This window comes from Candidatus Nitrospira allomarina, from assembly GCF_032050975.1.
In the GTDB taxonomy this organism is placed as follows: domain Bacteria; phylum Nitrospirota; class Nitrospiria; order Nitrospirales; family UBA8639; genus Nitrospira_E; species Nitrospira_E allomarina.
This window is the reverse complement of sequence record NZ_CP116967.1, coordinates 115,343-576,715: the sequence shown is the minus strand read 5'-3', so window position 1 is coordinate 576,715 and position 461,373 is coordinate 115,343. Positions and strand designations below refer to the sequence as shown.

At 50.2% G+C, this 461,373-nt stretch carries 389 protein-coding genes, 4 tRNA genes and 3 pseudogenes (2 of these 396 only partly in view); 218 read left to right on the top strand and 178 right to left on the bottom strand.

Features of this window, described 5'->3' with window-relative positions; genetic code table 11:
* The 6 genes from PP769_RS02445 to PP769_RS02420 all read left to right on the top strand — a co-directional run.
* Positions 1 to 1,074, top strand: partial view of a TraB/GumN family protein gene (locus PP769_RS02445; protein WP_312644751.1) — the 3' portion only. It extends 156 nt beyond the left edge of the window; only the last 1,074 of its 1,230 coding nucleotides appear in the window; its start codon lies beyond the left edge, outside the window; its stop codon occupies positions 1,072 to 1,074.
* A gap of 255 nt (positions 1,075 to 1,329) precedes the next feature.
* The gene (locus PP769_RS02440) at positions 1,330 to 2,091 is read left to right on the top strand and encodes an SIMPL domain-containing protein (RefSeq protein WP_312644749.1); all 762 of its coding nucleotides are present in this window, start codon (positions 1,330 to 1,332) and stop codon (positions 2,089 to 2,091) included.
* 53 nt (positions 2,092 to 2,144) lie between these two features.
* Positions 2,145 to 3,074 carry a CobW family GTP-binding protein gene (locus PP769_RS02435; RefSeq protein WP_312644747.1) on the top strand — a complete coding sequence of 310 codons (930 nt, stop codon included), beginning with the start codon at positions 2,145 to 2,147 and terminating at the stop codon, positions 3,072 to 3,074.
* Between the two features lie 580 nt (positions 3,075 to 3,654).
* Positions 3,655 to 3,951 carry a hypothetical protein gene (locus PP769_RS02430; RefSeq protein WP_312644744.1) on the top strand — a complete coding sequence of 99 codons (297 nt, stop codon included), beginning with the start codon at positions 3,655 to 3,657 and terminating at the stop codon, positions 3,949 to 3,951.
* 227 nt (positions 3,952 to 4,178) lie between these two features.
* A complete protein-coding gene (locus tag PP769_RS02425; protein ID WP_312644742.1) occupies positions 4,179 to 4,349 on the top strand; it encodes a hypothetical protein in 171 nt (56 codons plus the stop codon).
* 65 nt (positions 4,350 to 4,414) lie between these two features.
* On the top strand, positions 4,415 to 6,550 hold the full coding sequence (locus PP769_RS02420) for a PAS domain S-box protein (protein WP_312644740.1): 2,136 nt from the start codon (positions 4,415 to 4,417) through the stop codon (positions 6,548 to 6,550).
* Between the two features lie 225 nt (positions 6,551 to 6,775).
* On the opposite strand, the gene PP769_RS02415 is transcribed toward PP769_RS02420, so the two are convergent.
* The 3 genes from PP769_RS02415 to hflK all read right to left on the bottom strand — a co-directional run bounded on the left by PP769_RS02415 (position 6,776) and on the right by hflK (position 9,402).
* Positions 6,776 to 7,441, bottom strand: coding sequence for a pentapeptide repeat-containing protein (locus PP769_RS02415; RefSeq protein WP_312644738.1), 666 nt, complete (start codon positions 7,439 to 7,441; stop codon positions 6,776 to 6,778).
* Between the two features lie 66 nt (positions 7,442 to 7,507).
* A complete protein-coding gene (gene hflC, locus PP769_RS02410) occupies positions 7,508 to 8,365 on the bottom strand; it encodes a protease modulator HflC (protein WP_312644736.1) in 858 nt (285 codons plus the stop codon).
* The gene (gene hflK / locus PP769_RS02405; protein WP_312644733.1) at positions 8,362 to 9,402 is read right to left on the bottom strand and encodes an FtsH protease activity modulator HflK; all 1,041 of its coding nucleotides are present in this window, start codon (positions 9,400 to 9,402) and stop codon (positions 8,362 to 8,364) included. The genes hflC and hflK overlap by 4 nt, the downstream gene beginning before the upstream one ends.
* Positions 9,403 to 10,167: 765 nt before the next feature.
* On the opposite strand from hflK, the gene PP769_RS02400 reads away from it, so the two are divergent.
* From PP769_RS02400 to PP769_RS02385, 4 genes are all read left to right on the top strand, one after another.
* Positions 10,168 to 10,770: a pseudouridine synthase gene (locus PP769_RS02400; RefSeq protein ID WP_312644731.1), complete on the top strand. Its 603-nt coding sequence runs from the start codon at positions 10,168 to 10,170 to the stop codon at positions 10,768 to 10,770.
* Positions 10,771 to 10,845: 75 nt separating this feature from the next.
* Positions 10,846 to 10,986: a hypothetical protein gene (locus PP769_RS02395; protein ID WP_312644729.1), complete on the top strand. Its 141-nt coding sequence runs from the start codon at positions 10,846 to 10,848 to the stop codon at positions 10,984 to 10,986.
* Positions 10,987 to 11,261: 275 nt separating this feature from the next.
* A complete protein-coding gene (locus PP769_RS02390) occupies positions 11,262 to 13,403 on the top strand; it encodes a V-type H(+)-translocating pyrophosphatase (RefSeq protein WP_312644727.1) in 2,142 nt (713 codons plus the stop codon).
* Between the two features lie 521 nt (positions 13,404 to 13,924).
* Positions 13,925 to 14,752, top strand: coding sequence for a sensor histidine kinase (locus tag PP769_RS02385; RefSeq protein ID WP_312644725.1), 828 nt, complete (start codon positions 13,925 to 13,927; stop codon positions 14,750 to 14,752).
* Positions 14,753 to 15,066: 314 nt separating this feature from the next.
* On the opposite strand, the gene PP769_RS02380 is transcribed toward PP769_RS02385, so the two are convergent.
* From PP769_RS02380 to PP769_RS02345, 8 genes are all read right to left on the bottom strand, one after another.
* Positions 15,067 to 15,534, bottom strand: coding sequence for a helix-turn-helix domain-containing protein (locus tag PP769_RS02380; protein ID WP_312644723.1), 468 nt, complete (start codon positions 15,532 to 15,534; stop codon positions 15,067 to 15,069).
* Positions 15,535 to 15,708: 174 nt separating this feature from the next.
* Positions 15,709 to 16,362 carry an isochorismatase family protein gene (locus PP769_RS02375; protein WP_312644720.1) on the bottom strand — a complete coding sequence of 218 codons (654 nt, stop codon included), beginning with the start codon at positions 16,360 to 16,362 and terminating at the stop codon, positions 15,709 to 15,711.
* 5 nt (positions 16,363 to 16,367) lie between these two features.
* Positions 16,368 to 17,261, bottom strand: a complete 894-nt coding sequence (gene argB / locus PP769_RS02370; RefSeq protein ID WP_312644718.1) for an acetylglutamate kinase — start codon at positions 17,259 to 17,261, stop codon at positions 16,368 to 16,370.
* An 84-nt stretch (positions 17,262 to 17,345) separates the two neighbouring features.
* The gene (gene hslU / locus PP769_RS02365) at positions 17,346 to 18,749 is read right to left on the bottom strand and encodes an ATP-dependent protease ATPase subunit HslU (protein WP_312644715.1); all 1,404 of its coding nucleotides are present in this window, start codon (positions 18,747 to 18,749) and stop codon (positions 17,346 to 17,348) included.
* A 3-nt stretch (positions 18,750 to 18,752) separates the two neighbouring features.
* The gene (gene hslV / locus PP769_RS02360) at positions 18,753 to 19,289 is read right to left on the bottom strand and encodes an ATP-dependent protease subunit HslV (RefSeq protein WP_312644713.1); all 537 of its coding nucleotides are present in this window, start codon (positions 19,287 to 19,289) and stop codon (positions 18,753 to 18,755) included.
* Complete coding sequence (gene xerA / locus PP769_RS02355) at positions 19,286 to 20,233, bottom strand: site-specific tyrosine recombinase/integron integrase (RefSeq protein ID WP_312644711.1); 948 nt, start codon at positions 20,231 to 20,233, stop codon at positions 19,286 to 19,288. The genes hslV and xerA overlap by 4 nt, the downstream gene beginning before the upstream one ends.
* Entirely contained in the window at positions 20,233 to 21,549 is a 1,317-nt protein-coding gene (trmFO, locus tag PP769_RS02350) for a methylenetetrahydrofolate--tRNA-(uracil(54)-C(5))-methyltransferase (FADH(2)-oxidizing) TrmFO (RefSeq protein ID WP_312644709.1), read from the bottom strand. Before trmFO ends, xerA begins: the two co-directional genes overlap by 1 nt.
* A gap of 79 nt (positions 21,550 to 21,628) precedes the next feature.
* A complete protein-coding gene (locus PP769_RS02345) occupies positions 21,629 to 22,453 on the bottom strand; it encodes a 3'(2'),5'-bisphosphate nucleotidase CysQ family protein (protein WP_312644707.1) in 825 nt (274 codons plus the stop codon).
* Between the two features lie 99 nt (positions 22,454 to 22,552).
* Here PP769_RS02345 and PP769_RS02340 point away from each other — a divergent pair, with 99 nt between their 5' ends.
* The 8 genes from PP769_RS02340 to PP769_RS02305 all read left to right on the top strand — a co-directional run bounded on the left by PP769_RS02340 (position 22,553) and on the right by PP769_RS02305 (position 27,960).
* Positions 22,553 to 23,032 carry a hypothetical protein gene (locus PP769_RS02340; protein ID WP_312644705.1) on the top strand — a complete coding sequence of 160 codons (480 nt, stop codon included), beginning with the start codon at positions 22,553 to 22,555 and terminating at the stop codon, positions 23,030 to 23,032.
* A 362-nt stretch (positions 23,033 to 23,394) separates the two neighbouring features.
* The gene (locus PP769_RS02335) at positions 23,395 to 24,015 is read left to right on the top strand and encodes a carbon monoxide dehydrogenase beta subunit family protein (protein WP_312644703.1); all 621 of its coding nucleotides are present in this window, start codon (positions 23,395 to 23,397) and stop codon (positions 24,013 to 24,015) included.
* Between the two features lie 148 nt (positions 24,016 to 24,163).
* Positions 24,164 to 25,375: a transketolase C-terminal domain-containing protein gene (locus PP769_RS02330; RefSeq protein ID WP_312644701.1), complete on the top strand. Its 1,212-nt coding sequence runs from the start codon at positions 24,164 to 24,166 to the stop codon at positions 25,373 to 25,375.
* A gap of 67 nt (positions 25,376 to 25,442) precedes the next feature.
* The gene (locus PP769_RS02325) at positions 25,443 to 26,351 is read left to right on the top strand and encodes a thiamine pyrophosphate-dependent enzyme (RefSeq protein WP_312644699.1); all 909 of its coding nucleotides are present in this window, start codon (positions 25,443 to 25,445) and stop codon (positions 26,349 to 26,351) included.
* Positions 26,352 to 26,380: 29 nt separating this feature from the next.
* The gene (locus PP769_RS02320; protein WP_312644697.1) at positions 26,381 to 27,085 is read left to right on the top strand and encodes a 2-oxoacid:acceptor oxidoreductase family protein; all 705 of its coding nucleotides are present in this window, start codon (positions 26,381 to 26,383) and stop codon (positions 27,083 to 27,085) included.
* 36 nt (positions 27,086 to 27,121) lie between these two features.
* Positions 27,122 to 27,400, top strand: a complete 279-nt coding sequence (locus PP769_RS02315; protein WP_312644694.1) for a pyruvate ferredoxin oxidoreductase — start codon at positions 27,122 to 27,124, stop codon at positions 27,398 to 27,400.
* A gap of 116 nt (positions 27,401 to 27,516) precedes the next feature.
* A complete protein-coding gene (locus tag PP769_RS02310) occupies positions 27,517 to 27,780 on the top strand; it encodes a hypothetical protein (protein WP_312644692.1) in 264 nt (87 codons plus the stop codon).
* Between the two features lie 104 nt (positions 27,781 to 27,884).
* A tRNA-Asn gene (locus tag PP769_RS02305) sits at positions 27,885 to 27,960 on the top strand.
* An 821-nt stretch (positions 27,961 to 28,781) separates the two neighbouring features.
* On the opposite strand, the gene PP769_RS02300 is transcribed toward PP769_RS02305, so the two are convergent.
* Positions 28,782 to 29,411, bottom strand: coding sequence for a hypothetical protein (locus PP769_RS02300; RefSeq protein WP_312644689.1), 630 nt, complete (start codon positions 29,409 to 29,411; stop codon positions 28,782 to 28,784).
* 647 nt (positions 29,412 to 30,058) lie between these two features.
* On the opposite strand from PP769_RS02300, the gene PP769_RS02295 reads away from it, so the two are divergent.
* Entirely contained in the window at positions 30,059 to 33,325 is a 3,267-nt protein-coding gene (locus PP769_RS02295) for an adenylate/guanylate cyclase domain-containing protein (protein ID WP_312644687.1), read from the top strand.
* Between the two features lie 402 nt (positions 33,326 to 33,727).
* Here PP769_RS02295 and PP769_RS02290 read toward each other — a convergent pair whose 3' ends face one another.
* From PP769_RS02290 to ispH (PP769_RS02245), 10 genes are all read right to left on the bottom strand, one after another.
* Positions 33,728 to 34,798: a saccharopine dehydrogenase family protein gene (locus PP769_RS02290; RefSeq protein WP_312644685.1), complete on the bottom strand. Its 1,071-nt coding sequence runs from the start codon at positions 34,796 to 34,798 to the stop codon at positions 33,728 to 33,730.
* Positions 34,799 to 35,180: 382 nt separating this feature from the next.
* Complete coding sequence (locus PP769_RS02285; RefSeq protein ID WP_312644683.1) at positions 35,181 to 35,873, bottom strand: hypothetical protein; 693 nt, start codon at positions 35,871 to 35,873, stop codon at positions 35,181 to 35,183.
* A gap of 99 nt (positions 35,874 to 35,972) precedes the next feature.
* On the bottom strand, positions 35,973 to 38,435 hold the full coding sequence (locus tag PP769_RS02280) for an acetoacetate decarboxylase family protein (RefSeq protein WP_312644682.1): 2,463 nt from the start codon (positions 38,433 to 38,435) through the stop codon (positions 35,973 to 35,975).
* Between the two features lie 158 nt (positions 38,436 to 38,593).
* Positions 38,594 to 39,646 carry a polyprenyl synthetase family protein gene (locus PP769_RS02275; protein WP_312644679.1) on the bottom strand — a complete coding sequence of 351 codons (1,053 nt, stop codon included), beginning with the start codon at positions 39,644 to 39,646 and terminating at the stop codon, positions 38,594 to 38,596.
* A 9-nt stretch (positions 39,647 to 39,655) separates the two neighbouring features.
* Positions 39,656 to 40,414 (bottom strand): hypothetical protein, encoded by a 759-nt coding sequence (locus PP769_RS02270; RefSeq protein WP_312644677.1) that lies wholly within the window; start codon positions 40,412 to 40,414, stop codon positions 39,656 to 39,658.
* Between the two features lie 44 nt (positions 40,415 to 40,458).
* Positions 40,459 to 42,705: an FAD-dependent oxidoreductase gene (locus PP769_RS02265; RefSeq protein WP_312644675.1), complete on the bottom strand. Its 2,247-nt coding sequence runs from the start codon at positions 42,703 to 42,705 to the stop codon at positions 40,459 to 40,461.
* A 103-nt stretch (positions 42,706 to 42,808) separates the two neighbouring features.
* Positions 42,809 to 44,314: an NAD(P)/FAD-dependent oxidoreductase gene (locus PP769_RS02260; protein ID WP_312644673.1), complete on the bottom strand. Its 1,506-nt coding sequence runs from the start codon at positions 44,312 to 44,314 to the stop codon at positions 42,809 to 42,811.
* Between the two features lie 253 nt (positions 44,315 to 44,567).
* On the bottom strand, positions 44,568 to 45,962 hold the full coding sequence (locus tag PP769_RS02255) for an OmpP1/FadL family transporter (RefSeq protein ID WP_312644671.1): 1,395 nt from the start codon (positions 45,960 to 45,962) through the stop codon (positions 44,568 to 44,570).
* Between the two features lie 435 nt (positions 45,963 to 46,397).
* The gene (gene idi / locus PP769_RS02250) at positions 46,398 to 46,916 is read right to left on the bottom strand and encodes an isopentenyl-diphosphate Delta-isomerase (RefSeq protein WP_312644669.1); all 519 of its coding nucleotides are present in this window, start codon (positions 46,914 to 46,916) and stop codon (positions 46,398 to 46,400) included.
* 369 nt (positions 46,917 to 47,285) lie between these two features.
* Positions 47,286 to 48,224 (bottom strand): 4-hydroxy-3-methylbut-2-enyl diphosphate reductase, encoded by a 939-nt coding sequence (gene ispH, locus PP769_RS02245; RefSeq protein ID WP_376753414.1) that lies wholly within the window; start codon positions 48,222 to 48,224, stop codon positions 47,286 to 47,288.
* Positions 48,225 to 48,784: 560 nt separating this feature from the next.
* Here ispH (PP769_RS02245) and PP769_RS02240 point away from each other — a divergent pair.
* The 13 genes from PP769_RS02240 to PP769_RS02180 all read left to right on the top strand — a co-directional run bounded on the left by PP769_RS02240 (position 48,785) and on the right by PP769_RS02180 (position 69,085).
* Positions 48,785 to 49,453 (top strand): Crp/Fnr family transcriptional regulator, encoded by a 669-nt coding sequence (locus PP769_RS02240; RefSeq protein WP_312644665.1) that lies wholly within the window; start codon positions 48,785 to 48,787, stop codon positions 49,451 to 49,453.
* A gap of 285 nt (positions 49,454 to 49,738) precedes the next feature.
* Positions 49,739 to 50,530, top strand: a complete 792-nt coding sequence (locus PP769_RS02235) for an MBL fold metallo-hydrolase (protein ID WP_312644662.1) — start codon at positions 49,739 to 49,741, stop codon at positions 50,528 to 50,530.
* An 860-nt stretch (positions 50,531 to 51,390) separates the two neighbouring features.
* A complete protein-coding gene (locus tag PP769_RS02230) occupies positions 51,391 to 51,588 on the top strand; it encodes a hypothetical protein (RefSeq protein WP_312644660.1) in 198 nt (65 codons plus the stop codon).
* A gap of 229 nt (positions 51,589 to 51,817) precedes the next feature.
* Positions 51,818 to 52,378 (top strand): FecR domain-containing protein, encoded by a 561-nt coding sequence (locus PP769_RS02225; RefSeq protein WP_312644658.1) that lies wholly within the window; start codon positions 51,818 to 51,820, stop codon positions 52,376 to 52,378.
* 255 nt (positions 52,379 to 52,633) lie between these two features.
* Entirely contained in the window at positions 52,634 to 53,962 is a 1,329-nt protein-coding gene (locus PP769_RS02220) for an ATP-binding protein (protein ID WP_312644656.1), read from the top strand.
* A gap of 183 nt (positions 53,963 to 54,145) precedes the next feature.
* Positions 54,146 to 56,506 carry a CHASE2 domain-containing protein gene (locus tag PP769_RS02215; protein WP_312644654.1) on the top strand — a complete coding sequence of 787 codons (2,361 nt, stop codon included), beginning with the start codon at positions 54,146 to 54,148 and terminating at the stop codon, positions 56,504 to 56,506.
* Between the two features lie 375 nt (positions 56,507 to 56,881).
* Entirely contained in the window at positions 56,882 to 58,162 is a 1,281-nt protein-coding gene (locus tag PP769_RS02210) for a GAF domain-containing sensor histidine kinase (protein ID WP_312644651.1), read from the top strand.
* A 158-nt stretch (positions 58,163 to 58,320) separates the two neighbouring features.
* Positions 58,321 to 60,291, top strand: a complete 1,971-nt coding sequence (locus PP769_RS02205) for a CHASE2 domain-containing protein (RefSeq protein ID WP_312644649.1) — start codon at positions 58,321 to 58,323, stop codon at positions 60,289 to 60,291.
* A 171-nt stretch (positions 60,292 to 60,462) separates the two neighbouring features.
* The gene (locus tag PP769_RS02200; RefSeq protein WP_312644647.1) at positions 60,463 to 62,028 is read left to right on the top strand and encodes a sigma-54-dependent Fis family transcriptional regulator; all 1,566 of its coding nucleotides are present in this window, start codon (positions 60,463 to 60,465) and stop codon (positions 62,026 to 62,028) included.
* A 661-nt stretch (positions 62,029 to 62,689) separates the two neighbouring features.
* Entirely contained in the window at positions 62,690 to 64,441 is a 1,752-nt protein-coding gene (locus tag PP769_RS02195) for a di-heme oxidoredictase family protein (RefSeq protein WP_312644644.1), read from the top strand.
* A gap of 375 nt (positions 64,442 to 64,816) precedes the next feature.
* Positions 64,817 to 65,311: a hypothetical protein gene (locus tag PP769_RS02190; RefSeq protein WP_312644642.1), complete on the top strand. Its 495-nt coding sequence runs from the start codon at positions 64,817 to 64,819 to the stop codon at positions 65,309 to 65,311.
* Positions 65,312 to 65,648: 337 nt separating this feature from the next.
* Positions 65,649 to 65,819 (top strand): hypothetical protein, encoded by a 171-nt coding sequence (locus tag PP769_RS02185; RefSeq protein ID WP_312644640.1) that lies wholly within the window; start codon positions 65,649 to 65,651, stop codon positions 65,817 to 65,819.
* Between the two features lie 212 nt (positions 65,820 to 66,031).
* Positions 66,032 to 69,085, top strand: coding sequence for a two-partner secretion domain-containing protein (locus PP769_RS02180; RefSeq protein ID WP_312644638.1), 3,054 nt, complete (start codon positions 66,032 to 66,034; stop codon positions 69,083 to 69,085).
* Positions 69,086 to 70,926: 1,841 nt separating this feature from the next.
* On the opposite strand, the gene PP769_RS02175 is transcribed toward PP769_RS02180, so the two are convergent.
* On the bottom strand, positions 70,927 to 73,251 hold the full coding sequence (locus tag PP769_RS02175; protein ID WP_312644635.1) for a CHAT domain-containing protein: 2,325 nt from the start codon (positions 73,249 to 73,251) through the stop codon (positions 70,927 to 70,929).
* A 475-nt stretch (positions 73,252 to 73,726) separates the two neighbouring features.
* On the opposite strand from PP769_RS02175, the gene PP769_RS02170 reads away from it, so the two are divergent.
* Together PP769_RS02170 and PP769_RS02165 are read left to right on the top strand one after the other, a co-directional pair.
* Positions 73,727 to 74,578, top strand: coding sequence for a DUF928 domain-containing protein (locus PP769_RS02170; protein ID WP_312644633.1), 852 nt, complete (start codon positions 73,727 to 73,729; stop codon positions 74,576 to 74,578).
* Between the two features lie 525 nt (positions 74,579 to 75,103).
* On the top strand, positions 75,104 to 75,784 hold the full coding sequence (locus PP769_RS02165; protein ID WP_312644631.1) for an OmpA family protein: 681 nt from the start codon (positions 75,104 to 75,106) through the stop codon (positions 75,782 to 75,784).
* A gap of 97 nt (positions 75,785 to 75,881) precedes the next feature.
* Here PP769_RS02165 and PP769_RS02160 read toward each other — a convergent pair whose 3' ends face one another.
* A complete protein-coding gene (locus PP769_RS02160) occupies positions 75,882 to 77,690 on the bottom strand; it encodes a ShlB/FhaC/HecB family hemolysin secretion/activation protein (protein WP_312644629.1) in 1,809 nt (602 codons plus the stop codon).
* A gap of 210 nt (positions 77,691 to 77,900) precedes the next feature.
* Positions 77,901 to 78,314, bottom strand: coding sequence for a 2Fe-2S iron-sulfur cluster-binding protein (locus PP769_RS02155; protein WP_312644627.1), 414 nt, complete (start codon positions 78,312 to 78,314; stop codon positions 77,901 to 77,903).
* A gap of 203 nt (positions 78,315 to 78,517) precedes the next feature.
* On the opposite strand from PP769_RS02155, the gene PP769_RS02150 reads away from it, so the two are divergent.
* The 7 genes from PP769_RS02150 (at position 78,518) to iscX (ending at position 84,033) form a co-directional block, all read left to right on the top strand.
* Positions 78,518 to 79,003, top strand: coding sequence for an RrF2 family transcriptional regulator (locus PP769_RS02150; RefSeq protein WP_312644625.1), 486 nt, complete (start codon positions 78,518 to 78,520; stop codon positions 79,001 to 79,003).
* Positions 79,000 to 80,214, top strand: coding sequence for an IscS subfamily cysteine desulfurase (locus PP769_RS02145; RefSeq protein WP_312644623.1), 1,215 nt, complete (start codon positions 79,000 to 79,002; stop codon positions 80,212 to 80,214). Before PP769_RS02150 ends, PP769_RS02145 begins: the two co-directional genes overlap by 4 nt.
* A 78-nt stretch (positions 80,215 to 80,292) precedes the next feature.
* Positions 80,293 to 80,709, top strand: coding sequence for a Fe-S cluster assembly scaffold IscU (iscU, locus tag PP769_RS02140; protein ID WP_312644621.1), 417 nt, complete (start codon positions 80,293 to 80,295; stop codon positions 80,707 to 80,709).
* A 41-nt stretch (positions 80,710 to 80,750) separates the two neighbouring features.
* On the top strand, positions 80,751 to 81,104 hold the full coding sequence (locus tag PP769_RS02135; protein WP_312644618.1) for a HesB/IscA family protein: 354 nt from the start codon (positions 80,751 to 80,753) through the stop codon (positions 81,102 to 81,104).
* Positions 81,105 to 81,161: 57 nt separating this feature from the next.
* Positions 81,162 to 81,911 carry a Fe-S protein assembly co-chaperone HscB gene (hscB, locus tag PP769_RS02130; RefSeq protein WP_312644616.1) on the top strand — a complete coding sequence of 250 codons (750 nt, stop codon included), beginning with the start codon at positions 81,162 to 81,164 and terminating at the stop codon, positions 81,909 to 81,911.
* Between the two features lie 26 nt (positions 81,912 to 81,937).
* On the top strand, positions 81,938 to 83,755 hold the full coding sequence (dnaK, locus tag PP769_RS02125; RefSeq protein ID WP_312644613.1) for a molecular chaperone DnaK: 1,818 nt from the start codon (positions 81,938 to 81,940) through the stop codon (positions 83,753 to 83,755).
* Between the two features lie 59 nt (positions 83,756 to 83,814).
* Positions 83,815 to 84,033, top strand: a complete 219-nt coding sequence (gene iscX / locus PP769_RS02120) for a Fe-S cluster assembly protein IscX (RefSeq protein WP_376753390.1) — start codon at positions 83,815 to 83,817, stop codon at positions 84,031 to 84,033.
* 43 nt (positions 84,034 to 84,076) lie between these two features.
* Here the strand turns inward: iscX and PP769_RS02115 are convergent, their stop codons facing one another.
* Positions 84,077 to 86,476, bottom strand: coding sequence for a penicillin-binding protein 1A (locus PP769_RS02115; protein ID WP_312644611.1), 2,400 nt, complete (start codon positions 86,474 to 86,476; stop codon positions 84,077 to 84,079).
* Between the two features lie 394 nt (positions 86,477 to 86,870).
* Between PP769_RS02115 and PP769_RS02110 the strand changes: the two genes are divergently transcribed.
* Both PP769_RS02110 and PP769_RS02105 read left to right on the top strand, forming a co-directional pair.
* The gene (locus tag PP769_RS02110; RefSeq protein ID WP_312644608.1) at positions 86,871 to 87,344 is read left to right on the top strand and encodes a peroxiredoxin; all 474 of its coding nucleotides are present in this window, start codon (positions 86,871 to 86,873) and stop codon (positions 87,342 to 87,344) included.
* Between the two features lie 78 nt (positions 87,345 to 87,422).
* Positions 87,423 to 87,761, top strand: coding sequence for a thioredoxin family protein (locus tag PP769_RS02105; protein WP_312644606.1), 339 nt, complete (start codon positions 87,423 to 87,425; stop codon positions 87,759 to 87,761).
* A 122-nt stretch (positions 87,762 to 87,883) separates the two neighbouring features.
* Here the strand turns inward: PP769_RS02105 and PP769_RS02100 are convergent, their stop codons facing one another.
* The 7 genes and pseudogenes from PP769_RS02100 to PP769_RS02070 form a co-directional block, all read right to left on the bottom strand.
* A complete protein-coding gene (locus tag PP769_RS02100) occupies positions 87,884 to 88,678 on the bottom strand; it encodes a 6-carboxytetrahydropterin synthase (RefSeq protein WP_312644604.1) in 795 nt (264 codons plus the stop codon).
* Between the two features lie 94 nt (positions 88,679 to 88,772).
* A pseudogene (gene erpA / locus PP769_RS02095) lies at positions 88,773 to 89,108 on the bottom strand (iron-sulfur cluster insertion protein ErpA); the annotation flags it as partial.
* A 152-nt stretch (positions 89,109 to 89,260) separates the two neighbouring features.
* Positions 89,261 to 89,842, bottom strand: coding sequence for a DUF3501 family protein (locus PP769_RS02090; RefSeq protein ID WP_312644602.1), 582 nt, complete (start codon positions 89,840 to 89,842; stop codon positions 89,261 to 89,263).
* The gene (locus tag PP769_RS02085) at positions 89,839 to 91,113 is read right to left on the bottom strand and encodes a heterodisulfide reductase-related iron-sulfur binding cluster (protein ID WP_312644600.1); all 1,275 of its coding nucleotides are present in this window, start codon (positions 91,111 to 91,113) and stop codon (positions 89,839 to 89,841) included. Before PP769_RS02085 ends, PP769_RS02090 begins: the two co-directional genes overlap by 4 nt.
* A 91-nt stretch (positions 91,114 to 91,204) precedes the next feature.
* Complete coding sequence (locus PP769_RS02080) at positions 91,205 to 91,633, bottom strand: rubrerythrin family protein (protein WP_312644598.1); 429 nt, start codon at positions 91,631 to 91,633, stop codon at positions 91,205 to 91,207.
* A complete protein-coding gene (locus PP769_RS02075) occupies positions 91,617 to 92,120 on the bottom strand; it encodes a Fur family transcriptional regulator (protein WP_312644596.1) in 504 nt (167 codons plus the stop codon). Before PP769_RS02075 ends, PP769_RS02080 begins: the two co-directional genes overlap by 17 nt.
* 139 nt (positions 92,121 to 92,259) lie before the next feature.
* Entirely contained in the window at positions 92,260 to 93,192 is a 933-nt protein-coding gene (locus PP769_RS02070; protein WP_312644594.1) for a cobalamin-binding protein, read from the bottom strand.
* A gap of 260 nt (positions 93,193 to 93,452) precedes the next feature.
* Here PP769_RS02070 and PP769_RS02065 point away from each other — a divergent pair, with 260 nt between their 5' ends.
* Positions 93,453 to 93,689, top strand: a complete 237-nt coding sequence (locus tag PP769_RS02065) for an Lrp/AsnC family transcriptional regulator (protein ID WP_312644591.1) — start codon at positions 93,453 to 93,455, stop codon at positions 93,687 to 93,689.
* A gap of 257 nt (positions 93,690 to 93,946) precedes the next feature.
* On the opposite strand, the gene PP769_RS02060 is transcribed toward PP769_RS02065, so the two are convergent.
* The 6 genes from PP769_RS02060 to PP769_RS02035 form a co-directional block, all read right to left on the bottom strand.
* Positions 93,947 to 94,426 carry a urate hydroxylase PuuD gene (locus PP769_RS02060; RefSeq protein WP_312644589.1) on the bottom strand — a complete coding sequence of 160 codons (480 nt, stop codon included), beginning with the start codon at positions 94,424 to 94,426 and terminating at the stop codon, positions 93,947 to 93,949.
* Between the two features lie 292 nt (positions 94,427 to 94,718).
* Positions 94,719 to 95,348, bottom strand: coding sequence for a DNA-3-methyladenine glycosylase (locus tag PP769_RS02055; RefSeq protein WP_376753413.1), 630 nt, complete (start codon positions 95,346 to 95,348; stop codon positions 94,719 to 94,721).
* A complete protein-coding gene (locus tag PP769_RS02050; protein WP_312644585.1) occupies positions 95,348 to 97,060 on the bottom strand; it encodes a SagB/ThcOx family dehydrogenase in 1,713 nt (570 codons plus the stop codon). Before PP769_RS02050 ends, PP769_RS02055 begins: the two co-directional genes overlap by 1 nt.
* A gap of 111 nt (positions 97,061 to 97,171) precedes the next feature.
* On the bottom strand, positions 97,172 to 99,115 hold the full coding sequence (locus PP769_RS02045; protein WP_312644582.1) for a DNA gyrase/topoisomerase IV subunit B: 1,944 nt from the start codon (positions 99,113 to 99,115) through the stop codon (positions 97,172 to 97,174).
* 292 nt (positions 99,116 to 99,407) lie between these two features.
* On the bottom strand, positions 99,408 to 101,822 hold the full coding sequence (locus PP769_RS02040; RefSeq protein WP_312644580.1) for a DNA gyrase/topoisomerase IV subunit A: 2,415 nt from the start codon (positions 101,820 to 101,822) through the stop codon (positions 99,408 to 99,410).
* Positions 101,823 to 101,905: 83 nt separating this feature from the next.
* Complete coding sequence (locus tag PP769_RS02035; RefSeq protein WP_312644578.1) at positions 101,906 to 103,507, bottom strand: M23 family metallopeptidase; 1,602 nt, start codon at positions 103,505 to 103,507, stop codon at positions 101,906 to 101,908.
* Between the two features lie 303 nt (positions 103,508 to 103,810).
* On the opposite strand from PP769_RS02035, the gene PP769_RS02030 reads away from it, so the two are divergent.
* Positions 103,811 to 104,839, top strand: coding sequence for a rod shape-determining protein (locus PP769_RS02030; RefSeq protein ID WP_312644576.1), 1,029 nt, complete (start codon positions 103,811 to 103,813; stop codon positions 104,837 to 104,839).
* Between the two features lie 7 nt (positions 104,840 to 104,846).
* Here the strand turns inward: PP769_RS02030 and PP769_RS02025 are convergent, their stop codons facing one another.
* The gene (locus tag PP769_RS02025; protein ID WP_312644572.1) at positions 104,847 to 105,989 is read right to left on the bottom strand and encodes a PQQ-dependent sugar dehydrogenase; all 1,143 of its coding nucleotides are present in this window, start codon (positions 105,987 to 105,989) and stop codon (positions 104,847 to 104,849) included.
* Positions 105,990 to 106,133: 144 nt separating this feature from the next.
* Between PP769_RS02025 and PP769_RS02020 the strand changes: the two genes are divergently transcribed.
* The 3 genes from PP769_RS02020 (at position 106,134) to PP769_RS02010 (ending at position 107,450) form a co-directional block, all read left to right on the top strand.
* Positions 106,134 to 106,328 carry a hypothetical protein gene (locus PP769_RS02020; RefSeq protein ID WP_312644570.1) on the top strand — a complete coding sequence of 65 codons (195 nt, stop codon included), beginning with the start codon at positions 106,134 to 106,136 and terminating at the stop codon, positions 106,326 to 106,328.
* Positions 106,329 to 106,369: 41 nt separating this feature from the next.
* Complete coding sequence (locus tag PP769_RS02015; RefSeq protein ID WP_312644567.1) at positions 106,370 to 106,585, top strand: hypothetical protein; 216 nt, start codon at positions 106,370 to 106,372, stop codon at positions 106,583 to 106,585.
* Between the two features lie 397 nt (positions 106,586 to 106,982).
* A complete protein-coding gene (locus tag PP769_RS02010) occupies positions 106,983 to 107,450 on the top strand; it encodes a hypothetical protein (RefSeq protein ID WP_312644565.1) in 468 nt (155 codons plus the stop codon).
* Between the two features lie 39 nt (positions 107,451 to 107,489).
* Here the strand turns inward: PP769_RS02010 and PP769_RS02005 are convergent, their stop codons facing one another.
* Positions 107,490 to 107,714 (bottom strand): FmdB family zinc ribbon protein, encoded by a 225-nt coding sequence (locus PP769_RS02005; RefSeq protein ID WP_312644563.1) that lies wholly within the window; start codon positions 107,712 to 107,714, stop codon positions 107,490 to 107,492.
* A 57-nt stretch (positions 107,715 to 107,771) separates the two neighbouring features.
* Between PP769_RS02005 and PP769_RS02000 the strand changes: the two genes are divergently transcribed.
* From PP769_RS02000 to PP769_RS01955, 10 genes are all read left to right on the top strand, one after another.
* Positions 107,772 to 108,095 carry a hypothetical protein gene (locus PP769_RS02000; protein ID WP_312644561.1) on the top strand — a complete coding sequence of 108 codons (324 nt, stop codon included), beginning with the start codon at positions 107,772 to 107,774 and terminating at the stop codon, positions 108,093 to 108,095.
* Between the two features lie 16 nt (positions 108,096 to 108,111).
* Entirely contained in the window at positions 108,112 to 109,614 is a 1,503-nt protein-coding gene (locus tag PP769_RS01995) for an FG-GAP-like repeat-containing protein (protein ID WP_312644559.1), read from the top strand.
* Between the two features lie 392 nt (positions 109,615 to 110,006).
* The gene (locus PP769_RS01990; RefSeq protein WP_312644557.1) at positions 110,007 to 112,040 is read left to right on the top strand and encodes a hydantoinase/oxoprolinase family protein; all 2,034 of its coding nucleotides are present in this window, start codon (positions 110,007 to 110,009) and stop codon (positions 112,038 to 112,040) included.
* A complete protein-coding gene (locus PP769_RS01985; protein WP_312644555.1) occupies positions 112,033 to 113,601 on the top strand; it encodes a hydantoinase B/oxoprolinase family protein in 1,569 nt (522 codons plus the stop codon). Before PP769_RS01990 ends, PP769_RS01985 begins: the two co-directional genes overlap by 8 nt.
* A 465-nt stretch (positions 113,602 to 114,066) precedes the next feature.
* Positions 114,067 to 114,870: a hypothetical protein gene (locus PP769_RS01980; RefSeq protein WP_312644552.1), complete on the top strand. Its 804-nt coding sequence runs from the start codon at positions 114,067 to 114,069 to the stop codon at positions 114,868 to 114,870.
* Between the two features lie 99 nt (positions 114,871 to 114,969).
* Positions 114,970 to 115,770, top strand: coding sequence for a hypothetical protein (locus PP769_RS01975; protein ID WP_312644550.1), 801 nt, complete (start codon positions 114,970 to 114,972; stop codon positions 115,768 to 115,770).
* 656 nt (positions 115,771 to 116,426) lie between these two features.
* Complete coding sequence (locus PP769_RS01970) at positions 116,427 to 117,200, top strand: hypothetical protein (protein WP_312644548.1); 774 nt, start codon at positions 116,427 to 116,429, stop codon at positions 117,198 to 117,200.
* A 450-nt stretch (positions 117,201 to 117,650) separates the two neighbouring features.
* A complete protein-coding gene (locus tag PP769_RS01965; RefSeq protein ID WP_312644545.1) occupies positions 117,651 to 118,103 on the top strand; it encodes a PAS domain-containing protein in 453 nt (150 codons plus the stop codon).
* A 154-nt stretch (positions 118,104 to 118,257) separates the two neighbouring features.
* Entirely contained in the window at positions 118,258 to 118,758 is a 501-nt protein-coding gene (locus PP769_RS01960; protein ID WP_312644543.1) for a CPBP family glutamic-type intramembrane protease, read from the top strand.
* A 77-nt stretch (positions 118,759 to 118,835) separates the two neighbouring features.
* Positions 118,836 to 119,120, top strand: coding sequence for a hypothetical protein (locus tag PP769_RS01955; protein ID WP_312644541.1), 285 nt, complete (start codon positions 118,836 to 118,838; stop codon positions 119,118 to 119,120).
* A gap of 232 nt (positions 119,121 to 119,352) precedes the next feature.
* On the opposite strand, the gene PP769_RS01950 is transcribed toward PP769_RS01955, so the two are convergent.
* The 3 genes from PP769_RS01950 to PP769_RS01940 all read right to left on the bottom strand — a co-directional run bounded on the left by PP769_RS01950 (position 119,353) and on the right by PP769_RS01940 (position 122,356).
* A complete protein-coding gene (locus tag PP769_RS01950) occupies positions 119,353 to 119,769 on the bottom strand; it encodes a hypothetical protein (RefSeq protein WP_312644539.1) in 417 nt (138 codons plus the stop codon).
* A gap of 240 nt (positions 119,770 to 120,009) precedes the next feature.
* Positions 120,010 to 121,110: a M48 family metallopeptidase gene (locus PP769_RS01945; RefSeq protein WP_312644537.1), complete on the bottom strand. Its 1,101-nt coding sequence runs from the start codon at positions 121,108 to 121,110 to the stop codon at positions 120,010 to 120,012.
* Positions 121,111 to 121,204: 94 nt separating this feature from the next.
* Positions 121,205 to 122,356 carry a YjgN family protein gene (locus PP769_RS01940; RefSeq protein WP_312644535.1) on the bottom strand — a complete coding sequence of 384 codons (1,152 nt, stop codon included), beginning with the start codon at positions 122,354 to 122,356 and terminating at the stop codon, positions 121,205 to 121,207.
* Between the two features lie 370 nt (positions 122,357 to 122,726).
* On the opposite strand from PP769_RS01940, the gene PP769_RS01935 reads away from it, so the two are divergent.
* On the top strand, positions 122,727 to 123,182 hold the full coding sequence (locus PP769_RS01935; RefSeq protein WP_312644533.1) for a hypothetical protein: 456 nt from the start codon (positions 122,727 to 122,729) through the stop codon (positions 123,180 to 123,182).
* A gap of 65 nt (positions 123,183 to 123,247) precedes the next feature.
* On the opposite strand, the gene lon is transcribed toward PP769_RS01935, so the two are convergent.
* Entirely contained in the window at positions 123,248 to 125,692 is a 2,445-nt protein-coding gene (gene lon, locus PP769_RS01930; RefSeq protein ID WP_312644531.1) for an endopeptidase La, read from the bottom strand.
* Between the two features lie 408 nt (positions 125,693 to 126,100).
* Here lon and PP769_RS01925 point away from each other — a divergent pair, with 408 nt between their 5' ends.
* From PP769_RS01925 to PP769_RS01880, 10 genes are all read left to right on the top strand, one after another.
* Positions 126,101 to 126,775, top strand: coding sequence for a TetR/AcrR family transcriptional regulator (locus tag PP769_RS01925; RefSeq protein WP_312644529.1), 675 nt, complete (start codon positions 126,101 to 126,103; stop codon positions 126,773 to 126,775).
* Positions 126,772 to 127,905 (top strand): ABC transporter permease, encoded by a 1,134-nt coding sequence (locus PP769_RS01920; protein ID WP_312644527.1) that lies wholly within the window; start codon positions 126,772 to 126,774, stop codon positions 127,903 to 127,905. Before PP769_RS01925 ends, PP769_RS01920 begins: the two co-directional genes overlap by 4 nt.
* Before the next feature lie 4 nt (positions 127,906 to 127,909).
* Positions 127,910 to 128,650, top strand: coding sequence for an ABC transporter ATP-binding protein (locus tag PP769_RS01915; RefSeq protein WP_312644525.1), 741 nt, complete (start codon positions 127,910 to 127,912; stop codon positions 128,648 to 128,650).
* On the top strand, positions 128,651 to 129,673 hold the full coding sequence (locus tag PP769_RS01910) for an efflux RND transporter periplasmic adaptor subunit (RefSeq protein WP_312644523.1): 1,023 nt from the start codon (positions 128,651 to 128,653) through the stop codon (positions 129,671 to 129,673).
* A gap of 10 nt (positions 129,674 to 129,683) precedes the next feature.
* Complete coding sequence (locus tag PP769_RS01905; RefSeq protein ID WP_312644521.1) at positions 129,684 to 131,156, top strand: efflux transporter outer membrane subunit; 1,473 nt, start codon at positions 129,684 to 129,686, stop codon at positions 131,154 to 131,156.
* 716 nt (positions 131,157 to 131,872) lie between these two features.
* Positions 131,873 to 137,437 carry a DUF7379 domain-containing protein gene (locus PP769_RS01900; protein WP_312644519.1) on the top strand — a complete coding sequence of 1,855 codons (5,565 nt, stop codon included), beginning with the start codon at positions 131,873 to 131,875 and terminating at the stop codon, positions 137,435 to 137,437.
* A gap of 499 nt (positions 137,438 to 137,936) precedes the next feature.
* A complete protein-coding gene (locus PP769_RS01895) occupies positions 137,937 to 138,710 on the top strand; it encodes a hypothetical protein (protein ID WP_312644517.1) in 774 nt (257 codons plus the stop codon).
* 21 nt (positions 138,711 to 138,731) lie between these two features.
* Positions 138,732 to 140,243: a toll/interleukin-1 receptor domain-containing protein gene (locus tag PP769_RS01890; RefSeq protein WP_312644515.1), complete on the top strand. Its 1,512-nt coding sequence runs from the start codon at positions 138,732 to 138,734 to the stop codon at positions 140,241 to 140,243.
* Between the two features lie 252 nt (positions 140,244 to 140,495).
* Positions 140,496 to 141,809 (top strand): trypsin-like peptidase domain-containing protein, encoded by a 1,314-nt coding sequence (locus tag PP769_RS01885; RefSeq protein ID WP_312644513.1) that lies wholly within the window; start codon positions 140,496 to 140,498, stop codon positions 141,807 to 141,809.
* A gap of 143 nt (positions 141,810 to 141,952) precedes the next feature.
* Positions 141,953 to 142,939, top strand: a complete 987-nt coding sequence (locus PP769_RS01880; RefSeq protein WP_312644512.1) for an NAD-dependent epimerase/dehydratase family protein — start codon at positions 141,953 to 141,955, stop codon at positions 142,937 to 142,939.
* A gap of 449 nt (positions 142,940 to 143,388) precedes the next feature.
* On the opposite strand, the gene PP769_RS01875 is transcribed toward PP769_RS01880, so the two are convergent.
* Entirely contained in the window at positions 143,389 to 143,649 is a 261-nt protein-coding gene (locus PP769_RS01875; protein ID WP_312644510.1) for a hypothetical protein, read from the bottom strand.
* 249 nt (positions 143,650 to 143,898) lie between these two features.
* Between PP769_RS01875 and PP769_RS01870 the strand changes: the two genes are divergently transcribed.
* The 8 genes from PP769_RS01870 to PP769_RS01835 all read left to right on the top strand — a co-directional run bounded on the left by PP769_RS01870 (position 143,899) and on the right by PP769_RS01835 (position 154,879).
* Positions 143,899 to 144,498: a DUF502 domain-containing protein gene (locus PP769_RS01870; RefSeq protein ID WP_312644508.1), complete on the top strand. Its 600-nt coding sequence runs from the start codon at positions 143,899 to 143,901 to the stop codon at positions 144,496 to 144,498.
* Between the two features lie 415 nt (positions 144,499 to 144,913).
* Entirely contained in the window at positions 144,914 to 145,411 is a 498-nt protein-coding gene (locus tag PP769_RS01865; protein ID WP_312644506.1) for a hypothetical protein, read from the top strand.
* A 600-nt stretch (positions 145,412 to 146,011) separates the two neighbouring features.
* Positions 146,012 to 146,662, top strand: a complete 651-nt coding sequence (locus tag PP769_RS01860; protein ID WP_312644504.1) for a TetR/AcrR family transcriptional regulator — start codon at positions 146,012 to 146,014, stop codon at positions 146,660 to 146,662.
* A gap of 4 nt (positions 146,663 to 146,666) precedes the next feature.
* Positions 146,667 to 147,773, top strand: coding sequence for an efflux RND transporter periplasmic adaptor subunit (locus PP769_RS01855; RefSeq protein WP_312644502.1), 1,107 nt, complete (start codon positions 146,667 to 146,669; stop codon positions 147,771 to 147,773).
* Positions 147,770 to 151,021, top strand: a complete 3,252-nt coding sequence (locus PP769_RS01850) for an efflux RND transporter permease subunit (protein ID WP_312644500.1) — start codon at positions 147,770 to 147,772, stop codon at positions 151,019 to 151,021. Before PP769_RS01855 ends, PP769_RS01850 begins: the two co-directional genes overlap by 4 nt.
* A 22-nt stretch (positions 151,022 to 151,043) precedes the next feature.
* Complete coding sequence (locus PP769_RS01845; RefSeq protein ID WP_312644497.1) at positions 151,044 to 152,387, top strand: TolC family protein; 1,344 nt, start codon at positions 151,044 to 151,046, stop codon at positions 152,385 to 152,387.
* 30 nt (positions 152,388 to 152,417) lie between these two features.
* On the top strand, positions 152,418 to 154,019 hold the full coding sequence (locus PP769_RS01840; protein ID WP_312644493.1) for a peptide chain release factor 3: 1,602 nt from the start codon (positions 152,418 to 152,420) through the stop codon (positions 154,017 to 154,019).
* A gap of 329 nt (positions 154,020 to 154,348) precedes the next feature.
* Positions 154,349 to 154,879: a redoxin domain-containing protein gene (locus PP769_RS01835; RefSeq protein WP_312644491.1), complete on the top strand. Its 531-nt coding sequence runs from the start codon at positions 154,349 to 154,351 to the stop codon at positions 154,877 to 154,879.
* Positions 154,880 to 154,990: 111 nt separating this feature from the next.
* Here the strand turns inward: PP769_RS01835 and PP769_RS01830 are convergent, their stop codons facing one another.
* Both PP769_RS01830 and PP769_RS01825 read right to left on the bottom strand, forming a co-directional pair.
* A complete protein-coding gene (locus PP769_RS01830) occupies positions 154,991 to 155,800 on the bottom strand; it encodes an inositol monophosphatase family protein (RefSeq protein ID WP_312644489.1) in 810 nt (269 codons plus the stop codon).
* Positions 155,801 to 156,103: 303 nt separating this feature from the next.
* Positions 156,104 to 156,628 (bottom strand): winged helix-turn-helix domain-containing protein, encoded by a 525-nt coding sequence (locus tag PP769_RS01825; protein ID WP_312644486.1) that lies wholly within the window; start codon positions 156,626 to 156,628, stop codon positions 156,104 to 156,106.
* A gap of 284 nt (positions 156,629 to 156,912) precedes the next feature.
* Between PP769_RS01825 and PP769_RS01820 the strand changes: the two genes are divergently transcribed.
* The 3 genes from PP769_RS01820 (at position 156,913) to larE (ending at position 159,118) form a co-directional block, all read left to right on the top strand.
* Complete coding sequence (locus PP769_RS01820; RefSeq protein ID WP_312644484.1) at positions 156,913 to 157,140, top strand: hypothetical protein; 228 nt, start codon at positions 156,913 to 156,915, stop codon at positions 157,138 to 157,140.
* Positions 157,141 to 157,203: 63 nt separating this feature from the next.
* Positions 157,204 to 158,307, top strand: coding sequence for a dual-specificity RNA methyltransferase RlmN (gene rlmN, locus PP769_RS01815; protein WP_312647022.1), 1,104 nt, complete (start codon positions 157,204 to 157,206; stop codon positions 158,305 to 158,307).
* Complete coding sequence (gene larE, locus PP769_RS01810) at positions 158,294 to 159,118, top strand: ATP-dependent sacrificial sulfur transferase LarE (RefSeq protein ID WP_312644481.1); 825 nt, start codon at positions 158,294 to 158,296, stop codon at positions 159,116 to 159,118. The genes rlmN and larE overlap by 14 nt, the downstream gene beginning before the upstream one ends.
* Positions 159,119 to 159,319: 201 nt before the next feature.
* Here larE and atpF read toward each other — a convergent pair whose 3' ends face one another.
* The 4 genes from atpF to PP769_RS01790 all read right to left on the bottom strand — a co-directional run bounded on the left by atpF (position 159,320) and on the right by PP769_RS01790 (position 161,172).
* Positions 159,320 to 159,826 carry a F0F1 ATP synthase subunit B gene (gene atpF, locus PP769_RS01805; protein ID WP_312644479.1) on the bottom strand — a complete coding sequence of 169 codons (507 nt, stop codon included), beginning with the start codon at positions 159,824 to 159,826 and terminating at the stop codon, positions 159,320 to 159,322.
* Positions 159,827 to 159,840: 14 nt separating this feature from the next.
* On the bottom strand, positions 159,841 to 160,068 hold the full coding sequence (gene atpE, locus PP769_RS01800) for an ATP synthase F0 subunit C (protein WP_312644477.1): 228 nt from the start codon (positions 160,066 to 160,068) through the stop codon (positions 159,841 to 159,843).
* Positions 160,069 to 160,141: 73 nt separating this feature from the next.
* A complete protein-coding gene (locus tag PP769_RS01795; RefSeq protein WP_312644472.1) occupies positions 160,142 to 160,867 on the bottom strand; it encodes a F0F1 ATP synthase subunit A in 726 nt (241 codons plus the stop codon).
* A gap of 23 nt (positions 160,868 to 160,890) precedes the next feature.
* Positions 160,891 to 161,172: an AtpZ/AtpI family protein gene (locus PP769_RS01790; RefSeq protein WP_312644470.1), complete on the bottom strand. Its 282-nt coding sequence runs from the start codon at positions 161,170 to 161,172 to the stop codon at positions 160,891 to 160,893.
* A 68-nt stretch (positions 161,173 to 161,240) separates the two neighbouring features.
* Between PP769_RS01790 and PP769_RS01785 the strand changes: the two genes are divergently transcribed.
* The 3 genes from PP769_RS01785 to PP769_RS01775 are packed head-to-tail and all read left to right on the top strand — an operon-like array spanning position 161,241 to position 164,297.
* A complete protein-coding gene (locus PP769_RS01785; RefSeq protein WP_312644468.1) occupies positions 161,241 to 161,876 on the top strand; it encodes a hypothetical protein in 636 nt (211 codons plus the stop codon).
* A gap of 3 nt (positions 161,877 to 161,879) precedes the next feature.
* Positions 161,880 to 163,388, top strand: a complete 1,509-nt coding sequence (locus PP769_RS01780) for an anthranilate synthase component I family protein (protein ID WP_312644466.1) — start codon at positions 161,880 to 161,882, stop codon at positions 163,386 to 163,388.
* Positions 163,389 to 163,409: 21 nt separating this feature from the next.
* Positions 163,410 to 164,297, top strand: a complete 888-nt coding sequence (locus PP769_RS01775; protein WP_312644463.1) for an aminotransferase class IV — start codon at positions 163,410 to 163,412, stop codon at positions 164,295 to 164,297.
* Between the two features lie 3 nt (positions 164,298 to 164,300).
* Here the strand turns inward: PP769_RS01775 and nadB are convergent, their stop codons facing one another.
* Positions 164,301 to 165,947: an L-aspartate oxidase gene (gene nadB, locus PP769_RS01770; protein WP_312644461.1), complete on the bottom strand. Its 1,647-nt coding sequence runs from the start codon at positions 165,945 to 165,947 to the stop codon at positions 164,301 to 164,303.
* 34 nt (positions 165,948 to 165,981) lie between these two features.
* Positions 165,982 to 166,476 carry a hypothetical protein gene (locus PP769_RS01765; RefSeq protein ID WP_312644460.1) on the bottom strand — a complete coding sequence of 165 codons (495 nt, stop codon included), beginning with the start codon at positions 166,474 to 166,476 and terminating at the stop codon, positions 165,982 to 165,984.
* Positions 166,477 to 166,699: 223 nt separating this feature from the next.
* Between PP769_RS01765 and PP769_RS01760 the strand changes: the two genes are divergently transcribed.
* The 3 genes from PP769_RS01760 (at position 166,700) to PP769_RS01750 (ending at position 168,924) form a co-directional block, all read left to right on the top strand.
* Positions 166,700 to 166,795, top strand: a complete 96-nt coding sequence (locus PP769_RS01760) for a 30S ribosomal protein bS22 (protein ID WP_312644457.1) — start codon at positions 166,700 to 166,702, stop codon at positions 166,793 to 166,795.
* Positions 166,796 to 166,828: 33 nt separating this feature from the next.
* Positions 166,829 to 167,050 carry a DUF6812 domain-containing protein gene (locus PP769_RS01755; protein ID WP_312644452.1) on the top strand — a complete coding sequence of 74 codons (222 nt, stop codon included), beginning with the start codon at positions 166,829 to 166,831 and terminating at the stop codon, positions 167,048 to 167,050.
* A 107-nt stretch (positions 167,051 to 167,157) separates the two neighbouring features.
* Positions 167,158 to 168,924 (top strand): ABC transporter ATP-binding protein, encoded by a 1,767-nt coding sequence (locus PP769_RS01750; protein WP_312644450.1) that lies wholly within the window; start codon positions 167,158 to 167,160, stop codon positions 168,922 to 168,924.
* Between the two features lie 275 nt (positions 168,925 to 169,199).
* Here the strand turns inward: PP769_RS01750 and PP769_RS01745 are convergent, their stop codons facing one another.
* The gene (locus PP769_RS01745; protein WP_312644448.1) at positions 169,200 to 169,703 is read right to left on the bottom strand and encodes a hypothetical protein; all 504 of its coding nucleotides are present in this window, start codon (positions 169,701 to 169,703) and stop codon (positions 169,200 to 169,202) included.
* A gap of 363 nt (positions 169,704 to 170,066) precedes the next feature.
* On the opposite strand from PP769_RS01745, the gene PP769_RS01740 reads away from it, so the two are divergent.
* From PP769_RS01740 to panC, 5 genes are all read left to right on the top strand, one after another.
* Positions 170,067 to 170,735 (top strand): class I SAM-dependent methyltransferase, encoded by a 669-nt coding sequence (locus PP769_RS01740; RefSeq protein ID WP_312644445.1) that lies wholly within the window; start codon positions 170,067 to 170,069, stop codon positions 170,733 to 170,735.
* A gap of 138 nt (positions 170,736 to 170,873) precedes the next feature.
* On the top strand, positions 170,874 to 171,557 hold the full coding sequence (locus PP769_RS01735) for a type 1 glutamine amidotransferase (RefSeq protein ID WP_312644443.1): 684 nt from the start codon (positions 170,874 to 170,876) through the stop codon (positions 171,555 to 171,557).
* A gap of 132 nt (positions 171,558 to 171,689) precedes the next feature.
* Positions 171,690 to 172,865 (top strand): LL-diaminopimelate aminotransferase, encoded by a 1,176-nt coding sequence (locus PP769_RS01730; RefSeq protein ID WP_312644441.1) that lies wholly within the window; start codon positions 171,690 to 171,692, stop codon positions 172,863 to 172,865.
* Positions 172,866 to 172,898: 33 nt separating this feature from the next.
* The gene (gene folK / locus PP769_RS01725) at positions 172,899 to 173,453 is read left to right on the top strand and encodes a 2-amino-4-hydroxy-6-hydroxymethyldihydropteridine diphosphokinase (protein WP_312644438.1); all 555 of its coding nucleotides are present in this window, start codon (positions 172,899 to 172,901) and stop codon (positions 173,451 to 173,453) included.
* A gap of 3 nt (positions 173,454 to 173,456) precedes the next feature.
* Positions 173,457 to 174,317: a pantoate--beta-alanine ligase gene (gene panC / locus PP769_RS01720; RefSeq protein WP_312644436.1), complete on the top strand. Its 861-nt coding sequence runs from the start codon at positions 173,457 to 173,459 to the stop codon at positions 174,315 to 174,317.
* Here panC and PP769_RS01715 read toward each other — a convergent pair.
* The 6 genes from PP769_RS01715 to PP769_RS01690 all read right to left on the bottom strand — a co-directional run bounded on the left by PP769_RS01715 (position 174,314) and on the right by PP769_RS01690 (position 181,116).
* Entirely contained in the window at positions 174,314 to 174,958 is a 645-nt protein-coding gene (locus PP769_RS01715) for a TPM domain-containing protein (RefSeq protein WP_312644434.1), read from the bottom strand. The genes panC and PP769_RS01715 overlap by 4 nt on opposite strands.
* Before the next feature lie 6 nt (positions 174,959 to 174,964).
* Positions 174,965 to 175,870 (bottom strand): TPM domain-containing protein, encoded by a 906-nt coding sequence (locus tag PP769_RS01710; RefSeq protein WP_312644432.1) that lies wholly within the window; start codon positions 175,868 to 175,870, stop codon positions 174,965 to 174,967.
* Between the two features lie 30 nt (positions 175,871 to 175,900).
* Entirely contained in the window at positions 175,901 to 176,497 is a 597-nt protein-coding gene (locus tag PP769_RS01705; RefSeq protein WP_312644430.1) for a LemA family protein, read from the bottom strand.
* Positions 176,498 to 176,694: 197 nt separating this feature from the next.
* A complete protein-coding gene (locus PP769_RS01700) occupies positions 176,695 to 177,084 on the bottom strand; it encodes a pyrophosphohydrolase domain-containing protein (protein WP_312644428.1) in 390 nt (129 codons plus the stop codon).
* Between the two features lie 59 nt (positions 177,085 to 177,143).
* Positions 177,144 to 178,511 carry a glycerate kinase type-2 family protein gene (locus tag PP769_RS01695; RefSeq protein WP_312644426.1) on the bottom strand — a complete coding sequence of 456 codons (1,368 nt, stop codon included), beginning with the start codon at positions 178,509 to 178,511 and terminating at the stop codon, positions 177,144 to 177,146.
* Between the two features lie 208 nt (positions 178,512 to 178,719).
* On the bottom strand, positions 178,720 to 181,116 hold the full coding sequence (locus PP769_RS01690; protein ID WP_312644423.1) for a hybrid sensor histidine kinase/response regulator: 2,397 nt from the start codon (positions 181,114 to 181,116) through the stop codon (positions 178,720 to 178,722).
* A 316-nt stretch (positions 181,117 to 181,432) separates the two neighbouring features.
* Here PP769_RS01690 and PP769_RS01685 point away from each other — a divergent pair, with 316 nt between their 5' ends.
* Positions 181,433 to 182,119, top strand: a complete 687-nt coding sequence (locus PP769_RS01685; RefSeq protein WP_312644421.1) for a uracil-DNA glycosylase — start codon at positions 181,433 to 181,435, stop codon at positions 182,117 to 182,119.
* A gap of 33 nt (positions 182,120 to 182,152) precedes the next feature.
* Here PP769_RS01685 and fsa read toward each other — a convergent pair whose 3' ends face one another.
* A complete protein-coding gene (gene fsa, locus PP769_RS01680; RefSeq protein ID WP_312644419.1) occupies positions 182,153 to 182,806 on the bottom strand; it encodes a fructose-6-phosphate aldolase in 654 nt (217 codons plus the stop codon).
* Between the two features lie 341 nt (positions 182,807 to 183,147).
* On the opposite strand from fsa, the gene PP769_RS01675 reads away from it, so the two are divergent.
* The 5 genes from PP769_RS01675 (at position 183,148) to PP769_RS01655 (ending at position 185,609) form a co-directional block, all read left to right on the top strand.
* Positions 183,148 to 183,459 carry a hypothetical protein gene (locus PP769_RS01675; RefSeq protein WP_312644417.1) on the top strand — a complete coding sequence of 104 codons (312 nt, stop codon included), beginning with the start codon at positions 183,148 to 183,150 and terminating at the stop codon, positions 183,457 to 183,459.
* A gap of 120 nt (positions 183,460 to 183,579) precedes the next feature.
* Positions 183,580 to 184,341, top strand: coding sequence for a 6-phosphogluconolactonase (pgl, locus tag PP769_RS01670; protein WP_312644416.1), 762 nt, complete (start codon positions 183,580 to 183,582; stop codon positions 184,339 to 184,341).
* 15 nt (positions 184,342 to 184,356) lie between these two features.
* Complete coding sequence (locus tag PP769_RS01665) at positions 184,357 to 184,752, top strand: hypothetical protein (RefSeq protein WP_312644413.1); 396 nt, start codon at positions 184,357 to 184,359, stop codon at positions 184,750 to 184,752.
* A gap of 100 nt (positions 184,753 to 184,852) precedes the next feature.
* Entirely contained in the window at positions 184,853 to 185,236 is a 384-nt protein-coding gene (locus PP769_RS01660; protein ID WP_312644409.1) for a hypothetical protein, read from the top strand.
* A gap of 1 nt (position 185,237) precedes the next feature.
* Positions 185,238 to 185,609: a DUF4026 domain-containing protein gene (locus PP769_RS01655; RefSeq protein WP_312644407.1), complete on the top strand. Its 372-nt coding sequence runs from the start codon at positions 185,238 to 185,240 to the stop codon at positions 185,607 to 185,609.
* A gap of 39 nt (positions 185,610 to 185,648) precedes the next feature.
* Here PP769_RS01655 and PP769_RS01650 read toward each other — a convergent pair whose 3' ends face one another.
* From PP769_RS01650 to PP769_RS01635, 4 genes are all read right to left on the bottom strand, one after another.
* Complete coding sequence (locus PP769_RS01650; protein WP_312644403.1) at positions 185,649 to 186,191, bottom strand: hypothetical protein; 543 nt, start codon at positions 186,189 to 186,191, stop codon at positions 185,649 to 185,651.
* 230 nt (positions 186,192 to 186,421) lie between these two features.
* On the bottom strand, positions 186,422 to 187,360 hold the full coding sequence (locus tag PP769_RS01645; RefSeq protein WP_312644401.1) for an SPFH domain-containing protein: 939 nt from the start codon (positions 187,358 to 187,360) through the stop codon (positions 186,422 to 186,424).
* Positions 187,350 to 187,823 (bottom strand): NfeD family protein, encoded by a 474-nt coding sequence (locus tag PP769_RS01640; RefSeq protein WP_312644399.1) that lies wholly within the window; start codon positions 187,821 to 187,823, stop codon positions 187,350 to 187,352. The genes PP769_RS01645 and PP769_RS01640 overlap by 11 nt, the downstream gene beginning before the upstream one ends.
* A gap of 475 nt (positions 187,824 to 188,298) precedes the next feature.
* Positions 188,299 to 189,549, bottom strand: coding sequence for an amidohydrolase family protein (locus tag PP769_RS01635; RefSeq protein WP_312644397.1), 1,251 nt, complete (start codon positions 189,547 to 189,549; stop codon positions 188,299 to 188,301).
* A 462-nt stretch (positions 189,550 to 190,011) separates the two neighbouring features.
* On the opposite strand from PP769_RS01635, the pseudogene PP769_RS01630 reads away from it, so the two are divergent.
* The 3 genes and pseudogenes from PP769_RS01630 (at position 190,012) to fumC (ending at position 192,946) form a co-directional block, all read left to right on the top strand.
* Positions 190,012 to 190,729: pseudogene (locus PP769_RS01630) on the top strand (DUF5996 family protein).
* A gap of 244 nt (positions 190,730 to 190,973) precedes the next feature.
* Complete coding sequence (locus PP769_RS01625; protein ID WP_376753412.1) at positions 190,974 to 191,522, top strand: DUF421 domain-containing protein; 549 nt, start codon at positions 190,974 to 190,976, stop codon at positions 191,520 to 191,522.
* A 20-nt stretch (positions 191,523 to 191,542) separates the two neighbouring features.
* On the top strand, positions 191,543 to 192,946 hold the full coding sequence (gene fumC / locus PP769_RS01620) for a class II fumarate hydratase (RefSeq protein WP_312644393.1): 1,404 nt from the start codon (positions 191,543 to 191,545) through the stop codon (positions 192,944 to 192,946).
* 44 nt (positions 192,947 to 192,990) lie between these two features.
* Here fumC and PP769_RS01615 read toward each other — a convergent pair whose 3' ends face one another.
* Positions 192,991 to 193,350, bottom strand: coding sequence for a DsrE family protein (locus PP769_RS01615; protein ID WP_312644390.1), 360 nt, complete (start codon positions 193,348 to 193,350; stop codon positions 192,991 to 192,993).
* Positions 193,351 to 193,672: 322 nt separating this feature from the next.
* On the opposite strand from PP769_RS01615, the gene PP769_RS01610 reads away from it, so the two are divergent.
* Positions 193,673 to 194,689 (top strand): alcohol dehydrogenase, encoded by a 1,017-nt coding sequence (locus PP769_RS01610; RefSeq protein ID WP_312644389.1) that lies wholly within the window; start codon positions 193,673 to 193,675, stop codon positions 194,687 to 194,689.
* Positions 194,690 to 195,052: 363 nt separating this feature from the next.
* On the opposite strand, the gene PP769_RS01605 is transcribed toward PP769_RS01610, so the two are convergent.
* Complete coding sequence (locus tag PP769_RS01605; RefSeq protein ID WP_312644386.1) at positions 195,053 to 195,295, bottom strand: sulfurtransferase TusA family protein; 243 nt, start codon at positions 195,293 to 195,295, stop codon at positions 195,053 to 195,055.
* Positions 195,296 to 195,317: 22 nt separating this feature from the next.
* The gene (locus tag PP769_RS01600) at positions 195,318 to 195,848 is read right to left on the bottom strand and encodes a DsrE/DsrF/DrsH-like family protein (RefSeq protein ID WP_312644384.1); all 531 of its coding nucleotides are present in this window, start codon (positions 195,846 to 195,848) and stop codon (positions 195,318 to 195,320) included.
* A gap of 264 nt (positions 195,849 to 196,112) precedes the next feature.
* Between PP769_RS01600 and ftcD the strand changes: the two genes are divergently transcribed.
* From ftcD to PP769_RS01575, 5 genes are all read left to right on the top strand, one after another.
* On the top strand, positions 196,113 to 197,030 hold the full coding sequence (gene ftcD, locus PP769_RS01595) for a glutamate formimidoyltransferase (RefSeq protein ID WP_312644377.1): 918 nt from the start codon (positions 196,113 to 196,115) through the stop codon (positions 197,028 to 197,030).
* 133 nt (positions 197,031 to 197,163) lie between these two features.
* The gene (locus tag PP769_RS01590; RefSeq protein ID WP_312644375.1) at positions 197,164 to 197,592 is read left to right on the top strand and encodes a CBS domain-containing protein; all 429 of its coding nucleotides are present in this window, start codon (positions 197,164 to 197,166) and stop codon (positions 197,590 to 197,592) included.
* 132 nt (positions 197,593 to 197,724) lie between these two features.
* Positions 197,725 to 198,567 (top strand): ion transporter, encoded by an 843-nt coding sequence (locus PP769_RS01585; protein WP_312644372.1) that lies wholly within the window; start codon positions 197,725 to 197,727, stop codon positions 198,565 to 198,567.
* Positions 198,568 to 199,746: 1,179 nt separating this feature from the next.
* On the top strand, positions 199,747 to 200,709 hold the full coding sequence (locus PP769_RS01580; protein ID WP_312644370.1) for a hypothetical protein: 963 nt from the start codon (positions 199,747 to 199,749) through the stop codon (positions 200,707 to 200,709).
* Complete coding sequence (locus tag PP769_RS01575; protein WP_312644368.1) at positions 200,709 to 201,809, top strand: CARDB domain-containing protein; 1,101 nt, start codon at positions 200,709 to 200,711, stop codon at positions 201,807 to 201,809. The genes PP769_RS01580 and PP769_RS01575 overlap by 1 nt, the downstream gene beginning before the upstream one ends.
* Before the next feature lie 281 nt (positions 201,810 to 202,090).
* Here the strand turns inward: PP769_RS01575 and PP769_RS01570 are convergent, their stop codons facing one another.
* From PP769_RS01570 to PP769_RS01560, 3 genes are all read right to left on the bottom strand, one after another.
* Positions 202,091 to 202,306 carry a hypothetical protein gene (locus PP769_RS01570; protein ID WP_312644366.1) on the bottom strand — a complete coding sequence of 72 codons (216 nt, stop codon included), beginning with the start codon at positions 202,304 to 202,306 and terminating at the stop codon, positions 202,091 to 202,093.
* Positions 202,307 to 203,062: 756 nt separating this feature from the next.
* The gene (locus tag PP769_RS01565) at positions 203,063 to 203,254 is read right to left on the bottom strand and encodes a hypothetical protein (protein WP_312644364.1); all 192 of its coding nucleotides are present in this window, start codon (positions 203,252 to 203,254) and stop codon (positions 203,063 to 203,065) included.
* Positions 203,255 to 203,654: 400 nt separating this feature from the next.
* A complete protein-coding gene (locus PP769_RS01560) occupies positions 203,655 to 203,999 on the bottom strand; it encodes a response regulator (RefSeq protein WP_312647021.1) in 345 nt (114 codons plus the stop codon).
* A 504-nt stretch (positions 204,000 to 204,503) separates the two neighbouring features.
* On the opposite strand from PP769_RS01560, the gene PP769_RS01555 reads away from it, so the two are divergent.
* The gene (locus PP769_RS01555; protein ID WP_312644361.1) at positions 204,504 to 205,280 is read left to right on the top strand and encodes a glycosyltransferase family 2 protein; all 777 of its coding nucleotides are present in this window, start codon (positions 204,504 to 204,506) and stop codon (positions 205,278 to 205,280) included.
* A gap of 462 nt (positions 205,281 to 205,742) precedes the next feature.
* Here the strand turns inward: PP769_RS01555 and mdoH are convergent, their stop codons facing one another.
* The 7 genes from mdoH to PP769_RS01520 form a co-directional block, all read right to left on the bottom strand.
* Complete coding sequence (gene mdoH / locus PP769_RS01550; protein ID WP_312644356.1) at positions 205,743 to 207,866, bottom strand: glucans biosynthesis glucosyltransferase MdoH; 2,124 nt, start codon at positions 207,864 to 207,866, stop codon at positions 205,743 to 205,745.
* Positions 207,863 to 208,111, bottom strand: coding sequence for a hypothetical protein (locus PP769_RS01545; protein WP_312644353.1), 249 nt, complete (start codon positions 208,109 to 208,111; stop codon positions 207,863 to 207,865). Before PP769_RS01545 ends, mdoH begins: the two co-directional genes overlap by 4 nt.
* Positions 208,111 to 209,652, bottom strand: coding sequence for a glucan biosynthesis protein G (locus tag PP769_RS01540; RefSeq protein WP_312644351.1), 1,542 nt, complete (start codon positions 209,650 to 209,652; stop codon positions 208,111 to 208,113). Before PP769_RS01540 ends, PP769_RS01545 begins: the two co-directional genes overlap by 1 nt.
* A 775-nt stretch (positions 209,653 to 210,427) precedes the next feature.
* The gene (locus PP769_RS01535) at positions 210,428 to 211,480 is read right to left on the bottom strand and encodes an aminotransferase class V-fold PLP-dependent enzyme (RefSeq protein ID WP_312644349.1); all 1,053 of its coding nucleotides are present in this window, start codon (positions 211,478 to 211,480) and stop codon (positions 210,428 to 210,430) included.
* Between the two features lie 91 nt (positions 211,481 to 211,571).
* A complete protein-coding gene (egtD, locus tag PP769_RS01530; protein WP_312644347.1) occupies positions 211,572 to 212,555 on the bottom strand; it encodes an L-histidine N(alpha)-methyltransferase in 984 nt (327 codons plus the stop codon).
* 349 nt (positions 212,556 to 212,904) lie between these two features.
* Complete coding sequence (locus PP769_RS01525) at positions 212,905 to 214,503, bottom strand: glycine betaine ABC transporter substrate-binding protein (protein WP_312644345.1); 1,599 nt, start codon at positions 214,501 to 214,503, stop codon at positions 212,905 to 212,907.
* 10 nt (positions 214,504 to 214,513) lie between these two features.
* Positions 214,514 to 215,263: an ATP-binding cassette domain-containing protein gene (locus tag PP769_RS01520; RefSeq protein WP_312644343.1), complete on the bottom strand. Its 750-nt coding sequence runs from the start codon at positions 215,261 to 215,263 to the stop codon at positions 214,514 to 214,516.
* A gap of 942 nt (positions 215,264 to 216,205) precedes the next feature.
* On the opposite strand from PP769_RS01520, the gene PP769_RS01515 reads away from it, so the two are divergent.
* From PP769_RS01515 to PP769_RS01495, 5 genes are all read left to right on the top strand, one after another.
* A complete protein-coding gene (locus PP769_RS01515) occupies positions 216,206 to 216,517 on the top strand; it encodes a hypothetical protein (protein WP_312644341.1) in 312 nt (103 codons plus the stop codon).
* A 737-nt stretch (positions 216,518 to 217,254) separates the two neighbouring features.
* Positions 217,255 to 219,198 carry a sigma-54 interaction domain-containing protein gene (locus PP769_RS01510; protein WP_312644337.1) on the top strand — a complete coding sequence of 648 codons (1,944 nt, stop codon included), beginning with the start codon at positions 217,255 to 217,257 and terminating at the stop codon, positions 219,196 to 219,198.
* 607 nt (positions 219,199 to 219,805) lie between these two features.
* On the top strand, positions 219,806 to 220,180 hold the full coding sequence (locus tag PP769_RS01505) for a hypothetical protein (RefSeq protein ID WP_312644335.1): 375 nt from the start codon (positions 219,806 to 219,808) through the stop codon (positions 220,178 to 220,180).
* 709 nt (positions 220,181 to 220,889) lie between these two features.
* Complete coding sequence (locus PP769_RS01500; RefSeq protein WP_312644334.1) at positions 220,890 to 221,261, top strand: hypothetical protein; 372 nt, start codon at positions 220,890 to 220,892, stop codon at positions 221,259 to 221,261.
* Between the two features lie 717 nt (positions 221,262 to 221,978).
* Entirely contained in the window at positions 221,979 to 223,514 is a 1,536-nt protein-coding gene (locus PP769_RS01495) for a sigma-54-dependent Fis family transcriptional regulator (RefSeq protein ID WP_312644333.1), read from the top strand.
* A gap of 440 nt (positions 223,515 to 223,954) precedes the next feature.
* Here the strand turns inward: PP769_RS01495 and PP769_RS01490 are convergent, their stop codons facing one another.
* Positions 223,955 to 224,695, bottom strand: a complete 741-nt coding sequence (locus PP769_RS01490; protein WP_312644332.1) for a ferredoxin--NADP reductase — start codon at positions 224,693 to 224,695, stop codon at positions 223,955 to 223,957.
* A 260-nt stretch (positions 224,696 to 224,955) separates the two neighbouring features.
* Here PP769_RS01490 and PP769_RS01485 point away from each other — a divergent pair, with 260 nt between their 5' ends.
* The 28 genes from PP769_RS01485 (at position 224,956) to folE (ending at position 269,202) form a co-directional block, all read left to right on the top strand.
* Positions 224,956 to 226,479, top strand: a complete 1,524-nt coding sequence (locus tag PP769_RS01485; protein ID WP_312644331.1) for a sigma-54-dependent Fis family transcriptional regulator — start codon at positions 224,956 to 224,958, stop codon at positions 226,477 to 226,479.
* 386 nt (positions 226,480 to 226,865) lie between these two features.
* On the top strand, positions 226,866 to 227,459 hold the full coding sequence (locus tag PP769_RS01480; protein ID WP_312644329.1) for a transaldolase family protein: 594 nt from the start codon (positions 226,866 to 226,868) through the stop codon (positions 227,457 to 227,459).
* A 482-nt stretch (positions 227,460 to 227,941) separates the two neighbouring features.
* A complete protein-coding gene (locus tag PP769_RS01475; protein WP_312644314.1) occupies positions 227,942 to 229,906 on the top strand; it encodes a cytochrome ubiquinol oxidase subunit I in 1,965 nt (654 codons plus the stop codon).
* A gap of 140 nt (positions 229,907 to 230,046) precedes the next feature.
* On the top strand, positions 230,047 to 230,235 hold the full coding sequence (locus PP769_RS01470; protein WP_312644312.1) for a hypothetical protein: 189 nt from the start codon (positions 230,047 to 230,049) through the stop codon (positions 230,233 to 230,235).
* A gap of 52 nt (positions 230,236 to 230,287) precedes the next feature.
* Positions 230,288 to 233,725, top strand: coding sequence for a molybdopterin-dependent oxidoreductase (locus PP769_RS01465; RefSeq protein ID WP_312644307.1), 3,438 nt, complete (start codon positions 230,288 to 230,290; stop codon positions 233,723 to 233,725).
* A 177-nt stretch (positions 233,726 to 233,902) separates the two neighbouring features.
* Entirely contained in the window at positions 233,903 to 234,322 is a 420-nt protein-coding gene (locus PP769_RS01460; protein ID WP_312644305.1) for a response regulator, read from the top strand.
* A 57-nt stretch (positions 234,323 to 234,379) separates the two neighbouring features.
* Positions 234,380 to 235,669 (top strand): 4Fe-4S dicluster domain-containing protein, encoded by a 1,290-nt coding sequence (locus tag PP769_RS01455; RefSeq protein ID WP_312644303.1) that lies wholly within the window; start codon positions 234,380 to 234,382, stop codon positions 235,667 to 235,669.
* Positions 235,670 to 236,695: 1,026 nt separating this feature from the next.
* Positions 236,696 to 238,285: a DHA2 family efflux MFS transporter permease subunit gene (locus PP769_RS01450; RefSeq protein ID WP_312644301.1), complete on the top strand. Its 1,590-nt coding sequence runs from the start codon at positions 236,696 to 236,698 to the stop codon at positions 238,283 to 238,285.
* Positions 238,282 to 239,793: an efflux transporter outer membrane subunit gene (locus PP769_RS01445; RefSeq protein WP_312644299.1), complete on the top strand. Its 1,512-nt coding sequence runs from the start codon at positions 238,282 to 238,284 to the stop codon at positions 239,791 to 239,793. Before PP769_RS01450 ends, PP769_RS01445 begins: the two co-directional genes overlap by 4 nt.
* Positions 239,794 to 239,797: 4 nt before the next feature.
* On the top strand, positions 239,798 to 240,991 hold the full coding sequence (locus PP769_RS01440) for an HlyD family secretion protein (protein WP_312644293.1): 1,194 nt from the start codon (positions 239,798 to 239,800) through the stop codon (positions 240,989 to 240,991).
* A gap of 580 nt (positions 240,992 to 241,571) precedes the next feature.
* Positions 241,572 to 243,323: a hypothetical protein gene (locus tag PP769_RS01435; protein ID WP_312644290.1), complete on the top strand. Its 1,752-nt coding sequence runs from the start codon at positions 241,572 to 241,574 to the stop codon at positions 243,321 to 243,323.
* Positions 243,238 to 246,453 carry a cupredoxin domain-containing protein gene (locus PP769_RS01430; RefSeq protein WP_312644288.1) on the top strand — a complete coding sequence of 1,072 codons (3,216 nt, stop codon included), beginning with the start codon at positions 243,238 to 243,240 and terminating at the stop codon, positions 246,451 to 246,453. Before PP769_RS01435 ends, PP769_RS01430 begins: the two co-directional genes overlap by 86 nt.
* A 153-nt stretch (positions 246,454 to 246,606) precedes the next feature.
* Positions 246,607 to 247,530, top strand: coding sequence for a carboxypeptidase-like regulatory domain-containing protein (locus tag PP769_RS01425; protein ID WP_312644286.1), 924 nt, complete (start codon positions 246,607 to 246,609; stop codon positions 247,528 to 247,530).
* 843 nt (positions 247,531 to 248,373) lie between these two features.
* The gene (locus PP769_RS01420; RefSeq protein ID WP_312644284.1) at positions 248,374 to 251,811 is read left to right on the top strand and encodes a molybdopterin-dependent oxidoreductase; all 3,438 of its coding nucleotides are present in this window, start codon (positions 248,374 to 248,376) and stop codon (positions 251,809 to 251,811) included.
* A gap of 173 nt (positions 251,812 to 251,984) precedes the next feature.
* A complete protein-coding gene (locus PP769_RS01415; protein WP_312644282.1) occupies positions 251,985 to 252,401 on the top strand; it encodes a response regulator in 417 nt (138 codons plus the stop codon).
* Positions 252,402 to 252,458: 57 nt separating this feature from the next.
* Positions 252,459 to 253,748 (top strand): 4Fe-4S dicluster domain-containing protein, encoded by a 1,290-nt coding sequence (locus PP769_RS01410; protein ID WP_312644280.1) that lies wholly within the window; start codon positions 252,459 to 252,461, stop codon positions 253,746 to 253,748.
* 271 nt (positions 253,749 to 254,019) lie between these two features.
* Positions 254,020 to 255,246 (top strand): SUMF1/EgtB/PvdO family nonheme iron enzyme, encoded by a 1,227-nt coding sequence (locus PP769_RS01405; RefSeq protein ID WP_312644275.1) that lies wholly within the window; start codon positions 254,020 to 254,022, stop codon positions 255,244 to 255,246.
* Positions 255,247 to 255,295: 49 nt separating this feature from the next.
* Positions 255,296 to 256,852, top strand: coding sequence for a bifunctional metallophosphatase/5'-nucleotidase (locus tag PP769_RS01400; protein ID WP_312644271.1), 1,557 nt, complete (start codon positions 255,296 to 255,298; stop codon positions 256,850 to 256,852).
* A 255-nt stretch (positions 256,853 to 257,107) separates the two neighbouring features.
* Entirely contained in the window at positions 257,108 to 259,522 is a 2,415-nt protein-coding gene (locus PP769_RS01395; protein ID WP_312644268.1) for an energy-coupling factor transporter ATPase, read from the top strand.
* Positions 259,523 to 259,599: 77 nt separating this feature from the next.
* Complete coding sequence (locus PP769_RS01390; RefSeq protein WP_312644266.1) at positions 259,600 to 260,388, top strand: energy-coupling factor transporter transmembrane component T family protein; 789 nt, start codon at positions 259,600 to 259,602, stop codon at positions 260,386 to 260,388.
* A gap of 684 nt (positions 260,389 to 261,072) precedes the next feature.
* Complete coding sequence (locus PP769_RS01385) at positions 261,073 to 261,399, top strand: DUF167 domain-containing protein (protein ID WP_312644264.1); 327 nt, start codon at positions 261,073 to 261,075, stop codon at positions 261,397 to 261,399.
* Positions 261,400 to 261,563: 164 nt separating this feature from the next.
* A complete protein-coding gene (locus PP769_RS01380; RefSeq protein ID WP_312644262.1) occupies positions 261,564 to 264,659 on the top strand; it encodes a nitric oxide reductase activation protein NorD in 3,096 nt (1,031 codons plus the stop codon).
* 17 nt (positions 264,660 to 264,676) lie between these two features.
* Complete coding sequence (locus tag PP769_RS01375; RefSeq protein WP_312644260.1) at positions 264,677 to 265,087, top strand: hypothetical protein; 411 nt, start codon at positions 264,677 to 264,679, stop codon at positions 265,085 to 265,087.
* A 42-nt stretch (positions 265,088 to 265,129) separates the two neighbouring features.
* Entirely contained in the window at positions 265,130 to 266,077 is a 948-nt protein-coding gene (gene mdh, locus PP769_RS01370; RefSeq protein WP_312644258.1) for a malate dehydrogenase, read from the top strand.
* Positions 266,078 to 266,350: 273 nt separating this feature from the next.
* Positions 266,351 to 267,646 (top strand): NADH-quinone oxidoreductase subunit NuoF, encoded by a 1,296-nt coding sequence (nuoF, locus tag PP769_RS01365; RefSeq protein ID WP_312644256.1) that lies wholly within the window; start codon positions 266,351 to 266,353, stop codon positions 267,644 to 267,646.
* A 9-nt stretch (positions 267,647 to 267,655) separates the two neighbouring features.
* Entirely contained in the window at positions 267,656 to 267,982 is a 327-nt protein-coding gene (locus PP769_RS01360; protein ID WP_312644254.1) for a 2Fe-2S iron-sulfur cluster-binding protein, read from the top strand.
* Between the two features lie 105 nt (positions 267,983 to 268,087).
* Positions 268,088 to 268,549, top strand: a complete 462-nt coding sequence (locus PP769_RS01355) for a 6-carboxytetrahydropterin synthase (RefSeq protein WP_312644252.1) — start codon at positions 268,088 to 268,090, stop codon at positions 268,547 to 268,549.
* Entirely contained in the window at positions 268,549 to 269,202 is a 654-nt protein-coding gene (folE, locus tag PP769_RS01350) for a GTP cyclohydrolase I FolE (RefSeq protein ID WP_312644250.1), read from the top strand. Before PP769_RS01355 ends, folE begins: the two co-directional genes overlap by 1 nt.
* Before the next feature lie 319 nt (positions 269,203 to 269,521).
* Here the strand turns inward: folE and PP769_RS01345 are convergent, their stop codons facing one another.
* Positions 269,522 to 270,316 carry an alpha/beta fold hydrolase gene (locus PP769_RS01345; RefSeq protein WP_312644248.1) on the bottom strand — a complete coding sequence of 265 codons (795 nt, stop codon included), beginning with the start codon at positions 270,314 to 270,316 and terminating at the stop codon, positions 269,522 to 269,524.
* A gap of 175 nt (positions 270,317 to 270,491) precedes the next feature.
* Between PP769_RS01345 and PP769_RS01340 the strand changes: the two genes are divergently transcribed.
* The gene (locus PP769_RS01340) at positions 270,492 to 271,832 is read left to right on the top strand and encodes a replication-associated recombination protein A (RefSeq protein ID WP_312644246.1); all 1,341 of its coding nucleotides are present in this window, start codon (positions 270,492 to 270,494) and stop codon (positions 271,830 to 271,832) included.
* Positions 271,833 to 272,294: 462 nt separating this feature from the next.
* On the opposite strand, the gene PP769_RS01335 is transcribed toward PP769_RS01340, so the two are convergent.
* The 3 genes from PP769_RS01335 to PP769_RS01325 form a co-directional block, all read right to left on the bottom strand.
* Positions 272,295 to 273,269 (bottom strand): hypothetical protein, encoded by a 975-nt coding sequence (locus tag PP769_RS01335; protein WP_312644244.1) that lies wholly within the window; start codon positions 273,267 to 273,269, stop codon positions 272,295 to 272,297.
* Between the two features lie 174 nt (positions 273,270 to 273,443).
* Positions 273,444 to 275,306, bottom strand: coding sequence for an ABC-F family ATP-binding cassette domain-containing protein (locus tag PP769_RS01330; protein ID WP_312644242.1), 1,863 nt, complete (start codon positions 275,304 to 275,306; stop codon positions 273,444 to 273,446).
* A gap of 83 nt (positions 275,307 to 275,389) precedes the next feature.
* Positions 275,390 to 275,465, bottom strand: a tRNA-Ala gene (locus PP769_RS01325).
* Positions 275,466 to 275,648: 183 nt separating this feature from the next.
* Between PP769_RS01325 and PP769_RS01320 the strand changes: the two genes are divergently transcribed.
* Positions 275,649 to 276,953 (top strand): adenylosuccinate synthase, encoded by a 1,305-nt coding sequence (locus PP769_RS01320; RefSeq protein WP_312644240.1) that lies wholly within the window; start codon positions 275,649 to 275,651, stop codon positions 276,951 to 276,953.
* A 78-nt stretch (positions 276,954 to 277,031) separates the two neighbouring features.
* A tRNA-Lys gene (locus PP769_RS01315) sits at positions 277,032 to 277,107 on the top strand.
* 157 nt (positions 277,108 to 277,264) lie between these two features.
* Here the strand turns inward: PP769_RS01315 and PP769_RS01310 are convergent.
* On the bottom strand, positions 277,265 to 278,833 hold the full coding sequence (locus PP769_RS01310) for an HDOD domain-containing protein (RefSeq protein ID WP_312644236.1): 1,569 nt from the start codon (positions 278,831 to 278,833) through the stop codon (positions 277,265 to 277,267).
* A 185-nt stretch (positions 278,834 to 279,018) separates the two neighbouring features.
* Here PP769_RS01310 and PP769_RS01305 point away from each other — a divergent pair, with 185 nt between their 5' ends.
* Positions 279,019 to 279,780 carry an SWIM zinc finger family protein gene (locus PP769_RS01305; RefSeq protein WP_312644234.1) on the top strand — a complete coding sequence of 254 codons (762 nt, stop codon included), beginning with the start codon at positions 279,019 to 279,021 and terminating at the stop codon, positions 279,778 to 279,780.
* 148 nt (positions 279,781 to 279,928) lie between these two features.
* Here the strand turns inward: PP769_RS01305 and PP769_RS01300 are convergent, their stop codons facing one another.
* Positions 279,929 to 280,858 (bottom strand): P-loop NTPase, encoded by a 930-nt coding sequence (locus PP769_RS01300; RefSeq protein ID WP_312644231.1) that lies wholly within the window; start codon positions 280,856 to 280,858, stop codon positions 279,929 to 279,931.
* 269 nt (positions 280,859 to 281,127) lie between these two features.
* On the opposite strand from PP769_RS01300, the gene rimP reads away from it, so the two are divergent.
* From rimP to PP769_RS01240, 12 genes are all read left to right on the top strand, one after another.
* A complete protein-coding gene (gene rimP / locus PP769_RS01295; protein ID WP_312644229.1) occupies positions 281,128 to 281,607 on the top strand; it encodes a ribosome maturation factor RimP in 480 nt (159 codons plus the stop codon).
* Between the two features lie 73 nt (positions 281,608 to 281,680).
* Positions 281,681 to 282,889 (top strand): transcription termination factor NusA, encoded by a 1,209-nt coding sequence (nusA, locus tag PP769_RS01290; protein ID WP_312644227.1) that lies wholly within the window; start codon positions 281,681 to 281,683, stop codon positions 282,887 to 282,889.
* 28 nt (positions 282,890 to 282,917) lie between these two features.
* The gene (infB, locus tag PP769_RS01285) at positions 282,918 to 285,311 is read left to right on the top strand and encodes a translation initiation factor IF-2 (protein WP_312644225.1); all 2,394 of its coding nucleotides are present in this window, start codon (positions 282,918 to 282,920) and stop codon (positions 285,309 to 285,311) included.
* Positions 285,238 to 285,528, top strand: a complete 291-nt coding sequence (locus tag PP769_RS01280) for an EF-Tu/IF-2/RF-3 family GTPase (RefSeq protein ID WP_312644223.1) — start codon at positions 285,238 to 285,240, stop codon at positions 285,526 to 285,528. Before infB ends, PP769_RS01280 begins: the two co-directional genes overlap by 74 nt.
* Positions 285,529 to 285,553: 25 nt before the next feature.
* On the top strand, positions 285,554 to 285,841 hold the full coding sequence (locus tag PP769_RS01275; protein WP_312644221.1) for a DUF503 domain-containing protein: 288 nt from the start codon (positions 285,554 to 285,556) through the stop codon (positions 285,839 to 285,841).
* A 22-nt stretch (positions 285,842 to 285,863) separates the two neighbouring features.
* Complete coding sequence (gene rbfA, locus PP769_RS01270; RefSeq protein ID WP_312644218.1) at positions 285,864 to 286,283, top strand: 30S ribosome-binding factor RbfA; 420 nt, start codon at positions 285,864 to 285,866, stop codon at positions 286,281 to 286,283.
* Entirely contained in the window at positions 286,283 to 287,272 is a 990-nt protein-coding gene (truB, locus tag PP769_RS01265; RefSeq protein ID WP_312644216.1) for a tRNA pseudouridine(55) synthase TruB, read from the top strand. Before rbfA ends, truB begins: the two co-directional genes overlap by 1 nt.
* A gap of 100 nt (positions 287,273 to 287,372) precedes the next feature.
* Positions 287,373 to 287,642: a 30S ribosomal protein S15 gene (gene rpsO / locus PP769_RS01260; protein ID WP_312644214.1), complete on the top strand. Its 270-nt coding sequence runs from the start codon at positions 287,373 to 287,375 to the stop codon at positions 287,640 to 287,642.
* Between the two features lie 126 nt (positions 287,643 to 287,768).
* Positions 287,769 to 289,874: a polyribonucleotide nucleotidyltransferase gene (pnp, locus tag PP769_RS01255; protein WP_312644212.1), complete on the top strand. Its 2,106-nt coding sequence runs from the start codon at positions 287,769 to 287,771 to the stop codon at positions 289,872 to 289,874.
* A gap of 20 nt (positions 289,875 to 289,894) precedes the next feature.
* Complete coding sequence (locus tag PP769_RS01250) at positions 289,895 to 291,163, top strand: M16 family metallopeptidase (protein ID WP_312644210.1); 1,269 nt, start codon at positions 289,895 to 289,897, stop codon at positions 291,161 to 291,163.
* Between the two features lie 97 nt (positions 291,164 to 291,260).
* Positions 291,261 to 291,893 carry a hypothetical protein gene (locus PP769_RS01245; protein WP_312644208.1) on the top strand — a complete coding sequence of 211 codons (633 nt, stop codon included), beginning with the start codon at positions 291,261 to 291,263 and terminating at the stop codon, positions 291,891 to 291,893.
* Positions 291,894 to 291,950: 57 nt separating this feature from the next.
* Entirely contained in the window at positions 291,951 to 292,640 is a 690-nt protein-coding gene (locus PP769_RS01240; RefSeq protein WP_312644205.1) for a hypothetical protein, read from the top strand.
* A 72-nt stretch (positions 292,641 to 292,712) separates the two neighbouring features.
* Here the strand turns inward: PP769_RS01240 and mutS are convergent, their stop codons facing one another.
* The 4 genes from mutS to PP769_RS01220 form a co-directional block, all read right to left on the bottom strand.
* Positions 292,713 to 295,361 (bottom strand): DNA mismatch repair protein MutS, encoded by a 2,649-nt coding sequence (mutS, locus tag PP769_RS01235; protein ID WP_312644203.1) that lies wholly within the window; start codon positions 295,359 to 295,361, stop codon positions 292,713 to 292,715.
* 167 nt (positions 295,362 to 295,528) lie between these two features.
* Positions 295,529 to 296,059 (bottom strand): tRNA (adenosine(37)-N6)-threonylcarbamoyltransferase complex ATPase subunit type 1 TsaE, encoded by a 531-nt coding sequence (tsaE, locus tag PP769_RS01230; RefSeq protein ID WP_312644201.1) that lies wholly within the window; start codon positions 296,057 to 296,059, stop codon positions 295,529 to 295,531.
* Positions 296,060 to 296,063: 4 nt separating this feature from the next.
* Positions 296,064 to 297,617, bottom strand: coding sequence for an NAD(P)H-hydrate dehydratase (locus PP769_RS01225; protein ID WP_312644199.1), 1,554 nt, complete (start codon positions 297,615 to 297,617; stop codon positions 296,064 to 296,066).
* Between the two features lie 173 nt (positions 297,618 to 297,790).
* Positions 297,791 to 298,504 carry a pyridoxine 5'-phosphate synthase gene (locus PP769_RS01220; protein WP_312644197.1) on the bottom strand — a complete coding sequence of 238 codons (714 nt, stop codon included), beginning with the start codon at positions 298,502 to 298,504 and terminating at the stop codon, positions 297,791 to 297,793.
* 253 nt (positions 298,505 to 298,757) lie between these two features.
* Between PP769_RS01220 and PP769_RS01215 the strand changes: the two genes are divergently transcribed.
* From PP769_RS01215 to PP769_RS01175, 9 genes are all read left to right on the top strand, one after another.
* A complete protein-coding gene (locus tag PP769_RS01215; RefSeq protein WP_312644194.1) occupies positions 298,758 to 299,942 on the top strand; it encodes an aminotransferase class I/II-fold pyridoxal phosphate-dependent enzyme in 1,185 nt (394 codons plus the stop codon).
* Positions 299,942 to 301,252, top strand: coding sequence for a homoserine dehydrogenase (locus PP769_RS01210; protein ID WP_312644192.1), 1,311 nt, complete (start codon positions 299,942 to 299,944; stop codon positions 301,250 to 301,252). Before PP769_RS01215 ends, PP769_RS01210 begins: the two co-directional genes overlap by 1 nt.
* Before the next feature lie 41 nt (positions 301,253 to 301,293).
* Positions 301,294 to 302,355 carry a threonine synthase gene (gene thrC, locus PP769_RS01205; RefSeq protein ID WP_312644190.1) on the top strand — a complete coding sequence of 354 codons (1,062 nt, stop codon included), beginning with the start codon at positions 301,294 to 301,296 and terminating at the stop codon, positions 302,353 to 302,355.
* A 73-nt stretch (positions 302,356 to 302,428) separates the two neighbouring features.
* Positions 302,429 to 303,655, top strand: coding sequence for a hypothetical protein (locus PP769_RS01200; RefSeq protein ID WP_312644188.1), 1,227 nt, complete (start codon positions 302,429 to 302,431; stop codon positions 303,653 to 303,655).
* 4 nt (positions 303,656 to 303,659) lie between these two features.
* Positions 303,660 to 304,895, top strand: coding sequence for an aspartate kinase (locus tag PP769_RS01195; RefSeq protein WP_376753411.1), 1,236 nt, complete (start codon positions 303,660 to 303,662; stop codon positions 304,893 to 304,895).
* A 41-nt stretch (positions 304,896 to 304,936) separates the two neighbouring features.
* Complete coding sequence (gene cimA / locus PP769_RS01190; RefSeq protein ID WP_312644184.1) at positions 304,937 to 306,517, top strand: citramalate synthase; 1,581 nt, start codon at positions 304,937 to 304,939, stop codon at positions 306,515 to 306,517.
* A gap of 174 nt (positions 306,518 to 306,691) precedes the next feature.
* Positions 306,692 to 306,967 carry an integration host factor subunit alpha gene (locus tag PP769_RS01185; RefSeq protein WP_312644181.1) on the top strand — a complete coding sequence of 92 codons (276 nt, stop codon included), beginning with the start codon at positions 306,692 to 306,694 and terminating at the stop codon, positions 306,965 to 306,967.
* Positions 306,968 to 307,034: 67 nt separating this feature from the next.
* Complete coding sequence (locus PP769_RS01180) at positions 307,035 to 307,385, top strand: MerR family transcriptional regulator (protein ID WP_312644179.1); 351 nt, start codon at positions 307,035 to 307,037, stop codon at positions 307,383 to 307,385.
* 49 nt (positions 307,386 to 307,434) lie between these two features.
* A tRNA-Pro gene (locus PP769_RS01175) sits at positions 307,435 to 307,511 on the top strand.
* Between the two features lie 81 nt (positions 307,512 to 307,592).
* On the opposite strand, the gene PP769_RS01170 is transcribed toward PP769_RS01175, so the two are convergent.
* Positions 307,593 to 307,847 (bottom strand): hypothetical protein, encoded by a 255-nt coding sequence (locus tag PP769_RS01170; protein ID WP_312644177.1) that lies wholly within the window; start codon positions 307,845 to 307,847, stop codon positions 307,593 to 307,595.
* A gap of 238 nt (positions 307,848 to 308,085) precedes the next feature.
* Between PP769_RS01170 and PP769_RS01165 the strand changes: the two genes are divergently transcribed.
* The 3 genes from PP769_RS01165 to PP769_RS01155 all read left to right on the top strand — a co-directional run bounded on the left by PP769_RS01165 (position 308,086) and on the right by PP769_RS01155 (position 311,005).
* Complete coding sequence (locus tag PP769_RS01165) at positions 308,086 to 308,844, top strand: glycosyltransferase family 2 protein (RefSeq protein ID WP_312644175.1); 759 nt, start codon at positions 308,086 to 308,088, stop codon at positions 308,842 to 308,844.
* A 114-nt stretch (positions 308,845 to 308,958) separates the two neighbouring features.
* Complete coding sequence (locus tag PP769_RS01160) at positions 308,959 to 309,273, top strand: lipid-A-disaccharide synthase N-terminal domain-containing protein (protein ID WP_312644173.1); 315 nt, start codon at positions 308,959 to 308,961, stop codon at positions 309,271 to 309,273.
* Between the two features lie 76 nt (positions 309,274 to 309,349).
* On the top strand, positions 309,350 to 311,005 hold the full coding sequence (locus PP769_RS01155; protein WP_312644171.1) for an ArnT family glycosyltransferase: 1,656 nt from the start codon (positions 309,350 to 309,352) through the stop codon (positions 311,003 to 311,005).
* Positions 311,006 to 311,121: 116 nt separating this feature from the next.
* Here the strand turns inward: PP769_RS01155 and PP769_RS01150 are convergent, their stop codons facing one another.
* Positions 311,122 to 311,664: a redoxin domain-containing protein gene (locus PP769_RS01150; protein WP_312644168.1), complete on the bottom strand. Its 543-nt coding sequence runs from the start codon at positions 311,662 to 311,664 to the stop codon at positions 311,122 to 311,124.
* Between the two features lie 126 nt (positions 311,665 to 311,790).
* On the opposite strand from PP769_RS01150, the pseudogene PP769_RS01145 reads away from it, so the two are divergent.
* Positions 311,791 to 312,117 (top strand): annotated as a pseudogene (locus PP769_RS01145) (winged helix-turn-helix transcriptional regulator); the annotation flags it as partial.
* Positions 312,118 to 312,784: 667 nt separating this feature from the next.
* A complete protein-coding gene (locus PP769_RS01140) occupies positions 312,785 to 313,417 on the top strand; it encodes an endonuclease/exonuclease/phosphatase family protein (RefSeq protein WP_312644164.1) in 633 nt (210 codons plus the stop codon).
* A gap of 170 nt (positions 313,418 to 313,587) precedes the next feature.
* Here the strand turns inward: PP769_RS01140 and PP769_RS01135 are convergent, their stop codons facing one another.
* A complete protein-coding gene (locus PP769_RS01135; protein ID WP_312644162.1) occupies positions 313,588 to 314,304 on the bottom strand; it encodes a class I SAM-dependent methyltransferase in 717 nt (238 codons plus the stop codon).
* 237 nt (positions 314,305 to 314,541) lie between these two features.
* Between PP769_RS01135 and PP769_RS01130 the strand changes: the two genes are divergently transcribed.
* Positions 314,542 to 314,751: a hypothetical protein gene (locus PP769_RS01130; RefSeq protein WP_312644160.1), complete on the top strand. Its 210-nt coding sequence runs from the start codon at positions 314,542 to 314,544 to the stop codon at positions 314,749 to 314,751.
* Between the two features lie 74 nt (positions 314,752 to 314,825).
* Complete coding sequence (locus PP769_RS01125; protein WP_312644158.1) at positions 314,826 to 315,206, top strand: hypothetical protein; 381 nt, start codon at positions 314,826 to 314,828, stop codon at positions 315,204 to 315,206.
* A 215-nt stretch (positions 315,207 to 315,421) separates the two neighbouring features.
* Here PP769_RS01125 and PP769_RS01120 read toward each other — a convergent pair whose 3' ends face one another.
* The 7 genes from PP769_RS01120 to PP769_RS01090 all read right to left on the bottom strand — a co-directional run bounded on the left by PP769_RS01120 (position 315,422) and on the right by PP769_RS01090 (position 323,638).
* On the bottom strand, positions 315,422 to 316,447 hold the full coding sequence (locus tag PP769_RS01120; RefSeq protein ID WP_312644155.1) for a phosphatase PAP2 family protein: 1,026 nt from the start codon (positions 316,445 to 316,447) through the stop codon (positions 315,422 to 315,424).
* 215 nt (positions 316,448 to 316,662) lie between these two features.
* Positions 316,663 to 317,760, bottom strand: coding sequence for a TolB family protein (locus PP769_RS01115; RefSeq protein WP_312644153.1), 1,098 nt, complete (start codon positions 317,758 to 317,760; stop codon positions 316,663 to 316,665).
* Positions 317,761 to 317,769: 9 nt separating this feature from the next.
* On the bottom strand, positions 317,770 to 319,941 hold the full coding sequence (locus PP769_RS01110; protein WP_312644151.1) for a M1 family metallopeptidase: 2,172 nt from the start codon (positions 319,939 to 319,941) through the stop codon (positions 317,770 to 317,772).
* A gap of 78 nt (positions 319,942 to 320,019) precedes the next feature.
* Complete coding sequence (gene ftsY, locus PP769_RS01105) at positions 320,020 to 320,946, bottom strand: signal recognition particle-docking protein FtsY (protein WP_312644148.1); 927 nt, start codon at positions 320,944 to 320,946, stop codon at positions 320,020 to 320,022.
* Between the two features lie 49 nt (positions 320,947 to 320,995).
* The gene (gene ybeY / locus PP769_RS01100) at positions 320,996 to 321,448 is read right to left on the bottom strand and encodes an rRNA maturation RNase YbeY (RefSeq protein ID WP_312644146.1); all 453 of its coding nucleotides are present in this window, start codon (positions 321,446 to 321,448) and stop codon (positions 320,996 to 320,998) included.
* A gap of 6 nt (positions 321,449 to 321,454) precedes the next feature.
* A complete protein-coding gene (locus PP769_RS01095) occupies positions 321,455 to 322,501 on the bottom strand; it encodes a PhoH family protein (protein WP_312644144.1) in 1,047 nt (348 codons plus the stop codon).
* Between the two features lie 93 nt (positions 322,502 to 322,594).
* Positions 322,595 to 323,638 carry an Fpg/Nei family DNA glycosylase gene (locus tag PP769_RS01090; RefSeq protein ID WP_312644142.1) on the bottom strand — a complete coding sequence of 348 codons (1,044 nt, stop codon included), beginning with the start codon at positions 323,636 to 323,638 and terminating at the stop codon, positions 322,595 to 322,597.
* Between the two features lie 397 nt (positions 323,639 to 324,035).
* Between PP769_RS01090 and PP769_RS01085 the strand changes: the two genes are divergently transcribed.
* From PP769_RS01085 to PP769_RS01040, 10 genes are all read left to right on the top strand, one after another.
* Positions 324,036 to 324,395, top strand: coding sequence for a hypothetical protein (locus tag PP769_RS01085; RefSeq protein WP_312644140.1), 360 nt, complete (start codon positions 324,036 to 324,038; stop codon positions 324,393 to 324,395).
* Positions 324,396 to 324,418: 23 nt separating this feature from the next.
* Positions 324,419 to 324,631, top strand: coding sequence for a hypothetical protein (locus PP769_RS01080; protein WP_312644138.1), 213 nt, complete (start codon positions 324,419 to 324,421; stop codon positions 324,629 to 324,631).
* Positions 324,632 to 325,081: 450 nt separating this feature from the next.
* The gene (locus PP769_RS01075) at positions 325,082 to 325,711 is read left to right on the top strand and encodes a hypothetical protein (protein ID WP_312644135.1); all 630 of its coding nucleotides are present in this window, start codon (positions 325,082 to 325,084) and stop codon (positions 325,709 to 325,711) included.
* 117 nt (positions 325,712 to 325,828) lie between these two features.
* Positions 325,829 to 327,601: an OmpA family protein gene (locus PP769_RS01070; RefSeq protein ID WP_312644133.1), complete on the top strand. Its 1,773-nt coding sequence runs from the start codon at positions 325,829 to 325,831 to the stop codon at positions 327,599 to 327,601.
* A 20-nt stretch (positions 327,602 to 327,621) separates the two neighbouring features.
* Positions 327,622 to 328,119, top strand: a complete 498-nt coding sequence (locus tag PP769_RS01065) for a Rab family GTPase (RefSeq protein WP_312644131.1) — start codon at positions 327,622 to 327,624, stop codon at positions 328,117 to 328,119.
* Between the two features lie 100 nt (positions 328,120 to 328,219).
* Positions 328,220 to 330,010 carry a sigma-54 interaction domain-containing protein gene (locus PP769_RS01060; RefSeq protein WP_312644129.1) on the top strand — a complete coding sequence of 597 codons (1,791 nt, stop codon included), beginning with the start codon at positions 328,220 to 328,222 and terminating at the stop codon, positions 330,008 to 330,010.
* Between the two features lie 452 nt (positions 330,011 to 330,462).
* On the top strand, positions 330,463 to 330,861 hold the full coding sequence (locus tag PP769_RS01055) for a hypothetical protein (protein WP_312644127.1): 399 nt from the start codon (positions 330,463 to 330,465) through the stop codon (positions 330,859 to 330,861).
* A gap of 127 nt (positions 330,862 to 330,988) precedes the next feature.
* Positions 330,989 to 331,402: a hypothetical protein gene (locus tag PP769_RS01050; protein WP_312644125.1), complete on the top strand. Its 414-nt coding sequence runs from the start codon at positions 330,989 to 330,991 to the stop codon at positions 331,400 to 331,402.
* 338 nt (positions 331,403 to 331,740) lie between these two features.
* Positions 331,741 to 332,202, top strand: coding sequence for a large-conductance mechanosensitive channel protein MscL (gene mscL, locus PP769_RS01045; RefSeq protein ID WP_312644123.1), 462 nt, complete (start codon positions 331,741 to 331,743; stop codon positions 332,200 to 332,202).
* A 442-nt stretch (positions 332,203 to 332,644) separates the two neighbouring features.
* Positions 332,645 to 334,108, top strand: coding sequence for a mechanosensitive ion channel (locus PP769_RS01040; protein ID WP_312644121.1), 1,464 nt, complete (start codon positions 332,645 to 332,647; stop codon positions 334,106 to 334,108).
* A 236-nt stretch (positions 334,109 to 334,344) separates the two neighbouring features.
* Here PP769_RS01040 and PP769_RS01035 read toward each other — a convergent pair whose 3' ends face one another.
* The 3 genes from PP769_RS01035 to PP769_RS01025 form a co-directional block, all read right to left on the bottom strand.
* Positions 334,345 to 335,667, bottom strand: coding sequence for a cytochrome b N-terminal domain-containing protein (locus PP769_RS01035; protein WP_312644118.1), 1,323 nt, complete (start codon positions 335,665 to 335,667; stop codon positions 334,345 to 334,347).
* Positions 335,668 to 335,669: 2 nt separating this feature from the next.
* A complete protein-coding gene (locus PP769_RS01030) occupies positions 335,670 to 336,251 on the bottom strand; it encodes a QcrA and Rieske domain-containing protein (protein WP_312644116.1) in 582 nt (193 codons plus the stop codon).
* A 592-nt stretch (positions 336,252 to 336,843) separates the two neighbouring features.
* A complete protein-coding gene (locus PP769_RS01025) occupies positions 336,844 to 337,410 on the bottom strand; it encodes a peptidoglycan L,D-endopeptidase MepK (RefSeq protein WP_312644114.1) in 567 nt (188 codons plus the stop codon).
* 673 nt (positions 337,411 to 338,083) lie between these two features.
* Here PP769_RS01025 and PP769_RS01020 point away from each other — a divergent pair.
* On the top strand, positions 338,084 to 339,661 hold the full coding sequence (locus PP769_RS01020) for a hypothetical protein (RefSeq protein WP_312644112.1): 1,578 nt from the start codon (positions 338,084 to 338,086) through the stop codon (positions 339,659 to 339,661).
* A gap of 95 nt (positions 339,662 to 339,756) precedes the next feature.
* A complete protein-coding gene (locus tag PP769_RS01015; RefSeq protein ID WP_312644111.1) occupies positions 339,757 to 341,319 on the top strand; it encodes a hypothetical protein in 1,563 nt (520 codons plus the stop codon).
* Between the two features lie 354 nt (positions 341,320 to 341,673).
* On the opposite strand, the gene PP769_RS01010 is transcribed toward PP769_RS01015, so the two are convergent.
* The 4 genes from PP769_RS01010 to PP769_RS00995 all read right to left on the bottom strand — a co-directional run bounded on the left by PP769_RS01010 (position 341,674) and on the right by PP769_RS00995 (position 345,737).
* Positions 341,674 to 341,919, bottom strand: a complete 246-nt coding sequence (locus PP769_RS01010; RefSeq protein ID WP_312644109.1) for a hypothetical protein — start codon at positions 341,917 to 341,919, stop codon at positions 341,674 to 341,676.
* A 506-nt stretch (positions 341,920 to 342,425) separates the two neighbouring features.
* Positions 342,426 to 343,178 (bottom strand): endonuclease/exonuclease/phosphatase family protein, encoded by a 753-nt coding sequence (locus PP769_RS01005; protein WP_312644107.1) that lies wholly within the window; start codon positions 343,176 to 343,178, stop codon positions 342,426 to 342,428.
* A 495-nt stretch (positions 343,179 to 343,673) separates the two neighbouring features.
* On the bottom strand, positions 343,674 to 344,930 hold the full coding sequence (locus PP769_RS01000) for an acetate/propionate family kinase (protein WP_312644104.1): 1,257 nt from the start codon (positions 344,928 to 344,930) through the stop codon (positions 343,674 to 343,676).
* A 186-nt stretch (positions 344,931 to 345,116) separates the two neighbouring features.
* Positions 345,117 to 345,737: a cation efflux transmembrane domain-containing protein gene (locus tag PP769_RS00995; RefSeq protein WP_312644102.1), complete on the bottom strand. Its 621-nt coding sequence runs from the start codon at positions 345,735 to 345,737 to the stop codon at positions 345,117 to 345,119.
* A 971-nt stretch (positions 345,738 to 346,708) separates the two neighbouring features.
* On the opposite strand from PP769_RS00995, the gene PP769_RS00990 reads away from it, so the two are divergent.
* From PP769_RS00990 to PP769_RS00970, 5 genes are all read left to right on the top strand, one after another.
* The gene (locus tag PP769_RS00990) at positions 346,709 to 348,214 is read left to right on the top strand and encodes an FAD-dependent oxidoreductase (protein WP_312644100.1); all 1,506 of its coding nucleotides are present in this window, start codon (positions 346,709 to 346,711) and stop codon (positions 348,212 to 348,214) included.
* Between the two features lie 1,316 nt (positions 348,215 to 349,530).
* The gene (locus PP769_RS00985) at positions 349,531 to 350,115 is read left to right on the top strand and encodes a GNAT family N-acetyltransferase (protein WP_312644098.1); all 585 of its coding nucleotides are present in this window, start codon (positions 349,531 to 349,533) and stop codon (positions 350,113 to 350,115) included.
* Positions 350,116 to 350,333: 218 nt separating this feature from the next.
* Positions 350,334 to 350,864: a hypothetical protein gene (locus PP769_RS00980; RefSeq protein WP_312644096.1), complete on the top strand. Its 531-nt coding sequence runs from the start codon at positions 350,334 to 350,336 to the stop codon at positions 350,862 to 350,864.
* Between the two features lie 525 nt (positions 350,865 to 351,389).
* Positions 351,390 to 351,953, top strand: coding sequence for a hypothetical protein (locus PP769_RS00975; RefSeq protein WP_312644094.1), 564 nt, complete (start codon positions 351,390 to 351,392; stop codon positions 351,951 to 351,953).
* Between the two features lie 181 nt (positions 351,954 to 352,134).
* Positions 352,135 to 352,443, top strand: a complete 309-nt coding sequence (locus tag PP769_RS00970; RefSeq protein ID WP_312644092.1) for an HNH endonuclease — start codon at positions 352,135 to 352,137, stop codon at positions 352,441 to 352,443.
* Between the two features lie 819 nt (positions 352,444 to 353,262).
* On the opposite strand, the gene PP769_RS00965 is transcribed toward PP769_RS00970, so the two are convergent.
* The 16 genes from PP769_RS00965 to PP769_RS00890 form a co-directional block, all read right to left on the bottom strand.
* Complete coding sequence (locus PP769_RS00965; protein ID WP_312644090.1) at positions 353,263 to 353,535, bottom strand: GIY-YIG nuclease family protein; 273 nt, start codon at positions 353,533 to 353,535, stop codon at positions 353,263 to 353,265.
* Positions 353,536 to 353,636: 101 nt separating this feature from the next.
* On the bottom strand, positions 353,637 to 353,861 hold the full coding sequence (locus tag PP769_RS00960; RefSeq protein ID WP_312644088.1) for a type II toxin-antitoxin system HicA family toxin: 225 nt from the start codon (positions 353,859 to 353,861) through the stop codon (positions 353,637 to 353,639).
* A complete protein-coding gene (locus tag PP769_RS00955) occupies positions 353,858 to 354,070 on the bottom strand; it encodes a type II toxin-antitoxin system HicB family antitoxin (protein WP_312644086.1) in 213 nt (70 codons plus the stop codon). The genes PP769_RS00960 and PP769_RS00955 overlap by 4 nt, the downstream gene beginning before the upstream one ends.
* 563 nt (positions 354,071 to 354,633) lie before the next feature.
* Positions 354,634 to 354,990: a hypothetical protein gene (locus PP769_RS00950; RefSeq protein ID WP_312644084.1), complete on the bottom strand. Its 357-nt coding sequence runs from the start codon at positions 354,988 to 354,990 to the stop codon at positions 354,634 to 354,636.
* Between the two features lie 73 nt (positions 354,991 to 355,063).
* Positions 355,064 to 355,747, bottom strand: coding sequence for a hypothetical protein (locus tag PP769_RS00945; RefSeq protein ID WP_312644082.1), 684 nt, complete (start codon positions 355,745 to 355,747; stop codon positions 355,064 to 355,066).
* Between the two features lie 96 nt (positions 355,748 to 355,843).
* Entirely contained in the window at positions 355,844 to 356,743 is a 900-nt protein-coding gene (locus tag PP769_RS00940; RefSeq protein ID WP_312644080.1) for a M48 family metalloprotease, read from the bottom strand.
* On the bottom strand, positions 356,740 to 357,267 hold the full coding sequence (locus PP769_RS00935) for an SH3 domain-containing protein (RefSeq protein WP_312644078.1): 528 nt from the start codon (positions 357,265 to 357,267) through the stop codon (positions 356,740 to 356,742). Before PP769_RS00935 ends, PP769_RS00940 begins: the two co-directional genes overlap by 4 nt.
* 119 nt (positions 357,268 to 357,386) lie before the next feature.
* The gene (locus tag PP769_RS00930; RefSeq protein WP_312644076.1) at positions 357,387 to 365,294 is read right to left on the bottom strand and encodes a CHAT domain-containing protein; all 7,908 of its coding nucleotides are present in this window, start codon (positions 365,292 to 365,294) and stop codon (positions 357,387 to 357,389) included.
* On the bottom strand, positions 365,267 to 365,770 hold the full coding sequence (locus PP769_RS00925) for a DUF1318 domain-containing protein (protein ID WP_312644074.1): 504 nt from the start codon (positions 365,768 to 365,770) through the stop codon (positions 365,267 to 365,269). Before PP769_RS00925 ends, PP769_RS00930 begins: the two co-directional genes overlap by 28 nt.
* 159 nt (positions 365,771 to 365,929) lie before the next feature.
* Positions 365,930 to 366,208 carry a hypothetical protein gene (locus PP769_RS00920; protein ID WP_312644072.1) on the bottom strand — a complete coding sequence of 93 codons (279 nt, stop codon included), beginning with the start codon at positions 366,206 to 366,208 and terminating at the stop codon, positions 365,930 to 365,932.
* Positions 366,209 to 366,433: 225 nt separating this feature from the next.
* Entirely contained in the window at positions 366,434 to 366,724 is a 291-nt protein-coding gene (locus PP769_RS00915; RefSeq protein ID WP_312644070.1) for a GIY-YIG nuclease family protein, read from the bottom strand.
* A 252-nt stretch (positions 366,725 to 366,976) separates the two neighbouring features.
* A complete protein-coding gene (locus tag PP769_RS00910) occupies positions 366,977 to 370,549 on the bottom strand; it encodes an AsmA family protein (protein ID WP_312644067.1) in 3,573 nt (1,190 codons plus the stop codon).
* 480 nt (positions 370,550 to 371,029) lie between these two features.
* The gene (locus PP769_RS00905) at positions 371,030 to 371,281 is read right to left on the bottom strand and encodes a GlsB/YeaQ/YmgE family stress response membrane protein (RefSeq protein WP_312647020.1); all 252 of its coding nucleotides are present in this window, start codon (positions 371,279 to 371,281) and stop codon (positions 371,030 to 371,032) included.
* Between the two features lie 105 nt (positions 371,282 to 371,386).
* Positions 371,387 to 372,076 (bottom strand): DUF2959 domain-containing protein, encoded by a 690-nt coding sequence (locus tag PP769_RS00900; protein WP_376753410.1) that lies wholly within the window; start codon positions 372,074 to 372,076, stop codon positions 371,387 to 371,389.
* 44 nt (positions 372,077 to 372,120) lie between these two features.
* Positions 372,121 to 372,558 (bottom strand): DUF2780 domain-containing protein, encoded by a 438-nt coding sequence (locus PP769_RS00895; protein ID WP_312644063.1) that lies wholly within the window; start codon positions 372,556 to 372,558, stop codon positions 372,121 to 372,123.
* Positions 372,559 to 372,747: 189 nt separating this feature from the next.
* Positions 372,748 to 375,210 (bottom strand): helicase HerA domain-containing protein, encoded by a 2,463-nt coding sequence (locus PP769_RS00890; protein ID WP_312644061.1) that lies wholly within the window; start codon positions 375,208 to 375,210, stop codon positions 372,748 to 372,750.
* A 351-nt stretch (positions 375,211 to 375,561) separates the two neighbouring features.
* On the opposite strand from PP769_RS00890, the gene PP769_RS00885 reads away from it, so the two are divergent.
* A complete protein-coding gene (locus tag PP769_RS00885; RefSeq protein ID WP_312644059.1) occupies positions 375,562 to 376,290 on the top strand; it encodes an oxygen-binding di-iron domain-containing protein in 729 nt (242 codons plus the stop codon).
* A gap of 68 nt (positions 376,291 to 376,358) precedes the next feature.
* A complete protein-coding gene (locus PP769_RS00880) occupies positions 376,359 to 377,057 on the top strand; it encodes an HNH endonuclease (protein ID WP_312644056.1) in 699 nt (232 codons plus the stop codon).
* Between the two features lie 324 nt (positions 377,058 to 377,381).
* On the opposite strand, the gene PP769_RS00875 is transcribed toward PP769_RS00880, so the two are convergent.
* A complete protein-coding gene (locus tag PP769_RS00875) occupies positions 377,382 to 377,687 on the bottom strand; it encodes a hypothetical protein (protein WP_312644054.1) in 306 nt (101 codons plus the stop codon).
* A gap of 315 nt (positions 377,688 to 378,002) precedes the next feature.
* Here PP769_RS00875 and PP769_RS00870 point away from each other — a divergent pair, with 315 nt between their 5' ends.
* Complete coding sequence (locus PP769_RS00870) at positions 378,003 to 378,341, top strand: tRNA-binding protein (protein WP_312644052.1); 339 nt, start codon at positions 378,003 to 378,005, stop codon at positions 378,339 to 378,341.
* 311 nt (positions 378,342 to 378,652) lie between these two features.
* Positions 378,653 to 379,204: a Spy/CpxP family protein refolding chaperone gene (locus PP769_RS00865; protein WP_312644050.1), complete on the top strand. Its 552-nt coding sequence runs from the start codon at positions 378,653 to 378,655 to the stop codon at positions 379,202 to 379,204.
* Positions 379,205 to 379,416: 212 nt separating this feature from the next.
* On the opposite strand, the gene PP769_RS00860 is transcribed toward PP769_RS00865, so the two are convergent.
* Positions 379,417 to 379,839 carry a DUF6335 family protein gene (locus PP769_RS00860; RefSeq protein ID WP_312644047.1) on the bottom strand — a complete coding sequence of 141 codons (423 nt, stop codon included), beginning with the start codon at positions 379,837 to 379,839 and terminating at the stop codon, positions 379,417 to 379,419.
* Positions 379,840 to 380,356: 517 nt separating this feature from the next.
* On the opposite strand from PP769_RS00860, the gene PP769_RS00855 reads away from it, so the two are divergent.
* Positions 380,357 to 380,911, top strand: coding sequence for a Slp family lipoprotein (locus PP769_RS00855; RefSeq protein WP_312644045.1), 555 nt, complete (start codon positions 380,357 to 380,359; stop codon positions 380,909 to 380,911).
* A gap of 152 nt (positions 380,912 to 381,063) precedes the next feature.
* Here PP769_RS00855 and PP769_RS00850 read toward each other — a convergent pair whose 3' ends face one another.
* The 6 genes from PP769_RS00850 to PP769_RS00825 all read right to left on the bottom strand — a co-directional run bounded on the left by PP769_RS00850 (position 381,064) and on the right by PP769_RS00825 (position 387,506).
* On the bottom strand, positions 381,064 to 381,603 hold the full coding sequence (locus PP769_RS00850) for a L,D-transpeptidase (RefSeq protein ID WP_312644043.1): 540 nt from the start codon (positions 381,601 to 381,603) through the stop codon (positions 381,064 to 381,066).
* 285 nt (positions 381,604 to 381,888) lie between these two features.
* Entirely contained in the window at positions 381,889 to 382,383 is a 495-nt protein-coding gene (locus tag PP769_RS00845) for a hypothetical protein (RefSeq protein ID WP_312644041.1), read from the bottom strand.
* Positions 382,384 to 382,586: 203 nt separating this feature from the next.
* Complete coding sequence (gene uvrA, locus PP769_RS00840) at positions 382,587 to 385,400, bottom strand: excinuclease ABC subunit UvrA (protein ID WP_312644039.1); 2,814 nt, start codon at positions 385,398 to 385,400, stop codon at positions 382,587 to 382,589.
* Positions 385,401 to 385,546: 146 nt separating this feature from the next.
* Positions 385,547 to 385,936, bottom strand: a complete 390-nt coding sequence (crcB, locus tag PP769_RS00835; protein WP_312644037.1) for a fluoride efflux transporter CrcB — start codon at positions 385,934 to 385,936, stop codon at positions 385,547 to 385,549.
* Positions 385,937 to 386,031: 95 nt separating this feature from the next.
* Positions 386,032 to 386,865: an ROK family protein gene (locus PP769_RS00830; protein WP_312644035.1), complete on the bottom strand. Its 834-nt coding sequence runs from the start codon at positions 386,863 to 386,865 to the stop codon at positions 386,032 to 386,034.
* Between the two features lie 44 nt (positions 386,866 to 386,909).
* A complete protein-coding gene (locus tag PP769_RS00825; RefSeq protein ID WP_312644032.1) occupies positions 386,910 to 387,506 on the bottom strand; it encodes a nucleoside deaminase in 597 nt (198 codons plus the stop codon).
* 547 nt (positions 387,507 to 388,053) lie between these two features.
* Here PP769_RS00825 and PP769_RS00820 point away from each other — a divergent pair.
* Positions 388,054 to 388,863, top strand: a complete 810-nt coding sequence (locus PP769_RS00820) for an SDR family oxidoreductase (RefSeq protein ID WP_312644030.1) — start codon at positions 388,054 to 388,056, stop codon at positions 388,861 to 388,863.
* Between the two features lie 20 nt (positions 388,864 to 388,883).
* Here PP769_RS00820 and PP769_RS00815 read toward each other — a convergent pair whose 3' ends face one another.
* The 9 genes from PP769_RS00815 to PP769_RS00775 all read right to left on the bottom strand — a co-directional run bounded on the left by PP769_RS00815 (position 388,884) and on the right by PP769_RS00775 (position 397,765).
* Positions 388,884 to 389,819: a TraB/GumN family protein gene (locus PP769_RS00815; protein WP_312644028.1), complete on the bottom strand. Its 936-nt coding sequence runs from the start codon at positions 389,817 to 389,819 to the stop codon at positions 388,884 to 388,886.
* 353 nt (positions 389,820 to 390,172) lie between these two features.
* The gene (locus tag PP769_RS00810; protein WP_312644026.1) at positions 390,173 to 390,592 is read right to left on the bottom strand and encodes a DUF6941 family protein; all 420 of its coding nucleotides are present in this window, start codon (positions 390,590 to 390,592) and stop codon (positions 390,173 to 390,175) included.
* Between the two features lie 78 nt (positions 390,593 to 390,670).
* Positions 390,671 to 391,009, bottom strand: coding sequence for a DUF3147 domain-containing protein (locus PP769_RS00805; RefSeq protein WP_312644024.1), 339 nt, complete (start codon positions 391,007 to 391,009; stop codon positions 390,671 to 390,673).
* Positions 391,010 to 391,034: 25 nt separating this feature from the next.
* Positions 391,035 to 392,042: a ribonuclease Z gene (locus PP769_RS00800; RefSeq protein WP_312644022.1), complete on the bottom strand. Its 1,008-nt coding sequence runs from the start codon at positions 392,040 to 392,042 to the stop codon at positions 391,035 to 391,037.
* Positions 392,039 to 392,734 carry a hypothetical protein gene (locus PP769_RS00795; protein ID WP_312644020.1) on the bottom strand — a complete coding sequence of 232 codons (696 nt, stop codon included), beginning with the start codon at positions 392,732 to 392,734 and terminating at the stop codon, positions 392,039 to 392,041. Before PP769_RS00795 ends, PP769_RS00800 begins: the two co-directional genes overlap by 4 nt.
* Before the next feature lie 64 nt (positions 392,735 to 392,798).
* Positions 392,799 to 394,022: an ABC transporter permease gene (locus tag PP769_RS00790; RefSeq protein WP_312644018.1), complete on the bottom strand. Its 1,224-nt coding sequence runs from the start codon at positions 394,020 to 394,022 to the stop codon at positions 392,799 to 392,801.
* A 1-nt stretch (position 394,023) separates the two neighbouring features.
* The gene (locus PP769_RS00785; RefSeq protein ID WP_312644016.1) at positions 394,024 to 394,725 is read right to left on the bottom strand and encodes an ABC transporter ATP-binding protein; all 702 of its coding nucleotides are present in this window, start codon (positions 394,723 to 394,725) and stop codon (positions 394,024 to 394,026) included.
* 20 nt (positions 394,726 to 394,745) lie between these two features.
* Positions 394,746 to 395,885, bottom strand: coding sequence for an efflux RND transporter periplasmic adaptor subunit (locus PP769_RS00780; RefSeq protein ID WP_312644014.1), 1,140 nt, complete (start codon positions 395,883 to 395,885; stop codon positions 394,746 to 394,748).
* A gap of 311 nt (positions 395,886 to 396,196) precedes the next feature.
* A complete protein-coding gene (locus tag PP769_RS00775) occupies positions 396,197 to 397,765 on the bottom strand; it encodes a TolC family protein (protein WP_312644012.1) in 1,569 nt (522 codons plus the stop codon).
* 451 nt (positions 397,766 to 398,216) lie between these two features.
* Between PP769_RS00775 and PP769_RS00770 the strand changes: the two genes are divergently transcribed.
* Entirely contained in the window at positions 398,217 to 398,984 is a 768-nt protein-coding gene (locus PP769_RS00770) for a hypothetical protein (protein ID WP_312644010.1), read from the top strand.
* A gap of 11 nt (positions 398,985 to 398,995) precedes the next feature.
* Here the strand turns inward: PP769_RS00770 and PP769_RS00765 are convergent, their stop codons facing one another.
* From PP769_RS00765 to thiS, 10 genes are all read right to left on the bottom strand, one after another.
* The gene (locus tag PP769_RS00765; RefSeq protein WP_312644008.1) at positions 398,996 to 399,553 is read right to left on the bottom strand and encodes an LOG family protein; all 558 of its coding nucleotides are present in this window, start codon (positions 399,551 to 399,553) and stop codon (positions 398,996 to 398,998) included.
* Between the two features lie 116 nt (positions 399,554 to 399,669).
* Positions 399,670 to 400,581 (bottom strand): M23 family metallopeptidase, encoded by a 912-nt coding sequence (locus tag PP769_RS00760; protein WP_312644006.1) that lies wholly within the window; start codon positions 400,579 to 400,581, stop codon positions 399,670 to 399,672.
* A complete protein-coding gene (gene pafA / locus PP769_RS00755) occupies positions 400,578 to 401,954 on the bottom strand; it encodes a Pup--protein ligase (RefSeq protein WP_312644004.1) in 1,377 nt (458 codons plus the stop codon). Before pafA ends, PP769_RS00760 begins: the two co-directional genes overlap by 4 nt.
* Positions 401,955 to 402,238: 284 nt before the next feature.
* Positions 402,239 to 402,922, bottom strand: a complete 684-nt coding sequence (gene prcA / locus PP769_RS00750; RefSeq protein ID WP_312644002.1) for a proteasome subunit alpha — start codon at positions 402,920 to 402,922, stop codon at positions 402,239 to 402,241.
* Positions 402,923 to 402,925: 3 nt separating this feature from the next.
* The gene (gene prcB / locus PP769_RS00745; RefSeq protein ID WP_312644000.1) at positions 402,926 to 403,768 is read right to left on the bottom strand and encodes a proteasome subunit beta; all 843 of its coding nucleotides are present in this window, start codon (positions 403,766 to 403,768) and stop codon (positions 402,926 to 402,928) included.
* Between the two features lie 42 nt (positions 403,769 to 403,810).
* Entirely contained in the window at positions 403,811 to 405,289 is a 1,479-nt protein-coding gene (gene dop / locus PP769_RS00740) for a depupylase/deamidase Dop (protein ID WP_312643998.1), read from the bottom strand.
* A 30-nt stretch (positions 405,290 to 405,319) separates the two neighbouring features.
* Positions 405,320 to 407,002, bottom strand: a complete 1,683-nt coding sequence (gene arc / locus PP769_RS00735; protein WP_312643995.1) for a proteasome ATPase — start codon at positions 407,000 to 407,002, stop codon at positions 405,320 to 405,322.
* 196 nt (positions 407,003 to 407,198) lie between these two features.
* Entirely contained in the window at positions 407,199 to 407,825 is a 627-nt protein-coding gene (gene thiE, locus PP769_RS00730) for a thiamine phosphate synthase (protein WP_312643993.1), read from the bottom strand.
* A 12-nt stretch (positions 407,826 to 407,837) separates the two neighbouring features.
* On the bottom strand, positions 407,838 to 408,611 hold the full coding sequence (locus PP769_RS00725; protein ID WP_312643991.1) for a thiazole synthase: 774 nt from the start codon (positions 408,609 to 408,611) through the stop codon (positions 407,838 to 407,840).
* A 19-nt stretch (positions 408,612 to 408,630) separates the two neighbouring features.
* Entirely contained in the window at positions 408,631 to 408,840 is a 210-nt protein-coding gene (gene thiS / locus PP769_RS00720; protein ID WP_312643989.1) for a sulfur carrier protein ThiS, read from the bottom strand.
* Between the two features lie 245 nt (positions 408,841 to 409,085).
* Between thiS and PP769_RS00715 the strand changes: the two genes are divergently transcribed.
* Complete coding sequence (locus PP769_RS00715) at positions 409,086 to 409,562, top strand: histidinol-phosphatase (RefSeq protein ID WP_312643987.1); 477 nt, start codon at positions 409,086 to 409,088, stop codon at positions 409,560 to 409,562.
* Positions 409,563 to 409,686: 124 nt separating this feature from the next.
* Positions 409,687 to 409,923 (top strand): Lrp/AsnC family transcriptional regulator, encoded by a 237-nt coding sequence (locus PP769_RS00710; RefSeq protein WP_312643985.1) that lies wholly within the window; start codon positions 409,687 to 409,689, stop codon positions 409,921 to 409,923.
* Between the two features lie 27 nt (positions 409,924 to 409,950).
* Here the strand turns inward: PP769_RS00710 and PP769_RS00705 are convergent, their stop codons facing one another.
* From PP769_RS00705 to ffh, 11 genes are all read right to left on the bottom strand, one after another.
* On the bottom strand, positions 409,951 to 411,264 hold the full coding sequence (locus PP769_RS00705) for a S41 family peptidase (protein WP_312643983.1): 1,314 nt from the start codon (positions 411,262 to 411,264) through the stop codon (positions 409,951 to 409,953).
* A gap of 27 nt (positions 411,265 to 411,291) precedes the next feature.
* Positions 411,292 to 412,536, bottom strand: coding sequence for a murein hydrolase activator EnvC family protein (locus PP769_RS00700; protein WP_312643981.1), 1,245 nt, complete (start codon positions 412,534 to 412,536; stop codon positions 411,292 to 411,294).
* Positions 412,485 to 413,384 carry a cell division protein FtsX gene (locus tag PP769_RS00695; protein WP_312643979.1) on the bottom strand — a complete coding sequence of 300 codons (900 nt, stop codon included), beginning with the start codon at positions 413,382 to 413,384 and terminating at the stop codon, positions 412,485 to 412,487. Before PP769_RS00695 ends, PP769_RS00700 begins: the two co-directional genes overlap by 52 nt.
* Complete coding sequence (ftsE, locus tag PP769_RS00690) at positions 413,381 to 414,049, bottom strand: cell division ATP-binding protein FtsE (protein ID WP_312643977.1); 669 nt, start codon at positions 414,047 to 414,049, stop codon at positions 413,381 to 413,383. Before ftsE ends, PP769_RS00695 begins: the two co-directional genes overlap by 4 nt.
* A gap of 143 nt (positions 414,050 to 414,192) precedes the next feature.
* A complete protein-coding gene (locus PP769_RS00685) occupies positions 414,193 to 414,579 on the bottom strand; it encodes a YraN family protein (RefSeq protein WP_312643975.1) in 387 nt (128 codons plus the stop codon).
* Complete coding sequence (gene rnhB / locus PP769_RS00680; protein WP_312643972.1) at positions 414,576 to 415,229, bottom strand: ribonuclease HII; 654 nt, start codon at positions 415,227 to 415,229, stop codon at positions 414,576 to 414,578. Before rnhB ends, PP769_RS00685 begins: the two co-directional genes overlap by 4 nt.
* Positions 415,230 to 415,254: 25 nt before the next feature.
* Positions 415,255 to 415,713 (bottom strand): 50S ribosomal protein L19, encoded by a 459-nt coding sequence (gene rplS / locus PP769_RS00675; protein ID WP_312643970.1) that lies wholly within the window; start codon positions 415,711 to 415,713, stop codon positions 415,255 to 415,257.
* Positions 415,714 to 415,728: 15 nt separating this feature from the next.
* Positions 415,729 to 416,493: a tRNA (guanosine(37)-N1)-methyltransferase TrmD gene (trmD, locus tag PP769_RS00670; protein ID WP_312643968.1), complete on the bottom strand. Its 765-nt coding sequence runs from the start codon at positions 416,491 to 416,493 to the stop codon at positions 415,729 to 415,731.
* Positions 416,483 to 417,025 (bottom strand): ribosome maturation factor RimM, encoded by a 543-nt coding sequence (gene rimM / locus PP769_RS00665; RefSeq protein WP_312643966.1) that lies wholly within the window; start codon positions 417,023 to 417,025, stop codon positions 416,483 to 416,485. The genes trmD and rimM overlap by 11 nt, the downstream gene beginning before the upstream one ends.
* A gap of 81 nt (positions 417,026 to 417,106) precedes the next feature.
* Positions 417,107 to 417,385: a 30S ribosomal protein S16 gene (gene rpsP / locus PP769_RS00660; protein WP_312643964.1), complete on the bottom strand. Its 279-nt coding sequence runs from the start codon at positions 417,383 to 417,385 to the stop codon at positions 417,107 to 417,109.
* 60 nt (positions 417,386 to 417,445) lie between these two features.
* Positions 417,446 to 418,834, bottom strand: a complete 1,389-nt coding sequence (gene ffh / locus PP769_RS00655; RefSeq protein WP_312643962.1) for a signal recognition particle protein — start codon at positions 418,832 to 418,834, stop codon at positions 417,446 to 417,448.
* 389 nt (positions 418,835 to 419,223) lie between these two features.
* Between ffh and PP769_RS00650 the strand changes: the two genes are divergently transcribed.
* Genes PP769_RS00650 through PP769_RS00635 form a run of 4 tightly spaced genes read left to right on the top strand, consistent with a single transcriptional unit; the run spans position 419,224 to position 423,922 of the window.
* The gene (locus PP769_RS00650; RefSeq protein ID WP_312643961.1) at positions 419,224 to 422,184 is read left to right on the top strand and encodes a DUF748 domain-containing protein; all 2,961 of its coding nucleotides are present in this window, start codon (positions 419,224 to 419,226) and stop codon (positions 422,182 to 422,184) included.
* Between the two features lie 57 nt (positions 422,185 to 422,241).
* Positions 422,242 to 423,054: a DUF1295 domain-containing protein gene (locus PP769_RS00645; protein ID WP_312643959.1), complete on the top strand. Its 813-nt coding sequence runs from the start codon at positions 422,242 to 422,244 to the stop codon at positions 423,052 to 423,054.
* Positions 423,055 to 423,076: 22 nt separating this feature from the next.
* The gene (locus PP769_RS00640) at positions 423,077 to 423,496 is read left to right on the top strand and encodes a hypothetical protein (RefSeq protein ID WP_312643957.1); all 420 of its coding nucleotides are present in this window, start codon (positions 423,077 to 423,079) and stop codon (positions 423,494 to 423,496) included.
* Between the two features lie 6 nt (positions 423,497 to 423,502).
* Entirely contained in the window at positions 423,503 to 423,922 is a 420-nt protein-coding gene (locus tag PP769_RS00635; RefSeq protein ID WP_312643955.1) for a cyclin family protein, read from the top strand.
* Positions 423,923 to 424,033: 111 nt separating this feature from the next.
* On the opposite strand, the gene PP769_RS00630 is transcribed toward PP769_RS00635, so the two are convergent.
* The 3 genes from PP769_RS00630 to PP769_RS00620 form a co-directional block, all read right to left on the bottom strand.
* Positions 424,034 to 425,308, bottom strand: coding sequence for an AmpG family muropeptide MFS transporter (locus PP769_RS00630; protein ID WP_312643953.1), 1,275 nt, complete (start codon positions 425,306 to 425,308; stop codon positions 424,034 to 424,036).
* 86 nt (positions 425,309 to 425,394) lie between these two features.
* Positions 425,395 to 425,955, bottom strand: coding sequence for a YqgE/AlgH family protein (locus PP769_RS00625; RefSeq protein WP_312643951.1), 561 nt, complete (start codon positions 425,953 to 425,955; stop codon positions 425,395 to 425,397).
* Positions 425,956 to 426,186: 231 nt separating this feature from the next.
* Positions 426,187 to 426,459 (bottom strand): Fe(2+)-trafficking protein, encoded by a 273-nt coding sequence (locus tag PP769_RS00620; protein ID WP_312643949.1) that lies wholly within the window; start codon positions 426,457 to 426,459, stop codon positions 426,187 to 426,189.
* Between the two features lie 243 nt (positions 426,460 to 426,702).
* On the opposite strand from PP769_RS00620, the gene PP769_RS00615 reads away from it, so the two are divergent.
* Complete coding sequence (locus PP769_RS00615; protein WP_312643926.1) at positions 426,703 to 427,638, top strand: Ppx/GppA phosphatase family protein; 936 nt, start codon at positions 426,703 to 426,705, stop codon at positions 427,636 to 427,638.
* A 17-nt stretch (positions 427,639 to 427,655) separates the two neighbouring features.
* Here the strand turns inward: PP769_RS00615 and PP769_RS00610 are convergent, their stop codons facing one another.
* Positions 427,656 to 429,173 carry a class I SAM-dependent methyltransferase gene (locus PP769_RS00610; protein ID WP_312643916.1) on the bottom strand — a complete coding sequence of 506 codons (1,518 nt, stop codon included), beginning with the start codon at positions 429,171 to 429,173 and terminating at the stop codon, positions 427,656 to 427,658.
* 593 nt (positions 429,174 to 429,766) lie between these two features.
* Positions 429,767 to 430,453: a class I SAM-dependent methyltransferase gene (locus PP769_RS00605; protein ID WP_312643914.1), complete on the bottom strand. Its 687-nt coding sequence runs from the start codon at positions 430,451 to 430,453 to the stop codon at positions 429,767 to 429,769.
* A 145-nt stretch (positions 430,454 to 430,598) separates the two neighbouring features.
* On the opposite strand from PP769_RS00605, the gene PP769_RS00600 reads away from it, so the two are divergent.
* The 4 genes from PP769_RS00600 to PP769_RS00585 all read left to right on the top strand — a co-directional run bounded on the left by PP769_RS00600 (position 430,599) and on the right by PP769_RS00585 (position 434,306).
* Entirely contained in the window at positions 430,599 to 431,078 is a 480-nt protein-coding gene (locus PP769_RS00600) for a hypothetical protein (RefSeq protein WP_312643912.1), read from the top strand.
* A gap of 198 nt (positions 431,079 to 431,276) precedes the next feature.
* Positions 431,277 to 432,113: an endonuclease/exonuclease/phosphatase family protein gene (locus PP769_RS00595; protein WP_312643910.1), complete on the top strand. Its 837-nt coding sequence runs from the start codon at positions 431,277 to 431,279 to the stop codon at positions 432,111 to 432,113.
* A gap of 253 nt (positions 432,114 to 432,366) precedes the next feature.
* Positions 432,367 to 432,918, top strand: a complete 552-nt coding sequence (locus PP769_RS00590; RefSeq protein WP_312643909.1) for an RNA polymerase sigma factor — start codon at positions 432,367 to 432,369, stop codon at positions 432,916 to 432,918.
* Complete coding sequence (locus PP769_RS00585; RefSeq protein ID WP_312643907.1) at positions 432,918 to 434,306, top strand: hypothetical protein; 1,389 nt, start codon at positions 432,918 to 432,920, stop codon at positions 434,304 to 434,306. Before PP769_RS00590 ends, PP769_RS00585 begins: the two co-directional genes overlap by 1 nt.
* Positions 434,307 to 434,368: 62 nt before the next feature.
* On the opposite strand, the gene PP769_RS00580 is transcribed toward PP769_RS00585, so the two are convergent.
* Positions 434,369 to 435,013, bottom strand: coding sequence for a hypothetical protein (locus tag PP769_RS00580; protein WP_312643905.1), 645 nt, complete (start codon positions 435,011 to 435,013; stop codon positions 434,369 to 434,371).
* 384 nt (positions 435,014 to 435,397) lie between these two features.
* Here PP769_RS00580 and PP769_RS00575 point away from each other — a divergent pair, with 384 nt between their 5' ends.
* Both PP769_RS00575 and PP769_RS00570 read left to right on the top strand, forming a co-directional pair.
* On the top strand, positions 435,398 to 437,881 hold the full coding sequence (locus tag PP769_RS00575) for a VIT and vWA domain-containing protein (protein WP_312643902.1): 2,484 nt from the start codon (positions 435,398 to 435,400) through the stop codon (positions 437,879 to 437,881).
* Between the two features lie 153 nt (positions 437,882 to 438,034).
* Positions 438,035 to 438,178 (top strand): hypothetical protein, encoded by a 144-nt coding sequence (locus PP769_RS00570; protein WP_312643896.1) that lies wholly within the window; start codon positions 438,035 to 438,037, stop codon positions 438,176 to 438,178.
* An 11-nt stretch (positions 438,179 to 438,189) separates the two neighbouring features.
* On the opposite strand, the gene PP769_RS00565 is transcribed toward PP769_RS00570, so the two are convergent.
* From PP769_RS00565 to ccmC, 7 genes are read right to left on the bottom strand one after another with little or no spacing between them, the layout of a single operon-like run.
* Complete coding sequence (locus PP769_RS00565; RefSeq protein WP_312643894.1) at positions 438,190 to 439,113, bottom strand: tetratricopeptide repeat protein; 924 nt, start codon at positions 439,111 to 439,113, stop codon at positions 438,190 to 438,192.
* A 16-nt stretch (positions 439,114 to 439,129) separates the two neighbouring features.
* Positions 439,130 to 439,594, bottom strand: a complete 465-nt coding sequence (locus tag PP769_RS00560) for a cytochrome c-type biogenesis protein (RefSeq protein ID WP_312643892.1) — start codon at positions 439,592 to 439,594, stop codon at positions 439,130 to 439,132.
* Positions 439,594 to 440,151 (bottom strand): redoxin domain-containing protein, encoded by a 558-nt coding sequence (locus PP769_RS00555; protein ID WP_312643890.1) that lies wholly within the window; start codon positions 440,149 to 440,151, stop codon positions 439,594 to 439,596. Before PP769_RS00555 ends, PP769_RS00560 begins: the two co-directional genes overlap by 1 nt.
* Entirely contained in the window at positions 440,148 to 442,097 is a 1,950-nt protein-coding gene (locus PP769_RS00550) for a heme lyase CcmF/NrfE family subunit (protein ID WP_312643888.1), read from the bottom strand. The genes PP769_RS00555 and PP769_RS00550 overlap by 4 nt, the downstream gene beginning before the upstream one ends.
* An 18-nt stretch (positions 442,098 to 442,115) precedes the next feature.
* On the bottom strand, positions 442,116 to 442,571 hold the full coding sequence (gene ccmE, locus PP769_RS00545; protein ID WP_312643886.1) for a cytochrome c maturation protein CcmE: 456 nt from the start codon (positions 442,569 to 442,571) through the stop codon (positions 442,116 to 442,118).
* Entirely contained in the window at positions 442,555 to 443,067 is a 513-nt protein-coding gene (locus PP769_RS00540) for a cytochrome c maturation protein CcmE domain-containing protein (protein WP_312643884.1), read from the bottom strand. Before PP769_RS00540 ends, ccmE begins: the two co-directional genes overlap by 17 nt.
* Positions 443,064 to 443,789, bottom strand: a complete 726-nt coding sequence (gene ccmC, locus PP769_RS00535; protein ID WP_312643881.1) for a heme ABC transporter permease CcmC — start codon at positions 443,787 to 443,789, stop codon at positions 443,064 to 443,066. The genes PP769_RS00540 and ccmC overlap by 4 nt, the downstream gene beginning before the upstream one ends.
* 494 nt (positions 443,790 to 444,283) lie before the next feature.
* Between ccmC and PP769_RS00530 the strand changes: the two genes are divergently transcribed.
* From PP769_RS00530 to PP769_RS00520, 3 genes are all read left to right on the top strand, one after another.
* Entirely contained in the window at positions 444,284 to 444,919 is a 636-nt protein-coding gene (locus PP769_RS00530; protein ID WP_312643879.1) for a hypothetical protein, read from the top strand.
* A complete protein-coding gene (locus PP769_RS00525) occupies positions 444,879 to 445,943 on the top strand; it encodes a hypothetical protein (RefSeq protein WP_312643877.1) in 1,065 nt (354 codons plus the stop codon). The genes PP769_RS00530 and PP769_RS00525 overlap by 41 nt, the downstream gene beginning before the upstream one ends.
* Positions 445,944 to 446,138: 195 nt before the next feature.
* Entirely contained in the window at positions 446,139 to 447,242 is a 1,104-nt protein-coding gene (locus PP769_RS00520) for a hypothetical protein (RefSeq protein WP_312643875.1), read from the top strand.
* 205 nt (positions 447,243 to 447,447) lie between these two features.
* Here the strand turns inward: PP769_RS00520 and PP769_RS00515 are convergent, their stop codons facing one another.
* From PP769_RS00515 to ccmA, 3 genes are all read right to left on the bottom strand, one after another.
* A complete protein-coding gene (locus PP769_RS00515; protein WP_312643872.1) occupies positions 447,448 to 449,454 on the bottom strand; it encodes a hypothetical protein in 2,007 nt (668 codons plus the stop codon).
* Between the two features lie 347 nt (positions 449,455 to 449,801).
* Entirely contained in the window at positions 449,802 to 450,479 is a 678-nt protein-coding gene (locus PP769_RS00510) for a heme exporter protein CcmB (protein ID WP_312643870.1), read from the bottom strand.
* Positions 450,466 to 451,140, bottom strand: coding sequence for a heme ABC exporter ATP-binding protein CcmA (gene ccmA / locus PP769_RS00505; protein WP_312643868.1), 675 nt, complete (start codon positions 451,138 to 451,140; stop codon positions 450,466 to 450,468). Before ccmA ends, PP769_RS00510 begins: the two co-directional genes overlap by 14 nt.
* Before the next feature lie 482 nt (positions 451,141 to 451,622).
* Here ccmA and PP769_RS00500 point away from each other — a divergent pair, with 482 nt between their 5' ends.
* The 3 genes from PP769_RS00500 to galE all read left to right on the top strand — a co-directional run bounded on the left by PP769_RS00500 (position 451,623) and on the right by galE (position 454,422).
* Entirely contained in the window at positions 451,623 to 452,174 is a 552-nt protein-coding gene (locus PP769_RS00500) for a peroxiredoxin family protein (protein WP_312643865.1), read from the top strand.
* A 7-nt stretch (positions 452,175 to 452,181) separates the two neighbouring features.
* On the top strand, positions 452,182 to 452,931 hold the full coding sequence (locus PP769_RS00495; protein ID WP_312643863.1) for a cytochrome c biogenesis CcdA family protein: 750 nt from the start codon (positions 452,182 to 452,184) through the stop codon (positions 452,929 to 452,931).
* Between the two features lie 471 nt (positions 452,932 to 453,402).
* The gene (gene galE / locus PP769_RS00490; protein WP_312643861.1) at positions 453,403 to 454,422 is read left to right on the top strand and encodes a UDP-glucose 4-epimerase GalE; all 1,020 of its coding nucleotides are present in this window, start codon (positions 453,403 to 453,405) and stop codon (positions 454,420 to 454,422) included.
* Between the two features lie 390 nt (positions 454,423 to 454,812).
* On the opposite strand, the gene PP769_RS00485 is transcribed toward galE, so the two are convergent.
* Positions 454,813 to 455,757: an outer membrane protein assembly factor BamD gene (locus PP769_RS00485; RefSeq protein WP_312643859.1), complete on the bottom strand. Its 945-nt coding sequence runs from the start codon at positions 455,755 to 455,757 to the stop codon at positions 454,813 to 454,815.
* A gap of 360 nt (positions 455,758 to 456,117) precedes the next feature.
* Here PP769_RS00485 and PP769_RS00480 point away from each other — a divergent pair, with 360 nt between their 5' ends.
* From PP769_RS00480 to smc, 3 genes are all read left to right on the top strand, one after another.
* Complete coding sequence (locus PP769_RS00480; RefSeq protein ID WP_312643857.1) at positions 456,118 to 457,110, top strand: 3-oxoacyl-ACP synthase III family protein; 993 nt, start codon at positions 456,118 to 456,120, stop codon at positions 457,108 to 457,110.
* 148 nt (positions 457,111 to 457,258) lie between these two features.
* Positions 457,259 to 458,197: a 4-hydroxy-3-methylbut-2-enyl diphosphate reductase gene (gene ispH, locus PP769_RS00475; RefSeq protein ID WP_312643855.1), complete on the top strand. Its 939-nt coding sequence runs from the start codon at positions 457,259 to 457,261 to the stop codon at positions 458,195 to 458,197.
* A 321-nt stretch (positions 458,198 to 458,518) separates the two neighbouring features.
* Positions 458,519 to 461,373 carry the 5' portion of a chromosome segregation protein SMC gene (gene smc, locus PP769_RS00470; protein WP_312643852.1) on the top strand. The gene runs 820 nt beyond the window's last position, so the window shows 2,855 of its 3,675 coding nt (coding positions 1–2,855); its start codon is at positions 458,519 to 458,521; its stop codon lies beyond the right edge, outside the window.

The window sequence follows — 461,373 nt, the reverse complement described above, 5'->3', positions numbered from 1 at the left end:
GTCAAACTCGTCATTGAACAGGAGCATCCCGATCGTGTCTGTGTAGAATTGGATGCCAAGCGTTTTGAAGCCATCTCGCATCCCAACCGATGGGAATCGTTGGACCTCAAGGAAATCATCCGCAAGCAGCAGCTCAGTACGCTGATGGTCAATCTTATTTTGTCTTCCTTCCAAAAACGGTTGGGAGATAAATTGGGCGTCATTCCAGGTACCGAAATGCTGGAGGCCATTCGTATGGCCGACAAGCATGATATTCCCGTGACCCTCGCTGACCGTGACGTGCGGGTGACGATGCGTCGGGCCTGGCGCAACACCCCATTTTGGCGAAAAAGTCTGTTAATGTCCTCGCTCATGCTGAGTATCTTTGATACCACTGAAGTCTCCGAAGAGGAGATTCGGAACCTTAAAAAGCAGGATGTGCTTTCAGAAATGATGAAGGACTTAGGGAAAGAGGTGCCGACGCTCAAAACGGTGCTCATTGACGAGCGGGATCACTATTTGGCTAAAAAAATTGCCGATGCGTCAGGGACCAGGATTGTCGCCGTGGTTGGCGCCGGGCATGTGGAAGGCATTTGCCGCACATTGCATGGCCGGGAGCAGGTGGACTTGGAGGAGCTGGAAAGCATTCAGCCCGTCTCTCCGGTTTGGAAAGCAGTGGGTTGGAGTATCCCTGTTCTGATTGTGGGGTCAATAGCTTGGATAGGATGGCAAAAGGGGTTAAGTGCTGCCGGAGAGAATTTAATGTTTTGGATTTTGGCTAATGGCATTCCCAGCGGGATTGGCGGGTTGTTGGCCATGGCTCATCCGCTCACCATCGCCGCTGCCTTTATCTCGGCACCGTTTACCAGTCTCACCCCCGTTATTGGAGTCGGCTATGTCACGGCGTTTGTCCAGGCCTATTTGCAACCGCCTCTGGTGCGGGAGTTTCAAACGGTGGCGGAGGATATTGCCATTCCACGAAGGTGGTGGAAAAGTCGACTCCTTCGTGTATTTTTAGCCTTTCTCCTCCCCACGATTGGGAGCCTCATCGGCACGTGGGTAGGGGGCACCCGCATTGTTTCCAATTTGTTTTAATTAGAAGCCAAACAAAGCAACGGACGGTGAGGCTAGGGTTGGGGCGTAGGGACTTTTGACGTATGCTGGAAAATACATTTCGGGCACGTATAGTGAATAAATCGACCATCGCCAACGAGACGTTTCAGCATAGAAGTTTGACACCAGGTGCAGAGACGGTCCGGCAGATCCGAGGCAGAAGGGGTCAAAGGAGGAATAGAATCGGTGTTGGTCATAATTAGAAGCCATTCTCAAAAACATTCAGGGGGTTTGTCAATGTATACGACCATGAATGCCTCAAAAATAGTGAATGGTGTGGTGCTGGGATTTTTTTTGCTGTTGCTCCCTGTATCCGGGTGGGCGGGAACGAATGGTGAGGATCTTCCACGATTAACCGTTTCCGCAGAGGGAACGATCAATGTGTCTCCTGATAAAGCGGTGTTGAGTTTTGCGGTCGAAACAGTCGGCGATAAGTTGTCCGATGTTCAAAAGGAGAATCAGGAGCGGGTAGCGAAGGTGCTGGAGGAGTGCCGACGGTTTAATATTCCGTCTGAGTTCATTCAAACGACGTCCTTGAACGTCATTCCTGAATATCCACCACCCCCGCGACGTCCAACCGATGGAACGTTAGAGAACAGTGTTCCCCGTATCATTGGCTATCGTGTCGTCCACCACATCAATGTGGAGGTGCGTAATCTTGAAGTGGTGGGAAAGGTCGTTGACCGGGTCTTACAGGTTGGAGCCAACAGATTTTCAGGCATTACATGGGGCTTGCAAAATGAGCATCCCACCAAGCTTAAAGTCTTGAAACAGGCTTCTGCCCAAGCCCAATCCAAAGCTGAAGCGTTGGCCCAGGCCTTGAACCTCAAATTGGTTCGTATGATCAATGTTTCGGAAGGTGGCGTTTCTCCATCCCCTCCTGAGGGTCGATACCGCATGGCGATGGCGATGGATAGCGGTGGAGATGCATCGGTGTCGGCAGGTGAAATCTCGATACGTGGTTCCGTCCTCCTGGTGTATGAAATCAGTCAGAAATAATCAATTCTGTCTTTACCCGACTCCGGTCCTTAGTGCTCAGGAGCGTTCCCTCCATGAACAATGAAAAACCAGAAGCTGTAGCACGAACTGGAAAAGCTGGGCCAGATCTTGGTGTTCCGGCATTGGTGGTGTCCGGCTTCCTTGGGGCTGGTAAGACGACGCTTGTCAAGCATTTGATTGCGGATGCTCAACAACAGGGGCTGAAATTGGCTGTGATCTCCAATGAATTTGGTGAATTAGGCATTGATCGGGCTCTGCTTCAAGAAGAAGGCGGTCCAGGCTATGTGGAACTGGAAGGAGGGTGTGTGTGCTGCCAGCTTTCCGGTGAATTACTCAACACGTTGCAGAATCTGTGGGAAACTATTTGCCCGGATCGAGTGGTGGTGGAAACATCCGGCGTAGCATTACCCTTCGAAACGCTCCTGACCTTTTGGCGTGAGCCCGTCACGGAGTGGGTGGGTGAGAGTTTAGCGGTGGTTGTCGTCAATGCGGAACAAGTGGCTCAAAAGCGGGACTTGGAGGGCACGTTTGAGCAACAGGTATCTTCGGCAGATCTGTTGGTCATCAATAAAGTCGATTTGGTCCCATCAGACTCAGTCGGTCGATTGGAAACCCTTCTTCAGGAGATGGCCCCTGGTGCTCCAGTGATCCGAAGCATTCAGGGTAAAATCGACACGACGATTGTTTTCCCTTCCCTCCCCGAAAAAAAGGTTTCACCCAACTCTCAACGAAAGCCTGAACTCCTTCCTCACACGCATGAGGAATTTGAGGCAGAGGAACTGTCTTTTTCTGATGACCTCACGCCTGAACAGCTCATTCAACAACTTCAACCGCTGCAAGCCCTTCGCATCAAAGGCATCGTGAACACCTCAGAAGGTCCGAAGCTGGTTCAAGGCGTTGGTTCCCGCATTGATCTGAGCTCGCCTCCCTCACAATTTCCCAAAGAAATGCTTGGCCGCCTGGTCGCCATCCGCCGAAAATAGAGACTTCGGCCTTCCCCATCTCTCCACGGATTGGGTTCTCATTCATGCAGGACTTGTGGAAATCATCGACTTTTATGGTCGACTACGCCTAAAACACACATGGTGTTGTGTTGACACCCTCCTGTTTTAAGGTGTAGCGTGAGTGTATGACGTATGAATCTACGTTGACTCTCCTATCCCTCGCGCATCAACTTTCCTTCCTGCGCGTCTGATTCCTCTGTCTCCGCAAGCCTACGCCTAAACTCTTCTCACCAATCGGTGCCGATCAACGGCTTCGATTGTAACGCTGGTCGTCAGATCAGGTTCCGGGAGAGTTCATTCCTGACCCATGCGGTCCCAGGAAAGAGGTGAACACTATGAATCCATTGGAAGCTCTCTTAGGCATTATGTTTCTCTTTTGGGGTGCGGCCATTTATGCGTCTTTCATCGAGAGGCCAACACCTCCTTTCTAGGGACCTGCCATCGAGAGAGTAAAATTCCCTACTTTCTAGGCAGGTTGCTAGTCTTGTTTGCTGCGTCACATGGACCCATGTGACGTGGGGGAAACTTTTTTACACTATTTTTAGAAGGAGAGAATATCATGAAACACACTCTATTGATGAAACGCACCATTCTTGTTGCCTCCATGGCACTCATCCCTTGGATTCTGCCGGGACTGACCTTAGCCGTGCCACAAGGAACAGAACCGACGTCTTCTGCCGAGGCACAGGCTCAAGGTCTCACGCAAATTGCGGTGGGAAGTGTCCAGGACACTTTAAAAGCCTGTTTGGGAAGAATTCCCCAAGATGCCAGTAGCGGGCAACTTATGTTGGCGGAAGAAAGCTGCCAACAAGTTGAGACTGCCCGGACAATCAATCAGACGTCACTGACTTTCTGAGGACCACTCCGGGTGCCCCTGCTTGTTGGTGTCCAAGGAGACTTCCTGAGGCAAGTGTCTCACGACTGGCCCGGAGCAGTGAAGTAGAATCCCTGCCGTTGTTGGGTTTGGCTCTTTCGCCTCACCGTTTCCCCCATCGGAAGGGAAGGGTGAGGTGAGAGCCTCAAACGGGAGAACCCCCTCCCTCCTATTTAGACTTTTCTGAGCTTATTAAATTGAGGTGAAACATGGAACTGGTCATGTGGGCCCTGTTAGGAATCGTCATGGGTTTGGTTGGTCTTGTGTTGATTCCGGTTTTAGTGGTCGGAACCTGGTGGGTGGTCATGACTGTCATTTTGGGGTTGTCTGACGGGATCATATGGTTTCTTGATCGCAAATGGCGGACTTCTGCGCCGTAACGGGTATTTCAATACAGTTTTGATGGTTTAATTTTATAGAATTTTGTAATGGATTTCATAAGACAATGAAAAATACTCAATTGACAGAAAACGAACTCATAACAACCCACACCCATACATCAAAAGGTACGGCTTCCAGGAATTCTTCCAGGGAATTGACTCAGAAGTTGACAGCCAGTGAAGAACGGTTTCAATCTGTTGTACAGACCGCCACGGATGCCATTATTTTGTGGGATGAGCACGGCTCCATCTTGTCTTGGAATAAGGGTGCCAAAAGAATGTTTGGGTATGTCCGCGAGGAAATCGTGGGGAGGCCACTGACTTGGATTATCCCGGCTCGCTATCACGAAGCGCATCGCTATGGAATGGAACGGGTGGGATCAGCAGTCGAAGGGGGCGGCATCGTGAAAACCCTCGAACTGCATGGCTTGAGAAAGAACGGGGAGGAATTCCCTATTGAGATGGCTCCTTCAAAATCAGACCTCGAAGATGAGACATTTTATTGCGGCATCATACGCGACATTTCTGAGCGGAAACAGGCGGAGAGGGTGCTGGAAGAACGGAACCGATTGTTGGCCTTTGAGGCGGAGGTGGGGCAGGTTCTGAACTGTGACCAAACATTGAGTGTCCGCCTGCAGGGTTGCGCGGATTCATTCATAAGTCATCTGGATGGGGCTTGGGCCGGCTTCTGGACGATGCCTTCTCTGGAGGAAGGATTGGAGCTGCAGGCTAGTGCCGGGCTTTCTACTCATTTGGCCGGTACCGTGCCGTTTGGCCATTCGCAAATCGGTCAGATTGCCTTTGAGAAGAGGCCGTATCTGACCAATGCAATCATTGAGGATGCCGGGGTTCCAGAACGGGCATGGGCTAAGAAAGAAGGGCTGGTGTCCTTTGCGGGGTACCCGCTGCTGGTCAATCAGGAAGTGGTGGGGGTCATGGCGGTGTTTTCCCGGCATTTCCTGACTAGTTTTACGTGGCACAGTCTGGGTTTAGTGGCTGATCGCATCGCCACGGCCATTGAACGTCAAAGAGTGATGGAAACACATCAAAATCTCGCGAGGCACTATGCACGAATCCTCGCCGCCTCGGGAGAGGGGATCTATGAACTGGATAGAGAAGGCAAAACCACTTTTGTGAATCCGGCCGGGGCTCTTATGCTGGGATATAAGGTCGAGGAATTAATTGGCGAGCCGATGCACGAGCTGATTCATCATACGAAACCCGATGGGTCACCCTATCCTAGAGAGGCCTGTCCTATTCATGCCGCGCTCAAAGAGGGAAGAGTTTATCATGATGATACAGAGGGGCTCTGGCGCAAAAATGGGACCTCTTTCCCCGTGGACTACTACATTTCGCCGATCCGGGAAAATGGAATTTTGATTGGGGCCGTGGTGACGTTCAAGGATATCAGCGAGCGGGTACGAATGACTGCAGAATTATTGGAAGAGACCAAGCTCGCTGGGGTGACGGTGATGCTTGGGGATATTGCCCACGATATTAAGAATATGCTCATGCCGGTGCTGAATGGCGCCAAATTGTTAGACGACGATCTTCAGGAATTGTTTGCGAAGTTTCCTGACGTGACTCCGAAGGAATTGTCGGCCTCAAGAAAATTTTCCAACGAGGCGGTCGACATGATCGTGAAGAATGCCCGTCGGATTCAAGGTCGCATGCGGGAGATTGCCGATACTGTCAAAGGTATATCCAGCCCGCTACGATTTGCTTCATGCCAGGTGTCGGAAGTGGTCGAAGGCGTCTATGGCATCCTTCGATTCTATGCCACCGAGATGGAGGTTTCCCTGCACACGCAAGGTCTTGACGTCCTTCCGCCCATTCAGGCGGATGAGAACCGTTTGTTCAACGCCCTCTACAATCTGGTCAATAATGCAATTCCGGAAACCCCTGCCGGTGGATCAGTCACCATTGGTGGGTCAATAGGGTTAGAGGGAAGAACTGTGGTGTTAACGGTCGCAGATACGGGTGGGGGAATGCCTCCTGAAATCCGTGACAGATTATTTACTAAAGAAGCGATTAGCGGTAAAGCCGGGGGAACGGGATTGGGGACGAAGATAGTCAAGGATGTGGTTGATGCTCATTCAGGAACGGTCAGCGTACATAGTGAACCACGGAAAGGCACCACCTTCACCATCCAATTACCGATGACCCCAAAGATTTCGAAACCAGAAGGAATTCTTCCATAGCGGGATCCTTGATTCAGGGGAACGGTCATTCATACGTGATCTTGGTCCATTCTTATCTTACCTCCGAATCTGTATCTTTCGCCTGCTAAAGTGCCAATCGTCTTGCTGAACAAGACTATTTCGAATGCTTACCGACTTGCATCGATACGTACAATAATGGCATGGATAAAACTTCGTAAATTATTCGTCCCAAAGAAATAAAATAAAATTGCTTGGAACCATTTTCTATAGATCAACTGGTTTTTCGAAAAGATGAGAATGGCATTGCAGAAGGGTTCCCTTTAGGTCCGGATCAAGGATGGTTTGATACAGAGATTTGGCTTTGGCGAGCAGATCAATGGAGACATGAGTGGCGCCTTGGAGATTGGCTCCCTGTAAGTTCGTCCCGGTCAGAGAGGTATCCTGAAGTGAAGCCCCTTCCAGATTAGCCTGTATGAGTTGAGCTTCACGCAAATCGGTTAAGTGGAGCTTGGCTTTGGCTAGAATGGCACGGGTAAGATTTCCCCATGGAATCGAAGCACGTGTCAGAGTGGCCCCCTCAAGATTCGCGCCCTCCAGGTTGCAGGCAATGAGCCCGGTTCCGGACAAATCAATCCTGGTCATGGTGGCATGTGAGAGATTAGCCTTGATCAGATTGGCTTCCTGCACATCGGCTTCGGTGAGGTTCACGCCGGAGAGGTTGGCTTCTGTTAAATTGGCATGAAAGAGATAGGCGTCTGAGAGGTCTGCCCCTTCCAGGTTGGCCTGGCTTAAATCAAGCCCGGTAAAGTCGTACCCGGAAAGATCGGCTCCGCTTAGATCGGGTTGAATTGTCTGATTTGTCCGTCGAAATTTGTTCCATTCCCCGACCCCCCCCTTGATGAGGCGTTCAACATGTTCAGGATTGGCCATGAGGAAAGTGTCGGGATTGAACGACGAACCGGTTCGCCTGGCTGAAGGTGGTGGGTGTTGGCTTCTTTACCGTTTTTTGAGGTACTTGAGGAATTCCGAATCCGGGGAGAGAACCAACGTCGTATTGTCTGCAAAAGTTTTCTTATAAGCTTCCATCGTTCGGATGAATTCAAAAAATTCCGGGCCTTGTTGGTAGGCCGTCGCATAGATTTTATAAGCTTTGGCTTCCCCGTCTCCACGTATTTCCTGGGCGGTTTTATAGGCCTCCGCCAAAATAATTTGCTTGTCTTTTTCGGCTTCGGATCGAATTTTTTGCGCTTCTTCCTCCCCTTCCGCCCGATATTGCTTGGCCTGCCGTTCCCGTTCGGCCTGCATCCGTTGGAAAATAGCCTTTTCATTTTGCTCGGGCAAATCAGCCCGCTTAATCCGTACATCCAAAACTTCCAGCCCGTAGGCTGAGGCTTTTTCGTTGGAACGATCCGACACGACCTTCATGATCAATGCACGGTTTGCGGAAACGATTTCCGTCAGTTCATGCCTGCCCAACTCAACACGCAATTCCGAGTAAATGATATCGTCAAGGCGCTGGAGGGCTCCTCGTTGTGTCTGAAATGCCTGATAGACTTTTAAGGGATCCACTATGCGCCATTTGGCGAAATTGTCGATCACCATAGATTTCTTGTCACTGGTAATGACATCTCGTACGGGAGCGTCATAATCTAAATAGCGCTTATCAAAAAAGGTGACTTGATGATAAAAGGGAATTTTAAACTTCAACCCTGGTTCCGTGATGGTTTGGACAGGTTTTCCTAATGCGACCACAATAGCCGTTTCGGTTAAGTCGACCACAAAAAACGGCGAAAGACCTAGGACCAAAAGCAGTCCAAAAACTAAGATGACACCCATGAGGAGATTTTGTTTCATCGGGAGTCACCCCCTTGCGTGTTTGTTGCTCCGCGTGAGCCGGATTGGCGGTCTAACGGAAGAAAGGGCAGGACGTTGCCGGCCGCCTTGGAGTCCAGAATAATTTTTTCCGTGTTCGCCATGACTTCTTCCATCGTTTCAATGTAGACCCGTTTACTGATGACATCCTTGGCCAGTTTGTATTCTTTTAAGGTCTGGAGAAAGTAATTGGCTTCTCCCTCCGCACGTGCAATCCGTGATTGTGCGCTCCCTTTGGCCTGGTTGATGCCTTGGGCCGCTTCCCCTTTGGCTCTGGGGATTAGATCGTTTCGGTAGCCGTGAGACTGGTTAATAAGTTTTTCACGGTCTTCCTTAGCGCTGGCGACATCCTTGAAAGCGGCGGCGACGGCATCCGGAGGATTCACATCCTGAAGTTGGATTGTGGCCACTTGTACGCCAGCCAGGTACTGATCGAGGATGCCTTGAAGCAGGTCTTGAGCTTCCTGTTGAATCTGGGCTTTGCCGATCGTTAGCGCTTCATCAATTTTACTTTTGCCGATGACTTCCCGCATGGCTGCTTCAGCGGCGTTGTGAATCGTGGACTCGACATCGGCGACCTTATATAGATAATTTTTAGCTTCTTTGATTTTATATTGAACGATGAACTCGAGAGACAGAATATTCATGTCACCGGTCAACATGAGGGCTTCTTTTGGAATGAATTGGGTGCGTCCTCGGTCGGTGCGGAATCCCACCTCTACTCGATGGAGTTTTTCAACTTTTGGGGTATCCACTGTTTCCACAAATGGAATTTTGAAATGTGGGCCGGATTCAACCTCGCGAACAATATCGCCAAACCGTTTAACCAGACCTTGCTCGTCCGGGGCCACAATAAACACCGATTGCCAGAGAGCCAGGACTGCTATGACGATGTAAATGATTGATTTGAAACCCCGGCCAGGCACGAGTCGAGTGAGTTGGTCTTGTGCTTTCCGAAGCGCTTCATCGAGGGGGTCTTGACCGCTTCCTCCCCACGGATCTTTAGGTTCCCATGCCATACGTTAGTCCTATAGTTTGAGTTACAAGCGGGACGTGCGAGGTGATTACTGTAGTTACAGTAAACCACGGTAACAGAAATTTTCGAATGGGGCAATAAAAGATCAATGAATCCTATTCCAAACAGGCAGGGAGTGCAGTGCTGCAGCTCTTTATCGGATAGAGATTCGTTCTATTGGCTTTTTGTTAAGCGGGCCTCGTCAGAGACTTGGATTGGCATCCAGGAATAAAAATTCTCTTATTCCTGTTAGGACTAAACGAAGAAAATAACATATTTGTATGGTCTGATCTTTTCTTATGATATTTGGAATGAAAGAAGGCTGGGTTGACAGGTGAGAGCCCTCCGTACGGTAGTCAGGTTTGAGGCGTTTCTCACTTGCCCATAAGCGGTTGATGTTGATCCAATAGCCGCAGAGGGGTTGGTAATAGGGCAACGATGAAGTCGATTTTATTTTTTAGGAGGAATGTTAATGAGAAAGAAATCTATAAGTTGTCTGTTTGATGCTTGTAAGTGTTTTGGGGGTGAGCCGAGCTTTTTCAGGTCCTGTCGTTTTTATCAATGAGCATCTTATTCCTGGCCGTTACCAAGGGATAAGAGTTGACGGAGCTCAGGGAGAAATGTGTGTGGTAGATACGGCGTTAGCTAAGGTAAATTTTTGTGGTATCACTCCCGTCGGATGTTTTCCCTGGAATAATTGAGTCAGGCAGTGGAAACATCATGGAGAAGTTAGGAAGGGCGTTTGTGGGTTGACCGGACGCGCAGACTAATGAAGTCCAAATTTCAAGCCGGGACATCCTCGCAATTATCTCATCGACATCTGATGCTGCATAAACCATACGGGGTCCTGTCAAAATTTACCGATTCTGAAGGGCGCCCGACCTTAGCCGACTATGTATCTGAGTCACGGGTGTATCCGGCTGGTCGATTGGATATGGATAGTGAGGGCCTCCTGTTGCTGACTTCCGATGGAGACCTGGCTCATCGTCTGACCTCGCCATTTCAAAAAGTTTTCAAAACTTATTTGGTCCAAGTGGAACGTATTCCGGATGAACCAGCCCTTGTGGAGCTTCGGGAAGGCGTCATCGTCAAGGGCAAAAGGACTCGACCGTCTAAGGTGCAGCTTCTTCATGAAGAGCCAGACGTCTATCCTCGTCCGGTCCCTATTCGTTTTCGCAAATCCGTTCCTACGGCATGGTTGCGGATGGAAATTCAGGAAGGCATGAACCGGCAAATTCGACATATGACTGCTCAAGTGGGACATCCGACCCTAAGGATTATTCGTGTCGCCATTGGGGCGATTCGGTTGGGCTCTCTTGCGCCAGGACAATGGAGGGAGCTTCGAACAGGAGAATTGCGCGGGTTGTCTTAGGACTGTCTGGTCGCATTTGTAGACAGGAAAAAGCTATTCGGATGAAATAATTGGGAAGAGCCGGAAACAGTCCTCATGCTTGACCTTGGGCAGGGTGTTGGTGTCGTAAAAATGGTTATTAGGGTTTTTACCTTGAACATTGTTGCCCGGACAGGTAAAATTCAGCGCTTGTTATCTAATGAACATGAGTTGATGACCGGCGGAACGGCGGCATGACACATTGTTAATTCAGGCCGATGTCGTGATGGTGTCTGGTCGGTCCAGGGCAACCCCTCGCGCGCTGTTTTGTCCCCAAGCTAGAACGATAGAAAGAAGGTAATTCGAGAATGAGGCATTTCTCTGTGGGCAAAAAGACGGTCGGGTCTTAGGTTGTGCCGTATGGTCTTAGCCCATATCCGGAATTCGACCATCTCATCCTACTATAGTTCCTGTTGAGCCGGTGCGAACAATTCACTATTGGTCACTTACATAAGAATGGAGATATTCCTAACATGTCGGTAACTATTATTCTGGCGCTGTCTGTTCTTGGATTAGCTGTTGCGTATTATTACTCTTCATCGGTCCTGAAGATCCCCATTGATATGGGTGTCGAAGATCCGGAAACCCGGAAGCGTCTGGCGAAAATCCATTCGGCTATTGCCACCGGGGCCATGGCATTCCTGAAACAGGAATACAAAATTATGGCCATCTTCATGGTGGTTTTTGCCGCAATCATTGCGGTGTTAATTGATGATCATCACACCGACTACGTGAATGAAGGGCTGTACACGGCTATTGCGTTTATCTTTGGCGCCATCATTTCGATTGCCTCGGGTTTCATCGGGATGAAGATCGCGACACAAGGCAATGTGCGGACGACGGTTTCTGCCAACCAATCCCTCTCCTCCGCATTTAATGTCGCGCTGCATTCCGGCGCTGTAATGGGCTTTGCCTTGGTCAGCTTGGCGGCCTTAGGACTGTTAATTATCTATCTTGGGCTCAAAAGTATCATGCCGGCTCAACTCCCGACGCATATTTTGATGGAAGTCATTGCCGGCTTCGGTCTCGGGGGATCGTCTATCGCGTTATTTGCGCGTGTGGGTGGCGGTATTTTCACAAAAGCTGCCGATGTCGGGGCTGATTTGGTTGGAAAAGTTGAAGCGGGGATTCCCGAAGACGACCCGCGTAACCCTGCGGTGATTGCCGATAATGTGGGCGATAACGTGGGCGATGTAGCCGGAATGGGGGCCGATCTATTTGGTTCTTGTGCGGAAAGCACCTGTGCTGCGATGGTGATTAGCGCGGTCGCCTTTTCCGGAATGGTTGATGCGTTGTTGTATCCGATCCTTATTTCTGCCATTGGCATCCCGGTGAGCCTTCTCACGCTGATGATGGTCAAGGTTACCTCCGAGGACCAGGTTGGCCCGGCGCTGAAAAAGATGCTGATTATCTCCAGTGCGCTGATGGCCGTGGTGATGTTGTTTGTCACCAAGGCTATGCTTCCGGATACTTTTGAGATTGGTGGGCAGGCATATACCGATCTGGGTGTGTATTTTTGCTTCCTGTCAGGCCTGATTGCGGGGCTTGCCGTGGGATTGATGACTGAGTACTACACTTCCCATGACTATGGGCCTGTACGGGAAGTAGCGAAATCATGTGAAACGGGTGCAGCCACGAATATCATTTTTGGACTGGCACTCGGCTATAAGAGTGCCGTGGGCCCTTATCTCGCCATTGGTCTCGCCATCTATATCCCGTGGATGTTAGCCGGCATGTATGGGGTGGCCATTGCCTCCCTTGGTATGTTGGGGACACTTGTGATTGCACTCACCATTGATGCCTATGGACCGGTTTCTGATAACGCCGGGGGGATCGCTGAAATGGCCGGTATGCCGGAACATGTTCGTAAACGGACGGATGTGTTGGATGCTGCCGGAAATACGACTGCCGCCATCGGAAAGGGCTTTGCCATCGGTGCAGCTATCCTGACGTCATTGGCCTTGTTTGCGGCGTTCCTTACCAGGGCGGATTTACTGCTGAAGGAACAACATGGCCAGGATTTTGATCTGTTAGGCAGTATTAATTTGCTGGATCCCCTAGTGTTTACCGGGTTGTTTATCGGTGCGGTGTTACCCGCCTATTTTTCCGCCATGACGATGAAGTCGGTGGGGTCGGCGGCTTATAAGATGATTGAAGAAGTCCGACGGCAGTTCCGCACAATTCCCGGCCTCATGGAAGGAAAAGCCGAGGCGGATTATGAACAATGTGTCGCCATTTCAACTCAAGCTGCCCTGAAAGAAATGATTGCACCAGGCATTCTGATCATGGGAACGCCGCTGATCACTGGATTTCTGTTTGGCATTCAAGCGGTGGCTGGGGTGCTTGCCGGGTCCCTTGTTGCCGGTGGGGTCATCGCCATTTCCTCATCGAATAGTGGTGGGGCTTGGGATAATGCCAAGAAATATATTGAGGCTGGAAATCTTGGGGGGAAGGGTACGGACACCCACAAGGCCGCAGTCGTTGGTGATACCGTGGGTGATCCCCTGAAAGACACCTCAGGGCCATCCTTGAATATCCTGATCAAACTTTCAGCTATTCTGTCATTGGTGTTTGTGCCATTTTTCGTCCAGTACGGGGGACTCTTGATCAAGTAATTGGCCCGCCCAACAGGACTGGATCTCCCCTTTGTTGTGTTGGGCTGTATGCTGTCATCCTTGTTATATTGGTTGCTGTAGATGATGGTGTTTCCATTTTAAGTTATATCGCGAAGCTGATCTTGCCTTTGTATGGTGTCTTCATTTTTATCTTGATGTTGTGTTTGTCATTATTCCATTCCTTGTACAGTTTTTATCTCTCTCTTCATCCCCTTTTTCTTTCCCTTGCGGTGGCTGACCTAGATGGTCATTCCATCGGTTTTTCCCCTCAATTTTCGGCCTCATTACAACAAAGATTAATGTATTAAATTTTAAGGGCGAGATCTCTGTTTTGATGATACTGAGAGTTGCAATGAGGCACTCCCGTTGTTCTCATTCGTTGTTCCGGTACTTTTAGAATTTCAGGGACAACGCTTTCAGAGGGACACGGAGATCTCTCTCCATTGGCATATGTCCTGTCTAGGTCCGGCAGGCGGGTTTCTAACTGACTGAGATGGCGGGCGGAAAAGGAGTCACCCCGTATGGAGCCACCCAAACAACCAGGAGATTTTTCTTTTCAGAGGAAAAGAAAATCTGAGCCGGTTTCTTCCACAGATGTGGATCTGTTGTTACAGGTGATCTCCCAGGACCTTCCTGCTTCACTGACAACTATCCAGGACGTCTGTCAGACACTCACCATGGCATGCAGTCGGCTGAATGCATTGTTTGAGGAGGAGGTGCTATACGAACATGCGCGGGAGCCACTCCGTCCTCTCTCCACAAAAGATATTCCCGAGGCCGTACAGCGTATTCAGGGTGAGGTGGATCATGTGCGTGGTATCACGTCGGGACTTCTTCAGTTTATCCGGCTTGGGCAGATTGGCCTTCGGTGGGAGGGCCTGGACGTGAATCACCTTGTGATGGGAATCGTGACTTCCATGGAGAAAAAACTCAAGAGCAGGGAAGTTCTTGTGCGGATTGAGGATCTTCCGGATTGTATGGGGGATGAGGTGTTAGTGACTCAAGTTTTTTCGATTTTGATTGATAATGCCCAGAAATATCTCGATCCTGCACGTCCGGGAGAAATTATTATTTCCGGTAAAACGAGGCATGGTTGGTCGGTCTATTCTGTTGGGGATAACGGAATCGGGATTGCGGGAGACCATCATGCCGGAATTTTTGAGGGATTCTCCCATCCTGCCGTGGAGCCGGAGGGCCGTCAAGGGGTGGGTTTGGCCATTGTGCGTCGCATCATAGACCGGCATCAAGGAAACATTGAAGTCGATTCAATTCCGGGGCAAGGCTCGACCTTTCGGGTGTACTTTCCTCGGGCGATTATTGTCGAGGAGGGAGAAGGGAAAGAAAAATGAATCGAAGAAAGTGAAGACCTGTTTTTCCCAGCACTCAGTCCGACAGCTTGACAGAGGCCCGGGCCTGCTTCAAATGGTTTCTTGAAGCTGTTGTTAATCGCGGTGTGCGCCTGGAACCTTCTTTAGGGCCTTATCGCTTAATAGATAGAAGGTTCTCTGAGCTGAACGGGGTGTGAACGGTGAACGGCTGGGGAAGGACGATTTCTAAGAAAAGTTGAGAAAATATCGAAAAATGAAGCAAGAATAAGATTGGTCAAAAGTGGAAACTGACCTCTCGGTCATGGCGGATCGAAGTGACCTCCATGGAAAATTTCTTATCGATGGCGGCGGGATTGGCCTAAGCGCCGAAGGCGTGGTTGGGTCGTCCTACTGTTTTTTTTAATCGGGCTGATTTTTATTTTATTTTTCCAACCCAATCCTCGCAAAATCCGACTCACATGGTCAGGATGATACTTTACCCCAAAGCATTGGCGAATCATCCGGCCAATCAGGCGACAGGTCCAATGATCGCTCCGCATCTTTGCGGCTTGTGGTCCTCGTTTGAGCATAAGAAGGAGATGTTGGCGTTGTTTGGGCGAAAGGCGGGATGGACGACCGGTATGGGGTTTAGATTTTAAGGCATTTTTCCCCCCTTGTTCGAGTGCATCTTTCCATCGTTTGACGGACGAGGGTGCTGCTCCGATCGTTCGTGCGACCTCGCGAATGCCTCGGCCTCTGGCCAATAGACTGGCAGCCAATCGGCGTCTCGATTCTAGTTTTGCTGCACTACCCTTTGGTCTCATGAATCCACTTCTCGGATTTCTCCATACAACTCTTGAGGATAAATGTGCACCATCGGTTAAAAGATCAAAAAAAGGTTCAGGAAAACCGCGGATGTGATGATCGCGCAACTTTTCCGAGTCGAAGCATAGGAAATCACCCTCCGTAGGGCACTTAAGGAGTGGGGCAGAAACTGGTCAGCGGAAAGAGGCGGGGATTCCGATATCGCGACTATTTGCGAGATAGGCGCCTGCATCGGTCATTTCTTGGAGGACATTCGGAGAGACATTTTGTTGGAGGTCTCTCCCTTTTGTGGCATCAGTGAGCAAGACGACTCGAAGCCCGCGTTGACAGCCATCGAGAACCGTGTGCTTGACGCAATATTCGGTTGGTAGTCCCAGAACATACAAGGTTTGGACGTTAAGATCTTCCAGTCGGTCGGCCAGACTCGTACCATCAAAGCCGGATCTGGAATCTTTCTTCGGATCGGTTCCTTTAGAAATGACCATCATGCCTGGAGGAAGGACCAAGTCGGAATGAAATTGGGCTCCGCGTGATCCTTGGACTCCATGGACCGGCCAAGGCCCCTGTTGTTCGCTGAAGGAGCTGTGATTAGCCGGGTGCCAATCTCTGGTTGCCAGTATGGGCCAGCCTTGCTGGCTGAAGTGTTTGATGTAGGCGTTGATGAGAGGAATGAGGCTGTTTGCCTCGGGAACGGCCAGTGCCCCACCCGGAAAAAAGTCATTTTGTAAGTCGACTAATAGGAGCGCGGAATGCTGATCGGGTTGGGGAACCGTCGAGGTTTGAAAAGGTGAAGAATCCGATGGGGAGGAATGCTTGGAAAGTTTCATGTCCGTTATGCCACAATTTCTGTCCCGATACCTTTATCGGTGAAAATCTCGAGTAACACGGCATGAGGCACCCGTCCATCAATAATGTGCGCCTTGCGGACACCACCCTGAAGGGCGGTTAAACAGGCATGAACTTTGGGAAGCATGCCTGCACTGATGACCTGCTTTTTGACCATGCGTTCCATGTCTTTTCTGGAGAGGGTAGAGACGTGCCGATTATTAGCATCACGAATCCCTTTGACATCGCTTAAGACCAGTAATTTTTCGGCTTGAACCGCTGCAGCTACGCTGCCTGCTACCAGATCGGCATTGATGTTGTGCGTTTCCCATTTGGCGTCGACCCCAATTGGCGCAATGACCGGAATGAAATTCGCTTCTTGAAGCGTATGCAGTAACGTGGTGTCGACATGGCTGACCTGGCCGACGAGGCCATAGTCTTCAGGGTGCAGCACGTCCGTTGATCCGCTGTAGGTGTGAATCAGGCTCTTCGGATTAAATGGTTTCGTGGTCAGAAGGCGACCATCCTTGCCGGTGAGTCCGACGGCTTTAGCACCATGCTGGTTCAGCAACGACACGATTTCCTTGTTGATTTTTCCACCGAGGACCATTTCCACCACTTCCATGGTAGGCTTATCCGTAACTCGAACTCCATGCAGGAATTTTGCCTCAATGCCGAATTTATCCAATATTTCGTTAATTTGTGGCCCACCGCCATGAACGATAATTGGTTGCAATCCGACATATTTTAATAAGACGACATCTTCGGCGAAGCCTTCCTTAAGTTCCTCGTGGATCATTGCGCTCCCTCCGTATTTGATGACCACGGTTTTTCCGGCGAGGGTCCGAATATAGGGAAGCGCTTCAATCAGGATGTCCGCTTTTTTAATCAGTTTGTTCATGCAACCTACTCATGGGTTCCAGGGTTTCGGGGTGAATGGCAAAGGCGAAAGGGAAATATGACCATAGTAACAGATGTGTGGATTTTAAAGAATGTACCGGCTGAGGTCTTCGTCCTTTACAATACTTTGAAGGTGATCCCGCACATACTTCGCGTTAATCACGACCTCTTTTTCCTGAAGATCTTGTGCTTCAAACGAGACATCTTCCAATAACCGTTCCACGATGGTGAAGAGCCGTCGTGCGCCGATGTTTTCGGTTCGGTCATTCACCTGCACAGCAGTTGCCGCAATTTCTTCGATCCCGTCTTTGGTAAATTCCAACGCGATCCCTTCGGTGCTCAGTAACGCGTGATATTGTTTGACCAGGGCATTTTTGGGCTCGGTTAAAATTCGAATGAGGTCATCCTTCGTGAGGGGCTCCAGTTCTACACGGATAGGAAACCGGCCTTGTAATTCCGGAATTAAGTCCGAGGGTTTGGCCACGTGAAATGCTCCCGCGGCAATAAATAGAATATGATCTGTCTTGACCGGCCCATGCTTCGTGTTGACCGTCGATCCTTCCACGATCGGGAGGAGGTCCCGTTGCACCCCTTCCCGGGAAATGTCGGGGCCTGTGTGTTTCTCCCGTCCGGCAATTTTGTCAATTTCGTCCAAAAAGACAATGCCCGATTGTTCTGTGCGGGTAATGGCCTCCTTGGTGACTTCTTCCATGTCAATAAGTTTTTGCGCTTCTTCCTGGGCCATGAATTTCAGGGCTTCTGAGACTTTCATTCGGCGATTTTTCTTTTTTCCCGGCATCATGCCGCCGAGCATATCGCGGAGGTTGTGCTCAAGATCTTCCATTCCCCCGATATTGGAAATGATACCAACCGGAAGCCCTCCTCGTTCTTTAATTTCTATTTCCACCATCCGATTATCCAGTTTGCCCTCGCGCAGTTGGAGTCGCAGTTTTGAGCGGGTGGAGTCCTGTTGATCCTGTTTTTGTTGTGTAGGAGCGGCTGATGACTCCTCAGTGTTCTCAAACGAGGGGCTCGACGGCGAGGGTGGAAGCAGCATATCCAAGACCCGCTCTTCGGCCATTTCTTCAGCCTTTTTTTGAACCTTTTCCAGATAGGCCGTCTTGACCATATTAATGGATAGATCGGTGAGGTCACGAATCAGAGATTCTACGTCCCTCCCGACGTACCCTACCTCCGTAAATTTGGAAGCCTCAACTTTAATAAACGGCGCATCTGCTAATTTTGAGACTCGTCGGGAAATCTCTGTTTTTCCGACCCCTGTAGGGCCAATCATGATGATATTTTTCGGGACGATTTCATCCCGGAGTTCCGGGCTGAGCTGTTGGCGCCGCCAGCGGTTTCGTAAGGCGATCGCGACCATGCGCTTGGCGTCCCCTTGTCCAATGACGTAACGGTCTAACTCCTCTACGATTTGGCGTGGGGTGAGGGAGTCCAGATTTTTGGGTGTTGGTGAAGTTCCTTGTTCCATACGTTATGACGATAACTCCTCAATAACAATGTGATGGTTGGTATAAATGTCGATTCCGGCGGCGATTTGCATGCTTTGTTGGACAACCTGTGACGGTTGCAGTTCGGTGTGAGCCAGGAGGGCACGAGCCGCAGATAACGCGTAAGGTCCCCCTGATCCAATGGCCAAAATCCCGTCTTCCGGTTCGACCACATCACCTGTGCCGGTAATAAGAAATGAATGCTCGCGGTCGGCCACCGCTAAAAGCGCTTCTAATCGTCGAAGGACCCGGTCGGTTCGCCAATCCTTCGCCAGTTCAACGGCGGCTCGGGTCAGATTCCCTCGATACTCTTCCAGCTTTGCGTCGAATTTTTCGAATAAGGTAAACGCATCCGCGGTGGCCCCGGCAAAGCCAGTGAGTACTTTGTCTTGATGCATTTTCCGGAGTTTCTTGGCGTTACTTTTCATAATGGTGCTGCCGACGGTGACTTGGCCATCACAGCCCATGGCCACTGTAGGCCCCTTGCGTACGCATAGAATCGTCGTGGATCGAATCTTCATTGTTTGAGAGGGTCTCCTTCTGGGGGTATAGAATGAGAAGAGCCGGATCGGGGGTGTGCCCGGTCATAAACGGCCATGAGTTGGTCAGTTGCCACATGGGTGTATTTTTGGGTTGTGGCGAGCGAGGCATGGCCCAAGAGTTCCTGGATTGCCCGCAGGTCGGCTCCTTCATCGAGGAGGTGGGTGGCAAAGGAATGTCGTAGAGTATGGGGAGTGACCGTCTTAGTGAAACGGTGTTCGGTCTCTTGCTTCATCATGCGTTCCACGCTTCGAGCGGTCAACCGTCCTCCTCGAGCATTGAGAAAAAGAGGTTGCGATCCTGTGTAGGAAGCCCATGGGGCCGATGTTCCTGTTTGTACAATCTTGTTCTTGTGGGGCGGATGACGTTGATATTCCAAGATGGCATCAGCAGCGACTGTGCCAATAGGCACTATTCGCTCTTTCTTCCCTTTTCCCCGCAGTCGGATCGAGCGGGATTCCAGATCCACATCCGCCCAATTCAACCCCACTAATTCTGATACCCGAGCCCCGCTTGCATACAAAGTTTCTAAAATGGCGTGGTTTCTCAACTCAATCCATTGCTGGGATGCTGACGAGTCTAATAGGGTGTTGGCTTCGTCCTTGGTGAGGACGGTGGGAAGACGTGTCCCTTGTCGAGGAGAACGAACCGTGGATGCTGGATTACGGGAAATCCGTCCGTCTTCAACCAAAAAACGAAAAAAACTTTTGAGGCAAGCCAGTTTTCTGGCAAGTGATGTTTTTTTTAACCCTTGATCGCTGAGGCTCTTGAGGTAGGATCGAATATGGAGTGAGTCAATGACACCAGGCTCTGAAAGATCGTTCCCGGAAAGCGTGTTTCGAATGTGCGACATGAATTGCTTGAGGTCGGACTGATAACTTCGGCGTGTTTCAGGCGAAACTCCCCGTTCCAATTGAAGATACATTACGAAAGCTCGGATTGCGTCATCCATGCTTTGAAATGGGTAGTGGCCCGTTCTTGGATGAGTTGTCGTTTTTTCTGTTTGTCTCGCACCGGCGTATCAAGTGGCGGGTATAGCCCAAAATTTGAGTTAATTGGTTGAAAGTACTTAGGCTCACAAGTCGTAATGTAATGGAGTAGGGCTCCATGGGCGGTTGAGGGCGGTGGGGTGACTGGAGCACGCCCTGATAGGATGCGAGCGGCATTGATTCCGGCTATCCCTCCACTGGCTGCAGCTTCCACATAACCTTCTACCCCAACCAATTGTCCAGCAAAAAAGATGCGTGGCTGTTTTTTCACCTGCAAGGTGTTTTGTAAGAGGATTGGTGCATTAATGTACGTATTTCGATGGATGCTTCCGCATCGCAAAAATTCTGCCTGCTCCAATCCAGGGATCATTCTGAAGATTCGGCGTTGTTCCGGGTAGGTGAGCTTGGTTTGAAACCCTACCAGATTATAGCAGGAGCCATGAGCGTTTTCTGGACGTAATTGTAACACAGCATAGGGTCGTTGGCCGGTTTTGGGATCAATTAATCCCACAGGCTTGAGGGGACCAAACAATAAGGTTTGGCGACCACGGTCGGCCATGACCTCAATCGGGAGGCACCCTTCAAAATACGGGACGTTCTCGAAAGACTTTGGCTGGACGCGTTCAGCTTCGATCAATGCGTTATAGAAAGCGTTATAGGTTTCTTCGTCCATAGGACAATTCACGTAATCCGCCGTTCCCTTTTCATATCGTGACGCCATAAAGGTCCGGTCTGTGTTGAGTGAATCCGCATCCACGATTGGTGAGATGGCGTCGAAGAAAAACAGGTTTTTCGATTGAGTGAACTGGATGATAGCCTCGGACAATTTTGGTGAGGTCAAAGGGCCGGTGGCAATTATGCACAGCGCATCTTCGGGAATTTCATGGATCTCTTCTCGAAGAATTTTGATATTCGGGTGTTCGGCTAATGCCCGGGTCACCTTGGAGGCAAATTGGTCTCTATCCACCGCTAATGCCGTTCCTGCAGGGGTCCGCACCTCGTCGGCAATTCGGATGATCAAGGAGTCCAATTGCCGCATTTCCTCTTTCAACATTCCAGGAGCACTGAGAGGATCATTCGACCCCAAAGAGTTTGAGCAGACAATCTCGGCCAGGTGTTCCGTCTTATGTGCGGCTGTTTCTTCCTTAGGCCGCATTTCATACAGGGTTACTCTGGCTCCAGAGTTGGCCGCCTGCCAAGCCGCTTCCGATCCGGCCAGGCCGCCTCCGATAATAACAAGGTCTGTTCTCATGATTGTGTGAGGGTGATAGTGGCCAAAGGCGCTGAGACAGTATTAAGGAACGAATTCTAAGAATTGCCGGAAAAAGGTGTCAACCTTCACACGAGTAACACCGACCCGTCAAGGCTTGAATAACACGTTGATGAATGTCTGGAGTACTTCCGACCAACCCATGAAGATTGCGAAAATTATTCAGTCCATATTGAATGAGTTTCCCGTGGATATCGGTAAAACACCCGCCGGCTCCTCGCAAAATGGCTTCAGGCGCACAGGCATCCCATGCCTTGGTATACGGTCCCGGTTCAAGGTAGAGGTCAGCTTTTCCTTGGGCAATCTGGCCAATTTTCAATCCCACGCTTCCTAACTGTTGTTCATTATGGATGGGCAATGATTGTTGAATGATAGAAAGATCTGGGGATCGATGGGATCGAGAGGTGACTAGCGAGAGGTTAGTGGGGCATTTGGATACGAGAGCTGAGAGTTTTTGGCGGACCCCATTGTGTTCCATCCAAGCCGTTTGATCCGTCAGGCCGGCATAGAGGTGGTCACGGGTAGGCCAGTAGACAACGCCAAGTTTGCTGCGAGCATCAATGGTCAGTCCGATCATGATAGAAAACTCCCCGTTGCGTGCAATAAACTCTTTCGTTCCATCCAGGGGGTCTATGTACCAGACTCGGCCTGTCGTCAAAGATTGGGAGGGGAGGGGGCTTTCCTCCGCCACGATCGAATCCTGTGGGAAATGGGTGTGTAATTCATCTACGATAAGGGCATTGGCTTCTTGATCGGCCTTGGTGACGGGATCGTCGATGCCTTTGTACATGACCGCAAAATCATTTTGGTAAATGTTCATGATAACCTGCCCTGCCTTCCGGGCCAGATAAGAGGCGATTTCAATTTCATGAGAAAAATCCGGCATGGCTTTCTCCGGTGAAAGAAGGGGATTCAGGAAACCGATAAGATTAAGAGATGTAGAGAAGAAAAAGAGTTTTTCTCCCACCCACTGCCTGAAAAATTTATGATTCCAATTGCCATTATTCTGTTGATATTAATCATGATTTTCATGGCGACGTATTTGCCAAAATTGCGTCGTTTTCTGGGAATAATCCTGATAATGATGTTTGGAGTTATCGGGTTCATTATTTGGCAGGATACCCAGGAACGGGAGTTGGAATTTCAGCGGATTCCTCCAAGCCAGGCACAACTTTCTCAAATGGAAGTTCGACCCGGACTGAACTCCAGGTCGTTTGTGGTGACCGGGAGGCTTGAAAATTCAGCTCAAATCTATACCATAATATCTGTAACTATCCAGGCTACGATTGAGGACTGCCATGTGTCAGAATGTGAAATCGTTGGGCAAGAGGCCGCAGAGATCTCTTTGGAAATTCCTCCGAACCAGGCGAGAGATTTTTCTCTGACCATGCCTTTCCCCACGATTCCAAAAATAATTGGAGAAGCGAGGTGGCGGTATGCCATTTTGAAAGTCAGAGCCAGATAGACCATGTTTGACTGCGGTCGGTTTTCTCTCTCCTCGTTTTTTCTACTAGGTCTTTTCTATTTCAAACCAATGAAAAGGTTGACAGCCATGAGGCCTCACACCTTAAGAAATCGATTTTTCCGTCTGATATCAACATTATTCAAATTGACAATATTTATAGCGCCTTCTTATACTAGGCTAGGTTATTTAGGAAAATTTTGATTCATAGGGCAAAAGACTCATAGATATATTCTCAAAAAGTCCAATATTTTGGACAGGTGGGTCTTTTTCGATCTTGAGATTTGTTTATTGCCTTCTTACAGTAAGTAAGTGGAGCGGATAGTATTTGTCCAATTTTTTTTAAAGGGAGACATGAGGGTACGATGACAACTTCTTATAGGGTAATGCCGGGCCCCGAACATTTTTTGCCACCGTCTGCGGCCTCAATGGGGATTAGGCTTCCCGATCCAGGACAAGGACATATTCATGGTAGCATAGTTTCCGAAGAGGAAGCGTTGGAGGAGGCGGCCAGGCAGTTTCTTTCGGCAAAAGTGCCCACGATTTTTCCTGGACCATTGGTTCTTTGGGCATGGAATGACAAGGCCGCCAAGAAGGCCAAAGCAATCCGTCATCTGTATGAAACCATCAAAGAATGTGTGGATTCCTCTTGCCAACATGCCATGTTGATTCCCATGCCGGACTATAGACCGAAATATCCTAAAATTAATCCTGAAATCGAAATAAATCCAAACCACCCAAATTTGACTATCTGGCATAATAAAATTGATGCCTGCATGTTTGTGGGCGTTCATTGCCATCAGGCCAATCTTTCTCTCAAGATCATTCGTGGTGGCACGAACTGCTACACGATTGCCATGTGTGCTCAGGCTGGCCATGAAGATGCGATGGTATCCGTTCGTGATGCGACAGCCGATAAGATAATCAGACTGGCGGATTGGGTGAAAAAATTGAAGGGATCAGTCGCCCCTCCAGAGAAAAATTGAGTGTAATTGTTCTGGTTTTTCATCATACATGAAAAAGATGAGAGATGAATGACTTGTTCTGAGTAAACTTTCATCTATAAATTTTCATTTCATCGTTTAAGACAATCGGAAGTCTTTCACCCTGAAGCAGACAAAGGAGGTCAAAATCATGGCCGCTCAAGCTTCTTTCATTGGACAAAAAAACAAAAAAGAGCAGGTGTATACCGATCCTTGGCACATGATGAATGAGGCGCCAAGAACACCGTCTTTCTTTACAGGAAGTGAAGTCATTAAAGAGGCCGTACGGCGAGCCTCCTGTGACATTATGGTCGCGTATCCCATTACCCCTCAAAGTGAAGCTGCTGCCTTGTGCGGCGAGCTCTTTGCGGAAGGCTATATTGGTGATTATTTCCGAGGGGAAAGCGAATTTGCCGTCATGTCTCAATGCGCGGGTGCCGCTTTCGGTGGCGCCAGAGTATTTACCACCACGGCCGGACCAGGCACCATGCGTGCCATGGAAAACTTCCCCATGTGGGCTGGAGCAAGGTTACCTATTCAGATGATTGTGACCTGTCGGGGTATCAACTCTCCCCTCTCCATTCAGCCGGATACTCTAGAAATTTCATATTTAATGCAAACAGGCATGCTGGTGTGGCATGCGGAAACCGCCCAAGATTTTTATGACTGGATCCTCAAGGGCTACATGGTATCGGAAGAACCTGATGTCCATCTTCCACTGGCCTTGTGCTGCGATGGCTTTTTTGTGACCCATACGAAAGATATGGTAGATCTGACTCCCGTGGACATGTGCTTGCCACCGTACGATCCCTACCGGTCACCGGTTCCGTGTATGGATATGGAATGTCCTCCTGTTCGCATGATGCGAGATCCTTTTGTAATGAAAAGTAACTATATTAGTTATGCCACCCATGCGAGCTGGCAGCAGGAGGTATGGGCCGCTGTTGAGCGGTCGAGGAAGCACACCATCCGTTGGATGGATGGACTGATTGACACCGAAAATACCGATGCGGATGTGATTGTGGTGGCCTCTGGAACCGCGGTTTCGCAAAGCCGTGAGGCCATCGCGATATTAGAAGAGGAAGGGATTAGAGTCGGTTTGGTGAAGGTTAAAACCTTGCGGCCATGGCCTGGAGAGGAGATCAGGGAGGCCACCAAGCATGCCAAGCACATTATTATTCCTGAATTTAATGTCATTGGATGGTTAGCCCGTGAAGTGAGCGCAACGGTTCCCAATAATGAACGGGTTCATGCGGGTCCCCATGTGTGTGGCGGAATGACCATGCCGCCTGAAATCATCGCCGCGGAAATCAAAACTGTATTAGGAGTCAAGGCACCTTCGTTGGCTGGGCGTGGGGGTTGATGCAACAACGGTAAGCACTCGGTGAAAGTGTGGCTTTCAAGCAGATCACGATTATAAGGAGAAACTCATGAGTAAAGAACGAATAAAAATCGCAGAAGAGTTGTTTGACATCATGCCCGCTGAGTACCAGGATCTGGTCAAACGGGCGACGTATGGGAATGAACAACGAGGATGGAAAGATATCGGTAACGCGAAGGAACTCATTGAAGAGCACTCTCTTTGCGCCGGATGTCCGGAGTCCATGGCCTTTCGTTATATCCTCGCGTCTTTGCCGAATCCAGAGGATACTGTCATGGTGGGCTCAACCGGATGTACCAGCTTGGTATTTCCACATGTGGCGGTACACAATATTCATTCATTGTTCGGCAATCAAAATGCTATTGCGTCAGGGTTAAAACGGGCGTTGACGGTTCGTTTTCCTGATCGTCATAAAGACGTCGTGGTGTTAGCAGGCGACGGGGCTACGGTAGATATTGGCTTAGACATGACCTTGCAGGCCTGGTTCCGCCAGGAAAAATTTACCACCATTTGTTTCGATAACGAGCTGTATGCCAATACAGGTGGTCAAGAGAGTGGGCTTATGCAAAAGGGTTTTGTTGCCAAGATGGCCCCAGTAGGCAAAACCTTTGAAAAAGTTCGCCTTCCAGAAATTGCCAGGGAGTCCGGCTGCCACTATGTGGTGAATTGCACGGTCAGCAAACCAAATCTCATTGAAAAAGTGATAAAAAATGCTGTGCATATTGCGCGGGAAATTGGACCGACTTATCTCCAATTGTATACGCCATGTATTTTGGAAATTGGGAAAAACAGCATGGAAGGCTTGCAGGAAATGCGTGATTCTGAAAAGCCAACGGAACGGTTTGCCTATAAAGAGTATGTAAGCGAACCGGCTAAGGAATTATTGGCCGAATTGGCTGCGAAGGAAAAAGAACGAAAAGCTGAAGCCAAAAAGCAACTCGCCGGCCAAACGGCATAAACGGAGAGACATGTGAGAGGAGCTAATCCATGATTATACGTAGAATCAATATCCGAATGTCAGGTCTGGGAGGGCAGGGTGCCGTGACTGCGGCTCATGTTATGGCTATGGCTGCAGCGAAAGATGGAAAGTTTGCCATTTCGAATCCATTTTTTGGGGCCGAAAAGCGTATGGCTCCGGCCGAAAGTTATTGTCGAATCGGACTCCGAAAAATTTACGATAGAGGCGAGCTTGTGTTTCCAGATGTGATCCAAGTGTTTCATCCTCAAGTCATTACGATGGGGAAGAGTTATACGATGCCATTTTATTCAGGGATTAAAGAGGGTGGGCTTGTAATCATCAACACTGACATGCCTCTCTTGTCCGATGAAGACGTGAAACGACTCAAAGATCTGAATGTAGCGGTCTTCAATATTCCAGGGACGAATATTGCCTTAGAAATCGCCGGGACCGAATTGGCAACGAACATGACCATGATTGGTTCCGTAGCCGGGATCACCAAGTGTGTCTCCATGAATGGATTGGACCTGGCTTTACAGGAACGATTTGGGAAAAAATTCGTGGCCTCCGGTGGTACGGCAACTCTGGACGAAGCCATTAAGAAGAAGTTTGCGAAAAAAGAAATGTTGTTAAAAAAGAATCTCGATACGGTAGCCCGATCCTATGAAATAGCAGCAGAATGGGCAGAGAAAAACAACGTGGAATTGATGGTCGGAGAAGCCACGGCCGCATAAATACCGAGAACCTCAGCGAAGGAAAGAGATAGATAGATGTATAATGTTGCCCAAGTGACAGATGAGAAATGTGTGGCGAAAAAAGGCTGTCGGCTTTGTATCATGTATTGTCCGGAAGCCAATTGTTTGGATCTCAATTCAGACAAAATGATAGCCGAAGTGCATATCGAGCGGTGCAAGGGTTGTGAGCTGTGTAAAGTCGTATGTGACGCCGCTAAACACGAAGCGATTGAAATGGTCGCCGTGAATTCAGATGGGACCTTAATGGATAAGGCTGGAGAAGCTGCGGAGTTGGGTCAAGCCTATCAGGGATAATTCAAAAAGACGAAAAGCCCTACGATCTCCGTATTGTGATTGGTCGTAGGGCTTTTTTATTTGTTTGCCGAACCGTCATCCATTAATGGATGCACAGGATGTAGGGGTAAGATTAAATGAGTACCGATTTAAATCAACAAGTGCGGACGTTGACGGAACAGATGGAAAATTTTCATCATGCGTTAGAAACAAAAGCACGAGAGATTGAAATCAGTGGGGGAGATCAGGAAGTTGTCGGTAAACTTATCAAAGGTACCGATGCGATGAAAGACAGCGCCAATATATATTTGTCCTGGGCCCGCCACTATGTGAAGTTATCCGAGGGTGGTGCGTCGGAGGCGGATGAGGGTGAAGAGGATTCTGCCGATTTTCAGTTCTAAGGCATAAAAAATCCTTAAAAGGGTCCATCGGTTCTTGAAGAAATCCGGCCGTCACGCTATGATCATCTTTTGGAAGAGAAGATTCGTACCTAATAAATATTCGTTCCTCGGTAGCTCAGTTGGTAGAGCGTTCGGCTGTTAACCGAATGGTCGCAGGTTCGAGTCCTGCCCGAGGAGCCACAATCAATAAAGCCCTATTGCAAGCTCCTTATTGCAAAGGGCTTTTCTTTGTCGTTCAGCATATTCAATGGCCAGCCGATGCAAGTTATTTTGAAACTGATGGAGGTGAATTTATTGTGTAAATTTTTTTGTTGCAGAATGAGATTATTTAGTGAGTCCATTATTGGAGTCTCCATTTCCTCTGAAGACCATTCGACCTCATTGTACGCCTTTCCCTTCAAATGCCATCCGTATTTGACCTATATGCGACGAACTCAACGTGACCAACAGACATATCTACCCTCGGATCTCATTTGGGACTGGTTTGTCAAATCGGAGTCAGAAGGCTCTTGCCGTGGCCGGCAGCTTTCTTCAGAGCCTGTCGTTCATGAAACTATTCTGCCTTGTTTTTGATTTCAGGGTAGGGGTGAAAGTACATCAGGCACAAAAGAACCCTTTCGGTTTGATCAAAGAAGAACACGGAAAAGACACGGTGCAATAGGCCGTCCCCATCATGACAGAACTCTATCCACTAAATGCCCATGACATTCTCATTTTCATCGAAGAGACTCAGCATTCTGGTTGGGAGTATGTCTTGTGAATCACACCAATTGCCTGCAGCATGCCGCGGGATCCCTTCTTTCACATTTCCAGCTTGTTCTGCTGATTTAAACCGATGCAATGCATACGCCAATTACAGATAAATTGACACTGAGCGCTCCATGACAACTTAAACCCATATTCCACTTTAACCAAAGATTCGTTTATTATGGAGAAACGAATTGACTATCTAAGGCTATCATCATGCGGTTCATCGGGATTTTCACTAGGTGGCATGTTTTCTAAGTGACCATCTTCTTAGTTTGTACCTTCTTTTTGACTGTGCCTTTCTTTTTAGCCTTGTTAGGCTTCATGGATAAAGTTTGACTTGCCACAGCTTTTTTTATTTTTGTCTTAAATTCCCCCTGATTATCGGTCATGATCTCCAAGAACTTAGAAAACTCAGCTGGCTTAATTTGGCCCAGTGGTTCAAGGCAGCCCTCCAAGGTTTTATAAAACTCAGCTTGGGATAATTTCCCATGTTCCTTGCCCCAGTTTTCGGCGTGGGCCTCCACGATTTTAAAAAATGGTTCAAAAGCCTTTTCCAATGCCATATAAAATTCCGTTTTGGCTACTTTTACCTTCCTATCATCCGGATCTTCCGGGCGGATTTTACAATTCATCTTATCGCAGAGTTCTTCTGCCACGTCTTCTAAGGTTTTATAAAAACATTCCACTCCGGCAATATAGCAATTTACCAAGCCTCCAAGACCCCTTGTCACCCCAGCAACATAACAAGCCATCGCTTTGGACCATAACTCGCACGTAACCTTAGTCATTTGTGTTGTGCATTCGACTTGCGCATCGCAACATCGGTTGAGCGCACATTGAAAGCTTTCCGAAAATGAACTCTCCTTTAGTTCGGTTTCCATGGCATTCTCCTCTCAAAAGAGATATTTTGGTTAAACCTCTCAAGCTAGAGGGACGCGTGGGGGTTCACTGGAAAACACCGTCCTACCTAGGGTCTCAAAGATCCAAAACATGAAAGCGGTTTTGGACAGATATTTATTTTTCTAGAGAAATCCTGAGCTAATCATCCACAGTTGTCAAGCAGTGTTTCCGGCAGGACCTCTCAAAGCCCCCCGTGCCGCGGTCTATTGCAAATTTACAGTGCCGGCGTACCATACGGCATACATTCCCATGCGATCCTGGTATATCCCAATATGAATCATGCTCGATATCCAATTAGGGTTTCATTTGAAATAGTACGTTTTCTCAGGAGACTTGTATCAAACAACTCCCTCAAAAACTGCACTTTTTTTCTGGTAGCACTTATTAGACTGATTGTTTAAAATTTATCCACCAGATCCTTAGCAAATTAACCTTGAGGTATGGGGGGCCCTTCAATGCGGCTCGTGGCTTCTCCCGTCTCTTATCTTCTACCAATTATACCGACCAGATTTTCTGGAGTCGTAGCGCATGGTGTGTAAATCCCATTCAAAAAGGACGCCTCATCGTAAACCAGGGTCACGGTCCCCAGACCATTCGTTCAGCTCAATTGAGCTGGTAGGTCGAAAATATGCGCTGTTACTCTTGCAGTACCAATAATCCAGACCATCTTGATGTTTGTTCTAAGTGCGGTGTATGCCTGGAGAACCGCTGTGCAGCGTGCGGGATAGCTAATTCACCTCAAGGGCAGTTTTGCCGGAGTTGCGGTAACCGTCTTGCCGAGCGTCGCCAGCTGACGGTGCTATTCTGTGACCTGGTTGGGTCAACTACGCTTGCCGAGCGCCTAGGTACGGAAGAATGGGATCTTGTTTTGCGTGCCTACTATGAAAGGTGCAGGGAAATAGTTGATCGCAATGAAGGGCATGTGGCGCATTACCTTGGGGATGGGGTCTTGGTATATTTTGGCCACCCGCATGCCCAGGAAGACGATGCGCAGCGTGCCATTCGAACAGCCTTGGCTATTCGGATGGAAGTGAAAAAATTGAAGTTCGGATTCCAGAAAGAAGGTGCCCTTGAATTGTCCGTAAGGATGGGAATCGACACCGGCGAAGTGATTGTTGGGCACGATGAAATGGCAGTGGGTGAGACACTCAACATTGCGGCACGGGTCCAGACTCTGGCAGATCCCGATACCATCGTGATGACTGCCGCAACTCATCGGCTGGTAGAACCCTACTTTACCTGCCAGGGCCTGGGAACCCATAGTCTCAAAGGCCTGGCCCGTCAGGTGCAATTGTACCGGGTTGAAGGCGAGACAGAAGTCCAAACACGAATGCAAGCCGCCGCAACGCTCGGGATCGTGCCTCTGGTTGGCAGAGACAAGGAAGCGAACTTTCTTTGGGAATGTTGGCAAAGGACCTGTTCCGGGAACGGACAGGTGGTCCTCGTTCGTGGAGAGCCTGGCATTGGTAAATCGCGCTTGATTGAAGTATTAAAATGCCATCTGGCAGGTGAAACATTTTCATTGCTGGAGTGCTACTGTTTAGCCTACGATCAACACACTGCATTTGCCCCACTCTCACACTTGCTCCGGCGGACCATTGGCTTCAAACGAGAAGATTCACCCCAGGAGAAATTATCCAAACTCCGCAAGGCAATGGAGGGCCTTGGGTTAGTCCCGGAGGACGCGATCCCATTGTTGGCGCCACTGGTCTCGCTGACGCCTGATGTCGGGTACACTCCGCGAAACGTGACTCCCCTTCGCGCACGGCAGCTTACCTTGGAAACGTTGACGACATGGCTGTTGCGAAGTACAGAGACAGCACCCGTACTGTTTATTGTTGAAGATTTACATTGGATAGACCCATCCAGTTTGGAGCTACTCGACCACCTCATGAATCAGCAGAGATTGCCCCGGATGCTTATGCTCTTAACGTATAGGCCTGAGTTCCAAGCCAAATGGCCAGCCAATGAAGGCCTGCATTCGCTGGATTTGACCCGGTTGACCCAGGAGCAGACTGTTGAGTTGGCGACCCATGTGGCTCACGGACGGACTCTACCGGACGAAGTTCTTCAGGAGATGGTGAAGCGCACAGACGGCGTGCCATTGTTTGTGGAAGAGTTAACCAAGACGATCCTGGAGTCAGGGTTCTTGAAGCCGGTCGACGGATCATACGAACTTAGTGGACCGCTCCCCGCACGAGCGATCCCGACTACCGTACAAGATTCACTCATGGCGCGGTTGGATCGACTGGGCTCCGCAAAGACCTTGGCACAACTCGGGGCAACCATCGGGCGTGATTTCCGCCACGACGTCCTCCAAAGCCTGGTGGAGAGGAGCGCTATGGATATGGAACGTGACCTGGCGCGGCTCATTGAGTCCAACTTAGTCACGCGAGACGGGGTACCGCCGCTGGCGACCTACAGTTTCAGGCACGCCCTAATCCAGGAAACGGCGTATAACTCATTGCTCCAGAGCACACGGGTGCGGCATCACGAACGAATTGCCCGCGTATTAGTTGAACGCTTCCCGGAAGTGGCCGAGAACCAACCAGAGCTCTTGGCCCAGCACTTTTCGTCCGCCGGCTGTGCCAGACAGGCTGCGACCTATTGGAAGAAAGCGGGCAGCCGGGCAATGGAGCGTTTGGCTAACAAGGAAGCCACTGGACACTTCACAGCCGGCCTCGACCTCCTCCCTCAGCTCCCCGAAGACCTATTACGCATTTCTTTAGAGCTAGAGCTACGCCTCCAGCTTGGATTGAGCATAACTGCCTCCGACGGATACGCCGTTCCACGGGTGGGGGAGGCCTATCAGCGTGCCAGAGAGCTGTGTTTCCTTCTTGGCAACAACGCAGAGTTGTATCCAGTGCTCAGAAATTTGTGCTCGTTTTACATTGTCCGTGATGATCTGAACAACGCCAGGGAACTTGCCGAGGAATGTCTGCGCCTGGGGCAGGAAACGCATCGGGACGACTATCTGATTGAGGGGTATACCATTCTTGGGTACGTCCTAACCTACATGGGAGACCTGGAGAAAGGAACTGCACTCCTTGACAAAGCTATGAAAGAGTACCGTTCCTGTAATGGAAAGCGACTGAAGTATCCGACTCCACAGGAACCGGGCGTGGCCAGTTTGTGCCTCCTGGCACTTAACCGGTGGATGTTGGGCGATTACTCAGAAGGGAGTCGATGCAATCAGGAAGCCATCGAGCTGGCAGAGGAACTCAATCGGCCCTTCGATATTGCGTATGCGCACTGTTTCGCTGCCATGTTTCACAACCTCCGGTGTGAGTTCGGGAGTGCAGGGCGTCACGCCGAGGTTACCATTGACATCTCGCAACGGCACGATTTCTTCGCATGGCTTAGCTGGGGCACCATGCAACGAGCTATTGCGATGGGGAGACAGGGCGGTGGGAAAAAAGCCATCGACCAGCTGACCGACACGCTGGCGGCGTGGCAGGCAGGGGGCGGAGAGATTGCGACATCTTATTTTTTGGGCGGACTCGCTGATGTCTATCGGGCGGCGGGAAGGGTCGAAGATGCTCTCAATACAGTCGAGAAAGCCATAGACCATGCCATGCGGCATGACGAACACTGGTATGAGTCGGTACTCTATCGTATGCGGGGAGAACTGTTGGGACTCAGAGGAACATCTACAGCGGGGGGCGCCGAGGATGATTTCAGCCGCGCCGTCGAGATCGCCCGTGTTCAGGGAGCAAAGCTGTTAGAGCTGCAAGCGGCTCTCAGACTCCATGTGCTATGTTTGGGAAAAGGCCGGCCTGAGCCCTCCTTCGCCGTGCTGAAGGCAGCTTTTAAGTCGTTACCTCCGGACGCGCTTGACATTCCAGACCTTCAGGAAGCGCGCGCGTTGCTAGACGGAGGCCGCGGCCTGTCTTAGCCGTTGCTCTCTGATCCCGAACACTATAACCTTTTGCGAATTCAGGAACTCTTTGCCCACTCTATGCGAAAATAAAGCTTGTCGTAAAAAGGAATAGCCTCAACCCATTTTTTGGGAAACCGAATGTGGAAACAGTATAACTATTGAAATGCTGGAGAAAGACAATAAGCCTTGAGCTTACCGGAATCTAGTGAAATTTAATTTTGCCAGAAGTCTCTTCTTAGCTCATCCAAAAAAGTGAGATGCCAATCGTAGGTTTTTTGCCACGTTATACCATTCAGTGTCCAGTTTAAGTCGAAAACGGCGAACCGGCTTCTGTGGGATGCCATCGGTAAACGGAAATTGCAGGTTTTCTTTTGGTTTGGGGAATAGGAAGAACAGTTTCTTGGGACATGCCGATGGTCATGCCCACGAATTCTCAATGAGATCCTCCCGATTTACCCCATCCATTGAAAGTACAAAGTCTGGCCCGTACACGCTGGCTGGAGTCTGATAACCTGGCTGGTATTCCCCTTTGAGGACGCGTTGCCCAATCTCTAAAGCCGAGACTGCCGTGAAATCGTAGCCGTCCGGAGTGTACAGTCTGCTGCGAATCTGTCTGCGCCACCGGTCCTCGGCCTCAGCCACAATCACACGTTTCGCACCCGCCCGCGCCGAAGAGGAGGGACCCTCAGGCCAAAACCTCGTCTGGAAATCAATTATCCCCTGCCAGGATGCTAGTCGCATCGGTTCGGCAAACCAGGCGCCAATTTTGTAGAGACCGCGTTCCATGAATGGTGCCTCCGCATAAACTTCAATGTTGGGGATACCGGTAGTGTAGTAGGCTGTGTAAACGTCGGCCCAATTCACCGCCGTGCTGACTCGCTGACCCTCTCCGTAATCGAATTTTCGCTCCAAACGGCCAACCGGCACCGAAGTCAGACGCCCTTCACGCCGGATGCTGACTTGCTCACGCACCAGACCAAGCATGGTTCGGAGGGTTCCGCGGGAAAAAAATTTCGGATGTGAGAACCCAAGTCTTAAGTACTGTGCCTCAGGTAGTTTGGACGCGACATGAGCCGCCAGACAGTCTGATGCGAGCAGGACGAAACCTACGCCAGGCATAATCATGATTCCCCGGGAACGGGCCTCGTCATCGAAACGATGCAGGGCCTGGAAAACCCCCAACTCCCCAGTGACATCGAGATAGTGTGTGACTTTGCGCAGGCATGCTTTCAGCATGGGTATGGCGGTCACGTTAAACGGGCCGGCGAGGTGCAGGACGGCATCCACGTCTACCAGGGCTTCATCAAGGTGTTGCGGATCATCAAGCCCAAAAACCCTCCATGGCAATTCCAGTAATTGTGCCAAAGATTTCAGTCGGTCCGTGCTGCGACCGGCAAGGACTACATCGTATCCCAAGTTTTTGGCACGGGCCGCAATGAGCTGACCAGTAAATCCATTGGCACCGTAAATCAGTAAACGACCAGCCATGGCTCAACGAACTGTTCGGACAGGGAGGTCAGCCGGTTCGATTGACCTCGAGGGTTGTGTTCCACGCAAGGCACGGTCTTGCGTGATCGTGGGAAGATATTGATAGGTCTGATGATTTTTTGTGATCATCGAAAAATAAGTACGTGTCCTTCACTAATAGCGGCTTTTTAATGAAATGACATCAGATTCGCTTGTAGGGCCTTGGTGGAAGTTTTGCCTTGGCAGAAATCGGGATTCTGGGCCTGTGGGAAGGGCAAATGGGTGAACATATATCTCCTAATTCTTTAGAAATCTATCTTGAGAACTTTGGGTGGCTCTTGGATCTACTTCAGTTTGCAGGGAAGCCTTCTTGGTCCCTCATCTTCAAGTCCGATGCCCTGTATTACAGCTTTTGCTGGCTTAATATTTCCTGGTCATTTTTTGTTCCTCCTTGACCTCTTATTTCCACCAATAATTTTTTATCTTCCTCCTTCTCGGCACCAACTTGGAGGGGTTGGGGGGGAAGTCCCAAGTCTTGAAGCCCGGTTCGAAGAGCGTTAATAGCCTTACTAAAATTTTCCAGCTTTACGGTTTTTCCCTGAATCTCGACAAAACTTCGAAGTAGAATCCGGGGATCTGTCAGGTCCTCAACTCTTCTGGGTTTCTTCTCAATCTTCTTAGGCTTCCCAATCCTCTCAGCCTCCATGAAATCCCTTTGTAAATCTAGAAAAGCCTTCACTATCATCTTGTCATTCTTCAAAACCGACTTTTCTTTCCTCCCGGCCCCAGCTTGAAGGGGTTTAGGGGGAAGTCCCAAGTCTTGAAGCCCGGTTCGAAGAGCGTTAATAGCCTTACTAAAATTTTCCAGCTTTACGGTTTTTCCCTGAATCTCGACAAAACTTCGAAGTAGAATCCGGGGATCTGTCAGGTCCTCAACTCTTCTGGGTTTCTTCTCAATCTTCTTAGGCTTCCCAATCCTCTCAGCCTCCATGACCCCATCTGGGACCACCTTTGCAATCTTTCCAGTCTGAATTGCCTCGTCACTTTCACCCTCCTTGACCTTGTCTTTGTCACGTTGTGTCCTGTTCCACCTCATAACGTTCTCCTTAATATCCTGGAGGTACACTTCCCTTCAATTGGACATTTCACCTTTTCTTTTGCCGGGCAATGGTAATTCTTTGTTTTTCTGTCAGTCTCATCCTTTTTTGGGACGTTTGCGATGAGCCTTTTTCGTTTTCCGCTGTTTCTCATTCATATAAGGCACAGCTTCTTCAAAGACCACCCATGGCTGGTTATTGAGGCGGTAGCACACTATCTCTCCCAGCGGCTCCTCAACGCTAACGCGCATCCAGAAGGGATCTTTTGCCTGGAATATTTCTACCGCGTTTTCGCCGGTAGAATCTTTACGGCCTCCCTTGAGACCAAGCAATTCAGCAATAGGGCGTCCTGGGTATCTGTGGATGCGGATATTGATAGGATTTTTAATGGGAGTAAGGGTATGAATTTGTGTAATGTTCCGCTTTGAATTCACCAATGCCTGATAACAGAGGTCTTTGACTTCATGAGCATCACGGTGTTGCTTTAGATGCACGAAGTTAATTGTTTGGGGTTTGTTAAGGATTTCCGACGCCACTGGCTGATCCCCTCCTGTATCCGTCGATGGGGCTCTTATGTTTCCATTTGACCGCTCATCCTGGTTGGGACCCTCAATGATTTCGATCAGTGTGCGGTTTTCGGCTCGCTGTGCCAAAAATCGTCCAGGGTAAATCTCCGTGTCGAGCCTGAGCAACTCTCGTTTCGCATCCGGACCAGACGGGTTCAGCCACACGTCGGAGAAGCTGTTAATGTTGGCCATTACTGTCGGCCGTCCATTGATCTCGCGATCGGAAATAACGGCTCGGCCAGTATTACCGAATAGGAAGGGGCGGATAATCCCCCAATTGACCTTTTCGCCGTTTTTATACCAATTGACCGGTACGCAAACGGAAACTTCTTTTTCAACCCAACTCCCGATGTTGGTACTGTCCGAATACATTTTTCCAAGTTCATCACCGTAAATGCTCACCATCAAATAGACGAACGAACCCCAGGGCTCAAATTTCATCTTCCACCCATCGGGAATCAGGCCAAGGGTATCGTTCAAGTAACGATCTAGGAACTCCTTGAGTCTGTTGTCATCATTGGCCTCCAAGCCATAGACCTGCACGGTAACATCAGGAAATTCAAATGGGCCAGCAATAGGCTGAGTAGCACCACCGCGCACGGTGTTGTAGGGAATGGGGGGGTCCTTATCTTTCTTGGCCTTGATGATTTTTGGGGCACTTTTTGTGGTTGGGTCACTTTGAGTTTTGGGCCTCTCCCAAGAAGCAAATATCATTCTGTCGTCGTCAAGGTCCCGTTGTGGGCATTTGATCTTGCCTTTGTTGTCAAGGGTGGGCCGTGAGCAGATGACCTGGCCCCTGCCGTAATACAGGTCGGTGTCCGCCCAGAAGGGGAAGGTTGGTTTAAAGATGGAGACTGAGACTCCAGCCTGTCCCCCTTTCTCTACTCTTAATGCCTGTAATCCTAGCTTATCCACAATTGGTTGGGCGTCATAGTGGTAAATCCGGATTGTGAAGCCCCCAGATGGATCTCCGCGTAACTGATTTTCGTCACCGAGCAACCCCATCCGGTTTACAGAATCCAAGGCAATGTCTGAGCCTACAATTGCCTGATAACACGCGTCGAAAGGTTTCTCCGGGTTGTAGAATTGCTTGAGCGTCATCATCGTAAGTTTAAGTTCTGGGGGTTCAGCCTCCTTTGCAGACTGATCAGTATTTAAATCACGAGGCCCTTGCCGGCACAGATTAGGAAGTATGTGAGAGGCTCGACGTCCGGCCTTGCAAAGCATCCTCAGTAAGGTGCTCGGGTCCCGACCTGCCCGATACCCCCGTATGGGTAGACCAGCAATAATATCCAGGGCATTTCCCATGACATCCATCCATCCAGCGGCAGCCGTCTGTAGGGCTGTGAGAGGGAACCAGGGATTCCACGGGTCCAGCGGAATCTGCGAAAAACTAAGAGGCGGGTCCCGGTGGATCTGCAACAGCTCTCGTTCCTCCTCACGGACACCTGCGAAAAGCTTAGGAAACAGTTTGGTTTTCAGGTTAAGGAGGCGCGTCGGAGACCGTGGGTCTACTGCCCACCGGGGCGCTTCTTCGAGAAATTCGGCCTTGACTTTCGGCCACCCGTACACCTCTCGACCAGTGGTCAGGGAGGTATCGTCGTCCACAAAGATGAACGGGTTGACGCAGGCCCAGTCATGGAAAACCACCCGTCCGCTCCCGTCATCGCGCCACCATTCTAGCGGAATTGAAAAAACGACCTCATTCTGTGAGATCCACCCGATGTTTCGAGCTTCGATCGTACCTGGTTCCAGGCTGCCATAATGAAGGGTAAGCAGATACACATAGGGGAGGGCCGGGCGGAAGTGTGCGATAGCCGGGGGAATGTCATTATTGAGATATTGGTGGACAAAAAATCCCAGCCGAGCCATGTTGGCCTTAATGGGAAATATCCGGACATTCACGTTGCGGAAGATGAAGGGCGGTTGGCTCGGTACTGCGGCGTAGTCTCCCTCGAGTCCAGCCGGGTCTTGATATCCAGGCTTTTTCGTCATGGGACCTCCTTATTCGCCGCCCCCAATGGTAGCGTCGTAGCGAGTTTGTTTTGGTACGGTGGTATTGGATACTTCGTACTGAAATTTTTCCCGACGTCCTCATTTAAGGACTATTTATCGTGGAACTGTCTCTGTTAAGAAATATCTCGTTCCGGGCCTCATGTCCGTTCGAACACCCAGGTCGCCAGGCCCCGGATGAATTGCTTGTCTCGCGAGTCAGGCAAGCCACCATAGATGTGGGTATACTCGTTCAGTGCTGCTCCGGCCAGCCCATGAGCAATCCGGCGTGCGTAGTCCACTGCACCGTATCTGTCCATCAACCGGCGAACCCATGAAACCTGTTCAGGTGAACGTTGATCACGGGATTGCGCCATAATCTCGGCTAGCCTCTTCCGCTCTTTCGCGTTGGCTTTTTGGCAAATATGAATAAGCATGAGCGTCCGTTTGCCTTCCCAGATGTCTCCGTTACGTTCCTTGCCGTACCGGGTGTCGGCAATCAGATTCAACAGGTCGTCCTGGATTTGGAAGGCAGCCCCGAGGAAAAACCCAAAACGGATAAACGGTTCGAGATCTATTCTTCCTCTTGTCCCAATCAGTGCGCCGATCCGACTAGGGTGGATTATGGCAAGCCAACAGGTTTTCTTTAACACCATCGTGAGGTAGTCCCCATCCTTCAGGCTATTACAGTTGTCGTGACACCACCCAAGCTCCATCGCTTGTCCTTCCGCGGACTCCCACGCCACTCGTTCGGTCTCTTTGAAAAGTGTTACGGCAAGCCCGGGCCCAATCCTTTGCACGCTGTCCATCAACGGTCGGAGACTGAGCAGGCTTAGCGTATCCCCTGCGTTAAGGGCCAAAGGAACCCCATGTAATTTATGAAGGGTAGGCCGCCCCCTCCGTTCCTCGCTGCCATCCTCAATATCGTCGTGAATGAGCAATGCATTGTGCAGAAGCTCAATGGCCACAGCAGAGAACAGAGCGTCTTCGAGACGGCTACCAAAGGCTCGAGCCGTGGCCAGACAGAGGCTCGAACGCATCATTTTCCCTCCTCGTTCTGGATAATCGGAGAGAAGGTCATATAGATGCGCCTGGGGATTCCCCGATGGCAGGTACTTTTTTAAGGTTGTCCGGGTCATTTCTCCGTATTCCTCAAGCATTTGGGAAATTAACCGCGGCGTGTGAATTCCGGTCTCAAAAGCAAGAGTTGACATGTATTGACCTCAGTCCAGAATACGAACGCAGAGGGTACCCCTTACCTCGTTTGTTTTTGGATCCAGCACCACCCCCGTATAGAGGGCTGTAGGCTGTTTATCAGGGATTTTCAGTTGAACGATCGGGGTCGCTGATTCCCGGTCCCACCGGAAGGAAACTTCAGTCAGAGGCGGGATCCCCAGGTTAGGTGGTGCATTCAAGGCATGCACATGTGGAACGTTTTGAGAGGGACTAGGCCGTAGGTCTACCGTCACCTGCGTCCTTCTCCTGGACTCGATTTCAACTGCTACCCGCGCACTTGCACCGTTAGCGCTGGAGCCTGGTTCCCTCGTGTTGTTCGAAGATGAAGTCACGCCGTTACTTCGTGCTGCTCCCATTAACCCCAAAAGGAATTCGGGATTTTGCACGAAGGCTTCTATTGCATCGATCCAGAATCCTGCCATGTCCCGGTTCAAACGAAGCATGCTCGAAAGAAGCCAATGAACGTTGCCTTCTTTCGAGTCCTCCTCAGAAGACCCATTATGGATTCCCTCCGCAACTTTCTGGCCCTGAAGGAGGTACTTCTCGATAACCTCATATCCGAGCTTGACACCATTTGTTACTACATCATCTAGGGAGTCAAATGGGTTCTGCTCTTCTGATGGAGGCGGGGCCGAATCCGATGTCCGTTCCTGCCAAGAATTCGATTCCCGGAAGTAGGTTGAGGGGTTACGAATCGGCCTCTGGCGCAATGGATCATTCCGGCGAAGTCGTTTGGGCTTATTCATGGCCAAATCCCCAAAGTAATCCTGGTCGTTTTATCTGAATATCTTCAAGGGTGGTCATAGCCGATAATGTCCTCCAGCGGAGGCGATTGCCCTATTGCATGCGCGGCAAGTCTCCCCGACATGACTGCCGCCTCGACGCAGCCCTCGTTGAAACCGCAGTCAGTCCAGTCCCCGCAAATAGTCAGGTTGTCGTAGGTGTTATCCAGAGGCGAAATGCGGTATTTCAGAGTACCAGGGAGTGCCAGAACATATCGGTCCGTGGGGTTCACATTCGCTTTCCAATACTGGGACGCAAAGCGGTTGTCGGTGGGATTTTTAGACCCCTTGGGTGCTTGCCGTTCATTTGGATCAACTAAGAGATCCCATTTAAACTTCCCTGTAGGGCTGACTGCCTTGGGCCACAGATGGTGTATCTGGTCGTTCAGAAAATTGATAGCATTTCGTTGAACTTCCTGATGTCTCTCCGCTGGATAGGTCTTATTTGAACGGTCTGGTGGCACTGGTGGATCGGATAGAACATTGCAGAAATAGGCAATGGACCGCGGTGGGAAATCCCAGCTTTCCTCAGGTACGCAGTGGGTCATATCCGCCCAGGTATCAAATGGTTTGACGAAGGCGGACACTGTAACCGGAGGCTCGGTCCATCCCAGCTGAGACATGTCTTCTCGCATCCAGATTTGGAAGGCCTGCGTGGCAACAGTCTTGACATTCTTCACCATGTCTCGCCAGCGTTCGTCACGCGAAAGGATCTCTTTACACACATAAGGAATAGCACCCACGCTCACTCCCAGGACAACAAAATCGAAGTCACGACTTACCTTAAGAGTAGTCTTTTCCACTTTGCGTCGATCCCAATGTCCCTCAAAATCCCATCCCTCCCGTTTCATACGTGGGCCGTTAACCAGTTGCCGGTAGTCCGGATTAGAAGGCCAGGACGGAACCCCATTCACCTTTTTTAACGGCTGGTACTCACCTCCTTCCCGGATTTTGGCCTGAACGTCGAATTCCAGACTCTCTACATAGGGACGTTCGTCAGGGGCGAGCTTGTCCTGTTCCACCAGTTTCACATTTTCCAGACGATGAAAGAATTTAAAGGTGGCTCCCCGTTTCTTCAACACCTCGTAAAACGGTGCGAACACGACATCTCCCATCCCGGCCCGCATCCTCCAAAACAGCGAGCCGCGATAAGTAAAAAACATTCGCAACGAGCCGCGGAGCGCTTGGCCCGCTGCCAATCCCGGGCGGTGGGGATCCCCCTCCTCGTAAGCAAGCGCGAGGTCGTATAGACCGCGCACGAACGCTGAATTGAGCGCGCGTTCCGAAGCGCCATTCTCCCGAAGCCACTCTCGGCAGTCATATTCATTAATCGCGTCCAGGCCACGAGGGTCAAACAGTAAGATCGGCCATTTAGGTTTTTTATCCCCTTTAGGTTTCCTAATCTCCTCAGGCTCCCAGGATGTTAAAAAGCCGCGCATGATGGCGAGGGTGAGGTCGATGATCTCCCACTTGCAGCGAAATTCGTCGTCATCGATTACCAGCCTTTCTAACTGATCTCTGAAGTCTCTAAGGAAATCCAGGATCAGCTTGTTGGGGTAGACAGGAAGCGACCTCAGGGCAACTTGCAAAATTGCTAGGCCCTCAATGAGTCCAGCCATTGTTGAAAGGAGCCCGTATTTTACTAACCTCGTCATGCTTTTCCGGATCGCCTCAAAAGACCATTCTTGCGACTCTCCCTCCTCGGTGTGCAAAGCAGAAGCTTCCTTGTCTTCACGTTCTTCCAACGCATCATGTGTCGACTGGGTTTGAACGCCAAGAAGTAAGGTTCGCAATAGATCTACTGTCCGTGTGAGGTAGCTCATCATGGTAAAGGGGTTGTGCGTGGTGAGGGGATCGCCGGGTAACCCATCGCCAGTTGGGAAGAAGGCCGTCCACGTCAGCCAATTACTTTGCCGAGATGGATCCACCATCCCGACATGGGGGTCGGGAAAGAATGCGTCACTCCAGTCAGCAAATCGACAGGTTTGGGGGTCACGAGAAAGTTCCGAATAGCACTCCCGCATCAACCGGAAGGCATTCTCATAAAATCCTTGCCAAATATGGAGTCCATGTTCCTCGATCCGATCAGCTGGCCCACGACCTGAGGCCCCCTTGCCACCAAGCCGCCATCCCATCTGATAGATTGTGACATGGTATTGGTTCCTGTGCTCGGGCCTTGTGAGCTCAAATGCGGCTGCAATTGACGCGCAACCGCCACCAATGATGGCTACCTCGATGGGTTTTTTCTTTGTCATAAGCCTCTTTACACTAAATGTCCAGGATCCGCCAATTCTCTTTTCCTTCGTTGTGTGAATGTGCGGATTATGTCAAATGTTGTTAATTATTTTAAAGATGAGGCTAAAGTCGTTTTGGCGACATGGTTTCTACCTTTGCCGCCAAGTATTTCCTGGCAGGCACAGTCCTCAATGTAGATGGCGCTGCGCTTCCCAGGATTTTGAAGAGCTCTCGCTGTTTCTGGTTCACCTCGGAAGCCCACGCTGCGAACCACTCAAAGTCATTTAGCAAATCACGACCTACCCCTAATTCCCAGCTAAACCATTCGATCCCTCTGGTTAGGGAATCAAAAAATGTGTGTCGGGTTCGGATATCAAATGCTTCCAGCCAGAAGGGTGGAGCATGGAGCAAGGATTTAATGAAGATCTCTGGGGAAAAGCCCTCACGGTTAGGTATCAGACCTGCCATAATGCCGCCAATTGTGTGCGCATAGTTTTTGTCGCGGAGGGCAGTCATTCCCATTACACGGAAGGACTGAATCCAAAGCTTAGCGAGGTACCGATTCCGAATAAGGGAGACCACAAGATCCGAGACCTTGAAATCAGGATCCCAGCGCTCTTTCCAGCGACGCTCATAGTCTGACAGGAGGTTGGCAGTGAAATCCCCTCGATCGAAAGCCAACTTCAAAGTATCGAATCCAAGCTCCGCACTTTCGAGTGCCAGAGGAATCCCCTCTCCGGAAATGGGATCGACAAAGCAGGCCGCTTCTCCGATAAGTAATCCGCGCTCGAAGAAGTTTCGACGAGCGCCGCCGTAGGACTTGATGGGCCAACCTTTGATGGAATCGATCTCCACCACTTTCCCGTTCTTGCTCGCCATGGATTTGATAAAGCTTTCAAATTTGCGAAAAAAATCCTTCAGACTAATGCGGTGTTTGCCCAGCGTTTCCTTGACCATCCCCACACCGACGTTGCTCAGGTCCCCGCTGACTGGAAAGATCCAGCCAAATCCTGGAAAAAAATCTTCGTCGACGAACAGTAGTGCTTGTTCAAAGGAGAGGCCGCGACAATACCCACGTATGGAAGGAAAAACGTAACGCGCATCATTCATCGTGAGGTCAGCAAACCGGGCCACAACAGAATTAGCTCCATCGGCGCCAATAATCACTCGCCCCGCGAAGCGCCTCCTTCGGCCGGCTTTTTGTGCCTCGACGCAAACCATGGTCGGTGTGGTGTGAAAGCCAACGACCTGGCACTCTTCGATAGTAACCGCTCCTGCGTCCTGGGCTCGCCGAAAAAGAATTTCGTCAAGATCGTTTCTGGGAACTGCGTGTGCAAAGGGGGGATACCCAGGCACATGGGGAAGGTTCCCTTCAAACAGCTTACTGCCGTTTAGGTAAACGGAAGCTTGCTTAATGGGCGTATATCCGCGCGAGGCAATTTCTTCGTAACACCCAAGCTTTTTAAGGTGCAAGAGGCCTTTGGGGCTTACGAAATCTCCACACACTTTATCGCGTGGGAAAACCCCTTTTTCCAGCAAAAGGACCGAATAGCCTTCCTCAGCGAGAAGTGTCGCCATTGCACTGCCGGCAGGACCCGCCCCAATGACGATAACGTCCTTTATTCTCATAGCAATTTCTGCCTCTTAACGCTCTTAATTCTTAATGGTTCAAATGAACTTAATCCTATTTGGAGCCATCTATGGTTTTTGGGTGTTGGGAAAAGCTTTAGAATATTTTCAAAATGTTGCCGGACATACCTTAATATTGTTTCCCTCCTGGCCAAAGCAGAGACTTCTGCTGACGAAACCTCCAACACTTTGGTTTCAAATGTGCCTGGAGAGGTTCGGTTGAAGAAGATAGGATCCTCAAAACATATGCCCCTTAAAAAGCTAGTCCTAAACTGATATGTCCGATAAACCAATCCTTAGTCTTGTAGGTGCCGTTGTGGGTGGGGCTAAGTTCGTTTCCACTAATCGTGCGTTTCTCCCACAAAGCAGCCGAAAAACCAAGATCTAACACCATGGCTTTTGGAAGATAGCTGCCCTCGTACCCGCATGGGATGAACCCGAAGAGGTTCCCCCCCTTTGTGCATTTCAATCCCAGGCCAGTTGCTAGAATGTTCCAATTGGCATCAGCAACGGTAGGATCGAAGGTCCGGGAGGGGTTTGGTGCTTGAGATCGTTGGTAGCCTGCCCGCAAGGCAATCTCCCAATTCGGTAGTGAAATGAGATCGAGCCATTTAAATTCAGTTCCGACGCTGAACGTATAGGTGTCATCCCAATCTCTGGGTGATGGTACGAATATTCCGTTGGATAAACTCACATCGAGATCAGTAAAAGTGCTCCAACCAATCCACTCAAAGTCAAATTCGAGTTTCCATTCATGTTGCTGATCCCGAACTGGCCAATACGCAATCCCGGTGCTTAGAACCCATGGAATTGGCACGGTGGTCTTAGCATCTGCGACCTTTGTACCATCTACGAGATACTCCCCCTCCAGATCAAGGTCTGTTCCACTTCGGTAGACTAGGCCGAGATTGAGTCGCGGTTTCCCCAATTCCTCTTTTCCATTTTGGTCAGGAGGTGAATGAGGATTCCGCCAGGGGGTAATGAGGACACTCGCATTAAATCCGACTGAGGTATCGGTTCCATTGAGCTCAGTGGAGGGCATTCCAGGTATGACAGGGCTCTTACTTTTGAGTTCGGTTTGTCCTTCCCCAATCAGGTCCGAGAAGGTATAAATATCCAGTCCAAGCCCGATCGAGAAATAGGACGTAAACCTATAGGCCAGTGTAGGTTTAATATCCAAGAGAGGCAGGGATGCCTCCGTCACAGTAGTCGAAAACGGACCATCATTTGGCCATCGGATTTTCAGGCCAAATGGCGAGTTCACACCGATTCCGAGAGTCAGAGGCTGGAGTGCTGGGATGTCGGTTTCCCCCAGATTCCAAGTCAAATAAAAGTGCGCTGGGGGAGGGAAGGCCACGGTTCCTCCGAGATCACTCTCAGCCTTTATTCCCGTTGGGCTGGTAAATTCAGTGCGCCCGGTAACTAAACTTGCCCCTGCATAGAATTGAATTCCTTTCACATCTACAAGGCCTGCAGGGTTGTAATATAAAGCAGATGGATCATCAGCTTGGGCCACAAAGGCTTCCCCTTGCCCTGCTGCTGCGGTTCCTTGATAGGGAATACGGTAGCCATCACCATACGCGAGGCTATGTATTGCAAGGACCTGGGCACATGTGAGGAAACTGATGTGGGTGGGGATACGTCTCATGTAAAATGGACTTTTTTAAAGTAGCAACCCAGTGTTTCCTGAAATGTGTGTGTTCTAATTCAGTGACCTCCTGCGGTATTCTCGATACCTAAATTTCTTCTGATGAAATCCACTGGTGTCTGGTCGGAGACTCCTCTTTTGTTCCGTTCTCCCTGACCACTGCGGCTATTGAATTATTGGTACAAAATGGTATTTCGCCACCCTATGTTTCGAATATCAGGCAGAGTGCTGGAATTAAAAAGAAAGGTTGCATCAGAAGGTAAGGTCCAAAGCTTTTCAACCCCGATCAACTCACCTGGCTTCAAGGCTAGCTAAAGAATGCAAATATATCAATAGCGATGAATTTAGAAGGGACTACCCATGGTCTTCAGGAACGCAACTTACCTGGGTAATGAAATGAAGTTATTGTCGTGGTCGGAAATCCCGTGGGCGAATTCATTTTGATGTAATTTGCTTATGAAAATTTTCAAAGCATTTTCTTAACCATGGAGTATAATTGGCATAGTTCATGTTTAAGTCTCTTTTCAAATTCTCCATATCCATAAATTTGATTTCATCAACTTCCATGGGATTGGGATAAACTGAACCTTTGTGGTAACCAAGGAAGACATAGTCCAGCTCATGTTCCCCCCAGCCGGAGTCGTATTGCGCCACGTACTCGAATTTAAATAGAAATTCAACGTTACAAGTAAAGCCCAGCTCTTCCTGCAGTCGTCTTCGGGCCGCCAAATCGATGGGTTCATAGGGTCTGGGATGGGAACAGCAGGAATTTGACCAAAATCCTGGCCAGGTTTTCTTCTCACGATTTCTTTTTTGAATCAGTAGGTGCCCCCTGCCATTGAGAATGAAAATGGAAAATGCCCTATGCAGATTCGCGGGATAGAGATGCGCGGCATTTTTCTCCTTCAATCCAATCTCATTATCCTCATTGTCAACCAGCACCACGTATTCCATAAAAACCCTCAGGCGGAGAATGAATGGAAGAAAATAGAATTGTTAGTCATCTGACCACTTTTGCGACATTCCACCATTTATAATTTTTCATCGACCAGGTCTAGGTTTATTCTTGTGTTTCAGAAATCCTCTTGGTATTAACGTCGTCACTTTCCCAACCTCGTGGGCAGCTATTTTATTCTATTTAGGATTCGTGGGGAAGCGGAGTTCATCGGACTTCCTTGGTGCTTTGGGCGATCCCTCCTCCACCGGATTCACTAGCAAATGGCAATGAGAATTTTGGGGTCCATGAACTGTCGATTCCTTGAGGATGGGAACTGATTCAACAGGCATACATTACCACCGTGCTGATATTTTAAAGCGGGTGGCTTATCGCTTGCTTTTGTCCATCAAGAGTTCCTTGGGAAGAAGGAATTCAACATTCTCTTTTACAATGGTTAATTCTTCTACCATTTCAGCCCCATGTTCTTTCAGAAAATTAATGACCTGAGTCACCAACACTTCCGGAGCCGAGGCCCCTGCTGTAATGCCGATGGCTTGAACGCCTTCCAGCCATTCCGTTTGAATATCCTGATAGGAATCAATTAGGTAGGAAGGGATTTCATGCCGCTCGCCCAATTCTTTTAAACGATTGGAATTAGAACTATGGGGAGATCCGATTACCAGAATCACATCAACAAAGTGAGACAACTCTTTGACAGCATTTTGCCGATTTTGGGTGGCATAGCAAATATCTTCTTGGTGCGGGCCTTTAATACCCGGATACCGGCGATGTAATGCCTCCACAATTTCCCGGCAATCATCAACACTCAGCGTTGTTTGCGTGACATAGGATACGTGCAGGGGATTTTCCACTTCCAAAAAGTCGACATCTTTTACCGACGATATTAAATGCAATTTATCAGGCACCTGTCCCAGAGTTCCGACAACCTCAGGATGCCCCGCGTGACCAATCAGGATTAATTCATAATTGTTGGAATAATCCCGGTTCACTTCGTTATGCACTTTACTGACCAAGGGGCATGTGGCATCAATTACCTTCAAATTTCGTCTGGTGGATTCTTCCCAAACCCCTTTTGCCACACCATGTGCGCTGAAAATGACAATGGCGCCATCGGGTACCTCATTTAATTCTCCAACAAAAATAGCACCCTTTTCGCGTAGGGATTCGACCACATGGCGGCTATGCACGATTTCATGACGGACATAGATTGGTGCACCATATGTCTTTAGCGATAAATTGACGATTTTAATAGCTCGATCGACCCCCGCACAAAACCCTCTAGGATTGGCCAGGAAAATTTTCAACCCATTTTCCTTCGATTTTGGTGAGGATGCACTCCCTATTTCGAGCACAAAATAATCAAAAGCACAAATAAGGTCAATCAATGTATTAAGATCACGAATTCCCATACAAGGATTCCTCAAGTCAGCATAAGGAGTTTTTGGCCATAGGGGCAAGCCCGGATTGCCGATCCTTCTGACAAGAAGGACGTTACTGTGCATGACATGTTGGGAAACGTTTGGAGTTTATTCGACTTTTCGAGGGTGATTGTGGATGTTATCTCATCATCAGACAAAAGAGACACAAGAAAAAATCCATTGAAATCATGAGGAAGATTTGGCCACCCTGACGATGGTTTCGGCGATGGTCACCAGTTTGATCAAGCAAGCGTGATTCCTTGGGGAGGCTCAGTGGATAGTAGTTGCCATGCACAAGGGTGTTGTCTTTATTAAAATAATTTTGCATGATGGCTCCATTTGAAATCTAAAAATGGGCTGATGTCGGAATGATTGTGCTTTTTTCGAAGAAGAACGAATCCCTGCTCAATCCAATGGAAGAATAACTCACCAGGAAATTTCCTGTCATGGTGATGTACAAACAAGCGATTAAAAATGTCCCACTCTTTTCCGAATTAACGGATCAGGAACTCAATCTGTTGGCCGCTTCCGGGAGTCGCCAAAAGTTCTCCGACAAAAATGTCATATTCCAGGAAGGCGATTCAGGCGAAGTGTTATTCATTATTTTGTCAGGCAAAGTTAAGGTGCTGTTAACCGGGAAAAACGGACAGGAATTTATCCTCTCGCACTTGGGTCCGGGGAACTTTTTCGGTGAGATGGCCATCCTGGAATCAGCTCCTCGATCTGCATCAGTGGTAACGGTGGAGCCGAGTGAATGTTTTTTATTGGGACGGAAGGCATTGACGGAACTTTTAAAGCACCATCCAGACATTGCTATAAAAATTCTCAAAAACCTTTCCCAACGATTGCGAAAAGTCAGCGAACAAGTTCGCAGTCTCGTGATGTTTGATATGTATGGGCGTGTGGGTCGCTGTCTTCTTGATTTAGCAAAGTTCCAGGATGGGGTGGAGACTCATGGACAATTATTGATTTCCAATCGTCCATCCTTCCAGGAATTAGCCAACATGGTAGGATGCTCCAGGGAAACCTTGAGTCGGACCCTTAAGGCTCTCAAAGAAAACGGAAGTCTTTCAGTTACCCGGAAGACGATTTATATCAATAGATTATGGGAATAAAACCCAACAATTTTGGTTTGGTGCTATTGAAAGATTTTAAGGAAATAGGGCGTTGATGAAGTGCGAAGAGAATCACACCAAGAATGTGATGAATATCACAGACAGGAGGCCTGGAATGGGATAAATTAAAAACAAGAACAGATCCTCGGATTGTCTTTCCATCAGAGAGGTGGGTACCCCTAGGATTCCATGACTTGAAATTGGTCGCTCATCCCTGCATTTTTTGAATATGGCACAACAGGAAGGCAAGGGTATGGATCATTGCTGTCATTCAAGGGATTTTTTGTGAACATTCGGGTATTGGGAGCCCATGGGTCAGATCTACTCTTGAATGGACCGACCAGTCGGCATATTTGTCGGAGCGTGGGATTCTTAGTCAATGAAGAGCTGATGGTAGACGCTGGAACATTAGCTTCAGGACTCACTTTGAAGGAGCAAAAGCGGATCACACATATTCTCCTTTCCCACTTGCATTTAGATCACGTCAAAGGCATTCCCCCGCTTGTCGATAATATGTCGGGGCGGGTGGATCATCAAATCGTGGTGGCAAGTTTACCATCGGTTTTAGTTGGACTGCAGAAGCATGTCTTTAACGATTTAGTATTTCCGAATTTCTTCCATCTTCCAAAATCTCACTATTCCATGTTACGTGGAGAGGAGTTAAAGCCCAAACGGGAATGGCGCTTGCCTGGAAAAATTAGAGTAACCCCCATTCCCGTTAACCATACCGTCGAAACGGCAGGGTTTATTATTCAGGATGACGAGGTGGCCTGGATTTATAGTGGAGATACCTATGTAACGGAAAACCTTTGGCAAGAGGCGGCCCGAATACCAAATTTAAAAGGCGTCTTTATTGAGGTATCCTTTCCCGATTCAATGAAAGATATGGCCTCTCGAAGTAAACATCTCACGCCAACTCTTTTAGCCCACGAATATCGAAAAATCGGGAAACCTGATCTGCCCTTATACGTCTACCATATGAAGCCTACCGTACGAGACCAAATCATTGATGAAATAAGCCGTCTGGACATCCCTCACGTCACGATATTGAAAGAAGGCCAGGAAGTGAAATTCTAGCAATGACCTTTTTCTTTTAACTCTTCTATTCCTCACCTTCATTCCCCAAGCGTCACCGGCCTTTCAGACTATCGCCTTGGCGTGGTGTAGTCCTTTTTTATTCAAACCAACAACCCCTCCGACAATTCCAATATCCGCCTTGGATTTTTTGGATTTTTCATTTTCTCTCTCAGAAAAAGAATCTCAATCCATCAGTCCTGTCCTGAAAAATTTGAGACGAACCATGGAGCATTCGGACTAAAAAACAAGACATAGACCTTCAATGATCGACCTTGGGACATTCAAATACAGGGAGTCGTCAACCAAGACATGTATCTAAATAGATAAAATATGTATCCAAATGGATACCCTTGGGTGGTGCCTGAAATGCCATATCCACAGTTTCAATGTTTTGAAAACAGAAATATCTGTTTTCAGCCAATTGGTTATCTTCAAGGAAATCCGTAAGGGCATCGAACATACGGATGGTATTGAAGTTGCCTCAATGACAACTAACGTGATCAAAATCACAAAAACCATGAGCCTCAATATCTCCATGGCACGATCACTCAATCCATGGGAAAGAATTGTGTTTGTGGCGACATATACAGAGAGAATCGCTTGGGCTTGTGTTTCTGAGCACGCAATCGTTTCTTCCTAATGAACCCGCCTTTCTGGGTTTAGTTCCTTGCTGTCGCCAAGGAATTCACGACGAAAGGAGTCGGATTCGGAGGTAGGTAGAAGGTACGGAACACGGATGCTCCCTCCTCCTCACTAGTCTCAGACTTTGAGAAACAGGATTCGTCAAGTCTTTGAGGCGTCGTTGAGGCATAGGAACGATTCGATGACCCGTTGCGCAGAAATGTGAGAGAAGGAACATCATGCAACAAGAAACCGTCATCTTTAACCGACAGATCATCCGTCTCTTCAAAGGTATTCTTAAAGCATGGGAACAATGGGTGGATGAAGTCGAATATGTCAAAAACCACAAAGGGCGCGGTGTTGAGACCAAAGATTTGGCGGCACGAAATGTCAGAAAAAAAGAAGAAGATCCAAATGGCAGGACCATGAGCCCGTAACATCCTCTAACCTTCGTACGCTTTCTCCCCTCGCGTCATTCGACGCCTCGTGTCGTCAAAGCCTCCGAATTCAAGCCACGGTATCATTGCTAGGGAATCCGAGAAAAAAGGAGTGGAATACTGTATGGATATTCTCACACAAAATTCCCCGGTCTCCGCGTATCAACATCGAAAGACGAGCACATAGGACGCATATTCTCCATACAATATACATGGGTGAAAGATGGCCATGAACGCGGTCTCTGTCTGTTCCCTCTGGCTACTGTGCCTCAGCTTCTCGGCTGTCGGGCTTACCACGCCGATCACATCGGCTGCGGAATGCCATCCAATTGTGGCGACCGTCGTGTCCGTTCAGGGCAGAGTGGAGGTGCGCCGTGTGAATGTCGAGCAGTGGCAGCCGGTGAGTCTCCACGATATTTTCTGTGCCGGGGATCGCATTCGGGTAGGTAACGGAGGCCGGGCGGATATTGCCCTCGCCAATCGAGCTGTACTCCGGTTGGATCAAAACACCACCATCACTCTGGGAGGAATTCAAAAAGAACAGACCGTTCTGGTCGTCCTCATCGAAAGTGTCACCGATGTTTTCATCCGTGCCATTCGCGCGATAGAGGTAAAGGCCCAATTTGTGAGTGCAGGTGCGGGGGAAACGGAAGGATTGATTCGAATCAGAGACACTCGAACGGACATTACCATCCTCAATGGGAAGGGTGTGGTCGCCAGGGATGAGGGAACGTTTTCTCTTACCGGGTGGGAATCGGTCTTTTCAGCAAAGGGAAAAGCTCTGGTGTAACCACCTGCCGTCTTATCCGGCGATGGTCGATATTAAAGAAGGGAGCCAAGAGGAATGGCCGGTACCTCAATGTTATTTGATCAAGGCACTTTCCCATTCATCCGTCGTCAAAAGGAAAAAGGGCAGCCAGAAGGGTGAGAGGCAATAATATTTAAGGTGGAAACAAACCATGCATTGACCGGCTGTATGAAATTTTATGAATCATGTGGGTAGTCTGTAGGGCATGGCTCACGCAACTTCATGGGAGAAATATCTGTGGAATTAATATACAAATCCTCCTCGTTTCAGATGTCGGTTCCGGACCGGCGGAAAGATCCTCGCCGGATAGAAGACCGACGATTGATACAGCGCAACCGGGAGTTGGAAGCGGCCTGTCGCATCTCGGAAGTGCTTTTCCAGAATCTCCACACCGATGAGTTGGTTGAAAAAACACTTACCACTGCGCTTGAGGTTGTTGGAGCGGAGAGCGGATCCATTCTTCTCGCGAGTCAGGATTCCGAGGAACTCGTGTTCCGTCATTCCATTGGAGCCAGCCCGGTAGAAACCGGAACGGCGATTCCATGGGACAAGGGGATTGCCGGGGCCGTGTTTCATTCCGGACAGCCGATTGTGGTCCGGGATGCCAAACGGGATCAACGGCATTATAAAGCCATCGATGAGTTAACCGAGCACGTAACACGGGATATGATCGCTCTACCCTTAAAACGGTGGGAAGGAAAGCCTATCGGTGTGTTGGAAGTCCTGAATAAACGCGAATCGCTTCTTGATGAAGAAGACGTGGCCATCCTGACAATTGTGTCCGCCTTTGCCGCTAACTCGATTGAGCAATCCCGTCTGTATCGCGAAGCGAAGCTCGCCGTCATCGTGCGAATGTTGGGTGATGTCAGTCATGACATTAAGAATATGTTGATGCCGGTATTATCAGGGGCCCAATTATTGGAGGATGAATTGGATGAGCAATTTCCTCATTGGATGGAAGTGAAGATGAAAGGGGCTGAGACCAGTTATGCCAATTGTCAGGAACTCACCAGGATGATTGTGAACAATGCCAGGCGGATACAACGGCGCGTGCGGGAAATTGCCGATGCGGTCAAAGGTGTCACGAGTCCACCCCATTTCGCTCCCTGCCAGATTTCCACTGTGGTGAGGGCCGTGTTCGCAACCCTTAAAACCTATGCGGCGGAGCACGCGGTCCTACTTGAAACCGACGGTCTGGACACACTCCCTGTCATTGAAGCGGATGAACACCGTCTTTTTACCGCGTTTTACAATCTTATCAGCAATGCCATTCCGGAGATTCCCGGAGGAGGCGTGATCTCGGTTTCTGGAGAGGAGAACAATCCGGGAGAGGGGATTCTCATCACTGTTTCGGACAATGGTCAGGGCATGTGTCCCGACGTGCGGGATCGCCTTTTTCACTCCGAGGCCATCACCACCAAGCAGGAAGGGACGGGGCTGGGGACCAAAATTGTCAAAGATGTGGTGGATGCCCATGGAGGACGCATTGATGTAGAAAGTGAGCTGGGTGTAGGTACAACGTTTTATCTGCATCTTCCTGTGCACCCTCCTCCACCGGGATTGTGAAAATTGTCCCGATGGCTGGCCTTCCACTGTGAGGAGGGCTGATTGGTGCGTGCTTCTCAGAGGCCGACGAGAATGAAGCTGATGGAATAGGTTGTTTGGAAATGCCCACATGGAACAGTGGGTACTGACGGTTCTGGTGGTTTTTTCAGGAACGAGATTCCCAGAATCAGATAAGAGGCATTCGTGGCCAAACTCATAAAGGCCGGTTTGTTTGGTCTGCTCATTGGTATCGTTGGAGTTGTCCTCAGTGTTGTCCCGCTTTCTCGCAGTATAGAAGAAGATGTTGGATTAGGCCTTTTGTTCCAATTGCGGGGTGTCAGGTCGCCACCGACTGACGTTGTGGTCATTCGTATTGATCATGATTCTTCAGCGTACTTCAACGTCCCAAACAATCCCGATGAATGGCCTCGCTCTCTGTATGCACGGCTAACGGAGCGGCTGGCGCAAGCCGGAGCGAGGGTCATAATCTTCGACGTGAATTTTCTAGAAGCCCGATCGCCGGAGGAGGATGGATATTTTGAAAAAGCTATTCAACGAGCCGGGAATGTCGTGTTGGCGGAAACGCTGATCGCGGGGGACGTCCCCGCGGGTATGATAGTAGAGGCGCGGGATGATGCCGATACCATCGTGGAAATCTCCAAACCATTTTCAGCCTTTAAGAAAGCGGCCGCCGGAACCGGCCCGTTTGTGCTTTCAAGTATGCCGGCTAAGGTGTACCAGGATTGGATGTTTCAACAAGGAGCGGGCGAAGCCCCAATCTTTCCCATTCTGGCACTCCAATTGTTTTTTTCACCCGTCTATCAACCGTTTATTGAACTCCTTGAGCAGGTCCGCCCCAATGTAACCGGCCAACTTCCCAAGGATTTTGAGTCGGCACGAAGAAGCAAAGGGCTGGTGGAGTTGGTGCGGGATATCAGGAAACTCTTTCAGAGCGATCCGCGTCTAACGGAAGACATGCTCAGGGCCCTCAGCTATGTGGGACCCCGCCCAACCAAAGCGAAGAACTTCAAGCAGCTCAGGGCGCTGATCAAGGTTTACGGGAGCGCGCAAAGCCGTTATCTCAATTTCTATGGACCTTCACGGACCATTACGACCATTCCGTATTATCAGGTTCTGGATTCCCGGCCCGACGCTACCCGAGACGCCCGAACGGATCTGAAAGGCAAAGTCGTCTTTGTGGGACGTACCGATATTTTGCCAGGGGTAAGGAAGGATCGTTTTTACCCGATGTTTTTTCAGGGAAATGGGGTTTATATTGGCGGCGTGGAAATATCCGCCACAGTTTTTGCCAACATGCTGGAGGACTCTTCTGTTACACCTATGAGCTTGCGTGCCAAAGTGTTGTTTCTCCTGTCGTGGGGCCTGCTTGTGGGGGTTGTTTGCCGGATGCTTTCAACGGTAATGGCAGCCGGCGCAGTCCTTGGCTTGAGTCTCTTATATCTCGTGGGGGCTGCCTATGCATTTCAGGACGCCTTTACGTGGTCTCCCCTCGTAATTCCGTTGTTGGTGCAGGGGCCATTGGCCTTCGGGAGTGCTGTTTCGTGGAACTCTTACCAGATTGATAAGGAGCGGAAGAATATGCGCAAGGTTTTTGGGGACCACCTGCCCAATGATGTGGTGGATGCGCTATCTCACGACCTTGCCGATCTCAAGGGGGGTCCTCGGGTCGTCTATGGAACCTGTTTGTTTACCGAGGCCGCGAATTATACGACCCTATCGGAAAAAGTGAATCCTCAGGAATTGCGCGTGCTACTCGGGAAATACTTTAACGCGCTCTTTACGCCTGTTCGCCACCATGGTGGGCTCATTGTCGATTTGAGGGGAAATTCGACTCTTGCGATCTGGAAAGCGAATCAGGATCAGCTGGGCCTGAGAAAGCAAGCGTGCTTCGCAGCCTTGGATATTGCGAAATCGATTGATCGGTTTAACCAAGAGGTACGGCCATACAGTCTTCCCACAAGGATCGGATTGCATAGCGGGCAGTTTACCATCGGCATGGAGAGGGCGGTCGATTATGCTGAGTACCGCCCGGCCGGAGAGATCGTGAATATGGCTTGCCGGGTGAAAGGGTGCAATAAATATATGGGAACGACAATTGCCGTGACGGGTGATGTCGTCCATGGCCTTGAAGCACCCTTTCTCTTTAGAGAGCTTGGACAGTTTAAGCTGAAAGGCCATGAGCCTCCGTTTGTCCTCCACGAACTCATCAGTCGCCTGGAGGAGGCTGATCAAAACCAAATGATAGTGAGTCGGATCTTTGCCAAAGGTCTCGGGGCATTTAGAACGCAGGATTGGAATGTTGCACGAGATTTGTTTTCTCAGTGTCTTAACCATATCGAGGGAGATGGACCTTCGGAATTTTATCTTCAGCTCTGTGAGCAGTACAGCAAAAATCCACCTCCTGAACCTTGGGATAAAGTGGTGACCATAGAAAACTATGACCCTGACCTATTCTCGGATGTGCTTCAAGCCAATGTTCATGACTCTTCCGGATCGAATCGTTGGCCTGGGTCCAGAAATTCATTTGATAAGCATGGCATCTAATGCCTGTATTCTTGTGTACGGAGAATTGTAAGAAGCCTGGCAAGACTTTCCTATTCAGGCCCTTGCACCAAATCGGTAAGATTGACGTCATCTGAGACCCTATGCAGACGCAAACTGATCCAACACCAATCTGTTTCAAGGGTCAACGTCGAGAGCCTGCATTCTTTACCCTTATTGATTTAGACTCCGCGAGCGCAGGAGCCAGTCCGCGAAGGGTCGAATGAAACCAGGTACACACCGCGTCCTTCTGTGTGATCCCTTTACTGCCCAATAAGCTTTTTTATTCAAATTTTGCTACCCTTTTCCAATAACCCTCCAAATGTGAACGGCTATGGTGAAAATCGGGTCAACCTTGAAATCATTCCGGAGCCGGATGTGAATCCCTCGAACCAATTGGATCGCAAAGAGCGGGAACTGGAAGCGGCCCGGAGAATTAGCCAGGCGCTTTTTCAGCATCTCAGCGTGGAAGATGTGGTGGAACAGGGGTTAAAGATAGCCTTGGAGGTTGTGAACTGCCGGGCCGGTTCCGTGTTGTTGGCCAATCCGGAAACGAAGGAATTGGTGTTTTACCATTCAATTGGTGACCAGCCACTCAAGCCCGGAACGGCATTTCCGTGGACGCAAGGGATTGCGGGATCGGTTTTCGCCACAGGAGAACCTGTGGTGATAAAAGATGTGAAGGAGGATCAGCGTCATCTTGAGAAAATCGATCAACTGAGCGGATTCCATACCAGGGACTTGATTGCCATTCCCCTGAACCGATGGGAAGGACATCCGATAGGCGTCCTGGAGGTGATGAACAAGCGGGAGGACAGGTTAAATCAGGACGACGTGGCTATCTTAATGATCATCGGGGCCTTCACGGCACTGGCCATTGAGCAGGCGCGATTATTTCAGGAAGCCAAATTAGCGGAAGTGGCCCGAATCCTGGGAGACATTGGGCATGACGTAAAAAATATGCTGATGCCGGTCATGTGTGGGACCTCACTCCTGAGGGATGAGATGAATGACGTCTTCGCCGATCTTCCAGCGTTTGATCCTGACAAAGGCCGGGCGAGCTATGAATTATGCCTGGAAGTCATTGGGATGGTGGCCAATAACGCGAAGCGGATTCAAGAGCGCGTGAAAGAAATTGCCGATTGCGTGAAGGGATTGACGAGCCCTCCACGCTTTGCCCCTTGTAAGCTTCACCATGTGATTGCTTCGGTGTTTGATACCTTGAAACTGGCCGCTCAAGAAAAAGGGATTTCTCTGGCTCATGAAGGAATTTTGGATTTGCCGGTGATGCAAGCCGATGAATCCCGCCTGTTTAATGCCTTTTATAACCTTGTCAATAACGCCATTTCCGAAGTTCCCAAAGGCGGGTCTATCACGATAACGGGAAAAATGGAAGCTATGGGAAAGACGGTTCATGTGTCCGTGATTGATACCGGGCGTGGCATGCCCGCTGAGATTCGAGACACGTTATTCACGACTAGGGCGATAAGCCGGAAGCAGGGTGGAACCGGGTTAGGAACCAAAATTGTCAAGGATGTCATCGAAGCGCATTCGGGAGTCATCGGGGTCGAGAGTGAAGTGAATAGAGGCACCGTTTTTCATATTCATTTGCCTATGGAAGTGGCGACCACGTTTTCTTCGGATCACGTGTCTTCTTAAATCTTTTGAAAAACGGGTACGAAGCGTGAACAAAGTTCTCCCCGTTCATTGCATCATCCTCAGCATGTACTTGCTTGTGGTGACCAACAAAACACACCAGATATCTTCCCGTTTTCTGGTTCATTCATATCGTGCCTGAGCTGTATTAGGGGATCTCCGTGGGCCATTCACCTCTTCGTTCTCCAGCATTTCAAATCGGGGTCATAACTTTCCTGGTTTTTCTGGGTGTTATGGGGCTTCGGTGGGAAGGCTTTCTGGAAAGCGCGGAACTGGATGCCTACGATTGGTCAATGCGTCTTCGTCCGACCACTAAACAGTCGAACCCTCCGATCACGCTGGTGTCGATTACGGATCAGGATATTCGAACATTAGGGCATTGGCCGGTAACGGATGCAGTCCTTGCCCGGGCCCTGGACGTCATGGCGACGCATTACCCTCGAGCGATTGGAGTGGATATGTACCGGGACTTGGAAGTGCCGCCCGGTCGGCAGGAATTGGACCGGATACTTGAGGCGCATCCGGAAATTCTGATGGTCATGAAATTCGGAAAAATTGAGAAGGGGGGTATTCCCGGTCCGGCCATATTGCAAGGCACGGATCGTCTCGGGTTTAACGATGTGGTCGTTGATTCCGGCGGGATCGTTCGCCGTGGTCTCTTATTCCTGGATGATGGGACCAATTTCTATCGGTCATTTTCTTTGCTGCTGGCCCTTCAATATTTACAGCAGGAGAAGATCGTCCCCAAGCCGGCCATTGAGAATTCTAATTGGTTGCAACTTGGGAAAACGGTCATTCGCCCTTTCGAAGCGTATGATGGGGGGTATTTGGAAGCCGATGCCCAGGGGTATCAATATCTGCTGGATCTTGAACGGGGGAAGAACGTCTTTCCGACCATTTCTTTTGGAGACATACTGGCCGGAACGTTCAATCCGGAGCTGCTTCAGGACCACATCGTGCTTGTCGGGGTTATCGCCCAGGGCGTTAAAGATTATTTTTATACCTCCCAATGCGGAACACTCACGGTGTGTCCCCCAATTCCCGGACTTGAACTGCATGGATATATGGTGCACCAACTGCTCCGCTTAGCGAAGGGAGAGGGCCAGGCCCCCATTGCGACATTCCCAGATTCCCTGGAAGCAGCCTGGATCGGGCTTTGGGTGCTCGGGGGAGGATTCATCGGCGTGTGGGTTCGAGGTGCCTGGCGTTTCTCTCTGGCTATGCTCATGGGGATGCTGCTGCTAAGCGGAGTGGTGGTGACCGGGATGAGGTATGGGGTGTGGATCCCGTTTATCCCGCCGGTCATTGGATTGGTCGTTAATGCCATGGTGGTGACAGCCTGGCTTTCGAATCAGGAAAAGCAGGACCGGGCGCTCCTGATGTCTCTTTTTTCCCGGCATGTCTCTACAGAAGTGGCTCAGGCTGTCTGGGAGAAGCGGGAACAATTTTTGGAAAAGGGCCGGTTACGCCCACAGAAATTGGTGGTGACGACATTGTTTACGGATCTGGAAGGGTTCACGACTGTGGCAGAAAACATGGAACCCGACACGGTACTGGACTGGCTCAACACCTACATGGAGCGCATGGTGAAAATCATCACCAACCATGGCGGGATGGTTGATGATTATCATGGAGACATGATCAAAGCGGATTTCGGGGTATTCCGGCTGGGGCAAATGGAAGCCGACAAGCGGCAGGATGTCAACAATGCAGTCAGTTGTGCCGTGGCCTTGGAACAGGAAATGCGACATCTCAATACTCAATGGCAGCAGCAGGGGTTGCCCGAGGTGCGGATGCGGATTGGCATTCAAACGGGGCCGGTGGTCGTCGGAAGTCTGGGCAGTGAACAACGATTGAAATTTACAACCATTGGAGACTCCGTGAATGTTGCCTCTCGGTTGGAAAGTTTCCAAAAAGACTCGTTGGAGACCTGGCCCAAAGATGAAGTCTGCCGGATTCTTATTGGTGAGACCACCAAACATTACCTCGGGGACCATCCATGGAGACTCAAAGAAGTCGGCATGATCACATTAAGGGGGAAAGCCAAGCGCATTTCCGTTTACCGGTTGTTCACGAAGACGGGCAGTCTGGAACCATGTTCGGTGACTTCCATCGAACAAGCTAGGGGATAGGTCTTGGCCTGGGATTTTGAATGGTAAGAGGATAGTCTCTTTCAGTGAACAGAGAATGGGAAGGCTGGGCGGGTAGTTGCCTTCTCCATTCACACCTGGTCATAATGTGTACAGTTGATGCTTCCCGCTGTCCAGCGGTGTGGGCTCAACGGAATTTTCAGGAACACCGCCATGGCGAGTCGATCCGGAAAAGAGGAAATCTCTCACAAGAGTATAGACCTCCCTGAAACATTTCTGCTTCAGATCAACCAGGAGCAGGAATTACAAACCTTGTTACAACTCATTGAAAAAGAATCCCGCCGGTTATTGCAGGCGGAGGGAATCAGTGTGTTTCTTCTGGATCGGAAGGAATGTGAGCTGTGGTTTCCTCTCCCGGTAAGTGGACGGCTACTGCGCCTGGATGCTCGCTTGGGAATTGCGGGCGCCTGTGTAGCGTCCGGAGAGTTGATTAATGTCAAAGATGTGCAATCGGACTCAAGATTTTTTTCAGGCATCGACGCACAAATCAAGCGGCAAACGCAGACCCTGATGGCGTTGCCGGTTCGGGACAGAACCGGCGACATCATTGGAGTCTTTGAAGCCGTGAATAAAAAGGGCAAGGATTTTACCGCCCAGGATGAAATGGTGGCTCAGGCGTTGGTTGATCGCATCGCCATCCCTCTTCAGAAATTCCATGTCATGGAACAATTGCGGCGGGAACGCGAACGGTTGCAACAGGAAAACGCGCATTTGTGGAAAGAGGTCGAAGGACAGTACTCCACGAAAAAGCTGATGGGAAACAGCCTGCCCATGCAGCGACTGATCAGAATCATCGATCAGGTCCGGGATAGTTCAGTGGATGTGCTTATTACCGGAGAAAACGGAACCGGAAAGGAATTGGTGGCTAAAGCCATTCATTACAATAGCCCTCGAGCCCGTCAACCGTTTGTCGCGATCAATTGTGCCGCCCTCCCCGAAACGTTGATCGAAAGTGAATTATTCGGCATCAGCAAAGGCACGGCGACCGACGTGGAGGCCAGAATAGGCAAATTTGAACAGGCCAACAAGGGCACGCTGTTTTTGGATGAAATCGGAGATCTGGGCGTAAGCGCCCAGGCCAAAGTATTACGGGTGCTGCAGGAGCGGGCCGTCGAGCCGGTGGGAAAGCGAGAGTCCGTTCCCCTCGATATCCGGATCATTGCGGCCACTAATAAAAATTTAGATGCCGCTATTAAAGCCGGCATGTTTCGAGACGATCTCTATTACCGTCTCAAAGTCGTTCATGTGCATACGCCGGCCTTACGGGAGATCCCGGCAGATATCCCCCTGCTCGTCAATTATTTTCTGGACCTCTACAGCTCGCAGATGGATCGACCCAGGAAAAAACTGTCCGCCAAGGCCATGCAGCGATTCATGGAATATTCCTGGCCGGGAAATATCCGGCAATTAGAGAATGAAATCAAACGGCTAATGGTCATGGTCCGTGGAACCACGATAAACGAGGATGCGCTCGAAGAAGGCATCCGATGCCCTGTTCAAACGACCGGAGGCACCATAGATTCGAAAGGCCGGAGTCTTCATCAAGCCGTCGATGAATTGGAGCAGCGTATGATCAAGGAGACCTTGTTGGCCTGCCGGTTCAATCAGGTCCAAACGGCCAAACGGTTGGGCTTAAGCCGGCAGGGACTCATCAAAAAAATCAAACGTCATAACATTCAGGTCAACAACTTGCGTGATGAAGTCTACGAATCCCCCTGACGGCTCCTTCCGGCCAAAATCCTTACCGAGACACCGGGCTCTTCCAACTCCTAAAGGCGATTTGGCGCGTTTTTTGGTTGTGTGGTTTTCAGAAATCTGGCGGATCATTTTCCAGTCTGTAAATGGTCAGGCGGATGATGTGGATGTAATTGATTACCATTAGGAGAAGAGCAATGCGAATCAGGTCCAAACGGCCAAACGGTTGGGCTTAAGCCGCCAGGGACTCATAAAAAAATCAAACGTCATAACATTCAAATATAACGTCTCTCATATGACGACCGGCATCATTGCCGCTCTTCTTCCTTCCTGTCAGCCCACTCTTCTTATCTATATCCCCGGTTCCCTCTTTATCCTAGTCGTCCACTGATTATACGGATACATCCGAAGCGCCCCTCAATAGGCAAGTCCAATACACCCTGTATCTATTCAGATACATAGGCGGCACATCAAAATCCAAGTTTGTCTCTTTGTTTTGAGTTGATGATACTTGAGAAGTAGCTACGGAAGACGGCAAAGGGTGAAACATTCGGCCATTTTCTAGGAGTGACAAAAAAAGAATGGAATTTGCAGTTTTCATAAATAAACCATTGTCTTTACCCACTCAATTGCGATCGTAGTAGTTCCTCATGCGAGTCATGGTATTTACACAAAAGGGGGAATTATGGATAGGAAAAGAAAATTTGGAATCCTTGCCATTTTAAATGGCGTGGTTTTCATGGGGCTGATTGGTTGTCAATTCGATCCAGCCAGGCATGCCAATCCAGTCGAAGGGGATCAGCCTAATTTGGCGGATCAGCGCAATTTAATTGATGACGTCCGGTTCACCCAGAATAAGATCAATGCCGGAGCTGTTTCATTTGCCGATCTGTTTTTTGCGGGTAAGCATATATTCTCCAACCGGTTTACCACGGAGGACTATTTTGGAGAAGGAGCGGGAGGACCCCGACAAAGTAAATATGCAATAAACGATCGACCGGGCTATCCTTTCCTACGATTTAATGGTCTGGATTCCCAATCCTGTTTAGAGTGCCACTTGGCCATTGGATTTACGTCCGGCGATACCAGAGAGGACCATCAATTTCGATTTGTCAAAGAACTCGGCATAACGGGGGGTGGGGCGGGGTTCGCATCCAATGCGTTTAATTTCACCAATTTTGCCTGTAAGGCAGGGGTGAGTGATTGTGATCCTGATAAGGCCACTACCGGATTTGTCCGAAATCCTCCCCATGCGTTTGGTGCGGGGTATACCCAACAATTGGCGGAAGAGATGACTTGGGCATTACAGGAGATACGTGAAAACGCCGCCAAACAGAATCCCGGGGTACCGGTCGCTCTGATGGCAAAGGGGGTTTCGTTTGGAAAAATTGTGGTCAATGCTGATGGGTCTATCGATACGGCCAGCAGCTCCATCGTGGGCATCAATGAAGATTTGATTGTTCGCCCCTTCCAATGGAAAGGGCTCACGAGTAATCTCAGAAATTTCATCACCGGGGCGATGAATTTTCATTTCAGCATTCAACCCACGGAACTCATGACAGCTGGGGTTTTAATCGATGACCAAGATGGGGAGGTAAATGAAATTGATGTAGGAGAAATTACCGCGGTCGCAACTTTCCTGGCTTTCTTACGACCCCCAATTGAATCTCACAAAGGTTTAAACCCGGTTCGGGTGAATCGTGGCAGAGAAGTGTTTGGAGAAGCGGATTGTGCCACCTGTCACCGTCCCACGCTGGAAATGGAAAGCCCTTTTGTAATCATTCGTGATCCCCAAACCGATCAGGCCCTCCAGGGAGCTCTGAAGAATGAACTTTCATTCACGCTTCCTTCCACGCCTCCCCACAAGCAAGGGCAACCGACTTTGACCGTACCTCATGGGACCATGGCGCCGGTTTTGGAAAAGTATGTAATCAAGAAACAAGCGAAAGCCCAACTCCGGCAACTCACGTCCAGCGTCGAGCCCGAGAAATTGGACATAATGGTGGCGGAGGAATTGAAAAACAAGCTCAAGGGTTTTACGCGTGACCTCAATGATGAAAGCGGTCCGCCGGACACGCTTCCGCGCCTTCCCGCAAATAGCAATGGGAGGGTTTCGGTTCCGCTTTATAGCGATTTAAAACGACATGTGATGGGTGACAATTTAGCCGAGTCTTTTCCCCAACAGACGGATGGCGGGGAAGACCACCAAGTGCCGGGCAACCAATTTTTGACTCGGCCTTTGTGGGGAGTGGCGGATACGGGCCCTTGGATGCACGACGGGCGGGCATTGACGCTGACCGAGGCGATAGTGATGCATGAAGGTTCTGGTAGCGAGGCCAACGCCTCCGTGGAGAAATTTAAAGCTTTATCCAACAATGATCGACTGGCCTTACGGTCTTTTCTGAGCAGTTTACGGTTACCGCTAAGTAAGCCGTGAGGCGTGAAAACGTAGCTCGAAACCCCACAGGGAAACAATTCGTATCCGATCGGATAACAAACGTATCTGATCGGATACGTTGTCCTGGACTTTCCATGATAAGACCATCCATTACTACAGAATTAGCCCTTAAAAAATAAACCTGTTCAAAATTGAAAGGTTGCAATAACTATTCGAGATTCATTGAATTTTGTAATCAATTGCGGCATTGCTATTGCTGGTTGTGTTAGTGGGAGAAAAAGGGAAGCATTGATCCGGGAGACACTGCGATACCATTAGCAATGTCCTTCATTCCAAATGTGGGGAGCAAAAATGCGTGCGGACCAATAATTCCGGGTAGTTTTTATAAACAGCAGAATCGAAAGGAGAGGCTTCATGCGCATTACCAAATTTCTTTTTCTCTTATCAATCTTCATGCTTATGGCTGGATGTAGTTCATTACAAGGACACCCTGTGGTTGGGCAAGATGGAGACGGCAGGGTGGTGTATCAACACTCATGTCCGCGTTCTCCTGTCGACCCGCCAAGTGGGTTTTGTAGGTACGCGTTGGAAGATGTTGAAACGGTGGAAATAGATGGAAAACTCTATTTAAAAGGGCTACTTCCCCAGGCTGTGCTGGATGATAGGCAGGATGAGTTGGAAATGATGGGACAAATTGTTAGCTATAAGGATTATGCCAGGCGAGTCCCAAACTATTTTCCAATAAGGGAAAAAGACAAAGACGAGGTAAAGCAAGGTGCAATTCTTCTTTTGGTTGCCCCGCCAAGTAAAAGCTCCAAAGACTACTATGTTTTGCTAGATCGAGTATTAAATAGTGAAGAAGAATTGAAGAAACATTTGGCCGAGCTTCGCAAGCAGGCTACGCCATAATCTTTATAAAACTTACTAGAATTTTAATAATTATTCCTTATGTCATGGAGGTATTGTGATGTACAAGGGGATATTCGTTCAGAAATTATTTCTATTCTGCCTGCTTCTGAGTTGCCAACTCGTAATCCTCTCCGGGGAGGTCTATGCCTATAAGTATTGCTGTGGTTGTGGAAGCCAAAGTTGGTGCATATATCGCACCGATTGCCATTGTCCTGGTACAAATCATTGTATGAACTGCGTAGCGCCTGTTCCTAATGCCGATGTGAAAACCGTTAAGCTAGAGCCTTCAGGCAGAGATTCCGAAACGGTTTTAAACATAAAGGGAGTTCCGGAATCTATGCTAACTTCCTATACTGAGAGAGTTCTCTCAGACATTCGTCGAAAAAATGGACGCGAGGTCATTGCTCTGAAGCTGCTGGGGAATATCGGGAAAGATCTGAGATTTGGGTGCTCTGCGATGGAAGACAATTATTTGCAAAATAACATTGCCTTTGCGTTAACGGACTAAAGACAAGTAAATACCGGGACGTATACCCTAATCGAGCCGGACATGATTTTTTCCGGCTCGATTCGCTATAGTAACCGCCTTTAGAATCAAATTTTATTCTCAGGGACGGCGTTGTAAAGGATTCTCCTAGCTTCATTTGAGGTCCTATAGATGTAAACCGGAAATTAGGTAGGAAGGAAAAAGGGGTCATGTACGCTAATTGCTCAGGTCGCATGAGATATGTCGTGCTTCCGCTCCTGACCGCATATCTTGTCTGCCGCTCCTTCTCTACAGTCGGTCAAGCTCAACTTGCTCCCCCTATCACGTCATCAGGACTCAATACACAGGTGAGTGTTCCGGTGGACCTTCCAGGAGGAGCCGTCCAGCACAATATCACCGGTGGAACCAGACCGGGAGGTGGTGGAAACCTATTTCATAGCTTCGGAGAGTTTGGTGTTCCTGCCAACAATATTGCCAACTTCCTGAACGATTCGGGACTTCCTACCTCCAACATTCTGAGCCGGGTCACCGGCGGTAATACTTCTAACATTCTTGGGGCAATTCAGACCGAGGGGTTTGGGAAGGCCAACTTCTTTCTTATGAATCCGGCCGGAATTGTCTTTGGGCCGAATGCTTCCTTGAATGTGGGTGGAGCCTCCCATTTCACCACGGCTGACTATTTGCGGCTTACCGACGATGTGCAATTTACTGCCCTACCCGGTGCCCAGGATGCTCTGTTGAGTGTAGCTCCGGTAACCGCATTTGGATTTTTGGGTAACAATCCAGGAACGGTTTCGGTAAATGGGAGCACATTATCAGTCGTGGAAGGACAAACTCTTTCACTAGTTGGAGGAGACATAACAATTGGCAGCGGCCTTAAAGCGCCAGATGGCCGGATTCATCTGGCCAGCGTCGGTTCCCCTGGGGAAATTCTGTCGGAAACGTTGGCTCAGGCCCCCAATGTTAATGGGCAATCCTTTGAGGCGATGGGCACGATTCACATTTCGGAGAAATCTGTCATCAATGCCAGCGGTAAGGGCGGCGGCACCGTGGTAATTCGAGGCGGCCGTCTTGTGGTGGACAATTCCACTATCTCTGCCAATATCATCGGTCCCACCGCGGGCCCGTCGGTTGGCCAGCCTGGAGAAGGCATTGATATCCAAGTGAGCCGAGATGTCGTGATCCAGAACGGGGCCAGTCTCCAAACGAACGTGTCTGAAAACGCTGCTCCGGGGATTGGATCTGGTGGTATCCATGTGAAGGCTGACCGCATAGAAATTTTGGGACCCCAGGACTTTGTTCCTCCTGATCCTTCTGAGCCTTTCGATCCCCTTAATCCTCCCGATCCGCCGCCCTTTACAGGTATTCGGTCGAATGTCGCGGATGGTAGTAGAGGAGGACCAAGCGGAGATATTCTGTTGGAAGCGAATTCCTTCCTAATGAATGATTTTAGAGCCGGCAGCGATGTCCAGATCCAAGCCAATACATCGGGTGAAGGCAACTCGGGCAGTATTAGTGTCAGAACCTCTGGAAATCTTGACCTCCTGGGTAGTTCTATCGGTGGATTTTCCGGTTCATTTTCCGCCTCACCTTCGTCGGCTGGCTTAGGAAACGCGGGAAATATCGAACTGACGAGCACGGCGGGCAATATCTCCATATCGGGTTCATTGGTTTCTTCGCAATCGTTTGGCGGGGGAATCGTGGGATCCATTGATGTAAATGCGTCTCAAGGCAATATCGTGATGACTGGACCTCCAGCGGACGTTTTTACCTTCATTCAAGGGACGGAAGGAATTGAAGGCAATGGCGGGATTCAACTTACAGCGAACAACCTAATTATGCGTGGGGCTCGCATCGCAATCGATAATATTTTTTCGGTTGTGCCAGGGGCCATAAAACTGGACCTCTCCGGGAGCTTAATTTTGAGTAGTGGCAGCATCAATCTGCCTGATGGCGGAAGTATACCCATTCTCTCTCGCGTTCAGACAACTACTCGGGGGTCGGCCCGTTCCTCTGATTTGAACATCACGGCTTCTGATATTCTCATCACAGGCAACAGTTTTTTATCCACTGAAACCGTGGATTCCGGTGATGCCGGTATACTGAATATTTTGACGAACAATCTTCAGGTGACGGATGGTGGTCAACTGAGAAGCAGCAGCACGATCAATACAATACCCCAAATTCCAATCATTCCTTCTGGCGCGGGAGGAACGGTCAGTATCCAAGGGTTGGCCAGTGCTGCCGATTCGATCGTCATCGATGGTGCGGGTTCTGGAATTTTCACCGATGCTCAGGGCACTGGGTCGGCAGGGAGCACCACGTTAACAGCAAAGCAGCTCACCATCACCTCGGGGGGGAGGATTGAGGCCAGCACGTCAGCCCAGGGCGCTGGTGGAACCATTAATACTCTGACCGACAATACGACGATCTCCGGGGTGAGCAGCGATGGCCAAACTCGTAGCGGCATCTTCAGCGGGACCACCGGGACGGATCCCGGCGCGGGGGCTGGTGGCACCATATCGTTGGTGGCTAACCAGAATTTCACTCTGAGTAATGGAGCCAGGGTCTCGGCGAGTAGCAGCGGTCAGGGCGATGCCGGAAATATTGATATTACCGGCCATGACACGATTCTGATCGACAAGGCCACCGTGACCACAGAGGCGACCCAAGCTTCAGGCGGCGAGATCAAGCTCACCGCCAACGACACGATTCAACTGGTTGACAGTACCATTGAAAGCACGGTCAAGGGGGATGCCAGGACCGTGGCGGGTAATATCGAGTTAGATCCGGATTTCATCATTCTTCAGAATAGCCATATTTTGGCTAAGGCCGTTGACGGTCAGGGTGGAAATATTACGTTAATCGCGAGCAAGGGTGTGTTGGTGGATGCGCAGAGTACACTGGAGGTCACCTCTGAAAGGGGGATCAGTGGCACGGTAAATATTGAGTCGCCCATTCAAGTCCTCAGCGGCACGATCGTGCCGCTGCCTGATCAGCCGGTGAATGTGGCCACGCTCTATGCGGCTCGCTGTGTGGCGGGAGAGGGCGGCCACTTTAGTACCTTTGTGGATTCCAAGTCCGACAGTGTGGCCCCCACGCCCGGCACATTCTTAGCCAGCCCGTTTCTCCCCCAAGTGAGTCCATACCCTGCGGGCGCGTTGGGTGATACCGGTACGCGCTCCGTGGATTCTGGCCAAGATTCAACTCCCTCTATCCAGTTGGCCGCCTATTCTCCTCCCGTGCTGTTTCAGCATGAAGATGGAATGCTTTCGGCCTGTCCTTGAATTCTATGTGGGACTTCAGAATTTCCCTCCTGTTTAACTCCACTCGTCTGAATTAATTTCTAAAGAATTTCCCGACATCGTCCTGGGTGTTTTTGCACAGCCATGATTCTTAAACCTTGTCATGTCCGGCAGTTGTTGCCGGACATCTCTCTTGGGGATGTTGAATAATACTAATTTCCAAAGGCATATTGATCCACAGGCACGTTGGATATCAGAGACCTCGGGGCGGTTCCAAAAAGCATGCCCTGAGCCTTTCGAAGGGTTCGTCCAGCAAGGCCGCAAATTCCTGCCGTGTCCCGAAGGGCACCACTTTTGTTTTGCGCGCAGAGCGTACTTCCAGCACGTGAGCACGGGAAAATGGCGAGAACGCCGCTGGCGGCTTTTTTCAACAGCCCCCTCTTGGTTCGGGTCGTATGGATTTCGCTAAGGACCGGCGGGGATGACGAAGAGGGAAGGGAGTGAGGGAAAGAGGAGAAAGTTGTCATGCAGACCATTGTCATTCGTTCGGATTCCACAGAAATAACACCCATGCGACTGCCAGTCCGATCACGCAGCTTATCGAGATTCCGAGGGAGATAAGTTGATAAAGCTCATAGATTTGCATGATAGAAACCGAATAACCGTTAGAAGGAGTCTCAAATTGATTTTCTGATGATCGTTCTGGTTACTTCTCTTTAAAGCAACCGTGATGCCGTTTTGGCGCGAGAGCCATGCTGTACGGATGTCATGAATGAATCCAGTGGTTTATGAAAGAAATAGCCATACAAACCGCGAAATCGGCATTTAATCCTATTTTTTTCCCTCAATAAAAGGTTGTCATTCTGTCAACTTCCGTTCCTCTCTGATTGAGCGAAGGAAAAGAATGCGTCGCGAAAGGTGCGAAACGCTTGTATCAGGAGCTCTTTAGCATACGGATGGTTCCACCGACAGGCCGAAGGTGATGACGGAGGAGGACGGAGATGATCGTGATCATACAGAATATAGGGTTCTACATTCTGCAGCGCTCATTTTTGTGAACAGATGAATCCTGATGGGGTTCATTGAACGTCTTAGGATGACCAGAAGATCGTGGGGGAGACAGCCTCAACGGAGTTATCATGCTGAGCTGCGGGAAACATTTGGCTAGACCAAAGTCCGGATGGCCAAGGCACAAATTCTTCGTTTTACTCAGAACGACAATTTGATGAGGGCCCAACGGATTATGGCTTGTACATTGAATGGCTGAAGGGTGAAATCGACGTTTTTCCTTGTTATTTGCCTCGATTTGATAGGAAAAAGACCCATGCAACCGCCAGACCGATTACACATGTTATCGATGTTCCGATGACGATGTTTTGGTAAAGCTCGTAAAGTTGCATGATAGAAACCTCTTCCAACTGAGAGGAAAGTCTCCTCAGTGTTGCTGTTTCATTGATGTTGTTACTTCTTATTAAAGCAACCATGGTGCCGTTTGCAGATCATTTCATTGTGGCGAGAAATTCATGTTTAAAATGAATAACTTGCGAGCCAATAATCCCACGAAAATTAGGGGTTTCCTATTCAATCGTGTTTGTCTAAGTGGTCACGGCGTAGTCACCTTGTTAACGGCTGTCCTCATTAAGGCTCCATAAGTCAGCAGTTTGGCTTGACCGGAATATGGGAACCGCCAGAGGTGACCGGGAAGGGAATCTAGGCGTTAAAGCGGACAGGAGCGGAAGATAGCGCGTGTATCGGAACGGGTCGAAGCAGGATCTGGCAATGAGGGCTGGTTGTGACGGCGTGATTTTTGAGAAAGGCGGCTTTCGACGCAAAGCCAAAGAAACGACTTGCCCCGTCCAGAGATCAGTCTTGGAGATGAAAAACTAGAGCCAGTTGTTGATCAGGAGAAACGGTGCCCAATAACTGGGATGCCGATAGATGGGATGAGCGAGAAGGCCCGTTTGGGCTTCACGAAGGGCCTGGGCTTTGGAAAGCGAAGATTCTTTGAGCCGGATGTAAAACTCATTAATCAGGATTGAGGATGCCTGGTCATTGATAAACCATAAGGTGGCCAAGGCGCTTCGCGCCCCCGCTTTCACGGCTACTCCGGCCAGTCCCAAAGCGGACTGATCGTCTCCGGCTGCCGTTTCACAGGCGCTCAATGTTAAGAGATCCAGGGGGACCTTGCGGAATTGAAATAACCCGATAAGTTCTCGGAGATGATCCATGCTCAGTTTTTTGTCATACGTGAGGATGAAAGAATTCTCGGGCTCCTTCGCAAATTTTCCATGTGAGGCGATATGAATAATCGTAAAGTTTTCCTCTTTCATATCCTGTTCAAGATTGGGAATGCGGAATTCTTCGTTTAAGAGAGTCTTTCCGCCAAAGAGATCTTGAAGTTCCCTCACCTCCTGTTGTGTATTGGGGAGGGGTGAAAATCCCTGAACGCCTTCGGACAGTCCAATCGACAACAGATTGACCTGCTCCCGGTTCAGGGGATGGGCATCGGTGAGCGTCAATCCCGGAGTCGTCGCGATGGCATATTTTTGAATGAGGAATTTTTCTCCGTCATGGAGGGGTCCCATGGGAATGGTTCGCAATGGTCCATCCGGGACGAAGACGAGCGTTTGGATCCCGAATTCACTCAGATACGGTTCAAGCGGCCGGATAAGCAGGTCATACAGGGCCTGCGCATGGGGTAAATATTGATGAGTGGTCCGTTTTTCCAATAGGGTCCGGAACAGGTGAATTTTTTCTGTCAGGTCACGTTTTTGAACCGGAACGGTGATTTTTTTCATTGTTCCTCCAAGGCTTATCAGGAGGGCCATCCGGTCAGGGAAGAGAATGGGATAAATAATCGCCGTGGTATCGGATACTTTATCGATGGCTTGGATTCTCCCCCTGTTCGCTTCCACGCAATCGTCTTTGAAGTAATCCTGGAGCTCTGCGGCCTTGAATGCTTCAATGGTATCCCGGGTGTGGAACAGGAGCCCTTCTTTTCTTGTGGCATCTGTCACTTCATCAGCTTGCTGGAGTAAGAGAGCAGCGGTTTCAAAAAATAAGGCTCCCAGCGAATCTCGAAACGATGCCGGGTTCTGGGGGAGCCCGACAGACAGTTGCTGACGAATGGGTTGGAGTGTATCGATCGCTCGCTGGTAGGCTGCAATGGCCTCGTCCGTCCGACCCAGATTTTTGAGGTGCCGGCCCGTGTTCCATTCCCAGCGATAGAGGGCTTCCGGGGCCTGGCCCTTTTGACTCGTCCGAATCGCCAGTTGCGTGAGTTGGAGGGCTTCCTCATGGCGGCCCCCTTCTTCGTACAATTCTCCTAAAAATCCCCACCCATATGATTCATTTTTCCAGTCTCCAATTGCTTTCGCGCTGCCTATGGCTTCCCGAAAGGACTCAGCGGCTTGGGTGAATACCGTGGCATGCTCCTCTGTGAGCTGATGGCTGAGGTCTCTCAATCCCATTCCGATGGTGAGCAGGTTTTGGATTTTTTCGTGTGAGTCAGGAAGTGTTCGTGTTTTCTCCAATGCCTGTTGCAAATGGATTTTCCCATTTTGTGCGGACTGCTGCCTGATTTCCACCAGGGCCGCATTAATCATGGCTCGAATGGAAAGAGGTTGCAAATCTAGTGAATCAGCAAGAATGCTGGATTCTGTATAAGCCGCAAGGGCTTCTGTCTCGTTCCGGCGAACCGCATGTGCATTGCCCAGATCATTGAGGATGGTAGCCATGAGCGGTCGATCTTCGATTTCCCTGGAGACCTTCAGCCCCTGTTGCAGGATCTCAAGTGCCGAATCCAACTCTCCCACATTGAGATGCAGGGTTCCCAATTGGCTGAGGGCCTGGGCCATCAGGCGGAGCTGGGTGGTCTCCTGTGCTGATTGGACGGCTGTGCGAAGGAGTTGTTGGGCCCGTTGGTATTGGCCCAAATCGAGCAGGGCTCTCGAGAGATAAATGAGCGCTTGAATGTGATTGGGATGATCTCCGGACTTTTCATAGATCTGGGCGGCTTGAGTCCAGGACCGGGCTGCCTGTTCCAACTGGCCCTGCTGATACTGCCGGGTTCCTTCCGCTAACAAATCTTGAGAGGACAGTTCCGCCGCAACGGTACTCGTCATCCCTATCCCGCCGACTCCCAGAAGGAAGAACCACACTCCAAGACCATAACGAGAAAAGTTGGGAAACCCGCGAGTTCGGGACATTGCCGACCCTTTCTCTGAAGTCATCTATGCATTCAACAGTCCCATTCTAGGAATTGCCGTCAATAAGGTCAAAGCAAGGGTTTCCGAAACGGGGGGGGGGTTGAGGGTTCTCCTGGATCCGATTGTGAATCTGGAAGAGGAAAGCGAGTTTTTCTTATGAAGGTCTACGGTCGTCAGCTTGTGAGGGTGAACCCCTTTCTCTTGAAATTGTTCTCAAAGTAGACACACAATACACCAAGTAGACAGGTGAGATATCCAAACACCTTTAGACGGAAAGACCATGTGAGAGAGGGTATGCATGAAATCTATAGCAATAGCGCGTGGTTCGAAATGATTGTCTCCAAGTGGGGAAAATTTGGGTTGTGGAACGAAGCTTGCCTTTTAAATATCTGTATTCCAGGTGTGAGCAGATCCGAGAACGTCTTCCGTGAAAATGTACCGGGAGGACGGTCCGGACGAAGAGAGGAGGACCATAATGAGCCAGATGATGACACGATGCAGGTGGGTGGCGGTAATAGCCGTGACCCTTGGTCTTAGTGTTCAGGCCACGGGAGGAGCGGAATTCCCAGATCAGGCAACCCACACTCATATGAAGGACGTCGCGTCTATAGCCATTGAACCAGGGTTTTTGGAGGAGACACTCCTTTCTGGTGACAGTCCGGTTGTCCAAATATCGGATGACAAAACTGACAAGCAGGCGGCTTCATCACGGGAGGGAGCGTTGTACCAACCTCCACAACGAGGGGCTCCGGGAGGACGGGTTGGTGGAGGCACCAGAGGTCCTATGACGGATCTTCCGTTACTCTTGGCCCTGGCTCCGGATCACGTGGGATTGGCGAGTGAGGTGCAGCCACAATTGGTGTGGTATTTATCAAAGGCGACAAACTACCCTTTGGAATTTACCCTTATTGACGAATTAGGGGTGACCCCGATTATTGAGAAGCCGCTTTCCTCTCCCATTGAATCCGGGATTCACATTATTCATTTGGCTGATTACGATCTGAAACTGGAAAAAGGGAAAACCTATCAATGGTTTGTGTCTCTGGTCTCTGATCCCGAGCATCGATCAGCGGATATTATCGGCGGAGGAATGATTAAGGTGGGTGAGGTCCCGGCCTCGCTGACCGAGGATTTGAAGAACGCCAATCCGGTTGAAGCGACGAAGCTATGGGGACAAGCCGGATTTTGGTATGACGCCATAGGCGTGATTTCCACTTATATTCAGTCTCATCCTTCCGATGCCGAGATGCATCATGTGCGGGCGTCATTGCTTGAAGAGGTTGATTTGGATACGCCGGCGCAGGTTGATCGCGAGCATGGATTATGACTGTGGCTGTTTGAAAATGGGAATTGGAGGTGTGGATGGGCAAGTCCACGAAGGTCTTGTCTGGGCGGGTGTTGCCAGGACCGGAAATTTCCCCCAGTCCGTGATGCCCGTGTGTTATTGAACCTGCGCTTTTTGTCCTAGGGGAGCAGGTTCATTTTCCCCTTTTCATTGCACCCGCAGTTATGGAACCTGTCCCCGCCGTTGTGGCGGGGGCAGGTTTTTTTTTATTTCCGTCCGTTGTTTCCCGCTCGACTGTTATCCGACAACAGTTCACGCACTCCTCAGGCTGGACCTCACACCTCATTTTAGCTCCGGATTTTCCATGTTGAGCTAGCACTGAATGGCGATACCTCGCTTCTTTCATCCGAATTAAGTTTCATTCTGTCGGGCCGATACGGACTTCAAAGGGTTATAGCCCAAACCACCCCAATCCTGAGGCGTTTTCTCGAGGAGGTCTCAAACGGGTTCTTGTTCGTTCATGCTGCCATGTTTCTCTTCCATCTGAATAGAATCCCCAGGTGTTTATTGGCATGGTCCCTTCTGTTGGGAACGATATGGTCTGTTCAGGAATCACTCGCGAATACCCTGGACAATGCTCCTCTCTTTTTGAGTGTTCAGGTAGACGTGGACGAAGAAATTTATGATGCGTTGAGGGTCTCTATACCGGCCCCGTTTTTTGGGAAGGGTCGGGGTTTAGGGCGATCGGTCGAAGACAGGTACCAGGACCCTGTTTTTGCCGACGTGTACTTTGATGATGTCCGGACTTCCATTCAGGGTGGTGTCGAAGATTTCCTCCACGAAACAGTCGCGCTTCTGAAACAGGAAGATCAGTGGGGATTACGGATTGAAGGATATTGTGATTCGCGAGGCCCGTCTGCCTATAACCTCGCCAGGGCCGACTATCATCTAAGATCCCTTGCGGAGTTCTTGGTGCAGTTGGGGGTTCCCTCCGGGCGAATTCATCCGGTGAATTTTGGCCAAACTCCTTTTTCCTGTCAAAGCGGGAGTGAACGATGCCAGGAAGATAACCTTCGCGCGGAACGAATATTTTCTATCCTGGCTGTGGACCGTTTTCAACGGGGTTGTCTGGCGCGATTACGTCTGGTCGCCGGAACGGATTCGGAACGAGCAACTGGATATTTGAAGCGCCCGCCTTATTTGCAACGCATTCAACTCGCGTCCCCTGTCATCACTTCCTTCCGCTGATAGCGTGGTATCTATCGCTTTTTTTTCATTGAACGAAAAAGCCTGGTGCTGATCCGAACAACCGGCTGCCTCGTGAACGCCTTTCTATTCAGAAGGGCTACAAAATATCCAGGACAAATTCCCAATGCACTCCCTGATCCTGAACGCCTCCGCCAGGAGGATCCTCCACGTGATTCAACTGTTGCCCCCAATATAGACTGGCATGTGCCCGATTGAAGAAGGAGAATCGGATTCCTGTGCCAATACTGGCCAGAGTCTGCGGATCGGGCGTATTGCGTTTGGCCTCCCATGACCGTCCCACATCTATGAAGGGAGCCAGTGCCACCGCCACCTTCGGACCAAAAAAGCTGGGAAACATCGGGATTCGTGACTCTACGTTAAACAGAAATGCATTATCCCGCACCAGATAATTTTCCCAGTACCCCCGGACGCTGTACCGGCCGCCGACGGCAAATTGTTCCAGTGCGAATAAGCTGTCGTTGGCAATCTGCAAGGTCAGGCCGCCGAGAAATTCGATGCCGAGAGGATCTACGCGTCGGACATATTGGACCTGGCCTAACCAGACAAAAAATTCCCCGTCCGGATCATCAGAGGTTTGTTTATTGTTGGTGGCATCCAGTACGTCTAATCCCACACTGAACCGGGATCGAACCGCGAGGACTTGATTGGATTCCCTGTGAATCCATTCCTGCCCGAACCGGAGGGCTGACACGATAGCCTTGCCGTTGTTGGTTGCGCCGCGCTGGAAGGAGAACCCCGTTCCACCCAGGAAACTCTGATTTTCCAGGTGTTCTCCGATGAGGGAGAGGGCAATTTCGTCATTGAGTGTGCGATAGACGGGTTGACGCAAGGCGATTTTGTATATTTGGGACTTGGTTCTGATGTCCAGATCATCGAATGGTTTTGTGACGACGTGAAAGTCATTGAACCGGAAATTCAGTTCCAGGGTGGTATCTCGTGCCGTGAGCGGGATGATGTAGTTGGCTTCGATAAGAGGCTGCAATCCCTTGGATTGGCCATAGGTAAAGCGAAAGGCATCCCCCAATCCGAACGGGTTCTGCACAGCGATATTTCCGAGACCCCGCGACTCGCCAACCGTTGGTGATTGAAAGTTGTTGAATTCTATCCACGCATTGAAGGGGGAAGCTTCCTCGACTTGCACATGGAGGACCCCTTCGCCTGGTTTCAGTCCTGGTTTCAGCTCCGTGTTTAACCGTTCCGTACGGGGGTCTTGAAGGAGGAGTTGGAGCTTTTCTTTTAACGGATTGATGTTGAGCGGTGGTCCGCTGCTCAAGGCAATCCGGTCTTCAAAATAAAAGGGGAGGAAATATTTGGTGCCTTCGATTTGGATGTCCGTCAGTTTTCCCTCAATAATCTGAATGGTGACGACTCCGTCTTGTAGGGTTTGATCCGGGATTACCGCCCCAGAGTTCACATATCCTTTATTGACATAGAGCAACGTTAAGGCCCGGCGCAGTTCCTCCAGATCATTGGTGGACAACTCCCTGTTTTCGTAAGGAGCTGTGACTTTGGCTAGTTCTTCCGCTGAAAAGACGGTGCTCCCCTCAACTCGAATCTTCCGGATCATAACCCGAATTTGAGGAGGGGCCCCTTTCATTTCAGGAATGGTTTCCACTGGAGGCAGTGTGATATCGGGAGCAGTCTTTGGTGTCAGAGGCTCGGTTTTTTTCTCTAGAGGCGGGGGTTCGCCGAACCGTCCGGTGGGATCAAAGCCTGGCTGGACCTGTGCGAAGAGTTGATTGTTTTGTCCTATTCCCGAAAAAAAATGTAGAGATAGGATGAGGAAAACAGGCAGTTTTTTTCCAATATCAGCGACCCGGATAATCCGTTGGACGGAAGAATGGGAAGGGAACCTTGAACCAAACAACGCATTCCTCGCTGCCATGAATGGCATTCAGTAGAAGAGGTTGTCTGCTGTAAGGGTTTTTTTATACAGGAAGAAGTCAATAATTGCTAGGGAGTCATCTGATTGTCGATGAAGTCTGGTAATGGTCCCTATTAAATGTGGACCTCATTGTTCGAATAAGTTCGGACCGGAAAGACTGCAGGAGGACATCCTTCTCACTACCTGTCTCGTTTAAACAACCGTGCTCACCTAGTGACTTTCTTTGACAAGGTTTTTATTCCATTCCGGGATTTCAATGATGAGGTCTTTTTCCCCATTCGGGACGCACTGGCATCCCAGTCTTGATTGCAGGGTAAGGCCGGGAGCTTCATCTAATTGGTCATTTTCGTCATCCGTCGCCTCGTTACAGGTATCCAGCCCCTGCTTCACAATGATATGGCAGGTTGAGCAGGCACAGACTCCACCGCAGGCATGTTCCACATCTATCCCATTTCCCAGCGCGATATCGAGGATGCTCCCAGGCAGTCCTGTTTCCCCATAAGGGAACTTTTCCGGGTCAACCTCAATTTCAATAGGCTTTTCAGGTGTAATAAAGGTGAGTTTGAATGGTTTCTTAGCGACTGCTGTTTCGCTTTTCTCAATATATGGATTACTGCCTCCCATTTAATTCTCCTTACAAAACAATGTGTTAAAATAAATTTTCAAAATTAGTTCGGGGTTGATTATGTTTGTGCTGACTAATTCCGACTAAATGGATCTCCGACCATTTTAGTCTTGACTGACCCAAGAGGTCAATGCTATGTTAAACCCGATCATATAAGTCGGCATTACAGAAAGATAAACACTATCAATATTATTAAGTAATTATGCTGAAGCTTTCTAAAAAAGCAGATTATGCCCTGATGGCTCTCCAATACATGGCCATGGTCCGATCTGGAGAAACCAGTCCTTTTAATCCGAACAGGGTTGTCAACACCAAAGAAATCGCTGAGGAACATCATATTCCTCTGGAGTTGTTAGCCAAAGTGCTTCAAACCTTGGCTAAATATGACATGGTGGAAAGCCAAAACGGACCAAAGGGAGGTTATCTCTTGGCCCGTGAGCCACGGGAGATTTCCATCGCGCAGGTGCTGGAAGCTATTGAAGGCCCACTGGGGATTGCGGATTGCTACCATGAAAAGGATGAACATGCCTCTTGTGAACAAATTGAGCATTGTAATATCCGGACGCCTCTGTTGCGCGTCCAAGAAAGCATTTTTCATTTACTCAGTAGCATGTCTATTGAAGATATGATGGCCGAACCCCCCTTAATCATTGTGGAATCTCGTAAAACAAAAGGAGTTCAATTATGAAGTTGCCTATATATTTGGATAATCATTCAACGACCCCCTGCGATCCTCGGGTGCTTGAAATGATGCTCCCCTTCTTCACCGAGAAATTTGGGAATGCGGCCAGCCGGAATCATACGTTCGGTTGGGAGGCTGAAGAGGCGGTGGAAGTAGCCCGAAAGCAAATTGCGCATCTTATCCATGCCGATGCCAAAGAACTTATTTTTACCAGTGGGGCAACGGAATCGGATAATCTGGCCTTGCAGGGCGTGGTGGAGATGTACCGGGAAAAAGGAAATCATATCATTACAAGTTCGACGGAACACCGGGCGGTGATTGATACGGCGAAATATCTGGAAAAGAAGGGTGTCAAGGTCACTTTCCTCCCCGTGGATAAAGCCGGCATGGTGAGCCCGGATGACGTACGCAATGCCATTACCGACCAGACGATTTTAATTTCGATTATGATGGCCAACAATGAGATCGGTACGATCAATCCCGTGGCGGCCATCGGAAAAGTTGCTAAAGAAAAAGGTGTCCTTTTCCACTGTGACGCGACACAAGGGGTGGGTAAAATCCCTGTAAACGTTCAGGAAATGGGAATTGATCTGATGTCCTTTACCGCCCATAAGATTTATGGTCCCAAAGGCGTGGGGGCCCTTTATGTCCGACGTAAGGCACCAAGAGTGAGGTTGGAGGCGATGATGTATGGTGGGGGCCATGAGCGGGGTATGCGTTCGGGAACCTTGCCTGTGCCCCTCATTGTGGGATTTGGAAAAGCCTGCGAACTATGCGAGCAGGAGATGTCGACCGAGTCTGTTCGTATGGCCAAGATGCGCGATCGCCTTCAAGAAGGGATTATGAAGGGTATGGATGAGGTTTATTTAAACGGGCATCCGACTGAGCGCTTGCCGAACAATCTCAATATTAGTTTTGCGTATGTCGAAGGGGAGGCGTTGCTCATGGGGGTCAAAGAAATTGCCCTGTCTTCTGGTTCGGCTTGTACGTCGGCCACACTTGAGCCCTCTTATGTGTTGCGTGCCTTGGGAGTTGGATCGGATTTGGCCCATTCTTCGATCCGCTTTGGGCTTGGTCGATTTAATACCGATGAGGAGGTGGAATACACCATTGATCGCATGATTAAGGCTGTGACGCACCTACGTGAGATGTCTCCGCTCTATGAGATGGCCAAGGAAGGGGTCGATTTGAAAAGCGTTCAATGGGCAGCTCATTAATTGATATACTTGAAGACATATTCAAAATGGTTTTAAAAAACACACAGTCATACCATACAACAAAGGGAGGGATAGCCCATGGCCTATAGTGAAAAAGTCATTGATCATTACAACAATCCCCGTAATGTGGGAAGTTTTCAAAAAGATGCTGACGATGTGGGAACAGGTGTCGTCGGAGCTCCGGAATGCGGAGATGTGATGAAACTCCAAATTAAAGTCGAAAACGACACTATTGTGGATGCCAAGTTCAAAACGTTTGGCTGTGGTTCGGCCATTGCCAGTTCCAGTTTGGCGACCGAGTGGCTCAAGGGGAAAACCTTAGAAGATGCTCAAAAGATTAAGAATACGGATATTGTTCATGAGTTGAACCTCCCACCCGTTAAAATCCATTGTTCGGTGTTGGCGGAAGATGCCATTAAAGCGGCCTTGGGGGATTACCAGAAAAAAGCGGGAGAGAAGAAACCCAAGCCGGAAGCAGCCGCTACCTCATCCTAACTTAGGGAACTGTTCACGATTTGTTGTAGGGAGAAATGGCGATGGATACAAAAACCACGGAAAGCAATTCAACGGTTGCCATGACCGAGGAGGCGTTGAAGGAGGTCAAGCGATTATTGGACCTTCAGGGCATTACTGAGGGCGGTCTTCGATTGGGAGTGAAAGGTGGCGGTTGTTCGGGGTTGAGCTATACCGTCAACTTCGATGACAAGATCGGGGAGTTTGATACCGTCACTGAAGTGGATGGCGTAAAAGTGATCGTCGATGCCAAAAGCGCCATTTATCTCCAGGGGATGACCCTGGATTATCAAAAAGACATGGTGAGTGGTGCCTTTAAATTTATTAATCCGAATGCCACGAAGACATGTGGGTGCGGAGAGTCGTTTTCAGCATAAGACCAATCTTCTTCAATCACATAGTGACGTAACAACTCGGGCATGGGGTAGTTCACCATGCCCGAGTTGTCAGAGCCAGAAATCATGGAACATCAACATCCAACCACGATAAAGGCCCGGGAACTTCCCATGGCCCGCAGTATGTGCTGGCACTGCCAATCTGAAGTGACGGGAGAATATCTCTGTGGACAATGCGTTAAAGTGCAGCCGCTTTCAAAGGACCTGGACTATTTTGCCTGCTTTCAACTCCCTCGTCTGTTGAACATTGACGAACAACAATTGGAACAGACATTTTATGAATTAAGTCGTACTTTTCATCCGGATTTTTATTCCACAAAAGATGAATCGGAGAAAGCCATTAGTTTAGGAAATTCTGCTTTTTTGAATGCCGGCTATCGCACACTCAAGGATCCCATTCTGCGGGCGGAATATTTGATCCGGTTGGAGGCTGGAGCGGTGAAAGATATTCGATCAAATCCCCCGGCGGATTTGTTTGAAGAGGTTCTGGAACTGCAAGAAGATCTGGAATTATTCCGACAACTGGTTCCCAAGGGCGCGTCACCTGAGCTTGAGGCCCTTCGGAAAAAGTTGCAGGGCGAACGAGAGCGTTTGGAAAAACGCCAGGCTGAAATGGAGGAGTCCCTGAAGGGTCAGTTCAAACAATGGGATCAGGTGCAAGCACGCACTCCCCTTCCAGGTGAGGCGCGTGAGGAAAAAAATTCTATTTTGCGTGCTATGCAGGAAATTCTTTCTAATCGAACATATGTGCGGAATATGGTCAACGATTTGCTCGAAACCACGGGCTAATCATTCTCAGCTAAAAGGAATATATTGTGAGTCGCATTGTTGGTATTGATTTGGGAACGACGAATTCGCTGATCGCCTTTATGGATAAAGATGGGCCTCATGTCATTCCCGGCCCGGATGGGCAGACCAAAGTGCCTTCCATCGTCGGGTTAACTGATAATGGGATGATCGTGGGAGAGCCGGCAAAAGCCCATTTAATCCGTGATCCTTCCAGCACCATTTATTCCGTGAAGCGGTTTATGGGCAAGGGGCTGGATGACGTGAAGGACGACCTGAAGTATTTTCCTTATCAGCTTCATGAAAAAAACGGGGTCATTCGTATTGAAATTGGAGATAAAACCTTTTCTCCCCCTCAAGTGTCCGCCATGATTCTGAAAGAATTAAAACGGCGAGCCGAGGATTATTTAAAGGAAGACATCTCCAAGGCTGTGGTCACCGTTCCGGCGTATTTCAATGATAGTCAGCGGCAAGCCACCAAAGATGCGGGTATGATTGCCGGATTAGAGATCCTGCGTATCATCAATGAGCCGACAGCTGCTTCCTTAGCGTATGGCCTGCAGAAAAAGACACAAGGTCTGATCGCAATTTATGATTTAGGCGGAGGGACGTTTGATATCTCCATTCTCAAATTAAAAGATGGAATCTTTGAAGTTCTGGCAACGAATGGGGATACCCATTTAGGGGGAGATGATTTCGATCAACTGCTCGTCGATGTGATGGTTGATGATATTTTTCAAACTCAAGGCCTAAAAGTTGGCGAGAATCCAGATTTAATGCAAACCATTCGGTTGGAGGCGGAACGTGTCAAAATCCGGTTGTCGGATGAAACCCAAACTCGGGCGGTGATAGAGCTTCCCAATTCGACGTATGAAAAGGTATGGACGCGGGAGAGCATGGAAACGTTAACGATGGGTTTGGTGGAAAGAACCCTTGCGCCTTGTCGGCTTGCCCTCAAAGATGCAGGCTTAACCGCCAGTCAGATTGATGAAGTGGTCCTGGTCGGAGGGAATACTCGCATGCCACTGGTTTGGCGGAAAGTGGAAGAACTGTTTGGCAAAAAGCCGCACTCTGAGCTGAACCCTGACGAAGTCGTCGCGTTAGGGGCGGCTGTTCAAGCTGATATTTTAGGCGGGCATACCACAGACCTCTTGTTACTGGACGTGACTCCCCTGTCATTGGGAATTGAAACGATGGGCGGGGTCATGAGTGCGCTGATTCGTCGAAATACCACGATTCCAACCAGTGCAAAGGAAATGTTCACGACCTATGTTGATGGGCAGACCTCGGTGGATATTCATATCCTCCAAGGAGAACGGGAGTTGGTGAAAGATAATCGAAGTTTGGCCCGCTTCCAATTAAAGCTTCCACCGTTGCCGGCTGGGGTCCCTCGCGTAGAAGTCAACTTTCTCATTGATGCCAATGGGATCCTACAGGTGACGGCCAGAGATATCCGGACCGGTGAGGCGCAATCGGTTCAGGTGAAACCTTCTCATGGACTGACCGACGATGAGGTGGAAGGGATGGTTCGTGATTCTTTTCAATTTGCCACAGAAGACATCAAAGCCCGGCAAATTATAGAAGCACGGAATGAAGCCAATGCGATCATCGTGGCGACGGAGAAAGCTTTGGGGCGTGCAGCGAATTTAATCAATGAAAAGGAAAGGGAAAGCATTCGTCAGATTTTACGGCAGCTTGGTGAAGTTAAAGACGGGGATGATCATCGTGTCATACGTGCGAAAATTGCTGAGGTTGAAAAAACGACGCATCATTTGGCCGAAGTGTTGATGGATGCCACGTTGAAAGAAGCTCTCGAAAGTAAGAAATTATCCGACGTCATAAAATAATCCCTCAATAGGGAGACTTTAGGCATGGGCAAAACCCATTAATCCAAGGGGAAGAAATCATGGCTCAGGAATTCATGTGGGGTGATACTGAAGATATTGCTATTCGGCTGCAGGAAGAGCATCCCGACCTTGATCCCTTATCGGTCAGGTTTACGGATTTACATGCCTGGGTGGTTGCCCTTCCTGAGTTTAAGGACGATCCCAAAACGTCCAATGAAAAAAAGCTGGAGGCCATTCAAATGGCCTGGTATGAAGAGTATCAGGATGCCCAGTCCTGAGAACACGTGTGACGGCGAAATCGCCCTGTTTTGAAGAGTTCTCTCAAAATGGGGAAAGCTGGTTGGAGGAATCCGAGTTCAACCGGTCGAACTCAAAAAAATCCATAGGGTTCGCCTTCTGAGGAGCCGCTTTTCCTGGTTCCGTTCCTTTACGAAAAACTTCCGTACTGATGTTTCGACTGGTCTTGGATGGCAAGTCACCCGTCGCAGTGTCGATCTGCGCGAATTGAATGTCATTAGGAATAGGAAAGGTCATAACTGGTGAGTGGAGCAGGGCTTGATCAACAAACCTGGTCCAAATCGGTAGGGCCGCATGCGCCCCGGATTCCAATCTGCCGAGTGTTCGGACCCCATCAAATCCCACCCATACTCCTGTCGCCAAATTCGGGGCATACCCGACAAACCACGCATCGTTATAGCTATTTGTGGTTCCAGTCTTCCCTGCCAATGGCCGGCCAATAGATTTGGCGAGTCTTCCGGTTCCGCTTTGAATGACATCCATGAGCATATTGGTGATCAAGTAGGCGTTTTCCTTGGTCATGGCTTGTCGCGGTTCGAACTGGTGTTGTTCTAAGATCTCCCCGTTGAGGTTCTTGGCATGTGTAATCATGTAGGGCTCAAGCCACAAACCTTGATTGGCGAAGACGCCATACGCGGAGGTGATTTCTTGGAGGGTCACGCTTGAGGATCCCAAGGCCAAAGAGAGGTCCTGGCTGAGCGGACTTCGTATTCCCAGATTGCTGGCGATATTGACGACCTCGGGAACTCCGATTTGTTCAAGCAACCTGACTGTTGCGGCGTTGCGGGAATGCCGCAGTGCTTCACGAAGGGTAATGGTTCCAAAAAAGCGTTTTTCATAATTTTCCGGCTTCCATACCCGGTCCAAATCCTCGTCTTCATAGACGACGGGCGCATCGAGAATCAGGGATGCCGGTGTCAGGCCTTGTTGAAGCGCCGATGCATAAATGAGTGGCTTGAAGGCGGAACCCGGTTGTCGACGGGCAACCACGGCACGATTAAACTGACTTCGAGTATAGTCATACCCTCCAACCATTGATTGGACGGCGCCTGTCCTCGGATCCATGGCGATGAGGGCGCCTTCCACGATTGGAGTTTGCTCTAAGACAAATTCGCCTGACTCGACAGTGCCATTTTTCGGGGCGACTTCAATAATGTCTCCGACCTTCAAGAGTTGGAGTGGAGTGGCTTTTTCCCGAACGACCGCTGTTCCCACATCCCCGCTTTTTTCCAATTGACGTTGGGCCCATCGCATATCCTCGAATAGGATAGAGCCCTTATAGGTATTTCCAATCAAGATTTGAGCAGATTTTTTTGCCACGTCCGTCACGAGGGCTCGGTAGAGGCCATGGACAAGAGCTGCCTTTGGACTTTGTAGTTCCGGAAAGGTATCCGGAGGCGTAAAATCTTTGGAAAAGGCAATATGTTCAATCGGTCCTCGCCAGCCTTGCCGTTTATCTAATTGGCGGAGTCCTGTACGAACCGCTTCTTCCGCGATTTTCTGCATGGCAATATTTAAGGTGGTGTAGATTCGTAGCCCTCCCTTATACACAAGGGTTTCTCCGTACCGATCCACCAAGTGTTGACGCACCTCTTCCAGGAAATAGGCCGCAATCGGTTCTATCGATTGGTGACGGTAGGATAGGGTTGTGGCCATGGCGGCTTGCGCCTCTTCGTTGGTGATATACCCGGCCTCTACCATGCGCCCTAGGACCAATTCTTTTCGCGATTTAGCCAGATCTGGATTCCGATAGGGTGAATAGGTGTTTGGAGCTTTAGGAAGACCAGCCAAAAATGCCGATTCAGGAAGACTCAAATCCGAGACGTTTTTATCAAAATAGGTTAAGGCGGCGGCGGCCACCCCATAGGCACCGTGACCGAAATAAATTTGGTTTAAGTACATTTCTAAAATTTGCTCTTTGGTCAACACCCATTCCATTTTCACTGCGAGAATGAGCTCTTTGATTTTCCGCTGATATGTTCGTTCGGGAGAAAGAAAAAGAGCTCTGGCTAACTGTTGGGTAATGGTGCTAGCGCCTTGAAACCGGCCGCCTTTTTTGAGGTTGGTCCAGGCCGCCCGGCCGATGCCGACAATGTCCAGCCCAGGGTGATCAAAAAAACGGGTATCTTCTGTGGCAATGACTGCTTGCGTGAAGGCTTTGGGAATTTTGTCAATGGGCGTATACAGACGACGTTCGATGAAAAATTGCCCAATGAGTTCACCGTTATCTGCATAGACTCTAGACACTAAACTCGGATGGTAGTCTTGAAAGGAGTCGAATGTGGGAAGGTCTCGGGTCGCAATCCAGAGAATTCCCGCAAGACCTCCTACCCCGACACATAAGGCAAGAAATGTGGTGATTATCGTTATTCGAAGCCAGGACCAACCGCGGAGCGTGGAAAAAAACGTCTGGAATTTACTCATAAAGGATACGTAACCAACAATGGCCTAGAGATTGGGAAGATTTTGGATGGTATTAAGGAGGAAGAGGATTTCACTTGCCTTTTAATTACGATACCCCGAGAAAGACTAAAACACAAGATCGATATCTGTTTCCGATTGGACGGCATATGTGCCGCCATGGCGTATGCCCGCGATGTTGGATGAGAGTCGGTAAAAATTATTGTGAGGAAGGATAGCAGACTTGAACCTTTTACGGCTTTCTGACTCAGCAAACTGCGTCGGAAGTGGAGCTTCGTTAGGGCTAAATGGGCAATTCTGTAGGGCTTCTGCCAGATTGACAAACTTTTTCACCCCATGTTACCACCAAAGGTCAAGTGAATTTTCGGCATTTCCATTACAACGAAGGAGAGCAATCATGTCTACAGATGTTGCCGCAGAAGTTAAAGTCGGAGACGTAGCCCCCGATTTTACATTAAAAGACCAGGACCAAAAGGATGTTAAACTCAGCGACTATCGCGGAAAGAAGAACGTGGTTCTGGCATTTTATCCTCTGGATTGGAGCCCGGTTTGTACCGGAGAAAACAAATGTTTAACCGATGATTTTCCCAACTTTGGATCAGTTAATGCCGAAGTTTTTGGCATCAGCTGTGACAGCTTTTTTTCCCACAAAGCTTGGGCGGATTCCCTAGATCTTAAGCATCAATTACTCGCCGATATGCATCGGACGGTATCTAAGGCCTATGGATTATATTTTGAGCCGTTAAATTGCTCAAAGCGCGCTACCGTCATTGTGGATAAAAATGGAAAAGTAGCCTATGCGAAAGTTCAAGATATCAAAACCGCTCGTGACGACAAAGAAATTTTGGAAGCGTTGAAAAAGTTGAATTAATCCTGAGGATGGTTTGACCGAAGGAGTTGGGTCCTGAACCTACTCCTTCGGTCTGTAATCTTGAATTGCGAGGCTGTGATGTCCGGTATTGTTGAAGATGTGAACGATGAGAATTATGCAGGGTTTACGGAGGCTTCGGCTGCAGTTGTGGCATATGGCATTGCGACCTGCGAACCGTGTAAAGCCTATGATCCTGTTCTTGCGGACATTGCCCAACAGTATTCGAATGTGCGATTTGGAAAGGCTAAAATGCACGTTCCGGGGCGGTGCCGTGCCATTAAAAAGCGGCATCAATTTGAAACGTATCCCACCACTCATTTCTTCTCCAATGGAGAGCTGGTGCTTACCAAAGAGGGAAAATTAGAACCCGCCGAACTGGCCGACTTGATTCGGCAATCGTTCTCTATCCCAACCTAAATTCTGTTTTGGGGAAACCTCACCCGGTCCTGGTACTGTCCGGCCTGCAGGGGGTTTTTCAGCTGGCAGGGTATCCTGATTGAGTCCGTGCGCGTCCTCAAGACGGTGTTTCCAGATTCAGGCTAAACAGAATACACAGCCATGGCACCTGATTGTTGGCTCACGGAGACTCGGCATAGGGGGGGAGTGTGGAAGTGGGGATCCAGTGTTTCCCAGATGACCTTCGCAAGTGCGGAGTCTGTGACGGGAATGTTGGCAAAGGCCTGATCCTGGCTTAGATTTTGCTGGTCAAATCGTGCAAGGATCTGGTTTCTGACGATTTGATCCACAGTCTGTAAATTCATAACCTGCCCGGTGTCGCTGGAAATTTGGCCCTTAGTGGCAATCCACAGATCATAGTCATGTCCTTGCGTATGACCTGTCCCGGATTGATGCAGGGCTGAAAACGCATAGCGTCGAGCGATGATGGCCGATTCGCCGTTTGCGGGGTGGAGGGCACCATCCATGAAATTCGCATTCACCTCGGCATAGAGGGTTTCGTCCTCATAAAGACGAAGTGCATCCGGATTAGGAAGGTCTGGATGTTTTTCCAGAATGTGCCAGAGAGTGACGGCGAGATTTTCGGTCGTGGGAATTCTCCTGGAAAAATATGGGGTATCGAGATTTAAGTTCTTATGATCAAATTGTTCCAGAACCTGATTTAAAATGATTTTTAAGTCATATAAATTGATGATCATACCTGTGACAGGGTCGATGTCCCCCCGCAATGTGACTTCCAATAAATAATTATGGCCATGGGTATTCACATTATTACAAAGACCAAAAACCTCACGATTTTTTGCGTCATCCCATTCAGGATTGTGGTAGCGGTGAGAGGAGCAAAACTCTAAACGTTTGGTGAGGGTAGCTTTAGGCATGCAGTCTCTATAGAAAAGAAAAAGGGCTGGATCTTGGTCGCCTATGGAAGTCCAAGTCCAGCCCTAATTGGTTAGGGTTCTGAGTGAATAGTTTCTAGGTCGAGAATGAGCTTCCACATCCACAGGTGGACTTCGCTTGAGGATTTTTGATGGCAAATCCCGACCCTTGCAGGCTATCAACGTAATCGACTTCTGCGCCGCTGAGCATTGGGGCACTTTGGGAATCCACAATGACTTTCACGTCGCCTTTTTCGATGATGGTGTCATCATCGCTGGTTTTATCTTCAAACGACATTCCATATTGATAGCCGCTGCATCCGCCGCCTTTGACGTAAATGCGCAAACCGACGGAATTCTCTTCTTCCTTAATCAGTTCCTTAATCTTCTGCTCTGCGATCGGGGTAATTGTTACCATAGTCGTTGTATCCTCCTTATGATCACATTATTTTTGTAGATTCATCTTTCCTTTCAATCGGTTGAAAGGAATCCAATATTGAATCTACATCTTAAAGCACGACTTTTAATCTTGTCAATTTATAGGAAGCTGCAAGGTTGGGGAATCATGCACGGCAAAATGATGAATCACTTGAGATCCTTTAGCCATTCCTGCCTCAATTCCTGAGGTACTGGGGCTTCTGTACGATATTCAGGGTGGAGAATAGTTAGAAAGGCAGGGACTTCCTCTTGGGCCAGGAGGTCTCGAAAGGTTTGGGTGGTGGAGAATCGTACAAAATGCACGGCACTGATTTTATCTTCCTTGCTATGCCCGGCCTCAAAATTTGCAAAAACTGAGGTGTCGCCAACCTTGATGCCCACGGTATTGGGCTGGTCAATATTCTTAAAGGAGTCCAGCAGCGGTTGAATCTTTTCGGAATCGGTGATTTCGATAAACAGTGTTGCGCTCAATTCATGACGAGTTGGTAGAAGGGCATTATACACGTCACATTCTTCCTGAATTTTTCCCGGATCAAAAATGCGTTCTATTCGAATCATTTCCTGTATTTGAAATAACAGGGTGTCCCGATTCTCAAACACGAGGGTCACGAATTCTCCTACAGAAATGCGGCGCCGTTTTTTAAGGGCAATAATTTTTTGCCGAATGGCGGCGCGGTTTTCCTCATATTGAGCAGCCGGGAGTAGATCTTGCGGTGTGAGTAGTTTCATGGTGTTAATCCATAGGCGTTACGAACGATTTGAATAGGATGAAGGGCCGATTGAGTTGGCGCAGTTTGAAGTGCTTGGTCCAGTTGTAGTGCCGACAGGGGGCAATCGGAGGCGACGACGTCGAACGGTTCCTCTTGAATTACTCGCACGGCTTTCTTGGCGATTTTCATCGAAAGATCAAAGAATTCAGTCTTGGCACTCCAGGCTCCATCGTGTCCGGAACATTTCTCGATCAGATGAACCCTGGCCCCTGTTAACTCCATCAATTCTTTTGATTTAAATCCGATGTTCTGATCACGCAAATGACAGGGAATTTGATAGGCCACGCGTCCAGGATTAGCTTGAAAATCAAGGGAAAGCTTACCTTCCCGTTTGAGCCGCATTAAATATTCGCAAAGATCAAACGTGCGCTCGCTCAATTGCTTCATTCCAGGTGTGGGTTTGAGGTAAGGGTATTCCCGTTTGAACATCAGGCTACAACTGGGTGCTGGAATGACGATGTCATATCCCTGATCGAGATAGGGCGCAAAAAGTCGATATTGAGACTCGGCAATCTTAGCCATTCCATCGGTATCACCTAAGTCAAACCGTGGCATCCCACAGCACTGCTGATTTGAAGGTACCACGACCTCAATGCCGTTTTTCTCCAAAATTTGCACGGCAGCTTTCCCAATATCAGTCACCTGATACGTCACCAGGCAACTTGGGAAGAAGGCTACTTTTCCCTGGTTGCGGGTAAGTGCGGGAGCCGGCTTTCGCTGATCCCACCATTGGGTAAAGGTCTGGGATTGAAACGAAAGGACTTGGCGGTTTTTGTGCACTCCGATCATCCGCTCAACCAGACTTCGAAGCCACGGTGTGCGAAGGGCCCAATTGGTTAGTGGAGCAGTCAGGCTACCCAGTTTTCCGATCAAATCAGTTTGGATCAGGAGCTTGTCGCGCCATGTGGCCCCACCCTCAGCCGTCCGTTGCTTTTTCCAGGCAGCCATGAGCCTGGGAAAATCCAGATCATATTGATGGGGGGGAGAATAGGGACAATGGTTGAAACAAAGTTTGCAGTAATAACATTCCTGTTCAATCCTTGTGAAATCCTGTGCAGTGAACTGCGTTGAATCGCTCTCATACTCATCAATCCGGTCAATAAGAGTATTGAACGAGGGACATAAATTAAAGCATCGTCGACATCCGTCACAGACATCGAAAATACGTCGTGTCTCGGTTTCGAGTTGAGACCGGGTCCAGCCTGGAGTGATAAGGTCAAATTTTGACACAGGTTATGACTTCGTTTGAAAGTCTGTGAAAGAGTGTGTACAAAGCGGCAGCCTTTATCGACCGCCGCCGTGTGTCATAATGCCGGAGCTCTCAGCTTTGTTTTAGGGATTCCAGCCCTTTGGTGAACCGGTTCGCATGGGATCGTTCGGCTTTGGCCAACGTCTCGAACCATTCTGCGAGTTCCTCAAGTCCTTCATCACGAGCGGTTTTTGCCATGCCGGGATACATCTGGGTGTATTCATAGGTCTCACCTTCAATTGACGCTTTTAAATTGGCTTCGGTGTTGCCAATCGGCACGCCGGTGGCAGGATCACCGACTTCCTTCAAAAAGTCCAGGTGCCCAAACGCATGTCCGGTTTCAGCTTCAGAGGTATCACGGAACAGACCGCCGATATCGGTAAAGCCTTCAATGTCCGCCCGCCGGGCGAAATATAAATAGCGTCGATTCGCTTGCGATTCACCGGCAAATGCCGCTTTTAAATTTTCGTGGCTTTTTGTGCCTTTAAGAGCTTTTCCCATGGAGTTCTCCTTTGAAGGTTGTGGGGTGTAACCCCGGTGATGAATGGTTGATGGAGCGCCCCGTGTGGCGGCGACAGGAGCCGCAAAGTCCACGGAAAGCGACCTGATAACTTGTAATTTCAAAATCTTTGGGAATGCCGGCTGGGAATTCCAGGCGATTGAGTCGGGGATCGATGACATCGACAATGGCCTGGCACCCCAAGCAAATCAAATGGTGATGGGGAGACAGGTTGGCATCAAATCGAGCCCGGGTATGGCCAATATTGACTTCATGAATCAACCCGGAGGTACGCAAAGCCCCAAGTGTGTAGTAGACGGTGTTTAGAGACATCATCGGAAATTGCGGAGCGACTTCGGCAAAGAGCTCTTCCGCGGTCGGATGGGTCGTGCTGCGGAGGAGGGCGTCATAAATAGCAGTTCGCTGCGGGGTCGTTTTTAATCCGCATCCCTGAAACTTCTGTTTGATGTCCTTGAATGGAATTTCCATATCATTCCTGTTTAGGAATAATTACTACTTAACAAAACCCTAATGAGACGGTCAACCGGAGTACGCCGGTTGCCAAGGGGAAAGCCAGGCAAAGACTAAATTGGAAAGCCCCGTGATTCGGTGATTTGCGTTTTCAAGGTTAACGTTTTGCAGGAATCCACGGCCGCCATGCCTTGCCTTCGTGCCCAAACTGAAAACGAGTGGGATGAAAGATTTCAGCCAAAATTTCGAGGGATTCAACGAGGCGCGGCCCCGGACGGTTGAAAAACTGATTCCCATCCGTCAGGTACACCTTCTGATTTTGCACTGCCCGTAACTGTGGCCAAAATGGGTGTGATGTCATGACCGGCAATTCTTCTTGGATGCGAGCCATGGAAAATCCACAAGGCATCAAGACCAGAATATCCGGATCCCCACCGGCCAAGGCTTCCCAGGTTATCCATGGGGCGTGTGTCCCTGCCTGTCCAAACACCGATTGCCCTCCGGCCAAATGAACCAGTTCGGGTACCCAGTTGCCGGCAGCCATCAGTGGTTCCATCCATTCGATGCAGGCTACAGTGGGGGGAGTAGGTTGTTGTTGGGAGCGGACCGCAATATCGCCCATGCGTTGGTGGGCCTCTTTCAGAAATGCCTGTCCTGCAGCTTGCTGTCCTAAGCCGTCCGCCACTCTGGTCAGGTCGTCCCAAACCCCCGATAAGTCCTGCGCACCCAGGGAAATCAACGTCGGTGACATTCCTATCAAGTCGCGAAGAGCCCGCTGTACCTCATCAGCGCTCACGGCACACACCTCACACTGGGTCTGGGTTACGATGACATCCGGACGTAAGTCCTGCATTTGGTCGACCAAGACCTTATACAAGGAAAGGGCTGACTGGAGACGTTCTGAAACCTGGGCATGAATAGCTTGGCTCGTTCCCTCACTATCCACCGTGGCTTGAGTGCAAACAGGAAGAGAGGTAATGTCGGAAGGAAAATCGCATTCGTGTGACCGGCCGACAAGCTGGGCACGGCAACCTAAAGCGCAGACCATTTCTGTCCCACTAGGAATCAACGACACAATGCGAGAAGACATAATATTTCCTTGTAGGTGAATAGAACGGGGAAAATTAATCGCTCATCCTACCTGAGGAAGGCAGGGCGTCCGCAACTTTTTTGGGTTGCCTGAGCTGTTTGGGAGAGAGCGGAGAGAGAATGGAAGCTATCTTCCATCTGTGGTACAAAGGTAATTTCAGCATGGCTCGGCAAAACGCTCACGATTATGTCTTGTGTTTCCCAACATCAATTTTACTAGTGATCACCGAAATCTGATTCGCATTCATCAGGGAGGTATGTATGGCAGCCAAAGCGTATATTCTCATGAAAGTCAAAGCAGGAAAAGTCCAAGATGTGTTAGAGACCCTCAAAGCCCTTTCTGGAGTGGAGCAAGCTCATGCGTGTTTCGGTCAGCCTGATATCTTTGGTCTGGTCAATGCACCTGATGATCGGGCCCTGTCCAATCTCATCATGGCCAAGATTCACACCATCCCTGGAGTAGAAGAAACCGACACGCATATCGTCGTCCAGGATTAGTTGCTTTCCTTATCCGCCTTAGAAGCGGGGGACGAACTTAAGGGGTTGGATTCAGTGCCAAACACGAATTAAGGATTCTGGGATAAATGGAGCATAGCGATTTTTGCTCCGGATTGTGGGCTGTGGCTCCCTGGTTTATATAACCTCTGCTCTTCTAGTGAGCCAAAAAAAACGAGGGTACTTTATAGAAAAAGCCGGGGTCTTTCGACCCCGGCTTTTGTCTTAATTCTGATTCGAAAGATAATGGATGATTGAGATCAGAACAAACCGGAGGCATGGCCGGAATTGGCCATGAAAAATAACATGGGGATGGAAAGCATGGTATTCGTGCGAGACGCCAGGAGTGCCATCCGTCCGGCCTTGGCTTTTTCTTCAGGTGTGGCTTCCTTGAGCCCAAGGACTTTTTTCTGATTGGGCCAAATGATTCCCCACACATTCAGCAACATAATGGTCCCAAGCCAGGCACCCATGCCGATCACGGCATCCGGTCCCTGCAGCATAAATGCACTTCCCATACGATGTTGATTCATCAGGAGGGCGGCCCCAAATATCCAGGTGAACAGGGCTCCCCAGCGAAACCACCAGAGCGCATTGGGTACCAGGTGTTTAAAGGCTTCAGCCTTGGTTTCGGGTGTGACGGCTTTGAGAAATGGCACTTGGATGAAATTAAAGTAATAGAGAATTCCAATCCAGGTAATGCCCGCGAGGAAATGCCCCCACGCTAATAAACTTTCCATAAAATGTCCTCTATTCGTGTAGGTTGATTAATTATGTCTTTGGAGGTGATGAGGTTCACACCAGCATTTTGACCAGGCCGTATAGGACCACAGTCAATACAAAGCCAGCAGTGATGGTGCCAGAGATCGTATCGAGCGGATTGCCCATTGTCTTCCTCCTTTATTGTTCGTAGTAATGAGAAGCGGGTTGTGTCATGTGGCTACGGAACGAAGCCAACACATATCTGGTGCTCTAGCCTAACGTAGACCGGCTATCTTGTTCAAGATATCTGACAAAAGGATTCGAAAGCATTTACTTCGGGGTGCCCCGACGTGTTTTTGCTGGAGTCGAAGCCGGCAGACAGAACCGCCACAATTTTTTTGCCCATTCTCCCGCATAGTCCACGCCAATCCGAGGCAGAGTTTGAATCTGTTTTGGCAAAACTCCCAGACCGTGATCTTCGATCCAAAGTATGCTGCCAAGCGTGGTATCCAGTCCGTTATGCGTCCGATTAATTTCTAAAAATCGGCAGACCCGGCCGGGACCGTCGATGCGCCTGGGCAAATCCGGAGAATGATCCCCTCCCAAGATTTCCAATCCTCGAATTAAGACTGCGGCAGGATATTGCTCTTGTTCAGTCACGATATTGAGACAGTGGTACATTCCATAAATCAAATATACATAGGTGAAGCCAGCAGGGCCAAACATAATTTCTGTCCGTTTCGTTCGGCCTTTGGAGGCATGACAGGCTCGATCCTCCGGTCCCACGTAGGCTTCCGTATCCACAATTTTGGCCTGGATGATCCCGTTTGGCGTGTGTTTGATCAACACCTTTCCCACCAGTTCTGACGCAACTTTCAACGTTGGCCGCTCAAAAAACAGTCTGGGTAAGGGATTGGGATGGTTCGAATGGTCCCCCTTACAAAGGGGAGAAATATGCATCATGTGACGTGAGGGCCGTAGGGGGGCAACGTCGTGAGACGACCATCGTCCATCGGGCCGCCAACAGTGAAATGATAAAGCGATTGCCACGTGGTTTGAGGATGAATGCCGAGAACCCGATGGACCGGATCATCAAAAAAACAGCCGATTCCCGTTGACCGGATGCCAGCCGCTTCGGCCTCCAGATAGAGCACTTGGCCAATCAGTCCGGTTTCCCAAAACAACCGTTTGTAAAACCACGGCCCATACGTTTCTAAACTCTTGTCGAATTCGGCTACCATTCCAAGCGCAAAGGCACTGTCTCCGGCAATGTCCTGCCCGCAACTGAGTTGTTTGGCCAAATTTTGCGCATTACCTTCTTCCAAAAGATAGAGCGGAAGATTGGAGGGGCATGTTTCAGGGGTCGACCAGACAAACTGCTCGTGCATCGCATTTTTGAAAAACATGAGGTCTCGGTGTTCTGGATTCCGATTGACCCAATATAGTCCAGGCGAGAGGCCATCTATACGATGAACGAACAAAATGAGGTGAATCGTGGGCTCCCAGGGAATGGCATCCCAGGGCATGGGTCGATCCGATAAAGGCAAGTCTCCTCTTGGCATGATCCGTTGCACCATGGTGAAAAAACGATCGGCGGGGAGGCCGGTTCTTCCGTCAAATGCGACGGCGCTTCGTCGTTGATGGATGATGTGACCAGCCCGGGGTTCAGATTCAATCAATTTCCCTTCGTTCATGAGGGCACGTGAAGCATGAAAGGCAATGCGTTCGGGTTCTTGAGTCGATTTCCAGGAGGCCTCCGTGACCGAATCGATAATTTCCCACAGGACTGGTTCATCTTTGCTCAAACGGTTTGCTGTGCCTTTCCATTCTCCGGATGTGAGCACGGTATCATCAAGATCGTTGAATGCCAGATTCAGCGTGGGAGGGGGTTGAAGGTTTCTGCGCCAGACTGCCGCCAGTAATTCCGGGTATTCCCGTTCTGCCTGCTGGAAATCCTGCGGTCTGGTCAAACCCAGAAGCCGTGCGATCGTCTCGTCTGAGGTGCCACTCAACACCAACAGATTCCAGCCTAAGGTCGCCGCGGCAATTCGCAATGTGCCGATCGCATGGCCCGTATCATGTTGGCAGTATCGAAAGGCCCGCTCTCCATATTTCCATGCTTCCCGCCAATGAACGGATGTGAGGCCTACCAGAAATCCTTCAGAAGGCATGTCTTGAAGTATCGATTGGGCAGGGTCGGAAGGAAGAGCCCAACGGTATTCGAGGGCATGTTCCTTCGGGGCATAGTGGTACAGGCCCGGTTCTACGGCAAGGTGAGGCAGGGAATCCGTGAAGAGATAACCCTCGGTGGGGTGGAGGTTGCCGCTGGAAGGATTACTCCGCAATGCCCAGCTGGTTCCGTTGTAGGCTTTCCACGCCGTCAGTGATAACCCATATTCAAAGAAACGAGAAAGTGTGTTGAGGGTGATGGGTTGCGAGGGGATCGAGGGCGGATGAAAGAGTGATTCATATGGCGGAGACAGCGGGTCTTCGTCGAGTGGGAGGTGTGGAAGCGGAACAAGCGGCGCGCCATCGAATCGGCGGAAGGGATTGGGTTGATTGACCCAATCCAAGTATCCTAGCGACCGGGCGTACCGGTTGAACTCATGCTTAGTCTGCTCGTGATATTGTTTGACGTGGTCAAGGGCTGTTTTCGATTCCTGCTTGGACATGTGGGTGTTCATATGGACAAGTGTAACACCGTGAGAGGTGAGTGAAACAATATGTCTTCCTTACCTCGATGAGTCGATGTCCCACCGCTTTTATTTACAGCTGACGGGTTGTTACACGTCGAGGTTGTCCGCCAGCCCGGCATTGGCCATCAAAAATTCATACCGAGCTTCGGTGCGTTTACCCATCAAATCCTGGAACGTCCGGTCGGTTTGCAGTTCATCGAGCAATTCGACTTTGAGTAAGCGACGAGTGGCGGGGTGTAAGGTGGTGACTTTGAGCTGTTGAGGAAACATTTCCCCCAAGCCTTTGAAGCGGCTGATGGTGGGATTGGCATTGCTGCGGGCCCCTGCCACAATCCGTTCTTTTTCCTCGTCGGTGCCGGCCCAGTGGACTTCCTTTCCGATTTCAATTCGGTAGAGTGGCGGTTGGGCAATGTAAACGTGGCCTTGTCTTATCAGATCAGGCATGTGCCGGAAAAAAAACGTTAGCAACAGTGTACTGATGTGATAGCCGTCAATATCCGCATCCATCAACAGGATAATTTTATGATACCGGAGTTTCTTGAGATCAAAGTCTTTCCCGACTCCACAGCCCAAGACTTTGACGACATCCGCCAGCTCTTTGTTCTCAACCACTTTGGCAAGTGTGAGTTCTTCCGTGTTTAGCACTTTGCCCCGTATGGGAAGAATCGCCTGATTTTTTAAGTCACGGCCTTGTTTGGCCGTCCCGCCCGCAGAGTCCCCCTCGACGATAAACAGTTCGCTGATGGTTGGATCCGTGCTCTGGCAGTCGGCCAGTTTTCCCGGCAGGTTGAGGCGATGGCTCACGGCCGACTTCCGCATCACGGCTTTGGAGGCTTCACGAGAGGCTTCGCGGGCTCGTGCGGCCAGGATCATGCGACCCACGAGGGTTTCCGCAATGCTTTGGTTTTCGTTCAGATAAGTTTCAAGTGCCGGCCGGACCAGATTATCCACTTGTGCCTGCACTTCCGGATTATTGAGCCGCTCCTTCGTTTGCCCCTGAAACTGCGGGTGGAGGACGAGGACGCTCAGTACGGCCGCCATGCCCTCGCGAATATCTTCGGCTTGAAGGGAGAGGCCTTTGGGCGTGAGATTGTGGGTGTCGATGTAATTGCGGGCAGCTTTCACAATGCCGCCACGTAATCCCATTTCATGCGTGCCCCCATTCGGAGTGGCCACCCCATTGACATAACTTTTGACGAATTCGGCGGGTTCATCAGTCCATTGCAAGGCGACTTCCATCTTCAGCGCTTGGGCCCCTCCTTCAGGGCCTGATGCGCCATTTTTAAATTGGCGTTCCAGGTAAAAGACGAAATCGACGGTCGTTTTTCGACCGCGATCCGCCACTAATTTGCGCAAGTATTCCTGAATGCCCTGTTCGTGATGAAACAGGTGGGTTTCTCCAGTGGTCCCATCTTTAAAGGTCAGCTTGAGCCCCTTGTGCAGATAGGCCTTCGCATCCAGCGTGTCCTGTAACACCGCGGGATCGAATTGAATGGTTTTGCCGAATATTTTGGGGTCGGGACGAAAATAGACCGAAGTCCCGGTTCCTCGTGCATTGCCCAAGGCTTTGACGGGACCTTGAGGTACCCCGGCCTGATAGGTCTGTTCCCACTCTTTGCCGTCACGTTTCACCTGAACTTCCAGGTGACGGGACAGGGCATTTACCACCGAGGCGCCGACTCCATGCAATCCGCCTGAATGGATGTAGCTTCCCGTATCAAACTTTCCTCCGGCATGTAAGGTGGTCATAATAATTTCTAATGCCGACTTTTTGTGTTTGGGATGTTTATCCACCGGAATGCCACGACCGTTGTCCGTGATGCGGAGACCTTCACGCGATTTATCCAGTTCCACGATGATGTGAGAGGCGTAGCCATTAATGACCTCATCGATCGCGTTATCCAGAATTTCCCAGACTAAGTGGTGCAGGCCCGTCTTATCGGTTCCTCCGATATACATCGCAGGGCGGCGTCGGACGGGCTCAATACCCTCCAGCACCACGATGTCACTGGCATCATATGTTTTACCCATGAGTGGATCCTTGTGAGTGAATGAGAATGAAAAAGTGGAGTGTTGAAAACAAATGGGCCACCTTTCAGGATGGGACGGCAATGCGTTCTCGCCCCTTTGCCGGGCTCACGTACTCCTCCGTACGCTCCGCCCATCTAAGCGGCTGCGGCCTTGCTGGACGCGCCTTTTTGAACACTCCATCATAATCTTTAGATTAGTTTCGGTCATTCATATGTTTATGGAATTCCCAAATAGTTAAAATATCTAACAGCCACAAAAGGTCAACCTGTTCATTGTATCGTGCGCCAGGAAGTTAAGGGGTAACTTCTGATTGGAAGATCGGCATGGTCAATTCAGTTGGCATCATGCCGGTCAGACGACCCCGCTTAAGCAATGGATGTCCTTTCCCTCCACGTCCAACCACCTGGTACTTTCGAAGGGAGACGGAAAGAGTGCCACCGTCTTCTTTGGCAAGCACGAGCTCTTCCTCTTTTGAAGACAATAATTTAAATCCAACCACGGTATCGTTTTGGTCTAATTTCAAGACGATGACTCCCCGGCCGGGTCCGGCCAATTGCGCTACTTCTTCGGCCTGACAAAGCAAGGCTCGTCCTCGCGCGGAGACGACCGCCACGACGGTTTTTTGCAGAGGGGCGGTTACCTGGCTGATCCCGACGACTTCTTCCCCTTCCTTGAGTTTACAAAATTTTCGGCCCAGTCGGGTCGAGGGCTCCTGGAAGGGGTCAAGCTCAAACCTGATCCCCATCCCGCTTGAAGTCATGGCGACGGCTTCTCCGTATAAACCGGATGGGGTGCTGTCGAAGAGTGGCAAGTTCCGACCTTTTGACGGAGCAAAGGCGGACACTCCCGTTGCCCGCATACGCGGGTCGAAGCTCAGCCCCTCAATAATACGTTCGCCATCTTTGAATTTAAAAAGCTTTTGCGCCGGATCTCCAAAGCCGCTTCGGGCCGGTGGAATATCGCCGATGCGAATAGAGTAGGCGCTGCCATAATTGGAAAAGAACACCACCGATTCAAGGGTACTCCCGCCTAAAATCGTCATGACCCGATCGCCTTCCCGAACCCGTGCTTTGGAAAGATCTTTAATAAGGCCCACTCGCCGGATCCATCCATCTGCGGAAACGGTGATCACCGCATCTTCTTTAACCCGGAACGCGTCCGGATCAAACTCCACTTCCTCGGTTTGCCGCCGGCCGATTTTGGTCCGACGTTTGTCCCCAAAAGCCGTGGCGACCTCCTCCAGTTCTTTTTTGACCACATCCCATAATTTGGTATTGGAAGCCAGAAGGGTTTTGAGATCCTTGGCCTGGCGCAGCTTGTCGGCCAGCTCATCCAGCATTTTTTTGATTTCGGTTCGGGATAATTTATAAATGGGCGTTTCCAAAATCGCGTCGGTTTGAATGGGTTCGAGTCCGAATCGTTGTTGGAGTTTATTGGCAGAATCGGCTTTACCCTCACTTTGCCGGATGATCTTGAGCACCTGATCCAAAGCGTCGAAAATAAGTTTGAACCCGTTCAGGATATGGATTCGTTTTTCCAGGACTTGCAAATCGTAGCTGAATCTTCGCTTAACGGTGGTAAAGCGAAAGTCGATGAACTGTTCCAGCATCTGCTTGAGATTCAGGCAGTCAGGACGCGCCACGGTCGATCCTGGTACCGGAACCAGGCACGTCAAATTAACGGAAAAGTTATTTTGCAGAGGCGTATGTTTAAAGAGGTAGGCCATGGCCAGATGGGGATCGGCATCTTTTTGTGTCTCGAGCGCAATTTGAACTTCGGTCGTGGACTCATCCCGGACATCCACCAATTGCGGAACCTTTTTGGTGATGATTAATTCGCCGATCCGTTCCACAATCGTGGACTTATCGACGGCAAAGGGAATGGATGTAATGAGAATGGCTGATTTCCCGTGATCCAATGCTTTGACTTCATATTCTCCCCGAAGCCGGATCGACCCCTGTCCGGTCTCATACATTTCCCGAATCTCGGATTTGTTGTTCAAAATTTCGCCGCCTGTCGGGAAATCCGGGCCTTTCAGGTATTTCATGAGATCCGAAATAGAGGCATCCCGTTTCGCAATCAAGGCGATCGCGGCCTCGATCACCTCTCCTAAATTATGGGGGGGAATATTGGTGGCCATGCCCACAGCAATCCCTGTGGATCCATTCACCAGCAGATTGGGGAAGCGGGCGGGGAGTACCAGCGGTTCTTCCGCTTTGCCATCGTAATTGGGTTGGAAGTCGACCGTGTTTTTATTCAGTTCATTCAGCAGTTCGAGTGCGAGGGGTGTCAGACGGGCTTCGGTATAGCGATAGGCGGCTGGACGGTCACCGTCCTGGCTGCCGAAATTTCCATGGCCATCCACCAGGGTGTTGCGTAATGACCAGGGCTGGGCCATTCGAGCCATCGCGTCATAGACCGCCGCGTCCCCATGTGGATGCCATTCACCAATAACGGATCCCACGACCTTGGCGCTCTTGATGGGAGGCCGGTCAGGCACAAGGCGATGATTGTGAAACATGGAAAATAAAATGCGCCGCTGCACGGGTTTCAATCCATCCCGGATATCCGGAAGGGCCCGGGAGGTAATAACCGAGAGCGCATAATTGAGATAGCGTTGACGCGTTGTCTCATCCAATAGAACCGGGATGACTGCTGACGGGTTGTTGGTGGAATTATCGGTGCCAGACCGGGTTCGTTTGGCCATACGTTCGTATCCTTTGATGACTCAGAGGGTCTTGAAATTCATGTGGGATTCGGGATCTCGGAGGGTGAAGCCGCCTTATGATATTACTGGACTGGCGCGGGCGAGGGGCCTAAGTGTGTTGTGGCCGGTTCCGGTTCTTCATCCGTTGGTTTAACCAGAGAGGGCAATCCTAACTGGTCTTTGATGCGGGTTTTCACCCAAAACGGATCCCACCATTCCGTGGGATTCACCTGTTCGCCATGCAAAATCAAACTAAAGTGCAGGTGATCGCCGGCTGCGAGACCGGTGGTGCCTGATTTGCCAATGGGTTGTCCCAGGGTGACCGCGTCACCGGGTTTGCCTTCAATCGAGGAGAGATGCGCATACAAGGAGAGCAATCCATATCCATGATCAAGAATAATCGTGTTCCCATAAATTCCCAGATATCCAGCAAATATGACAATTCCGTTATTAGCCGCTTCGACGGGATAATGCTGGGTGACGGCAAGATCAAACCCTAAATGATCTTGGGTATCGACGACCTGTCCCTTATACGTATATTTGCGGTGATCCGCGAAGGAGGCTTCAACCTGTGAGCCCGACAATTGGCGAAACGCCCCTTTCCAGAGAAATTCTTGGCGGCTGCTCTTAGCCAGTTTGGAAATAGTCTCGTTATTCATTTTGCGTAACGTGTCGTTGACCAGAAGGAAATCCTTCAATGGATCGCCCATACTTTGTAATTCAGGGGTCTGTGCCAGAATGGTTGGGACCGTTTTACGAATAAATGAGTCGGAAATCGTGATGGAACGGGTACGCCAGGATTGAGGTTTGACCTTGAAACTCACATCCATGAGAGCGGAATTGCCATACCCGTCGTCGGCAATAACTTGAATCGGGGTCGAGGACGGCAAATTATAAGGAAAGGCAATGAAGGCAAACATTCCGGCTTTGTCCGGAGCAGGATATCCCGGGAAAAAGGCTTCCCCAATCTTTACCCCGTGAAGGGACACTTCCGGGATCACTCGATACCTGACGATCCCTGTTCCACCTTGCACGATGGTCGTGGGGGGTGATAGGAGTTCCAATCTGGGTGGTGTAAATTGCGGGGTAAATTCCTTCTCCAATCGTTGTCCGTTCCCTTCAAACCAGTTTCGCCAGGAATAATCCCTGGCGGTCACAATGAGTTGAGCCTGACCCTGCCGGCGTGGCAGGTCCGAGTTGGCATAGGGAACAATGTTTAGCGTGAATTCATGGTCCCGTCCTCCGGCTGCCGAAAACCACCCCTCGGAAGAAAAGGATTGGTCGGCCAGGCTGAATGTTTCCATGTTGTGAATAATGCGAACTGAGATGTCCCGAAGACCGGTCTCATCATCATGAATACGAAGAACCAGTGGCGTGGTTGGGCCGACCAGCTCGAACGGTTGCTCGAGAGAAATTTCAGGGGCGGTGGAATCTCCCCATCGTGCGTTCCCAATTAATCCCAGGTAAATGGCGATAAGAGCCAGGACGATGATAAACAGCAAGCCTTTTTTAGACACGATCGAGGTAACTCTTCCTCCAGAGGATGGTGCGAGCAGGACAAAAAATGTTCCTCTTCTTATACCATACCCAGGCTTCAGAGCAAGTGTATGATCTGTCTGAAGAGACGGTGAAGCGCGCGCGCCGGATTCCTTACCATAGAAATCGGCTTTCTGTACTCTTGACATGGACAGGATGATCGCCTAGCCTGTGCCGGGCCACAGCCAGGCCTCATGTCTCATATTACTCCTCTCGGGCGAGGTGTTTTGTCCAGATGGAAGATGTGGGATTTCCCGCTCCCTGAATGGTTGGTCAGGAGCTTGGTTTCATGGAAGAAGCCGGTGGCTTCTTGGTGACAAACACATTCCCGAACATTTTCTCAATATTCCTTTATTTTGACAAATGGTGTTCCGATATATGTCGGTAGTGCCGAACAGGCGACAGCCTGATCGGCATTTTCTGAATCAACCGTCTTTCCACATGGGGGGCTCATGCCAGGGTTGAGTGATATTCTAGGGTGGTTTTCAAGTGATTTAGCCATCGATTTAGGTACGGCAACGACACTGGTCTATGTTCGTGGTAAAGGCATCGTCTTGAGTGAACCCTCGGTGGTGGCCATCGAAAAACAATCGAACACGGTATTGGCCGTGGGTGTCGAAGCCAAGCGCATGGTGGGAAGGACGCCGGGTAATATTGTGGCGATCCGCCCGATCAAAGAAGGGGTCATTGCCGATTTCGCCATGACCGAACGCATGTTGCATTATTTTATTACCAAAGCGCATAACCGACGGGCGTTCGTCAGGCCTCGCTGTATTATTGGTGTGCCATCCCGTATCACCGAAGTTGAGCAACGGGCCGTCCGTGAATCGGCCAGCCAAGCCGGCGCCCGGGAAGTCTATCTCATCGAAGAGCCGGTTGCGGCAGCAATTGGAGCGGGGTTACCGATCACAGAACCTTCGGGGAACATGGTGGTCGACATTGGAGGAGGTACCACCGATATTGCTGTCATTTCCCTTGGAGGCATTGTCTGTAGCGAGTCGGTGAAAGTGGCGGGTGACTCCATGGACGATGCCATTATGAGTTATATTAAGCGACGATATAACCTCCTGATCGGTGATCACATGGCGGAAAAGGTGAAAATCGAAGTCGGATCTGCCTATCCGTTAGAACAAGCCAAAACGATGATGGTCAAAGGGCGGGATATGATTTCGGGTATTCCCCGGACGGTAGTGGTGAATGATTCCGAGATTCGAGAAGCATTGGAAGATCCCATACATGCCATCGTGAATGCCTTACGAAACGCCTTGGAGAATACGCCTCCGGAATTAGCCGGAGATATTATCGATAAGGGAGTGGTGATTACAGGCGGGGGTTCGCTGTTGCCGGGCATCGCCACGCGGTTTCAGGAGGAAACCAATCTGCCCATCATTACGGTGGAAGATCCCTTAACCTCCGTGGTGTATGGCGTGGGAAAAGCTCTTGATGAAGTCGATTTGTTCCAAAAGATTCAAAAATTTTAATGGTAGCCTAGGGCAAGGCAATCGAGGCGTGAGGTGCGATCTGAAAAATCTTGCCTTGATGACCGATCACATAGAGTTCTCCCTCAGGATCTTCCCCAAAAGACGCGATTCGTAGTTCCGTATCCAGCAGTTGTGTGGTCTGTCCGTTGCGATAACCCCAGATTTCTCCGGTACAATAATCCCCGAACACATAGAGCCCTTCTAATGAAGGCACGCGTTTTCCACGATAGACATAGCCTCCGGTCACCGAGCATCGTCCCTGTTCGTGTCGGTATTCTGTGACCGGCGGCGTGATCACCTGCTGGGCCGGTTCGCAGTTCTTGGCGGGATTGAAACAGTGGGTGCCCTCTAAGAGCCGCCATCCATAGTTTTTCCCCTTTGCAATTACATCGATTTCTTCCCAAAGGTTCTGTCCGACATCCCCGGCCCATAAGTCTCCGGTCCGGCGGTCAAAGGAAAAGCGCCAGGGATTGCGAAGGCCAAGCGCAAAGATTTCAGGTTGGCCCGGTTGTCCGACAAAGGGATTGTCGGGAGGTATGCGGTAGGGAGGCGGTCCATCAATATCGATCCGAAGGAATTTACCCAACAAAGACTTTCGATTTTGCGCTCGATTCTCCGGATCACCGCCTGCTCCGCCATCTCCCGTCCCAATATACAAGAATGCATCGGGGCCAAAGGCGATCATGCCTCCATTATGGTTGCTGTAGGGTTGTGGAATGACGAGTCGGATGGTTTCTTGTGGGTCCGCCCGGGCAGGGTCGGATGATACGTGGTATTCGGCAATCACCGTGGCCCCGTCTTGTGCCCTGGTGTAGTTGACAAAGAACCGGCCATTTTTCGAGTACTGAGGATGGAATGCCAGACCCAGGAGTCCTCGTTCCCCTCCTGTGGACAGCTTTTCAGCGATATCCAGGAAAAGAGACGGATTCCGTTGGCCTGGGGTCAGGATGACAATGCGGCCACTCTGTTCTACCACAAACAAGCGATTGGTCTGATCCGGACTGGCGGTGAGAAAGACCGGCTTGGAAAAGTCATGTTCCACCAGGGGTTGCAATTCAATGGGGCCTTTGACAGGGGCAGGTTTTCCAGAAAGACTCCAGCCCGAGGTTGACCAAAGGCCTATCGTTATGCCTATGACGATTCCCATCATCACGGGGCCCAGGTTTCTATGAAGGGGTCCAGAAAGGTGGGATGGCTGATTTCGGGAATGGATTGAGCGGAATAGGGATTGCCCGGGAAATCGATGCCTTGTTATAACTTGGGAAGCCATAACGGTAACGTGAAGGAGCGTAAGATGATTTTAAAGTATGAGTCCGATATCCTAGATGATGAAAATGCCCGAGGAAATTTCTATCATGTTTGTCAGGGAAAGGTCCAGGACACGCCGGTCGGCATTCCACCTGAGGATCAGCCCTATGAATGCCCTGCGTGTGGCATTGATCTGGAACAGGAAGACTTTTTGTTAGCGCAACAACGAGGGTGGTCATAATGTCGGTTGAGACCGCACCCACCTTAGGCAGGGAGGACGGTATGCATTTACCACGTAGCCAGGGAAGAAAAACGGTATCGGTTATGCGCGGCCTCATGATGCTTTGCCCAGCGTGTTACGACAGCATTCATGAAGAAAAGTTAGTGGATGAAAAAAACTATGTGGCGGATCATGAAACATTTTTTGACGTGATTTGTCCAGGCTGCGAAGATTTGAATCGTCCCCTCATCGACGATATGTTGGGCAGTTCGGAATAGCCCCGGTCACCTCTTGACCGGGCATGCTGAACCGGTTCCTTTCCCCCATACGACCGGGACTTCCAGCCGGCCTCAAGACTTTCGCGGGTTCAATTCTTCCTAATCCAATCTAAGCGTCGGCATTTGCCTTGAGGTTTTACGATTATGTTTTCATAGGGTCATGTGCGCATGCAGTTTGAGATAAGAGCGCAGAATCCACTGAACTTTTTGTGCCGCTACTGCACAAACTGATCTGACGGCCCATCCCATCCAATTGTTCAATCCATTCGCCTTTTCAGCCCCTTCCTGGGCGTGAACTTCCTGTCTTTGTTCGTTTCCTTAATTCCTGTGCAGATGTAACCGATAAGAAGATGAGAGTTAAAAGTTGTCGTGAAGATTCCCGAGCAGGAGGTGTCCGATGGGAGGCTTCAGAGCTGGTCCACTGATCTTTGCGGTCTTTGGTTTCTCACCCATCTTTCTGATTTCTTTCCCCTCCACAACGTTGTCGTGTGATTCTTTACTCAATCCTTCAGCCTTTCAGGTAACGACCTTCACCCAAAATACTCTCCTTCCTAATGGAATGATGGCCATCCGGTATCCTGAAACGGAGCAGGAGAGCTCTCCGCATGTCAGTGTGCATCGAGTATTGATGGTGATTCCTGGACTACAGGAATTCCTTCCTGAAGCCTCGGATATGCACTATCGAATCGTTGAAGGGGATGGCACAATTGGATGGATAACCTATATCCTTTCGGCCCAGGCACTTTTCTATGGTGTGGGTGAGGATTCGTTAGGTTTTCCCGAAAAGATTTGGATTGATCCTGAAGAAGATGGCCTGAATGGTAATGAACATATCAATGGCAGAGAGCCTGATTCGGGGAAATAAGGCTGTCATCTGCTACCTGAAGGTTGACTTCCGGACCGCTTAATTCATCGAGCAGGCGCCTGGTCCACGGGGATCCCCGCAGGATCCGCAACTGCCTGGATCAACAATGTTCATGCCACTGCCTGTCCCCCCTACGGCAAATCCCGTCAACTGTTTCTCAAGTCTATTCGCCTGACATTCCGGACATTCCGGGATGGTTGAGCCATGGACAAGCATCTCAAATTGATGCGAACATTCCTGACACCTATAGGCAAAAATCGGCATGGGTTCTGGACCTCCTTTTGAATGAAATGGTACATCTAGTATAGGTGATCATGTGAGATGAGGACAATGGAGGTTCGCGATAGGGAGTGGCCTCCGGTCATGATGGAGAAGGAGAAAAAGATGTATCAAGAGGAGGAATCGTTTAATCTAAGGTTTTCCCTGGAAGCCAATTTCCCGGATGAATATGAGGGCGAGGAGGATGAGAGGGCATGGGTTACTCAATGGGAAGAGCAAGTCAAGCCTGATATCGTAAAAAGTGTTTTCCGGACATTGGAACGGTACCCCGATTGGGTGGCACGCTTTCGCAATCGAGGGATGGCAGCTACAGACGAAATTGAAATTGTGCTAGAGAAAACCTATACAGATCCATCACTGAATTAACCCGATCATGTTCCTTATGTCATTCATGAATCGGTGCTTGATCCTGGGTGTGGCCTTGGCTTGGATGGCAGGTTGGCCTGTGCTTGTGTATGCCCAGAACCTCACGTATGCCCCCACCCCAAGTAATCCGGTTGGGCGCGCTCCGCAAGCCATTACTGCGGGAGATTTCAATGGGGACGGATTGTCGGATATTGCGACGGTTAACGGCACATCCGACGACGTCTCAGTGCTATTAGGCAACGGCAATGGCACCTTTCGATCGGCTGTGTCCTTTGGAGTCGGGAAAATTCCGCTAGCGGTCGTTGCCGCCGATATGGATGGTGACGGCCTCCTTGATCTGGTTCTGGCCTTAAGCGGAGCTGATCAGGTGGTTGTGCTGAAAGGTGAGGGCACCGGCCTGTTTAAGAAGTTAGTCAGCCAGGGGGCAGGCAAAGGGACGACTTTTCTAGCGGTTCGGGATGTAAACGGGGATGGGTGGAGTGATGTGGTGGCGGTAAATAGCGGACGCTTTGGATATTACCCCCCTTTTGATCTCTCGGTGCTCTTGAACGATGGGAAGGGCGGACTGTTGGCCCCTGTGACCTATGAACAGGACGGGCGGGACGGCATGTTTCCTACCGGAGTGCTGGTCGAGGATCTGACAGGCGATGGAAAACCGGATCTGAGCGTGACGTGGAGTCAGCCGAGTTGGCGATCCCCGAACGGGCTTGTTTCCATTCTGAAGAATACCGGTAATGGGAAGTTTGTCCTTGAGAAGGAACTCAAGCCGGGCTTCACCTTAAGCGCGATCCAGGGTGCCGACATCAACCATAATGGATTGGTGGACCTCGCTGTGACCAGTCTCTTTTCGGATACCGTACGCATTCTGCTTCAGCGCGAGGCGGGATCGTTTACCGAACTGGATCCCATTAAGGTGGGTTTTGCGCCGGTGGGAGTGGTGTTTCGTGATTTCGACGGAGATCAAGAGATGGACATGGTTGTGGTCAATCGTGATTCCAATAGTTTGTCGATTTTATTGGGGAATGGAGCCGGACTTTTTACCTCGGCGGGCCATTTTGGTGTCGGAGCCACGCCTTCAGCAGTGGTGGTGGAGGATTTTGATCAAGACCAATTTCCCGATCTGGCCACGGCCAGCACGAATATCGATGGCGTGTCGGTCCTGCTTAGCGGAGATGGGGCTATCCCCCTCCCAAGCTTGAGCACGGATGTCCTGGTCTTTGAGATGCAGTCGGGTCAGGAGACGAATCCTTCATTCTCTCATCACATGATGCGCGTCTCCAACATCGGTTTGGGGCTGCTCAAAATTGTGGATGTGAAAATTACCGGCAATGAAGCGGACGCCTTTTCTGTTGCGGATAACACCTGCGCGGATGTGACCTTGCATACGGGCGATTCGTGCACGCTCCAAGTCGGATTCGCTCCACACGGACCGGGAACCCACGATGCCATGCTCACGATTCACGATAATGCCAGCGGTAGTCCGCGACGCGTGGTGTTAAAAGGCCTGGTGAAAAGTTAAGCAGGCGCGTTCGTTGGAACGAATATATAGCTGAATCAGCCCCTCTTACCCTCCTTTCCCATCACGCCAAGTGATTTTTGCGCTTCAAACCTTCCCCATAATCCGGTATGCTCTCTTTCCATTCCTTGAAGGGTCTGTTGAATATTTCAAACACCTTGCTGTTTCATCAGGATATGGATACTCAAGGCTCACCAGAAAAAATAGTGGAGTGTTCAAAAAGGCTTGTCCAGTCCTGCCCTGAGTCAGGTAGAAGGGAAGACCGCGGCCGATTTGGACGGGCGGAGCGTACGGAGAGGTACGTGAGCACGGCCAGGCGGCAAGAACGCATTGCCGTCCCATCCTGAAAGGTGGCCCATTTGTTTTCAACACTCCTGTGAAGAAGAGTGTGTTCGATGCCGATTGCCGGTCAATCCAGTCAAAATGTATGGGTGGGGATAGATATCGGAGGGACCTTCACCGACTTTGTCATCTATTCCTCCTCGGATCAATCTCTCCAGCGATTTAAAATTCTTTCCACCCCGGCCGATCCTGCGGAAGCGGTCCTGCAAGGGTTAGCCCAACTTCCTCACCATCCCGGTCGTCATATTGTGCATGGTTCCACTGTGGCCACAAATGCCATTCTGGAGCGCAAAGGGGCGCGGACGGCTCTCATTATGACAAAAGGCTTTCGCGATGTGCTGCTGATTGGACGGCAAAATCGTCCTGCGTTGTACGACCTGTTCCCTGTTATTCCTCCGCCCTTAGTCCCGCGTGAATGGTCATTTGAAATCTCGGAGCGGGTGGATTGTGAAGGGACCATCCTGACGCCTCTTCAAGAACAAGGCCTCGTCTCAATTCTTGAAATGTTACGGCATGAAGCGATTCAGTCGGTGGCCGTATCGTTTCTGTTTTCCTTTGTGAATCCTGCTCATGAGCAATGGGTGACAAACCGATTGCGTGAAGAAGGATTCTTTGTGACGGGTTCTTCCGAAATCCTGGCGGAATTTCGGGAATATGAACGAACCAGTACGACGGTTGTGAACGCCTATGTGTCCCCGGTTCTTGATACCTATTTGGGTCGGTTAGAACGGGAGATAAAACCGACCGAATTTCATATTGTCCAATCGAACGGGGGGCGTATTTCCGTCGCCCAGGCGCGGGGGCATGGTGTCCGTTCCATTCTGTCTGGTCCGGCGGGAGGTGTGGTGGGCGCGCGATACCTGGCAGGGTTGGCGGGCTTCACCCGGATTCTGACGTATGATATGGGCGGGACGTCCACAGACGTGGCGTTGGTACATGAGACGATTCATGTTACGACCGAAGCCAAAGTCGGGGGAAATCCCATTCGTGTGCCTGTCATCGATATTCATACTGTCGGTGCCGGAGGTGGCTCTCTGGCCACCGTGGATGCGGGCGGCAATCTTCGTGTGGGACCTCAAAGTGCCGGAGCGCAACCGGGTCCGGTGTGTTATGGGCGGGGCGGGACCATCCCGACGGTCACGGATGCTCATGTAGTGTTAGGGCGATTGCCCACCGACGGGTTTTTAGGTGGCCGGATGAAATTGAATGTTGAGTCGGCGCAACAGGCGTTTGATGAACTGAGTCGGCAGATGGTTTTGGCCCCTCGTTCCGGCTTGGATGTCCGACAGACCTTGGCCTTGGGTATGATCCAAATTGCCAATGTCCATATGGAGCGCGCACTGCGTGTCATTTCAGTGGAGCGGGGAGAAGATCCCAGGGAAACTGTTCTGGTGGCATTCGGTGGGGCCGGCGGATTACATGCCTGCGATCTGGCCAGAGCACTGGGTATTCCGCACGTGTTGGTGTCGCCCATGGCCGCCACGCTCTCTGCTCTGGGCATGTTGGCTGCGGAGGTGCAATTGGATTATGTCCAGACGGTGATGCTGCCGGGAGATACACCGATTGAGATCCTTGAACAGTGCACCCAACCCTTGGTTGATCAGGGGCAAAAGGACTTACATCGGGAAGGGGTGGATCCTGACCAATGGATTTTCTCTCGAACGGTCGATGTGCGTTATGTCGGTCAATCCTTCGACTTAGCGGTGCCGCTGACTTCGATGTTCCGCGAGGAATTCCATCGAATTCATTGTGTGCGCTATGGCTATAGTCAGACAGAGACGCCGGTCGAAGTCGTGAATGTACGTGTCCGGGCAGTCGGCCATGTGACGCCGCCCACCATTCCCACCAGGACGCTGGGGTCAGCGGATCCGACTGCAGCTCGATGGGAAGATCGTCCGGTGGTTTTGCCTCAAGGGATGCAACCGGTCCCGCATTATTGGGGAGCCCGCTTGCGTCCGGGACATGAAATCCATGGACCGGCCATTCTGGTTCTGGATGATACCACCATCTATCTTGGACCCACGGATCACGTAGCGATTGATACCTATTCGAATATTCTCATAAAGGTTGGAGCCACCGATGGATGATCCCATTCGCACGGAAATGATGAAGCACCGGTTGGTGTCTGTGGCCGAGGAAATGGGCGCTCGCCTGCAGAGGGCCGCCTTCTCGCCCAACATTAAAGAACGCTGTGATTTTTCCTGTGCGGTGTTTGATGCATCCGGAAATCTGGTCGCGCAAGCGGCGCATATTCCCGTGCATCTTGGTGCCATGCCGTTGTCTGTCCAAGCCTGCCTTGAGTCATTGACGTTGGCGCCTGGTGATGTGGCCATGGTTAATGATCCCTATCGCGGGGGCACACATCTTCCTGATCTCACCGTGGTGTCGCCCGTTTTTGTGGAAGACACCTCTCCTCCCACTCTCCTGGGGTTGGTCGCCAATCGTGCGCACCATGCCGACATTGGGGGAATGTCGGCGGGGTCGATGCCGTTGTCACAGGAAATTTTTCAAGAAGGCCTCATTATTCCCCCGGTGAAACTCATGGTGGGCGATAAAAAAAATGATGACATCTGGCGGATGTTATTGGCGAATGTCCGTACTCCAGAGGAACGCATGGGTGATCTCCAGGCTCAATTGGCCGCGAATCAGATTGGAGGTGAACGGATGCGAGTGATGGCTGAACGGTTTGGCGTGCAACCCCTGCTCGTGGAAATGGATGCCCTGCTTCGTTACAGCGAACGCATGACGCGCCAGTTAATCAGCACGTTACCCAATGGCTGCTACCGTTTTGAAGATGCCCTGGATAACGATGGATTCACTGAGAAGCCTGCCGACATTCGTGTGGCCATCATGATTGAAGATGAAGAAGTCACAGTCGATTTTTCGGGAACCGATGCCCAACGGCCTGGTAGCATCAATGCAGTCTATCCGGTCACGTTGTCCGCAGTGGCCTATGTGTTCCGATGTGTCTTGGGGTTGGATATCCCTGCCAATAGCGGATGTTTGCGGCCGATTCAGATTATCGCGCCTGCAGGCACATTGGTAAACGCCAGACCTCCTGCCGCGGTAGCAGCCGGAAATGTCGAAACCTCGCAGCGAATTGTGGATGTTTTACTTGGAGCCCTGGCGCAAGCCTGCCCTGATCGCATTCCGGCGGCCAGCCAGGGCACAATGAATAATCTCACCATCGGTGGATGGGATCAACGACACAACCGCCCCTTTGCCTATTATGAAACGATCGGCGGGGGGATGGGCGCGGGTCCTCAATTCGATGGGGCAAGTGGCCGCCATTCACACATGACCAATACCCTGAACACGCCGGTGGAAGCCGTTGAATATGCCTATCCGTTTCGAGTTTCCCGCTATGCCCTGCGCGAAGGCTCTGGAGGAAATGGTCAGCATCAAGGCGGGGACGGGATCGTGCGGACATACGAATTTCTTCAGCCTGCCGAGGTAACGCTGTTGTCCGACCGCCGGATTACCAAGCCCTATGGATTGGAGGGGGGCGCACCAGGTAAATCCGGGTGCAACAGCCTGAGGCAAAATGAAACCGAAAAAAATGTCAGTGGAAAATGTTCATTCTCTGTTGAAGCAGGCAATGAACTTACTATCGAAACTCCAGGAGGGGGTGGATATGGAATCAAGTAGAATTTTGGTAAATTCGAGAAGAGCGACTCCACAAGTATGGAAAACTTGAAATTAGAACCTCATGCATGATCCTGGGTCTTCCCGCCTGATACTTTTAGTCAATCCCTAATAGACCTCATCAATAATCTCGTATCCGAATAGATACAAAGCGTATCTTAGGGCCTACCCGAATCCTCCCCATTCTTTTCTTTGAATTTGTTATCACCGTTCCTTTGTTTTAACAGTGCAATAGTTTTAAAGAGTTAGAGTCTTTGTCCATTAGTCGTCAGCGTGAGGAATGGGTTTTGCTGTTACTCTACAATGGCACAGAAAAAAGTGAATATAACAGAGAGAGAGAATGGATATCGTGGTTCATTGGTGCGTAGCACCTGATCGGTATGACAAATGGAAAATCTGTTGAAAGGACTTGGGGCAACTTCAGGTGCAGGTACACGTTTTGACAACGAGCCCAAAAAGGAGAAGACCATGCCTGCCACACAGCTTCAATTCTATCAAGTGGGCTCATATCCCTATCCTTATGCGACAACCGGAACCGGCAGTGCGTTAACCGTCTGTCGGCGATACAACGATCCGTGTTTGGCGTTTCTCACGCAGACCTCCTATGAGGATGAAATTGTGTTTTTGTATCTGCATTTGAGTGTGTCGCAAGAAGCCGGTCGCCTTCAGACACCTCCCGGTCATGATGTCATTAGCGGGATGGACTATGCCATTTTTCGAAATATTATTTGGGCCGTGCAATCGACACAGAATCAGGACACGATCATCGGCTTCGATCCAGAGACGGGGACCGTCACGGATACGATTCTTGTTCCACCGAGAAGCGGGGCCGCTCTGGCATATAACGGTTTGTATTTTGTGCGGTCTGACGGCAACGTGCTCGAGGCGATTAGCAATTCCGGTGTTGTTCTGGGAAGTGTGAATGTCCCGCTTGGATCCAGCGTACAAGGGTTAAGTGCAGCGCCCTGGTCGTATGTCGCCAGTGATACCAGTCGAAATAGACTCCTCGTCTTGAACGTGTTTGGAAATATCATCGCGAAATGTCCGAATCCTCCTGGCGCAGCCGGCGGGATTACCGCAGTGGCGTATGACAATATCCTGGACTTTGACCAAATCTCACAATTGCCAACAGAAAACGGTGCGTGGGGTGATCCGGGAACCCTATATCATCCAGACACCCTTTGGAGTCCTGCACCGTGGATGATGCGGCATAACATCTATCTGGCCAATGAATTGGATCAGACGATTTATTTTGGATATTTCCACGAGTAAGGCCATGAGACAACTCGGAGCCACATCCTCATTCACCCCCCTTAAGGATGTTCTGCAATGCGGAAAGGGGTCAATCATGAAAATTTCACCAGGAGGTCCATGATGATGAAACAGACAAGACGTCGAACTCCTGCCATCCTTGTATGGGCTGCAGTGCTCTGCGTCCCACTTGGTGTGTATGGCCAGTCTGATAGTAATCAGGGGATACCCATTCAAGAGGCCGGTCAGACAGGAATATTAATTGGAGAAGATAAGAATCAGGACGCCAAGTTTATTTCGTTCATGAATAATGGAAGGGTTCAGTGGCGTCTGTCTTCCACTCCATTCAAATATTCACGAGTAGATCATGGGAGTGATGTTCCGATACGGCTTGTGGCGCTTGATTCTGTTGATGGGCCACCGCCTTGTGGGGCGGATGGCTATTGTAATTTGAACGCTTGCTCTGCCGACCCGGATTGTCCCGCCGGCCTTCCCCAGCAGGAGAGTGAAAGCGAGCCCTACGAACCTTCGCATGATGAAAAAGGCATTGGGGGGTCAGTTTGGCTGACTACAGGTCCTGACGGATTTGAGGGTGGACATTCCTGTGATTTTGACAAAGGCACTTGCAACATCAAAGTGACCTGGAGTGTGCAGCCAGATAAGTATGATAAATGGAAAATCTGCTGGAAGGATTGGGGCGATACCTTTACCAACGCGTGTGACGTGAACCAAAAAATTCGAAAATTTGAAAACAATTATTATGTCATTCCTGATTTGAAGGAAGACCATCACTATCGTATTCGGCTCGAAGGTCGAAAGGATTCAAACGATAAGTGGAAATGCCTGGCAAAAGCGCGATTGCGAAATGTTCACTTGAATGGGACGAATATAAGAGGGGTTGTGCCATGTATCGTGCCGTAATTTTGCTTTCGAACATGTGGAGTTTTAACTCTGATCCTCTTGACGAGGGTCGAAAGTTTTATCAATAAATTATTAGGAAAGAACGCTTTATCCGGATCGGTTGAAAAGACAATACGAGGGGGTTACGCTGACGATAGGTGAATGTAAATTAAGTGGGTTCGTGCAACTACTCCATCTCCCATTCAATACCGGCAGGTGCCCTCAGGAATCCCTCAAATGACTCTTATTTGGTTTTCTCCTACTTCATGCTTTTATAGGGTTAAAACGTTCATTGTCTCTCCATGTTTTACCATTACCCTTTCAATGTTTTAGCTTGATGAAAGTTGCAGGCAAGAGAGCTCATTGCTGTGCAACCTATGGAATATTGCTAGAACACTTTTCCTCAATTTCCCGCTAGTGCTCCTGCCTGGGTAAAGTTGTCATCCCATAGGCCGATAATGCAAAGGGCATTGTTCTCCGGGTATTCCCCCAAAATCTTTTAGTCAAGGGTCTTGCAGATTTCAACAATCCCAAGAACGCATGGAATGAGGTTTTCCATTCCATGCCGCTAATAAGGGACTTTGATTGAAGGGTTTCATGGGAATCTCATCAGGTTGGGGGAAACTTCGCAATCCTCATCAAGGAAACACTCACATTTTTCTCAGGAGGGTTTAACAATGAGAACCAGGATATTGTGTGCGGGTTGTCTTGTTTTTAGCATGGGAATGGGAAGTGTTGTAAGCCAGGTGAATGCCCAAGAGATTTGCCGAACGGCCGGATTCTGGGGTACTCATGCAGGCGAGGAGAAATCTGGTAGTACTAACATTTCTGAAGAAGTTATCCGAGCCTGGTTGTCAACGGTCAATTCCTATGATCAAACAGCGACGGACAAGTGTACCTATGATATGGATGGCACGGTAATTTGTAATTTTGAACCGCCAGGCCAGGCGGGAAGTCCGAAAGCCTGTCGAGATGCGAAGAAGAATGACATCACCCTGTTGAATAATTTCCCTATCGGCTATGAGGGAATTGATATTTGTGGACAAATTATTTCCGTAGGCCCCAATGGCACTGACCAAATTCCTCCCGTTCTCGAAGCGTTATGCGTTTCCCCAGGCGGGGATTCGAAACTTCAGCTTGGTCGCCAATTAACCGCCGCAGCGCTGAATTGCCTGCTTAGTGGAGGAGGGAGCGATTGCACGGGTACCTCCATTGAACCAGTCTTTGCAACCTGCAACTCGACCTGTGCGGTTTCCGGCCAGGAAGACCAGGTAAACACCTGTATTGAAAAATTGGATTGCTTTAACAACGGTGGGGCATGGAATGAAGATGATCCTCAGGCCATGTATTGCCAAATGGATGTTGTAGAATCCTGTCATGACCAGCCACTGATCGGAACGCTCATGAGCGACTCCGGAGAGCCGGAGGACCCTGGACCCCCCCCTCAGTAATTTCCAAGGAGGTTTCTCATGCAAGAAGCTCTTAATTCCTGGTCCGGAGCCCAGGAATTTAAGGGCCTTGTCAGAAATATTTGGTCATCAGAGTACGCAGGCCGGGGAATTCATTTTCTTTAGTTTTCTCCCGTCTTTTACTGATTCAGATAGCGCTGCAGGGAGGTTTCGTCCAGAGGTGGAAAGGCCGGGCCACGTCCTTCTCGGAAAACGAAGAGGACTGCCTACGTTTCAGGCATAGGAGAAAGGGTAATTGTATTATTTGTTCCTTTTTTAATACATTATACAGAATACTAGGGGATTTTTCCCGAAAAACTAGGGATATCACTAGTTGTGTATGAGATAGAAACTCTTATTTACTCTTCATAAGTGAGCTAAAGAACACTGAAATACTTTGGTGGGAGAATCTTCTCTATGATAGGGCAATGCATAGAAACCAGGGAGGGTTCGATGTCCAGGGAACGTTGGTCGAAGGCCATGTGGGAAGAATTCCTGAGCAGGATTTTTTCAGGGGATCATGTCTCGTTTATTCCCCATAAAATCTTTCGCTGGGATGAAAATGGGATCTATCAGGATTGTTTTTTCCCTGTTCCCTGTCAACACCTTTTAGGTGGAGAGCATCTTCTGGGACGGACCATCAATGAGGTCTTACCTAAAGACTCAGCCAGAAGTTTGAAAAAGGCCCTGAGCAAAACTCTGAAAACCCAACGGCCGCAAGATGTTCAATTGGTTTTTCCTACCCTGGGGAAGACGGTTGTCGCCGTGGTCCGGTTATTTCCTTATGAGTCTGAGGCATTGGGCTTTGTAACAGATCATTACCTAGATGGTTGTCCCGTCCTCTCGGTTTCCCCCCAGGATCCCTCCTTGTCTTTTCTGAAAAACTCTTCGACTTATACCTTATAATTTGTTTGGGAGAAATCTTCTGAAAATTTCTCCCGACGATCGGGCTGGTAATTGGTGGGAATTCTTTGCGGTTGTCCTGACAGGGCTACTGCATCTTGTATTCAAGAGTTTTGATGCAAGGGGACTTTTTATAGCCTTGGCGGGGATCAGTTGGGTGAGCTATGTAGTCTGGCAGGTTCGGCAGGATCCGACGAGGTGGAAAGGGTGGGGATTTCGCACCGACAATCTTCGACAAGCCTTTATCTGGCCATCGGTGTTATTTGCCGGGTCGGGATTAGCCATGGCCTGGTATGGCATAATGGCCGGTCGAGAGCTCTGGCAGAGCCACACGCTGTTGCTGTTGTTCCTATATCCTCTGTGGGGAATTCTCCAACAGTTTCTTGTGCAGGCGATGGGTGTTGATAATCTTATAAGAAAATTTCCTCAGCATGGCCTGTGGCTGGCCATTCCCATTGGGGTGATTCTGTTTGCCCTCGTTCATGCCCCAGACTGGTGGCTGACGTTGGCCACCGGCCTTATGGCCTGCTTTTTTGTCCCGTTCTATACCCGTGATCGAAATCTTTGGCCGCTGGGACTCTATCATGGCTGGCTGGGCACGTTTTTTTATCTCTGGGTTCTTGGCCGGGATCCTTGGGTATCCGTTTTCGGAAGCTAGCCACCCACTTGACGAGTTTGATGAGAGCGGAGTAGAAAAAGAACCATTGTTGTGTATGTGAAGGGAGAGGAATGGCTATGGAAAATAATCCGCTCGTAATTTCTGATCAAGAACGGTTGCAGCTTTTGTATGAACGGTTTCGGGATGTGTGTTTGGTGGAAAAGGAAGTGTGGACGGAAATCTATATGCCCAGGCAAACGGAGAAGGGCATGGTGCTCACCAATCAACACGAATGTTATGAAGTGATCATTGATGATGAAGCGGTTGAAAATGCACTGGAGGCTAACATTCCCTTAGGATCCAAGGCGTTGGGCGCGGCAATTCAGGAGTATAAAAACCATATTTCGTTTCGAAAAAAATAGTTCGTACATTCGAGCAGATGCATCAAAGTCTGAGGGTTACCGCCATCACTAGGTTCTGCAGGGTCCAACCGGTCTAATCCGGCCCTCATCAGGATTTATTTAATTCGAGGCTTGCAAAATAATGAAGCGTTTCCCCCCTCTGCTCTTTTGGCAGAGGGGAACAATGGTGATGACCCTGAAGCGAACGGTGCCTTTTTAGCCCTGGAATGTTCTGTAATTAGGGAGGGATTGATTAGGTTGCCGCAATCGCTTCTTTTGCAGGCGCGGTGACTTTTGCTGCAACAGGCGCTACCTTTTTGGCTTTTTCGGTATCCTGATAGGCCTTGTCTTGGGCCATCCAATCATGTCTGAGTTTTTCAGAAATGATTTTGGTGCTTTCCAGCATTTCCGGAATTTTGGTCAGGGTTTTGTCGTGGGCTTCCATGGCAAAGCCGATGTGGTTCGAGCTGTATTGATCGAATTGCACGCGAATGATTTCCACGTTCGGAAGAATATCCGAAAACCGAGCGGTATAGGTTTTCCCCTTCGCCGTTAAGCTTGTTCCGTCTTCTTCCACCAGGGCCTCGGTGCCTGCCGGTACATTCTTTCCGGTAAATTTATGCAACTTTCCAAAATCTCCAATGGCATAGCGTGTGATTTCGGTTCCCATGTGACCCACCCCTTGTTGTGTGTTGATGATAAGAGCCTCGGACTAGACAGACGGGGTGTGAGTGAATTTGGAGTTGTGGTCCAGACAAAGACACCATACATTCCGGTATGTCTCGAATATGTTTATTATGAAGCCTCCAGGGCTAGAGAGCAATGGGTCAGATTTCCAAAAAGGTGAGTTGAACATCCCTTCAACAGCGTTCCCGGGGGTCAAACAGCGTTAGAAAGAGGCTCTAAGGAGTCACTTGCAGTAAGTGTTGATGTTAGACCACTCAGCGTGAAAGGGGAAGACTCGATAGGTCATGGAGGCAGGTGGCAGCAAGGACTTCAGGTGTGCCAGGCGGTCTTGGGTCGGTGGATGGGTCGAAAGATAACGAAGGACGTCATTTGCAGGTTGTTCTTTCCCAAGTTTAGCGAAAAAGGCGACCATCCCCTCGGGATTAATTCCCGACCGATGTAATAAGAGGAATCCCTGTTCATCGGCTTGGTCTTCCGCCTCACGGCTATAGGACAGGGTCTGAAGAGTTTGGGCGGCTTGGAGTGCATACGCCACCATGCCGCTGGCATCCCCGCTAAGGGCGGCGATGACGAAAGCCATCGACACATGCCGCACGATAAGGTGCATGGTGTGTCGAAGCAGAACGTGTTGAATTTCATGAGCCAAAACTCCCGCGAGTTCTTCGGGCGAAGCGGTGTCTTGTAGAAGACCGCGAAAGACTATGACATATCCGCCCGGGGCAGCCATGGCGTTGACGAGGGGGCTATCCACCACGGTCACCTGAAATTGATAGGGAAGGGGGTCGATGGATTTGGTCAGGGACGTCAATATGAAGTCGACCGCGTGGATCAGTTTCGGGTTGTCGCAAACCGGTTTCCCGGCTGTGACTTCCTGTTGTACAAACTGGCCCAACTGAATTTCCCAGGAAAGCGGAATGGCGGCGGTGATTGGCTGAGCCAACGAGGGAATACCCCAGGTAAAAATGCCATACACGATGGGGATGCTGGCGAGTGCGGCCAGCACCGTCCCATACACACGGGTGTGTCGAGTGCGGGGATGATGAAAATGACTGGTGTGCGATCCGCCATGCTTATGAATCGCCAGCAGAATTTTGGGGCTGGGGATGACCAGGGTTTCGCCAATTCCGGTTCCTCGCTCAAATCGTACTTCTTCTCCGGAATAGCGCCCGTGGGTTTGTCGAAATTCTTGATAGTTCCATGTCGTGGTTGTGTGGTCAGCAAAGCGAAGGGTCAGACCGACACCTGAAATGGTAATAGTCACAAACTGTGGAACGACCGATTGTCCGTCATAATAGGACCCTTTCCATTCGGTGGGGTATGCCATGATCAAATTGGTTTAGCCTAAGGAACGCATACATTGTCGATGATGAAAAGATTCATACCGGGAGGATCGGAGCGGAACATGCACAATGGCCAAATTAGCCTAAATCAAAACCAGCGTCAAAGTATCCCGCAAGCTCTTCACCGGTGGGGGACGCATCCAGGGCTTCCTGTTCGATGCGTTGAAAATCTAAAGGGCCTTGAAGGTTCAGATGATAATAGAGAAATTGGAGATTCCGGACCTGGACCCACGGCCAGGCTACTCCAAACGTGAGAATAAGCATGAGGAAGTTCGTCATCCGCAACTCCATGAGATTCCATGTGGAGGCAGAAAAATGAAAATGCGCGTCTCCAAAATCTGAATGATTCCATTGGTACCGTTGCTTGGCTACCTGCAGGTAAAACCATGGAAGCAGCAGCGTGAGCAATCCGGTGATGAACAGGGAATTAAAAAAAATGTCTCGCCAACCTTCGGATGGCCATTGGGCGAGGATGGAGAGACCGGCAGGTCCCGCGTGAATCCCGATGAGTGTGATCATAATGATCATGCTGAAGGCGAGGGATGTGACATAGATCCTCAAGAGCCCGCTTCCCGTTCCGGAATAGGTGAATGGGCGATTACCAAAGTAGGTGTGAGCGACAAGAAATTTTCGTCTGGCATTTTCGAAAAACGGGTAATAGATGCCGGCGGTCAACAAGGTCAGAACGCTTCCCAGGACCCATATTTTCGTATATTCCTTTACGTGCCCCCGGAAGGAGAAACGAATCGTTCCCAACGAGGTTCGACTCAACCGATAACGATGCGATCCGACCACCGCGACTGGAATGAAGCACAAAGCCATGGTCCCTGCAAGCGCATTGGGAATCCAAGTTGGAATCTGGTCCCAAATGAGGGGGGTCAGACTGAGGAAAGCATAGGGAAGACCAAATACCAAAAACGCTTTTGACCATCCCTTCAATAATTCCTGAGGAGTTCCATGATAGGAAAAGCGAGTGTGGGCAAAGCTGGTCTGACTGCTCAAAAATTGGCGAATACGTACTCTCCCCCAAAAAGAATACAGGCCAAGTGTCAGTAATGTGAAAAAGGTATTGACAATGAATATCCCAAAGAGCGTTCGCCCACGCCCCCAAAAAATGGGATGGTGGATGGGAAACAAATTGGAATCGTCTGACCCGTTGTCCGGGCCGGAAAGGGGTATTCCGTGAAGGGCCTTGGTCTGGTCTCTCTGATCGGGGCTCCAAGTGGCCACATCAGAACTACTTTCAGCCGAAGAGTCTGTTCTATGAGTGTTCAACGGCTTTTGAGATTCTGATGAAATGAGAGAATGATCTGTGCTGAGTAGCGGTTCATTGGAGTGGTTCACGGATTCCTCTTGTGGAGAATGAAGCGCGGCTCCACATTGCGAACAGGTCTCTCTACCATTTCTGACCGACCCGCATGTTGTGCAAATCAACGCGGACGTCAATTCCGTCGGGCAGGCGTCCCCGTCTTGATGGTGGTCATCAGTGGTGGCCTTTCGTGATACATGGTTTCACCTATCTGGGTCTATCGGTCCTATCTGATACAATCCTAAGGTTATTTTTCCAACTCAATTGTCCCGGGGGAGCGAGGGAAAATTTATGCAGAAGAGTATAGTCAAACTGTTCCTCATCATCATAAATGTTTTTGTTGCCGTGGGTTGTGCCGATCTCTCACATCAGATTCCTCAAGGGGAAGGGAATGGCCTTGACCCCTCCCATTCGCCTCAACAAGTTCAAGATCTTGCCGGGATTTGGGAGTATGCAGATAAAACCGGGTCTAATACCATTACCTTAAATGAAGAGGGAAATGGACAATATGAGTGGGAGGATGGGTGGTTTGAAACCCAAGAACTGAAGGATGGGGTATGGAAGGGCAAATGGATGCAAGCCGGGAATGATCGGGAAGGAGGGTTTGAGCTGAAGTGGTTAGATGACTCGCCGGTAGCCCAGGGACGTTGGTGGTACACCCGCATTGGCCAGGATCACAATCCTCTTGAACCTGGAGGTACCTTTACCATGCAACGGATATCCCCTTTCCTGACGGGTGGGAAATAGTCTTCTCGCGGTATTTCCATAAGGAGAGAAGAATCAAGGCTGGAGAGAAGCCCATCTCTGAAAGCTTAGTGACTGCCCATGGCGGATGTCTGCTCACTTTCGACAGGTTGGGTGTGAGGAGGATTCGTTTCTCTCTCACGATTGTCCGGCGTCTTGTTGAGCAGGACAGCATGTAAGGCCTCCTCAATTGTTTCCACGAAGACAACGGACAATTCTGATCGTACAGTGTCAGGCACATCTTTCAGATCTTTTTCGTTGGCTTTGGGAAGGACAATACGGCGCAATCCGACCCTATGTGCCGCCAAAATCTTTTCTTTAATCCCGCCCACAGGCAGGACCAATCCGGTTAACCCAATTTCTCCGGTCATCGCCGTATCCTTTCTAACCGGGATTTTCAGTAAGAGCGAAGCCAGAGCACTGGCCATGGTCACACCGGCGGATGGCCCATCTTTGGGAATGGCGCCCTCCGGCACATGAATATGCATTCCACTCTGCTTAAACACGGCGATATCCAAGCCCAGCGATTCGGCACGCGACCAGAGATAGCTTCGAGCCGCTTGAGCTGATTCCTGCATAACATCTCCAATGTGGCCGGTAATGGTGAGGTCGCTGCCTCCCGGAAGAAGGGCACTCTCAACATAGAGGACATCCCCGCCGGTTTCTGTCCAGGCCATTCCCGTCGCTACCCCCAGGGGCAATGTTTTCCTGGCTTCCTCAGGCATAAATCGTTCGATGCCCAACCATTCCGGAAGGTCCACTTGGGTGATCGTGAGAGGTTCCTCCGGCTGGTCCGGCGGATGTTCTGCCAGCTTCAGCGCCACTTTGCGAGTTAACCGTCCCAACATCTGTTCCAATTGGCGAACGCCGGCTTCCCGGGTATATCGTTTGATGATATGAGGAATCACCTGTTCCTCTAACGTCAAGGGTTTGGACTCCAAGCCGGCTTCCTTCAAGCGACGAGGCCACAAATAGCGATTGGCAATTTCAAGCTTTTCCTGATGACTGTAGCCTCCCAGACGTATGGTCTCCATCCGATCCAAGAGAGGACGGGAGATGGTGTCCAGGGAATTGGCCGTGGTGATGAACATCACTTTAGAGAGGTCAAAGGGCAGATCTAAGTAGTTGTCGCGGAAGGTATGATTTTGTTCCGGGTCAAGAATTTCTAACAAGGCTGACGCGGGATCTCCCCGGAAATCCTGTCCAACCTTATCGACCTCGTCCAGCATCAGAATCGGATTTTTGGCCCCAGCACGTCGAAGAGCCTGAATCAGACGGCCTGGCATTGCGCCAACATATGTGCGGCGATGCCCACGCAATTCGGCTTCGTCATGAAGACCCCCTAAGCTCAGGCGTTCAAACTTTCTTTCCAGGGCGCGGGCAATGGATTGCCCCAAGCTGGTTTTCCCCACCCCCGGGGGGCCCACCAAACACAGGATGGGAGCCTTCGCAGAAGGATTCAGCTTCAACACGGCCAGGTGCTCAAGGATGCGTTCCTTGACATCCTGAATGCCGTAATGATCTTCATCTAATATTGTTCGAACATGAGTCAGATCCAGGTGGTCTTCTGTGAGGGTGTTCCACGGTAATTCTAGAACCAACTCCAGATAGCTCCGAATGACCTGATGATCCGGGGAGGCAGGAGGCAGCTTGACCAGACGCTTCAGTTCTCTGGTGGCTTCAGTTCTCACAATCTCGGGAAGGTCGGCCTTCTCGATACGGGCTTTTAATTCCCCTACCTCGCCATCTTCGGGTTGGGTCTCCAGGTCTCCCAGTTCTTGTTGAATTTCTTTTAACTGTTGGCGCAGGAAATACTCCCGTTGGGATTTTCCAATTTCTGCTTGGGCCTGGCTCGCGATTTCATGGCGAATTTTGAGGATATGGAGTTCATGGGCCAACGCGCCATACACCTGGCGAAGGACTTCCTTAGCATCGGATTGCTCCAGAAGCCCTTGCAATCGTTCCACATTAAGGTTCAAGAGGGACACCAGCCGATAAGCCACTGAAAGGGGATTTTTTTCGGCTCGAAGCACGGCCACCAATTCCACCACGCCCTGGGTCGTCAATAATTCGGGTAATTGGCCAATAAGTTCAACCAGTTCACGATGCAAGGCCTCCAGTTCAAGGTCGGATTCAAGCGCAAGAGCGAGTTGCCTGGACCGAACGACCATATGGGGTTCGTCTTGTTCCTTCTTCAGTAAGACGACGCGTTCGATTCCCTGTGCGAGAACCTGAAGATGGCCATCCGGAGTTTTGCCCATTTGCTTGATGACGGCTTTCGTGCCAATTCGATACAGGTCATCGAACTCGGGTTCCTCCTTTTCTGAGTCACGCTGGGTGGCGAATACCAAGGCTTTGTCTTCCGAGTTCATCGCGGCTTCCACCGCGGCGATCGAGCGGGGTCGACCAATCGTGAAGGGAACAAGGGTATCGGGAAACAAGACCGTTCGCTTAACAGGGACGAGCGGGAGGGAAACAATGAGTGTATTCTCGGCAGTTGGGGGAGTATCCATTTATTCTTTCACCGTCCTTCAGGTGTATACCAACATAATAACTGTTCTCCCCAACAAGATACGCATCTTTTCCTTTGAGTCAAATTGATTGGCACGGCCTACCGGTTGTGCCATGTGGGTAGAGTCAAAAGTGATTCATGAGCGAAATCGAAAGTTGCCCCTGAACCTGCGCCTGTGTTGGCGATGAACTCTCGTGCCCATAATGGGAGGTGGAACCTCCCTGGTGTGTATCTGAACATCTCAGATCATCCGGAGTAATGATGATTGTGATGAAACCGGATTGGGTGGATAAGTTTTACGAATTTTCCACCGTTCCCGAAAAAATTGCAAATGATCCACATTCCTTGACAGGCTTCTAATGAGATCTTATCATGGTTAGTGAATACTCACTATAATAGAAGGTAGAAGATGCCATTATCACCGAAACGAATAAGCGGTCCGGTGCGGAAGGCCAAAATTATTCAGTCGGCGGCCTCCTTATTTGCCAAAAAAGGATTTAGCGGGACCAAGACCCGGGAAATTGCCCAGAGAGCAGGGGTCAGCGAAGCCCTTATTTTCAAACATTTTCCCAGTAAAGATGATTTGTATGCGGCCATTCTTGCGGAGGAATCACCCGTGCCGGGATTACTCTCCAAAATAAGAAGTCTCGCTGAGCAACAAAAGGATATTGAGGTGTTTTCCGTGATTGCCAGGACGGTGGTCGGAGGGGCTCCGGATTCCGATTTGATGAGGCTGATTTTGTTTAGCGCACTGGAAAACCATGAGATGTCGGATATGTTTTTCCACAATCACATCCGGGTGTTTTATGATTTTTTGGCCGGCTACATTCAACAGCGCATAGATGATGGAGCCTTTCAGCCCGTTCAGCCCCTCATCGCCGCCCGCGCCTTTATGGGCATGCTGATTTATCATCGGTTGTTGACGGTCCTATTTCAAGCCCAACTTCCTCAGACGGCCGAAGACATTTCGCGGACCTTTGTGAACCTCATGATGAACGGACTTAAACTCCCTTCTCTGAAGGGAGCGGTGCGCAGATCAGGTCAGACAAATAAACCCCGGACGCGGACGGCACGGAAGGTATGAATTACGTTGCCCTGAAAATGTTGTTTGGCGATCGCCCCAAGTATCTCATGTTGCTGGCGGGGCTCACGTTTTCCACGATGCTCATCGTTCAGCAGGGATCCATTTTCTGGGGGTTGATGACCTGGTCGCAATCGGGCATCACCAATGTGAATGCCCCGGTGTGGGTCACCGATTCCAATATCAATCAAGTCGAAGAAATTAAACCCCTGGCCGATACAACGGTGAACGTGGTTCGAAGTGTTTCCGGTGTCGAGTGGGCGGTTCCCCTTTATAAGGGCGTCCAGCGGGCGAGATTGCGGGATGGGAACTATGAGCAAATTGCGTTAGTCGGGATCGAATCCAGTACGTTAATCGGTCGACCCGGTCGGGTGTTGGAAGGCAACATTGAAGAGCTGCGGTCTCCTGACGCGGTCGCGATCGATCAATTAGGGGTGGAGCGGTTAGGTGGGCCCAAAAACATTCATCTCGGCACCACGTTTGAAATCAATGATCACCGTGTCAGGGTCGTGGCGATCGTGCAGACACAAAAAAGTTTTCAAAATTTTCCCTTTGTCTACACCACCTACGAACGAGCCTTGAGTGTGACACCCGAAGAGCGGAGGAAATTGTCGTATGTCCTTGCCAGTCCGGTGAGCGGGGTCAGCCCGGAAGAGTTGGCCAGGCGAATTCACGAGCAAACAGGATTGGGAGCATTTACCGAAGACCAGTTTGGATGGAAGACCATTCGATGGATTCTTCAAAACACAGGTATTGGCGTGAATTTTGGTACCACCGTGTTATTAGGATTTATTGTGGGGATGGCGATTTCCGGACAAACCTTTTACCTGTTTACGGTTGAGAACCTGCCGCAGTTTGGCGCACTGAAAGCGATAGGAGCCAGCACGGGTATGCTGGCGCGTATGATCCTCCTGCAAAGTTTTACCGTCGGATCCATTGGATATGGAGTCGGAGTGGGATTGGCCACCCTGTTTGGATTGACCGCTGCAGGTGGAGACCGGTTGCCCTTTAAAGAAACATGGCCTCTTCTCGTCGGAGTGGCCGTGGCGCTCCTCTTGATCTGTAGTGTCTCGAGTGTGATTAGCATTCGAAAGTTGGCCAAGCTTGAACCGGCGATTGTGTTTCGGGGGTAGCGTCGTGAGTGGGAACCCGTCTCCGACTCTTAACCATGATTCGCCTCAGTGGTTGGTGCAGGCCAGGGGGGTGGTGAAATCGTTTGGGGAAGGAGAGACCAGGATTCCTGTCCTGAAGGGAGTTGATTTAACTGTCGCCCACGGGGAAGTCTTGTTGCTGGTGGGGCCTTCGGGTAGCGGGAAAACAACTCTCTTGTCGGTGATTGCCGGTATTTTAGAAAGCGATGAGGGAGAGGTGAGAATTTTGGGCGAATCCATTCTGGAATTGTCCGCGTCGGAAAAAACGAAATTTCGCTTGGATCATCTCGGTTTTATCTTTCAGCAATATCATCTCTTGCCCACGCTCACCGCGGTTGAAAATGCCGCAGTGCCGTTATTGATTCGCGGAGTCGCCAAACACGAGGCCCTGGCTCAAGCGGAGAACATTCTTGGGAGCATGGGCATGGGAGAGCGCTTGGTCGCATTGCCAACCAGACTGTCGGGAGGCGAGCAGCAGCGGGTAGCCATTGCCCGAGCCCTGGTGAGTGATCCCCAGTTACTGCTGTGTGACGAACCGACCGCGAATCTGGATGGAGAAACGGGACACCGGATTGTGCAGCAATTGCATGATATCGGAAAACAGCATGATCGGGGGGTGATTATTGTGACGCACGATACCCGGATTTTTGAATTTGGCGATCGCATTGTCCATATGGAAGATGGACGAGTGGATCAGATCCAAGAAGGACAGGAGACACCCGTTTAAATGGTACTGCGGCGTTTGAGTTTTTGGATCGCGTTGGGGGGCATCATTTTGACGATTGCGACGTTGTGGGGCGCTAATAAGAAAGTGGCTCCGCCTCCACCGATGGAAGCCCCTCCTCAGAATCCGTATCCAGTCACGGTGGCCGCAGCAGGCATTATTGAGGCTGTAAACGAAAACGTCAGGATCGCGCCTCCGGTCTCCGGTCTGGTGACGAAGGTGTCTGTCACAGTGGCGGACCATGTTGAGCAGGGAGATCCGTTGTTTCAGTTGGATGATCGGGCGTTGCGGGCCCAACTGCAAACCAAGACCGATTCGCTCCCGTCTGCAGCGGCGCGGATCGCCGAGCAGGAGATCCGGCTCCGGGATGTCCAGGACCAATTACAGCGGCTTCAGTCGGTCACAGACCGTCGGGCGGTCAGTGAAGATGATGTGAAGAGGAAATGGCATGAAGCGGAAGGTGCCAAGCGGGCGTTGATTCGGGCAAGGGCTGATTTCCATTTGGCAAAAACAGAACGGGATGAAGTGCAGGCTTTATTAAATCGTCTTACGGTTCGGGCACCGCGTGCGGGGACGATTCTTCAGGTCAACGTTCGATCCGGGGAATATGCCACGGTGAATCCCATCGAGCCGCTCATCATATTAGGGGATACGGAAACCTTACAGGTGCGGGCTGATATCGATGAAGTCAACGCGCCGTTGATGGTGCCGGGAAGTCCGGCTGTAGCCTACCTTAAAGGGTTTACGGATAAGGCCATTTCGCTCACCTTTGCTCGGATTGAGCCCTATATTGTGCCTAAACGGTCACTAACCGGGGACAATCGGGAGCGGGTCGACACCAGGGTGCTCCAGGTGATTTATCGATTTGAACGGCCTGCTTTCCCGGTCTATGTCGGGCAACAAGTCGATGTCTATATCGAGCGCCCTGTTGAACGGGTTTCGGATCAGGACCATAACCGATCCGAGAACGGAACTTCGCCATCTCATACCTCCCTTCCATTATCGGAGACCGGGAAGGCTCCGTAAGGAGAAACGTATGATCGCAACGAAACATCTACCCATGCTGCTTATGATCCTATTTCTCCCGGGATGTTTGCTAGGGCCGGACTATCAGCAGCCGGACCTTAATGTCCCGGAAGACTGGAACAGGATGACCCTGGAAAGCTCATCCTCTCAGCTTCCCATTACGGTAGGACAGGTGCCGGAGGCCGAGTGGTGGCGAATGTTTGGCAATGATGAATTGAATGGATTGATTGAACAGGCTTTGGATCGTAACCATGATCTCCGACAAGCGGCGTTTCGGGTACTGGAGGCGCACGCGATTGCCTATGGGTCAGGAGCCGGGCTTTATCCCAATGTGTCCTTGAATGGATCGTATAGCCGAATTCGTCGATCGGAAAGCATTTTGGTCGGTCCAACAGGAGGGGCTCCTGAAGGGTTCGCGCCACCGGGTGCCAATTTTGATATTTGGCGTGCGGACATCGATCTTCGATGGGAACTGGATTTATGGGGTCGGATTCGACGCGGGAAGGAGGCCTTTACTGCAGAAGCGTTGGGGAGCGAAATGAATCGCCGCGGTCTGTTGTTGAGCCTGGTCGGTGAGGTGGGAGATTCCTATTTCCGGCTTCGTGAACTCGACGAACAAGTGGAAATTGCGGAACGGAACTTGGCCCTTCAACAAGACTCACTGTCGATCATCCGGAGCCGTGCGCAGGCCGGTCTGGTATCTGACCTGGATGTGAAACGAGAGGAAACCCTTGTGGCTCAAACGGCCTCGCAAATTCCCGAGTTTCGGCGTCAACGGGCTGTTCAACTGCATCAACTCGAAGTGTTGACCGGGGCCAATCCTGGGACGCTGGTGTTGTCCTCCAAGCCCCTTCGGTCCGTGATGGCGCAACCAACGATCCCTGTCGGTCTGCCTTCAGATCTCTTGCAACGGCGCCCGGATATTTTGGAAAAGGAAGAAATCTTAAAAGCCGCCAATGCTCGAATTGGGGAAGCCCGCGCCTACTTTTTCCCCAGTGTGGCCATCACGGGAAACGGAGGGTTTCTCACCAGCGAATTCGATCAATGGTTCAAATGGGGCAGCCGCAACATGGCGATCGGTCCCTCGGTTACCCTTCCGATCTTTGAAGGCTATACCAATTTGGCCAGATTAGAGGTGGCGGAAAACCGGTATCAACAAATGTTGGAAGACTACCATCAAACCATTCTGAATGCGTTTAGGGAAGTGGCTGATGTGCTGGTTGCCCTACAAACGCGCAAAGAGCAACTGGTCAGTCAACATCAACATGTGGCAGCGGCCCGGGAATCGCTGGAGCTGGCGGACATCCGGTATCGCAAGGGATTGGTTAGCTATATCGACGTCATAGATGCTCAGCGCATTGTGCTCGATGCAGAATTGGGAGTGGTCCAAACCGAGCGGGAACGTCTCACGGCTATGGTGGATTTGTTCAAAGCCGTAGGCGGCGGTTGGGAGCAGGAACAACTGGCTCAAGTGAAGCCATAATAGTGGATCCAGTGTGAGCCTCTCCCGTCAAGTATTTCCGAAAAGGTTTTTTCAACCCGTCATCCCCTTTTTCGATATCCTATCCCTTGGTTCTTTTTCCTTATTACTCTTTTCCTACTGTCACGCTGAGCTGAAGGTGTTGTTTCTCGTCTAGCGGAAGTTAGGGGGTTTGGGCACAGATCTTTCGTTTCTCTCAGGATGACACCCTGGCGGCTGGGGATGGTGTGCTTTGTTTAGAAAGGCCGAGGGAAGTCAGGAAAATAAAGTACGGGCATCGCCTACCAAGCGTTTTCTAAAATGCTGGTAGTCATTCTGGCCCGTGGTGAATCGGAATTTCTGTTGTATGTTCCCGCCCTTTTATCGTCGGATCATAACCCGGTTTCTTTCTTCATTTTTTTTGCATGATAGTTTGCTTGGGTAAGGGCCTCGACGGACATTTGCCGAAATTTATCTCTTCATTTCTAACCTCTCCCACCTTAATGTTTCCTTCAAGACCTTTCATGTCGATGATTCCTCAATGGTCCCTCCGCGCTTCACTGTGGTGACGGAGCAAAGGGTAGGAATTACTCGACGGATTTGCTGTAATGGGCTTCCGTCCTCTTTGGATGGGGCAAACGAATGGAACACATATTGGTATCGTCGAAATGATAATGAACCGCTTGTTCCGCCGGAATGATTCGGGGGTCATGCTAACAACATCATGTGAGGAATGAACAATGAAGCGTCTTGTCGTGCATGGACAACCTGAGCCGCTCGAACTGAAATCCGCAACTCCCGATTTTCCTGCCAATCTGAAGGACCTGGTCACCCTGAAACATAGTGCCAGGGTCCAACGGGCTCGCGCGGGCCAACCACCTCTGGAATTTGATGATTTGAGCCCGAACGATCTCATCCAATTGGAGCTGGATCAGGGATTGAAATTGTGGGTCCGGGTGGATGATCTGGAAAGGGATTTTGGATTGACTCCCAGCCGTGGGCCTGCCGGTGACGTGGTCGAACTTCCCAGCGTGTTGCCTATTGGGGCCTCCAGTCGGGGTATCGTCGGAAATTGGGTGATAAAAGGTTTCAAAGTGTTTGGCCTGGACCCCGTGGGCGCAACCACAGACTTGATTAAGGATAAAGTTGAGGGTGTGTTGAAGCCGGGCCCGGGTCTCTATCGGTGGGAAGGAAAAGAGTCGTCTGATTACACACGGATCAAATCCCTGGAAAAGGAAAAGACAGATAAACCGTGGCTGGTCTTCATTCATGGAACCGCCTCTTCGACCGAGGGCAGTTTCGGCGGACTCTGGGATGGAGGCGCCAATGCCCGTATGGTGCAACTCCTTGGGCATTACCCCAAACGTGTGCTGGCCTTCCAACATCGAACGCTTTCTCAGAATCCCATTCAAAATGCGTTGGAACTTGCCGGGTATTTTCCCGAAGGGGCTCGTCTGCACCTGGTCTCGCATTCCCGTGGTGGACTCGTGGGGGAATTGCTGTGTCGTAGCATCATGGAGGGCCGATTTCCCTTTGATCAGGATGATCTCGAGGTCTTTGCCCAACCGGATCGAAAGGCCGATCTGAAGCAGTTGGAGCAACTCGGTCATCTGCTCCAGCAAAAACAATTGATCATTGAGCGGTTTGTCCGGGTGGGATGTCCAGCCCGCGGCACCACGTTGGCGAGTGGCCGTTTGGATCGGTATTTGTCGATTATCCTGAACGTGGTTGGGGCGATCCCTGGACTGAAGGGCAACCCGGTGCTTGAGGGACTTTCCGCATTCCTGCTGGGCGTGGTGAAAAACCGGACCAAACCGGAAGAGTTGCCCGGGTTGGAAGCGCAGATGCCGGATTCGCCATTGGTTCGCATCCTCAATCGACCGGGAGTGCGGTCGATGGCTGACCTGCATATTTTAGGCGGGGATGTGGCCGGAGAAGGGGTGCTGGGGCGACTCAAAACCTTCGTGACGGACTTATTCTATCGGGAAGATCATGATCTGGTCGTGAATACCCCGGCGATGTTCGGCGGGACAGAGCGGACAGGGGAGGTGCAGTATTGGATCGACACCGGAAAGGAGGTGGATCATTTCCATTATTTCCGTAATCCCGATACGGCGAATCGGCTGATGCAGGCTCTCACCAAGGACGTGCCCCATTCCCTCTTTCACCGACTGGAGCGCGAGCCGTCCGAAGTGACCGAAGATGATTACCGCAAACGCGCTGTCGGATCCCCACAGCCTGTTGTTTATGTCCTGCCCGGCACCATGGGCAGTCAACTCAAGGTGGGAAAGGATCGAGTCTGGTTGGATAAGTTGGATTTAGCTTTCGGAGGTCTGAAAAAGCTGAAGCATACCGCGAAAATTGTCGTGGCTGATCAACCTATCGGGAGTGGCTATAAGGACCTCATTAAATATTTGGCCAATTCACATACGGTTAAACCCTTTGCTTATGATTGGCGAAAATCGCTGGTCGAACTTGCTGACCGGTTTCGAAAGGATTTAGAAGAAACGGTCAAGGCACAGGAAGCTGTGGGACAACCGGTACGGATCGTCGCGCACTCCATGGGCGGGTTGGTGGTGCGGGTCATGATGGCGACGGAAGAGGGAAAAAAGGTGTGGGATCGCATGTGCCAGCATCCCGGTTCCCGGTTCATCATGCTGGGCACCCCCAATGGGGGGTCGCACGCCATCACCGGAATGCTCATGGGGCGTGATCCACTGGTACGAATGTTGGACCTTCTGGATATTACGAATTCCCAAACGACTCTTTTGGGATTTATTTCCAGATTTGATGGAGTTCTGCAGCTTCTCCCGCATAACGGGTCCCTTGATGTCTATCAATCGGAAACCTGGAAATCACTCCTGGAGCATGACCGGGATCGGGCGCGAGGGTTATTCGGGGCAAAGGTGGCAACCTCACAAACCGCAGGAATTGAGTGGCCCGTGCCGGATGCTGAGCAACTGGCTGAAGCCTTCAAGGTTCAGCAACTTCTTCAGGCCAGCCCGATTGACTCTCAACGGATGCTCTATGTTGCGGGGCGAGCGGATGCGACACCGTGTGATGTCTCCATTGACCTCTCGGCCCCAGCCACGCGGCGGGTAAGGATCGATGCGACCTCCTTTGGGGATGGGCGGGTTCCCTGGGATACCGGCATTCCCGAAGCACTCAAACACCAGGCGTATTATGTGGACATTGAGCATGGTGATCTGGCCAATGCTCCGGAACACTTTGATGGCCTGCTTGATTTATTGAATGCCGGAGTCACCACGAAGTTGTCCCAAGTGCCTCCTGTTCGTCGGGGGGTGTCCGTTGTCCCCTTTGAGCTCCCCGAGGTTCGGCTCGAAATGTATCCCAGCGAGGAGGATCTCATTGCGTCCGCCCTGGGCTCGGCTCGCGTCAAAAAGAAACGCCAGCCTACCCGGAAAATTACCGTGACCATGGTCCATGGCAATTTGTCCCGCGCCTCGTCTCCTGTGGCGGTGGGGCATTATGAAGGAGACACGATTGTCAGTGCCGAGGCCTATCTTGACCGGCAACTCAATGGTCGATTGCGTGAACGACAGTGCTTGGGTCTCTATCCGGATAAACTCAATACTTCTGCCGTGGTACTAAACGATGGGGATTGTCATCAGGGAAGAACGCATCCAGGGGCCATAGTGGTGGGGTTGGGCATGGTTGGAGATTTAACTCCGGGAGGGTTAACGAGCACCATGGCCGATGCGATGGTCAACTATGCGCTTACATGTATCGAGGTCGAGCGGGAACGCCGCCGCGCCACGACGGTGGATGGTTCGTGCGGTCCAAAACTGAAAATCCCTCTGACTATGTTGCTGATTGGGACGGGTGCGGGAGGCCTGTCCCTGGTTGATTCCCTCCAATCGCTTCTTCGTGGAATTCTTCAGGCTAATCGGCGTTTGGACCGACTGGAACGGACGGAGACACTTGAATCTGAAAAGCCGTCCGCAGATTCCGAGCGTCTCACAGGCTCCATTGAGTCGGTCGAGATACTTGAGTTGTATCAGGATCTGGCCATTCAAGCCACGAAGTCACTACTGGAACTGGGACGATCACAGGATTTTCGTGAACATCTGCATATCCATGAAGTCATGGTCGAGGGAGTTGAGGGGCGTCGTCGTGCCTCATTTGATGAAGAGGCGGGGTGGTGGCAACGATTGCGCATTGCCACCCAAAATGACGGCTCCTTGAAATTTGAAGCCCTCACCAATCGTGCGCGGGCGGAAACCTATTTGCAGCCGGCACAACGCAAACTCATTGAACGGTTTTTGGAACGAGCCATGGCTACCACCCAGAATGATCTGGAATTATCCAGCACCCTGTTTGAGCTCATCATTCCGAATCGGATGAAAGAATATGCTCCGGACCGTCGAAGTATGGTGCTGGTGTTGGATGAAAAGTCGGCGGCCTATCCTTGGGAATTATTGCACAATCGGTTTGATCCCAACTCGCGTCCTCTCGCTGTGGAAGCCGGGATGGTGCGGCAAATGGCGGTTCCACAATTCCGTGAAAAAGTTCTCCATGGAACAGCTCTCAATGCGCTCGTCATTGGGGACCCCACCAGTCACGAATCTTCAGGAAAATTTTCTCCTTTGCCGGGTGCCGCGGCCGAAGCGCGGGAAGTGGCGCAACTCATTCGTCACCAGGAGTACCGTGATGTCGTGGAACTCGTGGAGGGTGAAGCGACACCGGATGCGATTCTGGCTGCCCTGTATCAACAGCCCTATCGCATTGTGCATTGTGCGGCGCATGGCGTCTTTGAATTCCCATTAGAAGAGGAGGCTGCCAAGTCCGGGGCGACAGTTACCAAAACGGAATCTTATACGAAACCAAAAACGGTCACGGGGATGGTCTTGGGGGAAGGCCTGTTTTTGACACCGGCCGAAATTGACCAAATGCGGTATGTGCCCGAATTGGTATTTTTGAATTGCTGCCATCTGGGACAAACCAAAGGCAGTGCTGAACAAGCGAACATTCCGTTTCATCAACTCGCCTCAAACCTGGGGACTCAGCTGATTTGTATGGGCGTGCGGGCGGTGGTTGCGGCAGGTTGGGCAGTGGACGACCTTGCCGCCAAAACCTTTGCCAGGAAATTCTATGAAGAGATGTTCCGAAATCGAACATTCGGTGATGCCGTGCGGCTGGCGCGTGAGGAGATCTTTCTTCGCCAGGGCGGATCCAATACGTGGGGAGCGTACCAATGTTATGGGGACCCGGATTTTGCGTTAACGATCGGAGCGAAAAGCATGGGTAGGCAACGCCGGATGGTGGCTCCTGTCGAATTGCGAGTGGAATTGTACAATCTGGTTCAAGAGGCCAAAACAGCCGAGCCGAAAGATGAGCCCCGGTTGCGACGCCGATTGCAAGAATTGTCTGCCGGTGTTGGACAAGGGTGGACGGAGTCCGCGGCCATGTGTGCGGCGCTGGGGTTGGCCTATGGAGAATTGGGCCTCTTTGCGGAGGCGGTCGGATTCTATGATCGAGGGAGAACGCTGCAACCGGCCGATGCGACGGTGGAATCGCTGGAACAGTTAGCCAACCTGAAAGTCCGGTGGGCAGTCGATCGCCTTGAAAGCCAGGGAAATGTAAAAACACAGAAGCTCGACTCCCTGGAAAAGGAATTCCCGATCACGGACCTGTTTAGGGATGCGGAAAAAATTCTTGCTGGCCTTCTCACGATTCAACACACACAAGAGCGGTATGCGCTCAAAGGGAAGCTCTACAAAGGAAAAGCCATGCTCCTCACCAAGAAGGGGGAGCAACGGAAAGCCTTACTGGAAATGAAGAATTGTTATGCGGAGGGCTACAAAAGCGGCAAAGCGGCAAAGCGAAACGATGTGTATTATCCCTTGGGCAATCGACTGGCGGCTGAGATTGTGCTCTCGTGGGATAAGTCTAAAGGGCGGTCAACTCGACGCGGGAAGGTAAAAGGATCTGATTCTGTCGCAGAGGGGCTTGCCGAATTATCAACCTATGCACAAGAGTTAATCGGAAAAGGACAATCTTTTTGGGATATGAGTCTGACCCCGGATCACAAACTGCTCGAGGCATTATATGCACAGCGTCTGACAGCCAACGATCAAAAGGAAATTCTCGGTGGATATCTTGAGGCCAAACGACTGGGAGGTTCAGCCAGAGAAATACATTCTGTGATCAACAATATCAAGTTCTTTGAATTGATGGTTGCCACTCAGGCCCCTCTCAAAATTCGTCAACAGCTGATCTTTGGACTGAAAACATTACATGAGAGTCTTATGTCGGATAGTGGTGCAAAGGGCGAGCCTGAATAGTAATGATGTGTTCAGATGAAGGTGATCGCCTCTAGTGCTTCCTTTGGAAATTGCCCAATGCACCATCTGTTATCTCGACCGCCATTGGACCCTTCTACCTACCCGTCTCGATTAGCCGGATCTGGTTTGGACGGTCGGTCCTTGCGTTTTTGACCGCTGTGTGTAGGGGCTTTGGATACTCTACAGACAATGGAGTACTGGAGGTCTGGTCACAGTCTATCCGGGTGTCCCGGCTTGTAAGTCCTGTAGAGCGTGCTCCCGCATATCAGACAGACTGATGCCGCTTTTAAAAGAACATCCGCTTGAGAAGAATAGGTTCTGTATCCATGTAATGATCCGGTTTCTCGATTCCTCCAACTTCTTTTCACGCTTCGATCAAGGTTTTCCGCTAGATTCATTTTTCCGTCCGCGGTAGACTCCTCGTTATCTTCGAGAGGGATGTCCAATCGAATGCACTTTAAGGAAGAGCTTCCCTGAAAATGTGGAGGAGTTGTTAGCCATGAAAAAGGGTGGATTTGGATTATTCCTGATTCTGATTTTCATCGCTGGGTTCCCATCGTTACCCTGGGCTCAACTGGATATTCAATATCAATCCCGCAGTCAGGATCATTTAGGCAGTTGGAAGGAAGGCGTCAAACCGAAGCCGGTTTCGGGATTGACTATCGAATTGATTTCAGCTTTGGCCGATTACCAGGAACTGGTTTCCTCTGACAATTTTCCGAATGCAGTGAAGCTTCAATTTTATTTAGATGATGAGCATGCGGTGTATCTGACCGTCCGGGAACTGGATTATCGCACCTACTATTGGTTGGATAAGGTGGAGCCTGCCCGGGTCTGGGAAAAAGGGTTTCAGAATGTCTTTGCCTGGCCGACCGATCCTGTTCTGCAACACCTGACTCCCAAACTCGGTCTCTATGAATTGGGGGCACTGGTTCGCCTTGATGCCGAGTCGACTTCCAGCATAGAGCGAGTGGCCCCTGCAGTGCTCTATCACAAGGATGCGCCATCGAGAATTGAAGGGTATTTCTTTACCTTAAAAACCGGAGAGGATGCGAGACTTCTGGCCTCCATTACCCACAAGGCTTCCGGCAAGGAAGTTGAGAGGCAACTCTTCAGGAGAAAACGTGCCGGTCTTCCCTTTACGATTCATTGGGAGGCCGAAGATGCAGAGCCCGGCTCCTACAAACTGGACATCAGTGGGTTTTCTCTATCCTCCAATCAACCCATTTCCAAAGAGATTCATTTCTACCATCAGCCAATCGTGAACCCGTAAATGGAGGTCCCCCCTTCAGTCATGAAGGACGTGTTCATCAGTTACGCCAGCGAGGATCGACCCTTGGCCCAACAATTGGCTGCATCCTTGGAGCAATCAGGGATGTCGGTTTGGTGGGATCGCCAGATTCAGGTGGGAAGCGAGTGGGATAAAACGATTGAAGACGCGTTGGCTTCGGCGAAATGCGTAGTGGTGTTATGGACCGCTCACGCTAAAGATTCCCGGTGGGTGCGGGCAGAGGCTCGGGAAGCTCTGAATACGGAAAAGGTCGTACCGGTCATGTTGGAGACCAATGCCATTCCATTGGCATTTACCGGGATTCAGGCCTTGTGCTTTCTTGGGTGGGCAGGCACGGCCGGATCCAAGGAATTTGAAATTCTCCTTTCTGTCATCCGTGGGAAATTAGAGGGAAAGCCTATTGAACTCCCTGAGGCCTCTTCCACCCAACCTTCTCTGCTCGGAAAATTGGTCGCTCTTTTTGGAGTCAAGGCCGGGGTGGGAGGGGTTCTTGCCATCCTGCTGATCGGCAGTTCCTTTGTGCGAGTCGATCCGGATATTTCGGTGCATGTGGAAACCACCCGTATGGAATTTAGCGTGGCGCCGGGTATGGATGATAAACGACTGACGGATATGATGACCTTTGAGACCCTGACCATTGAAAATATCGGGAAACTCGCTATCAGTCCAGACCGGCTGTTGGTTGCGGACCCGGCTGAATATGATATGGAGTCGGATAGTTATCCGCCGAAAGCCTGGTTCGATATCCCCGTCAATGGGCGAACCGTGCAGTTTGATGTGGGCAGCTCTGGTATGGCCTCGGAAATTACCATTGAACCCACGGATCATCAGGAGGCCGTTGCGGGGCAACTCGATGGTATCGTGCTGACCGACGAGACGGTCGTCACGATGCAGGTTTCCAATGATAATGCGGTCACTTTGGCATTCCGAAAGAAAGAGGGGCCACAGCGAGTGGTGGTGTCCCGCATACATGCCGTCCAATTCATTCAAATCGGATTACAAGCGCCGCCCGAACTTTCCATTCCTTTTCCCCAGGATCAGGAGCTGACCTATCACATCATTTTTGAGAAGAAGCCGGGAACGATGGAACTGTTTGGGCAGGATGAGTCTCTGGTTCTGGTGATGAAAGAAAAGGAAATCACAGGCAAGAAACCGATTTCCAGTTCAGTCTTGCCGATACAATCCATAGACTTTTCCTCGCAGGATCCTGGGACTGGTGAACGCAAACCGCCGGAGGGATTTGCAGGAACGGTGGAATATGTGAGTCCCGAAGGAATGCCCGCGGTGCCGATGGGAACCAATGCGTTTCTGGCCTTGGACCATCTGGACCATTTTGAGATCACTTCAATCAGCATAGATCCGATCGGCCATAAATTGGTGGTGGATCTGAAGGGCAAAGCCGGCTATGTCAAAACAGGCACTCCTGACAACCCACAGAATCTTCGGCCGACCCTCTTCGATCACATCCGGTACAGCCCTGTATTCGAACCAGTCAGGAAATTAATCGGGCTTTAGGTGGAATTCCTGGACGGAAAAAGTGAACAAAGGACAGATAGTATGAACTGATGAAATTAAAAGTCTCACCAATGAATCCTCATTGCGGTGTTATGGAAGGGAGATTCAGGAAAGTTTAGGCAGGGACATCCAGATGATTACGTTTGCCGATTTTTCTCTGAACGAGCTCTATGGGTGGGCTTGGCTTCATGTGATAGTTGTGACAAGATGGTTGCAAATGAGGATCTCATACACAGGGTAAAGGATTTGACGATGGTATCCATCCATTCTCTGGTTGTCTTCCTTGTTGCTATGTTGGGCATGGTCCCATCGGCGTGGGCGGATGTGGATATCGACATGCTGAAAAAAGGGGTGGTCAAGGTTACGGCCCAATTCCCCAACAGGCAAAAGGTTGGAACCGGCTTTGTGGCCGGAGAGGGCAAAAAACATGTGTTTATTGTGACCGCATCACATGTGATTGAGGGAGAGGCTGAAGTCCCTCAGTCGATCACCGTGACTTTTTTTTCTCATCAAGAAGAACCGTTGGTTGCTGAAGTGATCAACAAAGAAGGCGGGGATCCCAGAGGGTTGGCCCTGTTGAAAGTGGGCGGAGATCTCCCCGATGACGTGCAGATTTTAGAGTGGGATACCCAGAGTCAATTGCATGGGGGCGAGGAAGTGCGGGTAATCGGATTTCCCCAGGTTGGAGGCAATCCATGGGCGGTGACCCGGGGGACTCTGTCTGGGTTTGACGGTCCCATTCTTAAATTTTCTGGTGCGGTTGAAGAAGGGAACTCTGGAGGACCATTGCTCTACCGGGGAAAAGTCATCGGTGTCATTGTGGAAATCATCCGGCAGTTTGGTAATGCCAAGCCCTCTCAAATTGCCCAATTCACGGTTGATAATTGGCCGGGGTTTAGCCGTCAAGTCAGGATTGAACCGCAAAATATTTCACCGGGGAGCACCACAGATACCGGTGATTCGGCTGGAAAAAGGTTGGCCGCGTTGGTTATCACCACTGTTCCCAAGGATGCGGAGGTATTTGTCGACGATGAACTTGTCGGAAACACGACACAGGGATCAGTCGTCGTGGGTCAATTATCTCCCGATGAATACGAGGTGGCAATCAAAAAGAAAGGCTATCGACCTTGGACCAAGAGTGTCGAACTTCTTCCCGGCGAACGTCGGGAGTTGAATGCGACCCTCCAGAAAGGGGCCGTGGTTGATGTGACGGGCATCTGGAAAAATCCTAATGAACCGACCGTGTCCTATGTCCTGCAACAAATTGGAGATCGGGTGGTCATGAGAGAGGTGACCACCAGTGTGTTGGGAACCATGGTGACCGCGGAGGGAGAAGGACAATTGCAAGGCAACCAATTATCCATTTTCTATCGGACCGTGTTGGGAACGATGGGCCAATCTGCAACCACGATGTCCGATGATGGGAGAACCTTAACCGGGACCTTTCAGGATTTTTCCAATATGATTCCTATGACTCTCTCGTTGGTTCGAACGGCAGATTCTCCCGCCTCCTTTGGTTTACCAGGCAATGATGCGTGGAACGCCATTCAGGGTTTTGGGCAGTAAGCACTATTCGTTTTCGTGCATTTCTTTTCACTCATCGTGCAAACATGTGTATGTGCTCGGGTCCCAACTGTACAACCGACTAGAGGGTGTTACGTTCTACCTGAAAGAGGACTTTCTCCACGATTACTCGACAGGGATTTCAGATGAAATCGTTGGTCATCGGTGGAACCGGTCAACTTGGAGCGAATTTAGTTCGGGTGCTACTTGAGCGTGGGGACCAGGTTCGTGTGTTGCATCGATTCACCAGTAACACCTTCACGATTGATGGGCTGAATGTTGAGCGTGTGGTGGGTGATCTCAATGATGGAGAGTCCTTGCGCCTGGGCTGTGAGGGCAGGGATGTGGTCTATCACACCGCCGGGTATTATCCGTCTGGGACGATTCCGGTTGAGGTGGCCAAAGGGCAGGCTCTGAAAGAAACGGCACTGGTGTTAGAGGCTGTCCGTGCGGCCAGGGTGGACCGGTTCGTTTTTGCCAGTACGCTCACGACTGTGGGATTTCCCAAAACGGTCGGCCATCCAGCCAATGAAACCTGTCAATTTTCAACCCGATATACGAACAATCCGTATCTCATGGCCAAGGCCGCCATGGAAGAAAAGATTCTGCAATCGGTTCACCACGGTATTCCCGCAGTGGTGGTGATTCCGACAGAGTTTTTCGGCCCCTACGATCAGCAACCGACAAGCGGCACTCATATTCTTATGGTCGCGAAGGGGCGGATGCCGGTGTATGTCCCCGGTCGGGTAAATATTATTGATGTGCGGGATGTGGCCGTGGCTATGATCAGGGCGGCAGAGCGCGGTCGTGTCGGGGAACGCTATCTGGTGGGTAACTGGAATACGACACAAAAAGACTTGAATGAACTCATTGCGCAGGAGGTTGGAGTGCCGCCTCCTTTCTTTCCGGTTCCATTGGCTCTCGCTCGTTGGGGAGCAAAAGTCGGGGAGTGGGTTTCACGTTCTCTCTTACGCCGCCCCCCCTTTGTGTCTGCCTTTTTTGTCGAAGTGATGGCGCACATGCAGCATTACGATTGCTCAAAAGCTCTGCGAGAATTGGATTATCCGCGGAGTGGCCCCCAAGGGGCAATTGAGGATGCCGTTATCTGGTTTCGGGAAAATGGGTACCTTTAGGGTAAAAATTTTCATTTCCATGGTTAGACATTGGATGGGCCAATTGTGATTGCAGGGCTCTTCACTTGATCCAATGGCCAAGGGTCTGAGCCCGCGTTGAAGTGCCACGGCTGTGCGAGATCCCTCGGTTCCCTCAGGATGACAACTCTATCACGGTTTGTTCTCATTATTGCTTGCTCAGCATTCATGATGCAGGTTCTGATAAATGCAGTGAAGATGTTTGTACCGGTCGTGAGTCTGTGGCATGTTCCGATGGGTTACCTCTCCTCTCGGCCCACTTTTGTTTTGGCGGTGGAGAGCCAGCGTGTAAAAGCGAAACTCGGCCCGCCTGAGAGGAGATCTTGCCGGAAGAGTCTTGAGGAGTCGAACGTGATGAGAAATTGAGAATGCCGTTGTCCGCAGGAAATGTGACCTTCAGTAACTGGAGAAAAAGCAACGGGCGGTCGCTTTCAAGCAGTACCACCTGATTCTTCTTCGGCCTTATGTAAGACTTGTGAAAAACGACCTCCGACAAGGGTGGTGACTTTTCCCATCACTTCGGTCAGCTCTTTCCACTCTTCAGGTTTCAACTCTTCTTTGAGATTCGGATGGAGTCCCCATTTAGCACTGACCTGCTTGCCATCCCGTTGAATCACGACATAGAGAATTTCTGTTTCCTGGGAATCGTTTGCTGCTGCTGCTGTTGTCGTTTCCGAACTGCTTTGTGCCATGCATGTTCCCCCTCTTAAGAATATGTTGAGCCGATTGTACTGCATTGCCCTGTTCCCTGTAACCACCCATCATCCCTCATGTTGACCATCGCTCCGCGTTTGTGTGACTTTTGGCGGTAGGGTACATTCTTTCATGGGGAGACGGTCTGCCCATTGCTGATTTTTGCAGGAAAAATGCGAAGTTTTGAAATGGCAGTGTTTGGTGAGCTGACCATGCGGGTGTTCACTTTTTTATGGGGGTAGTCTGATATGGAATTACAACGGCCCAAGTTTTGGGACAATATCAATATGAACGATCTGGCCAGGAATTTTTTTGAAGGTCTGTTAATCCTGGTGCCGGTAGTGACGACGTTGTATGTGGCGTGGTTGGTACTTCAAACAATTGATGGCTGGTTAAATATCCCCATACCGGGTGTGGGATTTCTGATCACGGTCGGGTTAATCACCTTAACCGGCCGATATGCGTCCACCGTGTTTGTACAAAAAATGTTGGATATATTGGAACGGGTGTTGGTAAAAGCGCCTTTCGTCAAAATTCTCTATACCTCGCTCAAAGATCTGATTGCCGCGTTTATGGGAGAAAAGCGGCGGTTCGATCAGCCGGTTTTGGTGTCTCTGGTTCCCGGTGGTCATGCCGAAGCGGTAGGCTTTGTGACTCGAACGGATTTGGAATTTCTCGGCCTGCTCGATCATGTGGCCGTCTATTTTCCGCAATCCTATAATTTTGCGGGAAATATCTTGATCTTTCCCAAAGAACAAGTTCATCCATTGGAGGCAGAAAGTGCGGATGTCATGGCATTTATTGTGTCAGGGGGCGTCTCCGGGGGGCAAAATGGGGAAGGGGTTTAGAACTACAGGAAATTTTCTCAGTTAAATGAGGCCGCGGGTGATTTCATTCCCATAAATGAGAGAAAGAAGGCAAATTTTCTGAAGTTACTGCGCACGCACCGCTTGTCATATGTGATGACCTTGAAATATTTATTTTGCCACTCTGTATAGTGGCCCTTTGCACCCGGAGCGAGCCCCGTTGGGGGGCGTGTGCGCCAAGCTAGAATCGCCCGCCGTGGATGAGCGAGTGTGATCCGCGACCTCCATGTTCACATGTCTGAGCAAACGGGCAGATTTAATTCTTTTGGAGAATTTAGCATGGGGATTGGGGAGATACGCATCACCGCATGGATGTGATGGATCGGATGGGTATTTTGAGAAATACGCGACTGGCAGTCTTTATTTATTAGAGGATGATGGGAGATTGATCGTGAACATGATGACCAAAGAGATTGAAGTGGTGAAAATCGGGCTGGGCCTCGTGCTATTGGGATTGATGTTCGGTGTGGGAATGGGAATTCTTTTCGGTATCAATGAAGATATGTATAAAAATTATATTAAACGGGGAATTGAAGCGAATCCCACAGTCCATGATGCCAAAAGTGCGGATAAGATTTGGCGATATGCCCAACGTGCGCACTTCCATGGAACGGGTATTGCGGCCTTTTCACTGGGACTAATCATACTCACCATGTTGTCTGGAATGAAATCCAGATACAAAAAAGCCTCCGCAATTTTTCTTGGCCTCAGCAGTTTGTATCCGCTTTCTTGGCTGACCATGTTTCTTCTGGCCCCCTCCATCGGGCGTGGTCCGGCTCATGAACATTTTCTGACGGAAATTTTCGTGTATACGGGTGTGGGAGGCTTATTAATAGGCGGTGCTCTTCTTTGCGGGAATCTGTTTTTAGGATCATTTCGCGAAGAGACCTCGTAGGCCTTGTTGCGGGAAATATTTCACTCGGCCCAAACCACCCGAATTGGATGGTTAGATGCAAATACCAGCCATCTAGCCTGAAAAAGACCAACCATTCTTTCTCTCAGGCCGAAATAAACTGACGGGAATTTCCCTTCCCCTCCTTTAAATGAGTATCCTAATTAAGATTTTTCCTCGGGAATTTGAAGAGGCCGGTCTCTACTCATCATCTTCTCTTTAGAGCGCTCCAAGCAAATTTCCTCTATACGTGTAAAGAAATCGTGTAGTCTCCGTCGCCGTGTCCAAATAGTATTCTCCCCTGTTTTTCTCTTTTCACCCTGAATCCATGGAAGGCGAGGGAGGATGGGAAGTGTGGATAACGTTTTAACCCCATTTTCCCTTGCTATATGTTCAAAGAGGGGATGTGAGAATTTTACCTAAGGAATTCAAAGTTCGGAGCCCTTAGTCAAGAAATAGGGTTCACGGTAAATTTTGCCCATCACTGAAAGATGAATGGGACCGATAATGAATTGAATCAGAGGTTCATATTGTGGAATAGCTATTCATCTTTTAGAATTAGTATTCAAGGCCGATTAAAACTATTTCGGTAAAAGGCACTGTATGAAAGCGACTCCCAATCCTCGGGCGGAAAGAAAGCAGCGGGAATATGAAGCCCGGCGTGAAGAAATTTTGCTGGCCGCGGAGCGAAAGTTTTCCCAGAACGGGTTTTTCAAAACCAGCATGGCCGAAATCGCTGAGGACGCGCAATTTGCTATGGGGACGGTGTACCGGTTTTTTAAAAGCAAAGAAGACATCTATATCTCTCTGGTGGAAGCCAAGGTGGAGGAATTACTCCGGCTTTTGGAAGAAGCGGCGCACAGCCGTCTCCCGGCCCAGGAGAAGTTACGTGCGGTGATTCAGGTGAAGTTAGCTTTCGCTGATCAAAACCGTGCGTTCTTCCGGATTTATGTCTCTGAATGGAGCGGGTTTGAATGGACGGTGAAAAGCGCATTTGGCGAGCGGGTGTGGAAACGGTACCTGGCACAAATCGATCTCGTTGCGAATCTCATTAAGGAGGGCATCAGGACCGGAGAATTCCGCAAAGTGAATCCCAAAGATACCTCCTTGGCGTTTCATGGCATGTTAAACTCCACCATCTATCTTTGGATTCTCCAGTCCGGCCCCAAAGAATCGCTTGTAGACAAAGGCAAGTGGTTGGGGTCGTTGTTGCTTGACGGCCTCGGGACTTCAACCTTAAAAAGGCCAATGTAAACGTATGACATGTCTGACCAAAAGCTCTATCTGGCTGGTTTTTGCCCTGGTCCTAGGTGTGCAGTGTTTGCAGGGGTGTAGCGAACAGGAGGCGGCCCAGCCGCCAACGGGGCGTCCACCTTCTCCGGTTAAGGTTGTGACCGTTTCGAGCAAGCAGGTTCAGCGATCCGTCTCATTGGTTGGCACAGCGGAGCCACGCAAGCGAAGTCTCGTGGCCAGTGAAGTGGCCGGGCTGGTCAAAGCCTTTCCCGGTAAAGAAGGGCAGTTTGTGAAAAAAGGCCAACTGCTTGCCAGTCTTCGGACAGACACGCTGGACATCCGCCTTGACTCGGCAGTAGCTTCGCATCGTGAAGCCAAAGCCCGCTATGAACAGGCGCAAAAGGATTTGGACCGAATCAAAGTGTTGTTTGCCAAAGAACTGGTGACTCAAAAGGAAATGGATGATGCGGTTGTTGAAGAAAGCGCTTTGGAAAAGCGGCTGATTCAATTAGAAGCGGAAATTCGACTGGTACGCGATCAATTAACCAAATCAAGGGTCATGGCGCCTTTTCCCGGCTGGATCACGAAAGAATATACGGAAATCGGTCAGTGGGTTGAAGAGGGGGGCCCAGTGGTGGAATTGGTGGACCTGTCCCAGGTTGAGGTGCAAGTGCCGCTCCCGGAAGAATATGTGCGGGATGTCAGGGTCGGGGATCCAGTGATGGCGGAGTTCGATGCCCTTCCTGGAGTTGAGGTTGAGGGAACAGTCTTTTCGGTCATCGCGCAAGCCGATCGGTCGGCACGGACATTTCCGGTCAAAGTCGTGTTGGCCAATCCGGAGTTACGCATTAAAAGCGGGATGGTTGCACGGGTGAAGTTAGCGGTGGGCGCTCCTTACCAGGCGGTCGTGATCCCCAAGGATGCTCTGGTGCTCAAAGGGGGAAAGGAATTTGCTTTTATTGTGGCCAACAACACTGTTACGCAGGTAGCGGTGATCCCCGTCGCCCATTTTGAGGACGTGGTAGAAGTACAGGGAGCTATTGAAGAAGGCATGCAGATAGTCGTGGAAGGGAATGAGCGCCTCCTGCCCGGGCAGTCGGTCAGAATTTTAGAGGAGCCCGTAAAAACATGAATCTGGTTCATTCCGCCATCCGTTATCCGGTCAGCACGGCAGTGGGTGTGCTCTTAGTGGTGTTGTTCGGCATTGTGGCGTTGGTGAAGCTCCCGGTTCAATTGGCACCTGATGTGGAAAAGCATGAGGTCACCGTGGATACCGTTTGGCCTGGGGGAAGCCCGCATGAAGTCGAGCGTGAAATCATCGACGAGCAGGAAGAGCAACTCAAAGGCGTCGAAGGACTGGAAAAAATGTTCAGCGAAAGTTCCTACGGTCAGGGAAAAATCATTCTCCGATTTCCCACAGGAACAAACACGGATACTGCCTTACTCCAAGTTTCCAACCGGTTGAATCAGGTCAAGGAATACCCGCTTGAGGCGGATGAACCCGTCATTAGCAGCGCGGATACCCGTGGAGCCGCCATGGCCTGGTTTATTTTAGACACTTTGGAAGGGAATCCCGTCAACATTGAAACCATGCGGGATTTTGCAGAGGATATCATCAAAGCCCGTTTTGAACGGGTCCAGGGTGTTGCGGCTTCGAATGTCTACGGGGGGCGGGAGCGGGAGCTTCGGGTAACGGTCGATCCGGCTAAATTAGCGTCCAGAGCGTTAACCATTATGGACCTGGCTCAAGCGTTAGATCAGGAGAATAGGGACTACAGTGCCGGAGATTTCGATGAGGGTAAACGGTCGTATGTCGTACGTACAGTGGGGGAATACCTCAGTCCCCAGGATGTGGAAAATGTCATCATCGCCCGGCGTGATGGCGCGTCGGTGTATGTGCGGGATGTGGCGACTGCCAATATTGATTACAAGGATCCGACCGTTGTGGTGCGACAAAAAGGCCATCCAGCCATCGCAATCAACGCGATACGGCAGACCGGGGCCAATGTGTTGGAAGCCATGGATGGTCTCCGGGAGGCCGCCAGTGAGCTTAATGAAGAAATTTTGAATGCGCGGGGGTTTCAGTTATTTCAGGTCTATGATGAAACCACTTACATTAACCGATCCCTGACTCTTGTCCAGCAAAATTTGATCGTCGGGAGTATATTGGCGATTTCCATTTTGTATGTATTCCTCCGCACGGGCAGTAGCACCCTGGTGGTCGGTTTGGCCATTCCGATCAGCATGATGGGGACGTTTATTATGCTGTGGGCGTTGGGCCGGAATTTCAATGTCATCAGTTTAGCGGGAATGACGTTTGCTGCCGGGATGTTGGTGGATAACTCCATTGTGGTATTGGAAAATATTTATCGTCATCGGGAATTGGGCAAATCGTTATTCCAAGCGGCATACGATGGCACTGTGGAGGTGTGGGGTGCCGTCTTGGCCAGTACCCTCACGACTATTGCTGTATTTGTTCCCATTGTGTTCATGGAAGAACAATCCGGTCAATTGTTTCGGGATATTGCTATTGCAATTAGTGCAGGAGTGGGGTTGAGCCTTGTGGTCTCAATGACGGTGATTCCATCATTGTCTGCACGAGTGTTAACCACGGTGAAAAAGTCCAAAGGGGAGCAAGCACCCGATACGTGGACTAGCGCAGGATTTGTGGAGGATGGTTCGACGGCCGGACGGCATTCCTGGTTGGATCGTATCAAAGAGGCCCTGGGTTCTTTGGTCTATGGTTTGAGCGGCAGTGTCTTCTGGCGAAGTGTGACGATTCTGGGATTCACCTCTCTTGCGATACTGGGAAGCTGGGCTTTGTTACCGAAGGCGGAGTATCTTCCTCAGGGAAACCGGAATCTTGTCATTGGCATTCTGCTGCCTCCTCCGGGGTATAACACTCACGAATTTGTCAAAATGGGACAGCCGATTGAATCGACCCTCAGCCCCTATTGGGATGCCAAGCCCGGTTCTCTGGAGGAGGCCGCTTTAGATGGCCCCAGTATTGCCAATTTTTTCTATGTGGCACGGGGGCGATCCGTCTTTATGGGCGGTCGAGTGAATGATCCGAGCCGTGTGAAGGAATTGATCCCCCTGTTTCGTCGAGCCACGGCGGATCTTCCGGGTGTGATTGGGATCATCACGCAACGCGGCCTGTTCGAGCGTGGCTTGGGCGAGGGGCGAAATATCGATATTGAGATCACCGGGCCGGAGTTGGACACGCTTGTTCAATTAGGTGTTCAGGTGTTTGGTCAGGTGAAAGGGGTGCTCCCCGAGGCACAGGTCAGACCCATTCCCAGTTTGGATTTGGGAAGTCCGGAAGTCCGGGTCACCGTCAAACGGGATCGTGCGGCCGATGTGCAAATGACGAATCAGGAACTCGGATTTACCATTGATGCCCTCGTCGATGGGGCAAAGGCCAGTGATTACCAATTTGAAGGAGATGAGGTTGATCTTACGATTCGGGGTATCGATAAATATGCCAATCAGACGCAGTCGCTAACTTCGATCCCAATTTATACCAAGGGCGGGCAATTAACCACGGTCGGGAATATTGCTGATATCTCCCTGGTAGCTGGCCCGGAACAAATTAATCATATTGAACGGGAACGATCCATTGTGATTCAGGTGATCCCGCCGGTCGAGATGGCGCTGGAGGAGGCGATGGATGTAATTCGAACGCAAATCCTTGGGCCATTGAAAGAAAGTGGGACGTTAGGGCGTTTATATAATGTCCGCCTGTCGGGGACGGCCGATGATCTTACCGAAACCTATGATGCGCTAAAATGGAATTTTCTGTTGGCCTTTACCATTACCTACCTCCTGATGGCGGCGTTGTTCGAAAGTTTTCTCTATCCTCTGGTCATTATATTTACGGTGCCGTTTGCTGCGGCCGGTGGATTTCTGGGGCTTTCTCTGGTCAACAATTTTATCGCGTATCAACCATTAGATGTGCTGACCATGTTGGGCTTTGTTATCCTCATCGGGGTGGTGGTCAATAATGCCATTCTGGTGGTGCACCAGGCCTTGAATTTCATGAGGGGACCGGAAGAGGGAGATTCGTTTGGAGGAGAATCGGGACAAGGATTACCTCTTCGGGAGGCAATTCGTGAATCCGTCAAAATTCGCGTTCGGCCGATTATGATGACGACACTCACGACGCTCTTTGGTCTTTTTCCGCTTGTGGTCTCATCCGGCGCGGGCTCTGAGCTGTATCGGGGTATCGGAAGTGTGGTGCTGGGTGGCCTCTTGGTCTCCACAGTGTTCACCCTTATTGTTATTCCGGCATTGTTTACCTTGGTCGTTGATACGCAACGTAAGTGGGCAGAGGCCAGAAATCCTCATTTAGCTGAACAGCCGTCGGGGGGCGCTTTGTGACCTGGTGGCGAAGGGACAAGATATGATGGGAGGTCAGTTTTGGAAGACGGTGGGGCTATGCGTGGTATGTCTTGTGGTGTTTGGCGGATTCGGTGCCGTGACCTGGGCGGCTTCCCCGGAGCCTTCAACGGCCCGGGACCTTCCCGAGTTGCGGCTGAGTTTGCGAGAGGCGATGGATGCGGCTGTCGATCAAAATCCAACCGTCCGTTTGTTTAACGAACGTATTACTCAGGCGCAGGATGTCGCGAATACACAACTCGGTGAATTATTGCCCAATCTTTCAGGGACGGCAGGCGCAGCCCGGCGCCGATTCTTTACGGGGTCGTTTGGTTCAAATGCCACTGTCGTTGGCCCCAGGGATTTTTACGAAATGCGGGCTTTTCTCACCCAGAATGTGTTCAGCTTGAGTCTCATTCAAAAATGGCGGGCTGCCAAGGCGGGAGTGGATGTGGCAGGGTTGGATGCCGAAGTCACCAAACGGGATACCATGGCGACCGCAGGTCTGATTTATTTGGAAACGCTTCGGGCCAAGGCGGCGGTGGATGCTCGGACCGCAGATGTGGCGTTGAATAAGGAATTACTGCGTTTGGCGGCGGAACGAAAATCAGCCGGAATGGCGACCAGTCTGGATGTGACCCGTGCGAAGGTTCAATTGGAAAACGCCAGACAGCGATTATTAGTCGCTGAAAATGAACGGGATCGTGCCAAACTCAATCTGATTCGTGCCATGGGGTTATCCTTCGAGGTGCGGCTGGTACTCACGGATGAAATGAAAATGGTGAATGTCTCCGAACAATCCATCGGAGAAGCCTTGCAGGTGGCGAAGGAAAACCGGACCGAACTAAAGGCTCAGCAGAACCGTGAGCGTCTGGCCTCCTTGTCGTTAAGTTCAGTGACGAACGAACGGGTTCCTACTATTCAGGCCCTGGGGGATGTGGGCATGATTGGCAATCAAATCCCCAATGCGTTGACCACCGACAATGTTCAGGTATTAATGAGGGTGCCGATTTTCGATGGCGGAATGCGGGAAGCCAGAATTTCAGAGAGCCGCAGTCTACTCAGACAGGAAGCCATCAGAACGCAGGATGTGCAATACCAAGTGGGATTGGAAGTTCGTGATGCGCTGATCACCATGAGTTCGGCCAAACAGCAAGTCGCGGTTGCGGAAGAAGGCTTAAAACTTTCACTGACTGAATTGGAACTCTCACGTGAACGATTCGCAGTCGGTGTCGCCACGAATATTGAAGTCACTGATGCGCAAACCCGTGTGGCGCAAGCGAGAGATAATTTGATTGAAGGCCTTTTCACATTTAATGCCTCCCGTCTGAGTCTGGCCCGGGCGCAGGGTCAGTTGGAAAAATTGTAATAGGTCGGGCCCGTTCGCTCGAAAGGTAATATGACGACACTCCAACTCAAACAAGAAATCCGGTCAGAAGCGAACAAGCGTCGGACCTTTGCCATCATCAGCCATCCGGACGCCGGTAAAACCACGTTGACCGAAAAACTCCTGCTTTACTCAGGGCTGGTCCGCACCGCCGGTATGGTCGGTGGGCGAAAAAACCGGAAAATGGCCACGTCGGATTGGATGGAAATGGAGCAGGAGCGCGGCATCTCCATTACGGCCTCGGCGATGCAATTTCCTTATAAACAGGCTGTGATCAATGTGTTGGATACGCCTGGCCATCAGGATTTTTGCGAGGACACGTACCGGACACTCACGGCGGCCGATAGCGCGATCATGGTCATTGACGCGGCGAAGGGTGTTGAAACGCAAACACGAAAACTGTTTGAAGTCTGCCGTCTCCGCCGGATTCCTGTATTGACTTTCATCAATAAGATGGATTTGCCGGGACGGGCTCCGCTGGACCTCATGTCGGAAGTGGAGGACGTATTGGGCATTCATGCCAGTCCCATCAACTGGCCCATCGGGTCCGGACAGGATTTTCTTGGTGTGGTGAACCGGCAAACCCGAAAAGTGTTGCTCTATGCCAAAACGGCTGCGGGAGGGGCGGCGAAACCGGATCTTATGGAACTCTCATTGGATGATCCCTCGGTGAAAGACCGTATGGCGGGGTATATTTGGGATGAATTGATGCATGATTTGGAATTGCTGGATATCGCTGGGAATCCCTTCTCGAAAGATGATTTTCAAAATGGAAAAGTCACGCCCGTCTTCTTCGGATCTGCCATGACCAATTTCGGTGTGGAAGCATTCTTCGATGCATTTGTGGATCTGGCGCCTCCCGCTCACGGTCGATTAGCGGATGCCCCGGATGGCCGTGAGCTGATGATCGATCCGGTGGATACACCATTTAGCGCCTATGTATTCAAACTCCAGGCCAACATGAATCCACGCCATCGCGACAGCACGGCTTTTTTACGAGTCTGTTCGGGGAGATTCGAGCGGGATGTGGTGGTCAAACATCATCGGACCAACACGGAGGTTCGGCTCTCACGGCCCCACAGTATGGTGGCGAAGGAACGCAATACGGTCGATGTGGCCTATCCCGGCGATGTCATTGGGATTATCAATCCGGGAATTTTTCAAATCGGTGACACGATTTCCGTGGCGGACGGCTTTAATTATAAACCGCTCCCACAATTTCAACCGGAAGTCTTTGCCCGTGTGCGTCCGACCGATACGGGAATGCGCAAATCGTTCGACAAAGGAATCGAGCAACTCGCCAGGGAAGGGACCATTCAAATCCTTCGAAGTCTAGACGAACTTGAATTTTTTGTGGCTGCGGTCGGCAAACTTCAGTTTGATGTGCTGGAATTCCGTCTACAAAGCGAATACCGCGTCAAAGTGGTGGTGGATGTGTTGCCCTATGAATCCAGCGCCTGGCTGGTAGGCGATGTTAAGACCTTTAAGCCGCCCTCTGATGCTCTCGTCGTCAAAGACAGCCGGGATCGAGCGGTCGTCCTGTTTCGCAGTTCATGGTCGAAAAACTTTGCCGGCGAACGTAATCCCGATCACAGCTTCCGGGATATGGGGTAGTAAAGAATCAAGGTTGCTCAATATCGGACGTTTCGACTAATGGCTGTTTCCTGAAAATCCTATCTCTGCTAATGAGTGCGGGGTTCACCCTCACTATTTCCCTCAGACTTTCCAAGGTTTTTGATTTGACATATTTTTCCCGGTCCACCTTCAGCACGCTGACGGGCTCTTGTCTTAATAGGATCTAAGATGACTTGTAACGGGTGATTGGAAGAAAAGACCATTCATCAGCTGGTTGGAATGATCCCGAGAGAAGTAGAAATCACAAAAAGTAGAAATCACAAAAGATTTCTTGTCCTACACGCATCCATTCAACACAGAGGCAACACATGAAGCAAGCACGGAAGGGTATACTGACGGGTTTGACCATTTTAGGAATAACGGGTTGGGTATTCTATTTTTCTTCGATGAGTCTGGCGACAGGTATTCCTGCTCCCGAAATTACCAGCCCGACATGGTTGAATTCCGAGCCGTTACAACTGGAGAAATTGCGCGGCAAGGTGGTAATGGTGGAGTTCTGGACGTTTGGATGCTGGAGTTGCCGGAACATCGAGCCCTATGTCAAAGAATGGCACGACAAGTACGCCAAACAAGGGCTGGTTGTGATTGCGGTGCATTCGCCCGAATTCAAATATGAATACGATGTGGAAAAGGTCAAAGGCTACATTCAGGAACACCATATTCCCTATGCCGTGCCCATCGATAATGAATTCCTGAACTGGCGGCAGTACCGCAACCGTTATTGGCCGACGCTGTATTTAATTGATAAAAAGGGTAATATTCAATACACCAAGATCGGTGAAGGTAGCTATGAGGAAACCGAAAAAACTATTCAGCAGCTCCTAGCCGAACCGACATAACAGGATGTTTGTGAAGAGGTATATAAAGATCAATAGATAGCGAAAAGGTTGGAGGAAAGAGCACTTAATGAAATTATGATCCGGTTTCGATCAAGGGGGGAGATGCCAGGCTTATTCTTGACGACATTTCTTGAGTACCTCAGCCATCTCCTGATGGATATGGCCGTTGGTGGCGATAAGGGTGCTGCCATAGATGGAGTAGGGTTCGCCCGCATAATTTGTTAACTTTCCTCCGGCCTCTTCCAGGATGACCTTTCCTGCCGCAGTGTCCCACGGATTGAGTTGTAATTCCCAAAAGCCATCGAATCGGCCGCAGGCGAGGTAGCAGAGATCAATCGCGGCGGTGCCGGTGCGGCGCATCCCGCGCGCACGGAGGGTGAATGCGCAAAATTCCTTAAGATTGTTATCTTTGGCGGTGTGCACGTCATAGGCAAAGCCGGTGACGAGTAACGCTTGATTTAATTGGGGTGTCGCCGAGACATGAATGGGTGTGCCGTTGAGTGTGGCCCCTTTCCCTTGTTGCCCCAGAAACAATTCGTCCCGTGTGGGATCATAGACCACTCCTAGGACACACGTGCCTTCATATTCCACCCCGATGGAGACATTGTACATGGGAAAGCCATGGGTGAAATTGGTGGTGCCGTCCAAGGGATCGACGATCCATTTGACGGGATGGGTGGGGATGTCCTGCAGGCCCTGTTCTTCGCTGAGGATCTGGTGTTCGGGAAACGCATGTCGGATGGTCTGAATGACGGCTTCTTCTGAGCGCAGGTCAGCTTCGGTGACCAGGTTGATGGCTTGATCCTTTTGATGGATTTGAAATCCTTTTTTGGCATAGTCGAGCAGGATCGCTCCGCCCTGCCTGGCGGCTTGAATGGCGATACGGGTTAACGAGTGATAGTCGGTAGGGGATAGTGCCATAGATGATGGGAAACAGACCGTTTTTGAGCATACCTGAAGTCTGCTGAAATCCCAAGCGTCAGGATGCGATCATGTGAATTAGTTGTGTGAGTGTTTAAGGGATTTGAGGAGAAAAACACACCGGGAGTGGGTGGCCCCACTCCCGGTGGCACTGCAGGTGGGATCTACAGCTACTTCTTCTTGGTTTTTGCTTTTGCTTTGGGTTTTGCGGCCGCGGCCTTTTTCTTTGGAGCGGCTTTCTTTTTCGTTGCTGCCAATTCACTCACCCCCTTTCAGATCATACAATCATGTCCGTCATGCGGATCAGACGGCTTTGGTTAAAGATTTTTCGTGATTGACTTCAAATGTATTGGGCCCCACTTTACGAAAACGAGGGTCCCTTTTTAAGGATGTAGCGACAGAGGTGACTGGAGTTTTTCCCCTGATGGGCATCCCGCCTTCTTTGAGGCGTTGAAAAAGTTCTTTGGCGTGCAATGGACGACCTACCTCCTGGAGAACCATGTACACTGCATCAGGGACGCTCATGCCCACATATTTGCTTCGGCCTAGAAGAATTTCCCTCGACTTAGACGCGACATCCGTGTCGGCTGAGGACAGATGTCCCTCTTTTTCCGAGAAGATCTGGCTTGAGAGACTCGCCAGCTTCGCTTTGTCAGCTTCGACGCGATAGAGGGTTTTTGCCAACTCCAAATATTTCTCAACCGTCGCAATTTCCTCACCTACCTGCTCCCGTTTTTTTTGGAGATCCTTGAGTTTGCGCTCATAAACACTGATGCGCTGCTCCAGCCCATCGCTGATATCTTTAAGCTGGTCATTTTGGTCCTCCATTTCGCAAACTCCACCATATGTTGAGTCTCATTCTATTCGTGTTTTAAAGCAAAGTCAACAAGCAAGCTTTAAATTTTTATTTTTAAAGGATGACTTCAAACAAATATGCAAATTACGATTGGTTGTTTGTAAATCAATGGCATGTTTGTGAAGAGATAATTATAAAATTACATGTTTAAAATGAAAGCCTAAACTTAGTGCCTTATGATTTTATAAAATCAATATTTGGTATGTTATTCATCCTTACGATTCATAAGTGTGCCTTATTAACTAGGTATTGTAACGTGGTGGGGAAATTTGTTTTGCTGTTTGGTTTTGGAGACTTGAAAGAAATTTCTATATTAAATGTCAATAATGTGGTGATATCATTTATTGATGAGGATTTACTGTTCGGAAGTATGGTAAGAAACAACTCGTCGTTTGAAGCATACCGTGAGGAAACAACAACAGATTGTGGTGTAGAAATACCTAGTATTAATTTAGCATTTCGAGAAATTCTCCACCTTTCTTGAGGTGGCTTGGGAATGTCGGGATGCTATCATCGTTGAAATATGTGATTGTTGGATTTAGCCGTGATGACCAAAAATACCGATCATCTTAACCTGCTTGCCCTCAGCGCGAATGAACTGAATGCCTTTATTCAGCAATTCGGTTGGCCACAATATCGGGCCAACCAAATCCTTCGATGGCTCTACCAACATCATGCAGTGGATATTGAATCGATGACCAACTTGTCAAAAGCCGACCGGTCCAGGTTGCAGGAGGTGGCGACCATTCACCGCATGGAGTCTTTGCCTCCAACCATTGCCAATGATGGCACCGTAAAGTTTGTATGGAATTTGGAGGATGGTTTGGCTGTGGAAACGATATTAATCCCGGAGGGTCGTCGACGGACATTGTGTCTGTCATCTCAAGTCGGCTGCACGCTGGATTGTGGCTTTTGTTTAACGGCTGAAATGGGCCTGAAGCGAAGTTTGCGCGCGCATGAAATTGTCGGGCAAGTGTTGAATGTCCAAGCCTATCTGCCGGAAGGGGAGCATCTGTCTTCCTTGGTATTCATGGGAATGGGAGAACCATTGGTGAATTTTGAGCCGGTCGCCGAAGCGATCCAGCGTCTCACCAATATTGAGTGGGGTTTGGGTTTTTCTCCACGACGTATTACGGTGTCAACCGCAGGATGGATTCCGCGATTTCCAGATTTGCGGCGATTAGGCGTGAATCTGGCCATATCCTTAAATGGCACATCCAATGAGCAGCGTTCACGTCTGATGCCTGCAGTGAATGGGCGCTATGATTTATCCGAATTGCTCGATGCCTGTCGCGAATATACCCAATTCAGCGAGCGCCCTCTGACGTTTGAGTATGTGTTGTTAGCCGGGGTCAATGACTCACCGGATGATGCCAGGCGTTTGGTGCGGATTTTACAGGGAATCCGGTGCAAGGTGAATTTGATTCCCTTTAATGAATTCCCGGGTAATCCGTTTCGGCGTCCGTCATCAGAAGTTATTGATGTCTTTCAAAATATTGTAAGAAGCAAAGGTCTGGATGTGTTTCTCCGAAAAAGCCGGGGAGATGATGTGTTGGGAGCTTGCGGCCAATTGGGCCGATCAGCTTCCGAAGTCTTAAATCAGACGACTACGAATAAGAAAAGGAGTCTCCCTCTCTATGCTCAGCCTTGACCCAACTCTGCAGGGGAAGTACGAGGCCTTGCAGGAACTCTTTCACCAAATGGGATCGGTAGTAATCGCGTTTTCTGGAGGAGTCGACAGCACCCTCGTGTTAAAAGTGGGCTTTGACGCACTTGGTGCGCAGACCAAAGCGGTCACGGCGATTTCGCCAACATTTCCATCACTGGAAGTGGAAGAGGTCAAGCGATTAAGCGCCGCGATCGGGGCGCCCTTGCAATTTGTGGAAACGGATCAGTTGCAAATTGATGCGTTTGTCAAAAATGATGCAACCCGGTGCTTTCATTGCAAGACAGACTTATACCGGTTGCTTTCCAGCCTTCGGGATGCCGTGGGTTTTCAGACAATCGTAGACGGGACTAATGTGGATGACTTGGGAGAAGAACGTCCCGGTATTAATGCGGCCCGACAACTTGGCGTGCGGAGTCCTTTGGTTGAAGCGGGATTCGGTAAGGCGGATATTCGGGAATTGGCAAAAGGTTTGGGGTTGGCAAATTGGAATAAGCCGGCTGCCGCCTGTTTGTCATCACGAATTACGCGTGGCCTCCCCATTACAAAAGCCTATCTTTCACGGGTAGAGCGTGCCGAGGCCTTTTTGGTGGCTCAAGGAGTGACGCAAGTGCGGGTTCGCCTTCACGGCGATTTAGCGAGAATCGAGATTGCCCCAACCCAAATGTCGATTTTGACACAAGAACCGGGCAGATCCCGTTTAGTGGAGGAATTTAAGAAGCTGGGATTTCAAACGGTCACACTGGACTTAGAAGGATATCGGGCCGGAGGTGGGAATCTTTCAACAAACGATTGAAGCGTAGATCATGATGTTTGGGAGCGGGTCCCTGGGAAAGTCCCACTCAAAAACTGTTGTTTGCAAGTGTTCTTGGAAACACCATAAAAAAAGAGGGAAGTGATTCTTCCCTCTTTTTTATTGTGTGTGGCGTTTTGTTGTAGGCGATTCTTGAAAGAATAGCTTTGTGCTTGGGGGTATTCGGAGAGATTGGGGAATGCCTTAGTTTTTTGATTGGGCAGCGACGGCTGCGAGGGCTTCTTCGGCATATCGCCGATGATCATCGTCCGATAGGCTTCGACCGATCACCTTTTCCGCAATCATGAGGGCCAGCTCAGCAGATTGGGTCTTGATGTCTTGAATGGCCTTACGTCGCTCCCGCTCAATGTCTTGTGTCGTTTCCTCTTTAATTCTCTGGGATTCGGCACGAAGCCGTTGCTCATTTTCATCAAGCAGTCGTTGAGCCTGCTGCTTGGCCTCTGCCAGGATTGTTTCCACTTCTTTGGCAGCCACCTGCAGTTTGGCATCGTATTCCTTGAGCTTTCGTTCTGCGGCAAGCCGGTTTTGTTCGGCCTGGTCGAGGCTTTCCCTGATCTTTCGTTCCCGGGTTTCCAGCGTTTCCAGGATCGGGGGGAGGGCGTACTTGTAAAGCACCCAGAGGAGGATCCCAAATGACAGGAGTTCCCAAAATATCAGCGACGAAAAGAAATGTGAGTCAAATTGTGGCATAGGTCAGGAGCCCTTTATCCTTTGCCCATGATGATAAAGGCAATGACCAGTCCGTAAAGCGCGATAGCTTCGACCAAGGCAAACCCGATCCACATGTACTTGCCGACTCGAGCTTCCGCCTCGGGTTGACGGGCAACCGCCTCAATCATTTTTCCAAAAATATACCCGATGCCGATACCGGCACCCGCAAAGCCCGCCGCTGCCAGGCCCATTCCCAAAAGTGCTGCTGCTGCAGAATCCATTGTAGTGTTGTCCTCCCAGTTTAAAAGGGACTAATTGTAAAAACGTCCTCTGATCGTTTCGTTTGAATGCCAGTTAGTGTAAATGCATCGCGTCGCCGATATAGACGCAGGTTAAAACGGTAAAAATATAGGCCTGAATAAAGGCAATTCCGACTTCTAATCCATAGAGAGCGATGGTAAAGGAAAAGGGCAGCCATCCTATCAGCAGGCCGCCGGCAATGGTGAGGCCGAACAATACCCCAAGAATCACATGGCCTGCAGTCATATTGGCGAATAATCGAACGGCCAGTGAGATTGGTCTGGCTATTTGACTAATTAATTCAATGGGAATCATTAAGGGAAGGAGCCAGCCTGGCGTGCCTGGGGGAACGAGTATGCCCAGGAATTTTGCCCCATGCAGTTGAAATCCAACGATAAGACTAAGTAAATAGACCCCTACAGCGAACACCCCGGTCACAATAATTTGGCTGGTAATGGTATAGGATCCAGGTATAAGACCGACCAGATTTGAAAATAAGATGAACAAAAAGAGGGCGCTGATGAGCGGGAAATATCGCATCCCGGAGGCTCCCATCGTGTCGTGGATAATCCCGCGAATGAAGTCGACCAGCAACTCCGCAAGACTTTGGAGCTTAGACGGCACGAGTGCCCTGGCGCCACCAGCTTTCAATAATAAGAAAGTTACAAGTCCCACCACGACCCACATCATCAAGACAGCCTTATTGACGGAAACGTCAAGGCCGAAAATGGAAAGCGGGAGAAAGTTATGAAGCTCGAAGGGATGTAACGGATCTTCCAAAACTAAACCTTGTGTCTAGCGACTCATTGTTTCCAACGCTGAGCTGCACGGTAGGCGTTGCGAACTCCAGCGATTAATCCCAGTACCAGTCCTATCGCCACACCCCACGGCGTGGTATCCAACACATACGAATCAGTTAACCAACCAAGGAATCCACCGACGATAAGGGCGGCAAGAAGGTCCGTCCCCACTCGCATTGCCTGTCCCAGCCCCGCAAACATTGGATCCTGAGAAGGTGCCATTTTTTCAATCGGCAAGGCGAGTCGTTGGAAGGGGTCACATTCAAGCAAAAAATCCTGAATCATGTCAAGCAACAAAGGTCCCATTTTTCAATATTGTTATGGTAAGGTACAGTCAAGCAAGAAGGAGCATCATGAAGCCTCCTCGGGGGTTCAGTTCCGGGTTCATTCTTTGGCCAATGTTCACGATGATGAAAAATTTTGTGCTACTCCTGATTCTGGCGGCTGCCACGAGTGGGAATTTCGTGTGGGCCACTTCATCGGCCGTTGATGATTTGCCGGATCTCACGGGTGGCGTGGTGCCTGTCGTTCAATATAAGCAACTCGACCCATTTTCTGGAAACGATATATTAACGTCAGTAAGTGAAGTTGAATATACGGTGAAGGTCAAAAACCAAACGGGCCATCCCCTAATTGCCGATTCATTGGTCCTGGTGGTGGATTCCGTTCTGGAGATTTCCGGAAAAGAGATCATCAACCGTGTCAGAATCGAAGGCTCCGATGGAAAGACTCAGGATGGGAAGCCTTTTTTCAGGATTCCCAGTTCCGGGCCGGACCTGTCACCCTATGGAGAGAGTGAGTCGGTCACCATACGGGTGACGAATCCTGATTTTCTTCGATTTTATCCTCCTGGGGTTCGGGTTCGCGGGATTCGGCGCTCTTCTGAAAAAGCCGTCAAAGATCTGCTCGAAACCCTAGTGAAGAAGGGGTTGTTATCTCCTGAAGACGCCATGCAGGCGTTGGAATCTCCCTCATCAGGTAGTCCTTAACCCTTGTGCCCCATTTCCAAGCATGCCGAACGAGGAGGTCCTTCCTCGGTTCATTCGAATCCGTATTTTCCGCTTATTCAGCATTGTTTTCCTGCTTTTGATGATCCCTTTGAGCTCTTTGGCCGGGTGACCGGTTATGCTCCGCATTCATTTTTCATGGAGCAGGATGCTATTCAGGAAGGAGTGGCGCATCGTTATTCCTATTTGGGTTGCGATCCCTATCGCGTCGTTCGGGGCAAGGGACACACGTATGAAACTGTTTCGATAGATAAGAAGGAAACCCACACTGGGGATCCATTCACGTTGTTGCAGCGTACCTTTGTAGGTCAGCCCGTCAGTTCGTGTCCCCACCTCCCGCCTTTCCAGGGAGGAGCGGTCGGCTGTTTCAGCTACGATCTTGTTCGTAGGTTTGAGGTGTTACCGGAACGCCTACGGGATGATCTGCATTTTCCTGATCTATACTTTCTGTTTGTCGAGATGTTTGTCGTGGTGGATCATCACGTGCCAGGGGCCTGGCTGATTTTTGCGCCTTCGCCGGACCGCCTGGCGACCGAAACCTGGGATCACTTGTATCGAGAAGGGCAGGCGCGCCTGTCTGATCTGCAAGCCAAGGTGATGATCCCTGAGAATCTCCCAACGAAAATGCACTCCTCCAGGTCTTCCATTCGCATAGAGGGGGAGCAATCGTCTCTGGAGTATATGGATCGCGTGCGTACCTGCCAGCAGTACATTGCGGCGGGAGATATTTATCAGGCTAACCTCTCTCATCGATTTCGGATAGAGGGCGTGACTCACGGTTTTGCAAGCCAAGCGGAAGCCGGAGCCGACCTATATCGGCAATTGCGCAAGGTTAATCCCTCTCCCCATTCGGCATTTCTCGTGTTGGAGTCCGACGTCGTTGTGTGTAATTCTCCGGAACGATTAGTCCGCCTTGCAGAAGGACATGCAGATATGCGTCCGATCGCGGGCACCAGGCCTCGTGGCAGAGAACCTCACGACGATCGACTCCTGGCGGAAGATCTGTTGTCGTGTGCCAAGGAACGGGCGGAGCATCTCATGTTGGTTGATTTGGCTCGAAATGACCTGGGACGGGTGTGCGATTATGGATCCGTTCGTGTCAATGAATTCATGACGGTAGAGCGCTATTCCCATGTCATGCATATGGTTTCCCATATTTCCGGCCGTTTGCGGGACCCTTGCCATGGGTTCGACCTCATTCGAGCCACGTTTCCAGGAGGAACGATTACCGGAGTGCCGAAGGTCCACTGCATGGAACTAATCGAGCAGCTTGAACCAGTTCGTCGGGGAATATACACCGGGTCGATTGGGTTTATTGGATGGAACGGGAATCTTGACTTGAATATTGCCATTCGCACGTTATTGCTCACGGGAGGGCATGGATTGCTTCATGTGGGAGCAGGAATCGTGGCTGATTCCGAACCGGACCGGGAGTATCAGGAAACGCTCCAAAAAGCCGAAGCCTTTTTTCACGTTCTGAAAGGGAACGGCTGACCGTAAAAACAGGGATTGGAGATGTGGATATTTCTCAACGGGAAGTTTGTGAAAAAAGAACAGGCCCGGATTTCGGTCTTTGACCATGGGTTTCTGTATGGAGATGGAGTCTATGAAACTCTTCGCGTCTACCAGCGTCGCATTTTTTTACTAGAACGCCATCTGGCGCGACTTCGACGGTCCTGTGAACTGATCGGCCTGGTCCTTCCAATCCAGGATAATGCGTGGGCGAGCATCATGACCGAAATGCTGATTCGGAATAGGCTTCAGGATGCCGGCCTGCGCGTGACGATTTCTCGAGGGGAAGGGGAACTCGGGATTGATCCCGGTCTCTGTCCCAGCCCAACTATTGTCGTGATGGCGAAGTCTGTGGTGTCCTATCCTGCTCACATGCGAGAGCAGGGAGTCCGGTTGCAGCTCGTCTCAGTTCGACGGAATCCGGAGTCTGCCCAATCGCCGCAAATCAAGTCGCTGAGTTTTCTCAACAACATTCTGGCCAAGCAGGAAGCCGTGCAGGCCGGTGCGTTCGATGCTCTGATGTTGAATATGGATGGTCATGTGACGGAATGTACGACGAGCAATATCTTTTTTGTGTCCAACCACCGGTTGCATACTCCTTCGGTTGCTTGCGGGATTCTTGAAGGGATCACTCGGGAGGTGGTGATGATCTTAGCCAGGGAGTTAGGGATTAAAGTGGAAGAAGGGGCATATGGGGCCGCGGACGTGCTTCAAGCGGATGAGTGCTTTATGACGAATACGGGTCTGGAAATTATGGCGGTCTCTCAAATTGGAAGAAATCCTATTGGCCAAGGCGGGAGTGGGGAAATCACGATGGCCTTATGGCGGGCTTTCCAAGAAAATTTGGAACGATGGTTGGGACCGGTTGTCACAGGCCCACAGGGATCATGACATTCAGCACCGTGTGGATTTTTGGGGGGTCGTCCCGGTAGCCTCAGTGACCTTGGAAAGATTTTCCTGTTGACAGTGGCTATGGGTTTTCCATGCCAAGCCTTTATAAAACGGAAAGTCTTCCCGGAAATGCGCGCCCACACTATTGGCTCTCCACAGTGCAGATTTGGCAATGCATTGCCCAACCAGAACCATATTTCGTGTTTCTAATCCTGGCCGGTTCCACGGAGCAGCCGACAGCTTTTGCGACCATTGCTGAATCTGATCGACCGCTTTTTTTAATGAGTTTCCTGTCCGCACCAATCCGACTTTCGACCACATCAAACGCCGCAGGGAGTTTCTAATTTTTTCCACATCTTGAGTGGACATCTTCCGGCCGGTGGATTTCCGGAGAAGGGGGAAATCCGAGAAGTTTGGGTAAGAGCCGGTCGTCCAACATGTTGAAGCGGTTTGAGCTGCGCGGTAGCCAAAGACCAGACCTTCCAGCAATGAATTACTCGCCAGTCGATTCGCACCGTGCACACCGGAACAGGCCACTTCTCCAGCCGCGAACAGGCCTGGAAGGGTAGAGGCCCCATGCAGATCGGTTTTGACTCCTCCCATAAAGTAATGGGCGCTGGGGGAGACGGGGATCCATTCCTCTGTGATGTCTATATCGTACCGTAAACAGGTTGAATAAATGGTAGGAAACCGTTCTTTCAAAAATGTTGCTCCCAAATGGGTCACATCTAAATAGACATGGCGAGCTTTGGTTCGTTGCATTTCCGTCCAGATCGCCCGGGATACGATGTCTCGTGGCGCAAGTTCCTGGCTCCTATGATAGGTTTTCATAAAGCGTTCGCAGCGATTATTACGCAAAATCCCTCCTTCTCCTCGGAGCGTTTCAGATAGCAAAAAGGGAGGACTCGAAGGGAGATACAGTGCGGTCGGATGAAATTGGACGAATTCCATATCCTCCAGCATGGCACCGGCTCGAAAAGCCATGGCGATGCCATCTCCGGTCGCATTGGGTGGATTGGTGGTTCGAGCATAGACCTGTCCGGCTCCTCCTGTAACTAAAATCGTGGCGGGGGCACAGACGATCTTAAGATGCCCACTCAGTTCATCCAGGATTAATGCCCCCCAGCATCGTCCGTCTTGGATAAACAGCTCAACCGCAACATGATTGCCCATCCATGTCAGATTATTCAGCGTTTGGGCTTTAACGCTCAGCGCACGAACCATTTCGCTGCCAGTGGCATCCCCTCCGGCTCGTAACACTCGGTGGCGACTATGGGCTCCCTCCCGGGTGAACGCCAGTTTGCCATCCACTGTGTCGAATTTTGCTCCCCATTCGATCAATTCATGAATGCGCGAGGGGCCTTCTTCAACGAGTATTTTTGTGGCTGGCCGGGAACAGAGTTGATGGCCGGCTTTTAGGGTATCCGCCAAATGCAGAACCACGTCATCTTCTTCACTCAGCGCGACCGCCACGCCTCCTTGAGCGTAAAAGGAATTATTGTCCTGGGGCCCACCTTTGGCGACCATGGTGACTCGTCCATGTCGACTCAATTCAATCGCGGCTCGAAGGCCCGCGACTCCCGCGCCTAAAATCAGAAAATCCGTGGAAATCACGTGAGAGGAATGGTGAGATGTGACGATGGAAGGCATAGTAATGACTGAAACAGGGAAAAAGGATTGATGATTAAGAGGGAAAATCGAGACGGTGTGTCATCCCAAACGGCAGGTCTCCCTCGATCCTGCGGAGCAGAATAACTTGATTGCCACTCCACAACAGGATTCCATGACCGCTCGCTTGCGCAGAAGGTCCCTGAGGCGTGCGTTCCCAGTTGCCTTGCCAGGAAACAAAGGCCGAAATCCGGTCTCCATCAATCACCATGCGGTCGATGGTCAGGTCTAACCGAACACTTGAAAACGTGGCGAAATCCTCGCGAACATTGGCCTCGAGAAGGTCAAGATTTTCCAGTGGAAGGAGTAATTCCTGGAAGCCCGAAGCATCTTGATTGACATAGGCCTTTTCCAGTGCTTTGATGGCTTGCACCACTCGTTGGAATCGGGCGTGGTCCTCAGGATATTTGGGGACTTTTTTCGAACATCCTGTTCCGGCAAGTGAAAAAATGACCGGAAAGGTTATCAATAGCACAAAAACATGTTTATTTAAAAATTTATGTAGAATCATGAAATTCTATAATGAAGAAGAATGCCGGAGGGGGTCAAGAGAATTTATAGAAAGTTGATGATTATTAGGTGAAGGACCAGGTAAGATGTCAGGGCCTACCTTGACACCTTTCTTGGCCCTATGATAGGTAGTCAGCCGGCAGTAGGGGCTAGTTTGCCTAATACGCAGAGAGAACTTTTCGAACCACGGTAGCAGAAACGATTTCACCCAGGAATGTAACTTTATGTCGAGTGTTGTCAAAAAGCGTAGGAAGAAAATGCGAAAGCATAAACATAAAAAGCTCCTTCGCCGAATGAAATTTGCCAAACGTCGTAATTAATTTCCATAGGCCGGGATGGTCAAGGGCTTGAATATGACCCAGGGGAAAAAAACTCGTATTCGGGTCCGCTCCTCTCTGTCGTCTTATGTGGGAGATATCTTGATCCCGCCTATGCGAAATCGAATTTCAGATGTTTTAAATGATGAGTCTGTCTTGTTTATTAACCTAACAGATGTGCTGATCAATGACACTGAACATTCTGCGTTTGTGGCATTAAATAAAAATCAGATCGAATCGGTTATTCAACTCGACTAACCGCTAATTCGTCTTTTCTCTCGCCTTGTTGCACCTTCCGATTTTAGTTTTAGGGCATTCCATTCTTTCTCTCAACGGATACGATCACTTAATCGTGTAAGGCCTCTATGAACTATCTGTCTCGATTTATTCCCTTCCTCCGTCCGTATTTGATGCCCATGGTCGGTGCGGGGGTCCTGGTGATGGGTGTTGCGGCCTGCAACCTGTTACTCATCCGGTTAGGTGGCACGCTGTGGGATCTTATTACGGTCCAACGCGATTTGCCGAAGTTGACAAGCATGGTGTGGGTCTTTGTCGGGTTGGTGATCGGACAGGGGCTCTTATCCATGGCTCATAGTTATTTGACCGCGCTGGCTTCCCAGCATGTGATGGCGGATTTTCGTACTCACGTTTTTTCTCACCTCCATCGGTTGTCACTGAATTTCTTTGCAAAACGGCGAACAGGAGAGTTGATTTCCAGATTGATGAACGATGTCGGGGTAATTCAAAATTTATTAACTGAGACCCCGATGGATGCCCTGAAGCATCTCGTGACCATCATCGGGGGGGTGGGATTTTTGTTGGTCATGAATTGGCGGTTGTGTGTCCTGATTCTCATAGTTTTGCCATTGCTGGCCATCGTCGCCAGGATGTTTGGAAGGCGGTTGAAATTTTTATCCATGCAAATTCAGGATCAAACGGCGCACGTTACCACGCTGATTGAAGAAGTGGTGTCAGGCATTCGTGTGGTCAAATCGTTTGTTCAGGGGAAACGAGAGGACGCGCGGTTTCGTTCAGCCGTAGAGACTTTATTAGCGACCACCATGAAACGGACAGCGGTGTTGGCCGTATTTGTTCCTGTCATCACCTTCTGTACCTTTGTCATGGCAATTGGCGTCTTATGGTATGGGGGCAAACAAGTCATCGAAGGCCAGCTTTCGCCTGGGGAATTATTTGCATTTGTTCTCTTTGCTGGGATTTTAATAGGCCCGTTTGGGTCAGCGGCCCGAATGTTCTCTCAGGTCAAGGAAGTGCAAGGAGCGATGACCAGGGTGTTTGAACTCTTGGATACGCCACTGGAAATCCATGATAGTCCGATGGCGAAGGCCTTATGGCCCATTCATGGGAAGGTCGAGTTCGATCGCGTCCAATTTGGCTATGAGGGCCGATCCCCCGTGTTGGATGCGGTGTCATTTTCGATTCAGGCCGGGGAATGTGTGGCGTTAGTAGGACCCACCGGAGCCGGGAAAACCACGATTGTGAATTTACTGCATCGATTTTATGATCCAACTGCCGGTCGGGTGCTTATCGACGGGCATGATCTCAAATCCATTCAAGTGGAGAGTTTGTATCAACAGCTGGCTCTTGTGCCGCAGGAAACCCTGCTTTTTGGCGGAACGATTGCAGACAATATCCGGTATGGTCGAGCCGATGCCCCTGAATCTGACATGATTGAGGCCAGTCGCCGAGCCAATGCCCATGAATTTATTCAGTTGCTCCCTGATGGCTATGACACTATTCTCGGGGAAAAAGGAATCAATTTGTCTGGAGGGCAGCGGCAGCGCATCGCCATTGCCAGGGCGTTGCTGAAAGACCCGAGAATTTTGATCCTGGATGAAGCAACCTCCGCATTGGATAGCCAGTCGGAATCGCTGGTCCAGTCTGCATTAACGGAACTGATGAAGGGACGCACCACCCTCATGATCGCGCATCGGTTTTCTTCTATTCAGCGGGCGCACCGTATTCTGGTTCTGCATAAAGGCACAATTGTGGAAGAAGGACAGCACGAGGAACTGCTTGCCAAGCGAGGGCTCTATCATCATCTCTATACACTTAGAGAGGTCGAGGGAATAACGGAGCCCCTGGAAGACTCAGCCCAACCGTTGTCTCAATAAACAGTCATATGAGCCGGGCGGAAGATAAATAAAAAACGGGCTTTTGCCCGCCATTGAAACGGGAATAGGTAGCGGTTGCGAATCCGTTAATTTGTTCTCGTGAAAAATGGGGTTAATGAATTTTGGAGAAGTCGGCTGGTATGTTAATCAGTTTTCCATCAGGGAAAAACACTGCGAGAGTTCCAGGCTCCATTGGATCGAAGTCGGCATAGGCGAAGCGAGCTGTAAACCTTGACCGAAAGCTGACAGTATCCCCTGGATTTTTTCGGCCGCGCTCAGCCGGCCCCAATATCCACAGGGCGAATGGTGTTTGAACCCTGCTGGAGAGCAATTTCTGCTCCTTCTGCAAAAAACTCATCCTCTCCGCACAGGCGAACCTCTACTTCAAGGTAGGGCATTTCCAGAATTTCCTGGATTTTGGCTTCTGGCATACGAATGTCTTGTTTCTGGCGTTTGGATTCTGCCGCTTCGCGCCGCCCAAAGTATTCCAACCAATAGAGGCGCGTTCTTAAAATGGCATGTGCCCCACAGGGTTCCACTTCCGGGTCAGCGCCGACCCGAACCGCACGCTCCGAGGCTTTCATCACTGCTGCCACATCCTCTACCGAATCGGCTTGTTCCATCGTTTTGCGACCAGCTGCCATGGCCTTATTGGCTTGATCTAATGTAATAGACAGCTCGATTGCGGAGGAGAGCGATGGGAGGGTCCCCATACCGATCACGGTGAAGGCAAAAAGGGTGAGAGGGAGACGAATGTACAAAGACAGCAATGAAACCATGCGCATTCTCCTTGGTACTTTCGAGGCATGACTCAGGATGAATGCCGGAATTGTAGAGGACACCTTAAGCCATTGCAATCCCTGGATGGTGCCCGGTTGGAATGGGGACATATCCGGACCCCTGCCCATGTCGGATTGGGGGGAGAGACTGGAAAAGTGATTTCTAGTTGACTCCCTCATGCCGCTCCGGTAGATTAGCGGACTGTTTGATATATTACATACATAGGTGGCCGTCCCCCTACGGCACCAGTTATTTGGGGTTCTCGCCTCAGGTAAGCAATCCCTTATCACACGGAATAAATGTCGAACGTCAATTTCCCTTGAAGGGGTGTGGATTGCGAAGGACACCATCATGGAGAAACAATGAACCTTGAGAAAGTTGAGCGTGTATACAGTGCGTACGCATCTGTTTATGACCATACCTTTGGCAAAGTTTTTCAGCAATCGCGCGAATCGGCGGTCCGAGGGCTTCCAATTGAGCCTGGGCATCGGGTTCTTGAGGTTGGCGTAGGAACCGGGGAAGCGCTTCCTCTCTATCCCTCCTGTTGCGAAGTTCTTGGCATTGACCTCTCAGATGGCATGTTGGAACATGCTCGGCGTCGGGTTCAGGAGCACCGCTTAAATCATGTGACCCTTAAGAGAATGGATGCCGGGAAAATGGATCTTCCGGATAATCACTATGATATTGTGATGGCGGCCTACGTCGTCACGGCAGTTCCTGATTATCGAAGTGTGGTGGACGAAATGATTCGAGTGTGTAAGCCCGGTGGCCGGATCATTATGCTGAATCACTTTAGCAATGGGAATAAAGTGATTGCGGCGGTAGAAAAATGGATTTCTCCCCTGTGTAAGCATATTGGATTCCGAACCGATCTCGCATTGCACACGGTCCTGGAAGGCACATGTCTGATGGTGGTCAATAAAAAGAAAGTGAATCCGTTGCGGTTCTGGCATTTGGTGGAATGTGTGAATAAGAAGAATGGTCAACAGGCTTTGTTCACAAATGGTTTTGCGTTGAATGGACATTCTTAGACCTCTCTACCCATTTTCGCCCTGTCGCATCCCTTCCTGCCTCCTGACCTATTTCTCTATCTAAGCTATATGACGAAGGGTGGGTCTTGTCCCTCGTTGATTGGCTCCTTGTTCTGAATCAACCCCAATTCTTACTTCATGAAGGTTGCCCTCTGCCTCCAGCACGTCTTGTTTGAAGGTCCTGGCGTCTTCCGTCAGGCTCTAGAAACTCGTGGGTATGGCGTCCGAAATGTAATCGTGCCTGCTGAGGGTTTGCCTGCAGATCCAGGTGATTTTCTGCTCATCATGGGGGGACCGATGTCCGTTAACGATAGTGATCCGTGGATTGAGGCTGAACGGCAATTTGTAAAGATGGCTCTCGCGCGTGATATTCCTGTCCTGGGTATTTGTTTCGGCGCACAGTTACTGGCCAAAGCGTTGGGTGGTTCGGTGGCACCGGGGCCGAAAATTGAAATCGGCATGGGTTCCGTGTCACTGACCGACATGGGACAGATCGATCCCATCTTGCGTGTCATGCCTCAGGACTTTCTCGTGTTTCAATGGCACGGGGAAGGGATCACCCTTCCTCCGGGAAGCACGCATCTGTTGACTTCAGCTGATTTTCCCGTTCAGGCATTCCGGATGACGGATCGAACGTATGGCCTTCTGTTTCATCTGGAATTGGAGGAAGCGGGAATTGAGGCCTTATGCCGTGAATGTCCGCAAGATGTTCTACGAGGGGGAATGACACCGGCGTCTATTCAAGCCCGGTCCCGACCCCATTTACCCAGGCTTCATCAATTGGCTGATCGCTTCATGGATCATTTGGTTCGGATACGGTGACACCTGCCTCTGAATTCATGTTCGCTTTTCCCGTTTCGAAATGATTTTTTCCGGAACGGTACCGTAACGGGTCCTATATTTGGTACCGTAACAGGTTCATATTCACCAGTTTCCGAAAAGGAGTACGAATTCATGGCAGGGTTTCCTATTCAGTATGCAGAAAGAATCCGCACGCTCCCCCCCTACTTATTCGCCGCCATTGATGACATGAAGCGCAAGGCCATCGAGCGTGGCATGGATATCATCAATTTAGGGATAGGTGATCCTGATTTGCCGACCCCTGAACCGATTATTGAATCATTACGACGCGAGGCGGGGAATCCCAAGCACCATCAATACCCTTCGTATGATGGCATGTTGTCATTTCGGATGGCGGTCGCCGATTGGTATCAACGTCGGTTCGGCGTGACCCTGGACCCCAAAACAGAAGTTGTGACACTGATCGGATCAAAAGAAGGCATCGGTCATATTCCGTTGGCCTTTATCGACCCGGGAGATATCGTCTTGGTTCCGAGCCCCGGATATCCTGTGTACCCCGTCGCAACCAGTTTTGCGGGGGGAATTTCCTGCACCATGCCATTGACGAAAGAGAATGGGTTTTTGCCGGACCTGTCTGCCATTCCCAAGGATATTGCCCAAAAAGCCAAAATGATGTTTCTCAACTCCCCGAATAATCCTACGTCGGTGGTGGCGAGCAAGGAATTTTTTCAACAAGTGGCGGATTTTGCGCAAGAGCATCAGATTATTGTCTGCCATGACGCCGCCTATTCCGAAATTTATTATGACGGCAAACGGCCGGCGAGCTTTCTGGAAGCAGCGGGCGCAAAAGACATAGGGGTGGAATTCCACTCGCTGTCCAAAACGTACAATATGACGGGCTGGCGCATCGGGTTCGCCGTGGGGCGAAAGGAAGTCATCGCGGGTTTGGGGAAGGTCAAAACCAATATTGATTCCGGCGTGTTTCAAGCGATTCAGGAAGCAGGCATTACCGCATTGCAACTGGATGATTCGGTGACGGAAGGCTTGCGAACGATTTATCAAGAACGGCGGGATGTCCTGGTGCCCGGCTTGAAAAGCATGGGATTGGAACTGGATCCGCCTCCGGCGGCGTTTTACGTCTGGATTGGTGTTCCGAAAGGCTTTACCTCGGCGTCCTTCACGGCACATCTTATTGAGAAAGCCGGAATTGTGACCACGCCTGGCAATGGATTTGGCGATCCGGGGGAAGGTTATATCCGGATGACGGTCACGACCACAAAAGAAAAATTAGCAGAAGCGGTGGAACGAATGAAAAAGATCGGCTGGTAGCTATTCATTTTGTCGGATCTGCGAACAAACGAAATGGCTCAAGAAATCGTGTTTATCGCCTTTGGCTCCAACGCAGGAGACCGCCAGGAATTGTGCGACCGGGCGGTGGCCCTGATGAATCTGCTCCCTCTTTCTCGTGTCACCGGAGTGTCTTCGTATTATGAATCCGAACCGGTCGATCCTCAGGGAATGTTGGGACCCACCTGGTTTTATAATGGTGTGGTGAGGCTGGAAACCACGCTCAGTGCCCAACGACTTCTGGACATTCTGCAAGAAACCGAACGAGCGTTGGGCCGTGATGAAGGCAACCGTCGCGGTCCACGCACGATGGATTTTGACATTGTATTTTTTGGCCAACAGGTGATTGAACAACCTGGACTCACCGTCCCCCATCCGCGCCTCCATCAGCGACGATTTGTGCTGAAACCGCTTGTGGAAGTAGATCCTGATTGGACTCATCCGGTGTTTCATCGTTCAGCGAAAGAGTTGTTAGAGTCTCTGACAGATACCAGTCAGGTCAACAAGTTGGATGTCATCCCCGGGGCGAAGTATGGCTCCCGACAGGCCTGCTCCGGGCCTTCCACTTGATCCATGCGCGTCATCCATTCTGTTCGAAATCTGTATAGCTGGAGAAGAAAACAGGAGGCGTTGGACGGACCAATCGGGTTTGTCCCCACGATGGGCGCCTTGCATGATGGCCATCTCTCGTTAATACAGCGCGCTCGAAAACACTGTGGGACCGTTGTGGTCAGTGTCTTTGTCAATCCGCTTCAGTTTGGGGAGGCTGAAGATTTAAGCCGCTATCCCCGGAGTTTCCCCGCCGACCGGCGTTTGTGCCGGGAGGCGGGTGTCGATCTCCTCTTTGCTCCTCCTCCAGAGGAATTCTATCCGGAAAATTTTCAAACAACCGTCATGGTGAATCGTCTCACGCGACGCTGGGAGGGTGAATCCAGGCCCACCCATTTTCAGGGCGTGACGACGGTAGTGACGAAATTATTCTGTCTGGTTCGTCCCCACCGCGCCTATTTCGGACAAAAGGATTATCAACAATCCCTGGTGGTGAACCAGCTCATACATGATCTCAACTGGGATATGCGAATGGTCCTCTGTCCAACGGTGCGGGAATCCGATGGGCTAGCCGTCAGTTCCCGCAATCGGTACCTGTCAGCCAATCAACGATTGCAAGCCGGGCTCTTATCCAAGGCGTTACGCGAGGGGGCCGATGCCATTAAGACCGGGGTCCGGAGTGTTCGGACCATACAATCCCGGATGGCAAAGCTTTTAGGCAGCGACCCCGATGTGCATCCGGAGTATCTGGCAATTTGCAATTCCAGGAATCTGGAACCATTGACTCAGGTGCGTGGAACAGTTGTCATCTTAGGAGCCGTCAGACTGGGGACCATTCGGTTGATTGATAATTTGCTGGTCCGCTGTCCCCAATCACACGGTTAGCCTGAAATCAGCTTGTTCGGGAGTTCATTGGGATTGGGGCCAATGGGACCTGCCGGGAAATATTCGCCTAAGACCTCCCCGCATAAGGTAATGGCCTGACACAACGACTCCACGGGGTTTCCCTTCCGAAAGCCATCCTGAATCAAGGCCAGCATATTCTTCCAGGTCTCCGGGGGAACCCGATCCAGGATAGCGCGGTCTGTCAGAATCTCAATCCGGTGTTCGAGTAACGATATAAGAATCAGCACGCCTGTTCCGAGTTCTGTGCGATGCAGACCATGTTCCAGAAATGCCTGATGGGCGCGGAGGTTTGCTTTATAGGCCATTCGTTCGTGTGAGGTGAGGGCCCGAATCACCGGGTCGAATGTTCCCAACCAGAATCCGAGTCCATAGGCCGCAATGACTGTCAGCAGGAGCCAACCGGCATTGGTGGCGTGCCACCCCCAGGACACCCATTCCCATTCAATGGTTATGAGGGCACTCAGCGTGAATAAGGCACAGCCTGCTCCGGCCCGATATTGCGTCTCCCGGTATCGCGCTGAGCGTTCGACGATCATCGGCACGATTTCTCCACGAGTATGGCGTTCAGCTTCTGTGACGCTGTGTTGAATGCGTTCCTGATCCTGGTCTGAAAAAGTCATTGTGAATTACCAGCTTCCCGAGGCACCCCCGCCCCCAAAGCCGCCCCCGCCTCCACCGAATCCACCGCTTCCGCCGCCGAAGCCTCCCGATCCTCCCATTGGCCAGGACTGTCGAGGCCACCCGAAATTTGAGCTATATCCCAATGGGTTTCGAGTCGATGGACCACCGACGCTATTGAACAAACCAACAAGGAGAGAGGTCACCACACTCGCGAGGATACCCAGCCAGAGCGCCGCAGGAAATGCGACAACAAACGAAAGGAGCATGCCTATGACACTTCCATTCACGCGTCGTCGGGAACCGAACACCAAACCCACCAAGGTTCCTAAGGCGACCGCTAAGCCAAAAATCTCCCAACGTCCAAATGGGGCACCATTATTTTCTGCCGAAGAGCTCAGGCTGGTGTACGTCCCTTCAATGGTTCCGAGTATGGCGTGAGTGCCGGCAATGATGCCTCCGGAGAAATCCCCAGTCCGAAAACGTGGAACCACCTCATGTCGAATGATTCGGGAACTTTTGGCATCGGTCAAGGTGCCTTCCAACCCATACCCTACTTCAATGCGAACCTTTTTTTCCTTTAGGGCAATCAGGAATAGGACGCCGTTGTCCGTACCCTTTTGGCCAAGTGCCCAGGCCGTTGCCACCTGATGAGAAAACTCTTCCAGGGGATGACCTTCCAGCGACGCAATTGTGAGAACGGCCACCTGGTTCGAGGTTTTGGATTCATGGGCAGCTAGGGCCGCGTTCAGATCGGAAATGGCCGAAGGCGAAAGAAGATGAGCCTGGTCTACCACCCGACCGGTAAGGGGAGGAACATCCAGGCACCACCCGGTCGCAGCCAGGAAGAAGATACTCAGGAGCCCCAACCAGGCTAACCGGTAAAGGCTCTGTCCTGGTCTCGGCCTCATCATGTTCATGCCGTCCGGTGTACCGATGTCAGGTTAGAACTTCACCTCAGGAGGCGTCGACACGGCCTTTTCATCAGCGACGGTAAAGCTTGGCTTTACCTCAAGTCCCAGGAGGTATTTGGCGGTCAGATTGGTCGGGAAAAATCGAACGCCCTTGTTGAATTCCGCGACCTTGTCGATATAGCGCTTGCGGGCAACCGTGATGCGATTTTCCGTGCCTTCCAGTTGGCTTTGGAGATCACGAAAATTTTCGTTGGCTTTCAGATCAGGATATTTCTCCACGACCACCATCAGGCGAGAAAGGGCCGATGAGAGACCTTGTTGGGCTTCCTGAAATTTTTGAAACAGACTGGGGTCTTTTAAGGCTTCCGGTGTCAGGTTCATACCCGCGGCTTGAGCGCGCGCCTGTGTTACCCCTTCTAGGGTTTCCTTTTCGTGAGCCGCATATCCTTTAACTGTCGCCACAAGATTCGGGATTAAATCGGCCCGGCGCTGGTATTGATTCAAAACCTCGCTCCAGGCGGCATTGGTTTCTTCGTCTAGCCCCTGGAGGTCGTTATAGCCGCATCCGCTCAGGAACATGGTCAAGGCGAGCAATCCAAGCACAGAGCTCCTGAAAATTCTTTTCATCGTCCATTTCTCCTTTATGAGCAAGCTGTATGTTCAGCAAAAAATATCGCCACCAAAGAGATAGACATCAAATTTTTGGAAACAAGGAAATGAACAATCCAGTTTCCAGAAGAGTCCTCGCTGGGATTGGATTTTTGTGAGAAGTCCAGGCGTAACCGGCCATATTGAAATATATCATGTTGATATTGACCTCAATGTTAATGGGATTCACCGGCATCCATTTGTGTGGCTAACAGATCATCAATTTTGGCCGGGGAGTAGGTTGGGGGTTTGACCCATTTGCCGTCTTCCCGTTTGTGTCCGCCGACTTTACTCATGTTCGACCGATGGACTTCCTGAAAGACCGGTTCCATGTCAATGCCAAGGGAAACGGCGGTGCCATAGACGACATACAATAAATCAGCAAGTTCTTTCGCAATAGACGGTAGGTCCTTTTCCTGCATGGCTTCCTGAAGTTCATCAAATTCTTCCTGGATGAGACGTTTCCGAAGGATTTGGGTCGGTTCATCCGGGATAGAGGGAGTAGGAGACACGTAGATCTCGAATTGCTTGTGGAATTCTTGGACCATGCGTTGGGCGTCGTTCAAGGTTCTTGACCTCCTCTGGCTCTTACTTACTTAAAGCGCGTAATGAAAAAAATAAACTTTTACATGGCGACGATCAGATAAATGTCGTTCACGTTCGTGCCGGTCGGGCCGGTCATGATGTGGCCGCGGATCTGTTGGAAGAAGGTATAGCTGTCATGTTCATGTAATGCGTGCTCAATGGAGAGCCCTTGCTTCTTGGCCCGCTGAACCGTCTTCCCATCGACGACCGCACCGGCCGCATCGGTTGGTCCATCGGTCCCGTCCGTGCCAAACCCTGCCACAAATACATTCGTGAGTCCAGCCAATTCCCGGGCTGCGGCCAGGACGCATTCCTGTGCCCGCCCACCCCGGCCTTTTCCGTTCACGATGACCGTCGGTTCTCCTCCGGCGATGAGACAGGCTGGTGGATGAACCGGGTTGCCGAATTCGACGAGGTCCCTGGCTAAACCTCCCAGGATGCTGCCGATTTCCTTTGCTTCCCCTTGCAAGGGGTAGGGGAGAATGAAGGGTTTGAGTCCTAACCGCTTGGCAGTTTTGGCCACGCCTTCGAGGGCCTGACGGTTGTTGGCAAGAACAATATGCCGATTTCGTAAGGCCTGTTGTCTGGTTGCCTTCAATGGTGCGGGAATTGGCTTGGAACGTGCTCGTTGTAAGTGGCGTTGTACGGACTCAGGCACTTTGCGCCAAATCAAATACAGTTGAAGAATGTCTATGGCATCCTGAAACGTGGAGGGATCTGTGACCGTCGGGCCGGATCCGATGGTGGAGAGGTCATCTCCTAAAACATCGGACATGATTAAGGTCAGGGTAGTCGCCGGGGTGGATTGGGCTAATTGTCCGCCTTTGATGGCGGACATATGTTTTCGGACGACATTTATCTCATGAATGGTGGCTCCGGATCGCAGGAGTAACTGGGTGGTCCGTCGTTTGGCAGCTAAGGTGAGGCCGAGTGATGGCGCGCAGAGCAGGCTTGAAGCTCCCCCTGAAAGGAGAACAATCAACAAGTCTTGTTGAGAAAGCGATTGAGTCAGGGCCAGGAGTTGTTTCGTGGCTTTTACCCCTCGTCTGTCCGGCCTCGGATGTGCGGCTTCATACATGCGAATCTTGTCGCAGGGGGCATCATGTCCATCCGGGACAATGACCATTCCGCCTTCAAGCCGATCTCCGAGCATCTGTTCCAGGGCTACCGCCATCCGTGCGGAGGCTTTTCCCGCTCCGACGCAAACGATGCGACCATAGCGGGTCAGATTGTAGTGGAGACGATGAACCTGAAGTCGGTTCTTGGTGAGATGGAGGGTATTTGCGATGGCGAGAGCAGGATCGCACGCCTCCAGGCCGGCATCAATAAGGGATTTCAATATTCGTTTTGCGGCCGGATTGGCCTGTTGGACGATGACGCGTGTTTTTTTAAGGTGTGATAATGACATGGAGGTGATTGAAGAAGAACTTATTGTGAAGAGCGTGATGGCTTTTCTGAAAACATTGTCTGCAATGTAGCATATTACCAATAGAAACGAGTTTGAGAAATGCAGGGTGAACTTCTCCACCCTTAGTCAACCCAAGGAGTTTTTCCAATATGGTGAAAGGTCGTTGGTTCGTTCACCGGGTGTATGAAGGCATAGCCCGGAACACAATTTAATGAGGGGGAGAGGAGATAGAGGACATCCGCCCTGGTGGGTCGGAAGGGGTTTGTCCGGTTGCGAGGGGAGACTGACGCCAGAGTCTTTGGTGAACCATGTTGCTCAGTTCGATCAGCGAATAGGGCTTGGTAATCACTCCGTCAAATCCATGGGAGGCATAATTGGCCATGATTGGATCATTTGAATATCCGCTGGAGACAAGTGCCTTGACCTGTGGGTCAAGTTTTTGCAACCGTGCCAAGGTTCCCATACCGCCAAGTTTTCCCGGCACCGTTAAGTCTAAGATCACTAAGAGAAAAGGCGCCTGAGTCTCCATGGCTTGTTGATAGAGGGCCACCGCTTCCTCTCCATCCTTTGCTATCATCACTTCGTATCCACAATGCGATAACATTTCTCGTGCCATGACTCGAATAGATTCTTCATCATCCATGACTAAAATTTTTCCTTGTCCCCGCCGAATGCCAAGGTTCAAGGATTTGGGTGATGAGGTGGCCTTCGGAGAGGCAGGAAAGTAGAGTGTGAAGGTAGTGCCTCCCCCGACCCGGGAGTCCACGGTCACATGACCGGCATGTTTTTTAATAATGGCATAGGTGGAAGCCAAGCCCAATCCCTGTCCCGCCGACTTTGTCGTAAAGTATGGCTCAAAAATTTTTGGCAAATGATCTTCGGCGATCCCGATCCCCTCGTCGGTGATGGTGACTTTCACATACGGGCCGGCAGAGAGAGGCAGAGGACTTCTGACGTCCGGATCGGACAATTGGATGTTTTCGGCGCGAATGGTGATTGATCCTCCATGGGGCATCGCCTGGATGGCATTCATGAGGAGATTTTGCATCACCTGATTGATTTGCCCCGGGTCGGCTTCCACGATCCATAGGTTTGGATCAGCCCATGTGTGGCAAATAAGCGATGAGCCGGAAAGAGCCAGGTTGGAAGATTCCTTGATTAACTCGGATAAGGCCACCGGTTGTTTAATGGGATCGCCGCCCTTCGAGAAGGTGAGTAATTGGTGCGTCAGGTGTTTGGCATGGAGAGCCGCACGTTCAGCTCGTTCCAAGTAGGATTGGCGTTCCTTGGAAAAAGGCAGGATTTGCTTGGTCAGAGTAATATTTCCCAGGATCGTCGTCAGGAAATTGTTGAAATCATGGGCGATGCCCCCGGCGAGATTTCCCACCGATTCCAATTTTTGGGAACGAAGCAATTGGGTTTCCAGGCGCTGTTTTTCCTCTTCAATTTTTTTGCGTTCTGTCACATCTCTTGTGACTCCCGTAATGCCAATGGGGAGATTGTTTTTGTCGAACAGGAGGCTTCCCCGCACTTCCGCCCAGACTGAGGATCCATTGTGATGTTGGTGTTCCAAGATTAACAAAAACGACTGATTTGGTTTATAAGTACGGGATTGGTAATGAGCGCGTTCTTGTTGAATGGCCTCCCTCAGAGTGACCATGGAAGCCGGTGTCAGAATGGTCTCTGGCGAAAGCGTGTCAAGCGCATATCCTGAATATCCCAACAACCGTTCCAGAGAGGGGCTGATGTAGGAAAACCTTGATCCCTCCAGGTCCATGACCCAAATGACATCGGATATCCTTTCGACCACCATTCGATACCGGGCTTCGGATTTTTGTAAATCGGCAGTCCGAATCTCCACAAGCGATTCAAGATGGTCTTTGTGATGAAGAAGTTCCTTTTCGATGTCTATGCGGGTTTGGATTTCCTGACTTAATGATCGATTGAGCGTTTCGGCCTGAGAGTGGGCCTGTTCCAATTGGTGGATTAATTGAAAATTCTCTTTTTCCAAGGTGAGAGTATTTTTTACCATGAAAAAATTCCGGTAGGCGGTGACCGTAATCACAGCGAGAAACGTGAAACCCATGATCCCCACGGATTGGTGTGTAGGGTCACCCTGCGCGAAAAATTGATAGGTGAGAGGCAAGGTCGTGGGAAGACTGTAGGCCAAAAAAGCAGGGAAATAGGCGGCATGAACGGCAGTTGAGCCCGCCGCCATTCCTCCCAGCACCAAGGCTAAAAACATTTGGTGGCTTGGTGAAGAAGGGGGATATAGTGCAATGCCCGCCATGCCCCAGATCAGTCCGGAGGCACCATTGCCGGCAACAAACCAGGCCAACCATGTACGTGGATGGACCAGGGGTTTTGATGCGCGGCGATAGGCCAGGACCAAACCCGACCAGAGAACGTTAATCCCCACAATACCGATGATCCATCCCGACACGATCTTGGTCGGAATGACATCCATGAGAATAAATGCGACCAGTCCACAATTAATGATGGAGGCCAGAATGGCCATCGGGACTAAGGAAAACAGTTGATGAACCTGTTGACGACGAAGTTCGATAAAGGAGTGAGAAGGGGAAGGGGTTCCTGAGGATCTCATGGGGGTTGGATCCGGCCGAGTGAGCATCAACGCTATTCCAATAACTAAGGAGTCCAGGCATAAACAGTACCCCGGCATGGACCCTTCATACCGTCAACCTGGTGAAGCAGGGATACTTGGGACGGAATGACCCCTCCTTCTACCCTATAGCCTGCCTTTCATCAATGACTATGTCAAGACGATTGACGTTTCGTGATAAAGAAAGGAACATGGGGAAAGCGGATAGGGAGGAAGTGCGAATTGGTACAGAGAGCCTTGATCGGGGTTTTCCGGGTTCGGGCTGATTCATGAATGTCTATGATACGATCACCATAGGATGAAATCGTTTACGCTTCTTCAAAAGGCCATTTCGGACTGTACGACCTGTCAACGATTGACGACATATCGTCAAGCTATTGCTAAGGAAAAGGTCAAACGGTTTCGGGATTGGGAATATTGGGGACGGCCCATTTGCGGGTTTGGCGATCCCAGGGCTCAGGTCTTCGTGGTGGGTTTGGCCCCTGCGGCCCATGGAGGAAACCGCACGGGACGGGTGTTTACCGGTGATCGAAGCGGAGACTGGTTGTATGAAGCGCTGCATGCCTTTGGGTTTGCCAACCAGCCGGATTCAACCCACCGGGAGGATGGGCTCACATTGAACGATTGTTATGTTGCGGCGGTGGTACGCTGTGCCCCCCCGGCCAATAAACCTACAAAAGCGGAATTCGCCGCCTGCCGTCCTTATTTGCAGGAAGAATTACGATTATTGCGGCGGGTCAAAGTTGTTGTGGCGCTTGGGAAGATCGCCTTTGATGAATACTTGCGGACCTGCCAGACCATGGGATGGCAGGTGCCTTCTCCACGACCGAAATTCAGCCATGGGGCCCAATATGCCTTATCCTGGGGTGTGACCTTGGTCGGGTCTTACCATCCCAGTCAGCAAAATACCTTTACGGGTACACTCACCCGTCCGATGTTTCACGGGATATTTAGCACCGTCCGCAAGCTGCTCACACCATCCTGACCGATGCGGGCTCCTCTGCCCATGATGGTCCGATTAGGTCTTGTTGAAGGGCCTGGCTTCCCAATCGGAGAGAAATTTTTTTAAACCATTATCTGTCAACGGATGTTTGATGAGCTGTTGAAATACGCCAAAGGGCATCGTGCAAATATGTCCGCCCGTGAGAGCCGCTTCGACGACATGCTGGGGGTGGCGAACGCTGGCGACGAGAACCTGTGTGGTGAAATTATAGTTTTCGTAGATCGTCAGGATTTGTCGAATGAGTTCCATCCCATTGGAACTAATGTCGTCCAATCGGCCTATGAATGGCGAGACGCACCATGCCCCTGCTTTAGCGGCCAATAAGGCTTGAGTTGGAGAGAAACATAATGTGACGTTGACACGGATTCCTTCGCTGGACAATTGCTTCGTCGCCTTGAGCCCTTCCGGAATAAGTGGACATTTCACCACGATATTTTTGTGAATCTTCGCTAATTCTTTTCCTTCCTTTACCATGGCCGCCGCTTCAACACTGACCACTTCGGCGCTGATGGGACCATCCACAATTCCGCAAATTTCCAGGAGGAGATCTTTGAAATCACGCCCTTCTTTTGAGACAAGCGAAGGGTTGGTGGTGATGCCGTCTACCAGGCCATAACTGGCCGCTTCACGGATCTCTTTGACACTTCCGGTATCGAGATAGAGCTTCATATCGAATCCCCTTTTTAGGTTTTAAGCTGGTGTTCCCTGAGTGGTCTCGTATGCCATTGTAATCCACGCCCTTGTCTTGTACAAATTTTCTTATCCATTGTCTGGAAGAAAAATCTATATGATAAGCCTGCCTGACGTGTCGTCCCCCCAGGAGGGCGTGCCGGCCCTTTCGAAGGACAGGTCCCTCATGCGGTCCTACCATTACGGGGATGAAGAAGACGGAGGCCTCCTTTTACGTTGATGGATCACGTTGTTTGACTGGTAGAGGATCGAAGGCTAGAATTTTCACAGGCATAGAGAGCGTGTCCGCGTTTCAGCCATTGTTGGGGAAGGAGACAGGTGTGGTCTACAAATATTTGCTGATAGGACTGTTGGGATTGTTCTGTGCCGGTTGTGGAGGGAATCCGTATTTGGATGCCTCACTTGATCCCGCCAAATTTGAGGGAAAAGACAAGGCCTGGTTCGAAGAAAACTGGGGAAAGCCGAGCGGGAAGTCCGCTCGATTCTTTGGAGGAGAAACCTGGATGTATTCACGTATTTCCGGGGGTGAGTCCCGATTTCCCTACTTTAATTTTTCCCCAAATCAATGTCACATCAATTTAGATTTCGACAAAGAAGGCAAGCTGGAAGATTATGATTATTCGGATTGCTAAGGAATCTCATGCCTCCGTTCCACTTGCTATGCATAAGAAGAACGTCGTTCTGCTAATTCATTTTCAACGGGTTTTCTTTCTTTAGACTGTTTGCTCGTCCTTTGGACGTAGGAGTCTGGATTGTCTCGGATAATTATCATAACACCAACAATCGACCAGTTGTTTATAGCTGCCGCCAAAGAAGTGGTGCAGGTAGTGCTGGACTGTCGGAAAGCCGGGCGCGACTGTCGTGTGGCTTTGGCGGGTGGGTCCACACCTCGAGGTTTGTATCGGCTCTTGACAGGTGCCCCGTACCGAACTCAGATTTCTTGGAATCATCTTCGCGTTTTTTGGGGAGATGAGCGCACAGTCCCTCCGGATCACCAAGATAGTAATTTCCGCATGGCCAAAGAGGCGCTACTCTCTCATGTGCCCATCCCCTCCAGTCAGGTATTTCGCATTGAAGGAGAAGTACCCGCCGATGAAGCCGCGGCACGCTATGAATCCGTCCTGCAGGATCAATTCCATCTATCATCAGGTGAGAGACCACAGTTCGATTTGATCCTATTGGGCATGGGGCCGGATGGGCATACGGCGTCGTTGTTTCCTGGAACCTCCGCTGTGGCAGAGTCCGAAAAACTGGTGTCGGCTCCGTGGGTCGAGAAATTACAGACCCACCGGGTGACGTTGACGCCACCGGTTCTTAATGCGGCGAAGCACGTGGTTTTTTTGGTTAGTGGAGTGGATAAAGCGACGGCGTTACAGGTGGTGTTGGAAGGGCCGGCAGATCCTGCTCGCTATCCCGCCCAAGTTGTGAATCCTCCGACAGGTCACCTGGTATGGTTGGTCAATCAGGATGCGGCTGGTCTCTTGAAGAAAGAATCGATGACGTCACCTGTGTGAAAAAGGAGAGGTCCCATGAAAATGGTTAAGGCGCCCGAGGCATTTATTCACGCCCTCCATAAAAAACCCATGACATGTCCTACACCGGATTGTTCCGGTTCCGTGGCTGTGGAAGAGTGCTCCCGGTCCACGGATCGTGTGAAATCATTTAGGTTGCACTGTGAGCAATGTGATTGGCACGAAACAATGACGGGCGATGAACAAGTCGATCCGCCGTGGGACGAGGGGTCCCTGATGGAAATTACCGAGGAGCATCTTCTGCATTTAGAACCGGTTTGCCCGTATGATCAGGCACCGGTGGATTTTCATTCGCTGCCGAATCCACGTCGGCGGGCGCGCTATCGCATCACGTGTTTTTTCTGTGGGCGGCAGGAGGAATTGGATTGGCCCCCTGAGGAAGCGAAGCGATAGTCGTTGCGAGTGCGCCGGGGCCTCAAATTTCCCTTCAGTGCCCACTTGCGTTAATCCCCATGCCCTGTTATTCCTGTCAGACTCTTTTGTTGTCGAACTCATGAAAAAAATTAAAAAGAAGAAGTCGGCTTCTCACGTCGTGCCGGCTTTCCTTGTTGGGTGGACTCATGGAAATGCACCTCCGCCTGGCTATATCGCTGCCTGGTTCGATGAAGCGTACGGCGGGCCACTGCGCATACGTTTTCTCACCTCGAACGGACACCATCATTTTGAAGCGGCGCACACCAATTGGACTGCCGAAGTCAATATTGAGCCCTCAACGGCAATCGTGGAACAATGGCAGGGTCGCTTACAGTGGGAACAGACTCAATTAGCAGTCCTCTTCCCTCCGATCCATTCCGCGACCGATCGTCGTGATGTCCTGCTGCATGTGGCGAGAATGGCGAGGGGAGTAACCCCTGCTCACCGATGGAACGTCCTATGATGTGGCGACCGGCACGTATCTCAATCCTTCGGATTGGCGTGATCGGGATTTGGAGGTCTTTCGACTCACCGATCACATTCAGGTGGAACATCGCGAAGACGTTCAGCGGGCGCGCATGTGGTTCCATACCAGGGGCCTCACAAAATTTGGCCTGGACGAACTCGAGACCTTTCAGCCCCTGGGCCTATCGGGCCGAGAGGTGAAAGATACCGTTATCAGGGTTGCCGATAATTTGATTGTGCAGGGAAAGAACTTAAAGGTGGGGGAACGAATCAGCCTTGATGGTGGAGGTCCCCAGGTGATGGTGGTGCGCCATCGGACCGATCCCGTGTATGGGACTCCTCTGGCATTCCGGGAGTTTATCGTGGAGTAACGGGAACCTAAGCACACAGGAAGGTGCAACCGAACGCGCTTATTTTGGCGGAGAAACGACGGTAATGCGAGTCTGTGCGCCTCGTCCAATTGCTTGATCGCAGGGGCTGATTTGTGTATCGATGGCAATATTGGGAATGGAGCCCGGCTTGCTCATCAGTTGCCGGGTGAGGGCCTCGCCCGATGCCACGGGGCGCGGCAAGCGATAGAGATAGATCGTATCGATGTCTTCCGCTTGAAACCAGGTTGCGCCTAAACTTCTCTTGTAAAATTCCAGAATTTCTTCAGGCGAATCGGGGGTCAGGAGCACGGCTGAAGGAATAGTCTGGTATGCGTGTCCATGAATTTGGGCGTTCCCGCTGGGCATGGCACTGGCCAGGACGGCATTCGGATATGGAGGGACCAGGAAAAACTGTGCCGGAGGCGTCCAGCTATTGAGAAATGATTCCTGCATGGCGGTGAGGCGGCATTCCGGATTCTTGCTCACGGCGGAAAAATCGGCCAGGGGAGCATAGGGGCCTGCTTGGGCGAGTGCCGGGAATACGAACAGCGATACGAGACTCAGTAAATAAGACCTCTTCATGCCTTGACTCCTTGCGGCGTTTGGGATTGAAAAAACTGGCATGTTCAGCATACAAGTGGTGAATCATGGCGAAAGCATGCTGTGCAGTCAACTAGGTGGGGGCACAGAAATTCGGCGGTTTGAGTCATGGGATGGAATTGAATTTCATGAACCGGTCAGGAACGCAATTCGGCCTTACTGATAACAGATTGTCCCATGAGGGGATTCCGACCACTGTTGTCTGTGGTACGTTATGAAAGTTTTGGGGTAGCCGCTGGTTTTTGATTGATGACATTCATGGCCAGCGCAATCATTGAACCCACATCGGACACAGAGGCTGGGAGTACGAGGGTGTTACTGGCTTTCGCCAATTCCCCAAATTCTCTGATATATTGTTCTGCTACACGAAGCTGAACCGCCTCAAATCCCCCCGGAAGTTGAATTGCGTCGGCAACCTTTCGAATACCTTCGGATGTGGCTGTCGCAATTGCGAGAATGGCTGAGGCTTCCCCTTCGGCTTCGTTGATTTGTTGCTGCCGTTTCGCCTCAGATGCTTTGATGACCTGCTGCTTGTCTCCCTCGGCCTCGTTAATGGCCGCATCCCGTTGACCTTCGGACGCCAGTACCACCGCGCGTTTTTCCCGTTCAGCCCGCATTTGCTTTTCCATCGCGCTGAGCACATCTTTAGGCGGGTTGATATTACGAATTTCGTATCGAAGGACTTTGGCACCCCACGGAGAGGAAGCTTTGTCTAATTCGTTCACGACGGAAATGTTGATCGTGGTCCGTTCTTCGAAGGTCTTATCCAGGTCAATTTTCCCGATTTCACTACGAAGCGTGGTTTGGGCCAGTTGAGAAATGGCGAACCGGTAATCGGTAATGCCATAGGAAGCGCGTTCGGCATCTAAGACTTTGATATACAAGACTCCGTCCACTCCGACCTGCACGTTATCCCTGGTAATACAAATTTGTTCAGGAACGTCCAGGGCCATTTCTTTTAAGGTATGTTTATATCGAATGACATCCAAAAACGGGATGAGAATGTGAAGCCCGGCGTTCAGTGTTGTCGAATAGCGTCCTAATCGTTCCACGACATAGGCGCTCTGTTGAGGAACCACAACAGCGGTTTTTGCTAGAATGATAAATGCGAGCAAGGCTAAAACTAATGTGACCAGCAATTCACCCGACATGAGATTCCTCCTGTACGATCGGGTCCGCTTGAACCCAGAGCGTCAACCCTTCAACTCGAATAACTTTGGCCTGTGATCCTTTGCTGATGGTGAATGTTCCGGCATTACGGGCGGTCCAGCTTGTTCCATGGAGTTCCACTTTCCCTATTCGTTGGGCGTCAAGAGTTTCCAGAACAGTGGCCAACTCTCCAACCATGGAATCCACCGGAACCTCGTTCTTCTCCCTTATGAAGCCTGTTCCTTGAAGGGGTTTCTTCATGGCAAAGAGAGAGAGGATGCCGAAGAGCACGAAACTCAACCATTGCAGCCAGGCGGCTTCTGTCAAGCTTAACCACGTGAGGGCGCTCACCATCAATGCCGCTACCCCGAAAAACAGAAAATAAAAATTGCCCAGGCCTCCAAGGGTGAGGATTTCCAGCCCTATTAGGATTAAACCCATTATCGACCAATGCCACCAAAGCATCGCGAAAGGACTCCTCTCTGTTGCAAGGATAACGGCAGAGGGGGACAGGGGGATCCGAGCTATTGCCGTTTTTCTATTCTATCGGCCGTCGTATGGCGAAAACTAAGACCTAATAATTTATTTAGTTGAGAAGGGGACACTGCGGTGCCGTCTTTAGGAAAAGATTAGCACAAATTTCCGGAAAGGTCTTCCTCTCAGGAAGGCAAAGCGGCATTTCGAATGGGAGGTTGCCGGTGTATCCGTGAACGTTCAGCTTTGCCCTGCAAACGCTGTCTTTTGCCCGGAGAAATGTTCAGATTGGATTCGATAATTTCAAACCAAACCGGGCACGATGCCTGTGGGTCCGTGAATTCCCCGGAACGGCTATTTTCCCGTTTGAGAAATCGGAAGTTATCAGGTGAAGGCACCTAGCTAGTATCATTTCCGGCTACACAGGGTTGTGTGGATTTATCGTGCCATGTGGTCAATCCTGTTTCTACCCGGTGGGCAGGTCGGGGTGTTCGACAAAAACAGAGGGTGGAAATTTTTTGCCGGTTTTAGAGTGGCGGAGGGTGCGTTTCAGAACGAAGTCAAACAACAAAGGATTGTAGTCATAGATTTCATTGAGGGCCTCCCGTTCTTCAGAGTTGATGTGACCTGAAGATACCAGTGAGCGGGTCCTAATCACGATATTAATTGCAGGCAGGGGATAATCGCTTCCATTGATGAGTCTGGAGTGGATGGAGGGCTTGGATAAAATCTTATCGAGGTTGTGATGCCGATTGTATTGGGTCAAGGCCGAAATATCAGCAAACACTAAGCCTGTATATTTGGGGTCTTCAAGCATCTGAATGGCCAGATCGATATAGGGCGTGCCGGGAGGACAGAGGGTCTCCTCATGTTTTTCGCATTCCCCTAAACTGGCGACATGCGCCATCACGACTTTCACGCCCATATCCAAGGGCTTTTTTAATAACCAGGGATTTCCAAACCGCTGAAATTCTTCTGCTTCCGTGGCAACCTCCACACCCGTGTGGGAAATCAGGACCATGTCGTACTCTTTCATGATGCGGTAAAACGGAACGAGTTTGTTCTGCATGGTCTCTGACGCCGGGTGAATACCCATGGCATTGGGCAGCCATTTCACAAACCGAACGCCTTGTTGCGCATAGTGACGAAGCGCGATGGTGGCATCCTCCCGATAAGGATGAATGGAGATGATAGGGAAAAAGATTTCGGGGTTCTTCCTGGCAATGGTCATCACATATTCATTGGGCACATAAAACGTGGATAGTTCTCGATGAGGTTGTCCCTGCTCGTCATGAAAGAAATCAAACGCCATGATACCGAACTTTCCCCGTTCGGGCATGAACTGAATAAGGCCTTTCAATCGCGAAAGGTATTGGGCGTCGGCCTGTTGTTCGTCGGTAACCACCGCCGCGCTCTTATAGATTTCAAACTGGAAAAAATGGGTTAATCCGCTCCAGGGGGATTGCCATTCCTCATTGACAAAGGTTCCATTGATGGCTTCATTCATACCCAGCATATGCACGTGATAGTCGCGAAGCGCGTCACCTTGTATGCCCTCGAACGCCTGTTCGATCAGCGAACGGGCCCCGGCGCTAATCTTTTTTTCCAAATACTTGGGTTCATGATCGAAGGCTCCCCCCAAAAGATCGCAAGAAACACAGAAGGCACTTACAGCAAACAGCATTGCCCGGAGAAAATATGTCGATGTCCTGCTCATGTGCCTGCATGGAGTCATTTTTGGTGCTCCTGTTTCCTAGTGACGAGTTTAATCCCACTAACAGATGATATTTGGTATCTAACGGAAGTTTTTGGGAAATCCACACGCAATTACTTGAAACAACGACCATCCATTCTACGTTGGTTTCCTTTTAGAGAAAAGGGGAGGGATGGATTTGCCTTGTGAATCTTTCGGGAAGGCAGAATGGTACATGTGCATTTCGTTCAAACCCTATCGTAATAAATGGTTTGGCGAAACATTATTTCCCGCTTTTTGGGGGGATTTCTGAAGGCTTGGTTTGCAGACTTTATACCTTGACTAATTCTCATAATTAACCAAGAATCTTTCCATGCATGCAGATGCAAAGATATCATTTTTTGACTGCAGCGATTCTGTGGTGGAAGGAAGGTTTATGACTAATTCGCCGAAATCGGAAACATGGCCGCCCCTAATTCTGGATGAGTGGGAGGATACGTATGCAACCTTGCACATGTGGATGCAGTCGTCGGGAAGGTTTGCTTGGCCCAGAGCCCCTGGATCAACCATTCCTGGCATGTCACGCTCTATGTGACCCCGAGATGGCTGACCACATCTCCTATTCCCTATGGAAACCGTACGTTTCAAATCGACTTCGACTTTATTGACCATCAGGGGATTGTGCAGATGAGTGATGGCTTCCGGACGGATTCCACTTCAACCGCAGTCGGTCGCGACATTCTACGCCTCTCTCATGGCTGAGTTAGGAAAGCTGGACGTGAAGGTACATATCCACCGTGTGCCGAATGAAGTTTCTGATCCAATTCCCTTTGATGAGGATGAAACGTACCGAGCCTACGATGCCGCCTACGCCAACCGGTTGTGGCGAGTCCTGGTACAGGCCGATCGTATCTTTGCGAAGTTCCGTGCACGATTCATCGGTAAATGCAGCCCCGTGCATTTTTTCTGGGGTGCGCCTGATCTGGCAGTCACCCGCTTTTCGAGTCGTCCGGCGCCAAAACATCCCGGGGGAATTCCCAATCTGCCGGACTGGGTTACGCGGGAAGCCTACTCGGAGGAAGTGAGTAGTTGCGGGTTGTGGCCCGGTGGAGGTCCGATTCCCTACCCGGCTTTTTATTCATATGCCTATCCGGCCCCGCCGGACTTTTCTGCAGCATCCGTAAAGCCGGACGGGGCGCTATAGTAGTGATATGCAAGAATTTGTTCTTCCTACGATGTTGCCTCTTTGGAACGACGGATCGATCCCAAAATTGCAGTGGCATGAGAGTCCGGCCGGAATTACGCTCGGATCTTTGCCGGCCCGGTCGGGGTTCCCGTCTTCATCCTGGAAAAGCATGTTGATTTCCCGCGTGTCTTTCGTGGATAGGAAATAGTCAGTAGTTCCCTCCATGGAGGGAGCCGGGGCAACAGGTAACAGTGAGGTGCAAGTGGAACATATCTTCTTTGATAATTGGCAGGCGCTGCTCCGAACGGCGTTGATCAGTGTCCTGGCATATGTCAGCCTTATCACGCTTTTGAGGTTGTTCGGCAAACGGACCCTCTCCAAGATGAATGCCTTTGATTTGGTTGTGACCGTCGCGCTTGGGTCGACCCTAGCAACCATTCTGCTCAACAAAGATGTGACCTTGGCTCAGGGAGTGCTGGCCTTAACTCTGCTGATAGGAATGCAGTTCGTTGTGACATGGTCCAGTCTTCGCGTCCGATGGGTGCGTAAGCTGGCCACAGGGGAACCGACGATGTTGTTGTATCAGGGTACATTTTTACCTGTTGCTTTGCGGTGGACGCGGGTGACCGAAGATGAGGTGCGAGCCGCGGTTCGAATTGCAGGGGTGGCGACGTTGGATGAGGTCGAGGCGGTGGTGTTGGAGACCGACGGCTCCTTCAGCGTAGTCCGAAGTGGTGGAGGTTCCGGAGAGTCGAGCCTCACAGGGGTCAGTCGACCGTCCGGCATTCCACCCACCCACACCAACAGATAATTGAAGTCGTTGGGGGAGCTATGACAAAAAAGACAGCTGGCGTTCGTATCGAAACCGACTCCTTCGGCTCGATTTCTGTGCCGGCCGACAAATATTGGGGTGCACAGACCCAACGTTCATTGGAGAATTTTCAAATTGGCCAGGAACGCTTACCTCGACCCCTCATCCGGGCCTTGGGTATCGTCAAACGTTGTGCGGCCCTATCCAACATGGTGCTGAACACGATTGATGAAACAACCGGCAAGGCTATTGTTGATGCGGCAGAGGATGTGATCGACGGTAAGTTGGACGATCACTTTCCCCTGGTAATCTGGCAAACCGGTTCAGGCACGCAATCAAACATGAACGCCAATGAAGTGATTGCCAATCTGGCCATCGAACGTCTGGGCGGTAGGCTGGGATCAAAAACGCCCGTTCATCCGAATGATCACTGTAATTGCAGCCAGTCTTCCAATGATGTTTTCCCGACGGCCATGCATATTGCGGCAGTTGAACAACTGCACCAGGTCCTGATTCCATCCCTCGCACATCTGCACCGAGTTTTGTTGGATAAGTCGCAAGCCTGGGAGAACATTATCAAAATCGGACGAACACATTTGCAGGATGCCACTCCTCTCACGTTGGGTCAGGAATTCTCAGGATATGCGGCCCAGGTGCAATTGGGGATTGATCGGATTCAGGATGGTCTTAAACGACTGTATCCCCTTGCGCAAGGCGGGACGGCTGTCGGTACGGGATTGAACGCAAAGTCCGGGTTTGGTGAGAAGTTTGCTGAAGAAGTCGCAACGTGTACGCAGCTGCCCTTCCTTTCGGCTTCCAATAAGTTTGAAGCGTTGGCCACTCATGATGCCATGGTGGAAATCTCCGGTGTGCTCAATGTTATCGCCGTAAGTCTGAATAAAATTGCCAATGATATTCGCCTGTTAAGTTCCGGTCCGCGGTCCGGTCTTGGAGAACTCTCCCTGCCGGAAAATGAGCCGGGTTCTTCCATCATGCCGGGAAAGGTGAATCCCACTCAATGCGAAGCCATGACCATGGTCTGTGCTCAGGTTATCGGGAATCACACGACTATCACGATTTCCGGCGCACAGGGGCATCTTGAACTCAATGTGTTCAAACCCGTCATTGCGTACAACGTGCTTCAATCCATACGCCTCCTCGGCGATGCCGTCATGAGCCTGACCGATAAATGCATTGTGGGCATTGAACCCAATATCGGTCGTATTTCCGAGCTGATGGAACAGTCCCTGATGCTGGTCACGGCATTGGTTCCTCACATCGGCTACGATAAGGCTGCCAAAATTGCTCAAGGGGCCTTAAAAAATGGACGCACCCTGCGAGAAGAAGCTATCGCCAGCGGATTTGTGACTGAAGAAGAATTCAATACCTTGATTCGTCCGGAACAGATGGTTCGTCCAGAGTAACTCCAACGTCACCTACAGCATTCTGGATCCTTCCGGGAAGGATTTTAAAACGAAAGATTGCGATCTCTTTCGGCCACAGCTTTGACATAATCCTGCATGCCTTTCATTACGGCACCCACCTCGAGATCAGATTCGTGAATTTGTCGGGCGATCGCACAGGCTGAACACACCCACAAAGGAATACCCTGAGACAGAATGGTATTGGCTAGCACTTTCAAGGCCGGTAGCCCGATTCCCTGTACACCATCTACCACACCTTTTTTTGCTAAGACGACGGCCTCGGCCTGAAGCCACAAGACGACCTCATGCCCTTGTTTATGAGCCTCTTGTGAGGCGATAAACGGAAGGGTAGCCATTGTTGGATCGTCCGTCCCCTTACTCCCGGCAATGACAAAGCGTGCCATAGTTTACTCCTTATATTATCCTTTTTTCTTTCATGCTACTCAGACACCCCAATCTCATATCATAAGGAAATCATGATTAGAATTAAGATGGGGGCCCCTTCCTTGATGATATCAGTGATGGATGTAAGACCAACCTCTGTAGAACCCTGGGTTTTGGCCGGCGCGTGTGGATAAAGTTAGCTCACCGGTTTTGCCTATATCCCTTTTCTTGAATTTACTAATCTGTCACGATAGATAGCGAGACTTTGCGTTACCCGCCGAAGGCTTGTGTTCGATCTTTGCCAAGCCGGTATTTTAAAGGGAATAAATAAGGAGAATTCACATGAAAAAGATGAAAGCCGTGGAAGTCCGGCAGGCAACGGGCTTTTTGCAACTCGTGGAGCGAGAGGTGCCTAATCCTGGATCAGGACAGGTTCTCGTGAAGGTCCAGGCCTGCGGCATTTGTCACAGCGATGTGTTCACGAAGGAAGGTCTATGGCCCGGTCTTGAGTATCCACGTATTCCCGGACATGAAATTGCCGGAATTATTGAGGAGATGGGTTCGGGTGTGGAGGGATGGAAACAGGGCCAACGGGTTGGCGTGGGGTGGCACGGAGGACATTGTGGCCGTTGTGAGCCATGCCGCCGAGGGGATTTTGTCCTTTGTCAACGTGGGTTGGTTCCGGGGATTAGCTATGATGGAGGCTATGCCCAATACATGATTGCTCCGGTCGAAGCCTTGGCTCGCATACCAGAGGATCTTTCCGACGTGGAGGCGGCCCCTCTGCTTTGTGCAGGCATTACGACTTTCAATGCTCTTCGTAAGAGCGGCGCCCGCGCCGGTGACGTGGTTGCTATTCTGGGCATCGGCGGCCTTGGACATTTAGGGGTACAGTATGCCAGCAAGATGGGATTCGAGACGGTCGCTATTTCCAGAGGAAAAGACAAAGAGGCTTTGGCCAAGAAATTGGGCGCACGGCACTATATTGACAGCAACGCCCAAAATGTATCGGAAACGCTTAAGGGTTTTGGAGGAGCGAAGATAATCCTCGCAACCGTCACGAGTGGAAAGGCCATGAGTGCGACTATCGGTGGACTGGCCGTGGACGGAAAATTGATTATGGTTGGCGCCTCTGAAGAACCGGTGGAAGTACCCATCGTTCAGTTTATTATGGGTCGACATTCAGTTCAGGGCTGGCCGTCCGGGACGTCGTCGGATTCGCAGGATACGTTGGCCTTTAGTGTGATGACAGGTATAAAGCCAATGATAGAGGAGTATCCTCTTGAACGCGCAGCCGAAGCCTATGAGCGTATGATGAGTGGTGAAACAAGGTTCAGGGTAGTTTTAAAGGTTGGTTGAAGAGCCTGCTCATTGCTTGTCTTCGGCAAAAATGCGAATGCCCATAGTAAGGAGGCTGTGTGCATGAAAAGAGCCAAGTTTATCAGTGGTTAAAGGAGACAAATTCCTATAGCCACGGTTCGGTTCTCCATTTTCTAAACCCGGCATTACCCACCTGATGCGTGTCACCATGAGATCATGTATATTTTTTCACCTCAGGAAATAAGCGGGCAAGGAAAGGCGGGACCATGGCATTGAAAAAGGAAGATCTGAAAATGGTCTTCGTTGTGAAAATTTCGATGGATGGATTTTTCCCAGCGTCTAAATTTTTGATAGTTGATTTAGTGTGAGACCGCCAAAGAGTTATTCTACATGGGCAGAATCTCAGGCCTTTTTGACATAAGCTTTGTAGACTTTTTTGTCCGCAGCACCTTCTTCTTCCATACCAACCATGGCGTGTCCGGTTGTCTCGCACCAGGCCGGCATATCTTTTTTTATCCCTTCGTCATCCGAAATCACTTCCAGGACTTGCCCTGAGGCGAGTTCTTTGATTTTTTTTGAAGTCAGAATGATAGGCATCGGGCAAAAATACCCCAATGTATCGAGTTTAACGTCGGCTGGTATCATAGTTCATCCTTTTGTGGTGTCGTTAGATAAATAAGTTTACGGACCCGTGCCGGGCTTCCGCCAAATAGGTGCTGACTCCGGCGAGTTGGTCGATGCCATCAATGAGCGTATCCTTTGAAATGCCCATAAGTCCCAGGGTCGTGGTGCAGGCAATCATCTTTACATCCAGATCTTTGGCGGTTTCCATGAGTTCGGGTATACCCGGCATGCGGTTATCTTTCATCACCTTTTTCATCATGGTGGTTCCGAGACCTCCAAAATGAAATCGTGAGAGGGGCAGGCGACTGGCTCCCCCTTTGTTCAGCCATCCAAAGGCTCGACGAAGCCAATCCTTAGGGGAGCTACTCACATTTTCCTTCCGGATGGCATTCAACCCCCAAAAGGTAAAAAACATCGTTACCTGCATGCCCATGGCTGCGGCCCCGGTTGCGATAATCAGGGCCGCCATGACGCGGTCCATATCTCCGCTCAGGACGACAAGTGTCACTTTATCGGGTTTGGTTTCTTTGAGCTCGGCTAAGGCAGTTGCTGGTTCTACGTGGGTGGCGTTCATGATGTCACCTTCTTTCTCAGAAAAATGATGGGTCGCCTTTAAAAGAGTCCCCGATATAGGCGGATTGTTACGGAGTATAGCAGATCTTGGCCTTTGATAGAGTTGGTTTTGCTTTGAGACATTTTTCACAGATGAGCCTTACTCCTCATTCGACTATAATATGGTAATTTTTTCGGTGTCAACAAAAGCCTGTTCCGGATTGTGCCTGCATGAGGCATGGACCGCAGGCTTCTTAGCCGCGTCGGCAGATGAAAGAAAGGGGCCATGGATCGGTTGGTAGAATGTGTGCCGAATGTGAGTGAGGGCCTGGACAAGGCAGTCCTCGCTGTATTGACTGAGCGCATTCAGTCGGTACCTAATGTGGGCTTACTCGATCTTCATATGGATCCCGATCATCATCGGTCGGTTTTTACCCTTGCAGGAGAACCTGGGGCAATGGCCACGGCGCTTTTTCAGTTTATTCAAGAAGCACAGCATAGCATTGACCTCCGCAGACATCAGGGGCAGCATCCACGCATCGGGGCGGTTGATGTGGTGCCCTGGATTCCCTTACGAAACGTGACGATGGAGGAGTGTGCGGAATATGCCAAAAATTTGGGCAGGCGAGTGGGGGAAGAGCTGGGCATTCCCGTCTTTCTCTATGAACAGGCGGCTTTAGTGCCTTTGCGGGCCCGGCTGGATAGTATACGGCGGGGAGGGCTTTCTGGGTTACAGGAACGGATGGATCAAGAAGCGGAGTGGAAGCCTGATTTTGGCCCAAACGTATTGCATCCTACGGCAGGAGCGGTCGCAATCGGAGCCCGTTTCTTCCTGATTGCCTTTAACGTGGTCCTCAAAAGTCAGGACATTCACGTGGCTCGTCGTATTGCCGGCACGATCCGGTCCTCAGGTGGAGGCTTACCTGCCCTCAAGGCCATGGGTGTGCCCTTGACATCAAAAAGGCTTGTGCAGGTGTCCATGAATTTGATGGATTTCCGGCAAACATCCTTGCGAGCGGCCTTTCAGGCTGTGGAGCGGGAGTCCCATCGGTTGGGTGTGGAAATTCAGGAAAGTGAAATTGTGGGCCTGGTTCCGCAGGAGGCATGGGATGCGGATTTGGCTGCGGATCTTAAGTTGAAGAACTGGAGCCCTGAAGGTGTGTTGGAAGTGGCGTGTGGGAAATACCATCTTTTCCCGTTGTGACTCATCAGGTACAATGACCGGGAAATGTGAAGATGAATACCACGTCCGAGTAAATTGTGAGCCGGGGTACTGGAATCATTCGAAAGAGTAACCAAGTGGGCATGAACTTTTACTCAAAAAAGGAAAAAACCATATGAGCGATGATGTGGCAGCTTTGCGGGCCAGTAAATTTGGGCAGTTAACCGTAGGCAGTGTCATGGAGAAAGAAGTGCAATCGGGCATGAAAGATTCGGAAGCCAAGTTACTGGCCTCTTATATGATGGAAGGATTTGGTTCCGTTCCCATCATTGACGAAACCTCGAAATTGGTGGGAATCGTTTCCGAGTTTGATTTACTGAAAGCCTTGCGTAAAGGAAAAAATCTGGAAGATGTGACGGCAGGTGATATCATGACTGCCAATCCGGTATCGGTCACGCAAGATACCAATGTGCTGACTCTGATGGATGTCCTCCAAAATAATCATTTGATTCGGGTGCCTGTCGTGGATTCAAAGGGGAAATTAATCGGGATCGTCGCGCGAAGAGATTTACTGCGGGGCTATTTGCAAACTTCGGGGAGTTGAAGCTCCCCGAGAGTTGGGCTACGGCTTTCCTTCACCGGGTTCATCCCTCCCATTTTCCAACATTTAATGAATCGGCGCTCGTTCTCTTCCTGGTACCAGGGTGAGAATACGCCATGAGCCTGTGAGTTGACGATGATAAAAGATCAAGCGAATCAGATTGTCCGCCACCCATGGTTTGAGTACGGGATCATTGCCTTTATTCTCGTTAACGGGGTCATTCTTGGCCTGGAAACCTCACCGGCATTGGTGGAACATTATGGTGCACTGATGCATTGGGGAAATCACGTCATCCTTGGAATTTTTATTCTGGAAGCCCTCATCAAAATGATTGCCGTGGCACCGCAGATTGATCGGTATTTTCGAGATGGTTGGAACATCTTTGATTTTTCCGTCATCGTATTTTCTTTGATTCCGGCTACCGGTGAATTTGCCATGATTGCACGGTTAGCCCGCTTGTTGCGGGTGGTTCGTCTCATCTCGACCATTCCTGAGCTCCGTCTTATCGTTTCAACCCTCGTCAGATCTATTCCCAGCATGATTCACGTGATGACGCTCATGGGCGTGATCTTTTATGTCTACGCCATCATGGGCTATCAGTTGTTTCATGAGCACGATCCGACGCATTGGCGATCATTGGGGATCTCGCTGTTGACCCTATTTCGCGTCGTGACCCTGGAAGATTGGACTGATGTGATGTATACCGCTATGGATTTTCATTACCTGTCTTGGATCTATTTTGTGAGTTTTGTGGTCTTAGGGACGTTTGTCGTGATTAATCTGTTTATTGCCGTGGTGATCAATAACCTCGATGAAGCCAAAGCCGAACGCCTGGCTGAACTTCAGGGGCCGGTCACACAAAAAGAGATACTCAAAGATTTGAGAGAAACACAAATAGCCCTCAAGCGCCTTGAGGAGCGCTTGGAAAGAACGTCTGAAGAAAATGTCCTATCCCTATCGAAAGTGTTGAAAGGTTGAAATGCCCAGAACAAGGTTGGTTACGTACCCAAGGCGATCGTGGAAAGGAATAATAGAGAAAGAAGGTGCAGGGATAACCCACGAGCCCAGATCCCAACACGAAAAAATAGGCCCGTTCCGGTCTGTCGGAACGGGCCCTCTTTATGGCGATAACCTAACGGTAATGACTACTGTCGAATACCTTGGGTCCCCGCGACATTAGGGCTGCATCGACGGAAACCTGCTTCATACATTTTTCTCGATTCTCATAGCTAAGTGTAGAAGTTTTGATCGGGCAGGTTCCGAACGCAGTGCCGAATTCCACGATCCCTTTTTCACTACAGTGAGAGTCCACCATACGGCAGGACCTTGTTGCCAAATTCCGTTTCCTTTACAGCTGCAGTGGCTCCTGAAGTTTCGATTTCCAATAATTTCGACCCAAACCTCTCCTTTCGACTGACGTAAGATCCTGATAAATCCCTTGCCGTCTTCCCAGCGAGAGAGAATAGGAGAATCAGAATGTACCTTGAGTGCCATCCGGATGCCATTGGGAAATTCGAGTCACGCCTGACTTCCCGATCCGGGTTTAACCCGATCCCCTCCATATAAGAGTCGTATGTCTTACCCCTTCAGTTGCTCCTGAATACCATCGCTTCGGAATACGATGATTTCCCTATGACATTCCTTAATTTCATCTCCAGCGAACCACTCCCGGCATCGTTCCCTTATGAACGGCCAAAGCAATACAACAGTTCCGATGCTGCTCCCCTCTCGCGTTGGTATTGATTCAATCTCTTTTAACGGTCAGTAATGGGTTCACGGCGATAGAGCGAGGGATCGTGTTTGCTAATCGTTGTGCGTATCTGAATCGATACCATTCGTATCTAATATTGTTGGGTTTCGCCGGTAAAGAGGAGTTGATCGAAAAAAATTTGGATTGAAATATATTCAAATTGCCAATGAATAGGGTGATTTTTTTTCATTGATGATTCTGGCATTGAGGTTGCTTTAGCAGGCTGCAGAAATACTTTTTCTCATTAACTCACCAAGGAGGGTGCATGCTTAGAAAGCAGGCGCAAACAATTCAGATGCAACGCAGAAAATGGACACACAACGATTTCGGTGATCCGTAAATGAAGACTGCTTGGTCACGGTTCCGACAATTTTGTATTCACGCAAATGAAACAGAAAGGGCATTCTATGAAACTCAATGTGTTCTTCAACGTAGCGGTAATGCTTGGCATGGTGGCCATCAATTCATCAGCATGGGGACATAGTCCTAATGATGCCGGCGAAGGCGGTCTTCAATCGAAAGTTCGTGAAGCGGGTTTGATTATGTATGGTCAGGTTGTTGATATCCAATATCGAAACTCAGAGCCCACGAAAGAGCAACCTCAGGGTCTTCCTCATACGTTTGTGACTTATCAGGTTCTGGAAGTTTTGAGAGGTGATGTCCCGGACAAAAAAGTTACGCTTCGAATTCCCGGTGGGGCCGATGGGCAGGGTGGTGTCTACATGGTTTCGACAGCCCCCGCGTTTGCCCTTGGACAAACCGATGTGTTGTTCGTCAAAGGAGGAGAAATCGACGATTGCCAGCTGGTGGAATGTGTCGAGGGAAGATTCCGTATACATGAAAATCAGGTGTTGAATGGTTGGGGAGTGCCGGTTGTGGAAGCCCACAAAACGTTACGCATTGGGGGTAAACCACGGTTCGATCTGAATGTCATGGAAATACCCCGCCCTTCGTTTAAAGCCTTGTTGGAACGACCTGATATGAAGGCCTATATCGATCGCATAAGCCGGGAGAGCCGCCTGAGCTTGAAAGATCTGCAGGCCCGTTATGAGCGTGAAGCTCCCAAGGTCACGACGGTCAATCTGGGCAATCAGGTTCTGCCAATCCAGAGAGATGTCACCGAAGAATCAGAGGCTATTCCAATGGAAACCTACGGAGAACCGTTGAGTCCCGAAGTATTTTTTGACGCCATACGCGAGTGGAGTAAACAGGTGGGTGATCCTCGATTCCCAATAGTGATGGCTAATGCGAAAGAACGGTTTGAGGTGCCTGACCAAGAGGTCTTGGCTCTCGAGGCCAAGGATGAGGCAATACTTAAAATAAGCGATGAAGAGCGTTATGACATTCATGCTAAGGAGGGACTTCGATAATGAATATGACAAAAATTTTCCTACCCATGATGTTCCTGATGTTATGTAGTTCTCCCGCATTTTCAGCATCCTGGCTGGAATGTAATGGGGACAGTGGCAAGAAATTGCGTTGGGGAGGAAACTCCACGACAGCGCGGATCAATACAGGAAGTTTTCCGGCCGGGAGCGTCCTGCAGGCGGCCCAACGAGGTGTGAATATTACGAACACGAACCCATCGCCGTTTACGATCAACCATACGACCGAAACAGGTGGGGTGGGAAGTGGAAATGGACAAAATGAAATATGGGCCGCAAGTATTTCTCCACCGGGAGAGGCCCGCATGCGCTATCACTGCTACTGGTTATTCGGGTGGCATTATGGACTGGATGAAGTGGATATTGTGTTGGATTCGACAGGGCGGTCCTGGACGACCTCCCAAAACAAAAGCGCGAACTTTACGTATACCGGCTCAAGCCGTCCCATCGATGCAGTCATCGTGCACGAGGCCGGACATTATCTTGGCCTGATGCATGTCAATTGGGAATACAATGTCATGGGTGATTCCTGGCGCCACCATCACACCAATGGGGGATCAGCTATCACGTATTTCGGAGAAGACGCTTCGCATGGGGCGCGGGTGCTCTATGGTTCGCAAAGCTCGGCCTTTAACGATGTGTCCGCTTCGCACTGGCGAAGAACCGGAGCCAGCGGTGAGTATTCAAGTCATGACCGGGTACGAGTTCGAAATAGTGCCAACACCGGGACGTTGTCCGGTATTACGATCGCCGGGGAACCCGGGTATCGGGTGAATCGAGGAAATGTAGTGCGGCCGGAATTTACGATCGAAAATAATGGGAAACAGACTCATGCCAACGTCACCTTCGGAATCTATGTCTCAACGAATGACTTTATTAGCTATAGCGATACCCGTATTGGTGGGGGAACTTTTGGCTCGATTCATCCTGCCGACGTGTTAACTACCACGATTCCGGTGATCATACCCAATTTTCTGAATGCGGGGCAAAATTACTGGCTGGGAATCATCGTTGATGAGGATAACGATATTAATGAGGTGAATGGTTCGAACAATCGGGCGTATATTCCCATCCGGGTTCAGTGAAAGAAATGAATGTGCAAATAAGGGATCCCGGGACACCACTGCCTGTGGTTTCTGATCCACTATAGGGGAATGGGCCTTGATCGGATCCCCGGGCCTGTTCAATGGAGATCAACTTGGTAGCCGAGGCCGTCAGGATTCGAAGAATCTTGCACGGCCTCGGCTTTTCAAGAATGTTTACGCCGGCTTGTCAAAAGGGGTCGGTGTTAAGCATGTGCCCGGAGAATCAGGCAGGCAAAAGCAGCGTGATGAGAATTGGAGGTCGGGCATAAAAGTCCTGTCAGTCAGGGAGAAAAATCCTGGAAGGGGAATTCTTGAAAAATCCGACGAGATGGGGTTTTCCAATTCCGAATGAAGGTGAGAAGTTCGAACGCAGTGGTATGACCTAGAACGGCACAGTCCACTTTGCCGTCTTCGTTCACTCTCCACACATAATCGCCATCCCTAAGTAGAAAATTTCCCTCCTCACATGATCGACTAATGGTCATTGCGTCGTTCATCGCTTGTCTCTCCTTTAGAAGCCGTAGGCCGTAGAGTCTTCTGAAGAATTGATGCAGTGTAAACTTCAAATTTCTTTGTTCGAAAAGATATCAGCCGAATAGAATGTTCATGTTCTATGGAATGCAAATATCCTGTACTAAAAAATCGATATGGATAGGTGGGCAATAAGCCATTCCACCTGACTGGTTTAACAGGGAGCATGGAAATCGTGAGGGAAGGCATGTTATGGGATGGACTTCTTTAGGGTTCATGCCTATGGTCGCCATAACCAATACAAGGAAACCACTCCCAAAAGACTTACGCCACTGATGATGAGGAGTAAAATGCTTTCCATGGTGTTGCCTCTCTATGTTGGTCAGTCAGCCCTCATCCGTTCCTGATTCCGAATAAAAGCAACCTTGATGCCGTTATTCGTGTTGTTGCCTCTGGCCAACAAGGAATGCAAGCTAAGCAACTAATTTAAAAGGGAAAAGGAAAGGGAGGTTAAAGTATTGTGCCTGAAAATCTTTGATTGGTGTCATATGAGGAAGTACCGAAAGGGGTACATGCCGTAAACATGGGGAGCAGATTCGAATGATGAGCTATTTTAAGTGGGTAATACTTAAATGGGATAGAACATGAAATTATTTATTTGAAGGTACTCTTTGGGTAGAAAGTTCAAGGCTTGTGTTAATCAAAGTCAGTGCCATGGGGGATGGCTAAATAACTCACTTAGGAAGAAGATTGAGGGAGTCTTTTTTAGGGGGAGAGTCCTATTATTTGAGATTTTCTTCCTCCGTGTTCGATTCGATTGGGCCTGGATTGTAGATGGACGAACGTCGACGGGTTTGTGGCTTTTCTTCCGGAATGGGTATTCGGGGTTCCCATTCCTCGACCAACCCGGCCGTTCCCCGTTGGCCCCAAGTGGACAGGCTGATAGTGGAATTTTTTCTTAGACCGGTAACCATGAGTACTTTCTCCATTGTTGTTAAAGGTAAATACGCCAAATAGGCGTCTGGTAAATGACTCTTCCTGTGTGGTTTTTCCTTCAAAAAGGTATTCTAAATGGGAATTTCTGAAGGAAACCTCATAATTTGAATTAAATAGCAATTTAGATGCCATGTCAAAATCAGGTCTCTAAATCGGTGATTTCAGCAATGATTTGAGCAATAGTACAGGAGTTAGTGTGTTTTCATGTGAGTAGGACCTCGTTTACTTGTGGAGGATGGATGTATCCATTTAGATAAACGGGTGCATGGAAAGGGAAAAATTCTATTGTCAATGAAAGAAGGAGGTCGTCTCATAGGAGCACATACCAAATGAATGTTGCTTGCAGTTAAGGGAAAACCAGATTCTACTTGAACTGTATTATTTCAAAAATCGATGAAGTTCGGTCCGGATTTTCGTGGGGGTTATGGGTTTTGGCCAGAATTCAGAGCCTCCAGCTGCGAAGGCCTGGTCTCGATGAGGGATTTCCGATTGCGCGCTCATGAGAATAATCGGGGTAAGCTGAAAGTTCTCCTGTGCTCGAAGTCTTTCACAGGCCTGGAATCCATCAAGCCCAGGCATTGTCACATCCATAAATACGAAGTCGGGTTGAACCCGTTGAGCGAGTTCAAGCCCCTTCTCGCCATCTTCGGCGCAGACAATCTGATAGCCCATTTGTTCTAAGACATCTCCCAGGATCATCAAATTATCCGTGGAATCATCAATGAGCAGGATGGTGACGGAACCGATACCGGAAATCCTTTCGAAAGTCTATGATGAAGATACCGTCATGTTCATCTGCCTCCCTCCATTCCTTGTCCTATTGCTTCATCCATTTTTATTGCCTATGAATTACGCAAGGAGAGTGCCGGATTGGTTAGGCATTCTAACGCATTGAAATGAAGCTATTTTTATTCAATTTGTTTCAAGGGATCGGGTCTCGTGAGGTGTGTTATGAGACAAAGAGAGGGGACAGAAAAGGTATTTGAGACAATGAACAAAATCGCAACTGGGAGGAGAAACCCGTTCAAAAATGGATACTATCCGTTGGTTTGGATTGATCACTGCAGCAGATAATGTGAGATCTCTTTGTAAAAACCAGAGACTTCTTTGGGAGTGAATTTCCCCACAAAAAATGAGAGGGGTTTTGTGAACGTTCATGGTAGGCTACCCGAAAACCCTTCAGCAATCGGTTCCAGGCGGCCATGCCCCGCTGCGGTCGAAAAAGATATGGAAAAGCTTCAGGATACAATAAATCAAAAAATTCAATTGGTGAGTATTGTGATTCCCGTCTATAACGAACGGAAAACAATTGAGACGATTGTCGGCCGGGTACAAAAGGTGGAAATTCCAAAAGAACTAATCATTGTGGATGACGGGTCCACGGATGGAACTCGGGAATGGCTCTACGAGCAGTTCGGCGAGGGGGCTGCAGAGGATGAAAAAAGCCAGAAATTAATGTGTGAGTCACGTGCCGATTGTTCTCAAGTCCTGGTGTTGGCTCATCAGCACAATCAAGGGAAAGGCGCAGCCCTGAAAACGGGATTTGGGCAGGTTCGAGGAAGCATTGTCATCGTGCAGGATGCCGATTTGGAATATAGTCCAGAGGATTATTATCGACTGTTGGAGCCAGTGATAACAGGCCGGGCCGATGTTGTCTACGGGTCCCGGTTTTTGGGGGGCTGGAAAGGGAGTTGGCCATCAGTCTCCTATCTGGGAAACAAGATTTTCACCACGTTAACCAATGCTGCGACTGGGCTCTCATTGACGGATGTCTGGACCGGTTACAAAGTGTTTAAACAGGAAGTCTTGAGCGATATCTCACTGGAAGAATCAGGGTTTGAATTGGAGTTAGAACTCACACTGAAAGTGGCTCAGAAGAATTGGCGCGTGACAGAGGTGCCGATTTCGTATTTACCCAGAAGTAAGGCGGACGGGAAAAAAATTCGCTGGAGAGACGGGATTCAGTCCATCAAAACGCTGTATCGGTATTCCAACCCCTCATAACTCCGTCGGATTGATTGTCTTCTTACCCACACATTCCATCTGCATCAGAATTCTGAGGGTCACCGCATTGTTCAGGAAGACCCATTGAAAAAGGGTTTCGTGGCAAATCTGACTCGAACCAGCATTGGAGGAATGATTCACAATTGGCCGAGTGATACGAAAGTCAAGGCATAGAACGTTCTGTCTGCCCAGAGGGCCAAACTCTCCGTTCCTGCACTTCGCCTTTGTGGATCATCCGCATCAAATCCATTTCAGCAAGAGTTAGGTAGGACGGCGTGGGAAGGAGTGGAAGCCCAACTTCAGTATGTAATCCATGTAGTTCTGCAAAACGAGTGTGGGCCCTGGTCCCATCATAGTTGACGATCAAAGGCCAATGTGTCCGATCTCCTCCCTTCATGCATAGGAAATGATGAGTCAGAAACATGGATAGTCCAGAGATGGATGGGTATTGGTCAATTCTGTTCAGTGTTGAAAATGATGCTGAAGGGCTTTCCCCCAATAGGAATCAGGTGGAGCCTGCCAGGCCTGCTCATGGAGCCATTGCAAACTGGCCCGGTCGCGTACCAGATGACAGAGTTCTTTTTGTGTGAGAGAGTGTGGACCATGTTGAAAGCATCGTTTGCGGAGCGCGAGGATCATTTCCTGTTTTTTGCCGCCGCGATGCGCATGAGCCATGGCTTGATGAACCTGGTTCAGCACCGGATCCAGGATAGCCTGGATGGCGGGAGAAGATCGTTCAGTATAGGTTTCCAGTTGAGGATAGGTCCTGGCATAAACATCATCCAGCAATGGTGAGCCATGACGTTCCTCAGGAACTTGCAAAAATCCCCAGTTCTTCAGTCGTTCACCTGGTCCCACCCGGCTGAGAAAAACGGAGGTGGGCGCGGCAAACACGAGTGGTGCTGCGACCGGGAGGGACCAGAAAAAAAACATCTGATCAAGCCAGAAAGCGAATGCGGCCCAGGCTCCGGCAATCAGCGTCCCCGGGGCTTGATTTAAAATGGCGGCTGACCAGCCGGTTTCATCTGTTCGATTCTGGCCGGCCCAACGTAAGGTTGTATTAAGCAGTGCTTCCACCACAAAACGGCTATGGGCCAACATGCGAATGGGCGCGAGGAGAGTGGACACCACTATTTCCAGTAAGACACTAATCAGGAGTCGAATGATGCCACCGTGTTGTTTGCTCCGTCGACGTCGGATGACATCGATCACCGCCAGAAATTTTGGCAGAAACAGCAGGAACAAGGTGCTGCTGGCGAGAATGATGGCCCATTCCGGATTCCATTCAGGCCAATGGGGGAAGAGGCTATGAGGTTCCGGAAAGTAATTGATGGGATACAGGACCAGACGTGCGGCTTCAATCGTTGTTAACACCAAAAAGATCAACCACAATGGGGATGCCAGGTAGGACATAATCCCGTTCAAAAAGGCCATGCGATGTGCAGGCCGCAGCCCAGGTTCAAACAGCATGAGCCAGATGTGCTGTAAATTTCCTTTGGCCCATCGTTTATCGCGTTGCAGGTCATCCACAAGGGTGGGAGGGGATTCTTCATAACTGTGAGAGAGTTCCGGTTCCAGCCAGACTTCATACCCGCCCCGTCCCATAAATGAGGCTTCCACAAAATCGTGACTGAGAATAGGGCCATGAAAAAGTCCTGGTCCGGGAAGCCGTTTCAGGCCGGCATGCTCCATAAACGCCTGGGTACGAAGAATGGCGTTATGGCCCCAGTAAACAGCTTCCCCAAGCTGTAGGGAGGCAAGGCCTGTCGTAAACAGTGGGCCGTAGATATGATTGGCAAATTGCTGGACCCTTGCAAACATTGAACGGGCATTGATCAAGGTGGGGCTGGTTTGCAGGATGCCTGTTTGAGGTTCAGCCTGCATGAGTTGCACCATGGTGACCAGGGTGGATCCACCCATGAGACTATCTGCATCAAGCACGATCATGTACTCATAGCCGGAACCCCATCGGCGGAGAAAGTCGGCAATGTTTCCACTTTTATAATGTTGGTTCAGAGACCGGCGTCGATAAAACAGATGTCCGCCCGCTCCCAATTCTTGGCATAACCGATGCCAGGCGGCTTGTTCAGCCAACCACACATCCGGATTACGGCTGTCGGAAAGAATGAAAAAATCAAAATGTTCCATCTGCCCTGTCTGTTCTAATGAGCGATACATTGCGCGGATTCCGCCGAACGTCCGCTGAATGGGTTCGTGGTAGATCGGCATGACCACGGCTGTCCGTGCTAGGGGTTGTGTGCTTAATTCTGCAGCGGAATGGCGTCCCAGTGGGGAAAATCGATCCCCGCCGAAACACCGGAGAACAAATCCGAACATGCCAATCCAAAAACCAACGGAAATCCAGACGAATAACACAAAAAACAGGGCAATAATCGCCATCTCCAGGAAATTCCCCCCATGATAGGGAAGGATGGCCGTCATATATGAAGCGGCCACGAAAGATTGAATGAGGACTAATACGGTGAGCAGGGCGCGCCGGAGTCCTGCGGCAATTCTCCAGCTTATTCGTCTGGGGGTGGCCAGCGAATGCTGGGCCTCGGCGATTGTGGCTTCACGACCTTTCATGGGTTAAAACTCATGCTGCCGCGTGTGATCGGTGGAGCGGTAGTTGGGAGAGGAGGATTCTGCAGTGCAAAGTGGTCATGGATTCTTGTCATCACAAATTGCAGTGGATCTTCCTGCTGTGAAGCCAGTCCGGCCTCAACCAGAGTGAGAGCCCGCAGCGTGACCTCGCGGGTTAATTCCACTCCCATAGCCGACAGGTAATCGCAGACTCGTGAAAGAGTATGTTCGGCAATCGATCGGGCCATTATTCTTTTTCTGGTGCCAGAATGTTATTATTCATTGGCAGACGGTACGTCCAGGTTTCCGTTAAGGTTGCCGATTCAGTTTTGAGAAATGCCCGCAAATGAAGCGGCTTTTTGTCTTGAGGTTTGGCCAGGATGGACAATCGCCATCCTTGTATCTGTTCATGATATTCCACAAAATGCTCCAGGATGTCGCTATTGTCCAACACCGTAACCTGGCCGCTAATGGGAGCATCGGGCGGCATTTTGCTCAGTGGGCCACCTGCAAAATCGATAATGATACGATACGCCTGCGGGACATTACCTCCCCCGATACGATTGCCGTCCCCGATAAAGGTATTGACCACGGTTCCCAACGGATTTTGTGAGAGAGTGGCCTTGCCAAAACTCACATCATAGGCCATTTCTAAAGGAGTCTCCCGGGTCACGGGCGCTACGGGTGTCCAAAACACGACGATGTTGTCATGTGTTTCATTGGGGGTAGGCAGTTGGACGAGCACCACTTTTCCTTGCCCCCAGTCACCCTGTGGTTCGACCCAGGCGCTTGGACGTTGTTCATAATGCGCCCCTAAATCTTCGTAGCCAGAAAATTTTTCCTCACGTTGCAGTAAACCGAATCCTTGTACATTGTCCGTGCTGAAAAAATCCATTTCAAGGTTGGCAGGATTCATCAAGGGACGCCACAACCACTCACGGGTGAGGCCATCATGAATCTGCAATCCGTCCGAATCATGGACTTCCCGGCGCCATTCTCCAGCTGGTCGCGGGGTATTCTCTCCATAAAAAAACATGCTGGTCAGCGGGGCAACACCCAATAACTGAATAGGTTTTCTGGGGAAGAGTTTGGTGCGTACCTTCATTTTCGTCTGGCTACCGGGGACAATGGTAAATTGATACGCTCCAGTGAGACTGATGCTGTCCAGTAAACCATAAACCACCATTTCTTTGGCATCTGGAGACGGGCGTACCAACCAGAATTCCGTGAATGAAGGAAATACCTCCCCGCTGGGGAGTCCCGTATCAATGGCCAGGCCTCGTCCTGCTAACCCGAACACGTTTTCCTTTCCGACCCCCCGAAAATAACTCGCCCCTGCGAAAACCAAAAACTGATTTTGTTCATTTTTGTTTTTCAAGGGAAAGGTCAGCTTGAATCCGGCAAATCCTACATCGGCCGGCACCCGTTTTTCGATCTCGGGGTCGGCAAACACAAAGTCGCTTTTCTTAAAAACCAGCGGGCGTGGACCTTCGGCGTCAATGACGTTGATGGTCACCGGGTGGGTGTAATGCAACCCCGGAGTAAGAAACATGACTTGAAAATTTGATTGGCTCTCTTTCCACAGACTGTGGTCAGGATTAAACCTGATTCCTTTATACGCCTCATAGGAGATTTCCCGCATAATTTTTGGAACAAGTTGAGGGGCCTCATAGGGTTTATCCGCTAAGTTTTTCGCTTTCTGAACCACCTGATCGAATGTGAAGCCCGCTGCGACATGCAGGGGGAACATCAAGAACATCGCGACCATTCCAGCTGACAAGATTCTCATCACTGACGCTCCCGTTTAGTAAGATAATGAAACTGAAATTACCCATATAAAATCCCACTGAAGAAAAAACCCAAGAAGGAATGCTCAATGGGGAAGGTTATTCTGCGTTGGCTAAGAGGGAGATGGTTTCCCTGTTTGTTCTGGGTTCCATCGTGAATTGTACTATATAGGGGTATGCAAAACTGTGGGAAGAGGAGGAATTTATCGTAGAACAACCAAGAAGCGAGAGACCTTGATCGCTTTGTATCATTGAACTTTGTAGACAGGGAAGCCATTGGAGATGGTAGCACGTAAAAATATGGTCATGGAAAGTTTGAGCAATACCTTGAGGCAATTCACCGCTCAGGTGACTAAGTGAGAACATGTTCTTGCTCAAGGACATTTTGGGCACGATTATAGCACATTTTGATTTGGTATCTATCCTGCTCTGCATTGTTTTTCAACAGTTTTTGGCCATTAATCCACAAAATTCTGGAAAGTTTTCGATTGACATCCCCATTGAAAGAAGAAGCCGTTTACCATTCCATCGTATTCTTCCCGTTAAATTAAACCCAGCTGAACCAGTTCGTTCTCGCCGGTAAAACGTGTCCCCGTAACGCTTTGACCGGGTTGCCGCCCGGATCAGAGAATGGCTCTACCCAAGTTATAGCGATTATGGCGAAACCCAATGGGTAGGGAATTGCGCTTTTGCCTCAAGGCATCGTGCCTTTAAGAAATTCTTCGAAGTTGGTTATCCTAGAATACTCCGAAGGCGTTCTAGGGTGTGCAGGGCCCCTCACTTTTTTGAGCGTGAGGAAAACAATGCAAGGGTTGAACGGATGTCGACACTTGATGTGTCGGTAGTCCATGAGATACGGATCGAAAGGTTTGAGGGATGGGAAGGATGGGTGAGGGTTTTCCAGGCAATGGAATGAGTGGAGGAAAGGGTGTGCATGGCCTGTTCCGTGTGTTCGTCAAGGCAGGCAAACGTTATGATGCCGGGAGCATGCGCCCCGTCCCATTCGATAATCCGAATGCCAGGATAGTATCCGAGACAGACTTTCCATTCTTCTCGCACCTGTTCAAGGATGTGTTTGTGTGGATCTTGTTGGGCCTTGAGATGGCAGGCTTTGGCAAATCCGGCGATTAAGCTAATATTCTGGGTACCCAATTCGTATCCGGACCAATAGGGTTGCGTTTCTTGGTGACCGTCTTTCCCGACGATCAGCGCGCCGGTTCCCATTGGGCCTGTGCACCATTTATGGCCAGGGAAAAAATACGCATAGGGAGAAATCTCCTGAAAAGAAACTGGAATATGTCCGACGGCTTGCGCCCCATCGACGATGAGCAGCGTGTGGTGTGACTGCGCCAGGTCCTGGATTGCGGTAATGGGAAAGATACGCCCATCAAAATGAGAGACGTGACTGATGACAATGGCCTGAATGGGTTGTTCATTTAGAGTGCGTTCAAGCGCGGGAAGAAAGCCGGAGGGGACATCCGGGTTAAGTGTAATGACGCGGACTCCACGGTCACTGAGTTTGTTGATTTCATTGAGAATCGTTGAATTTTCATGAGTGGTGGTTAGAAGAACATTTCCAGGTTTCCAATTGATTTGAGAAAGGACCAGGCTACATGCAGTTGTGGTATTGGGCATGAAGGCGAGCCGCTGTTCATCATTCAACCTCAACCAATCCGCAATGGTCCGTCGGCATTTCTGAAGTGTGTCCCGGTAATACTGAATGCCGGCTTCCGCGTATAACAAGTGACTGAATGTGTTGAGTGTCCGTGAAATTTCTTGCTGCACGTCATGGTTGAACGGAGCGAGTCCAGCCGGATTGAGATAAATCATGGGAGTAGGTTGGCGGAGTACCCTAGGTTTGTGAGATTAGTTCGGGTCTGAATCCTGATAAAAAGAGGGTGCCTCTCTCGGACCATCCGGCTTAGGGTTTTTTGGCGAGCGCGAGGCCAATCAGGCTTTCAGGGTCCGAGTACCATTTGACCAAGGCAAAACCCGAAGCCGCGAGAAGTGTTTCGGCCAAGCGGCGGTCATATTTCGTGCTGATTTCGGTGCGGATTTCCTCCCCTTGTTTGAGATGGACTTGTAATCCTAAATCCTGAATGTCCAGAATTTGATCTTCTCGTGACCGGAGCCACATTTCAATTCGATGTTCATCATTGTTGTATCTGGCGATATGGTCGAACGAATCCGGATCAGCCTGAGATCCAAACTGATGACCAAGAACACGAATAATATTTTTGTTAAATTTTGCTGTAATGCCCTGTTTGTCATTATATGCGGCTTCCAGGCGACTTCGTTCCGTGATGAGCTGGACTCCCAATAAGAAATAATCCCCGGATGCCATTTCTGAGTTCACAGAGGAGAGGAACTCTTGAGCGGCAAAAGCAGGAAGGTTGCCAATGGTTCCTCCAAGGATGACTACCAGGCGTTTGCCGCCTTCCGGAATATGCTCCAAATGGCAAAGAAAATCCCCTACCACACCATGTATCTGGAGACCGGGGTACTCGCGGACCAGTTCTTCTGAGACCCGTCGGACAATGGCTTCATCGACATCAAAGGGGACGAAATAGCGCAGCTGGTCAACCTTGGCCATGGCATCGAGGAGAACCCGTGTTTTTGTGGCTGCGCCGGATCCTAATTCCACGAGTTCTTCAGCTCCGCTGAGAGCCACAATTTCGTCGGCGCACTTGGTGAGCAGCTGATGCTCGGTGCGTGTTTGATAATATTCCGGCAACTCGCATATTTGTTCGAACAGGGTGGATCCCTGTTCGTCATAAAAGAGTTTCGAAGGGAGGGTTTTGGGGCTTGCTTGCAGACCGCGGGTGATTTGGGTTTTGACTAAGTCCGGATCTTCTCTGGTTAATGGAAGATCAATGGTTATTGATGGATCTGTTTGCGATGACATGAGCCCTCCTCGGGGGTCTATCGTGAAAAGTATTCAAACCTCTCCCATCAAACGTCAGGACAGATGATGTCATTGTTGGAATTAGACGGAAAGAAAATGTTCAGAAAATGAACATCCTTCGGTCCCGATAAGTTCCCTGATCTGCCTTCAATACGCAAAATTGCAAATGGGGCTGTGGATGATGACGAATGCATTAAAATAGCATCAATACTTCCACTATAGCGGCAGAGAGGGTTGCGGGCAAGACAAAGACATTGACGAAATCAGATGAGAAAGGGATCTTTTGTCTGCCAAAATGTCATTGGGGCTGGCGTGCCTTTGGCATATACCAAATGGCAATCCGATGAGATTATCGAACCGGATCCAGGCCGCGTGGCCGAGCCCATTGTTCTACTCGACCCAAGAGCCCATCAACCGATAGAGCCAATACCGTTGCGGGTAAGGCGCCGGATAAGATCAGATTAACATCCGCAAGCTGGAGGCCGGCCACGATGGGGACACCCAAACCTCCCGCTCCGATAAAGGCGGCCAGTGTGGCAGTCCCGACGGTCCAGATGGCAGAGGTGCGAATGCCCGCCATGATGGTCGGCGCGGCGAGGGGAAGGCGAATAGTGCGGAGAATTTGCCATTCCGTCATACCCAGGGCTCGCCCGGTTTCCACTACATTTGGCGCTGCGTCCCGTAACCCCGAATAGGTATTTCGAAGAATGGGGAATAACGAATACATCCATAAGGCCATGATGGCGGGAAGCGCTCCTACGCCAAATATCGGAATCATAAAGGCCAGAAGTGCGATGGATGGAATCGTTTGCAACATGCCGATTATTCGGATGATTGCTTCCGCTCCTCTTCGCCACCGTTCGAGAGCCAGCCCCAATGGAATGGCGACCAGTATTCCCAGGAACAACCCTAGCCCGGAAAGCCCAAGATGTTCTCCTGTGCGCAGGGCCAAATTGGAACGTGTGCTCCACATGTAGGACAAAATGGAATCGGAATGTTCCCCACTGGCGGCTGGTTGGACGTGATTGTCGGCCACAAGCTCGAGTGCCCGTAAGGCGCTATGTGCTACTTGGGGAACCGGTTCTCCCTGTTCCTGAATCCGGAGATTTAATTCACGCATGCGTATTGGGTCTATGGCATTGGTGAGCAAACTGATTACCCGTCCCAATTCCGGATAGCGTTTGAGAATTTCCCCTCGAACGAGTGCTGCGGCCTCATACGGTGGGAAGAACCGGCGATCATCTTTCAGGACGACAAAGTCATACACGGCTAAGCGTCCGTCTGTGGTGTAGACATCTAAGAGGTCAACCTCTCCCTTATCTGTGGCTTGATATTTCAAGGTTTGTTGCATGCCGATCACTTCCTGAAACTGTAACCCGTAGGTTTTTTTCAACCCCGCCAATCCATCTTCTCGCTGGATAAATTCATACCCAAATCCGGCTTTCATGTGAGGGGCGACACGCACAAGATCAGAAATCGTTCGGAGTCCTAAGGTTTGCGCTCGATCACGGGGAAGGGCTAGCGCATAAGAATTCTCAAATCCGAGTGGTGCCAGCCACCAAATATCCCATCGGTGAAGAAACTCCGTGCGAACGCGGTTCAAGACAGATACTCGATCCTGCATCGGCGGTTCACCCAGAATGGTGACGAGCCCTGTTCCTGTGTATTCGGGATAAAGATCAATCCCTCCCGTTTTTAAAGCCTCAAAACAAACTTGAGTGCCGGCGAGTCCGAGGCGACGCGTGACGGTTAATTCCGTACGGGCTTCAATGAGTTGAGCGAACATTTCTGCCAGCAGCCGGCTTTCCATAAAATTCTTGGATCCCACCACAATGGTCTCAGAGGCCCAAACCGGCTGAGAAAGAAAAAAATAGAGCACTCCAAGAAGTCCGACCACGATTCCTCTAGAGATCTTTTCTGTGCGTTGTCTGATCCGATCGGTGTTCATCTCCTTCCTGTTAACCTCGATAAGCGTGATAATGTTGAACGAGCAAATGAACATAGGGCGTAGCCGGTGAATGAAGAATTTGGTGTGGAGTCCCGACTTGCTGAATGCATCCTTCTTTGAGGATGGTAATCCGGTCGCCTAGCCTAAAGGCTTCTGACATGTCATGGGTCACCAGGACCATGGTTTTCTGCAATCGGGTTTGAAGGGAGAGAAATTGGTCCTGCAGGTCATGACGCGTGAGCGGATCTAACGCGCCAAATGGTTCGTCGAGCAGGACGATGGGCGGATCGGCTGCCAGAGCACGTGCCACGGCCACGCGCTGCCGCTGTCCCCCCGATAGTTCAATGGGGTAGCGTTCGGCAATTTGCGAGGGATTCAGGTTCATGAGAGGTAAGAGCATGTCGACTCGTTCGAGTTGCTGTTCCAATGTCCATCCCAATAAATGAGGGACGAGGCAGACATTTTGCTTGATGGTCCAGTGAGGGAAAAGTCCGCCATCTTGTGGGACATACCCCAGTCGTCGACGCAATTGAATTGGATCCTGTGCAGAGGCGGGCTCGCCTTGAATGACGACGGTACCGGTCGTTGGTTCTATCAGCCGATTCAGAAGACGCAAAAAGGTGGTTTTTCCGGATCCGCTTTCCCCAATCAGCGCCATAGTTTCCCCCTCTTTCACACCCCATTCAATGTTCTGAAGGGCATAGGTGCCATCCGGGAATTGCTTGCTGACATGTTGGATTTCCAGTGCCCAGGGGTTCATGTGGATGTCCTTAGGGACGGGGATAAGAGGATCCCAATGGTGTGGTGAAGCGGCATCGTCGTGATGAACGGCTGGAGAATGACCCATAGCCAGGATAACAGGGTTCAACCGGAGAGACTACCCTCGGTTTTAAGGCCAGATGCCATGCTGGCCTAGGAATGCCCTCTATAAAATTGGAGAGAACGTGAAGAAAGGGGAGCGGGTGGGTTATGTCGCTCATGCTTGCCTGTGCGACAACGCTCGGGTTTTTTATCATGGTGACGTGATCTTCTGACTTGGGAATGAAGTGCTGAAATGTATGGGGAAATTCCATGATCTTGAAAGGTTTAAGATGGGCATAGTGGTTGCACTACTTTGGAGAAAAATAGAAGAAGTATGGCTTCAAAAAAAATTGAATGGTCTCTCATAATCATGAGGTTATTTATAATGGTGTGTTTTTTTTCTTAGGAGATTTGAATGCATGCACACGTAAATGGAAACTCTCATCTTGAGGGCTGCCCGACCTCCAGCCAAAGACCCGATGCGTGTTGTCGATGTGGAGGACTCATGAAAAGCGAGTCGGTTTTTGATCTCGTTGAAAATGAAATTGAATTCATGTCTGCTCGCTGTCTGCAGTGTGGCGATATTGTGGATCCGGTTATTCTCATGAATCGATCCGGGAAAGGCGTTTTGAGTAGTCGCACTGGAAGGGCTCGGCATTGAACTTCCCAAACCTTATGCCGGGGTGGTGTCTCAGCCTCGTGGAAGAATGGCTGTTCCGCCAGGGATGGTCATCTTGAGCCCCTCAAGCAAGAGGCTGCTGATAAAGGCCCTTGAAAATGGGGCGATGGATTTTATTATGAAACCCATAGATCACATGGAACTCCGAAATAAATGTGTGCGTTTTTTTTTGGATAGGGAGTGCGATGGGTGAAGGAAGGCAAATTTAGGGGAGGAATGTCCATGATTTCTGTATGGGGTCCCGATTCCCAAAACTATTCTCCGGAAAATCCATTTATTCTTGTGAAATCGGAGGAAAAGTTGGATGGGATAAATTCTGAATCTTTGCATCCTGTTTCTATTCTGGTTGTCGACGACCGTGTGTATTGTCGCTGTCCACCTGCTGTGATGGTTACAGGAAACCTTACAAATTCTGTGCGAACGAGAGCGACCCATGCCGGGGCATTGGCCGTCCTCTCAAAGCTTTTTGTTCAAGGGAAGATTCCGAATATGGTTCGGGAAGTCCTCCATCGTAAACAAGAGGCACATCATTGAGGCGTATCCATTTCATCCTGGAAAATAAAATTTTGCATTCTCTCTCGTGAATCCTGCTCCTAATTTGTCCTCTTCTTGAAAACCTCTCTCTTTCCCTTTTTCTCGTTTGAAATTGGAGTGTGAATGCATCTTTACCAAACGGACATATGGGTGAGGTATGCCCGACGAGGGAAACCCCAAAACCCGAAGGAAGTTGGTCATCCATTTCCCATTTTGTGCATGTTCCATTTGTCTGATGAAATTCAATTTCATGGCAATATTCGTTATGAGGGTAATGGATGTTTTGGTCAACCTCCATCTGTTGCCTTATCGAGCCAAATCAAACATAGGCATAATCCTGAGCAATTGCAAAAGGACACCAACAAAATTGAGAAGCCTGGTCACTCCATTGTCTCGGTTCAGGTAGAATGGGTTTAATACGTCTCACAATTGGTTTCATCAGGTGGAGTATATGGAGAGGATTCATCACAACACGGGTGACGAGGCACTCTGTGAAGTGAGAAGATCACTGTGAATGAGGAGATTGAATGGCCAGGACGTATCACACATTCTTGTGCTGGGATAATGCGAATTGGGCGTGGAGTATCCCGCATGCAATCGATTGGGCTGAAACCTTTGACAGAGACCGATTAGTCCCATTCAGTGGTTCGATGCGGAGGAATGTCCCGAAGACCTTAGAGCGCTAAGCCAGGTCGTTGGGGAGCTTGTCTTATTTTAAAGTGCCATAGGAAGCCATCATGGAAGACAAAGATTCCTTGTCATCTACCGATAGTCACGTATTGAAGGATTCGGATCAAGAATTGAAGCGGACTTTGCACGATCTCCAGGAACGCGTGAAAGAACTGACCGCACTCCATTCCACCACACAATTGTTTCACAACGAAGATTTATCGACTCAGGAATTACTTCAACGCATTGCCGATCTTATTCCGCCCTCCTGGCAATACCCGGAAGTCACAGCCGCCCGGATTCGGTTTGGTCATCTGGAAATTACGACCCCTAATTTTGTGGGATCCCCGTGGACCCAGCGGGAAGAGTTTATTTGCCGAGATGGAACGACGGGTGAAATTGAAGTCGTGTATCTGGAGGAACGCCCGACGGAAGTTGAAGGCCCCTTCCTCCAAGAAGAGCGGAATTTATTGCACTCACTGGGAGAGATGATCCGGTTGCAGTTGGATCGGAAGCGGACGCAAGCTGCCCTTCGTGAGGCGCATGATGTGCTGGAGCAGCGGGTGCTGGACAGAACATCAGACCTGACGACGGCCAATCGTTTACTGTCGCGGGAAGTGACCCAACGGAGAGAAGCCGAAGAGAAATTAGAGGACTTAATTGCGGAGATCCAGCGGAATCATGATGATCTCATTGCTATTTTAAATCAATTGCATATCGGGACTGCCCTGACCGACAGAGATGGAAAGGTGACCTTTCTGAGTCAGGCGGCCCAACAGTTATGCGGGAAATCGAATTTTCCTCATTCAGGTGAGTCCTGGAAAGCGTTGTTTAGCGATCCTTCCTATCATGTTCAAATTGAGGACATGGTGAATCGTTCTCCTGGTGAACGGCAGGAGGTCTTAGTGCGCATGTCTGAGGTTGGCGGAGAGTGCACTCGTTGGATCAATGTGGATGTCAGAGATGATCCACGAGATCCGGAACGGAAAATGTTTTTCTTGTACGATGCCTCGGAGGTGCAGACCCTTCGTCAACTATTAGGAGAGACGGGCAAATATCAGGATCTTATTGGCGCCAGTCATTCCATGCAATTGGTTTTCCAGCAGATTCAGGATTTTTCCCGTGTGGATTCCACCATACTTATTGAGGGAGAGACCGGAACAGGCAAGGAACTAGTCGCTCGTGCCATTCACCAAGCCAGCCACCGTAATGAGTTTCCTTTTATTGCAGTGAATTGTGCGGGGTTGACCGAATCACTCGTCGCCAGCCAATTATTTGGGCATAAGCGTGGGGCCTTCACAGGCGCCGTATCAGATCAGCAGGGATTGATCGAAGCCGCTGAAGGAGGAACTTTGTTTCTGGATGAAATCGGGGATATTCCGCTCACCGTCCAAACCAGTCTGCTTCGAGTTCTGCAAGAATGGGAAATTACCCGTCTTGGGGAATCTCGGCTCCGGAAAGTGAATGTTCGTGTGCTTGCGGCCACCCATCATAATCTTGCCAACGATGTCAGTGCGGGAACCTTCCGGGCTGACCTGTTGTATCGGATTCGGGTTGGGAGAGTGTTATTGCCTGCGCTGCGGGAACGACGGGAAGATATCCCATTGTTAATCAGCCATTTTCTGAACCAATATCGGGCGACAACAGGAAGGCCTGTTGAGGCCGTGAGTAATGAAGCGCTCCGGCTGTTGATGGCCTATGCTTGGCCTGGAAACGTTCGCGAACTCAAGCATGCCATTGAATTCGCCGTCATTCGATGTCCTCAGACGATTATTCAACCTCAAGATTTACCGCCAGAGGTGCTTAATCAGGATGAAAGGCTTCCAGTGGCACCCTCTGAAGACATCACTTCAAGCCATGATGATGATAAGGAGAAGATTCTCGCGGCATTGAAGCAGACGGGAGGGAATCGTTCAGCCGCCGCAAAGCTCCTTGGGATCGCACGCCTCACGTTGTATCGTCGCATGTCACGCCTCGGAATTCCTGCTCGCCGTAAGACGTCTTCCATTTGAAGTTTGTCTTGGGAGACATTTGCATAATGCATCCTCCAACTCCATAGACAATTTGCCACTTTCAAGCCTGGGCGAATCTGGGTGAAGGAGATTTCAGAAAGGTCCGATTTCTACCCCGTCAGCCGGACTGGATAAGTCATGGCTTTCCATGGACAGGGCGGCCGGCCATCCCCTGGATGGCGGAACGCCCGAATTGATAGCCGACCGCGGCCGAGAAGTCCTCTGCCTGCGTGTTTGCGGGATTTTCACACATTTCCTTTTTTCCCCTCTTTTTCTCTAGAACAGTTACGATAGAACAGTTACAAAAATCCCGCCTCTTTTATCGTAGAGTTAGGTGTCGTTCAGTACTCAAATAAACAAGAAACACATCTGAAACCATAACAGGCAGACGTGTTACATAATGTATCAACACATTACACTTCTGTTCATTTAAATGTAACAGTTCGGCAGTTTTACTTTATGGCGCAAATATTAACACGTTGAAATTTAAGGAAAGTATTGCCTAATTACTGTTGGCCTATAAATTGGATAGTTATGAATTGAGATGAAAGAGTCGTCAGTGAATCATATTGATTTTTTTTTGAAGCAGTCAGGAAGAGAGGAAGCCATGAATCACAAATTATTGATGTTATTTTTCCTCGGGGGGGTACTACTCCTAGGCATTCCACAATTTGTATTGGCTGGTGAGATTACGAAAGAACAGATCTCTGAATGGAATCTGGAAACCCAGGGTTGGTCCATTCAGGACCATATAGCTGCTGCGTATTCTGAAAAAGAGGAAGTCCAGTCATTAGAGGACCGAATTCAGCAATTGGATAAACGCATAAGCAAGTTGGAGGAAAAACCATACTTTGATCCGAAGGGGTTTACCAGAAGCTCATTAAAGCTTTTTTCCAGCACATTGGAAGAGCAAGAGAAACTTCTGAATGAAAAGATTGCTTGGCATTATCGGCAGGCCGACCAGGCCAAGCTGACGGAATAGAAGTAATGGAGCCCTCCAGGGAAGAGGGAGCAGGATTGTCTTGCTATCGGTGTTAGTATTTATAAATAACTCTTCCGTCGATAGAGGCTGACTATTCCTCACCGAGCCAATGTGGAAAATCGACTTACCGAACTCAGGCATGATGTTGGGCTCACCAATTTAGCGGGCCAATTTTAGGGTGCAGGTCTGCTTTTTACCCCCGGTTTTTTCCTAATCCTCGCACGAGTGTGTTCCGCTAATTTTTTCTTTTCAGGAACAAGACCGACAACCTGCTCAGCCATGGGGTCCAATGCTCGAATATGAGTTGGCAGTGCAGAGCCGAGAATTTTCGCTTTTTTATTGTTTTTCCCGAATATTATTCATCGCCTGATTGAGTATTTCAGGCTGGAGGGGCATCTTCTACAGCCGTGTCCATCCTCACATTTCCAGGGAAAATCCTGGTCATCAAACCAGAAATCTTCCGAAGTCATGCCAAGCAAGTGTGTAACACAATGTAACTTAATGTAGCACTATTGTAACATTTTAATGTTACACTAGTTACATAATTTTAATGCATAAAAAGTGTTAAATGCTTGTATTTAAATGAAAATTTAAAATAAATTCTGTTGGCATTTAAATTGTATATCCGATTAGTATCGATGAAAGCAGAGTCAACGTTAGCAGTACAACTTCTAGAATGTTTTCAGGTGATAAGTAGAAGGAGGAAGTTATGAATAACAAAATATTTTTTTCAGCTTTGCTTGTGGGGATGCTTCTAGGACTTCCCCAATTTGTTTTGGCTGGTGATAATGGTCATGAACAGAGTTCAGCCTGGAGAATAGAGACCCAGGGTTGGTCAATTCAAGATCATATGTCTGCGGCAAAAGTTTCAGAAGGGGAAATCCAGTCCCTGGAAAGCCGTGTTCAGGATATAGATAAACGCATAGCCCATTTTGAGAGCAAGCCACACTTTGATCCGAAGGGCTTTCATAGAAATGCCTTGAAGCACATATCCTCCACATTAAAAGGGGATACCAATCTTTTGAATGAGAAGATCGCGTGGCATATCAGGCAAGCTGATCAAGCTAAGCTGACGCAGTAGTGCCTCCCTCTAAGGTGATGTAGTTGTAATTTCAATACGCCCATTCGTGTTTCGATGGAATGGATTGGTTGCTGAGCCTGCCCATTCATTCCATCGAAAATAATAAATCTCACCCCCTGTATTGTTCTTGTGCCTGACGTATCCGTCAGGCTTTTTTTTTACTAGGCCTTTGGACCTCCAGGAATGACAGACCCTTCAGATCCAAAATTATTTCATCAACACATGAAGAAGGAGCCCCACTGGTGACACATATCCAAGCAATGCCTATATCCTATGAGGTAGGGTGAAAGACCAAAGGTATGGAGCTATCTACAGTAAATTGGTGTGCGATTGAGCACAGGCATCTATGTTCGATTTCGCTCTATTTTGAAAAATAAAAATGAAGATTTTTTAATAATGTTTACTTAAATAAACAATTGATTGCGTTACCTGGATGACACCTTTGAAGAAGTGGTGGTTTGACTTATTAAGGTATTGAAAAATAAAACATATTTTTATGATTATTAGTTCACGAGACTTGACATTTTTGACAAGGAAAATAGATATTTGTACACCACAAAAAAAGCGGTGAATGGCTCAGTAATTGCTCCCTTTTTATCAAGATTTAAGCGTAATTTTTTTGCCCATGAATAAGGTTTCTTTTTCAAAAGTTCCCGTTAAGGTCGCGATCCTTCGTACTCATATTTCAGTGTGAGGGGCTTAACCATGATAGTCGATATGACTCACTCAACCGATCAACTAGCCCGAAACTTCTATCAAACCTTGTTGGAAGTCACAAACATCTTAAATTCCCAACGGAATACGGAAGATCTGTGGAAAGCCATTACGGGACACATTAGAAAGGTGATTTCCTGGGAACGCGCGGGCATTACGCTATATCATTCTGACATAGATGCTTTTCGGTTTTACGCGGTGGAAACAAGTATGCCGCTGGTGAAGCTGAAATGTGATGCCATCATTCCTCGAGAAGGCAGTGCAATGGGATGGGTGTATAATCACCGGCGTCTTCATATACGTCCTCATTTACAACAAAATCCCGTATTTTTAGAAGATGCATTTTATCACGAGGAGGGTCTGGGAAGAATGATCAATATTCCCATGATTGTTGGGGATAATTGCATCGGATCTTTGAATATCGGCAGTGTGGAATCCGGTGATCCGGATCCGGAAAATGTCTTGTTTTTACGCCAAGTGGCGACTCAAATTGCTTTTGCCATTGATCATGTACGGGCCTATGAACAGATCAACCACCTGAAGGAACAGCTCACCCGTGAAAATGCCTATCTTTTAGAAGAAATCAAAGTTACGTACGATTTTGGAGCGATGGTTGGAAATAGTCAAAAGTTTAAGAACGTGCTGGACTTGGCCCAGGCCGTTGCCCCGACTACGACCTCGGTGCTCATTATGGGGGAAACGGGAACGGGAAAAGAACTATTGGCGCGATTACTTCACGAGTTGAGCCCACGAAATTTAAAGCCTTTTGTTCGAGTCAATTGTGCGGCTTTACCTTCAGGTCTGGTGGAGAGTGAGCTCTTTGGCCATGAGAAAGGGGCGTTTACCGGTGCAGAGACTGGAAGACCAGGCAAATTTGAATTAGCCAATGGTGGCACCTTGTTTCTTGATGAAATCGGGGAGATGCCGATCGAAGCCCAGGCAAAACTCCTGAGGGTTTTACAAGATGGAATCGTGGAACGAGTAGGCAGTATTGAGGGGAAAGCCGTCGATGTGCGAATCATTGCCGCCACCAATAGCGATTTAAGCAAGGCGATTGCCGAAGGTCGTTTTCGTTCCGACTTATATTACCGATTGCATGTCTTTCCGATTGTTGTGCCACCTCTCCGGGAACGTCTGCATGATATTCCGCTTCTGGTGCGACATTTTATGGAGAAAAATCGCTTGCAGTTTAGACGAAACTGTCAGGAAATCGATGATCGTTCAATGGAAATGCTGGTTCAGTATCCATGGCCGGGTAATGTACGGGAACTGAAAAATGTGATTGAACGAGCCATGATTCTTTGCCAATCGTCCGTCATGCATGTGGAGGATTCATTATTGCAGTCACCGGCACACGACATGGATGCCATGCCGCCCACTCAATTAAAAGACGTGGAGCGCACTCGAATACTCCAAGCCTTAGCGGCGTGTGAATGGAGAATTGATGGACCATTAGGGGCGGCCAAGCATCTGGGATTACATCCCAGCACCCTGAGAAGCCGATTGAAAAAATTCGGGATTAAGCGGCACTCTGAATAAGACACCCCAAAATGGGTTGTGTGATTGAGATGAGAAGCCGGTTAGTCCGGAGGTAACAATTTGAAATAGGCCATGCCCCCGTCTTTGTCCTCCCAAACGAAACCTACCTCGACTGTTTTGTGAGCATACGAACGGCTTAGATCAGGATCTTCGTCCAGTCCCCCCTGCTTCACTGGGATGCTTTTTTGCCACCATGCCATTAACAGGTCATCCCGACAGGAAATTTTTTAGAAAGGAAACCCACGTAAACGGTTTTCTTTCTCCAGCTCCAGTGGGAGAGAGTTCCGGATGCGACAAAAGGCCATAGGGAATCTACGACATTTTTTTCAGATCAATGCTGTAATTTGATTATTGGTATATATATGACTGTTCAGTCGTGAAGTCCGGGAAATTTCTATCCTCAATGGTTTAACAAGGCAAATACATTCTTCATGAGATTTTCAATAGCCCACAAATTCTTCAGAGCGAATATTGGTCTTTGGAATGTCGATAGACTCAAGCATCCTTCGTAATCCATCAACCATTGCAGGGGGCCCCACAACATAATAAAGAGCCGCTTTCGCCTCTTTGACATATTTTCGAAGCATGACAGGGTCTATCCGGCCGGTTTCACCTTCCCAGGTTTCCGTCCCTCCGTTTGGGCTCGTCATCGTTCCAACACACCTAAAATGCGTATTCTCTTGTTGGAGGGTTTGCAGTTCATCAAGAAAAGCGGCATCTTCCTGATGCCGGTTTGAATAAAGAAGAATAAAATGATGTGAGAATTTGTGATGAGCGGATTCGACCAGCATACTTCGGAACGGTGTAATCCCGATTCCTCCTGCGAGAAGAACGATCGTTCGGGAATCATCGGACGGTAGCGTAAATTGTCCGAATGGACCTTCAAGGTCAACTGTCGTTCCAAGAGGCATTTTTGCCAACATGCGTTTAAAGGGGGTGTCCCGAAGACGGGTGGCGACCATGAGCTGTTGTTCGGAAGGAGCGCTGGCAAGGGTCAGGGCCCGTATTTGGCCTTCCAGATCGGATGCGGAAAGTTTCGGTAATGACAGATCGATAAACTGCCCAGCTGTAAAGGTGAATCCAGCCGGTCGGTCAAAATAGAACGCCATTGTACCCTTGGCGATCTCCTGACGCTTTCTCAATGCCACGTGATAACTGGAAGGCTTGGTGAGTTTTCCCATTGAGATCGCTTCCTGATGGTGACATACGTTATGAGGTGACTCCGAACTCATATTATCCTAGCGTTTTGGTACGGGGTTGAGTCAATCGTAGGCTTCTGATTTTCATTTTCCGATTAAAAGAAATCCGTTTTTCCTCACGACTTAACATAAAATAGTCGTACTGCCTTCTCAGATTTTGAGTAAGTTTAAGGTCATTTCTCTTATTAGACAGGTCATTCGGTTCTATGCTTGAATCTGTCCCAAGAAAGGATTGAAGGACTGTGGAACGAATTGAGAGAAATTACCGGGTGCTACTGAACGTCGCGATTGTGCTTAATTCACAACGGGATACCAATAGTCTCTGGCAGGCCATTATCGAGCAGATTGAACAGGTCATGCCCTGGGCCCGGGTCAGTGTGACTTTATATGACCGTAAGTCTGATGGATTTCAATTTTATGTGGTGACGACTCATTTGGCGAAAGTCGTGATCCAAGGGGATACCGTGATACCGCGTATTGGGAGTGCAATGGGGTGGGTGTACGATCACAAGACGTTACATGTCCGTCCTGACCTCAAACAGGAGCAGGTCTTTCTGGAAGATCAATGGTATGTGGAGGAAGGGCTAGGACGCATGATTAACCTTCCGCTCCTGGTCAGAGGAAAGTGTGTGGGGGTATTGAATCTTGGGAGCGTTGATGCGGGTAACCCGGATCCAGATGCGATTGAGTTTTTATCCCAAGTGGCAATGCAAATTGCCTATGCAATTGACCATGTGCAGGCTTATGAGGAAATTAATCTGCTGCGTCAGCAGTTGGCACGGGAAAATATCTATCTGGTGGAGGAACTTAAGCTGACAAAGCACTTCGGGGCCATGGTAGGACGAAGCCAGGCTTTTCAGCATGTATTGGAACTTGCCCGCGAGGTCGCTCCTACGACGGCGACCGTCCTGATCACGGGGGAAACCGGAACAGGGAAGGAACTCCTGGCCCAAGCCATTCATGATTGGAGCATGCGAGCGAACAAACCGTTTATTAGAGTCAATTGTGCGGCTCTTCCGGCAGGATTAGTTGAAAGCGAATTATTTGGTCACGAAAAAGGAGCGTTTACCGGAGCCGATTCCAGGCGTGAGGGGCGTTTTGAGTTAGCCCATGGTGGGACCTTGTTATTAGACGAAATCGGGGAAATTCCTATGGAGACCCAAGCGAAATTATTACGAGTAATCCAGGACGGGATGGTTGATCGTGTGGGTGGGAAGCAGTCTATCCCGGTGGATATTCGGTTGATGGCCTCAACGAATGCCGATCTGCCATCAGCCATTGAACAAGGTCGTTTTCGTGCTGACCTTTTCTATCGACTTCATGTGTTTCCGATTACCATCCCTCCCCTCCGTGCTCGGCCGGAAGATATTCCGGAACTCGCACAGCATTTTCTGGAGCACTATGCTATGAAACTCAAACGGCCCTGCGAAACCATTGAACCCGATTCTTTGCAGCGGCTTATCCGGTATTCCTGGCCCGGCAATATTCGAGAATTGGAAAATGTTATTGAACGGGCGGTGATTCTCTCACACCAAAAGATTCTGCGTATCGATGAACGGCTTTTGATTCTTCATAATGCCACGCATGAATCAAAGGCTCCGGCTGGATTAGTGGATTTTGAACGGCAACATATTCTTCAGACCCTGGCCTCCAGCAATTGGCAAATTGAGGGAGAGGGTGGCGCGGCGGAACAACTCGGATTGGCACCTAGCACGCTCAGGAGCCGGATTAAAAAATTAGGTCTCCAACGCCCGACTCGACCCTAAATTGTTCAACTTCACACTCTTTCTTTCTCCCTGGTTTCACTCTTTTCTCTAAATCCCAGTTGCTGAAACCACGGTGGGTGGTGGTATGAGCCACCAGACCACCACGATCTCTCATGGGGTTTCACTGCCATTTCATTAGCCTGCCTACTTGTCAATGGCATCCACAGCATTTTCAATGGTCTCTCGTTTCAATCCATCTCAATACAACCGTGGCTTGGTGTATGCATACCAAAAATGGAGCCAGTTACATTTTATCAATACGTTAAAGAAATTTGGGGCATGAGTTCAGGTTGTATTCGCGATCCTGATGCGGAAGCAGTATGTCATGATTTTGGTAGAGGTTCTGCTGCTGGGGAGCAATCCGTGTTCATGAGTAATGAGTGCTCATGAAATTCTATCTCGACACGGTGAGTCTCACAGAGATTCAGGAGATTGGCAAACTGGGGGTTCTGGATGGAATAGCCATGAACGCCATGTTGGTTACTAAGCAGGGTCTGAATTTCTATCAAGGAATACGAGAAGTCTGTCGTTATGTGGATAGTCCGATCAGTGTCGGCGTGTTGAGTGTTGAAGAAGAGGCCATCGTCAAGGAAAGCAAAGAATTATCAAAAATCCACAAAAATGTCTTGGTGAAGTGTCCTTTGACGCCTGCCGGTCTCAAGGCGACTAAGCGGTTGACAGCCGAAGGCATCCGGGTGAATGTGTCTTTGTGTTTTTCCCTCACCCAAGCCTTGATTGCCGCCAAAGCCGGCGCCTGGTGTGTGTCAATTTGCCTTGATCGCACCGGGGACAATCAATCCAAGGGAGACGATATAATTCGAAACATTGTCACCGTCCTTCGAAACTATGGTCTCTCCACTCAGGTGCTTCTTGCCGGTATCCGTTCTCCTCATGATGTGCTTGAGGCAGCATTAGCGGGAGGGCATATTTGTACGATGCGATTTCCCATGTTTCAGCAACTTTTCGATCCTGCTGTGTAATTGTCCATTCTGACTACATCCTCCGATCCGGATTGTGCTCTTCAGAATCCCCGACCTTCCGCAGCGTGATCGTGTGTGCGGGTATCGAATCTTTGTTCGTCATGCTCCTAGTTCTTCCACCTTTTGTATTCCCCGTATTTTCTTGAGTCCAGCCACGCAAAGCGGTGGTCGGCCACCACCTCCCACCACGTTCTTTCGTGGGTGAATGATCCGTCTGCGGATGTTATCCCAGAGATAAAACAATGGAAACTTTGGGATTACAAGGGATTGTCCTAGGACACTGAATTATCTTGGTTGGGCATGGCCCATGCAAAGCGTTCAACAACATAAGCATATAGGAACGACCAGAATGAAATCAGTTGCATCCAGAATTCGGCAATCTCAGAAAAACTTGTGAGATAAATTTATCAGAAAAATGTTTATGGATGTCAGATGGGTCTAATGATTTTGGGGGGAGAGAAATGAGTGGAATGTGTGGAGGAATGAAACTTAAAAAGAATGCCGCAGTTTTACTGATCAGTATGATTGTAGGAATGTTGCTGCTGCCGATCGGTATAGCGATGCCGATCCTTTTTGGAAATGGCGAAGCCATCGCGTCGGGAGGAGGGCAAAGTCCCCAGCCTGCTCAGGAGGTTGTCGAGGGTGAGGAAGGCGCAGCGCCGGTCGAAATGGGGCGGGATATTTATTACAAGACCGAGGGCGTGGTGTCGAGTGAAACTGCTCCAGTGACCGAGGACAATACGCATGATTATCCCCGCTATGGCAATTTTGAAAGTCGAGTGCTGATTTGGGTGGCGAACCAGCAGCATTTATATTACGGCAGTTTTGTCTTGGCGGTTCCTATCTTCTGCATGGTGATTGAGTTCATCGGCATGGTGACAAAGGATAAGGCCATGGCGAAGAAATACGACCAGCTGGCCTATGATTTTATCAGAATCAGTCTGACGGCCTATTCGTTGACAGCCATTCTTGGGGGCATTCTCCTTTTCACCTTTCTCACGCTCTATCCCACATTTTTCAGCTACCTCTCAGGGATTTTCCGTCCTGTCATGCACATCTACGCTTTGCTGTTCGTCGCCGAAAGCGGAACGCTGTATATCTACTACTACGGATGGGACAGGATGAGGGAAGGCATCCTGAAATGGGTGCATCTCAGTATCGCCGTGGTCTTGAATGTCATCGGAACCGTGCTGATGTTTTTAGCGAATTCCTGGATTGCCTTCATGATGTCGCCGGCAGGGGTGGATGAACAAGGACGATACCTCGGAAATATTTGGCATGCGATTCATAGCGCGTTGTGGAATCCGTTGAATGTTCATCGAATTTTAGGAAATATGGCGTTCGGAGGCAGCGTCGTTGCGGCCTATGCGGCCTACCGCTTTTTAGCGGCTAAATCCGATGAAGAGCGCGCCCATTACGACTGGATGGGGTATGTCGCAATGTTTATCGCGGTCATTTTCCTTATTCCCTTGCCGTTTGCGGGCTATTGGCTTATGCGGGAGGTCTATGCCTATCGCCAACAAATGGGGATTACTCTGATGGGAGGCCTTCTCGCCTGGTTGTTTATTATTCAGGCCACCATGATCGGCGCGCTTTTCATGACGACGAGTTATTACTTATGGCAATGCTTCGGGCGGATGCCCGGCGCGGAACGATTCCAAAAATATATTAAATATTTGGTGTTCATTGCGGTCGTGGGATTACTGGTGTTTATCACGCCCCATACCATCGTCATGACCCCGGCTGAGTTGAAAGCCATGGGAGGGCAACAGCATCCCGTCTTAGGAAACTATGGGGTCATGTCCGCCAAAAATGGCGGGATCAATATGCTCATCATTGTGACGATTGTGAGTTTCATTTGGTATCAGCGAGGCAATTTGATTCCGGCGGTGAAATGGAAAAAATTGGGCAATATTTTTATGACCTGTTTTATCGTTATGGGAAGCCTCAATATTATCTGGCTGGCAGTCTATGGATATTATATTCCCGCGAATGTCCGGATTGGGCTGTCGGTGCCGCAGGTGGCCACCACCATGTCGTGCCTTTTGTTAATGATGCCGTTGAATCTGGCAATGCTGAAGGGTGCCAAAGTGGCGGGCCCCATTCAATGGGGAAAAATGCCGGCGCGGTCGCAATATGCTCTGATTGCTCTGGCAACGGAGTTTACCTGGATGATGGCCTTGATGGGATACATTCGTTCTTCAGTCCGCCTCTTCTGGCATGTGAACGAGGTGATGCGGGATAACTCGCCTTGGGCCTATACCCATACCATCGGGTTTGCGGCGAATATGATCTCCTTCAATGTTCTGCTGTTCTGGTCGACCATTCTATTCGTGTTCTGGCTGGCGGCTTTTGCCGGTAAAAAATCGCCGGTCCCGGAAACGCCGAAAGTGCCCGAGTCACAGGCTGTGCCGCAGTTCACGCCTCAACCGGCCAGTCGTTCCTGATGTGTTTCGTGGGGAATTATAGGTTGGTGGATGAATCCTGGATTCATGCAGCCGGTGCGAGGAAATGGGGGCTGAAAGGCGCATTCACTCATTCAAGGTGAAGCGCATGATGGAGTGGTTGAGCCGTGAAGGAGAGCGAGATGATGGAATTCTGGGTTGCAAATCCTCTGATTGAAATGATCTTCGGGATAGTCAGCTTCGTTGGAGTCCTCCTGTTGGGATGGGCAAATCTTATGGTCGACCCCCCAAAAACCGCGGTGGCCATACCTGTCGAACTGAATGTCTGGGAAAGACATCGGTTGAGGCAGTCTCAAAGAAAGGAGGAATAAAGGGTTTGTGTCGTAAGCCGGAACATTTAACCTTTGTATGGAGGGGCGTTTGATGTTGGTCACAAAAAGACAATTTTTAAAAATTACAGCAGGCACTGTGGCTGCAGTGGCGTTAGCGGATAATGCGCTGGCGTTGACGGCATTGCAACCGGTTGTGGAGGTAGGCAATCCATTGGGTGAATACCCGGATCGCTCCTGGGAGCGGGTCTATCACGATCAATACCGGTATGACAGTTCCTTTACCTGGTGTTGTTCCCCGAATGACACGCATGCCTGTCGTATTCGTGCGTTTGTCCGGAACGGGGTCGTGATGCGCGTAGAACAAAACTACGATCACCAAACCTATGAGGATATGTACGGGAATCGGGGAACCTTTGCCCATAATCCCCGGATGTGTTTGAAGGGGTATACCTACCATCGCCGGGTATATGGACCATACCGTTTAAAGGGGCCTTTGATGCGGCGCGGCTGGAAAGCCTGGATGGATGACGGAAGTCCTGAATTAGACCCAACGGTCATGACGAAATATAAATTCAATGCGCGCTATTTGGATGATATGTTGCGGGTGTCCTGGGATACCGCGTTTACCTATTTGGCCAAGGCCATGATCGTGATCGCCAACCGGTATAGCGGCGAAGCCGGTGCGAGGCGATTACGGGAACAAGGGTATCCTCCGGAAATGATCGAAATGATGAAGGGCTCAGGAGTGCGGAGCATGAAATTCCGTGCCGGTATGCCCGTGTTGGGTGTCATAGGCAAAATGGGCATTACGCGGATGAACGGTGGATGTGGAGCTCTGTTGGATAGTTGGGTGAGAAAAGTTGGCCCGGAGAATGCCCAGGGTGGGCGGTATTTTAATAATTTGACCTGGCACGGTGATCAGGATCCTTCGCAACCATTCTGGTCCGGAGCGCAAGCCATTGATTGTGATCTTTCTGATATGCGATTCAGCAAAATGAATACCAGTTGGGGCAAAAATTTCGTCGAAAATAAAATGCCGGAAGCCCATTGGAAACTGGAGTCCATTGAACGGGGTGGTCGAGTGGTGGTCATTACCCCGGAATACAATCCCACCGCACAACGGGCCGACTATTGGATGCCGGTCCGCCCCGAAACAGATGGAGCGTTATTCCTAGGGGCTTGCAAAATTATTTTAGACGATGGTCTTCAGGACAGCGATTTTATTCGGTCCAGCACGGATTTACCCTTGTTGATTCGCACGGATACTCTGCAATATTTGGATCCGCGCGATGTCATTAAAGATTATGCCTTCCCGGATTTCTCCAAAACTTACTCCGGCAAAGTGCAAGGACTTTCGCCTTCGCAGATTGCTCGTCTTGGAGGGTTTATGGTGTGGGATCTCAATCAGGACAAAGCGGTCCCGCTTCATCGAGAACTGGTGGGTTGGCACTTTAAGAACAGCGGTCTCGATCCGGCATTAACGGGATCGTTCAGGGTGAAATTACTGAGTGGGAGGGAGGCAGATGTCATGCCCCTTTTCCAGATGTATCAGGTCCATCTTCAGGATTACGATCTGGATACTGTTCACCAAATTAATCGATGTCCGAAAGACCTTATTGTGCGATGGGCTCGAGATAACGGGACCATCAAACCGGCCGCCATTCATAATGGAGAAGGCGTCTGCCATTATTTTCATATGACGTCGATGGGGCGTGCGGCCGCCATGGTGATGACCCTGACCGGAAACATGGGGAAATTCGGTACGGGATGTCATACATGGTCAGGAAATTATAAGGTTGGTGTTTGGGCGGCCACGCCATGGTCGGGGGAAGGCATTGGGATCCACACCGGGGAAAATCCTTTCAAGATCACGACAGATCCGAATGCCCATGGGAAAGAGATTAATTACCGCCCATACTATTATGGTGAAGAGACGACGTACTGGAACCACGGCGATACGGCTCTGATTGTGAATACGCCCAAGTATGGCCGTCGGGTGTTTACCGGAAAGACGCATATGCCGACGCCGAGTAAGCTTCGATGGGTGGCGAATGTCAATATTCTCAATAATTCCAAGCACCATTATGACATGGTCAAAAATGTGGATCCTCACATTGAAGCGATTGTGACTCAGGACATTGAAATGACATCCGATGTGAATCACGCCGATGTGTCATTTGCTGTGAACGGGTGGATGGAGTTTACCTATCCTGAAATGACCGCCACCGTCTCCAACCCCTGGATGCAGGTATGGAAAGGTGGCATCCGGCCGTTGTATGACACGCGGAACGATTTGGATACGGTGGCGGGCGTCGCGGCCAAACTCACCGAAATAACGGGGGATGGGCGATTTAAAGATTACTTTAAATTTGTCTATGACAACCGTGTGGATGTGTATGTGCAACGGTTGTTGGATGCCGGTAGTACGTCGTATGGGTATAACGCGGACACGATGTTGAAGTCGGAAAAGGGTTGGATGGTGATGACCCGGACTTATCCTCGAATTCCATTGTGGGAAGAGACCAATGAATCGAAGCCGCATTGGACGCGCAGCGGACGCCTGGAGACCTACCGGGTGGAGCCGGAAGCCATTGAATATGGGGAAAACTTCATCTCTCATCGTGAAGGGACGGAGGCCACTCCCTACTTGCCGAATGCGATCATGTCATCCAATCCGTATATCCGGCCGGATGACTATGGGATTCCGATCACGGCACAACATCATGACGACAAAACCGTCCGCAACATCAAGTTGCCTTGGGCGGAAATTAAACGATACGCCAATCCCCTCTGGGAGAAGGGGTATCAGTTCTATTGCGTGACGCCGAAGACCCGGCATCGGGTGCATAGCCAATGGTCGGTGAACGACTGGGTGCAGATGTATGAGTCCAACTTTGGCGATGCCTATCGGATGGATAAGCGGACGCCAGGTGTGGGTGAACATCAAATCCATATCAACCCATCAGCGGCCAAAGATCGGGGCATCAACGACGGGGACTATGTCTACGTGGATGGGAACCCGGTGGACCGGCCGTATCGTGGCTGGAAGCCCAGCGACCCCTATTACAAGGTGGCACGGTTGATGATCCGGGCGAAGTACAACCCGGCTTTCCCGTACCATGTCACGATGGCCAAGCATGCGCCGTATGTATCCACGGCGAAGTCGGTGAAGGGGCATGAAACCCGGCCGGACGGACGGGCGATTGCGCTGGATACCGGATATCAATCGAACTTCCGGTATGGAGCGCAGCAGTCCTTTACCCGCAGTTGGCTGATGCCGATGCACCAATTGGACTCATTGCCAGGAAAAATGGCGAATAAATGGAAATTCAAATGGGGTTTTGAGATCGATCATCATGCGGTCAACACGGTGCCGAAGGAGTGTCTCATCCGGATCACGAAAGCGGAGGATGGCGGTATCGGCGGACGGGGGCCGTGGGAACCGGTCCGGACCGGGTTCACGCCAGGCCAGGAGAATGAGTTTATGATCAAATGGCTGAAGGGTGACCATATTAAGATCAAAGTGTAAGTGAGTTGGAGGCTGGGGATATTTTTTCTATATTGACGTCTAGAAAGAAATATGATGAATACCTCCCCCCAGCCTCCTTCATTTTTGGGTGATCGTTGGACATAAAAATTTCTTGTAAGCCTTTTATCATGAAAACTGTTGGGGGAAGCAAGATGAAACAGGTAATAGGACCCGTCGGTGAGCATACCCTCTGTATTTGTGGTGGATGATGATGAGGTGGTTCGTTTAAATATTGGGAAAAAACTTTCTCGGTTGCATTGCTCGGTACGTGCCTTTGAATCGGGAGAGGCCTTAATGGAATTTTTAAGAGATTATAGGGATGAACCTGATGTGATCTTGGTGGATTATAAAATGGGTGGAATGAATGGGGTGGAAACCCTGCAAGCCATTCGAAAATTTTCTTCTGTTCCAGCCATTATCTTTACCGCGTATGAAGGTAGGATAGATCCGCAGGAAATAAAAGAAATTGGGAATTGTGAGGTCATGATCAAAACCGTAGATCTTCACAATCTCAGTCATATGGTGAACGGGGTCATGGCCTTGAGGAATTTACGAAAAGTTGATTGTTGGGTTGATACCGGGGGGTTGCCAACCTGAGGGTTGGCCGATGCAGCCTGGACAGCCCCGAAATTTTCACCGAAACGGAGGACGACAATGCCTGAAGTGTATAACTGGCAGTTAGGACGGAAGATGCTGTATCCGTATGAGGAGCGGCATCCGAAATGGCAGTTTGCGTTTGTCTTTAACATCAACCGGTGTTTGGCGTGTCAAACCTGCTCGATGGCGGACAAGTCGACGTGGCTGTTCAGCAAAGGGCAGGAATACATGTGGTGGAACAACGTGGAAACGAAGCCGTACGGGGGCTATCCGCAGTTCTACGATGTGAAGATCACGCAGTTGATTGAGCAGGTCAATCCGGGCGGGCAGGTGTGGAACGTGCGGGTGGGCCGCAAACATCATGCGCCGTATGGGGTGTTTGAAGGAATGACGATCTTTGATGCGGGCGCCAAGATCGGGCAGGCGGCCATTGGCTACATCCCGACCGACCAGGAATGGCGGTTTGTGAATATCTATGAAGATACGGCGACCTCGATGCGGGCGATCGTGGAAGGGGTGGATAAGACGGGGTTCACGAAAGAAGAGCCGTGGAAAATGCAAGGCAGCAGCTTGCCGGAGCATGAGACGTACTTCTTCTATCTGCAACGCATCTGTAACCACTGTACGTATCCGGGGTGTCTGGCGGCGTGTCCGCGGAAGGCCATCTACAAGCGGCCGGAAGACGGGATTGTGTTGATCGACCAGAACCGGTGCCGGGGGTACAAGAAGTGTGTGGAGCAATGCCCGTTTAAAAAGCCGATGTACCGGGGGACGACGCGGGTGAGTGAGAAGTGTATTGCGTGCTATCCGCGGGTGGAAGGCAAAGACCCCTTAACGGGGGGCGAGCCGATGGAGACGCGGTGTATGGCGGCGTGCGTGGGCAAAATCCGGCTGCAAGGGTTGGTGAAGGTGGGCGATGACGGGCTCTGGGCGGAAGATCGCTGGAATCCGTTGTACTATACCATCCGGGTGGAACAAGTGGCGTTGCCGTTGTATCCGCAATGGGGCACGGAACCCAACGGGTTTTACATCCCACCGCGGCAGGCGCCGCGGGGCTACATCCGGCAGATGTTCGGGCCGGGGGTAGATAATGCGATTGAGAAGTATCTGGTGCCGAGCCGGGAGTTGTTGGCGGTGCTGCAGTTGTGGCGGGCGAGCCAACAGATCATCTTCCGGTATGACGTGATTCCGGGGCCGAAAGTGTTTGAAACCCAAATCCATGGGCGGAAGTTTGAGATGTACAACGACACGGTGTTGGGGTTCAACAAATCGGGCAAGGAAGCGGTGCGGCAGCAAGTGGAAGAGCCGATTTACATCCGCCCGGCCGAGCGGGTGAACTGGCTGTAAGTTTCATGGTTATTCATGCAGCGGGAGACAACCGGAATTATCAATTTTCGGTGAGGCTGGAGGCCGGCTGGCGACGTAAAATGAGTGTCAGGGAAAAAATCGCCACCCGGTCTCTCCCCTGTAAAGGGGAGAAGCCGGAAAGGGGGGAGATGTTATGAATTGTCGGCGTTGTGCTGGTCTCATGCATTGGCTAAATATGGGAGATCATCTTAATGATTCAGGACAGTTATGGTCCATGGCTTGGCAATGCTATAACTGTGGAGAAATTGTCGATTCTTTGATTTTAAAAAATCGGGGGAACGAACCCAGGCCCAAGGTGGGAAAGGCCCGCCTTAAAACGTTTTCACCATCCAGACAGATAATGCGGGAAAATGCTCAAACCATAGAAGCCTAACGAAGAACCGCAGGGCCGTTGCTGGAAGAGCACAAAGGGGTGAATACGTTTCACCTCCTTGTGCTCTTCCTCGTTAAATATAGGAAAAATAATACAAAACTCTTTTTCATCACAAAGGATTCTTTCATCGGGAGTCCAAATTGTTATTCGAAGAAAGAGCGTTCTTTCAATGGGGACGACGGGACCTGGAATTCAGATAAGGAGGTTGACCATCTTTCCATAAGGGAAAAGGATTATGGAGGATGTCAAACCTTTGGATGGTTGGGTGAACCGTGGTGTTTGCCTATTGCCCTACGTTTCTTATTGGGAGGGTATGTGGCATTTGGGAACTACGGGTCTGTTTTTCTCGCAGGGGATTGAACACGCGGTGGTGAACATGTTCGTCATTCCAGTCTGTATGTAATGGGAACCGAGGTCCGTATGTCCTACTGGAGCTTTTTGAACAAGAATCCGGTCACGCTGGGCAACCTGGTTGGCGGAATGTTCTTCACCGGTTTGGTAATGTATTGTGCACACGGTTTCCCCGCCATAGATCCTCAACAGGTGGGAGGCGTCAACCATGAATCTTTTTCTCTATCCGCTCAGCCAAGTGAAAGTGTCTGCCTGTGAGGCCAAAAAAGCCCAGGCAGGCTATGTTTCCCAAACGCCTGCGAGGCTGGCACTTTATTCTGTTCAACTTGACGCTCGGTCTCGCACACATTCTCGTGATGTTCAATGTCGGGTCCTATGTGGCCTTGTTGCCTCATGTGGCCGGCGATCTGGAAGGCGTGTTGCCGAGCTTCCTGACTTGGGCTCAGACGGATTTCATGATTGCCCTGGCGCTGGGCATTCCTATTGGCCGCACGCTGTCTGACCGGTACGGTAATAATCGTGTGTTCATTGTTGCCTTTCTTGTGTATGCCGTGGCTTCGTATATTGGCGCCAGCAGTATGACTCATTGGGAGTTTCTGAATGCCCGCATAATTCAGGGATTTGCTGGCGGCCTCACGGTTTTTCTCTCACAAGACATGCTGCTCAGAGAGTACCCGGACCGGCTCAAGTCCATGGGGTTAGCCATCTGGGGTTTGTTTACCATTACGCCGTTTACCATTGGACTTCCTGTTGGCGGGTGGATCGCGGATGATCTCGGGTGGCGTTATCTGTTTTATCTGGATGTCGCCCTTTCCCTGGTCGTCGTCGGTTTCATGGGATCGTTGTTGTATGGTCGGGGATTCCATCGACAGCGTACCCGATTCGACTTCGTGGGATTTTTTCTGTTGGCCGTCATTTTGGGGGGCATTCAGACTCTTCTGAACATGGGTAACGATTTTGACTGGCTTGACTCGCCATTCCTCCGTGGCGTCCTGATTGTCGTCATTGTGGCATTGCCCTGTTTTATCATCTGGGAGCTCGGCGAACGTCACCCGATGCTGGATCTACGGTTGTTCGCCGACCGAAATTTTACCATCGGGGTGATCTGTATGGTGGCCGGATTCTTCTCGATCCAGGGATTGATCACGCTTCTGATCGTTCAGCTTCAACTGTTGTTGGGCTATTCGTCCTTGCTGGCCGGGATTGCGCTCCTCCCCATGGTATTGTTGGCGGCTCCAATGATTGCGGTGATGCACGAGCTCTCCAAGCGGGTCGAGGCTCGCATGCTCGCGAGCCTCAATTTTCTCGGGTTTGCTGTGACTCTGTACTGGATAGGCCATTACGACGATCCTCAGTCCTTTGATCAGATTTTCTGGCCCATGCTGCTTGAAGGTCTTTTTCTTGGCTCATTTTTTACACCGCTGACTGTGCTCACCATTCATCGATTGTCCGGCGTTCAGATGTTTCGGGCGGCAGAGGCGGTCAATCTGTTGCGTATCGCCGCGGGTGCATTCGGGATTACCTATCAAACGATTGTGCTCTTTCGACGGACCCCCTTCCATCAGCTTCATTTGGCAAACCATTTTGGGGGAAGACAGTTTGCGTCCTTCGACGTGCTGGGAAGATTCTCTTCCAACCTGAATGGCGCCGGGCTCGATGCTGCCATGGTGAAGGGCAAGCTCTTGGCCCTTGTCAGACAATATGCGGGAATTCTGGCCATGAGCGATGCGTTTCTGCTTGCCAGCTATATGTTTCTCGGATTGGCCGCGCTCGTCTGGTTGGCTTATCCTACCCAACTACCCTTGCATCCAAGCCAAGAAGAAGAGTTGCTGGAGATGCGGGCCGAAGCACTTCTCGAGGAGCCGCTATGAATCATCCCCTCGCATTGAAATGGCAATGGTTTCTTGCGTTCGGTCTGTGTAGCCTGCTCCTTTGTGCCGGTTGTGCCTGGATTCCTCCAGGCGAAGGCCCTGCCGAATTCTTAAAATCGAATTCCATGGACGAGACACTTTCCCATGCGACCCATCACGAACCGGAGGCTCCAATCCCGCAATGGCCGGAAGATCGTTGGTGGCAAGAGTTTGGGAGTCCGGAGCTCGACGAGTTGATCGACACAGGTCTCAAGAATAACCCCGGTCTCAAGGTCGCCTATGCCCGTCTCCACGAGGCGCATGCCCTGGTCCGCGTCGAAGGCGCGAGGTTGCTGCCGTTTCTGGAGGCAGATGCCGAATTGACCGCAGAGCGGATTTCCGAGCATGGCGTGTTTGCCGCCCTCAATCCTGAAGTGGCCGGGATTGATATTGCGTTAGGCCTGATCAACCCGTTGAGCTTTCGCTGGGAATTGGATTTCTGGGGGAAGAATCGCGCCATGATGGAATCCGCGATGAGCAGGGAATTGGCCCATCATGCGGAATGGGCAGAGGTGCGGTTGCGGTTGACCACTGCGATCGCGCGGTCTTATTTCCGCAGGGTCGCGTTGCGCCAACAGCTTGAGGTGGTCGAGGCCATGGTGGAACTTCGACGCGATCTCCTGAATCTGGCGAATATCCGGTTTCGGTCGGGTCTGGATGATGCCAATTCGATCATGCGGGCCACTGCGGAATTAGAGGCCGCGAATAAACGCGAAGCCGGTACTCGGGAGCAGTTGGACTTTCAACAATATTTGCTGGTCAGACTGAGCGGTCATGGGCCTGATTGGGGAGAGCATGTGTTCACCGATAAGGTGATGATGCCCCGCCGAATTCCCTTACCGCCGGAGCTGCCGATCGGGCTGTTGGCGCATCGCCCGGATCTCGCCGCTGCCAAATATCGAGCCGAGGCTGCAGCCAAGATGATCAAGGTGGCGAAAACTCGATTTCTCCCAACTATCGATTTGAATGGTTTCGTGGGGTTCAGGGCCCTGACTCTAGCGAGCGGGGCTGGAGATTTGGGCAATCTTCTGTTTTCATCGTCCAGCCTCGCTTACGGGGGGGGACCTGGCCTGCGGCTTCCCTGGTTCGAAGGGGGTCGTCTTCGCGGGGAGCTGGAGGCGCAACGGAGAGAATACGACGCGGCAGTGGAACTCTATAACGACACGTTGCTGGAGGCCATGCGGGAAGTTGCCGACAGTCTGAGTGTCTGGCACGAGACTCGCTCGATGCTGGAGGCACACCGTCGTCTGCTGAGGTCGGTGAGTGTCGATCGGCACCTTGTTGAAGTCCGCTTTCGCACCGGTCTAGACGATCGCCGTGAGGTGTTACAACAGCATCATGCGGTATTGGATCAGGAATTCGCCTTGAAGGCTCTGGAAGCTGACCAACTTGTGTCGATGGTGGGTTTGATTGAAGCCCTGGGTGGCGGGTACCCCGTCGTTCGAGAAACCTCTCAAACAACGGAATGAAATCATGGACGCCCCTACGATTAAAATTCGCCCCAAGGAGATTCGTCGCCAACGCAACCGTCGGCTGTCGCTGGTTGGGGTGATTCTCGTTGCGGCGGTATTGGCCTACAGCGGCTACTGGTGGTACTACGCCCGTTTCTGGGTATGGACCGATAATGCCTTTATTGCCGGCAACCTCGTCACGTTGGAGGCACAGGCAACGGGTATTATCACTCAGGTCCTTGTCGAGGAAACGCAGTATGTAGAAAAAGGAGATCTCCTCATTCGTCTTGATGAACACCAGGCCCATGCCAAATTGGGCCGGACGCGGGGTTTACTGGGAGGGGAGGTGCGAAGAATCGCATCATTGTTTGCCCAGAGGCGGCGGATCCAGCAAAAATTTACCAGCAAGATGGCTCGACTCGACTTAGTACGCCACGATGTGGCCCGCTTCCGTGAGGCGCTTCCAAGTGGGGCCATATCTGAACAAATCCTCGAAAATGCCCTTGATAAAATGCGAGCACTTCAAGCCGAGGTCATGGAAATCCGTGAGGAATACCAATCCATCACCGCGGAGGTTGGGGGTGTGAATATTAGGCATCATCCGGCTGTAGAAGCCGCTAAGCATGAATTCATCACCGCCTATCTTGAGTACATACGACAGCGCATTCGGGCGCCGGCTTCTGGCCATGTGGCCAAGCGAAAGGCCCAGGTCGGAGACCAGGTTCACCCGGGTGTTCCACTGATGACGATCGTGCCTCTAGATCATCTGTGGGTGGAAGTGAATTTGCGGGAAACCGAAATGCAGCAGGTCCGTCCAGGGCAGTCGGCATTGATAAATGTGGATGTATACGGAAAGCACCACACATACCATGGGACCGTCGAAGGGCTGGTGCCCGGCACTGGCAGTGTATTCGCCTTGTTGCCTCCTGAAAATGCGGCCGGCAATTTCATTCATATCGTAGAGCGGGTGCCTGTGCGGGTCGCTTTTTTGAAAGAAGAGATCCTGGAGCATCCCGTCCGTCCGGGATTGTCGACCAAAACCTATATCGATGTGAGCGAGCCGGGACGCCCTCTGGGAGATTCATTGGCAGAGACTTCCACTCAGGAATATGAGACGAACATCTATGCCGATGAACTTATCGATGCAGAGTCCCTGGCCCAAGAAATCATCAGGGAGAACCTTGTTTTGAAACGCGATCGGCTTGAACCGGCATAGGGGGTAGAGTCGTGCCGGTTCAGAAGTCCTCTGTAGCGGGAGGCAGCCAACTTGGGGGTGGAAGGCAAAAGCATTCTCCCTTCGGTCCACAATCTTTCCTGTAATATGTTGAGGAAGGTTTAAGTACCCTCTTTCCACTACTTGCATATTGAAGGCTTTTGTTCTGTTCTTCCCGTCCAACCGCATGAGCCCGGTCCTCCTTTTGAAAATCCTTTCTTCATTCTTAAGAAATCCTCAATCAAGCCTGCTCGTTAATCCTTGAGCATTGCAGTAAAAGTGTCTCCCACGAAAAGCGGTGGTGGAATCGTGGTGTACGGCAGCGATATTTCGCGGCATTCAAGCGGATTGATTTTAATTTGCCAAAAGAGGCCACCAAAATAAGGCCAATTTGTGGATATGTGGATGAAGCGTTTGGCGGCTCACTATTTGCTTATCGGAAAGGAACGAAAAAGTATTGTCATGAATCAAAGAGGGAATGCATTAGAGAAGAGATGTTATGCCCATAGAAGGGATTCATATCCCCGGAGACGTTAATAGCTTCAAGGGTCATGATCGATTTTTTATGAGGAGGGTATGTTGTATGTTGTCAGGGAAGAAGGTGTATGGCGCATTGACAGGCGTTGTCGCGTGTATAGGGATGGTGCTCATGATGAGTACCATGGGACATGCGGGAGAGGAGATTCAGGAGGAAAGGGATTCCCATGCTGGTCATAACGTGGCGGCCGCGTCAGGAAAGACGAATAATTGGGTAGAGAGGTTGAAAGGGCAGACGATTGTGGAGGACTCGATGGAGGGGAATCCTGATCGTGCGCTGAACGTGGATCGGCAGCATGAACGGTTAATGTCGAAAATGGGACATCAAATGCAGGCCGATTTGAAGTTGATGGAGGGGAGTGGGGCTTATGACACCGCCACGATGCTCCATCAATACGGAGCCGGCCCGGCAGACTATCTCCTGGCTTCGGACAATGAAATTGAACCCGTCTCGGGTCAGCCTGGAGTGTGCCCGGCTGGTGTGCCCGAAAAGCACTACGATATTTCGGCCATTGACGTGGAAATCACGTTGAATAGATGGCTCGACTACTATGTCGGCTACATGTATGTCCTCACAGAAAATCTCGAGAAGGTGAGGGAGGAAGAGGCGGCTAATGCAGCGGCCCGTGAGAAGGAAGGGTATGACCCCGGCGCAGTTGAGACCGGTTTGCAGAATAACTGGATTCAGCCATTGGTGATCAGGGGCAATCAGGGTGATTGCGTGAGGTTCACTCTCCGCAATCAGTTGATAACCGGAGAAGCGGTGAGTCTGCAGATCGGTGGATCAAGTATGATGGTGAGCACAACGGGCCAACCGGCGACAACCACGAACCCCGATGCGATCGCGATGGAAGGCCAAAGCATCGACATGGAGTGGTACATTCCACCGACGATGCAGGAAGGCGGACGGCAGTTTCATAGTTACAGCAATGATCGTGAGTTGACGGTGATGGGCCTGATGGGCACTTTTGTGGTGGAGCCAAAAGGGTCGACATATCTGGATCCTCTTGGCTCAGGGGAGCCGACACCGATGACCAGTGGTTGGCAGGCGATCATCAAAAACGGCACCGGCCCGGATTTTCGCGAGTTCGTCCTCATTTACCATGAAGTCGGCGATGAAGCCTTTCGTCCGGTCAATAAGCATGGTGACTTTATTCCGCAGCGGGATCCAGTCACCGATGTGTACCGGCCCGTCGCGCGGGCGTTGAACTACCGAAGCGAACCCTTTGGTGTGGACAACATGCAAACGCAGCATGAGTATTTCGGATTCGAGGACGAGTCAATGGCCTACAGCGCCTATACCTTCGGTGATCCGGCCACCACTGTGCCGCGCAGTTATTTGGGCGATCCGGCGAAGTTCCGGCTGGTGCATGGGGGATCGGAGGTTTTCCATTCCCATCATCCCCATGGCGGGTCTATTCGCTGGCCCAGGAGTCCCCGTGCGATCGACGAAATGCCCCTGTGGCACACCGCAAAAAACGGACCGGTGAAGTATCCCGTCGTCCGAACAAAGACGGACCGTGTCGACGTGGAGGTGATCGGGCCGTCCGAGGCCCTTGACCTGGAAACGGAATGTGGATCGGGACTCTGCCAGCAATTGGCTGGGGATTTTTTGTTTCATTGCCACGTGGCGCATCACTACATCGCCGGTATGTGGGGCTATTGGCGGGTTTACAATACCATCCAAGCAGGGAGAAGTCCACAACGATACGATGCCGGACCTTCGCGAATTGCCGGACCGCAAGGGACGGATCAAGGCCGGTGTCACGTCGGACCAGCTGATCGACAAGAAAGTTGATTGGTTCGGCAAAGAGTTTAAAATTATCGAGAAAGGCACTACGGATTGGAAAGCCAATCCGGCTGTCGTCACGGTAAAGGACTGGGTGGAGATGCAGTTGCCGCCTCAAGGCAAGCCCGGTCATAAAGATGATGAGAGAGAACAGATCCTCTCCTATGATGCGACGGTGTTGGACTGGATTTGGAACGGAAATCGGGCGATGACTGAACGGGAAAACACGATCCCCAATCCACGATACCAATCTCCGGCTCCCGGAGAACGCTTGCCGATTCTGTTCGAGCCCACCACCGGCAAGATCGCATGGCCACACTTGAGGCCGCATTTCGGAAAACGGGTTCCATTCTCTCAAAATCACAATCCTTCTCCTTGGCTCGAAATGATCCATTTAGATGATGATGGTCAGATGAGCTCCTATCCGGCAAAGCCTGGCGAAAACGGACGGTGGAGTCTGTGTCCAGCCAATGCCGGCTCAAAAAAGTTTAACGTGCATTTCATTAAGACCCCCATGATGGTCGCAGACAAACAAGGGGACGAACCGGCAATCATCGACCCGGACGGGACGATTTATGTTCTTCATGAAGAGGAGGAAGAGGTTCGAAAAAATAATGATAAAAGACATCCGTTGGTCGTGAGGTCTAACGTGTACGACTGTGTTGACTGGATGCTGACAAGCGAATGGGTTGATGACGACAATTTCAACATGCATGCGTCGAAGATCAACACCCATTGGCATTTTATGCAGTTTGACAACCAATCGTCGGATGGTGTGATTACCGGCTTTTCGTATGAGCAATCGGTGCGGCCGTTTACGATGATGGAGAAGACGACTGACAAGGGCCTGCCACTACCGATGAATACGGTTTTTACGAAATCGGGCAAAAAGGGTGATATGACCATTACGGTAAAAAATGCCGCGCAGTATCACCCGAAGAACGAGATTTTGATCGGTGCCGATAACGTGAAAGGCAACGAGATCGGGCGCATTAAAGCCATAGATGGGAATCAAATAATTCTGTATCGGCCGTTAGAGCATGATCATCCGGTGGATGACATCGTCACCGTGGAATTCGTAAGGCAACGATTCTGGGCGGATGCGGATGTGGGCACCGTGTTCTGGCATGACCATGCGGTCGGCCGTGTAACTTGGGGACACGGAGGGTTCGGGACGATGATTGTTGAACCCTGGGGCTCAACCTATCACGATCCCAAAACCGGCGAACCAATCCGCAGTGGACCGGTCGCGGATATCCATACGGTTGAACCGGTAGGGTATGGAGTGAACGGGAGCTTCCGTGAACTGATGGTGCAGTTAAACGACAGTGTGCCGCATTCCGTCAACATCGTCACTGCAGGTAATCCTCCGGGCCAGCCGATTGAGGTCGCGCTGGAAGCGGGAAAGACGATCTCATTTCCCATGCCTGAACATATTCCCATGACACCGATGCCGTTCCTCAACGGGGGAACGCACACCACCGGTGGCAGTTTTAACTTCCGTGCTGAACCGATCGCGGCTAGACTCAAGGCCAATCCGGATTTCTCGAACATCTTCAATAGCCAAGTTCATGGGGATCCCTATACGCCAATGGTCAGGGCGTATCTCGGTGATACGGTCGTGTTCCGGCTGTTGGAGACCATGACAAACGAATCAATGGTGTGGACATTGTCGGGGCATACCTTTCTGACCGAACGGTATGCCGGTGATGCCAACCGTAAAAATTCCATCCATATTGGAATCGCAGAGCGATACGATCTCGTGGTTCCGCAGGCAGGCGGGCCTCGACTCCAGCCTGGTGACTACATCCATTTTAATGGACGTTCTTCCAAGTTCTCGGAAGGAGCCTGGGGTATTCTGCGGGTATTGGATAAGGAGGTGCCGGATCTTCAAAAGCTGCCGGCCGGGTATTCCGGTCGAAATGAAATTCCAAAGCCTGGTCCGGTCTGTCCTGCCGAAGCACCGGTCAAATCATTTAATGTTGTGGCGATGGATTTTCCTTCCATGAATTTCAACACGAAGGCACCCGAAGCCGTAGAGGTCGATTTCGAACGGAACATTCTGCTCCAGAATCCGGAGGGAAAAATATATGTGCTCGAAGAAGATGTCGCAAAGACGGCTAGTGGAATTCAACCGATGCCGCTGACTCTGAGAGGCAATGTTGGCGACTGTCTCAAGATTCACCTGACGAATCAAATGAGGGAGAGTCGCGCCTCGTTTTCCGCGCTTTCCCTCGCCTTCGATCCTAAGGATTCGTTGGGAGCCAACGTCGGGCAGAATCCAGGTGATCAAACGGTTGCGCCTGGAGAGAGCCGGACGTACACCTACTATGCCGATCCGTTTTTAGGTGAGATTGCCTCGTTGGTCTGGGACTGGGGCAATGTCATGCACAATCCACGGAACGGGCTTTACGGCGCGATCATTATCGGGCCGAAGGGGGCGACGTATCGGGATCCTAAAACAGGTGAGGATATATCGAATAAGAACAGTTGGATTGCCGACGTGATCGTGGACCGGACGGTAACTGGATACGAAGACCGACCAAATTATCGGGATGCGGCCTTGTTCTTTCAGGACGAGGACAACATCATCGGTACGAGCTTTATGCCTTACGTGCAGAACGTGGCCGGTTTGATCGGTGTAAACTATCGCGCGGAACCCTATCTATTCCGGGAAGAGCAGGGGTGTACGTTGGACAGGATATTCCAACCTTGCTCAGAGGAAAACCCGGATGACCCCGTCACGCCGATCATCGAGGCCCATGCCGGTGACCCCGTTCGCATCCATGTTTTCGGTGCCAGCAGTGAGCAGAACGGGATGTTCAGTGTGGAGAGTCATGAATGGCCCATCGAACCATTCATGCGAGGAGCAGATCAAATCAACGTCGTGGAGTTTTCGGGGTCAGAAGCGTTGGATGCCTTCATTCCAGCCGCAGGCGGACCTTATCAACGTACCGGAGATTACGTTTGGAGCAATCAGCGGTTGCCCTATTCCCAATCAGGGCAATGGGGATACTTCCGTGTGCTGCCGGGCGATGATCAACGGATTCTGCCATTGGATGGTGGGGCACGGGTCGTTAAAGAAGCCAAGTTGCCCCCCTTGGAAATAACCCAGGTTAAACCCGTCGGGCTGAAATGAACCGGCATGACTTTTAGTTGACGGGTTTAGGAGCGGGGAAGCTGATGTTGGGCTTCCCCGTGCTGGTCACATCAGATTGTGACTTGATTTTGATGAACGCAAGGAACCAGTCCTTAAACACTCTATGGATAAGGAATGGTAGCGGAGGACTGAATGAGAAGTAAGGTGATGAAAATTATCGGGGTGGTTTTAGGTATTTTGGGAGCCTGGATTATCCCGGTATGGGCCTATGAAGAAAGCAAGGTTGAACAGGGAGGTTCGATTCGTGGGCAGGTGATTTTGGCTGGCGGGATACCTAAATCCATGGCATTTAATTTGGTCACAATACCGGATCCGGTATTTTGTGGGCGAATTTCTACTGGAACAGGATGGCGTATTGTTGAAGATTTTATTCTTGGACCTCAGGGCTCGTTGATGGACGCTATCGTGATGCTCAGGGGTATTGAAAAAGGAAAAGCCTTTGAGTTGCCAAAGGTGACAATCGAAGCGAAGGATTGTGATTTTCTCCCATTTGTCAATGTGTTGAAGGATCAGGATGAACTGACGGTCATTAATATGGATCCGGTGGAGCATGATATTCAAGGATATGAGACGGCCCGTGATCGAGGAGCCCGGGTTTTGTTCAACCGTCCTCTCCCAATGAATCCCTTTCATAAGGTATTAGATTTGTTGAATAGCCATAATCATTTACCCGGCAAACCTATGGTCGAAAAAATTCATTTGCAGAAGGACCGGAATATTTTTGTGATGCAATGCGGTTTTCATCCCTATATGTTTTCCTGGGGAGTCGTGGTAGACAATCCCTATTATTCGATAACGAGCGAGGATGGCCGGTTTGAGATAACCGACATCCCGCCAGGGACCTATTCGTTAACGGTCTGGCATGCAGGTATGAAAAAATACTTAGAACGTAAGGTGACAATCAAACCAAATGGTACAATTTCTGTGATTTTTGAATATCAATCCCCCGTGGGTCGCCGCAGCGTTCATGAAATTCAAGAAAACCCCCATTTTGGACTGGGACTATTAGGGGAAGAAGTCATCATTCCTTCACTTCGTCTTCAACATCCCTCATAACAAACACCATGAAGAGGTCATTATATAGGTTCACGGGATACTTCTGTTTCTGAGAGTGGGAATCTTTTGAGCTGAGTCATTTCTTTATTCGCGCTGATTTCTTCTTCCAAATCCGGAATTCTCAGAACGGAATCTGATTGCAATAGGTAAAGTACCGATTGAACCATATCCCTTTGGCCTTAGTTGGGTTTTTACCCTCACGCTAGAAACTTATAGGTTATTCTTATTGGCATGATTCATTTGCTTTTTTAGCCCCCTCGTTTCTCAAAGATGTTCCTGCCATTAAATTTCGCATACCCCATTTTGTTCTTCAGTCCTACATTATTTTTTAATACACCAAACTGAAGTCATATTTTGTGCCGAGTCCCGCAGAAGCGTTTCGATGGGCAAGTACGCAGGCAGATGAGATCTGCTTGGAACGGTTGGGTTGTCAGAATTCCAATTTGAGATAGATGAACTTTCCATGTTTTTTTTGCAATAAAAAGGACGACTGAAAAGCATGTGCAAAAATCCCGGCCATTGAAATTTCGATGCTTCGCGAGCATTCCGCGATATTTTTCGTGGCCGGCTTAGTTTTTCATAACCAGCAGCAACTTCAATTAACCTCTCGTTTTCAATGAGTTAAGAAAAATTTGGTAAGAACAATTGTTTGGACTAAAGATTGCTATTCAAGAGTGAGGATGAATGTGGTGACACTGGAGATCAGTGTTCGTTCATTATTGGTTGAATCGGGATGGTAAGAAAGGAGGTGCAAGCAGGTCTGGGTTGAAGTCCAATTACGGAAATCTTTAATTAATTATGGCTATCCGTAATGAGTTTTTTTAAAAAAAAGGAGGTCTTTTAATGTTTCTTTCTAGACGTCAATTCTTGAAAGTTTCTGCGGGGACTGTGGCGGCAGTCGCACTTGCCGATAAGGCGCTGGCCCTAACCGCCCTGCAGCCAGTCATTGAAGTGGGTAACCCCCTTGGTGAATATCCTGACCGTTCATGGGAGCGGGTCTACCACGATCAATATCGCTATGACAGTTCGTTTACCTGGTGCTGTTCCCCCAACGATACCCATGCCTGCCGCATTCGTGCCTTTGTGCGGAACGGGGTCGTGATGCGTGTTGAGCAAAATTATGACCATCAAACATATGAAGATCTCTACGGCAACCGTGGGACGTTTGCGCACAACCCCCGTATGTGCTTGAAGGGGTTTACGATGCATCGTCGGGTGTATGGTCCATACCGTTTAAAGGGGCCCTTGATGCGTCGAGGGTGGAAGCAATGGATGGATGACGGAAGCCCGGAGTTCACTCCTGCTATTCAGACGAAATACAAGTTTAATGCGCGGTATTTGGACGACATGTTGCGGGTGTCCTGGGATACGGCGTTTACCTATTTGGCTAAGGCTATGATCATCATCGCCAACCGGTATAGCGGAGAATATGGGGCGCGCAAACTGCGTGAGCAAGGCTATCCACCGGAGATGATTGAAATGATGAAAGGCTCTGGAGTCCGGTCATTTAAATTCCGGGCCGGTATGCCTGTTTTGGGTATCATTGGGAAAATGGGCATCACCCGGATGAATGGCGGCTGCGGGGCTTTATTGGATTCCTACGTCAGAAAAGTTGGGCCTGAAAATGCTCAAGGAGGACGATACTGGAATAACTATACCTGGCACGGCGACCAGGATCCTTCCCAGCCCTGGTGGAATGGGACTCAAAATTGCGATATCGATTTGAGTGATATGCGGTTCTGTAAATTCAATACCAGTTGGGGTAAAAACTTCGTCGAAAACAAGATGCCAGAAGCCCACTGGAAGCTTGAGTCTATTGAGCGAGGTGCGCGAATTGCTGTCATTACTCCGGAATACAATCCGACGGCATATCGAGCCGACTACTGGATTCCCATTCGTCCCGAGTCAGATGGGTCCTTCTTTTTAGGGGCCTGCAAAATGATCGTGGATGAGGGTTTGTTCGATGCTGATTTCGTGCGAGCTAACACCGATATGCCGCTGCTGGTTCGTACCGATACCCTTCAGTATTTAGATCCGCGTGATGTGATTAAAGATTACCAGTTCCCTGATTTTACCAATACCTATTCGGGTAAAGTGCAGACCCTGAAACCGGCGGAAATCGCCAGGTTAGGGGGAATCATGGTTTGGGATCTGAATAAAAATCAAGCGGTACCCATTCATCGTGAATTGGTGGGTTGGCATTTCAAGAAGAGTGGCATTGATCCGGCGTTGACGGGGACTCATCGGGTTCGGTTGCTTACCGGCCGGGAAGTGGACGTGATGCCGATTTTCCAAATGTATCAAGTCCATCTGCAAGACTATGATTTGGATACTGTCCATCAAATCTGTCGGTCGCCGAAAGATCTGATCGTTCGGTGGGCGCGAGATATGGGTACGGTCAAACCGGCCGCCATTCATAACGGAGAAGGTGTGTGCCATTACTTCCACATGACCCAAAACGGTCGTGCGGCGGCATTGACGCTCATTTATTCCGGAAATATGGGTAAATTCGGAAGCGGTTGCCATACCTGGTCTGGAAATTACAAAGCGGGTACGTGGGCGGCTACGCCCTGGTCAGGATCCGGTCTTGCTGTGCATACCGGAGAGGATCCGTTCAAGATCACGACGGACCCCAATGCTCATGGAAAAGAAATAAAAACCAGAAGTTACTACTATGGCGAAGAAGTCGGATATTGGAACCACGGTGATACGGCCTTGATTGTGAATACGCCCAAGTATGGCCGACGGGTGTTTACCGGAAAGACACATATGCCGACGCCGAGCAAATTCCGGTGGGTGGCCAACGTGAATGTGTTGAATAATTCGAAGCACCATTATGACATGGTCAAGAACGTGGATCCGCATAATGAATGTCTCGTGCATCAAGAAGTGGAAATGACCTCGGATGTCAACCATTTTGATGTGTCGTTTGCCGTGAATACCTGGATGGAGTTTACCTATCCTGAGCATACGGCGACGGTGTCGAATCCATGGTTCCAAGTATGGAAAGGCGGTATCCGGCCGTTGTATGACACGCGGAACGATTTGGATACGGTGGCGGGCGTCGCGGCCAAACTCACCGAAATGACGGGGGATGGCCGGTTCCGCGATTACTTCAAATTTGTGTATGACAATCGCGTGGACGTGTACCTCCAACGATTGTTGGATGCCGGTAACTGTTCCTATGGGTATAACGCGGACACGATGTTGAAATCGGAAAAGGGCTGGATGGTGATGACCAGGACCTATCCTCGACATCCATTCTGGGAAGAGACCAACGAATCGAAACCGATGTGGACCCGCAGCGGACGCGTGGAGACCTACCGAGTGGAGCCGGAAGCCATTGAGTATGGGGAAAACTTCATTGTTCATCGTGAAGGGCCAGAGGCCACTCCTTACTTGCCGAATGCGATCATGTCATCCAATCCGTATATCCGGCCGGATGACTATGGTGTGCCGATCACGGCGCAACATCATGACGACAAAACCGTCCGCAACATCAAGTTGCCATGGGCGGAAATTAAACGATACGCCAATCCGCTTTGGGAGAAGGGGTATCAGTTCTATTGCGTGACGCCGAAGACCCGGCATCGGGTGCATAGCCAATGGTCGGTGAATGACTGGGTGCAGATGTATGAGTCCAACTTTGGCGATGCCTATCGGATGGATAAGCGGACACCGGGGGTGGGTGAACATCAAATCCATATCAACCCATCAGCGGCCAAAGATCGCGGCATCAACGACGGGGACTATGTCTACGTGGATGGGAACCCGGTGGACCGGCCGTATCGTGGCTGGAAGCCCAGCGACCCCTATTACAAGGTGGCACGGTTGATGATCCGGGCGAAGTATAACCCGGCCTTCCCGTACCATGTCACGATGGCCAAACATGCGCCATTCGTGTCGACGGCGAAGTCGGTGAAGGGGCATGAAACGCGGCCGGACGGACGGGCGATTGCACTGGATACCGGCTATCAATCGAACTTCCGGTATGGAGCGCAGCAGTCCTTTACCCGCAGTTGGCTGATGCCGATGCATCAAACCGACTCGTTGCCGGGCAAACATCCAGTTGCCTGGAAATTTAAATGGGGTTTTGCGATTGATCATCATGCGGTCAATACGACGCCAAAGGAATGTCTCATCCGGATCACGAAAGCGGAGGATGGTGGCATTGGCGGACGGGGGCCGTGGGAACCGGTCCGGACCGGGTTTACGCCAGGTCAGGAAAATGAGTTCATGATCAAATGGCTGAAGGGTGATCATATTAAGATCAAAGTGTAGGTGAGTTGGAGGCTGGGGGTTTTTTTTCTTGATTGCCGTCTAGAAAGAAACATTGCGAATACCTCCCCCAGCCTCCTTCTACTTACGTGGCGAATCTTACGGTGATTATCCTTTGGAGGATGCTATGACAGTTGAGATCGATGTAAATCACAACCAATTACCAGGACCTGTCGGTGAGCAAACCCTATGTATTTGTGGTGGATGATGATGAGGTGATTCGCTCAAACATTGCGAAAAAACTTTCTCGGTTGGAATGCACGGTACGTGCCTTTGATTCGGGAGAGGCCTTGATGGAATTTTTAAGAGATAATAGGGATGAACCTGATGTGATCTTGGTGGATTATAAAATGGGTGGGATGAATGGGGTGGAAACCGTGCGGGCAGTGAGAAAAGTTTCATCCACTCCTACCGTAATTTTTACGGCGTATGAAGGCCTGGTGGACTTGCAGGCCGTGAAACAACTAGGGCGCTGCGAAGTCTTGCTCAAAACGATAGATCTGAGTGTGTTAGGTTCTATCGTGAATGAAGCGATGGCTGTAAGAAAAATGCGACAGTTAAATTGGGTTGATACCGGGGGGTTGCCAACCTGATGGTTGGCCGATGCTGCCTGGGCAGCCCCGAAATTTTCACTGAAACGGAGGACGACAATGCCTGAAGTGTATAACTGGCAGTTAGGACGAAAGATGCTGTATCCGTATGAGGAGCGGCATCCGAAATGGCAGTTTGCGTTTGTCTTTAACATCAACCGGTGTTTGGCGTGCCAAACCTGCTCGATGGCGGACAAGTCGACGTGGCTGTTCAGCAAAGGGCAGGAATACATGTGGTGGAACAACGTGGAAACGAAGCCGTACGGGGGCTATCCGCAGTTCTACGATGTGAAGATCACGCAGTTGATTGAGCAGGTCAATCCGGGCGGGCAGGTGTGGAACGTGCGGGTGGGCCGCAAACACCATGCGCCATATGGGGTGTTTGAAGGAATGACGATCTTTGATGCGGGCGCCAAGATCGGGCAGGCCGCCATTGGCTATATCCCGACCGACCAGGAATGGCGGTTTGTGAATATCTATGAAGATACGGCGACCTCGATGCGGGCGATCGTGGAAGGGGTGGATAAGACGGGGTTCACGAAAGAAGAGCCGTGGAAAATGCAAGGCAGCAGCTTGCCGGAGCATGAGACGTACTTCTTCTATCTGCAACGCATCTGTAACCACTGTACGTATCCGGGGTGTCTGGCGGCGTGTCCGCGGAAGGCCATCTACAAGCGGCCGGAAGACGGGATTGTGTTGATCGACCAGAACCGGTGCCGGGGGTACAAGAAGTGTGTGGAGCAATGCCCGTTTAAAAAGCCGATGTACCGGGGGACGACGCGGGTGAGTGAGAAGTGTATTGCGTGCTATCCGCGGGTGGAAGGCAAAGACCCCTTAACGGGGGGCGAGCCGATGGAGACGCGGTGTATGGCGGCGTGCGTGGGCAAAATCCGGCTGCAAGGGTTGGTGAAGGTGGGCGATGACGGGCTCTGGGCGGAAGATCGCTGGAATCCGTTGTACTATGCCATCCGGGTGGAACAAGTGGCGTTGCCGTTGTATCCGCAATGGGGCACGGAACCCAACGGGTTTTACATCCCACCGCGGCAGGCGCCGCGGGGCTACATCCGGCAGATGTTCGGGCCGGGGGTAGATAATGCGATTGAGAAGTATCTGGTGCCGAGCCGGGAGTTGTTGGCGGTGCTGCAGTTGTGGCGGGCGAGCCAACAGATCATCTTCCGGTATGACGTGATTCCGGGGCCGAAAGTGTTTGAAACCCAAATCCATGGGCGGAAGTTTGAGATGTACAACGACACGGTGTTGGGGTTCAACAAATCGGGCAAGGAAGCGGTGCGGCAGCAAGTGGAAGAGCCGATTTACATCCGCCCGGCCGAGCGGGTGAACTGGCTGTAAGCAGGGAGCCCAGAGGGGAACCCGAAGAGCAGGGGGCGACATGCGTCGCCCCCTGCTTTTTTTTTGCGTATTTGCCTCATGGAATAGGTTTTTGGGAGAAAGGAAGGGTACTAATGAAAAGATTTTTCTCATTTTGGTTGAAATTCTGATTCTCGTTTATTGAACTTTTCTAGGGGGAGATGAGTTGGTATAGTTAGTTTGGTGAGTCAAAGAAGCTTGTGAAAGTAGTTTGCTGGGACATTATTAGCTGTATCTCGGTTGAGGAGGCGCAATGTCGCAATTGCCACAATTGCAGAAAGAACTGGAGTCGGCCAGGTTACGCACTGACAAATTATTTTCTTGTATGAGTGCCGAGGCAATGTATGAGCGTCCCATTCCTGAGCGAAACCGCTTAATTTTTTATTTGGGACATCTTGAGGCTTTTGACTGGAATCAGATTGGTCGGTGGACATTGGGCATGCCATCATTTCATGAATCATTTGATCAATTATTTGAAGCCGGTATTGATCCTTCTCTTGGAAGCTTTCCCGTTGACCAAGCCTCCGATTGGCCAACGGTCAATGAGGTGTACCAATACAATTCTCGTGCTCGGGAAGAAGTGGATCGCCTGTTGACATCTGTTCCAGAATGGATTGTTCATATGGCGGTTGAACATCGTCTAATGCATGCTGAAACCAATGCCTATTTACTGCACCATTTGGATTCGAAGTACAAGAATCCCCCATCCGATTTTTCTTCCGTCTCATCTTTTTCAATATCAGATGAAACGGTCAAGGATGAGATGATAGAAGTCCCGGAAGGGATTGCGACCTTGGGGATGAAGCCGGACGAGGGATTTGGCTGGGACAACGAATTCACCCAACATGAAGTGGGTGTTCCTGGGTTTTTAATCAGCCGGTATAAAGTGACGAACCAACAATATTTGCGATTTGTCCAGGATGGTGGGGAACCTTCGGCCTTTTGGGTCAAACGAGGGGATGCCTGGTATGTGCGAACAATGTTTCAAGAGATCCCTTTACCGAAATCTTGGCCGGTGTATGTGACGCATCGACAGGCGCAAGCGTATGCAAATTGGGTCGGGATGACTCTCCCGACCGAGGCACAATTTCATCGCGCAGCCTTTGGCACTCCGGCTGGTATTGAACGGCGCTTTTCCTGGGGTGATGAAGCGTCAATGTTTCAAAACATAAATGTTGATTCTCAATTTTGGGATCCCGTTCCGGTTACCAGCCAGTCTTATGAGCGCAATGGTTTTGGCGTGGCTCAAATGGTGGGGAACGGCTGGGAATGGACATCGACCCTTTTTCATCCTTTTCATGGTTTTTCACCCTTACCCACCTACCCTGGCTATTCGGCCAGATTTTTTGACCAGGATCATTATGTGGTGAAAGGTGGTGGTCCTCATACCCCAAGCCGGCTCTTGCGCCGGTCATTTCGAAATTGGTTTCGACAAAGTTACCCTTATGCGCATATTGGGTTTCGTTGTGTGCAATCCTAATGCATGACGCTGATCCCCCACCGTGTTGGGTTCTGAATTGAACCGTTCTATGCGACCAATACTACAAAGCGCAGGCTATTGGGGGCATGTCCTCCTTATCTTGATTCTCTGGGGGAATCCCGCCCACGCGACTGACAGGTTGGTGATTTTGCATTCGAGTGAACATCACGGGGTTGCGCTTCCGCTTGATCAAGCCGGGGAGACAAAAATTGGGGGGTTGGCCAGGCGAGGCACAATTGTCGAAGAAGTTCGGCGAGAAGGCAGGCCCGTTTTGTTGCTGGATTCCGGGGATATCCTTATTGGAACGGCTTTGTCTTCCTGGTTTCGCGGTGAACCGGATATTCTGGCCATGAATCTGATCCGCTATGACGCGATGGTGGCTGGAAATCATGATTTTGATTATGGAATAGACCATCTTCGCACATTGGTCGAGTTGGCCGATTTCCCAATTTTATGCACGAATCTTCAGTCTGAACGATCGCTCCTGCCTTGCCGCCGCTCGGTTGTCACTCGCCTGGGGAATGTGGTTGTCGGGGTCTTAGGTATTGTCGGGAAAAGTAATTTTCCTGGGACTTTTAACCGGGATGTGGCAAAGGAATTATCGTTGGTGGATCCGATTGACTCTCTTCAAGCGGAGGCCCTGCGTTTACGAATGGAAGGCAATGTTGATCTGATCATTGCCCTCACGCATCAGGATAGTGAAGAAGACTTAAAAATTCTGGAGACCGTTGAGGGGGTGGATGTGCTCATCGGTGGACATACCGAAGGGTTTGACGGCTTGTATGCTCCCGGGTTATTGGAGCCCGTTGAAACCATGACCCGACCCCGATCGGTGTATGTGAAAACCTATCGTCAGGGACGAACAATCGGGCGTTTAGATCTGACGATTTCAGACGGATCGGTGGTCCAGGCGCGTTCCTCTAATATTCCAGTGACGGTGGCGGTTCCAGTAGAGCCAAAGGTCCAACAACTTTTAAATGAATATCGACAGCGGTTTGCCTGGCATGCCACCCAGGTGTTGGGGGAGGCGTCGGTGCGGCTCCAGGGCGATCGACCGGTTATCAGGACCCAGGAAGCCAATCTAGGCAATTTGTTGGCCGATCAGATGCGAAACACGTTGGGCACGGATATCGCCTTGATTAATGCCGGACAGATCCGCCGAAGTGTGGAACCCGGTCCGGTAACACTTGGCGATGTGCTGTCGGTACTGCCCTTTGATTCCGCTCTTGTGACCCTCCATGTGACGGGAGCAATGCTTCGTGAGGTTTTAGAGCATAGTGTGAGCCAATGGCCGAATCATTCTGGCCGGTTCTTCCAGATTTCCGGTCTCCAGGTCACGTATCAAGGAAAGGCTCCTGTCGGGTCTCGTGTGAGCAGTATTATGGTTGGAGGTGTGCCGTTGGATATTTCCAAAACCTATACCGTGGCGACGGACGCATTTGTGGCTGACGGCGGGGATGGCTATGAGATGTTGACTCACGTCACACACCGAACGGATCATCAAATTCCCCTTAGGGATCTGTTGCTGAATGCCTTAGCTGAAGGTCCGCTCTATGCGAAGGCTGATCATCGTATGGTGTTCATGATTGGGTACGAAGAAAAATGACGTCCATGGCGCTCCTTGTCTTCGTTGAGCGGCTTCAGGTCAACACGTTCGAGCGCTTCGCCATGTAAGGACGCAGCTCATTGGCCGGTCGTATATTCCCCGCGTACTCTCCTTCTGTCTACATGATTGAGGCGTTGCCTCCTTCTTTTTCTTTTTACATGTCGCTTCGAAATCCATATTTGGATCAACAGTTAAAATATTCATGATTCATCAGTCATCTGCATACCTCCCGTCTTAGGAACTTTTCGTATATTCATGACTCTTCCTCAAGATGCTCGCGATTCACGAAGATGGTGGTCTGACTTGTTGGCTGTCTGGCGGGATACCAGGCAGATTGTTCTAACGGCTCAGATTGCTGCAATTTATGCGGCGATTCTTATTCCCTTTAAAGCCGGCATTCCGATTGTTCCTGGTTTTGTGGAATTACGCCCGGCGAATGCTATTCCCATAGTCGCATCGCTGTTGTTTGGTCCCGCCGCCGCCTGGGGTGCAGGTATTGGCAATGTCATCGGAGATTGTTTCGGCACCCTGGGGCCGGCAAGTTTCTTTGGATTATTAGGCAATTTTATTTTTGGGTATCTTCCGTACGTATTGTGGGGGCATTTGGGGTGGTTCTCCTCCGGGCATCCGCCTTTGGGAAAATCTTGGCGTCAGATGATGGAATATGGCGTGGTATGTGTGATTGCTTCAGCTGCTTGTGCCGGAATGATTGCGTGGGGAGTGGAGTGGTTGGGGTTGTTACCCTTCGTTATTCTCGCTCCAGCGATATTTCTTAATAATGTGGTAATGGGCTTGTTCCTCGGTCCTCCATTATTGGGTTTTCTCTATCCGAGGGTGCAACGGTGGCGATTACGTTATGAAGATATTCGAGAATCAGATTCTTCCCATTTTCATCCTTCCCAAACTCTGCGGTCATATGAATCGATGGCGAGCGAGAAGGCGAATGACCATCTCGACGACGCTATTGTGGACTGTCGTGGACTTTCCTTCCAATACGCCTCGGGTTCAGCGCCGGTTCTCCGGAATGTTTCCTTTTCTCTGGCTTCTGGGGAACTCGTCGTTCTGTTAGGCAGAAGTGGAAGTGGCAAATCCACATTATGCTATGCCTGTAATGGTCTCATTCCTCACATGATTCATGGGATTTTCTCCGGAACATTCCGGGTGAAGGGACGTGGAACTGTGGATGACCCCGTGTGGAAACAGGCCGGACGGGTCGGCATGGTGTTTCAGGATTTTGATACGCAACTTGTAGCGACGACCGTTGAGGGGGAACTGCTTCATCCATTGGAATACCGTGACCCCCTGCTTTCTTCGGACGAGGTCAGACGGCGGGTCGTCCATGCCCTCAGTCAAATCGGGTTGGGCGATTGTGCCCATCGTGATCCCATGAGAATGTCCGGTGGCCAGAGGCAGCGTCTGGTGATGGCTTCTGTGCTCGTGCAGGAGCCGGCGCTGTTGGTCTTAGATGAACCCGGTTCGGATTATGATCCGGCAGGGCGAGCACAATTGCGGGAGGTTTTACGAAATATTCGACAAGACGGGATTACTGTGCTTATGACGGAGCATGATGATGGCTATCTTTTGCAAGCAGATCGGGTTCTAGTTTTGGATCAGGAGCAAATCGTCTGGGAGGGAAAACCAGAAGCCTTGTTGCGACAGCCTCGGTTGATGCGGAATTATGGTCTTCGACCCTTCCCCCTGACAGAATGTTTTGAAGAATGGGGCGTGGAACACTCGCCTATTTCAGTCGAGGAGGCCTGGACCCAGGCTGAGGTATTAAATCTTCGTCTGTCTCCTCCGGCGGCGGTCTTGGATGACTCGATTCGTTTGGGTCATCTGCCGGAGAGAAAATCAACCATGGCTTTGCCCTTGATTCAGGTTGACAATATTTCTTTCCGGTATGAAGAACAGATGGTCCTGGATGAGGTGTCATTTACCATCCGTCCAGGAGACTTTCTGGCTTTGCTGGGTCAGAATGGATCCGGGAAAAGTACGCTTGCACGATTGCTCAATGGCCTCTTGATTCCGACACACGGCACCATTGTTGTGGACGGAATGGATACCCGCACCACATCGATGAATGAATTGGCGAGGCGAGTCGGATTAGTGTTTCAGAATCCTGATCATCAAATTTTCGCGGATACTGTCTGGGAAGAAGTTGCCTTCAGCGCGAAGAATATGGGTTGCACAAGCGATGAGATTGTCGATCGGGTGCAAGAATCGCTGGCTGCTGTGGGATTGCCATTTGAAGGAAGCCGAGACTTAGATCCGTTTTCCCTAAGAAAAGGAGAGCGACAGCGGATTGCGGTCGCATCCGTGTTGGCTACCAGACCGGCTGTGTTAATTGTGGATGAGCCGACGACAGGTCTTGATCCTGATGAAACTGACCGGATGATGGCGATGATTTGTCGATTGAACCAACAGGGGCATACGATTGTGATGATCACCCATTCGATGGGACTTGTTGCCGCCTATGCCAGGCGCTGTTTGTTAATTCACAACGGGAGAATTCTTGCTGATGGGACCCCCCGTGAAGTTTTTGCTGATCCGGGCTTGATCCAATCCGCATCATTAGAGATTCCGGCCATTTCTCGCTTTAGTCAACGATGGGGACAGACCTTGCTAACGGTGGAAGAAGTGAAGGCTTCTTGTAGACCAGATTTTCCATAAAACTTGTGGCCGATACTTTTCAGATAATAGAGAGCGTGTTTGGGGTGCGTGAGATTCCTAGGGCCTGGTAAATACAGATGATTGTTTCCTTGTATCTTTCCCGGAATTCGCGGATACACCGGTTAGACGGACGCACCAAAGTTCTGACGGTGCTTGGGGTGTTTGGGCTAGCTCTCTGTTTTTCGGATCCGTTCTACTTGCTGGTACTATTTGGATTCGTAATGAGCGGGTTAGCCTTGTCTGGCGCGTGGGCTAATGTGAGGAAAATGTGGATGCTGACGGTTCTCCTCTTTGTTTATAGCGTGGTGCTCTGGCCTTTCTTTGTCGAAGGTGTGACACCTGTACCCCTCTTGCATGCACTTGGAGTGACCTGGGAAGGCGTCATGGTTGGCTTAGGCATGGGCTTGCGATTGTTAATTATGCTCTGGGCTGGAATTTGGCTACTTTCGACGATGTCGGTTGAAGAACTCGCGCAGGCCTCTCAACAATTAGGGCTTCCTTCACGGGCAGGGTTTGTTTTTTCACTTGCGTTTCGGTGGGTGGGAATGCTGCTGGGAGCAGGGGCGGGCGTGGTTCAAGCGCAGCGCTCACGCGGATTAGATGTGTCGACGGGCGGAATTCTGCAACGCATTCGTAAGTATGTACCTCTGGTGATCCCATTGATTGGACATGCCCTTCGTCAAACAAATCTTCTGGCCATGTCTTTAGAATCCAAAGGGTTCCATCCCTTAGCGACACGGCATTTTTACTCTACGGGGAAATTGGGTATCCAAGACTACGCGGTCATGAGTGTGATGCTGATTTTGGTCGTGGTAGGCATCTGCTTGCGTTGGCAGGGCATTGGAACGCTTCATGTGAGATTTTAAGAATTCGAGATCTGCATCATTTCGCCGGGCGTATCCACTTGCTCTTCTCTTAGGCAAGAACAACAAAACGAGTCCTCTCATCCATTTTGAGATGCGGCAAAATTTGGCTGGAAAAGGTTGACCCTGGAAAGATTGGTTCCCCCAAAATATTTAGGGGACGATGCTTTTCTTAAGGAGAGGCTAAGTGATAGACCTGAGAAGGAATTAGGGAATCGGGTGTGAGGTGGTTAGGAACGGAAACCTCTAACTTACCATGGGGGTATGTCGGCAGGACGTTTCTTCTTCAGCAAGTGCGACAAACTTTGATATTTTTTTGATGCAACGACCACAGCACTGCCGTTTGTCATTAAGTTCGAGGGCGTCGGCAAGCTTTAGGGGACAAGTAACACCTGCCTGCCCAAGTTCACGGACATCCGATTCTTTGATACCTTTGCAGATACAGATGAACATAAAAAATCCGTTACTGAATGATTTTCCTTTCGAAAATGATAACCGTTATCATTATAAAAATATTTTACTCACCAACTGGGTTCATGTCAAGGTCTTGTATCCTGACATAAGGTATTGAAAGTTATAATGTTATTGCTATTTATGTGATATTGTTTTTCGTTTATCTCTATCGAATCAGTTGTTTTCTCCCACAAAAAAAGCTCAATTATTTGTATTGGTTATAGGAAATTTTACATGGAATGGGCCAGGTGCCTGATAGAAAAATCAGAAGGTATGGAAATCCGTATTTATATTCAGCCACGAGCGTCAAAAGCGGAGATTGTTGGGCTCCATGGGGAAGCCTTGAAGATTCGCATAGCGTCTCCGCCGGTAGATGGTCAGGCCAATGCGGAATTGTGTCGATTTTTGGCACGACTTTTTGGTATTCCGCGCCAATATGTGCAGCTGAAATCCGGATTTAGTTCAAGACAGAAGCGAATTTTTATTGAAGGGAAAACCTTATCCGATGTAGCAGCAGTCCTGACTGAAAGCCTATCCTTGAAAAATTCTGAACATCCATGAGTAATGGAGGATAAAAGAATCTGCAGAATGTTAGGTGAGTTTACAACACTTGAAGTCACTTTTATAATGCCCAGCCGTAGTTGTGGTTACAATGCGGTATGGGATTGTGCTGGGTAAGAACCTTTCTTGTTCCCATTTAACCCCCTCGGTTAATAATCAATTACATGTCTTCCTTTACCCCAAAAGATGAACTTCATGAGTTATTGGTCGACCGACTTGATGCGACTACGGCGCATGGTCTCGATGAACAACTCGCGGACCCTCGTCTGCGGGTGCCTGTTCTAGAGTTACTCATTGAATTAAAAGAGATTTCCTCAAAAATACAGGGTGAAGCCGTATGGGCTCTTGGTGAGGTGTATCGAAAAAAATGCTTAGACAGTGCCATTCCGTGGTTGGATTTAGGGATAACATTCGCTCAGGCATCTGGCGCACTCGGTCTTCGATATTTCAAAGAAAGCCCTATGATTTTCGGATTTCTGGAAAAAGAGTCGAATCGGGACGAATTATTGGTCCATGTCTTGGAGTTGGCCGATGGGTCAAATGAGTCCGCTCCACAATGTGCGTATGAATGGTTCAAGGTCCTTCCCCAATTGTGCGGGGAGATTGCCTTTCCTGAGTTTCGGGAATGGGCTCGACTAGGGATGGAGCTAGCCGAATGGAATTATGTATTAGGAAATGAATTTTTCCGGGAGTGTCCCTCCATTGCTAAAGCTATTCCGTTGAGATCGGCAAGGTCCTGGATTGGGTTTGGCATGAAACTCATGGTTCAAAACAGTCTTGGAAAGCCTGATTACATTGGAACCTTGGAGTTTTTTCGTGCCAGTCCAAGTTTGTTTCTTGAGATCCATGATGAGAATGTCAAGCAAGGGGTCATTGACCTAGGTACGAACCTCGCAGATCAATCTCCCGAACAGGCGGTAGTTTTTTTGGCGAAGGCTCCAGAATTTTTGGCTAGGGTCTCGACGGTCGAGTGGAAGATTCGAATCTTGAAATTCGGCCTTCTTGTGGCGGATCGGGATCCCGAGGCTACTCTCGCGTACTTTACTCAGGTTCCCGAGGTGGTCGTCTTGGCCGGCAAGGAAGACGATTCCGGTGTGTTTGATGCGTGGTTTGGTCAGGGGATGGAGGCCCTTGAGTATAGTGTTGAGGCTGGACGAGCCTTTTTTGGTCTGGAAACGCGGCAGGCCTGTGCAGCCGTAGAGCAGGCAATGAGTGGCGTGTCGCTTCGTCAGGTCGCCAGATCGTTGAAAATGTTTGCCAGGGCGTTGTGTGGAGAGGATATGGCCATAGAGGGGCTCCCGGAGGGCGGAGGTTCAATCGGTGCCAGTCACATGTCCACGAGTCCTGTCTCTGGGAAAGCTCAGGTGAGCGCGGACGGAAAAACGGTATATCTTCCTCTGGTCATGAGGCGATCAGAGACCCGTGAAGGAAACCGACGATGGTATACGGTCATGGTCGCTCATGAAGTTGGGCACGTGGAATTTGGAACGTATGCACTCTCGACCGAAGCATTGCAGCGTGTGGCTACCCGGGTGCAGACCCGATACCACGAAGAAGTTCTGAGCCCCAACAGAGGCATCCACACATTAGGAAATCTCTTTCAACGCTACCCTCAACCCGAGATTATCCGGGATTTGTGGGAAATTGTGGAGGATGCTCGAATTGACTTTTTGCTCCGTCATGAATACCCAGGATTACAGGAGGATTTGACGTCTTTGACTAAGGAGGCCATGGAGCTCCGCACGCTTTCCCATGGGATGACGGCTCGTGAGATTGTGCTGGACGCATTGTTGTTGCTGTTTGCAGGGTTCACCAAGGAGGAATTCACTCGTCCGGGTCTTCAAGAGGTGATTGATGAAATCTGGCAGATTGCCCGAACAATCTTACACCCCACCGCGACCGTCGATGAATCTGTTGAACTTGCCGACCGGCTCTACCAGGAATTGGAACGCCGGATTGGAACCCTGGAAAAGCACAACCAAGAGCAAGACCTTGAACCCTTTTCGAATACTTCCGGGGTTTCTGACTCAGGCGGCCAACCTGAGGCGGCTGAACACTTAGAAGAGGGGTATCAGCCTTTGAGTAACTGGGGATATCGGGGCATTCTCAATCCAGACCACGTCAAAGGAGGGGAAGAGGGAGAACAGTCGTCGAAAGAGGAGACAGGAGGGCAACTGGATCAAATTGCCACAATGGGGCAAAATACTGGGGGAGATACACCCAGCCAATCTGATCGTCGATCTCCTCACCAACCCGATCCTTCGCAAGATCCGAAGAAACCAACCTTTGGTGAATCACCTATGCAGCAGTGGTTTCAACCTACGTTTCGTCCAAGCGATGGACAACAGGGGGCTCGTCTCCGTGAGGGAGAGTATCTGTATGAAGAGTGGGATGGGACGGTCCGTGACTATCGACCCCAATGGTGTCGTGTGATTGAACAGGCAGGCCGTGAAGGGTCACCAGACTTTGTAGATGCAACGTTTCAAACATATGGCCCGATGGTGCGACTCATCCGCCGTTATTTTGAAGCGATTCGTCCGGAAGCTTTTCGTCGAATGGGGCGCCAATCACATGGGGAGGACATTGATTTGGATGCCTTGGTGAATTGGATGGTTGATCGACGCCAAGGAAACGACTCTTCTGATCAGGTGTATGCCACCAGACAAAAACGTGATCGACAGGTTGCGGTGGCATTTCTGGTGGATATGAGCGGGTCGACCGGACGGCAGATTGGAACTCGAGCGCGTCCCGTCATTGACATTGAAAAGGAAGGCTTGCTCCTGCTCTCAGAAGCGTTGTCTGCGATTGGCGATCAATACGCGATATATGGCTTTTCCGGGCAATCCCGGCAATCGGTGGACATTCACGTGTTGAAAGATTTTGACCAACGACCTGGAGGGCGTGTCGGTTTGAAAATCAGCGGAGTAACTTCCAAACAGCAGAACCGTGATGGCGCCGCGATACGACATGCGACGCAGCGGTTGAAACAGCAAGCGGCGAAAGTCCGGCTTCTCATCCTGATTAGTGATGGGAAACCATTAGATGATGACTATGCGGATGAATATTCCCTGGAAGACACCAAAATGGCTCTTCGTGAAGCGCGTCTTCAAGGCGTCCATCCCTTCTGCATTACCATTGACCAAGCGCCCACCGATTATGTGAAACGGATGTATGGGGAGATTGGATATGTGGTCGTCGATGAAGTCGAATCACTTCCGATGAAATTGCCGAAAATTTATCAACGGCTTACGGCCAGATGAGCGGATATGGGAGATGTATGACCAGTTTACCTTCACAATCTGATGTGCCACCGTGGCTCTATAAGTTGTTTACCGGCCATCAATACCCCTACGTCCGACGGCAGGCGAAGTTTGACCGGAAAGATCGGCAGGAGGACGGAGAACGGTTCGAGCCAACTCAAGATGATATCCGTGAAAAATTTTGGGAAATCTTTCCTCGCTGCTCGACTAAAATGTTACAGGAGGTCAAGGTCGGCATGATTGTCGCGTTCAAGGAATTGGGAGGTTATGAGGCGGGAACCTACCAGGAGTTTATCGACCATCCGGAAGAGTTCTTGAGTCGGGAATATGGAAAGAAAAAAATCAAGGTGAATTTTTATGATGGGGACAATTTTGTGTGTACGATCAACTTTAAAGTCGCAGGGTGGACGAGCCATGACGATGATTGATTCCATATGGCTGGCGACCTCTTCAAAGGGATGGGTGGTTTCATGAGCCGTATCAAAGTGACTGTGGTGGGGGCTGGAAATGTTGGGGGATCCATCGCCCAGCGGTTGGCAGAAAAAAATTGGTACGACATTGTGCTGGTCGATATCGTCGAAGGTCTGCCGCAAGGCAAAGCCTTGGATTTGCTCGAAGCCGGTCCAATCTGTGCCTACGATTCCGCCGTGGCAGGGACGAATCAGTATGAGGCGACCAAAGATTCTGACGTTGTGGTGGTCACATCAGGCGTGCCTCGCCGGCCGGGAATGAGCCGGGATGAGTTATTGGAAACCAATACCAATATTGTGTCAGCCGTGGTCCGTGAGACGGCTAAACGTTCTCCTGATGCCATTCTCATTATTGTCTCCAACCCTCTTGATGTGATGACACACGTTGCGCATCGAGTGAGTGGGTTTCCCAGGAACCGGGTCATTGGGATGGCGGGGGTGTTGGATTCGGCCCGATTCCGGTCCTTTATAGCGGAAGCCTTGCAGGTTTCGGTCGAAAATATTCATGCGATGGTCCTGGGAGGGCATGGCGATTCGATGGTGCCCTTGAACCGATATACCACGGTGGCGGGGAGGCCGGTGACCGAATGGTTATCGGCAGAGGCATTAGAGGCCCTGATCAAGCGGACCCGCGAGGGAGGAATCGAAATCGTCAATCTACTCAAGACAGGAAGTGCCTATTATGCCCCGGCTGCCTCAGTCGTAGAAATGGTTGAAGCTATCTCTAAAGATCAAAAGAAAATCCTTCCCTGTGCGGCGTTATGCGCTGGGGAATATGGTTTTAACGACCTCTTTCTGGGTGTGCCGGTGAAACTAGGGGCAGGCGGAGCGGAAGAGATTATTGAATATGCGCTCACCCCTGAGGAACACGCGGCTCTGAAGGTTTCAGCCGAAGCCGTTAAGGAATTGTGCAGTCATGTTGATCAGATGATGAAAAAGACCCTCTAATTGTTATAAATGGCATGACGAACTTGCCCATTTTTTCTTCACTAAATAGACATGCCTTCTGGTTCTTTTGTTACCTTGACGACTTTAGCGACCCATTCGTATAGTGGGTAGTGCTCGTACGCTGAACCCGCCTTGACGCCTGATTTTCTTTAGGAATATGGAAGGAAATTTGGTTTTTCGAGGAAGGGATTTGTAAAAAAAAGACTATCGTACAAATGTTGAACATAATAGGAAAACACAAGTGGGTCCAAACCATTGATCAAGGGGGCTTCGGTGGATAACGCATTCGCACCTCGGGTGTTGCGGGAGGTAAAGGGTGAACCAGGGGACATAGAGGCGTACCGCCAGCGAGGCGGGTATGAAGCTTGGGTTCAGTGTGTCACGAAGAATGATCCGCATGCCATAATCGCACAATTGAAAGAGGCTCATCTGCGAGGACGGGGTGGCGCTGGATTTCCTACCGGACTGAAATGGGACAAGGTGGTCAATCATCGTGTCAAAGAGCGATATTTTGTCTGCAATGCCGGGGAGCATGAACCTGGGACGTTCAAAGATCGGTATTTGCTTCGACATCATCCTCACCAACTTCTCGAAGGATGCCTGATTGCGGCGTATACCGTTGGAGCGAAGGCGGCGTATATCTATTTAAATCATGAATTTTCCGAAGAGCGAGCCATCTTTGAGCGAGCTAAGGAGAAAGCCACAGAGCAGGGCTTATTAGGAAAGAATTTTCTTGGCACAGGTCTCACACTGGATATTGAAATTTTTGATGGATATGGCAGTTACGTGGCGGGTGAAGAAACTGCGATGTTGGAATCGATGCAGGGTCGTCCAGCTCAGCCTAAGCAAAAGCCACCATTTTATCCCACGGAGTTTGGACTGCATGGCAAGCCGACATTGGTTAATAATGTTGAAACGCTGTCGAATATTCCCCAACTCTTGCGGAACGGACCAGAATGGTTTCGTCAGGTCGGAACCAGTACTACTCCAGGGACGATGTTGTTTTCGCTCAGTGGAGCTGTGAATCGGCCCGGTGTGTATGAACTGCCGTTGGGCACTCCCATCCGACATCTGATTGAGGTCTGTGGGCAGGGCGTGCCGAACGGACATGGTGTCAAAGCCGTGTTTCCCGGTGGGCCGTCCTTTTCCATGGTAGGGGCGGATCAATTGGAATTACCCATGGATTTTGATTCGCTTAAGAAAGCCGGCACTGGATTAGGGTCTGCCGGCGTTATTATTGTCGATGATGCCACGTGTATGGTGGAGCAAACGCTCAAGTTTTCCGGATTTTTTGAGCGGGAAAGTTGTGGGCAATGTCCACCTTGCCGGATTGGTACCCAGGAATTAGCGATCTTAATGAGAAAAATCGAAGATGGATCAGGAGAGGAGCGCGATCTGGCTAAACTGTTGCAAATTTGTGGATTTGTCAAAGGCACGGGATTTTGCACTCTGGTGACCGGAGCTGCGGTGTTGGTACAAAATAGTCTACGCCTGTTTCGTCACGAATTCGAAGACCATATTCGCCTGGGGCGATGTCCGTTCAAACCGGTTACAGTTGGCGTTGAGTAAGGAGACTTTATGCCTCGCGTAACATTTCTTCATCCGGAAGGGAAGTCTGGCGAAGTTCCTGAAGGTCTTTCTCTCTTAGAAGTCGCGGAGCAACTCGGGTTCCCATTGAATCATGATTGTGGGGGCAACGCCTCCTGCACGACCTGCCGGGTGGATGTGATTGCGGGCGAAGGGAATCTTTCTGATATCGATTTTGACGAGCAGGATTTGCTCGATCGGGAAGCACTGACCGAGCCTTACCATCGGTTAGGGTGTCAGGCTCGAGTGTTAGGGGATGTGATTGTACAAGTCCCCGAAGAAAAATGGGGTGAGGCCGAAGTTGAACGATCTGCGTAACCTTGCCCTTTGTCCAAGAATAAAGGGAGGGAGTGAGGGTACCCACCACAGCCGTATTGTTCAAAACATGCCCTGCAATGTAAAAGAATGCTGAGACCGACTGCTATGCCGACTGCATCGTCCATCACCAGAACCTATCGGTTTTGCGCCGCCCATCGTCTTCATACTGATCAATTGCCAGAGGAAACCAATAAAAAGATTTTTGGAAAATGTAATAATCTGAACGGGCATGGGCATAATTATACGGTTCTTGTGACGGTGGCCGGAGAATTGGATATGCGCACAGGGTTGATCACAAACGTGGACGCCTTGGACCAACTCGTCAAGGACAAGATAATCGATCGTTTTGATCATCAACATCTCAATTTTGATCCCGCCTTTGCACAAGTTACGACAACTGGTGAAAATTTAGCGCGTTTAATTTGGGATCTCCTGGTTGATCAGATTCCTTCAGGGCATTTGGAGAAAATTGGGGTAATCGAAACCAGAGATAACTTCTTTGAATATATGGGTGCTCCAAGAGTGCCCAGTGAATCTTCTAACAGAAACGGGATAAAGGAGAAGTAATGCCGAGTAAGACGAAGCGACCCTCAGCTGTCAAGTCACGGGCGGTCGATCCAGACAATAGCCAGCCAGTCCGAATGCCCAATCTCGCGAATCTGGAAATCATTGTAAAGCAGCTACTGGAAAATTTGGGTGAAAATCCCCAACGGCATGGTTTAACCGATACGCCCAAGCGGGTAGCCAAGTCCATGGCCTTCCTTACCAAAGGCTATCAACAAGATATCGATGAATTATTGAATGGGGCTCTGTTCCCTATCGTATATGATGAGATGGTCATCGTGCGCGATATCGATTTTTTTAGCCTCTGTGAGCATCACCTTCTACCGTTTTTTGGGAAATGTCATATCGGGTATATTCCCAATAAGCACGTGGTGGGCTTGAGCAAAATCCCACGAATTGTCGATGCCTTTAGTCGTCGTCTGCAAGTCCAGGAACGGTTGACGGTCCAGATTGCCCACACCCTTCACACGAAGCTCAAGCCGCGTGGGGTGGGTGTTGTCATGGAAGCCCGCCATCTTTGTATGAGTATGCGTGGAGTAGAAAGGCAGAATACCGTGGCGGTCACCAGTGAAATGCTTGGTGTATTTCGCAAACAAGAACAAACCCGTGACGAATTTCTTAAGCTCATTCGCCAGCGCGGATGCGACGGCGATTAGATTGTTCCATCCATTTTATTTTTCCCGTTCAAAAATAGCTGATGGCAGGACTTTTCTAGATATTTGATTCTAATAGTGGAATCAGGTTTAATGCGACATTATTAAGTTTTCATAGGTGTTCCCACGGAAGGGCATGTCGCGCAGGAGGCGCCGGCCTCATCCTTATTTTTCTTTTTGTATTTGGTCTGGGACAGTAGAGCCTCTTTTTGATTTCCCCTCAATTTCCTTTCCGTTAGGCCCGTCGCTTCTCTATTCCTTAAGTTCCAATTCACCTCCTGCATCGGATGTTTTTCTGATCTGTTTGGCGTTGCGGCAATACTTATAACCGGTGTGTCGTGAGGAAGCTCCGAAGTGCTTCGTTGAACGCGGCGGGTTGTTCCAAGTTCGATAGATGGCCGGCTTTAGGAATGGTGACCAAGATGGAGCCGGTTATCCGTTGGGCCATGTACTGAGACTCTGAGATCGGGGTAGCGACATCATCCTCGCCCACGATGATCAAAGTCGGGCAGGTGATTGTGGATAACAGGTTCGTTGAATCAGGTCTAGCGGCCATCGCCACCAAATCGACAACAATGCCGGCCGTTGATGTTTGAAGAATCATCTGTCGAACCTGCTTCACAATTTCAGAATGACGCTCAATGGTGGAAGGGGCCAGAAGTTTGGGAAGCATGAGGTCGGCAATGGCTGGTGCTCCATCGGTAAAAGCTACTTGAGCCATCGACCCACGTCCAGCTTTCCCTTCTTCACTATCCCCTTGCGCTCTTGTATCTGCAAAAACCATGGCTTTTACCCGATCAGCATAATGTCGGTAGATCGAAAAGAGGGTATATCCGCCCATCGACAAGCCCACAAACACGCCTTGACCAATACCTAAATGATCGAGCAGGTGGATGATATCCTTGGCATAATGGTCCAAACTATCATTCCATGTCACGATGTCGGATTCTCCATGTCCTCCAAGGTCAATGGTGATCACTCGATAGGTGTTCTTTAGCGCATCGACTTGAGGTTGCCACATGGTTTTGGAAAGTGGAAAGGCATGGATGAAGACGAGCGGCGTGCCGTCCCCTTGATCGGAATACCCGACGGTCACTCCATGAATCAGCGCTTTCACCAATCTCTCCTTTTTTGTCGATGGGAGCCACCTCGAATTTTCTCGAGTGATGTCATCAAAGAGCCATATACTGGTTTCATTTGCGGGTGCATGACCGGTGGTTATAGCATACTGAGAATAGAGAGGTAATCACAGAATTGCCTGCCAGAAATGCTTAGGGGGTAAGTGCATTTTTATGGAATCCTTTGAGTCACAGTCGCAAGAAGATCTTTTCCCTGCTCAGGAAGCTTCCGATACACGCCCGACTCCATTAGCAGAGAGGATGCGGCCGCTGGATTTTGATGAGTTTGTGGGACAGGAAGACGTCTTGGCCCAAGACCAGCCGCTGCGTGTGGCCATTGAACATGATCGTGTGCCCTCACTTATTTTGTGGGGACCGCCGGGGACGGGAAAGACGACCCTAGCGAGTTTAATCGCCAAGAAAACCCAAGCGACATTCGTCCCCTTTTCAGCGGTGCTCAGTGGCGTGCCGGAGTTGCGCGGATTGTTGAAAACAGCCCAACAACGCCGGAAGGTGTCAGGACAGCGTACACTTCTTTTTGTGGATGAAATCCATCGATTCAATAAAGCGCAACAGGATGCCTTCCTCCCCTATGTTGAACGGGGAGATATCATACTCATTGGAGCCACCACACAAAATCCTTCTTTCGAAGTGATTGCTCCCTTGTTGTCCCGGTCTATGGTGGTGGTGCTTCAATCCTTAAACGAGGAGGCGTTGAGGCATATCTTGAATCGTGCCCTTTCGGATACGAAACGAGGGCTCGGTTCCTCACACGTCACCCTTACTCCCGCTGCACAGCGTCTATTGATTGGATATGGCAATGGCGATGCCCGGTCGATGTTAACGGGCCTGGAATTTGTTGTTGGCCAATATGCGAAGCCTGGCAAACCTACGACCATTGATCAACCGCACGTCGAGCAAAGCTTGAAGCAGAAGGCCTTACGATACGACCGGGATGGGGAAGAGCATTACAACCTGATTTCCGCCTTTATTAAAAGTATGCGTGATTCGGATCCGGATGGGGCGTTGTATTGGCTGGCGCGGATGTTGGAGGGTGGAGAAGAGCCCAAGTTTATCGCCAGGCGCATGATGATTTTTGCGTCAGAAGATATCGGGATGGCCGACCCGCAGGGGCTCTTGATTGCCTCGGCCGTTTTTCATGCGGTGGAGGTCATCGGATTATCCGAGGCACAAATCAACTTGGCGCATGGGGTGACCTATTTAGCCACTGCTCCAAAAAGTAATGCATCGTATATGGGGCTCCTGGCAGCAAGGAGAGACGCCAAGGAAAAGGGCAATCTCCCGGTACCGCTGCATTTGCGTAATGCGGTGACTTCGTTAATGAAGGATTTGGATTATGGAAAAGACTATCGGTATGCCCATGATGACCCCAAGGGTGCTAAAGCCCAAACTCATCTCCCCAAAGAATTAGAAGATCGCCGGTATTATAGACCCTCCGATTCTGCTACTGCTTCTCCCGTTGATGAAGAAGAAGACCTCAACTCACCCTGGTAATCATATTGGTTTGAAATTAAAGAGCCGGGTTTCGGCCCGGCAGCCGAGCCACTTTTGTTTCGGCAAAAGTGGCCAAAACCATTGACGCCCCGTCCGGCCTTATTGGATGGGACGGACGCAAGACACGGAGGGCTGGCCAACTCGCTGCGCTCAGACAGGGCCCGCCGAATTCAAAGAGCGTCCGACCCGATGGCCGGGCGGCAGGCGTGGCTTAAAAGCGAGGGAACACCGCAGCCAAGAAGGCATTGGAACTTATTAGGAAGAACAAATCTAAAAAAAGTAGTGAGGCATTTCTGAAGCAGCTGAGAAAATTGGGCAAGTGCTCAAATACAGACCCGCAAGGGCGGCCTAAGACTCAGGGGAAAAAGGTAGTGTCCTGTTCTGAACCCTCGCGAGGCGGGAGACCGGATATCTTTGAGCTAAGCGCCACCGCCTTTTGGTGTCTGGACAATGCGTTAGTAATTATCTGAATCTACTTGCCAACCTAATTTCCCGTTCAAGAAGTTCTATATACACCAGGACCATGGTGGCGGCAACTTTGACTTTATTAAGCTCAACCGGTTTCCCTGAGTCATGAGAAAATTCATTTAGCAATTCCGCCATTTTATTTAGTGAAATCTTAGAATTCTCCTCCTTAACTTTCTTCACCGCATTTGATAGCGGCCCTAGCAACATCTCAGAATAGTTACCATTAATTTTCAGGTTACGGAAGCAACACTCAATCTTTAGTGTGATCTCCAATATTCTTCTGGCGGTATTAACCTTCTCGCAGATTAAATCCTCGTCCTTGGGATCTAATTGTTCCAAGGAGCTTATGACGTTCTGAATTCGGTTTACAGACTCGGTTATATTATATAAATAAAGAAAATCTTTAGAGTCACCACTCGACATATCGCAGTTTTTAGGAATTATCGCTAGCAAAAAAATCGGAGTACAGTGAACATCAATGATTTCAATGCCGTCCGAAACCTTTCTTTCAACTCTTTTTGCAAAAAGTCCCTTGTTGATTAGCTTTATCTCGATCGCCCCCTTTTGATATGACTGCCGTATTTGTTTTTGGGTTTGCGAGTACCCATTAATTAGGAAAACTGCATAATCTTTTCCTACGATGGGAATAACGCTTTTTATATAAATATTCAGAGCATACAAAGAGACCGAAAAAAGTCCCTCTTGCATTTCTTTCGTTTCTTGGGATTCTTGTGAGCTTCGAAAGTCATGCCAGGTAAGGGTTAGGAGACCTATTTTCTCATCCAAATTGAATGAATCAATCTTGTCCCAGCAACCCAGATCGAGAAAGTCCAGGATGACCCAGCCCCCAGTCCTCTCCAGTAAGTTCTCAAAGAATTTTTTAATGTTCGCTCTTTCAGTTATTGGGGTACTGCCAAACTCCTCTGCAAGGGACTTGAAAATCATTGTTCCTTGGCTGATTGGATCCATAGTTTCCTTTGTGGCAAACACGAAATAAACGGCCCAAATACCTCAAGAATTTGCAAATTAAAATGCCAAATTTATTGGGTTACCTGAATTTCGTCAACAAGTTGTGAAAGGAAAAGGATTTAGAATCGCTTGATTCGCATCCTTTTTCTGCTGGTAATATAGGTATGTGGGAAATTATGAGATCTGGGATTGTTGTTTTTCGAGTTGGGCGCCGAGGTCGGCCCATTTGTGGGTGAGACGGTCGAGGTCATGGCCCCATTGTTCACGTTCGTGATGGAGAGAATTCCAGCGGGAGTAGTCTTGGTAGGTGGCCGGGTCGGCGAGTTCCACATCCCGAGCCTTGATCTGTTCTTCGAGCTGACCAATTTCTTTTTCCAGGGTGGCGACTTGCTTCTCCAGGCGGGCGATACTTTTTGAGAGGTCTCGTCGCGATGGAGCCTCAGGAGTGTCGACGGCTGTCCTGGCTTTCCCATTTGTGAGGTGCTCGGTGGTTGGTTTTTCCTTTTGGGGCTTCTCTTTTTTCTTCGATTTTTTCTTGTCGGGTGTGGCTTCCGGCGGAATCTGGTCTTCCAGTTCTTTGGCCCGTTTCCAGCAATAGTATTCATAGTCGCCGATGTAATCTCGGGCTTGTCCGTCGTCTATTTCCACGACGCGCGTGGCTACTCGCATAAGGAATGTGGGGTCGTGCGAGATAAACACCATGGTTCCGGGGAATTGAAGCAGTGCGTCCGTTAACATATCCACGGATGTGGGATCCAAGTGGTTGGTCGGCTCATCTAAGAGCAAGGTGTTGGCTGGCTCGACCAACATGCGGGCTAAGGCGACTCGATTACGTTCTCCGCCGCTCAAAGCTTTGATGGGTTTTTTCTGATCATCTCCAGAGAATAAAAACGCGCCGGCTAATCCTCTTAGGAAATTTCGTTCAGTCATGGGCGCGGCTTCTTCGAGTGAATCCAATATGGAATGTTCAGATTTCAGGATTTCGGCCTGGTGCTGAGCAAAGTAGTGGAGGGTGACCCCGTGACCCAAGATTCTGGACCCTTTTTCGAATTCCAAGACTCCAGCCAGGATTTTAAGAAGTGTAGATTTTCCAGCCCCATTTTCCCCGACCAAGGCCACGCGTTGTCCCCGTTCGACGGAAAAATCCAAGCCATCATAGATGATTTTATCGCCATAGCGTTTTCCGATATCCCGTAGTTCAAAAACGTCTTTTCCGCTGGCCGGCGGGTCCGGGAATTTAAATCGCAACCGTTTCGTGTCCCGCTGCAATTCAATGCGTTTCACTTTTTCAAGTTGTTTGATACGGGATTGCACCTGGCTGGCTTTGTTGGCCTGGTATCGGAACCGGTCGACGAAGTTTTGGACGCGTGCAATTTCTTTGGATTGTCGATTGGCGGCGGCCTCTTCCTGGGCGTCTCGCTCTGCCCGGAGTTTTTGAAACCGCGTATAATTGCCCCGGTATTCCTGCAAGGTATGGTTCCGGACTTCCCAAATATGCGTGACCATGTTGTCTAAAAAGCCAATGTCATGGCTGATGATCAACAGTGTGAAATTTGAAGAGAGTAAAAATGATTCCAGCCAACGCTGCGTGGGCTTGTCGAGGTGGTTGGTCGGCTCGTCCAGCATGAGGACGTCGGGGGCCGACAGCAATAAGTGGGCTAAGGCCACCCGCATGCGATAGCCGCCGGACAGGGTGTCAATCTTGCGTTCCCAATCCGACTCCTGAAATCCTAATCCGGAAAGAATCCGCTTGGCTTCGTGATCGGGAAATTGATTCCGGTGTGTGGCATCGAGAATGGTGTTTCCCGGCAAAGACTCCAGTTCCTGTGGCAGATAGCCAAGGCGAAGAAATGGACGTTGTCGAATCCTTCCGCTTTCTATTTCCTCCTCATTGAGGATCATGCGCATCAGTGAGGTTTTCCCTGATCCATTAGGACCAACGAGTCCCACACGGGTGTTGGGTTTGAGGTGAGCCGAAGCCTCAATGAACAGAGGTTTCGTGGGGTAGCTCTTGGAGATTTGTTCAATATGCAGCATGCGGAAACACCATCCAAATGTGAGATGAAAACTGAGTCAAAACCCCTTTGTCATGGTCAAAAAGACGGAAAGGAGGGATGAATTGGTGGAGCTGGCCGGGATTGAACCGGCGACCTCGTGAATGCCATTCACGCGCGCTCCCAACTGCGCTACAGCCCCACACCGAAAATGATGCTATCACGCGACTACGGTTCGGTCAAGAAAATCAGAAGCCAGAAAGGCAGAGCTCCTCGTTGACAAATTATGCGTTGAGACCTACGATTCACCCTTGAAGCTCTGGCTGACCTGCTGGCCGAGTTTTTTTTTGTCCCGTGCTCTTGTCTTGTGCGTGTGGAGGAAGCTATGACCGCATTGGTTGTTGTGGGCTCCCAATGGGGAGATGAAGGAAAAGGAAAAATTGTGGACCTTCTTGCCAAGGATGCGGATGTCATTGTCCGCTATCAAGGAGGTTCCAATGCCGGCCATACGGTCATTACCAATAAAGGCACCTTTATTTTTCATTTGATTCCTTCGGGTATTCTTTATCGAGGGAAGGTGTGCGCGTTGGGGAACGGGGTCGCCATTGATCCGGCTGGGTTGATTGAGGAGTTGGATCGTTTGACTGCCAAAGGGATTCCGGTTGGAAAACGATTTCTTATTAGTAATCGGGCTCATGTCATTATGCCCTATCATAAGGCCATTGATAAGGCTGAAGAGCAGGCGAAAGGGGCTCGCCGAATCGGGACGACGGGCCGAGGCATCGGGCCGGCGTATGTCGATAAAATGGCGCGAGTTGGCATTCGCATGGGAGATTTGCTGAATCCGGAAGTGTTGGAACAAAAGATCCGGGAAAATCTTGTAGAAATTAATGCGTTCTTAGAGCGCATTTACAATGTGGATGGTTTTACGGTTGAAAAGGTTTTTAAAGATTATCAAGCCTATGGTGAGCGACTTCGTCCGCATATTACGGATGTAGCGTTGGCCCTGGACCGGGCCTTTGAGCGAGGGAAGCGTGTTTTGTTTGAAGGGGCGCAAGGGACCCATTTAGATGTCGATTTTGGGACGTATCCCTATGTCACCTCTTCAAGTTCCTGCTCGGGTGGGGCGTGCACCGGTAGTGGGGTCGGTCCCACTACGATAACGGGAGTCTTAGGTGTCACGAAGGCCTATACGACTCGAGTGGGTGGAGGACCGTTTCCGACAGAATTGACTGATGAAATGGGTCAGCAACTCATGCAGCGTGGGAATGAATACGGGTCGACGACGGGTCGAGCCCGCCGGTGCGGCTGGTTGGATATGGTGTTATTGCGATATGCCGTTCGAATTAACGGACTTACCTCATTGGCCATCACAAAGTTGGATGTGCTGGATGGCTGCAAAGAATTGAAAATTTGTACGGGATACCGGTATCAGGGAAAACTCCACAAAGAAATGCCAGGTGACCTAAAGGTGCTGGCCGGTTGTGAACCGGTGTATGAACGATGGAGTGGGTGGACAACCGACACAACGGGATTGAAAGGGTATAAGGGACTTCCACCTGCTGCTAAAAGGTATTTAGCCAGAATTGAGGAATTAACCGGATGCCGGATTGATATGATTTCGACCGGGTCCAAACGTGAAGATACCATTGTTGTGAAGAATCCATTGACCCGGTCCCGCAAGGGCTAATGATTAACACGCTTCTTTGTGTTTTTTCGGCTGTAAGTTTGACAACAACAGAATCCATTGTTAGCATCGCGACCCGGTGAGCCGCTAGCTCAGTTGGTAGAGCATCGCCCTTTTAAGGCGAGGGTCGTGCGTTCGAGCCGCACGCGGCTCACCATAAGTATCACATCCTTACTAGTGTTTTCCTCTCAATTAAACCAGCCAGAAGTCCGGGTACATCTCCCATGGGTGAGAGTTCATTACCCGTGAAAATCCTTTAGAAAATTATGCGGCACTCTTTATCAAAAGAAGGGTGCCGCATGAAGTGCAAATATTTAGTGCTTCTGGGCTAATCGAGCCAGATTAGCGTTGGCTTGGGACAACACCAAGGCGAAGGCGGCAAAATCCGTGTCGGTCAATGGATGCCCCGTAGAATATCTATCCACCAGGATGACCCCGATAGGCCTGTTGGGCGCGTATAAGGTTCCGGCAAACCCGGGTTGGTCGCCCCAGTATTTTAAAAAGGTGGTTGGCATACCTCCGGATTCTCCTTCTTTGACCAAGGATGAATATTGAATAGGGTGAAACCTATGAAGCAGTCGATCCCAGAAGTTTCCATGAGAAAGAGGGCAATGAAACGCTGGTTGGATGGTTTCCACATGCGGACCATAACCGAGTTTGGCCTGGAGCATATCTTTTCCCGGTACGACCAATGCGAGCCAGACCCGTTCAAAACCATAGGAAGCATGGAGAGTTCGGGTGACAAAGGTAAGCAGCGAGGAGGGTTCGGAAATTTTCATGGACTGAATGGTGAAATCCAGCAATGGCCTATCGGAGGCCGGAGAGGGCTGGAAAGAAGGGGAAGCTTGCTGGGCCGAGGTTGTTGATTCTTTGGAACGAATCCCTTCGGGGTCTAGAGCCTGATGGATCGTTTGAGTGAGCCGATGGAGGTGTTGATTGTGAAGAAATAGCCCATCGGCCTCAGATGCGGGAAGAAAGTGCTGTTGGTCAATATTGATGGCCGAGGCGATTTCTGAGGCTTGGCTAAAGGCTTTGGAGACGGTGTGTTCCAATTGGATCATGGAGAGGCCGAATGGGGGAAGAAACTGTTCGATCAGGCCTTGAAGTACCTCTCCCTGCCCGGTAGCCAATGGGTTCAGGAGGCAATAACTCAATTCATTCGCGGCTCGAACAATACCTTCCATGATCTGTTGATCTGCTTCTGGATGGGATTTGGGCCAGACGGGTTTTTTCTCCAATAGCTGAACCAGGGTGTCCGGCAGATTCCAATGCTTGGCCATGGCGGCAGCGATGATATGTAGCGGTCTTCCCAAAAGAGTGAGTTCGGCTTTGGGGATCTTGGCTGGATCCTCCCGGCGTATGACTTCTAGTTGTTCGGCGATGTCGGGGCGACAGAGGGCGAGGATAAGGTCTCCTAGTGAATAGAGCATGGCATTGGTAAATAACGATCCCGTCTCCCCGTAATTGATGGCTTTTCCCAGTTCCTGTGCCTGGGTCCCCGCGACCAGAGCGCGAGCCAGTAGGTGTTTCAGATTGGTGGTATCGGCCCCAAAGGTATCGGCCTGTTCAATTAATTGGGCAGAGACCACCATGGCCCGAATGACGTCAAAACCGATAAGGGCCACCGCATAGGTTGGGGTTTTGACTGGTGTGCGGGTATGATAGGCGGGGCTATTCGCGATTTTAATGACATTGGCCATCATGGCTTGATCACGCATGATGATTTCTCCAATATCGCTGGCATTTGAGCGTTTATCCTGAGTAAGATTTAAGACTTGGATGCAACTTTGCCTGAGGATAGGCAAGGTTTCCGGGGCTTCGGCGAGCAGACTTTCCAAAAAGGAAGCAGGGGGCGCGTGGCCGGTGGATGTGGCGGATTTCATGATGGCACGTCCGGCAGGGTAGAGTGCCAGGCGGTAATTCAAGGACGTGGTAATTTTAAATCATGGCAATGGAATGTGGTAATTGGCTCTCAGGTTAATTCTCGGTAATATTTTCCGAAACATTAACCCGTCCTTACCCCTTAGAGGTGAAGGCGGACTCATTTTTTTGATTGGGTGTTACCTGTATGAGAAATAGAATTTCCTGCTCGGCTCAGGAGTTGAGCCAATTAGATGCTGACATGATTCAATCCGTGGTGGGGGGAACGGTCTTCGAAGAAGGCCATCAATATTTTTCCACCCAACGAGTCAAGATCCTTGATGCGGACCAGACCCAAATCACCGCCGAGGTCCATGGCGTCTATGGCGTGTATACGCAAACGATTAAGTTGCGAGCGGGGACCTTATCGACCAGGTGTTCTTGTCCATCGACTGAGCAACCTTTTTGTCGCCATTGTGTTGCGGTGTTACTGCATCAATTCCATAACGGTTCCTCACTCAAGTCGGGTTCCAAGGAAAATCATAAGGACCCGGCTCCTCCTTTCGATCAGCGGGGACGGGCCGAAGTACCCCGTGCGGAGGAATCCGGGGGTGCGGGTGATTTGAATTTTTGGGAAGCCATCCTGTTTATCGATTGGGTACAGAAAGCCGTTGGTCTGTTAGGTAAGGAGGCCACCCTACCCCCAGTTCCTGGTTCGCTCGGGGGTGTTGCTCGAGAATGGGTAGGTGTAGTTGAACGCCTTAATTCACAATGCCTGGAAGGAGAGGAAGATCGACTTGATGCCTTGAAGAACCTGCAATCAGCTGAAGGCATGGTTGATAACCTCACGAAGAAATTGCATGTTTTAAAGGAGGAAGCTGAGGCGGCTCAAAAGAATTGCAGGGTGTTAGAGAAAAAAGTCAAGCAATTGCAAGATTCATTGGCAGAACTCTCAAAGGCATCAAGCTAGGTCAGGTGATTTGCGGCAGGCCTCGAGGGAAATGTGACTTTTAAGTCTAGGCGAAGGTTCGTGGACGTGAGGGCAGTTTTTCGACCCTTTTTCCTATGGGAAGAGAGCCGACGGATTTTTCAAAAAAACAAGGCCATGACGTTAGTCATTATGCTCGAATCTTTCTGGGCTCTTCCACCCGGCCAATTGGTCCAGCTGTTCGCCCCACCATCTCAAGTACATTGTCGGCAATTTGGTTCAGCGCGATGGTCGCTGGAGACGTGGGGGCCAGTTCTACCACTGGAAGATATTTTAAAATGGATTGTTGCACGTGCATGTCTTCAGGGATATTTCCTAAAATAGAGAGGTCGGTTCCAACATATTGCTTAAGAAGATGTTGTAAGTGCAGCGTGTTGACCCTGGATTTGGAAGTCATGCGATTTAAAATGAGGGCCGGTTGAAACCTTTTTAAGGCTTCTTGAGCAATCTCCACACCTGATTCGTTCGTCCTTCCAACAGCTTCCAGAACTGCTGTGACACTATGAAAGTCTTTGTCCAGAAGGGCGTCCGCCACTGGGTCGCGGGCTAAAAAAGCCGTAAGGACCTTTCGAATGGCGGCAAGTTTAATGAATCGATACAGATCTAAGACCGAAGTCGGGTCAGGAGTGGCCACAGCCAGGTAATAGTCCGCGAGGAGATAAAAGTCCAGTGCGTGATAACTGGTGCCCGCCCCGACGTCCACCAGAATGATATCTGCATCCAGCTTCTGTATGTGCCGGATAAGGCGTTTTTTTTTGGCATGTTGCAAGTTTGCGGTAATCAGCGTTTCCCCGGTACCAGAAATGAGCTTCAGGGAAGAGAGACTGGGAATAGGGTGGGCGGTCTCATTTAAATTAGTGAGAGTGTTTGTCAAAAAATCTGTGAGAGTGGATGGGGGATGGAACATCCCGAACAAGATGTGGAGATTAGCTCCCCCAATGTCCATGTCGACCAGGGTAACGCGAAGTCCCTTTCTGGCGAGGAGGAGTCCAAGGTTGCTGACGACCATGCTTTTTCCAACTCCGCCCTTACCGGAGGCCACTGAGACTATACAAGGCATCGGTTTAAATCCTCTCTCGTTGATTTCACCTGAAAGTGAGTACACCTCTACTTAGAAATAGCCTATCATAGGCTCTGTCTTATGCCCATGGACCGCGACTCCACGGGTGGTGGGAGTGTTTAGGGATTTATGCGAGCTAGGGAGTGGTAGCGAATCGGGTAAGGTCTTGCCTTTAAAAATGGAAAGTGCTAGGTTATTTTCGAGTAGAGTGGGCGTGAGCCCACTTTTTTTTGGTCTTGGTTTGTGGCCGCTCGTCGTGAGGAATTGTGGTGGCCTTTTCGGCTGACAATCTTGAGCAAGAGATTCGCCAAGTGGGCGAGCCTATTGCTCGAGCCTTAGGAGTGGATATCTTCGAGGTTCAGTGCACCGGGAGACCCGCCAACCTTTTGGTTCGATTGACTCTTGATAAAAAGGGGGGAGTTGGAATTGAAGATTGTGAACAATTCCATCAATCCTTGCGTCGAACCTGGGAGGTTCTTCATCCAGAGCAAGCCGCGTATCGGTTTGAAGTTTCTTCGCCTGGTCTAGATCGACCGCTCCGAGATCTAAAAGACTATGAACGAGTGGTGGGCGAACGACTTCGAGTCACTCTGAAAAACTCGATCAACAAGCAATCAGTTGTCTTGGGGCAATTGATTACTGTTACAAACATGGGGATTCATTTAATGGATGACAAAAGCAAGAATCCCCAGGAAGTCGTTGTGCCCTGGGAAGATATTGCCAAAGCGAGATTAGAGGTTTCGTTCTAATTGTTATACTGGAAATGCGCACCAACCGCCCATGTCTGTTTGAACCGCTCATCGTGCCTTGCGAGGGATACATATGAAAAGTGAACTCATGTTGGTCATTGATCAAATCGGTCGGGAGAAAGGAATTGATAAGGCCAAAGTCATTTTGGCCTTGGAGTCAGCGCTCCTCACGGCCGCGAAGAAACGATTTGGGCATGGTGAAAATATTCAAGTCGACATTGATACGGAAACCGGCGAAATTTCTATCGTGAAGAAAAAGACGATTGCCGAGAACGTGTTGGATTCTAAAACAGAGATTTCATTAGAAGACGCCAGAAAAATTGATGATGAAGCTGAAATGGGAGACGAAATTGGTTCACTCATTGATTTGGAAGAATTTGGGCGAATAGCTGCACAGGCCGCAAAGCAGGTCATTTGTCAAAAAGTTCGAGAGGCTGAATGGGAATCGATTGAACGGGAATATTCCAAAAAAGAAGGGGAGCTGGTTCATGGGGTAATTTTAGGCCAGGAGCGTCGAAATTACTTGGTCGACATTGGAAAAACAGAGGCCCTTCTCCCCATTCAGGAACAAATCCCACGGGAAGCTCATAGACGGGGCGATCGAGTGCGGGCTTTGCTGTTAGAAGTGCGACGAACTCCAAAGGACGTGCAGGTGATTCTTTCCCGAGCGCATCCTCAATTCGTGGTGAAATTGTTTGGCCTTGAAGTGCCTGAAATTACAGAGAAAATTGTTGAAATTAAAGGGGTGGTACGTGAGCCGGGTGACCGGACGAAGATTTCAGTGGCTTCGCGGGATAAGGCCGTTGATCCGGTTGGCGCATGCGTTGGCGTCAAAGGTTCACGGGTACAGGCCATTGTTCGGGAACTGCATGGCGAGAAAATAGATATCATTCCATGGACAAATGATCCTCGGGTTTTTATCGGGGAAGCCCTGAACCCCGCCTCCATTGAAAAAGTAGGGATTGACGAACAAAAGAAGTCTGCCTTGGTGGTGGTGGCCGATTCGCAGCTCTCTTTGGCCATCGGGAAAAATGGGCAAAATGTACGATTGGCAGCAAAATTGACAGGTTGGAAGATTGACATCATTAGCTCCACAGAATACGAAAAGCAAAAGCTTGAACGAGACCAGGAAATTAAAGCAGCTTTGGCTGAAGAGGCTGCTCAAATTACGGAAGACCCTGCGGCGGACAACGCCAAGGAAATTGAAAGATCCTCACAAGAGGAAATCGTGGAGAATCCAGCGGTGGCACCCACAGAGTCAGGGCAGAGCTCGGGATCGTAAGGATACGGCTTCACAGTAAAGGACGTGCATGAGAGTTCATGAGATAGCCAAAAAAATTGGGATGGAGAGCCGTTTGCTTATTCCTGAATTGGTGCGACTGGGCATTCAGGTTAGTTCCCATAGTAATACCGTGGAAGACAATATGGCCAAATGGGCGATGAATATTATTCTTGGTAAAATTCCTGAAACAACGCCCAAACCTGGGGAATCATCTGTTTCAGGGCCTGTTGGTGTAAAAAGCTCTGAGGGGGGGCGCCTTCTGAAAAAAGAATCGTCGACTTCCGGAAGACATCGGTCTGAGGCAGTGGCCGAAGAACCTAAAAAAGTTGAAAAAAAGCACATACTGATTAAGAAGAAAAAAACAGAAGAAGAAATCCTGGAAGAGATGGCGGAATTGTCTCCAGTCGGGGAAAGTGAGGGAGAAGAATCATCGGTCATCCAGGAGGAGTCAGAGGCTCCATTGGAGACAGGTCCCGTTTTGACTCAGGGCCCTGGCCTATCGGCCGTGGAATCTCATCAAGAGGTTCCCGACTTATCGCCCACTGAATCGGGAGGGCTTCAGGGCGTTATGACTCCACCGCCTGTCCTTGAGGAGAAAAGTGTCGCAACCCCTCCATCTGGTAAATCTCCTGAAAAAGAGAGGAAAGCCGAAGGAAAGCCCGACAAGAAGGCTGGGGTTATTTCGCGAGAGGTTCCAATAGAGGAAAAAGGCAAAAAAATTAAAAAAGTTGCGCGTGTCAAAGACGAAGATCTCTTTGCTGCACGGTTTGAGGATGCGGCGGTCTGGCAGGATCTTCGGCCATTACCAACGTTGCGACGTGAGGAACGTACCCGTCAGGTTCAACAGCCTTCGGTGGGTGAAGTCACAAAACCCCGGAAAAAAGTTATGAAGGTCACTGCTGGGATATCCGTGAAAGATTTTGCCGAAGTGATCGGCCAAAAACCCACGGAAATTATTCGCAAATTAATGGACTTAAATATTGCAAAAACCCTCAATCAACCTATGGATTTAGAAGCTGGCGTGCTCATTGCGGAGAGCTATGGCCTCGTAGTGGAAGCGGTGGCTGCAAAGGGAGGGGAAGCCCTCTTGGAGGAGGTGCTTGAGGGAGGAGAGCAAGGAAATTTAGAACCTCGAGCGCCTGTGGTGACGGTCATGGGACATGTCGATCATGGAAAAACCTCGCTATTGGATGCCATTCGGCAGACCCAGGTGACCGACCAGGAGGCGGGAGGAATTACTCAGCACATCGGGGCGTCATTTGTGAAGGCTGGTGAACGTGGGGTGACGTTCTTGGATACCCCAGGCCATGAAGCCTTTACGGCCATGCGGGCTCGTGGGGCCCAGGTTACTGATATTGTAGTCTTGGTTGTGGCTGCAGACGACGGGCCGATGCCTCAGACCATTGAAGCAATTAATCATGCGCAAGCGGCAAATGTGCCGATTATTGTGGCCGTGAATAAAATGGACAAACCGGGGGCTAATCCTGATCGGGTCAAGCAAAGTTTAGCCGAGCATGGCTTGCAACCTGAAGCATGGGGAGGCCAAACCATTTTTGTTGAAGTATCGGCAAAGCAAAACAAGGGGTTAGACCAGTTGCTCGACATGTTGTTACTTCAAGCAGAAATTATGGAATTGAAAGGCGATTCTACCTGTTCCGCTCGAGGGATTGTCTTGGAGGCGAAATTGGATAAGGGGCGTGGACCTGTTGCCACGGTGTTAATTCAAGCCGGAACCTTACGAATCGGGGATTCGTTTGTCGTGGGGTCAGTGAGCGGCCGGGTGCGAGGGTTAACATCGGACAAAGGTGAACGTTTGAAGGAAGCTGGGCCATCAATACCAATTGAAGTCATTGGCTTATTGGGGGTTCCTGAAGCCGGGGATCAGCTGGTCGTGGTGAAGGATGAGCGGGCTGCGAGAGAAATTGCCCAGGCCAGGCAGCAAAAGCAAAAAGATGTAGGCCTCGCATCCACGTCCAGAAGAACCCTAGAGGAGCTTTATGCAGAATCTAAAGATGGAGAAATTAAGGAATTGCCACTTCTGGTTAAGGCCGATGTGCAAGGATCGGTGGGGGCGTTAGGCGATGCACTTCTGAAGATTTCTACCGACGCGGTAAAGCTGAAGATCATTCATAGTGGCGTAGGAGGCATCAATGAAACCGATGTGTTATTAGCGGCTGCGTCAAAAGCGATTATCATTGGATTTCATGTTCGTCCGGATTCGAAGGCGGCTGCTATTGCGGAACGTGAGGGTGTGGAAATTCGGTTGTACACCATTATTTATAATATTCTTGACGATATTCGTTCGGCTGCAGAGGGGCTATTGGGCCCCAACGATCAAGGAGCGAGTGATGGGGCATGCGGAGGTTCGGCAATTATTCACTGTTCCGAAAATGGGCACGATTGCCGGCTGTTATGTGAATGATGGGTTGATATCCCGTTCAAATACCAAAGTGAGAGTTGTTCGTGATCAGGTGATGGTCTATGAAGGAAAAATTGGATCATTAAGGCGGTTTAAGGATGATGCACGGGAAGTTCAGCAGGGCTATGAATGCGGAATTGGAGTTGAGAATTTTAATGATTTAAAAATTGGTGATGTGTTAGAGGCCTACGTTTTGGAGGAGGAGGCCACGAAATTATAATGCTGCATGGATAAGGTGATGCTGAATGGGGATGATCGTGGGGTTGTGCACACTCGAACTCCATATCCCTGATGTCCAATCGTTGAAGGGGAAACGTCAGGTCCTCTCAAGCTTAATTACCCGATTGCGAAATCGATTTAATGTTTCCGTTGCTGAAATTGATGAACAAGACCTTTGGCAAAAAGCCATTTTGGGGGTGGCGTGTGTGGCGAATGACACGGGAAGGGTCAATCAAGTCTTAGACCAGGTCCTCAACTTTATACGATCAAATCCCTCCCTCGAGATTTTACGATCCCAGATTGAAGTCTTGTAAGCTCCCATTATTTTTTCACGTCATGGCAAAAATTAATAGTAGTCGGGCAACGCGGGTTGCCGATCAGATCCGGATGGAAGTGGCAGAGATTCTTGCCAGAAAAACGAAAGATCCCCGTATCCAATTTGTGACCGTGACAGGTGTGAAGATGACGGCTGATCTCAAAATTGCACGGATATATGTGACCACTTTGGATCAAGCCCATTTTGATCAGGTGACGGGTCCCGGTTTAAAAAGCGCAGTGGGGTTTGTTCGAACCGAATTGGGACGACGATTAAATCTGCGCTATACGCCGGAATTAGTCTTTTATCGTGATACGAGTGCTGAGTATGGGAATCGAATGGAAAAGTTATTGGATTCTCTTCACCAGGAATCTGGGGATTCCGGGGAAACGGAGGCATCCTCCTCTCTCCCCAAAAAGAGTGAAAGTATAGAGGGGTAATGGCACCAGTGGCGTCTTGTATCGACCATTCTAACTCGGGGAAGGCAGCGAAGGGGATGGCCTTACATGGAGTTCTGAACGTCAATAAGCCTGATGGATGGACGTCGCATGATGTGGTGCAACGCCTCAGGTCGGGTTTGGGTATTCAGAAAGTCGGACACGCTGGTACCTTGGATCCCCATGCGACAGGGGTATTGCCGATTTTAATTGGAAAAGGAACCAAAATTGCCCAGTATCTATTGGGATGGGATAAAGAATATGGCGCCGTGCTTCAATTGGGTCAACGGACTGATACGCAGGATGCGTGGGGCACGGTATTAGAAGAATCTCCGGTGGAATCTCTGACGGAGGACCGTATTCGGTCAGTCTTTGCGACCTTTCAAGGGTCTATCCAGCAAGTGCCACCCATGTATTCGGCGGTGAAAATCGCAGGGCAGCCCTTGTATAAAAAAGCCAGAAAAGGGGAAACGGTTGACCGACCGGCAAAAACCGTGGTGATCCATGATTTAGAAATCCAAAGACTGAATGTCCCTGAGGTCGCATTTCGGGTTGTCTGTTCTAAGGGAACCTATGTTCGAACGCTCTGCGAGGATATTGGAAACATATTGCAGGTGGGTGGACATTTGAAATGGCTTCAACGACGACGGGTCGGGCCTATTCATGTTGATCAGGCTGTTGAGATAGAATCCCTGCTTGGGGGACTTGAATTTTCCAGTCTGGATGGTGCATTTTTGGGCTTAGACCAGGCTTTAGAAGGGTTTCCCGCTGTGGAGGTCGATGGAAATGACGCTCGAAAGGTGCTCCATGGCAATGCGATCTCCTGGGATCGTGTGGTTAACTCATATTTGGAACCAAAAGCTTCGCTCATGGGGGACAATATGGTGAGGGTAAAACAGAAAGATGGGCAATTACTTGCTTTGGGGAGAGGCCCGGTGTTTCAGTCAGCCAAGGGAGGTCCCGTATTAGCGATTGAAACGGTGTTTGCCTAGTCTATAAAAAACCGGGTTTGTTTAGTGAGGATAAGACCATATTCGTAAAAAGGAATTTCTTACTGAATTCACGTAATCTTGAGGAACTGGAGGAGGAGTTATGGGTTTAACAAAAGAAGCAAAAACCGCGGCAATAGAATCGCATCGGATTCACGACAAGGATACGGGTTCGTCTGAAGTGCAGATTTCCTTGTTGACGAATAGAATTACAAGTTTGACCGAACATTTCAAGACACACAAAAAAGACCATCATTCCCGACGGGGCCTTTTGCGAATGGTGAGCAAGCGAAGAAAATTATTAGATTATTTGCGGCGTCGGGATGAGGGAAAATACCAAGCGGTGATTGCTGCACTGGGCATACGAAAATAAGACAGATTACAGGTTTTAGGGTGAGCAGAATCAATGAGATGGGAGACAGATGCCCGGTTCTCAATGCGAAGCGAAGCCTCACACTCCATATCAATATATCCACTCAAGGATCAGAAAGGTTGAAACATGATTCATTTCGTTGAAATGGAAGTTGGTGGTCGCCCGCTTCGTTTGGAAACTGGTCGCATGGCAAAGCAAGCGGATGGTGCCGTGTTGGCAACCTATGCAGATACTGTGGTGCTAGCCACGGCGGTAGCCTCAAAGACCTTGAAGGCCGACGCCGATTTCTTGCCTCTGACCGTGAACTATCAAGAAAAGGCCTACTCAGCCGGGAAAATACCTGGCGGGTTTTTCAAGCGGGAAGGGGCCCCCAGCGAAAAAGAGGTGTTAACCAGCCGACTTATTGACCGTCCGATTCGGCCATTAATGCCGGAAGGGTACTTTTATGAGACCCAGATCATTGTATCAGTGCTTTCTATTGATCAGACCATGTCTTCGGACGTCATCGGCATTGTGGCCGCATCGGCAGCACTCGCCGTTTCTGATATTCCAGGGTCGGGGTTATTAGCAGGGGTACGAATTGGAAGAGTGAACGGTCAATTTGTGGTCAATCCCGATAAGAAGGCCCAGGAGGAAAGCGAGTTAAATCTCGTGGTGGCCGGAACGAAGGACGCCGTGATGATGGTCGAGGCTGGTGCAGACGGGCTTTCGGAAGACACAATGATTGATGCGATCGAACTGGCTCATCGTGAAATCAAAAATATTGTTGCCAAAATTGAAGAATTGCAAGCGAAGGCGGGCAAAGCCAAGCGGGTATTGCAGGTGGAAGCCATCGACCCTGAACTTGAGCAAGCCGTACGCCAAGTCGCAGCCGCTCCCATTTGTGAGGCCATGTATATTGCAGCTAAATCCGAACGCCAGGATCGGTTTGGCCAAATTCTTCAAGAAGCGATTGAGACCGTGGCCGGAGACGATGCCGATCGTAAAGCCAAGGTTAAAAAAGTCTTTGCAGATTTAGAATATTCCGAGGTCCGGAGAATGATCCTGGAAAAAAAGAAGAGAGCCGACGGCCGTGGTTTATCCGACATTCGTCCCATATCTTCTGAGGCAGGGATTCTTCCTCGGACTCATGGCTCTGCATTATTTACGAGGGGAGAAACCCAGGCATTGGCTGTCGTGACCTTGGGCACTTCAGACGATGAGCAACGGATTGATGCGTTGGAAGGGGAGTATTTCCGGTCATTTATGTTGCATTACAATTTCCCGCCTTTTAGTGTGGGTGAGGCGAAAATGCTTCGTGGTCCGGGTCGGCGTGAAGTCGGCCATGGCAAATTAGCCGAACGTGCGTTAGCAGCAGTGCTTCCCACCAAGGAAGAGTTCCCCTATACCATTCGACTTGTCTCGGATATTCTGGAATCAAACGGGTCCTCTTCAATGGCCACGATTTGTGGTGGAGCATTAGCCATGATGGACGCGGGAGTACCCATTAAAACGCCAGTGGCAGGAATCGCGATGGGGTTAATTTTAGAACAAGGTGGTGTCGCGATTCTTTCAGATATTTTAGGAATGGAAGACCATTTGGGCGATATGGATTTCAAAGTTGCAGGAACGCGAGATGGAGTCACAGCCCTGCAGATGGATATTAAGATTGCCGGAATAACCTCCGACCTGATGCGGCAGGCGTTGGCGCAGGCCCGTGAGGGGCGATTGCACATCCTTGGGAAAATGGATGAATGCTTGGCTGTTCCTCGTACCGGACTGGCAGCCTATGCGCCACGTATCACCACCATCCAGATCAAACAAGATAAAATTCGGGATCTCATTGGGCCCGGCGGCAAAATGATTCGTAGCATCATTGCCGATTGTGGAGTGAAAGTGAATGTCGATGATTCAGGAGTGGTTACGATTGCAGCCGTAGACGGGGAGTCGGCCCAAAAGGCAATGGATATGGTTCAGCGGATTGTTGAAGAAGCGGAGGTTGGAAAAATCTATCTCGGGACGGTGCGAAAGATTGTAGATTTTGGCGCCTTTGTGGAGATTCTCCCCGGTATGGATGGGCTGGTGCACATTTCGCAATTGGCCCCGCACCGTGTGGCATCGGTTACGGACGAAATTTCCGAAGGGGAACAGATTCTGGTGAAAGTTCTGGAAATCGATCGACAAGGGAAGATCCGTCTTAGCCGGAAAGATGCCATGGCCGAACAGACGGGCAAGGACCAGCTCACCTCTTAAGCCTGCCTGAGTAACAACCCGTGTATAAAAAAGTCATATTGGATAATGGAGTCCGGGTTGTCCTGGAGCGGATGTCATCTTTGAAATCCGTGGCTTTAGGAGTATGGGCCACGGTTGGAAGTCGGGATGAAAAAAAGGGTGAGGGTGGCCTCTCTCATTTCATTGAGCATATGATGTTCAAGGGCACGCCGAAACGGACTGCGTCCCAAATTTCCAATGAGATCGATGCCTTGGGTGGTGAAATGAATGCCTTTACTACTCATGAGGCCACGGCTTTTTATGTAAAGGTTCTGGATCAGCAGATGAGGCTGGCTTTTGACCTCATTGCCGATCTTTTTCACCATTCAAGGTTTTCGGCCAAAGACATTGCAAAGGAAAAACAAATCGTCCTTGAGGAGATCCGTACGGTCCAGGACGACCCAGAGGACTATATTCATGAACTGCATGCCAAGGATATCTTCGGCTCCCATCCGTTGGGGCGTCCGATCCTTGGAGAGCCTGGGGTGATGAAAAGACTCAGCCGTCAAGCGCTGATGCAGTATAGGCAACGGCATTATCGCCCTGAACACACGATTGTCGCAGTGGCCGGCAACTTTTCCTTTCCAGAAATCATTGATACCGTCAACACATATTTTGGCAAGTGGAAGCATGGTGAATACGGTAAGGGTTCCTCATCCGTCCAGAAAACACCATGGCCCGATCAGCCGCAGGAACGCCAAAGTCTTCATGTTAAGCCTTTGGAGCAGGTTCATGTGTGTGTGGGGTTTAAGGGGTTGCCTGTAGGGCATCCGGATCGGTATGCGGCGCATGTCTTAAGCACAATTCTTGGAGGCGGAGTCAGTTCGCGATTATTTCAGGAAATCCGCGAAAAACGTGGATTGGCCTATACCATTTATTCTCATCTTTCTGGTTTTTTGGATGGCGGGACGCTTACCGTGTATGCCGCCACTCGCCCGAATGAAATGGCAGCCGTCGTTGACCGAATTTGTCAAGAGACCAGGAAATTATGTCGTCGGGAAGTGGCAAGTAATGAGTTAGAGCGAACCAAAACTCAATTAAAAGGAAGTTTGATGTTGGGCTTGGAAGGAACATACGGGCGGATGAATAAATTGGCCAAAGACGAAATGTACCAAGGGCGTCATGTCACCCTGCAGGAGATGGTAAAGGCGATTGATCGGATTTCCCCTGAACAAATTCGTCATTTAAGCCAGAAATTATTTGATCTACAGCAGTTTGTGGTCACGGCATTGGGACCCATCCCAAAAAGGGGAATTCCGAGGTGGGGATGATCATCAAAACCGCTTATTTTTTCGCTTGACAACCATGCCCTGGATGAGTAGCATTGGACCCTCTCGAATACCTGGTTTTCCTTTTGGGATTAGGGGTATGCAGAACTGGGGAAAAGTGGTTTTTGAAGATAAACAAAGGGTAAGTCGTTTTTTAATTTTTTGTCATTCTAACACTGTAAGGAGGGAGCAGATGAAGAAGTCATCTCTACGTCAGGAATTGGTAGCTCTCTGTGCCTTTGGCCTGTTGAGTCTTGGATTAGTAAGCGTTGGGTATGCAGCTGGTCCTGGTCCTGACAAGTCAAAGGGTGACCCAAATGATATCACTCACCAGGGTGATCTTTCTTTTAAAGGTGTACCAGCTACCAGTTTAAAGGGGCGGGTTTTTGGCCATTGGGCGGACAACCCTGAGGGAGAAATTTTATTCGGAATTCAGTATTGGAATACCTCTGGACCGGCAGAAACAGGCAATCCTCCAGGCAGAGCTTCCGACGATCGAATTCAAACGCTTCCTGACTCATTGTATTCCTGTTGTGCCTGGGGTTATCAGGGCGGTAACGAAAAGAACAATCCATATTCAGGATGGTATACCCCACAAACGACAGTCCGTTTAGCAGTCAAAGATAAAGCGTTAATGGACCAAATCACGAAAGCGGCCCAAGATTTCGTGGCCATGGAAGTGCAAGTAGATGGTCGTACGGTCACGGGATTTAAACTGTTACAAGAAGAATAAACATTTGTCTGTAATTCATGATTAGAATTAAAATTTTAGTCGAGGAGGGAAGCCATTATGAAAAGTGCTAAGAAGAAAGGGTTGGCCCTTGTTGGAGCCGTGGCGCTAGTTGGGGCTATGGCCTCGAGTGCAATGGCAATCGAAGCTTTCCAGGAGCGGTTTGAGTGGGGTGACTTAAGCAAGCCAACGACCCTTCAGGGGCGCGTGGCTGTGGTCGATCCCTACGATAAGGCCGTTTGGGTTAATGTTGCCGTATTTGGTGGGAATGCGGAGAGTGGGTATTATTGGCAAAAGTATTACCCTGGCAAAAACATCAAGGTGTATCCAGGCAACGAAGAAGTCTGGAAAACTCTTGTCCAGGCAGGGAAAGACTCATCTAGTCAGGCTGTAATGACCGACACGAAACCATCAAATTATGGCTTGGTGGAGATTGTTGTTCAAGAAACCGAGCAAAATCATCGGGTGGTTTCATCAGCCAAGGCAGTTCAAGAGGTAGCAGGAACTCCTGAAAAGCCACGGAATATTCATAGTCTCCGGTCAACCCCTATATTGGAAGCTATGAGGGCTGATAGTTGGCCCAATAATCGCAAAATGCTTTATGATGTTTTAATCCCAGACGGGCAGGCCATTGTTGGTGTCATTCCCTACTCTGATCAAGGGACTGGCCAAATATACGATCCTGCACAAGGGAAGTTTGAGAAAGTAGAACCATATAAGGTGCCGGCTAAGTCGGGAGGGGGCGAATAAGATTAAGTAGCAATAAACCTTCTTAAAAGGTATTTGTTAAAAGGGCCTGTGGGACATCCACAGGCCCTTTTTTTATATATCGCCCGCATTCAATCTGGCTTTGAAATCAGCGAGTCTATTGAGGGCCTCAAGGGGAGTCATCGAAAAAAGATCCATTTGTTTAACTTCATCCAGTATAACATGTGGTTTTGGTGAGAGGTGTTCGAGATGAGTGGAATCTAAGGACTCCTCACAGATTGACACATTTGCAGACGAGGTATCCTGTTCAAGCTGAGCAAGAATATTTTTTGCACGGTCCAATACCGGTTTTGGTATCCCTGCCAGTTTGGCGACCTGAATCCCGTAGCTTCGATCGGCCTTTCCCTGGACGATCTTTCTCAAGAACAACACATCCTGCCCTTTCTCCTGGACGAGGACTGTATAGTTCCTGATTCCTTCCCGGAGTGCCTCTAATTGAGTCATTTCATGGTAATGGGTGGCAAACAGGGTTCGTGCCCCGAGTTGTCCACGGTCTAAGATGTATTCGGCCAATGCCCATGCGATACTCAGTCCGTCATAGGTGCTGGTTCCTCTGCCAACTTCATCCAGCAACAATAAGCTTCGCGAAGTCGCGGTGTCCAGAATTCTTGCTGTTTCACTCATTTCCACCATGAATGTACTTTGGCCGGCGCTGAGGTCGTCTGCTGCACCCACTCTGGTAAAAATCCGGTCTACGATTCCTATTCTGGCGGATTCAGCCGGCACAAAGCTTCCCATTTGAGCCATCAGCACAATAAGGGCAACCTGCCGCAGGTAAGTGCTTTTCCCTGCCATATTTGGACCGGTTATTAATAGAAGTCTGTTTGTGTCCAGGTCTAGTATTGTATCGTTTGGGATAAATCCTTCAGTCTGTTGGAGATGCTCAATGACCGGATGTCGACCATCCGTGATCTGAATTGTACCGCCTTCATGGACCGTTGGCTGATGATACCGGTTGACAGCAGCTGCCTCCGCTAACCCTGTCAGGACATCCAGCCTGGCCAGTTGCTGCGCCATTCCCTGGATTCTGATGGTGGCAGATGCGACACGGCGACGGATTTCACCAAATAACTGCCCTTCCAGATTTTTCATCTTTTGGTCTGCGCTCGAGAGCCGACCTTCGAGGTCCTGTAGTTCACTCGTAGTAAACCGTTCGGCATTGACCAGGGTTTGTTTCCGGTGGTAATCGGCAGGGACTCTCGATAAATTCGCTTTCGTTACTTCAATGTAATAGCCAAAGACCTGATTAAATTTCACCTTGAGAGAGTCGATGCCGGTCCGGTTACGTTCACGAGTTTCCATTTCGGCCAGTAACCTGGTGCCTTCTTTTGCCAGAACTCGCAACTCATCGAGTTCTGCATTCACCCCTGCTTGAATAATGCCTCCTTCCTTTGCCGAAAGGGGTGGATTGGAAATAATGGTGTCGCCAATCCAGGAAGAGACATCCTGGAGGGGATCCCACGCCTCATGGATGGTTTGTAGCATGGGAGACGTGAGAGACGATAAGAGTTGTTGAAGTACGAGCAAATTTTCAAGGGAGCGATGGAGATTCAAGAGGTCGCGAGGGTTGGCCACTTCCAGGACAATCCGACTATTCAGTCGTTCAAGGTCTTGTACCGTTTTCAGATGCTCACGAATCGTCATGCGAATCCCAAGATGAAGGACCAATTCCTTCACGGCTTCCTGGCGTAGTTGTATGGCCGGGACCTGGGTCAGGGGACGGACGATCCACTCCCGTAAAAGTCTTGTGCCCATTGGAGTTTTGGTTTTGTCCAATGTCGTGAGTAAGGTAGGGCTTTGTCGTTGTTCGGATACGGGCTTGAGAACTTCTAAATTTCGTAGGGTGGTCTGATCCAGTTGCATTTCATGTTCGAGGAGTCGAATCCATGGACGCCGTATATGGGCATGCACGAGCGTGGGCTGAGTGTCAGCCAGGTAGTGTAAAAGGCCGCCCGCAGCTTGAAGTCCGGAATGAAGGCCATGTAGCTGGAGGTCTTCGATGCGATCGACTTGGAAAATTCTTGTGAGAATGGTTTTGCTTTCCTCAAGGCCAAACGTCGTGGCATCACGAGGCACGATACGGGCGATAGGCAAAGATTGGAATGCGGAGGTCATTGCCTCCTGTATTCCAGAGGGAAAGATGACTTCTTTGGGCTCAAGGCGGACCAGTTCATCGACGACACTTTGTAGCGAATGCTTCATCCAGGACTCCGAGATCCAAAATTCCCCGGTTGAGAGGTCTAGGGAGGCCAGTCCGAAGCGATTGGCTAAAGTGGTATTCCCCGATATGGATAACGGGGTATAACACAGCGCTGACAGAAAATTTGCCTCTCCTGCCGGAAGCAACTCATGATCGTATAAGGTTCCAGGGGTATAGACCCGTACGACTTCACGACGGACGAGACCTTTGGCAAGCTTGGGGTCCTCGACTTGTTCGCATAAGGCCACTATTTTTCCAGCCTTTAAGAGCTTTGCGATATAGCCGGTTGAGGTGTGATAGGGGACTCCGCAAAGAGGGATGGCTTCCCCTTTGGCCTTGCCTCGTGCTGTTAATACGATGCCAAGGAGCTTCGAGGCTTCTTCGGCGTCCTCAAAAAACATTTCATAAAAATCCCCGACACGAAAAAATACAATGGCATCAGGATGTTGAGCCTTTACATCCTGAAATTGGCGCATGAGCGGGGAGAGTTCTTGGTCTTTCATCAGGCGAGCTGTTTCATTTTTATAATTGTTGGATGTGGTAAGAGTCGTCTGAAATGAATGTGCAGATTATGTCCTGTGTGGATCCATGCCGCGCCTTCTTTCTTGAATTCGGATGGGATGGCCGACGAATATGTCGCTTCAGTTGTATGCGGTACCGATAAGTTGAGTCAATGTGGGTTTGACAAATTTCCGTGTATGTTGGCTACTTTGCGGATAGTTTTGGGTCCGGTTCCAGACAGGGTTACGAGGCGGATGTTTTCTTCCTCTCCGTATTCCAAGCAAATGGCCATATGGTCGGAAGGTAATATCTGAGGGAACCGTTCCGCCCATTCAATCAGGACAATGGTGTTTGGAGTAAAATATTCCTCTAAACCTAATGTGGATATATCGGATGGCCCCTCAAGACGATATAAATCCACATGAATAAGCGGAATAGGCCCTTGATATTCTTGAATAAGGGTAAACGTGGGACTGCTGACTTGATCCATGGGAATTCCTAGCCCACAGGCGATACCACAGGTAAGAACGGTTTTTCCTGCTCCTAAGTCACCCGTAAGAGCCAGCACGTCTCCTCCTGTTAACTGTTGCCCTAACCGTTCACCGAATCGGATGGTTTCCTGGGCAGATGCCATCCGTAGTTGAAGTGCGTTCCCATCTGGGGTCTGATCAGGTGTGGGGTGAGAGGGATTCAGATTCATGAGCCTACGAATGAGATCGGGTATGGGTCAATGCATGAGGAATAGTGGTCAACACATCCCCCGCGATCATTCCTGCTTCACCGATGGTGGCGGCAGCCAGATCGCCTGCCAATCCATGCAGATAGACGCCGGCCCGGGCCGCATCCCAACCGCTCAATCCCTGAGCTAATAAACCGGTAATGATTCCGGTTAGAACATCTCCCATTCCGGCTGAAGCCATTCCGGGATTTCCTGTCGGACAAATAGCCACCTGTCCCTGGGGTTCGGCGATGACCGTTCGAGCGCCTTTTAGTACCAAGATCACCTGATGTTTCATGGCAAACCGTCTGCTTATGCCGATGCGATCCTCATTGACCCTTTTGGAGGAGGATCCAAGAAGCCTGGCCATCTCTCCAGGATGTGGGGTCAGAATTGGGGGTCGTTTCAAGGCTGAAAATATTTGGGAATGTTGGGCTAAGCCGTTGAGGGCATCGGCATCGAGAACGCAGGGGGCCTCCAGTTGAGGGAGGAGATGGCGCAAGACCTCTGTTGTTTCAGGGGAGGTCCCCAGACCTGGTCCGAAAGCCAGAGCCGATTTTGTAGCGGCGAAATCAAGCAGGCCTGGATAGGCTTCCATTCCCAGGAGGTGTTGGGACGATTCCGGCATGGGCTCAGTCATCACCTCCAGGAGTTTTGACTCCAAAATGGGGGAAATGCTTTGAGGAGTAGCCACGGTTGCCAGGCCGGCTCCAACACGAAGTGCCCCTAGTCCAGCCATAGCCGGAGCCCCTGTTTTCCCCTGTGAACCACCAACAATTCCTGCATGTCCAAAGGTCCCCTTGTGTGAGGACAGGAGGCGAAGAGGAATAAGGGGGCGAATCATCTTTTGTGACAGAAGATGAACCTGGGGGTCCAGATCTACCACAAATTCCTGGGGAATCCCAATATCGACGATTTGGATGCTACCAACTTTGTCGATGGCCGAACCAAGATACAGGCCGAGTTTCGGGCATCCGAACGTCACGGTGAGATCGGCCTGAACAGCGGCTCCCAGGATGGCTCCGGTGTTGCTATCCAAGCCGGACGGAATATCTATGGCCAGGGTAAAGGCCTGCGAGGCATTCATGGCTCCGATGGCGGAGGAGTAAGGTGGGCGAACTGCAGAAGAAAGGCCCGTACCAAGGAGCGCATCGACCAGAATATCCGCGTCCTGGGTGAGGGAATGCAGGGATTCCTCCGAGGGATTGACGGTTAACAGAGATGGTCTGATGATTTTGCTAAGTCGTCGATACATAATCTTTGCATCGGGACTGAGTGCCTTGAGTGGAGCCATCAAGACTACCTTCAGCTTTGCCCCCTTTTTTGCCATGAGTCTGGCAACAACCAAACCATCCCCACCATTATTGCCCTTGCCACAGAGAATGACGACCTTTTTGCCTTTAGGGGAACCATAGGCTTCGATAAGGTGGCTCATCGCACCGGTTCCCGCCCGCTCCATTAAGGTTAGGCCGGGAACCCTGGTTTCTTGAATCGTGCGCCGATCAAGTGTTTGCATCTGTTCAGCGGTCACGACCCACATAGGCAAATCATAGGAACAAGGAGACATGGATGGTTAAGGCATGAGCAACAGCAAGTCATGCGTAGACGGGTTTGGACGACATTCGGGTTCTATACGGTTTTTGAGTTGACTCCTGGGTATCTTCGGATCATTCACCATGCACATTGATGAGATCCTGTTTCTTCTCGTAGACGTTATCCCAGGAGATGTTTCATGTCTCGGACCGCTCGTTCAAGTCCGACAAACATGGCATGAGCAATAATGCTATGACCGATGTTGAATTCTTCAAATTCTGAGATGCCGGTCAGCCGCCTGATATTCCGATAATTCAGACCATGCCCTGCACTCACACGTAATCCTAATTTCGACGCAAGTTTGGCCGTTTGAACCAACGCGTCAAGCTCGGCATCTTCCTCCTGCTGACGGCGGGTGTTGGCGTACCGCCCGGTATGGATTTCTATGCAGTCTGCTTGGACCTTGTGGGCGGCGCGAAGTTGGTTGACATCAGGATCAATGAACAGACTGACCGGAATGCCGCCTTCATGGAGTAATTGCACCATGGCCTGGATACGGTCCCGATGTTCGATCACGTTCAACCCACCTTCTGTGGTGAGTTCCTGGCGCCGTTCGGGCACGAGGGTCACCAGATCGGGTTTAATGTTCAAGGCAATTTTGGCCACAGCATCGTCAGTGGCCATTTCTAAGTTGAGATGCGTCTGCACGGTTTCACGCAAAATGGTCAGATCCCGATCCTGAATATGCCGCCGGTCCTCACGGAGGTGCACCACAATGCCATCGGCCCCGGCAAGATGCGCCAATGAAGCCGCAACAATGGGATCTGGTTCATGTCCTCCACGAGCTTGGCGAAGAGTCGCCACATGGTCGATATTCAGGCCGAGTCGTGCCATGGAAGTCCTTTAAAGTTCGGGCGAGTGATGAATCAACAAGATCTCATTATGGCAAAAGGGAAAATCTTCCTGCAATAAAGCGATTTTCAGTTCAGTGGGAGTGAATCGGGGAAAATTGACTGAAAAAATTCTCATCCTCTGAAATTGACTGGTCGCGTCACCTCATCTAGAATAAAAACTCTATTAAATCGTACGATTATCTATCCATTTCCTTCCCAAACCATCAAGGACGATTCGTCATTTTACACACACAATGGAACCTTTTTACCGCATTCAACGTCTGCCAGGATACGTCTTCTCTCAGGTTCAAGAGTTAAAACTCCAAGCCCGGAAGCGGGGAGAAGATATCATTGATTTAGGTATGGGTAATCCTGACCAGCCCACACCCCGTCATATCGTAGACAAATTGATTGAGACCGCGCGACTCGGGCGCAATCATCGCTATTCGGCTTCACGCGGTATTACGAAATTGCGTCATGCGATTTGCGATTGGTATCAACGAAATTACGAGGTCAGTCTCGATCCGGAGACGGAAGCGATTGTGACCCTTGGGGTGAAGGAAGGGTTGGCGCATCTGGCCCTGGCCATGGTGGGACCTGGTGACGTGGTTCTAGCGCCGACCCCCACGTATCCGATTCATATGTACAGTGTGATCATCGCAGGTGGTGAAGTCCGCGGGGTTGAACTCGGGCCGGATTCGGATTTTTTCGAAAATCTGAAAAAGGCCTTCAAGCAGACGCAGCCGGCTCCTCGGGCGTTGATCATCAGTTTTCCTCATAATCCAACCACTCGCGTCGTTGATCTGGAATTTTTTAAAAAGGTGGTGGAGTTTGCTCTGGAACACCAAGTCTGGGTCATTCATGATTTGGCCTATGCCGATATCGTGTTCGATGGTTACAAAGCTCCCAGCCTTCTTCAAATTCCTGAGGCCAAACAAATAGGCGTAGAATTTTACTCCCTCTCGAAGAGCTATAACATGCCGGGGTGGCGGGTTGGATTTTGTGTCGGGAATCGTGAAGTCATTGGTGCGTTGACCAAGATCAAAAGTTATCTGGATTATGGCATGTTCCAGCCTATTCAAATTGCCAGTATTATTGCCCTGAACGGTCCGCAGGATTGCGTAAAGGAAATTGTTGGACGATATGAGCGACGGCGCAATGCTCTGGTCCGCGGTCTCAATCGCATTGGTTGGTCGATCGACTATCCTCGCGCCACCATGTTTGCCTGGGCAAAAATCCCACAACCTTATCTTGGGATGGGATCGTTGGAGTTTTCGAAGTTATTGTTACGAGATGCCAAAGTGGCAGTGTCACCGGGAATAGGATTTGGCGAGGGCGGCGATGATTATGTTCGCTTTGCCTTAGTCGAAAATGAGCACCGGATTTTCCAGGCCGTTCGAGGAATCCGTCAGGCGTTAAAACTGGATGGAGAGGTATAATGCGAAAGACGATCCAGGTTGGGCTGATCGGGTTTGGGACGGTGGGGACAGGAGTGGTGAAAATTCTCCAGGAAAATGTCAGTCTCATCACGAAACGGGTTGGAGTTCCGGTGGCACTCGTGCGAATTGCGGACTTGGATGTGAGAACCGATCGCGGGGTTTCGGTACCTCAAGGGGTACTCACGACGGATGTCAGGGACATTCTGGATGATTCGGCTATTGATATTGTGGTGGAATTAATTGGCGGGCTTGAACCGGCCAAACGGTTTATTCTTCAAGCGCTTGAACGAAAAAAGTGTGTGGTCACGGCGAATAAAGCGTTGTTGGCCGACCATGGGGAAGAGATATTTGAGGCGGCATTTAAGGCAGGCGTTGATCTCGGGTTTGAAGCGAGTGTGGGTGGAGGCATTCCCATCATTCGCTCGCTTTCCGAAGGCTTAGCGGCAAACCGGATCCTGTCGATTACGGGGATCATGAATGGCACGTCAAATTATATTCTGACCCGGATGACCAATGAGCACCGTGATTTTGAGGAAATATTACAGGAAGCGAAACGGGAAGGGTATGCCGAAGCGGATCCATCACTGGATGTGGATGGCGTGGATGCCGCTCACAAACTGGCTATTATGGTGAATCTGGCGTATGGGACTCCCGTGCCCATGGGAGCCATCTTCACTGAGGGAATTTCCCGTATTTCGACGGTGGATATCGAGTTTGCCCGTGAACTCGGGTTTACCATTAAATTGCTGGGAATCGCAAAACTTCAAGAGCATGCCATTGAGGCCCGAGTGCATCCCGCTCTGGTGCCCGCCGGATCTCCCATTGCACAGGTCAATGGGGTCTATAATGCCATTCATCTGATTGGTGACGCGGTTGGAGATGTTGTGCTCTACGGCAAAGGGGCTGGATCGCTTCCCACAGCTAGTGCCGTAGTGGGAGACATTATCGATCTGGCACGCAACCGAATCGCCGGAGTTGCCGGGCGGGTTCCGGTGACCTCATTCCAATGGGAATCGCGTGAGCCTATTGCCATACGGCCGATGGACGAGATTGAAAGCCGGTATTATTTGCGGTGCATGGTTAAAGATCAAACCGGCGTTCTATCGGCCATATCGGGAATTCTTGGACAGCGTGGGATCAGCATCTCATCTGTCCTGCAAAAAGGGCGAAAGGAAGGACAAACGGTGCCGTTGGTCATCTTAACACATCGCTCGGTGGAGCGAGCGGTTCAAGAGGCACTCCAGGAAATTAATGCGCTTCCTTTGGTATCAGAGCCAACGACGGTACTTCGGATGGAAGGGGTGGAATAACACATGAAGCCAAATTGCGTCACGAAGGGGGACAAGCCATTATGATTCCTTGGCGTGGCATTATCGAGGAATATCGGAAATTCCTCCCGGTGGGAGAGCAGACTCCGATTGTGTCACTATTGGAGGGGAATACTCCACTCATTCCAGCAAAGCGCTTAGCGGGGAAAATTTGTCCTGGCCTGGGTCTGTATTTGAAGATAGAAGGGGCCAACCCAACCGGTTCATTTAAGGACCGGGGGATGACCATGGCGGTTTCCAAGGCCGTAGAAAGTAAGGCCAGGGGACTCATGTGCGCCTCAACAGGCAACACTTCCGCTTCGGCAGCGGCCTATGGGGCGAAGGCGGGGTTGCCGGTCTATGTCGTCGTGCCGGCAGGGAATATTGCTTTGGGTAAGTTGACGCAGGCGCTTATGCATGGGGCTCGAGTCATTCAGATTGAAGGAAACTTTGATCAGGCTTTAACGATCGTAAAAGATTTGTGCGAGGAAACCGCCATTGAATTGGTTAATTCAATTAACCCGTTTCGTTTGGAGGGCCAAAAAACGGCGGCCATGGAAATCTGTGATCAGTTAAGGTATGCCCCAATCATTCATGCCCTTCCGGTAGGGAACGCCGGGAATATTACTGCGTATTGGCGAGGATATCAGGAGTACCACAAGGCCGGACAAACGCAAGGGTTGCCTCGTATGGTCGGGTTTCAAGCGGAAGGCGCCGCGCCCTTGGTCAGAGGGCATGTCGTGGAGGAGCCGAAAACCATTGCTTCAGCCATTCGGATTGGCAATCCGGCCAGTTGGTGTTTGGCTCTGGAAGCGGTGGAAGAATCACACGGATATCTGGACATGGTCTCGGACGAAGAAATTCTTCGAGCGTATCAAATGGTGGCGAGTGAAGAAGGGGTCTTTTGCGAGCCCGCTTCCGCTGCGTCTCTGGCTGGGATTGACAAAATGAATCGCGCCGGGTTGTTGCCCAAGGAGGGGGACATTGTGTGTACCTTAACCGGACACGGGTTAAAGGATCCGGATACCGCCATCTCGGTCTCCTATCGACCGGTGACGGTTCCTGCAACACATGAAGCGGTCAGAGCGCAATTAACGAATCAATAATCCCTCATGGTCTTCTGAAAACCCGGATTGTTCGTTCAACTACTCATTAACTCAACACAGTGAGGCTCAGGTCGTGCGAAAAACGATCGTGATTCACGTCGACGGATTGACAGGACAGTCGTATCAAGAATTAGGAGACCAAACCGTCTTACAATCGGCACGGACACCGCATCTGGATGAATTGGCGGAGCATGGGGAAGTAGGGCGCTTAGGGGTTCCCCGTGAAACTCGCCCCTTTTGCGGGGAAATGGCCCTGCTGGCTTTATTGGGATACGATCCTCATAAATGGTATACCGGTCCTGGTGCCTTTGAGGCAGGGGGATTAGAAGTTGTTTTGGACGCCCATGATGTGGCCTATCTTTGTCACTTAGTGACTCTCCGGGGTCAGGATGGATGGGGGGATGAGAAAAAAATTGGTCCTCACCTATTCATGGCCGACCCCTATGGCGGAGGAATCGGGACTGAGGAGGCCCGAGAACTCATTGATGCCGTTAATGAACAATTGATTTCTGAAAATATTCAATTTTACATGGGCAGCCATCATCGGCATCTTATGGTCTGGGTGGGTGCGAGCGGGAAAGTGGCCTGTCGCAACCCCTATGAGGCTTTAGGACAGTCGATCGAGGCGTACCTGCCGACCGGAGATGGTTCGCACATCTTACGTGAGCTCATGGCGGCTTCCCGGGTGATCCTCTGCCATCATCCTGTGAATCACGAACGCCTAAATACCGGATTGAAACCGGCCAATTGTTTGTGGTTGTGGGGGTCAGGAAAACCTGTGGAATTGCCTCATTTACATGAGCGGTGGCCAGTCAACGGTCTCGTGATATCGCCCGATGGGCCGTATATCGGTGTTGGAATGGCCGCCGGACTTCAGACGGTCAAGGTCGAGCATGTGGGAGGGGGAGATATCGAGTGGTTGCAGTCCGTAGCTAGTCAGGCCTCGACGGCCTTGGACAGGCATGATCTGGTCTGTCTGCACATCCCCTTTTACGAGTGGGGCTTAAAGGATGGTCAAGTGATGCCACCCGCACAATTAGTGGAATATCTTGGGCAAGTGGACGAACAGGTCATTGGAGCTATTCATGCGTCTGTTGGAAGCACCAACTCCATCCGTATCGTCGTCATGGTGACTCCATGGCAGAAGGATGGAGGGTCTTCCATATCGCCCTATCTGGTGTTTGAAGGGTCAGGGGAAAAATCTGAAAATCATGCGGGACCCATGAATGAACGTGAGGTGGCCAATCGCCCTCTCCGTGATGCTACCAAACTGTTTGAGCGATTTATGGTCACTCACTAAAACCATGGCCCTGTATATTCAAAAATTCGGCGGTACATCAGTGGGGAGCCTGGAACGCATTCAAAACGTGGCCCGGCTTATTCAGCACACTTTCCGGGAAGGGCATCAACTGGTGGTCGTGTTGTCCGCGATGAGCGGGGAAACGGATCGCCTCATGAAAATGGCCAAAACCTTGAGTGTCGATCCAGATGATCGGGAGCTGGATGTGCTCCTTTCTTCTGGAGAACGGGTCACGATTGCGCTGATGGCGATGACCCTCAAGAGTCTTGGGGTCAGGGCACAATCCTTTACGGGACGTCAGGTTGGGATTGTGACCGATAGCACACATACCAAAGCTCGGGTCTCCCGTGTCGATACGGACCGGGTGCTGGGAGCCTTGCGTGACGGGATTGTTCCCATTGTGGCCGGGTTTCAAGGTATCAACGCCGCATCCGATGTGACCACGTTAGGGCGCGGCGGCTCGGATCTGACGGCCGTGGTCCTGGCGGCGGCGCTCAAGGCCGATACCTGCTTTATTTATACCGATGTGGATGGGGTGTATACTGCCGATCCCAATATTGTGCCGGGCGCGAGAAGATTGGATAAAATCTCCTATGAAGAAATGTTAGAGTTAGCGAGTCTGGGTGCGAAAGTCCTACAGTCTCGTTCGGTGGAGTTAGCGGCGAAATATCAGGTACCTGTGGAAGTGCGATCCAGTTTTCAAGACGGGCCTGGAACCTGCGTGGTAAAAGAGGATGTCGATATGGAAGAAGTCTTAGTCTCGGGGGTCACGGGCGACCGGAATCAAGCCAAGGTCACGGTGGTCGGGGTCCCGGATCACCCTGGAATTGCGGCCACATTGTTCTGCTCCATTGCGGATGCCGCCATCAATGTGGATATGATTATACAAAATGTGAGTCAGGATTCCCTGACGGATATTTCCTTTACCGTGCCGAGAGCTGACCTTCCGAGAGGCATGGGTCTCATCAGAGACATTGCCAAATCGGTGGAAGCGCGGACGGTCGAGGTGAACGAATCCATTGCCAAAGTTTCGTTAGTGGGAGTGGGAATGCGTTCGCATTCCGGTGTCGCAGCCAGAATGTTTCAGACGCTCTCACGTGAAGGCATTAATATCATGATGATCAGTACCTCGGAGATAAAAATCTCTTGTGTGGTGGAAGAAAAATATATGGAGTTAGCTGTTCGGGCCTTGCACCAGGAGTTTGAATTAGAAGTTCCTCCGGGGAACAGAAAGGCCTAGCGTGGGGATGTGTGTCGACACCGATGGTGGGAATGCGTGATATGAATTCTCAATTTCCAGTCATTGAAATCTACGATACGACCCTCCGGGATGGAGCTCAGGCCGAAGATGTCAGCTTTTCGGTGGAGGATAAGGTTCGTATCGCCCTTAAATTAGATGAGCTAGGGGTCCATTTCATAGAAGGAGGGTGGCCGGGAGCCAACCCGAAGGACATTGAGTTTTTCCAAGTTATGAAATCGACGCCATTGCAGCACGCCAAAATTGTGGCATTTGGTTCGACGCGAAAAGCCAAAAATACGGCCAAGGCCGATCCGACGCTGGAAGCCCTCTTATCCGCGGAGACGGATATTGTGACCATCTTCGGGAAAAGTTGGACCCTCCATGTGACGGAAGCCTTGGAAACGACGTTGGCCATCAATTTAGAACTGATTGCCGATTCCATCTCCTATCTCCGGTCGAGGGGACGGCAGGTCTTTTACGATGCCGAACATTTTTTCGATGGCTATAAAACGGATCCCGCCTATGCCATGAAAACCATTCACGTTGCGGCAGAAGCCGGGGCGGAACGAATCGTGTTGTGCGATACGAATGGGGGATCGATGCCATGGGATATTGGGGAGATTTTTGCAAAAATCCGCAAGAACTGTTCTGTGCCGTTAGGCATCCATGCACACAATGATGCGGAGATGGGGGTCGCCAATTCATTGATCGCCGTGCAAGCAGGAGCGATCCAGGTCCAGGGAACGATCAATGGCATTGGAGAGCGGTGCGGAAATGCCAACCTATGTTCCGTGATGGCCAATTTGGAATTAAAAATGGAGCGAACGGCTTTGGGGGATGGACGTTTGGCACACCTTCGCGCCATTTCTCATTATGTGGCCGAGATGGCCAATCTGACTCCCAACAAACGGCAGCCTTATGTGGGAGATACGGCGTTTGCTCATAAGGGTGGGGTGCATATACATGCGGTGCAAAAAAACCCGCTCACCTATGAACATGTGAATCCCGATATTGTCGGCAACCACCGCCGCGTTTTAATTTCCGATAGCAGTGGAAGAAGTGCCGTGTTTGGAAAGATGGAAACGTTCGGACTGGACCTTCCTCAGGATAATCCCAAGGTCCTCGAATTACTGGATTCCCTCAAAACGTTGGAATATGAAGGGTACCAATTTGAAGGCGCGGAAGGGTCTTTTGAATTGTTAGTGCGGAAAGCCATGGGGACCTATACTCCATCCTTCGAATTCCTGGGGTGCCGGATCATTGTAGAAAAACGAAAAACGAATGAAGATCCAATTTCCGAAGCCACAATAATGGTCAAAGTCGGGGAGGTGGTTGAACATACCGCCGCGGTCGGTGATGGGCCGGTAAATGCGCTCGATCATGCCCTTCGAAAAGCGCTGGAGCATTTCTATCCGCAGTTAAGGGAAGTCAAACTTCTGGACTATAAGGTCCGTGTGTTGACGGGGCGACGTGGAACGGGTTCTCGTGTGCGAGTCCTGATTGAGTCGGGGGATCACAAGGAAAAATGGGGGACGGTCGGGGTATCGGAGAACATCATTGAAGCCAGTTGGCAGGCCCTGGCCGACAGTATTGAGTATAAGCTCATGAAGGAGAAGCCGTAAACGTGATAGCGGTCCCTCCGAGGATAAGCTGACAAATGGGAATCCACTGAAGAGCCCGGTTCTTGACATCATCTGCGTTGCCCGTTACGTTGCTGCCAGCAACAACGGTCAAAGGCGTGAATTCACAATCCATATGTACGGTCTTCAAGACCACTGGTGAGGGGGTTTTGATTTATGCGCAAGGCTGACATTGCCGAAATCATCACAGAAACGGCAGCTATCCAAAAAACCGACTCCATGGAAATGGTGGAGCATGTCTTGGATTTGATCAAGTCCATGCTTCAACAAGGGGAAGTCGTCAAAATTGCCGGATTCGGGAACTTTGTGGTTCGGAATAAGGGAGAGCGGAAAGGCAGAAACCCGAGGACCGGAGAAGAAATTGCCATTACGCCCAGACGCGTGGTGACCTTCCGACCAAGCCAACTTTTTAAGAAATATGTCAATTCTTGACGGGCGAGAATCTCGCAATCGGTCCCGTTCACTCTCTTGCTAGATACACCGTGGGGTGATTGCAGGTATGGGAGGTGGAACCAAATACGAGGATAAGGCCTTTTATAAAATAGGGGAAGTCGCCGATTTGACGAATCTTCCCGCGTATGTCCTGCGGTTTTGGGAGTCGGAATTCATTTTTCTCAAACCGAAGAAAAGTCAGGGCAAACATCGGGTTTATTCGAAAGCCGACATTGAAACGGTTTTTGAAATTAAACGCATGCTCTATGATGAAGGGTATACGATTGCGGGCCTGAAGCGATATTGGTATCGCAAAAAACGGTCGGAAAAATCCGTGCAAGTCCCAAAAGACCGTGTGGAAAAAGCGAAGGTGGAACTGCAAGGTATTCTGAAAATTTTGGGGCGAACGACGGTGTAGGTTTTCGGGCAAGGGCGACGGATGGGAATACGACTGGTCAGAATAATGTCGGGGCGTAGCGCAGCCCGGTAGCGCACTCGCTTGGGGTGCGAGAGGTCGGAGGTTCAAATCCTCTCGCCCCGACCATGTTTTCTTTTCAGCAGAAAGGGTTTCTTCGTCTCCTCGATCAGTTCATAGGGAGAGTCGATTGGGCAGTACGTAGGCTCGCTAGGCTTGTAAGTCCTCCTCTTCAGCCAGCTCCTCACCCTCGGGCATTCCATACGCCACATATTTCGCATAGGAGAGATAGATCTGGCTGCTATCTCTCATGGCCTTTGAGCCAGCTTTCATTCTATGGAATCGGTTTTTTGATTCCGGATCGGTCTGTGTTTCGAGCCGGCTCACATGCTCCTGTAATAACATGGAATAGCGCTGCATCGCTTGCTCTATTTCCAAATAGGCTTGAAGAATGTCTTCTTGCATGAATGTTCCTCCTTCATAATGTCCTCCACCTTACAAAAGGCTGTTCCCGTGGTCAACTTACTGTGACCGTCGGTGTGGAGTGTAGCATGAGGATCACGGGAATTCGGGGAGAGCCTCTCGTGATAAAGGATCGTTTGACCGATTTTTTAGATATTCAGTAAAATGGTGACCGGGTAGGAGGGTCCGCAACGTGTGTTTTGTCATTATTTTGCAATCTGTAGCGTAGTCCGCGCAATCCATGAGTCTCCACCCGCCGCGCCATTGGATTTCCGTTGTCATTCCTATTAAAGATGAGCGGGAGAACATCCCGCTATTAGCGAGCCAATTACTCAAGTTTTTTGAGTCAAGGCCTGAAAGTGGCTCCGCGGCATTTGAACTTGTCTTTGTGGATGATGGAAGTGTGGACGGGAGTGGGCCGTTGCTGGATGAATTATCCAAACAGTTTCCTACGATACGGGTGATTCATTTAGACCGGAATCACGGGCAAACGGCGGCATTCGATGCCGGCTTTCGGGAGGCCAGAGGAGAACTCGTCGCCACCATGGACGGTGATCTGCAGTATGACCCGAATGACTTTGCTAAACTTCTTCCCTTCGTGGAACAGTATGATTTAGTGTGTGGGCGACGACAAGCCAGACATGACAATCTGGTTCGTCGATGGTCGTCAAAAGTTGCCAACCAGGTTCGCAATTGGGCTGTCCATGACGGCATTTCAGATACCGGCTGTTCCTTGAAGGTCTTTAAGCAGGCCGTGGTCAAACGACTTCCTCCATTTAAAAACATGCACCGGTTTTTCCCGGCGCTGGCCAAAATGTATGGATTTACGGTGACTGAAATACCCGTCCAGCATTTTCCAAGAGCCCATGGGACATCAAAATACGGAATTGGCAACAGGCTTTTTGCCGGTTTGTATGATCTCTTCGCAGTCAGATGGATGCAAAAACGCTGTTTGAACTACACCATGAAGGGTAGCCATCCCGAAAAATCCGAACCGTAGCATTATTGAGTTGACCACCTGCTGGAAATAATTGACGTATTATAAACCTTTAAGGCACCGGCAGGGATCTGAATTGATGGACTCCCTTCGGCGATTCATGCCCTGTTTCTAACGATGTTCGAATCCTTCACGCACTCTCTCCTGGCCATGTCGTATGAGGAACTCCTCTGGATCGGCTTTGGTTTTTTGGGGCAAGGCATTTTTTTCTCACGCTGGTTGGTGCAATGGGTGGTGTCGGAACGCAACGAGGAAAGCCAAATTCCCATGTCGTTCTGGTACATGAGCCTGGTTGGGAGTGTGATTGTGCTGACCTATGCCATTCACATCGCCGATCTGGTATTCATGGCCGGCCAAAGCGTCGGAACCGTGGTATATGTCCGCAATATTATGCTGCTCCATCAGGCCAATAAGCGAGTCATGAGTGGATAGCCCTCCCCCTCAAGCACTCTTTCCGTCCTCTTTCCGCTCTTCAATAACGCCATCGCCTCTTTTTCAGTTGGGGTGTGTGCTGCTCCTGGCTGCCTGGCTCTTGGGCGTAGATGGTGGATGGTTCTTTGGCCCGGATCTGGGCGCGTTGGGGCTGACGGATCGGGATGAGGGAAGTAATGCCGAAGCGGCCCGGGAAATGCTGGAGACCGGTGATTGGATTTCCCCTACTCTCAACTATGAACCACGATATGCCAAACCGGCTTTTGTGTATTGGCTCATCAGCGGGTCGTATTCCCTGTTTGGCATCAATGAATTTGCCGCGCGGTTGCCGTCGGCTTTGTCCGGTCTCTGCCTGTTATTGCTCCAGTACCTATTTGTGCAAAGGTGGGCCGGCCCCATGGTGGCTCTGTCCGCTTCCTGCATGTTGCTGCTGAATTTGGAGTTTTTGGGCATCAATCGGATGGTGCTGACCGATCCGGAACTGGTCGTGTTCACCACATTGGCCGGCTATAGCTTTTGGCACGCGCTCCACCATGAACAGGCCCGGCGATGGCTTTTCGCCATCTTTTACCTGGCCATGGGATGTGGCATGTTGGTTAAGGGGCCCGTGGGCATCATCATTCCGCTGGTGGGCGTGATCCCGTATCTCACTCTCACGCGCCAATGGGGAACCTTCTGGCAACGGGGCTTTCCCCTTGTCGGAATCCTTGCGGTCGCCGCTGTCGCCGCTCCCTGGTATGTGATGATGTTTCAAATACATGGAGAGGCCTATTGGGCTGCCGCGCAGGCCAATACCACCGGGCGGTTCATGAATCCCATGGAAGGCCATGGGGGGACGCTCTTGTTTTATGTGCCGGTGTTGTTAGTTGGATTTTTCCCATGGAGTGCCTTTCTCCCTTCCGTGTTGTATCACACGTTGAGGCGCTGGAAAGCGTTCTGGCAGGGACAAGGCCTTGCCACGCAAGAGCAACATTTGGAGTGTTTCCTAAGCCTCTGGGTGGTGGGATTGTTGCTGTTCTTTACCTTCTCAGCCACGCGCCTGCCTCATTATATCTATCCTCTATTTCCGGCCGCAGCCGTGCTAATCGCACTGTGGTGGAAGCGTTTTTTGACAGAAGAAAGGCCTGTTGGACTGACCGCCTCCACTCGGGTCCTCATTGGGGTGGGATATCTCTTGGGCATCGCAATGATGTTTGTGCCGGCGGTCTTTCAGTTGTTCATGAAGCAAATTGCCAAAGAGTTTCCGGCTGCAGTCCAGGTAGATCTGGCATGGCTTCCGTCGCTGGTAGGTCTTGTCATGGTACTAGGAACCATGCTCATGCGTCAGTGTATGCGATCTGACACCAAGCGCCATCTGGCCTTTTGGGTGGGATGCTGGATGATGCTGATCTTTACGGTATTGGTCGCACGAGGAGGACTCTCAATTTACCAACAGTATTTTATCGGACCACCGCAGGAGTTAGCCGTCATCGCCGGCTATAACTTAGGCCGGGATGACCGATTGATTCAATTTGGCCGGAAGCGCCCCTCCCTCAGTTTTTATGCCAAACGCAAAGTGTACTTTCTTGGAGTGAATGACGAAGAACTCCCCCAACACCTCGCAGCCCCCGGCCGAAAAATGGCCATTATCCAAACTCAGCTTCGAGGACAACTTCCTGAAGCCATGGCCCATTGGACTATCGTTCTGGACCACGGCGGTTTTTCTCTCCTCACCAGCGAACCCTTGCTCTAACTAAAAATGGAAGGCCAGGGTTTTCAGGAATTTCTACTGGCGTAAGAGCTGAGCTCCCCGGGTCATTGAGCCCCCGGTCTCAAGAATTTCCAGCGAATCATCGCACATGCGCCTTTTTATTTGATGGCACAGGAGTCGTCCGCGCACGAATGCTTCGACAGACGCTCGGGTGTTGCTGGGAGTTTTCCAGAGGATGTTGCGTGGTCCCGCAATAATCCAAGTTCCGCTCCGAGAAGGAGATCGTCATGCACTCCGAACACCTGTCGGTGCAGCCTGCCTTGTGCGTCAATCAACACGGTAGTTGGGGTTCCCCTCATCGCATACGCTCGCATGGTCCGGGGAAGCGGATTGCCATCCGGTCCTGGCAGGTCGACTGCAACTGGAAAACGAATGCGGTACTCATGCAGAAACGCGCGCAGCGACGACAACCCCATAGCCTCATGGTGCTCGAACACCGTATGCAACCCGATGACCCGGACGTCGGGAAAGAGCTTGGCGACCCGCTGAGCCTGTGGTAGGCCATGCGACACACAGCCGGGACAGAGCATCTGAAATGCATGAAGAAGCACGACTTGTCCCCGAAGGTCGGCCAGGCTGAGAGGCTCGGGAGTATTGAACCAGTCTGCGGTCTGCCATTCTGGAGCTAACTGGATTTCCATCAAAAGTCTCCTTCGTTGATTGATGGTTGAGTATTGGTCTTTCATGCAAGATACTAAGCCTGCAGGAGTCTCTCAAGAAGGCACTTTTTGGTAAGGGGGTAACCGAATGGTTCAGGAAATCCGTCGATGAGCGTCGAGCCGGAGTTGCAGGCTGCCAAGAAAATTCCTGTGGCCTCAATGGTGGAGAGTATTGTGGGCTGTAAGTGGTCTGTCCGCTTACTTCAGCTTTGTGCCGAGGGGCACAATCGCCCTGGTAAGGTGCTCCGGGCCTGTCCGGGTTTATCGGCCAAAGTGATGAATGAGCGATGGCGAAAGATGATCCGTTTCGGCATCATGCGGCGCATGGTGTTGGGACAAAAGCCTCCGGTTGAAGTGGAATATCAACTCACCCCGTTCGGTCGGCGGTTCTTGAAAATTCTTGATGAAGTGCGAAGGCTGCAGGAGGCTGTGGATGTTGGGGGCATCTCGGAAACCACCCAAACCCCCAAGAAGGCTAAGTCGAGTGGTCGCGTTATGCCTTCAAAAACAACGAGACTCCGCTCCGCGCCTGGTTCTTCTTCAAAAGGCTCGTAAGACATTCATAAATGTCTGCCTCCACTTCTGCCTCTCTTTTTCTGGAACATATAGAATTAATTGTTTTGGCTTTATAGCTTTAGGATGTGTATTGGGAATCCATCTTCGGGTTTTCCAGAAAAAGGTGCTGGCAGGTGAATGCATCGCACTTGGACCCAAATCTCGAATCAACATGATTATCTGAGTTGCCGGATTTCGCCCCGGAAGGCGAGGTCCTTTTGTTTCGGCAAAAGGACCAAACAGCGGTTGCACTCTACGAGATGCAACAAACAAATTGACGCCCCGTCCGGCCTGATCGAATGGGGCGGACACAGGCCACGGAAGGGCGGACCAACTCGCGGAGCTTGTCCTGAGGTTTCTCGAAGGGCTCAAACAAGGCCCGACCAATGATAAGAGTGTCCGCTCCTGGAGCCGGGCGGCAGGCATCGGACAATCATGTGAAGAAAAATGAATTTGCGGGCCATTGCGCTAAATAGCCTTGATTGAGGGGGGCATGAAGACAATAAACCATATTTTGTGCGTATCAATCTAATCGAGTTTTTTTATTATGAAAATAGTCAGTTGGAACTGTAATGGAGCACTTAGAAGAAAGATGCAACAGCTTTCCACGTTGGAAGCTGACATCTATGTCATTCAAGAGTGTGAAGATCCAAAACCATCACCAGTTCAAGTGTATAAAGATTGGGGCAAGAACTATCTATGGATAGGCAAGAATAAGAGTAGGGGGATAGGAATATTTGCCAAGCCAGATATCTCCTTGGAACTAATGACGATAGATTCTGGTCGGCTTGAGTATTTTTTGCCCTGCTTAGTCAATAAGAGCTTTTTTCTTTTAGCCGTGTGGACAAGGGAGGCTAATTCACCGACTTTTAAGTACGTCGGCCAAATGTGGAAGTATCTTCAGCAAAATAAAAGCCACTTTTCAAATCAGGATGCTGTCATAATTGGAGATTTTAATAGTAATTCACGGTGGGATGCCTGGGATCGTTGGTGGAACCATTCCGATGTAGTAAGGGAATTGCAAGATTTGGGGATCGTCAGTCTTTACCACGCTCAAACTGGAGAGGAGCAAGGCAAGGAGAAACAGCCAACATTCTTTATGTATAGAAAGCCCGAGAAACCCTACCACATTGATTACGCATTCATTTCAAGGGACATGTTGCGTGGTTCAAGGATGTAAATTGAGTCCCCCTTAGATTGGCTTGCATTTAGTGATCATATGCCATTAGCAGTAGATCTAATGCCGCACAACGCCGATTCAACACCGGGGTCACTCTACCCAAAAGGATAGAATACCTGTCTCTCCATGCCGGAGACAGAATAGTGAAGGTCTTCCAATCAAGCATCAAGCTATTTCCTTGGTTTTGAGGGAGACATCGTTTTTTGGGGGACAAATTCCAGGAAGTATTGGCGGGGGAGGAAGGTGTGTTCTTTGGCTAAAATAAACCCGGCTTGTTCCATGTCCTTGATGACTTGTTCTTTTGGAACAAGGTGGCGTTTTGAAAAGCCGAGTGTGCCGGATCGTGCATCGGCATAGTAATCGATAATGACCACACGCCCGTTTGGTTTGAGCGCAGACTTGGTGTTGGCCAGATAGTCGATCTGGTCTTCCAAGTGATGATAGACATCGCATAAGAATACGATGTCTGCATTGTTCCCGGAAAATGTGGGACCTTCTTTTTCGGCCAGAATAAACCGGACTCTGTTAGCGAGCCCAAGTTTTTCCAACTGCTGTTTGTTGTAATTCAGCATTTTCTGTTCAACATCGATGGCGATGACCCGCCCCTTGTCTCCCACCGATTGTGCGAAGCGCCGGGTGAAATAACCCGAGCCTGCCCCGATATCAATCACCATCATGCCAGGAGTGAGGTTCAGGGCCTCAATGACTTTTTCTGGCTGTTGGTGCTGATCACGTTCCGGGCGTTCAAGGGCGTGAATGTATCGGTTGATATCCCATGTTTTATGCGCGCAGCTTGCGGTAAGACTTAGGAGAACAGAAAGTAACAGGAGAGAGGAAATCGTTGACCTTTTGGGTGTTTGTCCTAAAGGTGTCGAGCGTTGGTTCATAGGCATCATCCTTACGTTCTTGTCTGGTATTCGAGTTGTGAGGTCACTGCCATGCAGTTTCCTTTTATAACGGTTGGGAAGATGAGTTTCAAGTGAAATACTGAAAGGAGCATCTGTAGGAAAATGTAAATATTTTCCATGGGTTACTGCACTTAGGCATTTCTCTCGGCACCCGACATGCCAGATCAGCTAGGCCTAGATTTGGCTATTCCTTTGGGCAATTCATAACAGAAATACATGAAAAATGGCCTTCAAGGGTTATTGACAGTTACGGGTTTGCAAATGGGGTATAGGATGAAATTAATACCCATTAATCATCTGTCTGCTGGAGCCTCAATTTTTTTATTGCTTTTCGGGAAGGAGGCTTACAAGAAAGCATTTTTTTCTGCCCTAAATTGGGCTCTTTTGGAGATTACTCTTAATGAAGCTTTAGGAAGAGAAAAATGAAGCTGAGGATCCAGGAAATTTCTGGGTATGGCAAGCTCTTTGAGCCCTACACCTAAATTAAATCAGGAGGCATTATGAAAAACGTGATGAAGAATAAATCTATTGTGATATTAGGAAGTTTGGCCGGAACATGTTTGCTGGCCACCGTAGCCTTTGCCAATCCCGCATTAGTGCCGGATCATCCAGGGTATCCGATGAAAGAATCCAAAAGTCCGGTAAGTGGCGTCACCACGGCTAATGATCCGGGACAAGAAAATTTTTACGGCCAAAAAGCCTTGAACGCTGCCACTAAAGGATATACTGACGATCTGGAAACCCGTCGGTCCGGGGCAATGGGAGCAAAAGAATCAGAGAGCCAGAATAAGATGGGTGACCGCTCCCAAATGGGTGGACAGGATCAAAAGATGGGACAGGAACATATGACGAGCCAACATCAAATGGGTCATCAGAAATAAATAGAAGAAGAGGACCATTCAGGACCCCGGCCAATTTTGAGACCCTCATTGGGACTCTGGTTGATGGAAATTTTTTTGAACGGGGGCTTTAGAAGGTAATCCGAGGGGGACTGTAATGGTCCTCCTCGGTAGAAAACATAGAAGGGTTGTTTCGCAAGAAATTTAAAAAGAGGAAATTGCGGAAGAATCTGAAATTCTGGCACAATTGGCAGAAGTTAAGCGGACCGGATGAAATAAATCAGAATTGTGAGGAAAAACATTGCAAGTCCTCTGATTGTTTCGATCCAAATGGGATCGATTCCGTCCAGAAAGCTGTTCTTAACCTCAGTGGGTGTTTCTGATTGAGTCCCCTGCCACCAGATAATTCCCGTTATCAAGCTTGCTCCCAGAATCACCACGCTACCCGTAGTGGTGGCTAGGCCAAGGCCCATAAGTAGTCGTGGCCATTGAGGGAGCCATCGTTCAGGAGATGGGGTTCCTTCGATGATGACTTCCCGTATCCACCAGAGCCTTAGCCCTAATCCTACTCCTATGGCCATCAGTCCCAGAATGAGCGAGAGGGATGGTCGCAATTCAATACCTGGATGGGGAACAATGATCCATACGGTTCCAAAGGCGGTAATCAGCCAGGGGAGACCATGAGTGAGTGTGTGTTGAAAGAAGGTCTTCCATTTTTCGGGAGGATGAATGATGATGAGCGCGGTTCCGATCCCCACCAGAACACCGCCAAGCACATCGGTAGGGAAATGGGCGCCGGTGATGACGCGGCAGGTTCCATTAAATGCAGCAAGTCCGAACCAGAGCATTTTGGCTTTTGGGAAATGATAGGCCAGGACTGTGGCTACGGCAAAGGATGCGGTGGTATGACCGGAGGGAAAAGAGTCCCATCCACCTTCAAGTGACGGGGCAATTTCCCAGTCCTGGCCTTGTTTGAGTCTCGGGCGTGGGCGGCCGATGGTGTGTTTCAATATTTGGGTAAAGAGTCCGGCTACTCCGTGTGCGAGTAAGGTATGAATACAGGCGGACTTCCAGGTCGGCCAACCGAATCGAAATCCCACGGCTCCAATACCCAATGATATGAGCACCAGGGTGACCCCGTCTCCTATATGGTTTCCTATAGTGCCGATGTGGTCGATGGCAGGATGCGTGAAGCTGTGAACGATCCGGAGGGTTGGACCATCTACCTGAGCCAGAAACGCGAATAAGCCAAGAAACAGGAGCCCGGATAGCCCGAATATCACAAGAGGAGTCTGGCGGAGAAGAAACTGCGGACGTCGAGGTGAAGGAGGTGCGGGTGATTGGTCAGTCACAGGATTGGGGAACGGGATTCGTCAACAGCCTTGGGCGTATTTATTCTTCCGTCAATGGGAATACTTCCCCTCCTTGATCCTCCCGCTCGACCAGGGAAGATCAAAGCGAGGAATCAAAGCGCTCAGTTCACATGCCATTCGTCAGGTTAGGGTACCCAGTCAGCGAGAAAGATGTTGAATTCTTTCGGGTTGGCGGCATTCCGATCGGAAGACCATACCATCTGTTTTCCGTCAGGTGAGAACATTGGAAAGCTATTGAAGTGCCCTTTGAATGTAATTTGTTCCGGGTGCGTGCCATCCTTATTGATCATATGCAAGTGAAAAGAGGGACGTCCCTGATGATCGGGCGGTGTCGATAAGTTGGAGGAATAGATGATGCGTTTCCCATCGTGGGCAAAGAAGGGAGCAAAATTCGACCGCCCGTTGTGAGTGACCTGTATCTTGTTGGAGCCATCAGCATTCATGATGAAGATTTCCAGGTTTGAGGGTTCCACAAGGTTTTGACTGAGCAGGTCACGATAGGCCTTCACGTCCTCGGCAGTTTTGGGATGATGGGCCCGATAGACAATTCGTGTATTGTCGGGAGAAAAAAAGGCCCCGCCATCATATCCGACTTCCTGTGTCAGTCTCTTCAGATTCTTTCCATCGATATCCATGGTGTACACATCTAAATCTCCATCACGTATGGAGGTGAAGACAATGGTTTTCCCATCTGGAGAAATGGTGGCTTCGGCATCGTACCCATGGGCGGAGGTCAACCGTTGTACGTCCCGGCCGCCGATATTCATGGAGAAGATGTCATAATCATCGAGAGCCCACCGGTAGCGTTCGGTCCTTTCGGGGACAGGTGGACAAAATTGACTACTGATATGCGTGGAGGAAAAAAGGACACGCCGGCCACCGGGGAAAAAGTATCCGCAGGTGGTGCCGCCCAAGCCCAGGCTGACTCGCCGGACATTCGTCCCATCAAGGTCCATAATATAGATTTGATAGCAGGACCTGAGCGTTTTACCATCAGGTTCCAGGGTTGATTGGTACACCAATCGGTTGCCCTCATCCGAAAAATAGGCTTCGGCATTTTTCCCTGAAAAGGTGAGCTGCCGGATATTGGCCAAATGAGGTTCCGGTTGATCCTGATCCGTCGGTGGTTCGGTAGCCAGGGCCGTATTCCACACTAGCAACAATGAAAGCAGGGTTAACGGGAGAATGTTTTGTATCGAGCATGTAGATAAGGTCGGATGCATTCATGAACCTCACGGTGAATGGCGAATAATCTCGCGTGTGGAGTGTACGGGTTGAAACATCCCTCGGGCAATCACTTTCCCCTGCTTGAAGACCAGATAGCTATCCCACCCGTAGAAAAACAACAGCCGTGAAACGGGCTTGACGGCTTCGGGCGACCATCCGAAAAAGAATGTGACGGTATGGGTCGCATCTTGGGGGTGGGCGCACGAAATCAGGAAGGCCATCTCCGGGCCTTCGAATGTCTGTTCCTCAAGGGAGAGGTGTCCCGGATGAATGTCCATGGACTTTTCGCAACTATTGAAGGAATCGGATTCCAACAGACGACGGGCAGAGGGTCCGATGACCAGATAGGAGGCCGATTCAGCAATGACCGGATCATCGGCTTGGATCGTTTCGATGCCGGGTTGTTCCTTAAGACGGTGAAACAGAGGTTCTAAGCTTTGAGCTTCCTCGTTTGTCAGGGTCTGAGGTCTGATGAGAATTCGACGGGTGTCGGTTTCCCACTTATTTAACATGGGCGGGATTTGTGCACGGAGAAGGTGGAGCAGAACATGGTGCTCGGGATCAATGGCGAGTGTTATCGGACTCGCCGGAAGAGGCAGCGTGAACGGTTGTGTGGCCCGATCCACCTTGAGGACGACGTCATGCATGACTCCCCCTTGGAGATCGAGGTGGAGGGGAAGGCGGATGGTAAACATCGGGCCCGCCTGCAGAATGGTTCCGGTCAGGGTGAACTGTCCCTGTTGCGTGGGATCTTCCTGGACCAGGATATTCTGAATCTTTACGATTGGTGCGCCGGGTTGATCGATCCATTGTTGGAAAAACCAACCAAGGTCTCTTTCCGCCGCCTGTGAAAAAATCCCGAGAAGATCGTTCCACTCCAAAGAGGTTCCCGTTCCGTCCTGAATAATCCCGCGAACCCCCTTGAAAAAAGCCCCCTCTCCCATTTCTTGTCTGAGCATATGAAACACCATGGCTGTTTTTTGGTAGCCAATGGCATTATCCTGCCGGGTTTCTTTGTGGTGGAATGCCCGCACGGGATATTCCTTGTCCGGCTCCGCATACAGATTATATTCGTAGACCATCCGCCGTCGGGTATTGAAGGCCTCCTGCTGATGCCCTTTGGCCTCGTCATAATAGTAATTGGAAAGATAAGTCGTGAGCCCTTCAACCCAATTGCCCTGAGCAAAGTCATTGAAGACGGAATTTCCAAACCAGGAATGGACGATTTCATGACCGAGAGAATAGGGTTGGGTATATCCGCGCCGAATGACCCCTTCACCTAAGAGGGTGAATGAGGGGAGACCAAGTCCGCTTGGGAAAAAGTTTTCCACGACGGCAAATTTTGTAAACGGGTAAGGACCCAAAAGATTAGTATACATTTGAAGATAGTCAATGGTCGCTTCTATATATTGCGGAGCCAAGTGCGCGTCTTCGGGGAAAAGATAGGTGGCGAGTTGAATGCCCCTCCATTCCTGCTTCTGCACCACAAAATGATTGGCAGCCAACGTCAGAGCTTCACTTGGGAGGTTCACCTTCCATTGGGTGGTTCGGCGTCCGTCAGTGACGGTATTAATAACTTCACGACCTTGCGTGATCGTTTCCCAGTCTGAAGGGAGGCTGAGGGTGAGATCATATGTCGAGAGGGTCTGTTCCCATGTGGGATGCCAGAATGTTTCATAGGTCAAATACACCCCGTTGGGTCCAATATGTCCGTTGGTGTCATCCGGTCTGACGAAGCGAAGTCCACCTGAGGCTTTTGGAGAATCATCAATTTGCCCGTGATACGTCACTGTAAGGGCTGCCGGTTGGTCCGGATCGTCAAGAGGAGGTAAGGGAATTTCAATAACCCGGCGCGTTGATGACGGCAGGATGGCGGTTTCTGAGAGATGGGGGATTGGAAGCCGAGTGCCGTTGAATTCAACCAGATCGATTGAGAGCTGAGGATGCAGGATAAATGAGACAGATGAGTTGGCGCGATGGGATGGAGGAAGATGAACGGTGTCCGATCCGGTAATGGCATGGGTGCCCGGATTCAATTCAATATGTAATTCATGGTGAATAGGCATCAACCCCTGGGCTTGGAGGGGATTGGCCGTCGCCAGGCACAGCATAATCAACCCGAGGACAAATAATGGGACTCGTATTGCTTGCGGGAAGATTCGGTGAATGAAGTTCACAAGCCAAGTTCCTTAATTACATTCCGAACACCATGTGTTTCTCCAACAGAATGCTGTGTGGAAGCAAGCCGGGAGGTATCAGGCCTCTGAGTCTTCTGTCGGGAGCAAGGCCTCCACAAACGCTGAAGCCTGAAAATCCTGGAGGTCCGCTTCCCCTTCCCCCACACCTATCAATCGAATGGGAAGATTGAGTTCGTCGACGATCGCCACGACCACTCCGCCTTTGGAGGTTCCATCCAGTTTGGTCAAGGCCAAGCCGGTGACGCCGAGTGACTCATGAAATTGTCGGGCTTGGGCAATAGCATTCTGCCCCAGTGTGCCATCCAGGACCAGGAGGGTTTCGTGTGGGGCGTCGGGCATTTCCCGTGCAATAATTCGTTTGATTTTTTTCAATTCATCCATCAAATTAATCTTGGTATGCAGCCGGCCGGCGGTATCGATGAGAACGACGTCCACATTTCGAGCTTTCGCCGCGACCATGCCATCAAACACCACGGCGGCAGGGTCGGAGCCCTGCTTCTGCTTAATCACCTCGATGCCTGTGCGCTTTCCCCAAATATCCAGTTGTTCTATCGCCGCAGCCCGGAAGGTGTCCCCGGCGACAAAGAGTGTGTGTAACCCTTGTTGCTTCAACCGATGCCCGAGTTTGGCAATTGTCGTGGTTTTGCCGACACCGTTGATGCCGATGATCAAGATCACAAATGGACGAGGGCCGCGTCGAATGAGTTGTTCCAGCGGTTCGGTTTCGCCCTTCCGAAGAATGTCCGTGAGGAGAGTATGGAGGACCGTTGTGGGATCGGTCCCACTGAACAACCGGGTTTTATCTTTCAGCATCTCAAGAAATCGCTCGACCGTGTGTATGCCGACATCCGCTTCCAGGAGACTAATTTCGACATCCTCCAGGGCGACGGGATCCAGGTGGCCACGCCCCAGGCGACGCAATGACGTTTGAACGGTCTGACGTGTTTTTGCTAACCCTTTCTGAAGACGTTCAACCCATTTCATAAATGATCTTTCCGACGATTACGACAAATAAGTGATGCATGGCTTTTTATTATGCAAGAAGACGGAGTGCCGGCGCAGAAAGGCGACCGAAAATCGTGCGTTCTTTTCGCGTCATCCGTTTGGCTTCCCGTTCGGTTGTTTCATGGTCATATCCCAGCAGATGAAGGGTGCCATGAATGAGTAAACGCAGGATTTCCTCATCGGCGGTGTTGCCAAACCGTGGAGCTTGAGCCAGTGCCACGGGAAGACAAATCACGACATCACCCACGAAGGCCAGTGGCGACTGTAAGGCATCCTGCATGGGGAAGGCTAGCACATCGGTCGCATAGTCCCGCTGCCGATACGTTCGGTTGAGTGTCTGCATGCGAGCCTTGCCGACGAAGGTGAGACTCAGATCAGCCGAAGGATACCCTGCCTGTTGTAACACGGCTTGTGTCAGTCGGCACACAGTTTTGTGGCGAACGGATACTCGCCGGAGGTGAGAACGAAGCCACACAGCCATCCGGTGTTACCGCGTCGGCCTCTCGCCGTTGGAGTCTGATTTTGAATGAATTCCGGGAGATGCGGTCGAATGGCCGGGTGATATGTTGTGCGGGCTGTTATTGGACAGTTGGTGTTCAAACCGATCGTACGCTTTGATAATTTCTTTGACCAATCGATGCCGGACCACATCTTGTTCGGAAAAATACACAAATTGAATTCCGTCAATATTGAGGAGAATGTCAGCAATTTGCGCCAATCCGGATTTCTGTGAATCGGGGAGATCAATTTGGGTGATATCCCCGGTCACAATGGCCTTGGAATTCAGTCCGAGTCTCGTCAAAAACATTTTCATTTGTTCGGTGGTGGCGTTTTGGGCTTCATCCAGAATGACAAAGGCATCGTCCAGCGTTCGTCCCCGCATGAACGCCAGCGGGGCGATTTCAATTTCGCCACGTTCAATGAGCCGATTGGCCCGATCAATATCCATCATGGTGTACAATGCATCGTACAATGGACGTAAGTAGGGGTGCACTTTGGCAAAGAGGTCGCCCGGAAGAAAGCCGAGATGTTCCCCTGCTTCCACGGCCGGCCGTGCGAGAATGATGCGACTGACTTGTTTATGCGTGAGAGCGGCAAGGGCCATGGCCATCGCCAAATAGGTTTTCCCGGTCCCGGCGGGGCCAATGGCTATGACGAGATCTGACTTGTTAATGGCTTCCAGATAGGCCTGTTGATTGGGAGTTTTCGGATTGACATTCCCTTTTTTTGTCGGAAGCGCGCTTGCCGAAACGGTATAGGGTTTGAGTGGGGTATCTCGTTTTTCTTCTGTTGCCAGAATGGCTCGTGAAATATCGTCGGGTTTCAATTCGTAATAGGTTCGGGTCCAATCAGCCAACTCCCGCAAAATATGTTCGGCCCGCAGAACTGACTCCGGTTGACCATGAAGGGTAATTTCATCGCCCCTGGCTGCCATTCGCACCTGGAGCTCCCCTTCGATCATTTTGAGGTGCAGATCGTGCGGGCCGAAAAGATTGGCTAAATCGACCCCTTCTCGTAGTTTAATTTTTCGCACGTCGTATTCGACTCAACCTCCGGTTAGCCGCCATTAAACTGATACTTGATTCTAGCAAAGGTTTCAGTTTGGCTCAAGGAACGAAATTGGAGGCTACCGTCTCTTTTGGCAGATCGAACAAAAGAACGAGCTGCGTTCACTTTGCAAGCGGGTAATCAGAGTGGGGCATCCATGCAAGCAAGGCAATCCTGCCTTCTGATATATCTGGTGCGCTTGCTGGAACCGTCCATACGAACCATCCGGAGCACGAAAATCTCTGATGGAGGACCCTCCAGCGGCAATGGCTTCACCTAATACGGTATGCATGGTGTCATAAAGCCGTTGACAGGCTGAGGCCCCCAGCCGATAGCCGCGAGCTTGTGGGTGCACCCTGGCCCGAAAGAGGATTTCATTGACATAAATGTTTCCAATACCCGCGAGCCGATGTTGATCGAGAAGAAAGGGTTTCAGCCTGCCTCGACAGCTTTGAATGAGCTGGATAAAGGATTGTGCACCAATATCCATGGCGTCAGCACCGAATCGGCGATGCATGAAGGCTTCCAATTCCGGTGGGGTGAACAGCCAGAGCCGGCCAAACCGTCGAGGATTCCAGTAATGCAGTTCAGTGGCCGCAGCTCCGGAAATCTCAATGCGGCAATGGATGTGTTGAGGAGTTGAGGCCAAGGCAGGATTGAAAAACCAGAGTCCGGTCATTCCCTGCTCCGAAAGCAGATACCGGATTTCGTTGGCTCGATGGCAGGTAAAGATGAGACATTTGCCCTTCCGGGCGATATGGGTGATCGTGGAACGCTGAAACCAGGGGATGAGGTCGTGTCCGGTGCGCACAATATCCGAACGGTGGATGGTGAATGTTGAAATGTTCCCACCCAGGACATGGCGGTTCAGATGGTTGAGGATGACTTCGACTTCAGGGAGCTCGGGCATAGAGGGTGATAGTGTAGGGTGATAATGTGAGGAATATAAAAGGGTTGAGCGTGCGTTGGTCAGGTTTTCCTTAGGCCTGGAAGGTTGTATCAGATTAGCAGGGTGTTGAAAAAGCCCTTCAGCGGCGTTCCCTGCGTTCGCCGGCGCGGCCTCCCGTCTACACGCTGAAGCACTTCGACTCGCCAACGCGAAAGCAGGCCGCCTCTTGGCCATACTCACGTACTTCTCGGTATGCTCCACCAGTCCAGGCGGCAACGGTCTTCCCTTCAAGGGGCCTCAGGGCAGGTCTGGACCGGCCATTTGGGTTATCCTCCGTCGCCCATAAAAGCTCGTAAAAATTTTGATCCCGATAAGCTCTCAGAAAATTTTTGAGTCTTGCAACAGTTTGTTGGAAGTGGCACTGGGTATTGCCATGTTTTTTTGGTGAGGTATCCATTAGGTCAAGCCATAACCCCCCGGGTGATGGATGTTCAGATGGGATTGAGCCAACCTCTGAACGGGAAGCCCTGGCCTGTGAAGAGGATCTGGAGTGTTTGGTTGCGGGATCTCTGGGAAGAAGCCTATACTTTAGAGCGGGACCTGTGCTCAATAGCGTGGATAAGGAAGAAGCATGACACAATTAAGCATCAAACAAATTGAAGAACGGTTAGGGGAGGTGAAGTGTCCTATTTGTAAAGCCAACCGTTTTGGAATCGACTCCAGGACAGCAACGGAAGACGGCGAATGGAAAGCGATTTGTATTGGGTGCCACTATATGTTTCCCGTCCATACCGATATGGAGTTTTATGTACAAACACAGCCGGATATCCCCTATCATCTGAAGGAAATTCCATGCCCATCTTGTCGGCATCGCGGAGTGTCCCTGGATTTTAGAGCGGTGCTTTCGGTTCGTGAATCGGTTTATTTTGTGACCTGTCCCAGTTGTCAGCTTAAGTTTCCTGAGCGGTCCCATTTGGAATCGTTTGAGTAAACATTGTAGAGGAGAATGTCATCATGAATCACGATAACACGCCCGAAGAACCCAACGATTCTAAACTTAACGATGCCGAGGATCCCAAGGTTGTCTCTCCAAAAAAAATAAAAAAAGAATTGTCCGTTGTGTCTCTCCCGCATGATAATGATGTGATGGCTCAAGAAATGGCCGATCTGTTTGACGAAGATCGAGTCACGCATAAACATGGAAATGCCGAACCCGAAAAAGATTAGTAAAAAGGCCAATCAAACTTCCTGCCCTTACTAAACTTTTTATCCCCATTCCCCTATATCGTGTTTGTATTCCTCGCGTTACATCAATAGAGAGATTCTTGGGTTTAGCCATTCCAACGCGTAGGTATTCCCTCTGTCCTTGTTGAGACGATCATTAATGATTTATTGCTTTAAGTGCATGAATTCATTATGCATTAAGATTGAAATGCTCATTGAGAATTGGAGGTGGTGTTCCAAATACGTGTGGCCGTTTCATCCCTGTGCTGTAATAAAAAATGAAGGGGATTTTGCCTCTTTTACAAAACATTCACCTATAAGGTGAAATTTTTCCTCTGCATTTGCCGGGGTGTGGCGTCTTGTTACCATTTTTTACCAATGTTAGGATAATGGCGCTTAAGGAGTGTCCCCTAAGACGTAGAAGTTGTTGACCGACCTTGTGGAGTGACGACTATGAGCGTGATCGAGCCCTCAAAAAAAACATTCAAAAACGTGGCCTATGAAGTTTCAAGTTCCTCTGAGGGAAATTCGTCATCTCAAGAGGAGGAGTGGGCAACGCAGTCGGAAGAGGGGAGCCTGGATAAAGTTCGGGATATTCTCTTCGGGGCCCAAAGTCGGGAAATCGACAAACGATTCGCTGTATTGGAGAATCGGTTGTTACAGGAAAGCGGACGGCTACGAGAAGACCTCTCCAAGTCCGTTGAGGATTTGAAAATGCAAATGAATCAGGAAATCCTGGGGTTGGTCGGGAAACTACAGCAGGAACAGGACCGACGCGTCTCTACCATTCAGGACATGGGACAAACAGTCAAGACCGTTGAAGCCCAAATCAGTCAACGGATTTTGGAATTAACGGAGCATGCTTCGAATCGATTCCAGGCGATGAACGCAGACATGCAGAAGCAAAAGCATGAGCTGATTGAGCAGGATCAGGAGGCCATGCGCCGAATGGAATCTCAATTTCAACAAGCGGTCAATGAGTTGAAGATTGAGAAAACCGATCGGGCAGTATTGGCCGAAATGTTGATGGAAGTCGCCTTGCGCCTCAAAGTGGGGGCTAAAGACACTGAGAACCAATCATGAAGCCTTGATAGCGGTCTTTGGGGTATAGCTCCCATGACGAAGGCAGACGATCAATTCCACGCATTTTTTCCCCCTCCCACCATCAGAAAAACGTCAGCTTCCCCCTGAAGGGCAATTATGGAACGTACGGGTCGTTCGTCTCCAACTCAGGCACCATCGGAATATGACAAAGGAAAGTCTGAGGATTTTTCGGCCCTTCGGCGGCTGTTGCTGTCACCCGAGCAGGTTCAACTAGATCGGCTACGACAACGACTCGATACGTTGGTGGTCGATGCGCAGGAGGTGAGCCGCGTCCTTCCGGATGCGATACGACTTCGAGCTCGGCAGGATAATCGGTTATTGGCTTCAATGCTGCCGATTACACAAGAAGCGTTGGCCCTTTCCATCAAACAATCCCCCCAGCTTATTAGTGATTCCATCGCCCCCATCCTGGGATCCGCCATTCGAAAAGCCATTTCCCGGGCAATGCGGGAAATGCTCCAATCTCTCAACCAGACGTTGGAATATAGTATGTCCTGGCAAGGACTTCAGTGGCGATGGGAGGCCTGGAAAACGGGAAGACCTTTTGTGGAAGTGGTGTTGTTACATACTCTTCGATTTAGAGTGGAACAGGTATTTTTCATTCATAAAAAAACGGGATTGTTACTCAATCATGTAATGGCCGAAGGGATTTCCAGCCAGGGGGAAGCGGCCATTTCCGGCATGTTGACGGCCATTCAGGATTTTGTGAGAGATTCGTTTCAGCAAGGTCAGGATGAAGGATTGGAATCGCTCAGGATAGGCGATTTGACGGTCTGGATAGAACAGGGGGCCAGGGCTATTTTGGCCACAGTGATTCGGGGAACCCCTCCTGTAAAATTACGGGATTTTCTTCAAAACACGCTTGAATCCCTTCATGCCCAATATTCCGATTCTCTGCAGAATTTTCAAGGCGATGCCACTGTTTTTTTAGAGACCAGGCCTCATTTGGAAGATTGTCTCCAAGCACAATTCGTGAAAAAACGAAAAGGTCTTCCGGTCGTATTCTGGGTATTAAGTGCGCTTCTTCTGGCCCTTTTGGGATGGTGGGCCTATCAGGCCTCTCTCAATCATCAACAGTGGACTGAGTTATTGAAGCGCATCGGGGCCGAGCCGGGGATTGTGGTGACGACTATTCAGGAGGAAGGGGGGCGAACAGTATTCCATGGACTGAGAGACCCTCTGGCGATTGACCCTGAACGGTTGCTGGAAGAGGTGGGATATCCTTCCCATGCGGTCGACTTTCATTTTGAATCGTTCATTGCCCTCACTCCGGAGATGATTCGTAGGCGGGCAGTGACAGTTTTACAGCCACCCGAATCGGTGGAGGTAAGCGTTGAGGGGAGCCGGATCATGCTAATGGGAGAAAGCTCTCATGCCTGGATTTCCAAAGTAAAGCAATCCGCCTCGGCAATCCCGGGGATTTTGGAGATTTCCTTGGAACGTCTCATAGACACAGACATGAAACAATTTGAAGCACTTCGAAATGCTCTGGAAGGCCAAGCCATATTCTTTATGGAAGGACAGGGAAGTTTGCCGGATGGTGAATTGGATAAAATTCAACAGGTGAAACACATCCTCCATGAATTGGATAAGGAAGCCATAAAGTTAGGTCGGAGCCCCTCCATTGTTGTCATGGGATATTCCAGCCCTGTGGGCTCTCGAACGACTAATCTTTTACTGAGTGAAATGCGAGCGAAAAAGGTATTGGGAATTCTCCGTGAGCCACCCTTTCAAGTATTAAAACTGTCAGCCATGGGCAATGGGGTTGATCCTGATGTGACATCTCTTGCCGGGGAAGAAAAGGGGTATTCCAGAAGTAGGCGCGTGTCCTTTAAGGTCGTAGAACCCGGGGTACCCCAGCGCAGGTAAATGGAAGCGAGGATCGGATCGTGATTCAGAAAAAAATTTGTATGTTGGGTGGGTTTGCCGTGGGGAAAACGAGCCTGGTGAAACGATTGGTCTCCGGCATTTTTTCCGAAAAATATCTCACCACTGTTGGCGTCAAGATCGATCAAAAATCTTTGTCGGTCCGCGGACAAGACATTCTGCTGGTTCTTTGGGATCTCTATGGCGATGATGACTTCCAAAAGGTTCGGGCGTCATATTTGCAAGGGTCATCGGGATATATTCTGGTGATTGATGGAACAAGGCAAGAAACGGTTGATGTGGCATGCAGGTTACATGAATTAGCCCTGAAGACCATCGGCCCGGTTCCTTTTGTCCTCCTGCTTAATAAACATGATTTGGTGGACGAGTGGGTGGTGGAGTGTCCCATGGTTTCTGATCTCAGTGGCAAAGCCTGTCTGGTGTCCATGGTTAGCGCAAAAACCGGTGAGGGTGTCGAGGCGGCGTTTTCCGCGTTATCTGAAGCGATGCTGAAATCCTGAAGACGGGCTGGATGAAAGACGCGTTAACCGGTAGATATTCTTGGGCACACTCCACAAAATTTCCTCATCCCCTTGTCGCTAGCGGAGATTGGTGAGACTCATGCCTGGTTCCATCTACGATCCCGCTCTTTTCAGTGTCTTTGATGCGTTAATTTTCCAAAAAAAAACAGCGGATCGTTTTGACTGTGTGGGTGATCTGCCCAGTTGGTTCCCTCCTCCTGGCATGACCCAGGGGAGTGAGGTGTTTCCTGGCCAATTATTGGGACATTCGTTTTTTCTTCAACATTTTCTCCATGAAGCGCAGCTATGGTGGGATTCAGCTGAGACAGGTCAATGGAAATCCGGTTTGTGGAGTGAACCGGCATTATTTGGAGAAGACGTTGTCCTGGAAGCCACTGCCGTCCGTCATGGGTCTGTTCGGTATGTGATTCTACAACGCTTTGGACCCGAGATCCTTCCGATCCAGCCCTTATTGCAAAAGGCACGAGAAGAACAGCTTTCGCACCGTCAGGCCGTCAATCATCATGAACGCACGGAAGCTCAGCTTGGTACTCGATTAGCGAAAAGCGAACAAGAACGGGATGATGTGATGGCCCTGCTCGACGGGCTGGGATTGGGAGCCATCATGGTCGATTCCAATCGGGAGGTGACGTTTGTGAGTGGAAAAGCCCGTGAGTTATTGCAGATCGATCCTGACACCATGATCGGCCGCTCTCTGGGTAAGGGCCTCCCGTGGAAAACAGAAGACAATGCCAGGATCGAGGCCATGGGACGATTACCCGGGTCGCAGCGTCAGGTTGTGTCGGTAGTGATGGATGGGAGAAACCGTTCTACCCGCGCGTTGGAAGTTGAAGTTCAAGATGATCCTCGAGATTCTCGAAGAACCATTTTGTTGTTAACAGATGTCACTGAGATAGAGGAGTTGCGCCGGCAGTTGGTGGGACCAACACAATTTCACGATCTGGTTGGGAAATGTCCCGCCATGCGCATGATATATGAACGGATTCGAGACATTGCCACGGTAGATGTGCCCGTGCTTATTGATGGGGAAACCGGGACGGGCAAAGAATTAGTCGCCCGTGCGTTACATCAATTAAGTCCGCGTCATGATCATCCATTTCTGCCGGTCAATTGTGCAGGATTGACCGATTCCCTCTTGGGGAGTCAGTTATTTGGTCACAAGCGCGGCGCCTTTACGGGAGCGACGAGTGACCATGCAGGATTTTTCGAGTCGGCTGAAGGCGGCACGTTATTGTTGGATGAAATCGGAGATATGCCGTTATCGATTCAGACGACCCTGCTCCGTGTGCTGCAAGAGGGAGAAATTATTCGTCTCGGGGAGTCCCGGCCACGGAAGGTGAATGTCCGGGTATTGGCGGCCACCAATCAGCAGCTTCAAGAATTGGTCGACAAGGGTGCCTTCCGTGCGGATTTACTCTATCGGATCCGTGTCGCGCGATTAAGGCTTCCCCCTCTGCGAGAGCGCCGCGAGGATATTCCGTTGTTGAGCACGGCCTTTTTCGTAAAAAGCCGCGTCGCGCTTGGAAAAATGCACGTTCTGAGTATTGCTCCGGAAACGATGCAGCAGTTCTTACGTTATTCCTGGCCGGGGAATGTCCGGGAATTAAAAGGGGCCTTGGAATATGCACTGATACATTGCCGTGGAGAAAGTGTCCTTCCGACCGATCTGCCTCCTGAATTGTGTGACGTGTCTCCGATTGTTCAGGCATCGCCTTTTTGTAAACCGAATGAACGCCAGCTTATTCTTGATGCCCTGACACAAACGAAAGGAAAACGTGCGCAAGCCGCAAAATTGGTCGGTATGAGCCGTTCTACCTTTTATCGCCGCTTAACCGAGTTGAATATCTCTCAAGAAGAGTCCTCCCGCTGATTCCGCCATTTCTGTAAAAATTCTGAACATTCTTCGGTGATTAAACCGGGTCCATGTGATGGGGTGTTCGTCAATATCGTTTGCAATCGACGGCCTATGTGCATGCCCATATGGCATAGAACTTCAGGCTCCTGGAACCAAAAAAGCGGAAACCCAATATATCCTGTCGTCCGGCTAGGCATTTGATGCATAAGTCGAGGTTCTATTTGGAGGGCTCGGACATGGCAAATGTTCGGGCCTTCAACTTTTTGTTTCTTTCCTGTGTCCTTTCGGTTTTTTTACTCGCCTGCTTCAAAGTGTTTTTTACTGGGACACCCTGAGACACCCTGGTGTTTCACAATGGGAAACATTCCCCATGAAAGACGGGATTGATTGAAATTTAAGGAAATTTCATTTGGCATCATTATTGTTAATAAATATGGGTACAGAATGAGATAGGTGGAACCCAACCAATGAACATTCAAAGCTTCCAAACAATTACCTTCATGAGTCTTTGTGGTGCGATCGGAATGTTAGGCGTGTTGTTTTTCACTTTGGGAAAAGAACCGGCAGCGCTGGAGCCACTGATTGCGTGGGATGCCATGGACATTTCCCCGAGGCCAGCCATCTATTCAAAATGTGACGGGACGGTTCAGGTGGGGATATCAGTCATCGAAGTGGTCAAAAAAGAAAAGGGAACGGTCATCACGGTCAGGAGTTATGTTCCGGAGGTGTCGAGGGATCTGTCATTCCTCACGGAATTCGCATCGGACCCAGATATCCTTCGGCAAAGAGAAGCGTTCTGCTGGAGAAGGAATAGAGAAGACCCATCAAAAATCAGTGAGTCGAACGGAAGATGGGGGCCTGTCTGAACGCCTGGAGAGAATGGTGCCTCTTTCAAATTGGGGTTCAGACATGATGATCATTGAGCAACGAACTCTGAAAGAGACGTGTCGAGAACAAACTTTTTTGCGCAGCTTCCGGGAAGGAAGAGACCTTATGGGAACGGCGAAAAATGAGGGTCTTCAGTCGAATCCCGGATCAGGTCGCGTCTTGGTCGTCACGAGGGATCATTTTATTCGTGATTTCCTGGGACAAATTATAAAATTACACGGGTATGAATGCGAGTACCTTGAGGAATTGCCAAAGGCCATGATGGAGAAAACTTGGAAAAGTTTTGATGCCCTATTCATTGAAAGCCACTCTCTGGAACAATTGAAACGTGGCATGAGCACTGGAATCTCCCATGCCTCAGTTTCTCCGATGGTGGTGGTATTGGGAGATCTTCCTCCATCGGATGAAACGGGGCATTTTCGTGAGCTGAAAAAACCTTTGGATTATCGTCAGATGGGAAGATTAATGGATGAATGTCATTTTTTGAAATCGCAAAGATGCGCATCACAAGGCGATTAGAAGGGGGATCGTAACGGTAGACTGTTTGTCAGGGTGCGGAACACCCAGGGCGGCTAACCTATTCGAGCTGACCTTGACAGTTGGGGCTTTTAGAGGGGGTCTTCAACTGGAAAAAGGCGAGGATAGGCCGGCCGCCCCAGGTTGTTTTTAACGGTCGCCAGTCCTGTAGTTACACGGATAAAAAATAATGGAGATGAAAGCCGGTCAGGCGAAGGACGGGAAGCTCTGGAATAATCTTGCATTTGTGTTTGTGTTGAGAGAGGATGATGCAGCCTTTTTTATGATCATCCTGGACAACAACCGGTTCTAGAGTTCACCCTCATGATAAGGAGGATGTGATGCTTAAAGAGTTCAAAGAGTTTGCCATGCGGGGCAATGTTATCGATATGGCAGTCGGTGTCATTGTTGGAGGGGCCTTTGGCACCATTGCCAAATCGCTGGTGGCCGATGTGTTGATGCCCCCGATTGGACTCTTGTTGGGTGGCGTTGATTTTTCCAACCTGTTTGTCACCCTTAAGGAGGGGGTGCCTCCAGGGCCATATCTGGCCTTGTCCGACGCTCAGGCAGCGGGCGCTGTCACCATGAATTATGGAGTATTTCTCAATTCGGTTATTAGCTTTCTTATTGTGGCCTTTGCCGTTTTTATGGTGATTAGAGCCATCAATCAGATGAAACGTGAAGAAAAAGAGGCCCCGCCTGCGGATCCTACAACGAAAGAATGCAAATTCTGCCACATGACGATTCCCATTCAGGCCACCAAGTGCGGACATTGTACTTCCGAATTAGCGAAGTCCGCATAGTGGATCATATCTGGCCCAGGGTTGGCATAAGAGAGAAAAAATGGAAGTGGCCTTGTGAGCAGCCGACTTATCATTTGAAAAAATGTGCTGATGCCACAAACCCGATTTGATGGGGGAGAACAGAATCAAGCGGTGGGTGGCATTCCTCATGACAGGGATGCCGCTTATTTTTTCTGACCGTGTGGCCCAGACCGACAATGAGCTGATGCCGTATTTTATATATTTAGAAAAATCTCCAGGAAATTAAGGTTTTCTGCGCCTAGGTGGACTTAATTTTCCTCAATTGTTAAGGTAAGAGCCTTCCTAACTCGATAGCTACCTTTCGTATTACTCTCAATATAAGCTGACCAATAGTTTCTTCCTGTCTCACCATCAAACTGTAGAGAATATCTACGGGGTGGCCGGTGTTCTGTATTTTTATTGAAAGGAGTGATCTATGGACATGAGTAAATTGACCGAAACGTTACAAGTGAATCTTGGGGAAACGTTGCCCAATGTATTGGGTGCATTGGGCATCCTCCTTCTGGGGTGGATAGTGGCTCTGCTTGTGAGAGCTGGAATCAGGAAGGCTCTGGGCATGTTGAACGTCAATCAGCGATTGCGTTCGACCACCGGTACCACCATGGATGTGGAAGGCGGTACAGCCGTAGGAATCTATTATTTAATTCTTTTATTAGTTTTAGTGGCATTTTTTAACGCGTTACACTTGGAAATGGTCTCCGGTCCTCTAGGGACTTTGGTCGATCAGGTGATGGCCTTTGTTCCGAAATTAGTGGCTGGGGGAATATTGATGTTAATCGTGTGGATTATCGCCACCGTACTTCGAACCCTTGTGGCCAAGGCTTTGCAATCGACGACGATGGATGAAAAATTGAGTGCGGGAGCCGGGGTGCGACCCATCAGCGCTAATTTGGGGAATGTCGTGTTTTGGCTGGTTGTGCTGCTATTCCTCCCCGCTATCTTAGGGACCCTGGAGATTGACGGCCTGTTGGTTCCGGTCCAAAACATGGTCAATGAAATGTTAAGCATGCTCCCGAATATTTTCGGGGCAGTGTTAATTGGAGTTGCTGGATGGTTCTTGGCCAAAATCGTCAGGGACTTGGTGAGTAACCTGTTGACGGCAGCCGGAACCGATCGGCTGGGTGAACAAATAGGATTGCGCGGAACGATGTCCTTGTCTCATTTACTGGCTTTGGTGGTGTATATCCTGATTTTGGTCCCTGCGGTCGTTGCCGCACTGCAAGCCTTGGAAATTGACGTGATTACAGGACCAGCCACCGATATGTTGAATACCATGATGTCGGCCATCCCCGATATTTTTGCGGCGGCGATTATTTTAGGAATCGCCTTTGCGATTTCCCGATTAGTCTCGCAAATAGTGGCGAGTTTATTAGGCGGACTCGGTTTCGACGCTCTGCCGGAAAAGTTGGGGTTGGGACAGGCATTTACGGGTCAAACCACTCCTTCGTCTGTGGTCGGAAGTGTCCTGGCTTTTTTTATTATGTTATTTGCGGTTGTCGAAGCGGCCAACCAGTTAGGTTTTCATCAGGTGTCCGAATTGGTCACCATGTTTATAGAGTTTGGTAGCCAGGTGTTATTGGGCAGTGCCATCATTGCCATCGGATTCTGGTTGTCGAATCTCGCATATGAAACCATCATTCGTGTTCATGGAGTGAATTCTGGAGGGGTTGCAAGCATTGCCCGATTCGCGATTCTCGGGTTGGTGCTCGCCATGGGTCTTCGAGCCATGGGGTTGGCCAATGAAATCGTTAATCTGGCATTTGGCCTGACTCTCGGAGCCATTGCTGTGGCGGTGGCGTTATCCTTTGGTCTAGGAGGCCGGGAAGCAGCAGGCAAACAAATGGAGTATTGGCTCAGTCAAGCGCGTGGCGAACGTCGAGGGTAAAGCCTACCTCCCCCACGGCTGTTATACATGGCCGTGGGGGACCCTGTTTGTTCAGTCGGGATGGGCCTGCAAATTTGGTGTGATGTTATTGACTCTAACCTAGCAATCGGCCGCAACCTGATGCCGGTATCGTGGCTGAACCACTCTCCCCCAGCCCTCAGTTGAAAGTACAATTTGCTTCAAGCTGAAGGCTGTTCTAACGAGATAAACCGATACTCGCAGGCGAGGAAGACGTGTTACCCACTTTTGAGAGTCAGCATGTAATTGGTGAGGTCGTTCAGCTGTTTGTCGTTTAGAGGAAATTTTGGCATGAAGGAGCCGGGGGAAACGGATTGCGGATCCTTAAAATGCTGAAGATGCCATTCTCGGTCTGGTCGTCGATCGGCGACAAAAGAAAGGTCTGGCCCAACATTTACACCTTCCCCGTGAATACGATGACAGGTTTTGCAATGGAATTGCTCCACTAAAGCCATGCCTCGAATCACTGAGGGGTCACGTTTGGGCACGGCGTACAGATCACGAAGAGAGATACTCAACAGGCTGAGCACGATAATCAAAAATCCCAACCCCGCACCCAACACGACGCGACGTGAGGATGGGTGTCGTTCGGGATTTCGATCCACAAAGGGCAAGAGCAGCAATCCGGTGAAAAAGAGTGCGGGAAGAAGCCAGGTCGCCAGAGGTCCCCATGCCCCTGGGGCATATTTGAGAAGCTGATAAAAAAACAGAAAATACCATTCCGGGACGGGGACAAATGAATGGTCTGACGGATCGGCCCGATCAGCCAAAGGGAATTCCACGCTGATCGCCAACATGGCGACGACGCCAAACACTCCAAGCATGACCACCGCATCCATGAAGACCTGCCGTGGGTAGAAGGTTTCACTCCCGGCTCGGGCTCTCGTTTCATCATGAGGGCCGGCGGGTCCAACTCGTCTGAGAATAAAGAGATGGAGCATGATTCCCACTGCAATGATGAGGGGAAGAAAGGCAACGTGAATGGCAAAAAATCGTGAGATGGTCAGGGCGCCGAGCGTTTCCCCACCACGAAGAGCTTTCACCAGGAAATCTCCGATAAGGGGAACGCTGCCGACCATGTTGATTCCCACCTGGGTCGCCCAATAGGCGTTTTGATCCCACGGTAGCAAATATCCCGTAAATCCGAACGCCAGCATGATGGCGAGCAGGATGACGCCCACGATCCACATAAGTTCCCGAGGCCGTTTATAGGCACCATCAAAAAACACCTGCAACATGTGGAGCCCGATGGCCAACATGACGCCTGAGGCCCCCCAATGATGCAGGCCACGGACAAACCATCCACCCCAGACCTCATGTTGAATATACTGAACGGTGTCGTAGGCATGGTCGGTCGCTGGGACGTAATAGATCATCAAAAACATGCCCGTCAGGGCTTGCAAGACAAAGAGGAACAGCGTGGCCGAGCCGAAGACATAGTTCCAGCTGGCACCTCCGGGAATGGGTTCGTCCAGGAGGGTTTGCTCGAGGGGTTTGAGTTTCAGGCGCTGGTCGATCCATTGATAGAGACGTGAGGCCATGCTTAGAGTTCAACCTTTTTTGCCAGACCGGATTTATATTCCTCGTATTGGACCAGCAAGTCACCATTTTCGATTTTGGATGGCAGGGTGTCCAATGGGCGTGGTGCGGGGCCGGCTTTTACGGTTCCGTTCATGTCATAGACGCTTCCATGGCAGGGGCATTTAAAGAGACGGTCCTGTTGGTCCCATCGATAACCACAACCTAAATGAGGACAGATAGGCGAAAATACTGTCACCTCTCCATCGGGCTGTTTTACCGCCCACACGCCCTTGGTGGTGTGGATTTCCTGCCATCCATCCTTTTCCGTCATGGTGTAATCCATCGGCTTAGGTTCACCAACCGGTAGCGCATCGGCTTTTCCCAGTGAAACCCATTCCTTGTTTCGTCGTTGAAGAGCAGGGGCGATGACGTATCCGATCAATGGGACAGCAAGGGAAATTCCAATAAGGGAGGAAATAAAGACGGTGGTTTTTACAAAGAATGACCGGCGGGTTCCTACCGGGGTGGATAAGCCATCTTCCATCATGAGGGTTCCTTTTGGAAAAGCGGATAATACGATGTCTGACTCATTTGAGGAGGGCATGCTCCATCCTGTTCACATAAAGATAGCATAGTTCGTGGTGAGAGCCGGAAAAAGGCGGGATTCAGATAAAAGACCATTAAAAAAATGCCCACGTAAAAGGCTAGCACAGAAGTAGGGACAGTCAATATCAAAAAGATTTCATTGACGGGGTTGAGTTTGACGAGACTTGTCCTTCTAAAAGGCATGACTCACATCGTCGAAGCATCAATGTGAAGGAATATGTGCAGAGTCAAAGGGTGGGATCTCTGCGAGAGAGACTCTGTGCGTCTCTGATCGAGTGCCACGGGAACTCAAAATCAGATGAAATCTTTGGAAGCCTTAAGCCCTGCTGTTAAACCGATTGAAGTATGCCGTGAAAGAGGAAAATCCTGAATGGGTTGCTTCCCATTTGTGCCAATTGCAAAGTGATTCGTAACGAAACAGGGGAGTGGCTGCCACTTGAAACGTATAGTCGGGACCGGTCCCATGCAGAATTTACCCATGGAATCTGCCTATCCTGCAAGCAGGATTTAAATTACCCTTTAAAGGACTATTCCTCATAGCCCTTATAAAACCGGAAGATGTTGTTGGAACGTGATAATGAAAGGAAGAATTACCAGTACCGGACCGCTCCGGTATCGATATGAATGAATCCTCGTCGGCCGTAATAGCCGACTCCACCCAATCGAAGCTTTACAGCGGCGCGTCGGATTTTTGAAAGTCGAACGCCGGGAATCGAGAAGTCCATCGCTTGTCCGACCGTATGGAGGCTATTTGGCGCGGCGCCTCGACCAAGGCGAATCAACAATTTGTTGTATGAGGGCGAACGGTAGGCAGAGTAAACGTGAATTTCCTTCCCCTGTCCAACTAACTTTTCTACCTGATTCATATATTCCAGTAACTGGATGTCCATCTGGCATATTTTTTTGGAATGATGGCATCGCAGGAGATAATTAATGTCTTTTAAGGCTTCCTGGTCATATTGGCCGGATTGATTGCGATAGGTCACCTGGAGTCGTTCGTCAGTGTGAGCATTGTAGAGGTGAAGCCGGCCCTCAGGCAGGGACTGGGCCCATGCTGATTCCGGAAACATCAATCGGCTACCAAGAATCATCATGCCTGCAAGGGAGGACTTCAGGAAGAAACGCCTGGACCAAAGTTCTTCTGTTTCCTGAGACATGGTGACACCCTCCGAACTATGAATGGGGAAGTGTAGCGGGAGAATAAAGCGGCATGAAACATTGATTGTTTAACAAAATAGGATGATGAGGTCAACCAATTTTTGGAAAATTTTCGTTCTTCCCCTCACCCATTATTCTTGAAGCCACAACGGAAATGGATGGAAATGCCCAATCGCCACTGTTGGCGCCTTTTTTTCGCGGACACCCACCTGCACCGATTGGCATGTTCCATTCTCTCCTGGTGTCATTTCCTCATTTCCTTACAGCCCAATCAGTGGGCGTAACAGGGCGCACCGGGCTGTCCACGAATCCCGTTTTGGAAGTGCATTTCCAGAATGTCCCACCTGTTTCAGATTCTCTTGAACTTCGAAGTTCCCTCCATATCCAAATTTTTACCAAGCCAGGAAGGGGGATCCGGTTATCTAAACAGATAAAAATTTCTAACAATCGGATACACCGTGAACGTTATGAAAGGAACGCCTGCGTCAGATGAGCTCTGAAGAAACGGTTGAAAAGAGTTGAATTACAAAGGGGATCGGTCTGCACAACACTCGTCAACGTACCATATGCAAATCGGGAATAAGTTTTGCTCATGTCAATAAATTAAGGGGCCAACTATTTAATATCTACGGACCCTGTAAAGGGTTCGTTTTACTGTAAGGAGGAGTCGTCATGCCACAGGTTGAACCGAGCGTTATGCTTAATTCGATTATGGGGAAAATCTACAATGTGCTGACCAATGGGGATGATACCGTCCCAAAATCGGAAGACAACTTTTTTAGTTGGTGTACACCCGGCCTGGCTGTTGAACCTGATGATTTTGATTTTTTAACACAAGGGTTAACGGGTGTGGTGAAAAAGAAAGCCCTGAAGGACATGGTGCTTGAAGGTGAGGGAGGGGAATCGAAGCCACCAGAACTGACACCGGCAGTATTAGAAGGATTGCGTGCGCAAGATGCCAGCAAACAGTATATGAATGCAGAAAGTTTTGCGCGGCTCGTCGATTTTGTTCCCGACCTGGCTGCAACCACGAATAATCAATTCGCGGCCATGAGTATCATGAACAATGAAGGATCGCTTTCAGAGCGCTTCGAGTATATTTTACGCATGAGTCAAATCATGGAAACCAAATTGGATGAAAAAACCAAAGGAAAAATTGAAAAATTCAGAGGGCTGCTTTCCACGACAAGGGTAAAAAAGGATCTTCTGACTGATGAAGAGATCGAGGTTTCAGAGCCTAGCGCGTTAGTGAATGTGTATAACCAGAAGATGACGGACTATGAAGCGGCGGCATTGGCCTACAACAGTGCCCGTATCGATGCCCTGACAGCCGACAATGTCAAAGCGGTTCATTATTGGGGGATGAACGCCAATATTCTGCGCAATAGGGTCAAGGCGGCTATGGGAGATTGGGTCAGTAATGGGTACAAAAATGATTATGAAGGCATTAACGCATTTATTGACCAGGTCATGAGACGGGATATGGCACTGCTGAAAGCCCAATATCAGGATGATTTGGAGAAAGCCAGAATCACCGGGATGTCATCCGGCAGCGATTTTTTCTATACCTCGCTCGTGCCCAGCAACCCCATGCAGGCGGCAGGATGGACTAACTTTAGTTTTCAATCTTCGGATTATAATAATTCCTCCAATTCCAGTTACCAAATGAAACGGTCCAGGACAAGTGCCGGAGGGGGATGGTTAGGCATTTTCGGCGGGGGCGGTTCTGCCAGCAATGCCAGTGGACAGTCGGAATCTAAAATCACGTTTGACAGCAACCAATTTTATATGAATTTTTCGATTACCCAATGCCAAATTGTTCGGCCTTGGTTTAAAACAAGTTTTATCAATAGTAAGTTGTGGCGCTTTGACCAAAATAATCCCGAATCATCAAAGCAAATTGTCAGTGACGGCGGCAAACCGGCAACAGGACTTTGCCCAGCCTATCCCACGGCCATCATTTTCATTAAAGATCTCGTGATTGGCTTTCGGAATAGCAGTGGTTTTGCAGAGGCCGCACAAAGTTGGGAACGATCCTCGGCGAGTGGTGGTGGCGCCGTGCATTTCGGTCCATTCCATTTCGGTGGCTCGCATGGCCGTAGTTCTGCCAGCGGAGAACGTTCCTCAAAATTCCACTACGATTCGGAAAAACAAGAAATGAGAGTGCCGGGTCATCAAATTATTGGATTCAAATGCCATGTGTTCCCAAAGAGTCCTGATCCATTGAGCGGAATCACTGATTGGATTTAACTTTCGAGGTAGCCCTGCCTCACGGTCAATGTTGAGGCGGGGCCACCAGGGGAATGGGGCAATTCGACCAACATAATTACTTGATGAGGTAATACATGGCTATCGACTCTATCGTGCAATTGGCCTTGATGTCCAAAGCCAAAAAGGTTTTTGAAAAGGAAGGAACATTTCTGAGTTTTCCTGTGACACCGTTGGCCTATACAAAAGAGGATCTGGATTTCTTTTCACAGGAAACCGGGAGTGATCTTCTCAAGAGCAAGGCCAATCTGGCCGCGTTTTCAACGCTCGTGAATTTAATTCCCCATGACGAGGCCTGGTTACCCACTGATGCCCGATTTTTATGGAATGAGTTGGAATATGTGCTGAGAGAAGGCAGGCTTGCTTCTTCGACGCGTACACCGGAAGAAGAAGTGGCCTATCAGGAGGCGTTGGCCGTTCTGAAAGTCCCGGGTGAGGGAGGCCTTCTACAGGACAGCCCGAAGGTCAGGGTCTATAACCAGTATAAGGATGCCTATATTATGGCTGAGCAGGAATTCATGGAGGCGAGAAGTACGGGTGAGGCCGCAGAGGACGAATCCGAGAAAAAACACTGGCGGGAGGTCGATGAGCCTGCGTTTCGGGCAAAGCTGAAGGATCTGGATAATCAGTGGATCCTGGAGGGTTACAAGAATGAAGTCAATATCGCCCGAAGTCAGTACCAGAATCTTGGAGCCAAATCTCCCACAATAACCTGGGATGAGTGGAAGGGATCTTTCAATCAGGATCTTGATAGTGAGACCACTGCGCAGGATAATTTCACGGTATTCCCAAGCAGCTTTACCCCGTCGAATGCGTTGGAAGAAGGATCGTGGAATCCTTTCTCTCTGAGCGAGGCGGAAATCAAAACCTTGGTGAATGAAGCGCCGGCAGATCTTCGCGAGCGATTCTCGGCTGATGGAAAAGAGTCCACGATGAAATCTGTGACCTTGGAATTCAGTTCTGCGGCCATCAAGCGGTCCTGGTTTGATTCTGAAATATTCCGGTCACGGTTCTGGCGGTTGTCAGATTCGACCAAGGTTTTTTCTGACGGCGGCAGTCCGCCTTCCGGAGATTGTCCGGCCTATGTCACGGCAATCGTCTTTGCCCGGAAGGTGGTCGTCGAGGCAAAACCAACCCAATCAACTTCCTCCAACCCGAAAATGTCTGTGGATCTGCGTTTTAACTATGCGGTGAATGATCAAAATTCGATAAAAAGGATAAACCCTGCTGTCTTGCAAGCCGTGCAACCACAATTGATGAAAAGGCCATCGATACCACCACAACAAATGAAAGCCCAACCTGTGCAGCCCTTAGTCATGAAAATGCGGCCCCAGGCGATGGCCTCGTTTAAGTCCACGGCCATCAGGGTGCCAACTCAGCCAACCAGAGGGAATGTCTTGTTACAACCAGCGGTCATGACTCCTATGGTTGCTCGCCCGGCTTACTCCCGGTCCATGGTGACCCTGAAGGCGTCGGCCTATACTAGGTTGCCAACCACGCCGGTGCGAAGGCCGGCGCCACGTACTGCAACACCGGCCTCCCCCCCGCCCAATATTCCCGACAAGAACATTTATATATTGGCGTTCATTTGTAAGCCATTACCGAAATGCCCCGATCCCGATATGGCCTTACAGTGGTAATTCGGAAATAAAGAAAAGTGGTAAAGCCAAACCATGTCAGGTATTGAAACTTCATCCATTTGAACATTAAAGCGGGGATATGAATCATGATGAAAGTCGGGATGGTTTTACAGTGTGGTCCAGATTATCCGGATGGAGCAAACAGGATTTCATACTGAAAGTCATGAAAGGGAAAATCTTGAAAACGGAGACATCTCATTCAATTTTGACCATATGAGGCCCGGCAAGTGATTGGGGGAAGAAAGAGGGGTGAAAATAAACGGACAAGCAGTAGAGGGTGTTTAGTAAAAATGAATATGAGGCGGTCCGAGCCGAGTGGTGGTAGAGTTCCCAGGTTTTCCCGTCCGGCCTTCCCTATGAGTGAATATCGGCAGGGGGCGTGACTGATATGGGAGGAGGAGGGTGAATAATCTCCTCGGGTTTGGCCTCGGCAGAGGCCTTCGGGCCTTGAATGGCATAGTCGACGAGAGACATTTGACAGGACGAATCGTTCTCCTGGCTTTCCGGAAAACACTGAGTCGAATTCGAGAATTCGTTCAGTATTTTTGTAGCGGCGTCAATTGCGTGTTGCATAGAAAGTATGCGAATAGATTTGGTCATGGTCATTCTCACATCAATCCGGTCGTTCTAGGGGAGAATCCTCCTCTTCCCATTTCCGATTATTGAGATATAAAAAGCATAAGGCGTGCCAATGACATCCGACGGTATGCACTCGCGGGTCATGCTACAGGATGAATGAATTCAAATGGAAATTTCCCTGAAATCTCAGGACCTTCTTTTGTCCTAGAAATATCCTGCTTCCTTTTATTCCAAACAAATGAAGAGCCTGATTTTGGAATAACAGACAAATTGATCCATCACACGACAGATTTTCTTATCTTCAAATTGACTCTGTTGATTCAGCAAGATTGATAGGTATGTGTCCAATTTCCTAAAGATTGCCAAAAGAAAAGAGGCAAGGGTTTCCCGATATGGAAAGCGATGGAAGTTTGTGTGAAGGGTCTATCTGGTAAGAAGGCGGGGCGAGGTCCAAGAGAATTCGGAATGAAAACATCCGAACGACAATCTAAACGGGTTAGGGGGTGTTCTCTTAGAAAGATTGAACGTTAAAAGCGTATACGAAGGTCCGCGACAAGCGGGAGGTGATCTGAGGCGATGAGTGCAGCACGAGATTTCGGAAGATGCACATGGTTTACGTCAATCCGGCCCTCGTAAAAAATATGGTCGAGATGCAAGAGGGGCAAAAATCCCGGATAGGTTCGGCGTCGTTTGACAAATGGGCGAATGTCCAGGCTCTGAAATCGTGGGGTCAGGATATCAGTGGTCACACCACGCCCCCACTCGTTGAAATCCCCGAGAATGATTTTTGGACCGGCTCCTTGATGCTGATCCAATATCATAGCCAAACGCTCCGCTTGATACTTGCGTTCCCGCAAACCGGTCCCCATATGCACGTTGTAGACATGTAAGGTTTGATTTCCCAGCCGGAGATCGGCGCGTTGGCAACATCGGCCACGCCGGGTTCTCCAGGTCAAGTCATGTTGCGCATCGTTGACAATCGGGAATCGGCTCAAAATCATGTTTCCAAAAGGATATCCGTGACGCAGCCTGGCAGATGCCATCACCCATCCCATTCCCATCAACGCACCAAGCAGTTCATCTTGCCCCCGGCCCTTGGGGCCAAGCCCCAGGACTTCCTGTAAAGCAATGACATCCGGATGCAGGTCCGACAGAACTTCCGCAATCCGTCTGGGCATGATTCGACGATCCATCCCGCAACACCGGTGAATATTATAGGTCACAATCCGAATGTCGAGGGAAGTCGGCGGTAGGGGAACCTGTTGAAGTGTCCGGGCCATAGGTGGATGAAAAATCCTTTTAAATCAGGAAGCGGCCATTGCTATATTGACCATATCATGCCGCGATATTGATCTGAGACATTAAAAAAATATCCCATTATTTTAATTGGCAAATTACAGACCAGGAGAGAAAAATGCCGTCCACAAATTTTGTGGATAACTTGGTGGTTAATGGCAAGGGCAGGCCTTTTTCTAAAGGATTGATAAAGAAATGAGCGGAATGCACATATTTTGGGCATTGTATGAAAATTATTTTTGGGTACAACATATAGGGGTGATAAATTTTTGGCGTAGTCGTAAAGGTAGATGGCAGATTTTATCTTGACTTTTTTGATTTAGTTGATCCTCGGGAGTGTCCTTAAACTCTCATTATGATCCTATAAAAATGCCTTATCCACAGAATGGCTTTTGCCTTGTTGATAATCAACTAAATGAGAATGATTTTATTGGCTCCTATAGGGCATTTTCGTCTGGCCAATCCGTTTTCGCTTGTGTTCATCGGGCATTTCTCAGACCTTGAAATGTTTCACGGGCAACCCACGATTCTTCGTCGGTTCCAATTACCAGCAATTTAATAGCGGATTCCTTGCCGTTAATGGAAATGGCCTCTCCTGCCTGCACATCAGAGGCCTCGAGATTTCGAGGGTAATCCAGTGAGAGACCGCACCAGTCCATTCCCTGACAAATTCGGGCGCGGATGTCAGATGCCCGCTCACCAATCCCGCCTCCAAAAATGACCGCATCGGCTCCACCCAGGATGGCCAGATAGGCTCCCAGATATTTTCGCGCGCGATGACAGAACACCTCAATGGCCAGAGTGGCCCGAGGGTCCTGTTGCTCGACGGCTTGGAGAAGTTGCCGCATATCGGAGGTCTGGCCGGACAAGCCGAGGAGCCCGGATTGCGTATTCAAGAGATGGTCGATCTCTTTTATCGAAAGTTGTCCATGTTCGGCGACGTATCCAATAATGGCCGGATCCATATCTCCACATCGTGTGCCCATCACCAGCCCTTCCAACGGGGTGAATCCCATTGACGTGTCAACCACAGCCCCGTTCTGAATGGCCGAAACCGAGCAGCCTTGCCCCAATTGAAACGTAATAAGACGGGTTCCCTCCAACGATCGACCGGAAAAGCGGGCATAGCTGTAGGCCAGAGACGCATGGGCAATCCCATGAAAGCCAAAGCGCTCAATGCCATGCTGTGCCGTCCATTCCAGGGGAATCGCATAGGTACGGGCATGGTCGGGAAGCGTGCGATGAAAGCTGGTATCAAATACCGCCACGATGGGTATCTGTGGACCCAGTAGAGCACGAATCTGATAGATGCCTTCCAGGCAGGGGGGATTATGGAGCGGAGCCAAGGGGCTCAATTCTTCAATTTGGCCTAAGACGGTCTCATCGATCAGGACGGATTTTGTAAACCGGTGGCCGCCATGCACCACGCGAACGCCGACCGCATCAATGGTGATCCCGGGTCCTTTTAAGGTTTCTCCGTCCTCCCGGCTCAGGTCTTGAAGGCTTTCCCATACCCACGCCACAGCCTGCCCATGATTCAGAACATCTTGCCGGGTGGCGGTAAAAGGGGCGTGCTCGGGAGCACTGATCTTCAGGGATGCCTCTTTCCCGATGCCCGTCACGATCCCCTGCCTTAACGTTAATGGATTGGTGTCGGCTGTGGGCGAGGATGTCGGGTAAACAACCAGCCGGAATTTCAGTGAGGAACTTCCGCTGTTCAAAATAAGAATGCGCATGGAACAATTATATAACGTCTGCTGCAATGGGCATGAAACACTTTAGTCGGTAGGGAAACATGAGAAGCAAGCGAACCGTCAATAAACCGTTATCCTGATCCAAGGGCGAAAGATCGGTGCTCAGATTGAGAAGCCGTGATTTCTTGGGATCACGAGGAGATTTGGTGACCGAAGTTCAGCGTCAATTCAGGTCTGAATGACTCGAAGCTCCTCCTTCGCTCCTCGCAAGACGAATAACGCTGACCGCAAAAAAAGGGCTGAAAGTGCCAGGCCAACAAGAATATCCGGCCAGCCCGAACTGGTGAGCCATACGCCCACGGCGGCACACAGCACCGACACATTCGCAATAATATCGTTGCGGGAACATAGCCACACCGAACTCATATTGATGTCATCGGCCCGATGGCGCCAGAGCAATAGAAGGCAGAGGCTATTGGCCGCAAGTGCCAGTAGGCCAATGGCCCCAATAGCCTCGAATACGGGGACCTGTGGAAACACCATCTTAAAAACCGCCTGCCCAAACACGAATAATCCGAAGGCCGCCATGATTGCGCCCTTGAGGAAGGCGGCCTTGGCCTTCATTCTTGCGCCTCGCGCGACGACGTAAATGCTGAAGCCATACACCAGCGCATCACCCAGCATATCCAGGGAGTCCGCTATTAAGGAAACAGAACCCGCGAGCAGCCCTGCGGTGAGTTCTACCAGGAACATTACAGCATTGATCGCCAACACGATTTTGAGTATGGAGCTTTGGCGATCTTGAAGGGCCTCGATCTCACATGCTTTGTCATTACAACAATCAGCCATAGTTAAATCTTTGCAAATTTGAAGCGGGATAACTAAAGAAGCCTAACACCTTAAAGAGGTTATCATAGTAAATGAGAGTCCGTGAACAGTAAGGGAGGAAACGGCTTGGCTTAATATTGAGGGTATTTCAATTACCTGATGAAGGGCTATCCGGAATGAGAGCATACATACCCTAACACAAGTGGGAAAACATGCGAAGACAGAGCGATCAACGGATTGTCATCCTGAGCTATCGGCGAAGGATCTGGGCCCAGGTGGAATAGCCAAGGTCTAGCGAAATCTTGCCTGAATTCTGTCCTGAGTTTGGCAGGAAAACGTGTGGGCAGGTGAAGCCATCGCACGTGTGTTCTCACTCTTGTTCTCACGTGATGCTTTGTGTTGCCGGGTTTCGCCCCGGCAGGCGAGCCACTTTTGTTCCGGCAAAAGTAGCCAAAACCAATGACGCCCCGCCCGTCTTATCTGATTGATCGGACGCTAATCACGGGAGAGCGGGCCAACTCGCCAGGCTCACACAAGGCCCGCCAGGAAAAAGAGCGTCCGATCATGGGATGGGCGGCAGGCGTCGGAACCGTTGAGAAGATATGTCTGCCAGTAGGCGAAGACAGAACTCCGGAAGCGGTATGAATGAAGATCAGTATTCTTGACGTAATTCCTTCGTTGTCCGGGAATTTGTCGAATCGAGAGAAGTGGGATGGTGTGGTTTAATTATGTTTCGAGTGCACAAATACGTGAGAGGATTTGTCAGCCAGTTCCATGAATAATTACGAGAGGCAGATGTTACCGGATGGCATTTTGGGGGAACTTATTGACTGGCGTGTAATACGGACAGAAACAGGCAGATCCAGCTCCTATGCGAATCCGCCTAAACATTGTGAGCCCGCTACGCGATACTTTACGACGTTTACGGGCGGGTAATTTTACTACTATAAATTAACCAGGAGTGCACCGGATTACTCCGGTAAAAAAACACTATGCCCAATCATTATCAATCTCTGCCCGGCAAGCCGAATTCACTCTGGCTCGACACGACCCCGGAAACACGTTTTCCGTCTTTACAAAGCGGATTGACTGTGGATGTGGCCATTATAGGCGGAGGACTGGTCGGCCTAACGGCGGCAACGCTGCTCAAGGCTCAGGGAAAAACCGTCGCGGTGCTGGAAGCCGGGCGCATCATTCAGGGTGTGACCGGCTACACGACCGCCAAAATAACTTCACAGCACAAATTGATTTACGATGATCTCATCCGCCATTTCGGGGAAGAGAAGGCGCGTGCGTACGCCGAGGCGAATCAGGCCGCCATCGAACAGATCGCCGACCTGGTTCGAGCTAAACACATCGACTGCGATTTTTTCCGCAGCGAGGCCTACACCTATACGGAGTCTGAGGACGAGGTAAATCAGATCAAGGCTGAAGCGGACGCGGCATTGAAGCTTGGGCTTCCGGCCACTTTCACGCATGAAACGCCGTTGCCCTTTTCGGTACAAGCCGCTGTGCGTTTCGACAATCAGGCGCAATTCCATCCGCGTAAATACTTGCTGGCTTTGGCGCAAGACATCCCCGGCGAGGACAGTTATATTTTTGAAAGAACTCGCGTCGTGAATGTGGAAGAAGGCGAGCCGTGCGCTATCACCACCGAGCAGGGCGCGATTGCCGCGCGCTCGGTCATCGTAGCCAGCCACTTTCCGTTTAACGACAAAGCTCTGTACTCCTTTCGTCTGCAGTCGCATCGGTCCTATGTGTTGGCCGCCCGCGTGGGGGAGCCGGTGCCGCTTGGCATGTTTATCAGCACGGAGCCGTCCTACTCTGTGCGGAGCTATCCGGTGCCCGGGGGTGACTGGCTTTTGGTCGGCGGCGAAGGACACAAAACCGGACAGGGCGATGATACCGTGGCCCGTTATCAAAGGCTCGAGCAATGGGCGCGCGAGCGGTTTGCTATCGAGTCGGTGGAATATCGCTGGTCAACACAGGACAATCGCACCATTGACGGAGTGCCGTACATCGGACGGTATGGACCATCTTCACGGCATCTCTATGTCGCCACCGGGTTTGCTGGCTGGGGCATGACTAATAGCACCGTGGCCGGAATGCTCTTGCGCGATTTGATTTTAAATCGCGAGAATTCGTGGGCGGAAGTGTTCGATCCGAACCGCGCAAATCTGGCGGGAGTCCCGGATTTAGTCGGGCAGGGAGCCGATATTGTTAAACATTTCGTCGGCGACCGCATGACGAACGAAACACCCGATAGCATCCCGCTTGGTGAGGGTAAGATTGTGAAAACGGAACGGGGAAAAGTGGCGATGTATAAAGCGGAAGACGGTACGGTGAGTACCCTGTCGCCGGCCTGTACTCATATGGGTTGCTTCGTACAGTGGAACCCGGCGGAAAAGAGTTGGGATTGTCCCTGTCACGGCTCGCGTTTCGCTGCTGATGGCAAAGTACTGCATGGACCGGCCATCAAAGATATGGAGCAAATGTAAGCCTTCCGGACACTTAAGGATTGCAGATCAGTTCCGCAAGTGCCCTACGGCGGGCTAGGAAGGTGAAATACCCAACTGCCTTCAGCCTCTTCAATCCAGCCGTCTGCGGCAGCCGAATGCGCTGCTCGACTCGACGCGCTTACCCCCTTTTTTAACTCAGCGAGTTACTCTCCCTTGTGATCAGCTTCAATCTGCTGATCCCCAGGCACGTGCATCGAACTCAAGGAACCATTCCCGAAACTGAGCCGGGTCTTGGGGCGGCAGATTCAGGACCTGTTGCTCCAGCTGTTCCAGTTCACTCATGAGTTACCCTTCCTCCAGCGTTTGACTCAATTCTACATAAATCCCAATGTCCAGCCCAACCAAGAGTAATTTGAGGGGGTGAAGTTCAGCGGAAGTCTATTGGCTGGAAAGTTTCCATGACTATTGCCGGAATTAAAACAAACATCGAAGGCCGGTTTAAAAATAAGAAAGAGTGAGCCATAAACAGATTGTCATCCTGAGCCGGCGGCGAAGGATCTGTGCCCAGGTGGAGAGACCGCGGTCTTAGCGAAAGCTTTCCTGAATTTTGTCCTGAATTAGACAGTAAAACGTGTGGGTAGGTGAAGGCATCGTACATAGGTTCCCCACCTATACTCACGTGCTGTGTTGCCGGGTTTCGCCCCGGCAGACGTCGGAGCAGGGGAGAGGAAAATTTTAGAGTCAGGGTAACAAATCAATTGTCGACGAAATTTTGCCTCCATCTGTCCAATCTGTTTCCTGAAGCCTTTGCCTGCGGACTGCTACCCCCTATCTATGCACGACACGCTCAATAAAATATTTGAATCCTGTTTCGTTTCTTTTGAACATCCTCAAAAGGGGGGCATGCACCTTACGAGGAAGAGCGATAAACTGATTGTCATCCTGAGCCGGCGGCGAAGGATCTGTGCCCAGCTGGAGAGGCCAGGGTCTTAGCGAAAGCTTTCCTGAATTCTGTCCTGAGTTTGGGCGGCAGGCCTGTTTTATCTTAAGAAGGTACATCGTCTCAATCTCTATCTGGTGGAAAATGTTATTGCGCGAAAGATCACTCAGAGTCCTATCCGGGCCGGAGCAGATATTTGTTTAGCAGGAGGCAAAAAAAACCTCTGGAAACATTATGAAAGAAGATTTTAATTCTTGACATATGTACAACATTATTCAAGAATCGGTCGCATCGAAACTGGCTGGATGGTGTGCCCCAGGGGTTTCGGGAATACACATGGGTGACCGAAAATGGATCGCAGTTCCCATGGCCGTAGTGCATACCTTTCCACCTTGCCATCATCCCAAGAGGCTCAATGTCACCACCCTCAGCAACACCCGCATTGCAATCCGACTACGATAGGGCTATCGCCACTCTCGTGACCGCGTTTGTCTCCGATCCGTTCATTCGCTGGATGTTTCCCGATGCCAAACAGTATCTTCATTACTTCCCACTAGCATTGAAGCACTTTGCTGGACGCGCTTTCGACCACGAAACGGCCTATCGTTCGGAAGATTATAAAGCCGTAGCGCTCTGGCTGCCTCCCGGTGTCGGTCCTGACGAAGAGGGGGTCACTACTGTCATGCAAGAAGGCGTGGACCCTGAACTGCAAGGGGATGCGTTGGCCTTACTGGAACAAGCCGGCGCGTCGCATCCGCCGGTTCCACATTGGTACCTGCCTGCCATTGGGGTTGAGCCAATGTTTCAGGGCCAGGGTTACGCCAGTGCGTTGCTTGCACAGGGCGTTGAGGGGAGTGATGGCGCTCACGTTGCGGCTTACCTTGAGGCGACCAACCCGGCCAATATTCCTCTCTATAGACGCTTTGGATTCAAGGTTGTGGGAGAAATTCAGGCTGGCAGTTCACCACGGATTTTCCCCATGCTCCGTGCCGCACGTTAAGTGAAACCATATGGCCCTTGTGTTTCGAGAGAACACTTAACGGAAGAAGATGCTACCGGATGCCATTTGGGTGATCTCATTGAACTGGCAACGATCATATCCTTGTTTTCAGAAAATTCGGTGGTGTGTGATACGCACAGGAATGGGCAGATCCCGCTCTTATGCGGATCCGCCTAAACCTTGTTCGGCCAGCTAAACAAGGTCGTATGAAAACTCACATGCACAAACAAATATTTGGATTTCTGGGGATTGTCTTAATCATATGCTTTCTCGGATGGATTGACTGGCAGACAGGATATGAACTTAATTTCTTTGTGTTTTACTTCATTCCCGTAATCATTGCAGCTTGGTTTTATGGCATTCACCTAACAATAGCAATCTCAATAATATGCGCATGTGTCTGGTTTGTTGCAGACAAACTATCGGGACATAATTATTCCTCAAATATTTTGGCTATATGGAATACATTTATTAGGCTTAGTTCTTTCGTAATTATTGGTTTGTCGATATGTAAAATTAATATTTTATTACAATTAGAAAAAAATAAAGCAGATGATCTTAGAAAAGCGCTGTTGGAAATAAAAATGCTTGAAAGCTTTTTGTCGATTTGCAGTGTCTGCAAGAAAATTCGAAATGAAGAAGGCAATTGGCAACAAATTGAATCTTATATTTCCAAACATTCTGGCACTGAATTTTCTCACGGCTACTGTCCGGAATGTGCCAAGAAAGCACTAGAAGAACTGGATTAACAAAGATAACCGAACAACCTTATTAACACCGACGCCGGGAAGCGGACGGCGCTATGCGGGTCTTTTCCTCTGCTCTGAAGCCTGCTGTCTCGAGATTACCTTACTCAGGCCTGACCCCATTACTGATACGAGACGCTATTGCGCGAAACCACGCTGAGGGTTTCATCCGGACCGGACAAGATTTTCGACTTGCGGGAGGCGAAGAAAGCGCTTCCGAAGCGGTATGAATGAAGATCAGTATCCTTGATTTCGTTCCAACATTGTTCAAGAATACGTTGCATTGAGGGGCTTTCTGTATTGTGCGGTCCAGGGTTTCGAGAGCACACCCGAGTGACCGAAAATATCAGGGAACCGCATGAACATTTAAGGGAAGAAGACGCGACCGGATGCCATTCGGGTGAACTCATTAAAATGGCAACGTGCATGTCGTTATTTTCAGAAAACTCGATGGCGTGTTATACGGACAGAAATGGGCAGATCCGGCTCTTATGCGGATCCGTCTAAACATTGTTCGGCGTCTGAATTATGATCCCCATCTTCGAACAAGGCAACGGGAACGGCATAGGCCACGGCCTGGAATCGTTCCTTGCGCGCTTTGATGAGATCTGCGCTCAACACCTGGCTCAAGGCCGAGCGCGGTCATTCGCTTTCATCTTCTACGACTTCACAGATCAAGAGCTTCGCAAGATTCTCAAGAACCAGGGCGTCTTTGCCAAGCTTGATCGTCTGTCCGGCACTCGGTTGAGCGTCTTCTACTTGCATGCTGGTACACGAGCCGCCGTGGAGGGATTCAACACGCACTTTTTCCGTGCACTTGGAATCGAAGGCCAAGCAACGCTTCCATGTGTAGTCTTCTTTCGTATACACGAGGGGGCCATAGAGGACATTCAAATTGCGCAGCTCGAAAGTGCTGATCTGGTACACGGATTCTCAGAGATTTACACCGCTATCGAGAATTACCTATCAGCCCAACCCGCCAGTCCCGCAGAACCATCGCGCGCGGTTCGTTGGCTGAAGGGCAGTGCCAAGTTCCTATCAGTCGAGGTCTTTCGTGCCGCACTCAAGAAATGCTTCGAGCTCTTTTTCTAGTGCCGTGAGCAGACGCCGAACCATTCGTTTCAGCGGACAGCCTACGGCTGCCGCTAAACTCAAAAGTTATGTGCCCTATAGGTGTAGATCATGAATGGGCTGGTAACTATAGTAGAATCATCTTCTTTGATCCCATCTCGACACTGCTTGCGGAACTAAGGTATGGGTGACCTCTGTTCTCATGTCAAATAATTGGAATATTCCAGACTGGCTTGAAAAGGAAGTAAGGGAAAGAGATAAAAAGTGTGTCTACTGTGGCGTTGAATTTACACTAGCAAAGGTATCTATTAAAACTGCCGCAAGTTGGGAGCATATAATCAATGATGCAAAAATTATCACTAGAGGAAATATTGTACTTTGTTGCCGCGGCTGTAATGCAAGCAAAGGTCAAAAACAACTTTCGGTTTGGTTTCAATCAAAATATTGTAAAGAACGTAACATTAGCCCTGATACAGTAGCTTCAATAATTAAACAGACAATTGAAAGATAGGGGGGTCAGGCATGACTATTGATTTAATTTAAATGGCATGCATGATGCTTGGGATCATCCGTCGCAACAGGATAGAGGGTAATGCGGTGGTTGTCTCAGGCAATGAGGTGAGAAAGGGCGTCATGGAATTTCAACGCGGTGTTCCAGCCATAGCTGGAACCTTCAAAAGCCACACATAGAACAATTATCAATACTCATGCCTAACCCCATTATCCCAAGGTTTGAATCCTCGGCCTGGAAACGTGTTGTGAATCTTTTCCCGCTCTGACGCCTGCCGGCCGGCCCCAGGGATGGACGCTCTTGGTATTTGGCGGATCCTGTCTGAGCGCCGCGAGTTGGTCCGCTCTTTATCTTGCGTCCGTCCCATCCAATACGGCAGGACGGGGCGTCAATGGTTTTGGGCCCTTTTGCCGAAACAAAAGGGCCTCGCCTGCCGGGGCGAGACCCGGCAATACCAGAACAGCATATAGGCACGAGAGCTGAGTATGAGTATGTAAATATGGGGTCACCTGTCCACCTGGTTCTTGGAGCCTTTGCCTGCAGACTGCTTCTCCAACCTGCGCACGAAAATCTCAACAACAGACTTGACCCCCTGCATGAATTTTGCGATTCATCACAGGCAAGCACAATATCAAATCCAATTCGCGGACCGGCGACAGCCTTGCCTGTCCAGTTTGACAATTCTGCTGTTCGGAGCCACTTGGGGTCTCCGTGGACAAGAAAAGTTTTAATAGTAGCACTTGGCATGAGTGGTATCCGTGCAACGATGTATTTTATTTGCTTATGACATACCGTGCGTTTGATATGGTGGATCCGGACCTATTTAAATTTCGGCCATCGGTTATACCCTATCGAAGGATTATTGGACTCATACTTACGAATAAACTCTACTTCTTTTGCCGTTAGTTCACCTTCAGAGCAATCCGCCGATTCCCATAGAATTTCCTTCTTGATGTTGTAGCTCTTCCGAACTTCCTCTGGGAGACTTTCAAAATCCGCATTCACCACGGCCATGTCAGGGCTACCGTAGTATCGATAGCTGCCAAAACGATCCTTTCCAATGTATATCTTCCCCGTTGGATAGGTGATCATGTAGACCTGCCTCATGACTTTGCAGCTGAATTTAGACAAAAAACTGAGTTCGCGGCTGATTGAGGTGTCAATAGGAGTATATGCTTTAGTGAAATCTTGGGTTATAGCAGTTCCTTGAATTCCTCTACTGTCAATCCGGTTTGTTTGATAATTGCACGCAATGTTCCCTTGGCGACCTCATCGTGATCGGGGACGACAATACGCCGGTGAGGTGCCTCCACTTGACGGAGGACAATATGGCTGCCTTTCTGTCTGTCTTTTTTATACCCTGCCTTGGACAGGGCGGTGAGGACTTTACGTCCCGATACTTGCGGTAAGACGCTCACACAACGACCTCTACCACCTCTTCATCAATAGACGGCGGGATAGGCTCATCGTGGGCTTTCAAACTTTCGAGATACACTTCGATGGCTTCCTGAATGTTCTTTAGCGCATCCGCTCTAGTTGGGCCTTGGGAAAGGCAACCAGGTAAAGTCGGGACTTCAGCCACAAAAATCCCGTCTTCGTCTTGTTCAATCAACACTCTGTATTTCATGTATCACTCCTTTCTGTTCTGTGGGCCGAACCAATAAGTATACGAAAGGGCATTGCTTTATCCTATAGTGATTTCAATTAATTTCCAAAGGGTTCTTTAATCTATGTGACCCCCATCGCTGATGACTGACGCCTGCCGCCTGGCCCAAAGGAGGGACGCTCTTATGAACCGGCGGACTTTGTTTGAGCCCTTCGGCGTGGCGCAGGACAGGCTCCGCGAGTTGGTCCGCCCTCCTCAGGCTGGCGTCCGTCCGCTCCCATGAGGCCAGACGGGGCGTCATTGGTTTTGGGTCATTTTTCCGAAAGAAAAGGACCTCGCCTGCCGGGGCGAAACCCGGCAATACAGAACATCGCCTGGGCACGAGAACTGAGTAAAGTATAAAGGCAAATGTGTTGTTGACGAATTTCTACTTCCACCCGCTTCTTGGAGCCTTTGGCTGTGGACTGCTTCCCTAAACCTGCGCACGAAACATTCAACAACAGACTTGACCCCTGTTCAAAAAAGAATATCGCTCTTTCAGGCCTGGCACTCAACGCGTAAAATTTCAACTCGGTTGTTATGTTTTATTCGCCTTGGCACTCCTGCCAAGCGCTAAACACCTTGCCTGTTCTCGGTGAAATGAAGGCAAAGTCGAGAAATTCTTCGGTCTTCTTGCCGGGCTTTACTATCACGCATTCATGCATGAGTCCAAATGCAGCGTAGTAATCACCATTCTCATCTGACTTCATGAATGTGACGGCACCGTCCTTCTGCCCAATTCCAGATATCGTAACCCATAAATCATGACCGACTCCATAATTGCATTCAAGCTGCTTTGACTGTCCCTCCGAGCAGCGCTTGCCCGCTACGACCAGATCGAAAGTTGATGCCTCTGCAGATAGACTAACGAACAGAAAACAGATTGAAGTAAATGCTTTCATGGAGTTCCTCTCGGAAACATGGCGTGGAGGCCGAGTTACGCACATTAGCCCTTTGATCCAGTGTTTTGTTAGGTCATGCGTTCGTTTTTAGATATTCAAAGAACTTCTTCTCTTCATGTGATGGTTTAAAGATGGAACCAGTAAAAATCGTATAGATAACCGCCCTCATCTCATAAAAGTCGGTTTCATTTACTGCGTTCCAATCAGTGTCAGTCGGATTCCCTATTTCTTGGAGGTGTATACGATTACGAAGAATCCTTAATATCTTGAGTTTAGAATATACAGAATGATTGTTGCCTAAAAGGCATTTATTTTCTGCCTTTTTGAGCATGGCATCAAAAGTCATTTTCTCCGGCCTCGGTGAGGAAAGTTTTCCGTAGATATGGGAATCAATCTTTCTGACTTCCCCGTCCATGTTCTTTTGGTTTCCTGGCGCTATGTCTACGAGTTCCCAATCTATCGTCTTGTGAAATCCTTCCGCAATCAACAGAAAATGTACCAATGATTCGATGATTCCGCATCCCACCATAATAAAATTCTTCCAAATTTGTGTTTTTATAACTGAGCTTATTTTGAGGTCTTCGAGACAGAGGTGAAGAAATTCGATGTATTGCAGATTGTAAGCCAAATTCTTTCGGAGGGCGTATAGGTTACGATATCCTCTACCAGGATAGATCACTTTCTGAATAAGACATTCTAGTTGTTTGATGGCAACAGGATACCATGTGCCTTCGGTATCATCCTTCCGGGTCAGCATGGATTTTTATCCCTAACTAGTGAGTATACGAATCTGCCATCATAATTGTTGTGAAGGGCTCAATCTTCTTCCCTGCACGTCTCCATCACTTAAGCCTTACCCCGCCTTCACGTATTGGTGAAAGCGCTCCGCGAGGAACGGCAGATTTTTGATGTCGGAATAATCTTCTAAGAGCGTATCGATTTTGGAAATGCGCAAGGATGTGGAAGGATGCGTGGTGAAAAATTTGGACTCCACATGCCCTTCTTCTTTGGCCAATGTCTGCAGATAATTTTCCAGTCCTTGCGGGTTATATCCTGCCCGATAGGCATACTCGACGCCCACGACATCGGCTTCAAATTCTTTGTCTTTGTCCAGACCTTTCGTGAACAAGAGGTCGGTCATTTCGTCGATGACGCTGGAGAACATCGCCGGATCCTGTTTCATGGCGGTGAGAGTCAGTTCCGAGACACTCCCCATCAGGGCTCCCCGCCGAATGGCGTCCAGCATGTGTTTCTGGGTGACATGCGCAATCTCATGGGCCAACACGCCCGCTAGTTCGGCTTCATTGGTCAGAGTCTTCAGGAGGCCGACGGTGATGAAGATATAGCCACCGGGAGCGGCAAAGGCATTCTGTTCCTGACTGTTAAGAATGGCGAAATGGTAGTTCAAGGTTGGCCGGTCCGAGACTTCCGCCACCGTCTTTCCCACCAGATTGATATAGCGTGTCCAGGCTGGATTCGAATATTCACCGCCGAAACGGCTAAAGGCTTCCACCGCGACCGCTTCCCCCAACGTGATTTCCTCTTCTTCTCCGATAGGCTCCAGCGCTTGAACGACGCCGACGCCTTTTTTCAGAAGATCGATTTTCTGTTGTTTGATGCCAAGGGCCGCTCCGAGACCTCCAATGAGATCCGTTTGTTGCGACGATTGCCCGGATTGTGATCCCCCGCATCCCATGCTAGATAAGAGGAGACTCAGAATGCTGACACTCGCCAAAATTTTGCCGGTCTTCATTGGACACCTCCCGAAAATTCGCCTAAGTTTCCAGCTTTTTTAAACTGCATCAATTCATCCGGGGCAATGGAAAAGGCATCCATGCGATCTACCGCATCACGGTCTTCCTGTTTGATATTTTTGGCTTTGGCATATTGTTCGGTGGATTCCTTGAGGCCTCGAATGCTGCCTCCTGCCCGTGACTCGCGCGCGGCAATGGTATTCCGTCCCGTGAGGCCGGAGAGGCCAAGCCCGCCACCACCGGTGGAAGGCTTCTCTTCTGCCAGCCGGAATTTAAACACCCAACCGGTTTTTCCTGTGGCGGTTTTGACTTTGGCCAATCGACCTTCTTCGGACAAGACTGTCACGGCATCTCCCAGCGCCAGGGTGGCGATGACTGCGGAGGTCGGAGATTTCTCCGCATTGACTTTCACGTCATCCTGCTTGGCGTAGAGGGTGGCCGCCCAATTGGATGAGGGAAACATCCAGGCGGCTACTGTGATAAGGACGATTCCAAAGATAACCCGAGCGATTCGATCTGGCATGAGGCCCCCTTTCAGCGTGAGACTAGGGCGTGATTGAAGGACACTTGAATATTCAGGTTTTCACCTTGTTTTAATCACCGTTCTATTATGAGTGCGGCAAGGGAGAGCGAACCCTCCCACTATTGATAGTCTCCGATCAAACTAAACCCGGCCCAATACGACGGGTGAGGGAAGTCTTTTTTGACGATGAGTTGCGCTTGCCGCAAACTTCTGGCTTTATTCGCCGTGACGTAATTCCGGTAAAAATGTTTCATGAGCACCGAGGTGGAAAGGTCATCCACCCGCCACAGGGCGGACACCAGGGCATGCGTGCCGGCATAGACAAAGGCGCGGTTCAGGCCGATAAGCTCTCCGGCTTCCAGTTTACCCAGGCCCGTTTGGCAGGCGCTTAACGTCACCAGATCCGCGTTCAATTCCAAACCGAAAATCTCCTTAACGGTCAGTCGGCGGTTTTCGGGGTTTTCTGAAGCCAGCCAGAGTGAGGATAATAGCGGATTGCCTTCATCGAATTCCCCGTGAGCCGCTAAATGGATGATGCCATATCGGGAGATATTCTTCACCACCCATTCTTTGGTGGCTTTTGTTCCGGTGAGAATATCCATGTTGGGATAATTCCATTTGATGCTTTCGGCCTCCAGTTCGGCCAGCGGGAGATCGTAATTGAAATTTCCCAAATCCGGATTTCCGATCGCAAGGACTTTGTCATTTTTGACGGCTTGACGTTTGGCAAAGGTGAATTGGAAGACACTAGCCGAGGGTGCGTAGAAAAGCGGGATCTCATCCACCAGATAGGCCGGACCGTGTTTGAGTGCCGCGAAGGAGAGAAAGTGTAACGGTCCATCGGGAATAATTCCCAGGTACTCCAGGTTTGCGATGTCGCCTTCAACCGGTTGAATCAGAGACCCATAGAGTTTCTGTAATTCATCATCAACTGGTTCCAGATGCTGAACAAGTTGCCTATAGCGGGTCACTAAGCGGGTGAGATCTTCCTCTTTCGCTGACACCGTTTTAAAGAGAGTTCGCTCCTTGGTAATCAGCCACAGGTAGAGCTGGTCTTTTGTCAAAAAGTAGGTGAGCAGTCCCACCCTAGGGGCCAGGAGCTGTTGCACTCCCTCCAGATTAAGCGGGTCCACAGCCACAAAACTACTGAGGGCCGGATTCTGCTGTTTGACTTCCAGGATGGCTTCTTCATACAGGGCCTTCGTATTGCGATACCGTTCCTGAAGGTCGGCAGGAGGCTCATCATACGATCCCAGTTCCGATTTGAGTGAATCCACTGTGGAAGCCAGCCTGTTGATTTTGGTCCAGGTTTCCTGATCACCTTCATTTTTGAACGAAAGCTTTTGGTTACCCAGCAGGTCGATAAAACTTCTGGATCGGGAGCGTTCTAAGAAATTAAAGGCGTCATCGGTCCGGTCCATCGTGATGAGCAGGGTGATGATGTCCTGGTACAGATCCAGTTTGTTCGTTTGGAAACTATTGCGGAGTTCATCGATTTTGAGCGCGGCCCGCATGCCTTCCACCACCTCGACCCCTTTGGTAAACCAGGTTAAGGCGTCCGGGAGCTTTCCTTCCTCCCGCAACAGCGTGGCCTTGCCCGCTGCGGCCCGCCATTCTACTTCTTTGATCCCGTATCGCTGGGAGATCTCATGCGCCCGCTCGTAATAGCCAAGGGCCTGTTGGGGTCGCAGCAGCGCTTTATTGACGTTGCCCAGTTCCAGCAAGGCTTTGACCCAATTGATGACATTGTTGATCTCGGCGCTGATCTGCTCGGCTTTGATGAAATGCCCTTCGGCCTCATCCAACTGTCCCAGGGCCAGTAAGGAGATGCCGATATTCCGATGGTCGTAGCCCAAACCCCATTGGCTCTTCAGGGATTCGTCAAGCGTTTTCGCCTGCTGAAAATAGTCCAGGGCGGTGGCATGGTCGCCCCGTTGCCGGTAGATCAAGCCAAGATTGTTCAGCGAAGAGGCCAACTCGGTTTGAATATTGGAAGACCGGCTCAGCGTGACCGCGTCATGCAAATGGACCAGTCCTTTGTCGGTGTCATTGAGTGTCCAGTAAATCAGCCCGCGGGTATTTTTCACCATAATGCGTAATTGCGGGTCATTGGCCTGTTCGGCTTTTTTGTCGGCCTGGGTTAAGAGTTGAAAGGCCGTTTGATAGTTCCCCTGGAACCAGGCCACATTGGCGAGGTAGAGATCGCCCGTCGTGAGGAGCTTGGGGTCATCCAGTTCTTTGCCAATCGAGAGGGCCTGGTGGTAGCGTTCCGCCGCCTGGTCGAACAGACCGACTTTTTCATAGGTCAATCCCACTTCATACAGCGCTTCGGCTTCTCCCTGGGGATCGCCTTGTTCCTGATACAGCTTGAGAGCCGCGAGAAAGTTTTCACGGGCTTTCTCGTACCGGCCCAATCGAAGGTAATAAATACGACCGATTCGACGGTATTGAAAGGCCGTGTGCCCCATTTCCCCGATTTCCTGATACAGGGAAAACGACTGGTTGAATTGGTCCAGAGCTTCCGTATAGGCACCCATATTTTCACGCACAATGCCCAATGTCGCCATGCCTTCCGCGAGTCGATCAAGCTGTTCGCCTTGTTCCCAGATCTGATTGGCCTGTTCGAGGTGTTGTACGGCGAGGTCAAAATGTTCGAGACGGGAATGCAGGATGCCCAGGCGATATTCCGCCTCGGCCCGTTCGTTGGCCGGAGTCTCCGGCGTGAGCGCATCCAGAAGTTTCTGTTGAAAGAACAGGCCCTTTTCATAATCGCTGACTTCAAACGCGGTTTCGACGGCCAGGGTGGTGAGGTCTTTGAAGTCCTGTCGTTTCTTGGCATGCTCGATGAGGGCGAGTGCATGCTCGATGTGCCGTAAAGAAGCGGGAAAGTCTTTGGTCTCAAATGCGTGAATGGCTTCTGCCACTTCCTGGTCGTAGATAGAGGCGGCATATTCCTGACGTTCGTCCGGACCCATGCCGGCAAATCCGTAATGGCGGAAGGGGTATTTCCCCGTCTCCGATCCCCAGAGATCCTTCGATGCGGCCATGACGGCTTCATCGGGAGGAAGCGTATTGAGATGCGTGAGATATTGATTTAGAAACCTGGCGGCGGTTTGGGAGTCGAGCGGTGTCCGGCTCACAATGACATGAGGAAATCCGGCGCGCAGGAGAGAGGATATCAGCACCCATGGAGAAGGCGACGAGGAGGGGATACCGCCGAAGAGCAGGATCGAATGGTGTTGGCTGCCGGCAAAATCGAGCACGGAAACAAATTCCCGAACATTCTGAGCTTTCTGTACTTCAAAGGCGAAGGTATCCGGATTTTTGAGAAACGCGGCAATGTTGGTATGGGTGGCCAGCGGATGATCGTGTGCATCGACCCCGCTAAATTGCCGGTGCACAAATGGTATTTCTCCCGCATTCGAAGGCGTGGAGGGGAGAAATGTGCTTGGGGTGCTGATGTGAGAGAAAAAGAGGCTGCGCTGATGATAGCCATTCAGGAAATCATAGAAGTTGCTGACCCACGTGAGGGGTATCTGATCGAGTCCCATTGAAGGGAGGGTGGATTCCAGTTCCTGCGGCATCGCCACATAGGCAGAGGCGGATTGCTTGAGCCGCTTGTGAAATTCTTCATCCCCCGTGACCCCTTTTTCGGTGACCACCAGTGGGCTGTAATGGAGTGTATCTCCGTTATGAACAAAGCCATGATAGCCTTGCCTTCCTTTGAGAATTTTCAGGTAGGGGTGTTGCGCGTCAACTCCCAAAAATATCAGGTCCCTGGTCGGAGGATAGGCCCAGAAGGACGCGGTGGCCCAGGGATATTCTTCAAACAGGGCGTAGAGCGTGTCCTGAAGGGCAGGAGCCAGTTCCTCAATGGCCGCGACGTTTCCGTGATTTCTAGCTTGCCGAAGTTCTCCGAGCAGGGATTGTAACTCCGGTTCATAGTCTCCCAATCCTTTGAGGAAGACGTCCTCTCCCAGTGCTTCATAGACGGCGCTGGTCATTTGTCGAATGCTCAGTTGCTCCGCCACGGTAAAGGCGTCGTCGGCCCGGCCTGCTTCAATCAATTGGTCAACCGAGAGCTGAATCAGACGTTCGTATGCAGGCCAGGTGTTGGTCTGCCCCGTGGGGGGGTCGGTTTGCGCGGGAAAACGAAGGACTTCCTCAACGGATTGGGTGAGAAGCGTCTTGTGCGTCAGGGGATCAGCGGTGGCTTCGGCCTGAGACAGATACCATAACCAGCTATTGGGCGCTTGCCGGTCTTCCACCAGTTTGAGCAAGTCGTCCTGAATCCGGCGATAGACCTGAGACTCATCCAATGTTCGTGCCAATTCGGCCTGGTTCAACTTCACCAGAAATTGAGCGGGCAGACGTTCGGAATCTGAGAATAGGGTTGGCTTGTGCAGGAGCGAGTCGGCCTTTTGATAATACGACCACGGAAGTGTCCTGGTTGTGAACTGTTCATGCATGCGCTGGACGGCATCAGCCGGCTTGAGGCGCTGGTCCGGCGATGGGTCGGGAAGAAGGGACAGGAGCATGGCGGTGTTGGTGAGGGTGAAGAAGAGATTGCGGTCTTCATAGTTTCGTTGTTGGAGATCCTGAATCCCAGAGGTAATGGCCTCAACAAGGCTGTGGTCCGGGGTGTGGCCTTGCAAGAGGCTTTCGACGGCTAATGTCGAAAGATTATAGATGTTGACGCCCGTCCCGAACGGGATATTCAACGTCCGGGTGTAATTCAAGGATTGGCGAAAGGATTCCATCGCCTGCTCAGGTTCATCTAATTGGTGGGAAAGCACGCCCAGCCGGTTCAGGACAATGGCTTTTTCTGTCAGAGCTGCCGCATCCTGGGTAGCCGGCGCCACCTGATTGAGGAGCGCGAGTTTTTTACGATAAAAATCTCGAGCGGGACCGGGTTCGTCCAATTGCTCATAGGTGCTGGCGATATAACTGAACATGAGCTTTTGTTCGCCCATTTGATCGAACCCGCTGGCCGCTTGAGACCCGCCTTCATTGAGGGCCACATTCACATTGAACAAGCCTGGTCCCTTGGAAAGCGTTTTGCCGCCGCCTGTGGTCAGGTGGTCCAGGCTGGTAAAGTAACTGCCCAAAGCCTGTTTGAGTTCCTCTCGTCCACCGGTTTCGCTGGCGCGGCTCAGGTTAAACAGGTTGACCCCGATATTTCTCTGGAGCAATGTGACATTTTGTTCCTGTCCTAAGTCACGGTTCAGGACCAAGGCCCGGGAAAATGCCTCAATGGCTTTGGCATATTGTCCGATGTCCTGATGGGACAAGCCTATGCGTTCCAGGATTTCGGCTTGCAGGTTGGGTTGCTCGGGAGGCACGTTCCGTAAGGCCAACTGATATTGGACCAACGATTCTTCGGTGCGTCCTGCCTTAAAACAGGCTTCTCCATAATTTTTGCGATAGAGCAATTCGGTGATGGTCTCGCCGGACGGAGCGAATTGCTCCTCACGCTGCCGGTAATGTCGATAGGCTTCGCGGGCATTCGAGAGAGCCAGGTAGGTATTGCCTAAATTCAAGAGTAGTTGCGATTCCACGTCGGGAAAGCGGCCGGCATCGTTGATCTCCAACGCAATGCGATACTCCTGCTCGGCCTTCTCAAGGTATCCTTTGTTGCCGGAGGTCCGTTCGGTTTGTTCGTAGGCCCATCCCAGGGTTTGATGGACATACCCCAGGGCCGGATCTTTTTTCATGGCACGTTGGAGGAGGCGGATCACTAACGGGAGGTCGGGCGGTTCGGCATAGGACAACGCCAGGGCCTGGCCATACTGATAGACCGCGTGATCGGGATGGGTTTTGACTAAGGTGGTATACCAGGCCTGGACCTCAGCCGTGTCTTTGAGCATGACTTTGGTTTCAATATACGCCCGATGGGCTTCCACGGATTCGGGATATTGGTCGATGAGCTGTTTCAGGGATTTGGCGGCGATGCGGGTTTCCCCGATCTTCCGGTCCTTCAGGGCTTTTTTCACCAATTGTAAAATGAGAAGGCTTTTGGCTCCTTCAAGTTCAGTCTGATTTTCTCCGGGAAATTGACTCAAGGCGGCATAGGTATCCGCCGCTTCCTGGTACCGTTCCGATTCTGAAAGAATTGCGGCCTTTTTCCGGTAGGCCTGGATGACGAGTTCGTTGGGAAGGTCGGGAACCGGGATAATGAAATCCAGAGTTTCCAGGGCAGACAGTTGTTCTCCCTGTTCGTGATACAAATCGGCGATAGTTAAGCGGGCGGTGGCGATCAAGACGGGAAGGTCCGGATGCTGGGGAATGATCCTGTTTAAGGCCGTCAGGCGCTCACGGTCCGTTTCACCCTGTTGAGAGAGTGTCACAACCTGTTGAATGGCACGTTTGCCCCAGGAGGAACGTTCGCCAAATAATTGGATGACATCCACGAACACGCGGATCACATTGGGAGCGTCTCCCAAAATCCGATAGGCTTCCCCTCTGGTGAAAAGACCCTTGGCTCGAATCTCTTTATTGTGCAGATTTTCGACTTTGACGAGGTACTCCAAGGCTGTGAGAGGATCGTCCGCAAAGAGGTAGAGCCGTCCGGCTTCAATCAGCGCCTGACCGTATACCTCATCCATGTCCCGGTGCTCATTCCCAATGGTGAGTAAATCGGACACGCCGGTGGTGACTAACCGGCGTCTTGCCGCAGAGCTGATGCCCTGTGCCTGCTCCTGGACTCTCAAGACGATGGTATATATCCGGGCCAATGCGCCGGTTCGCCCCGGTTGGCTGGTGTAGGGCTCCAAAGATTCCCGGGCCGCAGGAAAATTTCCTTCCTGTGTCTGTGCTTCGGCGAGGGAAAAATCAAATTCCGCTCGTGCATCAGGAGGCTGTTGTGCCAACAGATTGTGCGAAATGTTTTCCAGAACGAGGAGCGCGAGATCCAATTGCCCGTGATCCTGATAGGAGGCGGCCAGCGATTTGGCGCGATCGAGGTCGACGTAATCCCTGAGAAACGCCGGGATATCCATCCGAAAAATATCTCCGGCTTTCAGATCGGAGTAATAGAGAAAATCCCCGGACACGGCAGGGTAAATATGAAATTGGTGCGCCGGAGTGATCCGATATATGTTGGGGAGCTCAGCCTGCTGCGGTCCCCAGAGTCTCATCCAAACGGAGGATTCATCATCGGTGTCAATCAGCCCGTCATCGTTGGTGTCCCGGTCATATCGGGTAAACACCAGGTGACGATCCGTGGTGAGGTCAGAGGGGTTGTGGTCCAAGGCAGGCCAGAGATCCAGAGCATGGCTGTCCTGGTCAAAGGAGGTGGAGCTGTTGTCCTGAAGATCCAATAAGGTCAAATGGGCACCAGTGGAATACAGGAGCTGTCCCTGACCGTTCACAGAAAAGCTGGTGGCTTGGGCCACGACCAATTCTTCCGAATGGTTTTTGAAAGATTTCCGGTAGATGGCGGAAGTGTTTTGGAGCGGATCACTTTTGAGATAGAAAAATCCGTGTTCTTCTTGATCCCACTGAGGAGACCCATCCCCGCTGGTTAAATCCGTCAGTCGTTGCTCCTCACGGGTAATGAGATCCAGGAGGTACACATCGCCACGGGGATCGGACTTATGCGACACATACAAGAGTCGGGTCCCATCCCGGTTCACGGCCGGTTCCTGATCGCTGGCCGGGTGAGTGGTCATTTGCCTGGGAAGTGTGAGGGCGGCACTCTTGAGGGTTTGGACCCAGATATCCGAATTTCCTGAACGAGTAGAAACGAATGCAAGCGTTTGTCCATCCTTGGAAACAGACGGTTGATAATCCAGGGCCGGGTGAGTGGTCAGTCGTTCAGGTGTCGCAGCGAGAGCGGGTAGGGAGGAGCACAGGAATCCGATCAGGCCGGTGAAGGCTATCAGGCCGAATAGGGCTTCGTGAAAATGAAACGATCTTCCCTCTTTTCTTCCTGAGGTGCTCTCTTGAGCTTCCTGGGAAGGGTGAGACAGGTGTCCATCTCGCAAACTGGAGTCTTGAGTTAGGGTGTGGCGTCTTTTTGAGTCCATGTCCCATTGTCCATTTGGATTCGTTCTCCCTTGAGCGCCTTATCCCGGTTGAGTGCGGCAAACATTTTGTGGACTCGTGGTAATTCTGAGGGTGTCAGGGTCTCGTTGGTCTCAATGATCCGGCTCATGATCGCGAGACGATCCTCATTCTCTTCTTTAATCAGATTTTCCACAAACGCTCGATCGTCCGGTTGGACTTTTTCCGGCTCCAGGAGGGTGACACCACCTTCATTGTTTTCACCAATAATACCCAATGATTTATAGCGATTGAGATCATCTTTGTTAAACGACACTCGTTGGAGGGCACGCACAACGTCTTTTTTCCCTGGAGGAAGTTCCTGGGTCTGTTTCAATTTTCCCTTCGGATCGATATAGCGAACGGAGGCCACCAGCATAACTTGCTGATTAAGTTCTTGATACGTGCCCAGCACCTGGTTTTCCAAGGCCGTGCGTTCATCCACGACAGTGACACCCACCAGCGGACCTCCACACGCGGTGAGGAATGCAACTGGGAGGGTCATCAAGATCAAGAAGATTGGGCGAAAAAAGAGCGTGTGCACAGTAGGGAAAGGGGATATTCGGGGATAGGACATAACTAATCGGCTCCTAAAGAGGGTAGGGTCTTCTTTATCTTATCAAATTCCTGAAAGCTGCTGAAGAAAAATCTCCAAATGGTCATCCTGTTCCAGTTTCATGTCATCCTGAGTAAAGCGAAGGATCTGTGCCAGTTCCGCTGGGCCTTGGCTTAGCCTGACATACAAACAATGAATGCGGCGGGATTGGGCGTTGATCGTCCTTTCCTCAATTTTGTCATTCTGAGCGAAGCGAAGAATCTGTGCCCAGCTCACCCGGCCCATGGTTTGGCGAGATGCTTCGCGTGACTCAGCATGACAACGAATATGTGGGCCGGTCATTATCCAGTCCCCTGGCTTGGTCATCCTGAGTGAGCGAAGGATCTGTGCCCAGCTCACCCGGGCCATGGCTTAGCGAGCTGCTTCGCCTAGCTCAGCATGACAACATTGTGGGCCGGTCCTTATCCAGGCTCTCTGCTTTGTCATCCTGAGTGAAGCGAAGGATCTGAGCCCAGGTCCACCGGCCCATGGCTTAGCGAGCTGCTTCGCCTAGCTCAGCATAACAACCTATGAAATATCCCAATCCGTGGAAAGATCTTCCCATTTGGGGTTGACCGTGACAATCAATTCCAACTTCTTTGTACGCGTCCAACCTTTGAGCTGTTTCTCGCGAGTGAGTGCTGCGTGAATATCCCGAGTTTCTTCGAAGTACAATAACCGTGTGATGCGGTATCTTGATGTGAAATGACCGCCTTGTCCCTGTCTGTGTTCATAGATTCGACGGATGAGATCATTGGTGATCCCGGTATATAGTGTGCCGGATTGGTTTGTCATAATGTACACATAATACTGTTTCATCTGTTAACTGAGCCTTTCGCATTGTCATCCTGGGTCGGACGAAGGATCTGAGCCCAGCTCAACCGGGCCATGGCCTAGCGAGATGCTTCGCCTTCAGCTCAGCATGACAACGTATATGTGGGCCGTCATTATTCAGTGTCTCTGCTTTGTCATCCTGAGTGAAGCGAAGGATCTGAGCCCAGGTCCACCGGCCCATGGCTGAGCGAGCTGCTTCGCCTTCAGCTCAGCATGACAAGATAAGAGGTTTGTCTTTTACTGAAGCACGATCTCCCCTTCTGGCGTGAACGAATAGGTCTCGGCTCCGATTAATTTCAGCACGTTGGCCAGGTCTTCCCAATTGGGAATGGCAGCGGTGAGTTTTTCAATGTTTTTCATTTTGGCGATCGGGATGCGCTCCAATCGAAAGGTGGGGATCAGACTGCCTTGGAAGTGGATCGTCAGATTTAATTGCCCTCTGGCCACTTCCACCATCACCCGCGAGGGATTCGCGAACTTCAGTTGGGAGCGAACATTAGAAATCGTCGGTTTGCTTCCCTCCGGGTCCAGGAACACGAGGAGGCGATCCAGCGCTTCGTTTCCGATGTGCGTAATTTGCAGGTTGCATTCTAGCCGGCTCAAATCCACGGCTCCCGTGGATTCCTGAAGTATGGTTGTGAGTCCAATGGTTGCGGCGATGTTGCTATCCCCTCTGATTTTGGATTCTGTCTGAATGAGTCGGTTAGCATCGAGATTCGCTATTTCAAAATTCGCTGATAGCCGCAAGGGATGTTCGGCGGCGATGATGACATTTCCCCCAATCCCTCCACCCAACACATTCATGGCAAGATTTTGCATTTTCAGGGACTGTTGTTCAAACGCCAAATTCGTGGAGAGCTTTTCGACCGTGAATGGCCCGAGCTGAAGACGATCAATGGTGAGGGTCTGCCCTTTCCGGGAAAATGATTTGAGCTGGGCAATACGGTCGGACGGTTGAAATGGCTTTTTCGGCGGAGACGGGAGTCCATCCGGTTTCCATTCCAGTGATTTTCTGAGTTGTATCCCACCGTTCATGTCACGGAGTTCCGTGCCATCCCGAGACACAGAGAGTGTTTCAGACCCGATCTCCACAGAGGCGTCCAGGCTGCCTTGTTCTTTTTTGAGCATGGACAGGGTGACCAGGGCCTTGCCGTCTCCCTTTATCCCCAAGGGTTGCAAGGCTTCTTGGAAGGTCTCCACATCCAGAGCCAGGCGGGTGTGCAGTTGGGCAAAGAGTTTTGCCAATTGAGTGCCACGAGGCGAGGTGGAGGACAACAGCTCACGCAAGCCCACCACTGCACTTTTGATGGTAAGGTCGATTCCTGTTGATGTCACATGGATCGGATCAATCTGGACTTCATTGAGATCCGGAGATGAAAGATTCACGTGCACAGAAGTGTTGGCTAATTCTCTGATCGGGAGGGTATCCGGCAGGTGAATCCGATTGAGTGTGACATCCGTTGTGAGTTGGGTTTGAGGCGTGGCACGTGGCGAATAGGCCATGGTCATGGTGCCGTTGCCTCCCTGAACCCGATAGCCCGAGACAGCCCCCTCAATATCCCGCATTGTAAGTTTTCCATTGACTCCCAAGGGTAGGGTCAATTTCTTGAGATCATCTTCCTGGGGAACCTTACCCGCGGCTCGCAGAGTCAGACTGATCCGTCCTTTCGGATTGATGTCGTCAAGGCCCTTCATAAGTGATCCCGACAGATGCGGGAGAAGGTTCCCGACGTGGAGAAGGGGTAGCTGCAGATCTACGTCAAATTGTTGGTTCCCCTGCTGATACCGGGCTTTCATTCCCATATTTAATATTTCTTCGCTGGTCAGTCGCAGACTCTCCAGTAAAAAATCCTGTTTGAACACATCTTCCTTAGTTTTTAAGGACAGTCTGATTGAGGGAAGGGTGGCCGTCAGGGAGGGATCCTGGTAGGTCAGGTTGCCGAGCGTGACCTGGAGCTGATCTTCCGAGCGAAGACTCGTGGGTTGATAGGTCGGCGAGAGATGGCCTTGAAAGTTAGATTTCAGGATCACATGGCTGGTTCCGATTGTCATCGTATCAGCCGCATGGAGGTCAGAGAAATTTGACGAAAAGCCGACCGTTCCCTGAATTGCACCATTGGTTTCCTGATACCCCGAAGAAAGCAGGAAGGTGAGTTGGTGCATGGTGCCTTCTGCACCGAAGGGTTTCAGTTGAGCTTGAAGAGAGGACAGTTTGAGCGCCGCCGTCGCTTTTGCCCACTCGGGGCGGAAATCCGGATGAAGTGCTCCGGTGGCGTGCAGCACAAAGGTATCCGGCTCGGATCCTTTCCGGAGAACAAGTCCTTGCAGCCGGTCCTTGGGGATGAGGGAGAGTAAGGCGTTAATCTTTGGTGACAGACGAAGTTTCAGCGAGGCATCCATGCCATCCTTCGGGGCAGGATGAGGTTGAATCACACCGTTCATCTGCAAGGTCGCATAAGGGCTAAGGTCTGCGTTCAGATGCTTCACCTCTATGTGACGGGTGTGATGATTGCCACTGGTATCGAGGGTCACGGCAAAAGGAAGAGTGAAAGGCGTGCCAAGTAGGTCGCCGGGGAATCCTGTGGTGCCGGAGATCTGCAGGTTTCCCGAAAAAGGTCCGGAGGCCTGGTAGTCGCTCTGGAGACTCAACCCAAAGTTTTGTATTCCATAGGCTTGAAAGGCCAAATCATAAATAGAAAGTTTCGCCGAGACGTTTCCCATCAAGGGGACGTTCTCCTTGATCTGAAGACTTTTGGCAGCGAATGCCAGATCTGTCGGTCCCACGGTCAGGTCGTGGCCTGGTAGATGCAATTCGACATTTTTTCCGTCTAATCCCGCGTGGATGGTCCCCTCAAATCCGGAGTCGGGAAGTGACCCGGTGAGGGTGAATGAGGGAGACAGATTTCCCCCCATTGAAGCCGTGGCAAATTCCGGCGGTACGAAATCTTTGGCGAGAGCCATAATTTTTCCAAGGTCAAGATCCGTATCGGTAAGAGAAAGATTCACAGCTTTTTGGGTTAAGAATTCGTTGATTGTTCCGGCAAGTGTGAGGCGAAGGGCAGGATCCGATTCAATGGTGAGCTGCTTCAGGTCAAGATGTTGAGTCGGAAGATGAATCGCGGTGTCAAACTTCACGACCAGCGGCAGTTGAATGTGTTTCCCTTGAAGCGCCACCGCGACTTGCTTAACCTGCAGCGTGCCGTTGAGAAGGGCATCATCCGATGAAATGGCCCCCGAACTCTGGAGATTCAGATGGGTGAGGTTCACGGTGAGGTCGGGCGTTACCATAAGGCGGATATTGCTCTCGATAATCTTAAGGGTTTCCAGATCAATCGAGACAGGGAGCGTGGGAAGTGCCGCCGGTTCAGAAGATGGTGGGGGAGGTGGTTCCGCTGGGGCCTTCGTGAGTTCAGGCAGATTGAGTGATATGTCTGCCTGATCGATGGAGATTTCATTGATGGTGAAGGTGCCCTTCAGCAGTCCCACAAGGCTGTAATCCAAGGTCAGGTGTTCGAGTGTGAGAGGGGTGTGTCCCGGCTTGGTCAATTCCAACTGACTGACTTGAAGGCCGGTCAGCAGATTAAACGAAAGGGAGTGGATTTTGACTGTTCCTTGAAGAAGCTTGGAAAGACGAATTTCCAGCTCTTGCCGGACCATGTCTGAAGGAAACCAGTAGGTCAGTAACAGACCCGCACAAAGAAGAAGGGCCAACATCCCCAGGCCTAACCAGGCAAACCATTTTAAACGTTTTCTTGAACGTGGTGACTTTGCCACCGGAGGTATGTCTTGTTGGGGGGTATCGGAAGACATGGAAGAGGAAGAATCCTATTGCCAGAAAGCGTTGAGACCTTTTTCGTTATTGGAGGTAAAACAGATCATACAGAATACCTGATTCTGGTATTACACCTTTATTTTGTGTATCGGGAATTCATTTTGGAATTTGTCAGACAAACGGTGTCGGGAGGTGAACGTATCGCACTGGTGTCACCAATTTTCGTGTCATCGTGCTTTTCCCTCCCTCAGACCAGACGGCAGGCGTCGAACCCTGGGAAGACGAACATCTCGGTTACTCTCATAAAAGAGGGAGGAACCCTATACTTCGTATGATCCGATAACGCTCCAATTCTCCGGAGTGTCGATTACCTAAGAGTTTAGTCAACTTCATGTCTTAAATAAAGGAATGGATTTTTATAGGGATACTTGATTGGGGATTTCTGAATGGGAGGGTAACGGGCAAGACGAGGGACACACAGAGAGGAACGGAAGTTGAAGATTAGTGGTTGGGTATAATTAGTTTCCTTTGATAATCCGGTAGGCAAAAAGGAGCAGAAAGGATCCACCCACGGCAATGCCAAAACTTGGCAGATTAAATCCGGTGACCTCGCCATAGCCAAAGTAGGTGCTGATCAATCCTCCCACCATTGCGCCGGAGATTCCAATCAGGATGGTGATGAACATTCCACCAGGGTCTTTTCCCGGCATGATGATCTTTGCCAGGACTCCTGCCATGAGGCCGAATACGATCCAGGAAATAATGCCCAACGAAGACCCTCCTTGTGATTCAGGATGACCCACTGTATGCATCCTTCGCCGACCTATTGGTGGGCAGTGCGAGTGACGCGTTGAGATGGGCAACGGCCCAAATTGTTATGACTTATCTTTTTCCATTGAGGCGATAAATGAATCGGCTTCCTTAATGGAGGCATTCAATTCCTTAATGAGGGAGGCGATATTGCCTTCCACGGAGACCAATTCACTTTTTAATGACGCGATCGTTTCTGCATTCAGATTGTGTTTGAGGAAGAGGACCTGATCTTTAAACTTGACTAATACCGGATCCATTTTCGATTCGGCACGTTTCATGGCTTTAATCAGTTGAGCATATTGAGCCCGAGTCTGTGTGAGTTGCTTTTGGCTGTTCTTCCGCAAGGCCGGGCTGGAGTATTCTTTGAGTTCAGCGGCCCATTCATCAAATAAGGCTTCCGAGACATCTTCCACCGACGCGATTCGATCTCGAACCGCCTGGGCTTTGGCTTCGCTCCGTTCGTATTCCGCATTCAGGACCTCATATTTCTCCTGTAACTCACCGCCCTTGATATTCAGGGTTGTGGTGAAGCGGTCAAGCGCCGACTTGAATTGTTCTTTGGCGTCCTCTTGAGCGTCACGGGCTTTTTCCACATCGGACACCATCAAGTCGCGCTTGTGATAGCCGATCTTCTCCATGGCATCATAATAGATGCTCTGGCAACCAACCGTGCTCAGACTCAAGAGGATGATCCCCCATGTCAGGTAAGGAAAGAGTCTGCGAGAACCTACTGGAGAATATTGAGGGTACATCATGTCATCCTTGTGCAAATGGTTCATATTCATTGGCCCAATCATCAGGTTGTCGACGGGCCGGGCTTCAAGACCTTTTCCAGAAGACCCTTCATGGAATCCCCGCCTTGATTCTGGACAAAGGAAAGGACGATCGGGACAAACTTTCCAATCATATCAGGGCTTAATCCAAGTTGCGAAAACCCGCTTGCCAAATTGGCGAGATTTCCCAATCCCCCCACCTTTTCACCTAACCCCCCGGCTCCGAGTGAAGCGGCGATTCCTCCTAATGCTCCCATCATGCCGCCCCCCGCAGAGGCTGCCGGGGAGGTAGGGGGAGCTGCTCCTAAGAGGTCCTTGACCCCTGGAACCTTCTCGGCGAGCTGTTGAAACTCGCCTGAGCCCAGTTTTTCTTTCGCGAGGTTGAATAGGAGACCGGCGCCGCCTTTGGCTTGGCCTTCATTGATGTTCAAACTGCTGACTAGTTGTTGAATCAATTCCATGGCAAGACCTCCTGATAAACAATCGAATACATGAACACGCGGGTGAAAGGTGAGTGAGGGGTGGGCCGATCGCTTCCACTTCAGTCGATTATTGATGCTGAAGCATCAGCCGTACACGATAGGATACGGGATGTGCCGCTTCAAAAGAAACCCGAATCGCCAAATCATTAGTTGGAAAAATTATGGGGGTTAAAGCCACGCTGGAGTCTGGTGGTCGCTGGTGTCTGTCCAATACGGAACCCACGCCAAAGACACCAACTTTGTGGAAATGTTCGACTTTTTGGGGCGCATATTGAGAGTCTCCAGGGGAATGGTTTCGACATCCCACTGAGCGGTTAGGGACTGAATTTCTTCTTGGAGTTCCGCCTCTAAAGCAGCCAATTGTTGTTGAAGGGCGTTCACGTTTTCCTCGGCACGGTCAACATCCTTTCCCTCTTTCATGGTTCGGCTCATGCCTCGAACGGCAGATGTGGCCTGACCCATCGAGGATCGGCTGACGGTTTTACGGCCCATGAATACCGACAAGAGAGTCGCGCCGATGGAAATCACTGTTTGGAGTTTTTGTTGTTTGGCTTGCTCGGATTCCCGTTGAACGGCCTGTTCGGCCCGCCGGATTCGATCTTCGAGAGTCGTCATTTTCCCGGCATATTTTTTTCGGAGTGCGTCGGTCTCTTCATCCCGACGTTCGCGGACGAGCTGTTGTAATCGAAGGCGGAAATCACGTTCCGATTCATGCGGGCCGGAAGTCACCCCTAACGAGGCATTTCTGAAGATGTCCAAGGTTTGTGTTCGGTAGACCCAATCCTCAAAATCCTTTTCCCAGCCCTTATAGGATTTTGCCTGGCTGGCGGCGCCCGGTAGTTCCCCGAACTGTGCTCCGTCAGCAGGATATGTATTCAAATCGGCGGGTGGAATATCGAGAGGATCTGCTTGATCCCAATGGACCGGTACGGCACCGGTGGTTATCACGACAAGAGCTTGAACCTCACGGACTTCATCCAATTTCGTTTTGGCATCCTGGTAATGGACCGATGCGGCACCATAGAGCCTTGGGTGATAGATGAGTGAAGCGTCTGCGGGCCTCGCACCCCGAATGGGCACAAAATGTTGGCGGATGTCCGGAGGCAGAACCGGTGGATGCGTGGTGCCGTCTTTGGAAGGTGTCCCGGCAGAAAATTGAGAAGCGGCGGTTAGGCTTTTTGGGGAAGCGGATGAGGCCGTAGAAATGGAAATCGCAGCTTTTACCGGATCCATCAAGGTTTTAATTTGCGTCCGGGTTAACGGCCCTCGAAGATAGGATAATGCCCAACGGGTCTCAAAAATTTCCGGCCCGTCGTCATGGACGTTGTTCATGAGAAACACCCGGTTCCCGAGGCCGGAGATAATCTGCTCCATTTTCTGGCGGTTGAAGTTTCCTTGACTGTTGGCTGCGGCGCCTTCCAATCCATCCAGTACGCGGGCCATGTCCCGTTCAGTCTGGAGTCGTCCGATAAACCACGTTCCCGTATTGCCCAATCCTTTGTAATCCAGGTCAACCGGGTTTTGAGTCGCGAGCACGACGCCCAGGCCATAGGCTCGAGCCTGTTTCAACATGGTCAGCATCGGAGCTTTGGATGGTGGATTTTTGATCGGCGGAAAGAAGCCAAAGACTTCATCCATATAGAGCAGGGCGCGCAGACTGGTGGTGCCCGATTGGCTTCGCATCCAACTGACCATTTGAGTGAGCAGGAGACTGACAAAAAACATGCGCTCAGTATCATTCAGGTGTGCGATGGAAAAAATAGCAATGCGGGGCTTGCCGGTTGGGGAATGCAAAATCTGATCGATATCCATCGGCTGGCCCTCCAGCCATGCAGAAAACCCTGGTGCTCCCAATAAATTATTAAAACGCATGGCCAACGCGAAGCGATCCTTCGAGGAAAAAACCGATTCCAGATCCATCACGCCCAACTTGGAAAACGGCGGGGTTTGAATCTGTTGGATGAGCGAGGAAAGCGTGAGGTCCAGTCCGGCTTCCCATGAGGTTTTCAGGACATTGGCCAGCAGAATATGTTCGGGGCTTTGCAGGGGGTCGGCATCCAGACCAACCAGATTGAGTAAGCTGGTCGCCGTAATGCCCACCCGGTCCCCTAAGAGTTCTGCGTCTTCAAGAATCTTTGGGGAAGGCACGGCAAACGATTGGAGAATGGACACAGGTAGTCCTGCCGTGCTCCCAGGAGTATAGACCAAAAATTCCGCGGCTTCACGGAGTTTCGCGATTCTGGCTCCATCCTGCCCCCAGGCCTCCAACCCAGATTTCCATTTGGCCGCTTCCTTGTCCGCAAACGCTTCCGGTGTGAGGGCTTTTTTCTTTGCATCATCGGGATTGATCCAGGGAAGAAAATCGCTGCCATGGAGCTCAGGAAAGGTTAATAAGAGATTGGCGATATCGCCTTTGGGGTCAATGATGATGGCAGGGACATTGTCGATCGCGGCTTCTTCCAAGAGGCCAATACACAAGCCGGTTTTGCCGCTACCCGTCATGCCGACACAGACCGCGTGGGTGACCAGATCTTTCGAGTCATAGAGGAGGAGGCCGGGTTTTGCTGACTTGGTGGCGAGGTCGTATGGCCTCCCTAAATAAAACACCCCGAGCTTTTCAAAATCAGACATGGTCAGCCACTCCCTTCGTTCACTTGCAAATAGAAGTTCCCTGGTTAAAAATGGGTGAGGGAAACTTCCTTCCTGGTTATCCTTTTTTAGGCACTGTAGCCCTGAGCGCGGATTTCCCTGATCCAGGGATACGATACCAAAGTAGCCAGGACCGTCGCATTAGCTAAGGATTCATAAAATCTATAATGGTCCAGGCAGTTTTGAGATCAACACTTTGAATCCTATGGCAGATTGACATTCTTAGTTATTTGACCAAAAATCCAATTTGTTAGGCTCGACTATTTTTTAAGCAACCAGGTGGATATTCAATATTTTGAAGGAAGCGGCCTAATACGAACTGAGGAGAGTCTCATGACCATAACGAATAAGCAGTCAGGAACGAACGTACATCAGATTGCTGACGGGATTTATCGCATTAATACACCGGTGGTGATTGAAGGTGCAGGCGGGTTCTCGTTTAACCAATACCTCATCGTGGATGATGAACCATTGCTCTTCCATACCGGCCCCCGGAAAATGTTCCCATTGGTGCGTGAAGCGGTGGCGAGCGTGTTGCCGGTTGGAAAGCTTCGATATATCTCGTTTTCCCATGTGGAAGCCGACGAATGTGGATCACTCAACGAATGGCTGGCCGCTGCCCCCCAGGCTGTGCCGTTGTGCGGGACAGTTGCGGCCATGGTCTCGATTAATGATCTTGCCGATCGGGCGCCTCGCGCTCTAGGGGATGGAGAGCGGCTCACTTTGGGCAAACACTCCGTGCGTTGGTTCGATACCCCGCATTTGCCTCATGCCTGGGAATGCGGTTTACTGATGGAAGAGCGGACGTCGACGTTGTTCTGCGGCGATCTGTTCACGCAGGGAGGAGCTGACCATTCTCCTGTTACGGAGTCGGACATTCTGGGACCCAGCGAAGCGTTTCGGCACGAAATGGATTATTTCTCCCATACGAAGAACGGTGGTGTGCTCCTGGAGAAGCTTGCCTCGACCAATCCAACCACACTGGCCTGCATGCACGGGAGTGCATGGCGTGGTGACGGGGCACACCTACTTCGCGCGCTGGGCAATGCGCTATCGGACTGAATAATGCCATACCGAGTAGGACTTTCAGGTTCACGATAATACATTGTTATGCATAAGAAGGAACCAGGGTGAGAGGAAACATCATCGCCTATATTGAAATGTGCCAGAAGGAAGGCATCAGTTTACAGAAGGGGATGAATTTTCGATTAAAGGGAAAGCATTCAGTAATTCTCATGTCGGTTCGTCCCAATGCTCCGTATAGGGATGTCGTGTTGGAGGATGGGGCTGTACTGGTCTATGAAGGGCATGATGAGCCAAAGAAAAACGGCGGTGTCGATCCAAAGAACCTGGACCAACCAGAGCGAAGGCAAAATAACTCCCTGACTGAAAATGGGAAATTTCACAAAGCTGCGCAAGCTTTTAAGCTAGGGGAGAAAGGCCCTGACATTGTTCGCGTATACGAGAAAATTAAGGCGGGAATTTGGTCAGATAATGGCTATTTTCACCTTGTGGATTCGTGGATCGAGCACGATGGAAAAAGAAATGTGTTTAAGTTCAAGTTGGTCGCGATCGAAGACATTGAAGATGAATCGTTGGCGGAGGATCCGGTCACGAGACTTGTAGAGCGTAGTCGTATTATTCCAACAAGCGTGAAGTTGGAGGTATGGGCACGTGATAGCGGCCGTTGCGTATCCTGCGGAGCGACTGATGAACTTCATTTCGATCATATTGTTCCGTATTCTAAGGGCGGTACTTCCTTAAAAGTCGAGAATATCCAACTTTTATGTGCACGCCACAATATTGAGAAGAGGGCGAAGATTCAATGAATACACCCTGCAATTCTTAAGAGGTAGGCTGCTAAGCCTTCTCTGCTTTGCTCCAGGGCCATACGTTGTGAATTTAATTTTAACGTTTGGCGGCGGGAGTAGGGCTGCCGAAGCAGCAGAGTCGGCCTAAGCCGAGGTGTGCAGACTCATGACTCAATGGCCCTTCAACAGTATTATCATCGAATGAGATTGAGGGAAAAGCAAGGGCCAATCCGACATGGATGCCGCTCGGCCTGTTTACCTTAGAATCAAGGTCCATTCAGTACTCTACTTAAATTTGATGGCGGTTCCTTTGACCGTGGTGCAGGTAAAAGTATAGACGTTTTATATGGGAATGAAGCCGTACAGACTGCTTTCTGCTGAGACGTTGAGCAAGGCATCTCCGCCTGTGGCTTCCAAGGCCTTATCCACCGCTTTAGTCATGTCTGATTGGCCAAATGGGATAATGGCCAAAATGAAATGACGGCAAGCTTGCCCTTCAGCTGGTCCCAATTCCTCGAAACCCTGGCTGTTTTTTAATAGGGATGCTGGATCGGCTGAGCTTTTGGTCACAATCCCCAAGTTTCCAGTGGTACTGCATCCCACCAACATACATGTCAGTAACAGAACCAATCTCCAGATTTTGGACATGATCTTCTCCTTAAGATACGGTTAAATCACATTGCTGTAAGTCGGCATAACCTCTTGCTATCTTAAGCAAATCGTGTGGTGCTTTTTTGGTGCAATGAACCGGTTTTGGAAATCGATGTCTTTGAGGAGATGGTCTAACCTCTAGCTTGGAAATCATAGCTGGGGACCAATCAGGGTGAGAGGATTAGGAGTATACTTATTTTATTGGACCTCCAGGAGGTAAGGCAAAGGTAGAGAATAAAGTGAGAAAGGGCTTCGGGAGAAGGGTGCTATTCTTATGAGAAAAACTGTGATGAGTTAATTTAGGGGGCTGAGGTGCAGACTATTTCATGGGATGATTTCATAAAAGTCGAACTCAGTGTCGGGCGTATCGTTAGTGCGGTGCGGTTCCCGGAAGCCAAAAAGCCTGCCTACATTTTGCAAGTTGATTTCGGGAAAAACATCGGCATGAAGAAGTCGAGTGCTCAGATCACGGATCTTTACAAGCCGGAAGAATTAGTGGGAAAGCTGGTTGTCGCTGTTGTGAATTTTCCAGGCAAGCAAATCGGTCCGTTGATGTCGGAATGCCTGGTCACCGGATTTCATACTGAGAACGGGGAGGTGGCGTTGTGTGTTCCGGACAAATCGGTTCCTCTAGGCACAAAGTTGTTGTAGTTTTTCTGTTGCTGAATTAATTGCTGATAGAACCATGCCTTACAACACGTTTCACCGACTTCGGAATATTTAAAATATCGTGAGGTCTCCGTGGAATGGGTGGGAAGGTGGCTGAAGATGATGAAATACATGCTGACACCAAAATCATTCAGTCTGTTGTTTACATTGACCCGGCCTGTTTCATTTTTAGTCACTGAGATCCCAAAAACCCAGGGTTCTTGCCAGGTGTGAGAGGTATACTGCTCTTTGATAATGGATATAAACAACAATTGAAATGAAATGGCCAACCGCTTTAACCAAAGGAGACGACTATGGCGTTCATACCTACATTAAAAAATCTATTTCGGCATGATCCTGGAAGAAAGGGTCTCCTTATTCTCCTTTCTATGGTGTTTGCATTAACCGGCTGTGCGCATGATGGAAAAAGTTCTACCGAGGGAAAACGTTCTCATGAATCCTATACGCACGAATCCGAATCTCCGCATGCAACTCAAAATTATATGGATCATCATCATTTTTCCAGCTCAATGGAAGAAGAATTAAAGCTGAGCGATGAACAAAAAGAGGCCTTTAACCGGCTTCGACTTGATTACGATAAAATGGTCGTCAAAAAAACCGCTGATGTTCGAACGGCGGAAGTCGATCTTGCGACTCTGCTTGGGAAGGATGAGCCAGACCGTCAGGCGATTGAAGAGCAGGTCAAAACCATTGGAACCATTAAAGAAGATATGATGATGGCGCGCATTGACTCCCTGCTGGAATTGAGAGGAGTATTGACTAAGGATCAATACGGAAAATTTAGAGAGATCTTGCATCAACGCATGGGTCAGATAGAGGGACATTCCCCCCATGGTGGTATGTAGCACGCACGCCTGGATTATTTAGGAAGTGTTTTGAAATTGTGGAATGAGGTTGAAAGCCGCGCCGTGAATGTTTGACTGAAGGCTTTTCACCTGAGGCTACGATAGGGATGGGTGAGGATGGTCAATCTCACCCCCCCATCGCGAACCCACCGATGTACGGGTTGTTTAAAGCTCCTTTCAACTGAAGCTTCTACCGGCTGTGCTGAAGAAGCTTATCGATATCTTTGGATGCGTTCCGAATAATCTTCAGAGGATGCAGGATCGAGTTCCCATCGGTGGGTATCCCGTTCATACACTTTTTCTCCTGCAAGTTCCTCAGAATTTTCAAAGGTAAGGCCCACCGCCTCGCCCAATTCATCCACGGTATCTTGATCCGGAGTAGGATTGGAACCGCCTACGGTTTCATCGCCGGAACTCCCCGCGTCCATGGTTGCGTCAAGATCTCCACCGGAAAGTCTGGCCTGTTTTTGTCGGCTGCTTCCTCGAGTAAGGACTACCTTCGTCTCCTGCTGAGCCCCTGTCTCGATAAAGTCCTCTTGGATAGACTCTTCAGCAGAACCCTGATCTTCCATATACCGGCGTATCATCGTTTCCGCATCCCGCTCTGATGAATTCGTATTTTTCTTCTTGGCCATGAATCCTCCTCATCTTGGATAAGCAGCAACTAGATATGAACTTTGTAAACGGTTGAGATCGTAACTGTATCCCTTAGCCATTGAGTACTAAACTGGAGAAAACCCTGGGGAATGTTCAGGCGGGGAAGACTGTTAAGAGTTCCATTGATGATATTTTTGTAGCCTAGGCTGGGGGGATTGTTTGAAAAGGGGTCATGGGCGGGAGTTCACTTTCGATATGCCTTTGTTCGATTTCTTAATAGGGCCGATTATTTTATTCGGCGGCCATCCTAATCCACTGTATTCACAATACAATTGTGGAGAATGCCCAAAATTTTTGAAACTGATGACTAATATCCCAAACACTTTCCGTTCCGTAATTGACCCCCTTACCCAAGGGTTTTTGGCAGGATTCAAAACCGAGCGATTACGTTAATATTAAGAATTATATAGTTGTTATTAATAATCACGAGAGTTTAGCTCTAATTTTTCCTCGACCTTTTTCTTGTATAAAATTCGCCAAGGAGAAACCGCTGCCATGAAAAAGTCAACCATTTCATCCATGCTGTTTTTTTTGCTCATGTTTGCTGGATGTTCTCAATACCAGGTGATCCCCGAGAGCTTGGAAAATCAAGTCAACCACACCCTGGACTTTAAGCAGATACGAGAGAACCCTGATAATCATAAAGGAGAGTTAATGGTCGTCGGAGGAGAAGTGCTTTCGGTCAATCGGAAGCAGGATGCGACCAGAATTGAAGTTCTTCAGCTTCCACTGAACGATGATTATACGCCAGCAAATCAACGCACCAAAACTCAAGGACGGTTTATTGCCTTATCAAAGGGGAAGGATCCATTAGATCCAGCGGTGCTTGAAAACGGCAGAGCCATATCCATCGTCGGTGAGATTATAGGCAGTGGAACTATCCAAGTTGGTGAAGATACACGAGAGGTTCCCATCTTTGGCATCAAAGATTTGACCATATGGGACGAGGCGCTCTATTGGGGTCGCGGATATTCCGGATTTGGTTGGGGCCGGGGTTATCCAACGGATTTTTATACCGGATATCGTCCGCTCGCATATCCCTATTACTGATTGTTTCATCGAGAGTAAGGCTGCAAACAACATTAAAAGGAGAGGGTAATGAAAATCTGCCCATTTTCATTCCCTCTTGAGAGGGTTTATTTGTTGGATCAAACCCGGGATGTAAACCAAACGAGCGGAAGAGAATCGAACACTGGGATTATTCAAATAATGGTGATTGGGGTGCCCAATTGGACTGCTTTAAACACAATTTGAAGATCGTCAGAATGCAGTTGAATGCATCCGTGGGTGACATCCTGTCCTAATAAGTTTGAATACAAGGCACCATGAATGAAATATCCATTCCCAAAACCCAACGCATATTTTCCGAGCACTCCCGGTTTTAACCGATCAGCCATCTTGTCGGGAACCGGATCGCCTTGTTCGATGAAGGCCCAATCGGGACGAACCCACACCGGTTTTTCTAACTTGCTCTCAATGCTGAACGTCCCCTTGGGAGTTTCGAATGTCCATGTTCTTTCCGGGTTCCTGGGATCTGCTAACGTGTTCCCGCTGCCGGTTGAGGCAAGGGCCTCATGCACAATCCGATCGCCTTCTTTTACGAAAAGCCGATGTCGGGAAACATCCACAAGGAGGGATATTTTCGCTTGCGTGGATGCGGGATGTTGATTCGGTGAGAGATTTGATGCGCCGTGAAGTGTTTGAGAGGGGGATTCAATTTCTTGAAAAAGGGTCTGCGGCATGGGTACCGGCGTATCGTAGGAAGGACCTTCTTGGAAAAGACTCTGAGAAGTCTGGAGGAAGGGTATGGATAACGGGATGGATTGGACAGAATTCAGGAAAGGTGACGCGAGGACAACGAGCAAGGGAAGCATCAAGACTCCCGAAGCTACCGCCACGCAGAAAACTATAGACCCGTTTATTTTGAGAGTTTCAAAAGTCTTGTGGGGACGATGAAGATCTCGGTTGTCGGGAACCATGATCGGACCACACCACCACAGACCAGATTAACCATAAAAGCCGTCAAGCTATCGTGAATTTTCGTTAACCGTACTGATGGCCTGCTCAATGTGCTCATACACGGCCGAAGCTTTTTCCGTGGCTTGTTGGGCCTGAGTTCGGGCCATTTCAAATTTCTGTTCATCAAAATGCGTTTGACCGGTTCGAAGAAGGGTTCGAGCCGAATCCAGGTCCCGCTCCAAAGCGGATAATGCCAGGTCCGATTCTTTGCCCATGGGAGCTCGACGAAGGAGTTGTTCAGCTTTTCCTATGGCAAAGTTCGCGTGATCCAATTCTTCCTGGGCTGGTTGACGGAAGGGTTCCGGTTGTGTGGCCGGCAGAGAATCAGTTCCTTGCTCGCTCGTGGTTGATGGAGCCTCCGTACCTATTGGCGCATTTGCTGATGTTGCCGGTGCCGGCTTTTCCTGGGTAGTCGGTGAGGCTTTTTCTTCGGAATCAGAGCATCCTTGAATGCTGACGACTATGAAAACAAAGAGACAGAAAACGAGAGCTTTCTCTCTCACGGAGGACGATTCTTGAAAAGAAAGAAGCATAAGAGTAAGCGCGCGTTGAATCAAACATTGATCTATTCTAGTACTATAAAGGAAATACTAGTTTGGAGAAAGCTGGTAAAAACCCTGGCCTAACTTATCCAAGAAAACCCGGCTGATTGAAACAAGGACGTGAAGCTGCCTTTTGAAATATTTTCTTCATAAGGTGCTAAGTTTTAAAGCAGAGTCTTCAGATATCTTCCCGTGATGGAGTTGGGGTTAGCTGCGATGTCTTCCGGCGGACCTTGAGCTACGATGTGGCCGCCGGATTCGCCGCCGCCGGGGCCGAGGTCCATGACCCAATCCGCGTATTTGATGACGTCCAGGTGATGTTCGACCACCAGGACCGTATTGCCCTCCTCCACCAGTTGATTCAACACGGTTAACAGGCGCGTGATATCTTCAAGGTGCAGTCCCCTGGTGGGTTCGTCCAGGATGTAGAGGGCACCTTTGTGGTCTGAGTGGGCGGCTGATCGTTTTGGGGTGTTGGTCAATTCCCGGGCGATTTTCAGCCGTTGGGTTTCGCCTCCGGATAGAGTCGTGGCTGGCTGTCCCAGTGTGAGATAACCAAGTCCAAGCTGTTGAAGCACGCGCAATCCTTTGAGGACCTTGGGACATGACGTGGCGAAGAAGGCTACCGCTTGATCGACGGTGAGGTTTAACACATCATGAATGGAAAGCCCTTTGACTTGGACTTGTAGGATCTTGTCTTTGAACCGTTTGCCTTCACAGTCTGCGCAGGGCACGTAGAGGTCCGCCAGGAAATACATTTCCAGCTTTTCGTATCCGTTGCCCTGGCAACGAGCGCATCGGCCCTTGCCGGTGTTAAATGAGAAATGCGCGGGCGTGAGCCGGTGCGCCCGCGCTTCAGGGGACTGGGCGAATAAGGCCCGGATTTCATCATAGGCTTTAATGTAGGTGATGGGATTAGAACGCGGGGTTTTGCCGATGGGTTCCTGGTCAATGAGGCAGACGGTTCGGAGGTGTTCAGGTCCCGTCATGCTTGCTAGCTCGGGTTGCGGAGGAGTGTCCACCTTGAAAAAACGCGCAAGGGCTGCATAGATGGTGGCTTCGACTAACGTGCTTTTTCCCGATCCGGAAGGACCCGTGATACAGACCAGCGTGCCGAGGGGAATGTTCACCGTGAGATTTTTGAGATTTTGTTCGTTCACTCCTGTGAACTGAAGCGCTTTTCCATTTCCTGTTCCGCGTTTGGATGGTAAAGGAATGGTTCGTTCCCCACGCAAATATTGTGCGGTGAGCGATTGGGGATGCTTAAGAAAGGATTGGTAGGGGGCCGCGCAGATGACCTCTCCGCCTTGATTGCCTGAGTGAGGTCCCAGTTCGACGATGTAATCGGCCTGTTGAATAATCTGCGGATCATGTTCCACCACAATGACCGTGTTTCCCCGCTCCGCCAACTCCCGCAAAATCATGCCCATGGACTCGGTGTCGCGTGGATGGAGGCCGATCGTCGGTTCATCCAAAACATATTGTGTGCCCATGAGCTGACTGCCCAGTTGTGTCGCCAGATGAATACGCTGAGCTTCGCCTCCGGATAACGTCCGCATTTCCCTGTTGAGCGTGAGATAGTCCAAACCCACGCGCAGAAGAAATGACAGTTTCGTTTGCAAGGCTATCAACAGATCCTTGGCGATCGCCTCCTCAAATTTTCTTAGCGGCAAGTTCTGAAGCCATCGTTGAAGATCCGAGAGGGGCCATCCGCATACCTCGTGAATGTGGCATTCATAGATTTTGACCATGAGGGATTCCGGCCGCAAGCGGGTTCCCTGGCAGGTTGTGCAAGGCGAGGGACTGCGATACCGGCTTAAGAAGACCCGGACATGCATTTTGTAGCGTTTGCCTTCTAGATATGTAAAAAAATCATCGATGCCCTCGAGCTTTCCTTCTCCCTTCCAAATCAGGTCTTGTTCTGCTTGGGTGAGCTGGTTGTAGGGTGTGGTCGGGTCGAGGTTTTTCTTCTTGAAGGCTTTGAGCATTTCTTTCTGCCACCACACATTGGATGGTTTGGTCCAGGGTTCGATCGCGCCGTCCTGTAAGGATTTGTCGGCGTCGGGAATCAGTAACCGTTCGTCGTAGCGCAAGATGTTGCCGAACCCTTTGCATTCGGGACAGGCGCCAAGTGGATGATTGAACGAAAAGGACACCGGGCGTGGCGGCGGGAACGTCCTGCCGCATCCCGGACACGACAAATGGGCGCTATAGCCAATGGGTTCGTTATCCCCGATGATGACGCTCGCGCGGCCTTCACTTTCACGAAACGCCGATTCCAAGGCTTCGACCAATCGGCTGCGCGATTCCGTATCCAAAGTCAGGCGATCAACGACGATCAACAATTCCGATGGCAGCGGTGAGGGGAAGGTATCGGTATTGAGGTTGATCAGTTGTTGGTCGATGACGATACGGATGAAGCCTTGCTTGAGGAGTGCGGTTTTCATAAATTCCAGTGCGTCAGGATGGGGGGCGGGTTTGGGAAAACAGACGAGGGCACGTTCCTTGGGAAAACGATTGAGTAAATCTTGCGCGACCGCGGTGGGGTGGTGGGCGATGGCTTCCACCTTGCAGTCGGGACAGGTCAAGCGTCCGATTTTGGAGAACACCAAGCGGAGATAATCTGAAATTTCGCTGGTGGTGCCGACGGTGGAGCGCGAGGTCCGAATTGGATTTTTTTGTTCCAAGGCAATTGAGGGACGAATATTGGTGAGTCGATCCACATCAGGCCGTTTGACGCGGTCCAGGAACATGCGCGTATAGGAGGAGAGCGATTCCACATAGCGCCACTGGCCTTCCGCAAACAGGGTGTCGAAGGCCAAAGAGGATTTCCCGGATCCTGACACACCGGTGACCACGGTGACGGCGTTGTGCGGGATACGGAGCGAAATGTTTTTGAGGTTATTTTGCCGCGCGCCTTCAATGATCAGATCGGCATGGGGAGAGCTGGAAGGTGAAACCGGTTTCTTTAAGGACATATTCAGGGATGCTGCCCATTCGGATAGTGAAAAAGACGAATAATGGTTGTACCGTGTTCACCCCCTTCCCGCCAAGTGGCTTCAACAGAAGGAATCCACTCTCCAATGTATTTTATGAATTGAAATGGGGAAGAAAGGCCTTGGGCTTACAGGCGGCCTAATGTATCACCCAGCCAGACGGCGGCTAGACCCACGAAGACATGGATGATGATATTGGCGGAGGCTTTGAGCATGGCCCCGTCTTTCAGGAGTGCCAGGGATTCGAATCCGAAGGTTGAGTAGGTCGTGAATCCCCCCAGAACGCCGATAAACAGAAAAATTCTGGTGTCCGTTCCGAGGATATTCCGGGACTCGGCCCACCCATGGAGTAACCCGATCAGGAAACAGCCGAGAATATTCACGGCCAACGTACCAATGGGGAAGGCAAGAGCCGGGCTTAGGCGGTTAAAGAAGCCGGAGATCACGAATCGGCCTACCGACCCTAAAAACCCGCCCAGACCTACCCAGAGAAGTTGAGGTAACCCGTAAGGAATCATGGTGGCGTGTGCCGGTTAGGCGATTTCCCTCAGGATGAAGGTAAGGCACCACGTGGCGTGGAACGAGCTGAGTGGTGGAAAAGCGTGTAGGAGAGTCAATTCTTTTTCTTCCGGAGGGTTTTTGATGGCTTTTTTCGAGGAGCCTGTTTTCGTGCGGTTCCTTTCCCAGGGACCTTAGGCTTAGATGGAATGACCACATTGGGATCGGCCCAGAGGGCTATTCCCCCGAGGAGCCCGGCTGTATTGGAGACGATTGTGGCATGAGAGGGCAGTGGAATGGTGACCTTTTTGCCGTTGCCCCCGCCAATGTAGAGATGGTCGAAATTAATCACTCGATCTAATATATCAATCGCTTTGGCCAACCGGAGATTCCATCTCTTTTTTCCCACATTTTTCAGTGCGCTGGCACCCAATTGCACTTCGTATGTCTCTTGTTTTCGAAAGGGGTGGTGGGCAATTTCCAAATTTGGTACGAGGTGCCCATTTATAAATAACGCGGTTCCAAATCCGGTTCCCAGGGTAATGACCATTTCGACCCCTTGGCCTTTGATTGCTCCGTAGCCCTGCACATCCGCATCATTCGCCGCCCGAACCGGCTTGTTAAGTTGTCGTTCCAGTTCTCCCACGAGATCGGTTCCAGGCCAGGATGCGTCCAGGTTGGGGGCTGTTTTCACCCGTCCCTGATGAATGACGCCCGGAAAACCCACTGATACTCGATCAAACCGGCCCAGAGTTTTGGCGATATCCGAAATAAGGGGGACAATGGCCTTTGGCGTGGCAGGTTTTGGTGTGACCATTCGTACCCGTTCAGACAGAGGTTGACCGGACTGATTGAGGAGGAGGCCCTTGATGCCGGATCCGCCAATATCAATGGCGAGAGTAATGGTTGATGCGTGTGAAGCATTTGATGTGTTCTGTGCAGGAGTCATCAACGTTTCTCCTTGAAATTGGGAAAGTGAAATAGGGCCCTCATCTACCTTTTCCGGCCGTTATACACTTCTCCGCCGTTTTGGACATATTGCTGGAGGACAGACGCGGCCCTGCCTCGCGCAATATCCGTGGTCACGGCGATCCCCCTCAGCTCAAGTTCCAACATCCAATTTGCAGGTTTGGGGCCCTCGTCAAAACCAACCGCTTCGGCGTCACTTCCTCTGGCGCCACAGACGATTTGCCGAACGCCGGACCAGGAAATCGCTCCCAGGCACATACTGCATGGCTCGCAACTGGTTACCAACTCATGGGTGGGAAATCCGATTGCTCCTAAATTATGAGAGCCCACGATTTGCTGTGCCATCAGCATCGCAACAACCTCAGCATGGGCAATTGAACTTTTCGACGAAAGGACGAGATTCACCCCTGGCGCGACCAGTTCTTGAGTGTCCAAGCGGAAAACCCCGGCTCCAAATGGTCCCCCGGTTCCATATTGAATATTGAGTTGCGCCAGGTTAATGACCAGGTCCATACGGGAATCCTGAGTCGGGTAGGTCTCCGGTTGTTGTACAAGATAATCGGCGACCCAGGCTGGTAACTCAAGGCAATATGGTTGAAACCGGGTAGAAGGGATGCTCATATCAGAGAGTCAGGGGTTTGAGTGGCAGAAGGTGTGGAAAACGGCTATCTGAAAAAACAATCCGAGGGGCTTGTCCCGTGAAAGGGAGCCCCTCGGATTATGTGGCAAACACCACAAAATGTGAACCTCATGTTCAATGTGGCCCATCAGTAGGCTAATGACGCGTTTCTCGTTAAGGGTTTGGCCGAATCTTCCAGATGTGAAGGTTGAAGATCCCTCTTTTGACTCATTATCATCAAGCTCAGTGCTATTCCCGCTGGCAGATGCCCTTAGGCGTGCTTGTGTTTGAGTAGGGATATGATTCGGCGTAAACGAGAAGGCCCGTCAGGAGACTGAGGCGGGTTTCGCCGCCGATGGGCCTACATGATCCGGTGGAGTAAGGTCGTCCATTTGAGACCCCCTTTCCTCTTTACGGTTTGAAAGGAGATGCACGCTCATGCTCTCCTTCCTTTCATAATCATCTTTCATGAGCGCAGATGTAATGCTACGCTCGTTAAAAAAATCTGTCAATAGGGCCCATCCCATTTCGATTCCTAAGGAAGGGACGATGAGTGAATTTACAAACCAGGTGATTCTCATTACCGGAGCGTCATCGGGTATTGGAAAAGCGCTCGCCTGTGCGTTGGCGCCACAGGCTCCCCGGCTGGTGCTGGTCGCGAGAAACCGGTCACGTTTGCAGGAGGTGGCCCTTACCTGTGAAAGCCTGGGAGCGTCTGCCCTGGTCATTCCGACGGACGTGACGGATCCCCATGCCTGTTCCGCAATGATTCAAGAGGTGGTGAATGGGTATTCCCGGATTGATGTGTTGGTGAATAATGCCGGGATATCCATGTGGTCGACGGTGGAGGATGCTCACGACGTGGAACTGTATCAACGCGTGATGGCGGTGAATTTTTTCGGCAGCGTGTACTGTACCAAATTGGCGTTGCCGTTCTTGAAGGCCACGCAAGGCAGGATTGTTGCCATCTCCAGCGTTGCCAGTTTGACGGGAGTGCCTGCTCATTCAGCCTATAGTGCCAGTAAGCATGCCATGAACGGATTTTTTGAGTCGTTGCGTATTGAGTTGGCAGGGACGGGAGTCACCGTAACCATTGTGGCTCCCGATTTTGTGCAATCCGAAATTCATAAACGAAGTATCGGGCCTTATGGACAACCTTTCGGGCGAGTTCTTGAAGGACATGCCAGATTCTTAACCGCGAAGAAATGTGCGGATATGATCATCAAGGGGATGGCCCGGCGGGAGCGACTGGTGTTTACGTCCTGGAGAGGACAGTGGGGTCGGTGGATGAAATTGATGAGCCCGCAGATGATTGATTGGATAGCCCGAAAGGGCATGGCCGAGGCTGATCGGCCGTAATGGGACATTCCTTTGCGGTTCTAGGGCATGGCATAAGACACTCGTTCAATCTGGTGGCCTTTTTCTCTCAGCAGCGCGAGTAATCCGTCCTTTCCCGCGAGGTGAGCCGCACCCACAATGATCAAGACGTTTTTCTCCTCTTGTAAGAACGATTCGATCTGGGGAATCCAGTTCTGGTTTCGTTGGACGAGCAGTTTTTTATAGAACAGCGGGTAGGTTTTGAATGACTCCACCAACTGTTCCAACCCGTCGAGGTTTCCCTGGTGCCAGTCTTTCACCATATGTAAGAACGCTTGCTCTCGTTCCTTTGAACCGGCGGCGGCGAGCGATTCCTGCAGAAGAGCATCTTGGATGGTGAATGGAAGAGTATCGAACACATTCAATTGGTCTTGAATGGTTTCCAGCCCGCCGGTCGGTTTTCCGGCATCCTTGGCCATGCGATAGAAATGGTTTTCAATTCCTAATTCAGGCCGGAAATCTATTGAGGAATCAAACCGTCCGCTTAACGTGAGATAGAGCACCCAGGGTTTGTATTGTTGGAAATCCTGAATGTTCCCTCCTAAGGCTTGAATCTTCTGTTTGACAAGCCCATACGTTTTTGGAGAGAGCACCGTTTTCAGGGTTTTACCCTTTGGGAGGGTGTACTGTTTTTCGTATTTAGAAAATGAGTCGGAAGAAAATAATATTTCCGGATCAATTTCAAATACGACTTTTTGTGAATTGTAATAGGCATAGGAGAAGGATCTGGTGAGAGGATAGTATTCTTCGGCCAACACGTGGATCGATCCCAAAATATAGACCGTATTCGAATCAGATTGGATTTTGTAAATCAGGCTATTGTTGTACCCATCCCCGACCACCTGGCCTTGGGCTGTACCTGTGCCTAAAACAAAGAGGATCAGGATGAACAGACAGCCTAGGCGTAGTTTACCCTGTTGGTGGTGCGATGCAGTCATTGCAAATCTCCCTATTTGAAATGGTAATTTTGTCCTGTTTTATGGGGAAAAAGGCATTTCCCCTGTAGTCTGACATCTTGATTGGATTTTTGGAGCCGTTGGTCGTCTCTTTCCGGATAGTTCATCGGTGACTAGAGGGAAAAGGTAAAGTGGGGGGGACCGGGGAGTGAGGTCGAGATTGCTGGAAGGTGTGGCTGCATCTTGTCGAATTCACCCGGAAAGGGCATGTTTTTACCCGGTCGATTTGTTGATATTGATCACGTTGTCCGGATTGTGGAATGAGCCCTGTCGGATTTTCCTGTCCCCCGCTCCATGCAAAGGGGGAGTCGATAGACGAATAAGCTAATATGAACTCAGGACTGTGGTGAAGGAGAGGAGGCTTGTTGGATAACCTGGAAATCTTTTTGGGTGATGAAATGACCATCGGCATACAGACGAAATTCATACCGTCCCGGCCCTGGAAATAGGAGATAGGGGATGTTCACGCCGAAGTCCTGGGTAGTTAACCTGTTGGAAATGTCAATTGGCGGGAGGGAACCTTTGCCGACAATCTGATCTTGATCAAGGTATACCAGCTGGATTTCGAATGCGTACCTGCCTTCCGCATCGGTGAGCGAAAAATATACGCCGACTTGTGGGTGCTGGCAGGGAAATGTCTTTGCCCAGAGATGGGTAAAGGCCCCAATGATGCTTTTTTTTCCTGTCAGACTATCGATGATAATGGTGTCACACACTAAAAATGCGTGAATAATCGGTTTAATGAATTCCGCCATGTTCGTCCTTCAAACCCGTCCAGATGATTTTCTAAAAACCTTTCTATTGTGATTGCGCGATGCTGAAGAAATTTCCTGCTAATCAAGAAACAGTCGGGTCAGCCCCACTCCCGCCACGTATAGGGTGATCGCCAAACCATATGCCGGCCAAAAGCCTAACTTGGGGACAAATGCAATCATCGCTCCCACATAGACAAACCATGGGGGAGAAAGCCAAATCATGTGTTTGGCAAATGAAATGGTCGGAGCCGACCCGGCATTGATAAAGATGAGGATAAAGGTCACTCCACTGATGACCGGCAGAGTGCTGGCCAGGGCAGCAAGGAACCCTCTTCCATGACTTCCCAGATACGTGGAGACACTCACTAATGTTCCGCCCAGGACAAAATACAATCCATATCTGACCCATTCCGGCATCGTCCCTCCTCATGTCATGTGATGACTACTCATGAAAGGCTTCCATGGCCTCCTGGTGAAGTTTGTCCCCCTGTCCGGTATACCTGGGAGAAAAATGAAAGACGACCAATTGTTCCACACCGGCTTTTCGTCCTAGCGTTCCTGCCTGGCGGGCCGTGAGGTGATAACGATTGGCAGCTTTGTCCCGGTCGGCATCTAAAAAGGGTGCCTCGCAAAATAGCGTTGTGGCCCCTTGGCATAACTGAATGATCCGTTGTTCATTGTCGGTATCATATCGGCAATCAACGACATAAGCGATTTTTTGCCCCTTGGTGATGGTTGTAAATTCTCGCTTTATGGTGCCTACATCAAATATGCGTTCCTCTTTCCGATGCTCAACATAAATTGTGGCGGAAAAGATGTGTGAATCCGGGGCGCCATCTAATATCAATTGCTTGACTTCTTTGAGCCAGGAACCCACTGGAAGGCCTGCCTCTTGGAGTCGGGCCTTCTTAATATTGATGTGAAAGGGTTCTTCCAGCGAAAAGGCCAGGGAAGGGATCCGATGGTTGAGTGCGACGGCTTTCACGAGAAGAGCCGGTTCTTGAAGAACCGGAAACATGTGGGAATGATCTCCTGGGATTAAGGTTTCCCAGTTACAGGCGAATGCGTTCTTCGCATGAAAATGCGCGGGTTGAATGTGGGTGGGGTGATATTCTCTGGCCTCGATGGTGAGCGGATATCCATCAACCAGATTCCAGGTATACCCACGAAGTTTGCCCTGAATATTTTCAATAAGGCCCGGTGGACCATGCAATCGAAGATTCTTGCCACGACCCAGGGCCACACGAATGAGCCGATCAAACCCGATAAAGTGATCCATATGCGTATGAGAGATGAAAATATCCTGTGCTCGTAAAAGCTGGGTTGGACTCAAACGCACATTATCCCCTAGGTCAAAAAGCAGAGCACGCCGGCTCCACCGTATATCGACATAGAGGCCGGGGTCTCCAAAGGGATGATTCACCAGATGAGGAGAGAACGAGGGTGTCATGACAATATTCCCCGTATGATGAGATAGAGAAGAATCACTTCCACGGCATGAGCGGCTATGACCGTATAGAGGTTGTGCATTCGCATCCATAGCCATCCCCACACGAGGCCATCCCATACGGCAATCCAATGTAAATCACGAAATGTCGACACCATGAAGGGATCAAATGAAAACGTCAGGGCTGATAGGGATAAGGGGAGAAAGGCCTGGAGGCGAATCCTGGTCCTCGAGAGGTGATCGGGTTGACGCACATGTTGAAACCATACCAGTAATCGGCCCAGGAGAAATCCGCGGAAATTCAATTCCACTGCCATAGCAATCAGAATAATGAACCATGGCATCATGATCCAAAACGGAACCTGGGCATGAGGGGTCTGAGAGAGAAAATTGATGTCCACTCCCAAAGCAGGCATGACGTACAAGATGACCCCGGTATTCAGTATTCCCAGCGTGAGGCCAACCGCAGTCCCTCGGGTAACCCCTGACTGTATGTTGGTGAATCCTAGCCCAAGTTTGTGCCGTAGATCTCCATTTTTGTAGGCCCAGGCGCTTAAGGCGGCATACGCCGTCAGTTGTGGAACAAATTGGACGGCCGTGTGGAGTTGCCAGTCTGCGGGTAAAAGGTAAAACCCGATAGTGGTGAGGATCGGCAGGAAGGCTAATCCTGCGGCTCGTTCTTTCTGAGGTATCACAGCTGGACAATGGGCATGGACGGTGTGGCCGGTTCCGGGTAAAACAGGAGCCCCCTCCTGAAACTTATTGATAGCGCAAGGCCTCGGCGGGCTCCAGTTTCGAAGCTTTCATGGCGGGAAAGAGACCGAATCCCACCCCGACAACGACCGCAAAGGCAAACGCAATGGCAATGGCGGTCGGCTGGACCACTGCTCCCCAATCTCCTCCGCCCGGCATGGCCCGAGCGACTACATCCCCAATGCCATAGGCTGCGAGAATGCCCACAAGAATGCCAATGGATCCGCCAATCACGCTAATGGTCGTGGACTCAATGAGGAATTGCAACAGAATATCCTGCCGCCTGGCCCCGATGGCTTTTCGGAGCCCAATCTCCCTGGTTCGCTCGGTGACGGTTACGAGCATGATGTTCATGATGCCGATGCCGCCGACGAGGAGGGCAATCACCGCAATGCCTCCAAGAACCAGCCGGAAGGTCAAAAGCGTTTGGTCCACGGCACTCAGAAATTCTCCCTGATTCCGGATATGAATGTCGTCTACCCCTTCGTGACGTTGAACCAGAAATTGATGCAGTGCCTGGGAGATTTCATCCATGCGCTGCCGGTCAGGTACATGAATGATCATTGATCGGATTTTGTCGGATCCCTGGAAAAACCGCAGGCCCGTGCTGATAGGAATGATCACCATTTCGTCGTAATCGTGCCCGTAAATCTCCCCCTTGGGCTCCATGATGCCCTTTACCGTAAATCGTTGATCGCCGATTTTTACGCCCTCTCCGATGGCGGGTTGGGATCCGAACAAAACTTCGGCTATGGTATGTCCTAATACCACGGAACGGTTCCATTCCTTGACGTCGGTGGATGAGACAAATCGTCCGGATTCGGGGCGGAAGTTTCGGATCTGGCTATATTCGGGTGAGGTGCCGGTGATCCGTCCGCTGTAGTCACGATCCCCCGCTTTTAATTGACCATCCAGCTCAATAATGGGAGCAACGACCAGATCCGGAAAACGTGTTTGAATGGCCAGAGCGTCGTCATAGCGGAGTTCCGTATTTCTCCCCGCAAAGAGCTGTCGTTCTTCAACGGTCAGCCGCTTTTTCCAGACAAACAGCAAATTGGTGCCCATGCGCTCAAGCGAATTCACCAGCCAGACTTGTCCGCCTTCCACTATGGCAATCATGGTAATGACCGCGGCGACGCCAATAATGACTCCCAACATGGTAAGCCCCGAACGAAGCGCGTTCCCTGAGAGATTTTTCAGCGCGTCCAGAAAAATTGAGCGTAACATCATCTTATCCCGGCACCGTGAGGGGTTGATGCATATATTCATCAGCCACGACTCTGCCATCTGCCAGGGTGATGCGGCGTTCCGCCTGCTGGGCGATGAGCGGATCATGGGTAATCATCACGATGGTTTGTCCATGACGATGCAGTTGCTCAAAGAGGGCAAGAATATCCTTCCCTGATTGACTATCCAGGTTTCCCGTGGGTTCGTCCGCCAGGAGGAGCGCTGGGCTGTTGGCTAACGCACGCGCGATCGCCACGCGTTGCTGTTGGCCTCCCGATAACTGATTGCTGTAATGGCGAAGGCGGTCTTGCAGGCCGACCTTGGTTAATAATGTCTGTGCAGTGTCGTGTTGGACTGTTCGTGAGGCGCCCGCATACATCAAAGGAAGTTGGACATTTTCCAAGGCGGTCTTCCGCGGAAGTAAATGGAAGGTTTGAAAGATAAACCCGATTTTTTTGTTACGGATGCCGGTTAAGCGGGAGTCGGGAAGAGTGTTGACCAAATCCCCATCCAGCCAATACTCGCCATTCGTCGGACGACTTAAACAGCCAATAATATCCAGGAGGGTGGTTTTGCCGCTTCCGGACTGTCCGATAATGGCCACGAATTCTCCCTTATTTACCTGGAGAGTGATATCAATTAAGGCCGGCACCTTGACATGCCCTGCTTGGTAGATTTTAGAGATGTGATTGAGCTCAATTAACATAGCCAAATCCACTTCCGGCGTTATCGACGAGCCTCTTCGGCTTTATAGGATGGGACGACGACCTGATCGTGTTCCTGAAGTCCTTGAGTGATGATGGCCTGCGTATCAGTCCGGAAGGCGACACGGACCTTCCGGGTCTGGGGTTGTCCTTCCACGAGCACGTCCACCACATCATCCCCTTTGTTGACACGTAGGACTTCAAGCGGAACGGTGAGGACATTCTCCAGCCTTGTTGTCTCAATATCGATGTTTGCCGTCAGCATCGGTTTTAAATCGGAGTGGGTATTTTTAATGGCGATAGAGACTTCATACGTCACCAGATTGTTTTCTTTCACCCCCTGGGCGGCAATGGCCATCACCCGGCCCGTAAAAATTTTTTCCGGTAAGGCGTCAAGCCGAATGTCCACCGACTGGCCAACCGAAACCCTTGGAATATTGACCTCATTGATTTTTGCTTTCACCACCATGTGGGAGAGATCGGCAATGCGCATGAGAATTGTTCCGCCGCCGAATGTGGCGGTTCCGGACGTAATGATTTCTCCGGTATGGACAAGAACTTCCAGGATGGTACCTTGGGAGGGTGACCGGACCTGAAATTCTTCAGGGCGAGTTTTTGAGGCAGACCCATCACGGTATCGTTCATACAGTTCCTTGTTGCCGCCTAAGGCCAATAAAAGTTGTCGCTCGGCCAACTCCAGACGAACCAGGGATTGTTGATAGTCCCGATGCGAAAGTTCCAATTCTTTTTGAGGGATAAACCCTTTTTTGAAGAGGGATTCGGCACGGATCCATTCCCGATGCGCGGTGTCCACGTTTAAACGTTCCTCCGAGATGCCTGCTCTGAGCTGGGCCACCTGGCGGGCCTGGCTGGATTCCTGTCGTATAATCGCTAAGACCTGATCCTTTTGAACCTCTTGCCCCGCACTCACAAACAATTGAGCGACTTCGCCGGAAAATTGAGATTTAATTTCAATGGTTTGAGAAGGCATAATCGTACCGGTCTCCGACACCTTCGTTTGAAGCGAGGTTCGGACAACTTCGACCACGTTGTGACGTGCGGTTTCAGGAGAAGATTGACCAGTCGACCGGGAATAATACACCCAACCACCCACCGCTGCCGCAAGTATGATGATGATCAAAATCCAAGATGTTTTATTCATATCTCTACTTGTATGGTAACAAGTCTAGCAAAGGCCTGGGAAATAGAAAGACAGGAAAGAGATAAATTGCGGGGTGAGAGGGTTGCTAGCTTTGCGCATAGGGGCATGATTTCATTCAGACAAAGTGGAGTGAAAAAGGAGAGATACGTAACAAGGACTCCCTTTGCTGGAAGCTTACTCAGCTTTGTAAAGGAAGGCCGGTGTGGTTATTTTGGTAAGGCCTCCCGCAAGGAGAATGGTGTGGTGGTCTTAACCTGAGCCTGGGATATCACCGGGGTGAGAATCTTTATGGGGATTTTTCATTTTTTTCTTTACTGAATTTCAATGTTGTAATGATCGAGTGTAGAGGCGGTGACGAGGCGAAGACGTGATAATGATTGGTTGTAGTCCAGAATGGCTCGTAATTCCCTACCTCGAGCTATTCGAAGATCTCTTTGGAATTCCAAAACTAATCGAGTGGTACTGAGCCCGAGATTGAGGCGTTCCTGCTCGGCGTTGAGTTGCCTTTCGGACAATTGGCGAGCCGTTTGATTCGTTCTGGTGCGCTTGAAGCTCGTCTGTACCTGACGGATGGCTTCTTTGACGTCCAGGATAATTTGTTGGCGAACACGTAGGAGAGAGACCTGGCTTTGTTGAGTTTCCAGGATCCGGCGTTGATATTGACTCTGCGCTGAGCGGTTTCCTATGGGGTAACTGAGGACGAGTCCTCCTCCCATGTTATAAAAATCCGTGCTGCCCAAACGATCCCAGTCATCCCGGGGATTTTTCCCCAGTCCGCTGAGACCGAGACTGCCCTGAAAAGAGAGGTCGGGTAGAAGCTGATTCTTGGCAAAGCGGGTATTGACGTTGGACGTGTCAATGTTCTTTTTGGCTTGAAGAATGTCCGGACGATGCTCGAATGCTAGCTCCAGGTTTTCTTTGAGCGGGGTTTCCTGAAGATGTTGAATGGGTGGGTCGAGCGGGACAAGGGGTGTGGATTGGGTCAGTTTGAATTCCGATTTGCTGAGCAGTAAACGGAGTTGGTCTTCCTGATCCAGAACGGTTTTTTGGGCCAGCAAAATTTGTTCGACCTGGTTGGCTACCCCTGCCTGAGCCTGAAGGGCCTCTACATCGGCCATCACCCCGGCTTTAACCTTTGCGCGGTTGCTGGCCAGCAATTCTTCTGCGGCCTGTAAGGTCGCGCGAGCGACTTTCAGATTCTCCCGGGCAAAAACGAGTTCCCAATACGCTTGCTCGACCTGGGCGATCACCGACAGGATCTGGTTAAGGAGTGTCAGTTGTTCCACATCAGCTGCGTTTTGTGCGAGCGTGATTTGAATGTTATTGATCGAGGGTCCGAAGTTACGAAGAAGTGGTTGCGTCAGATTAAAGAGTACATTGCTTGAATAGGCCGGGTTGAAAAGAAAGCTGGTTGATCCGGCTACGGAATTCCGTCTTGTATCGTAGGTCAGATCGTACGATCCGCCGGTCAGCAACTTTTGATTCAATCCCAGGCTGAAGTTTGTTTCATTTTGATCAAAGGTGTCCGGAATCGAACCCAGCGACACCCCTTCAAGGCCGAATATGGGCCTATTGAGTGGAACGACTGTCCGGTCGTACCGTCCGCCGAGCTCAACCGTGGGGTCAAATTGTGCCTGTTGAAAGACAATGTCGGTGAGTAGAATATCTCTGGTGTGTCGGCTCACTTGAATGTCCAGATTATGTTCTAATGCTTCCATGACGGCTTCCTGCAGCGTCAGCGTGATGACGGATTCAGATGGCAGGAGTTCCTGAAAGGACCATTCTTCCGTTTCAACGGGTCTGGGGGAACTGGCCTCACTAATCTGTGGCCCCACGAGTTGGTTAAGGATTATCACGGCCAAAAGAGCCGGTTGAGTCACAGATTGGAATATCGTGGTCCAGCGCATATCTGTTAATTTGATTCAAATTTCCAGGAGACCAACGCCAGTGTCAACCTATCAAAGCTCGATTTTTTCTGCAATTTTTTCTGGAAAATGGTTAGACGGAAAGGATGGCATTTGTGTTTTCGTGGGGCATCTGGATCTTATCCGGGCTCCTGTGAGAAGCGGGAAGGGTTCATGAATTTTTCCTGTCAGAACTTTAGTGCATCGTGAGGTTGGCGGGCGGGCGATGGTGCCCTGATGGTGCCTTGCCTTGATTGCCAAAAAGGGGTTGTGGACTTCCGGTGAGAATGCGTATCATCCTAAGCGCTATGGGTTTTCGTCTACTTAATATTCATGTCTTTTTGGGGTAGGGATGCTTATGAAACACGAGGAGTTGAGTTTACTTGAGAAGCGTTTTCTGTCTAGCCGAATGTCTTGGCAAAGGGTTATGGGCACACAAAGATCATGTGGTTATGGAGGACTGGTGTTGGTGACGGCCTTGAGTTTTCTCGTGATGGGGGTTTCGGTGGGATTTTCGGAAGAAGGACCTCAGGAGCTTCCCAAGCCGTTTCATAAAACAACTCCCCCTCTTTTTCAGGAATGGAATTTTGATCAGTCGTCGCTGAATGGCCTACCAAAGGGTTTTACGCAGGCTTTTGGTGGATCTTCAGGAAAAGGGGAATGGTCAGTCAAAGAAGATAGCAACGCTCCCAGTCCGCCCCATTTGGTAGAGCAACGATTACAGTGTGGGGAGGATTGGTGCTACCATCTTTTGATCGCAGAAGACGCTGTCGTTGAATATGTGGATCTTTCAGTCCGTTTAAAGCTTAATTTGGGAACACCGACCGGGAAAGCCGGTTTGGCATATGGGATCCAAGATGATAAAAACTTCTTTGCCACCGTTGTCGAACCCAGAACAAACGAGGTTGTAGCGTATGTCGTCAAGGATGGGCAACCAACCGAATTAGGAAGAGAGTCCTTGATCCTTCGATCTGGTGATTGGCACTCTCTCCGGATTCAACGAAATACCATTATCAGTAAGGAATTTACCGAAATCTCTTTTGATAACCACCTGGCCCTTGATGTCTACGATCAATCATTTAAAAAGGGCAAATTGGGATTGGTTGTCATGGGAGATGGCGGGTTTTCGTTTGATAATCTTCGTGCGATGGAATTAATGACCAATCGTCCCCTTTCCAGGCCGTCGGCTTATTAAGCCTGATGCTGCTAGCGAACGTCAGGCTCAAGTCGGTCTAAGATGAGGGGCAGCAGATTTTCAGGAGTGGTGGCTTCAAGGAGTAACGCCCGGTTTGTCCGGGTGAGAAACCCTTGATGGACTTGATGGTCGAAAAATCTCAACAGACCATCAAAAAACCCAAAGCAATTCAGAAGGCCACAGGGCTTGTGGTGAAGATTTAACTGCGCCCAGGTTACCATTTCACAGCATTCTTCTAATGTTCCAAATCCACCGGGTAACGTGATGAATCCGGCTGATAGATCTGCCATGAGTGTTTTTCGTTCATGCATGGTGTTCACAATATGCGTAGTTGTAAGTTCCTGATGTAGGAGTTCCTTCTCTGCCAGGTGCTTGGGAATAACTCCGATGACGGTCCCGCCTTCCTGTAGTACAGTTGATGCCAGCACCCCCATCAGTCCGATATTCCCCCCACCATAGACCAAGCCCATTCCTTGTTGGATGAGCGCATGACCCAGCCGCTGAGCCATGTTGGTAAATCCTGGGTCGTTCCCCAGACTAGAGCCGCAGAACACGCAAATATATCGCATGGGACAGGGTGTTTACTTTCCGGTAATCGAAATGAATCTGATGTCTGCGAGAAAAAAAGACCGTTCAGGGTGAGTCCGGAGCAGCGGAGGAATATTCAAATGCCGCCATCCTTAAATCAATTTGCTATGGGGAGAGCGGTCAATGCATATGGATTGATTCGGGAGCCATTTAAGTGTATGCCCCAATGGAGATGCGGGCCCGTAGCTCTTCCTGTGGCTCCGACTTTGCCTAACGCCTCTCCTTTCTGAATAGTTTGGCCAGAAGTGACATCGACCTCTGAGAGGTGAAAGTACATGGAAAATAGGCCTACCCCATGATCCAGGACCACACCCTTTCCGGAAAAGAAGTGATCAACTGTTTTGACGACGATACCTTTGTTAATGGCTTGAACCGGAGTACCCTTTGGCGCCGCGATATCTTCTCCTGAGTGGGGTTTTCTGGTCTGACCATTAATCACCCGGCGACTGCCAAAAACTCCAGTGACTTTCCCATTCACAGGTTCAAGAAACGGACCGTCCCATAAAGGACGTGTACCAATGTGGTGAAAGGCCTCTGCCAATTCTTTTTTTTCTTTTTGAACGCGCTGTAGGGTTTTAGCGTCAAGGTCCACTGTATTCTTCGGCAGCGTCAGGTGTTGGACGGAATAGTCTTCTTTAATGATTTGGACGGTGTAGCTGAGATGGTCCGATCCGGAGTCGGAACTGACCGTGATACTCAACTCCTGCATTCCCGGTGGATCTTCCATATCGATTCCCACTATACCTGCAAAGCGGGTATCACCGTGTGGGAAGAAGGGGATCTTCCGCTTGAGAAATAGGCCACTCACTTTGGCCTTAGGTTGGGAAATCGGCACGTCAATCCAGAGGACTTGGCCCTGTTTTCCGCTGAGATGGCCATTGGCACCCGGTCGGTTCCGTTCCGCGCTCGGAACGATCTGAATAGGGAAAATGCTGGCAAGCAGCAGGCAAACGACAAACAAGACTTTCCATGAAGCTGTAGGACGGCGTGGGGACAATGAGCTTATCATGGGAAGAGCCGATTATGAGGCACCTGGCTGAGCAATTCTTCTACGCGTCGATTAAAAGGACAAAAGGGGTCCATGCACAAAATGGTTTCTTCCCAGTACCCGTTCAGTTTGAGATAGGTCCAATCCACAGTATATGACCGATTTTTTGCACGGGCAAATCTGATGAAATCTCCTCGCACTTTTGCTCGTGTGGTTTGAGGAGGAACCGTTTTGGCCTGTTCAATTGCGTCCTCATCAATCATTTTTCGAATGTGATTACGTTCTGCCAGGAGATGAAACAGGCTTCGTTGTCGATTAATGTCATGATATTGCAAATCCATCATGCCTAATCGGGGGTCATCCCATCCACAAGATTTTTTGGCCATGTAATTTTCGAGAATCCATTGCTTGGTGATCCAGTCGATTTCGCGGACGAGTGCCATGGGTGAGGTATTCAGCATCTTCAACACGCGACCCCATTCATAATGCACCTCTGCCATGACTTTGTTAGGAGGCTGCAACGCCAAATATTCACCCGCCCGTTCCCAGAATGTCTGTTGAATTTCCAATGCCGTCAGGTTGCTCCCATCTTCAAGCTTGACGGTTTTTTTCAGAGTGGGATCCCGAGAGATGTCTCGAATCGCTTTGACAGGTTCTTCTAGTTCAATATGTGGAATGGTGAATCCGTCTTCGATCATGGAGAGGACGATCATGGCTGTCCCTACTTTTAAGTAGGTGGAAAACTCCGACATATTGGAATCGCCGAGGATGATATGAAGCCGACGGTATTTTTCGGCATCGGCATGAGGCTCATCGCGAGTGTTGATAATGCTTCGGGACGACGTTGTAGAGGACGAAGTTTTTTCATGAATATGTTGCGCTCGTTGGGAGATGAAATATTGAGACTTTCCGGAAACTTTCAGTATTTTTCCGGCTCCCGAAAAAATTTGACGAGTGACGAAAAAGGGGATGAGTTGTTCGCTGACTTTCCAAAAATCCACATCCCGACGCATAAGGAAATTTTCATGGCAGCCATACGTGTTGCCGAGGGAATCCGTATTGTTCTTGAAGATGAAGATCTCGCCGGACAGTCCTTCTTCGCGCAAGCGCTCTTCGGCAATGGGCAGACAACTTTCCAGAATCCTCTCACCGGCTTTGTCGTGGATGATCAAATCAAGCAGGTCGTCGCATTCGGGCGTGGAATATTCTGGGTGGCAGCCCGTGTCTTGATAGAACCGCGCCCCATTGGTGAGAAAGGCATTGGATGGCCAGCTATTGGGGATAAGTCCCTCAAAAATATACCCGAGTATTTTTTCAATGGGAAGGTAGACCCGTCCATTCGGCGAAAATGTCAGGCCATATTCACTCTCAAGACCAACAATGCGTTTCATCATCCCCGGCCCCTCCCTCTCCTGAGGCTTTTTAAGGGCATATTATCCCACGTCCGCCATCGGACCCCTTTCGTTTGAAGGATCTGACCGCCAATTGACAATAATCCTCCTCGAATGCTTCGGTCTTCTTAAACAGGCCTTCTTGTGTAATCCTATCTTTCACTTTCCGGGTTTTGAAAATGGAGCATTTTCGAAAATATGGGCATTATTTCAATGAATCTTATACTCAGAATACACCCAGATCAGGTAATGATCAACTAAGGTATGAGGGAGGAACGTACGAGAAGTTATGCGAGAATTTGGGTAGCTTCGAGGATCGGGACTCGCCGAAATCTTCTACCTATTCGGGTTCGGTCCAACACCGCGACTTCCAAACCTTCTAGGTTTGATCGAGGATCCGTGCCCTGTTCAAAGGCATGTTGGCAGAGTGTTAAGGCTTCTTTAAGGGATGGGCAAGTTTGAGGAATTTCTTTTCTGAGGAGGGTTAAGATGGTTTCAGATCGTCCTCCAATGGCGGTGAATTTTCGTTCATCCACAATACTCCCATCAAAAGAGATGCGGTATAACTCATTGCGCTCCGGTGTCTCACCGACCTGAGCCAACAGGAGTTCCACCTCGTAAGGTTTCATTTCCTGGCTAAAGAGCGTGCCGAGAATTTGTGAATAGCCATTTGCCAGTGATCGTGCGGTCACATCTTCGCGGCTATACATCATGCCTTTGACGTCCGCATGTTGAATGCCGGCTTTTCGGAGATTCTCAAATTCACTGTATCTCCCTGCCCCGGAAAATGCGATGCTGTCATAGATCTCAGAAATTTTAAACAGGGAGGCGCTGGGGTTATCGGCGACAAACAGCACGCCATCTGAATATTCCATGGCGATGATCGACCGGCCTTTGGCGATGCCTTTTTTGGCATATTCCGCCCTGTCCTGCATCATTTGTTCGGGTGAAACGTAATAGGGCAGGGCCACGGTTTATGTCTCCTGTTTCTCGTTCACCAATGCCTCGCACATGGTAGCCAATTGGGTGTCATCCACATCCCGGACCCCCCGGGAATCAACTAATTTGACGGTCGGGAATATTCGTCGGACCAGGTCTGGTCCACCGGTTCCGACATCTTCATCTGCGGCATTGAGGAGCGCGCGAAGGGCCACTTTGACCGCCGCGTCCTCTGGTAAGTTTTTCCGGAAATATTCTTTGAGGGTCGATCGAGCATCTTTCCCGCCTGAGCCGACTGCGTGAAATTCCGTATCCTCGTAGCGTCCTCCCGTTATGTCATATTTGAAGAGTCGGCCAGTCTCTCGTTTGTGATCGTAGCCGACAAACAGGGGAATGACCACGAGTCCATGTAAGACCATGGGGAAATTGGCCTTTACCATATGCCCAAGCCTATTGGCTTTCCCTTCGCAGGTTAAGGGTTGGCCGTCAAGTTTTTCATAATGTTCCAGTTCGATGCGGAAAAGTTTTGCCATTTCCACGCAGGGTCCTGCAGCTCCTGCAATAGCCATGGCAGAAAAGCCATCGGTTTGAAAGACCTTTTCCATTCGATTCGCGGCGATTTGAAATCCTTCTGTGGCGCGACGGTCTCCGGCGATGAGGACGCCGTTATCATAGGTGAAGGCGAGAACCGTGGTGCCGTGGGGCCAGGGAAGATGCCTGGTAGCCATCAACGAAGCGTCTGTTTGGCCTTGCTGAGGGAGTGAGTTTTCCCACCGCGCCATGGGGAGTAAGTCGGGTCGTTGGGAGGTGAGGTATTGGTAGAAACTGGAACACGGGTCAGCTGAGAAGTTTGGAAGGGAGACGTTTTCAGAATTCATGCAACCTCAATGTTACCTGACCGACTGGATTCCCTGTTTCATTCAGGACTTCACGAGTCGGGATAATAACTGATCCACGGAGGTAATGTCCCTAAACAATTCCTGGGTGAGTTGTTGGGTGCCTCGATAAGGATCCATCAGTGGAATACGCTTAATGGTAGAATTTCCGGCATGAAGGAGGACGGAAGTCCAACTCATGCCGTATACCCGGCCTGGCAGGTGCTTTAAACATTGTCCCCTGAAGAATGCCCGTGTGAAGGCGGGTGCAGTCTGGCGAGCACGTTCGACTTCCAGCTCGAGTGTCAAACGTTCAATTTGTCCCGTCCGCTCCAGGGTATAATACAGTCCTTTGTCCGGTCGCACGTCGTGATACTGTAGATCCATCATGGCCACCCTGGGATCATTCCAGGAACAGTGTTTGCGATCCATGTAGGACTGAATCAAGGCATGCTTGGCGACCCAATCGACTTCTCGCCGAAGCTCGAAAGGATCACGCTCCAAGGTATCCAAGGTGGATTCCCAGCGGACAAGCACCTCCTTGGTGATAGGGGAGACCTCTCTGGTTCGATAAAAGTCATGGGCTGATTGCAGGAAGGCCCGCTGAATAGCGATAGCGGTGGTGTGTTGGCCATTGTTTAGCGGAAGCGAACTTTTCACCGTCAGATCTCGTGATACTGCCTTGATGGCCCTGACCGGATCGGACAACTCAATATGCGGGAGAGGCCCATGCTGCTCCAACATTTCCATGATAATGGCCGTCGTGCCGACCTTCAGGAAGGTTGATACCTCGGACATATTGGCATCACCCACGATGACGTGAAGGCGTCGGTAGTCGGCTTGATGGGCATGGGGTTCATCTCGGGTATTGATGATGGGACGGTTCACCATGGTATTGAGATCAAGCAGACATTCAAAAAAATCCGCCCGCTGTGAGATTTGATAGTGAATAGGATCTGTGCCGTTCTCCGCTCCGACTTTCCCTGCGCCACAAAAAATGGGACGTGAAACAAAGAAAGGGAGTAGAACGTTGGCTACCTGCTCGAATGGAATCCGGCGGGACAAAATGTAATTTTCGTGGTATCCGAAGCTGTTTCCTTTTCCGTCTGAATTGTTGCGGTAAACCAGAAAATTCTGTTCTCCGATACTGTGGTTCAGCCGGGCCAAGCACTCAGCCACAATGTGGTCCCCGGCACGTTCATAGGCCACCACTTCCCGGGGGTTGCTGCATTCGGGAGTGGAGTATTCCGGGTGAGCGCCATCGACGTAGAGGCGACCGGCATTCGGCAATACTTTATTAAGTTGACGATTATAGGTGGCGCTTGGTCGTTCGGGTTCGCCTTCGACCGGAAAACCACGCGCATCCCAAAAGGGATTTTCATTTTCGTAATCCCATAGAGCCGTGGGAGCGGGGAGATGGGGACAGTGACTGATTAATCGAAGGGAATTCGCTACGGGATCATGGTGATCTGGGGAGCGAGAAATAATCCCGAATTCAGTTTCCGTTCCAAGAATTCGCAGCAAGGAGGCCTCATGAAAAGCAGCTAAATATGATTAAAAATAATGACCAACGCTGATGGTTTCTATTTCTCGTGGCTCTGAATCCTCATCGGTGGTTAAGGTGCGCACATGAACGATTTTTTCGCCTTTTTTCCCTGCTATTTTTGCCCAATCATCGGGGTGAGTGGTATTCGGTAAATCTTCCTGTTCCTTGAATTCTTCTCGAATGCCACGCAGAAAGTCCTCCGATTTGAGACCTTTGGCGTCGCCGGAGATTGCACGTTTGATGGCCAATTTTTTCGCTCGGGAGACCACACTTTCGATTAATGCACCACTGGCAAAATCTTTGAAGTACACGGTTTCTTTTTCACCATTGGCGTAGGTGACTTCAAGAAATTGATTTTCCTCCGTCAACGCATACATTGCCTCGACCGTGGTGTCGATAAGATGATTGATATACGTTGATCGATCTGAGCCATGTTGGGTCAATTCAGATTCCGCAAGGGGTAAGTCTGAGTGGAGGTATTTCCCAAGGATATCCTTTGCACTCTGTTTATCAGGTCTGGGAATCTTGATTTTGATATCCAAACGTCCCGGCCTCAAAACCGCCGGGTCAATGAGGTCTTGCCGGTTACTGGCACCAATGACGATAACGTCTCGAAGACTTTCTACTCCATCAATCTCAGATAAAAATTGGGGTACGATGGTCGATTCCATGTCCGAGGAAATTCCTGTCCCTCTTGTTCGGAATAATGCATCCATTTCATCAAAAAAGACGATGACCGGATTGCCGTGTGACGCCTTTTCCTTGGCTTTCGCAAACACTTCTCGAATTTGACGTTCGGATTCACCGACATATTTGTTCAATAATTCGGGTCCCTTGATGTGGAGGAAGTAACTGCGAACGTCCTTGCCTTTAAGATGCCCGAGTTTTTTCGCGATGGAGTTTGCGACAGCTTTGGCAATCAAAGTTTTTCCGCATCCCGGGGGTCCATACAACAGAAGGCCTTTTGGGGGTGATAACCGGTGTTCAGCAAATAGCTCAGGGTAAAGGAAAGGCAATTCAACGGCATCCTTTACCTGCTCCAGTTCTTTGGTTAACCCGCCGATTTGGTCATACTGAATATCCGGAACTTCCTCGATGACAAGTTCCTCCATTTCACCTTTGGGAAGTTTTTCGATGAGGTATCCGGATCGTGGTTCAAAGAGCAGGTGGTCGCCGACACTCAAAGCCTGGGATTTCAGCGAATCCGAGATTTCAACCACTCGCTCGTCGTCCAGGCGAAGGCTGACCACGGCTCGACCATCGTCCAGGAGGTGTTTGAGATGGGCGATTTCGCCCTGCGGATCATACCCTCGCGATTCAATCACGTTCAGGCCTTCGTTCAAAATTACCTCTTGGCCTTTTTTGAGGGATTCTGCCGGAATAGATGGATGAAGGTTGACCCGTAGCTTTCTGCCGCCAAGTGAGACATTCACGGTCCCGTCTGTGTTGGTGTTGTAGAAGACGGCAAATGTTGATGGAGGCGCAGTGAGTTTGTCGACTTCCTTTCGAAGCGCTTCGATTTGTGCTTTGGCTTCCTGCAACGTAGAAACTAACTGCTCGTTTTTCTGCTGAGAAAGGTGCAGCTTCTGACGAGATTCATGCAGCTGCCGCATTTCGAGTTCCATGGACTCAAGCTCGGTTCGTAACTTTTCAATTTCACGGATATGATCGTCTGTTTTTCGGATACCCATAGTTAGATCCTACCTGATTCAAGGTTTCAACGAAACCGAAGGCCACATCTCACTCTAAAAAAATCTTTCTACCTGTCAGTAGATTAAGTGGTAAAAGGGAAATCCGCACGTTCCTTCTCTGAAAAGATCTTACCACCCAAAAAAAATTAGGGTCAACCAAACACCCGCATGGTGACGGCTAAAAGAAGTTGACAATTCAGGACAATCGTGCCAACAGTTCACGGGTGGTGTCTGGAATGGAGGGCGATTGAAGAATAGAGGAAATGACGGCTACACCGTAAGCTCCTGCTGATAAGACGTCAGGAATTCTGATAGGAGTGATTCCTCCGATGGCATAGATGGGCAAGTGGAGGAAACGGCTGGTTTCCCGAAGCACCTGTATTCCTAAAGGTGGTCCATATGCTCGCTTTGAAGGCGTATCAAAAATGGGACCCAGCACGATGAAATCGGCGCCTTCCCCTTCCGCCACTCGGGCTTCTTCAACGGAATGCGTTGAGACGCCGATGAGGTGTCCCGTCCCTAACAGGCGACGGGCCACAGAAACGGGAAGACTATCTGTCCGAAGATGTACGCCGTCGGCTCCCAGGGCAAGGACCAAGTCGATTCGATCGTTCAATAAGATGGTTCCCTGGCGGTGCTTGATGAGAGGGCCGAGCTGCTGACAGAGAGAAGTCAATTCTCGAGTCGTAAGATCTTTTTCCCGGATTTGTACCATCCGGACCCCGGCGTCTACCGCTTCGGTTATCACGGAAGTGAGAGGACGATGAAGGGTTTGATGGCGGTCGGTCAGAAGGTAGAGTCTGGGAAGAATGCGCGAGGACATTCCGAACAGGGGTTACAACATACCCTCGATAGGGCTACTGGCAGTCGCATATAACTTCCTGGGAATTCTCCCAGCCTTGTATGCCAAGCGTCCGGCATCAACGGCAAACCGCATGGCCGTGGCCATCATCAACGGATCCTTGGCTCCGGCAATAGCCGTGTTCATTAATACGGCATCAGCGCCGTATTCCATGGCCAGGGCTGCGTCAGAAGCGGTTCCAACTCCGGCGTCGACGATGACCGGTACATTGACCGTTTCCATGATGATTTTGAGATTATATGGATTGCGGATCCCAAGCCCAGAACCGATCGGTGCTGCGAGTGGCATGACGGCAGGACAGCCAATATCGACTAACTTTTTGGCGACAATGGGGTCGTCATTCGTATATGGCAAGACGACAAAACCTTCGGCAATCAAAATTTTTGCGGCTTCAATGAGTCCTGCTGTATCAGGAAATAGTGTGCGTTCATCTCCAATGACTTCCAATTTCACCAAATCTGAAACCCCCGCAGCGCGGGCCAGTCGAGAATAACGAACGGCATCTTCGACGGTATAACATCCTGCCGTGTTGGGTAAAATGGTGTATTTCTTCGGGTCGAGATAGTCCAGTAAATTTTCTGATTTGTTATCGGTAATATTGACGCGGCGAACTGCAACCGTCACCACATCGGCCCCGGAAGCCTCAATCGCTTTTCGGGTTTCCTCAAAGTTTTGGTATTTTCCTGTTCCAACCCAGAGTCGAGAGTGGAATGTTCGACCGGCAATGATTAACGGATCCTGATTCATCTCTTCCCCTTCAATTTCCTCATGTGGGAGAGCCGCCTCCAATAAAGCTTAAAATTTCAACCTTGTCCCCATCGTGGAGATTCCAGTTGAGGAATTCTCCGCGGTCCAAAATTTTAAGGTTGATTTCTACTGCGACTTGTTCGGAACGGAGGTGAAGCGTTTCTAGAAGCTGTGCGACCGTCAAAGGTTCCTCGGCCTCGCGGTGCTCTCCATTCACGACTATTTTCATGCGTATAGATAAGAACGCAATGGCCAGTGTATTCCAGCCATGCAGGAGTTCATCCTACGGGACTTGAGAAATTCTTGTCAATGAAATGCCCTGGAGTGACAAAGGAGAGAAATGGGTCTGTTGAGCCAACGAAGGCGTATTATGATGACCTGGTTTTATCGCTCACATCTGACATAAAATAATCCTGGCACGCAGTGGATCCTTGAGATGGGAGTAAACCAGCTTGTCCCGCTGAGGCGATCGTCATGGAGAAAAACATCAACCAGGATCTCATAGCTTTGTTCGCCTCGATGGCAGGTTTGCTGGCATCCAGAGGTGAAAATCCCTACAAGGTCAAAGCCTATCGCCGGGCTGCTGATTCACTGAAGAGTCTCCAAGAGGATGTGACAGAGTTGGCAAATCGTGGCGAACTCCAAACGATTCCCGGCATCGGCAAGGAATTATCCCTAAAAATTCGGGAATTTCTCTCTACGGGCCGTATCCGTGCGTATGAAGAATTGAAAACTCCTCTCCCCGGTACAGTCCTGGAATGGGTGGAGTTACCAGGATTTTCAGAACCAATTGTCCACGACCTCGTTTTTCGATTGGGGATTACAACTTGGGAAGATCTGGAGGCCTTGGCCCAATCGCATTTACTGCAAACCCTTCCAGGTCTGGGGAATCGGGGTGAGGAGATCTTAACGGCGATTCAAGCGAGGCGAGCAGCTTGTCAGGAGCCATAAATTAGAGAAGGTAAGTGGAAGACGTTTCTCCCATGGTTTCCGACGGGCGCAATCCCCATCGCCATGAAACAGGAAAAGGGTATGGAAACATATCAGACATTCACCTCAGCAGGATGGTTAGGTAATGGCAATTTCGGCATTTGTTTTGATTGACACGACAGGCAATCACACCAAGAGTGCATATAAAACTCTTACACGCATTCAAGGTGTGAAATCTGTCTATCCCGTAACAGGTCCGTTCGATTTAATTGCCCATGTGGAAGCCGAAACATTAGAGGAGCTGAACGACCTCATTATGGTTCGTCTTCGAGGTATTGATGGCGTCATTAAAACGAATACGGCAATTGTTCTCGACTTCTAAATTCTTCAGCGTTTTATGCCGGCCGCGCTAAGCGGCCGGCTTCAACTGTTTAAAGACTTTCCATGATTTCAACATTTCTACTGCCTTAAGTAATTGAAGGTCCTCGGGAGGAATGGGTTGGGGCTGGTCCTTGTCCTGGGGATCCGATGGAGCTGGGGGTTTGGCAGGAGAAGGTACAGGGGAACTCACAGTGCTCTCGTCTTTTTTCCCTTCGGAAGATTCCTGTTTCGCCACCTGGACGGGTTTCGGATCAATGACGATGTCGGGTTGCACCCCAATTGAATGAATAGACTTGCCGTTTGGCGTAAAGTATTTCGCCGTGGTCAGACGAAGGCCTGACCCATCGGAGAGGGGGAGAATGGTTTGCACCGACCCCTTTCCAAACGTTGTGGTGCCAATAACGACGGCTTTCCCCCAATCCTGCATGGCTGCAGCCACGATTTCTGAAGCGCTGGCAGAACCGTGGTTGACCAACACAATCATAGGATATTGATAGTTCTTACTACTTGCTCGTGCGCGATATTCATCCTTTTTGCCATTTCGTCCTTGTATCGAGACCACGAGCCGGCCGGATTCCAGGAATTGTTCGGAGACTCCTACGGCAGCAGTCAACAGCCCACCGGGATTATTTCGAAGATCCAGAATTAAACCCTGAATATTTTTGGAAGCTAATTTTTCCAGTTCCCCTGAGAGATCGTCGACTGTCGCCTCTTGAAATTGGCTCAAACGAACATATCCAACGTTGCCCTCCAGCAGCTTGGAACGAACGCTTTGAATTTTAATGATATCGCGTTTGAGGGTAAAGATCAGTGGTTTTTCCAGTCCCTCACGCTCTATGGTCAATTCCACAGAAGTTCCTCGTGCCCCGCGCATCTGCTGAACGGCTTCCATGAGGGTGAGATCTTTTGTTGGTTTGTCGTCAACTTTGATAATGGTGTCACCGGGCTGGATGCCGGCTTCGAAGGCCGGCGTATCCTCAATAGGAGAGATCACGGTCAGGCGATTGTTTTTTACACCGATTTGAATGCCAAGTCCTCCGAATTCTCCCTTCGTTTCAACTTGCATTTCTTTGAACATATCAGGAGTCATAAACGAAGAATGTGGATCGAGTCCGGCTAGCATGCCTCGTAGGGCACCCTGGACAAGATCTTTGGTTTGCGTTTCCTCCACATAATTCTTTTTGACTTGCGAAAGCACTTCAGCGAAGATCTGCAATTCCTCGTAGGGTTCGCTGGCATACCCCGCCCGGTCTCCTCCTTTTCCGATGACAATCCCCACCAAAAGGATGGCAGTTAAGGTCAAACCAGAAATCACTACCGTCGACAATCGTTCATGTGACATGAGGTGTTCCTTCTTCCAGTTGTTCAATTAAGGCTGTTTTACCAGCCATTTCAGGGGATCGATGGGGGTGGTGCCTTTACGTAACTCAAAATAAAGAGTGTCTTCTTGGGTGACGCCTGTTTCGCCTGTTTCACCAATGACTTGCCCGTTTTTGACAGATTGGCCTTCAGCCACTAAGAGCTTTGAGGCATGGGCGTAAAGAGAATAAAAGCCATTGGTATGGTCGACGATGACGACCAGGCCGTATCCTTTAAGCCAGTCGGCATAGACGACGTTTCCCGATGAAACTGCCCGAATCGGACTCCCTTCCTTCGCGCTGATTTCTATGCCCTTTTTTGTCACAAATGTATCAAAAGTGGGATGTTTTTGCCGACCAAAATTCGAAACCACTTTTCCTTCCACAGGCCAGAGGAGGGATCCCAGGGATGGGAGAGCTCCAGGTGGTTGGCGCATCCGGGATTGTGCCAATTTGAAACGTTGGTCCAATTCTTTGAGAAGGCTATCCACCTGTTCAGCTGATCGCTGCAGGTCTTCAACCATCCGTTCATGTGCGTCCTTTTCTTTGGAGAGACTAACCAGGACAGAGCGTTTTTGACGTTTGAGCCCTGAGACTTTTTTGATGGTCTTTTGGGTTTCTCCCTGGAACCGAAGGAGATCCTCGCGGGCCGCCGTCTGTTTTTCCTTGAGCTGCTGGAGATTCAAAAGGTCTTCTTGAAACTGTCGGACAAGATGATGCTCACGTTGGGCAACCCATGAAAGATAATCCATCCGGTGTGCGGCATCGGTGAATGATTCAGCTGCAAAGAGAGTTTTCAAATAGCCTGTGCGTCCCTCCATGTATAATAACCGAAGTCTGGCGGAAATGGAGGATTGCCGGGTTTGTACGTCCCGCTCAACTTCCCCAATCTTTGTGCTCAGATTCGCCAATTCCTCGTCAGTTACTTTGATCTGGTCATTAATGCGATTCCGTTCTTTCTTTTGCTCATAAAGCTGGCGATCCAATTTATCAATTGTTTTCAAAACCGACCCATGCTTCTTCTCGATCCGTTTGGTTTCTTTTTGGGTTTCGGCAATTTCCTGATTGAGCTTTTCCAACCGCAGGCGTTCCTGACTGATTTCATCTTTGATGGTGGATGGGTCAGCGCTCCAACCGGCTTGGACTAAGATGAGGAGCAGTCCGATTGGGAGCATTCCTGTGGGGAAAAATAGGTTAATTCGCGTCATAGACGAAATCGCAACGATCCATAAATGGTAGTCAGTGTTCCCAGGCATCCCAAGAGGATTCCTCCTGCTATCAAAATGAGTGAGAGGGGAAGGGGAAAAAACTCTAATGCGGAGGAAAATCCCCCGAACACGCTCATGCCTTGTGTTTTGTGCGTGAAAAGTTCAAATCCCCCACGTAAGAATCCTAAGGCCATACCACCCCCCGCAGCCCCTAAGATGGCTCCCTCAATGAGATACGGAATGCTAATAAAGAGACTCGTCGCCCCGATTAACCGTAAAATTTCGATTTCCTGCTGTCTGGTATGAAATGCCAGTTGCACGGTAATCGCAATGATCGTGACGGAGGCTAAGGCCAAGATGCTTCCAACGACTAACGCGCCGAACTCCATATAGGCGATGATGAGGGTGAGGCGCTCGATCCAATCTCGATTATACCGAACCCGATCGATATCGGGATGATGTTTGAGCCGGTTGACCAGGTTGGCAATCATGTCGGTGGTGGGGGTCTTAGCGGCCATGGTCAATACCAAGGATGCGGGAAACGGGCTTTCGCCTAGACCTTCCAAGAGATAGACTTCCTCGGGAAATTGTTCTTTGAATTCGATCAACGCGTCCTGCTTTGAAATAAAGGTGAGGGAGTCCACCACTGGATCCGTCTGGAGGCCCTGTTGTAAATCACGAAGTTTGCCGGATTCAATGCCATCCTTGGGATATACGATGATTTGAATCGTGTGTTGAACCTGACCCAACAGATTATGCACGTTATGATAAAGAAGGAGAAAGATGCCAAAGCTGGTCAGGGTGAACGCGGTGATGAGAATACCAATCAGTGTACTGGTCTGATGCGTGCGGAGGCTGGTATAGGCTTCACGGATAAAATACCAGAGCCGTTTCACGTATACGCTCCTTGGTCAGACACGAGATGTCCGCAATCCAGCCTGAGGATTCTTCCATTCAATTGCTCCACAACTTGGCGATTGTGGGTTGCCATCATGACGGTAGTTCCCCGGGTATTGATGGCTTTAAATAAGGCCGCAATTTCGGTGGTCAGTTGGGGGTCTAAATTTCCCGTTGGTTCGTCGGCTAACAGTATGATGGGACTGTTCACAATCGCTCTGGCGATACACACACGTTGCTGCTCTCCAGCGGACAGCACGGAAGCAATAGTGCTGAGTTTATGGTCCATCCCCACCGCGCGAAGGGCTTCAAGAACCTTCCGACGCGATTCAAACGAGGACAATCCACGAATAATGAGTGGAAGGGCCACATTTTCGGAGACCGTCCGCTGCGGGAGCAATTTGAAATCCTGAAGAACATACCCCATAGTTCTTCGATGATAGGGGACATCGGATCCTCCGAGTCTGGCGATGTTGCGATTTTGGACGAGGATTTGACCTTCATCAGGGTGTTCTGCTCCAAAAATAAGCTTGAGGAGGGTGGTTTTACCGGCTCCACTTGGTCCGGTGAGTAATACACATTCACCTTTTTCGATTCGTAAGGAAATATCTGAAAGCGCAAGGCAACCATCGTAATATTTGGTGACGTGAAATAATTGAATCATGCTATCTTATGGCCTGGACCTTGAATTGGCTTATCGTCTAGATAAAAAACGAAACCAGGGTTTCTGGGTGCAAGTACCCAGAAAGAGCTGCCGACCGTTCACCTTCAGACATTGGACCTCATGCAGAGGCCAACCTCTTTAATTTACCATTGCCAGTCGGAGCTGGAAACCTCAAAAGCCTGTTCCAGGTGAGTTAATTTCGGAGAACCCTCGGTGGTTCCCGCGATCAAGATAACATCAAACCGGCAAACTTGGTTGCTGAGGCCCTGTTGAGAAAGATAATACGACGCCAATTTAATGATTTGGCGTTTTTTGCGCGCATCGATGGCATAGGGAGCGCCGCCGAATCGATCGGTGCGTCGTCCCTTTACCTCAATGAACACCAGCGTATCATGGTGTTGTGCAATGAGATCCAATTCTCCACCTCCTACCCGCAGATTTCGCTCAAGAATCCGATAGCCCTTTTTCCGGAGCCATTCCTCTGCCAACTCCTCCGCTGATCGCCCAAACTGGTGAGAAGGCGTGGTCATGCGAGCGAGGGCACATTCAGGCAGGCTAGGACAGGTCCGAAGCTTCGACGATGCCCGGGGCAAGGGCCGAACTGCTGTAATCGTCTGAGATGTTCCGGTGTGGGATATCCTTTGTGGAGGTGAAATTGATACTGAGGAAACCGTTCGTGATAGGAGGTCATCATGCGATCTCGTGCTACTTTGGCCAGAATAGATGCGGCAGCAATAGATCGGGAAAGTTGGTCGCCTTTGATAACCGGTCGTTGAGGGACAGAAACCTTAGGGAGGTGCAACGCATCAAGAAGGAGATAATCTGGTGGCGTAGCCAGGTAGTTAAGAGCCCGGCAACCGGCCAATCGTGTGGCCCCCAGGATGTTGAGTTCGTCAATCTCCTGTTCTGACGCCATGCCGATGGCCCAAGCGATGGCCCGCGTGGTGATGGCCTCATATAATACGTGGCGTTGCTGTGCAGTCAGGAGTTTGGAGTCGTCGAGAAGGACCGGTGACCACCGACGTGGAAGAATCACGATCGCGGCAACCACCGGCCCGGCCAAAGGACCGCGCCCAGCCTCATCCAGGCCTGCAATGCGCCGGTATCCAAGGGCTCGGGCCGCTTGTTCAAAAAAATCTGTCGGGCCCGTACCCATCCATGAGGGAGAGTCGGTGTGCAATGAAAGGTGAGCCCTTTCTCCTACGTTATTCCGCTACTTCCGTGGGTTCCGATTCACCGGATTCAGGGACCTCGACTGCCGCCTCAGCATTTTTCACGGTTTTTGGTGTACGCGAAAACTCCCGTTCTGAAATTTTAGCAGCTTTGCCTTTTTTGTCTCGAAGATAATACAGCTTCGCCCGCCGCACTTGACCTTTTCTGATGACTTCGATGCCTGCCAGATTAGGAGAATGAAGGGGGAAAATTCGCTCGACTCCGACTCCAAAGGAAATCTTACGAACGGTAAAATTCTCGCATACCTTACGGCCTTTTCGAGCGATCACGAGTCCTTCAAACACCTGAATGCGTTCTTTGGCCTCTTCCTTCTTTTTCCCGTATTGTCGTTCTTCGACCACGCGCACTTTGACTCTGACGGTGTCACCAATTTCAAAAAACGGCACGGTTCCCTGTGCCAACGATTGCTCTAAACGCTCCAACAGATTCATGAGAGTCTCCCTCCTTCAAGGTCTCGTCGTACGACCGGACGTCGAGGTATAGTTGTGTTCAATCTCTTCCAATAACTCACGATCTTCACTACTCCAAGTATGATTATTTAACAAATCCGGCCGTTTCAGCAGCGTTTGGCGCAAGGATTCTTTTCGACGCCAACGGCGAATGGCTTCATGGTTGCCGGACATTAAAATGTCGGGAACCGACATGCCTCGAATTTCAACGGGTTTCGTGAAATGAGGATAGTCTAACAGGGATTCCACAAAAGACTCCCGTTGAGCAGAATGTGGATCCCCTAATACTCCGGGTATGAGACGCATGGCCGCATCGATCATCACGAGTGCCGCCAATTCACCACCTGTCAGCACATAATCCCCGAGGGAGATTTCTTCAACCCGCAAATGTGTTCGCACCCGTTCGTCAATTCCCTCATAGTGCCCACAAATAAATAGCAACGGGCGGGTATCCTGGCTCAGGTCATTCGCAAGTCCATGGGAAAACCGGATGCCCTGTGGAGAGGGGATGATGATGCGTATTTCATTGAGGTCCGGTGTTATCCGATCAATGGCTTGAAAAATCGGTTCGGCCTTCATGACCATCCCGCCGCCACCTCCGTACGGCGTATCATCCGCTGTCCGATGTGGATCATGGGTATAGTCTCGAATGTTATAGACATTGAGTGTGAGTAGGCCCTTATCCTGGGCGCGTTTCATGATGCTCTGTGAGCTCACAGAGTGAATTAACTCCGGAAATAATGTCAAAATGTCACAACGCATACGTGGTGTCCCACCATTCACGTGAGGTTAACCGCAAAATCTTATGGGGGAGGTCTACCATGGCAATGGTTCGCCGACTGGCAGGGACCAGAATTTCACGATCCTCATTTCGAATCACAAACACATGATGTTGGGGATATTCCAGCACTTCTTCTAATGTTCCTATGGAATGTCCTTCGGCATCTTCAACCCTGAGCCCGATTAATTCAAACTGATAATACGTATCAGTGTCCCTGGGAAGGTTCTGGTTCTCTGGAATCCTGATCCAGGCCCCTCGGTACAAGGCAGCGGTTTCCGGTGTCGAAAACGCTGAAAGTCCTAAAATCACCCCCTGGTTGATTTGCCGAACCGAGGTCACCAGGGTTTCCAGAATCCTTCCATCCGGAAGGGCCAGTGTCACCGTCTCTAATCCCTCAAACCGCCCGGGAACATCCGACAGCGATTCAATGCGTACTTCCCCATGGACGCCGAACGGCTTGAGAATCCGGCCAATGGTTACCATGGAAGAAGGGGATGGCTCAGGAGCATCCATAATTTAACCATTAGTACGGTGGCATCCTAAAATGCAGATACAACAGGGCAATACCTCTCCCATTACCCTGCCATGCCGAGATTATTTGGCGGGGGCTTGTTTGGATTCCCGAAAGGCCTTCAAGATGCCGGTTTGTCGTAATAACCCCCTGACGGAATCAGTGGGCTGAGCCCCATTTTGAAGCCAATTCAACACCCGATCTTCTTTGAACGACGCCTTATCGCTTGCCTTGAGGGGGTCATAAGTCCCAATGACCTCAAGGAACCGACCGTCCCGCGGCATGCGGGCATCGGCTGCCACTACTCGATAAAATGGCCGTTTATGCCGGCCCACACGTGTAAGTCGCAAATGTACTGCCACTGGCAATCTCCTCTATCGTGAATATGAATGAATGAAAAAGCTCAAGGAGACTTCAATTTTTTACCGGGCATGGATAGCCCGGCGGATCAGCTTCCCGCGCTTTTTTCCTTTTCCCATCCCCATTTGCCCTCCGACCAGGGACTTCATCATGCGTCGGGCATCCAGAAATTGTTTAATGAGCCGATTGACCTCCGGAACGGATGTTCCGCTACCTTTGGCCACCCTCTTTTTTCGATTCCCATTTAAAATCGTATGATCCCGTCTTTCGCGCGGGGTCATCGAATCGATAATCGCCACCACCCGTTTCATTTCTTTTTCGGGTACCTGGGCATTCCCGGCGGCGCCGGAACCCATCATCGTTTTAATTTTTTGCCCGCCCGGGAGCATGTCTAAAATCTGATCGAACGACCCTAATTTATTCACCTGTTTGATTTGATCACGAAAATCTTCCAACGTCAGGGTATTACTCGAAACCTTTTTTTGCAATGCGACCGCTTGTTCCTCCGAAAAGTTCTCCTGGGCTTTCTCAATCAAGGTCAGCACATCACCCATACCGAGAATACGGGAGGCCATTCGGTCTGGATAAAAGGGCTCTAACGCATCCAGCTTTTCCCCGATTCCTAGGAATTTAATAGGTTTGCCTGTCGCCGCACGGATCGAAAGCACCGCACCGCCACGGGCATCGCCCTCGACCTTCGTTAAAATGACGCCAGTGAGACCGAGAGCCTGATTGAAACGTTCGGCGACAGCAACCGCTTCCTGGCCGGTCATGGAGTCGGCGATTAGCAAAACTTCCTGTGGCTTAACGCCTGTTTGGATATCGACTAATTCCTGCATCAATTCTTCATCGATTTGCAGTCGACCGCCGGTATCCAAGAGCACCACATCGTAGCCGTGATCACGCCCGCGAGTGACTCCATCCCGACAGGTTTGAACGGCCTGGGCGCCAGGTTGCCCCTCGTTCGTCCCACGATGGACCGTAATATCAAGGTCAGTTCCGAGTGAGGTCAGCTGATCTCCTGCGGCTGGGCGACGGGGATCGGCTGCGACCAACAAGACCCGCTTGCCTTCGGTTTTAAAATAATGAGCGAGTTTTCCGGTGGTGGTGGTCTTGCCTGAGCCTTGCAATCCAACCATCATGATGACGGTAGGGGGTTGTGAAGAGAGATGAAGGGCACTCTGTTCATGGCCGAGAAGGTCCCGCAGCTCCTCCCAGACAATTTTCACCACCTGATGGGCGGGTGTGAGACTTTTCAGGACTTCCTGCCCGACGGCCTTTATACGAACTTTTTCAATAAAGTCTTTAACAATTTTGAAGTTGACGTCGGCTTCCAACAGCGCCAGGCGCACCTCTTTCAGGGCATCCGTAATATTTTGTTCAGTTAGCACGGCTTGGCCGCGTAACTGTTTGAAAACTTTTTCGATTTTCTCTGTCAGCGAGATAAACATGAAAAGGGATCCAATGGAAAATACACCATTTTAAGCAAACCCAAGACAATAGTGAACAAACATCGGGCATGTCAAGTTGAGTGCCACCTTTTGGTTGGGCAAAACCGGGATGGGTCTCCAACCGAAATCTTTTGGTTTCATGAGTGAAATCCCCGTGATGGGCAAGCAGGACCTATATCAAAATCAGCTTGGGGCGTAGGCATGAAGGAGGAGTAACAGGCCGGGTGGATCAGGCTAGCTCTCAAAGAGTCAGGCCGTTATCATGAACCGATACATCAAGCTAATTGAGTTTATCCTAATAGTATAGTGTCTCGCGTCAAATTTTAAATGGGTTTCACTGATCGCATCTTCTCGATTTCGTTTTCTTTCATGAGTATAAACCCCAAATCATGAAAAAAAATGGCAAAATTCTTCTGTATGTTCTTCTTGGATTGTTCCTACTCTATACTCTCGTGGGTTACCTAGTGATTCCGTGGGCGATTACCACGAAGGTTCCTCCCAGGCTTTCGGAGCAACTGGGTCGGCCGGTGGCTATCCAGGAAGCCGAGTTTAATCCATTTTTGTTTACACTACAGATTAACGGATTTGATGTTCAGGAATCCGATGGTTCTCCGTTACTCGGGTTAGGTGAACTGTTCATTAATTTCGATCCTGCCGCTTCACTGGTGAACCGGGCCTACACGTTTGCGGAAATTCGGGTGGAGCTGCCGTATGGATTGGCATGGGTTCGCGCCGACGGATCCTTGAATCTCGCGGCATTAGGCTCTTCCTCCGCACCTCAGGATGTCCCTCCCGAGGCTCTACCTGAGGAAAACTCATCACCAGAATCCGCAGAATTGCCCGCGATTCTAATCGAACAACTTTCCATTCAACAGGGAATGTTGGAATTTCGGGATTCTTCCCGCCCGACTCCATTTGTGGCGCATTTCGTGCCAATCAATCTCACGCTGGAACAGTTTAGTACCCAAAAAGGTCAGGCCAATTCCTATGTGCTCTCAGCTGAACGCGATGCAGGTGAGAAAATTACCTGGGAAGGGACGGTCACTCTGGACCCCTTTCAGTCCGAAGGGCGCTTGGTTTTTGAAGATTACCAATTGCCCAGACTATGGACCTATGCTCAGGATCTGGTGCGATTTGAGATTCCTCAAGGACAAATAACGATGAAGGGACATTATCGATTGTCTACGACCGATCAGGGGGTGGATGTCTTGGTCGATGGAGGGAGCCTGACGATTCATGATTTACAGATTCAGGAGAAAGGGACCCGCTCCCCCGTAATCACCATTCCCCTCTTTGAAGTCAACGGCGTCTCGGTTGATGTGGCCAAGCAGGATGTTCGAATTCCTTCGATAAAGTCTCGCGACGCTCAACTAACCGGGTGGGTCGGAAAGGATGGAGTGGTCAATTATCAGACGTTGTTTTCACCTGTAACATTAGAAAATCAGACAGTTCCTGAACCGGAGCTTTCCCCGGCCAATCCGTGGAAGATGGTCATTGAGGATCTGGCCTTGGATAACTTCACCATTGATTTTGAGGACCGCCAGCCTGAAGATCCTGTCAAATTGCTATTGGACACCATTCATTTTCACACCTCGGACGTGTCATTGGATTTGGATCGCTCTTTTCCTGTCGATCTTTCGTTTCAGTTCAATCAAACCGGACAGGCAAATTTGCAAGGGATGTTAATGGTAGATCCCCTGTCCCTTGAACTTGACCTGTCATTAAAGAACATTGCCCTTGCGCCGTTTCAATCGTATATCGCTCCCTTTGTCCAATTTGCTATCGAGGATGGCGCGCTCTCGCTGCAAGGAAGCACACACTATCAGGCGGAAACGACGACTCAGCCAATGGTGAGCTTTAAAGGAGGAATGGGGATATCCCATTTGGCCCTTGGAGATCCCATGCAGGACACCTCTTTTTTGACATGGGAGGCGTTTGAGCTGAAGGCTTTGGATCTACAAATTGAACCAACCATAGTAAATCTTCAAAAAATCGAACTGATCAATCCCGCACTCGCCTTGTTGATTGATGAGGAAGGAAGGTTGAATCTTCAACGATTGTTTTCTCCGCCAGGATCCGGATCTCAAGAAGAAACGGCATCAGACGAAACGCCGTCGGAGGCCCAATCTGACGAATCGTCTCCGATCCCGGTCACAATTGAATCGGTGTCTCTTACCAATCTTCTGGCTCGTTTCACCGATCAATCGGTTTCTCCGAATGTCGTTACAAAAATTGATGGTTTGAGCGGTACGATTAAGGGACTATCTTCGGATCAATTAGCCAAAGCCGATGTTGCGTTACAAGGGACGGTAGATAAATACGCCCTATTTAAGATTGCCGGGCAGATTAATCCTTTGAGTGAAGATGCCTATACGGATGTGACCGTCACGTTCAACAATCTTGATCTCCCCACCGTCTCTCCTTATTCGGCCCACTATGTCGGGTATCCCATTACGAAGGGGAAGCTGTCGTTGGATCTCGAGTATAAAGTTTCTGAAAAGACTCTCGTTGGTGAAAATAAGGTGTTGATTGACCAGTTGCGGATGGGTGAGAAAATCGAAAGTCCGGATGCGACGTCGTTGCCGATTCCTCTTGCCGTGGCCTTACTGAAAGACCGCAAAGGACAGATTGATATTGATTTGCCGGTGCGCGGGAATTTGGACGATCCGGATTTTAGTTATGGAGGAGTCATCTGGAATACCGTGGGAAATCTTCTAACCAAAGTTGCGACATCTCCTTTTGCCATGGTCGGAGGATTGGTGGGTGGCAACGGTGATGATCTGCAATATGTGGCCTTTTCTGCGGGTAATGCCCGGTTGTCTCCTGCTGAACAAGAAAAGCTGCATGCGCTTGGTCAAGCGCTGGGCGATCGTCCTGCCTTGCGATTGGATATCACCGGGGCTGCCGATCGCCAGGTCGATCACCAGGGTTTGGCCGCCGGGGAATTGCGGAAACAACTGCAACAGCGAAAATTCGTCCAGGGCTCCTCTTCCGCGAGGGAGGGGATGTCTTTAGAGCAGATTGAACTTAGTCCGGAAGAGGAAGGGCGCTTGATCGCAGAAGTGTTTGCCGAGCAATTCGGATCGCAACCCAATATGCTGGCTTCTCCGGAAGGGAAAACTCCGGACATTCCTTCACCTGAGCAGATGAGATCCAAATTGCTTGAATCGATCAAGGTGGAGGATGAGCAGCTTCGTCTCCTGGCTCAGGAACGGGCTCAAGGCATTCGAGAATTTCTCATCCAGGAAGGGAAGGTATCCGGTGACCGAGTGTTCCTCCTCGAACCAAACCTAAGTCCCGTCACGGAAGATCAAACCGTCCGGAGTCCTTTGGCCTTAGCCGCGAATTGAGTCCCATTCCAAATATCTTCATGGTCGTGGTGTGAATCCTGTGTTTTCTGATTTAAGGTGAATCCGTTTTCCTGGCATATGCTCACTCTTCCGCATGTGTCTCAGATTGTAGGTCTCCTCCTGGTGCTCTTCATTGCCTTGTGGCTTGTACATTTGCGAGTGGGCCATGCCTCCTTCGCCGATGTAGGATTTTGTTTGGGATTTGGCCTTGTCGTTATTGTTTGTGGAATAGAGGGAGAGGGCAGTCCTTGGCGACGGGCTCTTGTTGTGAGCATGGGGAGTGCATATGCCTGCCGGTTGGGCTGGCACCTGTGGAAGAATCGCATTTGGGGAAAGTCGGAGGACCCCCGGTATAAAACCCTTCGGGCAGTGTTAGGCAAGTGGGAATCGGTAGGAATCTTCGGGTACTTCATGCTGCAAGTTCCTGCTTGTCTGTTCTTTGGATTTCTCCTGTGTTGGATTATGGGCCATTCTGAACCGGCGGTAAGAGGTTGGGATCTCCTGGGCTTTGGGATCTTTTTGCTAGCCTTTTTTGGAGAGGCTCTTGCGGATATTCAACTTGAACGGTTCCGATCTAATCCGACGAATCAGGGTAAGGTCTTACAGACGGGGTTGTGGCGGTTTTCCCGTCATCCTAATTATTTTTTTGAAATTCTACAGTGGTGTGCCTATATTCCGTTGGCAGTTGGACTGCCGGGGGCATGGATGGCGATCGCGTGGCCTTTACTCATGATGTCGTCGCTCTTGTGGGTGACGGGAGTGCCCCTGGCCGAGGCTCAGGCTATGAACAGCCGAGGGGAAGCCTATCGCATTTATCAACGCACCACCAATAAATTGTTTCCCTGGCTGCCTCGGGGGAGCAGCTCATAAAGTCATAGAGAGGAGAAAGTCTATGTTGCGGAAATCTCAAGCCGGCTTCAGCCATCATTGGAGCAATCCAAGAGGACTGTTACTTTTAGCCGGCCTTCTGGTGTTGTTGAACATAGTGAATGGTTGTGCATTTGTCCGGGGAGAAGTGGGTGAGGCTTTTCCGGAGGATCGGATTGAGACGATTGAGAAAGGCATAACAAATCGTCAGGAAGTGGCCCAACAATTCGGTGCCCCCGATGAAATTGTCCAGGCAAACGGCTATGAGATCTTTCACTACCGCCGATTTGACAGCAAGTTGGGATGGTTGCTGTTTTTATCCCGTCTTAATATTGGCAGTGATCATCTCTGGGTATTTTTTAATTCCCAAGGGTTAGTGGATGACGTGGTGTTTGGCAATCGGACCAGGAATGTGGAATTCCAAATCTGGCCGTTCGGGGAGTAGGGCAAGATGGCCTTGGTCTTTGGAAAAACCGGTATCCTTGGCCTCCTGTTGGTTCTTTCTCTGGCTAGCTGTGACTTTCGTCGCGTGGTGGTCAATGATCCATTAGTTGCCGACTCTCTCGAAGAATTGGTGCCAGGAAAAAGCACGGTTCGGGATGTGGCCAGGAAATTAGGCGCTCCCGATGAGATTGAGGAAGGGGCCGGCGGGATGGTCTTTCGTTACCGATATGGAGATAGCAAGACGATGCGGATAAATTTCGGATGGCTTCTCCGTGTATTGTTGCCCGTCTCTCCATCCATGAATCTGGGAAGAGGTGAAGGGGTCACCTATATTTTACATGTGGCGTTGCGCCCGGATTTAACCTTTGATCATTCAGTTATTCAGCCCCCACCCGATACCCCCCATTTCTGGTTTTGGCCGTTTTAACGGCCTTAAGGTGCATGGTAACTATTAGGAAATGTTTCAACTTCATTAGGAACTAGGGGATGTAATTGTCCTTGCTTGTCTCAATTCCATCCTTGCCGGCTCAACAAGGTCCTATTGCCTGGTGAGGGATTGGTGGTTTTCTTCCAAGCGGCGGAGATAGGGGATGAGGAATAAGCCGGGCAGGGCAATTACGGTACACAGAAGAAAAAACCCTTCCCACCCCAACCAGGTGGCCAGGACTCCGGTGGTGGAACCGGCAAAGACTCGTGGAATGCCCATGAAGCTGGTCAACAGAGCATATTGTGTGGCGGTAAACCGCTTGTTGGTGAGACTGGCCATAAAGGCCACAAATGCGGTTTGTCCCAGACCACTGGAAATGGTTTCAAAGGCAATGACGGCCGTCAGGGTCGGGAGATGATTGCCGGTATAGGCCAGAATGACAAATCCTGCCGTTGAAATCATTTGGAGGAAACCCAGGATAAACAGGGATGGCACAATTCCCAGGCGGTAGACCACCAGCCCACCAATCAATCCTCCCGCCATCAAGGCAATCATGCCAAAAACCTTGACGATCATCGCATAATCGGTTTTCGAGACCCCGAGATCCACCATAAATGGAGAAAGCATTTCTGACGCCATACTATCGCCGACCTTATACAGCAGGATGAACAACAGCATCATGAGGGCGCCCGGACGGGAAAAAAATTCCAGAAACGGGCCTGTGATGGCTTCCTGCCATGATGCGGGTGGTGGTGCGGGAATGGTGGGTTCCGGTGCAAACCATGTCGTGAGAATGCCAATGATCATCATGGCGCCCATGATGAAATAGACAGCATTCCAGGAAAGACTCTCCTGATCTGCCAGAAATAAGGCTAACGCTCCAGCGACCAACATTCCTAAGCGATAGCCATAAATAAACATGGAAGATCCAATGCCGAGTTCCTCGTCAGAGAGGGATTCACGTCGATAGGCATCCAGGACGATGTCCTGGCTGGCGCTAAAAAATGCCACAAGGACACACAAGACCGCGAGGGTTGATAACTGAATTGCCGGTTGAGTCAACGCGAGTGAGGCGATGGTGATCATCAAAGCTATCTGAGTGCCCAGCATCCATCCTCGTCGTCTTCCCAGAGCAGAAGACACAAGACGGTCCATAACTGGAGCCCAGAGAAATTTGAGCGTGTAGGGGAGGCCGACTAATCCGAAAAATCCAATGGTGGTTAAATCGAGCCCTTCTTCCCGCATCCAGAATTTGAGGGTCGAGCCAATGAGCAGGAGAGGAAGGCCGGAAGAAAAGCCGGTCAAAAGCATGACCAGCATTTTGGGACTGACAAGAAGAAGCCAGAAATTTTTGAGCCAATGACCTGGCTCGGTCTGCGTGGTCATACACCAGACCTTATCAAAGAAATGGGCTTAGGTCTTGTTGAAGCCGGAGGTGTAGGGATGCGGATGCAGTCGGGCCAGAGAGGCAGTCAGTTTAAATTTGGATCAACGGGCATATGCGCATACATTGTATAGTGATCTCCGAAGGTTCGGATGACCTCGCCCCATAAGACCTGAGAATCCTCCTCGAAGACGAGGTGAGGTTGGGCAGGCATGGTAAGCCATGACCCACTTTCCATTTCCGTCTCCAATTGTCCAGGTCCCCAGCCCGAATAGCCCATATATGCCCGAAACGATTCGTGCTCACCGGGAACTTCTAGAATGCGCTCCAGCGTCTCCATATTCCCGCCCAGATACACGCCGTCAAGCACCGCATGGGTATCTTCAATTTCCTCATTCAAACGGTACAGGACGAGCAAGCTGTTTTTCTGAACCGGCCCCCCGGAATAGACCCGATGTTCCTGCCCTTCGAGCACTGGAACTTGAGGCAGCACCTCGGCAATATTCATTTCGGTCGGACGATTTACGACCACGCCCAGGGCCCCTTCCGGTCCATGCTCGCAGAGCAGCACGACCGTTTGACGGAAATTGGGATCGCGCAACGCCGGAGTGGCGATAAGGAAAACCCCTTTGCCTAAAGGTGTGTCCATAAACTCATCCTAACGTGCCATAGGGATTCCATCAAGAGGGGCATTTCCCGGGAGAAGATCATACGTGGTTGTAAGGGTACCATCGGAAAACCGGCTCACTCCCACGTCTCCGTCAGGCAAGGCTGTGCGATAATTCCCTCCGGCCCTGCATCACAAAAATGGAGGAATCCTGCGTAAGAAAGGAGCCTCAATCCGAACCCTTTAGAAATTATGGTAGGAAATTTTGATAGATTAATGGCGGTAATCTTTAAATTCGCCCGTGGTGTCATCCAATTTTAAAAAAGTCCGCATCTGTGTCTTAAGGGTTTGCCGGGCATTTTCATCCCCTAAATTCAATTGGTACTCGTTAATAACCATGGTTTTTGTTCCGCCCGGGCCGGCCCATTCATTCCAGCAGGTTTGACAGACTTTCTGTTTGATTTCTTCTTCCAGTTTCCCCATAAAAAGATTGTCCGTGATCGGGTCCGCGTCTTTATCGCATTTTCGGCAATGAATTTGCGCCATCCTTTTCTCCTTTTGTAATAGTCAGGCCCAAAGTTTATGAGTATTAATATGCAGCAGAATTTTAAATCCTAACACAGAAATCTTGGGTGGGAAAAGAAGTCTGGACGGATTTCAATGCTCTGGTCTTTTTGAGTGCATTTCAGGTATGGATGTCGACCTCACGTTTGGTTTCTTTTAATTTGGGAATTGCGATCGTGTGGGGGGAATTTGTGGGGCCTATCTCAAGATCGGAGAAGCGACAGCATGTTACTCGCAGGAATTGATATTGGCACCTTGACCTGTCGCTTGTTGGTGGCAGAAGTCAATCCACCGGGGGAATTGGCAGTTGTTGATGCGGATCGGCGGATCCTACGCCTCGGGGAAGGGGTGGACCAATACAAACGGTTATCACAGGCCGCGATGGATCGCGTAGTGTCCACCTTAAAAGATTGGAAAACAAAGACCGCCAAGTATCCGCTCAGCGGGGTGGCAGTCGTGGCGACCAGCGCCGTGCGTGAATCGGAAAACCGCCAGGACTTTCTCGCCCTTGTCACTCAAGAAACCGGATGGGAAGTGGAGGTCTTAACGGGAGAAGAAGAAGCCAGGCGAACCATGTTGGGTATTCGTTTTGGCCTGTCTCCCGCTATTTCTGATTTTTTGGGATTGGATATTGGCGGCGGCAGTACCGAATGTATCCTGGCCCAAACTGGAAAGGCTCCGGCCGTCATTTCGTTGGATCTGGGAGTGGTGCGTTTATTGGAGCGGGTACTTCGTCTGGATCCACCCACAATCCGGGAGATTTCCCAAGCTGAAGCCTGTATTGATGAGGAATTGGCCAAGGTGTCAAAAGCCTTCGGGACCTTTTCAGGCATACCGCTGGTGGGGACCGCAGGGTCCGTCACTACACTCGCCGCGATGTCTCAAGGATTGGCGAGATATGAGTCGGCACGTGTCCACAATTATGAGTTAACGTTGTCGACCATCAAAGGGCTGGAGCAGAATCTCATCACCAAAACCGGACCGCAGCGCTTGGCCATGCCGGGTCTGGAGCCCGAGCGGGAATATGTCATCGTGGCAGGCACGGTGATTCTACGAAGAATCATGGAGACCTTCAGTCTTGACACATGTCTGGTCAGTGACTTTGGCCTTCGGGAAGGAATTCTGGTTGATAAAGCCAGAAAGTTGAAAATGGTGGAATAAGAAGGGTAGGGATAGTCTTATCGCTGAGTGTACCAGCGGAAACCGCCGGATTCTTTGAAGGCCGGTTGCTGCCCGATGCTCATGCCGCCGGGCTTTTCGACCAACAGGACTTTAAAATCCCACAGACCGAACCATGCCGGATCCAGAACGTTATGGTAGTGCAAGCCGGTGAGTTTGGGAAGAAGAGTGCCCAGGGCGGTGCCCAATTCTTTTTCGGTATAGGCGCGCACGGAGAAGGGCTTTTCCAATTCACGGCAAAATCGCCGTAGGGTATAGGCCGCGCCGGTACATAAGACATTAATGTCCCGTTTCATGCCCAGTAATTGAGGCAGGGTGCAATACTGCTCGCGGAAGCCCAGCCATTTGGCGGCATGACGGAGATGACTGAATTGCACTTCATATTCGGTGTGACCGGGCAATCTGACGGGAGAGGGCCAATCATCTTCGATCCCGAATTCGACCAGGATGGCACGTCCGCCCGGCTTCAGCACGCGCCAGACTTCCTGTAAAAATTGAATCGCGCCGTAATTGAAAATCACTTCGTCGGGAAAGGGTGGCATGAGTGGCAGGCGCATGCGCCGGATAAGGTCCAGGGCTTCCTCATGCAAAGGGTTTTCGCCTCGATACGTGAGGAGTTCGTCCCCGGCAAATTGGATTGGGGTCATGTCGGCAAGATTTTCATTGTCGATCAATAAATCAACGGAACGGTCCGCCAAGGGCATTCGTTCGGCATTGGCTTGAATGGCTGTTGCCGTCCACCCTGCTTGTCGCGCTAACGACGTTTGGGATCCCAGAAACGGGCCGGTCAGATCGAGAAAGGTGTACTGAACGTCTTTCCGTTCCTCCGCCGAGAGTTCTGCTGCCAGTTCCTTTGATACGTACCCGAGGCCGGCACCCACTTCCACAATGCGTTTGGGTTTGGGGGAAAGCCAGCCCATTTGCCTCAGGGTTTTGCCGAGCAGTCGCCCATAGGTCAGCCCGTTCATGGCTTCGCAGGGTTCACGAAATAAGTGCGAGACCGTCGTTTCGATAATTTCAAAATGCCCATGGGGGCCTTGAATGCCTTGAACGTGAAATTTGGACAGATGATCCTCGGTTTCAGCTTGGACGTTTTGATGCCACCCTTCCCGCACCTTTTGCAGCAACAAATCCCATTTCGCCTCTGCGCTGTGTCCGCTGGGGGGTTCGGTTCCAAAATAGGCTAACGAAAACCGCGGTTGGGCCCACCGTTCTAAATGCCAGCGACCATTCTGTTGGGTCGGGCTGCAGACCCATTTCCCATACTGATTAAGCAGGGCACCAATGGTCATACGACCATCCATCGCGCCGAGCAGGGCAGCGCCCATGCGATTGAGACGAATCAAGGGTAATTCTTCATCGAGCGGGGCCACCCACCATTCCTCAGTGGCATGCTGATAAATCACAATATCGGGCATGCGCCATGCCCGTTGATTGAGGATGTCCCCCTCCAAGACCTGAGGGCTGACTCCTGCCCAGGTATCGGTAGTGGGTTGAGAGGCGGTGGTTTGGGTCATGGGTTTCTATTCGTGATATGGAAGTCCAAACGCCAAAAGAAGTTGCAAGGGTACCCCAATGATCCAAAAGGCCGCAACCATGGATCATTCCGAATTTATGGTTTTTGCCTTACAGCTTGCCGATGTGTATCGGATATCTATCTTGTGGATTGCCAGTAAATAAGACCAGGCGGGTGAACGCCTCGCAGGTGTGTGCACAACTCGCGTGTCGACGCCATATTCTGTGTTGCCGGGTTTCGCCCCGGCAGGCGAGGTTTTGCCTGATGCGTCTCGAAGAGCGCGACCTTTGTTGTGGAGGCAAAAGCCCCCAAAACCATTGACGCCCCGTCTGGCCCCATGAGAGGGGAGGGACGCCAGCCTGCGGAGGGCGGACCAACTCACGGAGCCTGCCCTGAGGTTGCTCGAAGGGCTCAAACAAGGCCTGCCAGCGGATGAGAGCGTCCCTCCCTTGAGCCAGCCAGCAGCAGGCGTCGGACCATGGGAGAGAACCCTTTCAGGGACACACAGAAAAGAGGGGAGAACCCTCTATTCTGTATGATCCGCAACCATTTCTTTCCTTTCAGGAGGAAGGAGAGAAACCAAAGTTCTGGCACTTATTGCTGTGTGGCCTGTAGGGGTTTTTGTGCCAGGATGCTGGCAAAGGCTGCATCTCCTGTATCGACTTCTTGATAACGCAACACTCGTAGCGCAGGGAGCAACGTCAGTAATTCATTCCGCTCCAGGAGGAAGGTTCTGTTAAATTGTGGGCGGTATTGCAAATGATCAACCGTATAGGTTTCGATCAGGACCACCCCGCCGGGCTTGAGGGCAGCAGTAATTTTTGGGAAGAGATCGCGCTGCAGGAAATAAGTACAGATAATCACATCGTAGGAATTCTGGGGAATGGTGTATTGTTCCAGGTCGGCGACGACGGTGGTCAGTTTCACGCCTTTCTCGGCAGCGAGGGCCCGGGCTTTTTTGAAACCCGCCTCTGAAATATCGACCCCGGTGACCTGAAAGCCTTTTGTGGCTAAAAAGACCCCGTTGCGTCCTTCACCCATGGCCAGGTCAAGGGCAGCCCCCTTGGGTAGAAGATCGACATGGTCCGTTAAAAACGGGATGGGGTCACGTCCGAATAGATAGTTCTCGGTTTCATATTTCTTATTCCATCGCTCCTTGTCTGCTTCGGCTCCCCATGAGGAGTCAATGGCCATGAATCCAGCAAGTGTGAATGGACCCAGAAGCCCCAGGACAAATATTTGGGAAATATTTGAGAATAGCTGTAAGCGAATTCTCATCATTTGACCTCCACAGCTGTTGAGAGAACCATAGCCGATTCCAGTCGGGGGACGAGAGAATCCATCACGTTTCTTGGTGGTCTTTCCCTGTTTCAGTGGGTATTATGGCACCGTTTGGGAGATGAATGGAAATTGTAGGAGAAAACATATGCCTGCCTATGTTGTCACGTGGATTCATTTATTGGCCGCCATCACCTTCATTGGCGGATGGATGTTTGTTCAGCTCGTCGTCAGGCCAAGTTTGACCGAAGGTAAGGCTAAGGTACCGTCGATGGAAGCTCTTGAAATGGTCAAAAAAGTTGGCCAACGGTTTAAAATGGTGGGGTGGGTGAGTCTTATGGCGCTGGTCTTTACCGGAGCGTCTCAATTATTGGATGAAAGCGGGTCAGCACGCATTGAAACCAATTGGGGCTTGATCATGATGCTCAAGCTTTTTGTCTTTGCGATTGTAGGAGGATTAATTTTCGTCCACGATCTTATTCTTGATCCCTATGGTGTCTCCGCAAAGAGCAAAAAGAATGAGACGGAGTCACTCCTGTTTTCCGGAAAAGTGGTTTGGGTCCAACGAGCCATCTTAAGTCTGAGCCTGGCTGTCTTGTTCATTGCGGCCTATTTGACCTCTATTTGACGCGAGAACTTTCCCCCTTGTTGCCAGCCCGTTTCTGTCAATAAGCTTCTCTGCTGAAAAACCCAACCTTTGTATACAAGGGATTGTGAAAGAGTTATACGCCCGGTAAAGCAATCTTTTTCTTTTTTCAAGCCTATGGTACAACCTTGCGAAAGATGAAGATTTCATGACCTATCACACGTCACCAAGGAGGAGGAGATGGCCAAAGCATTCTCCGTTGCGTCTTGGAATGTGGAGCATTTCGGGGCGATGCACAAAAATAAGGGTAAGCCGAAAAAACCGATAGGCCCCATCATCGAGTTTCTAGCCCAACAACATGCTGATGTGGTCGCGGTCTACGAAGTCGTGGGCTCGACGGTCTATGATACCATCGTGACGGTGATGCCGGATTACCAGTTTCATATTACGGAGGGGCCTCAGGCACAGGAAATTTTGATAGGTGTGAAGCGAACCTTCTCGAGTTTTTATACTCAACGGCTGGAGTTTAAATCGGGGGTATCCGTACTGCGGCCTGGTTCCTTGCTTACGATTCAAGTGGATGGGAAAGCCTATCCCCTTTTATTTTTGCATTTAAAAAGTCTAACGGAACCTCGAGGATTTGGCTTGCGGGACGATCAGACCGAACGGGCGCTCAAATTGCGAAAAGTCCTGGATAAGGCATCGTGCAGTGAGGGCCAGGCGAATTATATTTTTCTGGGGGATCTCAACACGATGGGGATGAATCTGACGTTTAGCACGAAGGATGTCAGTGCAGACGAGGAAGTCCAACGTCTCCAGAAACGGGTGAAAAACCGGAAGATGCAGGTACTCGACAAGTCTTATCCGGAGACCTATTGGCCGGGTTCGAAGTCCTCTTACTCACCGGGCAACCTTGATCATGTTGTCGCGGCGGACCATATGCGGTTTAAGGCCTTTGGAGCAGCCCATATCGATATCCGCGGGTGGCCGCAAGAAACGACTCCTGAGAAACGAGATGCGTGGACCAGGAAATATTCCGACCACGCGCTTCTGTATTTCGAAGTCCAGAAAGTGTAGCGCCTCCTGCGCTTATCATCTTCCGGGTTTTCCACCGGTGTCTTAAGACTCGTGTGTGCTTTCTTCCAAGTTTCTCTCCATCATTCCCATCCAGTGGTACAATATCCAGAAGTTTCAGGAACCATGGAAATGCCACATTCCAGGATCAACCGTATGACTTCCGGAAAGTTACCTTGTCCCCGACACTCCTCGTGCAAAATAAGTCCGAAGGTTGAATTGTTGGTGAATAACGGGAAAAGGCCATAACCCGGCTATGGCCCGGGATCAGATCATTGGCCAGCTCCGTGAAAGGATTGTGGCATTTGCGACATCCCGTGGATCAAGGGATGTGGCTGAAGACTTGGCTCAGGAGGTTCTTCTGGTCTTGCACGAGAAATATCCTCAAGTCACGGAATTAACCGAGCTGGTTCCTCTGACCTTTCAAATTCTCAGGTATAAAATGCTGGATCTCCATCGAAAAAACCTCCGACGGGGCGAATATCATCAGGAATCCATTGATGATCGGCCGCTTGCAGATCCTGGAGATAATCCCGCCATGCAAGCCGAGCAGAAAGAGCGGGTGGGGCAATTGATTGAGGCGCTTCAGCAATTGGGTGAGCGTTGCAGGGAATTATTTCGCTTGAAACTTCAAGGCCACACCTTTCCGGAAATTCAACGGATATTCGGTGAGCGATCCATCAACACCATTTATACTTGGGACTCCCGCTGTCGAAAACAACTTCTGGCTCTCATGGGAGGACGTTGGGGGACCACTATCCCTCAGGCTGGTGAAGACAAAATGAAAACCGTGGAGAAGGATCTATAATGGCCACATCCTGGGAACATCTGCTTGGCGGCTATGCCAGTAATACGCTGACCGACGAAGAAAAGCGCCAATTATATGAGGCAGCCCTCAACGATCAAGCCCTTTTCGACGCCCTGGTCGATGAGGAAGCCTTGAAAGTCATGCTCGCCGATCCTGAAGCCCGCCGGCGCATTCTGGCCAGTCTAGAAGCAACAGAGCATTCCGGGGGTGTTTCGGATGAGAAAGTGAAATGGGTGAGCTGGTTAAAGGAGCACACGTCACTTGTCTGGGCGGGAAGCATTGCTGCCGTGGGTCTGGCTCTCATCTTTGGCTGGCAAATGGAAAAAAAATGGGGGCCGATGGTCAGTCAGGAGCAGGAAACCGCGAAATCCTCATCAAGAGAGGAACTCTCATTTCGAACACAGAAACCTTCGGATGAAGTTATATCATCGGTACAGGAGGAGGCCTTGGAGACCAAACCGGCTCAGACGGAGGCAATTGAGGGGGAACGTCAAGTTAGAGCCAAATCGGAAAGCGACGCGAGAGAAAGCGGTCTAGCCATGAGGCGTCAAAAGGCGCATGAACAAGTGGCTCAATCCCCACCAGCACCTTCAGCATTGATCCAGCCTAAGGACGGGCGCTCCCTCCAGCCCTTTTCGGTTCCTGAGGCTCCTGAAGTACCGATGGTGGATCACGCCACAACCCCTGGCAGAATAGCCGACCAAACTATGGAAGAGGCCACTCAATTACCTCCAAGCGCCCAGGAACTGTTTTATGCGGCAAGTGGATCGTTAGTCGATGAAGTGATTGGGGAGAAAAACGATATCGATAGGGACGACCAAGCCCTTCGTGGGGCCCTTTCCAAAATTATGAAACCCTCTTCTAAAGAGAAGCCGATGTCCTTTCCTTTGGAGCGAGATGTTGCAGGAGGTGCAGCTATTCCAACTGCCAGAGGGATTCGATACAGCTTTGTCCAACAGACGAAAGAGGGTAAAGATGAGGAGGTAGAAATCCAGCAGGTAAGGGGGAATTGGGCGGAAATTCGATTGGCTGTGGAATCAAACGTGTCCGGGTATCTCTATGTGCTGGCGCCATTGGGAAATGGCAGATGGCAGAATCTGGTGCCCATGAAATCCGACAAGACGGGACAAACTGAAGCGGGGATCAAAATGAAATCATTCCAACGGGTGGAATTTCCACTCGGGCAATTGACGGATAACTCAAACAAATCCGTCGCTCCCTCTCTAACCATTTTGCTTTCACCTATGCCGCTAAGCGACCTGAGCCAATGGCTGGAAAGTGAAGTTAACATGTCGGAGTTTCAAATTGAACGGGCAGAAGACGCGGTGTTTGTTGTAGAAAGAAACTATTCGAAAGACAAGCCTTTCAGCCTAACCCTTTCTTTTTGAGTATAAAAATTTACGCCAAAAAATTGTTAATTATTCAAGAATGCTAGGGATGACGTCCTCATTTAATTATCCGTCGAGGTTTTTGTCAGTAATTTCTTTCTTGCAGTGGTGACGATTTTGTCCAATTTGTCAGCTATGTCTTGTGTCTGGTTTATTCTTTCAATTTCGCAAATATCAATTACTTTTTTGTGTTGAATGGCATTTGAAGTTAATGACCAGGCTGCTGCTTTACCTATCATCAAACGATTCCAATCTCCTTTCACATTGAACCAGGGAAGTGCTTCGATAATTCTTGCAACAGGTTCTTTTTTACCTGTGGCCATGAAATTTCCCCATAATGAATCAAGAACCCAAGGGCCTTTTTCAAGAGGAATCTCGGTTACTGATATGGGATTACTTTCGAAAAAGATGTTGAAATCATCCATGAGGGCTTGTCGTTTTTGAAGAATTCCATGAACCCTTGTTTTTGAGTTGGTGAGATTGGCATACCAGAGGCTTAACACTAATACCCTATACTTGGAATCCGGCAATGTATTGGAACTCTCCATCCATTGTGTGACTTGGCTTTCATTTTCATTAAATATGCCAGATAGAAAACCTAAAGTAGGAGGAAATGCTTTGTTATCATCAAGAATATTATGATCGCTCAAATACTGAATTGCCGAGAAAATTTTTTCAGGTTCTGGGTTAAGGTAATAATAGGTCATCCATTTGGTAAATTCTTCCTTGTTTTGCCATTGAGCTTCCGCTGAGCCAAAACTAAAAAGGAAAAAAAACTGAAAATAATACCAAAGTTATAATTCTCATTCCATCTCCCTTTCTGGGCTAGCCTTCCCTTTAATCCTAACTAAAAAATTCTATTTATAGTTTAGAGTGTCCTAACAATTCTCCATATCTGGTTTTGTCCTTTTTTGCTCTGAGTCAAGCAAAACGGAAAGGAAAGGGTTGTCCTCATATCCATTTAGTTGTGGGTTTCTCTCATGGTTCCTCTATTTTTCGGTGTTTCAGGAATTTTTCTGAAAGGATTTAGGAAGTCCTGCCATACCCTCCTGTGAAGCGGCATGGGGCCGCTGCACATAAGGAGGTAGAACATGAACGTCGCACATGGCAGCAAACGATGGTGGAGCTTGGTGGGTGGAGGAGGGCTGGCCGGGTTGTTGGCTCTTGTGGGAGCAGGGGTTTTCGGCATGGGAGCTACCACTTCTGTCCCGGTAGCCTATGCTGAGGCAAATCTCAATGATGAATGGGGCAGTGGTAGTCAATCAGGAAGCCTGGTAGGGCTGGATCCGGAAGGAAAGTTTACCCAAGCCTTTCCTCTTACACACACTGATGTTTCAATTCAGGTCAGCGGGCCACTCGCCCGGGCTCAGGTGACCCAGCAGTTCGAAAATCCCTATTCCGATAAGATTGAAGCTGTCTATACCTTTCCCCTCCCACAGCATGCGGCGGTGGATGCGATGACGCTTACGGTTGGAGACCGGGTGGTGAAAGGGACGATAAAAAGGCGAGAAGAGGCGAGAGCCATTTATGAAGCGGCGAAACGGCGAGGCAATGTGGCAGGGCTTTTGGATCAGGAACGGCCAAATATTTTCACACAGTCGGTCGCGAATATTCTGCCGGGGGAGAAGATTTCGGTGACGATCAGTTACGTGGAGACGTTGTCCTATGACGATGGAATCTATTCGGTGGTGTTTCCGATGGTGGTTGGTCCCCGCTACATTCCAGGACAACCCACAGTCCAGGTCCCATCGTTCGGCGAGGGGTGGGCCTATGACACCGATCAAGTCCCGGATGCCTCCCATATCACGCCGCCTGTTGTGAAGCCGGGCAGTCGGTCGGGACATGACCTGTCGGTGTCCGTCACAATTGACGCTGGTGTACCCATTCAACAGATCCAATCCAAAACGCATGACATTGTTGTGAAAAAATCACAGACTTCTCAGGCGGAAGTTCACCTCAAACAGGAAGCGACTATTCCCAACAAAGATTTTATTCTGACCTATGCTGTGGCGGGGAATGATATTCACGATGCGGTCCTGACGCATCGAATCGGAGAAGATGGGTTTTTTACCCTGCTTCTCCAGCCGCCTGATCGGGTGAAGACCGAAGAGGTCACGCCCAAAGAACTGGTCTTTGTCCTGGATACCTCCGGGTCCATGTCGGGTTTTCCCATTGAAAAGGCCAAAGAAACCATGCGCCTGGCCATCGACGGGTTGAATCCGCGCGATACGTTTAATCTTAATACCTTTGCAGGTGATACTCATATTCTGTTTCCCGAACCGGTTCCGGCGACTTCGGGGAATGTCCGGAAGGCCCAGGCGTTTTTGGCCTCACGGTCCGGTGGGGGTGGGACTGAAATGATGAAGGCCATTCGTGCGGCGCTGGAACCCTCCGATTCGCAAGAACATGTTCGCATTGTGTGTTTCATGACCGATGGCTATATCGGCAATGATATGGCCATTCTGGGCGAAGTGCAGAAACATCCTAACGCCCGAATCTTTTCTTTCGGGATTGGCAGCAGTGTCAATCGGTTTTTGTTGGATAAGATGGCCGAGGAGGGTCGTGGTGAAGTGGAATATGTGGGCTTGAATGACGATGGCTCGGCTGCGGCGCGCCGTTTTCATGAGCGGGTCCAACATCCGTTGCTCACGGATTTGTCCGTGGACTGGGATGGGCTGGATGTGTCGGATATCTATCCAAAGCGACTCCCAGATTTGTTTAGCGCGAAACCGGTGGTGCTCATAGGCCGGTATTCGACTCCGGGCAAGGGTACGATACGGTTGCGGGGCAAGGTGGCAGGGCGTTCAGTGGTGCGGAATATTCCCGTCGATCTTCCAGGTTTTGCTCCGGACCATGATGTGCTGGCTTCTTTATGGGCGCGGACCAAAATTGCGGAACTCATGGCGAAGGATTACACAGGGATTCAACAAGGAAATCCCCGGACGGCCGTGCGGGAAGCCATCACGCAATTAGGGTTGGCTTATCGACTGATGACCCAGTTCACCTCATTTGTCGCGGTGGAAGAGTTGATCATCACGGAAGGTGGACAACCTCGTCGTGTAGAAGTGCCGGTGGAACTGCCGGAAGGCGTGAGCTACGAAGGCATTTTTGAAAGCGGTGACGAAAATGCAGGGAGTTTTCGGCAACACCCGATGCAACCGGCCGCGAAAACGAGTCGATCTTTTCTGGAAGGAAAGGTTGCCCGGGAATCCGTGGCCTCCAGCCCCCAGGCTTTGGTGGATCGCGTTGAACCGGAAAAGGATGATTCTCGTCGAGGAGACTCCTCCGGCAAGATGGATTCGACTCTCGAATCATTGGTGGAACATGTGGAGAAGGCAATCGTGTTGCCTCAGGACGTGGCACAACATGTGACCGAGGGGAAGGTATTACTTCAAGTCTGGTTGACGGATACCAATCCTGAGACCTTGGAGAAGTTGAAAGAAATCGGCTTCGAATTGGTGGCTCAACCCAAGACGGGAAACCTTGTAATCGGGAGACTATCCGTTGGAAAATTGAAAGCCTTCTCAAAATTATCCGTCGTGCGGTATGTCACGCTGCAACGGGCCCTAGCGTAAATTGATGTGTTAGTTTTCAGACGGCTCAGTTTCAGAACTGAGCCGTCTACTTTCGACTTGCTAGCAGAACCCTATCTTTTCTGAATAACCCTACCAAGCGGTAAGGACGTCATATGGGGAAATTAATGGATCGGGGGTCAGGATGGGCAGTTCATGTTGGATGGTCTGGCAAATGAGCATGCCGTCAAATGGGTCTTTATGACGAGCAGGAAGTTTTGGCAGGTGTCCGGTTGCGGCTTCTTCCAACGCGAGTGGGCTGATGCCATGCCGCTCCCCATTTTTCTCAAGTTGATTTAAATCAGAAATAACTAAAACGGAACTTCACCGGCGCGGAGTTTGATGAGGGCGTCTTTGACAAACTCGATGTCCTTGGTGCCGGGCTCCATGTTTTGTGCGGCGAGGGTCCAGGCGGCATCGGTTTCCTGTCGGCGATTCAAATACCACAAGGCTAAACCCCGATACCAATTGACGGCGGGTTGATTGGGTAGGTCGGCCAGAACCATGTCAAAATGTGCGAGAGCCTGTTTGAATATTTCCGGATCGTCAATTTGACGCGTTTCGATCTGGATCACTCCTAAATTGAAGTGGGCTTCATGCTGTTTCGGGTCCAGCTCTAAGGCTTTTTCCCATGCCTTTTTGGCTTCAGGCATTCGATTTAAAGCCATGTAGGATCGTCCAGCCATGATTTGACCCTGCAGGTCATCGGGATTGTCCTTGAGGCGTTTTTCCAGTTTGGCGACCATCTCCATCGGATTCGGGCCTCCGCCCATTTGGGCTTCGACGGCCATCAATTTTTGTGCGGCCTTGAACTGAAGCGCGCTGTAAATGCCGATGGAGGCCAGTAAGACCACCAAGCCAGAGGCGATGGTCGGAACCCAATTGATTCGTTTCGAGGTTGCCGGTTGATGTTCGCTGGTTTCGTCGTGAACGGTGTCCTTGAAGGTGTCCAGCCGGTCTAATAGGCTGAGTAGACGGCGTTCGTCAGTGGCCTTCAACCGTTCATAGTCGGACGGGTCCATCCTCCCCTGTGAGAGTTCCAAATCGAGGTCCTGGAGAGAACGGACCACGGTTTCTCGTTCGATTTGAAGATCAAGAAGTTCCTGAGCCCGGTCATCGTCCAGGCCAAAGGAAACGGGTGAAGGATCCCGTCGCCAAAACGGAAGGGTCAGGGAGACAAGCACGATCCCCAGGATGACCACAAACGGAATTACGAAAATGGCGAGCGTCGACATAAGGGATTGAGACTATTCAGGACTTGAGTTCACGCTCGATACGTTTTCGAGCCTGATCGTCCAATGGCGGTTCAGGTTGGCTGGGCGGAGTGGGTGTATCACGGACCCAGTGAGTCACTTCCTTGTAGAGAAAAAATCCCCCGATGACCAGCAGGAGAAACGGAGCCACCCAGATGAGCCAATTGACGCCATGCTTTGGGGGTTCCATGAGAATATAGTCCCCATAACGGCTGAGGAAATAGGCGCGGATCTCTTCTGTGCTGTGCCCCAGGGCGATCCGATCACGAATTACTCCCCGCATCTGTTGGGCCAATGGCGCGCCCGACTCCCAAATATTCTCAGTCTGGCAAACCGTGCAGCGGAGCGTTTTGGCAATTTCCCGGACCTGAATGTCGACGTCCGTCTCGTCCTGCACGGCAGCGAACAGCGGAAGAGGAATGGTTAAGAGAGCCGCAAGGCACCAGGTAAGTCGGATGGACATTAGGACGTCGTGGTCGGCTGAGCATTGAGCAACGGGGCAATGACCTTTTGTGTGATGTTGGTATACACCTCACCGGTTATCGGGCCGACCCATTTATGGCGGATTTTTCCCTGTTGATCAATCACAAAGGTTTCGGGTACCCCATAGACCCCGTAATCAATGGCCAATTGTCCTTTGAGGTCACGGACATGGGAGAACGTTGAGCCGTATTCCTGTAAATACTTTTGGGCATCAGGCAGTTCGTCCTGATAATTCACGCCCAGCATCACGAAGTCGGGATTATCTTTAAAGAGTTGATGAAGCTGTAAGATACTTTTGTGCTCCACCTTGCATTCATAGCACCATGAGGCCCAGAAATTGAGCAGGACTACTTTCCCCTTGAACTGGTCTAAAGAGATCGTCTGTCCCGTTTCAACATCCGGTCCTTCAAAGTTGGGTGCATCGGTCTCAATAAGGACAGTGGGAATGTGTCGTGGATCTCCCCAGAGACCCTGATAAAACAGTGCGAACAATCCTATAAGGCAGAGGATGAGGGTCAATTGCCAGCCTTTGCTCATTCTTCTTTCTTTCGGGGGCGGAGAATATTCAAAATCACGCCGAGGCCCATGATGACACCGCCTCCCCATACCCACAGAACCAGCGGATTGAGCACGCCACGTGCGACGGCCACACCGTCCTCTGACACCTCCGGCATGGTCAGAAAGACGTGCCCCATATTGGTGGCATAAATGGCCGATTCAGTGGTAGGCGTTTGGGTAGCCGAATAGATTCGCTTTTGGGGCCGGAGTTCCGTGATCAAATCCTCTCCCTTAAATACTTGAAAGACCCCTTCCTGGGCATTCCAATTTCCGCCGGCCACTTCATGAATTTTTGCCAGTTTCATGCGATAGTCCCCGATCGCGAATTCGTCTCCCACGCGCATCGAGACGACTTTTTCCGTTTGATACACGGTGGAGGCGATGATGCCGACGACTAGGACAAGGACCCCGATATGGGTAAGCATGCTGGCATAGCGTCGTTGGTTGGCGGTAAAGGCTGCCAGACTTCCCTGGAAGATATTACTCCCGTTCCGCTGCGCATACAGTTGCGAAATTTTCCCAAAGTCCAGAACGATCGCCATGCCGGCGAAGGTCACCACATACCCTCCTGCCAGGGCATAGAGGTTATGAATGCCGGTCACAAATAGCAGGACGACAATGACCGCTCCTGCGAGAAGTGGCGTGGAGAAACTTTTTTTCAGGCTCGCCACCGACGCTTTGCGCCAGGGGATATAGGGGCCGATTCCCATGAGAAATAACAATCCCAGGGCAATGGGCATAAATACCGCATTGTAATAGGGCGGACCCACGGTTACCTTGGCGTCTTGCAGTGTTTCGAGAATTAATGGATAGAGGGTGCCCAGAAAGACCGTGGCGGCAGCCACCAAAAAGAACAGATTATTGAAGAGGAAGATCGATTCACGGGAAACCAGCGAATCCATTTCGACCTGTGATTTCAATTTATTGGATCTCAGGATTAACGCGCCGAAGGCAATTCCGATGACCGTGCCGACGAATATCAAAATATACAGACCGCGCTCAGGATCCGTGGCAAAGGAATGGACGGACGTGAGCACGCCGCTCCTCACCAAAAAGGTCCCGATCAGAGACAAAGAAAAGGTGACGATGATGAGGAAGAGATTCCAGACTTTGAACATCTTCCGCTTTTCCTGCACCAGAACCGAATGCAGGTAGGCGGTGCCCACCAGCCAGGGCATGAACGAGGCGTTTTCGACGGGATCCCAGCCCCAATACCCACCCCAACCCAGTTCGTAGTAGGCCCAGTAGCCGCCGAGCAGAATGCCGGTCGTCAGGCACATCCAGGCAAACATGCTCCATCGCTGCGTGACCTTGATCCATTCTTCTCCCAATCGCCCGGAAAATAAGGCCGCCATGGCAAAGGAAAAGGGAATGGAAAAGCCCACATAACCCATATAGAGCATGGGGGGGTGCATGACCATTGCGGGGTCTTGCAGCAACGGATTCAGGTCTTTGCCATCGAGGGGGACGGGTAGGAGACGTTCAAACGGACTGGAGAGAAAGATAATTAAACATAAAAATCCGAAGATGATGGCCGATTCTACGCCAATCAAATACGGCATGATGGCGGGCTGGGTGCGCCAATGCAGCCAGACGGCCAGGGTGCTAAAGACGGAAAGAATGAAGACCCAAAGTAAAAGCGAGCCTTCGTGCCCGCCCCAGACCGCCGCGACAGTATAGAAAAACGGGAGTTTCGAATTGGAATTGTTGGCGACATAGAGAACGGAGAAGTCCCGTATGATAAAGGCATAGACCAAGGAGAGCATGCCCACGCCCAGCAGAACGAAGATAAGGGTAATGGCCATGCGGCCGGAGCGGGCCCAATCGGGGTTGCGGGTTTGGAGGGCCAATACGGCGCTGGCCATGCCAAAGACTGATAGCACCAGGGCAACAATGGTCGAAAAATGTCCAATTTCAATAATCATAGAGAATGGCGAACAGGGTTAGGGCGAGAGGGTTTTCATGAAATCTTTTTTGGGAAGTTCCACACCTGCTCGTTTGAGTTCCATGGGCATGTAGTCCTCGGAATGCTTGGCCATGATCATCGTGGAATGAAAAGTCTGGCCGTCCCGCCATTGGCCTTCCACCACCGCCCCTTGTCCCTCCTTAAACAGGTCCGGGGGAATACCCTGAAACGCGACAGGAATAGTGGCGGCACCGTCTGTGAGCTCAAAGGTTAGACCTACCGGCTCGGGTTGGGTTTTAAGGCTTCCCTTAACCACCATACCACCCACACGAACTTTTTTGCTGTAGGCTTCGGCGGTAAAGGCTTTTACCTCAGAGGGAGTCACGAAGTACACAATATTTTCCCCAAAATTCCCAAACGCGAGATAGCCGAGCGAACCGGCAACCAGGAGTATGCTGACAATAATGGCGATTTTTTTATTCTTTGTACCCAAGGGAGTCTGCCTCTGGTTCGTAAAGTTTGGATTCCTTGATCTCTTTAAATAAAACCATGACTCTTTGGCTCATGGCAAATACCATCCACCCCAAGGCCAGGACGGAAATCAGATAGGCGGCGGCCACAAATCCAAAATTATTAATCAACGCGGTGTCCTGCGCGCGAAAAATCTGTGCCTGGCTGTCCCAGCGCCCGATGAGAACCAGGGTTTTCAATTCGCGAATGTTTTCAAGGGGAGGACCTTGGTATTCCACTGCTAGACTGGTTTCCCCATCCACAAATTCAAATGTTGCCTGCCCATGTTCCACGTCACCCTGCAAGGTACCACTTTTGACCATCCCTTGTATCCTGACCGGTTGGGTAACCGGAAGACTGCTCAAGAGCGTTCCCATGGACAATGTGGATAAGTGTTGCTGGTAGTGCTGATAGGTCAGGATGGCGAGAAGGAGGGTTACCCCTAGAATCAACGCCCAGCGTGTATATAACCCGGTCATGGAGTCGTCTGAGAAAAATGGGTCTGACTGAGAAAGCGACCTTTTTTGGCATGCAATAAGTCAGTCAAGTACAAAATTTGAGTGCGGACCATTACCATATAGGCAAACAATAACCAACAGCCGATGCTCATTAACGTCAGGGGGACCAGAATGTCTTCTGAAATGCTGACTCCTCTGGTGGAGAACGACATGGGTTGGTGGAGTGTTCTCCACCATTCCACCGAAAATTTTATGATGGGCAGATCGATGCCTCCGACAATAGCCAGAATTGCCGCGTAGCGGCCGCCCTGCACCCGGTCATCCACGAGGCGCCGAAGCATGATGTACCCTCCCAAAATCAGCAGGAGCACCGTAAACGAGACGAGACGTGGATCCCAGGTCCACCAGGTGTTCCATGTGGGCTTGGCCCAGATCGAACCGGTGACGAGTGCAAGGGAGGTAAAGAGGGCACAAATGCTCGCCGAGGCCTGGCACATGTTATCCACAAGCGGATCCCGTTTCCACAAATACCAGATGCTCCCGAAAAATAACACGGAATAGGCCAGCGTGCTTGTGTGAGCCAGAGGCACATGCACATACATGATCCGGACCAGTTCACCTTGATAATAATCAGGCGGTGAGGCGAGCAAGCCGATATACAAGCCTAAAAAAATGCAGAGAGCGGCCCCTCCGCCAAACCATCCTTTATACCGTTGGATCTGTCGGATAATGCGATTAATCATGTTGGACATTGTAAAACGGATAACCCGACGGAGGGAAGGGCTAACTCCTTCAAATACTGTTGGTAAGAGTTTTGGGTCATTGAAACCCAAAATGAAGTTCCAGCATGTGCTCCATGACAATGAACCAGATGGCCTTTCTTCATCATTTCTGGATATTAGCTTCGCCCTATGGTAGGTAATGAACGCATTCTGCGGCCTGCGGGTAGCACGGGTCTAAGATTGGGCTGAATTACGCCATTGTGTCCACCAACTCAACGTTGATTATAGATGATAGATCCCAGAAGCCTAATTCTATATGACCATCCTAATCATCGGCATATCTCTTCAACCCGCCGGAGACAAAGGAGGAGATCCGAGCCGCCGTGCCATTGTGCGCATAAAACTTTCTATTTCCTTTTTTTAATTTTTGCTTTTTATTTTCACACTTCCAACTAATAACCAAACCCTGGGTAAAGCCAGGGCGAAGTGAGGCCCCAGCAAGAGAGAAGGACACTATGCGAGACCTTATGAAAATCTGGTTGATGGGATTTTGTGTTTTTCTCATCACGGGAGCCGTTGGGGCAGAGGGGGCTTCCCCCGCGAAGCGGTGCACAGGGTGGGAAGAAGGAAAGTGGCATTGTAAGAGTAAGGGCGCCTCCTGCGACAAACATGGGTCGGAAGCGCGCCCCTTGTGTGAGGCAGGGAATATCATCCAAGTCTCTGACATTGTTGAGAGCGCAGCGCTTGATCTGCTGCGCCGCGATTATCTGCTGCTTCCAATCGGGGAGAACCCTTTCGAGCATTTTCCGACACATGTAGTGATCGCACCACAAGACCTCGACGAGCCGGGGACTATCGCCTTGCTAAGAGAGGCTCACCAGGTCGGCAAAACCGTGGCCATCGTGGGTGCGAACCAAGTCGAAGCCCGAACATTCCACCGCCTGCTGCGCCCGGGGCAGGAGGTGAATTGCGCCCCCCAACCGGGGCAAACACAGATTCCGCTCTATGGATTACAACAGTCCGTCACCAGAGTCCCCGGACAAAACTCCACTTACTTGTTTGGGGAACTTAGACAGGCACCGCGGCAATCGCAAGGCGAACCGGCGCTGGTTGAAGGATCGGTTTGCGGCCACGCCACCGCAACCTCGTGAGGGCGATGTCAGCGAGACAAGCGACCCGACCACGTTCTTGACGGACCTTGCCACTGCGACGCACTGCAGCTTTAAATTCCCCGACAATGGTGCGGGGACCGCCGAGGTGGACTACTACGTCTATGGAATGCGCAATTTCTCCGATACCGGCTGTAGTTCCTGCAGTTCTGTCGGTGCAGACTACTACCTCGTTCAGGAAGATATAACATTTGAGCCCACTTTAGGGAACTGGTTCAGTACGGTCTCTGCTAATCTGTCCGACGCATCGGGTGAGTTGATCGATACGAACATTTCCGGTCTCTTATTCACAGACCCTCAAACGGTGACGACAGTCGAGACCTCCTACACCAACGATTCGAGCACCACGGTAAGCGGATCAGTGGGGGTGAATTCGGATGGCCCCAACGTTACAGCGGGTGGCTCCGTAACGTCTGGCCAATCAACGACCTACAGCATGCCCGCAACGACGATCAACAACGCCTCCGATCCGAAATCATTAAACGTTGACTGGAATTTTACTCCACAAACGCCAATTCCGAACACTGAATACGTGTACTCGCCGACTTGGACGTGGTATGTACCCCAAAATGCTTATCCCAACGGCGGGACGGGCAACGGACAAGTCACCTTCACATCATTCCCCAGTATCGTGCAGTCACTCTCGGCTGGGATTTTCATCGACCAGACGATTTGGGAGGGGCAGTGCAATATCCCCTATCCGTTCTCAGCATGGACGGTCTCGCCGCCGCAGCTGACGAACCTCAATCCGGCTACGACCCAGAAGGATGGAGGTCAGTTCACGATCACCGGGGAGTTTCTGTATCCCGGCAGCGTGACGGCTGTACTCATTGGCGGACAGACGATCAATCTCGGCACTAATGTCGACCTCATGGATGACACCACGATCAACGTCGTCGTAGGCAATTTGACATTGGCAGCAGGCACCTACCCCGTTCAAGTCAACACGCAGTTCAATGGCCAGAATCGTTTCTCCAACACACTGGAGCTGGAATTGACGAATTGACATCTTCTGTCCCTACGGTTGGTCGCCCCACATTGGCGGCCGTGAGTCAGGAGGATTGCATGATGCGGGAATGATTAGGAGGATCTCTTTTCTCTGGAAAATCATCCCTTCATTGAGAATCCGATTGATCGAAGCCTGGCCTGGTTCGTGTGATGAGTGTTTCTATAGTTTAGCCACAGTTTCGTTGGAGATGAGATGACTTTTAGTCTGGCGCACTGCATTCGTTTTTCGATCCGAGGAGCCTTGGTCCTTCTATGGGTATTGGCCTTTCATTCAACACTGAATGCGAAGGCGGAGGAACTTCCGGATGAGGAGCCAGAATTTTGTAAGCCTCGTTTGGGAATTTCACAACCGGAGGATTCGAGCTCGGATTCGGACGAAGCCGCACGACTGAGTGATTCGGACCTGGAAGCGATCAATGAGGGGGTCCAATGGCTGGTCGCTCAGCTCAAGGCCAGAAGTCCCGATCCGGTAGCTCTGGGTGAGCCTATTACGTTAGTCAACGGGGAGACCTATTTTTCTTTAGAGGGATCGCAATTGGATAAATGTTATGAATATTTGCGGGGTTATCCCGTTTCAGGATTAAGGGGATTTACAAGGCGAATGTCGGAAAACGGGTATTTCCACGCCATCTACGTCAATGCGGATTATATAGGCCATCCCGATGATGAGGGCTCTCTACACAAGCGCAATGAGGTCATCCATACGACCATTCATGAGGCCATCCATCTCAACTCTTTTAACCAGAAGGGCTTCTGGGGTGGTGAATCGGATACTGAATGGACATTTCCATCCAATGAGAATCCAGACCCAGACCGTTACTTTTTGCTGCTGGACGAGGGTACGACGGAGATGTTCGCGCGGATGGTTCTGTACCATGTGATGGAGAAGAACGGGATAGGGACGGTTATCGTGGATCGAGATCCCGATAATGATGACTGGCTGCCGATTCCGATTTACGAATATCCGAAAAATCTCGCATGTGCGTTGGTGTGGAATAAGGAAATCGGAATTCAGAAGTGGGCAAACGCATATTTCCTCGGAGAGTGGAAAGATGCAGCCTTCGGCCTAAGAATGGCGACGGAAGTAACGTGGGACCATGTCAGGAAATTAGGGGTAAATTCGAGTTCTTATCAAAAGAACGGAGACTCTTACCGGGAGGTGAATAGCCTTCGCGAGCAATATGGGAAGTTGAGCCCTGAATTCTTTGTGCCGGTCGAGGAGACTTCCGTGAGGTATACACCATTACCTTTAGCTCCCTTAGCCTTCGACTGTGCGAAAATAATCGAAAGGCGCTGACGAAAATCCACGCAGCAAGCTCACGCGATCCTCGGAGTGAACTAGATCTTCAAAACCCCTTAGCCTTACTTTTCCAAAGAAAGAATTTAATAAGGGTACCCCGAAACACGCTACGGGGGATAACAAGGCTGAAACATTAATTCAGAAAGTGGCCACCTATGATCCGCTACCTAAGGTTTGGCCTATTGCCTGGGCCTGTCTCATGCTACTTTGTGGGGACCGGGATCATGCGCCACCGTATCTGGTCTCGCTCCTCAATCCTCGGTTCGCATGACTTCGGTTCCATCTTCCAGAGGTCATCTTTATCTTGATTCATACCCAAACAAGCCAGTTTTTGGTCTCCTTCTTTGCTGTATTCTTTTCGAGCACTGTTGATACGACCATCTGAAAGTATATGCCAACCACAGTGCTCAGTATCCCAATAATTATCCTTTTGGACTTCATACTTTATCGTATTGGACGCTTTGCTTCGACTTAGGCAATGCAGATCTTTTCCGGTCGGCCTTTTTATCAGCGCGTATTCGCCTAGGGTACCAGGCGGAAGCTTGGTATGCCGCTCCCACTTTGGGTCCCAAAACAGGTCAAATTGCTGTGCCTTATTGGTATCGGTACATATGGGGCTGTCTTCCTTGTAGGAACCCCCTAGGCAGCGACCGGATGCCACGTTTTGAAGGAGGAAGGTACGAGCGGTAAATGTTTTCAACCCACGGTCCAGGGCGGATATCTGTGCATTGGTCAGGCATTCATTGTCGGATGGGTCAAGCGCACACATTCGCTGAGCAAGGGGTCGTATGTAGGTATCGACCGCCAACTGGCCTGTGGGTGGAGGAAGATAGAGGCGGAGCACATTGGGATTACAGTATGGAAGCACCGTTCGCAGGTTTTCTCGCAGATCCGTAGCTGTTAACGGGGAATCGTTGTTCTTTTTTTTATCTGCTATTTTTCGAAGCTCTTCGAGCGTTGGCAGGGTTTTCGGTTCTACCCAATCGATTGTGTGGTCATTGCATTCCAGGCCGACGGGGCTAGGGGTGTCGGGGCTGAGATCGACGGGGCTGGTGACGTATTCGAGCTTGCGGATGTTCTCGCGGATCTTGATCGAATTATCCTGCAGCTCGCGCAGGCTATGTGGCGTCAAGCCCACTGTGAAGTCGTAGGCTTGGGGAGTGGCAAGAATATCGGATATTTCTTGTTCAAGCGAAAGCAAAAACCAGTAGGTATCTGCTGAAATTTCGCGGTCGCGTAAATCGCGTAAACTGCGTTCTTTAGGACCGTTAGCCAGGGAACGGTAGGACGTCACTTCGATCCCGATGAAGGTCGGATCGCGGGCCGCTTCAATGGTGAGTGACTGAAGCTTTCCGCTGAGCCCTTCCCGGCTGATGGGCATGAGCCCGCCCCCGCCCCCCACCTGTGCAAAGTGGATGGACAGGTTGGCCGACTCTCGTTTGACCCCTTTATCTGTTTTGGTCTCGGCACCAACCTGCCCGCCGCCAAATCCCGCCTTAACCGATGCCACAGTCGATGTTTGGTCTTCGGTCCCCGTCGTGGAGATACCAATTGTCGCGAGAAGTTCCGCACCGCTGTAAATCCGCGAGACATAGGCGTCTCCGCACATTTTGTGGAATTCATCCAAGTTGGTATCCTTAAGTTTCTGAGCAAAGGGCGAAAATTTAATGTTATCTACCAGGTCCTCACCCTCACCCTCACTCTGACAGCCGGAGGAGTCGGACGTGGCATATTGGCTCTTTGGAGAGTTTTCGGGGATTTGAGGAAATGCCCGTCGCGCGGGACAACCAGGGTCTTCCGGACCGGCAAAAAGAACGCCGTTTTGAACGGTGGCTTTTAAGAGCAGCGTCGTCTCCGTTGCCGATGTCTTGGAGTTCTTGGCGAAGGAAGCTTGGGCGGAGGCCGATCCACCGATGCTTTTAATCGAGGCGGTGGCACTGACGTCGAGTTGGTCCATGATCTCAGACTGATCGGAGACCTCCGTCATGGTTACTGTGCTGGTCTGACCCGTCTCTCTCACGGGTGCGAATCGCACACACCTGTTTGGGATGGTCTGACCTTCAATGAGATCCCATCCAAACCCAAGCTCGACCCCGCCCTCAGGCGCGCCAAGGCGGTGTGACAGGGGACTTTCTGCGGATAGCGTATTTAGTGGGACGAGGAAGAGAAGAGCCGGGATTGCCACTAGGAATGTCTTGATAGAAATCATGTCTTTGCATCCTCTCAAAAGGTCATTCCAAGATGATTGCTGTAACGTGTGAAATCCCCGGTTCTCCATATCGGCCCGAGGGTAGGATGTTTGTCCGATGTAGGAAAGATGAGGAATATCAACGTTGTTTTTGATTGAAGCAGGAACGTACTCTCAATCCGGAATAGAGTCAATTTTGCCAATCATTTTTTCAAGACGTTGTTAATGATTGTGATGGCGTGGTCCTGGAGGGCCAGGATTGATTGGCGGTTCCGGTGAACTGCTGGGTGGGAATATCTCGGTCCAAGATTGTTCCAGACCGGCTGAAAGTGGAAGCTGAATGGTGCCGGCGAACGGAATGGGGATATTTACGAATCTAATATGAATTCAAACAGCCAGAATGAGAGGACGGTGAAAATAATGTCAAAAATGATTAAGAGTTGGAGCCATTGCGAGTAAAAAGAAAATGGATCGCCGCTTAAGGCTCCGCGTGTGGCTTCCACGGCGGCGATCATGACCGGAACGGCAAGGGGCAGAAGGAGGACGGGGAGCATGACTTCCCGGGCTCGAATCTGAACGGTTAAGGCTGAAAAGAGTGTTCCGACTGCGGATAACCCCAAGGTGGCCAAAAAAAATATGATCAACAGGGTTCCGATGGCTTCAATGACATCCAGATTAAAGAATAAGACGAACAAGGGGAATAAGAGGATTTCGACTGAGAGCATGAAGAGGAAATTGGCCGCGACTTTTCCGAGATAAATGGCGCCCTTGGGAGCGGGGCACATTTGCAGGGATTCCAGACAATCGTTTTGCAATTCCGAGGTGAAGGATTTTCCTAAACCGATTATGCCCGTAAAGGTAAAGGCAACCCAGATGATTCCCGCAATCAGTTGGCGTGCCGCATCCTGGTCCATGGAAAAGCTGAAGCTAAATACCAGAATGACAATGAGGGCAAAGAACAACATCGACGACATGGTTTCCCGTGTCCGCCATTCACTGATCAGATCCTTCCAGACGACCCAGCGAATTGTTTTAAAAAATGGCATCGGTGGTCAGTTGCTCAGAGGAGAGAAGTTGAAGGTGTCCGCCTTTGAGAATCCCGCCCCGTGTCGCGATTTGGGTAGCCTTGTCACGGTCATGCGTGGTCATGAACACGGTGCCGTCACGGTCCAGCGTTTCCTGAATGAGCTGGTTGGTGATACCCACCCCGTCATGATCCAAGGCGTTGTAGGGCTCGTCGAGTAGAAGGAGTTGTGGCTGAGCCAGAATGGTTTTGGCAAAATCCAGTCGCTTTTTCATCCCGGCCGAAAATTGACGTATTTTGAGGTCGGCAAAGGCCCCGATTCCTGTTCGATCCAGTGCCCGTTTGATGTGAGGTGGAGATGGGGTTTGCCCGCGCAGGCCAAGGGCAAACTGGAGATTTTCGGTGGCACTGAGTTCATCATATAAATGGGATCCGTGGGCGATCAGCATGATGATTTCTCGAACGGTATCCTTCTGTGCCACGCCATCCTGCCCAAAAATGGTAAACTGACCATGAGAAGGCGCTTGGAGGGTGGCTAAAATCCTGAGCAACGTCGTTTTTCCTGCCCCGTTGGGGCCAAATAAGGCAAAGCATTCTCCAGGATGAACGTCAAAAGACAGATCCTCAAAAATACGATAGAAACCGTAGGCTTTGGAAAGGTTGCTGACCTGGATGGCGATCATGTCATGGTAAAAAACTTGGAAAAGTTAGCCTTGCAGTCTACGAAATGTCTTAGAGGTTGTCTAGGAATGTAACAAGATGTTGGAAACAGTCGCTACCGATAGGTTTGTAGCGTTTAGAGTTCCCCGAGTCTCGCAGGCTAGGGAGTTTCGTTTTCAGCCTTGCCGGATAAAATGAACAACATTATTTGGCTTTCCCGTTTTCGTCGAGAGCTTGTAATAAGTATGGATCTCCTCAAAAATAGGGAATGGGCACGCACCTTATCCAATAGAATCCAAATGATCCTGGTGGGTCGACCCGAAGGAAATGAATTGCGTTGACGATGAAATTTAACGGGTCTTATGATGAAGGTTGAAGGAGTTTGCCGTTATAGTGCATGGAACGATACTTGAAAGGTTTGTGGGGAGGCAGTGAATTGAAAACCATACTTAGGTTGAAGGATGCATGCCATTATCTCTCGCAATCTGGACTCTTTTGGGGAGGGATGGGAATTTTTTGTTTTCTTCTAGGCTGCGATTCCGGCTATTCCGAAAGTTCTTTTACCGATGCGCCATCTTCTCATTTTGTAGCCTCCCGTCCTTCAAAGGGATCCCCCGCTCCGGATTTTCGCTTGATGGATATGAAAGGAAAGGCTGTTTCGCTTTCCGATTTTAAGGGGAAAGTGGTGTTGCTAAATTTTTGGGCGACCTGGTGTGGGCCGTGCCGGATTGAAATGCCCGCAATGGAAGCCTTGTATCGCAGTATGCGATCCAAAGGGTTGGAAATTGTGGCGGTCTCCGTTGACCAACAGGGCACAGCCGTGACAAGGCCTTTTCAGGAGGCGATGGGTTTGAGCTTTCCTATCTTGCATGATCAGGATTATGAGGTAGGGTTGACCTATGGCGCACGTACGCTCCCTATGACCTTTGCGATTGACCGTCAAGGCATCATCCGACAGGTGGTCTTCGGATCCCGTGATTGGAACAGCCCTGAAGCTCGCAGGGGAATTGCCGAAGTACTTCAAGAGCCGATTCTAGAGTCTTCCCAACGAATGTAAGAGCAATATGATCGATTCGATCAGCCAGGTGTCTTTGCTTGCGGCGTTTAGTGCCGGACTGCTGTCTTTTGTTTCTCCATGCGTCCTCCCCCTTGTCCCTTCCTATCTATCCTATATCACCGGACTCTCGGTGGAAAATCTCGCGAAAGTTGAAGAGCGAGAGCGATTTAAGTCCGCGATTATCCTCAATGCCCTATTGTTTATTGCCGGGTTTTCCACGGTCTTTATCGCGTTTGGGGCATCGGCCAGCCTGATGGGGCAATTGTTGTATGACTATCAAGACGTGATTCGGAAAGTCGGGGGTGTCCTGATTATTATATTCGGGCTATATTTGCTGGGGATTTTGAAATTAAGTTTTTTTATGACCGAACGCCGCTTGATGCATTTTGAGACGCGTCCTGTCGGCTACCTGGGTTCCTTTCTCATCGGGACCGCATTTGCCGCCGGCTGGACGCCTTGTGTAGGACCGGTGTTGGGGGCCATTCTGGCCTATGCCAGTACGACAGAATCGATGTCCAGCGGGGTGATGCTCCTATCGGCCTATTCGTTAGGGTTGGGTCTCCCGTTTTTTCTGACGGCATTTGGGATGGATACGTTTTTGAGCTACTTCAAAAACCTTCGGTCCTATTTAGGTGGGGTGTCGTTTATTAGCGGCGGGCTGTTAGTGGCGGTCGGCGTCATGATTTATGCGGATTCTCTGACACTCATCACCAGTTTTCTTGAACGTAACGGGATTGGTTGGTACATCGGCCAATAAAAAGGCCTGCCCGACCTGGCCTATTTTCCTCTTTCTTCTTTCCTCGTCTACCCACCCGCTTCTATAGTGTTTCCAGAATAATGGTGGGCTTAAGCGGATGTAGGGGTATATTGGAGCATCCAATATTTACGGAGTAGCGACGGTCTTCCCTTGGTAGGGAGTGGCCGGGGCCGTGGGAAAGAATTGGTCAGAGGATTGATGAACGGTTATTGTTTTTCTTTGAGCCGCCGGCTCTCAGTCCCATGTATTGATGTTCCTCAATTCACCTCTATTCCTTACCGATCTATTTCTTGACGCACATTTCTTCTCAGTGTAGGGTCCCAGCACCTTTTTTGAGACTCTATAATACATAATACGGAATCGGGGGTTTGTCATCATTGATGTGTCTCAGCCTCCTTCACGTGATGTGCGAAGGAAAAACATGAAAAGAAAAAGCAGCGGGTTATCTCAATTTCAACGGGAGCGTTCTCAATGATTTTGGTAACCGGCGGTGCCGGCTATATAGGGTCACATACTTGCGTTGAGCTCCTCCAGGCGGGCTGTGATGTGACGGTCTTTGACAACTTCTCTAATAGCCATCCTGAGTCGTTGGCGCGGGTGCAGCATATCACAGGGAAATCTCTTCGTCTGATACGCGGGGACTGCCGTGATCGCGCCGCAATAGTGGCGGCTCTGCGCGAGAGCGGGGCAACCGCAGTCATCCACTTTGCCGGTCTCAAAGCGGTGGGAGAATCGGTTCAGCAACCATTGGCCTATTATGACAACAATGTGGTTGGGTCTCTGCGCCTGTTGGAGGCTATGGGGGAGTGCGGCGTGAGACAGATTGTATTCAGCTCTTCTGCCACGGTCTATGGCGATCCGCAACGCCTTCCGCTTACCGAGGACCACCCCCTATCTGCGACCAATCCCTATGGTCGAACGAAACTGATGGTGGAGGAGGTCTTGCGCGACGCCCACCGCAGCGATCCCTCCTGGCGGATCGGCATCTTGCGGTACTTTAATCCTGTTGGGGCGCATGATAGTGGTCTGATTGGTGAAGATCCTCAGGGGATACCGAACAATTTGTTACCCTTCGTGGCGCAGGTTGCAGTGGGACGGCGGAAATATTTGAACGTATGGGGTGCCGATTATCCTACTCCCGATGGGACCGGAGTGCGGGATTATATTCATGTAGTTGATTTGGCACTGGGGCATCTCAAAGCACTAGAGGCATTGGCTCGACTGGATGTTCAGAAAGAATGCTTAACGGTCAACCTTGGTACGGGCAACGGGTACAGTGTCTTGGAAATCGTGCGGGAATTTGAAACCGCGAGCGGCAAGCCGATTCCCTACAAAATCGCTCCACGCCGACCAGGTGACATTGCCTCTTGCTATGCTGATCCGAATCAAGCTTTCACACTGTTGGGTTGGCAAGCTGAACGCGCGCTCAGTGAGATGTGCGCGGATGCCTGGAGATGGCAACGTGAAAACCCTCAGGGCTATGCTGTCTGATTCATCCCCATAGCGATCTGCAGGTCTTTGTCGGACGGGCCCCCGAGAGCCTAGTGCCCGAGATTTCTGGTAAATGGCGCATGGCCGGGCGTACCACACTGCCTTCCCCAACCCAATCGCATTGCATGATCAAGCCCGAGAAGATTCGGTTCCGTGCAGCCCCGGGAAGTTCGCGTGGGAGCCGCTATTGGGGAATTCATTCCGAAAGCGGTCAGGAACTGCTCGATGATTATTTTTGGAACGTGACGTCCTTCCTTTCCACCCAGGGGGGAATTAGGCCTTATGGGACAGGTACTTGGGGTGGAAAACGGAAAGTTTGGGCTATGAGGGAATTTGGCCTTTATACGACTACTCGAGAACAGGGTTCAACTAAGTAAGGAAATAGGGGGATTAACACCATTCGCCGGTTTTACATGATTTCTCGCTACTCGATACCTGCATGGGTGGTGTTGGTGTTGTGGCCGAGGAGGATGGTGAGTCACACCACGTGCCAATTGTACAAGCTGTCTTAGAGAGAGGCGGGTGCGAATCTGTGGGGGCGCTCAGCATGGCCGGCTTCACTGTCGGGGAGGTAGCTGCTGCTGAGGATAACAATGGGGATTCCGGGGTATGGGATATTGTTCTTGCAAGGAGTTGATTGTCAGGACGCTGGCCTATTACCCCAGGATTGAGGGTGTTGTGCTCATCCGGCGAGGGATCGGGAGGAAGGGAAGCTAGAAGAGTAGGATTCTTTTTTTCCAGCTTTGCCAAGAGTTTTTTGCCGTCTGAGTGATAGGGGTTGTTGGGGTGTTCGTTGACCAGGGCAAGTAACCATTCCTGGGACCATTCTTCGATACCAAGGTTTTGGTAGGTTTTTGCCAGATGGAACATGGCATCCCCAGCAGTTTCTAATTCAGGATATTCCTTGATGATCTTTTCGAATCGATGGGCAGCAGCGAGATAAGAACCACGTTTGAGGTAGAAATGCCCGACCATCAAGTGCCGTTGTGCTAATTGTTCCTTACAAATCAGAATGGTTTGCTTCGCTTCCGCTTCATAACGGCTTGCCGGAAATTCTTGAAGAAGTTTCTCGAAGCTTTGAATCGATTCCTCCAGGGGCTCTGGGTCACGATCGACTGTCCGGTATTGTTTGAAATGGCTGACGCCAATTTTGTATTGGGCATAAGGGGCTAATATGTGATTTCGGTGAAGGTCAAGAAAATGTTTGTATTCCACGATGGATTCCGCATAGGATTCCTTGTCAAAAAAAGATTCGGCACGTTTCATGATTACGTTCGGATCGTAACTCATTTCTACCGAATCGCCGACGAAGATTTGTTCGTCCGTTGAAGACATTTCTTTTTTCGATGTGGTGTCGGTGTGCTCCGTAGGTTTGGGAGTTGAGGAGCATCCGGTGATTATGATCAGAGAAGTGAGGAAGGTAAGAAAAAGAGATCGAAAATTGACCGGAAATTTCACAGGTAAGTCACTCCAGGCAGTCTTGTGATCATATAAGTTCGGTGAAAGTCGGTATAGAGGTGTGAAACAGTCCATATCTATACAAGATTCGGACCAATGAAAGAAAGTCTTTAATGTTGCGACTGTGTTAATTTTTTTATTACAAATTGTCTCTCTTTTACCACAATATTTGGTAGATATGAAAAATTTGCCACAGTCAATGTGCTGCTAATTCAAGGGATAGGCTATGAGAATTATATGAATGCCAACCTTTCTCGAATCGTCGGAACCGGCTCTTTTCTTCCTGGTCGTCAGGTGGATAATCAGGAGGTGGCCGATCTTTTGGGAATTGAGCCGTCGTATATTTTTCGAGTTTCCGGTATCCGGACCAGGTTCTGGGCGGATTCGCAGGAGGAATGCTCATTTTTGGCGGAACAGGCGACGCGAAGGGCATTGGATCAGGCTGGTTTGGTCCCGGAAGATCTTGACGCTATTCTGGTTTCTTCCACCTCTCCGGAGATGATCTTTCCCTCCACGGCCTGTTTGCTTCAAGCTCGGCTGGGCATCAGGGGCATCCCGGCATTTGATCTTTCAGCCTCTTGCTCAGGGTTTCTTTATGGCCTTTCCATGGCGGATTGTTTCATTCGGGCCGGGCAGTTTCGAAGATGTCTCGTTGTGGCTTCGGAAATCAAATCTCGGTCCTTGGATGTCAAAGATCTGAGTACAACTATTTTATTTGGTGATGGGGCCGGTGCGGCTATTGTCGAGAGATCGTCAAATTCCGACATGGGCGTTGTCAGCATTCGACTTCATGCCGACGGGGCGTATCATGATCTGGTCAAAATTGCCGGAGGTGGTTCCCGTCAGCCTTTGTCTCAAGATGTCCTTGATGCCAGTGCGCATACCTTGCGAATACGGGGTTCTCGGGTGTTTCGCATCGCAATCAGGCGCTTAGGCCAGGCGGTCAGCGACCATTTGGCACAGGAGAAATGGGATGTGTCGCAGCTCGACCAGGTCATTTTCCATCAAGCGAATGGGCGCATGCTGACCCAGTTTTGTGAAAATATCGGAGTCCCTCCTGACAGATGCCTCTCGATGATCGAGCAAGTCGGAAATACCTCTTCGGCTTCATTGCCGATGGCGTTAGATCATGCGAACCGAAATCAGAGACTGAAAAGGGGCGATCGGGTCATGTTGGGAGCCTTTGGGGGCGGGCTTACCTGGGGCACGGCTTTGGTTCGGTGGGGGTAACATCGCCCTCTTCGCGTTGTCGCCGTGTTATCGGAGAAATCGGGTTGGGCATTGTGTTGACGATCTCTGGCAATTTAGCCTATCGTGCGCAAAAGACATGCGTGGAATAGATAATTTAGCGAAATAAATATTTTGTAAGGAGGGTGCGTTGAAAATCTTCCTGGCCAATCCAAGAGGGTTCTGTGCGGGAGTGGATCGAGCGATTGAAATCGTCGATTTGTCCTTAAAGACTTACGGGGCACCAATTTATGTTCGGCATGAAATTGTCCATAGTCGTCATGTGGTCGAGTCCCTTCGTGGAAAGGGCGCTATTTTTGTGGAAGAACTGAATGAGGTTCCTGATGGCGCCATTGTCATTTTCAGTGCACATGGTGTGGCAAAAGAGGTGTGGGAAGAATCCAGACGACGAAATTTGAAAGTGATTGATGCCACATGTCCCCTGGTCATCAAGGTTCATAACGAAGTGAACAGGGATTATTCCAACGAATATGAGCTGATTCTGATTGGTCACGCGGGGCACCCTGAGGTTGTCGGAACTCTTGGACAGGTGCCTGATAAATTCCATTTAGTTTCCTCTGTAGAGGACGTGGACTCGTTAGAAGTTGAGAATCCTCTTCACCTGTCGTATGTCACACAAACCACGTTGAGCGTGGATGAATGTCGGGATATTGTTGCTGCCTTGCATCGTCGGTTCCCGGGTATTAAAGGGCCACATCAGGAAGATATTTGTTATGCCACACAAAATCGGCAAAATGCTGTCAAAGAGCTGTCCCGTTTTGTTGATGTCATTCTGGTCATCGGGTCTCCCAACAGCTCCAATTCCAACCGCTTGAGAGAATTGGGCGAGCGTTGTGGAATCCCGTCATATCTCATTGATTCTTATCAGGATATTCAGACTCAATGGCTGGAAGGTGTGAACGCGATCGGCATTGCGGCAGGGGCCTCGGCTCCGGAAGTATTGGTGGCTCAGGTCATTAAGTTTTTGAAAGAACATGGAGCAACATCGGTAGAGGAGTTGACCGTGGTGGAAGAGAATGTTGAATTTCTTCTTCCAAAAGAATTACTGATGGCCAAAGTTCCGCGATAAATTCCCATGGATTTCCGCTTTCCTGGAGGAGCGCAAGCGTATCTTTTCCGAATATATCCTTCCTCATTATCTTTCCCAGTATTTTGAAGCCGTCAGACCTGTTTGTTCGGGAATCCTTCTTTATGGAGGATGTCCCGTAAAAGGGCTCCTGGATTTTGTCCTGTTGACAGGAGCCGTGGTTTTGGCAATATGTCAAGATATTGAATAGGCCGGTAGTCAGACCCACAGCATTTTGTGGAAAACTTTGATTTTTTTTTCTTCTTATGGTACTGATTTGAGCCAAATTACTGCTCTGTCATCCACTCCATTCTGAGAGGGAATATGTTTCTTCGTACTCTGGTCGTCAGTGGGTTTAAATCTTTTGCTGAGGCAAAAATAGATTTCCCGAACGGGATAACTGCTGTCGTCGGTCCCAACGGGACAGGGAAAAGTAATATCGTGGATGCCATTTTGTGGGCAATGGGTGAGCAAAGCGTGAAGAGTTTGCGAAGCGAGCGCATGGAAGACGTTATTTTTAATGGGACTGAGCAACGCAAACCCATGGGAATGGTCGAGGCTTCGCTCATTTTTTCCGAGGTGACGCCCCGTGAGTTGGAGCCTGTCTCTGCCATTCTGGAAGGGCTTGATCAGCCAACGGATGTGATGATCACCCGTCGGCTCTACCGCGAGGGAGACAGTGAATATTATTTTAATAAGATTCCTTGCCGGCTCAAGGATATTCGAGGATTTCTCTGGAATGCCCGAGCGGGAGCCAGAGGACAGTCTGTTATTGAACAGGGCAATATTGAACAGTTACTTAATGCCTCCCCACAGGAACGGCGTGAATTTATCGAAGGCACGGCAGGTATTATTCGATATAAAAAACAAAAGGCGGAGGCGTTACGAAAATTACAAAGTACGGAAAATAATCTTTTGCGGGTTCGGGATATTCTTGGAGAAGTCCGGGGTCAGCTTCGGACGCTCAATCGTCAGGCGAAACAAGCAGAGGAGTATCAGGCCTTTCTCCGTGAGGCTCGCGAGCTTGAGGTGCAGTTATTGACTCATGACTTTCGCCGGTTTTTTCAAGACCAGTGTCAGTTTGAACATGAGTTACAAGAATCTGAAAGCCAAGAACTATCCTGCTTGGCTGAAGAGGCTCGACTTGTGGCCGAACACCAAACCGTGCAGTTAGAGCTGACGTCCGCTAGCGAAACTCTCAAGGATGCGCAGGACCGGTTTCGAGAGATTGAGCAGCAACTGTCCCATGCGTTTACGGCAATTCAGATTGAACGCAACCGGCTTGAGCAATATGAACAGCAACATGCACAGGTCATGGAGGAGCGAGCACGGTTGAATGGGGAGGGCCAGGAGGCCACGGGTTCGTTGGAAGCCTTGAGAGAGCGGCTGGCCCAAATTCGCTGCGAGATGGAGATTCTTTCTGTCACTTTGGAAGAAGGAGAGGGAGGCATAGCCGATCTGGCCCTCCGCCGTCGAGAAACTGCGGAGAAGGTCGACAAGGGCCATGAAACCATTCTGGCCTTAGCTGTTGAAAAAACGAATCAGGAAAACCGCTTGCGAAGTATTGCTGAAGGACAGAGTTCGATGGCCAGACGGATCGAACGTCTGACCGTAGAATATTCTCAATCACAGAACGATCAAACCACCCTTCAAGCTGAAAGCGAAGCCCTTCGCCAGGAATGCTCATCGCTCGAAAGTCAGCTTGACGCGCTCCGGAACAATCAGGACCGCTTAGAGGTTAACCTGCAAAGTCAGCGAGAAACCAGGGAAGAGCTTGATGAAAAAATTCTCGACCTCCAAACCCAAGTCGCTGGCACTGAATCTGAATTACGTGCGATTCAAAGTGTTTTTCGTGAAGAAATAGGGTATGGCCACCATGGTGAGGGTGATGAAGCCTCCATTCGCGTTGCGTGTTCGTCCATTCAAGAGGCGTTGGCCGAACGGATGGAAGTGCCTGAGGAGGTTGAAAAAGCCATAGAAGCCGTTTTAGGAGAGCGGTTGCAGGCGTGGATTGTCCAATCGTCCCAAGAGGCAGAAAAGTTCATTGCCCAATTCAAACAACATGAATGGGGAAAAGGCAGCTTTATTCCCTTGAATATTCCGCGACAGGGTCCAAAAGGTCCAGCCGATTGGTGGAATGTCATTCAGCACGACCCGGAAGTACGGGGCTTGGCTGTGGATTTTGTTCAGGTTCCAGACAAGTTGAAACCTGTGATCGAGGCTTTGCTGGGGAATACGGTCATTGTGAAGTCATTATCTGGAGCGTTAAATCTCATGACCGAACATTCCTGGTTCCAGGGGAACGGTCCGCTTTTAGTGGCCTTGGGCGGAGAACTTGTGTCTCCCGCTGGGATCATCAGTGGCGGGTCTGGTGGAGAAGCTGGTGGATTATTACGTCGCCGGCGAGAAATTCTCACATTGGAAGAAAAGTTGAACACTCTTACCGTGGGGTTGGAGGAAGCCAAAGCGAACCGGAAGTCGCTTCTACAGGAAATTGAGGACGTGTCGCGACAACTTGAAGAAGCCACGTTGTCCATTCGTGAGATGGAATTTCACATGTTGACCATTCAAAAAGAGGCTTCTTCCAAAGAGAAGGCTCTTCCCGATCTCCTACGTCGGTTAGATGCCCTTCAGCAGGATCGATTAGCGGAAGAGGAGGAATGGGGACAGTTGCAAGTTGAAGAAGTAGAGGTTCAGACCCGGCTTGAGCATCTCAATCAGACACGAGCCTATGAGGATGAGGCGCTTCGTCAATTGTTGGATGCTCTGAATACATTAGACCAAGAGCGACAGGACATGTTGCAAAGCCTCAATGATACACGAATGAATTTTCAGGCTTTGAAGTCCCAATGGGATTATGAGCAGGCTAATGTTGAACGAATTGAACGGGAAGAAGAGCATCGGAAAACCCGAATTCGACAAATTGATGGACAATTGGAGCACCTCTTTCTGCAAAGTCGAAAGAGTCAGGAAGAACGCCTTACGAATGAGAGTTTGGTTGAAGAATTAGACATCCAGAAAGAGGCCATTGCCGGAACATTATTGGAGCTTCAGAACCGTCATGCAGGATGTATGGAGGAAGTTAAACGGTTGGATGGTCTGATTGGGAAGGCTCGTGAAACATTGAGCCACATCTTTAAGTCCCGTGTGCCGATCGAGGGGCGTTTAGCGGAAGTTCG

What these genes read in the sequence shown, in the direction of transcription:
- PP769_RS01355 (WP_312644252.1), top strand. Translation starts at nt 268,088, where the DNA reads ATGCCGACTGCATCGTCCATCACCAGAACCTATCGGTTTTGCGCCGCC.
- PP769_RS01870 (WP_312644508.1), top strand. Translation starts at nt 143,899, where the DNA reads ATGGAATTACAACGGCCCAAGTTTTGGGACAATATCAATATGAACGAT.
- PP769_RS01085 (WP_312644140.1), top strand. Translation starts at nt 324,036, where the DNA reads ATGACACAATTAAGCATCAAACAAATTGAAGAACGGTTAGGGGAGGTG.
- PP769_RS01210 (WP_312644192.1), top strand. Translation starts at nt 299,942, where the DNA reads ATGCGAAAGACGATCCAGGTTGGGCTGATCGGGTTTGGGACGGTGGGG.
- PP769_RS02200 (WP_312644647.1), top strand. Translation starts at nt 60,463, where the DNA reads ATGGCGAGTCGATCCGGAAAAGAGGAAATCTCTCACAAGAGTATAGAC.
- PP769_RS01420 (WP_312644284.1), top strand. Translation starts at nt 248,374, where the DNA reads ATGTTTCTTTCTAGACGTCAATTCTTGAAAGTTTCTGCGGGGACTGTG.
- PP769_RS01520 (WP_312644343.1), bottom strand. Translation starts at nt 215,263, where the DNA reads ATGAACCCCTGGGCACTGGAAATCCAACATGTCAGCAAGCAATTCCCG.
- PP769_RS01135 (WP_312644162.1), bottom strand. Translation starts at nt 314,304, where the DNA reads ATGAACCAACGCTCGACACCTTTAGGACAAACACCCAAAAGGTCAACG.
- PP769_RS01125 (WP_312644158.1), top strand. Translation starts at nt 314,826, where the DNA reads ATGAAAAACGTGATGAAGAATAAATCTATTGTGATATTAGGAAGTTTG.
- PP769_RS02190 (WP_312644642.1), top strand. Translation starts at nt 64,817, where the DNA reads ATGCGCATTACCAAATTTCTTTTTCTCTTATCAATCTTCATGCTTATG.
- PP769_RS01980 (WP_312644552.1), top strand. Translation starts at nt 114,067, where the DNA reads ATGCCTGCCACACAGCTTCAATTCTATCAAGTGGGCTCATATCCCTAT.
- PP769_RS02320 (WP_312644697.1), top strand. Translation starts at nt 26,381, where the DNA reads ATGATTATACGTAGAATCAATATCCGAATGTCAGGTCTGGGAGGGCAG.
- PP769_RS02260 (WP_312644673.1), bottom strand. Translation starts at nt 44,314, where the DNA reads ATGAGAATAAAGGACGTTATCGTCATTGGGGCGGGTCCTGCCGGCAGT.
- hscB (WP_312644616.1), top strand. Translation starts at nt 81,162, where the DNA reads ATGCCCGAGTTGTCAGAGCCAGAAATCATGGAACATCAACATCCAACC.
- PP769_RS01300 (WP_312644231.1), bottom strand. Translation starts at nt 280,858, where the DNA reads ATGCCTTGTATAGTCTCAGTGGCCTCCGGTAAGGGCGGAGTTGGAAAA.
- PP769_RS02380 (WP_312644723.1), bottom strand. Translation starts at nt 15,534, where the DNA reads ATGAGACCAAAGGGTAGTGCAGCAAAACTAGAATCGAGACGCCGATTG.
- PP769_RS01945 (WP_312644537.1), bottom strand. Translation starts at nt 121,110, where the DNA reads ATGGCATACCCCACCGAATGGAAAGGGTCCTATTATGACGGACAATCG.
- tsaE (WP_312644201.1), bottom strand. Translation starts at nt 296,059, where the DNA reads ATGAATCTGAATCCCTCTCACCCCACACCTGATCAGACCCCAGATGGG.
- PP769_RS02040 (WP_312644580.1), bottom strand. Translation starts at nt 101,822, where the DNA reads ATGGCCAAACGAACCCGGTCTGGCACCGATAATTCCACCAACAACCCG.
- PP769_RS01760 (WP_312644457.1), top strand. Translation starts at nt 166,700, where the DNA reads ATGTCGAGTGTTGTCAAAAAGCGTAGGAAGAAAATGCGAAAGCATAAA.
- PP769_RS02050 (WP_312644585.1), bottom strand. Translation starts at nt 97,060, where the DNA reads ATGTCCAAGCAGGAATCGAAAACAGCCCTTGACCACGTCAAACAATAT.
- PP769_RS01320 (WP_312644240.1), top strand. Translation starts at nt 275,649, where the DNA reads ATGACCGCATTGGTTGTTGTGGGCTCCCAATGGGGAGATGAAGGAAAA.
- PP769_RS01330 (WP_312644242.1), bottom strand. Translation starts at nt 275,306, where the DNA reads ATGCTGCATATTGAACAAATCTCCAAGAGCTACCCCACGAAACCTCTG.
- PP769_RS02000 (WP_312644561.1), top strand. Translation starts at nt 107,772, where the DNA reads ATGAGGACAATGGAGGTTCGCGATAGGGAGTGGCCTCCGGTCATGATG.
- ftsE (WP_312643977.1), bottom strand. Translation starts at nt 414,049, where the DNA reads ATGATTCAATTATTTCACGTCACCAAATATTACGATGGTTGCCTTGCG.
- PP769_RS00825 (WP_312644032.1), bottom strand. Translation starts at nt 387,506, where the DNA reads ATGAGCATCCCTTCTACCCGGTTTCAACCATATTGCCTTGAGTTACCA.
- PP769_RS01735 (WP_312644443.1), top strand. Translation starts at nt 170,874, where the DNA reads ATGAAGGTTGCCCTCTGCCTCCAGCACGTCTTGTTTGAAGGTCCTGGC.
- PP769_RS02280 (WP_312644682.1), bottom strand. Translation starts at nt 38,435, where the DNA reads ATGACGAAAAAGCCTGGATATCAAGACCCGGCTGGACTCGAGGGAGAC.
- PP769_RS00575 (WP_312643902.1), top strand. Translation starts at nt 435,398, where the DNA reads ATGAACGTCGCACATGGCAGCAAACGATGGTGGAGCTTGGTGGGTGGA.
- PP769_RS01020 (WP_312644112.1), top strand. Translation starts at nt 338,084, where the DNA reads ATGCCACAGGTTGAACCGAGCGTTATGCTTAATTCGATTATGGGGAAA.
- PP769_RS01030 (WP_312644116.1), bottom strand. Translation starts at nt 336,251, where the DNA reads ATGCCCTCCTCAAATGAGTCAGACATCGTATTATCCGCTTTTCCAAAA.
- PP769_RS01755 (WP_312644452.1), top strand. Translation starts at nt 166,829, where the DNA reads ATGACCCAGGGGAAAAAAACTCGTATTCGGGTCCGCTCCTCTCTGTCG.
- PP769_RS01090 (WP_312644142.1), bottom strand. Translation starts at nt 323,638, where the DNA reads ATGGCCAAGAGGCGGCCTGCTTTCGCGTTGGCGAGTCGAAGTGCTTCA.
- trmD (WP_312643968.1), bottom strand. Translation starts at nt 416,493, where the DNA reads ATGCGTTGTGACATTTTGACATTATTTCCGGAGTTAATTCACTCTGTG.
- PP769_RS02340 (WP_312644705.1), top strand. Translation starts at nt 22,553, where the DNA reads ATGATTCCAATTGCCATTATTCTGTTGATATTAATCATGATTTTCATG.
- PP769_RS00860 (WP_312644047.1), bottom strand. Translation starts at nt 379,839, where the DNA reads ATGGCCAAGAAGAAAAATACGAATTCATCAGAGCGGGATGCGGAAACG.
- galE (WP_312643861.1), top strand. Translation starts at nt 453,403, where the DNA reads ATGATTTTGGTAACCGGCGGTGCCGGCTATATAGGGTCACATACTTGC.
- PP769_RS00555 (WP_312643890.1), bottom strand. Translation starts at nt 440,151, where the DNA reads ATGAGCAAAGGCTGGCAATTGACCCTCATCCTCTGCCTTATAGGATTG.
- PP769_RS01360 (WP_312644254.1), top strand. Translation starts at nt 267,656, where the DNA reads ATGCCTCGCGTAACATTTCTTCATCCGGAAGGGAAGTCTGGCGAAGTT.
- PP769_RS01185 (WP_312644181.1), top strand. Translation starts at nt 306,692, where the DNA reads ATGCGCAAGGCTGACATTGCCGAAATCATCACAGAAACGGCAGCTATC.
- PP769_RS01880 (WP_312644512.1), top strand. Translation starts at nt 141,953, where the DNA reads ATGAAATCGTTGGTCATCGGTGGAACCGGTCAACTTGGAGCGAATTTA.
- PP769_RS00700 (WP_312643981.1), bottom strand. Translation starts at nt 412,536, where the DNA reads ATGCCTGGGAACACTGACTACCATTTATGGATCGTTGCGATTTCGTCT.
- PP769_RS01785 (WP_312644468.1), top strand. Translation starts at nt 161,241, where the DNA reads ATGAAGCCTCCTCGGGGGTTCAGTTCCGGGTTCATTCTTTGGCCAATG.
- PP769_RS01975 (WP_312644550.1), top strand. Translation starts at nt 114,970, where the DNA reads ATGATGATGAAACAGACAAGACGTCGAACTCCTGCCATCCTTGTATGG.
- PP769_RS01750 (WP_312644450.1), top strand. Translation starts at nt 167,158, where the DNA reads ATGAACTATCTGTCTCGATTTATTCCCTTCCTCCGTCCGTATTTGATG.
- PP769_RS00765 (WP_312644008.1), bottom strand. Translation starts at nt 399,553, where the DNA reads ATGCGATATATTTGCGTGTTCTGCGGCTCTAGTCTGGGGAACGACCCA.
- PP769_RS01840 (WP_312644493.1), top strand. Translation starts at nt 152,418, where the DNA reads ATGACGACACTCCAACTCAAACAAGAAATCCGGTCAGAAGCGAACAAG.
- PP769_RS02435 (WP_312644747.1), top strand. Translation starts at nt 2,145, where the DNA reads ATGAACAATGAAAAACCAGAAGCTGTAGCACGAACTGGAAAAGCTGGG.
- PP769_RS02150 (WP_312644625.1), top strand. Translation starts at nt 78,518, where the DNA reads ATGCTGAAGCTTTCTAAAAAAGCAGATTATGCCCTGATGGCTCTCCAA.
- PP769_RS01705 (WP_312644430.1), bottom strand. Translation starts at nt 176,497, where the DNA reads ATGAAAAGAATTTTCAGGAGCTCTGTGCTTGGATTGCTCGCCTTGACC.
- PP769_RS00495 (WP_312643863.1), top strand. Translation starts at nt 452,182, where the DNA reads ATGATCGATTCGATCAGCCAGGTGTCTTTGCTTGCGGCGTTTAGTGCC.
- PP769_RS02055 (WP_376753413.1), bottom strand. Translation starts at nt 95,348, where the DNA reads ATGCATATTTCTCCCCTTTGTAAGGGGGACCATTCGAACCATCCCAAT.
- PP769_RS02290 (WP_312644685.1), bottom strand. Translation starts at nt 34,798, where the DNA reads ATGGCTGGTCGTTTACTGATTTACGGTGCCAATGGATTTACTGGTCAG.
- PP769_RS02110 (WP_312644608.1), top strand. Translation starts at nt 86,871, where the DNA reads ATGTCTACAGATGTTGCCGCAGAAGTTAAAGTCGGAGACGTAGCCCCC.
- arc (WP_312643995.1), bottom strand. Translation starts at nt 407,002, where the DNA reads ATGGGTATCCGAAAAACAGACGATCATATCCGTGAAATTGAAAAGTTA.
- xerA (WP_312644711.1), bottom strand. Translation starts at nt 20,233, where the DNA reads ATGTATCTTCAATTGGAACGGGGAGTTTCGCCTGAAACACGCCGAAGT.
- PP769_RS02330 (WP_312644701.1), top strand. Translation starts at nt 24,164, where the DNA reads ATGGCCGCTCAAGCTTCTTTCATTGGACAAAAAAACAAAAAAGAGCAG.
- lon (WP_312644531.1), bottom strand. Translation starts at nt 125,692, where the DNA reads ATGGATACTCCCCCAACTGCCGAGAATACACTCATTGTTTCCCTCCCG.
- PP769_RS02240 (WP_312644665.1), top strand. Translation starts at nt 48,785, where the DNA reads ATGGTGATGTACAAACAAGCGATTAAAAATGTCCCACTCTTTTCCGAA.
- PP769_RS01540 (WP_312644351.1), bottom strand. Translation starts at nt 209,652, where the DNA reads ATGAGAATCTTGTCAGCTGGAATGGTCGCGATGTTCTTGATGTTCCCC.
- PP769_RS01525 (WP_312644345.1), bottom strand. Translation starts at nt 214,503, where the DNA reads ATGAACACCGATCGGATCAGACAACGCACAGAAAAGATCTCTAGAGGA.
- PP769_RS01165 (WP_312644175.1), top strand. Translation starts at nt 308,086, where the DNA reads ATGAGTCTCCACCCGCCGCGCCATTGGATTTCCGTTGTCATTCCTATT.
- PP769_RS02230 (WP_312644660.1), top strand. Translation starts at nt 51,391, where the DNA reads ATGCAACAAGAAACCGTCATCTTTAACCGACAGATCATCCGTCTCTTC.
- PP769_RS02430 (WP_312644744.1), top strand. Translation starts at nt 3,655, where the DNA reads ATGAAACACACTCTATTGATGAAACGCACCATTCTTGTTGCCTCCATG.
- PP769_RS00480 (WP_312643857.1), top strand. Translation starts at nt 456,118, where the DNA reads ATGAATGCCAACCTTTCTCGAATCGTCGGAACCGGCTCTTTTCTTCCT.
- PP769_RS02270 (WP_312644677.1), bottom strand. Translation starts at nt 40,414, where the DNA reads ATGAATAAGCCCAAACGACTTCGCCGGAATGATCCATTGCGCCAGAGG.
- rbfA (WP_312644218.1), top strand. Translation starts at nt 285,864, where the DNA reads ATGGCAAAAATTAATAGTAGTCGGGCAACGCGGGTTGCCGATCAGATC.
- PP769_RS02030 (WP_312644576.1), top strand. Translation starts at nt 103,811, where the DNA reads ATGCCAGGGTTGAGTGATATTCTAGGGTGGTTTTCAAGTGATTTAGCC.
- PP769_RS00945 (WP_312644082.1), bottom strand. Translation starts at nt 355,747, where the DNA reads ATGCTGACCCGGAAGGATGATACCGAAGGCACATGGTATCCTGTTGCC.
- PP769_RS02335 (WP_312644703.1), top strand. Translation starts at nt 23,395, where the DNA reads ATGACAACTTCTTATAGGGTAATGCCGGGCCCCGAACATTTTTTGCCA.
- PP769_RS02275 (WP_312644679.1), bottom strand. Translation starts at nt 39,646, where the DNA reads ATGTCAACTCTTGCTTTTGAGACCGGAATTCACACGCCGCGGTTAATT.
- PP769_RS00605 (WP_312643914.1), bottom strand. Translation starts at nt 430,453, where the DNA reads ATGATGAGAATTCGCTTACAGCTATTCTCAAATATTTCCCAAATATTT.
- PP769_RS02255 (WP_312644671.1), bottom strand. Translation starts at nt 45,962, where the DNA reads ATGAGACGTATCCCCACCCACATCAGTTTCCTCACATGTGCCCAGGTC.
- PP769_RS01905 (WP_312644521.1), top strand. Translation starts at nt 129,684, where the DNA reads ATGATCGCAACGAAACATCTACCCATGCTGCTTATGATCCTATTTCTC.
- PP769_RS01865 (WP_312644506.1), top strand. Translation starts at nt 144,914, where the DNA reads ATGATGACCAAAGAGATTGAAGTGGTGAAAATCGGGCTGGGCCTCGTG.
- PP769_RS01535 (WP_312644349.1), bottom strand. Translation starts at nt 211,480, where the DNA reads ATGATTTATCTCAATCCGGCTGGACTCGCTCCGTTCAACCATGACGTG.
- PP769_RS01575 (WP_312644368.1), top strand. Translation starts at nt 200,709, where the DNA reads ATGAATATGACAAAAATTTTCCTACCCATGATGTTCCTGATGTTATGT.
- PP769_RS00710 (WP_312643985.1), top strand. Translation starts at nt 409,687, where the DNA reads ATGGCAATTTCGGCATTTGTTTTGATTGACACGACAGGCAATCACACC.
- PP769_RS01180 (WP_312644179.1), top strand. Translation starts at nt 307,035, where the DNA reads ATGGGAGGTGGAACCAAATACGAGGATAAGGCCTTTTATAAAATAGGG.
- PP769_RS02400 (WP_312644731.1), top strand. Translation starts at nt 10,168, where the DNA reads ATGAAGTCCAAATTTCAAGCCGGGACATCCTCGCAATTATCTCATCGA.
- PP769_RS00715 (WP_312643987.1), top strand. Translation starts at nt 409,086, where the DNA reads ATGGAGAAAAACATCAACCAGGATCTCATAGCTTTGTTCGCCTCGATG.
- PP769_RS01565 (WP_312644364.1), bottom strand. Translation starts at nt 203,254, where the DNA reads ATGGTTACCGGTCTAAGAAAAAATTCCACTATCAGCCTGTCCACTTGG.
- PP769_RS01005 (WP_312644107.1), bottom strand. Translation starts at nt 343,178, where the DNA reads ATGGCCCGGACACTTCAACAGGTTCCCCTACCGCCGACTTCCCTCGAC.
- PP769_RS01615 (WP_312644390.1), bottom strand. Translation starts at nt 193,350, where the DNA reads ATGGCACGCTTTGTCATTGCCGGGAGTAAGGGGACGGACGATCCAACA.
- nadB (WP_312644461.1), bottom strand. Translation starts at nt 165,947, where the DNA reads ATGCCTTCCATCGTCACATCTCACCATTCCTCTCACGTGATTTCCACG.
- thrC (WP_312644190.1), top strand. Translation starts at nt 301,294, where the DNA reads ATGATTCCTTGGCGTGGCATTATCGAGGAATATCGGAAATTCCTCCCG.
- PP769_RS01025 (WP_312644114.1), bottom strand. Translation starts at nt 337,410, where the DNA reads ATGTCTCAGGAAACAGAAGAACTTTGGTCCAGGCGTTTCTTCCTGAAG.
- PP769_RS00970 (WP_312644092.1), top strand. Translation starts at nt 352,135, where the DNA reads ATGTCAAATAATTGGAATATTCCAGACTGGCTTGAAAAGGAAGTAAGG.
- PP769_RS01925 (WP_312644529.1), top strand. Translation starts at nt 126,101, where the DNA reads ATGCCATTATCACCGAAACGAATAAGCGGTCCGGTGCGGAAGGCCAAA.
- PP769_RS00780 (WP_312644014.1), bottom strand. Translation starts at nt 395,885, where the DNA reads ATGAATAAAACATCTTGGATTTTGATCATCATCATACTTGCGGCAGCG.
- pnp (WP_312644212.1), top strand. Translation starts at nt 287,769, where the DNA reads ATGATTCATTTCGTTGAAATGGAAGTTGGTGGTCGCCCGCTTCGTTTG.
- PP769_RS01650 (WP_312644403.1), bottom strand. Translation starts at nt 186,191, where the DNA reads ATGAAGAGGTCTTATTTACTGAGTCTCGTATCGCTGTTCGTATTCCCG.
- PP769_RS01710 (WP_312644432.1), bottom strand. Translation starts at nt 175,870, where the DNA reads ATGATGAGGCCGAGACCAGGACAGAGCCTTTACCGGTTAGCCTGGTTG.
- PP769_RS01245 (WP_312644208.1), top strand. Translation starts at nt 291,261, where the DNA reads ATGCAGAACTGGGGAAAAGTGGTTTTTGAAGATAAACAAAGGGTAAGT.
- PP769_RS01935 (WP_312644533.1), top strand. Translation starts at nt 122,727, where the DNA reads ATGCAGAAGAGTATAGTCAAACTGTTCCTCATCATCATAAATGTTTTT.
- PP769_RS02010 (WP_312644565.1), top strand. Translation starts at nt 106,983, where the DNA reads ATGGGAGGCTTCAGAGCTGGTCCACTGATCTTTGCGGTCTTTGGTTTC.
- PP769_RS01075 (WP_312644135.1), top strand. Translation starts at nt 325,082, where the DNA reads ATGAGCGTGATCGAGCCCTCAAAAAAAACATTCAAAAACGTGGCCTAT.
- PP769_RS00585 (WP_312643907.1), top strand. Translation starts at nt 432,918, where the DNA reads ATGGCCACATCCTGGGAACATCTGCTTGGCGGCTATGCCAGTAATACG.
- PP769_RS00990 (WP_312644100.1), top strand. Translation starts at nt 346,709, where the DNA reads ATGCCCAATCATTATCAATCTCTGCCCGGCAAGCCGAATTCACTCTGG.
- PP769_RS01890 (WP_312644515.1), top strand. Translation starts at nt 138,732, where the DNA reads ATGAAGGACGTGTTCATCAGTTACGCCAGCGAGGATCGACCCTTGGCC.
- PP769_RS02115 (WP_312644611.1), bottom strand. Translation starts at nt 86,476, where the DNA reads ATGAGTAAATTCCAGACGTTTTTTTCCACGCTCCGCGGTTGGTCCTGG.
- PP769_RS02160 (WP_312644629.1), bottom strand. Translation starts at nt 77,690, where the DNA reads ATGGCAGCGAGGAATGCGTTGTTTGGTTCAAGGTTCCCTTCCCATTCT.
- PP769_RS01445 (WP_312644299.1), top strand. Translation starts at nt 238,282, where the DNA reads ATGAATCATCCCCTCGCATTGAAATGGCAATGGTTTCTTGCGTTCGGT.
- larE (WP_312644481.1), top strand. Translation starts at nt 158,294, where the DNA reads ATGCTCAGCCTTGACCCAACTCTGCAGGGGAAGTACGAGGCCTTGCAG.
- PP769_RS01665 (WP_312644413.1), top strand. Translation starts at nt 184,357, where the DNA reads ATGAAAATGGTTAAGGCGCCCGAGGCATTTATTCACGCCCTCCATAAA.
- PP769_RS01825 (WP_312644486.1), bottom strand. Translation starts at nt 156,628, where the DNA reads ATGGAGGACCAAAATGACCAGCTTAAAGATATCAGCGATGGGCTGGAG.
- PP769_RS02090 (WP_312644602.1), bottom strand. Translation starts at nt 89,842, where the DNA reads ATGAAACTACTCACACCGCAAGATCTACTCCCGGCTGCTCAATATGAG.
- PP769_RS02065 (WP_312644591.1), top strand. Translation starts at nt 93,453, where the DNA reads ATGGCAGCCAAAGCGTATATTCTCATGAAAGTCAAAGCAGGAAAAGTC.
- PP769_RS00640 (WP_312643957.1), top strand. Translation starts at nt 423,077, where the DNA reads ATGTTGCGGAAATCTCAAGCCGGCTTCAGCCATCATTGGAGCAATCCA.
- PP769_RS01470 (WP_312644312.1), top strand. Translation starts at nt 230,047, where the DNA reads ATGATGGAATTCTGGGTTGCAAATCCTCTGATTGAAATGATCTTCGGG.
- PP769_RS00620 (WP_312643949.1), bottom strand. Translation starts at nt 426,459, where the DNA reads ATGGCGCAAATTCATTGCCGAAAATGCGATAAAGACGCGGACCCGATC.
- PP769_RS01000 (WP_312644104.1), bottom strand. Translation starts at nt 344,930, where the DNA reads ATGCGCATTCTTATTTTGAACAGCGGAAGTTCCTCACTGAAATTCCGG.
- PP769_RS02100 (WP_312644604.1), bottom strand. Translation starts at nt 88,678, where the DNA reads ATGCCTAAAGCTACCCTCACCAAACGTTTAGAGTTTTGCTCCTCTCAC.
- PP769_RS00935 (WP_312644078.1), bottom strand. Translation starts at nt 357,267, where the DNA reads ATGCCAGATCGAATCGCTCGGGTTATCTTTGGAATCGTCCTTATCACA.
- PP769_RS01965 (WP_312644545.1), top strand. Translation starts at nt 117,651, where the DNA reads ATGTCCAGGGAACGTTGGTCGAAGGCCATGTGGGAAGAATTCCTGAGC.
- PP769_RS01585 (WP_312644372.1), top strand. Translation starts at nt 197,725, where the DNA reads ATGATAAAAGATCAAGCGAATCAGATTGTCCGCCACCCATGGTTTGAG.
- mutS (WP_312644203.1), bottom strand. Translation starts at nt 295,361, where the DNA reads ATGAAAGACCAAGAACTCTCCCCGCTCATGCGCCAATTTCAGGATGTA.
- PP769_RS01340 (WP_312644246.1), top strand. Translation starts at nt 270,492, where the DNA reads ATGGAATCCTTTGAGTCACAGTCGCAAGAAGATCTTTTCCCTGCTCAG.
- PP769_RS01875 (WP_312644510.1), bottom strand. Translation starts at nt 143,649, where the DNA reads ATGGCACAAAGCAGTTCGGAAACGACAACAGCAGCAGCAGCAAACGAT.
- PP769_RS01305 (WP_312644234.1), top strand. Translation starts at nt 279,019, where the DNA reads ATGAGAAATAGAATTTCCTGCTCGGCTCAGGAGTTGAGCCAATTAGAT.
- PP769_RS02265 (WP_312644675.1), bottom strand. Translation starts at nt 42,705, where the DNA reads ATGACAAAGAAAAAACCCATCGAGGTAGCCATCATTGGTGGCGGTTGC.
- PP769_RS01515 (WP_312644341.1), top strand. Translation starts at nt 216,206, where the DNA reads ATGATTTCTGTATGGGGTCCCGATTCCCAAAACTATTCTCCGGAAAAT.
- fumC (WP_312644393.1), top strand. Translation starts at nt 191,543, where the DNA reads ATGACAAAAAAGACAGCTGGCGTTCGTATCGAAACCGACTCCTTCGGC.
- PP769_RS02425 (WP_312644742.1), top strand. Translation starts at nt 4,179, where the DNA reads ATGGAACTGGTCATGTGGGCCCTGTTAGGAATCGTCATGGGTTTGGTT.
- PP769_RS00590 (WP_312643909.1), top strand. Translation starts at nt 432,367, where the DNA reads ATGGCCCGGGATCAGATCATTGGCCAGCTCCGTGAAAGGATTGTGGCA.
- PP769_RS01660 (WP_312644409.1), top strand. Translation starts at nt 184,853, where the DNA reads ATGAAAAAAATTAAAAAGAAGAAGTCGGCTTCTCACGTCGTGCCGGCT.
- PP769_RS01310 (WP_312644236.1), bottom strand. Translation starts at nt 278,833, where the DNA reads ATGAAATCCGCCACATCCACCGGCCACGCGCCCCCTGCTTCCTTTTTG.
- nusA (WP_312644227.1), top strand. Translation starts at nt 281,681, where the DNA reads ATGAAAAGTGAACTCATGTTGGTCATTGATCAAATCGGTCGGGAGAAA.
- PP769_RS02325 (WP_312644699.1), top strand. Translation starts at nt 25,443, where the DNA reads ATGAGTAAAGAACGAATAAAAATCGCAGAAGAGTTGTTTGACATCATG.
- PP769_RS01160 (WP_312644173.1), top strand. Translation starts at nt 308,959, where the DNA reads ATGTTCGAATCCTTCACGCACTCTCTCCTGGCCATGTCGTATGAGGAA.
- PP769_RS01790 (WP_312644470.1), bottom strand. Translation starts at nt 161,172, where the DNA reads ATGATTCAGGATTTTTTGCTTGAATGTGACCCCTTCCAACGACTCGCC.
- PP769_RS01140 (WP_312644164.1), top strand. Translation starts at nt 312,785, where the DNA reads ATGAAAATAGTCAGTTGGAACTGTAATGGAGCACTTAGAAGAAAGATG.
- ccmA (WP_312643868.1), bottom strand. Translation starts at nt 451,140, where the DNA reads ATGATCGCCATCCAGGTCAGCAACCTTTCCAAAGCCTACGGTTTCTAT.
- PP769_RS01220 (WP_312644197.1), bottom strand. Translation starts at nt 298,504, where the DNA reads ATGGCACGACTCGGCCTGAATATCGACCATGTGGCGACTCTTCGCCAA.
- PP769_RS00800 (WP_312644022.1), bottom strand. Translation starts at nt 392,042, where the DNA reads ATGACACCCTCGTTCTCTCCTCATCTGGTGAATCATCCCTTTGGAGAC.
- PP769_RS01830 (WP_312644489.1), bottom strand. Translation starts at nt 155,800, where the DNA reads ATGGCACTATCCCCTACCGACTATCACTCGTTAACCCGTATCGCCATT.
- PP769_RS02060 (WP_312644589.1), bottom strand. Translation starts at nt 94,426, where the DNA reads ATGGAAAGTTTATTAGCGTGGGGGCATTTCCTCGCGGGCATTACCTGG.
- PP769_RS00610 (WP_312643916.1), bottom strand. Translation starts at nt 429,173, where the DNA reads ATGACCCAAACCACCGCCTCTCAACCCACTACCGATACCTGGGCAGGA.
- pafA (WP_312644004.1), bottom strand. Translation starts at nt 401,954, where the DNA reads ATGATGAAACGCATTGTTGGTCTTGAGAGTGAATATGGCCTGACATTT.
- PP769_RS00500 (WP_312643865.1), top strand. Translation starts at nt 451,623, where the DNA reads ATGGGAATTTTTTGTTTTCTTCTAGGCTGCGATTCCGGCTATTCCGAA.
- PP769_RS00685 (WP_312643975.1), bottom strand. Translation starts at nt 414,579, where the DNA reads ATGACCACGCCTTCTCACCAGTTTGGGCGATCAGCGGAGGAGTTGGCA.
- PP769_RS02035 (WP_312644578.1), bottom strand. Translation starts at nt 103,507, where the DNA reads ATGTCAAGAGTACAGAAAGCCGATTTCTATGGTAAGGAATCCGGCGCG.
- PP769_RS02420 (WP_312644740.1), top strand. Translation starts at nt 4,415, where the DNA reads ATGAAAAATACTCAATTGACAGAAAACGAACTCATAACAACCCACACC.
- PP769_RS00595 (WP_312643910.1), top strand. Translation starts at nt 431,277, where the DNA reads ATGGCCAAAGCATTCTCCGTTGCGTCTTGGAATGTGGAGCATTTCGGG.
- ybeY (WP_312644146.1), bottom strand. Translation starts at nt 321,448, where the DNA reads ATGGCTGTGTGGCTTCGTTCTCACCTCCGGCGAGTATCCGTTCGCCAC.
- PP769_RS00865 (WP_312644050.1), top strand. Translation starts at nt 378,653, where the DNA reads ATGGCGTTCATACCTACATTAAAAAATCTATTTCGGCATGATCCTGGA.
- PP769_RS01910 (WP_312644523.1), top strand. Translation starts at nt 128,651, where the DNA reads ATGGTACTGCGGCGTTTGAGTTTTTGGATCGCGTTGGGGGGCATCATT.
- PP769_RS02005 (WP_312644563.1), bottom strand. Translation starts at nt 107,714, where the DNA reads ATGCCGATTTTTGCCTATAGGTGTCAGGAATGTTCGCATCAATTTGAG.
- PP769_RS01385 (WP_312644264.1), top strand. Translation starts at nt 261,073, where the DNA reads ATGGAATGGGCCAGGTGCCTGATAGAAAAATCAGAAGGTATGGAAATC.
- PP769_RS01745 (WP_312644448.1), bottom strand. Translation starts at nt 169,703, where the DNA reads ATGGTTTCATTGCTGTCTTTGTACATTCGTCTCCCTCTCACCCTTTTT.
- PP769_RS01130 (WP_312644160.1), top strand. Translation starts at nt 314,542, where the DNA reads ATGAAAAATGGCCTTCAAGGGTTATTGACAGTTACGGGTTTGCAAATG.
- PP769_RS01405 (WP_312644275.1), top strand. Translation starts at nt 254,020, where the DNA reads ATGTCGCAATTGCCACAATTGCAGAAAGAACTGGAGTCGGCCAGGTTA.
- PP769_RS00920 (WP_312644072.1), bottom strand. Translation starts at nt 366,208, where the DNA reads ATGACCGGCCCACATATTCGTTGTCATGCTGAGTCACGCGAAGCATCT.
- rplS (WP_312643970.1), bottom strand. Translation starts at nt 415,713, where the DNA reads ATGAATCTGTTGGAGCGTTTAGAGCAATCGTTGGCACAGGGAACCGTG.
- PP769_RS00995 (WP_312644102.1), bottom strand. Translation starts at nt 345,737, where the DNA reads ATGGCTGATTGTTGTAATGACAAAGCATGTGAGATCGAGGCCCTTCAA.
- PP769_RS01985 (WP_312644555.1), top strand. Translation starts at nt 112,033, where the DNA reads ATGGATGATCCCATTCGCACGGAAATGATGAAGCACCGGTTGGTGTCT.
- PP769_RS02015 (WP_312644567.1), top strand. Translation starts at nt 106,370, where the DNA reads ATGCATTTACCACGTAGCCAGGGAAGAAAAACGGTATCGGTTATGCGC.
- PP769_RS00890 (WP_312644061.1), bottom strand. Translation starts at nt 375,210, where the DNA reads ATGTCTGATTTTGAAAAGCTCGGGGTGTTTTATTTAGGGAGGCCATAC.
- PP769_RS01450 (WP_312644301.1), top strand. Translation starts at nt 236,696, where the DNA reads ATGTTTCCCAAACGCCTGCGAGGCTGGCACTTTATTCTGTTCAACTTG.
- folK (WP_312644438.1), top strand. Translation starts at nt 172,899, where the DNA reads ATGGCTCAAGAAATCGTGTTTATCGCCTTTGGCTCCAACGCAGGAGAC.
- PP769_RS01990 (WP_312644557.1), top strand. Translation starts at nt 110,007, where the DNA reads ATGCCGATTGCCGGTCAATCCAGTCAAAATGTATGGGTGGGGATAGAT.
- PP769_RS00515 (WP_312643872.1), bottom strand. Translation starts at nt 449,454, where the DNA reads ATGATTTCTATCAAGACATTCCTAGTGGCAATCCCGGCTCTTCTCTTC.
- PP769_RS01390 (WP_312644266.1), top strand. Translation starts at nt 259,600, where the DNA reads ATGATTGTTTCCTTGTATCTTTCCCGGAATTCGCGGATACACCGGTTA.
- PP769_RS01170 (WP_312644177.1), bottom strand. Translation starts at nt 307,847, where the DNA reads ATGCAAGAAGACATTCTTCAAGCCTATTTGGAAATAGAGCAAGCGATG.
- hflK (WP_312644733.1), bottom strand. Translation starts at nt 9,402, where the DNA reads ATGGCATGGGAACCTAAAGATCCGTGGGGAGGAAGCGGTCAAGACCCC.
- PP769_RS01835 (WP_312644491.1), top strand. Translation starts at nt 154,349, where the DNA reads ATGAAGCAAGCACGGAAGGGTATACTGACGGGTTTGACCATTTTAGGA.
- PP769_RS02075 (WP_312644596.1), bottom strand. Translation starts at nt 92,120, where the DNA reads ATGGAAATTCCATTCAAGGACATCAAACAGAAGTTTCAGGGATGCGGA.
- PP769_RS01995 (WP_312644559.1), top strand. Translation starts at nt 108,112, where the DNA reads ATGTCATTCATGAATCGGTGCTTGATCCTGGGTGTGGCCTTGGCTTGG.
- PP769_RS02045 (WP_312644582.1), bottom strand. Translation starts at nt 99,115, where the DNA reads ATGGGTAAAACATATGATGCCAGTGACATCGTGGTGCTGGAGGGTATT.
- PP769_RS01695 (WP_312644426.1), bottom strand. Translation starts at nt 178,511, where the DNA reads ATGTCATTATCACACCTTAAAAAAACACGCGTCATCGTCCAACAGGCC.
- PP769_RS02225 (WP_312644658.1), top strand. Translation starts at nt 51,818, where the DNA reads ATGAACGCGGTCTCTGTCTGTTCCCTCTGGCTACTGTGCCTCAGCTTC.
- argB (WP_312644718.1), bottom strand. Translation starts at nt 17,261, where the DNA reads ATGAACAAACTGATTAAAAAAGCGGACATCCTGATTGAAGCGCTTCCC.
- infB (WP_312644225.1), top strand. Translation starts at nt 282,918, where the DNA reads ATGAGAGTTCATGAGATAGCCAAAAAAATTGGGATGGAGAGCCGTTTG.
- PP769_RS01590 (WP_312644375.1), top strand. Translation starts at nt 197,164, where the DNA reads ATGAGCGATGATGTGGCAGCTTTGCGGGCCAGTAAATTTGGGCAGTTA.
- PP769_RS00940 (WP_312644080.1), bottom strand. Translation starts at nt 356,743, where the DNA reads ATGAAGACCGGCAAAATTTTGGCGAGTGTCAGCATTCTGAGTCTCCTC.
- PP769_RS02375 (WP_312644720.1), bottom strand. Translation starts at nt 16,362, where the DNA reads ATGAAACTTTCCAAGCATTCCTCCCCATCGGATTCTTCACCTTTTCAA.
- PP769_RS01010 (WP_312644109.1), bottom strand. Translation starts at nt 341,919, where the DNA reads ATGACCAAATCTATTCGCATACTTTCTATGCAACACGCAATTGACGCC.
- PP769_RS01715 (WP_312644434.1), bottom strand. Translation starts at nt 174,958, where the DNA reads ATGACTTTTTCAGACCAGGATCAGGAACGCATTCAACACAGCGTCACA.
- PP769_RS02185 (WP_312644640.1), top strand. Translation starts at nt 65,649, where the DNA reads ATGCTAACTTCCTATACTGAGAGAGTTCTCTCAGACATTCGTCGAAAA.
- PP769_RS02300 (WP_312644689.1), bottom strand. Translation starts at nt 29,411, where the DNA reads ATGGAAACCGAACTAAAGGAGAGTTCATTTTCGGAAAGCTTTCAATGT.
- PP769_RS01335 (WP_312644244.1), bottom strand. Translation starts at nt 273,269, where the DNA reads ATGGATCCAATCAGCCAAGGAACAATGATTTTCAAGTCCCTTGCAGAG.
- PP769_RS00975 (WP_312644094.1), top strand. Translation starts at nt 351,390, where the DNA reads ATGATCCCCATCTTCGAACAAGGCAACGGGAACGGCATAGGCCACGGC.
- PP769_RS01765 (WP_312644460.1), bottom strand. Translation starts at nt 166,476, where the DNA reads ATGATTCTACATAAATTTTTAAATAAACATGTTTTTGTGCTATTGATA.
- PP769_RS00550 (WP_312643888.1), bottom strand. Translation starts at nt 442,097, where the DNA reads ATGATTATTGAAATTGGACATTTTTCGACCATTGTTGCCCTGGTGCTA.
- PP769_RS01850 (WP_312644500.1), top strand. Translation starts at nt 147,770, where the DNA reads ATGAATCTGGTTCATTCCGCCATCCGTTATCCGGTCAGCACGGCAGTG.
- rlmN (WP_312647022.1), top strand. Translation starts at nt 157,204, where the DNA reads ATGACCAAAAATACCGATCATCTTAACCTGCTTGCCCTCAGCGCGAAT.
- PP769_RS01425 (WP_312644286.1), top strand. Translation starts at nt 246,607, where the DNA reads ATGAGAAGTAAGGTGATGAAAATTATCGGGGTGGTTTTAGGTATTTTG.
- PP769_RS00875 (WP_312644054.1), bottom strand. Translation starts at nt 377,687, where the DNA reads ATGTCCAAAATCTGGAGATTGGTTCTGTTACTGACATGTATGTTGGTG.
- PP769_RS02025 (WP_312644572.1), bottom strand. Translation starts at nt 105,989, where the DNA reads ATGATGGGAATCGTCATAGGCATAACGATAGGCCTTTGGTCAACCTCG.
- PP769_RS02170 (WP_312644633.1), top strand. Translation starts at nt 73,727, where the DNA reads ATGAGCCAGATGATGACACGATGCAGGTGGGTGGCGGTAATAGCCGTG.
- PP769_RS01280 (WP_312644223.1), top strand. Translation starts at nt 285,238, where the DNA reads ATGGGGCATGCGGAGGTTCGGCAATTATTCACTGTTCCGAAAATGGGC.
- PP769_RS02175 (WP_312644635.1), bottom strand. Translation starts at nt 73,251, where the DNA reads ATGTCCCGAACTCGCGGGTTTCCCAACTTTTCTCGTTATGGTCTTGGA.
- PP769_RS02385 (WP_312644725.1), top strand. Translation starts at nt 13,925, where the DNA reads ATGGAGCCACCCAAACAACCAGGAGATTTTTCTTTTCAGAGGAAAAGA.
- PP769_RS00915 (WP_312644070.1), bottom strand. Translation starts at nt 366,724, where the DNA reads ATGAAACAGTATTATGTGTACATTATGACAAACCAATCCGGCACACTA.
- PP769_RS01845 (WP_312644497.1), top strand. Translation starts at nt 151,044, where the DNA reads ATGATGGGAGGTCAGTTTTGGAAGACGGTGGGGCTATGCGTGGTATGT.
- PP769_RS00540 (WP_312643884.1), bottom strand. Translation starts at nt 443,067, where the DNA reads ATGACCGGGTTATATACACGCTGGGCGTTGATTCTAGGGGTAACCCTC.
- PP769_RS01555 (WP_312644361.1), top strand. Translation starts at nt 204,504, where the DNA reads ATGGAAAAGCTTCAGGATACAATAAATCAAAAAATTCAATTGGTGAGT.
- PP769_RS01605 (WP_312644386.1), bottom strand. Translation starts at nt 195,295, where the DNA reads ATGATACCAGCCGACGTTAAACTCGATACATTGGGGTATTTTTGCCCG.
- PP769_RS00600 (WP_312643912.1), top strand. Translation starts at nt 430,599, where the DNA reads ATGCCTGCCTATGTTGTCACGTGGATTCATTTATTGGCCGCCATCACC.
- PP769_RS00530 (WP_312643879.1), top strand. Translation starts at nt 444,284, where the DNA reads ATGCGAGACCTTATGAAAATCTGGTTGATGGGATTTTGTGTTTTTCTC.
- PP769_RS01070 (WP_312644133.1), top strand. Translation starts at nt 325,829, where the DNA reads ATGGAACGTACGGGTCGTTCGTCTCCAACTCAGGCACCATCGGAATAT.
- PP769_RS01015 (WP_312644111.1), top strand. Translation starts at nt 339,757, where the DNA reads ATGGCTATCGACTCTATCGTGCAATTGGCCTTGATGTCCAAAGCCAAA.
- PP769_RS01610 (WP_312644389.1), top strand. Translation starts at nt 193,673, where the DNA reads ATGAAAAAGATGAAAGCCGTGGAAGTCCGGCAGGCAACGGGCTTTTTG.
- egtD (WP_312644347.1), bottom strand. Translation starts at nt 212,555, where the DNA reads ATGTCATCGCAAACAGATCCATCAATAACCATTGATCTTCCATTAACC.
- PP769_RS02295 (WP_312644687.1), top strand. Translation starts at nt 30,059, where the DNA reads ATGCGCTGTTACTCTTGCAGTACCAATAATCCAGACCATCTTGATGTT.
- PP769_RS02105 (WP_312644606.1), top strand. Translation starts at nt 87,423, where the DNA reads ATGTCCGGTATTGTTGAAGATGTGAACGATGAGAATTATGCAGGGTTT.
- mdoH (WP_312644356.1), bottom strand. Translation starts at nt 207,866, where the DNA reads ATGAAAGGTCGTGAAGCCACAATCGCCGAGGCCCAGCATTCGCTGGCC.
- PP769_RS01970 (WP_312644548.1), top strand. Translation starts at nt 116,427, where the DNA reads ATGAGAACCAGGATATTGTGTGCGGGTTGTCTTGTTTTTAGCATGGGA.
- iscX (WP_376753390.1), top strand. Translation starts at nt 83,815, where the DNA reads ATGGCTCAGGAATTCATGTGGGGTGATACTGAAGATATTGCTATTCGG.
- PP769_RS01950 (WP_312644539.1), bottom strand. Translation starts at nt 119,769, where the DNA reads ATGGGAACCGAAATCACACGCTATGCCATTGGAGATTTTGGAAAGTTG.
- PP769_RS00885 (WP_312644059.1), top strand. Translation starts at nt 375,562, where the DNA reads ATGACCATAACGAATAAGCAGTCAGGAACGAACGTACATCAGATTGCT.
- iscU (WP_312644621.1), top strand. Translation starts at nt 80,293, where the DNA reads ATGGCCTATAGTGAAAAAGTCATTGATCATTACAACAATCCCCGTAAT.
- PP769_RS02020 (WP_312644570.1), top strand. Translation starts at nt 106,134, where the DNA reads ATGATTTTAAAGTATGAGTCCGATATCCTAGATGATGAAAATGCCCGA.
- ftsY (WP_312644148.1), bottom strand. Translation starts at nt 320,946, where the DNA reads ATGAAATGGGTTGAACGTCTTCAGAAAGGGTTAGCAAAAACACGTCAG.
- ftcD (WP_312644377.1), top strand. Translation starts at nt 196,113, where the DNA reads ATGGATCGGTTGGTAGAATGTGTGCCGAATGTGAGTGAGGGCCTGGAC.
- PP769_RS01435 (WP_312644290.1), top strand. Translation starts at nt 241,572, where the DNA reads ATGTTGTCAGGGAAGAAGGTGTATGGCGCATTGACAGGCGTTGTCGCG.
- truB (WP_312644216.1), top strand. Translation starts at nt 286,283, where the DNA reads ATGGCACCAGTGGCGTCTTGTATCGACCATTCTAACTCGGGGAAGGCA.
- PP769_RS02315 (WP_312644694.1), top strand. Translation starts at nt 27,122, where the DNA reads ATGTATAATGTTGCCCAAGTGACAGATGAGAAATGTGTGGCGAAAAAA.
- PP769_RS00830 (WP_312644035.1), bottom strand. Translation starts at nt 386,865, where the DNA reads ATGACTCCTGCACAGAACACATCAAATGCTTCACACGCATCAACCATT.
- PP769_RS01645 (WP_312644401.1), bottom strand. Translation starts at nt 187,360, where the DNA reads ATGTCGGGTGAATTGCTGGTCACATTAGTTTTAGCCTTGCTCGCATTT.
- PP769_RS01740 (WP_312644445.1), top strand. Translation starts at nt 170,067, where the DNA reads ATGAACCTTGAGAAAGTTGAGCGTGTATACAGTGCGTACGCATCTGTT.
- PP769_RS02135 (WP_312644618.1), top strand. Translation starts at nt 80,751, where the DNA reads ATGGATACAAAAACCACGGAAAGCAATTCAACGGTTGCCATGACCGAG.
- PP769_RS01050 (WP_312644125.1), top strand. Translation starts at nt 330,989, where the DNA reads ATGGGAACGGCGAAAAATGAGGGTCTTCAGTCGAATCCCGGATCAGGT.
- PP769_RS01570 (WP_312644366.1), bottom strand. Translation starts at nt 202,306, where the DNA reads ATGAACGACGCAATGACCATTAGTCGATCATGTGAGGAGGGAAATTTT.
- thiE (WP_312643993.1), bottom strand. Translation starts at nt 407,825, where the DNA reads ATGTCCTCGCGCATTCTTCCCAGACTCTACCTTCTGACCGACCGCCAT.
- PP769_RS01495 (WP_312644333.1), top strand. Translation starts at nt 221,979, where the DNA reads ATGACTCACTCAACCGATCAACTAGCCCGAAACTTCTATCAAACCTTG.
- PP769_RS02285 (WP_312644683.1), bottom strand. Translation starts at nt 35,873, where the DNA reads ATGAGGTGGAACAGGACACAACGTGACAAAGACAAGGTCAAGGAGGGT.
- PP769_RS00485 (WP_312643859.1), bottom strand. Translation starts at nt 455,757, where the DNA reads ATGTCTTCAACGGACGAACAAATCTTCGTCGGCGATTCGGTAGAAATG.
- PP769_RS01510 (WP_312644337.1), top strand. Translation starts at nt 217,255, where the DNA reads ATGGAAGACAAAGATTCCTTGTCATCTACCGATAGTCACGTATTGAAG.
- PP769_RS00895 (WP_312644063.1), bottom strand. Translation starts at nt 372,558, where the DNA reads ATGGAATTGATTCAACAACTAGTCAGCAGTTTGAACATCAATGAAGGC.
- PP769_RS01195 (WP_376753411.1), top strand. Translation starts at nt 303,660, where the DNA reads ATGGCCCTGTATATTCAAAAATTCGGCGGTACATCAGTGGGGAGCCTG.
- PP769_RS00980 (WP_312644096.1), top strand. Translation starts at nt 350,334, where the DNA reads ATGCACAAACAAATATTTGGATTTCTGGGGATTGTCTTAATCATATGC.
- PP769_RS01505 (WP_312644335.1), top strand. Translation starts at nt 219,806, where the DNA reads ATGAATCACAAATTATTGATGTTATTTTTCCTCGGGGGGGTACTACTC.
- PP769_RS01080 (WP_312644138.1), top strand. Translation starts at nt 324,419, where the DNA reads ATGAATCACGATAACACGCCCGAAGAACCCAACGATTCTAAACTTAAC.
- PP769_RS01900 (WP_312644519.1), top strand. Translation starts at nt 131,873, where the DNA reads ATGAAGCGTCTTGTCGTGCATGGACAACCTGAGCCGCTCGAACTGAAA.
- crcB (WP_312644037.1), bottom strand. Translation starts at nt 385,936, where the DNA reads ATGATTCCTTACGGGTTACCTCAACTTCTCTGGGTAGGTCTGGGCGGG.
- PP769_RS01885 (WP_312644513.1), top strand. Translation starts at nt 140,496, where the DNA reads ATGGTATCCATCCATTCTCTGGTTGTCTTCCTTGTTGCTATGTTGGGC.
- PP769_RS01380 (WP_312644262.1), top strand. Translation starts at nt 261,564, where the DNA reads ATGTCTTCCTTTACCCCAAAAGATGAACTTCATGAGTTATTGGTCGAC.
- PP769_RS00760 (WP_312644006.1), bottom strand. Translation starts at nt 400,581, where the DNA reads ATGATAAGCTCATTGTCCCCACGCCGTCCTACAGCTTCATGGAAAGTC.
- PP769_RS01580 (WP_312644370.1), top strand. Translation starts at nt 199,747, where the DNA reads ATGAAACTCAATGTGTTCTTCAACGTAGCGGTAATGCTTGGCATGGTG.
- PP769_RS01035 (WP_312644118.1), bottom strand. Translation starts at nt 335,667, where the DNA reads ATGGCCTCACGTCTCTATCAATGGATCGACCAGCGCCTGAAACTCAAA.
- PP769_RS01060 (WP_312644129.1), top strand. Translation starts at nt 328,220, where the DNA reads ATGCCTGGTTCCATCTACGATCCCGCTCTTTTCAGTGTCTTTGATGCG.
- PP769_RS01400 (WP_312644271.1), top strand. Translation starts at nt 255,296, where the DNA reads ATGCGACCAATACTACAAAGCGCAGGCTATTGGGGGCATGTCCTCCTT.
- PP769_RS01215 (WP_312644194.1), top strand. Translation starts at nt 298,758, where the DNA reads ATGGAACCTTTTTACCGCATTCAACGTCTGCCAGGATACGTCTTCTCT.
- PP769_RS02195 (WP_312644644.1), top strand. Translation starts at nt 62,690, where the DNA reads ATGGATAGGAAAAGAAAATTTGGAATCCTTGCCATTTTAAATGGCGTG.
- PP769_RS01055 (WP_312644127.1), top strand. Translation starts at nt 330,463, where the DNA reads ATGAACATTCAAAGCTTCCAAACAATTACCTTCATGAGTCTTTGTGGT.
- PP769_RS00520 (WP_312643875.1), top strand. Translation starts at nt 446,139, where the DNA reads ATGACTTTTAGTCTGGCGCACTGCATTCGTTTTTCGATCCGAGGAGCC.
- PP769_RS02440 (WP_312644749.1), top strand. Translation starts at nt 1,330, where the DNA reads ATGTATACGACCATGAATGCCTCAAAAATAGTGAATGGTGTGGTGCTG.
- PP769_RS01640 (WP_312644399.1), bottom strand. Translation starts at nt 187,823, where the DNA reads ATGCTTTGGTGGCATTGGTCGATAATGGGTTTAATCCTAATAGGGCTG.
- PP769_RS02145 (WP_312644623.1), top strand. Translation starts at nt 79,000, where the DNA reads ATGAAGTTGCCTATATATTTGGATAATCATTCAACGACCCCCTGCGAT.
- hflC (WP_312644736.1), bottom strand. Translation starts at nt 8,365, where the DNA reads ATGAAACAAAATCTCCTCATGGGTGTCATCTTAGTTTTTGGACTGCTT.
- PP769_RS01775 (WP_312644463.1), top strand. Translation starts at nt 163,410, where the DNA reads ATGTGGATATTTCTCAACGGGAAGTTTGTGAAAAAAGAACAGGCCCGG.
- PP769_RS00955 (WP_312644086.1), bottom strand. Translation starts at nt 354,070, where the DNA reads ATGAAATACAGAGTGTTGATTGAACAAGACGAAGACGGGATTTTTGTG.
- PP769_RS00560 (WP_312643892.1), bottom strand. Translation starts at nt 439,594, where the DNA reads ATGTCCATCCGACTTACCTGGTGCCTTGCGGCTCTCTTAACCATTCCT.
- PP769_RS01690 (WP_312644423.1), bottom strand. Translation starts at nt 181,116, where the DNA reads ATGAGATCCTCAGGAACCCCTTCCCCTTCTCACTCCTTTATCGAACTT.
- PP769_RS01240 (WP_312644205.1), top strand. Translation starts at nt 291,951, where the DNA reads ATGAAAAGTGCTAAGAAGAAAGGGTTGGCCCTTGTTGGAGCCGTGGCG.
- PP769_RS01855 (WP_312644502.1), top strand. Translation starts at nt 146,667, where the DNA reads ATGACATGTCTGACCAAAAGCTCTATCTGGCTGGTTTTTGCCCTGGTC.
- PP769_RS02070 (WP_312644594.1), bottom strand. Translation starts at nt 93,192, where the DNA reads ATGTCTTCTCGCATTGTGTCGTTGATTCCTAGTGGGACAGAAATGGTC.
- PP769_RS00900 (WP_376753410.1), bottom strand. Translation starts at nt 372,076, where the DNA reads ATGTACCCTCAATATTCTCCAGTAGGTTCTCGCAGACTCTTTCCTTAC.
- PP769_RS00965 (WP_312644090.1), bottom strand. Translation starts at nt 353,535, where the DNA reads ATGATCACCTATCCAACGGGGAAGATATACATTGGAAAGGATCGTTTT.
- PP769_RS00630 (WP_312643953.1), bottom strand. Translation starts at nt 425,308, where the DNA reads ATGACCACGCAGACCGAGCCAGGTCATTGGCTCAAAAATTTCTGGCTT.
- atpE (WP_312644477.1), bottom strand. Translation starts at nt 160,068, where the DNA reads ATGGATTCTGCAGCAGCAGCACTTTTGGGAATGGGCCTGGCAGCGGCG.
- PP769_RS01455 (WP_312644303.1), top strand. Translation starts at nt 234,380, where the DNA reads ATGCCTGAAGTGTATAACTGGCAGTTAGGACGGAAGATGCTGTATCCG.
- PP769_RS01115 (WP_312644153.1), bottom strand. Translation starts at nt 317,760, where the DNA reads ATGCATCCGACCTTATCTACATGCTCGATACAAAACATTCTCCCGTTA.
- PP769_RS01635 (WP_312644397.1), bottom strand. Translation starts at nt 189,549, where the DNA reads ATGAGCAGGACATCGACATATTTTCTCCGGGCAATGCTGTTTGCTGTA.
- thiS (WP_312643989.1), bottom strand. Translation starts at nt 408,840, where the DNA reads ATGAAAATAGTCGTGAATGGAGAGCACCGCGAGGCCGAGGAACCTTTG.
- PP769_RS01430 (WP_312644288.1), top strand. Translation starts at nt 243,238, where the DNA reads ATGCCGGACCTTCGCGAATTGCCGGACCGCAAGGGACGGATCAAGGCC.
- PP769_RS00785 (WP_312644016.1), bottom strand. Translation starts at nt 394,725, where the DNA reads ATGTTAATTGAGCTCAATCACATCTCTAAAATCTACCAAGCAGGGCAT.
- PP769_RS01150 (WP_312644168.1), bottom strand. Translation starts at nt 311,664, where the DNA reads ATGGAAATCCAGTTAGCTCCAGAATGGCAGACCGCAGACTGGTTCAAT.
- prcB (WP_312644000.1), bottom strand. Translation starts at nt 403,768, where the DNA reads ATGAATTCTGAAAACGTCTCCCTTCCAAACTTCTCAGCTGACCCGTGT.
- PP769_RS01275 (WP_312644221.1), top strand. Translation starts at nt 285,554, where the DNA reads ATGGGGATGATCGTGGGGTTGTGCACACTCGAACTCCATATCCCTGAT.
- PP769_RS00985 (WP_312644098.1), top strand. Translation starts at nt 349,531, where the DNA reads ATGTCACCACCCTCAGCAACACCCGCATTGCAATCCGACTACGATAGG.
- idi (WP_312644669.1), bottom strand. Translation starts at nt 46,916, where the DNA reads ATGGAATACGTGGTGCTGGTTGACAATGAGGATAATGAGATTGGATTG.
- PP769_RS00565 (WP_312643894.1), bottom strand. Translation starts at nt 439,113, where the DNA reads ATGTCGACGCTCGCCATTTTCGTAATTCCGTTTGTGGTCATCCTGGGG.
- PP769_RS01685 (WP_312644421.1), top strand. Translation starts at nt 181,433, where the DNA reads ATGAAATCGTTTACGCTTCTTCAAAAGGCCATTTCGGACTGTACGACC.
- PP769_RS00635 (WP_312643955.1), top strand. Translation starts at nt 423,503, where the DNA reads ATGGCCTTGGTCTTTGGAAAAACCGGTATCCTTGGCCTCCTGTTGGTT.
- PP769_RS00855 (WP_312644045.1), top strand. Translation starts at nt 380,357, where the DNA reads ATGAAAAAGTCAACCATTTCATCCATGCTGTTTTTTTTGCTCATGTTT.
- PP769_RS02395 (WP_312644729.1), top strand. Translation starts at nt 10,846, where the DNA reads ATGCTTGACCTTGGGCAGGGTGTTGGTGTCGTAAAAATGGTTATTAGG.
- PP769_RS02390 (WP_312644727.1), top strand. Translation starts at nt 11,262, where the DNA reads ATGTCGGTAACTATTATTCTGGCGCTGTCTGTTCTTGGATTAGCTGTT.
- PP769_RS01465 (WP_312644307.1), top strand. Translation starts at nt 230,288, where the DNA reads ATGTTGGTCACAAAAAGACAATTTTTAAAAATTACAGCAGGCACTGTG.
- PP769_RS00910 (WP_312644067.1), bottom strand. Translation starts at nt 370,549, where the DNA reads ATGTCTTCCGATACCCCCCAACAAGACATACCTCCGGTGGCAAAGTCA.
- PP769_RS01920 (WP_312644527.1), top strand. Translation starts at nt 126,772, where the DNA reads ATGAATTACGTTGCCCTGAAAATGTTGTTTGGCGATCGCCCCAAGTAT.
- PP769_RS02310 (WP_312644692.1), top strand. Translation starts at nt 27,517, where the DNA reads ATGAGTACCGATTTAAATCAACAAGTGCGGACGTTGACGGAACAGATG.
- PP769_RS01475 (WP_312644314.1), top strand. Translation starts at nt 227,942, where the DNA reads ATGAAACTTAAAAAGAATGCCGCAGTTTTACTGATCAGTATGATTGTA.
- atpF (WP_312644479.1), bottom strand. Translation starts at nt 159,826, where the DNA reads ATGCCACAATTTGACTCACATTTCTTTTCGTCGCTGATATTTTGGGAA.
- PP769_RS00790 (WP_312644018.1), bottom strand. Translation starts at nt 394,022, where the DNA reads ATGATGTTACGCTCAATTTTTCTGGACGCGCTGAAAAATCTCTCAGGG.
- PP769_RS01225 (WP_312644199.1), bottom strand. Translation starts at nt 297,617, where the DNA reads ATGTGGGTCGTGACCGCTGAACAGATGCAAACACTTGATCGGCGCACG.
- mscL (WP_312644123.1), top strand. Translation starts at nt 331,741, where the DNA reads ATGCTTAAAGAGTTCAAAGAGTTTGCCATGCGGGGCAATGTTATCGAT.
- PP769_RS02080 (WP_312644598.1), bottom strand. Translation starts at nt 91,633, where the DNA reads ATGGGAAAAGCTCTTAAAGGCACAAAAAGCCACGAAAATTTAAAAGCG.
- PP769_RS01500 (WP_312644334.1), top strand. Translation starts at nt 220,890, where the DNA reads ATGAATAACAAAATATTTTTTTCAGCTTTGCTTGTGGGGATGCTTCTA.
- hslV (WP_312644713.1), bottom strand. Translation starts at nt 19,289, where the DNA reads ATGAAGATTCGATCCACGACGATTCTATGCGTACGCAAGGGGCCTACA.
- trmFO (WP_312644709.1), bottom strand. Translation starts at nt 21,549, where the DNA reads ATGAGAACAGACCTTGTTATTATCGGAGGCGGCCTGGCCGGATCGGAA.
- PP769_RS00725 (WP_312643991.1), bottom strand. Translation starts at nt 408,611, where the DNA reads ATGAATCAGGATCCGTTAATCATTGCCGGTCGAACATTCCACTCTCGA.
- folE (WP_312644250.1), top strand. Translation starts at nt 268,549, where the DNA reads ATGCCGAGTAAGACGAAGCGACCCTCAGCTGTCAAGTCACGGGCGGTC.
- PP769_RS00930 (WP_312644076.1), bottom strand. Translation starts at nt 365,294, where the DNA reads ATGGACTCAAAAAGACGCCACACCCTAACTCAAGACTCCAGTTTGCGA.
- PP769_RS01395 (WP_312644268.1), top strand. Translation starts at nt 257,108, where the DNA reads ATGACTCTTCCTCAAGATGCTCGCGATTCACGAAGATGGTGGTCTGAC.
- PP769_RS01600 (WP_312644384.1), bottom strand. Translation starts at nt 195,848, where the DNA reads ATGAACGCCACCCACGTAGAACCAGCAACTGCCTTAGCCGAGCTCAAA.
- PP769_RS02415 (WP_312644738.1), bottom strand. Translation starts at nt 7,441, where the DNA reads ATGGCCAATCCTGAACATGTTGAACGCCTCATCAAGGGGGGGGTCGGG.
- PP769_RS00615 (WP_312643926.1), top strand. Translation starts at nt 426,703, where the DNA reads ATGTTACTCGCAGGAATTGATATTGGCACCTTGACCTGTCGCTTGTTG.
- PP769_RS00850 (WP_312644043.1), bottom strand. Translation starts at nt 381,603, where the DNA reads ATGCCGCAGACCCTTTTTCAAGAAATTGAATCCCCCTCTCAAACACTT.
- PP769_RS01730 (WP_312644441.1), top strand. Translation starts at nt 171,690, where the DNA reads ATGGCAGGGTTTCCTATTCAGTATGCAGAAAGAATCCGCACGCTCCCC.
- panC (WP_312644436.1), top strand. Translation starts at nt 173,457, where the DNA reads ATGCGCGTCATCCATTCTGTTCGAAATCTGTATAGCTGGAGAAGAAAA.
- PP769_RS00810 (WP_312644026.1), bottom strand. Translation starts at nt 390,592, where the DNA reads ATGGCGGAATTCATTAAACCGATTATTCACGCATTTTTAGTGTGTGAC.
- PP769_RS01860 (WP_312644504.1), top strand. Translation starts at nt 146,012, where the DNA reads ATGAAAGCGACTCCCAATCCTCGGGCGGAAAGAAAGCAGCGGGAATAT.
- ffh (WP_312643962.1), bottom strand. Translation starts at nt 418,834, where the DNA reads ATGTTTATCTCGCTGACAGAGAAAATCGAAAAAGTTTTCAAACAGTTA.
- PP769_RS00705 (WP_312643983.1), bottom strand. Translation starts at nt 411,264, where the DNA reads ATGTCACATGAACGATTGTCGACGGTAGTGATTTCTGGTTTGACCTTA.
- PP769_RS00580 (WP_312643905.1), bottom strand. Translation starts at nt 435,013, where the DNA reads ATGACCTATTATTACCTTAACCCAGAACCTGAAAAAATTTTCTCGGCA.
- ccmC (WP_312643881.1), bottom strand. Translation starts at nt 443,789, where the DNA reads ATGATTAATCGCATTATCCGACAGATCCAACGGTATAAAGGATGGTTT.
- PP769_RS01375 (WP_312644260.1), top strand. Translation starts at nt 264,677, where the DNA reads ATGACCAGTTTACCTTCACAATCTGATGTGCCACCGTGGCTCTATAAG.
- PP769_RS02345 (WP_312644707.1), bottom strand. Translation starts at nt 22,453, where the DNA reads ATGCCGGATTTTTCTCATGAAATTGAAATCGCCTCTTATCTGGCCCGG.
- PP769_RS01490 (WP_312644332.1), bottom strand. Translation starts at nt 224,695, where the DNA reads ATGGGAAAACTCACCAAGCCTTCCAGTTATCACGTGGCATTGAGAAAG.
- PP769_RS00510 (WP_312643870.1), bottom strand. Translation starts at nt 450,479, where the DNA reads ATGCCATTTTTTAAAACAATTCGCTGGGTCGTCTGGAAGGATCTGATC.
- uvrA (WP_312644039.1), bottom strand. Translation starts at nt 385,400, where the DNA reads ATGTCCTTAAAGAAACCGGTTTCACCTTCCAGCTCTCCCCATGCCGAT.
- PP769_RS00625 (WP_312643951.1), bottom strand. Translation starts at nt 425,955, where the DNA reads ATGGACACACCTTTAGGCAAAGGGGTTTTCCTTATCGCCACTCCGGCG.
- PP769_RS02155 (WP_312644627.1), bottom strand. Translation starts at nt 78,314, where the DNA reads ATGGGAGGCAGTAATCCATATATTGAGAAAAGCGAAACAGCAGTCGCT.
- PP769_RS01410 (WP_312644280.1), top strand. Translation starts at nt 252,459, where the DNA reads ATGCCTGAAGTGTATAACTGGCAGTTAGGACGAAAGATGCTGTATCCG.
- mdh (WP_312644258.1), top strand. Translation starts at nt 265,130, where the DNA reads ATGAGCCGTATCAAAGTGACTGTGGTGGGGGCTGGAAATGTTGGGGGA.
- PP769_RS00950 (WP_312644084.1), bottom strand. Translation starts at nt 354,990, where the DNA reads ATGAAAGCATTTACTTCAATCTGTTTTCTGTTCGTTAGTCTATCTGCA.
- PP769_RS00650 (WP_312643961.1), top strand. Translation starts at nt 419,224, where the DNA reads ATGAAAAAAAATGGCAAAATTCTTCTGTATGTTCTTCTTGGATTGTTC.
- PP769_RS00805 (WP_312644024.1), bottom strand. Translation starts at nt 391,009, where the DNA reads ATGCCGGAATGGGTCAGATATGGATTGTATTTTGTCCTGGGCGGAACA.
- PP769_RS00570 (WP_312643896.1), top strand. Translation starts at nt 438,035, where the DNA reads ATGTTGGATGGTCTGGCAAATGAGCATGCCGTCAAATGGGTCTTTATG.
- rimM (WP_312643966.1), bottom strand. Translation starts at nt 417,025, where the DNA reads ATGGATGCTCCTGAGCCATCCCCTTCTTCCATGGTAACCATTGGCCGG.
- PP769_RS00770 (WP_312644010.1), top strand. Translation starts at nt 398,217, where the DNA reads ATGGGCACACAAAGATCATGTGGTTATGGAGGACTGGTGTTGGTGACG.
- rpsO (WP_312644214.1), top strand. Translation starts at nt 287,373, where the DNA reads ATGGGTTTAACAAAAGAAGCAAAAACCGCGGCAATAGAATCGCATCGG.
- PP769_RS01040 (WP_312644121.1), top strand. Translation starts at nt 332,645, where the DNA reads ATGAGTAAATTGACCGAAACGTTACAAGTGAATCTTGGGGAAACGTTG.
- PP769_RS00820 (WP_312644030.1), top strand. Translation starts at nt 388,054, where the DNA reads ATGAGTGAATTTACAAACCAGGTGATTCTCATTACCGGAGCGTCATCG.
- PP769_RS02180 (WP_312644638.1), top strand. Translation starts at nt 66,032, where the DNA reads ATGAGATATGTCGTGCTTCCGCTCCTGACCGCATATCTTGTCTGCCGC.
- PP769_RS01895 (WP_312644517.1), top strand. Translation starts at nt 137,937, where the DNA reads ATGAAAAAGGGTGGATTTGGATTATTCCTGATTCTGATTTTCATCGCT.
- PP769_RS00815 (WP_312644028.1), bottom strand. Translation starts at nt 389,819, where the DNA reads ATGACTGCATCGCACCACCAACAGGGTAAACTACGCCTAGGCTGTCTG.
- PP769_RS01545 (WP_312644353.1), bottom strand. Translation starts at nt 208,111, where the DNA reads ATGGCCCGATCGATTGCCGAACATACTCTTTCACGAGTCTGCGATTAC.
- PP769_RS01440 (WP_312644293.1), top strand. Translation starts at nt 239,798, where the DNA reads ATGGACGCCCCTACGATTAAAATTCGCCCCAAGGAGATTCGTCGCCAA.
- hslU (WP_312644715.1), bottom strand. Translation starts at nt 18,749, where the DNA reads ATGGAACAAGGAACTTCACCAACACCCAAAAATCTGGACTCCCTCACC.
- fsa (WP_312644419.1), bottom strand. Translation starts at nt 182,806, where the DNA reads ATGAAGCTCTATCTCGATACCGGAAGTGTCAAAGAGATCCGTGAAGCG.
- cimA (WP_312644184.1), top strand. Translation starts at nt 304,937, where the DNA reads ATGAATTCTCAATTTCCAGTCATTGAAATCTACGATACGACCCTCCGG.
- PP769_RS01955 (WP_312644541.1), top strand. Translation starts at nt 118,836, where the DNA reads ATGGAAAATAATCCGCTCGTAATTTCTGATCAAGAACGGTTGCAGCTT.
- PP769_RS01480 (WP_312644329.1), top strand. Translation starts at nt 226,866, where the DNA reads ATGAAATTCTATCTCGACACGGTGAGTCTCACAGAGATTCAGGAGATT.